Annotated in this window: 267 protein-coding genes and 2 tRNA genes (1 of these 269 only partly in view); 182 read left to right on the forward strand and 87 right to left on the reverse strand. The window is 33.2% G+C overall.

Annotated features, from left to right (window positions below; genetic code table 11):
• On the forward strand, nt 1-1011 hold the 3' portion of the coding sequence (locus tag ACFWU4_RS03015; protein WP_411124729.1) for a cystathionine gamma-synthase. The gene continues 129 nt to the left of window position 1, outside the view; 1011 of the gene's 1140 nt are visible here — the last part of the coding sequence; its start codon lies beyond the left edge, outside the window; it ends in the stop codon at nt 1009-1011.
• A 73-nt stretch (nt 1012-1084) separates the two neighbouring features.
• Here ACFWU4_RS03015 and ACFWU4_RS03020 read toward each other — a convergent pair whose 3' ends face one another.
• Nucleotides 1085-1882 carry a THC0290_0291 family protein gene (locus ACFWU4_RS03020; protein WP_411127218.1) on the reverse strand — a complete coding sequence of 266 codons (798 nt, stop codon included), beginning with the start codon at nt 1880-1882 and terminating at the stop codon, nt 1085-1087.
• 225 nt (nt 1883-2107) lie between these two features.
• Here ACFWU4_RS03020 and gdhA point away from each other — a divergent pair, with 225 nt between their 5' ends.
• The 4 genes from gdhA (at nt 2108) to ACFWU4_RS03040 (ending at nt 9139) form a co-directional block, all read left to right on the forward strand.
• Entirely contained in the window at nt 2108-3451 is a 1344-nt protein-coding gene (gene gdhA / locus ACFWU4_RS03025) for an NADP-specific glutamate dehydrogenase (protein ID WP_411124731.1), read from the forward strand.
• A 123-nt stretch (nt 3452-3574) separates the two neighbouring features.
• Nucleotides 3575-5959, forward strand: a complete 2385-nt coding sequence (locus ACFWU4_RS03030) for an ABC transporter substrate-binding protein (RefSeq protein ID WP_411124733.1) — start codon at nt 3575-3577, stop codon at nt 5957-5959.
• A gap of 2 nt (nt 5960-5961) precedes the next feature.
• On the forward strand, nt 5962-6681 hold the full coding sequence (recO, locus tag ACFWU4_RS03035) for a DNA repair protein RecO (RefSeq protein ID WP_411124735.1): 720 nt from the start codon (nt 5962-5964) through the stop codon (nt 6679-6681).
• A gap of 22 nt (nt 6682-6703) precedes the next feature.
• Nucleotides 6704-9139: a TonB-dependent receptor domain-containing protein gene (locus ACFWU4_RS03040; RefSeq protein ID WP_411124737.1), complete on the forward strand. Its 2436-nt coding sequence runs from the start codon at nt 6704-6706 to the stop codon at nt 9137-9139.
• Between the two features lie 47 nt (nt 9140-9186).
• On the opposite strand, the gene ACFWU4_RS03045 is transcribed toward ACFWU4_RS03040, so the two are convergent.
• Nucleotides 9187-12294 (reverse strand): lamin tail domain-containing protein, encoded by a 3108-nt coding sequence (locus ACFWU4_RS03045; RefSeq protein WP_411124739.1) that lies wholly within the window; start codon nt 12292-12294, stop codon nt 9187-9189.
• A gap of 95 nt (nt 12295-12389) precedes the next feature.
• Between ACFWU4_RS03045 and ACFWU4_RS03050 the strand changes: the two genes are divergently transcribed.
• A complete protein-coding gene (locus tag ACFWU4_RS03050; protein WP_411124740.1) occupies nt 12390-12863 on the forward strand; it encodes a regulatory protein RecX in 474 nt (157 codons plus the stop codon).
• A 54-nt stretch (nt 12864-12917) separates the two neighbouring features.
• Here ACFWU4_RS03050 and ACFWU4_RS03055 read toward each other — a convergent pair whose 3' ends face one another.
• The 8 genes from ACFWU4_RS03055 to ACFWU4_RS03090 form a co-directional block, all read right to left on the reverse strand.
• On the reverse strand, nt 12918-13409 hold the full coding sequence (locus tag ACFWU4_RS03055; protein WP_411124742.1) for a DUF6646 family protein: 492 nt from the start codon (nt 13407-13409) through the stop codon (nt 12918-12920).
• A 31-nt stretch (nt 13410-13440) separates the two neighbouring features.
• Nucleotides 13441-14310 carry a cupin-like domain-containing protein gene (locus ACFWU4_RS03060; RefSeq protein WP_411124744.1) on the reverse strand — a complete coding sequence of 290 codons (870 nt, stop codon included), beginning with the start codon at nt 14308-14310 and terminating at the stop codon, nt 13441-13443.
• 66 nt (nt 14311-14376) lie between these two features.
• On the reverse strand, nt 14377-15249 hold the full coding sequence (locus ACFWU4_RS03065; RefSeq protein WP_411124745.1) for a hypothetical protein: 873 nt from the start codon (nt 15247-15249) through the stop codon (nt 14377-14379).
• 64 nt (nt 15250-15313) lie between these two features.
• Nucleotides 15314-16408 (reverse strand): biotin synthase BioB, encoded by a 1095-nt coding sequence (gene bioB / locus ACFWU4_RS03070; RefSeq protein ID WP_411124747.1) that lies wholly within the window; start codon nt 16406-16408, stop codon nt 15314-15316.
• Nucleotides 16409-16439: 31 nt separating this feature from the next.
• Nucleotides 16440-16913, reverse strand: a complete 474-nt coding sequence (locus ACFWU4_RS03075; protein ID WP_411124748.1) for a hypothetical protein — start codon at nt 16911-16913, stop codon at nt 16440-16442.
• Between the two features lie 56 nt (nt 16914-16969).
• The gene (locus ACFWU4_RS03080) at nt 16970-18403 is read right to left on the reverse strand and encodes a flotillin family protein (protein WP_411124750.1); all 1434 of its coding nucleotides are present in this window, start codon (nt 18401-18403) and stop codon (nt 16970-16972) included.
• Nucleotides 18404-18441: 38 nt separating this feature from the next.
• Nucleotides 18442-19083 carry a hypothetical protein gene (locus ACFWU4_RS03085; RefSeq protein WP_411124752.1) on the reverse strand — a complete coding sequence of 214 codons (642 nt, stop codon included), beginning with the start codon at nt 19081-19083 and terminating at the stop codon, nt 18442-18444.
• Between the two features lie 42 nt (nt 19084-19125).
• Entirely contained in the window at nt 19126-20265 is a 1140-nt protein-coding gene (locus ACFWU4_RS03090) for a beta-ketoacyl synthase N-terminal-like domain-containing protein (RefSeq protein WP_411124754.1), read from the reverse strand.
• 128 nt (nt 20266-20393) lie between these two features.
• Here ACFWU4_RS03090 and ACFWU4_RS03095 point away from each other — a divergent pair, with 128 nt between their 5' ends.
• On the forward strand, nt 20394-20834 hold the full coding sequence (locus ACFWU4_RS03095) for a cytochrome c oxidase assembly factor Coa1 family protein (protein WP_411124756.1): 441 nt from the start codon (nt 20394-20396) through the stop codon (nt 20832-20834).
• Here the strand turns inward: ACFWU4_RS03095 and bioA are convergent.
• Genes bioA through ACFWU4_RS03115 form a run of 4 tightly spaced genes read right to left on the reverse strand, consistent with a single transcriptional unit; the run spans nt 20820 to nt 24305 of the window.
• Nucleotides 20820-22085 (reverse strand): adenosylmethionine--8-amino-7-oxononanoate transaminase, encoded by a 1266-nt coding sequence (bioA, locus tag ACFWU4_RS03100; RefSeq protein ID WP_411124758.1) that lies wholly within the window; start codon nt 22083-22085, stop codon nt 20820-20822. The two genes, ACFWU4_RS03095 and bioA, sit on opposite strands and share 15 nt — an antisense overlap.
• Before the next feature lie 23 nt (nt 22086-22108).
• Nucleotides 22109-22720, reverse strand: coding sequence for a dethiobiotin synthase (gene bioD / locus ACFWU4_RS03105; RefSeq protein ID WP_411124759.1), 612 nt, complete (start codon nt 22718-22720; stop codon nt 22109-22111).
• Nucleotides 22717-23130, reverse strand: a complete 414-nt coding sequence (locus ACFWU4_RS03110) for a putative signal transducing protein (RefSeq protein WP_411124761.1) — start codon at nt 23128-23130, stop codon at nt 22717-22719. The genes bioD and ACFWU4_RS03110 overlap by 4 nt, the downstream gene beginning before the upstream one ends.
• A gap of 35 nt (nt 23131-23165) precedes the next feature.
• Complete coding sequence (locus ACFWU4_RS03115; protein ID WP_411124763.1) at nt 23166-24305, reverse strand: aminotransferase class I/II-fold pyridoxal phosphate-dependent enzyme; 1140 nt, start codon at nt 24303-24305, stop codon at nt 23166-23168.
• Between the two features lie 106 nt (nt 24306-24411).
• Here ACFWU4_RS03115 and ACFWU4_RS03120 point away from each other — a divergent pair, with 106 nt between their 5' ends.
• The 3 genes from ACFWU4_RS03120 to ACFWU4_RS03130 are packed head-to-tail and all read left to right on the forward strand — an operon-like array spanning nt 24412 to nt 25657.
• Complete coding sequence (locus ACFWU4_RS03120; RefSeq protein ID WP_411124765.1) at nt 24412-24921, forward strand: hypothetical protein; 510 nt, start codon at nt 24412-24414, stop codon at nt 24919-24921.
• Nucleotides 24922-24923: 2 nt separating this feature from the next.
• On the forward strand, nt 24924-25448 hold the full coding sequence (locus ACFWU4_RS03125) for a DUF2975 domain-containing protein (protein WP_411124767.1): 525 nt from the start codon (nt 24924-24926) through the stop codon (nt 25446-25448).
• A gap of 2 nt (nt 25449-25450) precedes the next feature.
• Entirely contained in the window at nt 25451-25657 is a 207-nt protein-coding gene (locus ACFWU4_RS03130) for a helix-turn-helix domain-containing protein (protein WP_411124769.1), read from the forward strand.
• Between the two features lie 5 nt (nt 25658-25662).
• Here ACFWU4_RS03130 and ACFWU4_RS03135 read toward each other — a convergent pair whose 3' ends face one another.
• Genes ACFWU4_RS03135 through ACFWU4_RS03145 form a run of 3 tightly spaced genes read right to left on the reverse strand, consistent with a single transcriptional unit; the run spans nt 25663 to nt 30650 of the window.
• Nucleotides 25663-26394 carry an SOS response-associated peptidase gene (locus tag ACFWU4_RS03135; RefSeq protein WP_411124771.1) on the reverse strand — a complete coding sequence of 244 codons (732 nt, stop codon included), beginning with the start codon at nt 26392-26394 and terminating at the stop codon, nt 25663-25665.
• 25 nt (nt 26395-26419) lie between these two features.
• Complete coding sequence (gene dinB / locus ACFWU4_RS03140) at nt 26420-27637, reverse strand: DNA polymerase IV (protein ID WP_411124773.1); 1218 nt, start codon at nt 27635-27637, stop codon at nt 26420-26422.
• Nucleotides 27627-30650, reverse strand: coding sequence for a DNA polymerase III subunit alpha (locus ACFWU4_RS03145; protein ID WP_411124775.1), 3024 nt, complete (start codon nt 30648-30650; stop codon nt 27627-27629). The genes dinB and ACFWU4_RS03145 overlap by 11 nt, the downstream gene beginning before the upstream one ends.
• 172 nt (nt 30651-30822) lie before the next feature.
• Between ACFWU4_RS03145 and ACFWU4_RS03150 the strand changes: the two genes are divergently transcribed.
• Entirely contained in the window at nt 30823-31590 is a 768-nt protein-coding gene (locus ACFWU4_RS03150; RefSeq protein ID WP_411124777.1) for an XRE family transcriptional regulator, read from the forward strand.
• 85 nt (nt 31591-31675) lie between these two features.
• Here the strand turns inward: ACFWU4_RS03150 and ACFWU4_RS03155 are convergent, their stop codons facing one another.
• The 7 genes from ACFWU4_RS03155 to ACFWU4_RS03185 form a co-directional block, all read right to left on the reverse strand.
• Nucleotides 31676-31969 (reverse strand): F0F1 ATP synthase subunit epsilon, encoded by a 294-nt coding sequence (locus ACFWU4_RS03155; RefSeq protein WP_411124779.1) that lies wholly within the window; start codon nt 31967-31969, stop codon nt 31676-31678.
• Nucleotides 31970-31986: 17 nt separating this feature from the next.
• Nucleotides 31987-33495, reverse strand: a complete 1509-nt coding sequence (atpD, locus tag ACFWU4_RS03160; RefSeq protein WP_411124781.1) for a F0F1 ATP synthase subunit beta — start codon at nt 33493-33495, stop codon at nt 31987-31989.
• 169 nt (nt 33496-33664) lie between these two features.
• Entirely contained in the window at nt 33665-35197 is a 1533-nt protein-coding gene (locus ACFWU4_RS03165; protein ID WP_411124783.1) for a G-D-S-L family lipolytic protein, read from the reverse strand.
• 23 nt (nt 35198-35220) lie between these two features.
• Nucleotides 35221-38022, reverse strand: a complete 2802-nt coding sequence (locus ACFWU4_RS03170; RefSeq protein WP_411124785.1) for a TonB-dependent receptor — start codon at nt 38020-38022, stop codon at nt 35221-35223.
• A 173-nt stretch (nt 38023-38195) separates the two neighbouring features.
• Nucleotides 38196-40043 carry a glutamine--fructose-6-phosphate transaminase (isomerizing) gene (gene glmS, locus ACFWU4_RS03175; RefSeq protein ID WP_411124787.1) on the reverse strand — a complete coding sequence of 616 codons (1848 nt, stop codon included), beginning with the start codon at nt 40041-40043 and terminating at the stop codon, nt 38196-38198.
• A gap of 14 nt (nt 40044-40057) precedes the next feature.
• Nucleotides 40058-41758 (reverse strand): DUF4270 domain-containing protein, encoded by a 1701-nt coding sequence (locus ACFWU4_RS03180; RefSeq protein ID WP_411124788.1) that lies wholly within the window; start codon nt 41756-41758, stop codon nt 40058-40060.
• A gap of 9 nt (nt 41759-41767) precedes the next feature.
• Nucleotides 41768-42580 carry a glycogen/starch synthase gene (locus tag ACFWU4_RS03185; RefSeq protein WP_411124790.1) on the reverse strand — a complete coding sequence of 271 codons (813 nt, stop codon included), beginning with the start codon at nt 42578-42580 and terminating at the stop codon, nt 41768-41770.
• Between the two features lie 110 nt (nt 42581-42690).
• On the opposite strand from ACFWU4_RS03185, the gene panC reads away from it, so the two are divergent.
• From panC to ACFWU4_RS03245, 12 genes are all read left to right on the forward strand, one after another.
• Entirely contained in the window at nt 42691-43542 is an 852-nt protein-coding gene (panC, locus tag ACFWU4_RS03190) for a pantoate--beta-alanine ligase (RefSeq protein WP_411124792.1), read from the forward strand.
• Between the two features lie 13 nt (nt 43543-43555).
• On the forward strand, nt 43556-43906 hold the full coding sequence (gene panD, locus ACFWU4_RS03195; RefSeq protein WP_411124794.1) for an aspartate 1-decarboxylase: 351 nt from the start codon (nt 43556-43558) through the stop codon (nt 43904-43906).
• A 4-nt stretch (nt 43907-43910) separates the two neighbouring features.
• A complete protein-coding gene (locus tag ACFWU4_RS03200) occupies nt 43911-44870 on the forward strand; it encodes a lysylphosphatidylglycerol synthase transmembrane domain-containing protein (protein WP_411124796.1) in 960 nt (319 codons plus the stop codon).
• Between the two features lie 43 nt (nt 44871-44913).
• Nucleotides 44914-46062 (forward strand): alpha/beta hydrolase, encoded by a 1149-nt coding sequence (locus ACFWU4_RS03205; RefSeq protein WP_411124797.1) that lies wholly within the window; start codon nt 44914-44916, stop codon nt 46060-46062.
• A gap of 78 nt (nt 46063-46140) precedes the next feature.
• Nucleotides 46141-47322, forward strand: coding sequence for an alpha/beta hydrolase (locus ACFWU4_RS03210; protein WP_411124799.1), 1182 nt, complete (start codon nt 46141-46143; stop codon nt 47320-47322).
• Between the two features lie 194 nt (nt 47323-47516).
• Nucleotides 47517-48878, forward strand: coding sequence for a DNA repair protein RadA (gene radA / locus ACFWU4_RS03215; protein ID WP_411124801.1), 1362 nt, complete (start codon nt 47517-47519; stop codon nt 48876-48878).
• Nucleotides 48879-49117: 239 nt separating this feature from the next.
• Nucleotides 49118-53731, forward strand: coding sequence for a LamG-like jellyroll fold domain-containing protein (locus ACFWU4_RS03220; RefSeq protein ID WP_411124803.1), 4614 nt, complete (start codon nt 49118-49120; stop codon nt 53729-53731).
• 109 nt (nt 53732-53840) lie between these two features.
• A complete protein-coding gene (locus tag ACFWU4_RS03225) occupies nt 53841-54410 on the forward strand; it encodes a Crp/Fnr family transcriptional regulator (protein WP_411124805.1) in 570 nt (189 codons plus the stop codon).
• Between the two features lie 247 nt (nt 54411-54657).
• Nucleotides 54658-58062 carry an isoleucine--tRNA ligase gene (gene ileS / locus ACFWU4_RS03230; protein WP_411124807.1) on the forward strand — a complete coding sequence of 1135 codons (3405 nt, stop codon included), beginning with the start codon at nt 54658-54660 and terminating at the stop codon, nt 58060-58062.
• Nucleotides 58063-58067: 5 nt separating this feature from the next.
• Nucleotides 58068-58451 (forward strand): TraR/DksA family transcriptional regulator, encoded by a 384-nt coding sequence (locus ACFWU4_RS03235; protein ID WP_411124809.1) that lies wholly within the window; start codon nt 58068-58070, stop codon nt 58449-58451.
• A 67-nt stretch (nt 58452-58518) separates the two neighbouring features.
• Entirely contained in the window at nt 58519-59136 is a 618-nt protein-coding gene (locus ACFWU4_RS03240) for a lipoprotein signal peptidase (protein ID WP_411124811.1), read from the forward strand.
• Nucleotides 59136-60161, forward strand: a complete 1026-nt coding sequence (locus ACFWU4_RS03245) for a cellulase family glycosylhydrolase (protein ID WP_411124813.1) — start codon at nt 59136-59138, stop codon at nt 60159-60161. Before ACFWU4_RS03240 ends, ACFWU4_RS03245 begins: the two co-directional genes overlap by 1 nt.
• A gap of 4 nt (nt 60162-60165) precedes the next feature.
• Here ACFWU4_RS03245 and ACFWU4_RS03250 read toward each other — a convergent pair whose 3' ends face one another.
• Genes ACFWU4_RS03250 through ACFWU4_RS03265 form a run of 4 tightly spaced genes read right to left on the reverse strand, consistent with a single transcriptional unit; the run spans nt 60166 to nt 62996 of the window.
• Entirely contained in the window at nt 60166-60729 is a 564-nt protein-coding gene (locus ACFWU4_RS03250; RefSeq protein WP_411124815.1) for a 5-formyltetrahydrofolate cyclo-ligase, read from the reverse strand.
• Nucleotides 60726-61691 carry a succinylglutamate desuccinylase/aspartoacylase family protein gene (locus ACFWU4_RS03255; RefSeq protein WP_411124817.1) on the reverse strand — a complete coding sequence of 322 codons (966 nt, stop codon included), beginning with the start codon at nt 61689-61691 and terminating at the stop codon, nt 60726-60728. Before ACFWU4_RS03255 ends, ACFWU4_RS03250 begins: the two co-directional genes overlap by 4 nt.
• A 4-nt stretch (nt 61692-61695) precedes the next feature.
• Nucleotides 61696-62571: a 30S ribosomal protein S6--L-glutamate ligase gene (gene rimK / locus ACFWU4_RS03260; protein ID WP_411124819.1), complete on the reverse strand. Its 876-nt coding sequence runs from the start codon at nt 62569-62571 to the stop codon at nt 61696-61698.
• On the reverse strand, nt 62571-62996 hold the full coding sequence (locus ACFWU4_RS03265) for an ATP-dependent zinc protease (RefSeq protein WP_411124821.1): 426 nt from the start codon (nt 62994-62996) through the stop codon (nt 62571-62573). The genes rimK and ACFWU4_RS03265 overlap by 1 nt, the downstream gene beginning before the upstream one ends.
• Before the next feature lie 91 nt (nt 62997-63087).
• Between ACFWU4_RS03265 and uvrC the strand changes: the two genes are divergently transcribed.
• The 11 genes from uvrC to ACFWU4_RS03320 all read left to right on the forward strand — a co-directional run bounded on the left by uvrC (nt 63088) and on the right by ACFWU4_RS03320 (nt 79594).
• Nucleotides 63088-64881 carry an excinuclease ABC subunit UvrC gene (gene uvrC, locus ACFWU4_RS03270; protein ID WP_411124823.1) on the forward strand — a complete coding sequence of 598 codons (1794 nt, stop codon included), beginning with the start codon at nt 63088-63090 and terminating at the stop codon, nt 64879-64881.
• Between the two features lie 52 nt (nt 64882-64933).
• Nucleotides 64934-67141: a patatin-like phospholipase family protein gene (locus ACFWU4_RS03275; protein ID WP_411124825.1), complete on the forward strand. Its 2208-nt coding sequence runs from the start codon at nt 64934-64936 to the stop codon at nt 67139-67141.
• Between the two features lie 242 nt (nt 67142-67383).
• Complete coding sequence (locus ACFWU4_RS03280) at nt 67384-68544, forward strand: homogentisate 1,2-dioxygenase (protein ID WP_411124827.1); 1161 nt, start codon at nt 67384-67386, stop codon at nt 68542-68544.
• A 20-nt stretch (nt 68545-68564) separates the two neighbouring features.
• Entirely contained in the window at nt 68565-69056 is a 492-nt protein-coding gene (locus tag ACFWU4_RS03285) for a CCC motif membrane protein (RefSeq protein WP_411124829.1), read from the forward strand.
• A 6-nt stretch (nt 69057-69062) separates the two neighbouring features.
• Nucleotides 69063-70223 carry a 4-hydroxyphenylpyruvate dioxygenase gene (gene hppD, locus ACFWU4_RS03290; RefSeq protein WP_411124831.1) on the forward strand — a complete coding sequence of 387 codons (1161 nt, stop codon included), beginning with the start codon at nt 69063-69065 and terminating at the stop codon, nt 70221-70223.
• A gap of 252 nt (nt 70224-70475) precedes the next feature.
• Nucleotides 70476-71279, forward strand: a complete 804-nt coding sequence (locus ACFWU4_RS03295; protein ID WP_411124833.1) for a DUF3108 domain-containing protein — start codon at nt 70476-70478, stop codon at nt 71277-71279.
• Nucleotides 71280-71285: 6 nt separating this feature from the next.
• Entirely contained in the window at nt 71286-72218 is a 933-nt protein-coding gene (locus ACFWU4_RS03300; protein WP_411124835.1) for a tryptophan 2,3-dioxygenase family protein, read from the forward strand.
• A 12-nt stretch (nt 72219-72230) separates the two neighbouring features.
• Nucleotides 72231-73550: a peptidoglycan DD-metalloendopeptidase family protein gene (locus tag ACFWU4_RS03305; RefSeq protein ID WP_411124837.1), complete on the forward strand. Its 1320-nt coding sequence runs from the start codon at nt 72231-72233 to the stop codon at nt 73548-73550.
• Nucleotides 73550-75196, forward strand: a complete 1647-nt coding sequence (gene pgi / locus ACFWU4_RS03310; RefSeq protein WP_411124839.1) for a glucose-6-phosphate isomerase — start codon at nt 73550-73552, stop codon at nt 75194-75196. Before ACFWU4_RS03305 ends, pgi begins: the two co-directional genes overlap by 1 nt.
• A 162-nt stretch (nt 75197-75358) precedes the next feature.
• Nucleotides 75359-77932 carry a TonB-dependent receptor gene (locus tag ACFWU4_RS03315; RefSeq protein ID WP_411124841.1) on the forward strand — a complete coding sequence of 858 codons (2574 nt, stop codon included), beginning with the start codon at nt 75359-75361 and terminating at the stop codon, nt 77930-77932.
• Nucleotides 77933-77944: 12 nt separating this feature from the next.
• A complete protein-coding gene (locus ACFWU4_RS03320; protein WP_411124843.1) occupies nt 77945-79594 on the forward strand; it encodes a choice-of-anchor J domain-containing protein in 1650 nt (549 codons plus the stop codon).
• 74 nt (nt 79595-79668) lie between these two features.
• Here the strand turns inward: ACFWU4_RS03320 and gldD are convergent, their stop codons facing one another.
• From gldD to mutY, 4 genes are all read right to left on the reverse strand, one after another.
• Nucleotides 79669-80238 (reverse strand): gliding motility lipoprotein GldD, encoded by a 570-nt coding sequence (gldD, locus tag ACFWU4_RS03325; protein ID WP_411124845.1) that lies wholly within the window; start codon nt 80236-80238, stop codon nt 79669-79671.
• Nucleotides 80235-81554, reverse strand: a complete 1320-nt coding sequence (locus tag ACFWU4_RS03330) for a gliding motility-associated protein GldE (protein ID WP_411124846.1) — start codon at nt 81552-81554, stop codon at nt 80235-80237. The genes gldD and ACFWU4_RS03330 overlap by 4 nt, the downstream gene beginning before the upstream one ends.
• Before the next feature lie 25 nt (nt 81555-81579).
• Nucleotides 81580-82017: a single-stranded DNA-binding protein gene (locus tag ACFWU4_RS03335; protein WP_411124848.1), complete on the reverse strand. Its 438-nt coding sequence runs from the start codon at nt 82015-82017 to the stop codon at nt 81580-81582.
• Between the two features lie 82 nt (nt 82018-82099).
• A complete protein-coding gene (mutY, locus tag ACFWU4_RS03340; protein WP_411124850.1) occupies nt 82100-83140 on the reverse strand; it encodes an A/G-specific adenine glycosylase in 1041 nt (346 codons plus the stop codon).
• Nucleotides 83141-83274: 134 nt separating this feature from the next.
• Between mutY and ACFWU4_RS03345 the strand changes: the two genes are divergently transcribed.
• Both ACFWU4_RS03345 and ACFWU4_RS03350 read left to right on the forward strand, forming a co-directional pair.
• The gene (locus ACFWU4_RS03345) at nt 83275-83565 is read left to right on the forward strand and encodes an HU family DNA-binding protein (protein ID WP_224477121.1); all 291 of its coding nucleotides are present in this window, start codon (nt 83275-83277) and stop codon (nt 83563-83565) included.
• Between the two features lie 305 nt (nt 83566-83870).
• Entirely contained in the window at nt 83871-85415 is a 1545-nt protein-coding gene (locus ACFWU4_RS03350; RefSeq protein ID WP_411124852.1) for an Rne/Rng family ribonuclease, read from the forward strand.
• 64 nt (nt 85416-85479) lie between these two features.
• On the opposite strand, the gene ACFWU4_RS03355 is transcribed toward ACFWU4_RS03350, so the two are convergent.
• The 3 genes from ACFWU4_RS03355 to ACFWU4_RS03365 form a co-directional block, all read right to left on the reverse strand.
• Nucleotides 85480-86517, reverse strand: a complete 1038-nt coding sequence (locus ACFWU4_RS03355) for an aldo/keto reductase (RefSeq protein ID WP_411124854.1) — start codon at nt 86515-86517, stop codon at nt 85480-85482.
• Nucleotides 86518-86742: 225 nt separating this feature from the next.
• A complete protein-coding gene (locus ACFWU4_RS03360; RefSeq protein WP_411124856.1) occupies nt 86743-87702 on the reverse strand; it encodes an OmpA family protein in 960 nt (319 codons plus the stop codon).
• Between the two features lie 56 nt (nt 87703-87758).
• Entirely contained in the window at nt 87759-88520 is a 762-nt protein-coding gene (locus ACFWU4_RS03365) for an exodeoxyribonuclease III (RefSeq protein WP_411124858.1), read from the reverse strand.
• A gap of 123 nt (nt 88521-88643) precedes the next feature.
• Between ACFWU4_RS03365 and ACFWU4_RS03370 the strand changes: the two genes are divergently transcribed.
• Nucleotides 88644-92069, forward strand: a complete 3426-nt coding sequence (locus tag ACFWU4_RS03370) for a hypothetical protein (RefSeq protein WP_411124861.1) — start codon at nt 88644-88646, stop codon at nt 92067-92069.
• 97 nt (nt 92070-92166) lie between these two features.
• Nucleotides 92167-92703 carry a DUF3575 domain-containing protein gene (locus tag ACFWU4_RS03375; RefSeq protein ID WP_411124863.1) on the forward strand — a complete coding sequence of 179 codons (537 nt, stop codon included), beginning with the start codon at nt 92167-92169 and terminating at the stop codon, nt 92701-92703.
• Between the two features lie 75 nt (nt 92704-92778).
• Here ACFWU4_RS03375 and ACFWU4_RS03380 read toward each other — a convergent pair whose 3' ends face one another.
• Together ACFWU4_RS03380 and ACFWU4_RS03385 are read right to left on the reverse strand one after the other, a co-directional pair.
• Entirely contained in the window at nt 92779-94320 is a 1542-nt protein-coding gene (locus ACFWU4_RS03380; protein WP_411124865.1) for a glycine--tRNA ligase, read from the reverse strand.
• Nucleotides 94321-94382: 62 nt separating this feature from the next.
• Entirely contained in the window at nt 94383-95267 is an 885-nt protein-coding gene (locus ACFWU4_RS03385) for a hypothetical protein (RefSeq protein WP_411124867.1), read from the reverse strand.
• Nucleotides 95268-95354: 87 nt separating this feature from the next.
• Between ACFWU4_RS03385 and ACFWU4_RS03390 the strand changes: the two genes are divergently transcribed.
• Nucleotides 95355-96011 carry a ComF family protein gene (locus tag ACFWU4_RS03390; RefSeq protein WP_411124869.1) on the forward strand — a complete coding sequence of 219 codons (657 nt, stop codon included), beginning with the start codon at nt 95355-95357 and terminating at the stop codon, nt 96009-96011.
• A gap of 34 nt (nt 96012-96045) precedes the next feature.
• Complete coding sequence (locus ACFWU4_RS03395; RefSeq protein WP_411124871.1) at nt 96046-97683, forward strand: Ig-like domain-containing protein; 1638 nt, start codon at nt 96046-96048, stop codon at nt 97681-97683.
• Here the strand turns inward: ACFWU4_RS03395 and ACFWU4_RS03400 are convergent.
• The gene (locus tag ACFWU4_RS03400; RefSeq protein WP_411124873.1) at nt 97667-98449 is read right to left on the reverse strand and encodes an amidohydrolase; all 783 of its coding nucleotides are present in this window, start codon (nt 98447-98449) and stop codon (nt 97667-97669) included. The two genes, ACFWU4_RS03395 and ACFWU4_RS03400, sit on opposite strands and share 17 nt — an antisense overlap.
• 69 nt (nt 98450-98518) lie before the next feature.
• On the opposite strand from ACFWU4_RS03400, the gene ACFWU4_RS03405 reads away from it, so the two are divergent.
• Entirely contained in the window at nt 98519-99685 is a 1167-nt protein-coding gene (locus ACFWU4_RS03405; protein ID WP_411124875.1) for a serine hydrolase domain-containing protein, read from the forward strand.
• A 52-nt stretch (nt 99686-99737) separates the two neighbouring features.
• On the opposite strand, the gene ACFWU4_RS03410 is transcribed toward ACFWU4_RS03405, so the two are convergent.
• The 3 genes from ACFWU4_RS03410 to ACFWU4_RS03420 all read right to left on the reverse strand — a co-directional run bounded on the left by ACFWU4_RS03410 (nt 99738) and on the right by ACFWU4_RS03420 (nt 102439).
• On the reverse strand, nt 99738-100226 hold the full coding sequence (locus ACFWU4_RS03410; RefSeq protein ID WP_411124877.1) for a hypothetical protein: 489 nt from the start codon (nt 100224-100226) through the stop codon (nt 99738-99740).
• A 63-nt stretch (nt 100227-100289) separates the two neighbouring features.
• Entirely contained in the window at nt 100290-101432 is a 1143-nt protein-coding gene (locus ACFWU4_RS03415; RefSeq protein ID WP_411124879.1) for a methionine aminotransferase, read from the reverse strand.
• 26 nt (nt 101433-101458) lie between these two features.
• Nucleotides 101459-102439: a hypothetical protein gene (locus tag ACFWU4_RS03420; RefSeq protein WP_411124881.1), complete on the reverse strand. Its 981-nt coding sequence runs from the start codon at nt 102437-102439 to the stop codon at nt 101459-101461.
• A gap of 157 nt (nt 102440-102596) precedes the next feature.
• Here ACFWU4_RS03420 and ACFWU4_RS03425 point away from each other — a divergent pair, with 157 nt between their 5' ends.
• From ACFWU4_RS03425 to ACFWU4_RS03435, 3 genes are all read left to right on the forward strand, one after another.
• The gene (locus ACFWU4_RS03425; RefSeq protein ID WP_411124883.1) at nt 102597-103859 is read left to right on the forward strand and encodes a sensor histidine kinase; all 1263 of its coding nucleotides are present in this window, start codon (nt 102597-102599) and stop codon (nt 103857-103859) included.
• Nucleotides 103852-104523: a response regulator transcription factor gene (locus ACFWU4_RS03430; protein ID WP_411124885.1), complete on the forward strand. Its 672-nt coding sequence runs from the start codon at nt 103852-103854 to the stop codon at nt 104521-104523. The genes ACFWU4_RS03425 and ACFWU4_RS03430 overlap by 8 nt, the downstream gene beginning before the upstream one ends.
• Nucleotides 104524-104613: 90 nt before the next feature.
• Nucleotides 104614-105384 (forward strand): hypothetical protein, encoded by a 771-nt coding sequence (locus tag ACFWU4_RS03435; RefSeq protein ID WP_411124887.1) that lies wholly within the window; start codon nt 104614-104616, stop codon nt 105382-105384.
• On the opposite strand, the gene ACFWU4_RS03440 is transcribed toward ACFWU4_RS03435, so the two are convergent.
• Complete coding sequence (locus ACFWU4_RS03440) at nt 105381-105854, reverse strand: DUF1569 domain-containing protein (RefSeq protein ID WP_411124889.1); 474 nt, start codon at nt 105852-105854, stop codon at nt 105381-105383. The genes ACFWU4_RS03435 and ACFWU4_RS03440 overlap by 4 nt on opposite strands.
• 189 nt (nt 105855-106043) lie before the next feature.
• Nucleotides 106044-107360 carry an adenosylhomocysteinase gene (ahcY, locus tag ACFWU4_RS03445; protein ID WP_411124891.1) on the reverse strand — a complete coding sequence of 439 codons (1317 nt, stop codon included), beginning with the start codon at nt 107358-107360 and terminating at the stop codon, nt 106044-106046.
• Nucleotides 107361-107493: 133 nt separating this feature from the next.
• Between ahcY and ACFWU4_RS03450 the strand changes: the two genes are divergently transcribed.
• From ACFWU4_RS03450 to ACFWU4_RS03485, 8 genes are all read left to right on the forward strand, one after another.
• A complete protein-coding gene (locus ACFWU4_RS03450) occupies nt 107494-108120 on the forward strand; it encodes a 4'-phosphopantetheinyl transferase family protein (RefSeq protein WP_411124893.1) in 627 nt (208 codons plus the stop codon).
• Nucleotides 108120-108845, forward strand: coding sequence for a geranylgeranylglyceryl/heptaprenylglyceryl phosphate synthase (locus ACFWU4_RS03455; RefSeq protein ID WP_411124895.1), 726 nt, complete (start codon nt 108120-108122; stop codon nt 108843-108845). Before ACFWU4_RS03450 ends, ACFWU4_RS03455 begins: the two co-directional genes overlap by 1 nt.
• Before the next feature lies 1 nt (nt 108846).
• Nucleotides 108847-109107: a hypothetical protein gene (locus ACFWU4_RS03460; protein WP_411124897.1), complete on the forward strand. Its 261-nt coding sequence runs from the start codon at nt 108847-108849 to the stop codon at nt 109105-109107.
• Nucleotides 109091-109723 (forward strand): nicotinamide riboside transporter PnuC, encoded by a 633-nt coding sequence (gene pnuC, locus ACFWU4_RS03465; RefSeq protein WP_411124899.1) that lies wholly within the window; start codon nt 109091-109093, stop codon nt 109721-109723. The genes ACFWU4_RS03460 and pnuC overlap by 17 nt, the downstream gene beginning before the upstream one ends.
• On the forward strand, nt 109684-110244 hold the full coding sequence (locus ACFWU4_RS03470) for an AAA family ATPase (RefSeq protein WP_411124901.1): 561 nt from the start codon (nt 109684-109686) through the stop codon (nt 110242-110244). The genes pnuC and ACFWU4_RS03470 overlap by 40 nt, the downstream gene beginning before the upstream one ends.
• A 2-nt stretch (nt 110245-110246) precedes the next feature.
• On the forward strand, nt 110247-111803 hold the full coding sequence (locus ACFWU4_RS03475; RefSeq protein WP_411124903.1) for a DUF4301 family protein: 1557 nt from the start codon (nt 110247-110249) through the stop codon (nt 111801-111803).
• A 2-nt stretch (nt 111804-111805) separates the two neighbouring features.
• Entirely contained in the window at nt 111806-112210 is a 405-nt protein-coding gene (arfB, locus tag ACFWU4_RS03480) for an alternative ribosome rescue aminoacyl-tRNA hydrolase ArfB (RefSeq protein WP_411124904.1), read from the forward strand.
• Nucleotides 112211-112555: 345 nt separating this feature from the next.
• Nucleotides 112556-114769, forward strand: coding sequence for a TonB-dependent receptor (locus ACFWU4_RS03485; protein WP_411124906.1), 2214 nt, complete (start codon nt 112556-112558; stop codon nt 114767-114769).
• On the opposite strand, the gene ACFWU4_RS03490 is transcribed toward ACFWU4_RS03485, so the two are convergent.
• Nucleotides 114766-115203, reverse strand: coding sequence for a hypothetical protein (locus tag ACFWU4_RS03490; RefSeq protein ID WP_411124908.1), 438 nt, complete (start codon nt 115201-115203; stop codon nt 114766-114768). The genes ACFWU4_RS03485 and ACFWU4_RS03490 overlap by 4 nt on opposite strands.
• 137 nt (nt 115204-115340) lie before the next feature.
• On the opposite strand from ACFWU4_RS03490, the gene greA reads away from it, so the two are divergent.
• Entirely contained in the window at nt 115341-115814 is a 474-nt protein-coding gene (gene greA / locus ACFWU4_RS03495) for a transcription elongation factor GreA (RefSeq protein WP_411124910.1), read from the forward strand.
• Between the two features lie 95 nt (nt 115815-115909).
• Nucleotides 115910-116308 (forward strand): HIT family protein, encoded by a 399-nt coding sequence (locus ACFWU4_RS03500; protein ID WP_411124912.1) that lies wholly within the window; start codon nt 115910-115912, stop codon nt 116306-116308.
• On the opposite strand, the gene ACFWU4_RS03505 is transcribed toward ACFWU4_RS03500, so the two are convergent.
• Both ACFWU4_RS03505 and ACFWU4_RS03510 read right to left on the reverse strand, forming a co-directional pair.
• Nucleotides 116305-116661, reverse strand: a complete 357-nt coding sequence (locus ACFWU4_RS03505; protein ID WP_411124914.1) for a hypothetical protein — start codon at nt 116659-116661, stop codon at nt 116305-116307. The two genes, ACFWU4_RS03500 and ACFWU4_RS03505, sit on opposite strands and share 4 nt — an antisense overlap.
• A gap of 8 nt (nt 116662-116669) precedes the next feature.
• A complete protein-coding gene (locus ACFWU4_RS03510; protein WP_411124916.1) occupies nt 116670-117833 on the reverse strand; it encodes a sensor histidine kinase in 1164 nt (387 codons plus the stop codon).
• A gap of 125 nt (nt 117834-117958) precedes the next feature.
• Here ACFWU4_RS03510 and ACFWU4_RS03515 point away from each other — a divergent pair, with 125 nt between their 5' ends.
• From ACFWU4_RS03515 to aat, 3 genes are all read left to right on the forward strand, one after another.
• A complete protein-coding gene (locus tag ACFWU4_RS03515; RefSeq protein ID WP_411124918.1) occupies nt 117959-118828 on the forward strand; it encodes a flavin reductase family protein in 870 nt (289 codons plus the stop codon).
• 42 nt (nt 118829-118870) lie between these two features.
• Nucleotides 118871-119248 carry a DUF3127 domain-containing protein gene (locus tag ACFWU4_RS03520; RefSeq protein ID WP_411124920.1) on the forward strand — a complete coding sequence of 126 codons (378 nt, stop codon included), beginning with the start codon at nt 118871-118873 and terminating at the stop codon, nt 119246-119248.
• Between the two features lie 272 nt (nt 119249-119520).
• The gene (gene aat, locus ACFWU4_RS03525) at nt 119521-120144 is read left to right on the forward strand and encodes a leucyl/phenylalanyl-tRNA--protein transferase (protein ID WP_411124922.1); all 624 of its coding nucleotides are present in this window, start codon (nt 119521-119523) and stop codon (nt 120142-120144) included.
• Between the two features lie 76 nt (nt 120145-120220).
• Here the strand turns inward: aat and ACFWU4_RS03530 are convergent, their stop codons facing one another.
• Both ACFWU4_RS03530 and ACFWU4_RS03535 read right to left on the reverse strand, forming a co-directional pair.
• Nucleotides 120221-122752: a PQQ-dependent sugar dehydrogenase gene (locus ACFWU4_RS03530; protein ID WP_411124924.1), complete on the reverse strand. Its 2532-nt coding sequence runs from the start codon at nt 122750-122752 to the stop codon at nt 120221-120223.
• A 111-nt stretch (nt 122753-122863) separates the two neighbouring features.
• Nucleotides 122864-123433 (reverse strand): DNA-3-methyladenine glycosylase I, encoded by a 570-nt coding sequence (locus ACFWU4_RS03535; RefSeq protein ID WP_411124926.1) that lies wholly within the window; start codon nt 123431-123433, stop codon nt 122864-122866.
• Between the two features lie 80 nt (nt 123434-123513).
• Between ACFWU4_RS03535 and ACFWU4_RS03540 the strand changes: the two genes are divergently transcribed.
• Nucleotides 123514-124131, forward strand: a complete 618-nt coding sequence (locus tag ACFWU4_RS03540) for a thioredoxin family protein (protein ID WP_411124928.1) — start codon at nt 123514-123516, stop codon at nt 124129-124131.
• On the opposite strand, the gene ACFWU4_RS03545 is transcribed toward ACFWU4_RS03540, so the two are convergent.
• The 3 genes from ACFWU4_RS03545 to ACFWU4_RS03555 form a co-directional block, all read right to left on the reverse strand.
• Nucleotides 124128-124862 carry a hypothetical protein gene (locus tag ACFWU4_RS03545; RefSeq protein WP_411124930.1) on the reverse strand — a complete coding sequence of 245 codons (735 nt, stop codon included), beginning with the start codon at nt 124860-124862 and terminating at the stop codon, nt 124128-124130. The two genes, ACFWU4_RS03540 and ACFWU4_RS03545, sit on opposite strands and share 4 nt — an antisense overlap.
• Before the next feature lie 81 nt (nt 124863-124943).
• Entirely contained in the window at nt 124944-125639 is a 696-nt protein-coding gene (gene truB / locus ACFWU4_RS03550; protein WP_411124932.1) for a tRNA pseudouridine(55) synthase TruB, read from the reverse strand.
• Entirely contained in the window at nt 125639-126430 is a 792-nt protein-coding gene (locus ACFWU4_RS03555; protein WP_411124934.1) for an undecaprenyl-diphosphate phosphatase, read from the reverse strand. The genes truB and ACFWU4_RS03555 overlap by 1 nt, the downstream gene beginning before the upstream one ends.
• A gap of 155 nt (nt 126431-126585) precedes the next feature.
• On the opposite strand from ACFWU4_RS03555, the gene ACFWU4_RS03560 reads away from it, so the two are divergent.
• Genes ACFWU4_RS03560 through ACFWU4_RS03570 form a run of 3 tightly spaced genes read left to right on the forward strand, consistent with a single transcriptional unit; the run spans nt 126586 to nt 130736 of the window.
• Nucleotides 126586-127902 carry an MGH1-like glycoside hydrolase domain-containing protein gene (locus tag ACFWU4_RS03560; protein WP_411124936.1) on the forward strand — a complete coding sequence of 439 codons (1317 nt, stop codon included), beginning with the start codon at nt 126586-126588 and terminating at the stop codon, nt 127900-127902.
• Nucleotides 127899-129605: a sodium:solute symporter family transporter gene (locus ACFWU4_RS03565; protein ID WP_411124938.1), complete on the forward strand. Its 1707-nt coding sequence runs from the start codon at nt 127899-127901 to the stop codon at nt 129603-129605. The genes ACFWU4_RS03560 and ACFWU4_RS03565 overlap by 4 nt, the downstream gene beginning before the upstream one ends.
• Before the next feature lie 12 nt (nt 129606-129617).
• A complete protein-coding gene (locus ACFWU4_RS03570; protein ID WP_411124940.1) occupies nt 129618-130736 on the forward strand; it encodes a glycerate kinase in 1119 nt (372 codons plus the stop codon).
• On the opposite strand, the gene ACFWU4_RS03575 is transcribed toward ACFWU4_RS03570, so the two are convergent.
• Genes ACFWU4_RS03575 through ACFWU4_RS03585 form a run of 3 tightly spaced genes read right to left on the reverse strand, consistent with a single transcriptional unit; the run spans nt 130720 to nt 132325 of the window.
• Nucleotides 130720-130992 (reverse strand): DUF3098 domain-containing protein, encoded by a 273-nt coding sequence (locus ACFWU4_RS03575; protein WP_411124942.1) that lies wholly within the window; start codon nt 130990-130992, stop codon nt 130720-130722. The genes ACFWU4_RS03570 and ACFWU4_RS03575 overlap by 17 nt on opposite strands.
• 27 nt (nt 130993-131019) lie before the next feature.
• On the reverse strand, nt 131020-131388 hold the full coding sequence (locus tag ACFWU4_RS03580; RefSeq protein WP_411124944.1) for a hypothetical protein: 369 nt from the start codon (nt 131386-131388) through the stop codon (nt 131020-131022).
• Between the two features lie 58 nt (nt 131389-131446).
• Complete coding sequence (locus ACFWU4_RS03585) at nt 131447-132325, reverse strand: cell division protein FtsX (protein ID WP_411124946.1); 879 nt, start codon at nt 132323-132325, stop codon at nt 131447-131449.
• Between the two features lie 123 nt (nt 132326-132448).
• On the opposite strand from ACFWU4_RS03585, the gene ACFWU4_RS03590 reads away from it, so the two are divergent.
• The 5 genes from ACFWU4_RS03590 (at nt 132449) to ACFWU4_RS03610 (ending at nt 138701) form a co-directional block, all read left to right on the forward strand.
• Nucleotides 132449-135460: a leucine--tRNA ligase gene (locus tag ACFWU4_RS03590; RefSeq protein ID WP_411124948.1), complete on the forward strand. Its 3012-nt coding sequence runs from the start codon at nt 132449-132451 to the stop codon at nt 135458-135460.
• A 9-nt stretch (nt 135461-135469) separates the two neighbouring features.
• Nucleotides 135470-135742 carry a SemiSWEET family sugar transporter gene (locus ACFWU4_RS03595; RefSeq protein WP_411124949.1) on the forward strand — a complete coding sequence of 91 codons (273 nt, stop codon included), beginning with the start codon at nt 135470-135472 and terminating at the stop codon, nt 135740-135742.
• Nucleotides 135743-136027: 285 nt separating this feature from the next.
• A complete protein-coding gene (ald, locus tag ACFWU4_RS03600) occupies nt 136028-137128 on the forward strand; it encodes an alanine dehydrogenase (protein WP_411124951.1) in 1101 nt (366 codons plus the stop codon).
• Nucleotides 137129-137214: 86 nt separating this feature from the next.
• A complete protein-coding gene (locus ACFWU4_RS03605; protein WP_411124953.1) occupies nt 137215-137904 on the forward strand; it encodes a zinc metallopeptidase in 690 nt (229 codons plus the stop codon).
• An 80-nt stretch (nt 137905-137984) separates the two neighbouring features.
• The gene (locus ACFWU4_RS03610) at nt 137985-138701 is read left to right on the forward strand and encodes a Bax inhibitor-1 family protein (RefSeq protein WP_411124955.1); all 717 of its coding nucleotides are present in this window, start codon (nt 137985-137987) and stop codon (nt 138699-138701) included.
• 55 nt (nt 138702-138756) lie between these two features.
• Here ACFWU4_RS03610 and ACFWU4_RS03615 read toward each other — a convergent pair whose 3' ends face one another.
• Nucleotides 138757-139227: an Lrp/AsnC ligand binding domain-containing protein gene (locus ACFWU4_RS03615; protein ID WP_411124957.1), complete on the reverse strand. Its 471-nt coding sequence runs from the start codon at nt 139225-139227 to the stop codon at nt 138757-138759.
• 87 nt (nt 139228-139314) lie between these two features.
• Nucleotides 139315-140679, reverse strand: coding sequence for a saccharopine dehydrogenase family protein (locus ACFWU4_RS03620; protein WP_411124959.1), 1365 nt, complete (start codon nt 140677-140679; stop codon nt 139315-139317).
• Nucleotides 140680-140760: 81 nt separating this feature from the next.
• Between ACFWU4_RS03620 and ACFWU4_RS03625 the strand changes: the two genes are divergently transcribed.
• From ACFWU4_RS03625 to ACFWU4_RS03635, 3 genes are all read left to right on the forward strand, one after another.
• Nucleotides 140761-141150 (forward strand): DUF423 domain-containing protein, encoded by a 390-nt coding sequence (locus tag ACFWU4_RS03625; RefSeq protein ID WP_411124961.1) that lies wholly within the window; start codon nt 140761-140763, stop codon nt 141148-141150.
• Nucleotides 141151-141216: 66 nt separating this feature from the next.
• Nucleotides 141217-142833 (forward strand): phosphoenolpyruvate carboxykinase (ATP), encoded by a 1617-nt coding sequence (gene pckA, locus ACFWU4_RS03630; protein ID WP_411124962.1) that lies wholly within the window; start codon nt 141217-141219, stop codon nt 142831-142833.
• Between the two features lie 139 nt (nt 142834-142972).
• On the forward strand, nt 142973-143458 hold the full coding sequence (locus tag ACFWU4_RS03635) for a hypothetical protein (RefSeq protein ID WP_411124964.1): 486 nt from the start codon (nt 142973-142975) through the stop codon (nt 143456-143458).
• Nucleotides 143459-143512: 54 nt separating this feature from the next.
• Here the strand turns inward: ACFWU4_RS03635 and ACFWU4_RS03640 are convergent, their stop codons facing one another.
• Nucleotides 143513-144262, reverse strand: coding sequence for a uroporphyrinogen-III synthase (locus ACFWU4_RS03640; protein ID WP_411124966.1), 750 nt, complete (start codon nt 144260-144262; stop codon nt 143513-143515).
• A gap of 15 nt (nt 144263-144277) precedes the next feature.
• Nucleotides 144278-144928: a DUF4271 domain-containing protein gene (locus ACFWU4_RS03645; protein ID WP_411124968.1), complete on the reverse strand. Its 651-nt coding sequence runs from the start codon at nt 144926-144928 to the stop codon at nt 144278-144280.
• Nucleotides 144929-145065: 137 nt separating this feature from the next.
• Here ACFWU4_RS03645 and ACFWU4_RS03650 point away from each other — a divergent pair, with 137 nt between their 5' ends.
• Genes ACFWU4_RS03650 through ACFWU4_RS03660 form a run of 3 tightly spaced genes read left to right on the forward strand, consistent with a single transcriptional unit; the run spans nt 145066 to nt 147621 of the window.
• On the forward strand, nt 145066-145791 hold the full coding sequence (locus tag ACFWU4_RS03650) for a polyprenol monophosphomannose synthase (protein ID WP_411124970.1): 726 nt from the start codon (nt 145066-145068) through the stop codon (nt 145789-145791).
• Nucleotides 145792-145796: 5 nt separating this feature from the next.
• The gene (locus ACFWU4_RS03655; protein ID WP_411124972.1) at nt 145797-147140 is read left to right on the forward strand and encodes a dihydroorotase; all 1344 of its coding nucleotides are present in this window, start codon (nt 145797-145799) and stop codon (nt 147138-147140) included.
• Between the two features lies 1 nt (nt 147141).
• The gene (locus ACFWU4_RS03660; RefSeq protein ID WP_411124973.1) at nt 147142-147621 is read left to right on the forward strand and encodes a DUF4296 domain-containing protein; all 480 of its coding nucleotides are present in this window, start codon (nt 147142-147144) and stop codon (nt 147619-147621) included.
• Nucleotides 147622-147625: 4 nt separating this feature from the next.
• Here the strand turns inward: ACFWU4_RS03660 and ACFWU4_RS03665 are convergent, their stop codons facing one another.
• On the reverse strand, nt 147626-148645 hold the full coding sequence (locus ACFWU4_RS03665) for an NAD-dependent epimerase/dehydratase family protein (RefSeq protein WP_411124975.1): 1020 nt from the start codon (nt 148643-148645) through the stop codon (nt 147626-147628).
• A gap of 83 nt (nt 148646-148728) precedes the next feature.
• Here ACFWU4_RS03665 and tyrS point away from each other — a divergent pair, with 83 nt between their 5' ends.
• Nucleotides 148729-150027: a tyrosine--tRNA ligase gene (gene tyrS / locus ACFWU4_RS03670; RefSeq protein WP_411124977.1), complete on the forward strand. Its 1299-nt coding sequence runs from the start codon at nt 148729-148731 to the stop codon at nt 150025-150027.
• 86 nt (nt 150028-150113) lie between these two features.
• Here tyrS and ACFWU4_RS03675 read toward each other — a convergent pair whose 3' ends face one another.
• From ACFWU4_RS03675 to ACFWU4_RS03685, 3 genes are all read right to left on the reverse strand, one after another.
• Nucleotides 150114-150557, reverse strand: a complete 444-nt coding sequence (locus tag ACFWU4_RS03675) for a YHS domain-containing (seleno)protein (RefSeq protein WP_411124978.1) — start codon at nt 150555-150557, stop codon at nt 150114-150116.
• A gap of 44 nt (nt 150558-150601) precedes the next feature.
• Nucleotides 150602-151582 carry an acyl transferase gene (locus tag ACFWU4_RS03680; protein WP_411124980.1) on the reverse strand — a complete coding sequence of 327 codons (981 nt, stop codon included), beginning with the start codon at nt 151580-151582 and terminating at the stop codon, nt 150602-150604.
• Between the two features lie 73 nt (nt 151583-151655).
• The gene (locus tag ACFWU4_RS03685; protein WP_411124982.1) at nt 151656-153323 is read right to left on the reverse strand and encodes a T9SS type A sorting domain-containing protein; all 1668 of its coding nucleotides are present in this window, start codon (nt 153321-153323) and stop codon (nt 151656-151658) included.
• 229 nt (nt 153324-153552) lie between these two features.
• Between ACFWU4_RS03685 and ACFWU4_RS03690 the strand changes: the two genes are divergently transcribed.
• Together ACFWU4_RS03690 and ACFWU4_RS03695 are read left to right on the forward strand one after the other, a co-directional pair.
• On the forward strand, nt 153553-154236 hold the full coding sequence (locus ACFWU4_RS03690) for a response regulator transcription factor (RefSeq protein WP_411124984.1): 684 nt from the start codon (nt 153553-153555) through the stop codon (nt 154234-154236).
• Nucleotides 154236-155279 carry a sensor histidine kinase gene (locus ACFWU4_RS03695; RefSeq protein ID WP_411124986.1) on the forward strand — a complete coding sequence of 348 codons (1044 nt, stop codon included), beginning with the start codon at nt 154236-154238 and terminating at the stop codon, nt 155277-155279. The genes ACFWU4_RS03690 and ACFWU4_RS03695 overlap by 1 nt, the downstream gene beginning before the upstream one ends.
• On the opposite strand, the gene ACFWU4_RS03700 is transcribed toward ACFWU4_RS03695, so the two are convergent.
• Nucleotides 155262-156320 carry a glycosyltransferase gene (locus ACFWU4_RS03700; RefSeq protein ID WP_411124988.1) on the reverse strand — a complete coding sequence of 353 codons (1059 nt, stop codon included), beginning with the start codon at nt 156318-156320 and terminating at the stop codon, nt 155262-155264. The two genes, ACFWU4_RS03695 and ACFWU4_RS03700, sit on opposite strands and share 18 nt — an antisense overlap.
• A gap of 128 nt (nt 156321-156448) precedes the next feature.
• Here ACFWU4_RS03700 and trmB point away from each other — a divergent pair, with 128 nt between their 5' ends.
• The 7 genes from trmB (at nt 156449) to ACFWU4_RS03735 (ending at nt 161118) form a co-directional block, all read left to right on the forward strand.
• Entirely contained in the window at nt 156449-157123 is a 675-nt protein-coding gene (gene trmB, locus ACFWU4_RS03705; RefSeq protein WP_411124990.1) for a tRNA (guanosine(46)-N7)-methyltransferase TrmB, read from the forward strand.
• Nucleotides 157124-157126: 3 nt separating this feature from the next.
• Entirely contained in the window at nt 157127-157756 is a 630-nt protein-coding gene (locus ACFWU4_RS03710) for a LysE family transporter (RefSeq protein WP_411124992.1), read from the forward strand.
• 80 nt (nt 157757-157836) lie between these two features.
• Nucleotides 157837-158169, forward strand: a complete 333-nt coding sequence (locus ACFWU4_RS03715) for an MGMT family protein (RefSeq protein ID WP_411124994.1) — start codon at nt 157837-157839, stop codon at nt 158167-158169.
• 109 nt (nt 158170-158278) lie between these two features.
• Nucleotides 158279-159418 (forward strand): P-loop NTPase, encoded by a 1140-nt coding sequence (locus ACFWU4_RS03720; RefSeq protein ID WP_411124996.1) that lies wholly within the window; start codon nt 158279-158281, stop codon nt 159416-159418.
• The gene (locus tag ACFWU4_RS03725) at nt 159419-159658 is read left to right on the forward strand and encodes a NifU family protein (RefSeq protein ID WP_411124998.1); all 240 of its coding nucleotides are present in this window, start codon (nt 159419-159421) and stop codon (nt 159656-159658) included.
• 68 nt (nt 159659-159726) lie between these two features.
• Nucleotides 159727-160782 carry an NAD(P)/FAD-dependent oxidoreductase gene (locus ACFWU4_RS03730; RefSeq protein ID WP_411125000.1) on the forward strand — a complete coding sequence of 352 codons (1056 nt, stop codon included), beginning with the start codon at nt 159727-159729 and terminating at the stop codon, nt 160780-160782.
• Nucleotides 160783-161118: a ferredoxin gene (locus ACFWU4_RS03735; RefSeq protein WP_411125002.1), complete on the forward strand. Its 336-nt coding sequence runs from the start codon at nt 160783-160785 to the stop codon at nt 161116-161118.
• Between the two features lies 1 nt (nt 161119).
• Here ACFWU4_RS03735 and ACFWU4_RS03740 read toward each other — a convergent pair whose 3' ends face one another.
• The 5 genes from ACFWU4_RS03740 to ACFWU4_RS03760 form a co-directional block, all read right to left on the reverse strand.
• Nucleotides 161120-162016, reverse strand: a complete 897-nt coding sequence (locus tag ACFWU4_RS03740) for a serine/threonine protein phosphatase (protein WP_411125004.1) — start codon at nt 162014-162016, stop codon at nt 161120-161122.
• 102 nt (nt 162017-162118) lie between these two features.
• Nucleotides 162119-163297 carry an acyl-CoA dehydrogenase family protein gene (locus tag ACFWU4_RS03745; protein ID WP_411125006.1) on the reverse strand — a complete coding sequence of 393 codons (1179 nt, stop codon included), beginning with the start codon at nt 163295-163297 and terminating at the stop codon, nt 162119-162121.
• Nucleotides 163298-163358: 61 nt separating this feature from the next.
• A complete protein-coding gene (locus tag ACFWU4_RS03750) occupies nt 163359-164072 on the reverse strand; it encodes a tRNA1(Val) (adenine(37)-N6)-methyltransferase (protein ID WP_411125007.1) in 714 nt (237 codons plus the stop codon).
• A gap of 84 nt (nt 164073-164156) precedes the next feature.
• On the reverse strand, nt 164157-164684 hold the full coding sequence (gene rimM / locus ACFWU4_RS03755) for a ribosome maturation factor RimM (RefSeq protein WP_411125009.1): 528 nt from the start codon (nt 164682-164684) through the stop codon (nt 164157-164159).
• Nucleotides 164685-164858: 174 nt separating this feature from the next.
• Entirely contained in the window at nt 164859-165374 is a 516-nt protein-coding gene (locus tag ACFWU4_RS03760; RefSeq protein ID WP_411125011.1) for a 30S ribosomal protein S16, read from the reverse strand.
• 211 nt (nt 165375-165585) lie between these two features.
• Between ACFWU4_RS03760 and ACFWU4_RS03765 the strand changes: the two genes are divergently transcribed.
• The 9 genes from ACFWU4_RS03765 to ACFWU4_RS03805 all read left to right on the forward strand — a co-directional run bounded on the left by ACFWU4_RS03765 (nt 165586) and on the right by ACFWU4_RS03805 (nt 178907).
• Nucleotides 165586-166800 (forward strand): DUF6252 family protein, encoded by a 1215-nt coding sequence (locus ACFWU4_RS03765; protein ID WP_411125013.1) that lies wholly within the window; start codon nt 165586-165588, stop codon nt 166798-166800.
• Between the two features lie 369 nt (nt 166801-167169).
• Nucleotides 167170-171555 (forward strand): DNA polymerase III subunit alpha, encoded by a 4386-nt coding sequence (dnaE, locus tag ACFWU4_RS03770; protein ID WP_411125015.1) that lies wholly within the window; start codon nt 167170-167172, stop codon nt 171553-171555.
• 344 nt (nt 171556-171899) lie between these two features.
• Nucleotides 171900-173741, forward strand: a complete 1842-nt coding sequence (locus ACFWU4_RS03775) for a carboxypeptidase-like regulatory domain-containing protein (protein ID WP_411125016.1) — start codon at nt 171900-171902, stop codon at nt 173739-173741.
• Nucleotides 173742-173945: 204 nt separating this feature from the next.
• A complete protein-coding gene (gene trxA / locus ACFWU4_RS03780; protein ID WP_411125018.1) occupies nt 173946-174263 on the forward strand; it encodes a thioredoxin in 318 nt (105 codons plus the stop codon).
• A 69-nt stretch (nt 174264-174332) separates the two neighbouring features.
• Nucleotides 174333-175262 (forward strand): DUF58 domain-containing protein, encoded by a 930-nt coding sequence (locus tag ACFWU4_RS03785; RefSeq protein ID WP_411125020.1) that lies wholly within the window; start codon nt 174333-174335, stop codon nt 175260-175262.
• Between the two features lie 77 nt (nt 175263-175339).
• Nucleotides 175340-175413: transfer RNA gene (locus ACFWU4_RS03790), tRNA-Asp, on the forward strand.
• A 521-nt stretch (nt 175414-175934) separates the two neighbouring features.
• Nucleotides 175935-176105: a hypothetical protein gene (locus tag ACFWU4_RS03795; RefSeq protein WP_411125022.1), complete on the forward strand. Its 171-nt coding sequence runs from the start codon at nt 175935-175937 to the stop codon at nt 176103-176105.
• Between the two features lie 100 nt (nt 176106-176205).
• The gene (locus ACFWU4_RS03800) at nt 176206-178236 is read left to right on the forward strand and encodes an ATP-binding protein (protein ID WP_411125024.1); all 2031 of its coding nucleotides are present in this window, start codon (nt 176206-176208) and stop codon (nt 178234-178236) included.
• A gap of 2 nt (nt 178237-178238) precedes the next feature.
• On the forward strand, nt 178239-178907 hold the full coding sequence (locus ACFWU4_RS03805; protein WP_411125026.1) for a response regulator: 669 nt from the start codon (nt 178239-178241) through the stop codon (nt 178905-178907).
• 260 nt (nt 178908-179167) lie between these two features.
• On the opposite strand, the gene ACFWU4_RS03810 is transcribed toward ACFWU4_RS03805, so the two are convergent.
• Nucleotides 179168-179665 (reverse strand): DUF456 domain-containing protein, encoded by a 498-nt coding sequence (locus ACFWU4_RS03810; protein WP_411125028.1) that lies wholly within the window; start codon nt 179663-179665, stop codon nt 179168-179170.
• Between the two features lie 115 nt (nt 179666-179780).
• Here ACFWU4_RS03810 and ACFWU4_RS03815 point away from each other — a divergent pair, with 115 nt between their 5' ends.
• The 4 genes from ACFWU4_RS03815 to ACFWU4_RS03830 are packed head-to-tail and all read left to right on the forward strand — an operon-like array spanning nt 179781 to nt 184209.
• Complete coding sequence (locus ACFWU4_RS03815; RefSeq protein ID WP_411125030.1) at nt 179781-180140, forward strand: BlaI/MecI/CopY family transcriptional regulator; 360 nt, start codon at nt 179781-179783, stop codon at nt 180138-180140.
• A 2-nt stretch (nt 180141-180142) separates the two neighbouring features.
• On the forward strand, nt 180143-182563 hold the full coding sequence (locus ACFWU4_RS03820) for an energy transducer TonB (RefSeq protein WP_411125032.1): 2421 nt from the start codon (nt 180143-180145) through the stop codon (nt 182561-182563).
• 7 nt (nt 182564-182570) lie between these two features.
• Nucleotides 182571-183698 carry a tetratricopeptide repeat protein gene (locus ACFWU4_RS03825; RefSeq protein ID WP_411125034.1) on the forward strand — a complete coding sequence of 376 codons (1128 nt, stop codon included), beginning with the start codon at nt 182571-182573 and terminating at the stop codon, nt 183696-183698.
• A 34-nt stretch (nt 183699-183732) separates the two neighbouring features.
• On the forward strand, nt 183733-184209 hold the full coding sequence (locus ACFWU4_RS03830; RefSeq protein WP_411125036.1) for a hypothetical protein: 477 nt from the start codon (nt 183733-183735) through the stop codon (nt 184207-184209).
• On the opposite strand, the gene ACFWU4_RS03835 is transcribed toward ACFWU4_RS03830, so the two are convergent.
• The 4 genes from ACFWU4_RS03835 to ACFWU4_RS03850 all read right to left on the reverse strand — a co-directional run bounded on the left by ACFWU4_RS03835 (nt 184206) and on the right by ACFWU4_RS03850 (nt 188053).
• Entirely contained in the window at nt 184206-184943 is a 738-nt protein-coding gene (locus ACFWU4_RS03835) for a Bax inhibitor-1/YccA family protein (protein ID WP_411125038.1), read from the reverse strand. The genes ACFWU4_RS03830 and ACFWU4_RS03835 overlap by 4 nt on opposite strands.
• 5 nt (nt 184944-184948) lie before the next feature.
• A complete protein-coding gene (locus tag ACFWU4_RS03840) occupies nt 184949-185812 on the reverse strand; it encodes a hypothetical protein (protein ID WP_411125040.1) in 864 nt (287 codons plus the stop codon).
• Nucleotides 185813-185948: 136 nt separating this feature from the next.
• A complete protein-coding gene (locus ACFWU4_RS03845) occupies nt 185949-187088 on the reverse strand; it encodes a glycosyltransferase family 2 protein (protein WP_411125042.1) in 1140 nt (379 codons plus the stop codon).
• Nucleotides 187088-188053 carry a lysylphosphatidylglycerol synthase domain-containing protein gene (locus ACFWU4_RS03850; RefSeq protein WP_411125043.1) on the reverse strand — a complete coding sequence of 322 codons (966 nt, stop codon included), beginning with the start codon at nt 188051-188053 and terminating at the stop codon, nt 187088-187090. The genes ACFWU4_RS03845 and ACFWU4_RS03850 overlap by 1 nt, the downstream gene beginning before the upstream one ends.
• 27 nt (nt 188054-188080) lie before the next feature.
• On the opposite strand from ACFWU4_RS03850, the gene ACFWU4_RS03855 reads away from it, so the two are divergent.
• From ACFWU4_RS03855 to ACFWU4_RS03950, 20 genes are all read left to right on the forward strand, one after another.
• Complete coding sequence (locus ACFWU4_RS03855; protein WP_411125045.1) at nt 188081-188719, forward strand: cell envelope biogenesis protein OmpA; 639 nt, start codon at nt 188081-188083, stop codon at nt 188717-188719.
• Between the two features lie 32 nt (nt 188720-188751).
• Entirely contained in the window at nt 188752-189306 is a 555-nt protein-coding gene (gene ruvC, locus ACFWU4_RS03860) for a crossover junction endodeoxyribonuclease RuvC (RefSeq protein ID WP_411127219.1), read from the forward strand.
• Between the two features lie 40 nt (nt 189307-189346).
• Nucleotides 189347-189712, forward strand: coding sequence for a hypothetical protein (locus tag ACFWU4_RS03865; protein WP_411125047.1), 366 nt, complete (start codon nt 189347-189349; stop codon nt 189710-189712).
• Nucleotides 189713-189714: 2 nt separating this feature from the next.
• On the forward strand, nt 189715-190842 hold the full coding sequence (gene hemW / locus ACFWU4_RS03870; RefSeq protein ID WP_411125049.1) for a radical SAM family heme chaperone HemW: 1128 nt from the start codon (nt 189715-189717) through the stop codon (nt 190840-190842).
• A 2-nt stretch (nt 190843-190844) separates the two neighbouring features.
• Complete coding sequence (locus tag ACFWU4_RS03875) at nt 190845-191594, forward strand: cyclase family protein (RefSeq protein ID WP_411125051.1); 750 nt, start codon at nt 190845-190847, stop codon at nt 191592-191594.
• Between the two features lie 43 nt (nt 191595-191637).
• Nucleotides 191638-192249 (forward strand): DUF4230 domain-containing protein, encoded by a 612-nt coding sequence (locus ACFWU4_RS03880; protein WP_411125053.1) that lies wholly within the window; start codon nt 191638-191640, stop codon nt 192247-192249.
• A gap of 1 nt (nt 192250) precedes the next feature.
• Entirely contained in the window at nt 192251-192649 is a 399-nt protein-coding gene (locus ACFWU4_RS03885; RefSeq protein ID WP_411125055.1) for a hypothetical protein, read from the forward strand.
• A gap of 32 nt (nt 192650-192681) precedes the next feature.
• On the forward strand, nt 192682-193044 hold the full coding sequence (locus ACFWU4_RS03890; RefSeq protein WP_411125057.1) for an MmcQ/YjbR family DNA-binding protein: 363 nt from the start codon (nt 192682-192684) through the stop codon (nt 193042-193044).
• Between the two features lie 130 nt (nt 193045-193174).
• A complete protein-coding gene (locus ACFWU4_RS03895; protein WP_411125059.1) occupies nt 193175-193546 on the forward strand; it encodes a hypothetical protein in 372 nt (123 codons plus the stop codon).
• Between the two features lie 128 nt (nt 193547-193674).
• Nucleotides 193675-194085: a response regulator gene (locus tag ACFWU4_RS03900; RefSeq protein ID WP_411125061.1), complete on the forward strand. Its 411-nt coding sequence runs from the start codon at nt 193675-193677 to the stop codon at nt 194083-194085.
• Nucleotides 194085-194624 (forward strand): heme NO-binding domain-containing protein, encoded by a 540-nt coding sequence (locus ACFWU4_RS03905; protein ID WP_411125063.1) that lies wholly within the window; start codon nt 194085-194087, stop codon nt 194622-194624. Before ACFWU4_RS03900 ends, ACFWU4_RS03905 begins: the two co-directional genes overlap by 1 nt.
• Nucleotides 194624-196213, forward strand: a complete 1590-nt coding sequence (locus tag ACFWU4_RS03910) for a PAS domain S-box protein (protein WP_411125065.1) — start codon at nt 194624-194626, stop codon at nt 196211-196213. The genes ACFWU4_RS03905 and ACFWU4_RS03910 overlap by 1 nt, the downstream gene beginning before the upstream one ends.
• 2 nt (nt 196214-196215) lie before the next feature.
• Nucleotides 196216-197349, forward strand: a complete 1134-nt coding sequence (locus ACFWU4_RS03915; protein WP_411125067.1) for an FIST signal transduction protein — start codon at nt 196216-196218, stop codon at nt 197347-197349.
• Entirely contained in the window at nt 197349-198413 is a 1065-nt protein-coding gene (locus ACFWU4_RS03920) for a sensor histidine kinase (protein ID WP_411125069.1), read from the forward strand. Before ACFWU4_RS03915 ends, ACFWU4_RS03920 begins: the two co-directional genes overlap by 1 nt.
• A complete protein-coding gene (locus tag ACFWU4_RS03925) occupies nt 198400-198717 on the forward strand; it encodes an Hpt domain-containing protein (protein WP_411125071.1) in 318 nt (105 codons plus the stop codon). Before ACFWU4_RS03920 ends, ACFWU4_RS03925 begins: the two co-directional genes overlap by 14 nt.
• Nucleotides 198718-198726: 9 nt before the next feature.
• Nucleotides 198727-199437, forward strand: a complete 711-nt coding sequence (locus tag ACFWU4_RS03930; RefSeq protein ID WP_411125072.1) for a LytR/AlgR family response regulator transcription factor — start codon at nt 198727-198729, stop codon at nt 199435-199437.
• Nucleotides 199438-200751: 1314 nt separating this feature from the next.
• Nucleotides 200752-203352, forward strand: a complete 2601-nt coding sequence (locus tag ACFWU4_RS03935; RefSeq protein ID WP_411125074.1) for a DUF6923 family protein — start codon at nt 200752-200754, stop codon at nt 203350-203352.
• Between the two features lie 323 nt (nt 203353-203675).
• Nucleotides 203676-206126 (forward strand): DUF4114 domain-containing protein, encoded by a 2451-nt coding sequence (locus tag ACFWU4_RS03940; RefSeq protein WP_411125075.1) that lies wholly within the window; start codon nt 203676-203678, stop codon nt 206124-206126.
• A gap of 198 nt (nt 206127-206324) precedes the next feature.
• Nucleotides 206325-206882, forward strand: coding sequence for a hypothetical protein (locus ACFWU4_RS03945; protein ID WP_411125076.1), 558 nt, complete (start codon nt 206325-206327; stop codon nt 206880-206882).
• Nucleotides 206883-206985: 103 nt separating this feature from the next.
• Nucleotides 206986-207969, forward strand: coding sequence for a hypothetical protein (locus ACFWU4_RS03950; protein ID WP_411125078.1), 984 nt, complete (start codon nt 206986-206988; stop codon nt 207967-207969).
• Nucleotides 207970-208006: 37 nt separating this feature from the next.
• On the opposite strand, the gene ACFWU4_RS03955 is transcribed toward ACFWU4_RS03950, so the two are convergent.
• A complete protein-coding gene (locus ACFWU4_RS03955) occupies nt 208007-210070 on the reverse strand; it encodes a tetratricopeptide repeat protein (protein ID WP_411125080.1) in 2064 nt (687 codons plus the stop codon).
• 154 nt (nt 210071-210224) lie between these two features.
• On the opposite strand from ACFWU4_RS03955, the gene ACFWU4_RS03960 reads away from it, so the two are divergent.
• The 4 genes from ACFWU4_RS03960 (at nt 210225) to ACFWU4_RS03975 (ending at nt 213405) form a co-directional block, all read left to right on the forward strand.
• Complete coding sequence (locus ACFWU4_RS03960) at nt 210225-210512, forward strand: STAS domain-containing protein (RefSeq protein ID WP_411125082.1); 288 nt, start codon at nt 210225-210227, stop codon at nt 210510-210512.
• Between the two features lie 25 nt (nt 210513-210537).
• The gene (locus tag ACFWU4_RS03965; protein ID WP_411125087.1) at nt 210538-210816 is read left to right on the forward strand and encodes an STAS domain-containing protein; all 279 of its coding nucleotides are present in this window, start codon (nt 210538-210540) and stop codon (nt 210814-210816) included.
• A gap of 31 nt (nt 210817-210847) precedes the next feature.
• Complete coding sequence (locus ACFWU4_RS03970) at nt 210848-212104, forward strand: oligosaccharide flippase family protein (protein ID WP_411127221.1); 1257 nt, start codon at nt 210848-210850, stop codon at nt 212102-212104.
• 113 nt (nt 212105-212217) lie between these two features.
• Nucleotides 212218-213405, forward strand: a complete 1188-nt coding sequence (locus ACFWU4_RS03975; RefSeq protein ID WP_411125089.1) for a glycosyltransferase — start codon at nt 212218-212220, stop codon at nt 213403-213405.
• Between the two features lie 28 nt (nt 213406-213433).
• Here ACFWU4_RS03975 and ACFWU4_RS03980 read toward each other — a convergent pair whose 3' ends face one another.
• From ACFWU4_RS03980 to ACFWU4_RS03990, 3 genes are read right to left on the reverse strand one after another with little or no spacing between them, the layout of a single operon-like run.
• Complete coding sequence (locus ACFWU4_RS03980) at nt 213434-214951, reverse strand: cellulase family glycosylhydrolase (protein WP_411125090.1); 1518 nt, start codon at nt 214949-214951, stop codon at nt 213434-213436.
• A complete protein-coding gene (locus tag ACFWU4_RS03985) occupies nt 214944-216161 on the reverse strand; it encodes a hypothetical protein (RefSeq protein ID WP_411125092.1) in 1218 nt (405 codons plus the stop codon). The genes ACFWU4_RS03980 and ACFWU4_RS03985 overlap by 8 nt, the downstream gene beginning before the upstream one ends.
• Nucleotides 216161-219250 carry a hypothetical protein gene (locus ACFWU4_RS03990; protein WP_411125094.1) on the reverse strand — a complete coding sequence of 1030 codons (3090 nt, stop codon included), beginning with the start codon at nt 219248-219250 and terminating at the stop codon, nt 216161-216163. The genes ACFWU4_RS03985 and ACFWU4_RS03990 overlap by 1 nt, the downstream gene beginning before the upstream one ends.
• Nucleotides 219251-219434: 184 nt before the next feature.
• Between ACFWU4_RS03990 and ACFWU4_RS03995 the strand changes: the two genes are divergently transcribed.
• The 6 genes from ACFWU4_RS03995 to ACFWU4_RS04020 all read left to right on the forward strand — a co-directional run bounded on the left by ACFWU4_RS03995 (nt 219435) and on the right by ACFWU4_RS04020 (nt 223562).
• Nucleotides 219435-220622, forward strand: coding sequence for a response regulator (locus ACFWU4_RS03995; RefSeq protein WP_411125096.1), 1188 nt, complete (start codon nt 219435-219437; stop codon nt 220620-220622).
• Between the two features lie 21 nt (nt 220623-220643).
• The gene (locus ACFWU4_RS04000; RefSeq protein WP_411125098.1) at nt 220644-221117 is read left to right on the forward strand and encodes a family 2 glycosyl transferase; all 474 of its coding nucleotides are present in this window, start codon (nt 220644-220646) and stop codon (nt 221115-221117) included.
• A 32-nt stretch (nt 221118-221149) separates the two neighbouring features.
• On the forward strand, nt 221150-222118 hold the full coding sequence (locus ACFWU4_RS04005; protein ID WP_411125100.1) for a type I phosphomannose isomerase catalytic subunit: 969 nt from the start codon (nt 221150-221152) through the stop codon (nt 222116-222118).
• 74 nt (nt 222119-222192) lie between these two features.
• Nucleotides 222193-222768 carry a PhnA domain-containing protein gene (locus ACFWU4_RS04010; protein ID WP_411127222.1) on the forward strand — a complete coding sequence of 192 codons (576 nt, stop codon included), beginning with the start codon at nt 222193-222195 and terminating at the stop codon, nt 222766-222768.
• A 5-nt stretch (nt 222769-222773) separates the two neighbouring features.
• Nucleotides 222774-223037 carry a DUF1272 domain-containing protein gene (locus ACFWU4_RS04015; protein WP_411125102.1) on the forward strand — a complete coding sequence of 88 codons (264 nt, stop codon included), beginning with the start codon at nt 222774-222776 and terminating at the stop codon, nt 223035-223037.
• A 213-nt stretch (nt 223038-223250) separates the two neighbouring features.
• Complete coding sequence (locus ACFWU4_RS04020; RefSeq protein WP_411125104.1) at nt 223251-223562, forward strand: STAS domain-containing protein; 312 nt, start codon at nt 223251-223253, stop codon at nt 223560-223562.
• Between the two features lie 100 nt (nt 223563-223662).
• Here ACFWU4_RS04020 and ACFWU4_RS04025 read toward each other — a convergent pair whose 3' ends face one another.
• The 4 genes from ACFWU4_RS04025 to ACFWU4_RS04040 form a co-directional block, all read right to left on the reverse strand.
• A complete protein-coding gene (locus tag ACFWU4_RS04025; RefSeq protein WP_411125106.1) occupies nt 223663-224133 on the reverse strand; it encodes a YybH family protein in 471 nt (156 codons plus the stop codon).
• 42 nt (nt 224134-224175) lie between these two features.
• On the reverse strand, nt 224176-225276 hold the full coding sequence (locus ACFWU4_RS04030) for a DUF4407 domain-containing protein (protein WP_411125108.1): 1101 nt from the start codon (nt 225274-225276) through the stop codon (nt 224176-224178).
• A gap of 120 nt (nt 225277-225396) precedes the next feature.
• On the reverse strand, nt 225397-228966 hold the full coding sequence (locus ACFWU4_RS04035; protein ID WP_411125109.1) for a M56 family metallopeptidase: 3570 nt from the start codon (nt 228964-228966) through the stop codon (nt 225397-225399).
• A gap of 1 nt (nt 228967) precedes the next feature.
• Nucleotides 228968-229333, reverse strand: coding sequence for a BlaI/MecI/CopY family transcriptional regulator (locus tag ACFWU4_RS04040; RefSeq protein ID WP_411125111.1), 366 nt, complete (start codon nt 229331-229333; stop codon nt 228968-228970).
• Between the two features lie 116 nt (nt 229334-229449).
• Here ACFWU4_RS04040 and ACFWU4_RS04045 point away from each other — a divergent pair, with 116 nt between their 5' ends.
• A complete protein-coding gene (locus ACFWU4_RS04045) occupies nt 229450-230835 on the forward strand; it encodes a M28 family peptidase (RefSeq protein ID WP_411125113.1) in 1386 nt (461 codons plus the stop codon).
• On the opposite strand, the gene ACFWU4_RS04050 is transcribed toward ACFWU4_RS04045, so the two are convergent.
• Both ACFWU4_RS04050 and ACFWU4_RS04055 read right to left on the reverse strand, forming a co-directional pair.
• On the reverse strand, nt 230836-232086 hold the full coding sequence (locus tag ACFWU4_RS04050; protein WP_411125115.1) for a DoxX family protein: 1251 nt from the start codon (nt 232084-232086) through the stop codon (nt 230836-230838).
• Nucleotides 232087-233475, reverse strand: a complete 1389-nt coding sequence (locus ACFWU4_RS04055) for a dipeptidase (RefSeq protein WP_411125117.1) — start codon at nt 233473-233475, stop codon at nt 232087-232089. It lies immediately after the preceding gene.
• A 119-nt stretch (nt 233476-233594) separates the two neighbouring features.
• Here ACFWU4_RS04055 and ACFWU4_RS04060 point away from each other — a divergent pair.
• The 10 genes from ACFWU4_RS04060 to ACFWU4_RS04105 all read left to right on the forward strand — a co-directional run bounded on the left by ACFWU4_RS04060 (nt 233595) and on the right by ACFWU4_RS04105 (nt 242543).
• Nucleotides 233595-233676: transfer RNA gene (locus ACFWU4_RS04060), tRNA-Leu, on the forward strand.
• Between the two features lie 394 nt (nt 233677-234070).
• Nucleotides 234071-234898, forward strand: a complete 828-nt coding sequence (locus ACFWU4_RS04065; RefSeq protein ID WP_411125119.1) for an SDR family oxidoreductase — start codon at nt 234071-234073, stop codon at nt 234896-234898.
• Between the two features lie 10 nt (nt 234899-234908).
• A complete protein-coding gene (gene uxuA, locus ACFWU4_RS04070; RefSeq protein WP_411125121.1) occupies nt 234909-236096 on the forward strand; it encodes a mannonate dehydratase in 1188 nt (395 codons plus the stop codon).
• Nucleotides 236097-236158: 62 nt separating this feature from the next.
• Nucleotides 236159-236998, forward strand: a complete 840-nt coding sequence (gene kduI / locus ACFWU4_RS04075; RefSeq protein ID WP_411125123.1) for a 5-dehydro-4-deoxy-D-glucuronate isomerase — start codon at nt 236159-236161, stop codon at nt 236996-236998.
• Between the two features lies 1 nt (nt 236999).
• Nucleotides 237000-237794, forward strand: a complete 795-nt coding sequence (locus tag ACFWU4_RS04080; protein WP_411125125.1) for a gluconate 5-dehydrogenase — start codon at nt 237000-237002, stop codon at nt 237792-237794.
• A 29-nt stretch (nt 237795-237823) separates the two neighbouring features.
• Nucleotides 237824-238522 carry a FadR/GntR family transcriptional regulator gene (locus tag ACFWU4_RS04085; protein WP_411127224.1) on the forward strand — a complete coding sequence of 233 codons (699 nt, stop codon included), beginning with the start codon at nt 237824-237826 and terminating at the stop codon, nt 238520-238522.
• Between the two features lie 50 nt (nt 238523-238572).
• Nucleotides 238573-239754 carry a DUF4861 family protein gene (locus ACFWU4_RS04090; protein WP_411125127.1) on the forward strand — a complete coding sequence of 394 codons (1182 nt, stop codon included), beginning with the start codon at nt 238573-238575 and terminating at the stop codon, nt 239752-239754.
• 1 nt (nt 239755) lies between these two features.
• Entirely contained in the window at nt 239756-240745 is a 990-nt protein-coding gene (locus tag ACFWU4_RS04095; protein WP_411125129.1) for a TRAP transporter substrate-binding protein, read from the forward strand.
• Nucleotides 240745-241236: a TRAP transporter small permease gene (locus ACFWU4_RS04100; RefSeq protein WP_411125131.1), complete on the forward strand. Its 492-nt coding sequence runs from the start codon at nt 240745-240747 to the stop codon at nt 241234-241236. Before ACFWU4_RS04095 ends, ACFWU4_RS04100 begins: the two co-directional genes overlap by 1 nt.
• Before the next feature lie 2 nt (nt 241237-241238).
• A complete protein-coding gene (locus ACFWU4_RS04105; RefSeq protein WP_411125133.1) occupies nt 241239-242543 on the forward strand; it encodes a TRAP transporter large permease in 1305 nt (434 codons plus the stop codon).
• Nucleotides 242544-242568: 25 nt separating this feature from the next.
• Here ACFWU4_RS04105 and ACFWU4_RS04110 read toward each other — a convergent pair whose 3' ends face one another.
• Complete coding sequence (locus ACFWU4_RS04110) at nt 242569-243540, reverse strand: Gfo/Idh/MocA family protein (protein ID WP_411125135.1); 972 nt, start codon at nt 243538-243540, stop codon at nt 242569-242571.
• Nucleotides 243541-243544: 4 nt separating this feature from the next.
• Nucleotides 243545-244948, reverse strand: a complete 1404-nt coding sequence (gene uxaC / locus ACFWU4_RS04115; RefSeq protein WP_411125137.1) for a glucuronate isomerase — start codon at nt 244946-244948, stop codon at nt 243545-243547.
• Between the two features lie 231 nt (nt 244949-245179).
• Between uxaC and ACFWU4_RS04120 the strand changes: the two genes are divergently transcribed.
• The 29 genes from ACFWU4_RS04120 (at nt 245180) to ACFWU4_RS04260 (ending at nt 300619) form a co-directional block, all read left to right on the forward strand.
• A complete protein-coding gene (locus ACFWU4_RS04120; RefSeq protein WP_411125139.1) occupies nt 245180-246748 on the forward strand; it encodes a ThuA domain-containing protein in 1569 nt (522 codons plus the stop codon).
• 20 nt (nt 246749-246768) lie between these two features.
• Entirely contained in the window at nt 246769-248259 is a 1491-nt protein-coding gene (locus tag ACFWU4_RS04125) for a xylulokinase (RefSeq protein ID WP_411125141.1), read from the forward strand.
• Between the two features lie 16 nt (nt 248260-248275).
• Entirely contained in the window at nt 248276-249601 is a 1326-nt protein-coding gene (gene xylA, locus ACFWU4_RS04130) for a xylose isomerase (RefSeq protein WP_411125143.1), read from the forward strand.
• 22 nt (nt 249602-249623) lie between these two features.
• On the forward strand, nt 249624-251042 hold the full coding sequence (gene xylE, locus ACFWU4_RS04135) for a D-xylose transporter XylE (protein ID WP_411125145.1): 1419 nt from the start codon (nt 249624-249626) through the stop codon (nt 251040-251042).
• A gap of 293 nt (nt 251043-251335) precedes the next feature.
• Entirely contained in the window at nt 251336-254488 is a 3153-nt protein-coding gene (locus tag ACFWU4_RS04140) for a SusC/RagA family TonB-linked outer membrane protein (RefSeq protein ID WP_411125147.1), read from the forward strand.
• A gap of 12 nt (nt 254489-254500) precedes the next feature.
• Nucleotides 254501-256426, forward strand: coding sequence for a RagB/SusD family nutrient uptake outer membrane protein (locus tag ACFWU4_RS04145; RefSeq protein WP_411125149.1), 1926 nt, complete (start codon nt 254501-254503; stop codon nt 256424-256426).
• A gap of 45 nt (nt 256427-256471) precedes the next feature.
• Nucleotides 256472-259543 carry a SusC/RagA family TonB-linked outer membrane protein gene (locus ACFWU4_RS04150; protein ID WP_411125151.1) on the forward strand — a complete coding sequence of 1024 codons (3072 nt, stop codon included), beginning with the start codon at nt 256472-256474 and terminating at the stop codon, nt 259541-259543.
• Between the two features lie 28 nt (nt 259544-259571).
• Nucleotides 259572-261305, forward strand: a complete 1734-nt coding sequence (locus ACFWU4_RS04155; RefSeq protein WP_411125154.1) for a RagB/SusD family nutrient uptake outer membrane protein — start codon at nt 259572-259574, stop codon at nt 261303-261305.
• 39 nt (nt 261306-261344) lie between these two features.
• Nucleotides 261345-262511, forward strand: coding sequence for a DUF5627 domain-containing protein (locus tag ACFWU4_RS04160; RefSeq protein WP_411125156.1), 1167 nt, complete (start codon nt 261345-261347; stop codon nt 262509-262511).
• Between the two features lie 196 nt (nt 262512-262707).
• Nucleotides 262708-264102 carry a DUF1080 domain-containing protein gene (locus tag ACFWU4_RS04165; protein WP_411125158.1) on the forward strand — a complete coding sequence of 465 codons (1395 nt, stop codon included), beginning with the start codon at nt 262708-262710 and terminating at the stop codon, nt 264100-264102.
• Nucleotides 264092-265435 carry a Gfo/Idh/MocA family protein gene (locus tag ACFWU4_RS04170; protein WP_411125160.1) on the forward strand — a complete coding sequence of 448 codons (1344 nt, stop codon included), beginning with the start codon at nt 264092-264094 and terminating at the stop codon, nt 265433-265435. Before ACFWU4_RS04165 ends, ACFWU4_RS04170 begins: the two co-directional genes overlap by 11 nt.
• Before the next feature lie 3 nt (nt 265436-265438).
• The gene (locus ACFWU4_RS04175; protein WP_411125162.1) at nt 265439-266629 is read left to right on the forward strand and encodes a Gfo/Idh/MocA family protein; all 1191 of its coding nucleotides are present in this window, start codon (nt 265439-265441) and stop codon (nt 266627-266629) included.
• A 76-nt stretch (nt 266630-266705) separates the two neighbouring features.
• The gene (locus tag ACFWU4_RS04180; protein WP_411125164.1) at nt 266706-268061 is read left to right on the forward strand and encodes a sialate O-acetylesterase; all 1356 of its coding nucleotides are present in this window, start codon (nt 266706-266708) and stop codon (nt 268059-268061) included.
• A 146-nt stretch (nt 268062-268207) separates the two neighbouring features.
• Complete coding sequence (locus tag ACFWU4_RS04185) at nt 268208-271735, forward strand: sulfatase-like hydrolase/transferase (protein ID WP_411125166.1); 3528 nt, start codon at nt 268208-268210, stop codon at nt 271733-271735.
• A gap of 11 nt (nt 271736-271746) precedes the next feature.
• Complete coding sequence (locus ACFWU4_RS04190) at nt 271747-273165, forward strand: family 43 glycosylhydrolase (protein WP_411125168.1); 1419 nt, start codon at nt 271747-271749, stop codon at nt 273163-273165.
• A 40-nt stretch (nt 273166-273205) separates the two neighbouring features.
• Nucleotides 273206-275470 carry a glycoside hydrolase family 3 N-terminal domain-containing protein gene (locus ACFWU4_RS04195; RefSeq protein ID WP_411125170.1) on the forward strand — a complete coding sequence of 755 codons (2265 nt, stop codon included), beginning with the start codon at nt 273206-273208 and terminating at the stop codon, nt 275468-275470.
• 7 nt (nt 275471-275477) lie between these two features.
• Nucleotides 275478-276614: a glycoside hydrolase family 105 protein gene (locus ACFWU4_RS04200; RefSeq protein ID WP_411125172.1), complete on the forward strand. Its 1137-nt coding sequence runs from the start codon at nt 275478-275480 to the stop codon at nt 276612-276614.
• 84 nt (nt 276615-276698) lie between these two features.
• Nucleotides 276699-278447 carry a sulfatase gene (locus ACFWU4_RS04205; protein WP_411125174.1) on the forward strand — a complete coding sequence of 583 codons (1749 nt, stop codon included), beginning with the start codon at nt 276699-276701 and terminating at the stop codon, nt 278445-278447.
• 27 nt (nt 278448-278474) lie between these two features.
• A complete protein-coding gene (locus tag ACFWU4_RS04210; protein ID WP_411125176.1) occupies nt 278475-281951 on the forward strand; it encodes a glycosyl hydrolase in 3477 nt (1158 codons plus the stop codon).
• 106 nt (nt 281952-282057) lie between these two features.
• A complete protein-coding gene (locus ACFWU4_RS04215) occupies nt 282058-284061 on the forward strand; it encodes a T9SS type A sorting domain-containing protein (RefSeq protein WP_411125178.1) in 2004 nt (667 codons plus the stop codon).
• A 171-nt stretch (nt 284062-284232) separates the two neighbouring features.
• Complete coding sequence (locus tag ACFWU4_RS04220) at nt 284233-286245, forward strand: T9SS type A sorting domain-containing protein (protein WP_411125180.1); 2013 nt, start codon at nt 284233-284235, stop codon at nt 286243-286245.
• Between the two features lie 227 nt (nt 286246-286472).
• On the forward strand, nt 286473-288392 hold the full coding sequence (locus ACFWU4_RS04225; protein ID WP_411125182.1) for a hypothetical protein: 1920 nt from the start codon (nt 286473-286475) through the stop codon (nt 288390-288392).
• Nucleotides 288393-288437: 45 nt separating this feature from the next.
• Complete coding sequence (locus tag ACFWU4_RS04230) at nt 288438-291671, forward strand: family 78 glycoside hydrolase catalytic domain (protein WP_411125184.1); 3234 nt, start codon at nt 288438-288440, stop codon at nt 291669-291671.
• 7 nt (nt 291672-291678) lie between these two features.
• Entirely contained in the window at nt 291679-292908 is a 1230-nt protein-coding gene (locus tag ACFWU4_RS04235; RefSeq protein ID WP_411125186.1) for an enolase C-terminal domain-like protein, read from the forward strand.
• A 128-nt stretch (nt 292909-293036) separates the two neighbouring features.
• Nucleotides 293037-294395 (forward strand): sulfatase, encoded by a 1359-nt coding sequence (locus tag ACFWU4_RS04240; protein WP_411125188.1) that lies wholly within the window; start codon nt 293037-293039, stop codon nt 294393-294395.
• Nucleotides 294396-294411: 16 nt separating this feature from the next.
• Nucleotides 294412-295824, forward strand: a complete 1413-nt coding sequence (locus tag ACFWU4_RS04245) for a hypothetical protein (RefSeq protein WP_411125190.1) — start codon at nt 294412-294414, stop codon at nt 295822-295824.
• A 27-nt stretch (nt 295825-295851) separates the two neighbouring features.
• Entirely contained in the window at nt 295852-296904 is a 1053-nt protein-coding gene (gene rhaT, locus ACFWU4_RS04250) for an L-rhamnose/proton symporter RhaT (RefSeq protein ID WP_411125191.1), read from the forward strand.
• Between the two features lie 95 nt (nt 296905-296999).
• Nucleotides 297000-299855 carry an alpha-L-rhamnosidase gene (locus ACFWU4_RS04255; protein ID WP_411125193.1) on the forward strand — a complete coding sequence of 952 codons (2856 nt, stop codon included), beginning with the start codon at nt 297000-297002 and terminating at the stop codon, nt 299853-299855.
• The gene (locus ACFWU4_RS04260) at nt 299852-300619 is read left to right on the forward strand and encodes a DUF1080 domain-containing protein (RefSeq protein WP_411125195.1); all 768 of its coding nucleotides are present in this window, start codon (nt 299852-299854) and stop codon (nt 300617-300619) included. Before ACFWU4_RS04255 ends, ACFWU4_RS04260 begins: the two co-directional genes overlap by 4 nt.
• A gap of 68 nt (nt 300620-300687) precedes the next feature.
• On the opposite strand, the gene ACFWU4_RS04265 is transcribed toward ACFWU4_RS04260, so the two are convergent.
• Nucleotides 300688-301605 (reverse strand): sugar phosphate isomerase/epimerase family protein, encoded by a 918-nt coding sequence (locus ACFWU4_RS04265; protein ID WP_411125197.1) that lies wholly within the window; start codon nt 301603-301605, stop codon nt 300688-300690.
• A gap of 43 nt (nt 301606-301648) precedes the next feature.
• A complete protein-coding gene (locus ACFWU4_RS04270) occupies nt 301649-302593 on the reverse strand; it encodes a hypothetical protein (protein WP_411125199.1) in 945 nt (314 codons plus the stop codon).
• Nucleotides 302594-302929: 336 nt separating this feature from the next.
• On the opposite strand from ACFWU4_RS04270, the gene ACFWU4_RS04275 reads away from it, so the two are divergent.
• The 17 genes from ACFWU4_RS04275 to ACFWU4_RS04355 form a co-directional block, all read left to right on the forward strand.
• A complete protein-coding gene (locus ACFWU4_RS04275; protein WP_411125201.1) occupies nt 302930-304273 on the forward strand; it encodes a cellulase family glycosylhydrolase in 1344 nt (447 codons plus the stop codon).
• 18 nt (nt 304274-304291) lie between these two features.
• Complete coding sequence (locus tag ACFWU4_RS04280; RefSeq protein ID WP_411125203.1) at nt 304292-306466, forward strand: beta-xylosidase; 2175 nt, start codon at nt 304292-304294, stop codon at nt 306464-306466.
• 35 nt (nt 306467-306501) lie between these two features.
• Nucleotides 306502-307509 carry a T9SS type A sorting domain-containing protein gene (locus ACFWU4_RS04285; protein ID WP_411125205.1) on the forward strand — a complete coding sequence of 336 codons (1008 nt, stop codon included), beginning with the start codon at nt 306502-306504 and terminating at the stop codon, nt 307507-307509.
• Between the two features lie 17 nt (nt 307510-307526).
• Complete coding sequence (locus ACFWU4_RS04290) at nt 307527-309113, forward strand: sulfatase (protein WP_411125207.1); 1587 nt, start codon at nt 307527-307529, stop codon at nt 309111-309113.
• Nucleotides 309114-309547: 434 nt separating this feature from the next.
• The gene (locus ACFWU4_RS04295; RefSeq protein WP_411125209.1) at nt 309548-310414 is read left to right on the forward strand and encodes a T9SS type A sorting domain-containing protein; all 867 of its coding nucleotides are present in this window, start codon (nt 309548-309550) and stop codon (nt 310412-310414) included.
• A gap of 104 nt (nt 310415-310518) precedes the next feature.
• Complete coding sequence (rhaM, locus tag ACFWU4_RS04300; protein WP_411125211.1) at nt 310519-310833, forward strand: L-rhamnose mutarotase; 315 nt, start codon at nt 310519-310521, stop codon at nt 310831-310833.
• Nucleotides 310834-310963: 130 nt separating this feature from the next.
• The gene (locus ACFWU4_RS04305) at nt 310964-313366 is read left to right on the forward strand and encodes an Ig-like domain-containing protein (RefSeq protein ID WP_411125213.1); all 2403 of its coding nucleotides are present in this window, start codon (nt 310964-310966) and stop codon (nt 313364-313366) included.
• A gap of 30 nt (nt 313367-313396) precedes the next feature.
• Complete coding sequence (locus tag ACFWU4_RS04310; RefSeq protein WP_411125215.1) at nt 313397-315967, forward strand: BNR-4 repeat-containing protein; 2571 nt, start codon at nt 313397-313399, stop codon at nt 315965-315967.
• A 151-nt stretch (nt 315968-316118) separates the two neighbouring features.
• Entirely contained in the window at nt 316119-318896 is a 2778-nt protein-coding gene (locus tag ACFWU4_RS04315; protein WP_411125217.1) for a family 78 glycoside hydrolase catalytic domain, read from the forward strand.
• A 46-nt stretch (nt 318897-318942) separates the two neighbouring features.
• Nucleotides 318943-320955 carry a hypothetical protein gene (locus ACFWU4_RS04320; protein ID WP_411125219.1) on the forward strand — a complete coding sequence of 671 codons (2013 nt, stop codon included), beginning with the start codon at nt 318943-318945 and terminating at the stop codon, nt 320953-320955.
• A gap of 101 nt (nt 320956-321056) precedes the next feature.
• Nucleotides 321057-322544 (forward strand): sulfatase, encoded by a 1488-nt coding sequence (locus tag ACFWU4_RS04325; protein WP_411125221.1) that lies wholly within the window; start codon nt 321057-321059, stop codon nt 322542-322544.
• 32 nt (nt 322545-322576) lie between these two features.
• Nucleotides 322577-324025 carry a sulfatase gene (locus tag ACFWU4_RS04330; protein ID WP_411125223.1) on the forward strand — a complete coding sequence of 483 codons (1449 nt, stop codon included), beginning with the start codon at nt 322577-322579 and terminating at the stop codon, nt 324023-324025.
• Between the two features lie 81 nt (nt 324026-324106).
• Nucleotides 324107-327142 (forward strand): sugar-binding domain-containing protein, encoded by a 3036-nt coding sequence (locus ACFWU4_RS04335; protein ID WP_411125225.1) that lies wholly within the window; start codon nt 324107-324109, stop codon nt 327140-327142.
• 89 nt (nt 327143-327231) lie between these two features.
• Nucleotides 327232-331743, forward strand: a complete 4512-nt coding sequence (locus ACFWU4_RS04340; RefSeq protein WP_411125227.1) for a glycosyl hydrolase — start codon at nt 327232-327234, stop codon at nt 331741-331743.
• Between the two features lie 3 nt (nt 331744-331746).
• A complete protein-coding gene (locus ACFWU4_RS04345) occupies nt 331747-335232 on the forward strand; it encodes a glycosyl hydrolase (protein ID WP_411125229.1) in 3486 nt (1161 codons plus the stop codon).
• Nucleotides 335232-336644 carry a BNR-4 repeat-containing protein gene (locus ACFWU4_RS04350; protein ID WP_411125231.1) on the forward strand — a complete coding sequence of 471 codons (1413 nt, stop codon included), beginning with the start codon at nt 335232-335234 and terminating at the stop codon, nt 336642-336644. The genes ACFWU4_RS04345 and ACFWU4_RS04350 overlap by 1 nt, the downstream gene beginning before the upstream one ends.
• Nucleotides 336645-336754: 110 nt before the next feature.
• Nucleotides 336755-337352 (forward strand): leucine-rich repeat domain-containing protein (locus ACFWU4_RS04355; protein WP_411125233.1); only part of this gene is annotated, 598 nt, incomplete at its 3' end.

A 337352-nucleotide genomic window follows, 5' to 3' on the forward strand; every position in this document is an offset into this window, starting at 1 on the left:
TATTCTAGAACACATAATCCTACAAGGCATGCCTTGGAGAATTCATTTGCCAGTATAGAAAATGGTAAATATGGCTTAGCTTTTGCTTCTGGTTTAGCTGCTATTGATGCTATTTTAAAGTTATTAAAGCCAGGTGACGAAGTTATTTCAACAAATGATTTATATGGTGGGTCATATCGTTTGTTTACTAAAATATATAAAGATTTTGGTATTAAATTTCATTTCTTATGTATGGAAAATGTCGAAAATATTGAGAACTATATTAATACTAATACAAAGCTGATTTGGGTGGAAACGCCAACCAACCCAATGATGAATATCATCGATATTATTGCTACAGCCAAGATTTCAAAAAAGCACAATTTGCTTTTAGCAGTAGATAATACCTTTGCAACACCTTATTTACAAAAGCCTCTAGATTTAGGAGCTGATATTGTAATGCATTCTGCTACAAAATATCTCGGAGGTCATAGTGATTTGGTTATGGGAGCTTTAGTAGTAAACAATAAGGATTTAGCGGATCGTTTATACTTTATTCAAAATGCAAGTGGCGCCATATGTGGTCCGCAAGATGCGTTTTTAGCATTAAGAGGTATTAAAACACTTCATGTACGTATGCAACGACATTGTGAAAATGGTAAAGCAGTTGCTCAGTATTTGGCTGCACACCCTAAAATAGAAAACGTCTATTGGCCAGGTTTTAAAAACCATCCAAATCATCTAATAGCAAAGACTCAGATGAGTGACTTTGGTGGTATGGTATCTTTTACAACAAAAGGGAATAATTATAAAAAGGCAATAAAGATTATAGAAAATTTAAAACTATTCACTTTAGCAGAATCTCTAGGTGGAGTCGAGTCCTTAGCTGGGCATCCTGCAAGTATGACACATGCTAGTATTCCTAAACAAGAACGCGAAAAAATTGGTGTTGTAGATTCTTTAATAAGACTAAGTGTTGGTATAGAGGATTCAGAAGATTTAATTACTGATTTAAATCAGGCGATTAGGTAATTGCTATAAATAAGAGGTAATAAAAAAGACCAAATCATTTGATTTGGTCTTTTTTATTTATGTTTTACATCATTTAATCTAAATAATAAATGTAGCCAAAGTTTAGCCAAACATTCCAATCATTATTTTTATTTGATGCTAGTTTATGATCTAAACCATCGATAAAGTCAGTAAAATAATATTGACCTCTTAATTCAACAAAAAGATCAGAGAGGACTGATAGCTTATATCGTGTACCTATACTCGTTACTACAGACCAAGTGGTCCCACTTTCACTGCTAACAAAGGGGTCTCCGCCAGAGGCATCATCCCAAAAATTGTAGAAATTATCATTATTATTAATATTACCATCACCAAATGTTGTTGCAACAGATGGATTATAAGAAACGAAGTGCGCACCAGCAGATATAAAAGGAGCAAAAGAATAAGCTCCTGCCGAAAATGCTCTAATACTTAAAGGAAAATATTCTAATTGCATACCAATGTCCCAGTTTTGGGCTTGGCCAGTATGACTCCTTAATTGCTCTGCTTCTTCGGTTTGTCTATCTTCATCGACCCATTTTCCTATATGTTCGAGTTCTGTTCTGTTCCAAGAAATTTCAGTTCGTAATTTAAAATGATCGTTAAAATACTTATCTGTAGTATAACAATTACAATCGGCACGGTATGCAAAATTAATATAATGCACAATACCTATAGCTATACCTGTGTTACCAGAATTGGTCTCAAAATCATTACGTATTCCGAAATCAGATTTAAACGCAATTGGACCTACAAAAGCGCCTATTTCGTGAGAAAATCCTAATTGAGCATAAGTAGATTGTATAGATAAAAACAATACTAATGCGATGATAGATTTTTTAATATTCATTGCCATAAAGCTCGGGGATTATTAGCCTTTGCCGAACAAATATATAAAAACTCGACAAAAGATAAAATAAAAGGGACAAAATGCAAAATACTTATTGTTTAGAGGAAAATTAATACAATCTTTTAATTTTAAAAATAATTGAGAATATAAAAAAAATAAGCCGTTATTTTTACAGATAATGTATCTTTGTGGGCAATAAACCACAATTTCTTAACAATTTTTTATATGAAAGATAAAATTGATGCGTTTCTAGAACTTGTCGAAAAACGTAATGGCCATGAGCCAGAATTTTTGCAAGCAGTACGCGAAGTTGCAGAAACAGTTATTCCGTATATCGTTAAACACGATATTTATCATGGTAAAAACATTCTTTTAAGAATGGTAGAACCAGAAAGATTAATTTCTTTTAGAGTCTCTTGGGTTGATGATTCAGGCGAAATCCAAGTAAATAGAGGGTATAGAATTCAGATGAACTCAGCTATTGGACCCTATAAAGGAGGTTTGCGTTTTCACCCTACGGTGAATGCTAGTATACTTAAATTTTTAGCTTTTGAGCAGGTATTTAAGAACAGCCTAACAACCCTTCCGATGGGAGGAGGTAAAGGTGGATCAGATTTTGACCCTAAAGGTAAATCTGATAACGAAATTATGCGTTTTTGTCACGCTTTTATGAGTGAATTATTTAGACATATCGGTCCTAATACGGATGTACCAGCAGGAGATATTGGTGTAGGTGGTAGAGAGATTGGTTTTATGTTTGGAAAATACAAAAAACTTAAAAATGAGTTTACGGGTGTATTAACCGGTAAAGGAGCTTCTTGGGGAGGATCTTTAATTAGACCAGAAGCAACAGGTTATGGTACGGTCTACTTCGCACAGAACATGTTAAAGCTTAAGGACGATTCATTTGACGGAAAAACAGTTGTTATATCTGGCTCAGGTAACGTAGCACAGTACGCCGCTGAAAAAGCTATAGAATTAGGAGCGACTGTTTTAACTCTGTCTGATTCTGGAGGATATATTTTAGACGAAGAAGGTATCAATTCTGATAAACTGAAGCACGTAATGTTTATTAAAAATGAAAAAAGAGGTAGAATACGTGAATATATTGATAAGTACCCAAATGCTAAGTATGTAAAAGGCGGACGACCTTGGTCAGTTAAATGTGATATTGCTCTTCCTTGTGCTACTCAGAATGAATTAAATGGTGATGAAGCAAAAGAGCTTATTAATAATGGTTGTATGTGTGTATCGGAAGGTGCAAACATGCCTTCGACTCCAGAGGCAATACATGAGTTTCAAAATGCCAAAATTTTATTTGCACCAGGTAAAGCCTCTAATGCAGGTGGTGTAGCAACTTCTGGTTTAGAAATGAGCCAGAATTCATTGCGTTTAAGCTGGTCTAGAAAAGAAGTTGATGATAGATTAAAAGATATTATGGAAGATATCCATGATTCTTGTGTCGCCTATGGAAAAAAAGACGATGGATCTATTGATTATATTACAGGAGCAAATATTGCAGGTTTTGTTAAAGTTGCTGATGCTATGCTAGCACAAGGAGTTGTGTAAAGAATACTATTTTTAAAGATTTTAGCCTCCATGAATTGTATGGAGGCTTTTTTTATGACATAATATATGATAAGCATAATATTATCGTTAGTATTAAATATATTTGAGCAAACAAATTTATTGATGAATAAACCTGTTTTCATAACTATTATTATCTTTTTTATGGCAATAACTAAAAGTTATTGTCAAGATTTTTCAACTTTATGGCAAGCGCATTACTCTTATAATGATATTGTAGATGTGGTAAATGGTAATAATAAAATTTATGCTGCTGCACAGAATGCCGTTTTTCAGTATGATACTTTATCAGAAGAGCTAAAAACAATAACCACGGTAGAAGGTTTGTCGGGTGAGCAAATAACGACTATTTACTATAGTGAAGATTTTCAATATGTTCTAATAGGTTATGAGACAGGGCTAATCGAAGTTTATTCTGAGACTGATGAATCTGTTTTATCTGTTGTAGATATTTTAGAGAAACAAAACATTACACCTGTAAATAAACGAATTAATCATTTTTATGAGAATGAAGGTCTTATCTATATATCTACTGATTTTGGTATTTCTATTTATGATTTAGAAGGCTTAGAGTTTGGTGATACTTATTTTTTAGGTAATGGTGGTACTCAAATTACAGTAAGTCAAGTTTCTATTTTAAATAATGAAATTTATGCAGCTTGTTTAAATAATAATGGTATTAAAAGAGGAAATCTAGCTAATCCAAATCTCATTGATTTTTCGCAATGGGAAACCATTATAACAGGTGATTTCTTTACTATGAATACTGTTAATAATAAATTGTATTCCATTAGGTCCAATAGAGTTTTACACGAAATTGAAGGAGTAACTATAAATACATTATTTACATTTCCTTTATTACCGTCTGATACTGAAGTGTCAAATTCTAATTATATAGTCTCTAGTACTACAGACGTATATATTTATGATGAAAACATTCAATTAATTAATAATTTTCAGACCAATGGTGAGTTTAGTACTTCATTTACATCAGCCACAATTTTAAATGATTTTGTCTACTTAGGCTCACAAGATTTTGGTGTATTACAAAGTTTAATATTAGATAATACAATTTATACAGAGATTAAACCTAATGGTCCTTTATTTAATGAAGTCTTTAGGGTAGATGCAGAAAGTGAAGTTGCCTGGGTTAGTTTTGGTGATTATTCAGAGGCATTAGATCCGTCACCTTTTAGAACCAGAGGTATAAGCTATTTAATTGATGATAATTGGGAAAGTATTCCTTTTGATAGTCTTTTTGGTGCTAGAAATTTATCAGAAATTTCACCAAATCCTTTTAGTCCAAATCAAGTTTTTATTAGTTCATTTCAAAATGGTATTGTAGAAATTAATGATTTTGAGCCAACAGTTTTATATGATCAAAATAACAGTGGCTTAGAATCTTTAGTTGTGCCTGGTGCACCTAATTTTTCGAGTATTAGAGTATCGGCATCGACTTTTGATAGAAATGGCTTATTGTGGTCTCTAACCGCTAGAGCACCTAATCCTTTAAAATCGTATGACCCGCAGTCGGGTAATTGGCAAGGGTTTGATTTTTCGTCTATTATTGAAGACGATTTAAATGATGAATTTGGTTTTTTTGATATTGCTATAGATGATAATGGTACAAAATGGATCGGTGGTTATTCAAACGGTCTTTATGCCTATAATGAAGGTATTTCGGACAATCCGTTGAGAAATATAAGGACTGAGGAGCAAAACTTACCATTCCCTCGAGTGACGTCTTTAGAAATTGATAATAGAAATCAGTTATGGATTGGCACATTTTCTGGACTTAGAGTTTTGTTTAATACCGCAGGATTTTATGACGATCCTAATCCTGTTTTAAGTTCTATTATAATTTTAGAGGATGGTATACCTAAAGAATTATTAGAGAGTCAGTCTATAACAGATATAGAATCAGACGGATCAAACAATAAATGGGTAGGAACCGTTGACTCAGGAATATTTTATTTTTCACCAGATGGGCAAAATACAATTTATCATTTTACTACTGATAATTCCCCTTTACCATCAGACAGAATTAATGATATTTCTATTGATCCTAATAATGGAATAGTTTACATAGCCACAACCAAGGGTATGTTATCATTTAAAGCAGGTGGCTCAAAACCAGAAGAAACGCTTGAAAATGCTTTTGCTTATCCTAATCCGGTAAGACCCGAATACAATATTCTTGGATTTAATGACCTAAATGATATTAATAAAGGTGTAAAAATTAGTGGACTTACAGATAGTGTAAATATAAAAATCACAGATATAGAAGGTAATTTGGTCGCAGAGGCTCAGTCTAATATAAACTTAAGATCATCAAGTTCTAATTATAATTTTGCCATAGATGGCGGTACCGCTATTTGGAATGGTAAAAATCTTGCTAATTCTGTTGTTAGATCCGGTGTATATTTGGCTATGATTTCTGATTTAGACTCATTTGAGACTAAGGTTATTAAACTTCTTATTGTTAGATAAAAATGCTTACAAAAAATAATAGCATTGTTCTGTCCAAAATAAAATATAAGGATTACGATCTCATTGTTAAATGTTATACAGCGCAAAGAGGTGTTGTGAGTTATATTCTTAGAGGTATTTTGAAATCCAAAAAAAGCCAAACAAAAACGGTTTATTTTCAGGCATTATCACAAATACAAATAGAAGAAAATTACAAACCAAATCAATCTTTGCATTCAATTAAAGAAGTAAAATTATATTATACTTATAAAAGCCTTCACACAAACGTTTACAAAAGTGCAGTTGTTTTGTTTTTGTCTGAAATTTTATCTAATGTTTTAAAGGAGGAAGAAAAGAATGAAGCCTTATATCATTATATAGAAACAGCATTACAATATTTAGATAACGAGGAACATTTTTCTAATTTTCATATGTTGTTTTTATTAAAACTGACTCGCTATCTCGGAATTCAACCCGAAAATTTAAATATAGAATACCCATACTTTAATCTTAAGTCTGGTGTTTTTGAAGCTTTTAGCACAGATATTTATTCAATCTCTGGTAAAAATTTAACACTGCTAAAACAATTGTTGGGCATAAATTTTGATACACTTTCTACTATAAAAATTAATGCAAAGCAAAGACAAGAGTTTTTAAATATGTTATTGTATTATTTTGAATTACATTTGGGTGGGTTTAAGAAACCAAAGTCACTACAGGTTCTTAATGATGTATTTCATTAAGTCAGTTTATCAAGAGATTTTAATGAAGATGTATACTAGGGTGAATTATAATATCTTTTTTAGTGTTTTTTTATTTCTTTTAATACAAAGTGCATTTTCGCAAACGATTACTGTATTAGAAAAGGGTACTAATGAACCTATTCCTGGTGTAGCCTTATATAATTTAAAAAAGACTAAATATCTAGTTACTGATATAAATGGTAAAGCTCAATTAGATAAATTTAATGATCGTGAAATCATCTATTTCCAGAACCTCTTGTATGAAAAATTACAATTAAGAAAAGTTGAAATTGCTAACAACAATAACACGATTTATTTAGTTATAAAAGTAGAGAGTCTTAATCAAATTGTGATCTCCGCATCAAAATTCGAACAAAATAAGCGGGATATTCCAAAGACAATAATTAGTTTAAATGCCAAGGATGTAGCTCTAGCTAATCCCCAAACCAGTGCAGATGTATTAGAGAATACAGGAAATATATTCATTCAAAAAAGTCAACTTGGAGGTGGAAGCCCTATGATAAGAGGCTTCTCCACAAATAGGCTACTCATTACAGTAGATGGTGTAAGGATGAATAACGCTATTTTTAGAGGTGGTAACCTTCAAAATGTTATTTCAATTGATCCATTATCTATTCAGAATACTGAAGTAACACTGGGAGCAGGATCAGTGGTATACGGTAGTGATGCGATAGGTGGTGTAATGAGTTTTTATACAAAAAAACCACAGTTATCTTATAAAGACAAACTATTTTTAAAAGGGAACTCCTTAGTTAGATATGCAAGTGCAAATCAAGAAAAAACTGGACATTTTGATTTTAATCTGGGTTATAAGAAATGGGCTTTTTTGAGTAATGTAAGTTATACGAGTTTTGATGATTTAAGAATGGGTAGTAAGGGTCCAGAAGCATATTTAAGACCTGAATATATAATTAGAGAAAACGGTGAAGATGTCATTGTTACCAATAGTAATCCGAATATTCAAACACCAACAGGTTACAGTCAAATAAATTTGATGCAGAAAGTTCGTTATGAGCCATCTGATAACTTAAATTTTGATTTGGGTATCTATTATACAACAACTTCAGACTATCCTAGATACGATAGATTGATAAGGCCAAGAGGCGAAACATTGCGCTCTGCAGAATGGCAATATGGACCACAACAATGGTTTATGGGTAATATTCAATTAACAAAAACTAGCAGTAGATCCAACCTTTATGATAAAATACACGCAACTGCAGCTTATCAAAACTTTGTGGAAAGTAGAAGTGATAGGGATTATCAATCTGCATTGAGAGAAGTTAGAGAAGAAAATGTAGATGTTATTTCTTTTAATTTAGATTTAGAAAAAAGAGTCAGTCCTAAAACAACAATTTTTTATGGTTTGGAGTACTTATATAATACTGTTGGCTCAGAAGGAAGGGAGGAAAATATTGAAACAAATACAAGTGTTAAAAATGTTACACGCTATCCAAATGGTGCAACTTGGCAATCTTTAGCAGCTTACACAAGTTTAAAATATAAACCTAATCCTAAGTTTGTTTTTCAGACAGGATTAAGATACAATCAAGTTATTTCAAATGCAGATTTTACAGAGAATAATGAATTTTTAAATCTTCCTTTTAATAGTGCTGAGATTAATACAGGAGCATTAACAGGTACAGCAGGTATAACATGGTTACCAAATAAGATGATTCAGTGGAAATTAAATGCGTCAACTGCATTTAGAGCACCAAACATCGATGATATTGGTAAAGTGTTTGATTCTGAACCAGGTTCTGTTGTAGTACCTAATAAAGATTTAAAAGCAGAGTATGCTTACAGTGGTGAGTTAGGTCTAAAATTAAACTTTGATGATAAAGTAGTTTTAGATTTAGCGACATATTATACGTTCTTAGATAATGCATTAATTAGAAGGGATTTTGGGTTAAATGGGGAGACAGAAATTTTATATGATGGTGAGTTAAGTACAGTACAAGCTATACAAAATGCTTCTAAAGCTTGGATATACGGTTTTGAAGTTGGACTAGAAATTAATTTCTCTCAACAATTAAAGCTACGATCGCAATATAATATAGTTGGCGGGACAGAAGATAACGAAGGGGTAGAAGTGCCCATTAGGCATGTAGCACCATATTTTGGGAGAACCCATTTTATATGGAAAAACAAGAAATTTCTGTTCGATGCATTCTTAGTTTATAACAATGAATTATCATTTAATCAATTAGCGCCATCAGAGCTATCTAAAGACTATTTATATGCATTAGATTCTAACGGCAACCCATATTCGCCTTCTTGGCATACATTAAACTTTAGAACGCAGTATAAGTGGAACGATAAATTAACTACGACAATAAGCTTGGAAAATATTACAGACCAGCGCTATCGACCATATTCTTCTGGTATTTCCTCTGCTGGAAGAAATCTAATTTTAGCATTGAGATATGCGTTATAAAAAAAGCCCTATGTTTTCATAGGGCTTTTTTAAAATAAATGTTAAATCTATTTTTGTTTAATAGTCTTTTTAATAATTACCTGATTGTTAGAGAGTCTCACTTTAGCTATATATGGCGCTTTATTTAATTTAGATAAACTGTAGATTTCTGAAGAAGAATTACCAATTAAATCATAGATACGTCGTCCTAGAACATCTAATATCTCAACCTTAGTGATAATAAATTGTGAATCTATTTTAAATTGAACGTTGCCGTCTGACAATTCAATAATTGATAGTTTATTAGAATCGATAGTAGTATCATTTACAGATAAAATCTCAGAATTAAATATAACTTCAAAGCGATTATCAAAACTACCAGGTTCAGAAGTAAAGCTGTAGTCAGAATCCTTTATATTATGAATGATATTAAGTAAATTATCCTTAATATAAATATTATTAGTTGTATAAAAGTCTCCTTCAAATTGTGCTATCGAGAGTGAAAAAATCGTAGGGACGTCAATACTAGTTTCAAAACCAAGTTCAATAATTTCATCAAAATCTAAACTTGAAGAATTTCTTCCCTGAATTACGTATCCATCGTCAGTACCAGTTATCTTAGAATAAAATTTTGCATAACTCGCAGAAAAAGAATTGGTTTTTACGTCATAGAGTGTGCCATCATATCCATCTGTAGCACCATCAATATGTGCTACTGCAATTTGTTTAGCAATACCGTTATCAGATGTTAAGTTTAGCCATAAAACTTGGCGATTACTTGTATTATGGTTTGCGTTTCTAAAAAATTGATTGTTATTTCCAGTAACTCTCATTGAGTTGTTAAAAATTATAGGTGTACCAGATAAAGCTTCAACAAAAAAGCCTTGTCCAGAAGGTACAAAATCAGCAGGAATTAAAGATAAATCACCACCAGCTGTATTAACACCGCTACCAGATATAATTGCATAATCAGCACCAGAAAAGTTTTGCCCTTCATTACCAGAAGCATTTGCATCTGCAGGTGTAGCTTGATTCCATAAATAAATCGCATCAACACTACCAGCATTAGCTGCAAAGAAAACATTGGTGTCTATTGCACTTGGGTAAGGGTTACCAATAAAATTCCAATCGTTATAAACTCCACCGCTATTATTTGCAATTGTAGTTGAGATTATTCCATTATTAAAAGGACCAGAAAATGTAAACTGTTGTTGTACAGGAAACATACCTAAAGGAGCAGCAGTAGTCGCATAACCAACACCTGGAGACATAATTCCAGAGGCGATTTGCCATGAGTCACCATTATCATCGATATTGTCTTGTCCTGGTATATAATTACCAGTATTATTTATTTCTTCTAATAAATCTTCAAAATTAAAAGCGTTAAATAGAAAGCGTCTAGAGGCAGGTACTAATCCAAAAGAATTCTCTACAGTTTCACCAACTACTGGTGAGCTCCAATACGTATACTCTAAGGGGCTATTTAGCAGAGTTGTTTCCTTTTGCACTGTAATAGCACCATTAGCTACTGTAGACGATGCATTGTTAACTTGAACTACAGAACCTTCTGGGAATACAGTAATATTACCATCAGAGACAATGTCATTTTCTATTTGAATAAACGTACCATTATTTACAATTAAGTTAGAGCCACCATTAACTATGAGACTACAAGCATTAAAACTGACTTGTAATCCGCCTATTGAAGTATCAAAATTTCCATCTAAAATAGCGACAGTCGTTGAAGAAGGTATACCGTTATCCCAAGTGGTGCCATTCCAAGTGGTTGTATCAGGACATTCACAGTTATTAACATGAACTCCAAAATTACTTACATCATCTGGCGTTGTAGTTGACCATTGTGAAGCATCATAAGTTATTGTTGGTATAGCAACATCTAAGTTTCTTCTAAGAACTATGTTATTTGCGAAATTAATATTACCACTTATTTCACCAATGATATCAATATTTTCACCGGATATAGTTTGTAAAGCAATAGCGTCATTACCACTAAAAGTAAGTACATTACTATTAGTACAAAGATCTGCAGTAGCACATAGTTGAGATCCAAGTCTAGCAATAACATAAGTAGAGGATGCCTCTAAAGTACCAGTTAAATCTATACTAACAGGAATACCGTCATCATTTCTATAATTAGCCAATCTATAATTAGATAGGTCTACAGTAGCTCCAGTAGGATTGTATAATTCAATATATTTTTCAATACCACCTGCATTTGTTTCGTGATATTCAGATATTATTAATTCTGAGCAGTTGGCTATTGGTGCAGTGACTTCGCCATTTAAATCTACATTTTCTGAGGTAACAGTTGGGCTCGATGCTATTAAAGTACCGTTATATGAATTTGCTGTTAATCCTGAAATTAAGCGTGTATAGATAGGTGTTAATCCAACCACTCCTACTGTTGGTGTAAGTGTAATGGTATTCGCAAATCCACCACCAGAAGTGTTAGAAATTTCGAAATTACCAGGTGCTGTTAATAGAATGTCTGACGTTAAATTAAATCCTTGTACAGTAAATGTTCCTTCTTGTAAAGACGTTTCGCCTTCAACGTAACCAAAGTCATTAATAGAGGCTGGATTTACTATGATACTAGAAGTTACTGGAGCAGTACCTTCGATTAAAATATTATCTAAACGATGTCGTTCGCCACCACCATTATTAGTCATACTTACCCTAATCTCAATAGTATTGCCAGTTAATCCATTATCAGAAACAACCGTTGGAGGGAAATCATTAATTAGAGTGCCGTTGTTTGCGGCAACAACCCAAATACCGCCATCAATCCTATACTCTGTTATAAATGTATCCGAATCTTCAAGATTAGCAGTTGCATTTGAAAATGCATCAAGTGAAAATTGCACATTGGTAAAACCTGTAATTTCCACAATAGGCGAAAACCATATAGCAGTCGTATTTAATGCTCTACTCTCTAGGTAATCATCATTGACTTGTATATATCTATTTTGAATATTTAGATTGGCTCCAGTTATGTCAATCGACCAATTTACTTCAGAAAGATTTACAACAGGAAGTGGACCTACGGCACCTTTACTTCCTTGAGCAGAAAAGTCTTCATTATAAATAGTTGTTTGCGCAATTGAAACAGAGGAAAATAGAAAAATTAGAATAAGGGATAGGTAAAAATTTTTCATTATAAGGGTGATTTTAAAACTTGGGAGTGATTTTTATAATTAGTTCTTGTAACAAATATGCATATTAAATTGCTAAATTGTTATAATTTAGGCGTTTGAATCTACAAAGAACATATACGGTCGACGAAGCGCAGAAAAAGCTCGAAAGTTACTGCGCTTATCAAGAAAGATGTCACAAAGAAGTGATATTGAAATTGCGAGGAATGAGAATGATTCCTGAGGCAATTGATAAGATTGTAGTGCACCTAATTCAAAATAATTATCTGAATGAAGAACGATTTGCACAAGCTTACGTAAGAGGAAAGTTTAGGATCAAAAAATGGGGAAAAAATCGATTAATTAGGGAGTTGAAATTCAGAAATATTTCTAAATATAGTATTGATTCAGCACTTAAGGAAATAGATTATGATGAGTATCATAAAACATTAGAAGAATTAGTCATAAAACGAATAGATCAGGTTAAGGAAAAGAATCTTTATAAAAAGAAAAAAAAAGTAGCTGACTACCTTTTATATCGTGGATGGGAGTCTCATCTTGTTTATGAAAAAATTAATTCGCTGATAAAATAAAAACACCCTATTTATAAGTTATAAATAGGGTGTTTTTATTTTATGTTATGCAGTTTATAAATTAAACGAAGCACCTATATTAATTGTAAATTGATTGTGAAGTTCTTCAGCGGGAGTAATAGTACCAGAATCATATTTCGCAAAAGGAGCGTTAAGTTCAGTGTATATCCCAAAACCACTCGAAAAGAAATAACGTGCGCCTAAGTGACCACCAAAATTCTTTAAGCCAAAACTTAAACCTGGATATACATCAAAGTTTTCATCAATTGCTAAAACATTTCCAATATTAGCATTAAATCTAGCTCTTAAATCGTATCTATCTGTAAAATCAGCATCCAGAATTTCTTCAACACCTAATAAGTAGGTAGATGAAATACCCAATGAAATATTTTCGCCGATACCATAATCGTAAGAAACATTAAGACCTGTGCCATTGTTTTGAAAATTAGCACCAACTTGAAACTTACCATCACCTTTTCCTATAAATGCCTGAGCATCAACAAACGAAAAGGATATTAACGCCATTATTAAAATTAAATTTTTCATAGTTCTTTTTAGATTTGAATAGGCAAATATATTACAAGTTTTTAAAACTTCTATTTGTATTTGTAATCGCTTTTTTGTTTTTCCAATCAATCCATTTCTGGCCCTTAATACGGCGCATAAGATTATCATAGTTCCGCATAACAAAAACATTATAAATTGCTTTGCCAAGATTTTTAGGATTCCTTGCAATTGCCCTAAGACTCATTGAAAAACCAGGAGTAATATATTTCATATAATGCCAATAACCTTCTGGCATGTATAAAAGTTCTCCATGCTTTAAATTGCACGTCCATCCCTTAGCATGCATTAAAGCAGGCCATTTTTCAAAGCCAGGATTTGAAAAATCAATATCTTCTCTAGTAATTAAAGAATATGGCACTTTATATAAATACTTAGTCTGTTTTTGATCAAATAATATACATTGCTTTTCGCCTTCAAAATGAAAATGAAAAATATTAGCTAAATCAATATCATGATGCATAAATGTATGAGAATCTGTACCTCCAAAAAATAACATAGGTAAACCTTTCATAAGACGAAGTCCAAAATCGGGATAACTAAAATCTTTTTGAAGTTGAGGTACTTCTTTTAAAATATTCCAAAGAAAAATTCTGAATTTTGTAGGCTCACGTTTTAACAAATCTACATAATCACTCATTTTCATTGTAGCATGAGCTTCGTTAAAACCATCTTTATAATCTACAGGTCTATCATCATATAAAGGCACAGTTTTGTCACCAGCCACATCTTTTATGTAATTTAAATTCCATTTAGAATACGCAGGCCAATCTTCAATAAAGCGTTCTATAACCACTGGTTTCTGTGGTTTAAAGTAGTACTTAATAAAATCCTCTTTAGCGATAGTTTCAACTCGAGGAATATCTTGTAGATTCAATTTCAACTTCGGTCGATTTATTAAATCAAAGTTAAAAAAATCTTTACAAAAACATATAATTAATGTAATGTGTTAATTTGTGATTTTTAAGTTTAAATTATCTAAAAACACAGTTACAGGATCTACACCATGATTGTGATCTGTTGAGATAGCATCATTACCATTTATTTGAAATCCTACTTGTATAAAGTTTTCTGACCAACCCGTAGGTACTGTAACAGTATTCAATAATATATTTAATTCAAAGACTTCAGAGTTAATTTCAATACTATTATAAGTTAGAGAATTATCTGTTGTAGTGCCATTAATTATAATAGAATTCCATTGATTAGGAATTACGCAGGTGTTTATAGAATTAATATTTTCCCAGCCAATTGGACTGCCATTAATTTTTTCATCATTCCAATAGCTCCATACATTTGTCTTACTCCATTGTATACCCCATCCCCAAGAATTAGGGGTAATAACATGCTGCATAGTAAACTCTAACCCTTCAACTTCAGATAAATTGGAGATAGAACAATTCACATTTACTTCAGGGTAAAAATTTAACGAATAGGTAAATGATTGAGTAGGTTTAAAAGGCCATTTTAAGTCTTCCCATTTTTTTGCAACCGTATTTGTAAAAAAAACGTTATTGTATGAATCGCCACCTTCTATTTCTGTTTTGAGTGTTTTAGAGATAAATGTATTGTCATCATGTTCTATATTGTATAAAATGTTTGTTCCATTAAATATGATATCTTCATAAACACCCCATCCAGTACTATCCCAATTTTCTAATACTTGATTTTGATCTATAGGCATCTCTTCTATATCAGAAAATGTATACTCAGATGGATTAGGGTCTATAGGATCGTCTTCTTGTTTACATGAAGTTATGTATAAAACAACAAGACATAAAATAAATTTTTTATGAAGCTTTAAAATAGTTTTAAGATGCATTAATGATTTTTTAACTTTTAGAAAGACAATAGTTGATAAATAATTAGTTACCTCAATTAAAAATTCACTTTAAGACTTTAGCTTTTGTCTTAGCATCTTCATTACGTTCTATCTTGTGATTTGGTCTAGACCATTTTGGCTTTTCACCCAATGACTGAAATTCAGAATCCTTAGATTCAATTGTTTTTGGTTGAGTCTTTTTTGTAAATGGCTTTTGTGGATTTAGACCTAACAATTTAAACATCTCCATATCCTCATTTACATCAGGATTTGGTGTGGTCAATAATTTATCACCAGCAAAAATTGAATTTGCACCAGCAAAGAAGCACATTGCTTGACCCTCTCTTGTCATTTGTGTTCTACCTGCAGATAAGCGCACTTGCGTTTCTGGCAACACCATTCTTGTTGTGCATACCATACGCACCATATCCCAAATAGATACTGGTTTTTCTTCTTCTAGTGGTGTACCTTCAACGGCAACTAAAGCGTTAATTGGTGTTGACTCTGGCTGAGGATCTAAAGTAGATAATGCAACTAGCATTCCTGCTCTGTCTTCTACTTTTTCTCCCATCCCAATAATTCCGCCCGAACAAACAGTAACATTGGTCTTACGAACATTATCAATAGTTTCTAAGCGGTCTTCAAAACCACGCGTAGAAATAACTTCTTTATAATACTCTTCTGATGAATCTAAATTATGATTGTAAGCATATAAACCAGCTTCGGCTAAACGTTGTGCTTGGTTTTCTGTTACCATACCGAGAGTACAGCATACTTCCATATCAAGTTTATTAATGGTACGTACCATTTCTAAAACTTGGTCAAACTCTGGTCCATCTTTTACATTTCTCCACGCAGCTCCCATACAAACTCGAGAACTTCCTGATGACTTTGCACGTAATGCTTGCGCTTTTACTTGCTGTACACTCATTAAATCATTTCCTTCTATATCTGTGTGATAGCGTGCTGCTTGCGGACAATAACCACAATCTTCTGGACAACCACCTGTTTTAATAGACAGCAATGTCGAGACTTGAACCGTGTTTGGATCATGGTGTTCTCTATGTATTGTTGCTGCTTCGTAAAGCAACTCCATTAAAGGTTTGTTGTATATATCTAAAATTTCTTCCTTTGTCCAGTTGTGTCTTACTATACTCATATAAGTTTAGGTCTTAGTCAAACAAAAATAGTTATAACCATTTAGATTCTCGTTCTGTTGCGTCTAAAATATCAACTTTTAATAGTGATGCAATTTCTTTTGCTTTTTTAAAAGCATCATCAATATCATAAGTGTTATAAGCTTCTATTTTTTGATTTGTATTATAGAATAAATTGAGCTTAATGATTTCGTTCGTCACATTAGCTTCAGCTGAGGTTTGTCTGAGAGTCGTTGTTTCATTTGTTCTAAAAACTGAAATATATTCTATATCTGGAATAGGTTTCCATTTACCCACTGAAATTCCAAGAAGAGATTTTATTTCCCGATATTTTTGATTTTTAAAATCAAATTCAGAACCTTCTACAAGAAGAAAAAAGACGCCCATACCAATAAGAATAAATCCTTTAAAGCTAGTTACTAGTGAAATTACTCCAATAATTAGAGCAAGACAACCTAGAATTAATTTCCAAATGGGAAGTTTTCTTTTAAATATGAATTTATTCATCATATGACATTAAGATGAAAAGTCCACCTTAAGCTAAAGTGGACTTTCTGTTTGTTTTACTTTTCGTTAGACTTCTCAACCTCAGCATCATCTGCTTCAATCTCTTTTTTGTCTTTACCCTTTAAATACTCAGGTAAATCCATACCAGCCATATTAAACATTTCTTGTAAAGGTGGTACTGATTTGTACATGCCAGATAAGAAGTTAGCAGTTGATGACTTACCGTCTTCACCACCAGTGCCATTATCCCAAACAGTAACTTTATCAATTTTAATATTCTTAATTGCTTCTGCTTGTATTTTCACTAATTCTGGTAGCTTATCTGCAATTAATAATAATACTGCATCTCTACTAGAATCTCCAGCCGCTTTCACAATCTCCTGCATACCAGCAGCTTGTTTAGTTAAGATTTCAAATTGACCTTGCGCTTCTGCTTGTGCTTTAAAGAGGATAGCATCAGCCTCACCTTTTGCTTTACGTCTAATACGCTCAGCTTCTGCTTCTGCATCAATTTCTACTTTACGTTTATCTATTTCTGCAGGTACAATAACGTCTGCCATTTGAGAAGAACGCTCACGTTCGGCTCTTGCCGTTTCTGCTTCTTGCTCTGCTGCATAAGATTCTTGTAAAGCCTTTGCACTCTGTACTTTCTCAGATGCAATTGCTACACGCTCAGCTTCAGCCTCTCTTTGACGACGCAATGAATCTGAATTTGCTACAGATATTTTTGCCGAGTTTTCACCTTCAACTGCTTGTGCATTTGCTGCGGCAACTTGGGTTCTTTCATCTTGTACAGCATTAGCTTCACCAATCGATCCATCTCTAGTTTTCTCTGCAACCGATTTACGCGCTGCATTAATAGCGTGTGCAGCAGCTTCTTTACCAAGTGCTTCAATATAACCAGACTCATCAACAATATCTGTAATATTTACGTTGATTAGTTTTAAACCTACTTTCTTTAACTCCGTTTCTACTGACTGAGAAATATTAGTTAAAAACTTGTCTCTGTCATTGTTGATTTCCTCAATATCCATTGAAGCTACAACTAAACGTAATTGACCAAAAATAATTTCTTTGGCAAGCTCTTGTACATCTTGTGCGCCTAATCCTAATAAACGTTCTGCAGCATTTTGCATTACACCTGGCTCAGTTGATACACCAATTGTAAAACGGGATGGTACATTAACACGAATGTTTTGTTTAGACAGAGCATTAACTAGATTTACTTCAATTGAAATTGGTGTTAAATCTAAGAACTCATAATCTTGAATCACTGGAATAATAAATGCTGCACCACCATGAATACACTTGGCAGATTGTCCTCCTCCAACTTTACCGTAAACCACTAGTATACGATCAGATGGACAACGTTTATAACGTTTTATAAGTATTACTAATGTTAATATAATAAATAGGGCTACAAAAATTAGGAGCATTGGCCCTCCAATGCCTTCCATGTTAATTGATTCTTGTATTGCGAGTAATTTCATATAATAGATTTTAAAGGTTAGTATAAAGTTATTTTAAATTAATTGTTACCAAGCAAATGATTTTCACCTAATGGCAGTTCTTGTTTTACGGATTGGGATTGTTCAATCGGTTTGCGTGTATGGTCAACAATGAGGATACCATTCGAAGTTACATCAACAACCTTTATAATGGTTCCAGATTTTAATTCGGTTAAAGAATCTGTTAGTGCATCTAACTCACGCATAGTTCCTTGCACGCTTACAGTAACCTTACCCATTGTCGAGCGATCAGCACCAATTGTCAAATAGACTTCGCCAACTGCATCGATAGCATTTTTATAGTTTAATGTACCACTATCAGTAAGTTTATTAATAAAGTAGAACAAAGCCGCCATTATTACCATCATTAATAAGCCTGAGATAACCGAAATTATAATAGTTAAAGGAGTTGAAAGACCTTCATCAATGCACACAATGCCGCTCCAACCAAAAATGGTAAAAAAGCCTACTAAATTTTTAAAGGATATAAATTGAAATCCTGCTCCATCAGCATCGAAATCTGAATCCATGTCCTCAAGACCATCAGCATCTCCTCCAGCAAACGCCGTAATCATAACGACCGAAAAAATTAAAGAGCCAATAATAGCAACTAGCCAGTATACTTTTGGTAAAAATTCTAAGTTTGAAAACCAGTCTAACATAATGAATAGAATTAAGGATTAAACAACATATACATTCATAGATTAATTTGAAAGTATAACGGACACAGCATTACCACCAAAGCCGACGGCATTAATCATAATTTTTGAAATCTTTTTTGGATACGATTGATCCAAATATGGAATGTCAATAAATATTTGACGGTTAAGCATAAATATAGCCATTTCTACACTTAGTAATCCGGAAGCTCCTAAGCTATGACCAATTTGTACCTTATTAGTAGTCAATGAAGGAATTTTGTTACAAAAAATCGTCTTTATTGCATTAAATTCCGCTAAATCCCCTTTAATTGTTCCTGGTGTGTGTGTTACTATGATATCTATAGTGTCAGGATTATTATCACCTAAAGCCATAGACATTGAGCGCTGAAAACAGTCAGCGTTCGTTGAGAGCGACGCATTATGTTCTAAAAGTTCAGTTCCGTAACCAATACCTTCAATGTAAGCTAAGGCATTTGCTACTTTACCAAGTTCTAAGCAAGAACTAGCAGCAGCTTCACTTAATATCATAGTGTTCTCAGTTTTTTTAAAGTCTAAAGCTCTACAAGGATAGCTATCACTTTTCCTAGCATAAACCTTTAAAGCCTGCATTTGCGCAATTGTAAAAGGTGTTAGAGGAGCCTCGCTACCACCAACTAAAAATTTGTTACACATACCAGATTTTAACCAAGCGACACCATTAAGCATAGCGTGTAAAGCAGTAGAGCAGGTTATAGAATGAGAAATTTCTGGACCCTTAGTTTGTAGGTCGTGAGCAATCCATGAAGAAATATTACCTAAAGTTGTCGTTGGTGAACTTAAGGTTTCTGCTCTATTTTTATTCAAGAAATTTTTATGATATTTTTCAAAAAGCGTTGTGGCACCTCGTGAAGAACCAATATTAATTCCAAAGTTATCTGATGATTTCCAACCCGCTGCTTTAACAGCTTGTCTTGATGTAAATATTCCGAATAGCACAGAATCATCTAGTTGTTTGTATTTGGTATTTGAGTTTCTAAGTATTTCTATTTCTTTTTTAGCTTCAACTGCTAATTCTGCCGAGAATACACCTTCGTTTTCTGAAAAAAAATGAGATTTTGACAGGTAGTTTTTCCAAATAATTTCTTTATTAAAACCTAAAGGTGAAATAGATGAAATAGCAGTTATAGAAATAGCTTTATTCAATGAAAAATTAGTTTAATGACAAAAATAAGATTTATACCTAAGTGTATAAAAGAACAAACACAATATATTGTCGATTTGTAACATAAATTCTTTTTAGTTTACTTAAAATTATAAATCATTAAAATATTATGGAAGATTACAAGGAGAAAAGTTGGTTTGCTAGGAATTGGGGATGGGTTCTTGGTGGCGGATGTTTGTCAATAATTCTTATTGTCGTTTTGGCTGTAGGCGGTATAATTTACAAAGTGGCAGATGCTGTTGCAGAATCCGAACCGTATACGTATGCATTAGCTAAAACTATGGAAAATGAGAAGGTGATTGACTTTCTTGGTGAGCCAATTGAAACTAATGGTATAGGGAATACAAGCTTTAACTACAAAAATGGAACAAGTACAGCTGAGTTAACCATACCAATAAAAGGGCCTAAGGACGAAGGAAGTATTATTGTAAATGCGGAAAAAATAAATGATGAGTGGGCATATAATTTACTCTATGTAAAAATTGATGGTGAAACAGAACGAATTAATTTATTAGAATCTAAAAAAGAGGATTCATTAGACGATTTCTAGTACATCTTCAATAGTATCATATATTTTTTGTAGTTCACTCTTAGAAATTGTATAAGGAACTTGTATATAAATTGTATTGCCAAGAGGTCGAAGAAACACCCCTCTGTCCATAAAAAACTTCAATAATTTATCACGTAAATCTCCATAACGTTCCATTTTGGTGTTGAGGTCTAAAGTAAAAATAACACCGATTTGTCTAGTGGATTTTACTTTTGGATGTATTTTTATGAGATCACTAAACACTTTATGGGATTTCGCAATGACTTTGATATTATCTTGAATGTTTTTAGACTGTAAAAGTTCTATTGCAGCAATCGCAGTTGCACAAGCTATAGGATTGCCAGAATAAGTATGACAATGAAAAAAGCCTTTGGCCATTTCATTGCTTAAAAAAGCTTCATAAATATTTTGAGTACATGATGTTATTGCCATTGGGATTAAGCCAGCAGTTAATGCTTTACTTAGGCAAATAATATCTGGTTTTGTGTCTATATAATCTGATGCAAAATGCTTTCCTGTTTTGCCGAAACCTGTCATAACTTCGTCTGCAATTGTAAGAATATGATTTGCTTTGCAGAATTTCAGAATTTCATTTAAACCTTCAGCATTATGAATTTTCATACCAGCAGCACCTTGAATAAGTGGCTCGTAAATAAAACCAGCAATTTTATAAGTTGATGTAAACAGTTGTAGCTGCTTTAAAATATCTATGTGATTATTACCATCTGGTGTCGGAATACGCTTTACATCAATTAAAAATTCTTCGAAAGGACCATTGTAAACCGAAAGTCCTGAGACACTCATGGCTCCGAAGGTATCTCCATGAAACCCATCTTCAAAAGCAATAAACACAGAGCGTTTTTCATCTCTGTTAAAGTAGTATTGCAATGCCATTTTAATGCCTGCTTCTACTGCTGTAGATCCGTTATCGTTAAAAAAGATCTTATTCTGCCCTTTAGGTAATATTTTTATAAGCTCTTCAGATAATTCAACGGCAGGTTGGTGTGTGAAATCGCTAAACATTACTTGGTCTAGCTGTTGCATTTGTTGATATGCTTTTTCAATAATGTAATCATTGCAATGTCCAAACATAGAAGTATACCAAGACGAAATAGCATCAATGTACTCGTTGCCGTCTTCATCTATTAGAATACAACCTTTTGCTTTTACAATTGCAACACTTTCTGGTTGCAATTGATGTTGCTTTAGTGGATGCCAAAGGTGTTTTTTATCGCGTTCTTTTAGACTCATAGTATTTCCTGGGAGGCCAGGATTTATTTTAAATTCTTTTTAAAAATTTCAGCATATTCTTTAATCACATTCTTATCAAAATAGGGTTCATCATTTATTCTACCAATTACTTGTACTCCAGTCATTTTTTTAATAATAGACTCAGTAGATTTATGCTCATCTCCACTATAAATTATAGAGACATCAAATCCTTTTTCTTTCAGTGTGTTAACGGTTAAAAGTGTATGATTAATACTTCCTAAATAATGACGAGATACTACTATAACTTTATCAATTGGATGTATGAGATCTAATATAGTTTCAGAATTATTTAATGGTACCATTAGTCCGCCAGCTCCTTCAATAATTAGATTGTTTTTCGTTTTTGGTCGTTTAATATTTTTTAATTCTATCGTTAGATTTTCTAATTCAGCGGCACCATGCGGACTCATTGGAGTTTGCAAAGCATAACTATTAGAGTGAAAAGTAGATTTAGAATTTGAAACTAAACGATTTACTTTTTTAGTGTCGCAGTTATCTAATTCACCAGCTTGCACTGGCTTAAAATAATCGGCTTCTAGAGCTTCTACTATAATTGCAGAGGCTATGGTTTTACCAACATCTGTAGATATGCCAGTGACAAAGTAGGTTTTCATTTTATAGGGAATTCGGTTTTACAATTAATACAAACATATTTATAACGTGTATGAAATGGTAGTGTAAAAGTTAATATACCAATTAAGAAAGATAAAAATGATTTTAGACTGTCAATAGAAGAATAGAGTTCTACTTCATCGTTGCCACAATTAGGGCAGAGAATAGGTTTGCCATTATCATCTAAAGAATGAATTTTTATAGCTTTTAAAATCTCTTTTGCTTTTTTTGTGTCTTTAGTAAGTACTTTCAACTTTACGCCACCTATAGCATTACTTACTAAAGGGTCTGTATCTATAGTAATGTTATCTCTTAGAAATACTTCTATACCATCTGCTTCTAATCTCCCTTTTACAATTTGGGCTTCAGAGGAATATTGAAATCTAGCTATTGTGATGAATGTTTGGCTCATATATTATGTGATGAGATGATGAAACGAGTTCATCACTACTTGGTAACAAAGGTAGCTAACAAGCTTAAGACTTCCGAGATTTCTTTTTTAGAATTATAACTGTGCAAACAGAATCTTAAACGCTCTTTACCTATGGGTACTGTTGGTGATAAAATGGGTTTTACATTATACCCTTTATTATGAAATTTTTGTGCAATAGACTTTACTTTTTCGTTTCCAGAAATAATGTAACAATGAATTGCAGAATCGCTATTTATAAATTTATTTTGAAGTTCTAAACGATTTATCTCTAATTTAAAATAAGAAATATTCTCTTTAAGTTTTTTTATTTCATTAGTTGATTCTAAAGCTTTATATATTGTTTTAATAGTAACTAATGTATGTGGAGGTAATGCTGTGGTATAAATAAAAGATCGCGAAAAATTAATAAGGTAGTTTTTTAAAGCTTTTGAACCTAAGACAGCTGCACCATGGCAACCTATAGCTTTGCCGAATGTTATTATTCTTGCAAAAACCTCATTTTCAAGATTATATTCTTGTAATAATCCATACTTAAATACGCCTAAAGCGTGCGCTTCATCAATTATAAGATGCGCATTATAAACTTTACAAAGTTCTAGGATTTTTAAAATTTGAGGAGTATCACCATCCATTGAAAAAACAGATTCGGTAACAATATATATGTCAGAATTGTTTAAGTCACGATTGCATTTGATCTTACATTTTTGCTCTAAATCTTCTAAATTGTTATGCTTAAACTTGTAGTTTTTGGCATTGCTCATAGAAATACCATCTCTAATAGAAGCATGCACATGTTCATCGTACAAGATAATATCATCACGCTGAGGCACAGAAGCCAGTAAGCCAATATTAGCATTATATCCTGAGTTATAAATTAAGGCAGCTTCGCTATTATGAATAGTAGAAAGATCATTTTCTATATTGGTGTATAAAAGATCATTTCCTGATAGTAAACGAGAGCCGGTAGCTCCATTTTTCTTGAGATTATTATTTATTATATATTGATGAGTCTTATCGAAAATGTCTTCAGAATTTGAAAATCCTAAATAATCATTGGACGAAAAATCCACGAGATTAGAGGCAGCGCCTAATTCTCGAAATGCATTATTTTCTTTTCGTTCCTTTAGTTTTTTATGTATTCTTTTTGGTATCACAGGTCAAAGATACGAACAGTGTAAAGACTATGAATTATCTTTTTTTAATTAAAAAATTATTGTTAAACAATAATTTTTATATATTTGTTATTGTTAAACAATAATTATGAGCTCTGCAAGAACACTTTATTTGATACTAAATGTTATTATTTTTCTTTTACTAATGAGTATTGGTATAGGAATTTTCGTTTTAGGAATGATTCTCTTAGGTGTAAAACAAGATTTTATCCTTATAGATGAAGATGTATTAATTTATAAACGTGAAACGATGCTTTATGGGTTTACATTTTTAAAGCTTGTGGTTTATGCTGTTTTTATCGTTGCACTTTGGAAATTAAGAAAGGCGACAAAATCCTTATTAAAAAAAGATTTTTATAATACCGAACTTATAAGTGGAATGTTCAGTTCGGGAAAACTTATGGTTCTTTCCTCAGTAGCTTTATGGTTTATAGATGAGATGGGCAATATGTTTTTTAAACGGAAAGTTTTACTTGGTTTAAGTGAAAAAACATTGGTGTATTTATTAATAATTGCTATGGGATTGTTTTTAATGCTAATGAGTTCAGTTTTTAGAGATACTAAGGCTATAAAAGATGAAAACGATTTAACAATTTAATCATGAAAGAAAACTCAAGAATACTAACCTATATAACTTACGGTATTTTATTAGGAGCAGTTTCAGTGCTTTTGAATGATCTACGCGAGTTTGATTTTAATCAATTTGAAAAATTTACAAATTGGGCAAAGGTCGCAGACAAAAATGAAAGTTGGTTTACTTCTAAAAATCTAATTGAATGGAGTTATTATGCTATAAGTGCTGGTATGTTTTTTTGGAGAGGCTACTTAATTTATGGTTTCAGTTATTTCTTATCAATTTTAAAAGAGGTTGAAGCAGGCCATTACTTTAGTGATAAGAATATTAAGTACTTCAAAAAAATCGGAAATATTTTTATTTGGTATACCATCAATATTTTAGTATTAAGATTCCTGTTAACTGCAATTGATGGCTCTACTTTTAAATTTATTAGAGAACTCAAAGGTGAATTCACTTTTTTAATTCCGGCAGGATTGGCGTTCTATATTTTAGCTGAAATTTTTGAGAAAGGAAAACAAGTTGAAGAAGAAAACGACCTAACCATTTAACCATGTCAATAGTAGTCAACTTAGATATAATGCTAAAAAAACGAGGTGTAAAAAGTAAAGAACTAGCCGAAATTATAGGAATAACTCCTGCTAATATGTCTATTTTAAAATCTGGTAAGGCAAAAGCGATGCGGTTTTCAACTTTAGAAGCTATTTGCAAAGCTTTAGATTGTCAACCAAGTGATATTTTAGAGTATGTCGAAGACTAAAAGGATTAAAAAAGAGTGTTTTTTTGAACTGCCTCAATAATATATGGTTTATTTGTGTCGACACCTTTTTTATAAAAATCTCTACTGACTGGATGGGCCTTAAATTCGTTTTTTGTAAAGCCAATAGCCATAATTTCATTGACTTCTTGGTCAGTAATTCCATCATCTAACCAGTCTTCAAAATAATGCTCATCTAATATTAATGGCATTCGTTTTTTCTTGTTATGAACTTCTGCGAAAAAAGGATTTGCATCGGTTGTAAGTATTGTTGTAGTTAAAGTGCCATCTTCCATCTCATTATATAAGCCTGCAAATAAAAACATATTCCCTTCTGAGTATTTTTCTGAAGGTTGATAGCAGAAATGCGGTATAGCTTGCCCATTTTCGTGATGTGGTTCAAAAAAACCATCTGCTAAAATCAAACAGCGTTTATTTTCAGCACTTTCTTTGTATGACGCTTTTTCAAATATGCTCTCACTTCTTGCATTTAACGTATTACTTTTTTTTCTAAAAATTTCGGGATTATGAGCTGCCCAATCTGGGATTAATCCCCATTTTGCACTATAAATAGTGTGCTCCTCATCCATTTTAATGATTTGTAAATCACCATAGGTAAATCCGTTTAAATGATAGTAGGGATTATAATTTGTTGTCGCCGAAAATGTTGCAGGAATTTGATTTAGAAGTTCTTGTTCTATTTGTTCTTTCTGTTTCCGTAATGCTGTAGAATAACACATAATAATAAAATTAGTGATTTTTTTACTATTGATGTCTATTCGCCAATAATGGGGGTGGCTCACCATTAAAAGGATTCCAACGACTAATGGTTCTCGCTTCCATACCAGCAGCACTCATTACAGCTCTGTCTCCATAACGTTCGCGCATTTTATCCATAGCTTGTGTGAGGTTAAGGTGCATTTCATTATCCTCAAATAAATTCACCTGATGTCCGCCTTCTACTAAATGGCTAAAGCGTACACCAACAAGTCGTACCAACAATCTGCGATGGTATAACTTTTTAAATAGACTCAGTACCACAGGAATAATATCATGGTCCATAGCGCTATAAGGAATCCGTTGCTGTTGTGTATAAGTTTGAAAATCTGAATACCTAACTTTAAACGTTACACAAGCCGTTAGTTTATGGCCGCGACGTAATTGAAAAGCCAAATTTTCAGCCATAGCAATAACTAAACCTTTTAGTTTATTTACATCTGTAGTGTCTTGCCCAAAAGTACGCTCTGTAGAAATAGATTTACGTTCGTGGTATTGAATGACAGGTGAGTTGTCTATACCATTGGCTTTTCTCCAGATACCTAAACCGTTTTTACCTAAAACTTTATGCATCAGTTCCATAGGCATTTCTTGCACAGTTTTTATCTGTTTTACACCCAAATCACATAAAGCTTTGTATGTAACATTACCAACCATAGGAATTTTTTTAACTGAAAGCGGAGCTAAGAATGGCTTTTCGTTACCAGAATCAATACGGATTTCGTTGTTTGGTTTAGCTTCTCCAGTTGCTATTTTAGAAACGGTTTTATTTAGTGATAACCCAAATGAAATTGGTAAGCCGGTTTCTCTAATTATTTTTTGTCTTAATTCTGAAGCCAATTTATGACAACCAAAAAACTTATCCATTCCGGTAAGATCCATATAGAATTCATCAATAGATGTTTTTTCATAAAGCGGGACGCTTTCCTTTATAACATCAGTAACATCATTTGAAAATTTACTATAAATCCCTGAGTTTCCTCTAAGTACAATAGCTTCTGGGCAGAGTTGTTTTGCCATACGCATTGGCATTGCAGAGTGGATTCCGAAAGTTCTAGCTTCATAACTACAAGATGCTACAACACCACGATCACTTGTGCCACCAATGAGTACAGGTTTGCCATTAAGACGACTATCAAGTAGGCGTTCGCAAGACACAAAAAAGGTGTCTAAATCCATATGTACTATACTGCGCTTATGAGTCATGGAGTATTTTTAGATCTCTAAAATTTTTTTTATTCTGAAATGTTGGATTTAATGATTGTACTGAATAACGTGGGTCTTCAATAATAGCTAAACGCTCTAATTTTGAAACCTCAATGTTTACACAGCTAAATTCTAGCATAACCTTCCCTGTAATTTTATAAATTCCTTTACCTCTAAATGGGTATTTAGATGAAACAGGCGGAAAATGAACCGTATCTATAAAATCGCCATCGCGATCTAAAAAGGTTCCGAAATGCATGAGTTGTCTTTTTTTGGTTGTTGTCTTTTTTATAGTGATTAGGTAACCTTCAATAACTATAAATTTACCTTCTAAGCTAGAGAGATGTCTTGCACGTAAATTCCCTGTAGTTTCTGTAGTTAATAATAAAAACGGGTTGCATAATGCAAAGCCAAGAAGCTCTATTTCGTCAAAAGCATTTTCTAAATCAGTACTTGGTAATTCAGGTGTGTTATAGCTTATTTTTTCTGTTTTAAATAAGTTGGTAACATCTGTTTCAACTATAGTTTTGCTTATTTTTAGATGCGCTTCCCATAGCAATTCACGTTTATTAATTTCGGTAAAGCGAAAAGCATTTATCTTAATTAAAATAGATATTTGCTCAATAGAAATTGGTACACGTTCTATAAAATCATCTAGTGATTTAAATAGACCATTATTTGTTCTGTCATTAAGAATACGTTCTATAGTTTTAGACTCAAAAGATTGTAAAAACATAAAACCGAGAATGATTGTTTTTCCTTTTACAATAGTTTGTATAGATGATTGATTAATACAAGGTGCTTCAATTTTACCGTTATGCATTCTGGCCTCGTGCACATAGAGTTCAGTGCTGTAAAAACCGCCAAAATTATTAATGGTTGCAACCATATATTCTAAAGGATAGTAGGCTTTTAAAAATAGGCTTTGATAACTTTCTACGGCATACGATGCAGAATGGCCTTTGGCAAAAGCATAGCCAGCAAAACTTTCAATCTGTCTCCAAACATCTGCAACAAGTTCATAAGCTTCTCCGCGTTTTGCACAGTTATCAAAAAACTTTTGTTTTACTTTTAAAAATTCTTCTCGAGACCTAAATTTCCCGGACATACCACGGCGTAACATATCGGATTCACCTAAATCTAAACCGCCAAAAATATGTGCTACTTTAATAACATCTTCTTGGTATACCATAACGCCATAAGTTTCTGGCATAACACTCTGTAATACAGGGTGTGCTTCTTGTCGTTTTTCGGGATGACGATGCCGTAAAATATATTGTCGCATCATACCACTATTAGAAACACCAGGTCTAATAATAGAGCTTGCAGCAACCAAGCCTAAGTAGTCATCTACTTGAAGTTTTTTTAGTAACATACGCATTGCAGGAGATTCTACATAAAAACAACCAATAGCTTTTGCGTTTCTTAAAAGATCTTTAATGCGTTCATCTTTCTTAAATCTTTTAATATCATGGATGTCAATTGGCAGTTGCGTTGTATAATTGGCATCAATAATTTCTACTGCTTCCTTTATCTTTCCTAAGCCACGTTGACTTAGAATATCGAATTTATAGAGTCCAATATCTTCTGCAACCACCATATCAAACTGTGTGGTGGCAAACCCTTTTGGTGGCATAAATGTGGCACAATAGTTATGAATTGGTTCTTCTGAAATTAAAATTCCGCCTGCATGAATACCTAAATAGTTTGGAAATCCTTGAATATAAGTACTGTATTTAATAACGAGTTGCGATAATTTATCGAGTTGAGTGATGTTGTATTTACCTCTGGTAAGCTTATCCATTTCAGATTTTGGTAGACCAAAGACTTTACCCAATTCGCGTATTGAGGCTTTAAATTTAAAAGTATTGTAGACGGCTATGAGTGCTGTGTGTTTAAAGGTTTTAAAAATGTATTGGGTAATATCGTCTCTATCTCTCCAAGAAAAATCTATATCAAAATCTGGAGGATTCTGTCGAAATAGGTTTATAAAACGTTCAAAATACAAATCGAGTTCAATAGGATCTACATCTGTAATTCTGAGTAAGTAGGCTATAATACTGTTAGCTCCACTACCACGACCAACATAATAGTAATCTTTGCTTCTTGCGTATTCTAAAATTTTCCAATTGATGAGAAAATAAGACACAAAATTTTTCTCCTTAATGAGAGTCAGTTCTTTTTTAATACGATCATATACTTTTTGGTTGACATCAGTTCCATAACGGTAATGAATACCGTTATATGTAAGTTGTTTTAGTAACTTGTAATCTGAAGTTTCATTTTCAGTTAAGCATTTCTGGTTTTTAGGGGTATTGATTTCAAAATTAAAATTTATGGTGCAGTTGTCTAATAATTTTCCGGTATTACTAATTAATTCAGGGAATTCTATATAGGTCTCGCAGAGTTCATTATAGGGTAACATCATATCATTTTCCTTGCCTTCTTCAGATTTAGGGAGCATACTTAATAACGTATTATTGTCAATAGCTCTAAGTAAACGATGCGTATTAAACCCTTTTTTATTTTGAAACGATACTGTTTTTAAGACGACTAATTTTTCACGGAATTGGTTCCATTTTGAAAATTTTAAATGATTAAGATCTTCTGGCGCAATACCTAAAAATTCATTGGGTTTTAGTTTGAAATCTTTTCCTTTTTGAAATGGATAAATCATGAAGCAATCGTCTAGGGTTTCATCTGGTTGTTCAGGTATTTTTAAATCGTGATTATGAAGAAATTTAGAGAGATAATCATTGATATTTTTAAAACCATGATTATTTTTTGCAATTAAAATAAATTGCTGCTCAGCTCTATTTCTAAAATCGACACCAAGTATAGGTTTTACTTTATATTTTTCAGAAAGTCTAACAACATCGAGACATGCAGAGGTATTATTAATATCTGTCAATGCCAAAGTTTGCACACCATTTTCTGAAGCAATAGCGAGTAATTGCTCTGGCTTTATAGTGCCATAACGCAGACTGTAATAGGTGTGACAATTTAAATACATAATTAATAATGAGTTTGTAAAATTAGCTACTATTTGTAGTTATAATTGCTTACATTTGTAGTAATTAATGTTAAAACTCAAATTTCAATGAAACATCCATAACGAAAAGAAATACCCAAGGACAATGATTATGGATGTACTATGTGTCCTATAAAAAAAGAATAGATATAACATGAAACCTATCCAAGCTAACATAAAACATTTAAGAACCCTCAAAAAGATGTCTCAAGAACGTTTTGCAGACGAATTAAAATGGAGTCGCTCAATGGTTGGTTCGTATGAAGAAGGGCGTTCTGAGCCACGAATAGATAGTCTAATAGATATATCTAATTATTTTGATATTCCTATTGATATCTTGGTCAAAAAGGATTTACGTAAAGCAAAGGATACGTCATTTATAGAAGTAGGGAATAAGCGTGTTTTGTTTCCGGTAACTGTAAATGAAGATAATGAAGATTTAATTGAAATAATACCAGCAAAGGCATCTGCAGGCTATTTGTCTGGCTACGATGATCCTGAATATATAGAGCAGCTTCAAAAAATTAAATTACCGTTTTTACCAACAGGTACACACAGAGCATTTCCTATTAAGGGTGATTCTATGTTACCTGTAAAAGATGGTGCTTTTGTAGTGGCGAAATTTTTAGAAGATATTAATGATATTAAGAATGGTAGAACTTATGTAGTCTTAACTAAGGATGATGGTTTGGTGTACAAGCGTGTTTATACAATTGATGATAGTGTAACGGATTTGTTATTAAGTTCTGATAACAAATCGTATCAACCTTATTTAGTTTCTAAAGAAACAATTTTAGAACTTTGGGAATTTACTTGTTGTATTAATACCCAAGAGTATGATGAAAAGGAATTGAAATTAAGTAGTATAATGATGATGTTTCAAGAATTAAAAGTAGAACTGGAGGCTATAAAGCATATATAAATAATTCAGAACAGAAACGATTAGATATAAAAAAGGCGAAACATAGTGTTTCGCCTTTTTTATATAATTTTGATTGTGTTGTATATTAATCAGCCAAAATGATTAGCTTGTTATCTTTCATTTCAATAGTACCAGAATTTATATTTACCGTTAATACTTTTTTATCATCGTTATGAGGAATAACATCTGCATGCAGTTCATCAAAGACTAAATGACTTTGTGTATGTGTATTAATTCGGATTGTACCTTCTTTTAATATAGATACAATAGGAGCGTGATCTGTTAACATCTCAAACTCACCATTAACACCTGGTACAACTACAGAATCAACTTCTGAACTAAATAAAGTCGCTTCTGGTGATACAATTTCTAAATACATAATTCTGAAATTTTATATTAAGCTTCAGCAAGCATTTTCTCTCCAGCTTCAACTGCTTCTTCAATAGAACCTTTAAGGTTAAATGCTGCTTCTGGTAAGTGGTCTAATTCACCATCCATAATCATATTAAAACCTTTAATAGTTTCTTTAATATCTACCAAAACACCTTTAAGACCTGTAAATTGCTCTGCTACGTGGAATGGTTGAGATAAGAAACGTTGTACACGTCTTGCTCTACCTACAGCCATTTTATCTTCTTCAGATAATTCTTCCATACCCAGAATAGCAATAATATCTTGTAATTCTTTATAACGTTGTAATAACTCTTTTACACGTTGTGCACAGTTATAGTGCTCATCACCTAAAATTTCAGCTGTTAAGATTCTAGATGTAGAATCTAATGGGTCTACCGCTGGGTAAATACCTAGCTCAGCAATTTTACGAGATAATACTGTTGTTGCATCTAAGTGAGCAAACGTTGTTGCTGGTGCAGGATCCGTTAAATCATCTGCAGGTACATAAACCGCTTGTACAGATGTAATAGAACCTTTTTTAGTTGAAGTAATACGCTCTTGCATTGCACCCATTTCAGTTGCTAATGTAGGTTGGTAACCTACTGCAGATGGCATACGACCTAATAATGCAGATACCTCAGAACCAGCTTGTGTAAAACGGAAGATGTTATCTACGAAAAATAATACATCTTTTCCTTGTCCATCACCAGCTCCATCACGGAAATATTCTGCTATAGTTAATCCTGAAAGTGCTACACGAGCACGAGCTCCAGGAGGCTCATTCATTTGACCGAAAACGAAAGTTGCTTTAGATTCTTTCATCCCTGATTTATCAACTTTAGATAAATCCCATCCTCCTTCTTCCATAGAGTGCATAAAGTCATCACCATATTTGATAATTCCTGACTCTAACATCTCACGAAGTAAATCATTTCCTTCACGTGTTCTTTCACCAACACCTGCAAATACAGAAAGACCACCGTGTCCTTTTGCAATATTGTTAATCAACTCTTGGATTAATACTGTTTTACCTACACCAGCACCACCAAATAAACCAATTTTACCACCTTTTGCATAAGGCTCAATTAAATCGATTACTTTAATACCAGTAAATAAAACTTCCGTAGAGGTTGATAAATCTTCAAACTTAGGAGCCTGTCTGTGAATTGGTAAACCGGCATCACCAGCTTTAGGTAAATCACCTAATCCATCAATAGCATCACCAATAACATTAAAAAGACGTCCGTAAACATCTTCACCGATTGGCATTTGGATTGGAGCACCAGTAGCGTGAACTTCTGTTCCTCTGCTTAAACCATCAGACGAATCCATAGCAATAGTACGTACTGTATCTTCACCAATGTGAGACTGTACTTCTAGTACTAATTTAGAACCATCTTGATTGTTAATTTCTAACGAATCATAAATCTTTGGAAGCTCTGAACCAGCAGCGAATTCTACATCGATAACTGGACCTACGATTTGTGCAACTTTACCTGTAACTTTTGACATTACTCTTATGTTTTTGTTATGCAATAATTTAAATATGAAAAACAGCTCGTTTTTCGCGCTGCAAAGATATAGTTTTATTTAAAAATAAAAGTCTTTTTCTGTGGCTTTTTTGTATAAAAAAAGCACGCTCTATGTGAGTGTGCTTTTTACTACATAATGTATTATTTTCTTATTGTAGGGTCGCTGAATAATTAGTAGGGAAATCATTTGCTTTCGCAACATTACCCGAAGCTATAAAATTAGAACCATAAGTTTCATCTATTTTTTCTAAATACTTGTTAGCCATTAGTGCATAACCTCTTGCCGTAAGGTGGATACCATCTAAACTAACTAAACCTCCGAAAACAAGATCAGCATTAAGATTAAAGTCATCAAATACAATGCCTGTCGTTGCAGCCTCATCTAAAATAGCATTTAGATCTACAAGTGCTAAGCCATTTGCGTTGGCTAATGCAGCAAGAGTCGCATTATGAGCTGCTGTTGCTGTTGCAACTTCTAACTGTTCTTCTGGAGTTAATACCCAATTATCTGCTAAAGGTATTGCAACACCATTAACAGTTTGCGGATTGCCTTCTACAGCTTCAGTTCCTATAAATGAAGCAGCAGGTAAAACCAGTAAATCATCTGCAGTGGCTTGTCTCATACTAACTAAAGCAGGATTTAGTGCAGTAAGATCGGTTAAAAATTCATCAAAAATAACTACAGGATTGCCTTCGCCTGCAGCAAATGTTATTGTGCGCTTCGCTATTTCAGCATCAGCCATTTCTTGTGTCATAGGAGTATTAGCCACTAAAAATGCAAATGCTTGTACTATACCTGCGTTATATGCACCGTAAGCGCTTGCGCTATTTAAGAATCCTGCTGTAGCTGCATCTAAAGGTATTGGATTATGAGGCACTGTTGTAAAGTAAGGAAGGTTTGATAAATTTGGTGTATTACCAATTGCTCCTTTTGCACCGGTTGATGTAAGACCTCCAATTAACGCTCCCATTGCAGCATCAAATGTAGCAGAATCTGTAATAGGGTTGCTGCCATCACCACCAGAGGTTGCGTAACCTAAAACATCGTTACCACCAATAACTCCTAAGGTGAAAAATGTAGGACTTTGCGCTAATGCTAACTCTAATAGAGTCGCATCAGGCGTATTTCCTGTTAGTCTAACTGCATATGGATTAGCTAAACCTAATTGTAAGTTTGCTAGGTTACCATAACCAGGTGCTACCATGTGAAAGCTTTTTGCTCCAGGGACACCTAAATTATTGAATGGTCCACTAGGATTTGACGTTAAATCCGTAGTTACTGTAACAGGTCCTATAACAGCTTCTAAAGGCACTGGTCCAGCACCTCCGAAAACTAGTCTAGGGTCTGCTATTCTGTTTCCACCTAATGCTAAACCACCAAAATTATCACTCATAAGTGGTTGCGTAAATACACCACCACCAGCATTAGCAAGTTGTTTAGATATTGTGTTTGGAAATGAATTCTCTTGTGCCGCGATAAATAAACCACCATCTGTAAAACCAGCAGTAAATGATGGTCCAAGAGCTACGTAGTTTGAGAAATCTGCAGTACCAGAAGTAAGCTCTGGTAAAGGTTCTTCTGTAGGGTTATTTCTTTCCCTTAAATCTTCTACGAGTTCGTTCTCGCAGGCTAACAAACCTAAAGTAAGTAATGATAGCGTTATATATTTTAGTTTTTTCATCTTAAACGTTTTCTTTTTCATTATTATAAATTGTTGATAGTCCAAGATACATAGTATTGAGACCCAATTAAACCTGTACCGAAAGCAGTAAAGTATTCATCTTGTAACAAGTTTGTAGCACCTAATTTAAATGTAGACTTCAGACTCGGTATTCTATAATTTATTTGAGCATCTAATACATGGTATGCTGGAACGTCGCCATCACCAAAAGAAGCCTCCCAGAAATAGTTATCACTCCATCTCCATGATACATTAAAACCAAAATTCTTAAATAATTCTGTTTTACCAAAAGACGCCTTTACTTTATGTTCTGGTGTATTAAAGTTTGTTCTAAAGTCAGGGTTTTGTTTTACATCAAAATCTAATTTTGCATATGTATAGTTTGCACTTAAGTCAAAACCATCAAAAACTTTAGTTGAAACTTGTATAGCTGCACCATAAGAATTTACGTCAGCATCAGAATTAGTATAAGTCTGGTAAGCTTGAAAATCGCCACTTGCGATTGCTGCTATAGCTAACGGAGTTCCATCAGGTAAAGTTTGTGTTAAGTTAACATCACCATAGAATGGTGCGATTACAGTTTCATTTGCTAAGAAATCTTGATACTGGTTATAGTAAGCAGAAGCATCAACAATAAAGCCATCTAATTTACCTCTATATCCTAATTCAAAAGAACTTACTTGTTCTGGTTGTGCAAGGTTAGAATTAGCAACTTCTAATAAGGCAGGGTTTCCTGAAGCAGCAAAATCAGTTACGGAAGAAGCAAAGAAAGAATTATTGTAAGCTCCAGTTCCGTCAAAATCAATATTAGTCTGACCTGTGATAGCCGTACCCGTAGCACTTAAACCATAGTTTCTTATATCTCTAGATGGGTTGTCTGGTGCACCTCCAATTAAGATTGCTCGACCAACATCTAGACCAATATATAAATCTTGGGTTGTTGGGTTTCTAAAACCAGTTTGAAAAGATGCTCTAATATTATGATTTTGATTTACAGTAAAACCAGCTGATATTCTTGGTGAGAAAAAACCATCGAATAATTCTGATTTGTCATAACGTAATGAACCTGTAAGTTTTAGTTCTACACTTTCAGATAATTCTAAAGAGCGTTGTAATTGCGTGTAAACACCTACTTCTGAATATGTGATTGGACCGTCAGAGTCAGTATAAATTGTTCCAAAAGAGTTTAATCTATATGTTCTGTAAGAACCACCAACTTGTACCTCTGCAAAACCAATTTTTTCACCAAAATTATAATTAGCGTCTGCATGATAGATTTTAGAATTATCTTGGAATTTAGAACCTGTCGTTAAATCAGGGTCATTTACACTTCTATCAAATGCAGCTTGAAACTCTGGAGTTCCTGGTAAGAATCTTCCAGTATCTGCTTGTGCTCTTGCAAAATTGTGCGCTGCAGTATTTGATGCACCGCCTAAAGTAGCACCTAAATAACCAGCTACATATTCACCAAACCATGTATTATCATCTTTCCAAGCTCTGTTAATGTTTATACCTGTAAATACCATATCATATGAATTACCGGCTTTATCTTCTGTTATGTAACCTCTAACGAAGAAATCATCATTTCTAATTTCTAATTTATGTTGTTGTAAAAAGAAATCTTTAATATTATAGCGGTTTGCACCTTGGTAAATAGTATTACCTAGACCTAATTTACCAACATATTGAATTTCAAAATCATCTTCCCAAGGACGGAAGTATAATCCCCAATCTGCTTTAATACTTTCAGCATTATAATTGGTTAAATCTCTTTCGTTATAACCAGTTCTACTTACATTAACAGAAGGTACTAAAGCCGAAGAACCTGCAGGTGCAAGGCCTAATCCTTCAAGAACTTGCGCCACACCGTTAATATCTGTGCTTACTTCGTCACCATAAACATTAATACCGTCATAATCTATATCGGCTCTTGTAAGACCTCTTCCTAGTTTATCTTCTTCGTTTACTGCAGCCCAGTCTGTACCTTTTAAGTATCCAAAGTTTGCTTTTACAGCAAACTTTTCACTGAACTTATATGCCATTCTGATACCGAGGTCAGTATATTCATTATCTCCTGCTGCTTCTTGAGATGTAATACCTCTTTTAATATAACCGCTAATACCTTGATGATCAAAAGGGCTTTTGCTTCGCATAAATAAAATACCATTAAAAGCATTTGCACCATATAATGCAGATGAAGCTCCTGGTAAAAGTTCAACACTTAGTACATCAGTTTCTGTCATCCCTAGTAAATTTCCTAGCGGGAAGTTCAGCGCAGGAGCAGAGTTGTCCATTCCGTCTACCAATTGCATAAAACGTGTATTTGCGAATGTTGCAAAACCTCTGGTGTTAATTGATTTAAAGGTTAAACTGTTTGTATTAATATCTACACCTTTAAGATTTTCTAATCCGTCATAAAAATCTACTGATGCAGTATTTTTTATTTCCTTTAATCCAAAACGTTCAACCGTTACAGGAGATTCAAAAATTCGTTCAGGAGTACGAGAAGCAGAAATTACAACTTCATCAAGTTCGTTACCTTCTTTTAAAGAAACATCAACCGTTTGATTGTTTACTGTTATTTCTATTGTTTGTTCTTCAAAGCCTGTATAACTTATGCGTATTGAAAAGGGTGGGCTTTGACTTGTGGTTAATGTGTAGTTGCCGTCAAAATCTGTAACGGTTCCAGAACTTGTACCGACTACAACAATATTTGCACCAGGTAAGGGTAGCCCAGTATTGTCTGTAATTTTACCTTTTACTGTGGTTTGCGCGAACGACACCACACAAAAAAGCATTGTGAAAAGCTTTAAGATTGTCTTCATTTTAGAGAATTAGTTATTTTATTAGGTGAGCAATTTAATTAAATATATGAAAATTAGGTAAGAAATTCTCATAAAATTATGCGTGCATAGTATTTTTTGAGAAAATAAGAGGCGATAAATTGAATAATTCTCAATTTATCGCCTGTATAATTAGATTAATTTAATGTGTTTTTTTATTCCACAGTTACTGACTTCGCTAAATTTCTAGGCTGGTCAACGTTTTTATCTAGCATCACAGCAATATGATAAGATAAAAGTTGTAATGGTATAGTTGTAAGTAAAGGAGTTAGACATTCTATGGTTTCTGGAACTTCTATAACGTGGTCTGCCAATTCCTTAACACTTTTATCACCTTCTGTTACGATACCAATTATCTTACCTTTTCTAGATTTAATTTCTTGAATATTACTAACCACTTTTTCGTAATGTCCTTTCTTTGTTGCAATCACAACAACAGGCATTTGTTCGTCAATTAAAGCAATAGGACCATGCTTCATTTCTGCAGCAGGATATCCTTCTGCATGTATGTAAGATATCTCTTTTAACTTCAGTGCTCCTTCTAATGCTACAGGAAAGTTGAAACCACGTCCTAAATACAAGAAGTTAGTGGCATCCTTGTAAATATCAGCTACACTTTGTACATAAGCGTCAGATTTTAAAGCTTCTTCTACTTTACTTGGAATCGTTTCTAGTTCTATTAAGTGATGTCTAAATTCAGAACTTGAAATCGTACCCTTAGCTCTTGCTAATCTCAGCGCCATCAGAGTTAATACTGTAATCTGAGTAGTAAATGCTTTAGTTGAAGCCACTCCTATTTCTGGACCAGCATGAGTGTATGCTCCTGCATCTGTCTCTCTTGCAATTGATGAGCCTACAACGTTACAAACACCAAATACAAAAGCCCCTTTTGATTTAGCTAATTTTATTGCAGCTAAAGTGTCAGCAGTTTCTCCTGATTGAGATATAGCGATAACAACATCTTTTTCTGTTATAACTGGGTTTCGGTATCTAAATTCTGATGCATATTCTACTTCTACAGGTATTCTAGCTAAATCTTCAAAAATATATTCTGCAACTAAACCAGCATGCCAAGATGTACCGCAGGCCACCACTATAATGCGGTCTGCAGCAAGAAATTTTTTCATGTTATCTTCAACACCAGCAAGTTTAATCATAGCTTCGTTGCTCAATAACCTTCCCCGAAAAGTATCTAAAATAGCACTTGGTTGTTCGTATATTTCTTTGAGCATAAAGTGATCATACCCTCCTTTTTCAATCTGCTCTAAATTAAGCTGAAGCGCCTGAATATATGGATCTACAAGTTTATCGTTTTTTATTTTTCTTATTTTAATATCCTTTCCTCTTCGTATAATAGCCATTTCTTCATCTTCAAGATAAATGGCGTTTTTAGTGTATTCTATAAACGGTGATGCGTCACTAGCAATAAAAAATTCATCATCACCAATACCAATTGCTAAAGGACTACCTAATCTCGCTACAACTATTTCGTTAGGTTTGTTTTTATCGAAAACGGCAATTGCATAAGCTCCAACCACTTGGTTTAAAGCAATTTGAACAGCTTTACCTAGTTTGGTTTTTTCGTTCTTCTTTACATCTTCAATAAGATTAACTAATACCTCTGTATCAGTATCTGACTCAAATTTATAACCACGCTTTATTAACTCTTTTTTTAGAGCGTCATAATTTTCAATAATACCGTTATGTATAATAACTAGGTTACCTGAGTTTGAATAATGGGGATGCGAATTGACATCATTGGGAACTCCATGTGTTGCCCAGCGTGTATGACCTATACCTAATGTACCGGAAGTAGAGATTTCATTTTCTAGACGTTCTTTTAAATCAGAAACTTTTCCTTTTGTCTTAGATAGTTTAATATTATTTCCGTCATAAAGCGCAATACCAGCACTATCATAACCACGATATTCTAATCTTTGAAGTCCTTTAATTACTATAGGATAAGCCTCACGATGGCCAATATATCCAACAATTCCACACATAGGTTAATAGTTTTTTAATTTGGTTCTGTATAATATATTTCTAAAAACACTTTTTTATCGGAATTTACATCATTATTAGGAATGTTATTACCGAATAACACTGTTCCTCTTGGTGTATTTATGGAACTTACAGGTAATGTTAAATTAGACCCATCTGATGTTTGCTCAGTTCTTTGAGTTAACACTTCTTCTAAATTAACATTTAAAGAAACAGCCAAGCCTAATTCAACATTAGTAGAATCTCTTAATAATAAATTATTAATATGTTCTGTAATTCTCAATTTATACTTTACGCCATTCCCACCTGGTTCATCGTCTACACGTTGTAAAGGACCAAGATGATTATTTTTAGAGAATAAAGGTAAAGTATTGTTAGTGACATCAATAAAAAAATCTGTCAATGGTATTTTATTATCTACGTCGTACAAATAAATGCGATTTGGCTCGTTCTCTGGACCTTCTAAAGCTAAGTCTAAAGTTTCTCTATCTACGTAAAAAACGAGGTTAGCTTCATTTACAAGGCGCTTAGAGCTTACAAAATTTCCGTCTGTATCAGTTTCTACGAAATCATTTTTCCAAATTTCAAAAGCATTCATGGTGTCCGGGTCATCATCTAAATCATCACCATTAAACAATTTTATTTTAGCAGTAGAGCCTTCACCTCCTTTTAGATAAAGCCTACTGTCACCATTTATTGGATCACCATCATTAATGGGGTTTATAAAATTATTATCAAAAAAGTTTACTCTGTTAGAACCAAAAGTAAAAGCATAAGAGATTTGTTCTCTTTCATCTTCATCATCCGTAGTTGATGTAGTTAGTCTACTGTAGTGTATGGTAATATTTGATGTAGCTGCAGCTATATTAAGTAAAAGAAAACTGCCACTATCATTAACTGCTTCAGTTTTAAAATAAATACCTCTAAAATATTCCGAGAAGTTATTTTGATTAACCAAAACAGCATTCTCTTCCTGGTCAATTATTTTACTTTGCCAAAATGCAGGATCTAACTTAAGCCTTATCCCAGGAAATAATCTTTCTGAAACTTGAAATACACCATCTTCATCTAATTCTGTTAATGTAAATCCGTCATCGCTTATATTAATGATGTTTCCTCCTTGATGTGATGTATTATCATCTGCTAATATTATAATTTCTTCACCTTCTAATACTCCGTCAGAAATTAATTCTGAAGACGAAGCCGATTTATTAGAAAAGTAATTTTGACTGGCACTAAATTCAGCTTCCGGATCAAAATCTCTAAGAAAGTAGTTGCTTTCATAAAGGTTTAATTTTATGGGGTCTCTTCCAATAACAGAGTCAACATCGTACTCAAAGGTTTCTTCATCAGTAACGTCAGATACTATTGCGAAATAAGGAATTGTTAAAACAACGGAATCGATTTCAACTTCTTCACCAAAAACTGGATCTAAAGTAGAGGGAGTTAACTGGGTAACAAAACTTGAAGTTACTCTGCCATAGACATCATCATAAACGCCAAGACTGTTAAGACCAAGAGCGTTTGTTTGAACAGGGCCTAATGCATCTGTATAAGAGATAACATTGTATTTGTCTGAAATTATATCAAAATTAGTAGCAACATCATCATTAATAATATCTGATTCTAAAGTCGTAAAATCTTTATCACATGCAATAAAACTAGATACGATTAGAATAAGTGATAAAATTTGAAAGGCAAATTTATTATTTTTCATAGGTAATTATTAACCGTTAAGTACGGTATTTGTGTAAAAATCTGTGTAAGGATCTGCAAACTCTTCAATAGAATGGAAATCTAAAACAGGTTTTGTTAAATCATTGATATACTTATCTAAATCTTCAGGTAAGTCTTCAGAACCTCTAATTATTGCGTCAGAATTTTCAATTGCAATTTTCATTAGGTTCACATAATCTGGCTTTGTAAGAGATTTAATTGTTTCTTCTTCTAAACCGTCAAACTTTATTTTCTCAATCATGTTTTTATTTAACGTGCCTTCAAAGGTTTGATTGTATACGGATGTCACAATTTTACTTTCGGTAAAAAGAGGTTCAGTTTTATAAAATTCTTTAAGATATAATGGCAATAATGAGGCTAACCAGCCATTTACATGAATAATATCTGGAGCCCAGTTTAATTTCTTTACAGTTTCAATAACCCCTTTAGCAAAGAAAATGGCACGCTCATCATTATCAGGGAAAAGATTTCCTTCCTCGTCTGTTAGAGTAGCCTTTCTTTTAAAGTATTCTTCGTTATCGATAAAGTAGACTTGTATTCTTTCTTTTGGAATTGATGCTACCTTAATTATTAATGGCATATCGATGTCATTAATAACTAAATTAATCCCAGAGAGCCTTATTACTTCGTGTAATTGATGTCTTCTTTCGTTAATATTGCCAAAGCGAGGCATAAAAATACGTATCTGGCCTCCTTGTTTGTTTACCATTCTTGGTGCTTCAAATGACATAGAAGAAATTTCAGTTTCTGGTAAATATGGAACTACTTCCGAGGACACATACAATATTCGTTTATCTTTCATAAATCTGCTGCTTTTGAAAATTAAGAGTAAAAAACATGCAAAATTACAAAATTTTGTGCAGATTGCCAGTAAAATATTATGTTTGCACGCGTTAATTTTTTGTTAGAGTAATGAAAATTTTTCATAAAAAAACCAATTTATCACACCATATTGATAGACTAAAAGCTGATGGAAAATCTATTGGATTCATTCCAACGATGGGTGCACTCCATGACGGTCATTTGTCTTTAGTTAATAAAGGATTGAGTCAAAATGACATAGTTGTCGTTAGTATATTTGTTAATCCAACTCAATTTGACAATCAAGAAGATTTAGTCAAATACCCACGAACTCTAAAATCTGATGTAGAACTGCTTGAAACAGTTAGCAATGTCTTGATTATCGTCTATGCTCCTTCTGTTAAGGATATTTATGATGATAATGTTCAGTCGCAATCCTTTAGTTTTGATGGTTTGGAGTATGAAATGGAAGGTGCATTTAGAGATGGACATTTCGATGGTGTTGCTACTATTGTAAAGCGACTATTTGAAATTGTAAACGCAGATAATGCTTACTTTGGTGAAAAAGATTTTCAGCAATTACAAATAATTAAAAAACTAGTAGAATTGAACAAAATGCATGTAAATGTAATTGGTTGTGAAATTCACAGAGCAGAAGATGGCTTGGCTATGAGCTCAAGAAATACAAGATTAACAAAAAATCATAGAGCAGCTGCACCTTTTATATACAAGACTTTAAAAACTGCCAAGAAAAAGTTTGGCACAAAAAGTGCTAAAAGAATTACGGAATGGGTAAATTTAGAATTTAATAAACAACCATTATTAGAGTTGGAATATTTTATTATTTCTGATGTAAAAACCTTAAAACCAGTAAAAAGAAAATCAACAAAAAAGATATATCGTGCTTTTATAGCAGTATATGCAGGTGATATAAGACTTATAGATAATATCGCCTTAAATTAATTATCTTTGCCTCATGCAAATTCAAGTTGTAAAATCTAAAATCCATCGCGTTAAATGTACTGGCGCAGACCTAAATTATATCGGTAGTATAACTATTGATGAAGATTTAATGGATGCTGCCAATATTATAGAAGGTGAGAAAGTTCAGATTGTAAATAATAATAATGGTGAGCGACTCGAAACTTATTGTATTCCTGGCCCACGTAATAGCGGAGAAATAACATTAAACGGAGCAGCAGCTCGCAAAGTTGCTATTAACGATATTCTTATCTTAATTACTTATGCATTTATGGATATTGAACAAGCTAAAGTTTTTAAGCCATCATTAGTATTTCCAAACGAAGCAAACAATCTTCTAAAATAGACCGTTGAGCAAATCAAAATCTATCCTAAAGGTTCTTTTACCATTACTCTTGGGAGTTGTCTTGGTTTGGTACTCATTATCTCAAATTTCAATATCAAAATTAGTTCAGTATGTTAAGGATGCAGATTATTTTTGGATTATTCTTGGGGTAGGTTTTGGTATATTAAGTCATGCATCAAGAGCATATCGTTGGTTATTTATGGCCGAGCCTTTAGGCTATAAACCTAAGTTTGCAAATAGTTTTATGGCAGTATACTCTGCGTATCTCATTAATCTAACAATTCCTAGAGCCGGAGAAGTAGCTAGAGCTTCCATTTTAACTAATTATGAAAATCTCCCGTTTGATAAAGGTTTTGGGACAATAGTTGCAGAACGCGTTGCAGATACTCTAATGCTTCTTATTATAATTGTAATAGCGCTTTTTTTAGAGTTTGAGTTTATTTATGATTTTTTTACTGGTAAATTTAATCCAGTAACAATAGTTAGTATTATAATAATTTTATTGATAATTGGCGGTGGCCTATATTATTATATTAGCCAAAGTACCTCAAAGTTTGCTGTGAAAGTTAAATCTTTCTGTACTGGTCTAATTGAAGGTGTGTTGAGTATTTTTAAAATGAAAAGAAAATGGGCCTTTATATTTCATACAATATTCATTTGGGTTATGTATGTACTCATGTTTTATATAACTACATTGGCATTGCCAGAACTTAATCATATTTCTATGGCTGCTGTCTTAATTGGGTTTATCTTGGCAAGTTTCAGTATAGCTGCAACTAACGGAGGAATTGGCTCGTTTCCAGAAGCCATTGTTATTGCGTTTCTTTTATTTAATATGCCAGAAGATCCGAGTCGAGCTTTTGGTTGGATAATGTGGTCAACACAAACGTTAGTTATAATTGTTTTTGGTGGCTTGTCTTTAATTTATCTGCCAATCTATAATAGAAAGAAAACCTCTGTTTAGAAATATTTTTTAACTTGCTCTAACTTTAAGCTAATCAATTTATATGAAGAAGTTATCTGCACTAGCGCTATTATTTTTAGTTGTGTTAAATCTAAATGGGCAAGCCATTTATGAATCTATAGAATCTAATAAGTTAAGTGGTAATCGTGAACTAAAAATACAATTACCTAGAAATTATAATTCTGATTTAAAAAGAGCTTATCCACTAGTTATAGTATTAGATGGGGATTATTTGTTTGAACCTGTCGCTGGTAATATAGATTACCAGGCCTATTGGGAAGACATACCAGATTGTATTGTTGTTGGTGTAAAACAAGATACTACAAGAGAGGATGATTTTTTCTATGACGCTGAGACTTATTTTCCTAGTGAAGAAGGCGCTAATTTCTATGAATTTATAGCTTCTGAGCTTTTACCATATATAGAAAACAAATACCAAGTCTCAAATTTTAGAGTAATAATTGGGCATGATCTTGGTGCTAACTTTATCAATTATTATTTATTTAAAGACAATCCTCTTTTTAGAGCATATATTGGACTAAGTCCAGATTTGGCACCGGAAATGGAGAATAGGTTACAAGAGCGTTTGTCAAGTATTGAAAATGAAACATTCTATTATTTGGCAACTGGAGATGCTGATATAAAAGTACTGCGTAATTCTATTATCGAAGCCGATTCAAAATTAAAAATTATTGAAAATGTTAAGTTGAATTATAAGTTTGATAATTTTGAAGACGCTAATCACTACTCCCTGGTAGGAAGAGGTATTCCTAAAGCACTCAATGAGATATTTGCTTTATATAAGCCTATAAACGGCAAAGAATATAAAGAAAAGGTAATTACTTATGAGGGTTCCCCTTATGACTACTTAATTAAGAAGTATGAAGACATTGCATACTTCTATGGGTTCGAAAAAAAACTCATAGAAAATGATATAAGGGCTATTTCTGCAGCTTGCAGAAAGAAAGACGATTTAGAATCTCTAGAAAAATTAGCAAAATTGGTGAAAAAAGAGTTTCCGGGTTCAATGCTAGGTGCCTACTATATGGGTATGTTTCACGAAAAGGAAGGTAATCTTAAGAAAGCATTGCTTCGGTATAAAGGAGGTTTATCACTCGAGCCCTCTCAATATATTGATAAGGAAATAATGCTCGAAAAGATGTACGAAGTACAAGATGCATTAAAGAACTAATTGCATTTCATCGAAAAAAATTGACAATTTGACGATTATTAAGTATGTTTGATAACCCAACGTTAAACCTACTTATTAATGAGAAAGACTATTTTAATAGTTTTGGTATGTATCTTATGCACACCGCTATTTGCTCAAATTAGTTACGACGAGATTAACTCATCAAAGCTAAATTCAGTTCGAAAACTAAAAATTAAATTACCAAAAAATTACGATCCATCTTCAGAATTAAAATACCCAGTAATTATTGTGTTTGATGGAGATTATTTATTTGAACCTATTGCTGGTCAGGTCGATTTTCAGACCTATTTTGATGATATGCCAAGTTCTATTATTATTGGGATTGTGCAAGGAAGTGAAAGAAGATATGATGGTTTTTGTGACGAAATTACTGGATTGCCTAAAGAATCTGGTTTACGATTTCACGATTTTGTAGCAGATGAACTTATTCCTTACATCGACGGAAAATTTAACACGAGTAAATTTAGAGTTGCTGTTGGGCACGATTTAATGGGTAATTTTATTAATTCATATTTATTTAAGGAGGAGCCTGTATTTAATGCCTATGTCTGTATTAGTCCAGATTTATCTGGATCAGTGAAAGATTATTTAGGAAAACGTCTTGAGTTTTTTAAAGATGATATTTTTTATTACATGGCAACATCAGACAAGGATTTACCATATATAAGAGATGCTGTTCTTAATACTAATACTCAAATTTCAGGTGTGCAAAACCAATATCTAACTTATTATTTTGATGATTTTAAAAATGATTCTCATTATACTTTAGTTAATAGTGCAATAGCTAAATCGTTTGATAAGATTTTTGAATTATATAAGCCGCTTCGCGAGAAAGAATTAGAAGAGAAAGTCCTAACTTATGAAGGTACATTAGATAAATACTTAGTAGATAGATACGAAAGGATTGAAGATTTATTCGGAATTAAAAAACCTATTACAGAAGAAGAATTTGAGAAAGTGGTAAAAGTGGCAGAACAACGAAATGATCTAGAGTCACTTGAGAAAATTGGGAAATTAGCGAAAAAGCTGAATCCAGAATCTTTATTAGGAACTTACTATTTAGCACAATACTCTGAAAAAATTGGTAAAACAAAAAAAGCAAAAAAATTATATGAATCTGCGTTAACCTTAAATGATGTAAATCATATTAATAGAGACCTTATTTTTTCGAAAATAGATGAACTTGCAGTAGTAGATACTGACACAGAAAAAGAGGCGGAGGACGATGAAGAAAACTAAAAAGAGTACTCCGTCAACAGACTATTTTTTTGAATCCTTATATAGAAAATCAAAAACCTTTATATTTTCTAATATATCAGCGAAACTTATTTCTGTTAAGCTATTAACTCTATTAAATTGGTTTAAAGATATCAACTAAAATTATCTTAATTTAGCTGTTTAATATAAGAGAATTCCGTTCTCTAAAAATAAATATGGCTAAAATTAAAACAACATTTTTCTGTCAAAATTGTGGTAGCCAGTATGCTAAATGGCAAGGGCAGTGTACATCTTGTAAAGAGTGGAATACTATTGCTGAGGAAGTTATTGAAAAACCTCAAAAAAGTGATTGGAAAATGCCATCCTCTAGCACAAAACGAGTTTCAAAACCATTAAAAATTAATGAAATTGATAGCTCTAAAGAGGCAAGATTAAATATGCAAGATGCAGAATTTAATCGCGTTCTTGGAGGAGGTATGGTCCATGGATCGCTAACACTTTTAGGTGGTGAGCCAGGAATAGGTAAAAGTACATTGCTACTTCAAATAGCATTAAAACTGCAACATAAAACATTGTATGTTTCTGGTGAAGAAAGCCAGAAACAAATAAAGATGCGTGCAGAACGCATTAATCCAAATAATAATAATTGCTATATACTTACAGAAACTAAAACACAAAATATTTTTAAGCAAATTGAAGCTTTAGAACCAGATATTGTTGTAATAGATTCCATACAAACATTACACAGTGATTATATTGAATCTTCTGCTGGAAGTATTTCGCAAATTAAAGAATGTACTACAGAGCTAATAAAATTTGCAAAAGAAACAGCAACACCGGTATTGCTAATAGGCCATATTACAAAAGATGGACACATTGCCGGACCTAAGATTTTGGAGCATATGGTCGATACTGTTTTACAGTTTGAGGGTGACCGAAATCATGTATTTAGAATCCTTAGAGCTAATAAAAATCGATTTGGATCAACGAATGAACTTGGTATTTACGAAATGCACGGTTCTGGTCTGCGTGAAGTTTCAAATCCTTCTGAAATATTAATTTCTGAAAAAGATGGCGAATTATCTGGTAATGCAGTGGCTGCAACTTTAGAAGGTTTAAGACCTTTAATGATAGAAGTGCAAGCTTTAGTAAGCACTGCTGTTTATGGAACACCACAACGTTCGGCAACGGGTTTTAATGCAAAGCGTTTAAATATGCTTTTGGCCGTCTTAGAAAAACGTGCAGGTTTTAGATTAGGGGCAAAAGATGTTTTTTTAAATATCACTGGTGGTATTACAGTAGATGATCCTGCTATAGATTTAGCAGTTGTCGCAGCAATTTTATCTTCTAATGAAGATATTGCACTACAAAGTGATTATTGTTTTGCAGCTGAGGTTGGTTTGTCTGGCGAAATAAGACCAGTTCAACGTGTTGAACAACGTATTTTAGAAGCAGAAAAATTAGGTTTCTCAACCATTTTTGTTTCTAAATATAATAAGATAGCTCTAAAGAATTCAAGCATTAAAATTCAGCTTATTTCTAAAATTGAAGATTTAGTTAGTTTTATAGTTGAATAACAATTTAATAGCTGAAGAAATGGCGCTTCATCGAACTTTAAATACACTTAAACGATTTTTTATTGATAAATTATTTGTTCCTAGCTAAAGAAATTACTACTATTGTATAATTGATAAGAGAGCAAATCACATTTTGCATAAATTCTTTTAACATATTTCTCCCTCAAGATTATAATCCATTAAACTCAAAAGTATATTAACGTACATTAACGTTAGCCTAGGCTATAGCTAATAATACTATGAAAATAAGATTACGTTTTTCGCTTTTTGTCACTGCCATTATATTAAATATTAACTTATGTTTTTCACAAGATTTAATTGATTGTCCCAGTATATCTGGTGCTTCACTACCTGAGGCAGATGCAGTAAGTTGGATTAGAAATGGTTATAAAATTTATACGATTGGTAATAATACTAATGGACTTGGGTATAGAGAATCAGGATTTCAGCAAGAAGTTTTTAATAGAGGCCAAACACTTAACGTACTTAATGGTTCAAATGACTACAATTTTCCATCAAGTTCATCTAATCCAGGTAGCGCAAATACTAGCGTTGGGACATTTCCTAATGGAACATTAGATTTTTTCGGGAATTATTATCGAAGAACGTCGTCTCCTCAAATTTCTCAATTTAGAACTACAACAGCCGGAGGTTTTATTTCTGGTAATACTGGTCATGGTGTTTACGTTTATCCAGAAACAGGAGCGCAAATAGATGATTATTATTCAGTTAATATAAATTTCACTAATCCTGTAAATGCTTTTAGTTTCGATATTGTAGATATTTTTGATACTATCGGAAATGGATCTGAATCTAACTATGAAATATATGTAGATGGTAGTTTGTTAGCGTATTTTCATGGCCCTTTTTTAGGTGATGATCAAACAGGTAATATAGAATTATATGACGATGAAGACAATCTTAAAGCTACTTTTGTTGGTGGTCAAAATATAGAAAACACATTTGGTTTTACATCAGAAGATTCAGTAAGTCAGGTAACTATTAAGCATATTGTTGTTTCTGGGAGCCTATTAATAGATTCGCACGAGCCTCATGGATTTGATACATTTGCTTACAGTTTTACATGCCAAACAGATGCTTGTGATGCTAGTGTTTCAGGATATTTAGATACAGATGGAGATAATATTTCTGATAGATGTGATTTAGATGATGATAATGATGGTATACCAGATAGTATAGAGTTAGATTGTGCGTCAAACTTTATTGACTTAAATCAAACATTTAATGATAATATCTCAAATCCAGGAACAATAAATGGTATTTATCCGCATGGTGATGTTAGTGTAGATTTTACATATAAACTAGAAGGAAACGCTACATGGTCGAGTGGAGTTACAAGTGCAACAAATGCAGGTGTTTCTGGTGTTTATATAAACGCACAGGTAAAGGATTCAGATTTTGATAATGGGGATGTTGCTGTATATACTTTTGATTTTTCTAACCCAGTATATGATTTATCCTTCAAAATTGGAGGATTTGATAATGAGGATAGAGCAGATGTAACCGCTACAAATGGAGGCGATGATGTGAAAGTTGATATTACTGATATTAACTTAAGTAGTGGTTTTATAATAGATAATACTGTTGCTGATACTAATGGTGCAAGTGGAAATGCACCTTTAAATAGCATTCAAGTCGATTTAAGAGAACCTGTTGATCAAATTGTGATTAAAGTTGCTAAAAATGATGGTGAAAGTGCGAATTCTACGATTCAATTTTATGAGTTTATATTTTGTGCAAGTAAAGACTCTGATTCAGATGGTATTCCAAATCATTTAGACATAGATGCCGATGATGACGGTATTCCAGATAATGTAGAGGCCCAACCTACAGTTGGTTATCAAGCACCTAGTGGAAGTGGTTTGTCAATTACAGACGCCAATAAAGATGGTGTAGATGATAATTATGGCGCAGGACTTCTAACTCTAGAAGATACTGATGGAGATGGTATTGAGGATTATGTTGATTTAGATAGTGACAATGATGGCACGCCAGACATTAAAGAAAACGGACTTCCTGATACCGTTATTGATAACGATACAGATTTTGATGGATTAGATAACGCTTTTGAAACAACAAATGTTAATGATGCGATTTTAGATGTAAATGAAGATATAGAAAATCCTACTGATTTATCAATTCTTCCCGATAGTGATGGGGATTTAGGTTTAGGAGGTGATCTAGACTATAGAGATATTATAGATGTGTATCTCCAATCTGCAACTATAGACTTTGATGGAATCGATGATTATTTAACAGGTAATAGTTTTATTGTTGGATTAGGTGAAGTAACAGCAATGGCATGGGTTAAGATTGATCCATCTAACGATAGTAATGCTATTGCAAATATAGCAGGTGAAGGAGAAGCTCTTAGAATGTTTGTACAAAATGGTAATCAATTAATGTTTGGTGTACGAACATCGTCTGGGAATGAACATATTGTTAGTGGCATAGATGTTAATTATAACGAATGGCATCACATAGCAGGAACATTTTCTAATCTTACTGGTAAGATAAGTATATATGTTGATGGTGATAAGATTAATGAATCTACTTATTCTAATTCGGTTGGAGAAACAATTATTAATACTAATATTTGGAATGGTAAGTTTGAAATAGGTAGACTTTCAAAAAATACTGAGGATAAGCAGTATTTTATTGGAGATATAGACGAAGTTAGAGTATTTGACATCTCTTTAAGTGAAGAGCAAATACAGCAAATGGTTTATCAAGAAATAGAAATAGAGGCTAATGGATTTGTAACTGGTAAAGTAATTCCTAAACCAATAAAGGATACAAAGACTTTGCAAAATATACCTTGGTCTAGCATTTTAGCATACTATACTATGTCTAATATTATAAATAGCACCACAGCTGATTTCTCTGGTAATGATAGAACGTTAAATTTAATGAATATTACCTCTGTACAAGAGCAAACAGCACCAATGCCATACAAGACTAAGAGTAATGGTGATTGGAGTGATGAAACTACTTGGTTGCATGGAGATGTATGGGATATAGAAGATTCTTCTAATAATAAAAATTGGAGTATTATAAATATTGATAATGATATAACTTCTAGTAATTCTCATACTAATTTAGGATTAATTATAGGTGAAGACAAAAGTCTTACTGTAAATGGAGATAATAAGGTTGAGAATACGTGGTATTTAAAACTCCATGGAACGCTAGACTTAGCAGACGATTCACAATTAATTCAGACCTTTAATAGTGATTTAGTAACATCAGCTAATGGCAAATTATTGAGAAGACAAGAGGGTAATTCTAGTGTTTACTGGTATAATTATTGGGCTTCTCCTGTTGGTTCATTAGGTGCGACCGCATTGAGTGACAATAATTTGTTCACTAATAATATAAATAACTCAAATTATAATTTGGGAATGCTTAAAAAGCCTAATGGAGCAAATTTCGAATTTACAGGTGCTCTTAACGAAATTGGTAAAATAAGTGTTTATTGGTTATACACTTATAAAAATGGTGTTACTTATTTTGATTATGCTCCTATGGATGCCAATTCACAAATAGAACCTGGTATCGGATATACTCAAAAAGGCACTGGTTTAGGAACAGAGCAACAATATGTATTTGAAGGTAAGCCTAATAACGGAACAATTATAGTGCCTGTATTAGATACTGGCGGTAATGGGTCAGTGCCAGCAGAATCTAAAACAGATTTTTTATTAGGTAATCCATATGCTTCTGCGATAGATTTGCATAAATTCATTGATGATAACTCAGGCGTCATTGATGGCACTATTCAATTATGGCAACAATGGAGTGGTAGTTCGCATAATTTGGATGAATACGATGGTGGTTACGCTCAAGTCAATAAATTAGGATCGGTAAGAGCCTATCAGTTTGTTGGAATAGAAGGAGAAAATAACGGTAATCAAGATGGTACTAAAAGACCTAGTCGTTACCTTCCTGTAGGACAAGGATTTATAACTGAAATTGTTGCAGACGGTAATGTTGTTTTTAATAATAGTCAACGTTTATTTATTAAAGAATCAGATGCGGATGGATCTTATAACAATGGCTCAGTATTTTTTAGAGGTGAAGCAAATAGCAACTCTAATAATAATGTAAGTTCAAAAGATGCGGATGCAGTCCAAGAAAACCTAATGCAAAAACTACGTATAGAATTGAATTCTGTAAATGGTCCGTCGACCAAACGTGAATTATTGCTTGGTTTTAGTGAAGATACATCAGATGATTACGATTATGGTTATGATTCTAAAAATGCCGCTTTAAACGTTAATGATATAGGTTTAATTTTAGAAGATAAGGCAATGATAATACAGGCATATGGTCCTATAGAAGCTAGTAAAATTGTTCCAATGGTTTTAAAATCTTCAGGCAATTATAACTATACACTTCAAATAACAGAAACAGAAAACATAGACGAAGATCAGGACATTTACATTAAGGATAATTTAACAGGCACATATTTTGACCTAAGAAGCGAGCAACCTTATGAATTCACCTCAAATACAGGGGAGTTTAATAATAGATTAGAGATTGTTTTTCAGCAAGAATCAGAAACTCTTTCTCAAATAGATCAGAATCTAGAAACTATAAATTTTTATTATGCTAGCAACAGAAATAAAATAGTAGTATTAAATCCCAAAAATCAAAATATAAAAACCATAGAGGTTATTAATATGCTAGGCCAAACAGTTTATCAAATTCAGAATGTTTTTGAGGGCTCTTATATTGAATATGATATAAAAAACTTAAACACTGGGACCTACATTATAAGGCTTATCTTAGATAGCAATAGTCAACAAACCAAGAAAATAATAATAAATTAAAAGCTATATAATTACCTATAAACAGAGTTTCTATAAACTTCATAGCAATTATTTGGTTTGGTATTAATAATTAATTTCCTTTGCCATTAATAATGATACATAAGTAACCATGGGAGACCCTAACTTTGATTTTTTAAAATCGAAATTCCATGTTTCTAAAGAGACGTTTTTAATTTTAAAAGGCTTAGCTAAATTTCGCAAGTTAAAAACTGGTGAAGCTTTGGTTGAACAAGGAAAAAAAAGTAATAAAGTTGCTTTTTTATTTTCTGGGTTAATGCGAGCATATACTACTACAGAAACAGGAAAAGATATCACGAAAAATATATTTACACCAATAAGTTTTTTAGGGGCATTTTCTTCTGTGATTAAAAATGAACCATCATTTTTATGCTATGAAGCTTTGGTAGACTCTTATGTCTACGAAATTAATTTTATCGAATTTATAGAACTATCTAAGACTAATATCGATATTAGTAACCTGTATAATAGAGTGTTGGAGTATGTTTTTATAATGTATGAGAAAAAACAAATGGAGTCAATGACTTTAAATGGTACCGAGCGTTATTTAGCACTTAAAAAACAAATCCCAGATATAGATAATTTAATACATCAATACCAGATAGCGTCTTATTTAAATATTTCACCAGTTCAATTAAGTCGAATAAGAAGAGATTTATAGCGATTTTAACATATGTTAATTTCTAATCTTTTTATTCAAGCTATTTTTGACGCAGATTAATTTTTTACAAACCAAAAATTAGTTAATAGCCTTAACAGAAAAAAGCAAACGATCGTCGTTTGCTTTTTTTTATGATTGTCTCCAAGATTAAAATACTCAAGCTATTTTAGTAAGCTTTAATGAGCATTTTAATTATAGTAATTACTCAAAATTCTGTAATTTTGCAAACTTATAATAAATGCAGATAATGAGCACAAAGTTCCCTGAATATAAAGGACTTAACTTGTCTAAAGTTGCGGATGAAGTCGGCGACTATTGGCAAGAACATAACATCTTCGATAAAAGTGTAATCACTAGAGAAGGAAAACCACCTTATGTATTTTTTGAAGGGCCTCCTTCTGCAAACGGTTTACCTGGTGTGCACCATGTTTTAGCAAGAGCTATAAAAGATATTTTTCCGCGTTATAAGACTATGAAAGGTTTTCAGGTTAAACGCAAAGCAGGTTGGGACACTCACGGTCTGCCAGTAGAACTTGGTGTAGAAAAAGAATTGGGTATAACTAAAGAAGATATTGGTACTAAAATTACAGTAGAAGAATACAATGAGGCTTGTAAAAAAGCCGTAATGCGTTATACGGATATTTGGAATGATTTAACCAAGAAAATGGGCTATTGGGTAGATATGGATAACCCATATGTGACCTATAAATCTAAATACATGGAGAGTGTATGGTGGTTACTTAAGCAGATTTATGAGAAAGATTTAATTTACAAAGGCTATACAATTCAGCCATATTCTCCAAAAGCTGGTACAGGATTAAGCTCACATGAGTTAAATCAACCAGGTACTTACCAAGATGTGACAGATACAACAGTTGTAGCTCAGTTTAAAGCTAATGAAGATTCGTTGCCAGACTTTTTACAAAATGAAGGTGATATATACTTCCTAGCTTGGACAACAACACCTTGGACATTACCGAGTAATACAGCATTGACTGTTGGGCCAAAGATTGATTATGTTTTAGTAGAAACCTATAATCAATACACCTTTAAACCAATGAATGTTGTTTTGGCTAAAGGTTTAGTTAGCAAACAATTTGATGGAAAATTCAAACAAGTTGAAACAAAACCAGAATTAATAGACTATAAAGAAGGAGATAAGAAAATTCCTTTTTATGTAGTTAAAGAATTTAAAGGAAAAGATTTAGTAGGTATTACATACGAACAATTATTAGATTTTAGCCTTGAATTTGAAAATAAACAAAATGCATTTCGTGTAATTTCAGGAGATTTTGTAACGACTGAAGATGGTACAGGTATCGTACACACAGCACCAACCTTTGGTGCAGATGATGCTTTAGTTGCCAAACAAGCCATACCAGAAATCCCACCATTTTTAGTAAAAGACGAGAATGATAATTTAGTGCCACTTGTAGATTTACAAGGAAAATTCAGAAAAGAATTAGATGAATTTGGTGGTAAATATGTTAAAAACGAATATTATAGTGATGGTGAAGCGCCAGAACGTTCTATAGATGTTGAACTTGCAATTAAATTAAAGACAGAAAACAAAGCCTTTAAGGTCGAAAAATATAAACACAGTTATCCAAACTGTTGGAGAACAGACAAACCAATTTTGTATTACCCGTTAGATTCTTGGTTCATTAAAGTTACTGATGTAAAAGGGAGAATGCATGAGTTAAATACAACTATCAACTGGAAACCTAAATCAACTGGTGAAGGACGTTTTGGTAATTGGTTAGCAAATGCAAATGACTGGAATCTTTCACGTTCGCGTTTTTGGGGAATTCCATTACCAATTTGGAGAACAGAAGATGGCAAAGAACAGTTGTGCATTGGATCTGTTGAAGAATTAAAAGCTGAAATGGTAAAATCAGTCAAGGCTGGTGTAATGTCCGAAGATATTTTTGCAGATTTTGAAGTCGGTAACATGTCTGAAGCAAATTACGATACCATTGATTTACACAAAAATGTAGTCGATAAAATTGTTTTAGTATCTCCTTCAGGGAAACCAATGAATCGCGAAAGCGATTTAATAGATGTTTGGTTCGATTCTGGTTCTATGCCATACGCACAGTGGCATTATCCATTTGAGAATAAAAACCTGATTGATAATAATGAAGCGTTTCCTGCAGATTTTATCGCGGAAGGTGTAGACCAAACACGTGGATGGTTCTATACGCTTCATGCTATCGGTACAATGGTGTTTGACTCTGTTGCCTATAAAAATGTAGTCTCAAATGGTTTAGTTTTAGATAAAAACGGACAGAAGATGTCGAAGCGTTTAGGTAACGCAACTGACCCTTTTGAAACTTTATCAAAATATGGTGCAGATGCTACACGTTGGTATATGATAATGAATGCCAATCCATGGGATAACTTAAAGTTTGACAGTGATGGAATTGCCGAAGTTAGTCGTAAGTTTTTTGGAACACTTTATAATACCTATTCCTTCTTTACGCTTTATACTAATATAGATGGTTTCAATTATAGCGAAGCAGATATTGCATTAGAAGAGCGACCAGAAATTGACCGTTGGATTTTATCTGAATTAAATACTTTAATACAAAAAGTAGATAAATTCTACGAAGAATATGAGCCAACGAAAGCCGCAAGAGCAATTTCAGATTTTACACAAGATTATTTAAGTAACTGGTATGTGCGCTTAAGTAGGAGACGTTTCTGGAAAGGAGATTACCAAGCAGATAAAATTTCTGCATATCAAACTTTATATATGTGTATGGAAACGATTGCAAAACTTGGAGCTCCAATTGCACCATTTTTCATGGATCGTTTATATCAAGATCTTAATGCCGTAACTCAAAAAGAGGATTTTGAAAGTGTTCACTTATCAGAATTTCCTCATGTTAATACTAGTGCTATAGATAAAGTATTAGAAAGAAAAATGGAGAGCGCACAAACAATATGTTCGTTGGTATTATCGTTGAGAGCTAAAGAGAAGATTAAAGTGCGTCAACCATTACAGAAAATTATGATTCCGGTTGACAATCGACAACAAAAGGAGGAAATTGAAGCCGTTGAAAATTTAATAAAGCACGAGGTTAATATAAAGGAAATAGAGCTACTAGAAGATGCTTCAGATATTTTGGTGAAGCAAATAAAACCTAATTTTAAAACTTTAGGGCCTAAATTTGGTAAAGAAATGAAGCTAATAGCTAGTGCAATAAGTGGTTTTAATGCAGATGATATAAAAAATGTTGAGCAAAGTGGTGAAATTAACATTGAAGTTTCAGGAAAAACGATTACATTAGGACTTGAAGATGTAGAAATTACATCACAAGATATAGAGGGCTGGCTTGTAGCTAATGAAGGTGCTTTAACAGTGGCTTTAGATGTTACAATTAATGAAGAATTACGTAAGGAGGGAGTTGCTCGTGAACTCGTAAACCGCATACAAAATTTACGTAAAGACTCAGGATTTGAAGTTACAGATAGAATTGATGTACAATTTCAAAACGATGCACTCGTGGCAGAAGCAATTGCTTCAAATGAAGATTATATTAAATCAGAAACATTAACAGAAGATTTAAAAATTATGGATAGCATAGAAAATGGTATAGAAATTGCTTTCGATGAAGTCAATACTAAACTATTCATTCAAAAACACTAAAACAAATGGCAAAAGATTCTATAAACAGATATTCGGATAAGGACTTAGAGGAATTTAAAGAACTAATTAATGAAAAAATAGATAAAGCAAAGCACGATCTAGAATTAATAAAAAGTGCTTATATGAATGATCATAATAATGGCACAGAAGACACATCGCCAACATTTAAAGCTTTTGATGAAGGGAGTGCGGTTATGAGTAAAGAGTCTAATTCTGCTCTAGCAATTCGTCAAGAAAAATTTATACGCGATTTGAAAAATGCAATTATTCGTATTGAAAATAAGACTTATGGTGTCTGTAGAGTGACAGGCAAATTAATAAATAAGGAGCGTTTAAAATTAGTACCTCATGCAACCTTAAGTATTGAAGCAAAAAATATGCAGAAATAATATTACTTTCAATTTTAACAGAAAAAAACACAAAGCTTTGGACAACTAATTTCAAAGCTTTTTTATTATGTCTTTAAAAAAAGCAGCAATCATAATTATTGTTATTTTATTGATAGACCAAATCAGTAAAATATATATTAAAACTCATTTTCAACTAAATGAAAACTTTAGGGTTTTTGATTGGTTTTATATTGATTTTATTGAGAATGATGGAATGGCTTGGGGAACAAAACTAAGCGATGTTTTTACTTCTATTTCTGATAAATCAGCAAAATTAATTTTAACTTTATTTAGAATAATAGCTGTAACAGGTATAGCATTTTGGCTTATCAATGTTACAAAAAATAAAAAATCCAAAATATTAGTATTTGCCATTGCGATAATCTTTGCAGGTGCTTTAGGTAATATTTTAGATTCTGTCTTTTATGGTGTTTTATTTAATGATAGTGTCTTTGAAGTTGCTAAATTTTTACCAGAGGATGGAGGTTACGCAGACCTATTTCATGGTAAGGTAGTTGATATGCTGCATTTTCCTATTTGGAGCGGTGTTTTACCAGATTCTATTCCATTGATAGGTGGAAAGCATTTTTCGTTTTTTGATCCTGTTTTTAATGTGGCAGATATAGCTATAAGTACAGGTATAGGTATATTAATTGTTTTTAATAAAAGAGCTTTTAAAGAGTAATGAATAGCAAATATTATAGTTTGGTTTTCAGGTTAGTAGGCAGCTTAATAGTACTAAGTACACTTTATTGTTGTAATAAAAATAATGATAATAGTTTAAGAGAAAATGTTTATAGTATTAGTGGTGATGCTATAAATTTAAATGATTTTGGTAAACAATTTGTTGGGGCAAATGCATTGCACTCGTTTGGAGTTGGTAGTGAAGATATGCTGTTATGGAATTTGAATATAGCAAGAGAGTTTGTGGGCAATATGAATGAAAATCCAATCTCAGGATTTCCTATAGAAGATTCAAACAATCAATTTTTACATTCACTTCAATCTATAGTAGATAATAATAGAAGTAATGGATTAGTTACAATTTTATGTCCTTTTGGTTGGGATGGTCAAAACGTTAATTTATTAACTGGTAAATTTCCTACTGAAACTTTATTTTGGGATGCTTACAGAGCAAAGTTGTCACAATGGGCAAATCATTTTAAAGAACAATCAGATGTGTGGATTGAAGTATGGAATGAGCCATACAGATTTGATAGAACTGATGGGTATACTGATGATATTTGGCTAAACACCATGGCAGAATTATATAATATTATTCGTAATACTGGTAATGAAAATATCGTTCTTATACCTTGTGCTGAGCAAGGGCAAGATGAAAGTGTATTAATTAATAAGGGTATAGAATTCTTAAACAATTCAAATAATGTATTATTTGATATACACGCCTACGAGAAGTGGCTTTTAGAGAGTAATTTAAATATTGAAGAAAGAGTTTTAAATCTTCAAAATTTAGATTTACCTATTTTTTTTGGAGAAGTAGCACCAGTAAATTCAGGGGTTTTAATGAATCCAGATTATTTTTTAAATTTAATTCACACGAAACAAATTTCTTTTGCTGCTTGGCTTTGGAAATATGACGAGACGGATCAAGATGCGCTTTTAACCACAGAAGGATTACCCAACAATGAAAATAATAATAATTGGGGCGATCTCTACCTTTCAATAGCTACTAGAGATCGATTATAATGCATTAAAATTTATAAATAGCGTTAGGTGTCACACAGAGGTTTAAAGTAATATCTGTCGTATTTAAATCATGTATCTTGAGTTCGGCTCCAAAAAGTGATAAACCAATTTTTAGAGTTTCGGGTTTGCAATCTGCTAAAAACCTATCGTAAAACCCCTTGCCATAACCAATTCTGTTTCCCAAGTTGTCAAAAGCTAAAAGCGGAACGAAAACAACATCTAATTGCGAAGATTTTATTTCAATACCATCCAAAGGTTCGGGAATGTCATAACTGTTTTTCTTGATTTTGGTATTATCTGTTAATAGATAATGAGTCATTGAGTAATCTTTGAAATTACTTTTAGAAATAACGATATTCTTGTCTTTGCCAGATAGAATATTTAAAATATAAGCAGTATTAATTTCTTTCTGTTTTTCGATAGATAAGAAGATATGGTAGAAAGTTTTATCCCAGATATTAAGTTTTAATAATTGATTAGCAATAGCTAGACTGTAATCCTCAATTTGAGTATCTAACAAGTTTCGTCTTAAGACTTTATATTTTTCTCTAAGTTCAGATTTTATCATGCCTCTAGTTTTGTAGAAATATGAAAAATAGCATCACCTTGATAAATTATAGGCGATTCATTAACATTAAATATATAGCCACTATTAGGAGCTTTTATGAAATAATTAAAACTACCATAAGGATCTGTTATATTACCAATAACTTCGCCTTTTTCTACTTTAGAATTTATAGAAATAGTAGCCTTAAACATACCCGAATATTTTGCTCTAATCCATTTGCTATCTTCAATTACAATAGCTTCTGCCTTAGGCTTAGAGGCTTTAAACCTACTACTTAACATTCCAAAATGATTAAGAACACGTTTAGCACCATTAACACCTGTATTAGTGATGGTACTATGTATATTAAATGATTTACCACCTTCAAACAAAAGCATTGGTACTCCAGATTTTTCACAGGCATTTCTAAAAGATTTATTCAAATTTTGAGAGTAATAGATAAAAGGAGCACCGAAAACATGTGCTAATTCTGTTAATTTAGGATTATCTTTTATAATACGTATTTGTGCAGCATTAAAACGATCAGCACCACCCGTATGAAAATCCATTATAAAATCTACATGAGGGACTAATTCTTTCATAACAAAATGTGCTACTCGACTAGCTAAAGAACCGTTTGCACTGCCAGGAAAAACCCTATTTAAATCTCGACCGTCAGGAAAAAGACGATCCATATTTAAAAACCCAAATACGTTAATAACAGGTACACAGATTATCGTTCCTATTTTTGGCTTATTAATTCCTTTTGCAATAATTTGGCGTACAATTTCCACGCCATTAATTTCATCACCATGTATACCTGCAGTAACTAAAACAGTTGGCCCAGGTTTTTTTGAACGTTCTATAATTATAGGAACATCTAACGTATTTCTAGTATGAAGTTTAGCTACCTCAAATGTAACTGTAGCACTCTTTCCAGGTGCAACCTCAACTCCTAAAATATTTAAAATATCTTCCGACATATCTTTACTTTCTGCTACGTTCTATAAAGGTGATAATTGCTCTTGCTATATTTTTATTTGTTGCAGTTTCAATACCTTCTAAACCTGGTGTAGAGTTAACCTCTAAAAGTAATGGTCCTCTGCCAGACTGTAGCATATCTACACCGCAAACAGGTAGTTTTAAAACTTTCGCAGCATTCATTGCTAATTTTAATTCATCATGATCTAATTTTATGATATTAGCGGATCCGCCTCGGTGCAAATTAGAGCGAAACTCACCTTCTTTACCTTGCCGTTTCATGGCACCAACAACTTGCCCATCTACAACTAAAGCTCTAAGATCCGCACCTTTAGCCTCTTTAATAAATTCTTGGACTATTACTCTAGCTTGCAATCCATTAAATGCCTCTAGAACAGATTCAGCTGCATTTTTACTTTCGGCTAATACGACACCAAGACCCTGAGTACCTTCAAGTAATTTAATGATTACGGGAGTACCACCAACATGCTCAATAACTTCCTCAACATCTCTAGAATAATTGGTAAATACCGTTTTTGGCATCCCAATACCTGCTTTACTTAGACGTTGTAAGCTTTTTAATTTGTCTCGAGATCTTAAAATAGCATCGGAGGATGCGATAGTGAAAACTCCCATTTCTTCAAATTGTCTCACCACTGCGCAACCATAGAAAGTTACCGAAGATCCAATTCTAGGTATAATAGCATCAACATAGTCTAAATAACGGTCCCTGTAGTAAATGGTTGGCTTTTCCTTTTCTATAATAATATCGCATTTTAGTGGATCGATTATTTCTACATCATGTCCTCGAGCTTCAGCTTCTTCTATGAGTCTTTTGGTTGAATATAAGTTTGGATTACGAGAAAGTATTACTATGTTCATTATATTATTTTGGTATTGTAAGACTGATTTTCTAAATCAACATCGACGATAAATTTTTTACTCAAAAACTGTCGCCCAATAAGTACAGGAAACTTCATATCATCTCTGGTGCTTAAAGTTAGGTTAATCTTGTAGGTTTTGCTAAAAAATACAATGTTTGTTTTTATTTTAAAACGGTTTTCACGATGACCATTACTACTTTTTACATCGGTATAACTGTAAGTTTTAAATATAATTTCTTTGCTATTAAAGTTAGGGTGTTCTGAGCTTTCAAAAGTACAAAAGAGCATATTGTTTTCTTCTCTAATTCTAGAGCAATGAATGGCAGATGTATATGCGCCAGTATCGATTTTAACATCGATAGTGTTTAGGTCTAATTCAGGAAAATCAACTTTATCAACACGTCCCAATACCTTTTTTGTCATTGCGTTTTAATTTGTAAAAAGAGGCCAAAGATACAGATAACTTTAAGTTCTTGTAACTCTAAATTTATAACTTTTATATACCTTTGATTTAATGCCAAAAACAACATTAGATATACAAATAAAAACGCTACCTCATCAACCTGGCGTATATCAATATTTTGATAGTGATGAAAAACTCATTTATGTTGGCAAAGCTAAGGATATTAAAAAACGGGTTAGTAGTTATTTTAATAAGCATCACGACTATGGTAAAACAAGAGTTTTAGTAAAAAATATAGTTTCTGTAAAACATATTGTTGTAGAAACTGAGAACGACGCTTTACTTCTTGAGAACAATCTTATAAAAAAATATCAACCAAAGTATAATGTCTTATTAAAAGATGATAAATCTTACCCGTGGATCTGTATTAAAAAAGAGCGTTTTCCGAGAGTGTTTCCTACGAGAAGAGTTATAAAGGATGGTTCAGAATATTTTGGGCCATATACTAGTATGAAAACTGTAAAAACTCTACTAGGTTTAATTAAAGGATTATATCAATTACGAACTTGTAATTATGACCTGTCTGAATCTAAAATACAAGCTGGTAAATATAAAGTCTGCTTAGAGTATCATTTAGGTAATTGCAAAGGAGGATGTGAAGGTTACGAAACTGAGGAAGAATACCATGCTAACGTTACAGCAATACGCGAAATTTTAAAAGGAAATTTTAAGGATTCGTTACAGCAATTTAGAATTCAAATGAGACATCATGCTGAAAACATGAGGTTTGAAGATGCTCAAAAAATTAAGGAAAAGTTAGAAGTCCTAGAGAATTATCAGGCTAAATCAACCATAGTAAATCCTAAAATTAGTAATGTAGACGTATTTTCTATTATTAGTGATGAGACCTACGCATACATTAATTTTTTACAGTTAAGTTATGGCTCTATAATAAGATCACATACCTTAGAAATTAAAAAGAGATTACAAGAGACTGATAAAGTTTTATTAGAAATAGCCATTACCGAAATACATCAGCGTTTTAATTCTAACTCTAGAGAAATCTACGTTCCTTTTAAAGTTAATTTAGGAAACGACTTAAAAATTACAATACCAAAACTTGGTGATAAAAAAAGGATTTTAGATCTATCGCTTAGAAATGCTAAATATTATCGCATGGATAAATTTAAGCAAGTGAAACTAGTAGATCCAGATCGCCACGCCAATCGAATTATGGCACAAATGAAAGCAGATTTACGTTTGTCTGAAGAACCGAGGCATATAGAATGTTTTGATAATTCTAATATTCAAGGAACAAATCCAGTTGCAGCTTGTGTTGTTTTTAAGAACGGAAAGCCAAGTAAAAAGGAGTATAGAAATTTTAATATTAAAACTGTTGAGGGGCCAGATGATTTTGCTTCAATGGAAGAAGTTGTTTATAGACGCTACAAACGTTTAGTTGAAGAAGAACAACCATTACCACAATTAATTATTATAGATGGTGGAAAAGGACAGTTGTCATCAGCGTTAAAAAGCTTAGATGTTTTAGGTTTGAGAGGGAAAATTGCTATTATTGGTATTGCTAAACGGTTAGAAGAATTATTTTATCCAGATGATCCAATTCCTTTGTATCTAGATAAAAAAAGTGAAACATTAAAAATTATTCAACAATTAAGAAACGAGGCACATCGATTTGGTATTGAACATCATAGAAATAGAAGAAGTAAAGGAGCTTTGACTACAGAACTAGAAAATATTTCTGGTGTAGGTGAACAAACAATTGTTGATTTAATGAAAACTTTTAAAACAGTAAAAAGGATAGCAAATGCCAAGTTAGATGAACTCGAAGCAGTTGTAGGCGTTTCTCGAGCTAATAAAATTTACGATTATTACCATAAAGAATAAATTGAAATTAATTAAAACATATAATTATAGGGTTGTTCTACATATTTTCGTAATGCTGTTTACAGCATTATATGTTAATGTGCTTTCTGCTCAAGAATTAAAAGAGCCTAAAGTTGGTTTAGTATTAAGTGGAGGTGGTGCTAAAGGTTTTGCTCATATAGGTGTATTAAAAGTTATAGATAGTCTAGGGATTAAAATAGATTACGTTGCAGGAACTAGTATGGGAGCTATAATTGGCTCATTATATGCTACAGGATACTCCGGTAAGCAATTAGAAGCCATGTTTAATAGTCAGGATTTTAGTTCCTTAATTAATGATGAATTTCCTAGATCTGCTAAATCATTTTATGAACGCGAAAACTCTGAGAAATATGCAGTGAGTCTGCCTTTTGATAGACTTAGGATAAACTTACCTTCCGCTTTGTCTCGTGGACAAAATGTATATAATTTACTGTATCAATTAATGATTCCTGTAAATGAAATAAGAGATTTTGAAAATCTACCTATTCCCTTTTTCTGTATTGCAACTAATATTGAAAATGGCGAATCTATACTCTTGAATAAAGGAAATTTACCCGAAGCAGTTACCGCCAGTGCCGCCTTACCATCTTTATTTCAACCCGTTGTTATAGGAAATGATATTTTAATTGATGGTGGAGTAACAAATAATTTTCCGGTTGAAGAATTACGTGCAAAAGGAATGGATATTATTATTGGTGTTGATGTGCAAGATGCCCTAAAGGATAGAGAGTTATTAAAATCAGCACCAGACATTCTACTACAAATTAATAACTTTCGCACGATAAGCGCCATGAAGGAAAAAGTATCGTTGACCGATATTTATATAAAACCAGATATTACCAACTATTCCGTTATTTCTTTTAGTGAAGGTGATAATATTATTAATAATGGGGAAGCTGCCGCTAACGCTAAATTAAACGAATTAAGTCAATTAAGGCGCCAACAGAATTCTAGTTCTATCCAACAAAATATTAGACTTAAAGACAGTATACAGATTAATTCAATTAGTATTAGAGGTAATCAAAGATATACAAGGTCCTACCTATTAGGAAAACTAAAATTTAAAGCAGATGAGAAAATAAGTTATTCCGATTTTAAAAAAGGGATAAACAATCTTATCGCGACAAATAACTTTAATACGTTTAGATATTACTTAGAACCCAGTTTAAATAAAACGGGTTACAATTTAAAAGGTGAGTTAAGAGAGTCAGAAACAACAACCTTCTTAAGATTAGGTGTGCATTATGACGGATTATATAAAAGTGCCGCCTTAGCTAATTTGACTAAGCAGAGATTGTTGTTTAATAATGATATAGCTTCCTTAGACTTTATTCTTGGTGATAACTCAAGGTATAATTTTGATTATTTTATAGATAAAGGTTTTTATTTAAGTATTGGTATTAAGTCGCGATTCAATCAATTTAATAAAAATGTAAATCCGCTACTCGCTCTTTCTGATGATTCTCCGCTTTTAGTGGGTTTAAATAAAATTGATATTGATCTTACTGATTTCACAAATCAAGTATATCTTCAGACTATTTTTAGAAAAGATTTTGCGTTACGATTAGGTGCAGAGCATAAAAGACTAAAAATTACTTCTGAAACAATTATCGATGACAACCAAGAAGATGAGGTCACTTTTGAAAACACTGATTACCTTGGTGTATTTGGCACGCTAAAATTTGATGATTATGATAATCCACACTTTCCTAAAAGCGGGTTTTATTTTAATGGTAATTTTCATTTGTACCTCAGAGCTTCAGGACTTAATAAAGACTTTTCAGAATTTTCTATAGCGAAAGCAGACATTGGTTATGCATTTAGTTTTAATGATAAGTTGGCATTAAAAACAGAGGCTAATGGGGGTTTTAAAATAGGTGATAAATCGACTAATTCCTTAGACTTTGGTCTTGGTGGGTTTGGTCATAATTTTATTAATAACTTTCAGTCATTTTATGGTTATGATTATTTATCACTAACTGGTGATAGCTTTGTTAAGGCTACCTTTACATTAGATTACGAAATTTTTAAAAAGCATCACGTTTTATTAGCAGCCAACTATGCTAATATTAATAATGGTCTTTTTGAGTCTAGTAACTTCTTATCTTCTCCAGAGTACAGCGGTTATGCTATTGGGTACTCATTAGAGACTTTCCTTGGTCCGTTAGAAGGAAAGTATACGTATTCACCAGATACGGGTAATGGCTATTGGTTCTTTAATCTTGGATTTTGGTTTTAATAAAATCGAAGTTTTGATGTATTCAATTTATTTCAATATCTCAGTATTTTACTATCTCAATTAAATATTACATATTTGTAATCTTATGAAACCATTCTGGCAAAATATAAAACTTCATTTACACTTCCTTATTAAAAGGAATCCAGAATAAACACGCATTTTTTGTACCTTTAAAACTATTAAGTTAGTGATTCCTTGAACCAAGTTGACAAGGTCACTTTAATATTTAAAAATTCAAAAAAATGCCATTTTATCATAAATTAGGAGAGATTCCACCAAAACGTCATACACAGTTTAAAAAACCAGACGGAACGTTTTATTACGAACAATTATTTGGAACAATAGGTTTCGACGGCATGTCAACCAATAGTTACCACGAGCAGCGTCCTACACAGGTAAAAGAAATAAAAAAACAATATAGTGTTGCTCCGAAAATAGCTAAGTCTAATAATATACAATCCTACCGATTACATGGTTTCAAGGTAAAACCAGAAAACGATTATTTAGAAAGTCGTAAAATCGTTTTAACAAATAATGATTGTAATATTATATTGGCTGCACCGAAAGAATCAACAAAAGACTATTTCTACAAAAATACAGATGCAGATGAGTTGCTTTTTATTCATAAAGGTTCAGGGAGATTAAGAACACATTTAGGGAATTTAGATTTTAAGTATGGTGATTATCTTGTGGTACCTAGAGGTATTATATATAAGCTAGATTTTGATACTGAAGATAACCGTCTATTTATTGTGGAATCTTACAGACCTATATATACACCAAAACGGTATCGAAATTGGTTTGGGCAATTATTAGAGCATTCACCATTTTGCGAACGCGATTTACGTCAACCACAAGAATTAGAAACGTATAATGAGTCTGGAGAGTTTTTAATTAAAATAAAGAAGCAAGACGAGATTTTTGATATGGTTTACGCATCGCATCCTTTTGATGTTATTGGTTACGATGGGTATAATTATCCATATGCGTTTTCAATTCACGATTTTGAACCTATAACGGGTCGTGTACATCAACCACCACCTGTCCATCAAACTTTTGAAACTGACGCCTTTGTGATATGTAGTTTTGTACCACGCCTATACGATTACCATCCATTAGCAGTACCAGCTCCTTATAATCATAGTAATATAGATAGTGATGAGGTTATTTATTATGTAGATGGTGATTTTATGAGTAGAAACGATATAGATGCAGGACATATTTCTTTGCATCCGGCAGGTATACCTCATGGTCCGCATCCTCGTGCAATGGAAAGAAGTATCGGCAAAGTAAAAACAGACGAATTAGCTGTAATGGTAGATACTTTTAAACCATTAAAAGTTACCGAAGAAGCTTTGAGCATAGCTGATGAAGATTATTTTAAGTCTTGGCTAGAGCACTAACTAAAGAAGAGTAATTAGAAATGAATCAAAATAAATTATCCGCTGACCCATTATCACTTGTTTTAGGAATTATTGCACTAGTAATAGGTATTGCAGGATGCTGCTGTTACGGTATTACGGCAATAGTGCCTTTAATTCTAGGAATAATTGGTTTAGTAACGGCAAATAAAAGTTTGAGAGATTATCGCGAAAATCCAGATGTTTACTCGCACCAATCTCGAAGTAATGTTAATACAGCTAAAATTATAAACATTATAGCAATTGTTATGAATGGTGTAATTGTACTTATAGCTATTGCAGCTATAACATTTTACGGTACTATGTTATCATCTGGTATATTTGAAGAAATGCAAAGAAACTCGAGATTTGATGACTTAGATGATTATGAAGTAGAAATTGATACCAGTACATGGGAGAGTGATAATTACGAATTAGAAATAGAGCAAGATTCTGTAAATATAGAAACCTTATTAGAGGAAGAATTAGAAACGGAAGAATCAGAAATAAATTAATTTATTATGGCCAAAGAAGTTAAAAATGTAAACTACGGTTTAGAAAAAATATTTGAAGGAGCTCAAGATTTTCTGCCGCTTTTAGGAACAGATTATGTTGAGTTTTACGTCGGTAATGCAAAGCAAGCAGCACATTATTACAAAACAGCTTTTGGATTTCAATCGCATGCCTATCGTGGATTAGAAACTGGTGCTAAAGATTCAGTAAGTTATGTCTTAACGCAAGACAAGATTAAGTTAATGCTTACAACACCTTTAAATAGTAAATCTAAAATTAATAATCATATAGTAAAACATGGAGATGGAGTAAAAGTAGTAGCACTATGGGTAGAAGACGCAAAACAAGCTTATAAGGAAACGACTTCTCGAGGTGCAAAATCTTATATGGAACCAACAGTCGAAAAAGACGAATATGGAGAGGTTGTAAGGGCAGGGATTTATACCTACGGAGAGACTGTACATATGTTTGTTGAGCGCAAAAATTATAATGGAGCATTTTTACCCGGATTTCAAAAATGGGAATCTGATTATAATCCACCAGCTTCGGGATTAAAATATATCGATCATATGGTTGGTAATGTAGGTTGGAATCAAATGGATGTTTGGGTAAAATGGTATGAAGATGTTATGGGATTTGAGAATTTTCTATCATTCGACGACAAGCAAATTCATACAGAATATTCAGCATTAATGAGTAAGGTTATGTCTAACGGAAATGGTAGAATTAAATTTCCAATAAATGAACCAGCAGAAGGTAAAAAACGATCTCAAATTGAAGAATATTTAGATTTTTACGAGGGTGCAGGTGTCCAACATATTGCGGTCGCAACAGATGATATTATTAAAACTGTATCTCAATTACGTGCAAACGGGGTAGAGTTTTTATCAACTCCACCAGAGGAATATTACAGAGCAGTACCAGGAAGATTAGAAGAATTTAGTCATGAGTTAAGAGAAGATATCGAAAAACTAAAAGGTTTAGGTATAATGATAGATGCAGATGAAGAAGGTTATTTACTTCAAATTTTCACAAAACCTGTAGAAGACAGACCTACATTATTTTTTGAGATTATCCAGCGTATGGGAGCTCGTGGTTTTGGTGCAGGTAATTTTAAGGCTTTATTTGAGTCGATTGAAAGAGAACAAGCGAAAAGAGGTACATTATAAGAAATGATGTAGTGTTTATTTTATTTATTATAAGGGCGTTTTCATTCAATTTGAATGATATTAATTTTATTTTGTTCGTGGTTTCATGGTAGATTTAATAAAAATGAGAGTATTAACCGAATAAAACAATAAATTAACCCAAGGTTTTTGGTTTGTAATTCATTGTTTTTTTAGATTTGGAATAGTAATTGTAATTAAGATACTTGTAACATAAAAATTGCGTTACATTATTTACATTTACAACATTAAGTTATGAAGCATTTATTTACTATAATATTTCTATTTGTTGGGTTACAAGCATCTGACGTAAAAAAAGAATCTGCATTCCAAGATGGAGAGTGGTTTCAATTTAGGATGAGCTATAGTGGTTGGTTTAAAGCAGGTGAAGCGACTCTGAAGGTTAATGAGAAATCTTTAAACGGGAAAAAAGTTTTTCATGTTGTAGGAAAAGGAAAGACTACGGGTTTAGCTAATGCATTTTTTAAAGTTAGAGATCGTTATGAAAGCTATTTTGATAAAGAGACAGGAGTACCTTATAAATTTATTAGAAAAATTGATGAAGGTGGGCATACAAAAGATATTGAAATAGATTTTGATCATGAGGAGAAAAAAGCCACTATCAATAATAAAAAGCATAAAAAAGTAAAAACTATTACTACAGAAGAGGATGTTCAAGATATGGTCTCTATGTATTATTATCTCAGAAATAGCATAGATATAGACGCTCTAACAAAAGGTGACGAGATAAAAACAAACATGTTTTTTGATGAGGAAAACTATGGTTTTAAACTGAAGTATTTAGGAAGAGAGATTATAAAAATTGATATTAATGGTACTGATGTAAAGGTGAAAACTTTAAAATTTAGACCTTACGTAATGGCTGGTCGTGTATTTAAGGAAGAGGAAAGCCTGACCTTATGGGTTAGTGCAGATAAAAATAAAGTGCCTTTAAAGATTAAAGCAGATTTAGCTGTTGGTTCATTAAGAGCGGATTTAGTTGCATTTAAAGGTTTAAAGCACTCTTTTGAAGTATTGCCGAAAAATTTTAAGGACTAATAATCTATGCCAGACCAACCTAACTTCGACGAAATTATAAAGGAACTTCAAGAGAAGTATAATAAAATAGACCAAGATACAGACGATCACTTATATGGTCTACTATACAGTAAACCAATAACTTATTGGGATTATATACAGACCGACGCCTTATTAAATCTTCAAATTCAGCGAACAACTTTACCAGATGAGATGGTTTTTATTGCCTATCATCAAATTAATGAACTAATTTTTAAGATGATACTTTGGGAAATTTCTCAAGTAGCAAATAAAGTGAAGTTAGATGTTGCTTTTTTTGAAGGTAAAATTATGCGCATTAGTCGTTATTTTGATATGCTAACAACATCTTTCAATATTATGCGAGAAGGTATGGATGTTGAGCAGTATATGAAGTTTCGATATACATTGACACCAGCAAGTGGCTTTCAAAGTGCTCAATATAGACTCATAGAATTTTCATCAACCGAATTAATTAATTTAATTGATTATAGATTTAGAAAAAATATAAATAGAGATACACCATTTACTCATGCTTTTGAACATTTATATTGGCAAGCTGCAGGAAAAGATCATAAAACGGGCAAAAAATCTACACTTTTAGTTAATTTTGAAAAACGTTATAAAGATGAGTTTTTGAGATTCATGGAAACGTATAACACTAAAAATCTTTGGACCCGTTTTAAGGAATTACCCAAAGTGGATCAGAAGGACGAAGATTTAATAAAAGCAATGCGTCATTTTGATTATACAGTTAATGTTACTTGGGTAATGGCTCATTACAATGCAGCAAAGCATTATATTGAAAGTGGTATTGGAGATGGTGAGGCAACAGGTGGTAGTGATTGGAAAAAGTACATGCATCCAAAATATCAAAAGCGTATTTTCTTTCCAGATTTATGGACAGAAACAGAATTAGAAAATTGGGGAAATAATATATAATTAGCATAATTAATGCAGTTAAAACGATTAATAACAATTGCCTTGTTTGTGGCATTTGTTTTCGCTTGTAAGGAAGATAACTCGGCTGAAGAAGCTTACGAAAAAGAAGTTGCAGAAATTGCAGAGGAAGAGAAAATCCTTGAATTTGGTTTTAATCTTAAAAACTATAAATTTAAAAGAGACACTATTCAAAAAGGTGATACTTTTGGTATTATTTTAGAACGTAATAATATTGGTTACCCAGAAATATATCAAATAGCCGAAAAGGCTAAAGACACCTTTGACATAGCAAGAAAACTTCAAGTTGGTAAACCATACACTTTACTCTTTCCGAGCGAAGCTGCCAATGATAGTCTTCCAAAACCAACTACATTTATTTACCAACAAACTTTAGAGGATTATGTAGTCATAAATTTTGAAGATTCAATACAAGCCTATACGCGCACCAAACCAATTACATATATAGAAAAAACAGCAACAGGAATTATAAATAATAATATCTCTGAAACATTAGAAGAGAAAGGCTTAAGTCAAAAATTAGCTTATAAAATGGCAGATGATATTTATGCTTGGACTATCGATTTTAGACGGCTTCAGCCAGGTGACCGTTTTAAAGTGATATATACAGATAAGTATATTGATGATACCTTATATGCTGGAGTTCATGATGTGAAAGCAGCTTATTTTGAGCATAATGGAGATTCGTTATATGCATTTCAGTTTGAAACTGATTCGATCAAAGGTATTATAGATTATTTTAATGAAGATGCTAAGAATCTGCGACGAGCCTTTTTAAAAGCACCAGTGCAGTTTAGTAGAATATCTTCTAGATATAATTTAAAAAGGCGCATTGCCTACTATGGTAATAAGGTAAGACCTCATAAAGGTACGGATTTTGCGGCAGCAGTTGGTACACCGATATTGGCTACTGCTAATGGAACAGTCATAGAGTCCACAAGGAGAGGTGGTAATGGTAAATATGTAAAGATTAGACATAACGATACTTATACAACCCAGTACTTGCATATGAGTAAGCGTTTAGTCAAGAAAGGGCAATTTGTTAAACAAGGAGATGTTATTGGTAAGGTTGGGATGACTGGTAATACTGGTGGTCCGCATGTGTGTTATCGTTTTTGGAAAAACGGAAAACAGGTAGATCCATTTAAGCAAAAATTACCTGAAGCAAAACCAATTTCAGATAGTTTAAAGATTAAATATTTAGAACATATTAAACCAATAAGACAACGATTAGACGATATTTTCTTTTTAGAAGCAGAACCCTTAGAACCCGAGAATACTATAACCGAAGACCCACTTACAGATATACAATAATGGCATTAAAATCCACCAACCCAACCACAACAGAATCTTGGAAAGAGTTACAAATACACTTTAATACTCTAAAATCTATACATTTAAAAGAACTTTTTAGCTCTAATGCAAATAGAGCTATGGAGCTAACTGTAAAATGGGAGGATTTTTATGTGGACTTCTCTAAAAATAGAATCACTAAAGAAACATTAGATATTTTATTAAAACTTGCTAATGAAGTAGATTTAAAAGATGCTATTTCTCAATATTTCAGTGGTGAAATAATTAATGAAACTGAAAATAGAGCAGTTTCTCATACTGCTTTAAGAGCTGCAGAAACTAAAGAAGTATTTGTAGGAGGAGTTAATGTGATTCCTGGAGTAAAAGAGGTTAAAGAGAAAATTAAAAACTTCACAAATTCAGTTGTTAGTGGAGAGCATAAAGGTTATTCTGGTAAATCAATTACAGATATAGTAAATATAGGAATAGGTGGCTCTGACTTAGGTCCGGCTATGGTAGTAGATTCATTACAATATTACAAAAACCATTTAAATGTTCATTTTGTTAGTAATATAGATGGAGATCATCACAAAGAAGTAATCAAAAATTTAGATCCGGAAACAACCTTATTTGTTATTGTTTCAAAAACCTTTACTACACAAGAAACTTTATCTAATGCCAACTCAATAAGAACATGGTTTTTAGAATCGCAACCCAAAAAGGCTGTTTCTAAGCATTTTGTAGCAGTATCTACCAACGTAGATAGTGTAAAGGCATTTGGTATTGAGGAAGAAAATATTTTTCCAATGAAGGACTGGGTTGGTGGACGTTTTTCCCTTTGGAGTGCTGTAGGTCTTTCTATCAGTTTAGCCCTTGGTTACGACAATTTTAAAAGTTTATTAGATGGTGCACATAAAATGGATGAGCATTTTAGAACTGAAAATTTTAATAGTAACATTCCCGTAATAGCTGCACTTTTAACTATTTGGTATAACAATTTTTTTGATTCAGAAAGTGAAGCTGTTATTCCTTATACACAATACCTAAGTCAGTTTGCAACATATCTGCAGCAAGGTATTATGGAAAGTAATGGTAAAAGTGTTGATAGAGCTGGTAACACTATTAGTTATGAAACAGGGACATTGATTTGGGGAGAACCTGGGACAAACTCTCAACATGCCTTTTTTCAACTAATCCATCAAGGAACCAAGTTAATTCCGGCAGACTTCATAGGCTTTATAGAATCGCTTCATGGTAATTCAGAGCATCATGATAAATTGATGTCTAATTACTTTGCTCAAACGGAAGCTTTAATGAATGGTAAAACCAAAGATGAGGTCCTAGCTGAATTGGATGCACAATCATTAACTCAAGATCAAATAAACAGATTATTACCATTTAAAATATTTGAAGGAAACAAACCAACGACATCTATTTTAATACAAAAGCTTACTCCAGAAAGCTTAGGGAAGCTAATAGCAATGTATGAGCACAAAATCTTTGTTCAAGGCATTATATGGAACATCTTTAGTTACGACCAATTTGGAGTTGAATTAGGAAAGCAACTTGCAAAATCGATATTAAATGAGCTAAATAGTGATGTGCAATCTTCTAAGCACGATGCATCAACTCAAGATTTAGTCGATTTTTATATGAAGAATCGTTAAATTATGTTAAAAAGTTTCTGAAAAATTTATTATGCACGCATAAAAACTGCGGATTCTATAATTAACTTTGAGTCAGCCAATTGTTAACAATTAGTTAATATATTAAATGTAGTATTGAGTATTTTTGCACCTAATAAATAAACCAATTAACTTAAATTTTATATGAAAAAATTTAATCAATTTTTACTTGCAGCTGTAATGGTTTTATCCACTACGGTAGCTTTTGCTCAAAGTACTATTACCGGTAAGGTAATAGACGTTGAGATGAACTCGCCTCTTCCCGGTGCTAATGTAGTGGTTAAAGGAACAACGAATGGAGTAACTACAAATTTTGAAGGTGACTTCAGTCTAACAGCACAATCAGGCTCTGGAGAAATCGTAATTTCTTATATTGGGTATATCACTCAAACTATAACTTTTAGTGGTAATACAGATATAGGAACAATAACGTTAGAACCAAGTGACGTTGGTTTACAAGAAGTTCAAATTATTGCTTCAATAGCAGTTGATAGAAAAACTCCTGTTGCTGTGTCAACAGTTAGAGCTGCTGATATTCAATTGAAATTAGGAACTCAAGAATTTCCAGAAGTTTTAAAATCGACTCCTGGTGTTTATGCAACTAAGTCTGGTGGTGGTTTCGGAGATGGACGTATTAATTTACGTGGATTTAACTCTGAGAATGTTGCCGTTATGATTAATGGTGTACCTGTTAATGACATGGAAAACGGTCGTGTTTTCTGGAGTAACTGGGCAGGACTAGGTGATGTAACCAGTTCTATGCAAGTTCAAAGAGGTCTTGGTGCTGCAAGAGTAGCAGTACCCTCAGTTGGTGGTACAATTAATATTATCACTAAAACTACTGATGCAGAAGAAGGCGGTAATATAATGACCACTTTAGGTAACGATGGTTACGCTAAGTTTGGTGTAACATATTCAACTGGTTTAATGGATAACGGTTTTGCAGCTACAGTTTCAGCTTCAAAAACTGATGGAGACGGTTATGTAAGAGGTACCCAATTTAATGCGGTAAATTATTTCATTAACGTTTCTAAAGAAATAAATGACAAACACAAAATAGCTTTTACTGCATTTGGTGCTAAGCAACGTCATGGTCAAAGACAAAATAGACATTTAATAGATACTTACAGAAGAAGTGAGGACGGAATTAAGTATAATTCTGATTGGGGTTATAAAAATGGGCAAGTAACATTTATCGAAGATAACTTTTACCACAAACCTCAAATTTCATTAAATCACTACTGGGATTTAAATGACAAAACAAGTATATCTACTGCAGCATACGTTTCGTTTGGCTCTGGTGGTGGTGGCGGAACCTTAGGTAGCGATAACGAGGCTCCAGGATTTGAAGGAGATGCTAGATTTAAATTTCAAAGTGCGGATTATAGAATAGGTGAATTTGGACCTTTAGATTTTGATCGTATTGTTGATGAAAATATTGCTAACGGATCTAACGGTTCTAGTGCTGCTTTAAGAGCATCTCGAAATGATCATAATTGGTATGGAGTTTTATCTACATTAAAAACCGATCTTACTGATGATTTAGTGCTTTTAGCTGGTTTAGACTTTAGAAGTTATACAGGTTTACACTTTAGAGAAGTAACAGATTTATTAGGTGGGCAGTTCATCATAAACGAGGATGATGTAAATAACCCAACTGGTGTTGCAAGAGTAGGTGATAAAGTAGCTTATAATAATGATGGAATAGTTGGTTGGTTAGGAGCCTTTACTCAATTAGAATATGATATTAATGAAAACTTTAATACGTTTATTTCATTAAATGCGTCTAACACTTCTTATAAGAGAAAGGATTACTTTAACTATTTAAATGGAGATCCTTTGCAAGAAACGGACCGTTTTAATTTCTTTGGTTTCGGTGCTAAAGGTGGAGCTAACTACCGTTTAGATATGAATCATAATGTTTTTGTAAATTTAGGGTATTTCGAAAAAGCTGCTGATTTTGATGCAGTCTTCCCGAGATTTAATAATGAGGATATTAATTCTGAAGCTGAAAATCAGAAAATTCTTAGCTTTGAGTTAGGATACGGTTACAGAAGCGATAAACTTACAGCTAACGTTAATTTATATAGAACAGCTTGGAGAGATAGAACTGAAACAGTTGGATTTCAATTAAGCGATGACGAAACAGGTTTTGCTAATATCTTAGGTGTAAATGCAATTCATCAAGGTTTAGAAATAGACTTTGTTTATAGAGCTACAAATACACTGAATATAACAGGTATGGCATCTTTAGGAGATTGGAGATGGGAAGATAACGTTACTGACGTTAATATTCTTAATGAAGAGCAAGAAGTTGTGGATACTGTAAACTTATTTATAGAAGATACGCCTGTAGGCGATGCAGCTCAAACAACATTAGCTTTAGGCTTAGATTATAGATTAGCCCCAGGTACAAGATTCACTGTAGATTATAACTATTTTGATCGTTTGTATGCAGATTTTAATCCTAGTGATAGAGGAGTAGAAAATGCGCCAGATCCATGGGAAGTTCCAGCATACGGAGTTTTTGATACGGCATTTATTCATAGCTTCCCATTCGGAAAGTTTGAAGCAACTTTAATTGCTAGAATGAATAATGTTTTTGACACTAGATATATAGCAGATGCACTAGATGGTCCAGGATCGGATGCTCAAACAGCATTGGTTTATTATGGTTTTGGTAGAACATTTAGTGTAGGAGCAACACTTAAATTTTAAAAAAATAGAAAAATGAAAAGAATAGTTTATTTATTAGCCTTTATTGGCGCAGTCTTTACGGGTTGTAATCCTGTAGAAGATATTAATAACGATCTTGCAGCACAAGAAGAACCAATCATCGGTGAAGTAGAGTATACATTAACGGATGATGATTATGCTGATTTAGAACTTAACTTCGGAAATTTTGGTTCTGATGATGATGCCAGAATGGCAATTCCAGGTTTATTAGCAGATAAATACCCATACTTTGGTGATGGCTCTTCAGCATTAGTAACATATAAATTATTTGTAGGTTCTGCTGAAGGTGTGAGTGATTTAACAGGGTCTGATGTATATGCTTTTACAAATGATGACTACGCTACAACAGGAAGTGATGCATTTGGATTTTATCCAAACGTAAATGCTACAGAGCAAATACCTGCCATATTAGATGCGCAAATTGCTGCTCCAGTAGAAGGTCAAATAGTTCTAGCAACATACAAGCAATATTTTGAAACTCCGATTGTAGGTATAGCAAATTTATATCAAGCTGCGTTCCCTGCTGATTTTGGAAACTTTGAATTGGTTTCTGTTTCTGGTCTTGACGAATTGGGTTGGACAGAAGGTTCAGCTAACGTTCAAGGATCTGGTTTTAATGGAAGTGCAAACGCTTTAGAGGAATGGTTAATTTCTCCGGAAGTAGATTTAACAGGCCAATCAGATTTATTATTTCAAATCACTCAAGAAATAGATTTTTTAAATGACGATACATTAATTGATATCTTAATTTCTACGGATTATACAACAGGAAGTGATCCTATGACTGCAACTTGGACAGCTGTAGCTTTTGATAAAACTATTTTTGGAAGTTTAACAACATCAGAAGATTTTGATTTTTCTGATTACGATGGTGAAACTGTTCATGTTGGTCTTAAGTATAGCTCTACAGATACTGATTCTCCAAGATGGAGAGTACAAGATTTTGCAATTAGAACTATAGGTGTTACTGGTGATACAGATTCAAAAGGTGAATATTTTGTTTATGAAGGTGGCTCATGGGAATCAGCTGAAGATACTTATTATTTAAGTACTTCAGATTACGATTCTATGGGAGAAGATTTTGGTCAACCAGGTGCATTTAATAACTTTAGTAGTGGTACTCCTGCTGACAATTATTTACCTACGTTCTTAAGTTTAACTTATCCTTTTGCTCAAGAAGAAGATCAAATTATCGTAGCGTATAAATACTTTTCTAGCAATAGCGGCTTAGGTACTCGAGGTAATCTTTACACGTTTACCGATGGTATTTGGGTAGGAAGTCAGAGTGTTATAGATACGTCATTACAATTTGGTTTAGAAAATGGTATTTGGGTACCAGATAATACAATTAGATATTCTCTTGCTGGTGCTGATTATAGTGCAATTGTGACAGCTTTGGCTGATGTGTATCCTGGCCCAACAGGTAGTGTTGATAATTTTGGGAATTTTGATAGACGCCCAGGTAATGCTAATGAATGGACGAATGACATGGTATTAGAGGCACTTAATGTGGTATTAGATAACTTAGATCCTACTGCAGCAGAAGAACAAAAATATATTGTTACTGCAGATGTTTATACAGGTAGCAATGGTACTGAAGATTTTGCCGTAATAAAAATGGGTGGAGTTTGGATATACCAATAGTTATAAATTATTACTACTTAATTTAAAAAAAGCCTCTTGATTTTCAAGAGGCTTTTTTAGATTATAGTTTTAATCTATTCTTTCCAGCGAACAGATTCCATTATGCGTTTAATATCTTTTTTTAAATACTCTGAGGCAGGATAAATAGAATCATAATTTGGCTTAGCATAGAAATATAAAGAACCGCTGACAAAGTGTTTTAAGCTGTCCGTTACATAAAATTGAGATTGTGAAGCTGCGTCTCCACCTATTTCATAGAACATTCCGTAAACATTTTCTTCTTTGTTTTCAAAGAGATTACTGAATATTTCATCTGCTTTCATGGTGTGTTTTTGAGTAAGGTTTTGAGCATCACGCAATAAGCTATTTAAATTATTTTCATTAACAGTTTTATAGGTTAAATATATTGTTGCTTTTAGAGCAGGGTATTTTACATCTATCCCCTTTGTGCTTCCAATAGTTTTAACACTAGTTATTGGTTCTGATAATGTATTTTTATCAAATGTAAATGGCAGTGGAGTTGTGGTCTTATCATAAATTGCATTAGGATATTCTAATCTCAAAAAGCCTTCCGGTTTTGGAAGAGGCTCATCACCACAACCTAACATAAAGAGACTAAGTATAGGTATTACTATTCGCTTCATAGATTCGGTTTTAATAGTGTTAACTTAATTTGTTTTATTCTTTTACGTTCGAGTGCCTCTATAGTAAAAACGTAATTTTTAAAATTTATTTTACTTCCTACACGAGGAAATCCACCAGAAATTTCCAAAACGAAACCAGCGAGCGTTTCAGCTTCTCCTTTTCTTTTTTCAAAATCTTCACTTTCACCTTCGATACCCGTTATTTTGTAAACATCTTTTAATGGTGTTTTGCCTTCAAAACTATAATTAAAGTCGTCTAATTTGGTATATACTAAACCCTCGTCATCATATTCATCACTAATGTCTCCAACAATTTCTTCTATGATATCTTCTAAGGACACTAAACCAGATGTGCCACCGTATTCATCAACTACAACAGCCAGATGCACTTTTCTGTTTTGAAATTCGACCATTAAATCATCTAATTTCTTGTTCTCGGGTACAAAGAATGGCTCTCGAAGAATGCTCGTCCAGTTAAACGTTTTTTTATTCAAATGAGGTAGTAAATCTTTAACATATAACACACCTTTAATTGTGTCAATACTTTCTTCATATACAGGTATCCTAGAATACCCATTATCTACTATTTCATTTATAATTGTCCCGAAAGGTGTATCTACATTTAGCGCAAATAAATCCATTCTAGGGCGCATTACCTGTTTTGTATCTGTATTACCGAAAGACACAATACCTTTTAGTAATTTTTGCTCTTCTTGTGTAGTGTCTTGGTTGTTTGTTAATTCTAAAGCCTGTGATAATTGGTCTACACTAAGATTAGAGCGCTGCTTACCAAAACGTTCTTGAATTTTAAGAGTAACGTAGCGCATAGGTAGGCTAATAGGAGAAAATAAAACATCTAAGACCTTTAAAGGTCGAGCCATGAAAGAAGAAAATTTCACACTATTTCTACTTGCATAAATTTTTGGAATAATCTCCCCAAACAATAGAATTAAGAAAGTTGCAGAAACAACTTCTAGTAGAAATCTAGCGATTGAGCTGGTTACGCTATTAAATAGTGTTTCACCGATATATGCAAATAATAATACTATGGCAATATTTATGAAATTATTGGCAACTAAAATGGTCGCTAATAATTTTTTAGGACGCTCTAATAATACAGTAATAATCTCCATTGCTGAAGATTTATTTTCAACTCCTTCGCTTAAATTAGATTTTGTTAGAGAAAATAATGCAACTTCGGCACCAGATATTAAGGCAGAGCATACAAGAAGTATAATAAGCAATACAATACTTGTATAAAAAGAGGTATTGGCAACTAATAAATTTGAAAGTAAAACCGCGGGTTCGGGATCCAAAATAAAGTTATGTTATTTGAATGAGTTAAAATGGTAAATCATCATTAGTTTCTGAGGTATTACTTTGAGCCTGCTGATGAGGTACTTGTTGTGTGCTAGATATCTGCTGTCCTTGTTGCTGTTCATTCTTATTAGTTAAGAATGTAAAGTCATTACATTGAATTTCTGTAGAATAACGCTCCATCCCTTTATCATCAGTCCATTTCCTAGTTTTTATTCTACCTTCTATGTAGACTTTATCTCCTTTACTCAGATATTTTTCGCAAATCTCCGCAGCCTTATTTCTAACCACAATATTATGCCATTCTGTATTAGAAACGCGCTCATTAGTTTGTTTATTTGTGTAAGTCTCATTTGTCGCTAGCGGAAAACGACCAACACAATTTTTATCATCAAAATAATGCATTTTAACTTCATCACCCAAATGCCCAATAAGCATTACTTTATTTAGCGTTCCTGACATAATAATTCATTTTAGATACAAATTTACTCATTTTGCTATGACACTTTTAAAATTAATAAAAAAATTATGATTTTAGAAAGGCTTAAAAGTTGAATTCGTTTATAAAATCACTTATGAGTACTGGGGAAGGATATTTTGTTAGGTCAACAACAGGAATTGCACTATCTGGTAATTCATTAATTTCAATAATCCAAAACTTTGTGTGTAAATACTGATGAGACAGTTTATGAATCTTATCAACTTCGTTATAAAGAGTATGATTAAATTTAGTGTTTTCTATTGGAGAATTTTCAAGGTTCAGAAGATGAAATTCGTCAATTGTCAAACTCTTTTCAGATTCTATTAGAGGAAATTGATAGAGGTTCTGCCATATGCCTTTTCCGGTGCGCTTTTCAAAAAATACGTTTTGGTTATTATCAATACAAACTAAAAAATTAAAATATTTGGTAGAGACTTTAGTCTTTTTGAGCTTAACAGGTAAAATATCAACTAAATTTTTCTGAAGTGCGATACAACCATGGTTCAAAGGGCAAACTATACAATATGGACTTTTTGGTTTGCATTGTATAGCACCAAATTCCATTATCGCTTGATTAAATGTTGCAGGTTGAGTTTTATCAATCAACGAAGTTGCTAATTTTTTAAATTCTTTGACACCTTTAGTTGAATTTATAGGCGTATTTACACCAAAATAGCGTGATAAAACTCTATAAACATTGCCATCTACAACGGCAGCAACTTCATTAAAAGCAATCGAAGCTATGGCACTTGCCGTATAATCTCCAACTCCTTTTAGTTTTATAAGCTCTTTGTAAGAGTTCGGAAATTCTCCATCTAACTTAAAAGCAATGTGCTTTGCAGTGGTATGTAAATTTCTTGCTCTAGAGTAATAGCCTAGCCCTTGCCAAAGCTTTAAAACAGATTCTTCTGTAGCATTTGCAAGGTCAAAAACAGTTGGGTATTTTTTTACAAAAGCTTCATAATACGGTAACCCTTGTTTTACTTGAGTTTGTTGTAAAATGATTTCTGAAAGCCAAATGTAATAAGGATTCTTAGTCTTTCTCCATGGTAATTCTCGTTTATTATTTGAATACCAATTAGTTAGTGTTTTTTTAAAATCCATTTGTTTTTTAAATGATAAAGCAAAACTAAATCTTTATAACGTTAAATTTTAATTAATTACGCTTGAAATATTGAAATTAAATTACATATATTTGCATCCCTTAGAATAAATAATTAACCCTAAAACTAATAACAATGACGAAAGCGGATTTAGTCGCTAAGATATCTGATAAATTAGGTATTGAAAAAGGCGATGTACAAGCTACAGTTGAAACTTTTATGGAAGAAGTTAAATCATCTTTAGAAGGTGGTGATAACGTTTACCTTAGAGGTTTCGGAAGTTTCATTATTAAAACAAGAGCTGAAAAAACAGGTCGTAATATTTCAAAAAATACTACAATAAAAATACCAGCTCACAACATACCAGCGTTTAAGCCAGCTAAAGTATTTTTAGAAGGTGTAAAATCAAATGTTGAAGTTAATTAAATACATTAAATAAATTATTAATTTAAAAAGCATTATTTATTATGCCAAGTGGTAAAAAAAGAAAAAGACACAAGGTAGCGACGCATAAGCGTAAAAAACGTAGACGCGCTAATCGTCACAAAAAGAAATAAATTGTTAAAAGTAGTTTTTAAACTACTTTTTTCAGTTTTAAGAAACGTTCTTTGATATAGAATTTAAGTACATTTAATAGAGTGTTCTTAAGTTTGTTGGATATTACAATCCTGTGTCAAATAATTTAGTAAAATCCATCTACCTCAATTAAGAGTTAGATTTAAATTAACATTATGAACAAAGAATTAATCGTAAGATCGAGTTCAGATATTGTTGATTTTGCCTTATTAAAAGATGGAAAACTTATTGAATTACATAAAGATGAAGAGGATAATGACTTTGCGGTAGGTGATATTTTTATTGCCAAAATTCGTAAGGCTATACCTGGTTTAAATGCCGCGTTTGTAAACGTTGGCTATGAGAAAGATGGTTTTTTACACTATCATGATCTTGGACCAAAACTACCTTCTCTTTTAAAATTCATTAAACGTGTAAGCACAGGTAAATTAAGGGATTATACCCTTAAAGACTTTCCTTTGGAGAAAGATTTAGACAAACATGGCAAAATTGTAAATGCTTTAAAGTCTAATCAATCCATTTTAGTACAAGTAGTAAAAGAACCAATTTCCACAAAAGGACCACGCATTAGTTCAGAATTGTCTATTGCTGGTAGATACATTGTCTTGGTACCATTTTCTAATCGTATTTCAATTTCACAGAAAATTGAATCGCAAGAAGAGAAAGACCGATTAAAAAGACTTGTAAAAAGTATCACACCTAAAGGATTTGGAGTTATTATACGTACAGTAGCAGAAGGCAAAAAAGTTGCCGAGCTAGATAGTGATTTACAAAACTTGCTGACAAGATGGACGGCAATGTGTAAAAAATTGTACAAAGCCCATCACCCAACAAAAGTATTAGGTGAAATGAATAAAGCATCCTCAATTCTAAGAGATATCTTTAATGATTCATTTTCTGGTATTGTTGTAGATGATGAAGAGTTGTACATAAAAGTAAAAGATTACGTGCAACAAATTGCACCAAAAAAAGAGTCTATTGTAAAGTATTATAAAAACGGAGTACCAATATTCGAAAAATTTGGTATCGAACGCCAAATAAAAACATCATTTGGTCGTACCGTTTCTATGGCAAAAGGAGCTTATTTAGTAATAGAGCACACAGAGGCACTACATGTTGTAGATGTTAACAGTGGTAATCGTTCTAACAAAGAAAAAAGCCAAGAAGAAACTGCCTTAGAAGTTAATATGATTTCAGCCGCTGAAATAGCACGCCAATTACGTTTACGTGATATGGGTGGTATTATTGTTATCGATTTTATCGATATGGGTCGTGCTGAAAATAGAAAAAAGCTTTATAATTATCTTAGAGATGAGATGAAAGATGATAAAGCAAAGCACAAAATATTGCCGCCGAGTAAGTTTGGTTTAGTGCAAATAACCAGACAACGCGTTAGGCCAGAACGCAATATTAAAACAAAAGAGGAAAATCCAAATATAATAGGTGGTGCTGAAATCGAAGCGCCAATTAAAGTGGTTGAACGAATCAATCAAGACCTAGAGCGGATTTTCAAAAAAGACTATAAAAAGATAACATTAAATGCACATCCTTTTATAGCAGCCTTTTTAACCAAAGGGTTTCCATCACCGCGTTCAAAATGGTTTTTTGAACATAAAAAATGGGTAAAAGTCTTGCCCAGAGATGCTTACACTTATCTTGAATACCATTTTTATGATAAAGATGGTAACAAAATCAAATAATATCTATTAGAAAAAACCCTTCCAAATATTGGAAGGGTTTTTTTGTTATATTATGTTTTCTGCGTTAAGGAGCCGGATTTGGTATTGAACTATGAACAGCGTTAATAGCCTTCATAATATCATCAGATAATTTAATATTAATACTATCTATATTTTCATTTAGTTGAGTTAGGTTAGTTGCTCCAATAATATTACTCGTTAAAAAGGGTCTTGCATTTACAAACGCTAACGACATTTGCGCTAAACTCATACCATTATCTTCTGCAATTTTCAGATAACGTCTTGCTGCTTCTGTGGCCTGTTCACCACTATACCTTGCAAACCTTGGAAATAATTTTAAACGTGCATTATCTTCAGCAGTACCTTTGATGTATTTACCAGAAAGTACACCAAATGCCATAGGAGAGTATGCTAACAGTCCAATGTTTTCTCTGTGAGCAACTTCAGCTAAATCCCCTTCAAAAGGTCTACATAATAAAGAATAAGCGTTTTGAATAGTTATCATTCGAGGTAAATTATGCCGTTTAGATTCTTCTAAATAACGCATAGTTCCCCAAGCACCTTCATTAGAAATACCAACTTGTCTTATTTTACCAGATTTTATTATGGCGTCAAGATTATGAAGAATTTCATTAAAATTATCCTCCCAATTGTCATTAGGATTATGAACGTAGTCTCTGGTTCCAAATAGTTTTGTTTGTCGCTCTGGCCAATGTAGTTGGTATAAATCGATATAGTCGGTTTGTAAGCGCTTTAAACTATTATCAACAGCTTCATTAAGTGCTTCTTTACTAAAACCATTAGTTCTAATATGTGCCGTATAATCACCAGGCCCAGCAATTTTTGAAGCCAAAACAATTTTATCTCTGTTTCCTGTTTTTGAAAACCAGTTTCCTATTATACGTTCAGTTTCAGCATAGGTTTCAGCAGTTGCTGGCACAGGATATAATTCAGCTACATCAAAAAAATTAACCCCTTTATCTAAAGCTAAATCCATCTGAGCAAAGCCTTCATCTTGGGAATTTTGATTTCCCCATGTCATAGTGCCAAGACAAATTTTACTAACTTTAATATCTGTGTTCGGTAATGTTGTGTATTTCATCCTATAGTTCCCGTGAAAACGGGAATCTCTTTTTAATGGTTAAACAATTCTATTGAGACTTCTCGACTATGCTAGAAGTGACAGAAACGACTAAAATGTCTTTTGCAAAAATAATAAGACCTTTCAAGTTTATAAAGCTCGAAAGGTCTAAATGTATGTTAAGGTTTCTATTTTCAAGAATAGCTTTCCTAAAACTAAAAGTTTGTCTGCTTTAGCAGAAATTTATTAAATCTCATTTAATAACTTAGAGATTTCATCTAGTTTGGGTGTAAGAATTACTTCAATACGTCTATTTTTAGCTTTGCCTTCCGTTGTATCGTTAGATGCAACTGGTGCATATTCACCACGACCAGCTGCTGTTAAACTTTCAGGATTTATGGCGTTATTTTCTCTTAGTATATTAACAATTGCCGTCGCTCGCTTAGTAGATAAATCCCAGTTACCACTTAATTGTGCATTACCTTTATAAGGTACATTATCTGTATGTCCTTCGATTAAAATTGCAATATCTGGATTTTCAGCTAATACATTTCCTAATTGCTGAACTGCTCTTCTACCTTCCGATCCTACAGACCAACTACCAGATTGAAATAGGAGTTTATTCTCCATAGAAATATAGACTTTTCCATCGCGTTGCTCCACAGTTAAACCTTTACCTTCAAAATTTGTTAAGGCTTTAGAAATGGCATCCTTTAGTGCACGCATATTGGCATCTTTAGCAGCAATTACACTTTCTAATTCAGCCACACGTTTAGAGCGATTTTCAAGTTCGGTTTTAAGCTTATTTAATCGTGCGCTTTCAGCAGCAAGTGCTTGTTCCTTAGCTTCTAATTGCGCTAATAACTCTCTGTTTTTTTTTGAGTTTTTTGTAATTTCTTCAGAGCTGTTTTTTTCTAACGCGGTATAAGAGGCTTTTAAATTATCTAGATTAGATTTAGTCGCAGCATAATCAGAACGTAACTGATCTCTTTCTTTAACGGCATTATCATAGGCCGATTGTAAACTATTTAAATCGTTGGTTAGTTTAGTTTTATCCGCAGAAAGTGACTCAACATCATCAGTTAAACTCCGGTTTTCTTTTTTTAGGTTAGCATACTTGTCTTCTAAATCTGTATAAATCTTCTTAGATACACACGAAGAAAGTAACATTAGGCCTATTGCTATTAATAACGTTTTTTTTATCATTTGGGTAAAATTAATTTTTATGTTTTTAACTGATTATTACTATCAAAAACTACCTATTAGACATCGAGTTCTAATAAAATAGGGCAGTGATCGCTATGTACTGCATCAGTGAGTATAACGCTTCGTTTTATTTTTTCTTGTAAAGGTTTGCTTACCATTGCGTAATCTAATCGCCAACCCTTATTATTGGCTCTTGAGTTAGCACGATAACTCCACCAAGAAAACTCTTGTTTTTCAGGGTGTAGATATCTGAAACTGTCTATAAAACCACTATCTATAAAGTTACCTAACCATTCGCGTTCTTCGGGTAAAAAACCTGAAACTCCTTTCATTTTAGGGTTATGAATATCTATAGCTTCATGGCAAATATTATAATCACCAACAATCACTAAATTTTCTTTTTCTTTTTGAAGCGTATTTAAATAATCATGGATTAAATCCATGTATTCAAATTTATGAGCCAAGCGTGCACTATTAGTTCCTGAAGGTAAATACATGCTCATTACAGAAACGTCATCATAATCTACACGTATATTTCTACCTTCAAAATCCATAGATTCAATTCCTGTTCCGAATTCTATGTGATTTGGTTTTGTTTTGCATAAGATGGCAACTCCGCTATAGCCTTTTTTTTGCGCGCTAAACCAATAATTGTAATTGTAACCAGCCTCAGTAAATACCTCTAAATCGAGCTGTTCTTCCATTGCTTTAATTTCTTGAAGACAAATAATGTCTGGATTAGTTGCCGTTAGCCAGTCAATGAATCCTTTTTTTAAGGCTGCTCTTATGCCATTTACATTGTATGATACTACTTTCATCAAACTATTTTTTATGAAATACTGATTATGCCTCTAAATTAAATAATACGCTACTTTTACACTATTATTTTAAGCTTGTTTTAACTACAAAATAATTTGTACTTAAAACAGTTATTATTTTACATGAAGCATAGCGTACTATTTCTATTGTTAGTTATATCCTTTTTTGGGTTTTCCCAGGAAAGCAGCAGTAATTATAGAAAGAAGCGTGTGGCTATTAAAGACTCTATTCGTATAGATACTGTAAGTATTAATCCTTCAAAATTTAGTGTAAAAACAAAAGAAGGAAAACTTATAGATTCGACCTCATATACTATTGATTTTAAAAAGGCCATTTTAAAATTTAATCAAGACATTGATTCAGATACGATTCAGATAGAATATCTCCGTTACCCTAATTTTTTTACTAAAGTTTATCAGCAATTAGATAATAATATTATAGTAGATCGCTCAAATGGCGCGCAAGCCTTATATAAATTAGAAAATTCTAATAATAGAAATAATTTTACACCATTTGACGGTTTAACAACTTCTGGAAGTATATCTAGAGGAGTAACGATTGGTAATAACCAAAATTCAGTTCTAAATAGTGAATTAGACCTTCAGATTTCGGGTAAGTTAAGCGATAAGATATCTTTGAGGGCATCGATACAAGATGCTAACATTCCTCTGCAAGAAAGTGGCTATTCGCAGCGTTTAGATGAGTTTGATCAGGTATTTATAGAGCTTTTTAGCGACAATTGGAATATACGTGCAGGTGATATAGACTTGGTAAATACCAATAGCTATTTTGCAAATTTTTCTAAGCGTGTACAGGGTTTATTGGTTAATGCTAATCTTAGTGATAAAACTTCAGTTTTCGCTTCTGGTGCATTGGTGAGAGGTCAGTTTACAACAACTCAATTTACAGCTCAAGAAGGAAACCAAGGGCCTTATAAATTAAGAGGACCTAATAATGAACTTTTTGTGCTTATCGTTTCTGGCAGTGAAACGGTCTATGTGAATGGGGTACCCTTAGAGCGTGGCGAAAATAGAGATTATATCATTGATTATAATGCAGGTGAAATTATATTTAATTCTACGTATCCTATTACTTCCGAAATGCGAATTACTGTTGACTACCAATTTAGTGAGCGAAATTATTCAAGATTTACTGTTTTTGGAGGTAGCACTTATAAAACTGAAAAAATAAATCTCAACGTATCTGTGTACTCAGAAAGTGATGCTAAAAACCAACCTTTGCAGCAAAATCTATCTACTGAACAGACCCAAGTTTTAGCAGATGCAGGTGATGATTTAAGTTTAATGGTAGCTCCTTCTGCTACAGAAGCTTCTTTCTCCGAAAATAGAATCTTATATCGTAAAGAATTTATTGGTGTTGATGAGATATTTGTGTTTTCTCAAGATCCCGAAGACGAACTATTTAGTGTTAGATTCACTTTAGTTGGTGCTAATCAAGGGAATTACGTATTAAGTAATGATAATGCAGTTACTAACATTTTTGAGTACATCGCACCTCTTGGAGGAGTACCTCAAGGAAATTATGAACCCATTACACAATTGGTCGCACCAGAGCGTTTGCAAATAGCAGTCGTTAATGGTCGTTATAAACCTACTCAAAAAACAAATGTATTTTTCGAATTAGCGGGAAGCAAGAATGATGCTAATCTATTCTCTAGCTTAGATGATGACGATAATGACGGTTTTGCTGGTAAACTTAGAATTAACCAAAAGCTGATAAAAACCGATAGTCTTTGGAATTTATCTGCTTTAGTCGACGCAGATTTTATTCAGAAGAACTTTAGGACAATTCAACGTCTATACAGAGCTGAGTTCAGTCGTGATTGGAATTTAGATACAGCACAGTCTAATCAAGGAAATTTTAATTTCGGGAATCAATTACTGATGACTTCTGGTTTACAATTATCACATTCTAAAAAAGGAACAGCGTCTTACAGTTTTGAATATCTCGATTATACAGATAACTTTAATGGTAATAGACATAATATTAATGCAAATCTACAATTAGGTAATTTTAGAATATTTTCAAATTCTAGTTTTCTAAATAGTGAAAGTACTATTAATCGTTCTACTTTTTTAAGATCTTTTAATCGTTTGGTATATGGAAAAGATAACAAATGGGCAGGTACAAAATTTGCCATAGAAGATAACGAGCAAATAGTTATTGCTTCAGATTCGTTAACTCCACTGAGTCAAAAATTTAAAGCTTACGAAGCTTTTTTGGGTGTTGGTGATAGTACTAAAGTATTTGCAGAGATTGGTTATATAAAACGCTTTAATGATAGTTTACGAAATAATTCAGTAGAGCGTGTAAATGCATCTAATACCTATTATTTAAAATCGCGCTTAATTCAGAATAAAAATACAAATCTTCAATTATTTCTTAATTACAGGGACTTAAAAGCCAAAGATGATACTACAGAGAATGAACAGAGTTTAAATAGTCGTTTAAGTTATAATCAGAAATTATTTAATAATATTATAGTTTGGAATACAGGCTTTGAGACTAACTCAGGGACGTTACCGCAGCAAGACTTTACTTATGTCGAAGTCGAAGCGGGTCAGGGTGCATATACATGGATAGATTATAATGAAAACGGTATCCAAGAGCTCAATGAATTTGAAATTGCCCAATTTACAGATCAAGGTAGTTTTATAAGAGTATTATTGCCTAATCAAGTTTTTGTAAGAACGCATCAAAATAGATTGAGTCAGACACTGACTATTAATCCGAGGCAATGGAGTAAGTCTGAAAATAAAGTAAAGAAGCTTCTTTCTCATTTTTACAATCAAACATCCTATCTAGTTGATAGAAAAATAAGAAGAGAAGGGAATAATTTTAATCTTAATCCATTTAAAGATGATGAAGAGAACCAATTATCTTTAAATAATAGTGTAAGAAACGTTTTGTTTTATAATAGAGGAAAACAACGTTACACAACCTCTTACACCTTTCTAACTAATACAAGTCGCAATCTACTTTCTATTGGTTTTCAAGAAAATAAATTAACAAATCATCAATTAAACTTTAATCATAAATTTTCTACGAATTGGCTGATTAATGCGCTAGCAAGTTTTGGTACCGACGAAAGTTTGAGTGAGAATTTTGCAAATAGAAATTTTATTATCGATGAGGAGAAATTTCAGCCTAAACTATCATATTTATTTAGTGAAAATGCACAGTTCGATATTTTTTATCAATACACTTCTAAGAACAATACAATAGGCAGTTTAGAAACCTTGGCTCAAAACAATTACGGTTTTTCTTTTACTTATAACAATGCTCAAAAAGTAGCCTTAACGGGTGAATTTAATTTTTTCCAAAATCAATTTGAAGGTAATGCAAATACACCTGTAGCATATCAAATGTTAGAAGGTTTACAGCCAGGAAAAAACTTTACATGGAGCTTGTTGGCGCAAAAGAAGTTGACAAAATTTTTAGATTTAAATCTTAATTATTTTGGTAGAAAAACAGAGACTTCTAGAGTGATTCATACAGGTACTGTTCAGCTGAAAGCTTATTTTTAAAAAAAAGTAATTTCTTACGCAACCATTGTTGTATTTTGACATCTCATTGGTATGGTTGTTGTTTCAACTAGAATCTAAATCAATTAAAAAACAAATCATGAAAAAATTATTTTTAGCCCTTTTTATCTTTAGTTCTGTATGTTCTGTTAATGCTCAAGAGCCAGAAGAATCCGTCAAAAATTTTAATGAAATTAAAATTAATGGTTTATACCTTGTTTTAGGGGCATTTGATCTTACATATGAGCGCACTTTAAATGAAGAATCTGCTATTGGAGCCACTATATTTATTCCCTTTGATGATGAGACTGTAAATGAAGATTTCAATTTTTATTTCTCGCCTTATTATCGTTTTTATTTTGGCAAAAAGTATGCTGCTGGTTTTTTTATTGAAGGGTTTGGTTTGTTAAGTTCTTATGAGCAAACAAGTGTAGAGTTTGGGATAAACGATGCTGTTTTTACTGAAGAAAACAAATTAGCAATGGCGCTAGGAATCGGTGTTGGAGGAAAATGGGTGACAAATAGCGGTTTTTTAGGTGAGCTAAATTTAGGTATTGGTCGCAATATTATAAATGGTGATGACTTTATAGAGGATATAATTGGTAAGGTTAGTATTGGAGTTGGATACAGATTTTAAACTAAAAAATTGATATAAAATAAACCCAAGAAAATCTGCTTGGGTTTATTTTATTCTTCAAATAGCATAAGTTTATTATTTCATGCGCATCAACCAGTGTTTTACATCAACCTCTGTTTTTATAATATCCTTGATATCTTCAATTTTCACACGCTTTTGTTCCATAGTATCTCTATGACGAATAGTTACGGTGTTGTCTTTTAAAGTATCGTGGTCTACTGTTATACAAAACGGTGTTCCGGCAGCATCTTGTCTTCTATAACGTTTTCCGACAGTATCCTTTTCTTCATAAATCACATTAAAATCCCATTTAAGATCTTCTACGATTTGTTTTGCAACTTCTGGTAGTCCATCTTTTTTTACTAAAGGAAATATTGCTGCTTTTGCTGGGGCCAATACAGCAGGTAACTTTAAGACCGTACGTGTTTTACCATCATCTAGTTCTTCTTCTTCTAGGGAGTTAGAAAATACTGCTAAGAACATACGATCTAAACCAATAGAGGTTTCTAATACATAAGGTGTATAACTCGCGTTTTCTTCATGATCAAAATATTGAAGTTTTTTACCAGAGAATTCTTCATGCTGTTTTAAATCAAAATCTGTTCTCGAATGGATACCTTCTAATTCTTTAAATCCAAATGGAAAATTGAATTCTATATCGGTCGCAGCATCAGCATAGTGCGCTAATTTCTCATGATCGTGGAAACGGTAATTTTCTTCCCCTAAGCCAAGCGATTTGTGCCATTTAAGGCGCGTTTCTTTCCAAAAGTTAAACCATTCTTTTTGAGTGCCTGGTTTAATAAAAAATTGCATTTCCATTTGCTCAAACTCACGCATTCTAAAAATAAATTGTCTCGCCACAATTTCATTTCTAAAGGCTTTACCAGTTTGGGCTATACCAAAAGGGATTTTCATTCGTCCTGTTTTCTGAACGTTTAAGAAGTTTACAAATATACCTTGTGCAGTTTCTGGTCTTAAATATAAATCCATTGCAGATTCTGCAGATGCACCTAGTTTAGTGCCAAACATTAGGTTAAACTGTTTTACGTCTGTCCAGTTTTTTGTACCCGAAACAGGGCAAACAATACCTAGATCTAAAATCAGTTGTTTAAAACCTGCTAAATCACTTTCTTCCTGTACTCTTGTTAATTCTAAAGTAATATCATCAATTTGTTTTTGACGACGTAACACATTACCATTAGTAGCTCTAAACTCCGCTTCATTAAAAGCATCACCAAAACGTTTTTCCGCTTTAGTAATATCTTTATTAATTTTTTGTAGAATTTTCTCTCTAAAATCTTCTACTAAAACATCTGCTCTGTATCGTTTTTTAGAATCTTTATTATCAATTAAAGGATCGTTAAAGGCATCAACGTGCCCTGAAGCTTTCCAAGTAGTTGGATGCATAAAAATTGCGGCATCTATACCGACGATATTATCATGCATTTGCACCATGGCTTTCCACCAATAGTCTCTAATGTTTTTTTTGAGTTCAGCTCCGTTTTGCGCGTAATCATATACTGCACTTAAGCCATCATATATTTCGCTGCTCTGAAATACGTAACCATACTCTTTTGCATGAGAGATTACTTTTTTAAATTTATCATCATTTGCCATGCTGCAAAAATAAAAAACCGCTCTAATTAAAAGGCGGTTTTTTAAAAATTATGTAGTTAGTTTTATTTTAATACGATACTTGTTCCTCCGAGCCTTCTATCTTTATAGAAAACATTGATAAAATAAGTCCCCTTCTTTAAAGGTCTATCTTCTTTATAAGTAGCAACTGTACTGCATATGTTAAGATTGTTGTTGTCAAAATTTACGACTTCTTTCTTGCTGTAAATAAGGGAGGTGTCTCCAAAGAAAACTTCGCCTTTATCAGAGATGATATTATTGTTTGGGCTAACTATTTGAATATATAATTCTTTAACTCCTTTTTCAGTTAATGGGTTTTCCGCTAATAGGATACAAACATCAATCGCATTTGCTCTTCTTGCTCGCGTTGTAGTTTTCTTTTTACCGTTATTAATTTTAAATGCTTCTGCATTTATACTACTAGCCTTTAAGATCCCTGCGTTATCAATAGTCTTATTTAGACTATCATTAGTTTCTTCTAACGAATCAATTGTGAGTGTTTTCTTTTTTATTGTATTTAAGGCATAACTTTTTTCTTTCTGCAACTTTAGGTTCTCAGAATTGAGCGAGTCTATTGTGCTTAAAAGAATCTTACTTTTAGTCTTTATAACTAAAAGCTGCTCTTTAAATTTAGTGATTATAGATAAGTCGCTTTTTAATAATCTTAAAGAATCTAAAGCATTTTTAGTTTCTTGTTTAGCCTCTTGCAACTTTGAGGACATAAGATCATAATCTTGGCTTAAATCGTCATAACTTGTTAGTATTTCTGATAATTCTTTTTCTATCAAAAACTTTTCTTGTTTTAGAAACTCTTCGTACGATTTCACAGATTTATAATTAGTGAAACTATAGACACCTAAAACAGTTAAAACAACCAATAAAGAACTTATAATTAATCTGTAGTTAAATAATTGAGGGTTAACTATCATTATTAATTTTCTTAGTTAAAGCGAAATTAGAGTATATTAGAATGTGATTTTATTTTATTCGATTAAGTGGTAATAAATTTGTTGAACTTGTTTTTTCCTAAGGTCTGTGAGGCCTGTAACAATGCGTTGTTAGATAATGAGTTAATTATCTGCGTTGATTGTAGACACCATCTTCCAATTACTAATTTTCATTTTAATAATTCTGAAGTCGTAAAGAAAATTGTTTATGGACGTGTTAAATTAGAACATGCAACTGCTTTATTACACTTTTCTAAAAAAGGTATTGTGCAGCAATTGCTTCATAATTTAAAATATAGAGGACATGAGCAGATTGGCAGTTTTCTTGGTAAATGGTTAGGTACAGAATTACGTTCAGTTAACGCTTACAAAGAAGTAGATGTCGTTATTCCTGTACCCTTATATAAAACCAAACTAAGAAAGCGAGGTTATAACCAAGCCGCAGAATTTGGAAAAGAAATTGCAAAGGCAATACATGCAGATTATATTGATACGGTTTTGATTAAGACCAAAGCAACTAAAACTAAGGTTTTTGAAGGTCGTTTAGGTAGACACAATGATGGTGCTGTTTTTGATATAGCCGAATACAAATCTTTAGAAGGCAAACACATTTTGTTAGTAGATGATATAATAACAACTGGCGCTACAGTTGAAACTTGTGCTATAGAATTGTTAAAAATTAATAATATTAAGTTAAGTCTGGCGACAATGGCAATTGCTGATTGATTTTTTCGTTTCTAAATTTTAAAATTGTTTCTTTGTGCTAAATTATACTGAGCAAATGCGTTCATTCTTCATTCGAACTTTATGTGTAGTTTCTATTGCAATAACTTTAGCGAGTTGTGCTAATAGAGGATCTCCAACTGGTGGTGAAAAAGATATATTACCACCCGAGATTGAAAAATCTGTACCAGAAAATTTTTCAACAAATTTTAAGGGAGACGAAATTAAAATATATTTTAATGAATACGTTAAAATAAAGGACCTTAGGAAACAACTTATTGTGTCACCTCCTATGGATACTGATCCTATAGTAACACCAATGGGTGGTGCAAGTACTGTTATTACAATAAAAATAAAGGATACGCTGCAAGAAAATACTACTTATGCCTTTAATTTTGGAGAAAGTATTGTAGATAATAATGAGGAAAATCCATATCCTTATTACAGATATGTTTTCTCAACAGGTCCAACAATAGATTCTCTTTCTGTAAAAGGGTATGTCAAAGATGCACTATTAGAAGAACCAGATACATTCATTTCTGTGATGCTTTATGATTATGATTCTACCTATACGGATTCTATAGTTTATAAAGAAAAACCAAGATATATTACTAACACTTTAGATAGTCTTACCTCATTTAGTATAGATAATATAAAAGCTGGTCGTTATAAACTTATTGCTTTAAAGGATCAAAACAATAATTATACATTTGATCAAAAAAAAGAAAAAATAGCGTATCATGAAGGAGTTATCACAATTCCGTCAGATTCGATATATCCACTAACATTATTTAAGGAAGAGGTTAATTTTAAAGCTATAAAACCCAAGCAAGAAGGTGAAACTAAGATTATCTTTCCTTATGAAGGAGACTATAAGTCTATGCGCATTAATGTTTTAGGTGATACACCAGAAGACTACAAAACAAGAATTGTAAAAAGTCCAGATACAGATACTTTAATTTATTGGTATAAACCAAAATTTGAGATTGATACCACTTTTTTCGTAGTAACAAATGAAAAATCTATTGACACTTTTAAGCATCGTTTTAGAAAACTCGATAGGGATTCACTCGATTTTGAAATGATTAGCTTCGGCACATTAACTGACGAGACAGATTTTGTATTAGAAGGAAATGTTCCTCTAGAAAATATTGATACTTCAAAAATAAAATTGATAGATGGTGATTCTTTAGATATAAAGTATGAAGTGGATTATGATTCTATTTTAAACCGTTACAAATTCAAAATTGAAAAAGACGAAGGGAAAAAGTATTTTTTTACAATGCTTCCAGGTACTTTTAAAGATTTTTATGATGAAGAGAATAAGGATACATTAGATTTTTCTTTTAGGACGAAAATGAAATCTGAATATGGTAAAATGAGAGTTAACCTTATTAATGCAAAATTCCCGCTCATTGTTCAATTGGTTGATAAAAGTGGTATCGTACTATATGAGCGTTATTGTACGGAATACCCTATTGTAGATTTTGAAGATTTAGCTCCAAAACAGTATGCGTTGCGAGTAATTTTTGATGCTAATGCTAATGGTAAATATGATACAGGTAATTATTTACTAGGAATTCAGCCAGAACGTGTTAGTTATGCTCCTAAAAAAGATGTAGAAGAAGTACGTTCTAGTTTCGATTTAATTTTAAATTTTACGCTTCTAGATTAAAAGCATCGCGATCTTTTAAGAAACCGAGTTTTTCTCGGTACTTACTGATGTGTTCTTTTTTTAGGGTAATGATTTCTATAGTCTCTTTGCTTTCTTGTATACTATCCATACGATTTCCTAAAACATTAAAACTAGCTGAATGCCCTGTATATTCATAATTATTGCCGTCTAATCCAACACGGTTAACGCCAATACAATAGGTCATGTTTTCTATCGCACGTGCTTTTAAGAGTGAGTCCCAAGCACTAACTCTTACTTTTGGCCAATTGGCAACATAGATTAGCAAATCATAATTCTCTATGTTCCTTGCCCAAACTGGGAAACGCAGATCATAACACACTAAAGGACAAATTTCCCAACCTTTATAGTTAAAAATTACTTTTTCTGTACCTGCAGTATAGATTTTATGCTCACCTGCTAAAGTAAATGTATGTCTTTTATCATAGCTAGTAATTTTACCAGAAGGTTCTACGCAAACTAATCGATTGAAGTAGTTTTTATTTTCTGAAATAACCAAACTCCCAATAATAGCGGTCTGTTTTTGTTTTGAAATTTTTTTTAACCAAGAGATCGTTTCTCCATCCATAGTTTCGGCTACAGAAGTAGCATTCATAGTAAAACCAGATGTAAACATTTCTGGTAAAACAATAAGGTCTACCGAGTCTGATATTCCATTTATTTTCTCTGAAAAATTAGTACGGTTCTGTATTGGGTCTTCCCATATTAAATTTGCTTGTACCAAGGCTACTTTTAATTCATTTTCCATAGCTTAAAATTACAATTTTTTAAGTGGTTTTAATATTAATTAAGTAATTTGAAGAATTAAATTTCTTTTATGAAAAAACGGTGTGTTCCTTTAATTGCTTTTGTAATACTCTTTGTTGTTTGTTCAATTGATGCGGAAGCACAAATAGAATATTTCCCTGAACGAAATGCTGTATGGCAAGAGAAATCAACTTCTGATTTTGGTATAGATTCTGTGAGTTTATTTAGAGCTGTAGAATTTGCGAAATCCAATGAATATTCTGGGTCTAGAGATTTGAGAATAGCAATTCTAAAAGGTTTTGAAAGAGAACCCTTTCATAAAATTTTAGGGCCAACAAAAAAGCGAGGAGGACCAGCCGGACTAATAATAAAGGATGGTTATGTGGTTGCTAAATGGGGAGATATAAAACGTGTAGATATGACCTTTAGTGTTACTAAAAGCTTTTTGTCGACAATCGCAGGTTTGGCAGTAGATAAAGGTTTAATAAAAGCTGAAACGGACAAGGTTAAAGATTATGTTTGGGACGGAACCTTTGATGGAGAGCATAATTCTAAAATTACATGGCAGCACTTATTACAGCAAAACTCGGATTGGTCTGGAGAAATTTGGGGCGGTAAGGATTGGGCGGATCGTCCACCAAGAAAGGGAAGTCTAGATGATTGGAAAGCTAGAGAATTAAAAGAGCCAGGTACGGTTATGGAGTATAATGATGTACGCGTAAATGTATTGGCATTTTCGTTATTACAAGTATGGAGGAAACCTTTGCCTCAGGTACTTAAGGATGAGGTGATGGATAAGATCGAAGCTTCTACAAGTTGGCGCTGGTTTGGTTATGATAACGCATGGACAACTATAGACGGTTTACAGATGAAATCTGTTACAGGTGGTGGGCATTCTGGCGCAGGTTTGTTTATTTCAGCTGAAGATATGGCACGTTTTGGACTACTGTTTTTAAATAGCGGTAATTGGGATGGAGAACAACTAATTAGTGAGGATTGGCTTAAAAATGCAACAATACCATCAAAGCCAAATGTAAATTATGGCTATATGTGGTGGCTAAATAAAAAAGGACCGCGTCATTGGGAAAACATGTCTGAAGATATTTACTATGCTGCTGGTTTTGGTGGTAATTTTATCATTATAGATACGAAGCACAATGTGGTTGTTGTAACGCGTTGGTTAGAGCCATCTAAAGTAGGCGAATTTATGCAAAATCTAACAAAAGCTTTAGACTAGATTTTACATAAAATAGTATTCTGATTTTGAAACTAAAGCGCGTCTAAATATTTTATAATTTTCGCTTCGCTTTTTCTACTTTCTGAGTAAACTTTTCGATTTTTTCAAGCCATTTAATTTCATCTTGAGGTGATAGCTTACCCTTCTTTTTTAGTTTCTCATATTTATTTTGCGCCTTCTTAAGGTTATCTTGAGACTTCTCATAACTCTTTTGTAATTTCTCTTTTTTCTTTAAGGCTTTCTCGGCCTTTTTTTGAGCCTTTTCAGCTTTTTTTTGGGCTTTTTCGGCTTTTTTCTTCTCTTTTTCAAGCTTTTGAGCTTCTTTTTCGGCTTTTTCTCGCATTTTCATTTTTTCAGAAATAGTCGCAGCTTGCTCTAAAATAGCTGTTTTTTCTTCAAGATTTAAGCTGTCAGTTACTTCTTCACCATCTAAAAAGATCTTCTCTTTTTTTACTTCATAAGTTTTTCCATCTTTCTCGACTTTTTGTGCATAAGTTGATAAGGATAGTGATAAGACTAAAAGTAAAATATAATATTTCATAAATTTAAGTTTTGTGTTCTCTTTTATGACACAGAAATGTACAAAAAGTAACATAGTGAATATTTAAATTTTACATAAAATTTCTGCAGCTTTCACCAATGTTTCGTTTGTTTTCGCAAAACAAAAGCGCAATACATTATCATCTTTATCCTTTTCATTAAAAACGGAAAGTGGTATTGCCGCAATTTTAAATTCTTGTGTTAATCGTTTAGCGAAATCTACGTCGTGTTCATCTGTAATCTCAGAATAATCCAATACCTGAAAATATGTGCCTTGTGATGGAGTAAACTTAAATCGAGATTCTGAAACTAAACTTAAAAATAAATCACGCTTTTGTTGAAAAAATGAGTTTAAACCTAAATAGGTTTCTGCATCTTGCATATAATCTGCTATGCCTTTTTGCGAAGGATGATTAACGGAAAAGACGTTAAATTGATGTACTTTTCTAAATTCGGTCATCAAATATTCTGGTGCGCAGCAGTATCCAATCTTCCAACCTGTATTGTGAAATGTCTTGCCGAAGGAAGCCGTAATAAAACTACGTTGCTTTAAATCTGAAAATAAACAAGCGCTTTTATGTTGTTTTCCGTCAAAGACAATATGCTCATAAACCTCGTCACTTAGTACAATAATATCTGTGTTTTTGGTTAGTTTTTGAAGTTGAAGCATATCCTCCTCAGACCAAATAGTTCCACTGGGATTATGAGGTGAGTTAATCATTATCATCTTAGTTTTAGATGATACTTTTGATGCTACTTCTTTCCAATCGACTTTATAATCTGGAGCAGATAGTTGAATAGGTATTGTTTTGCCACCATTAACTTCTGCAGCTGGCTCATAACAATCGTAAGCAGGTTTAAAAATGATGACTTCATCATTTGGTCTAATGAATGCTGATACAATGGTATAAATAGCTTGTGTTGCACCTGCTGTTATAGTAATTTCTTTTTCAGGATGGTAGGTGCTAGTATAGAGTAATTGGTATTTATTAGAAATAGCTATTCGTAAGTCTAAATTTCCAGCCATTGGTGCGTATTGGTTATAGCCGCTATTCATAGCGTTGGCAACCAAATCATTTAATTTTTGAGAACTTGGATAGTTCGGAAAGCCTTGAGATAGATTTAGTGCATTATACTCATTGGCTAAAGCACTCATCACTGTAAAAATGGTAGTGCCAACGTTTGGTAATTTAGATTTGTGTTGCATTTTGTAAAGATAAGCACTTCAATATATTAAAAGATGCGTCCTTTGTCTCTTCTTGTATTTCGTTGCGTAATTTCTTTATCAGTTAAAATGGGTAAACCTATTTGTTTTCTATTCCTATTAACAGTTTCAGCATTTACTTTACCAGGATGATAGCCATAAATACTTTCTCCTGTTTTCATTAGAGACGAAATATCGTCAAATATAGCCCAGAAGTAAGGTGCTAGTTTTCCTTCATTTATCTCTTTGTCAATTACAGGTTTAAAATAATTCCAGACCCAGTTTTTTTCGCCATAAGTACCACGTTGATGCCATAAAATTAGCCATGCTTCTTTTTGCCAACAATGTTTTTTAGTAATTTTTATAAGCTCTGTAACATTAAGACTATCCGTATAGGTTATCACTTTTGTTTTGTAGATATCATGTGCTTCAATAACTTCAGGAAATAAAACTGCTCTATACTTCTTTTGGGCAATTGTATCTTTTTCGGCCTGTGCTTTTAAGTAGGCATCAAAAGCGGCTTCTTGTTCCTTTTCATTTACACCTAAATAGTAATCGTTAAGTTTACGCATGTCTTGGTCGCGTTGAAGTAATTTTTGTAGTTGATGGTAAACAATAGGGTCTTTAATATTTTTGTAATAGTTGTTTAAATACGCATCGTAATTTGGTAATATTGAATCTAAAATTTTTTGATAAAACAAGTCATTAGTTAAGCTTTTAAGACTTTCTTTAGACGCTTTCTTTTCTTCAATAGCCTTTATTAAAAGTGTTTTTAAAGTAGATTCATTGTTTAGTTTAGCAGCACATTTAACCGCATAGAAGTAGTCTGATAACTCAACGTCTTCGGAAAGTTTAAAAGCTTCTTTGTAGAATAACAACGCATTTTCTGTTTCATTTTTTTCTATTGCTCGTTTAGCTGAAATTAATAATTCGGCATTTTTCACATAATTAGTTTGAGCCAAACTAGTTAGTCCCGTCATAAGACAAATGAGTAAGATTAATTTTTTCATTGTAATAGGTTTTATATGTTCTGATACAAACTTAGACTAGACTTGTCTTAATTTGAATGAACTATAAATGAAGGTTTTATAACAAAAACTTAAAAAACTTAATGAAAACTGAAAACTTAAAAGTGTGTCTAAAGAATTCTTACATTAGAGGATTAATATGAAAAAGACAAGTCTTATAGTCATGGTATTATCCTTCCTAATTTTAGGAAGTCTTGTTATTTGGCAAATTGAACAGTTTAATGACAATTACAAATTAAAAGTTGAGCTCGATAAAACTGAAATGCAATCGGTTTTAATGGAAAGCGCCATTGAAATAAGAAATATCGGAAAAAAAGATACCACACTAAGAACTGATACCGAACGGTTAAAGTTTGTAACAGATTCCGTAATTACTAAAAATTTTAAAGTATTTAATTATACTATACGTTGGAGTTATTTTAATGGATTAAAAGAGACTTTTCCTAAACTAAAAAATGATACCACAGAAGCACTAAAATCGTCTCAATTAAAAGTATGTACGTCCTGTCTTATATCCGTTGGTGTAGTTTCAGATATAAATGATTATGATGCAAAAAATTTTGAATCTTCGAGTTATATAGTAGATCATACACCAGCCCAAATGCTGAGCATTATGGGTTTAGATAAATCTAAACTTAAATATTTACACATATTGCCAAAGACAAAAAAATCTGGGTTGTTTTTGTATGCAATTCCTGTTTTATTTTTAATTGGTTTGTCATCACTCTTTATTTGGCTGTTATACCTTAATCATAAACAGTCTAAATTGATTAAGCAGAAAAATGAATTTGTTAATCATTTATCGCATCAGTTTCAAACACCACTATCCTCTATAAAACTTAGCGCAAATTTACTGGCTAATAAAAAATCAGAACCTAAAAGTGAACTCATAACAATTATACAAACCGAAGCAAACCGGTTAGAAAATCATATAAAAACAGTATTACATTGGGTAAAATCTGATGCAGACAGATTACATATTGATAAAAAATTACTAAGCATAACGGATGTTATTGAAAAGTCGCTAAAGCAGATGAAACCTGTATTTATTACAAATAAAACAAGAATCAATTTTTTACCATCGGAGAAAGATTTTAATATCTATGCAGATGAAAATCATTTGCAACTCATGTTATTTAATATTTGGGAAAATGCCATAAAGCATAATGAAAGTGCTGTAGAATTACATATTTCATATTTTAGAATTGACCAGCATCTAATTATTGAAACAAGAGATAATGGTGTTGGTTTACAAAATGAACTTGTGGCTGAAAAATTTAAAGGCTTAGGTCTGGCTTATGTACATAAAATAATGAACGCACATAATGGCGAAATGAAATTAGAGTCTAAAAATAACGAGGGTTTAAGTGTGCAATTAAATTTCCCTAAAGCAGATGATTAATATTTTATTAGTTGAAGATGATAAGAGTTTTGGTTACGTATTAACTGAGTATATAAAACTAAAAGGCTATAATGTAGTTTGGAAAGAAACAGCAAAAGAAGCCTTATTAGCTATAGAATCTTCTATAAAATTTAATTTATTAATCTTAGATATAAATTTGAAACAATCTACAGGTTACGAGATTGCAAAACATATAAAGGCAGATGGTAATACTATTCCATTTATATTTTTAACAGCGAGAGATTTAAAAATAGATCAGCTAAAAGGCTACCAATTAGGTGCTGAAGAATACATTACAAAACCCATTGACGAAGAAATTTTATTAGCGAAGATTGAGACTATTTTAGCACGTAATAAAACACAAACTTTAGATAAGGCGGAATTAATTTTTAAAAATATAAACTTAAATAGTTTTAAACGAGAGTTAAATGTTGACGCTGATATTATTCAATTAACAGAACGGGAGAGCTTACTTCTAAGTATGCTAATGCAGCAACCTAATCAGCTTGTTGAGCGAAATACTATCTTAAAAACCCTATGGGAAAACCAAGATGAGTTTTCCCGCAATTCTATGGATGTATATATTTCTAGATTACGAAAATATCTATCTGCTAGTAAAGTTAGTATTAGAAATATTCATGGTAAAGGATTTATACTCGAGTAACTTTATTTGTAGCATAATTATCTTTAACGGATATTGAGTGTATTGTAGGTTGCTTATACACTAATCCTATCAACTTGCCGTTTAGTTACTATGAGAAAAGCCATAATTTGTATATGCTTTGGTTTAGTGCTACTAAGTTTTTCCAACGAACAAGAGGAATTAAAAACCATTCATGTTTTTGTGGCTTTATGCGATAATGAAAATCAAGGTATAGTCCCTGTTCCAAGTAAATTGGGCAATGGACAAGACTCAAAAAACAATCTATATTGGGGAGCTTTGTATGGGGTAAAAACACATTTTAAGAATAGTAAAGATTGGACTTTGGTTAAAACCATAAAATCTGATAATCCAAAGATTTTAGAACGCTTACTATTTAAACATAAAAGTTCAAATACCTATATGCTTGCTGATGCATATGACGGGAAATATATAAAACAAACTACCATAGGTTTTGTTGAAGCTACAGCAGGAAGAAACCCTGTTTTAATTTCTTATAATTCTACTGAACTTAGTTTTGGCGGAAAATCTCAGTTATTAGCTTATGTTGGTCATGATGGATTAATGGAATTTAATGTTGAAGGCAGTTTTACTCCAATTAATAAAACGAATAGAGATGCTATTGTTTTGGCCTGTTTAAGCAAAAGCTATTTTAAACCATATTTTGAAAAAACTAAAGTCAAGCCTTTAGTTTGGACAACAGGTCTAATGGCACCAGAGGCTTATACTTTAAAATCAGCAATTGATGGCTGGATTTTAGATGAAACAGATGTACAAATCAGAGAACGTGCTGCACAAGCTTATCATAAATATCAGAAGTGTGGTATAGGAGGTGCGAGGAGGTTGTTGGTTACTGGGAATTAATTTTTTAAAATATCGCCAATAATCTTAAGATGATGATTGGTATGTACTTCAATAAACCTAATGGTTTGTGCTTTATTCATTTGTCCAAAAACAAAATGCTCAAAATTTGAATTTTCATCAAGTTTTGAGAGCTTAGAGATATTAACTTTTGCTTCTTCTAATTGCTTATAAATATCTTCAGTTAGAATTATTTCGGGTGGTTTTACGCGATCTGGTGATTGTGCTTTTCCTCTGGGAATATAATTTGTGGTTAAAGATAAAACACGCATTGCGTTTATTGAGTTTTTATAATCTTCTGGATTTGAGTTTTCTAAAGTTTGTGTAACACCATTAATTACTTTTAAAATGTGATCTAGTTGCCAAGCGACATCAACTTGGGATATCTCGGGATTAATACGATCACGATACTGAATAGTGTTTTCTATTTTTTTTAATAACGGATTTAATACTTCGGGATTGTCTTGGTTCATTTTAAATTTACAATAAACGAACAATGACAATATGAGAATGAATAGTATTATTATGCGCTTTTTCATATCAGTAAGGTAATGATTTAAAAATAAAAAATCCCAAACACTAATGCTTGGGATTTTCAAAATATAGTTTTTATTACAGAGATTGCTACTTCGCTAAAAAGCTTCTCGTAATGATATTTTTAATTAATATCTGTAATGCTCCGGTTTATATGGACCTTCAACTTTTACACCAATATAATCAGCTTGGTAATCTGCTAATTCCGTAAGCTCTACACCAATTCTACCTAAGTGTAATTTAGCTACTTTTTCATCTAAGTGTTTTGGTAACATATACACTTCATTGCCGTAAGCATCAGCATTATTCCAAAGCTCTATTTGCGCCAAAGTTTGATTTGTAAATGAGTTACTCATTACAAAACTTGGGTGACCTGTAGCACATCCTAAATTTACTAAACGCCCTTCAGCTAAGAGGATAATATCTTTTCCGTTAATGGTGTATTTATCTACTTGTGGCTTAATCGTATCTTTAGTATTGCCATGTTTTTCATTTAACCAACCTACTTGTATTTCGTTATCGAAGTGACCAATATTGGCTACGATAACTTTGTCCTTCATAGCTTCGAAATGCTCGGCACGCACTATATCCTTATTACCCGTTGTTGTAATTATAATATCAGAATTTGCAACAACAGTTTCTAATTTCTTTACCTCAAAACCATCCATTGCAGCTTGTAAAGCACAAATAGGATCGATTTCAGTAACCGTTACAATAGAACCAGCACCTTTAAAAGAAGCAGCAGTACCTTTACCAACATCTCCATAGCCACAAACGGTTACACGTTTGCCAGCTAACATCGTGTCTGTTGCGCGACGAATCGCATCTACGGCAGATTCTTTACAACCGTATTTATTATCGAACTTAGATTTTGTTACAGAGTCGTTTACATTAATGGCAGGCATAGTTAATGTACCATTTTTAACACGCTCATAAAGTCTGTGAACTCCTGTAGTTGTTTCTTCAGATAAACCATTTATTCCATCAGCTAATTCTGGGTACCTATCTAAGACCATATTTGTTAAATCTCCACCATCATCTAAAATCATATTTAATGGTTTACGATCTTCACCAAAGAATAAAGTTTGCTCAATACACCAATCAAACTCTTCTTCTGTCATATCTTTCCATGCATAAACAGCTGTTCCTGCTTCTGCAATTGCTGCTGCAGCTTGATCTTGTGTAGAAAATATGTTACAAGAACTCCAAGTTACTTCAGCACCAAGCGCTTGTAAAGTTTCTATTAAAACCGCAGTCTGAATCGTCATGTGTAAACAACCAGCAATACGTGCACCTTTTAAAGGTTGCTCGTTTTTATATTCTTCACGTAAACTCATTAAACCAGGCATCTCAGCTTCGGCTAAATTAATTTCTTTTCTTCCCCAAGCCGCTAGCGACATATCTTTTACCTTATTAGGTACGTAAGCAATAGTTTTTGTACTCATCTTATTTTTTAACTTATTTTTAAAATTAGAGACCCTTTGGGTTTATGGCTTAAATAACTAAATTCGCTATATCAAAAAAAGCCAAATTCGCCTAAGGCGATGCAAAGATAATCAATAGGATTCAGAATATTAAATGCCACTGTATAAATCCATTAGCGTAAACTCACAAACTACTGTTAAAATCTGGAAGATTGAAGAATCTTACGACGATTTGCTACAGCCATTAGACTTAAAATCAGAGAGTCTAGAGCGTGTTTTAAGTATGAAAAGTGAGTTGCATCAACGTGGGTTTTTAAGTGTACGTCATCTATTAAGGGAGTTTGGATATACGGATCAGAATTTATTTTATGATGTAAACGGAAAACCACACCTTAAAGACGGTAGGCATATTTCAATAACACATTCATTTACATTTTCGGGCGTTATAATAAGTGATAAAGAAGTTGGCATTGATATAGAAAAACAACGTCATAAGATTGCAATTATAGCCAAGAAATTTGTGGACTATGAGTTTAACTATTTAGATGAAAATGCTGATGATTATGTGCAAAAGTTAACGGTAATCTGGGGAATTAAAGAATCTCTTTACAAGTTGTTTGCAACGCCAGGTATGTTATTTAAAGACCATTTTTTAGTTATTCCTTTTATGTTAGAAGATAAGCAAACAGTAGCTTGGATAGATTATGAAGATAAAAAATACAGGTATAATACAGCGTTTTTAGCGTTTGAAGGTTTTACTTGTGCTTATGTGATTCCGTAATGGGAAGTATTTATCAAAATATCGTTGAGGCTTCAGTAAAAGAAGAAAAATTATTAGCAGTCTTAATCGATCCAGATAAGATGAAACTTAAATCGGTTTCTAATTTTATTTCTAAAGTTAATCAATCAATTGCAACGCATATTTTTGTTGGTGGAAGTGAAGTAGACCAAGGAATTACTGAGGTATTAGTTTCTGAAATTAAAACATACACAAATTTACCTGTGGTTTTATTTCCGGGTGATGTTATTCAGATTACAGATAAAGCAGATGGTATTTTGTTTTTATCTTTAATATCTGGTAGAAATGCCGACTATTTAATTGGGAAACATGTCGAGGCGGTTTCAAGACTAAAGCAAACAAAGCTTCAAGTCATCCCAACAGGCTATTTGCTTATTGAGAATGGGAAACAGACGTCTGTAGAACGTGTGAGTAAAACCAAACCACTAAAAAGAAATCATATTCAGACTATAATAGATACAGCCAAAGCAGGAGAATTATTAGGTATGCAACTCATTTATCTCGAAGCTGGCAGCGGCGCAACTCATCCTATTAATCGAGAAATTATTTTACAAGTAAAAGAAACGCTTAAAATTCCTTTGATTGTTGGAGGTGGAATTAAAAGTAAAACTGAATTAAAGAATGCCTATGAAGCAGGAGCGGATATGGTTGTCATTGGAACTGCTTTTGAAGAAGATGAAGACTTCTTTAATGAAATAAAAAAGTAATATGAATATATCAGTAGATTTAACTTTATCGCCACTACAAGATGACTATGAAAAACACGTCATTAATTTTATTAAACATTTAAGGGCTTCAGAATTTACAGTATTAGAAAACCCGTTAAGTACACAGATTTACGGAGAATATGACATTTTAATGCCATTTTTAACTCAAGAAATAAAACGTTCATTTGCTGAGGTTAATATTTCAGTATTGCAAATGAAAATTGTAAAAACAGATCGTAGCGATTATGAACCACATTTTTGATTTTCTTTTTGGGCAATATTCAGAATATCAAACTGTAGATATTATTTTAGAAATTGTTGCAGTTGTATTTGGATTCTTATCAGTTTGGTTTTCCAAACAAAATAAGATTTGGGTTTTCCCTACAGGTATGTTAAGTACCATAATTTTTGTGTACTTATTATTTAAGTGGGAGTTACTTGGTGATATGATGATTAATGGATATTATTTTGTAATGAGTGTTTATGGTTGGTATATATGGACACGTAAAGTTGACGAAACTCATGTAACGCCTATTTCAGTATCGAACTCAAGAGAGAAAAAAATCAGTGTCATTATATTTTTCGTAACACTAATTTTTGTCTTTATTGTTTATAAGACGTTCGATAAATGGACAAGTTGGGTTGCTTATGCAGATACGTTAACAACTGGTATATTTTTTGTTGGAATGTGGCTAATGGCAAGACGAAAAATTGAAAACTGGATTTTTTGGATTATTGGTGATGTCATATCTGTACCTTTATATTTGTATAAAGGATTTACATTCACTAGTTTTCAATATCTAGGATTTACTTTCATTGCCATTTTTGGTTATTTAGCATGGAAAAAGCACTTAAACAACAACCCAGTAACTGTATAAAAATAGTTTTATTTGGACCAGAATCTACGGGTAAAACTACACTTTCTCGTCAGTTAGCTAAACATTACAACACGTTTTGGGTGCCAGAATATGCTCGACAATATCTGCAAGCAAAATGGGATAGCGAACAAAAAATCTGTGAACCAAAAGACTTATTACCTATTGCAATTGGACAGATGAAATTAGAGAACGATTTGGCAAAAAAAACGGATAGTCTTTTAATTTGTGATACGGATTTACTTGAAACAAAGGTATATAGCGAAGCATATTATTTAAATACATGTGACCCGATTTTAGAAACACATGCTCTAGAAAATTATTACGACCTTTATTTTTTAACTAATATTGATGTACCTTGGCAAGCAGATGATCTTAGGGATAAGCCTAATGAAAGAGCACAAATGTTTAAAGCTTTTGAAGATACATTAAAGACATATAAAAGACCATATGTCTTATTAGAAGGTAACAAAGAAAAGCGCTTAAAAACCGCTATTAAGTATATAGATAAATTATTAAAATAATCATGAAATTTTCCCAAACTGACCTACAACAGATTGAAACCAAAGGTATATCAGAAACCCATGTTAAAGCTCAAATAGAACTTTTTGAAAATGGTATTCCATTTACCAATATAGCAGAAGCTGCAACTATAGGTAACGGTATTTTGGCTTTAGACGAATCGATAATTGCTGATGAGACTGCTAGATTTGAAGCTAATCAAGGTAATTTAAACCTCGTAAAATTTGTGCCAGCTTCTGGTGCTGCAACCCGAATGTTTAAGTTTTTATTTAAATTTTTGGGAGAGTACAATCCTAAAGATCAATCTATAAATTCGTTTATAAATAAGAATAATTTAAAGGAGATGTCATTGCTTTTGGTAGGTATTGAAAAACTCCCTTTTTATGATCGAATATTAGAACACCTTAATAATTCTGGTATAAGTTATAATGATTTGTCTCTAGGTGAAAAAATATGGCATTTTGTGCATACCATGTTAACCGAAAATCAATTGAATTTTGGAAATCAGCCTAAGGGTTTATTACCATTTCATAAATACAAAACAGAACATATTTCTACTGCATTTGAAGAACATTTGTATGAAGCTGCTCTTTATGCATCATCTGGTAATATTGCGAAACTTCACTTCACAATTTCAGAACGACATAAGGATAAGTTTGATGGCGAGTTTAAGAGGATAGAAGAATACGTTGAACAACATACTGGAGTGTCCTTTGATATTTCATTTTCATACCAACAAGAATCAACAGATACAATTGCAGTAACCTTAGATAATGAACCTTTTAGAGAAGATGATGGTTCTATTCTATTTAGACCTTCAGGTCATGGTGCATTATTGAAAAATTTAGATACTATAAATGCAGATATCATTTTTATAAAAAACATCGATAATGTAGTTGTAAAACAATATAAAGGCGAGGTAGCAAAATATAAAAAGGTTCTGGCAGGTATTCTTATAAAGCTTCAAGAAAAAGCGTTTGAGTTTTTGCATACTCTAGATAAAGATGCAGTTTCAGAGAGTGAATTTAATACCATAGAGACATTTTTAGAGCAGGAGATGAGTATTAGAATTTCTAGAGAATACAAAAAGTACCAAGACCAATATAAAATTGAATACTTACGGGAAAAATTAAATCGCCCGATTCGTATTTGTGGTATGGTAAAGAATGAAGGAGAACCTGGTGGAGGGCCTTTTTGGGTAAGAGATCAATACGGGAATTATGCATTACAAATTGTTGAGTCTGCACAAATAGATCTTAAAAACACAAAACAAAATAGCATTTTACAAAATGCCACTCATTTTAACCCTGTAGATTTAGTCTGCGGTGTTAAAAACTATAAAGGTGAAAAGTTTGATTTAGATAATTATGTAGATAATAATGCAGCTTTTATTACAATGAAGACAAAAGCGGGTAAAGATCTAAAAGCGCTAGAATTACCAGGTTTATGGAATGGAAGTATGGCCTTTTGGAATACTATTTTTGTAGAAGTTCCAATCATTACCTTCAATCCAGTGAAAACAGTAAATGATTTGCTTAAAGCACCGCATCAAATAAAATAATTGTGGACAGGGAATTGCTTAAATCTGAACTGAGCTATAAATATGTTAGAAGCTCAGGGAGTGGTGGTCAGCATGTAAATAAAGTATCTTCTAAGGCAGAGTTATATTTTAATTTTCAAAAATCTGAAGTTTTTAATGATGAAGAAAAGTTAAGACTTGCTGAGTATTTTAGTCATAGAATAAACAAAGCAGGAGTCTTAATTTTAACCTGTGGGGAAAGTAGAAGTCAATTTAGAAACAAAGCTATAGTAACACAGCGTTTTTTTGAATTGATAGAAGAGGCGTTAAAGGAAGAAAAAGAAAGAAAATCAACAAAGATTCCGAGATCTGTAAAACGAAAACGCCTTAATAATAAGCGTAAAACTTCCGAAAAGAAAGCAAATAGGAAACCTCCAAAGATTGATTAAAAATTAAACGATAATCATTTGCCATTATTTAATTGTGGATTATATTTGCAGCGTTCTCAAAAAAGGGGTGCCTATTATCGGCTGAGATCATACCCATTGAACCTAGAACAGGTAATGCTGTTTAGGAAGCGAGCGTAAAGAAAATGTCCTGTGGACATTTTTAACGAGTGCAATAAGGTTATCAATGTTAGTTTTTTACTTCTAAGTTCAAATGATATTTTAATCATTTTTGCTATGACATGAAATAGAAACAACATTTCATTATTGTATAAGTTTAACGTTCAAATAATTAATTATTAATAAAGAATAATGACCTCTTTTTATTCGATTATAAACTATAGTCGTATGAAAATTTTATTCAACAATCTGCAAAATCTAAGTAGGCAGAAGCTATCATTCATTTTATTTCTTTTATGCGGAGCAATTTATGCTCAAGAAAAACAACGAGACACCACTAAAACAGAAAAATTAGACGAAGTCCTAGTTAAGTCTGTTCGAGTGGATGCTAAATCTCCAATTACGCACAGTAACGTGTCAAAAAAAGAAATAGCAAAACGCAATCTAGGACAAGACATTCCTGTTTTATTAAACTTTTTACCATCAGTTGTAACCACTACAGATGCAGGTGCAGGTGTTGGTTATACAGGCATTAGAGTAAGAGGTATTAGTCCACAATCTACCAATGTCACTATCAACGGTATTCCTTACAATGATGCTGAGTCTTTAGGTACGTTTTGGGTGAATTTAGGAGATTTTGCATCGTCTGTAGAAAGTTTGCAATTACAGCGTGGTGTTGGTACGTCTACAAACGGTTCTGGTGCTTTTGGTGCAAGTATTAATGTATTAACGGATGCTATTTCTAGAGAAGCCGCAGGCGAAATTTCTAATTCTATTGGGAGTTTTAATACTAGAAAACATACCGTAAAATTTAGTACAGGATTAATGAACGACCATTTTGAAATTGCGGGTCGTTTATCTAATATTTCTTCAGATGGTTATATCGATCGTGCATCAGCAGACTTAAAATCGTACTTTTTACAAGGATCTTATGTAGATGATAATACATTAATAAAAGCCATTTCTTTTGGTGGTAATAATATTACATATCAATCTTGGTATGGTATAGATGGCGAAACATTATCAAATGATAGAACATTTAATTTTGCAGGTATCTATACAGACGATGATGGCAACACTCAATTTTACGATAATGAAGTAGATAATTATAGTCAAGATCATTACCAATTGCATTGGAACCAGCGTTATAATAACAATTGGTCTACAACAGTAGGTTTAAACTATACTTATGGACGTGGTTATTTTGAGCAGTTTAGAGAAGATGATGATTTTTCAACTTATGGATTTGAAGAACTCAATGTAAATGGAGAAACCGTAAATACAACCGATTTAATTCGTCGTCGTTGGTTAGATAATAATTTTTATGTTATTAATGTAAGTGCCAATTACAAAAATAATGGTTTAGACATGATTTTTGGAGGCTCATTGAGCCACTATGATGGAGATCATTTTGGTGAAGTGATTTGGGCAGAATTTGCTAGTCAGAGCGACATTAGAGATCGTTATTATGATGGTAATAGTTTAAAGAACGACTTATCCGTGTTTTCTAAGGCCAATTATAAGTTAAATGATAAAGTAAGTTTATATGGAGATTTACAAGTTAGAAATGTAACCTATAAAACCTTCGGAAACACTTCTGATTTGGTAGATTTTGAAGTAGATAAAGAGTTTACGTTTTTCAATCCTAAAGCTGGTATTACATACGATTTAAATTTAGCAAATAGCCTTTACTTTTCTTATGCAAGAGCTAATAGAGAGCCTAACAGAACAGATTTTGAAAGCAACCCTAATATTGAAGCAGAGCAATTAAATGATTTTGAATTAGGTTGGAGACACAAAAAAGGAAACTTTAGCTTCAATGCAAATGCCTATTATATGCTATATAATCAGCAATTAGTGCTATCCGGTCGATTAGATGACGTTGGTAACCCAATACGAACCAATAGTGGTGACAGCTATCGATTAGGTTTGGAGTTAGAAGCGATTATTCCTGTAACGTCAAAATTAACATTGCAACCAAATATGGCAATTAGTTCAAATAAAAATAAAGAAACTATTGTATCATTAAATGGTGTGTTAGAGAACTTGGGCAAGACAGATATTTCTTTTTCACCAGATATAGTGGCTGCAAATGCCATTGTATTTCAGCCAATTGATAATCTTCAAATGTCTTTATTAAGTAAGTATGTAGGTGAACAGTTTATGGGAAATACGGAGAATCCAGATTCTAAACTAGACAGCTTTTTTACAAATGATTTTAACGTAACTTATACTATTGAAACAAATAGTGTTTTTAAATCTGTCGTAATTTCTGGTTTAGTTAATAACATATTTAATGTGGAATATGTGTCTAATGGTTATTTTGGATCTTTTGATTTTGCAGACCCAAGCAGTCCATCTGGCACTACAACAGGTTTTTTCTCTGGATTTTACCCACAGGCTACTACCAATTTTCTTTTAGGACTAACTTTAAATTTTTAGTTAGTTACTAAAAACGTATTATTTCCAATATCATCAACCCTGTACAGACGCAATGTGCAGGGTTGTGTATTTCCGTCAAACCCTTGGCCTGTTGCTAGACTATATTGGTTACCATCGTCACAGCCACAAGTTACAATATCTCCACTGCCCGAATCTTCTAATGTGGAGCAAGCTGCAGGTTGATGACTAGGATCAGCTGCATCCCATGCATAGAGGATAGATGAGTTTAATCTCCATAGCCAGATTCCATTATTTCCCTGTCCAGAAACGTAAACGCCATTTCCTGGAAATTGTAATTGATTGAATTGGGGTAAATTAGTATTTACGGTGAGGTTAACTCCGGCATCAAATAAGAAATTACAACTAGATCTATTATTATCGTCGCTACTGCAGGTTATTAGTAAAAACGATAGTAGTATTATCACTTTTTTCATTAGGAATTTTTAATGACCAATTTACAATTATTTCAGCTATACCGTAATTATTTTATATATTTGTATTGTAATCTCGTTGGCGCGAGATTTTTTTTGTGCTGAACATGATTTAGCATATTTTATTAAACGTATTAATTATGAGTAAAGTATCTTATTATACAGCAGAAGGATTAAAAAAATTAAGAGCTGAACTGGCGCAATTAAAAGACATAGAGCGACCTAAGGCTTCTCAGGCGATAGCTGAAGCTAGAGATAAAGGGGATTTAAGTGAAAATGCAGAATATGATGCAGCCAAAGAAGCACAAGGTATGTTAGAAATGAAAATTTCTAAAATGGAAGAAGCCTTATCTGGAGCGCGTGTTATTGATGAATCTCAATTAGATACATCTAAGGTATTAGCATTGTCTATAGTTAAGATAAAAAATCAAACTAATGGTATGGAGATGACTTATACTCTAGTTGCCGAAACAGAAGCTGACTTAGCTTCGGGTAAAATTTCTATAAATTCACCAATTGGTAAAGGTTTATTAGGTAAATCTGTTGGTGATACAGCAGAAATACAGGTCCCAAGTGGTACTATGAAATTTGATATTTTAGAGATTTCGAGATAAATAAGTACTGTAATAGTGCACAACTCTAGTATTATAATAATTAAGGATTCCTTTTCCAAGGATTCTTTTTATCTTTATAAGATATCCTTCAAATTATGGCTACACTTTTCACAAAAATCGTTAATGGCGAAATTCCATCTTATAAGGTAGCAGAGACTAAAGACTTTTATGCTTTTTTAGATATTAACCCTAATTCAAAGGGTCATACTTTGTGTATTCCTAAAAAAGAAGTGGATAAAATTTTTGATTTAGACGAGTCAACGTACACTGCATTAATGCAGTTTTCTAGACATGTTGCTATTGCTTTGGAAAAGGCGGTGTCTTGCGAGCGTGTGGGTATATCGGTCATTGGATTAGAAGTACCACACGCGCATGTGCATTTAATTCCTTTACATACCATGGAAAACGCTCGTTTTACTCATAAGGAGAAATTAAAACCAGAAGAGTTTGAGGCTATTGCAAGTAAAATAGGCTCTTTTTTAAATATTACCTAGAAAGAAATTACACCCAAGCCAATTAATATTATAATAGCAACTATTGCTGTAGCTATGGCTATAAAAATCCAGGTCAATGGTTTTAACTTCAAAGACTTTGGTTTAGGTTTTATTGCTCTTTGCTGATAAGCTACAACTCTTTCTATATCATCAGTCCATTGTACAGGGAAAATAGAAGTATTACAATTGTAACAATGCATTGCAAGACAAGTTTCATTTATAATTGCTTTATAAAAGGTGTTTTCAATAAATTTTTGTTTAAAAGTAATTTCTAATCCTTCATTTGAGTAACATTCAGGACAGTTATTACTTAGTCTTGCCTCTTTTAATGTGAAAAATTTACTATTTCCCATAACAGAGATTAAGATAATAATTTTAAACTTATTTGAATTGTAGTACCCTTTCCAATTTCAGAATTTAGAACTTTAATCTTTCCATTATGATAATCTTCAACAATACGTTTAGCTAAAGATAGGCCAAGGCCCCAACCGCGCTTTTTGGTAGTATAACCTGGTTCAAAAATTTTAGTGAATTGATGTTTAGAAATACCTTTGCCAGTATCGGATATTTGTATTAAAACATATTTCTCATTTTGAGACAATTCTAATTTTAAATCTCCCTTTCCTTTCATCGCATCAATGGCATTTTTAACTAAATTTTCTATGGTCCAACTAAAAAGTTGTTCATTAAGGTTAACTTCAATTTTGCTATGTGGAATATGGCTTTCAAAATTAATAAGCTTAGAAGAACGGGCTTTTAAATAATCATAAGATGATTTAGTAGCTTCTACAATATCGGTAGTTTTTAATGTAGGTGCAGAACCAATTTTACTAAAGCGCTCTGTTATAGTTTGTAGGCGATCAATGTCCTTTTCAATTTCTACTATATATTCTGGGTTTATATGCTCCGTTTTTAAGATTTCAGCCCAACCAACTAAAGAAGACAAAGGTGTACCTATTTGGTGAGCTGTTTCCTTCGCCATACCTGTCCACAGTTTGTTTTGCGCCGCATTTCTAGAACTGCGGTAAAAGAAAAATACCACTGCACCAAACAGAAGAATTATTAGCAATAAAGCTAATGGATAATATTTAAGTTTATTGAGTAATGGAGAATTACCATAATAAATAGTTTGAATGACCTCAGACCCTACTTTTACTTTTATGGGTTGATTTTCATTAGAGAATCTTTGTATTAACTTACGTGTTTGTATGGAGTCTAAAAGTTTGTCTTCATCAATATTTAATGAGTTATTTACTTCACCATCATTATCAATAACTAGCATTGGAGTACTCGTAGTCGTTTCTGTTAAAACATGCGAAGTAACTTCGTTGACGTCTTTGGATAAGTCATCAATATTCTTCAGCAAATCTATTTGGGCTACAGACCAAGTTTTAATTTTTATGCGTTCCTCTGCTTTAAACTTTTGAAAAAAAGAATAAGTGTTCCAAAGTATTAATGAAATAATAATGAATGATGATATAATAATAATCCAGCGGATTACATTTCGGTTAAATCTCAATGGCATTAGGTTAGTGTAAATTCTTTTTTAAATATAATGCAAAACTGTTAATAATATTGTGCTTATATCTGTGTTAATTGCTTTCATCAGCAAACCAATATAATTATATTTGTTCAAAATCGGTTGACTACATGATTTCATTCAATCCAAAAGATCTTACAACAGGAAGACTACATAGCTACTTATTAAGTGCAGTTTCTCCAAGACCTATAGCTTTTGCTAGTACAATTGACGCCGATGGCAAGCCTAATTTATCGCCTTTCAGTTTTTTTAATGTTTTTAGTGCCAACCCGCCAATAATGATATTCTCTCCAGCAAGAAGAGTGAGAGATAATACCATAAAACATACGTTGTTGAATGTTGAATCTGTTAAGGAGGTTGTTATTAATGTTGTAAATTATGAGATAGTACATCAAATGTCTTTAAGTAGTACCGAGTATCCCGAAGATGTTAATGAATTTGAAAAGGCAGGATTAACTATGTTACCATCCGACGAGATAAAACCCTTTAGAGTTGCTGAATCTCCTATTCAATTTGAATGTAAAGTTAACGATATTATTAAATTAGGGACAGAAGGGGGAGCAGGTAATTTAGTGATTTGTGAAGTAGTTAAATTTCATATTTCTGATGAGGTTATGAACGCTGATAGTACAATAAATCAGGAGGCTTTAGATTTAGTTGCAAGAGCAGGAGGAAGTTATTACAGTAGGGCTAAAAGAGGTTTCTTTGAAATACCTAAGCCTTTACGATCTATGGGTATTGGAGTGGATAATTTACCAGAACATGTTAAAGATAGTATGATTTTAACTGGTAATAATTTAGGCATGTTAGCTAATGTTGAATCTTTGCCAAGTAAAGAAGATATAGATAGTTTTATAAAAAATATAAGCGAGCGTTATCCTGAGATTAAGCTGGCTTCACATCGAAAAAAGCATAAATTAGCTCAAAATTATTTGAGCTATGGAGATGTAGAAAGTGCATGGAAGTTATTACTTTCGTAAATTAAAATAAAGAACATAAATTTAAATTATAGATTAAGCAAAATGGAAGTACAAGGACGAATTAAGGTGGTTGGTGAGACACAAACTTTTGGAAGTAATGGATTTAGAAAAAGAGAAGTTGTAGTTACAACTGAAGAGCAATATCCACAACATATTATGGTTGAGTTTGTTCAAGACAAAACGGATTTACTCAATAGTTATCAGGTAGGTCAACAAGTTAAAATTAATATTAACTTAAGAGGAAGAGAATGGGTGAACCCTCAAGGTGAGACAAAATACTTTAATTCAATACAAGGATGGAGAATTGAAGCTTTACAAGCAGAAGCTGCGAGTGGAGATATGCCACCTGTGCCACCAACAGAAGCTTTTGAGCCTGTTAGTGATTTAAAAGAGGATGATCACGATGATTTACCATTTTAAATAAGTTTTGAAATTTATCATATAATAAAGGCTTGCTTCTGAAAATAAGAACAAGTCTTTTTTATTTGATATAAAAAAAGTCTCGATGGTTAGTCGAGACTCAGTATTGTGGTTTTAGGTTTGACCTTTACAAACAAACTTAAAAAAAGCAATGATGAACAAATTTATCTAATAAAGATCAATGTAAATATCTGTAAAATTCCATTACTATCAAAACTAAGAGATGTTTTTAACTATAAAATGTAAGAAATAACTTCTTTAATGTCCTGATAATGCATTTTTTAACTCATAAAATAGAATTTCCTGATGTATCTGAAGCCTCTATTGAAGGCCTTTTGGCGGTCGGAGGAGATTTGTCTACAGAACGCTTATTACATGCATATGCTAATGGTGTTTTTCCATGGTTTGAAGATGAAGAACCTATACTCTGGTGGTCACCAGACCCTAGATTTGTTATATTTCCTAAAGATTTAAAAGTATCTAAAAGTATGAAGCAGGTCCTTAAAAAAAAAGCTTTTAGAGTTACGTTTAATAAAGATTTTATTTCTGTAATTCAGAATTGTGCTTATGCTAAGCGTAACGGACAATCAGGGACTTGGATTACAGAAAACATGATAAAGTCATATAGCGACCTTTTCGATTTAGGTTATGCTAAGTCTGTTGAAGTATGGCAAAATGAAGAGTTAGTCGGCGGTTTATATGGTATTGATTTAGGTAATGGTTTATTTTGCGGTGAGAGTATGTTTGCCAAAGTAAGCAATGCAAGTAAAGTTGGTTTTATAACTTTTATTCAAAATTCTGACTATAAACTCATAGATTGTCAATTACATACAAACCATTTAGAGAGTCTTGGGGGAAAACATATTTCTAGATTAGAATTCCAGAAATATCTTTAGTTTTTAAAAATTTTGGCGTTTCAAAATGAAAGTTTTCTTCAATTTAATATATGAAAGAAGAATTATTTTTTCAATATTATTGTTTAATAATTTTAAAAACTCGGATGTTATTTATTCTAATATAATATAAACCAGATTGCAATGTAATTAAGGATACCTCATTGCTTCTTCCTGTTTTGATAACTCTTCCTAGTGAGTCTGTAAGAAGCCAGTTGCACTCATAACTTAAATTTATTTTTGAACTAGTTGGATTAGGAAAAATCTGAAAATTTGAGAAACTATGATTATCCGAATTACTAAGTGTGTTTTCTAAAAACCATTGCGCAGTACTTTCAGTGCTTATTAAACCTGCAGATGAAAAATTTCCTGCTGCAAATATTCTATTAATTCCGTCTCCATTAGCTGCAAATTGTAATGAATTTATTTTAACATCTACACCGACGGCAGTATCTGTTCCCAAAGGAGTCCAATTATTCGTGTCGTTCCATTGAACAATATTATTAACTATAATTCTATTTGATACATTGTTATTTGCTATTCTAAAATTTCCGCCTGCATAAAGGTTTGTCCCATCATGTATTAACGTGTTCACAATATTACTTAATCCATTACCTAAAGCTGACCAAGTCGTGCTACTTTTATTCCATTTAGCAATCCTATTTACCGTAATACCGCCAGCAATAGAAAAATTACCACCAATATATATATCAGTTGGTGTCGTTGTTATAGATTGTACAAATCCGCTAGTTCCAGTTCCAAGAGTTCCCCAATTATTTCCGTCCCATGTAGCTATTCTATTAGCAGATACTCCACCAGCTTCGTCAAAATTTCCACCGACATAAAGGATACCTGTATTATCAATAGCCATAGATCTTATTTCATTATTTGTTCCAGCAACGGTGTTTGATGCATCTACAAGATTACTCCAGGTGGTTCCATTCCAATAAGCAATATTTCTCGTAGTAAGGCCTCCTATTTCTTCAAATACTCCGCCAGCATAAACGTTTCCTAGATTATCAATCTCTAATGCCGCTATAGATCCAATAATTCCATTTCCTAAGGCCTCCCAAGAGCTGCCATTCCATTTGGCAATATTACTAGTAGAAATATTTCCTATTTCAGAAAATATACCTGCAGCATATACATCTCCATTTGGGGCAATTTTAATGGCATTAATAACACCACTTGTTCCGTCTCCCATGGCGTTCCAGCCAGATGTATCATTCCAAAACCCAATATTATTAATTGAAGAACTACCAGAAAGACTAAAATTACCACCATGATAAACATTTCCGTTAGATGCTGTTGCTATTGCATTCACTTCCCCACTTACACTCTGATTATTTAATTCACTCCAAACACCAATACCATTTACGGCTTGACCAGAATTTGTAGTGGTACCATCTACTAATTTATATATCTGAGAGCTGTTACCATAATCACTGAAGTAGAGTTCTCCGTTTTTGTCAACACCAAAAGAAGAAATAAATTCACCATTAGTTTGAAAAAGGAGTGTATTGTCCGTAGCACCAGTAGTGGCATTATAATCTAAAGCCCAAACTCTACCACTGATATAGTCACCATAAATGTATTTTGAATTAATACTAGGACTAAGACTTGTAATTTCAGAACCACGATATACGTAACCACCTGTTACCGATAAATCACCTTGTGATCTGTCATATACATAAATTGGAAATGTAGTAGGCTCACTAATAGTTGTGCCACCATTTGCAACACTGAATCCTTCAAACCGCTTCCATCCATAATTCTCGCCATTTTCAATGATATTTATTTCTTCAAACGCACTTTGACCTACATCAGCAGCCCACAGTCTGCCAGTGACATCATCAAATGAAAATTTCCAAGTGTTCCTTATACCATAGGCATAAATTTCATCAAGTCCAGCGCTACCTAATAAAGGATTATCGCTTGGTATTTCGTAGTTTCCAGTTGGGCTATCTGGATTGGTTTCTGTTGGATTATTCCCATCTAAATCAATATCTATTCTACATATACTACCAAAAGCAATAGTATTGTCTTGCGCATTATTTTGAGGGTCATTACCACCTCCACCATCTCCTATAGAAATATACAGATATCCATCGGGACCGAAAGCAATTTTACCACCATTATGATTACTATTTGTTTGGTTTTTGTCAAATTCAAAAATTACTAGTTCACTATTTGCATCAGCCAAGTTCGCATCTGTAGCATTGACGCTAAAACGCGATAAAACTACTTTATCAGTGCTAGAACTAATAGGTGCAGTATAGTACACGTAGAAATAACCATTTACTTCGTAATTGGGATGAAAAGCAAGTCCTAATAATCCAATTTCTTGACCAAAAGAAAAACCAACTCTATCTGTAATGTCTAAGAAAGTTGACATTTCTGAGGCTAATACTGATTGATTTCTTGGAAATACTTTTATTCTTCCAGGTTGCTCAACAACAAATAATCTATCTGTAGCGTCTCCAGCATTTTGAATTTCAATTGGGAATTGAAAATTTAAATTAGGAAATGCTGACTCATAAGTAATTTGAGCATTTAATGTAAATGATAGTGAAAAGATAAATATATAAATAACTGATTTTGAATAGGTCATTGTTTCTAGGTCTTGAAATGTGAATCCTGAATTAAGATACGCAAGATAACGAAAATTGAGCACGTATCATTTGTTTCAGACCTAGTGTAAGATATTTTAGTTGAATCGCAATTAAACTTCATTATACCTAAAGCAAGAAACTTCATGATCATTTACCATACCAGTAGCTTGCATATGAGCATAAATTACCGTGGAGCCAACAAATTTAAATCCTCGCTTTTTTAAATCTTTGCTGATGGTATCACTAAGAATTGTGTTTGCAGGTGTATCTTTATAATTTCTATGTTTGTTTTTAATAGGGTTATTATTAACAAATGCCCAGATGTATTTTGAAAAAGAACCAAATTCTTCTCGAATTTTCATAAACGCTATAGCATTACTTACTGTTGCATTTACTTTCAGTTTATTTCTAATGATGCCAGCATCTAGTAATAGGTTTTTAATTTTTGGTTGTTGATATTCTGCAATTCTTTTATAATCAAAATTATCAAAGGCTTTTTTAAAGTTTTCACGTTTTCTGAGCACAGTAATCCAACTTAAACCAGCTTGGAAGGTTTCAAGAATCAAAAATTCAAACAATGTAGCGTCATCATAAACAGGCACTCCCCATTCTTCATCATGATAAGCTTCGTATAAAGGGTCGCCAACACACCAACCACATCTATGTTTATCATCTCCCATCTTTGTAAGTTTTATAAATTAATACTACTAAGGTAACAAGTGTAACATAAATTATGATTAAACAATATTAAATTTGTTTTATGAACGTTTTAGAAAACAACATGATAAAAAATATAATCTCTAAAAGCTTAGAAAAAGGAATATCATATAAGGACTATCGCGAGTTAGTTTCTAAATTAGTTGATGAGAAATCAACAACAGGAAATGAAAAAACGGAAGCTCTAGTAAATTATACTATGCTCAATGACCGTCGCATGAAGCGTTGGGATAAGACTGTGAAATTATCTGATGGAGTTAAAAAAGGTATAGAAAGTTTTAATAAAAAGGTGACCTGGTTAGTATTAACAGAAAGCTGGTGCGGTGATGCTGCACATATTATGCCTGTAATTAACAAAGTAGCTGAACTCAATAAAAATATTGATTATAAAGTCGTATTGAGAGATGAAAATGATGCTTTAATGAATGAGTTTCTTACTAACGGAGGAAAGTCTATACCAAAATTAATTGCCATTGACACTGATACTAACAAAGTAATTGGAACATTTGGCCCGCGACCATCTTTAGCTACAAAAATGGTAAATGATTATAAGTCTGAGTATGGGAAGTTAACTCCTGAGTTTAAAGAAGACTTACAGCGATGGTATAACAAGGATAAAGGGCAATCTACAATAGAAGACCTTTTAGATCTTCTCAACTAAGATTTACCCTTAAATAAGAAGGTAATTGTTCCTAATTGATTTTTTTTAGAGGCACTATCGAATTGAACCGATTTGGCGTATTCAATCGCATGATTTGTTAAACATGGATTATTTGAATTGGACGAGCCATTTATATAAGCATCAAACACTTCACCTTTTTCATTCACTTTTATACTCACTACTATTTTTCCTCCACGTTCACAGAGATATCGAGGCGTCTTGTAGTATTCTAAGATTCTATTTTTTAAGGAGTAAGTTAGCGTACTTTTTTCTTTAGCATGTTCGTCAGCTTGTTTTTTATTTTCTAAGCGTTTACTTAATTCCTCTTGTAATTTTTTATAAGATTTAGTCTCTTCAGAGTTTAGAGCATAAGCATTGCCATTAGAATACGATTTATTGATATTAATTTCTTCTTGTAAATCAGTAGTTTTTGCTTCTTCGATTGCCTTTGTCGTACGCTCAAAATCATTAGCGCTAACGGTTTTAAAATTGCGCATCATGTCCTTGTATTCTTGATCTTCGTTAAAAGCTTTATTTGTAGAAGGTGCGTTTAAATCTTCTAGTTTTTCAAGTTCTTCTTCGGTTAAATCTGGTTCTGGTTCCATTTCGTAGTAACTTTCAGAAATAAAATCACCATGTTGTTTTAGTTGAATACTAAATAAACTAAATACAACAATTCCTGATAAAAGAAATGTTATGAGTAGTGCTTTATGTTTATCAATTAGATTCAAAAAAATGAGGTTTATATGACTCTATATACGAATATAAGAACGAAATGGTTTAAAATACAATCCTAATCTCCTGTTAAATGATTATTTCAGTGGAAGCTTATCAATAAATTCTTGAGGTGTTAAAGCATTCTCAATCTTAAATTCACCAATCCTAGTGCGTCTTAATTCAGAAAGATGTGCACCAGAATTTAATGCTTTACCAAAATCATGAGCTAGGGACCTTATGTAAGTGCCCTTACTACATACAACTCTAAATTTTAACTCTAAATCATTGATTTGGGTGATTTCAAATTCTGAAATTTCTACCTCACGAGATTTAATTTCAACAGTTTCACCTGCTCGTGCATATTCGTATAAACGTTTCCCATCTTTTTTTAAAGCAGAAAAAATCGGAGGAAACTGTTCAATTTTACCAATAAACTGATGCGTTGTTTCGTGTATTTGTTTTTCTGTGATGTGATCTTTTGGAAACCTATTATCTATCTCTGATTCTAAATCATAAGAAGGTGTAGTTGCTCCCAAAACAAAAGTCCCAGTATATTCCTTTTCCTGACCTTGAAATGTATTAATTTGCTTGGTCATTTTACCAGTACAAATAACTAGTAGACCAGTAGCTAAAGGGTCTAGAGTGCCAGCATGCCCAACCTTAATTTTTTTAATTGAGAATGCCTGTCTTATGGCCCAACGTAATTTATTAACAGCTTGAAAAGATGTCCATGTTAGAGGTTTATCAATTAATAAAACCTGCCCATTTTTAAATTCTTCTTCGGTAGTCATTAGAGTAGTGACCAGATTATAGCAACAACACCTACAATGATGCAATAGATAGCAAAATAGCTAAGTTTACTTTGTTTTACGAGCCTAATCATCCAAGTACAAGCGATTAACCCAGATACAAATGCTGCAATAAAACCAAAACTCAATGCCGTAAAATTGGAGCTGTCATAGGTTAAATCTCCACCAAGAATATCTTTTGCAATTTTCCCAAAAATTAATGGTACCACCATTAGAAATGAAAATCGAGCAGCTTTAGTTTTATCATTTCCTAAAAGAACGGAAGTGGAAATTGTAGCACCAGATCGTGATATACCTGGAAGCATGGCAATAGCTTGTGATATACCAATAATGAATGCATTAGAGAACGATACTTTTTTTTCTGTATTTTTTGCACTGTCAGCCAAGAATAATAAAACTGCTGTTACAATAAGCATACAACCTACTAATAGAATGTTCCCTCCAAAAAGCGCTTCTAGTTGTTCTTCAAAAAATAAACCAACTATAACGGCAGGTATCATAGATACAGCAATTTTAGAAATAAACTGCAAATCTTCATTCCACTGAAACTTAAAAATACCTTTTAGAATTTCTAAAATGTCTTTTCTAAAAACGACTATAGTGCTTAATGCAGTGGCAAAATGTAGTACTACAGTAAACATTAAACTTTCTTCTGGTACTGAGTTATCACCAAGAATTGCTTTTCCTAGTTCTAAGTGTCCGCTACTAGAAACAGGTAAAAACTCAGTTAAACCTTGAATAATTCCTAATAATACTGCGTCTAAAATTTCCATAGCACAAAAGTAGCATTAATAAGAAACGATAGACAAAAAAATATTAAAAATCATTTTATACCTAAGATTAATATTTGTCTATAATTAAATTCGAATTAAGATTTTTATTCTAATTTTAGAAAACTTTCAGTCGACTAAGGATTCAATAAGAATATATGATAGATAAAAATTTAGTAAAAGGAGCAATAAATGTTCTCAATTCTAATTTTAACGACCAACAAGGATTTACAATTCCATGTGAAGGTTTATATCCTTTCCAATGGCATTGGGATTCTGGTTTTATAGCAATTGGTTTTGCTCATTATGATTCAAATAAAGCTAAAAGAGAAATAGAGGCTTTATTAAGTGGGCAATGGGCTAACGGTTTTATTCCACATATTGTTTTTCATAACGATAGTGATACGTACTTTCCAGGGCCAGATTATCATCGTACAGATTTGCATCCAGATTGTCCAAAAAATGTAAAAACAACAGGAATTACTCAGCCTCCAGTCACTGGTTTTGTTTTAAAAGAGCTTTATGATATCGTAGAAGACAAAGCTGATATGTTAACGTTCATAAAACAAAATATAGATAAAATTTATAAGAATCATCAGCATTTTTATGGCCATAGAGACCCATATAATGAAGGTTTGGTTTATATCTACCATAATTGGGAATCGGGCACGGATAATTCACCTATTTGGGATGAAATATGGGAAACCATGGATCCTCCAAAATATAAATACGAAAGAAAAGATACAACACATGTAGATGCTGCTCAACGACCAACCAATAGAGAGTATGATAATTATATCCATCTTTTAGAGATTGCAAAAGCATATAATTATGATGATGCTAAAATTGCAGAATTATCACCCTTTTTAGTACAAGACCCTCTTTTTAATGCCATACTTATAAAATCTAATTCAGCATTAATTGAGCTCTATGAATTGATAGGAGGTCACGAAGAGAAAATAGTTACTTTAAATCGATGGCAAACCAAAGCAAAAGCAAGATTCAATGAGAAGTTATTTAATAAAGACTTAAAAGCTTATGTGCATTACGATTTACGAAATGAGAAACAATTGTCCTATATAACTTCATCCTCTTTTACGCCGCTTTTCGCTGGTATTCCGAGTAAAGAGCGTGCTTATATTATGGTAAATACTTTAATGACTAAATTTGGAGAGGAAGAGCGTTATTTATGTGCTTCATTTGATCCGCAAAGTGATAAATTTAATCCTGTAAAATACTGGCGAGGTCCGGTTTGGATTAATTTAAACTGGCTACTCTTTAGAGGAATGAAATACTATAATTTTACAGACATTGCAAAACGAATTAAAGCCGATACATTGACTTTAATTGAAGAACACGGTTTTTACGAATATTTTGACTCTCGAAAATCAGAAGGTAAAAATGGAGCTTATGGAGGTCATAATTTTTCTTGGAGTGCCGCATTAACAATCGACTTATTAAAAGACAAATTATGAATTGGCTAGACTATACAGTAATTGCGGTATACCTCATAGGCTTTATGGCTATGGGTTACTTTTTTAAAGAGAATAAAAATTCTGAGGATTACTTTTTAGGAGGAAAAAGTTTAGGCTGGTTTCCTCTAAGTTTATCGACTATGGCAACTCAACTATCTGCCATTAGTTTTATTTCTGCACCAGCTTTTGTAGGTTTAAAGGCCAATGGAGGTATGAAATGGTTAACTTTTGAGTTTGCTGTTCCGTTAGCAATGATTGGGATTATGTTTTTTATAATTCCGCCGTTATACAAGTCTGGGATTGTAAGTATCTACGAATATTTGGAACGTCGTTTTTCTAAATCTACCCGAAAACTTATCAGTGTTGTTTTTCAAATTAGTCGTGCTTTAGGAACTGGTGTTATGGTGTTTACTATGGCATTAATAATACAGGCTGTTGTTGGTATAAGTTTCCATTGGACACTTCTAATCATTAGTGTAGTAACTTTAGTCTATTCTTATCAAGGAGGAATGAAAGCGGTAGTTTGGGGTGATGCTATTCAAATGATAATTTTGTTTGCTGGGCTTATTATTTGCTTAATTATAGGATATGGTTTATTAAAAGACACAGGTACTTTCGAAGGTTTTGATGCTGATAGACTTCAAGTTATTGATTTTTCTAATCTAGGTTTATTCAGCGGAGAGGATTATGGGTTTTGGCCAATGTTTATAGGTGGATTGTTTTTGTATTTGTCGTATTATGGTACTGATCAAACACAGGCACAACGCTTATTGTCAGCGAAGAATGAAGGCACTATTAAAAAACTATTACTAGCTAATGGTTTATTGCGATTCCCTGTAGTTTTAGTCTATTGTATTATGGGACTAATTATCGGGTATTTAGTAACCAGCATTCCTGAGTTTTATGAAAGTATACAGCAAACAACCAAGGTTCACTATCCAGCAGAGTTTGCTAAAAGTGGTATGAAACCGGATTTAATGATCCCTGTTTTTATTACTAATTATCTTCCTAATGGACTTATAGGAATTTTGATGGTAGGCATTATGTCTGCGGCAATGTCTTCATTAAGTTCTACTATAAACTCATTAAGTGCAGTAACGATTGAAGATTTCTTTAATAGTGGTGAAGAGAAGTTGTCTGAGAAAAAATATATGTTCCTGTCAAAAGGTTTAGTGGTTTTTTGGGGAACCATCTGTATAGCCGCAGCTTATCTTTTTGGTAATAGTCAAAGTACAGTTATTGAATTAATAAATGCTATATCATCCTTGTTTTTTGGACCAATATTAGCAGCCTTTATAATTGCAATTTTCCTTAAAAAGGTCAATCATATAGGCATGAATTTTGCTATTGTTACGGCAGTAGTAGTTAATTTAATTTTTAAGTATTTACCAGATCTAGTTTACTTTTTTAGTCAAGGTAGTTTTTATTCTGGTGAAGTTTCAATTCATACAGCCCTTTCAGAATTTGGGATTAATAATGTACCCGATTTATTTTGGATTTGGTACAACTTTACTGGATTTATTATTGCAGTTATTGTAGCAGTTATAGTTAGTAAACTCACCAAAAAAGTACCTGCAAAGCAAATGGAAGTATCTTATAGTTTTAATTCTAAGGATCTAATGCAAAAGGAGAGTGTCATTCTTATTGCCTTTTTCATTTTTATTTTCGTTTTTAGTTATTTCCTTCCAAATATTTTAGGGTAGTATATTAAGATTATGAAAATCATTCTAGCTCCAGATAAATTTAAAGGTTCACTAACAGGTCTCGAATTTTGTGATATTATAGAACCTATATTATCATCTAGCTTAAATGCTGAGGTAATTAAACTGCCATTAGCTGATGGTGGTGATGGTACCATAGAAGTTATAAATTATTATTTGGATGGAAAAACGATTCAAACTACTGTTAATAATCCGATTTTTCAATCAGTACTTGCATCTTATTTGTATTCAGAAAAGTCTAAAGTTGCTTTTATAGAAATGGCTGAAGCTTCTGGTATGAAGCTTCTTGATTATAAGGATCAGAACTGCATGTATACATCAACTCATGGCACAGGTGAATTAATAGTAGATGCCATAGATAAAGGTGCAGAACACATTATTTTAGGGTTAGGTGGTAGTGCAACAAACGATTGTGGAATAGGCATGGCAACTGCTCTAGGTTATCGCTTTTTTGATAAGGAAAATAAAGAAGTTAAGCCTATTGGCAGCCTGTTAAATAATATAGTGTCTATTAATGATACTATGGTGGATAAAAGATTGAAATCGATTAATTTTCAAATTGCTTGTGATGTTAGTAATCCTTTGTATGGACAAGAAGGTGCTGCTTATATTTACGCCAAACAAAAAGGAGCAAACGATTTAGAAATTGAACATTTAGAAAATGGATTGCAAAATATTTCAAAGGTATTAGACCATCATTTTAATATAGAAACTCAAAAAATAAAAGGAGCAGGTGCAGCAGGAGGTATGGGAGCGGCTTGTGTTACTTTCTTAAACGCCGAATTATCACCAGGAATTGAATTAATAAAGGAGATGGCACAGTTTGATGCTAAAATTGAAGGGGCAGATTGGATTATTACAGGAGAAGGTCAACTCGATGATCAAACACTATCAGGAAAAGCCCTCAGTGGTGTTATAAACTCTGCAAAGAAATTTGAAATTAACGTAGCTGCTTTTTGTGGTAATATTGAATTAGAAATTGAAGCGATTAATAAAATGGGAATTAATTATTCGGCTTCTGTAATGGAAATAGCAGAAAATTTACAAGATGCTTTAAGAAATACTAAACGTTATTTAGAAACTATAACTAGAGATTTTATTTCTTCTCTTTAGATTTTGTCTTATTCGGATTTAGAAGAATAGCATAAACCTGAAAACCAAAGCCAATTAAAACCAAGGTTGGTGCCAATCTAATACGTCTCCAACTAAAGATAGAAGGGTCAAATACGTTTGGATCGTCACTTCCACCGCCTGACATAAGTATAAAACCTATAACAATACATGCCAATCCTATAAGCATAAACTTATAGTTTTTTTTACCAAAGATAAAATCACCTTTTGAGTCTTGTTTACGTTTTTGTTCTCCCATAATATGTCCTGAGAAAGCAGGATTACTTTAATTATCTGTATCGAATTCTGTAAAAATAATAGTATCACTCAATGCCATTTGCGAAATGTGGTTTGAGGTAACACCACCCATTATCTTAGCTAGATGCAAAGTAACGGTTTTATTTAAAACTTTTCTCTTAAGAGAATCTAAATTTAATCCTTGTTCTAAACCTCTATTAATATAAAATGATTTAAATTCATTACTATGAAATACAATATCATAACTCGTGCCTTCTGTAATTTGAGTGATTTTTATATCAATAATCTCACAATCTTCAGGTTTCGTATTTTGAATAACACAAGATTTCAGTAAAAAAAATAAAGCTAAGAGTAAAGTTAAGCTTAAAGCTACTGCAGTAATGGTTGACTTTTTCATGATTGGCGGTTTATTTTAGAACGATAATTAAGTCTGTTTATTTTCTAATAACCAACAACTAATAATACAACTGATCTGTCTTCAAATTCAAGAAACGCTGTGTCGCAATAAAAGTACTAATCCAAGTAATCACAATACCTAAGACGAATATGCCAACAAATAAGGCAACAATTAAAACTGTATTTTTTAATAACTCCAGCTCAGGAAATGTTATATCTAAATAGTATAAAACGATTGCCATACCTATTAAAGCGACAATAGCTCCAATAATTCCTAGTTGTACACTTTTCCAAACAAAAGGTCTTCGGATAAAGGTTTTTGTGGCACCAACCATCTGCATCGTTTTAATGATAAAACGTTTAGAATATACTGCTAGTCGTATAGAGCTATTAATTAAAAGAACAGCAATAAGGGTAAATAAACCACTGATTATTAATACCCAAAATGTGATTTTTTTTACGTTATTATTCATTAATTCTACCAAGTCATTATCATAGCGTATGTCTTCAATAAAGGTTTTGTTAGATAAACTCTCAGTGATTTCAGTGAGTTGTTCGGTAGTAACATAATCTGCTTTAAGATAAACGTCAATTGAATTTTTTAACGGATTATAACCAACAAAATCCATAAAATCTTCACCAGTATCAGCTTTCATAAATTCGGCAGCGGCTTCTTTAGACACATATTTTGCTTCTTTAGTATAATCTGCCATGGCTAAACTTTTCTTCAGCTGATTAACTTCCACTTCTTTGGCTGTATCAGTTACGTAAATAGTCATAACCACTTGTTCTTTAAAATGGTCAGCTACTTTTTTAGAGTTAATAACCAAGAGTCCAAGACAACCTAAAAGAAATAAAACCAAAGCAATACTTATAACCACAGAAATATATGAAGATATTAGTTTACGTTTCTGATAATTGTCAAAGGAAGATGCCATGGATTAATGCTAATTGATGTTGTAAAAATAATAAAGAATTTACATCTGTGCAGTATTACAACGTTTAGTTTTTTATTGTGTTGTAATACCTTTAAATTTGCACCTTATTTCAAGGAGAATACAATGAGGTACGATTTCAATAAAATCGATAAAAAGTGGCAAGACTACTGGGCAAAAAACGAAACGTTTAAAGCGTCTAATACAAGTGACAAACCAAAATATTATGTTTTGGATATGTTCCCTTATCCATCTGGTGCAGGTTTACATGTTGGTCATCCATTAGGCTATATTGCTAGTGATATTTATGCGCGTTACAAACGTCATAAAGGCTTTAACGTATTGCATCCTCAAGGCTATGATAGTTTCGGATTACCTGCAGAGCAGTATGCGATACAAACAGGTCAGCATCCAGCTATTACAACTGAAACTAATATAGCTACTTATAGAAGACAATTAGATCAAATTGGTTTTTCTTTTGATTGGAGTAGAGAAGTGCGTACATCTAGTCCTGAATATTATAAATGGACACAGTGGATTTTTATTCAACTGTTTGAATCTTGGTATAACAATGATTCAAATAAAGCAGAAGACATAAAAACTTTAATTTCAAAATTTGAATCTGAAGGAAACACAACTGTAAATGCTGCTTGTGATGAAAATATTGAAGCCTTTACTGCCCAAGAGTGGAAAGCGTTTTCAGATGTTGAGAAACAAGAAATTCTTTTAAAATATAGGCTAACCTATTTAGCAGAAACAGAAGTGAATTGGTGTCCTGCCCTAGGAACGGTTTTAGCCAATGATGAAATTGTGAATGGTGTATCTGAACGTGGAGGTCATCCTGTTGTAAGAAAGAAAATGACGCAATGGAGTATGCGAATTTCTGCTTATGCAGAACGTTTATTGCAAGGCTTAGATACTATTGATTGGACAGATGCTTTAAAGGATATTCAGAAAAACTGGATTGGTAAATCGGTTGGTGCTTCTGTAACTTTCAAGGTTAATGAGCACGACGAAAAAATAGATGTATTTACCACACGACCAGATACCATTTATGGAGTTAGCTTTATGACACTAGCACCAGAACATGAGTTGGTTTCAAAAATAACAACACCAGAACAAAAAGCAGAAGTAGAAGCCTATATAGAAAAAACAGCCAAACGAAGCGAACGCGATCGTATGGCAGACGTAAAAACCATTTCTGGTGCTTTTACAGGAGCTTATGCAGAACATCCTTTTACAAAAAAACCAATTCCAATCTGGATTGGTGATTACGTTTTAGCAAGTTACGGAACAGGAGCTGTAATGTCGGTACCATGTGGCGACCAGCGCGATTATGACTTTGCAAAGCATTTTAATATTGACATTCCTAATATTTTTGAAAGCATTGATATTTCTGAAGAAGCTTACGGCTCTAAAGACAATGTAAAGATTGCAAATAGTGATTTCTTAAACGGAATGAACTACAAAAAAGCAACCAAACGTGCCATTTACGAATTAGAACAAATAGGCCAAGGAGAAGGAAAAACCAATTACCGTTTACGTGATGCCGTATTTTCTAGACAGCGTTATTGGGGAGAACCATTCCCAGTATATTACGTTAACGGGATGCCACAGATGATTGATAAAGCACATTTGCCAATTGTATTACCAGAAGTTGAGAAGTATTTACCAACCGAAGAAGGTGAACCACCTTTAGGTCGCGCAGATGTTTGGGCTTGGTGTACAGAATCTAATACTGTAGTTAGTAATGACAAAATAAACAATACAACCATTCACCCTTTAGAACTCAACACCATGCCAGGTTGGGCAGGAAGTTCTTGGTACTTTTTCCGTTATATGGAAGATGCCATGCGAGACGAAACCTTTGCAAGTGAAGACGCACTCAACTATTGGGAAAATGTAGATCTATATATTGGAGGAAGTGAACATGCTACAGGCCATTTATTATACTCACGTTTTTGGGTGAAATTATTGAAAGATAGAGGTTTTGTAAATGTTGAAGAACCTTTTAAGAAGTTGATTAACCAAGGAATGATTTTGGGAGAAAGTGCTTTTTTATATATAGTTGAAGGTCGTTTAATTGATGATAGTGATGATGCTTCTTCTTTTTGTCAAATTATTATTAATAAAGAATTCTTTGATATTCTAGATCAAAAAGAGGGGTCGCTCGAAAATTTACCGGATACACTAAGTGATTTTCTGAATGAAAAAATAAGTATTCATCAAGAATTTAACACTAAATATATAGACTATTCAAAAGCTTATAAATCTTTTAAAACAACTAATATTGATGTTAGTTATGTTAATATTCAAAATGAAATTGATTTAGTCAATCTATCTAAAGATAAGAGATTTGATGCACTGCAAGGAGCGCATTTTTATAATGGTAAAATAGTTGTTGAAAATCAAGATATTACAAGTGATACAAAAATTAAAGTTTCTCGCGAAGTCGAAAAAATGTCTAAATCTAAATACAATGTCGTTAATCCAGATGATATTGTAGAACAATACGGATCAGACAGTTTAAGACTCTACGAGATGTTTTTAGGGCCATTAGAACAATACAAGCCATGGAATACAGCTGGTATTACAGGTGTACACAACTTCCTTAAGAAGATGTGGAAACTATATGTTGGCCAAGAGGCTTTAAATGTAAATGATGCAGAACCTACAAAAGACAACCTAAAGACATTACATAAAACCATAAAGAAAGTAGAGGAAGATATTGAGAATTTCTCTTTTAATACGTCAGTGTCTACCTTTATGATTGCAGTTAATGAATTGACGGCTCAAAAGTGTACAAGTAAGGATATACTAGAACCATTATTGGTTTTAATATCTCCTTATGCTCCACATATAGCAGAAGAATTATGGTCGCAATTAGGAAATAATGAGACTATTTCTACTGCTCCATTTCCAAAATTTGAAGCGAGTCATTTGGTAGAAAGCAGTAAGAACTATCCGATTTCATTTAATGGTAAAATGCGTTTTACGATGGAGTTACCCATGGATATGAGCAAGGACGAAATTGAAGCCGCAGTAATGGCACACGAAAAAACAATTGCACAATTAGATGGCCGTATACCTAAAAAGGTTATTGTAGTACCTGGTAAGATTGTAAATATCGTAGGTTAATTAAAAACAATGGAAAATATTGATTATATAGAAATTATTGGGCTTTGTGCTGCGGTTTTAACAACGGCTGCATTTCTACCACAAGTTTATAAGACTTGGAAAACAAAAGATGTTTCAGGTTTATCAATATCCATGTTAATTATGTTTTTTACAGGTGTTGTACTTTGGTTAATTTACGGAATCTCCTTAAAAAGTCTGTCTTTAATTTTGGCAAATAGTATTACTGTTTTTTCTGCGCTATTGTTATTTGTTTTTAAAATTAAATACAGAAATAGAAAGTAGCAATACAATTCTTAATTTCACTTCAACGAATTAATTTTACGTTCAACTATTATTATATTAAACTGAAAATGAGGTACTTGTTAGATATTTTTTAAAATTATGCCTTCAAAATAATAATTCCGTAAAAATAGCTTTGATTTAGTGTCTAAATTTGGATTCTATTTTTTTTTAATAGTAATTCACAATGCTATTAATCTCAGTAATCTACTAACATGGAATGGGCGTAATTAATTTATTTTTTATAGTGCATTTCATTTAGTAGATTTAATACTTAAAAACTATCAAATGAAAATTGGAGTCCCAAAAGAAATCAAGAACAATGAAAATAGAGTTGGCATGACACCTGCTGGTGTTTATGAGCTAATAAAAAATAATCATAGTGTATTTGTGCAAAAAGATGCTGGTTTTGGCAGCGGTTTTTTTGATCAAGATTACAAAGATGTAGGTGCAACAGTATTAGATACTATTGAAGACGTTTATGCTTCAGCTGATATGATTGTTAAAGTAAAAGAACCTATTGCAGAAGAATACCCGTTAATTAAATCACATCATGTCGTTTTTACTTATTTTCACTTTGCATCAAGCGAGCCTTTAACTAAAGCGATGATACAAAGTAAAGCCGTTTGCATTGCCTACGAAACAGTAGAAGATGAAGATGGTTCTTTACCCTTATTAACTCCAATGTCTGAAGTTGCGGGAAGAATGGCTATTCAACAAGGCGCTAAATATTTAGAAAAACCTATTAAAGGACGTGGTGTACTATTAGGTGGTGTACCAGGTGTACCTCCAGGAAAAGTGCTAGTGCTTGGTGCGGGAGTTGTAGGAATACAAGCGGCTAAGATGGCAGCTGGTTTAGGAGCTCATGTGACGATTATGGATATTAACATGAAGCAATTACGTTATGTAAATGATGTTATGCCTCCTCATGTAGTGACAGAGTTTTCGAGCGAATTTAATATTAGAAAGCGCATACAAGATCACGATTTAATAATTGGTGGTGTTTTAGTTAAGGGGGCAAAAGCTCCAAAATTAATCACTAGAGACATGCTTAAGGATATGCGACCAGGAACAGTGTTGGTCGATGTTGCTGTAGATCAAGGCGGTTGTATTGAAACAACAAAGGCAACCACACACGAGGATCCTACATTTATTATCGATGATGTTGTTCATTATTGTGTAGCCAATATGCCAGGTGCTGTGCCTTACACATCTACATTAGCGTTGACAAACGTTACTTTGCCTTATGTATTGCGATTGGCAAATCAAGGTTGGGAAATTGCTTGTGCAAAAGATAAATCTCTAAAGAAAGGATTGAATATTGTTAAAGGTAGAATTGTCTATGAAGAAATCGCAGAAGCCTTTAATTGGTCTATTGATGCCATGTAATATAATATAAACTGACAAAGTTTCTTGTTTAGTTTTTGGCGTACTATTTGCTATCTTTATATCAGTAATATTAAATATTTATTGATATGATGGGATACTATATACTTGCAGGAATCATCTTTTTGGTCAGCTCTTATGTAAGTAATAAATTAAAAAGTAAGTTTAAATACTACTCTAAAGTTAGCCTAAGAAACGGAATGAGTGGCCGAGAGATTGCAGAAAAAATGTTAGCTGATAATGGTATTACTGACGTTGAGGTCATTTCTACACCAGGACAATTAACGGATCATTACAATCCAAGAAATAAAACAGTAAACTTAAGTGATGTTGTTTACAATCAACGAAACGCTGCTGCTGCTGCTGTTGCAGCCCACGAAGTTGGTCATGCAGTACAACATGCAAAAGCTTATAGTTGGTTAGAATTAAGATCTAAAATTGTACCTGCTGTTGGCATTAGTAGTAAGCTATCTAATATTGTAATTATGGTTGGTTTAGCTTTGTCTGCTGGTGGCTCTGTATTTGGATCTAATGTATTTTTAGTTGGTATTGCATTATTTGCTGTGACTACACTTTTTACATTTATAACGCTACCTGTAGAGTACGACGCTAGTAATAGGGCTCTGGCATGGTTAGAAAATAAGAATATGGTAACATCAGAAGAACATACTGGTGCAAAGGATGCTTTAAAATGGGCAGCAAGAACGTATTTAGTAGCTGCTTTAGGCTCATTGGCTACATTACTTTACTTTCTAAGTATGTTTTTAAATAGGAGATAGTAGAGACATTTATTTTAAAGTTTATCATCTTTTTAGAGAAAAGGACTATCTTAAAAACTAACTATAATCAAAAACAATCAATGGAAAATCAATTTCCCGAACAAAATCAAAACAAATTATTAATAGGAAGTTTATCTGATATAGAACGCGTTGCGTTTTATAAAAAAACATACAGTCATGTAGCAGGAGGAGTTCTTGTATTTATTCTTTTTGAGTGGTTACTATTGCAGAGCGATACAATCGTAAACTTTATGATGTCAATGACAGAAGGCTATAAATGGTTATTAATGTTAGGAGGTTTTATGTTGGCTACTAATTATGCAGAAGGGATGGCTTTAAAGACAAATGATAAGAATAAACAATATCTTGCTTATGGCATTTATATATTTTTTGAGGCTCTAATTTTTGTTCCACTTATTGCTATTGCTGCATATTATATGGATTCTGGGCCAGAAATTCTAAATCAGGCTGCTATTGTAACACTAGCCTTATTTACAGGTTTATCTGCAGTAGTCCTATTAACTAAGAAAGACTTTTCATTTTTAAAAACAGGTCTAACTGTAGGGTTTTTCATAGCTATTGGATTAATAGTTGCTGGTACATTATTCGGTTTTAATTTAGGTTTATGGTTTTCTGTTGGTATGTGTTTATTAGCAGGTGGTTCTATATTATATCAAACCTCGAATATGGTTAATAAATATGGTGTTGAAGACTACATACCAGCTGCACTTGGTTTATTTGCCTCATTAATGCTATTATTTTGGTATATATTGAGAATATTTATGTCGCGAGATTAAAAAATTCTAAGAGTAAAATAAAAAAGCTCTGAGTAATCAGAGCTTTTTTGATTACTTATATTTTAATCTGTCTATTTATTTGTTGTTGTAGAGAGATAAATGTTTCAGTTCTAGAAACCCCTTTAATACCTTGAATCTCGGTATTTAGTAAATGCATTAAATGTTCATTGTCTTTAGATAAGATTTTTATGAATATGCTCCACTCTCCAGTGGTGTAATGGCATTCTATAACTTCTGGGACTTTTTGTAATTGCTTTACAGCCTCAGGATTACTGACTGCTTTATCTAAATAAACACCAACAAATGCCATTGTTGTATATCCTAAAACTTTTGGGTTTATGATAAACTTAGATCCTGCCAACAGTCCAGACTTTTCTAATTTTTTAAGACGCTGATGAATCGCGGCACCGGAAATACCTACATTACGAGCAATACCTAAAATAGGAGTCCTCGCATCTTCCATTAGCGCTCTAAGAATCTTTTTATCTATACCATCTATATAAATACCTTTATCATTAACCTTCATTGAGAATTTATTTGCATTTCCGAGTAATTGGAAATTATACTGTTACAATATATAACATAAAAGTAGTAAATAGATTTCAATTTATAATTAAATATTCAGAGGATTGTATCCTAAATAGGGTACTTCTTTTTCCTTAAAGATGACTCCATAGCTTTCTAGTTCTTCCAAAATTGGTAAGTAGACTTCTTTTGTTATTGGTATTTGTACACCAGGTGTTTTTATTTTACCATTTAAGATGGCCATAGTTGCTATAGCTACAGGCAGACCAACAGTTTTTGCCATTGCAGTATATGTTTGGTCTTCCCCTAAAGCGACCATAGTAGCATCAATCTGATATTTTTCGCCATTAAGTTCGTAACCAAACTTATGATACATTACTATCATGTCTTTATCTTCTTCGGTTAAGGTCCAACTATCCATTAATATTTTTTGTAGGATCTGTGCAGGTGTAGCAGAATGAAGTTCTACCATTTTATTAGAGTTGAAGATATCTAGTTCTAAAAACTTATCCCACACAATATCATCTTGATCTATTTTTAAAGCATGCCTAAATTTTAATTCAACAGAATCCGTAGGGCTATATGGTAAAAAAGAATTTACAAAATCTCTATAGCTCATGTTAGCACTATCATCGATAGTATAACTATCGTCAGTCATACCAAGCTGTACAAAGACATTCCAAGCTCTGCTAAAACCAACACGACGCATCGTGCCGCGGTATAATGTTTTTACATGATCTAGACCATACACATGCTGATACTTTAAAGAATCTCTATTAGCGTAGGCTTCAAACCGACCGTATCTTTCTACTTCTAAGAATTCTGTCCGTCTGAATAATCTGTGATATGGAATATATTTAAATTGATTTTCTTGTAAAAATTTAGCAGCTCCACCTTGTCCTGCAACAACAACATTTCTAGGGTTCCACGTAAACTTATAATTCCAGAGGTTATTATCACTTTCTGGGGCAACTAGGCCACCTGTAAAAGATTCAAATAAAATAAGTTGACCACCTTTATCTCTAATACTATCAATAACTTGCATAGCACTCATATGATCTACACCAGGATCTACACCGATCTCATTCATAAATATGAGATTATTTTTTTTGACGTCATCATCTAATGCTTGCATATCGTTACTAACATAAGATGCAGTCACCATGTGCTTTTTATAGGTAATACAATCTTTTGCAACTTCAATATGAAAACGTGCAGGCAACATTGATACAACAATATCTGCATTTTTAACTGCTGAAGATCTGGAGTCATCATTAAACACATCCAAGTGTATGACATCAACTTTAAGATTATTTCCCACCAATTTTTTTGCATTTTCGATATTAAGATCACCAATCGTAATGTGTAAGTCTTCCGATAGTGATTTATCTATTAAATACTTTATAAGGTAAGATGAGGATTTACCTGCACCGATGATTAAAATTTTTCGCATAATGAGTATATATGACTAAATTTGTATAGCACGAATGTAGTAAATACATTAAGTATTTATTATCCACTTTTCACTTTAATTATGAACAAAAAATTATTAATAACAGGTACAATTCTTGGGATTACAGGAATTATTTTGGGTGCATTTGCTGCTCATGGCTTAGAAAAATTAGTTAGTAGCAATAATATTAAGTCATTTGAGACTGGTGTGCGCTATCAAATGTATCATTCGTTTTTATTTATAATTTTAGGCGCGACCTCTTACGTGAATTTGAAATATAAAAAGACCATATTCTATCTTGTAATTATTGGTTTAATTTTATTTTCAGGCTCTATATATGGCCTTGCCACAAATGAGCTTACAGCTTTTGATTTTAAGACAATTGCAATAATAACACCACTTGGTGGATTATCGTTGATTATTGCATGGGTGGTCATGTTAATCGCAATATTAAACACAAAGGTCGATTAATACATTTATGGGATGTTCTTTTAAAATAAAGTTTTAATTTTGCATACCTAAAACAACAACAAAATTATGGTAAACCATACTCAATCTTCGAAAACGATTTCGTTAGATCAATACGGCATTAAAAATGCAAGGGTCAATTATCAATTATCTTCAGACGAGCTTCAAACTGAAACTATTTCAAAAGGACAAGGTGTAGAATCATCTTCTGGTGCTTTAGCTGTTAATACAGGTGAATTTACTGGGCGTTCTCCTATGGATAGATTTATTGTTAAGGACGCTATAACAGAAGATAAAATTTGGTGGGGAAATATTAATATTCCTTTTGACGGTGATAAATTTCAAAAGTTATATGAAAAGGTAACACATTACTTATCTGATAAAGAACTTTATGTAAGAGATAGTTATGCTTGTGCAGATGATAACTATAAATTAAATATTAGAGTTATTAATGAGTATCCGTGGAGTAACATGTTTGCTTATAACATGTTTTTGCGACCTACGGAAGACGAGTTAAAAGACTTTTCTCCTGAGTGGACAGTAGTAAACGCTCCAGGTTTTTTGGCAGATTCTGAAATAGATGGAACACGTCAGCACAATTTTGCCATTTTAGATTTTACACGTAAAATTGCCTTAATTGGTGGTACAGGTTATACAGGTGAAATTAAGAAAGGTATATTTTCTGCACTAAATTTTATACTTCCTGTTTTTAAAGAAACGCTACCAATGCATTGTAGTGCAAACGTCGGTAAAGATGGAGATACAGCTATATTTTTTGGATTATCAGGTACGGGAAAGACAACATTATCTACTGATGCCGATCGTAGTTTAATTGGTGATGATGAACACGGTTGGACAAAAGAAAACACTGTTTTTAATTTTGAAGGTGGTTGTTATGCTAAGGTGATTAACTTATCTAAAGAACAAGAGCCAGAAATTTTTGCGGCTATAAAGAAAGGCGCAATTCTCGAAAATGTAATTATGGATGATAATGGTGTTGTGGATTTCACAGATACTTCTATTACCCAGAATACAAGAGTAAGTTATCCTATATATCATATTGAAAATATTAGAAAACCATCGATAGGAAAAAATCCAAAGAATATATTTTTCTTAACAGCAGATGCTTTTGGTGTATTACCTCCAATTTCTAAACTAACACCCAGCCAAGCAGCGTACCATTTTATTTCCGGTTATACAGCTAAAGTAGCAGGAACGGAGGCAGGTGTCGTAGAACCGGTTCCAAGTTTTTCTGCATGTTTCGGTGCTCCATTTATGCCACTACATCCAACAGAATATGCAGATATGTTAAGTAAGAAAATGCTAGATGCAGGTGTAAATGTGTGGTTAGTTAATACGGGTTGGACAGGCGGTCCTTATGGTGTAGGTACTCGTATGAAATTAAAATATACGCGCGCTATGATTAATGCAGCATTAAATGGTGATTTAAAAGATTATACTTACGAAGATTATCATATACATTCAGTATTTGGTGTAGCACAACCTAGAACTTGCCCTGGAGTACCAACTGAAGTATTAAGTCCAAGAGCAACTTGGAATGATGATGAGGCCTATTATAAAATGGCCTTTAAATTATCTAACGCCTTTAGAGAAAACTTTAAGAAGTTTGAGTCTTATGCTTCTGAAGAGGTTAGACGTGGTGGTCCACAGCGATATGCATTCTAATTTTATAGAAAAATAAATAAAAGCGATTCTAATATTTAGAATCGCTTTTTTGTTTAAATTAACTTATTGATTATAAAATGTTTACTGAGATTGTAATATTAAATTGAGTTTTTATATATTGTTCCTTATTTAAAATAAAATGAAACAGAATTCCCTCATCCTCGCACTGCTATTTTTAGCCGTAAGTCAAATTTGTATATCTCAAACCAAGAAATTTAGTGTCTATCTCGTTTTTAACTCCGATAATCAGGAGATGAATGTCGTTGAGAAGAATGTTAGTGATTCTGTTAAGATAAGAACATTCAGTTTTTCTAAGGACCTTGCAACTGAGAATTTTAAATATGCTTTATCTGTTGGTAATAATGGAAAGCTAAGTAAGAACTCAAGTGTAGCTCCAAAATCTAAAGAAGCTAAAATAACACTTTATCATTACTCTTACATCCATAATGACATTGAAGTAAGCGATATGTCATCTGATAATGTTATAAATTACGATGATTTTATAAACTCAGAATTTAAAAGTTTTAATACCATATTAAATAGGGCTTCAAAAATCTTTGTAGTAGATTTAAAAAACAGGCAAGAAGGAAATTCTAATTATAGGGCTTACGAAGTTAAGTTGTAAAATAAAAGACCATTTGATATCAAATGGTCTTTTTATTTAGCTGAGGTTAAGATATTATTTTCCTTTATTAACAGAATCAATATATTTCTGAAGTGCCATCGTCATTGAAGGAGTCTCTGCAGTTGGAGCAGATATATCTACACGAAGTCCTTTTTCTTTTACAGCTTTAACCGTTGTGTTTCCGAATACGGCTATACGTGTATCATTTTGTTTAAAGTCCGGAAAATTATGAAATAATGACTCAATACCAGAAGGACTAAAAAACACTAAGATATCATAATAAACATTTGCCAAATCAGATAAGTCACTGATTACAGTTTTGTAAAACGTAGCTTGTGTCCAATTAACACCTAAATTATCTAAGGTTTCAGGGATTATTGGTTTTACCTTGTCTGTAGTTGGTAATAAGAAAGATTCGTCTTTGTATTTTTTTATTAATGGCATTAAATCTTCAAATGTGCGCTTACCAACGTATATTTTACGTTTTCTATAAACAACATATTTTTGTAAATAATAAGCTACCGCTTCAGATTGACAAAAGTATTTCATAGCATCTGGCACTTTAAAGCGCATTTCATCTGCTACTCTAAAGAAGTGATCTACAGAATTTCTACTTGTTAAAATAATGGCTGTAAATTTACTTAGATCAATTTTTTGCTGTCTAATATCTTTCGATGATACACCTTCTACATGTATAAATGGTCGAAAGTCAACTTTAACTTTTTGCTTTTCTTGCAAATCAAAGTACGGAGAGTTCTCTATTTTAGGTTCTGGTTGTGATACTAAAATTGTTTTAACTTTCATACAAACCCTTTTGTTTTAAACGTTATACTCGCTAATCGCCTTGTATAAAAGAACATAAGGCGCAATTTCGAGAGCGCAAAGATACAATAAAAAATAGAAAAAATTTGGATTTATTATTTTTCGATAATTTTTAAAAGAGATGATAAATCCAATGATATTTATCAAGCAAATTAAAGATAAGGTTATTAAAATAATGATTTTCGTAAAGCCTGTTGTATATAAAATAAAACTATTAGCTATTAATAGTAGAATACCAGAATAATTTTTAAACGTAGTTTTTTGAAATAGATAATGATCTATCAAACTGTCTATTTCAAAAAGACTACCAATTAGCCGTTCTAAAAGTGTTTTAATAATGATAAGAGTAGAAAAGGCAAAAAGTGTTTTTAGAAACGCAGTAATATCAAAAGGTATGTCAGAAATGAAGGAAGAGTAGCCAAAATAAAGAAAGATACTTGCAGATAAAGCAAGATTGATAAACAAAAACCCATCGAAAGGATCAATAAATTTTTGGTCTTTGCTGTAAATTTTTAAGTACTTAGAATTTCCTATAACGGCTATAAAATCATTAAACCTTAAAGTATTTAAATATTTTGCGATAACAATAGATGTGAAACCAAATACGGTAAATATGGTTAACCATTCGTTAGTAATGAAATTTCGCATACTGCTAAATTATGAAGAAATATATGCTTTACATAATTATAATCTTAAGAAACATATAACAGTCTTTAATCCATTAAAAACTTTATTTTTGTTGAAATTATTTATGCTGCGTTAATGCATATTTTAAATTTGAGCTAATGTCTGACGCTATTGTCATTATCCCAACTTATAACGAAATTGAGAATATAGAAGCTATTATTAGAGCTGTGTTTTCTCAAAAGAAAGATTTTCATATTTTAGTTGTAGATGATAATTCACCTGACAAAACTGCCCAGAAAGTAAAAGAATTACAACAAGAATTTAAGACTTCACTTTTTTTATTAGAGAGAGACAAAAAAGATGGTTTGGGTTCAGCCTATATAGCAGGTTTTAAATGGTCTACAGAAAAAAAATATGAATTCATCTTCGAAATGGATGCTGATTTTTCCCACAGTCCTAAAGATTTAGAGCGTCTATATGACGCTTGTGCACTCGATAATGCAGATGTTTCTGTAGGATCTAGATATGTCAAAGGAATAACTGTAGTTAATTGGCCAATGTCACGTATATTGTTATCATATGGAGCATCTTGGTATGTAAGGTTAATAACTAGGATGAAGGTTAAAGACTCTACAGCTGGTTTTGTGTGTTATAAAAGAGAGGTTTTAGAAACTATAGATTTAGATAAAATAAAATTTGTTGGTTACGCCTTTCAAATTGAAATGAAATTTAAAGCCAACAAGAGCGGATTCAGAATAGTTGAAATTCCGGTAATATTTAAAGATAGAATAAGAGGGAAATCAAAAATGAGTGGGAGTATTATATCTGAAGCTATTTTTGGAGTTATAAGTTTAAAATTGAAAAGCATATTCATTAAGTATTAAAATAAATGAAACGAAATACCCTAATAAAAAATGCTAAGATTGTCAACGAAGGTCAGATAATAGAAGGAGACATTCTTATAGAAGATAATATTATAAAAGATATAGATATTTCGATTAGTGTTAAATCGGCTGACGTTACTGTTATTGATGTTGAGGGTAATTATGTCCTTCCAGGGATGATTGATGACCAGGTGCATTTTAGAGAACCAGGCTTAACACATAAAGCAAATATTGAAACAGAGTCTAAAGCAGCTCTGGCTGGTGGTATTACTTCTTTTATTGAAATGCCTAATACTAATCCGCAAACAACTACAGTAGAGAAGTTAGAAGAAAAGTTTAAAATTGCAGAGCAGACTTCTTATGCTAACTACTCATTTATGTTTGGTGGTACAAACGATAATTTAGAGGAAATATTAAAAGTTAACCCTAAAACAGTTGCTGGTTTAAAATTGTTTTTGGGTTCTTCAACTGGTAATATGTTGGTAGATGACCCTAAAGTAATCGAAAAGATATTCTCAAGTACAGATATGGTTATTTCTGTTCATTGTGAAGATGAGGCGACGATTAGAAAAAACTTGGCAGCCTATAAGGAAGAGTATGGAGATGATATCCCTATGGAATTACATCCAATTATTAGAAGTGAAGAGGCTTGCTATATATCATCCTCAAAAGCTATTGAATTAGCAAGGAAAACAGGGGCAAGATTACATGTATTTCATCTATCAACAGGTAAAGAGACTAGCTTATTTTCAAATAAAATACCTTTAAAGGATAAAAAAATAACAGCTGAAGTTTGTATTCATCATTTGTGGTTTTCAGATGAAGATTACAAAAGAAAAGGTAGCCATATTAAATGGAATCCTGCAGTAAAGACAGCTAAAGATAGAGATCAACTTTGGAAAGCCTTATTAGATGATAGAATAGACGTGATTGCAACAGATCATGCTCCTCATACACTTGAAGAAAAAAGTAATTTATATACTAGTGCACCTTCTGGAGGTCCATTAGTACAGCATGCACTTGTTGCTTTGTTAGAAGCTCATCATCAAGGAAAGATACCAATTGAGAAAATAGTAGAAAAGGCATGTCATAATCCTGCAATACTATTCGATGTTGAAAAACGCGGTTATATTAGAAAAGGGTATTATGCAGATTTAGTTGTAGCTGATTTAAATAACCCTTGGACAGTTAATAAAAGTAATATTTTGTATAAGTGTGGTTGGTCGCCATTTGAAGGCAATACGTTTAAAAGTAGAATAACACACACTTTTGTTAATGGTGAGTTAGCATACAACAACTTTAAAGTATTAGACGTTAAAGCTGGTAAGCGTTTAACTTTCAATAGATAATATGAGAAAGATTAGTGTATTTATAATATTGAGTCTTTTTTTAGCCTGTGTAGGAAATGATAAACCTTCAAAGCCAGCAAATCTTATACCTAAGAGTGATATGGAGAACATACTTCACGATTTATATATTATAAACGGTGCTAAAGGTGTAAATAGAAAGCTCTTAGAGAAGAATGGTTTTCAACCAGAAACTTATGTTTTAAATAAGTATAATATTGATAGTTTGCAATTTGCTAATAGCAATAAGTATTACGCTTTTGATACTGAAGTTTATAAAAGCATCATTGACAATGTAAAGTCGCGATTAGAAAGAGAAAAAGAAGATTACGAAAATCAGGAAAGAGAAGAGGTGATGGAAGCTAAACGGCGAAGAGATTCTGTTAAAAAAGTTAATGAAGTATTGAAAGATTCTCTTGCAAAAATTTTAGGTAAGAAAAAGGATTCAATACCTAAGCTCATACAAGACATCTCAATTAATTAATAATTTATTTTTCTAAGTCTTTAAGGTATAATTGACAAACCTTATCTATAGCATAGTCTATTTTAGTGTACTGAAAATTTAAAGTTTTTATAAGCTTTGAATTATCGTATTGAGTTATGCTATGCGCTGATTTAGCGTTTTGTTTAGAAATGCTACGTCGTTTACCAATAATCTTATGAGTTAACCAATCTAATCTCCAAGCTAAACCTAGAAGCCAAGGTTTAGCTTCTTTTTTTGGAGGTTCTATACCAAGTTCTTTTGCAACTTTTTGCAGGAAATCTTTGAAGCTTAGATTTTCTGAAACAAGAATAAAACCTTCATTTCTAATATCACTTGCCATAAGTTCTATCATAGCGTCAATAACATCAAAAACATAAATATAACCGGTAATTCCAGTAACATAATGACGCATTCCATTATAAACTTTTTTGAATAGATTGCCACTACTTCCACCGTTCCAATAACCTGCCCCTAAGATTATACCAGGATTAACAATAACAATATTAAGACCCTCTTGAGAACCTCTCCATACTTCTAACTCCGCTCCATACTTAGTTATTGCATAGACGCTATTGTCTGCCTCAGCATTCCACGCTGTTTTTTCATTTATTAGTTTTTGCTCATCTTCATTATGCCCTATTGCTGCTATTGAACTTACATAGCATAATTTATTGACCTCATAAGCTACAGAAAGATTTACGATATTTGCCGTTCCTTCAATATTTATTTTTCGAAGTTGTTTATACTTATCTGGTTCAAAAGAAACAAACGCAGCACAATGATATACATTTGTAATATTAACAAAGGCATGTTGAAGTTTAGGAACATCATTTATATCTGCTTCAATCCATTCAATTTTATTAAATAGTTTATCAGCTTCATTAGAAAAATAAGAGAAGACATGTTTCACACGTTTTAGTGTCTTTTTTCTTCTATATATTGCCCTAACGTTTTTTCCGTTACTTACAAGTTTATAGAGTAAATGAGAGCCTACGAGACCTGTTCCACCTGTGACTAATATCATACCGCTAAATTACGTTAAAATTGTCTTTTGTCTTTTAATGCGGAAACATATCTTTGTTAAAATCAAATAAGAATTATTTTACGATGAAAAAGAATTTTCTTGAGGAATTGCAGTGGAGAGGTATGTTGCACGATAGTATGCCAGGTATTGAGGAGCATCTTTCAGAAGAGTTGAGAAGTGCGTATGTAGGCTTTGACCCTACTGCTGATTCTTTGCATATTGGTAATTTGGTTCCTATAATGTTATTAGCACATTACCAAAGGTGTGGGCACAAGCCTGTCGCATTGGTTGGTGGTGCAACAGGTATGATTGGTGATCCCTCTGGTAAATCTAGTGAAAGAAATCTGTTAGATGAGAAGACTCTGCGTCATAACCAAGATGCAATTAAAGGTCAGTTAGCTCATTTTTTAGATTTTGAAAGTAATGATGCTAATGCTGCTGTATTAGTTAATAATTACGATTGGATGAAAGAATTTTCATTTCTAGAATTTATAAGAGATGTAGGTAAACACATCACTGTAAATTATATGATGGCAAAGGATTCTGTAAAGAATAGAATTTCTGCCGAATCTACGAGTGATGGTATGAGTTTTACGGAATTTACCTATCAACTTGTTCAAGGCTATGATTTTTTACATTTATATAGAGCCAATAATTGTTCTATACAAATGGGTGGTAGTGATCAGTGGGGAAATATTACTACCGGAACTGAGTTGATCAGGCGCGTTGCAGGAGGTAAAGGTTTTGCTATTACATGTCCTTTAATTACAAAAAGCGATGGTTCTAAATTCGGAAAGTCAGAAGGTGGAAACGTGTGGCTAGACGCAAAAAGAACATCTCCATATAAGTTTTATCAATATTGGTTAAATTCTAGTGATGAGGATGCAGAAAAATATATCAAGATATTTACTTTTTTAACTAAAGATGAAATAGCTGAGATTATTCTTAAACATTCAGAAGCGCCTCATTTAAGATTACTTCAAAAGCGATTGGCTGAAGAAATTACCGTTATGGTACACTCAAAAGAAGATTTTGAAAATGCAGAAAAAGCTTCAAATATATTGTTTAGTAAATCTTTTAAAGAGGATATTAGGACTTTAGATGAAGATACCTTTTTAGATGTATTTGAAGGTGTGCCACAAGCTGAGATTGCGCAGTCCGATTTTAAAAATGGTTTAGATATGATAGGTGCATTGGCAGCTAAAACTAATTTCTTAAACTCCAATGGTGAAGCGCGCAGAGCGTTGAAGGAGAATTCAGTTTCTGTAAATAAGCAAAAGGTAAATGAATCTTTTATACTTTCTTCTGATGATTTAATTAATGACAGATATATTATACTCAATAAGGGAAAGAAAAATACATATATTATTAAAGTAATTTAAAAAGAAAAGTGCTCATATTTATATGAGCACTTAACTAACCAATCAATCAACTTAGAGACTGAATTTAACTTTTCTTTTTCATAGAATTAATTAAATTTTATCGTCTCCCAATTTAAGTCGGCTTTTTCTTTCAAACCTTTCACATTACTTTTTAACCATTTTTTTAAGGTGTTGTTTCCCCAAGAATTATAGAACAAAAAAAGTTTCCCTTCTCTAATTTCAAAGGTTTCAGGGTTAATATCAACCTTTTTAGAATTTATAGCGACGGCATATGCGCAATAGCCACCATATTGAGGTATATAAGTAGTTGGTGCTTTTAAAAAAATATCTAAATTTTGCTGAGAGTAAAATTTGTATTTAGCACCATCAAAAGTTGTGGTGTAGGATTTTGAACCTTTCATAGCTCTTTTATTAAAATATGCTACTACATCATAACCTTCCGCTACAAATCCTTTATTGGTGTTATAATCTATTGTCTGTGCAAATACGCTTGTTACTGTAAGTATATATACAGCTAAAAAATGTTTCATTTAACTACTATTATTTTCAAGTCAGTCGAAAAATAACTGATCTCTTACAAAGCCATTAAATTACAGCCTCTAATATCTGAATTATCAAAGCGACCTATAATTTCAAAACTACCGTCTTTGTAAACTTTTCCCAGATCTTGAGTAGCTATAAATGAGCAAGAATTAATGTTAGCTAAATCAATGACGTTTATACCTCCTGTTTTATTTGGTAGTTGGATTGAAAGTGCATCTTCCGTATCTCTTGTTATAATCTTCATCCACCGTGGGCACTCAAAAATTCCTTTACCTTTAGAATACGCTTGGCTTAAAAGTTCTGTCATACCATATTCGCTATGAATTTCATTCATTTTAAAACCGGACTGAAGAATATTATGAAGTTCTTGTCTTATAATCTCTTTACGTCTTCCTTTCATACCACCAGTTTCCATAATTATGGTATGTTTTAGATTAAATTGAAATTGTTCTACCAAGTCTAGTAAAGCAAAAGAAACACCTATTAATATTGTTTTTTGAGATTTTTCTTCAAGTTGATGAATTTTACTTTTTAAGTCATCTAAATTATTTAAATAAAAGCCGCTTTCTTTATGTGCAGATCTAGTTATTAAATCATCTACCATATAAACAAGAGAAGAACCATCGCGCTCTAAATAAGATGGTAGTAATGCTAGTATGGCATAATCTTCAATATTTCCATAGAAATTTTTAAAACCAGTTAAATAACTTTCTCTATAAATGGTTAAATCTGTAATATGATGTTTGCTAGTTAAAGTTCCTGTAGTACCTGAACTGGTAAAAGTTTTTTTAATAGGATTAGCCGAACTTACAACATGATGACTTTTAAAAAATTGAATAGGTAAAAATGGAATATCCTGAATAGATTTTACATCAGCCGGATGTTTGTATAATAAATCGCAAAACGACCTATAAATAGGATTGTTCTCAAACTGAAACTTAAAAACATCTAATGCTAGAGAATTAAACTCGGCATCTGATGCAATATTAAAAATCCTGTTTGTAGAAATCATTTTGCAAAAATATGGAAATAAAAAAGCGCAGCTAAATTATGAGCTGCGCTTTAGTTATAAAATAAAAACAATATTACTTAATCACTAATTTTTTAGTAATTGAAGCATTGTTTTGTGTAATTTTTACAATGTAAATTCCAGTATTCAAGTCAGAAACATTTAATCTATTGTTAATTAAATTTTCATTCTTAACTTGCTTACCAAGAATATCAAAAACTTGTACTCCCATAGTTTCGTTATTCGTAGAATTAATATTTACAAACCCTGTATTTGTAGGGTTAGGATATAATGAAAAACTATTAGAATTAAAGTTATCTGTAGATAAAACGTCTTCGCTGAAATCAGCAGAGCTTCTTGCCGTTAAGAAATACAAGCTACCACTTCTTTCATTAACTATACCAACAATATCAGTAGCCACAAGAGGAACAATACCGTTTTGATCGGCATAATCTGCATCAAAAAATGTAGATCTAAAATTAAACATATCTCCACTTTGGCTCATGCCATGTTCAGAGCCACCAGAAAAATTAGGTGTGCTGTTTTCCATTGTAACGCCAGTAACCATAACCAATTCTGATTCATAATTTTCAGGATTAGTAGCTAGGTCTAATAAAGAAACCATTTGTGGTGTTAATGTATTTCCAGTGGTACTTGCTGCACCAGGATCTTCTGATACGGCAAACTGCATCATACCACCAAAAGAAGTTAACTGACCAACAATTCCAGTAATTCCATCACCAATAGCGTAAGTTGTTGTAACGTTACCTGATGAATCATCTATTAATATACCTCCAGAGCTATCTTCAATAAATTTTTGATTTCTGAATGATTGCTGAAAAGTAATCAAAGCTTCACCAGTTAATTCATAAAACTCACCTTCTGTAGCAGCTCTTAATGCGGCAATATCTGCTACTTGAGCAATATTTTCTATAGAAAATGTTACTTGATCGGAATCTAAAACTCCACCATCAATTAACTCAACAGTTACCGTGTAAGATTGACCATTAATAGTAGTTACTGAAAAAGGATTATCCGTAATACCATTAGTTGTTGTTCCATTCACAGTAATATCAACAGTTGCAGTGCCAGGAGCGTTAACAACCGTATATGCAATATCCACAGATGTTGTTCCTGGAGCAAAAGATGCTGCGTCTGAAGGAGCAGTAATAGTTATGCTTGCTGTATTCATAGAAGAGAAAGACTGGCTAGAATTAACAGCTCCAGATGATTGAGCAGATGGTCCTGACCATGTAAACTCTTCATATGTGTCACCTGTACCAGTTAGTTGTAAAGATTCACCAATGGCAGTACCACTAGTTTCAGCAACACCAATATCCTCAGAAGTCATCCCGTCTGCTGGTCCACCAGAAGCAGTTAAAGAACCTTCGTAACTTAGAAATTGAACTACAACACCAGAATTATTTACTAAAGCGATTGCATCTGGAGCACCATTTTGCAATGCATTGGCAGCAAAAGTAAATCCTAGAGTTCCGTAACCATTATCTTGATCTGTAATTGTTCCAGACAAAGCTTCGTTACCATAAGATGTTCCATTAGAACCATTATATTTTTCAATAGACCAACCTGTTAAATCTGTCCCAGCAGGACCAGCGATCTCTACACCCTCATCAACATCACCACCAGAATTATCATAATGTAGTTCGTTAATAAAAACCGTAGTTTGTGCAAAAGAGAATGCACTAAACAACAATGTAAAAAGTAAAAAGTAAAGTTTTTTCATAATAAAATTTTAATAATTAGAGCATAAATATACTAACAAATAGCGAGTTTCAATGTAGGTTTTTATTAACAACAGCCTTTTTTACAATAACTTAACATGAGTGTTATTAAGGGGTTAAGTAATCGTAAGATTATTGTTTAATGTTAGCGAATTGTTATCAATTTAGAAATCATATTAACTTAAAGCAGATATATTTTATATTTACGAAAGCTTATTAAACACCTTAACATTGAAAAAAAAAGATATTAAAATATTATTGGTTGATGATGAACCAGATATATTAGAAATAGTAGGTTATAATTTATCTGCTGAAGGTTATCAAGTTATTACGGGAGAAAATGGTTTAGAGGCTATTGAAAAGGCGAAAAAACACAATCCTCATTTAATAATATTAGATGTAATGATGCCTGAAATGGACGGTATAGAGGCTTGTGAACGCATTCGCCAAGATTCTAAATTAAATAATACTATAATTACGTTTTTAACAGCAAGAGGAGAAGATTATTCTCAAGTAGCTGGTTTTGATGCTGGCGCTGATGATTATATAACCAAACCTATTAAGCCAAAAGTTTTAGTGAGTAAGGTTAAGGCATTATTGCGCAGACTAAAAGATACAAATAACGAAACTGACTCAATTAAAATAGGCGATTTAGTAATTAATAGAGAAGAGTATAAAATTACCAAAAAAGGCAAAGAGATAATTTTACCTAGAAAAGAATTTGAATTATTATCTTTGTTAGCAACTAAGCCAGGTAAGGTTTTTAAACGTGAAGAGATTTTAGATAAAGTATGGGGTAATGAAGTTGTTGTTGGTGGAAGAACTATTGATGTGCATATTAGAAAACTTCGTGAAAAGATTGGCGATAAATCTTTTAAAACTGTAAAAGGTGTTGGTTACAAGTTTGTTGACTAATGCAAAAAACTAATTTAAAAAAGACTTATAAGTTTGCCCTAAGAACGTCTTTATACGTAACAGTTTTTATTACACTCCTAGTAAGTGTTTTTTTGTATTACTTCCATACATTTAATTGGCAAGTAGTCATCTTTCCATTAATTTGCTTCCCTTTATGTTTTGCTATTGTACAATATAGAGTAGAGCGTTTTATATACAGACGTGTAAAGAAAATATATGACGATCTTACACTTTTAGAGTCCACAACATTAAGACAAAACCCTATAACTACAGATATGGGTACACTAACAAAAGAAATAGATAAGTACGCAAGAGATAAAAAAATTGAGATTGAAACTTTAAAAGTTAGAGAAGAATATCGTAAAGAGTTTATAGGAAATGTTTCACACGAGCTTAAAACTCCACTATTCACTGTTCAAGGTTATATAGACACACTTTTAGATGGAGGCATAGAAGATACCAAAATCAAGAAAAAATATCTAAACAGAGCGAGCAAAGGAGTTGAACGTTTAACATACATAATCAAGGATTTAGATATGATTACTAAACTAGAAGTTGGTGATCTTAGTTTAAATAAAGAGCGTTTTGATATTGTAGAGCTCGTGAAGAATGTCTTTGAACTTTTTGAAATGAAAGCAGCAAAGAAAAATATAACTTTGACTTTTGATATGGACTATACTGAGCCAGTAATGGTTTATGCAGATGTAGAGCGTATTCAGCAAGTTTTAACTAACCTTATCGTAAACTCTATAAAATATGGAAGAGAAAAAGGTACAACTGAAGTTAGTATTGAAAATTTGATAAAAAATAAAGCCATTATTAGAATTACAGATAATGGTGAAGGTATAAGTCAAGAGAATTTACCACGGCTATTTGAACGTTTCTATAGAGTCGATAAAAGTGGGTCCCGCAAAGAAGGTGGTTCGGGTTTAGGTTTATCAATTGTAAAGCACATTATAGAAGCGCACGAAGAAAAAATGTATGTAGAAAGTGAGATAAACGTTGGTAGTGAGTTTTCTTTCACTTTAGAAAAGTCTGAATAATTCTTGGTAATTCACGTCATCTTCAAGAGATTTAAAACCAGAATAATTTTCAATATCCTTTAGCATTTCAATTTTAAATAACTTTTGGTTGCAGCTTGGGGCTATACCTTCAGATTGTAGTTTTTTTGCTAAATATTCTTGTTCAAATTGACCAGGAGTAGGAATTAAAAAAGCCTTTTTTTCAAGCTTGGCGTAATCCATTAGAGATGTGTAACCCGATCTACTTAATACCATTTCACATTTATTTAGAGCTTTCTCTAGTTCTACACTTGTCATGTAATTGTAAACAGTGATATTATTCTTTTCAAATTTCTTCTGCTCAGATTCTAGAATTCCTTTTACAAAACAAACCTTGCCTTTATAGTTTTCTAATTGAATAAATAACTTTTCTTCGAGATATGTACGCTGTGGTTCTGGGCCAGATAATATAATAAGAAGATTGTATCTTAATGGAAGTTTTTGTTTTTTAAATCTACTTAATGGACCAAGATATTTTAATGAGGACTGATAGTCTTTTACATGTCCTAATTCACCACTTAAATTATTTTTACCTCTGTGATCTGGTATCCAACATTGGTCAAATTTTGAAATAATTTTTTGATGAAACTTACTGCTTAACCAAGTTGTATTTCCGCTTAAAACACGTAATTGATGGGTTATAAAAACAGAAGGAATATGCTTCTGTCTTACACCAAATCTATTATCAGAAATAATACCCGAAATATCTTCTGATTTAGTAAGCTCTTGAATAGCTTTTTTTTCTCTCTTAATAGTTTTTAAAAGATGAGGTGAGTCTTTAACAATCTTAATTTTAAAGCTATTTCCTTTTTTTGCATAGGTAATATTATAAGAGGGAAGCTCAAAAAATTGAAGGTTTGGATATTCCTTTTTCAATAATGATAATGCATAACCATCACTTGCAATAACGGGTTCAAAATTATTTGCTAATAAGGCATTTATTATAGGCATACATCGCGTTGCATGGCCTAATCCCCAATTTAGAGGTGCTACTAATATGCGTTTTTTATGATGAACATTCATGAGCTATACCGGAGCATCGAGAGTTTTATTATTTCAGAGTCTAAATAATTTAGAGTTGCTTGTAATAAACAAAGATAAACCTAAAATGTTTCCTTAATTTTACCAAATTATTAATAAGTCATAAAAACGTGGGAAGTAAAAATAAGCTCAAACGATTTAAAGAAAATGAAACTTTTAAGAATGTATTTCAACCATCAAGAGCAGAGCTAGTTGAAGAAATTTATAAGCTAAAAGGGAATTGGAGAAAAGACGTTTTTAAAAATGAAAACCCTTTAGTACTAGAATTGGGTTGTGGAAAAGGGGAATATACGGTCGGCTTAGCTCGACGTTACGCAAATAAAAATTTTATTGGTATAGATATTAAAGGTGCACGATTTTGGCGTGGAGCAAAAACAGCTCTAGAAGAAGATATTTCTAACGCAGCATTTATTAGAACCCAAATAGAATTGGTAGATCAGGTATTTGAAGAAAATGAAGTTGATGAAATCTGGATTACATTCCCAGATCCGCAAATAAAATACCAGCGAACAAAGCACCGTATGACCAATCTTCAATTTTTAGAACGTTACAAGAAAGTTTTAAAACCAGGAGGCGTAATGCATCTAAAAACCGATAGTGAATTTATGCATGGTTATACTCTTGGTTTGCTTCATGGTAAAGGTTATGAAGTACTATACGCCAACCATAACGTATATAAATTAGAAGGAAGCCCTAAGGAAGTTACAGAAATTCAAACTTTTTATGAAAACCAGTATTTAGAAAAAGACAAAGCAATTACGTATATTAGATTTAAAATCAACTAAAATTTGAGCATTACAGTTGTCTTCTTCCTCGGACTATTTGTCGCACTTATAGGTGTAATTCCTCCAGGATTGCTCAATATGACCGCAGCTAAGATAAGTCTAAAGGAAGGTCCAGGAAGTGGTATTACATTCTCTTCTGGTGTATGTTTAGTTGTGTTTATTCAGACTTATGTTGCTTCTATTTTTGCAAGATATTTATCTAACAGACCAGATATAGTAGAAATATTGCAGCGTGTAGCTTTTGTCATATTTGTATTAATCACAATATATTTTTTAATAATTGCGAGAAATCAAAAAGAAACTAAAGTTGAGACTGATGTAAAAAGTAAAAAAAGCCGTTTTTTTTATGGAATGTTACTATCTGGCCTAAATGTTTTCCCCATTCCGTATCAAGCATATATGACAATAACCTTAGCTTCTTTTGGTGTTATGGATTTTGAACGCACTAATATAATTACATATGTTACCGGTGCAGCTATGGGTACTTTTGTGATGTTATACTTCTATATTTTCTTTTTTGAAAAAATAAAAGACAGAAAATTTACCTCTCAAAAAAGTATGAATTATAGTATTGGTATTATAACAGGGATAGTAGCGTTAATAACTCTTATTAATATTTTGAGAGAGCTGTAATTTTATAGTATGAAGATTTCAAGTTAAATATTTAAATAATAAGCATACCTTTTTTTGCTCAAAAAAATAGAAAAAATTCCATGAAACCAGAAACACTTGGTTTTTTCGAAAAAGTATACGAAGTTGCTAGACAAGTTCCTTTTGGGAGAGTAACAAGTTATGGTGCAATCGCAAAATATTTAGGTGCGGCTAAAAGTGCTAGAATAGTTGGCTACGCAATGAATGGTTCAGCAGGTAAAGATGTGCCTGCGCATCGCGTAGTTAATAGAAAAGGACTGCTAACTGGTAAACATCATTTTGAAGGAACAAATTTAATGCAGCAGCTCATAGAAAATGAAGGTATTGAAGTAATAGATAATCAAATTCAGAATTTAGATTCTGTATACTGGGATCCAACTAAAAATCTAAAATAAATAGTAGCCATTATTAATCCAAATCCAATCATTATTCAATTCAATTTAAGAGCTTCAAAATCTAAACTTTTAGCAGTATCTTTGCGTTTAGAATAAATCTAGATAAGAAGTGAAGCTTAATAAACAAGATATATTAAATGCCCTCAAAACTATTACTGCACCTGGTGAAGGAGAGAATATGGTGGACAGTGGGGCAGTAACTAACGTAGTTACATTTGCAGATGAGGTAATCGTTGATATTACTATAAAAAATCCTAGTCTTCAGGCTAAAAAGAAAACAGAAGTAGATATTTTACAGACTATTCATAAGTCTGTTTACGAAAAAGCAAAAATAAAGGTCAATATTAAGGTTGATACACCTGCAAAAGCCACTACAAATGAAATTAAAGGAAAGGCTATTCCTGGTATTAAAAATATTGTTGCTGTTGCATCAGGAAAAGGCGGTGTTGGTAAATCTACTGTAACCGCAAATTTAGCAGTTACACTGGCTAAGATGGGATTTAAGGTAGGTGTTTTAGATGCAGATATTTACGGACCTTCTATTCCAATAATGTTTGATGTTGCTTCAGAACGCCCATTGTCCGTGAATGTTGGAGGCAAATCTAAAATGAAACCTGTCGAAAATTACGGTGTAAAAGTATTATCAATAGGATTTTTTACAAAGCCAGATCAGGCTGTAATTTGGAGAGGACCTATGGCTTCAAAAGCATTAAATCAGATGATATTTGATGCAGCTTGGGGAGAGCTCGATTTCTTATTAATTGATCTACCTCCAGGAACTGGTGATATTCATTTGAGTATTATGCAAGCTTTGCCAATCACAGGTTCTGTAGTAGTAAGTACTCCTCAAAATGTTGCTTTGGCAGATGCAAAAAAAGGAGTTGCGATGTTTCAACAAGAAAGCATAAATGTACCTGTCTTGGGTATTGTTGAGAATATGGCCTATTTTACTCCAGCAGAATTACCAGGTAATAAATATTATATATTTGGTAAAGAGGGAGCTAAACATTTAGCCGAAGATTTAGAGGTTCCGTTTTTAGGAGAAGTCCCCCTTATACAAAGTATTAGAGAGGCTGGTGATTTGGGCAGACCTGCTGCATTACAAACCGATACTGCAATAGAAAAGGCATTTGAAAATATAACGAGAGATGTAGTACAACAAGTTGTAGATAGAAATGAACATTTGCCATCTACAGAAGCAATAAAAATTACAACAATGGCAGGTTGCTCTGCTGTAAATAAAAAGTAAATGAGCTCAGAAGAACTTAAATTAAATGTAGAAAAAGCACTAGACGAAATTCGTCCATTCCTGCAGAGTGATGGTGGTGATATTAATTTATTGTCTATTGATGACGGTACCTTGGTAAAGGTGCAGCTTGTTGGGGCTTGTACCTCTTGTAGCGTTAATCAAATGACATTAAAATCTGGTGTTGAAATGACAATTAAAAAATACGCGCCGCAAATAGAACGTGTTATTAATGTAGAATAGACGACAGGTGATTTTTATCATATTTCAGTTAAAAATACATTCTTAGTTTTGTTTCTAATTCTTTATCCATGATTACAACAGATATACTTATTATAGGAGCTGGGCCAACAGGTCTCTTTACAGTTTTTGAAGCAGGTCTATTAAAATTAAAATGTCATTTAATAGATGCTTTACCACAACCAGGGGGTCAGTGTTCTGAGATTTATCCTAAAAAACCGATTTATGATATTCCTGCTTATCCAGAAATTTTAGCTGGGGATTTAACGGACAAATTATTAGAGCAATGCAAACAATTTGAGCCTGGTTTTACCCTTGGTGAACGAGCTGAAACAATTAAAAAGCAAAAAGACGGTACATTTATTGTTACAACTAATAAAGGAACGGAACATAGGGCACCTGTTGTTGCCATTGCTGGAGGTTTAGGTAGTTTTGAACCAAGAAAACCATTATTAGACAACCTAACAAATTTTGAAGATAAAGGAGTCGAGTACATTATTAAAGATCCAGAAATATATAGAGATAAAAGAGTAGTTATTGCTGGTGGTGGAGATTCTGCCTTAGACTGGAGTATCTTTTTAAGTGATGTCGCTAGTAACGTAACATTAATTCATAGACGGAATGAATTTAGGGGGCATTTAGATTCTGTAGAAAAAGTTCAAGATTTAAAGAATAAAGGAAAAATTAATCTTATAACACCAGCTGAAATTACCGCTATAAATGGTACTGACAAAGTTGAAAGTGTTGAGGTTACTAAAAAAAATGAAGCACCTCGTTTGCTAGATACAGATCATTTTATCCCATTATTTGGTCTATCTCCTAAATTAGGGCCTATTGCAAATTGGGGATTAGAAATAGAGAAGAACGCCATTAAAGTAAATAACTCATTAGATTATCAAACGAATATTCCGGGTATTTTTGCTGTTGGAGATGTTAATACGTATCCGGGTAAATTAAAACTGATTCTTTGCGGCTTCCATGAAGCTACTTTGATGTGTCAAGCAGCTTATAAAATTATAAATCCAGGTAAAAGATATGTATTAAAATATACTACAGTTAGCGGAGTGGATGGATTTGACGGAACTCGTAAAGAAGCACCAAAAGCAGTAGTAAAAGCTATAGATTAATTGGATAAGGTAGACATAAATATCACCATTATAGACAGAGAAGGTATAAGTCATAAAATTGAAGCACCTACTGATATGGCTATGAACTTAATGGAAGTAGTGCGCAGTTATGAACTAGCTCCAGAAGGTACTATAGGTATTTGTGGTGGTATGGCAATGTGTGCGTCTTGTCAATGTTATGTGTTAAGCGAAACAGAATTACCTCAAATGCAAGACGATGAAGAAGCAATGTTGTCTGAGGCATTTTTTGTAAAAGATAATTCGCGATTAGGGTGCCAGATTCAAATGATACCAGAAATGGAAGGATTGCAAGTTGAGTTAGCTCCAGAATCTTAAATCAATCTGTTTTATAATCAGTCAAAGAGGTCGGTCCTTCTAATAGAAAGCGATCAATTTTTAATGTACCATCTTCGGTAGTCACAATTTGCCATTTAATCAAAGATATTTTACCAGATTCTATTTCAATACCAGTTATGCTTCTTGGGTGAACACAGCTACCGTCATTGAAGAAAGCGATATCACCCGGTTCTGGAAAACGAGGTCTGTGTGTATGACCAACGATGGTTATTAGATTAGAATTATCAGTAATCCATTTTTTAGTTCTGCGTTCTACTTTAATTAGTTCTTTATAGTTTTTTGCAGGACTTGTAGGATCTGCTATACCCATTACGTTTAAAGGTTTCCAGAGTACACGGACCATAAATCTACTCCATTTCCAGAATAGGTAATTCCACCAATCGGCTTGGTGGCCATGACATAAAAATAACTCTTGTGAAGTTTCTGAATGTTCTAGCACAATTCCTTCATGGTATTTTAAATCACAAAATAACTCAACATCTTCACCAATTTTGGGATCAAAGTAAGTAGATAGGTGTTTTTCAACATAAATAGGGTCGCGATACACCATGTCGTGATTTCCCCAAATCATATGTAGACGGTCCTGTTCATGAAATAATTTCATCAACATATACACGTTTTTATGTGCATTTAGAATAGAGTTAAAAGAGAGATTCTCCCAAAGCTCGTCACCATCTCCCAATTCGCAATAGCTAAAACCTTCAGAATAGTAATGTTGTAAAGCATGAAAGTAAATGTTACGATTATTTGCGAAATCATCAGCAAAACTATTATCACCACGATGGCAATCACTAAATAAAATGAATTTAGAATTGTCATCAAAGGAGATACGTTTGGCATTTTTATAGGCGCGATCTAATCTAGATTTTGAAGACATAAAGTAAATGTAAACAAAAAATGCTTCTCAATTGAGAAGCATTTTTATAATCTTTTCTAAACGAATCAGTCTGAATAAAATAATTAAATATCGCTTAGGGACTTATTTGAAGGCATTTAAACCAGTAACATCTAAGCCAGTAATTAGTAAGTGAATATCGTGAGTACCTTCATAGGTTACAACACTTTCAAGATTCATCATATGTCTCATAATAGAGTATTCTCCACTAATTCCCATACCTCCTAACATTTGTCTTGCATCTCTAGCAATTTTTAAAGCCATATCTACATTGTTACGTTTAGCCATAGAAATTTGTGCTGATGTAGCTGTTCCATTTTCGCGCATTACACCAAGTCTCCATGCTAATAATTGGGCTTTGGTTATTTCTGTAATCATCTCGGCTAGTTTCTTTTGTTGTAGTTGAAACTGTCCAATAGGCTTACCAAATTGCATACGTTCTTTACTATATCTTAAAGCTGTATCGTAGCAATCCATAGCAGCACCGATTGCTCCCCAAGCAATACCAAAACGTGCCGAATCTAAACAGCCTAGAGGTGCTCCAAGTCCAGATTTGTTTGGTAATAAGTTTTCTTTTGGCACTTTCACATTATCAAAAATAAGCTCACCAGTAGCTGATGCTCTTAAGGACCATTTATTATGAGTTTCTGGAGTCGAAAAGCCTTCCATACCTCGTTCTACAATTAAACCATGTATACGACCTTCTTCATTTTTTGCCCAAACTACGGCTACGTTACAAAAGGGCGAATTACTAATCCACATTTTAGCACCATTTAAAAGATAGTGGTCACCCATATCTTTAAAATTAGTTGTCATTCCGCCTGGATTAGAACCATGATCTGGTTCGGTTAAACCAAAAGAACCGATCCATTCACCAGAAGCTAATTTTGGTAAGTATTTTTGGCGTTGTGCTTCGTTTCCGTATTTCCAGATTGGATACATTACTAATGACGACTGAACCGAAGCTGTACTTCGTACACCAGAATCACCACGTTCTATTTCTTGCATGATTAAACCATAAGAAATTTGGTCTAAACCAGCTCCTCCATATTCTTCAGGGATGTATGGTCCAAAGGCGCCTATTTCAGCTAAACCTTTTACAATTTGAGTAGGGAATTCTGCTTTTTGAGCATAGTCCTCAATAATTGGAGATACGTCACGTTTTACCCATTCTCGTGCTGCATCGCGGACCAGCTTATGCTCTTCAGTGAGTAACTCATCTAAATTATAATAATCTGGTGCTTCGAATAAATCTGGCTTCATCGTACAAATATTATGTTATAAGCAAAGGTAACGAAAACGTTTTCATAGAACAAAAGCTATGCTACATTTTCAGATAAAATTCTTTGGTGAGATTGATGTAATCTTCAGTGTAATTATGACGTGAAGTCTCTATAATTAATTCTGAAGATATTACTTCTGTGCCTTTGTAAGAGAACTCTAGTAGACTTCGTTTTATTTCCGAATCAGGATTTCCTTTTACATGAAGTGAACGGTTAAGAAATAAACCTACTTTTGAGGCCAAATCAATGATACGACTTTCTTCTTTAAATGGTATAATAACTGAGAATATACCATTTTCAGAAAGTAAATGAGCTACAGCATAAATTAAATGCTCAAAAGGCATGGCATCATTAAAACGCGCTAAATCTCTTGTGGCATTATTAGTTTTATAATCTTCTGAATAAAAAGGAGGATTACAAATTATTAAATCAAATTCATCATCTACTTCTTCTACAAATTCTAATAAAGAAGCATGAAAGCAAAATAAGCGATCGGCCCAAGGTGAATTCTCGAAATTTGATGAACATTGTTCATATGCATTATCATCAATTTCAATAGCTTCAATAGTTTGTGCTTCACTTCTTTGAGCAATCATTAAGGCTAAAATTCCGCTTCCTGATCCAATATCTAAAACTGAGAAAGGATGAGTTTCTAGAGATGTCCACGCTCCAAGTAATACTGCATCAGTGCCAATTTTCATAGCACATTGGTCTTGGTTTACAGAGAATTCTTTGAATTTAAATGGTTTATTCATTAGTGTTGTCATTCCTGCAAAAGCAGAAATCGATTTCTTTATAGATTTTATAGTGGATTCCTGGTTGAGCAGGAATGACAAATATTATTCAAGATATAGATCTATTAGACCTTCAGGAGTATTAACAATAATAGTTTCGTTGTCCCTATCGACTTTTACAATAAATTCATCATTCATAGGAATTAATATTTCTACTCCGTTTCTATCAATTTCAAATAAAGACTGAGCCGTTGTGTCATTGATACCTTGAATAAGGCCTACTTCTCCAAATTTTTCATCTTTAATTTTAAATCCAATAACTTCATGGAAATAAAACTTATTACCATCTAGTTTTGGTAGTAAATCTAATGGTAAATACAATTCAGTTTTCATTAAAGCATCAGCATCAGCTTCAGTATCTACATCTTCAAATTTTAAACGTAATAAATCAGATTTGTGTAATTGTGATGATTCAACAAAGAACGGAACAAGATTTCCTCTCAAATCAATAAAAATTGCGTCCAAATTATCATATAAATCAGGTTCGTCTGTGTCTAACTTGGCAAGGAGTTCACCTTTAAAGCTATACTTCTTCACTATTTTTCCTAGATAAAAACAATCTTCTTTTTTCAAAACGAACGTTCATTTATCGTTCCCGTGAAAACGGGAATCTTATTAATATTTTTACCAAATTTTGATGAGATCCTCATTTTCATGAGGATTATTACTTAAAATCTTTTTGAGATTTTGTGTAATAAAAAACCCAGACTAATAATAGTCTGGGTTTAAAAGTATAAAATAATTTTTTTATTCTTCTTCGTTAGAAGCTGCTGTTTCTTCAGTTGCAACATCTTCTGCTACTTCTTCTTCAACAACTGGTGCAGCTGCAGCTATACGCGCTTCGTTTACTGCTTTTTCGGCTTCTAATGCTTTAGCTTTAGCATCGGCATCTACTTTAGATAAACCATCTGCTTTAGCTTGTACTTTAGCTGCTTTTTCTTCTAACCAAGCGTTGAATTTAGTTTCAGCTTGTTCTTCAGTTAAAGCACCTTTTCTAACTCCACCAGCTAAATGATGTTTTAGCATAGCTCCTTTATAAGATAAAATTGCTTTAGCAGTGTCAGTTGGTTGAGCACCATTTTGTAACCATTGTACAGCTCCGTTAACATCTAATTCTATAGTTGCAGGATTTGTATTAGGATTGTAAGCACCTAGTTTCTCTAAGTATTTACCGTCTCTTTTAGAGCGAGAATCCGCTGCTACGATCCAGTAATAAGGTTTTCCTTTTTTACCGTGTCTTTGTAATCTAATTTTTACAGGCATAATAATTAATTAGTGAGGTTCTCGACCTCTGTTATTAATGAGGGCGCAAAGATACTCTATTTTTTTAATTTGCAAGGGTTTTAGTCGTTTTAACTAAAAGTTTATCACTTTAACCAAAACAAAAACTAAGTTCTCTGAAGTATTAAAAAATATTATACTTTTGAAATTCTTGTTTCGTTATATTTGAAACAAAGCCAATATTTATTTAAGCATGAAAAAACTAATTCTCTTATCTCTTGTTTTTTTGACAGTATTTAGCTGTGGTGACGAAGTTCAATTTAATACTCCTGCCTTCCAAGGTGATCGTGAAAACGAACTTTGGCGAGCAAGAGCTTTTTCCGCTAGTATTGATGAAAATGGATTTTTAACCATAACTGGCAGTAATAATGGTGAAATAGTTAACCTTAAAGTGCCATCTGTAATCGAAGGGACTTTTGTGTTTGGGGATGTTAATACAATAGAAGCTCAATATATTAGTGGTTTTGGTACTACATTTACAACTAATAATAGACCAGATCCAACTGTTTCTATTTATCCTGAATTAGGGGAAATTGTTATTGAAGAGATTGATATGGCAAACGCTACTTTTACTGGTACGTTTAGATTTTTAGCTTTTGATGATACTGGATTAAATTCTATTGGATACGCCAATGGTATCTTTTTTAAGGTTCCGCTAATATCTGGAGCTATTCCTGCAAATCCAGTTACCTGTTTAGACAAGGAAATGGAAACGGATACAGCGTTATTAGCATACCAAGCTACGTTCGATCCTAGTTTAGAATTCGTAGATAGTGCTGCATTTGAAGTATCATGCAATGCTTACATAGCTGCATTAAATGAACAACGTAATTTTTGTGGTGATGTAGATGGAATCATACAAGATAGAATTGAAGCTCTCGGTAGTTGTGAGTTAAGCTGTGATATGGCTACAGCAAATAGAGTTGAAGCAGAGGCACAATATAATGCTTCAATGGTATCAAACTTTAATGCCTTGTGTGCACAGTTTTTGTTTTATCTTAATGAGCAAAGACAATTTTGTGGTGATGAAGACGGTAGTATTTTATTTGAAATTGATACCTTAGATTGCAGTGATACGGATAATGATGGTATCCCTAACTTTTTTGAAAATATAGATGGTGTTGGGAATTTAGACGATCCTGACGATGATTCGGATGGCGATGGTATTTTTGATTTTTTAGATACCGATGATGATGATGATGGTATATTAACGCAATTTGAAGCTTTAGATGTTAATGGAAATCCTGAGGATACAGATGGCGATGGTATTGTGAATTATTTGGATGACGACGACGATGGAGATGGTATTTTAACAATAAATGAAAATGCCGATCCCAATGGCGATGGTGATCCTGCAGATGCTTTAGATACTGATGGAGATGGTGTCCCAGATTATTTACAAGCTTAGAAATTAATTAAATTTTATAGTGTAAGCGTTATTCATGTGAGTAACGCTTTTTTATTAAACCTTGTTAAAGAGTTTTAAATACTGTTAACATACTTGAGCATAACACGGCTATAAAGAAGGTGTTGATAAATAAAGAATAGTTGTAGGTAAATTAAACAAGTTACTGATTGAAAATTATAAAAGGAAATTTTTTCATAATGCCCTGTTTTCTTACAACAATGAGGTTGTCGTGTTAAGTGAATATATCAGTGGAGAAAAAGTGACTTAACTTGCGAGGCTTTTTGTTTACAAGTGTTTATAACTTCATTTTAATAAAGTTTGATTATTTCTTAATTTTAATGTTCTCATTTTTTAAGATAATAAAGCGCTATGTACCTAATATTTGATACTGAAACAACAGGCTTGCCAAAGCGTTGGGATGCACCTATAACGGATACAGATAACTGGCCAAGGTGTATACAAATTGCATGGCAATTGCATGATGCGATGGGCAACTGTATTGAGCATCAAGATTATTTGATAAAGCCCGAGGGTTTCAATATTCCATATGATGCAGAGAAAATTCATGGTATTTCTACAGAATTAGCTCAAGAGGAAGGTGTGCCATTATTTAAGGTATTAGAAAAATTTAATATTGCTTTATCAAAGACGAATTTTGTAGTCGGACAAAATGTAAAGTTCGATTTAAATATAATGGGAGCTGAGTTTGTTAGAGAAGATTTAGCTAACCAATTGCAAGAACTACCAGTTTTAGATACCTGTACAGAACATACCGCGAACTTATGCCAGATTCCAGGAGGTCGTTACGGTAAATTTAAATTACCAACGTTAACAGAATTACACCAATTTCTATTTAATAAACCATTTGGCGAGGCGCATAATGCCACTGCAGATGTTGAGGCAACGACACGTTGTTTTTTCGAGCTGATAAGAAAGCAACAATACACTAAAGAACAATTAGATGTTCAGCCAGATTATTTTCAGAAATTTTCTGAAGAAAATCCTGATACAATTCAATTAATAGGTTTAAAACATATTAATCTAAAACGTGCAAGCGCAAAGATTAATGAGCGTTTACAAAAAGAGCAAGTAGATTCTATTCCCACTGATACAAATAATGAAGCAGTTTCAAAATTAGCAGAGGTTGATTTTGTGCATCTGCATAATCATTCTCAGTTTTCAATACTTCAATCCACTATAAGTGTTAAAGACTTAGTTGCTGCTGCAGCTAAAGAAGATATGCCAGCTGTTGCATTAACAGATCATGGAAACATGATGGGAGCTTTTCACTTTGTAAGTGCTGTTGGTAATCATAATAAAAAAGTAAAAGCGCAACACAGCGAAGCTGAAGAAGCTGGTATAGAAAAGCAAGGAAAATTTATAAAACCAATTATTGGTTGTGAATTCTTTGTCTGTGAAAACCACGCAGACAAAACCCGAAAAGACAACGGTTACCAAATTGTGCTGATGGCAAAGACGAAAAAAGGCTATCATAATTTAGCCAAATTGTCTTCTGCAGCATTTACAGATGGGTTTTATTATGTCCCAAGAATTGATAAGCAACTAATAGAGCACTACAAAGAAGATCTCATTTGTTTAACAGGAAATCTTTATGGTGAAGTACCAAGTAAGGTGCTTAACGTTGGTGAAAATCAAGCTGAAGAAGCTCTATTATGGTGGAAAGATACGTTTCAAGATGACCTGTACATTGAGTTAATGCGTCATAATCAAGAGGATGAAAATCGTGTGAATCCTGTTCTGATTCAATTCGCTAAAAAGCATGATGTAAAGTTAGTGGCAACGAATAACACCTATTATGTTGAACAAGAAAATGCCAATGCACACGATATTTTACTCTGCGTAAAAGATGGTGAAAAACAAGCGACACCAATAGGTCGTGGACGAGGTTATCGTTACGGTTTACCAAATCAAGAGTACTATTTTAAGTCTTCTGAAGAAATGAAGGCCTTGTTTAGAGATGTGCCAGAAGCGATTGTAAATATTCAAGAAGTAGTCGATAAGATTGAGCCATATGAATTAGCACGAGATGTTTTATTACCAGCTTTTGATATACCCAATGAATTTAAAGACGAAGCTGATGAAGCTGATAATGGTAAGCGTGGTGAGAATGCATTTCTAAAACATCTCACTTATAATGGCGCTGAAAAACGTTATGGAGACATTACACCTGAAATTAAAGAACGTCTCGATTTTGAGTTGAGTGTTATTGAAAACACTGGTTATCCGGGTTATTTCTTAATCGTAGAAGATTTTATTCGCGAAGCAAGAAAGATGGATGTTTCTGTTGGTCCTGGTCGAGGTTCTGCAGCAGGATCTGTGGTTGCCTATTGTCTTTGGATAACGAATATTGACCCTATTAAGTATGACTTACTTTTTGAGCGTTTCCTTAATCCAGATCGTGTAAGTATGCCAGATATCGATATCGATTTTGATGACGAAGGTCGAGGGCGTGTTATGGATTATGTAATCGATAAATATGGTTCTAATCAGGTAGCTCAGATTATCACTTATGGGACCATGGCAGCAAAGTCATCCATTAGAGATACGGCAAGAGTTTTAGATTTACCACTTGGAGATGCAGACCGGATTTCGAAGTTGATCCCGACAATGTCTAAACTCGGAAAGATTTTTGGACTCTCTGAAAAGGAACTAGGTAAGAAATTTAGAGCCGAAGATTTAGAGAAAGTTAACGAACTACTTAATATTTCAGATGGTGAAGATTTGCAGGCAGAAACTGTAAATCAGGCAAGAGTTTTAGAGGGTTCGGTTCGTAATACGGGTATTCACGCTTGTGGTGTGATTATTACACCTGGTGATATTACAAATTACGTTCCTGTGGCTTTGGCTAAGGATTCCGACTTATATGTGACACAGTTTGATAACTCTGTAGTTGAAGATGCAGGTTTATTAAAGATGGATTTCTTAGGACTGAAAACCTTAACTTTAATTAAGGATACGGTTAAGATTGTAAAGGCAAAACATGATATTTTGCTCGATCCTGAAAACTTTCCTTTAGATGATGTAAAAACTTACGAGTTATTCCAAAGAGGTGAAACGGTTGGTGTGTTTCAGTATGAATCTCCTGGAATGCAGAAGCACATGAAGAATCTTAAACCTACAGTTTTTGATGATTTAATTGCCATGAATGCACTATATCGTCCAGGTCCTATGGAATATATACCAAGTTTTATTGCTCGGAAGCATGGCGATGAAGAGATTGTATACGACTTACCAGAAATGGAAGAATATCTTAAAGAAACATACGGTATTACGGTATACCAAGAGCAGGTTATGTTGTTGTCTCAAAAATTGGCAGATTTTACCAAAGGTGAAGCCGATGTTTTGAGAAAGGCGATGGGTAAAAAGCAGATTGCAGTTCTCGATAAAATGAAACCGAAGTTTATTGAACAAGCTGGTGCAAAAGGACATGATGCCAAAATCTTAGAGAAAATCTGGAAAGATTGGGAGGCTTTCGCTCAGTATGCGTTTAATAAAAGTCACTCTACGTGTTATGCTTGGATTGCTTACCAAACGGCGTATTTAAAAGCGCACTATCCAGCAGAATATATGGCTGCGGTTTTATCTAATAACATGAATGATATTAAATCCGTCACCTTTTTTATGGAAGAGTGTAAGCGTATGCGTTTACCTGTTTTGGGACCATCAGTTAATGAGAGTTATTACAAGTTTTCGGTTAATAAAGATAATGCAGTTCGTTTCGGAATGGGAGCGATTAAAGGTGTTGGTCATGGTGCTGTTAAAACCATTGTTGAAGGTCGTAAAGAAGATGGACACTATAAATCTATTTTCGATTTGGCAAAACGTATCGATTTACGTGCTGCTAATAAAAAAGCCTTTGAAGGTTTAGCAAATGCAGGTGGATTTGATTGTTGGTCAGACACTCATCGTGCACAGTATTTTGCGCACGATGGTGATGGGATTACATTCTTAGAAAAAGCAGTGAAGTACGGAGCTAAACACCAAGAAAATGAAAATTCTGCTCAGATAAGTATGTTTGGTGCTGCTAGTGATGTACAGATTGCAGAACCAATTGTACCACCATGCGAAGATTGGGGAACTATGGAGAAGTTGTCTCGCGAAAAAGAAGTTGTTGGGATTTATATTTCTGGCCATCCTTTAGATGATTTTAAAATTGAAATGAAAACCTTTTGTAATGGAGTTATAGCGCATTTTAATGATTTAAATTCTGTTTTAAATCGTGAAATCACCTTTGGTGGAGTTGTAACAGACGTGCAGCATCGCGTGAGTAAACAAGGAAAAGGTTGGGCATTATTTACCATTGAAGATTATACCGATAGTTTTGAGTTTAGAATCTTTGGAGAAGACTATTTAAAGTTTAGACACTTCTTTGTGATTAACTCATTTGTTTACGTGAGAGCCTTTATAAAAGAAGGTTGGGTCAATAGAGATACAGGTAAAAAAGGCGATCCGAGAATTCAGTTTAATAGTTTTCAGTTGTTGCATGATGTTATGGACAATTATGCTAAAAAGTTATCTATACAACTAAATATCGATGATTTAGGTGAAGGAAAAATAACTAAGTTGCACGATTTATTACGAATCCACGAAGGCAGTAATACACTTAATTTTGTGGTTTACGATAACAAAGAAAAAATTAAAGTGCAAATGCCAAGCCGTAAGCAGAAAGTGAAGATTTCTCAAGAACTATTACATGAATTGAAGGAGCATGATGTTCGGTATAAGTTGAATTGATTTATGAAAAGTATTTTAAGAAAAACAAGTATATTTATTAATATATAGAGGATGAGTCCAATATTCCAGTTACTAATTTTGTTGCTAAGAGCATAATAGTTGATATTTCCATGATAGAAAATTGAAGTTTTAATTCGATTACTCTAAAAGCATAAATTTAGATTATTGTGATTAAAAAAGTGTGAATATAATTCACTAGATATAATTTTATTAGAAGTTAAATTCTTAACTACATTATTACATTAACTAATGATAATTCTGTTACAAGACTCGTCAAATTGGTATTACGCTCTTAGGAATATGTGTTTATAAAGATTCAAATCACTTAAAATAATTCAAGCTAAATGAAAAAGTTAGTTACAATAGTATTTATATGTTTCTTCCAATGTATTTTAGCACAATCCGCTATTTCTGGAAAAATCGTTAACACTAAAAACGAGCCAATTCCGTACGCGACCATTCGGGTTGAGAATACCAATAATGGCATAATTTCTAATGATATAGGTCTTTTTACATTGGTTATAAGTACTGAAAACAAAAATAAACGCTTAGTCATCTCGTCATTGGGTTATAAAACAAAAATAGTAGAAAGGACTGATGAAATGGGAACCATAATTCTAACCGAAGATATTACGCAATTAAGTGAAGTTTTCATTACTTCAAATGACAAAGAAATAGATTATGCCAGAGAACTGGTAGAAAAAGCCATAAAGGCAATTCCGAATAATTATCCAACGATTAGCGAAACACACACAGGTTTTTTAAGAGAAACCACGACTAGGGAAAATAAAGAACAACCAATTTATATAGCAGAAGCTGTTGTTGAAGCCATTAAAGAAGATTACACTAAAAAAAACAGATCTGGTGATGTAAAACTCATTGAATTCCGAAAATATGAAGGAGATGAATTAGACTCTCTAAATTTTAGAATTTATGCCGGAAGTCATCATATTCATAGATTTGACATCGTGGCAAGAAGAGATGCTTTTCTTTCAAAACCAGAAAATTACAACTATAAAATTGTAGATACCTTACGACAAAATGGAACAGATATTTTTAAAGTTTTAGTTAATGAGGATAATAGTAATTCGGCTTACGTCTATATTCAAAACGAGACCTTTGCCATAGTAAAAGCAGATATTAAGCTCAATACTAATTTTGGAGTGTTGGGACCTAGAGAATTTTTTAATTATACAGTAACCTACAAGCAAAGTGAGGATAAGCTATGGCGATTTTCTAATTCATATTACACTACAGCTTTTACGAAAGGAGGAAAAGTTCTAAACTTAACCAGTGAGTATGTTACAACGGATATTGTACCTAGTAAAACTAAAATTCCATATATAGAAAGGCTTCAGTTTACTGAAATTCTGTTAGATGAAACCAAAGCATACGATCCAAACTTTTGGGACAACTATACCATTATTTCACCTGATCCATTATCTGAGACATTGTTTAAATCTATAGATTATACAGTAGATGAGGAGGTTGATGAAGAAGAGAATGGGCTTTTAGCACTTAGAAAAAAATTATCTTTTGAAATGGGATTAGGTTGGACTGCTTTTAATATCGCATCTCATAGTGTAAGTTACACCAATTCAGTTATAGATATTCAAGACGATAATGAGTCAACAAACAAAGGAGCGCTCAGTTATGATATATCAATATTTTATGAAATTAAGCCTTATTTTTTGATTGGCTACGCTGGTCAAACTAAACTAACAAAAACAGGAATTATAGCTAATGATATTGTTCTGTCCAGTAAAATAAATTTAAATCCTAATGGACGACCAATAAACGTGTCACCTAGAATTCACTTTGGTTACCAAGAATTAGATTATTTTCTTAAACGCTTTGAGCTAGATAATGATATTAGAATTGATGGAGAAAAAATTGATAGCGATAAGTTGGATACATTTCTTTCTCAAAGAGGTTTTAGACTAAAGCCAAGTTTAGTTTTTTCTATTGAGCAAAGTAAAAATTTCAGCTTTTTAATATCTACTTCATATAATATAGCCCTAAACAACAAAAACGGATTGGTTTTTCGTGAAAAAGGTGGGTTTTTATTGGCTCCGAAGAAAGTGTTTCTTGAGAATGGACAGGAAAATTTATCTACAGTATCTAACCGAGAACATATATTTAAAAATACAATTAGTGTAAATGCAAGTGTGGCTTTTAGGTTTTAAATTAATGAGTACTAAATTCAAATTTTAAGTCGAAAGTTAGATAGTTTTTCGATTATGATAGAATAAAAATGCATTTCACAAATACCACCATAACCAAATCAAATACTGCCACTGTAAGGTTTGGCAAAATTTTTGACTAATTTTGTGTATCTATCCATAGATAGAACATTAAACAGAAGTAGAATACACTAAAAAATAAATATTATGGCATTAGAAATTACAGATGCAACATTTGAAGAAACAGTATTAAAGAGTGATAAACCAGTTGTGGTCGATTTTTGGGCTGCATGGTGTGGACCTTGTCGTATGGTTGGACCAATCATTGATGAAATCAGTACAGAATACGAAGGTAAAGCTGTAGTTGGTAAGATAGACGTTGATGCAAATCAAGAATTTGCTGCTAAGTATGGAGTAAGAAATATACCTACGGTATTAGTTTTTCAGAACGGAGAGGTAGTTGGTCGCCAAGTTGGTGTAGCACCAAAAACGGCTTACGCTGAAGCTATAGATGCACTTTTATAGAAATAATACTCTAAAAGAAATGATAAAAGGTTTGTCTATAAGGCAAACCTTTTTTAGTTTCGATTGCTCATGGATTTACAATTAGAACTTAATAAAGCAGGTGGTTTTAAAAACTTAGAGTTACTTGCCAAGCAAGTGGTTGAAGGTTTTATTGCTGGTATGCATAAAAGCCCGTTTCATGGGTTTTCAGCAGAATTTGCTGAGCATAAAATCTACAATCAAGGAGAAAGCACTAAGCATATAGATTGGAAGCTTTATGCAAAAACAGATCGTTTATATACGAAGCGTTATGATGAGGAAACAAATCTTAGGTGCCATCTCATTGTAGATAATAGTAGTTCTATGCACTATCCTGAATCAGCTGGTTCTACTATAGATAACTTAAATAAAATTTCGTTTTCAGCCTTAGCAAGTGCATCTTTAATGCACATTCTTAAAAAACAACGTGATGCTGTTGGTTTGAGTATATATAGTGACACCTATGATTTTTATTCACCAGAAAAAGGTAGTGAGCGTCATCATAGAATGTTAACGACTAAATTAAGTGAGACTGTAGTTTCAAAACCAGTTTCTAAAAAAACAGAAACCTACCTTTATCTCCATCAGATTGCAGAAAAGGTACATCGTAGATCATTGATTTTTATATTTACAGATATGTTTCAAACTTCTGAGGATGATGAAAAATTATTTGAGGCTTTAAGGCATTTAAAGCATAATAAGCACGAAGTTGTTTTGTTTCATGTGTTTGATAAAGCAAAAGAGCTAACGTTCGATTTTGACAATAGACCAAAACGATTTATTGATATAGAGACAGGTGACAATATTAATTTATACGCTGATAATGTGAAAGAGAACTACGAAAAGGTAGTAAAAGCATACTTTAATAATTTAAGATTAAAGTGTGGTCAATATAGAATAAAGTATGTTGAGGCCGATATTAATGCAGGTTTTAATCAGATACTAACTACATATATGATAGAGCGACAAAAATTTGTATAAATAAATACTTATATTTTATTCTTTTTTGTTTGCGATATTAAAAATGCAATGTATATTTGCCCTCGCATTTATGCAACGGTCTGGTAGTTCAGCTGGTTAGAATGTCGCCCTGTCACGGCGAAGGTCGCGGGTTCGAGTCCCGTCCAGACCGCAAAAAATGTAGAAAAGCTCTGAGAAATTGGGGCTTTTTTAGTGTAAAGATGTTGTGTTGTTCTCAGGGTAAAATCTGAGACGTAGTAGAAATCCAATTTAATTGGATATTTACCAATGAAAGGCTTTCCTTTTTCCTTGTGAAATTGGGATGCTTTTTTGTTTTGTAGAATTAGGGTAAAAAGCTATTTTATAAGATAAAGTGTCTTTTTTAACATGTTATGAACATTAAAAATACATTTTATCGATAAAATAAAACATTTAAACGATATTATTTTTTGTTGCTGTTTAATTAATAGTATATTTGTAATCCTTCTTAGGTCCTCAAATCACTTAAAAAGGAAATAAAATCCATTTTACTACAGACAGTATCTGTCTAACTAAACGTCCCTCGTTTTATTTTAGTACAAATTTAGGTTACCACCTAGATAGTTAATAATCCATTTTCCTCCCTCAACGTCATAGCGATAATCGTTATGCATTTAAATATTGACTATTACTTAACCCTAAATTGAAATACTTATGAAGACTCTTAAAATTACTTTAGCTTTAGTTGCTGTACTTGTTTTAACAATATCTGGTGTACAATCGGATAATATTGTTAATACTGATGAAAACCCTACGTATGAAACATACGATAATAATGTAATTGCACATAAAAGAGGCAAGGCAAAACTTCAACCAGCCGGATAATAACTTATTAAATACTTTAATACCATTAGCCTTAATTTTCATTAGGGCTTCTTGCATTAGCTAAATTAATATACCTTTGAATAACTTATCTTATTTATAATTGAGAGTTATATTAATCTTATTACTAATACTTATTTGCAATTTTGGTTATGGTCAAAATGCAAAACAAAATTCTCTTCTAGCTGAGATAGATGATTTAATCAATAAATCTAAAAATCCTTCTTTTACAATCGGTGAGAGGACAAAATATGCGTATAAATCTGATAAAATTTCTAAGGAGCTAGCCGTTGACTCAATTACCTTAAAGGTTAATAGAAATATGGCCTTGATATACGCGGAGCTAAAAGATTATGATAACTATATTTCTATTAATAAAGTAAATGTAGAGCTTGCCAAAAAGTTAAAAGATACATCTGGTTTAGCTGTGGCAAATTTAAATTTGGGCGGTATTTATAAACTTCAATCAAAAAATGATAGTGCTTATTATTTTTTTTCTACCGCACTAAAATACTATAATGCGTTTGATGAATTAGAACAAAAGGCATATGTTCTAATGAGTATAGCTAATTTACAATACAACGAGAAAGATTATACATCGAGTGAGTATAGTGCTATAAGAGCTATAAAGATTTTAGATGCTCTACCTGAAACTGAAAACAATCTCGACAATCTTTGGATTCTTTATAATAGGATTGGTGATATTTCTTCAGAACTAGGGGATTTTGAAAAGTCTCTAGAATATCATGATAAAGCCATTGCAATTGCTGATAGTATGGAAGATGGGTTTATCAATAAGATTTATTCAATAAATAATATGGCTTTCGTTTATAGAGAGCTAAAAAACTATAAAAAAACTTTAGAGCTCTATAGAAGTTTAGTCCCTTTAAAATCGAAGTATCAAGACTATGATCCTACTTTTTATGCCCTCATCATAAATAATATTGCCTATACAGAGTTTTTAGATGGTAGTACAGAATACAATAGATTACAAAACACATTTTATGATGCCTATAAATTAGCAGAAGTTAATGATGATGAAGTAACAAAAATGGCAGTAACTACAGATTTGTCTAAATTTTATCTCAAAAGACAAAAGCTAGATTCTGCTTATATATATGCTAAAGAGACATATGATATTTCAAAATACTTATCATCAAATGACTACACATTAGAGGCGCTATTAATTTTGTCTCAAATAAAAGAGGGTGAAGAAGGTAAAAAGTATCTTAACGAGCATATTAAGCTCACAGATAGTTTATTGAATTTAGAGCGGAACTCTAGAAATAAATCTGCCAGAATAGAATTTGATTCAGACCAACTCGAAGCAGAAAATGAGCAAATTTCAAAAGAAAATTTATACTTAGTTATAGTATCTATCGGTTTATTGTTGACCGCAATTTTAGTTTATATTGTCATTTCTCAACGCGCTAAAAACAGAAAATTAAAACTATTACAAGTACAGCAAAAGGCTAATGAAGATATTTATAACCTTATGCTTGGTCAACAAGATAAGGTTGACGAGGCAAGGGCTAAAGAAAAAATAAGAGTATCTAAAGAACTACATGATGGTGTTTTAGGACGGCTTTTTGGTACGCGCTTAAGTCTTGATAGTATGAATTTTAAAGATGGAAAGGATGCCATGATGACTCGAGCTAATTACATCGGTCAGCTTAAAACCATTGAAGATGATATTCGTAAAATATCACATGAGTTAAATACCGATTTTGTTTCTGGTACCGGTTTTATGGATATTGTTACAGAACTTATTGAGAACCAAGCACAAGCATACAAATTGGCTTATGATTTTAATTATACTGATGATATTAGTTGGGATTTGGTAAGCAATAAAATCAAGATTAATATTTATAGGATCATTCAAGAGTCAATGCAAAATATCTATAAACATGCAAATGCTAAAGAGATAAAAATTAGTATTTCTTTAGAAAAAGACGTAATTTGCTTAGACATCATTGATGACGGAAAAGGGTTTGATAAGTCAAAAAACAAGAAAGGAATTGGCTTAAAAAATATGTCCTCTCGGGTTGAGGATATCAATGGCGAAATTGCTTTTACGTCTCAGCCTGATAATGGTACAACTGTTAAGGTTAAAATTCCTTATACTAAGCAATAGTAATGAAGCACATTAATATACTTATGGTAGATGATCACCCAATAATTATAGAGGGTTATCAAAACGTTTTAATGGCTACTAAGGAGGATGACCAAACGCTGCTTATTGATACGGCTAATAATTGTGATACAGCTCAATTAATGATTAATAGGGCGTCTAAAAACACCCATTATGATGTGTGTTTTTTTGATATTAGTTTACCACCTTCTGAGGACGGTAGATACGCTTCGGGAGAAGATTTAGCGCTTTTAGCTAAAAAGGTATTGCCAGAGGCAAAAATAATTATACTCACTATGTTTAATGAATCTTTTAGAATTCATAATATCATTAAGGAAATAAATCCGGATGGATTTTTAATAAAAAGTGATTTAACATCTATGGAATTAGCTGATGCATTTCAGCAAATTTTACGATATCCACCTTATTATAGTAGCACAGTAAATAACTACGTAAAGAAAACCATTACCAGTGAAATTTACGTGGATGATATTAACCGTAAAATTCTACATTTATTATCGCAAGGAATTAAGACTAAAAGTTTGAGCGAGCATATTCCTTTATCTACAAGTGCGATTGAAAAAAGAAAAAAGCAATTGAAATTATTATTTTCAGTTACTAACGGAAAAGACGAAAATCTATTACAAGAGGCACGAGAAAAAGGGTATTTATAGATTTTTTGAATAAAATGACCTTTTATTTTACCTTAAAAAATCCTACAACATACTGTTGTGGCTAGAAATTACGGTTTTACCACATTAAGTCTGCGGTTTTACCACAACAAAAAGTTAAGGTGGTTACATATATTTACCTCAAGTCAACAAGAATTAATTAATCCCTTTTTAAGTAATTGTTGAGTTAATAGCAAGAAGATTAAACCTAGTTACTTTTAGTAACTAGGTTTTTTTATTTAATGTAAAGCGTTTAGCGAATGCTAAATCCAATTCGTATTGTGTTCCGATAATTTTACTATAAAAAAGCCTAAGAATATAATAGCAACTATAAATTTTAAAAATGTGGATGTGATAAATCCTAAGAATGACCCAAAAGCGGCTTTCAAAGCTTTTTGTATATCATTTCTATGAATCATTTCACCAATAAGAGCACCTATAAAAGGGCCTATTATAATTCCGAATGGTATAGGTGATAATAAACCTATAATTAGGCCAAATGTTGTACCAACCATGCCGCTTTTACTGCCTCCAAAACGTTTTGTGCCAATAGCTGGTATTATATAGTCTAATACGTAAATAAAGATTGCTATTAAAAGTGTGACTATTAAAAAAGTTTGACTTAACTCTACGCCATCAGTAAAGTGTAAAACTAAGAGACCTGCCCAGCTAGTTAGAGGACCAGGTAGAATGGGTAAGAAACTACCAACAATGCCTAATATCATTAAAAGTAGTGCTATAAACACAAGAAAAAATTCCATATAAATAATTTAAATTCAATTGTATGACGCAAAATATGTGTTAAAGTTACATTCTTTGAACTAAAAAATTAGTTTAAACTAATTTTTTAGTTATATTTGAATATATATTAATATTATGAAGCAACTAACAAAAGCAGAAGAAGAGATTATGCAAGCCCTTTGGCAATTGAAAAAGGCCAATGTTAAATCAGTTATTGAGATTTTGCCAGAACCAAAACCAGCATATAATACGGTATCAACAATTATTAGAATTTTAGAATCCAAGGGTTTTGTAGATTACGAGAAACAGGGTAAGGGTCATATTTATTTTCCTATTGTAGAAAAATCATCCTACAGTAATCAATCTATAAATAAATTAGTTGATAATTATTTTCAAGGCTCTTTTAAAAGTATGGTCTCCTTTTTTGTAGAGAAGAATGATGTAGACTCTAAAGACATAGAAACACTATTAAATGAAATAAATAAAAAGAACTAATTATGCTTTATACTATTCTTCAAATTATAGCATTTCAAGCATTGTTTTTATTGATTTACGATTTATTCTTAAAGCGAGAAACCTTCTTTAATTACAACAGAGCCTATTTACTTATAACAGCGTTACTATCGTTCTGTTTACCATTTATAAAGTTGCCACAATTAAAACAAATGGCTACCAAGGATGTGGTTATTCAATTACCAGAAGTTTTTATTGGGGTATCCTCTCCAACAGAAATGGATATTCTGGTAGCTGAACAAGCGGGTATTATACTTGAGCAACCACAAACACCAGTATGGAAAATTATAGTGTTTGTAGGCATTATTTTTACAACTCTTATTTTTCTTATTAAAATGGCTAAACTTTACTGGTTAAAGCAGCAAAACCCAAAACGTTGGAAAGGTAATGTCCTTATCGTAAAACTGATAAAAAGTAGTGCTGCTTTCTCTTTTTTTAATACTATTTTTCTTGGTGAACACATTTCAGAAACTGAAAAACCAGTTATTTACAAACACGAGTTAGTTCATATTAAAGAACTTCATACGCTAGATTTACTTTTCTTCGAGTTTCTAAGAATACTCTTTTGGTTTAATCCCTTGGTTTACATGTATCAGAATAGAATTAAGGATCTACACGAATACATTGCGGACGCTAAATCTATTAAACAAAACGGAAAAGTAGATTATTATCAGAGTTTACTTAATCAGGTCTTTGATGTTAATAATGTCTCTTTTATCAATACTTTTTTCAAAAAATCATTAATCAAAAAACGAATCGCTATGTTACAAAAATCTAAATCTAAACAGTTACATCTAATAAAGTATACACTATTAATCCCTATGGTGTTTGCGATGCTAATTTATACGTCTACTGAGGTTAAAGCTCAAGAGAAATTAGAATCTCAAAGTTCAGTAGTTACCCAAGAGATTACAGACGAAGAAATCATTCAAAAATACTTGAAAGAGCTTATTGAAAAATCTAAGATTGAGGAAAGTTTTATGGATGTTAGAGACGACTACGATTATACAGATAAAAAATATATACCAACTAAGGATGAGTTTTTAAGATATGTTGCTTACATGAGACACTTAGGGATGGAATTAAAAAAGTTATCTAAAGATTCTGATAAAATGGACTCAAAACAAATAGAACAATTTGATGAAATGATTAATTTTAACAGGAGCTATGAAGAGCATTTGGAATATTTAAAAACAAATGAAGCCAAGCGTATACATACTGAATCTAGATCTAACAGAACACTGCAGGTTATCTCAAAAGATATAGATAACCTTACAGAAGAGGAGCATATGGATGCCTATGAAAAAGTTGAAGACGTATTTTATGGACGTTTGTACAAGAAACTTATAGTTAGCGATGAAACAGATACCGTCGAAATAACTAAAGATAAATATGATGGATTAGTGCGTTTATTTTCAACTCAAGAAATTAAAACACTTTTATCTAAACCTTCAAATGAGAACTCTAATTTTAATGTTCATCGTGAAGAAGTACCATTCAGTATCATAGATACTGCACCAACTCTAATAGAGTGTTCTGAGATAACTGATAACATTGAAAGAAAGTCTTGTTTGAGTGACTTTATAAATAAATTCGTTAATAAAAATTTCAATACAGGTATTGCAGAAGAATTAACACCTGGACGAAAACGCATATTCGTTCAGTTTAAGATTGATGAAGAAGGTAATGTTAAAAATATTTTAGCAAGAGGACCAAGTAAAAAACTAGAAATTGAGGCTAAGCGGGTAATTGCTATGTTACCTCAATTTATCCCAGGAAAACAAAAAGGTAAATTAGTTACGGTGCCATATAGTTTGCCAATTGTTTTTCAAGTTGCCGGTACGCGTTCTAAAGTAGATGAACTAGTTGCTCAAAGAGATCGTATTTTAAAAAATTCAAGTGAAAAAAATCCAGTGGTAATTCAATTAAATCGTCAGATTGAGGATTTAAGGAAGGAAATGAAGACTGATTCTAATACACCAAAATATGATAAATTTATTAAGGATGTCGAGCAAAACACTATAAACGACAAGGTAATTTCATTTTCTAATGTAGATCTTGTGCCAGCTTTTACAGATTGTGAATTAATAACGGATAATGAGCAGCGTAAAAAATGCACAAGTAAAGGGGTTAGTAAGTTTGTTAATCAAAATTTCGATACTGAAATGGCTTCGAAAATAGGAATAAATGGTAGACAAAAAATATTTGTAAATTTTGTTGTAAATACACAAGGTGAAGTCGTAAATATAAAGGCTAGAGCTTCGCATCCGAAATTAGAAAATGAAGCGTCGCGTGTTATTAAAGCATTGCCAAAATTTATGCCAGGTAAGCATGATGGTGTTGAGGTTGAAGTATCTTATTCTTTGCCAATAATCTTTCAAGTTGCATCAAGTAAAAAAGATTAGTTCTAAGATGAAAATTAACTTATCAATACTATTTTTATGTGTTGTAATTAGCATTAAGGCACAAGTCTCTAATCAAGCAGATGAACTCTTTGCTACTGGTAATTTTACAAAAGCAATTGAAACCTATAAAACTCTAGAAAACAAGGAACTATTTTTCAGTAAAATTGCAAAAGCGTATATTGCTATTGGTAACTATGGTGAAGGTTTAGCTTATTATATAAAAGCGATAGAAACAAATCCAGAAAATTCATTATATAAATATGAATACGCAAAGTTATTGACCAGAACAAAGAAGTATGATGACGCTAATATACTTTTTAGAGACTTAATTAAATCAGATAGCTTAAATCCAAATTATCATTATGAGTTAGGTGTTGTTTTAGAAAAACAAAATGATAGTATAGCTTTCAAAGAATTTAAAAATGCTTTTTTGCTAGATACTACGCATCAAAAAGCCATTTTTAAAATTGCAAAACGCCATATTTACAAACGGAGATTTAAAGAAGCACATCGCTTAATTGATGTAGGCCTTAAAAGTTATACTAAGAATTTAGATTTAATAAGTCTAAAAGCGCAAGCTTATTATTACCAAGAGTACTATACGCATTCTGTAGTTTGGTTTAAAAAGTTGATAGATCTAGGTGAGACCTCAGAATTTATACACGAAAAGTTGAGTCTTAGTTATGCCCAGAATTCAGATTACCAAGATGCGATATATCATAGGAAAGAAGCTTTAAAGTATGATCCGAATAATGCAAACGCTATATACGTTATTGGCTCCTATTACGAGCGCCTTAGCGATTATGAAAATGCAGAAAAGTATTATAAAAAGTCTTTGTTTATTCAGGATCAGTCGTGGTCAGAGGAATACCAACAATTAGGTACTGTTTTAAATAGACAGAAAAAATACGAAGAAGCTATTAAGGCCTTCCAAAAGTCATTAAAAGAAGATCCTTTAAACTTTATGTCTGAGTTTTATATCATTAGAACAAAAGATGAGTTTTATGCAGATTTAGACACTAAAATTAAAATGTACGAAGACTATCTCAAAAAGAAAGGTAAGAGCCCATTTAAAATATTTGCAGAAAGGCGTCTCAAAGAACTCAAAGAAGAAAAATTCTTAGAGAAAAACTAAAAATATCGTATTTTTCGGTATCAGAAATGTGCTAATGAACCGATTTGTTTTTCTATTTCTAATTCTACTCTTTACCTCTTGCGATTATTTTGAAAAGCAAAAAGTGAATTCTAAAGACCTATATGATGAAGAGTTGCAAACTTTTAATTGGAATGATGTTGATACCTACCCAACTTTTAGTAATTGCGATTCTATAACCAATAAGCAAGAAAGTAAAATTTGTTTTCAGAATACACTTTTAACAAATGTAAATCTATATTTAGAGCAACAAAATCTTGTAGTTTCAGAAGATGTTAATGATACTATTCGTTTAAAACTTATCATTGATAATAAAGGGTTGTTAGAAATAACTTCTTTAAGTATAAAGCCAGAAACTCAATTGCAAATCCCTGAAATCGATAGCTTGTTGCGTCAGAGTTTAAAAAGTGTTCCACAAATATTTCCGGCTATTAAAAGAGGGCAGCAAGTAACTACTGCTTTTGAGTTGCCAATTATTGTAAAGATTAATTAAAATCTAATAGCCAGCTTCTGCATTAGTCTTAAGACTTCAATATACAACCAAATGAGTGTAGCTAAAAGTCCCCAAGTTGCAACCCATTCCTTATATTTTGGTGCTTTATTTTTATAACGTTCTATATAGTCAAAATCTAATAGTAAGGCAAAAGAGGCAACTATAGATGCTAAAACGTTAAATCCAATAGCAAACCAAGATGTGCCCCAGATATATGTTTTTATGCCAAAGAAACTTAAAATCCAAGAAATAAGATAAACTACCATTATACTTATTGTTGCAGTAATTATAACACTGCGTAATTTTTTGGTCACCACAATAATTCTTAGTTGGTAGAGTAATAGCATTACGAAAAAAGTTACAATAGTAACACCTATGGCCTGATAAGGTAAATCAGGAAAATTACGATGTGCATAAGATGAAAACCCACCTAGAAAGAAACCTTTGGCTATAACATAAAGAGGGACTAAGATATGAGCCCAATTTTGACGAACAGAAATTAGAATGCTAGTTACTATTGCACCTAACATACCTCCTAAAGTAAACCACCGCATAGACATACCAGCTTCATTTAGTTTCCACAAATACCCAGTTATGGCTGCAATTATTAAGATACCAAAAATAGACTTAAAGAAAATCCCGGCAACTGACATGGTTTTAGTTGATGATTTGCTACCATCCCAAAAATAACCATTGAAGACAGGATTAGATGTTTTAAAATTCCTTAAGCTCATTTTATTTATAAATTAAATTTATAACCGATTGCAATATCAGTAGAAAAATTATCTTGATTATCTAAAAGAAGCCCAAACAATTCTCCATAAATAAAGGTAATATAACTATTGTCACCAATCTTAATATCCGAACCTATGCCAAAAATAAAAGGAACATCAAAAGAAGTAGTGTTAATAGTAACTTCCATACTATTTTGGTCAATAAAAGTTGCATTAGAAAAGTTTACAGTAGCAAGCTTAAACTGCCCGTAAATTGAAAATGTTTCCTTACTAATAAATCTAAAACGATAACCCAATGAAAACTCAGTAGTGTTATATTGAAAATCATCACTTTCAAAAGCATGTCGTGCTTGTAAAAAACCAGAATGTCTAGGTAATTCGCTTGCTTCAAAGACCTCTAGCTCAGCACCTATCATTGGTGTTTTTATATTCTCAGGATTCCCAACAAACGGATTATTTGTAACACCACCAGAGAATCCTAACCGCATTTGTACGCTTCCTTCTTTAAAATAAGGGTCATAATTAGAGTCTACTGATGTGTTAAATTTATTGATATAATTTTTTAGGCTATATAGTGTTAATTTCAGGTTGTCAATAGACATGCCATTAGTTAATTCACTTAAAAGTGATTTGTATTCTTCTTTATAGTTGTTGTTAGAATCTTTAGTGTTCTTTAATTCAGAAATAGATCCATCATCAGTTCTAACAAAATAGCGATACTGCCCATCAATAACATTCCAAAGAAGGTCGAGTTTACCATCAATTTCAGATTTAAGTTGAAGTGTTTCTCCATTTACAGTATAACTTTCTTGACTGTAGTTAAATTGTAAAGCAAAACAAATTAATAGGATAGATATGACTTTTTTCATCAGTTGTTAGGATTTGGTTAAAAAAATAATCTCTTTATATCGGTAGTGTTTAAAACAATTTTAAATTGTGAAACAAACACTTATGTGTATAGATCACGATTAATGAGTAAAGCTAGGAAAAATATTCAATATGCTATTATTTTCTAAAAGTTCGTCCTTTCCAACTATAGGACATAAAAAAGGATAGCAATGAAATATAGACGGAAAAAAATGGGTAGATTAAACTCGATAATATATAAGATGGTAGAACATTTTCTTGATTAAAAAAGCGTGAAACTTTAAAGAGCAGTAAAAAGTCGATGCTAAATTTTATGATAAAAGAGGATAAGACTATTTTGGTGCTTAACAGGTCTAAAAGCAGCAGTGGTATCATTGTAGCACATGCTAAATTTCCAAGTAAAACGATAAGCCCAACACACTTAGAAAACCAATTAGAAGTATGACTGGTTTTTGAAGCCCAACGCAAACGCTGTTGTATAAGTTGTCTAAACCCACTAACAGGGTTGGTAGTGACGATTGCCTTCATCGATTTTAGATACCCTACTTTTTTTGCATCATGATTTATAAACTTCTCTAATAAAAAAATATCATCTCCACTTGCTATTTTGTTATTGCCATAAAATCCATCAACGTCTTTGAATACAGACTTACGATAGCCAAAATTTGCTCCATTACACAGAAATGGCAAATGCAAGCCAAAACCTCCAATAGTAGCTCCTTGCAGGCTTAGAAAATCTAGAATTTGAAACCGATTAAAAAATGAATTAGCTCTATTGTATATTACAGGACCAACAATACAGTTTGGGTTTTGTGTCTGAATAAATTCATCAAACGTATCAAGCCAAAATTTTGGTAGAATGCAATCAGCATCAGTAGTAATAATCCATTCATACCTCGAGGTAGTAATAGCGGATGTTATCGCATCCTTTTTAGGGGAACTAGTGCGTCTATCGTTTTTTATAACTGTAATTATATGTGCTAGCCTATTATTTCTTTTGAGAACCTTATTAATGATTTGTATTGAATCGTCTTCAGAATCATCATCAACTAAAATAACTTCAAATAGTGATTGAGGGTAATTTAATTGAGATAAAGAATTTAATAACTTATTAAGATACTTAGCCTCATTTCTAAAAGGAATAATAATTGAAAATCTAGCTTTGGGCTTTAAATCTTGCAGTTTATAATCATCTACTTTATCAAAGCCATAGACTAAAGCTCCAATTAAGATTAGATAAACAATAATGATAACTACAACTAAGGATGATATAATCATTATTCGATTTTAGGAAGTTTGAAATTTAAAATGAAATAACTGCCAAATAAACTAGGGATTGCAAAGTTTAGTAACCACATTAGCGATATAATGCTTAGTATAGTTAGTTCATTAACTTCTACATAGCCAAATAAGAAAACAGCAACACTCCCTTTAATAACAACATCGAATATTGAAATCGAAGGAACAATTGATGCCAAGAAATACATACTTGTTATTAATACCATTGCTCTAGAATACTCTACATCCACTCCAAAAATAGTCAGTAAATAGTAGAACTGAAATGAGAATATTAAATACCTTATAAGTGCAAAAAGTAAAATGATCACCTTTGTTTTTGATTGGATTTTCTTTATGTACTTAAAAATTCTACTTAAAGAATATCCTTTTATAATTAATCGTTTATGGGTTATACCAATAACAGCGAAGACACTTACTAAAAGAAGAAGTAATCCAAACTTGGTAACCTTATAATAATCAACATTAATTTGATAGCGATTAATACATATTATAAAACCTATTACACCAAAAAAACTTGTAATTGTCATTTGCGCCATATTACCTAAAAGATTCAGTAATACAATACGTTTTCTAAATTGCTTACCATAATAGACTGCTTTAGCCCCATAGTCACCTATACGATTTGGAGTAATTAAGGAAGCTGTTAAACCACCTAAACTTTGTTCTAAAGCATCTCGAAAAGAGATTTGTTTGATAACCTTAACTAAAGATTGCCATTTTAATATTTCAAAAAACCAGTTAAAAATGCTTAAAACGATTAAAAAAATGATGTTTTTTGGTGAAAATGTATCATTTTCTTTCAAAAAAGAGATAAAATCGGTGAATTTGAGATTTTCGTTTTCTGCAATTTTTGAGTAAATAAAATAAAATGCACCAACAACTATACTTAACTTAATTAGTACAAAGAAGAATTGCTTAGTTTTGTATGGCACGTCATAATGCATGTTGCAAATTAAACCAAAAACTCACAGATGAAGCAATATTTAAAGCATTACCTCCTCCTTTTTACTGTCGTATTTTTAGTTTTTAATAGTCATGCGCAATTAAAGGATACTGGCAAATGGAAAGCCCTTTTTGCTGTAGGTTTAAACTACCCAACAACTGATGGATTCGTTGATGGCTCATTCGCACAGTCGGTAAATTTTCCGACGGTTAATATTGGGATTCAGCATATGTTTAAGCTTGAGTATGGTGTTAAACTAGACTTTGGTTTTAATCGTTTTAAAAATGATGAAAATTCAGAAGAATTTAAGGTGAACTATTCACGTATTAATGCCCAATTTGTTTACGATCCAACACGTCAATTAGGTTTTTTACCACCTAGACTCAGAACAATTTTACATGCAGGACCCGGATTTAGTTTTTCTAAACCGCTTGGCAATTTGGGTGATAACAAGCAGTCTTATTTGAACTTATTAGGAGGTCTCGAAATACATTATGCGATTAATGAAAAAGTTTCGGTTTATACTGATATCGCATATATATACGGTTTAACATCATTAGATGATTACGATCCAGTTTTAAGTGGATTAGGTGCTTTTAATGGAAGTGTATTTAATTTAACCTTTGGTATTGCTGTATCTCTGAGTGGTTGTCAATTTTGTGATTAATAAGTAAACTACCTATGAGTATAGGTAATAATATGAGTAAAGAAAAAATAATATTAGGTATAGATCCAGGAACCACAATTATGGGATTTGGTCTTATAAAAGTGGTCGGAAAGCAAATGGAGTTTATGCAACTCAATGAACTTATGCTTAAAAAGTATGATGACCATTATTTAAAATTGAAACTCATTTTTGAGCGCACAATAGAACTCATAGATACATATCATCCAGACGAAATAGCTATTGAAGCTCCATTCTTTGGTAAAAATGTACAGAGTATGCTTAAGTTAGGGAGAGCACAAGGTGTTGCAATGGCAGCAGGTTTGTCTCGTGAAGTCCCAATTACAGAGTATGCGCCTAAAAAAATTAAAATGGCAATTACCGGAAACGGAAATGCAAGTAAAGAACAAGTTGCTAAAATGCTACAAAGCATGTTAGGCCTTAAGACATTACCTAAAAATTTAGATTCTATGGATGGCTTGGCAGCAGCTGTTTGTCATTTTTATAATCAAGGTCGTGTACAGGTTGGTAAGAGTTATTCAGGTTGGTCTGCCTTTGTGAAGCAGAATGAGGGTAGAGTTAAAAAATAACTTAATGGTCATTTTTGCGAAAGTAAAAATATATTAATAAATGAAATACATACTTACATATTTAGTCTTCAGTTTTTCATTATTGATAAACGCTCAAGGGCAAGTTGAAATGAATGATATTGCTCACGAAAACTATTATCAATCACAAAAGTTTGAGGATTCATTGGTCTTAGAATTAGTGAAAATCAACAAAAACGATTCAATTTTCATGAAAAGTTTTGATGCTTCTGAGAAGCTTTGGGATCATTTTGTTGAAAAACAATTCGAACTAAAATTTCCAGAATATGATACTTGGGGAAATCGACGTCAAGTTTATGGTAGTCAATTTGATATGTTATATTATCAATTTATGAAATTGTATTGTGATTTACGGATTTCAACTTTGTATGATTTGTTTGAAGATTAATTATGGCAGGCATCTACATCCACATACCATTCTGTAAACAAGCTTGTCACTACTGTGATTTTCATTTTTCAACATCCTTAAAAAAGAAGGATGATCTTATTAATGCTTTAGCAAAAGAATTAGAACTTAGAAAAGATGAGTTCAAAAACAGAACTGTTGAAACTATTTACTTTGGAGGTGGTACACCGAGTCTGTTAAGCAATGATGAACTGCAATATATAATTGATTCGGTTTATAAAAACTATAAAGTTTCAGAGCAGCCAGAAATAACTTTAGAGGCTAATCCAGATGATTTATCTAAGCCAGGCATAATAGAATTGTCTAAAAGCCCAATAAACCGTCTTTCAATTGGAATTCAATCCTTTTTTGAAGCAGATTTAAAATTGATGAATCGTGCTCATAACGCTGATGAATCTAAAGCCTGTTTAGAAGAGGTTGTAAAATACTTTGATAACATTTCTCTTGATTTAATTTATGGCATACCTGGAGCTTCAAAAAAGCAATGGGAGAAAAATATAGAATTGGCTTTAAGCTATAATATACCTCATATTTCGAGCTATGCACTTACTGTTGAACCTAAGACTGCCTTAGCATCTTTCATTGAAAAAGGAGTCATGAAAGATGTTGATGATGAGCAAGCCCACGAGCAATTTCATATTTTAAAGGATAGATTAGAGGAAGAAGGCTTTATACATTATGAGTTGTCGAACTTTGGTAAAGACGGATATTTTAGTAAAAATAATTCGGCCTATTGGCAAGGAAAATCTTATCTAGGTATTGGGCCATCAGCGCATTCCTTTAATGGAAAACAACGTGGATGGAATGTTAGAAACAATATTAAATATATAAATACAATTGCAAAAAATGAATTGCCAATAGAGATCGAAACACTAACTCTTACAGATCGTTATAATGAATATATTATGACAGGATTAAGAACAATTTGGGGAGTTTCAATACCTAGAGTTGAAAAAGAATTTGGTGCTATTTATAAAGATTACCTAAATGAACATGCAGATGTTTTTATAAATCAACATTTGTTGTATATTGATGATGAGCATTTACGAGTAACAAAAAAGGGGCAATTTTTAAGCGATGGTATTGCTTCTGAACTATTTAAAATTAATTAATCTTGCTGACAATAATACAATACAATTCTAGAAAATTAAAAATTGATTTATCACAACCATTAGATATTTCAATTCCTATTAAAGGTAATGCATCAAATGTTAATGTTTGGTATATAGGTCCGCCAAAAATAGAGCCAGAAGTGTTTGATGGGGATGTAATAAGTGTAGAAAAAGGTGCGTCTGTCAATTTTAATACAATAACCTTTAACCCACACGCTCACGGAACACATACAGAAACAGTTGGTCATATCATTAAAGAAAAACATTCTATAAATAAGTGTCTTAAACAGTTTTTCTTTTTGACGGAAGTCATTAGTGTGGCTCCAGAAAAGTTTAAGAAGGATAATGTAATCTCTGCTAAGCAACTACAATTTGCAATTGGAAATAAAAAAAGAGATGCCTTAGTTGTAAGAACATTACCTAACATGAAAGACAAAAAATCAACACAGTATTCTAATACTAATTGGACGTATTTTACAGAAGACGCTATTAAACTTTTGGTAAAAAAGGGTATTAAGCATCTGTTAATCGATTTGCCAAGTGTTGATAGAGAAGAGGATGGAGGAGAGCTAAGAGGGCACAATGCTTTTTGGAATACAAAAGGGAAATTAAGAACAGATGCAACGATTACGGAGCTTATTTATGTACCTAATAAGATTGAAGATGGTTGTTATATGTTGAATCTGCAAATAGCACCTTTTGATAATGATGCTGCACCGAGTAAACCTATATTATATAAGATAATTGAATAACACTTTGTGACAAAAGACCCTTATATGGGTCTAAATTATACATATGGAAACATTTTTTATAATCATAATAAGTATACTCGTAACCTTAGGTTTAGTTACGATTTACAGACAATGGAAAACGAAACAAACGACCAATGCACAGTCCATTATTCTTTTGGATAAGATTAAGCGTGTTTGTAAATTTATAACAGTAGAAGGGGATTTTGCAGAAATATACCACTATGAAGATGTTAAGGAAAAATTCTTAAAACTGATCTCTAGTAAGAAAAAAGCATTAGTTGTAATTAATGCAAAAGCGCATGTTGGTTTTGATTTGGGTAAAGTAAAAATGAATTCAAATTCTAAAACCAAAACAGTAGTATTATCTCATTTCCCTCAACCAGAAGTTTTATCAATTGAAAGTGATATAAACTATTACGATAAACAAGATGGTATGTTTAATAAATTTGAAGCCTCTGACTTAACAGAATTACATACCAAAGCAAAAGAACATATTATGGATAAAATTCCTGAAAGCGGATTGTATAATGTGGCTAAGCATGAAGCTTTGGAAGCCATACAACTTATTGAAAATTTAGTTGAGACTATCGGCTGGACCTTAGACTATTCTGCGTTAAAGATAGAAAGTGGCGAAGATAAAAAACTGTTGAAGTAGTATGAAAATTGGATATAATAGGAAACGCTTAAGAGCACATTTATATCTAAGTATAGTTTGGTTTATACTTGGTGTTTTTCAAATTGTGATTATGAAAGATCAATTATGGCTTGGCTTTGGATGGTTGGTATTAGCCGCTTTATTTATAATTAGTTTTCTCTATAAGTCACAAAACAAGTATCTAACAATTACGGATCAATTTATAAAACAAAATATACCATTTGGCAAGACTATTAGAGTAAGCGATATAAAAAATATCAAGTATTTTTCTGAGGATTATATTATTAAATCAGAATCTAAAGAATTAAGAATAAATCTAAATTTAATTGAACCTACAGCATTAGAAGACTTAAAATTAATATTAACAGATTACGACTCTAAACTGAATTTGAGTTATTAAAATAGTCTTTCTTTAATTGAAATTTTTAACTGATGAATATAGAAGATTATAGAAATTTCTGTATAAATAAAAAGGAAGTGACCGAACATTTTCCTTTTGATAATGACACACTAGTCTTTAAAGTCTGTCATAAAATGTTTGCCTTAGCATCTTTAAAAAAGTGGGAGAATGGGGAAGCCTTTATTAATCTAAAATGTGACCCAGAATACGCGCAAGAGCTTAGAGCAGAATACGACAGTATTAAGCCAGGCTACCATATGCACAAACAACAATGGAACAGTGTATATGTTCATACAGGCGAGCTTTCAATTAAACTAATTACAGAATTAATAGATCATTCATATGATATGGTTGTAAAAGGGCTGCCGAAAAAAATTCAATCTAGACTGCAATAAATTTATTTAAAGTTATATACTTACCGCCTAACGTCTCGAGATGTTTATTCATCGAAAAACTCAAAATCTAGCACATACTATCTTTTAAATTTGCATTAAGAAATAATCCAAATAATTAAACCCTTAGACTATGAGTGTATTTGCTATTTACGCCATTTTATTACCTTTTATTTTATCTCTTTATTTAATTAAAAACAAACAACTAAGCTTTAACGACTTTAAAGACTCTTACATGTTTCTATCAGAAATGTTAATTAAGGCAGTTCGCGATAAAGAGAATAAACATGACATATCGATATCTAATCAAAAAGAACAGTTGGTTAATTTAGAATTGGAAAAAAGTTTAAAGCACTTAGAGTTTATGTCTCAATTAGAGGCGTATCTAGAAGAAACTGACGGAAGTGTTATGTCTGTTGAGTTTTTACAAGAATTCGAGACCAGTAAAAGAGAAGCACAACTTACATTTCTTAAATCTACCCATAAAGCTCCATTAGCAGCTTAAAACGACTAAATTACCATTCGTCGACACTTATCTACCATCCGTCGACAGTTAAGTACTGTCAGCCGAAAATAAATTTTATTCAGATGCTTTATGTTTTTCTTTGTTTTTTAGAAATAAACAAATAAAAGATGAAAAGCCTCAATGTTTTATTAATCGAAGATGATATGATAGAAGTAATGAAGCTCAATAGAGCAACAAGTTCATTACAACTAAATCATAAAATCAAAGAAGCTAATAACGGTGAAGAAGCTCTTAAGGTATTAGAGCAGAAAGATAGTTTACCAGACATTATATTATTAGACTTAAATATGCCAAAGATTAATGGTATTGAGTTTCTAAGAATACTTAAGGCAGATGACCGTCTAAAGTATATTCCTACTATAATCTTAACAACATCAAATAACCAACGCGATTTATTAGAATGTTATAAGATTGGTATTGCTGGTTATGTGTTAAAACCTTTAAAATATGAGGATTATGTTTCCAAAATTGAAAAATTATTAGCATATTGGAGTATAAATGAATTAATTAAAGGATAATGAAAGGAATAATTTTCACTGAATTTTTAGATCTTGTCGAAGAAAAATTTGGACTTGTTATGGTTGATAAAATTATCACTCAGTCTAATCTAGATTCAGAAGGTATTTATACCGCTGTTGGCACGTATGAATTTTCAGAGATGTTGCAGTTAATTTCACATTTAAGTGAAAATACAGACATATCTGTTGACGATCTCCTCATGGTCTATTCAGAACATTTGTTTAAAGCTTTGATAAAAGCACATCCTAATTTAGTAGAACACTATAAGGATCCTATGAATCTATTAGCCTCTATAGAAAATCATATACACGTAGAGGTTCAAAAAATATATCCAGAAGCTCAATTACCAACCTTTGAGTTAGAGGAGCGAACTGATACTAAAATGGTAATGGTCTATAAATCGGACAAAGCATTATACATGTTAGGTAAAGGTTTAATGTTAGAAACATTTAAATTATTTAAAGTACCTGCAAATATTGGGTTCGAAAAACTAAACGAAGCCGGTACAGAAGTAAGATTCACCATCAACAAAGGTTAATGAGTCAAGAAGAGATTAGTATTCTCAAAAGAGCACTCGCCCGTGAAAGAGCATCTAGAAAAGCCGCAGAGGAAATTTTAGAAGCAAAATCTGCAGAACTTTACGACGTTAATCAAAAGCTAGAAGCTTCCCATACTGAGCTTACAAAGTTATACAACAAGGCCAATTCTCAACTACAAGGAGTATTCGAAAATATAGTCGACGCTTACATTATTATGGATCTTTGGGGTAACATTCTTAAAATGAATGATGCTGCTGTTGAGTTGTTAGGATTTGATTCTACTAAAGACGATGGAAATCTTATGAATCTTGTAGATCCAATTGATGCTGAGATAGTTGCTCCTTCTTTTGAAAAATTAATTGAGAAAGGATCTATTACAGACTTTAAGATTAATATTATAACCAATAAAAAAGCAAAAAAGTTTGTACATATTAACGCTAGCATTATATATGAAAATGACATTGCCGTTGGTGCACAAGGTATTGTAAGAGATATTACTTTAGAAAATAAATACCAGCAAGCTTTAGAAGCTGAAAAACAAAAATACAGCAGTATTATTGCTAATATGAATTTAGGTCTGGTTCAAGTTAATAGTAATGATGAGATTCAAATGGTAAATCAGAGTTTCTCAGAAATGTCTGGATATAAAGAGGAAGAGTTAATAGGAAAAATAGGCGGAGAAATGTTTCCGGTTGACGGCGATTCAGATATAATAATAGAAGAAAATAAAAAACGTACCAAAGGCGAATCCAATTCTTATGAAGTTAAGGTAAAAACAAAAGAAGGAATTATAAAGTATTGGTTAATTAGTGGAGCACCTAATTACAACCTTAATGGCGATATTATTGGGTCAATAGGAATTCATTTAGATATTACAGATCTAAAAAGTTTACAATTACAAAAAGAAAATCTTCTTACTAAGCTAGAAAAAAGTAACGACGAGTTACAAGAATACGCACACATAGTTTCTCACGATTTAAAATCACCTTTACGAAGTATTGATGCTTTAATTCAATGGATTAAAGAAGATAATAAAGATAAATTAGACGAGGTAACACTGCAGAATTTTACGCATATAGAAGGTACTTTAGAAAAGATGGAACAACTTATCTCTGATATATTAGATTATTCTAGTGTAGGCTCTGATAATAATGAAAAAACTGATGTGGATACTAATGAATTAGTTAATGATTTAGTGCGTATTTTATATGTCCCAGATCATGTAAAGATTTCCGTATCTAAGGAAATGCCAATTGTACAGGGAGATAAAACAAAGCTTCAGCAATTATTTCAGAATTTAATTAGTAACGCGGTAAAATTTATTGACAAACCAGAAGGCAAAATAGACATAAACGTAAAATCGTTACCAAATCATTTTGAATTTTCAATAGCAGATAACGGAATGGGTATTGAGAAACAATTTCATGATAAAATTTTTAAAATATTCCATTCTTTAAATAAAAGTAAAGAGTCTACAGGCATTGGTTTATCGATTGTAAAAAAGATTGTCGATTTACATAAAGGGAGTATTTGGCTAGAGAGTGAACCAGGTGTAGGCACTACATTTTATTTTACCATAAAAAAATAATAATGAAAACAGTACAACTAAGAAAAGGTAAAAATACAGATTGGGAATATCTATCAGAATCTTTGGAACTGAAAAACCCATTAGTACTAGTATTTGGGAATAGATTTTTATTAGATGACGATTCGGTTTACACTGAGTTAAGAGATAAGTTTTCAGACGGTCATATTGTATTTGGTTCTACGAGTGGCGATATTACAGCTGATCATGTAGATGATGATAGTATTACAGTAACTGCAATAGAGTTTGAAAAAAGTCATTTCGAAATAAAAACGAGTAACGTTCTTAATACAGATTTAGATAGTTTTAAAACGGGTAAAGATTTGGTAAATCAATTTACTAAAGAAGGATTGAAGCACATATTTGTAGTATCAGAAGGTAGCTTTATAAATGGAAGTGAATTAACAAAAGGAATGAATGATGCTACAGCAGATAGTTTATTAATAACTGGTGGACTTTGCGGTGATGCAGCACGTTTCGAAAAAACCTTAGCCTCATATAATGAAAAACCAAAATCTGGTGAGATTGTAGCCATTGGTTTTTATGGCGAAACTTTTGAAGCTTCTTTTGCTATACATGGTGGATGGACACCATTTGGTCCGGAGCGTATAGTTACTAAATCTAAATCTAATGTATTGTTTGAGTTAGATAATCAACCAGCATTAGATTTATACAAGAAGTATTTAGGAGAAAAATCTAAAGAGTTGCCAGGTGCAGCTTTGTTGTATCCACTCAATGTGCAGTCCGAGAATGAAGAACAGTCTTATGTCCGCACGATTTTAAATATAGACGAAAAAGAGAATACAATGATTTTAGCTGGTGATATACCAGAAAATGCGAAGGTTCAGCTTATGATGACCAATGTCGATAACATTGCAAATGCATCAGAACTCGCTGCCAAGCAAGCCTTAGAAAAAAGAAAAAACAAACCACAATTGGCTTTATTAGTTAGTTGTATTGGGCGAAAATTAGTATTGGATCAACGTGTTGAAGAAGAAATAGAAGAAGTGGTATCGATAATTGGAGAGGATACAACAGTATGTGGATTCTATTCTTACGGAGAAATTGCGCCATTTAACCTCGAAATAAATTGTCAGTTGCATAACCAGACGATGACCATAACTCTTATAAGCGAATAATGAATTCTTTATTAAGACGTCAAATAAGAAAATATCTAACAGAAGATTTAAGATCAGATAAAAATCTAGCACAATTTTTAGATGCTGTAGAGAGATCTTATTCTAATTTTGATGAGCAATTTACAATGCAGCAACGCGCAATGACTATTAGCTCGGACGAATTATTTGAAGCAAATAAACAATTAAAAAACGAAGCGAAAGCTCAAAAAGAAGTTATAGATAAATTAAAACATGTTATTGAAACTTTAAAATTCTATAATTTACCCGAACAGCAGAATACAGATAATATTGATTTAGACGGCTCTAAGTTGGTTGATTTTATTGATAATCAGACCAAAGAAATTGTTGAGATTAATAAGCAAAGAGAAACCCTTTTAGGTGAGTTAGCTCATCAAAATCAGGAGTTAAGTGATTATGCACACATGGTATCGCACGATTTAAAATCACCACTGCGAAGTATTGATACATTAACGGCATGGCTTAAAGATGACTACAGCGATAAAATCGACGATCAAGGGCAACAAAGTCTTAATCTCATAAGAAATAGTGTTGAAAAAATGGACACACTAATTAATGGGATTTTAGAATATTCGACCATTGGTAAAAATACTGTTGAAGTCTATGATGTAGATCTTAATAAGCTTATTGATGATATTTTAGGAATTATATATATACCAGATACTATTGAAATAAAAAAGCAAGAATTGCCTATAATAAAAGGTGATAAATATAGACTGCAACAATTGTTTCAGAATATTATAAGTAACGCGGTAACTTATAATGACAAAGAGCGAGGTCTAATAGAAATTGGTGTATCTGATAAGAAAGATTTTTTTGAATTTTATATAAAAGATAATGGGAAGGGTATTGAGGAAACTTATTTTCAAAAGATTTTTGAAACCTTTCAGAAGTTAGAAAATAACCAAGAATCAACAGGTATAGGATTGTCTATAGTAAAGAAAATAGTAGATCTTTATGGTGGTGAAATTTGGTTAACGTCAGAATTAAAAATAGGAACAACCTTTTTCTTCACACTTAAAAAAAAATATAATGGAACAGCCTAACCTGTCTTATGTAGAAAGTATGTCTGGAGGTGACAAAGCCTTTGAACAAAAGCTTATAGACATCATCAAAAAAGAGTTTCCTGAAGAGAAACAAGTTTATTTTGATAATATAGCAGCGGAAAATTTTAAAGAAGCCGCAGAAAATGTACATAAACTTAAACATAAAATTAGTATTTTAGGACTTATAAAAAGTTATGATGTTGCTGTTAGTTATGAGCATAATCTCATTGATAAGAGTAGCATAGGTAAGGAAGATTTTGAATCTATTTTACAGAATATGACCGATTTTTTAGAGACCATATAAGTTTATTTTATGAATTGTATTATTATCGACGACGAAGCTACAGCAAGAGCAATTATTAATCAATTGTGCACTAATGTAGACAGTCTAAAAGTTTTAGAAGAATTTCCTAATGCAATGCAGGCCATTAAGTATTTAAATCACAATGAGGTTGATTTAATATTCTTAGATATCCATATGCCAGACTTTACAGGTTTTGATTTTATAGATACCATCAAAAATCCTCCAAAAATCATTTTAACAACGTCAGATCCAAATTTTGCGATTCAGGCATTTGGCTACGATTGTATTGTAGATTATCTAGTAAAACCAATTACACCTGAGCGTTTTCAAAAAGCGATTGATAAAGCAGAAGCCATTAAACCTCCTGTGCCAGAAGAAAAAACCTCAGGTCAAGTTGAAACGACTTCCGGAAACGATTTGTACGTAAATATCGATAGACGTCTTATTAAGATAGATATACCGAGTATTTATTTAGTAGAAGCTAAAGGAGATTATATACAAGTAAAAACAGAAGATAAAAACTATACTGTACATTCTACCTTAAAGAAAATAGAGGAGAAGCTACCAGATAGTTTATTCTTAAAAATACATAGATCTTATATTATCAATGTGGACAAAATTATTGATATAGAGGATAATAGTGTACTTATTAAAAAAGATGTAATACCTGTGAGTCGTTCTAATAGACCAGAATTAATGAAACGTCTTAATTTATTGTAAACCATTCAAAGACACTTCTCAGTTTTCGGTCTTTAATCTACAGTAATCCGACGAAAAAAATCATAAAAACCCTTAAATACTTATACTTTTGAATCAGAAAGTACAAGTTAAGGTTTGTAAAATTGATAGTTAATTTTAGGGTAGAAGAGAAATCTTTTGCCCTTTTTTTATACTATCTGTACGCATATAAAAATATGCATATACCATTGGTCGCTTCTATAATTTTATTGACCCTTTTATTTTGTTTACCGGTCGAATTTTATAAAAAGTAACGACTATCTAATTTATTTTTGTGTTGTATTCTTAGTTAGGTTTGGAATATAGATTGATAGCTAAAACAACGGCAAAAGATGAGGGTCTTTTGCCTGTTTTAGTTTATAAAGTTTCTTTCAAAATACTGCTTAAACCATTAGTCGACAGTAAGTCGTAATCTAGCTTTAGTAGATATAGTGTTAAACGAATTATAATTAAACTGTGTAGCTATTGATAGTAAATTTGTTTTATAATCACATAGATGCATAATTATGAACACAATTAACAGTATAAGAAAACCACTAATTTTTTAGTCAAAGCTTCTAATTAGTTATGTTGAATAGACATGAGAAATGAGCTTGTGCCTGTATAATATTAAAAACAATACTTTTATAATTACTGAGTTATTTTTTTAATTACTCTAATTCTTACTTTTTACGGTTAAAAATATTGAAAATCAGCATACTACATTGTACTCAAGTTGAAATTTTCGCCTTTGTTAAGGACAAAATACAGAACAATAAATACATTTAATCGTTAAAAACATACACTTTATCGTATAATTACACTGTTTAGCGAAATACCTGATAATCAATTAATTAAGTTAGTATATTACATAGCCCAAATTTACTAATATGAAACCTAAACTGCTTATTATAGCGCCTAATGCTATATTTAACACCTATATTTTAAGCTTTAAATATCAGTATCTTTTAAGTCTTTTTTCTAAACACTTTTTATTCAATACTATCCTTATTAGATTGTTTAACCAATATATTAAGAAATTATATTGTTTCCATTTACAGACTTATTTTACACTATCTCACTGCATATTATTTAAAACTGAGTATTCAAATAAATTCTATGTTTCCATTAAAAAAAACATCTATTACTGCTCATAATAATAGTAGATATTAAAGAGATATAGATACAATAACAACGCATAAAACCGTTCGTCGATAGTAATTTGCTAACCAACGCTATTAAAGTTGAATCAAACGAATAATGAAAATTACAGCTGATATGCAGAGTAAATTTGTATCAGAATAAAAATCAAACAAGATGAAATTAAAAAACTACAATTTAAAGAATAGAATGACTTTGGCATTAATACTGGCATTCACATTAAGTACATTCGCACAAGATATCCCTTTTAATTGTGATTATAATGCGTACTTATTTCAGTATAACGATGTATATGCTATTGATTTAGCTTCTGGAAGTTCGTATTTAGTGCATGAGGATGTAACTGAGGCCTCAATAAACGCAACAGGGTATAATCCTGCAGACGGTTATATTTGGGGATCACTTCTAGGTTCGAAAGAAATAGTAAGAATTGGTAAAAATTTCACAACTGATATTTATTTTATAGATGAATTACCCACTAGTAATAGATATATAGGTGATGTGAGTTCTACAGGTATGTATTATTTAAAAGGCGGTGGGTCTACTTACTACAAAATTAATTTAGACCCAAATTCGGCAGATTATATTCAGCATGATGCTACAGAAAGTTTATCTCAATCGCTAAGTATTCATGATTGGGCTTTCAATGCTGTAGATGGTCAGTTGTATACAGTTGAGAAGAATTCTAATAAATTGTATAGAATAAACCCAGATAATGGGCAGGTAACATCGTTAGGTGAAGTACCGATATTAGCCGGAAACAACTATACTTATGGTGCTGTATATTTTGATGCAGATGGTCGTTTTTATATCTCGGCAAATCAAACAGGTACTATATATGTAATTCAAGAAGTACAAAATGTAAATTCAACTAACGATATGGATTCAAATTTATTTGCTTTTGGTCCATCTAGTGCTAGTAATGATGGAGCACGTTGTCCAACAGCGCCAGTGCTACAAGAGATATGTGATAATGGTATTGATGATGATGGTGACGGTCTTATAGATTGTGAAGACCCTTCTTGTTCTGGTTTCGGAATGTGTGAAGTAATCGTACCGCCAACATCTGGTGGAAACGAAGGTGGTTTAGAAAGTAACAATAGACTATCTGAGCAAATCAATAAAAGAAACTTTAATAGAGCTAAAACAGGATTTGTTTTTGATAGATTAAGTGCACCAAAAGTTACTAGAGATTTAATTCTAGCTCAAAGAGATGGTGATAACAGTTTTATACTACAAGATTTTATTCCGCTAGAAACTATTGGCGAAACAGAAACAATAGAATCTACACCAGCTGATTTGGTCAGCATTACAAATGCTACTGAAATTTTCGCCGTAGACTATATGAATAATGACACTCCAATAGCTTCAATTTTAGCTCTAAAAACTGAAAATGGTGTCTATGAGCACACTAAGTACATTTGCGATCGTTTATTAGGTGCAGAATTAATATCTGTTTCTACAATGAGTATTAATGAGCAACCTTTTATTAAGTCAATCATTAAAAACGTAGATGGGACTTACGAGTTTGTTTTAAGTTTTTCAGCTAAAGTATCTAATAATGAAGAAAATTTTAATGTAGAAAGCCATTGGAATTTAGATCAGTATGAAGAAAATGTAACATTTTATAATTTTCAGATTTGGTCTAACACTATAGATGACTTGTATTTATTAGGAGAAGAAGTTTTAAACTTATTAAATACAGAAAAGCCAATAGCAAATTATGAGCTCTCAACTCCACCAACAGTATTTGTAAGAAAAGGACAGTATGTTAATGGAGGTTTAGATCTTCAGATTATAAATACTAATGGTACACAAAGTGTTAATCTAGACGCAGGTTATAGAACAACTGAAACCGAAGATTTCGGAAACTTAAATTCTACAATTAATTTAAATGGTAATTACATTACTAATGTAACTGTAGATACTGGAAATTTATTTGACATCGGTTTTAGAATTGGCGATGGCAACGGTACACCAGATGATTTATTTATGTCAGATGGTCCTTGGGGAGTTGATGATTCTCAATCGGGTACTACTGTAAGTTTGTATGAAGTTACGGCAAACACAATAGATTTTGATGCGAGTGAATATGCTATAGAGCGTAATGTAGAATTAAGAGCAACAACTGATAGTTATGTAGCTGCTTACAGAGCTTTAACTCCGCGTTTTAAAGCTGTTGATTTAACAAGTTATAATAGCTTTAAGTTAAGTGCAAAAGGAACTGAGAATTTAGAAATAACTTTTGTAAAACAAAGTATTACTAATTGGGAGGAGCAATTTAAAGTAACGCTAGCACTAACAAATACATTACAAGACTTTACGATAGATATTGACGATTTAGAAAATAGTTTAGGAGAACAGGCAGAACTAAATGATGTTGTAACTATAGTATTTACAATGGTGTCTGAAAATGGAGTAAGTACGTCTAAAATAATGTCTATAAATAACTTGCGCTTCTCACAAAGCAGTAGTTTATCAATAGATGAGTTTAGTGAGGATGAAACCAAATTAAGCGCTTATCCTAACCCGATGATAACAAATACAACATTGCAATTTACAGCAAACCAAAGCGAAACTGTTGCTATATTACTGTATGATCAGTTAGGTAAAGTTGTATATAATAAAACATATAACGCAGTGCCAGGTAAAAATAATGTAACCATAAATAGAGGGAATCTAAGCTCTGGCTTATATTTCTGTAAAATCGTTAGTAATCAGTACGAGATTAATCCCTTAAAACTGATTATTAATTAACCCTTAGTTAATCCTTATGTGCATTAGGCAAAAGAGCAATCTTTTGCCTTTTGTTGTTTTATAATACTTAAGGTTGAGGGTTGTAAAAAATATATAATAAAATAATTTAGATTGGTGTTTTGAGGAGTTCTGTAATTATATCATTCTAAAATTAGTTGCGCAATAGTTATTCCAATAGTCTATACATAATAAGAGATCTAACATGGTCCAAAAACCAGTCAACGATACCAAACTGCTTCCTAACGTTTTAGCCATTGCATTAAACGAATATTAAAAAATCGACGGTTTATCTCATATAAATTTGTGGTATTAAACAAAGTATCATGAAAAATAAAATACTATTTTTAATCGTATCGATTACCTTCATAACTAATGCACAGAACTATCAGTTTCTTGGTGATTATACGTCAAACGGAACACCCTTATATTTAGAAAATCCAAGTGATGTAGTTTCGGAAGAGACACTTCAGATGATTGATCAGTCGCTTCCAGAAAGTTATCCAGTACCAGATTATAATCCGCATTACATTTCTTCCGGATATGAAACGGATGTTAAACTTAATGCTTTAGCAGATATTTGGGTAACCTTTGTAAACGAAGGAGCGGGATATAAAAATGTTCTTGGCTTTTATACATACGATCTAAACAATCCACCAACTTCAACACCGCAGCCGGAGGATATTACTATCATTTTTCCTAATGCTTCAAAACTACATAGTGGTGGTGGTTTGCAACCAGGAGATAAAGTGAAAATAGGAACATTTCAAGAAGGTACAGGAATCGGCTGGGTGCTATTAGCTAATGCATGGAATCCATCTTCTAGTTCTGTAGGTAACGGATTATGGCAATTGTTTTCTAATCCAGATTATAACCCAGAAGCTCAAGAGAGTTTAAGGTATCATAATGTTTTATTAAACGACCCAAACAATGAGCGTGTAATATTAGGTTTTGAAGATATAAGACGAGATTACGGATCTTGTGATAATGATTTTAATGATGCTATTTTTTATATCACTGCAAATCCTTACGAAGCTATTACTACTGTAAATTATGCAGATGTAAGTAGCGCATCTAACGTAACTTCTGCTAACGATGGAGGCTTAGAAAGTAATGGAAATCTTGCGAATTTAATTGCGAAACGAAACTTTAATAGAACAAAAACAGGCGAAGTATTTAATAAAAGATCTACACAGTCTGTTTACAACAAACAAGCATATTTACAACAGAGAACCTCGGAGGGAGGATCGGTATTAGAGTCGTATTTACCAGAAACTGGTATGTTTGGAGATGAAACGGCTTATATCTCTAGTCCAGACGACTTAATCGATATTACAAATGCTTCTGAAGTTTTTTCATTAGATATGTATAGAGATGAATTAAGAGTATCGGCAGTCTTAGCTACAGCTACAGAAGGTTCAATATACGATCATTCAAAAGTTATTTGTGACCGTTTAAATAGTTCAAGTTTAGAAGATATAAGAACGGTAATAGTTAGAGGACATAAAATCATCAGTGCTAAGATTTTGAGAGCTACTGGAGAAATGGAATACACTTTAAGTTTTTCAGTAAAATTGGGAGAAACTCAAAATGAACTATTCAGTTTTTGGAATATTGCACAATATCCAGAAGGAGACTATTATAATTTTCAGATTTGGGGAAGCTCTTACTCTCAAGTTTTTGCAATCGGAAATCATGTTATAGATACATTAACTGAAGAGAAACCGCTACAAAGTGTTGCTGTTTTAGATGTAGTACCAATGGTTTTTGTGAAATCTGGTAGTTATTCTAATGGAGAGCTTAATTTAAATATAATAAATAAGGTAAATGTAACGTCTTTACTTTTTGAAGCTAGTATTGCTCCTACGGAAACAAATCAACGTTTAGATCTTACACAAAATATTTCACTCTCAGGACAATGGAACGATACTATTTCAATAACTACAGGTAGCTTATTCGATGTTGGTTTTTCTTTACAAATTCCCAACTATAGTCAAAAAGATGCATTGTATTTAGCAGACGGTCCGTGGGGAGTTGACTATTATGAGGATTATGAAGAAGTTACAACATTTACGGTAGCAAATAATCCAATCACATATAATGAAGAGCTTTATGAAATAGAAAGACAACCTTCTGTTTCTGGTATGGTAAAAGGCAATGTCAACCTTTTTCGACATGTATTGCCAGGTGACCAAACTTTAGATGTAACAGATTATGATGCTATTCAATTTAGTATGTATGCAGATCAATTAGTGGAAGTTATACTAATGCCAGAAAATTTAGAAGATTGGAATAATCGTCTTAGATATACAATTGAGCCAAATGCTGAGTCAACATTCCATAACATATCATTTAATGATTTTGTAGACGCTAATGGGCAAAATGGTACTATTGAAAATATAAAAACTATAGTATTTTCTGTGAGAGGTGATTATGTGACGTCAGTGCCATTTAATATGTCTGTATCTGAGGTTGCTTTTGGACAATCATTAAGTCTAAGTATAGAAAATTTAGATAACCCTAAAGAAACATTAAAAGCTTACCCTAACCCTATGACGTCCCAGTCTATCATAAACTTTACAGCTTCACAAACAGAGACTGTACAATTTGTAATGTATAATCAGTTAGGTAAAGTTGTTTATAGTAATACTCATAATGTTGTACAAGGAAAAAACAGTATTGTAGTAAATAGAGACAACTTAAGCTCTGGTATGTATTACTGTAAAATTATTAATAGCACGTTTAACATTGACCCTTTAAAATTAATAGTAAATTAAACCCTTTTTAATAACTATCTGCATTAGGCAAAAGAGCAATCTTTTGCCTTTTGCTATTTTAAGAGATATGTATATATTAATGTCTTGGTAATATTTAAAGAATATTATTTGTATTTTGATTAAAATAGTTGTGATTTGACTTCAGTTTCAGTTTAAACTCACAAAATATAATGGGTATTACATTGTTGAAAAAATAAAATGAATCTCACAAGACATTGCGTATTATGCGAAAATCAAATCACAAGTCTTTCTATTGGTTCAACCTGTAAGTTGACAAATAAAGCTCCAGATTTTTATAAAAAGTGTGTAAGTCTAAATCTTGGTGACAAGTTTACGAATGAAATACATAAATCCAATCTAGAGCTACATCTAATACTAAAAAAGAAGAACACAAGTTATTTGAAGGTTTTGATTATTGCTATCATAGGAATTTTTTTTATTGTCGGAAATGGATTTTTAACTGACGGCTTTCGTCCTTTAAGATATTACTCAGTCTATCGCACTTCTGTAATTGGAGTAGGAGTTTTAGTTCTTATTAATGCTAACTTTAGCCTACAAAATTTTTTAAACGAATTGAAGTCAGCAAAATCTAAAAAAAGGAGAATTGATGAAGTTTTAGATACATACGGAATTAGATATAAGTCAATTTATAATTATAAAGATGAAATTCATGGAAATAAAGAAATCGAAATAATAATAGAATATAAAAATTGGAAAAAGAAAAGAACTACCTCAACGTTTGTAATTAATAGTTAGATTTTAAATGACTGTATCAATAAAAATCTATTCCTGAGTTTAGTTTAATACCACACAAAATGATTTCATCTATAGAATAACTGCATGTAAAGAGAATAAAACTATGAATCAAATTCTTAAAAAATTGTCATTTTTGATTTTACTGTTGAGTTTCAGCACTATTTGTTTTTCACAAAATATTTCACAACAATACAAACCTTTGAAAAGCGATAGTTTGAGAATTGGAAAAAAGGAGAATGATTTTTTACCTTTTATTCAAGCGGGTTACACACTTATGCTGCCAGAGAATAAAGGAGTAGTTGGAGTTCTTATTTTTCTAGAAGATTCTGGGTACGATCAAAAAAATAATAATGCCAAGCAGATGTATAAGCAAGCATCAAAAGCGGGCTTTGCTGTATTGTCAGTTTCAAGTGAAATTCCTTTTGATTTTTATTTTTTCGAGTCTTCTATGCAATCCACACATAATTTAATCGTAGAAGCGTTTATTAAAAATAATTTGCCCAATAAGAATATATTCTTTTTAGGAGGCAGTTTGGTAGGTCATAGAGGTTTGAGGTATATTAAATTTATAAAGGAGAAAGATTTTGAATTTCAACTTAACATAAAGGGTATTGCCATTTGTAATTTCACATTAGATTGGACAAGAAAATGGCATCAACATAGGCGTGATATAAGAATTGATCGCATCGACCTATGGGAGCCAAAATTTATAAATTATATGTTAGAAACTCATTTAAAAGGCACTCCTAAAACAGCGCCGAATAACTATCATAATTTCTCAACATATAGCTACTTTGATGAACAAAATAGGAACATTAAACTCTATAAAAACTATGCTGTTTTAGCTTACATAGAACCTGCAATAAATTTTAGATTAAAAAAGTATTTTAGAACACTGTATGAAAATAACGCAACAGATATAGTTGGCTTTTTGGCTGAATTAGAACTTGCAGGTAATGAAAGGACAGAGTTAGTTGTATTACACCCAGAAAAAAATTCAGCAGAAAAAAAGACCGTACAATCTACTTGGAATACAATAAATAAGGATCGATTAATGAAATGGATTATGGCGCAAAAGAAAAATTAAGCTTCTATTTATAAATTATTAAGATTAGACCAACTTGTTATCTTTCGAAGGCAGGTTTATTTAAAAACACCCATTTAAAACGCAATCCTATTTCCGTAAATGTAAAACCAGCAGCCGTTGCAGCGGCAATATTACTATGGGTTCCATACACATTTAGTAAACTGCGCTGAGAGAATTTATACCCAAAAGCACCTTGTATTCTGTAAGCTGTTTGTTTTGGGTCGTCCTCGATAAATTGATATCCAAAAGCACCAGTAAGATTATAAAACCATTCTGTTGGTTTGGCCACAGCTTCATCTTTTATGAGGTTAACAAAGACTTCGTAATTATTAAATTTTTCCGGACTAAAATATATGGTTGGGACTTGATCCTTAAATGTAATATACTGGTAGTTTACTCCTACCTTTAAAGATGGTTTTGGTAATAAGTTATAGTACAATGAGGTAAACAATAAATTTCTAGAATTTCCATCATTTTGTGCAGTGTGCATTAATTGTGTAAACCAACCTAAGTTAAAGTTGGTACCCAAATTATAGTTAGCGTAATAGTTATTTTGCACCAACTCTCTATCTAATAGGTCTGCATTAAAGCTTTCGATTTGGCGTTTATAACCAATATCTAGAGTCTGTAGTTTAAAGGATTTAATATTAAAAGATATATCGGTTAAGAGTTGGGAGTAATCTGTAGTCTCTGCTTTTGCTGAGGTGATACCAGCAGTACCTTTAAAAGTAATATTAGGGATTAATTGATAAGATAATCCTATAGAAAGATTATTAGAGTTGGCTTTGTTATCTGTAACGGTGTTGTTAGTAGTTCTGTAATTGTAGTTACCAAGCAAACTCAACTTTGTCGATAGAGGATATGCCACATTAGTGTTAAAAGCAAAAGCTTTATTATCTCCATTATCAAACGTGTGCGAGGCTTTAGATTCTAATACAGGTGTGAAACTTATATTCATTTTGTTAATGAAGTTAGTTGCATCTTTTTGATTGTCGTAAAACTTTAAAGTGTTTTCTGCTGAGGTATAAGCATCATCAAAACGGCCTAAGGCTTTTAAGACATTAGCTTTACCTAAATTACCATCGAAAGACGTGCTGTCGTTTACCAAGATGCGATTATAGTCGCTTAAACTTTCTTTGAAGTTACTCTTATATATATTTAAAGTGGCTCGTAATGCCAATACCCAGTTTTCGTTTGGATAGTCTGTATTTAAGGTGTCAATTAATGTGGTAGCTGCTTTGTATTTTTTATTCCAGATTAAGGCTTGTGCATAACGCTCTGTAGTTTGTTGCGTAATTATTTTGTCAGTGTTATTAGTTAAACTTGTGTAGGCTTTAGTGCTTAATTCTAAAGCTTTTTTCTCTTTACCATCTAAGTGTTCTACTAAAGCCAAACCATTTAAAGCTACAATTTTATGTTCTGGTTGTTCAGCTAATCTGTTGTACATAGTTTTAGCACTGTCTAGTTTATTCCAGATTAAGTATAAGTTGGCTAGGTTTAATAAGGTGTCTTTATCATCACCAAATAGTTGAAGATTTTTAGTTAAAAGTGCCTCAGCTTTATCATAGTTCTGCTCTTGTTGATTTTGGTAGGCGTAACCTAAATAGATATATTTTTTAGAAGTCATAGCGTTTGGGTTTCCTGGTGAAACCTCTAAGGATTTATTCACATACGTTAGTGCGTCTTCGTATTCTTTTAAATTTGATAAGGTGTTTGCAAAACCTAATAAGGCAGCAAAACTTTTAGGATCTTCAGTTACGATACCTTTATAATAACTTTTAGCAGCTGAGAAGTTGTTGTTCCATAATAAAGACTCTCCATAATTAAGCTTTACCTCAAAATCATTTGGATAGTCTTTTAATAAATCAGTAAATAGCGTATTAGCTTCTTGTGCTTTGCCATTAAGACCAATAGCACGACCATAACATAGTCTTGCAGTTTTATTATCAGGGTAATCTTTTAATATAGTTTCAAAAAATGATTCGGCTAGTGCATATTTACCAGTTTCTAAATAGGTAAAACCTTCTTGCATGTTTTGGGCAGTTACACCAAAAACGATTAAGAAAAATGTGATACTAATAAGTGATTTTAGGGTCTTCATCTTTGTTTATTTTACTTACTGCAAGTTAAGCACTATTTACGGTTCATTCATCTACAGCAAAACGCTATCCATCGAAATATAAAGAACTTACATGGATTTACAGCAGATATTTGTGTCAGATTTAAAATAATAATATTTAAAAAACAATAAAATTATGGCACTTACAATTAAAGAAAACAACGGAATATTTTCAGTAGCAGGTTCAATTAATGCAACTACTGCCAGACAAATGAAAACACATTTTAAAATGGTAATAAATGTTTTTAGCGAGATAGCAATTAATATTGAAAAAATCACCGAAATTGATACTTATGGTTTTGATGCTATTAAGACATTACACACAGATGCGGTTAGTAGTAATACTAATTTTTTTATGATTGGTAAAGATGTCCACGGCATTTACGAGAGATTAACCTGTAATTCTGATTTCGCTACTGTTTAAAATAACTAATTTTAAAAGAATAGATATGTCACTTACAATTAAAGAAACTAAAGGAATATTTAACTTAGAAGGCTCAATTAATGCTGCGACAGCAAAGTACTTCCAAACGCATTTTGAAACGATATTAAATGCATCCAAAAAGCTAACAATTAATATTGATAATATTATAGAAATTGATATAAATGGAATGAAGGCATTAAAAAGATTACACACTAATGCATTGATTTTCAATAGATATTTCTATATTGTGGGTAATGGTTGTAAAGAAATTTATGATGAATTTAGATTTAACTCAGTAGCATAACCTAAAACCCTAAATCTTGAAAACTAAACTCATGCAATTATTTGCAGCAATCAAAGGCAGAAAGTTAACGCCAGAGCAAATTTTTATGGTTAGTGTGTTGGCCGTAAATGGAGGAAACTATATTTATAATTTAGTCTTAGGTCGTATGCTAGGACCAACTGAGTTTGCAGACGCTGCAGTATTAATTACATTTTTATTGGTGTTATCATTTGTTGCAATGACGTTTCAATTGGTTACTGCAAAGTTCTCGGTATTATTTGAGAACGAACTTTTTAAAAATTTTATTTCTAGAGTTTATAAACAATCATTTATAATTGGTGTTTTATTTGGTGCACTTATTATAATATTTGCTTCTCAACTCAAAACCGTATTTAACACCTCATCTTCAACCATGTTCATCATATTTGGCTGTGGTGTTCCCTTGTATTTTTTAATGAGTGTAAATAGAGGAACATTTCAAGGAAAAAAATCTTATAAATCCTTATCGATTACCTACCAGGCAGAAATGCTAAGTCGTCTATTAATAACAATAGGTTTATTACTTCTATTAGATATACAATCATCTGCAATTATTGCCGTGGGTATTTTATTATCATTTGTATTTGGTTTGTTTCCTTTTAAATACAAACAAATCAGTGTAAAAAAATCTATTAAATTAGAGGATAAGTATAACAAGCAGATTAGAAATTTCTTTCTATTAACTGCTTTCTATGAGCTCACACAAATCATAATTAATAACAGTGATATCTTACTTGTAAAGCATTATTTTGAACCTTATGAAGCTGGTTTATATGCCTCGTTAGCTTTAATAGGTCGTATTGTATATTTTATTGCTTGGATGTTTGTGATGTTATTATTGCCAGCAGTAGTAGAATTAAAGAAAGAAGGTAAAGAAACAGCATCAGTACTTTTTAAGTACGTTGGGTACATAGCTATTATCTCTTTTATAATTGTTTTAGCTTGCGTATTACTGCCAGAACTTATTATAAACATACTTTTTGGTGAACAGTATATTAGTATGGCGCCTTTATTATGGAAATATGCTATAGCTACATCTATGTTCGCCATCTCAAATATTTTTGCGTATTACTATTTATCTTTAGATAAGTATGTGCCCGTAATAATATCTGGCGTCTTTGGGATGCTACAAATGGGATTGGTAGTTTTCTACCACGATTCTTTAGAACAAGTAGTGCATATGCAAATCGTTGCTATGATTTTGTTATTAGTAATCCAATTAGGATTTTTTATATATGAATCTAAAACTAAGAAAAAAGAGCTTATCTAAACCAAATAACCATTGGTCTACAGTAAAAGTCGGTCTGTCTAAAGACAACTGTTTTTGTTGCATTTATAATGCAAATTTGTACTGTAATTAAAACAACAATAAACAAAGAGATTATGAAATTAGCAATCGTAACAGCTTATCCACCAAGTAAAGTAACTTTAACAGAATATGCATACCATTTAGTAAAACAGTTTAGAAAAAACCAAAACGTTACAGAGTTAATCTTATTAACGGATAGAACTGAAGGAGCTAAAGATTTAGAGTTTACAGAAGCAGGTTGTAAGATTGTTGTAAAAGAATGTTGGGCATTTAATAGTTACTCAAATATTTTTTCGGTGACTAAAGCCATAAACCAAACGAAGCCAGATTCAGTATTATTTAACCTACAATTTATGAAGTTTGGTGATAAGAAAATCGCTGCGGCTTTGGGTTTAATGCTACCGTTGGTATGTAAGATGAAAAAGATTCCTAATATCGTTTTATTACATAACATCCTAGAAGAAGTGGATTTGGGAAGTGCTGGTTTTACTTCAAACAAGTTAATGCAAAGTATTTATGGGTTTATAGGTACGACTCTAACAAAACTAATATTAAAGGCAGATACTGTCGCTGTAACTATGCAAAAATATGTTGATATATTAGGAGAGAAATATGGTGCTACGAATGTAAAACTAATTCCACATGGTACTTTTGAAATACCAGATGAGCCAGACTATACGCTACCAGATGGACCGTTACAAATTATGACTTTTGGTAAGTTCGGAACTTATAAAAAAGTAGAGGGCATGATCGAAGCTGTAGAAATGGTAAGAAAATCAACAGGATTGGATTTAGAAGTTGTGATTGCAGGAACAGATAACCCAAATGTACCTGGCTATTTAGCCAAAGTTGAAGAAGACTACAAGCATGTGCCACAGGTACGATTTACAGGTTATGTAGAAGAGGAAGAAGTACCAGTTATTTTTAGTGAAAGTGCAGTAGCTGTTTTTCCGTATACATCCACAACAGGAAGCTCTGGTGTATTACACCAAGCAGGTAGCTATGGAAAAGCAGTAGTAATGCCAGACCTAGGTGATTTAGCACTTCTAGTACAAGATGAAGGGTATAGAGGAGAGTTCTTCGATCCTACAAGTGTAGAGAGTTTGGCATCTGCAATAGAAGCCATTGTAACAAATGACAGTTATAGATTAGAACTAGCAAAAGCAAATTATAAAGCTGCAACAGCACACCCAATGTCGCAAATAGCAGAAATGTATTTAGAAACATTTCAACAAATCATAGATAGAAAAGCTAATAATTAATCCTTTAAATAGTATTAAAACGTCAGCGTTATTTCTTTGAAATATACTTAAACGAAGATTTACGAATACCGCTTTTATTTATAAAGCCAAAATGCTTTTGAGGATTTTGGCGCCAAGGAAGTCTTCCCACGACTTCCTTTGGTACGTTATCAAAGTCATATAACGTCCAAGACATAAACTGAATATCATTTTCTGAAAAAATAGATTGAATCGTTTTGTGATATTCCGCCTGATCGTCGTCAGAATTTCCAAAAGGACTCCAAAAACCACTGTAAGAAGAGAGGCCATATTCAGAAATAATAATTGGTCTGTCTTTAACCTTGGCTTGTAGTGTTTTAAAAGAAGTCCCGAGTTCCTCTAGTTTTTCATAATAATGAAAGGATACAAAATCTAGTTTATCACTTAAAATGGTTCCACTTTCTGCATTAGACCAACCTATAGTTATGGCATGGTTTGGATCTTGCGATTTTACGAAATCAACCATCTTATCTAACCAAGCAGTTACTAAAGTTTTACCACGAGATTCAAAATCTAGGTTAGGCTCATTTTTTATATCCCAAAACGCTAGAGCTTTATGGTCTTTAAGAGCATTTACGATAATCTTTGCATGGCGCTGTGTTAGCGTCCAATCTAACACGGAATAATCACCATAAAAATCAAAAAGGGTAACCATCACTTTTAAGCTTTTAGATTCAGCAAGATCTAAGACCGTTTTAAGTTGTTCTAGTTTCGTTAGGTCTACGCTAGATTTACCAAAGGCTTCATAGGGTATAAAAATTCGAATACTATTTAAACCCGAAGTTTTGATAATTTCAAAATCTTTAGCTATAATTTCTGAATCTAAATTATCTCCAAACATATCCCAAGGATTTGCCTGTGGATAATAGTTTATACCTTTTATTTTAGACACTTCTAAGGGTTTATCATAGGTAGATTTAGCGTATGGCTGACTTTTTAGTTTTACTAAGTGACGAATCCGCCAAAAGCCATCCTCTAATAAAAGCGTAACACGATAACTAGATTGTTCGTTAATTTCTGCAACTAGAGTCTCACCATTAAATAGCCTTTTATATTCAATAACATTATGATCTGTGAGTACCACAAGCTGACCATCTTCACTAAAAAATTCTAGAGTTGGCTGGTGTTCTAAGGTCGTAGCGTCAATAAAAATTTGATTTTCTATATTATGATCTATGATATTAAAAATATTAGCTCTTGCACTTTTGGTATAATAATCATCAATTCCTTTTTTTGTATTTGTTTTATAGGAGACAAACTTTACATACCAAGCATCTAAATAATCATTTTCTACGGCTGTAAGTGTTTGTTGGTCCATAGGTCTACCTTCATTATTTAATGGAGCCCATTTTAATTCTGGTAAATACTGATCTACTTGTTTAACCTCTGTATGTAGCATTTTACTGCGATCAGCCCCTGTGTTGAGGTAACTATAAATAGCTCCAAAGCCAAAAATTAATAAGGTAAGGATGATGACATAAGACAACAAAAGAGAACCACGTAATATGTTTTTATTAATCTTACTCATAGCGGACTTCAGTAAATGTTTTTGTTATGCCTGCAACATGTAATTTTAAATTATAGATCCCTTTAGGAAACCGATCTGTATTTAAATGAAACGATGCCAATCCGTTTAAAGAACTTTCAATAAATTGTTCTTCCAATAAACCGTCCTTGAGAATTGATAACTTTATTTCCAAACCATCTGGTGTGCGTTGACTCATAAAGCTTTTTAAAGGACCAACGGTTATAGTTCTATTATCTTTAGAAAATACGATATCAAAATCAGCAATAGCTTGTTTGTATTCTAAATTAATAGTATCACTATTTGCCATCCCTTCAACATAGGCTTTAATTGTCCATTGATCTTCATGGTCTGGATGAATCATTTTTGCAGTAGCCATGCCATTAATCGTTAGTCCCGAAGTTTTAGCTTTATAACCGTCTTTATTTGTGATGAAAAATGTAACAAATGTGCCATCACTTACAATATTGTCATAACGATCCTTTATGATAGTTGTTTTAAACGTTGCGATTTGGTTTCCATCTGCATAATTATGAATACGATCTGCTTCAATTTTAAAATTAGTTGGTATAGCTGGCATCACATTGACGTCATATTCTTTTGAGTTAAGATCTAAGCATTCTGAGTTAATGAGAATACGTCCACTTTTACGTTCCGAATAAATATTTTTATAACCAAAACCGTTTTTGGTTTGTACATCTGAAGTTGTTCTGTTACTTAAAAACTGATGCTTAATGGATACGTCTGTACCATCAACAAGTGCATTATCTAAATCATCCGTTGGTATAACAACTAACATGGTGTAATCTGTACCACCAGCTTCAATACTTGGAGGTCCTAAATAGCTTTCTATACTTTTAATATATGCTTTTGGTTTAATGTAAATTTGTCCATTAACTTCGCTTCCCTCTGCGATTAATTTCCAGTTTAAGACACCCGATTTATTTGATATATCTGATGGGATATTAAAACTCAATATATTATTCTGTACGATTGGATTTAGTAGTATTGACCCATAACTATTACTGCAATATAAGGATGCATCTGTATTCCCTTCAGAAGAAAACTTTAATTCAAGAGAATCTCCTGCTATTGAATTCGTCTGATTTGAAATGAATACATATTTTTCAGCCTCTTGAGTTTTAGATATGACAAGAGTAGTTGCAAGCGCAATAATAGAAAATAATGATATGTAGAGATTCTTTAATGTCATTAATTAGGGTTACCAATATAAGTGTTGATTTCTAGTTTTATATATTTATATATAGGATGCTTTATAGGCTGTAACTCTTTGTTATTATGATTAATAATTCTATCGGTCACAATCTTATCAGAAATATTTTCATTTGGTAGTCCGTTTACAAAACAATTGGTCATATCGTCGTTTATTAAACGAATAGATTGATCTGTTAATAAAGGATGTTGAAATGCTTGTTTTCTTTGTTGTCTAATTCCTTCTTTTATAAATAAATGGTCCACCCAGACTAAATCTTTATTGGCATCGTAGTAAGAAACCAATAACTGAGGGATAGTTACTTCTTCAGTACCTCCATTAAAGAGACTACCTGAGATATAATTCTTACTGATATCAGAAATAGATATAGTAGTACTTTTAAATAAATCTGATCCTGAAACATTACCTGCAACTTGAAGATTAAACTTAGTAGGTTGTTCTTCAAACTCCATAGGTGTAAATTCGTCTGGATTAAATGTTTTCGGTATTGAATCTTGTGTTTTAGACCATGCAATACCTTCAAAATTAATTCTAAAAGAGCTGACTTCTTTAGGCATCAATTTATGATTGACGTGATATTTAGCGTTGTAGGTTGCTAAGAATTTATTGTCATCATTATAAAGTGTGCCTTTTAAAACCACATCTGCTGGTACGTTATCTATATTCTGAATTTCACCAATGAGCGCATAATGATTTTCAAACTTTACAAGTTTGGCAGTAAGAATTTCTAGCACAGGTTGCTTTAATACGTCCTCATGATGAGTTTGTTCGGTTGTAATGCGACGACGTCCTTGATTAAAATAATTTGTTGTGTTACTAGAATATAGCTGATCTGGTGGTAGGTCTAAATCTATATCTTCGGGTTGTATGTACCATTTATTATTTAGTTTAACTAAAGTTTTATAGTCCGTCTTTTCTATCTTTTCTAATGGTGTAATCCAATTAGTGAATACTCTTAAACTCGCTAAACTATCGCTTTGACTTATCGTTTCTGTAGTAATGGCATCTAATTTCGCATAAGAACTTAATAAACCATCTGTAACGGAAATTTCTAGCATATACTGCGCTATTGGGAGATTACTTTTTGGGTTTATAAGACTATGTGCTTTTTCAAATTCTTTAAAATCTAAAGCATCATAGTAGGCGAGAATTGCATTTTCTGGCGAATGATGCGATTCATTTTTAATGTAGAATAGATAAACTCCATAACTAATTATAAGAGCGAGTATAATAGACCAAACATGAGTTATTCTTAATACACCACGAGAAAATGTAGAATAGTTATTCTTAAAATTTAAAAATGCAGGAGGAGCGCTAGCTCTCGTTTTTAAAGCATGCACTAATAACATCTGTACATTAAGGATAAATGCAATAAGTACTGTTAAAAACGGCATAATACCCCAAAGTATTTTTTGCCATGTACCAACATCATCTTTAGGCAATATAGATGATAATGGAGGTACGTTTAGTTTTTCCCAAACCATAATACCATTTTCTAATTGCCGTAGGCGTTGCCAACCGCAGAAGTATAAAATGGGGTCATAGAATTTATCGTTAGAGAAAATATACTTAAAGTTGTACTTCTCTGGCGTAGTTAAAAATTGCTGTAATGACCCAATACCTTCGACTCCTTTAAATTTTGAATTTTCTAAGCGCTCAATTGGACGTGTCGTTAATTCTGGAAGACGTCTCGCAGAATGATAATTACCATCAACCGACATGGCATTAGTCTGAGCAGACAACCAAGCCATTTGATCACCAAATCCTAAAGTCATGTATCTCCATTGATCATGCTGATCTTGGTTTAGGAAATTAATAATGGGAAGCATTTTAATTTTTTGCGGTTGTGAAGGTTTAAAATAACTCAGACTCATCGTAAATATGGTCATAAACAAAAAGAGTCCAGCTAAAATTCCGCCAGCTATTCTATGATATACAGCACCTAACTGATCTTGAATTAATGTTTTTAAATCCCCTTCAACAAAACGATATATAAATTCACCAAATAAGGGGAGAGACATTATGGAAGCCCAAAGTGTAAAACGGTCTAATGTTAAAATGTTAAACGCTGTTTCACCCAATACCATCCTTGGAATTGGTGTTGTGCCTCCAGTGCCTAAAACAACAAGAATCGTCATAGACAAGCCAAAAAACAAATAACGTTTGCTGTAATATCTGTAAAATATATAAGGCAATAAAATAAGTAGAACTCCCCATGGAATTAAGAAAAACACCAAGCCCGAAGATGTAATTTCTAAGAAATTGTCTCTAGAGCCATGAGGTATTGGTACTTGGGTAATCGGGTTGTTCTTTGAGTTAATCCAATAAGGTAATATACAGCCAACAATAATGACTAACGATAACATTCCAAAACTTATAATCCGTTTAAAAAGTTTGAAGAAACTACTCAGAAAGACTTTAAAAGTCACCGCTTTCATAGAGTCTACCTGTTCTCTAGAATGGTCCATAATTACCATTCCTATTAAAGGAAAGATAAAGAATATCATTCCAAAAATAGGAGTCACGTGATGCGAAGTAACCGTAACAGATATTAAAGATAACGAGGTTGCTAGATAGCGTAATTTGCCAGTTTTAAGCCATAAATAGATTTCTGGTAATGCGTGCATTAATACAGATATACCAATAATGCTAGGGAGCTGGCCAAAAATGTGAAGTGTTTCTACAAACGATGAAGAAAATACAGCTAAAACAGAAGCATAACCTGCGACTTTTCTATTAGAACTCATTAAAAAGGAAAAGCGATAAACACCTGTAATAAATAATACAATACCAATTAGAGCAACGGTAAACATTCCAAATTTTAATCCGCCGATTAAGGATAATGCAGCAATAGATTGATGCACTAAAGGTGGATAGCTCATTACTGTAAAGCCTGTGTACCATTTGTAATTCCATGGTTCAAACCAACTACCAGCATAATGGTCTGCAAAGAATAGGTGTATAAGTGCATCGTAAGTGGTTTCTAAAGTAAAAAATATAGAAGTGCCATGAAATGCTAAACCTATTAAGAGCGCAACAATTAAATATTTATTAGAGGTACTTTTCATTTAAAGGATTGATAAAACTATCAATACTGTAAATATAAATAATTTAAATAGTGGTTTGATTATTAATTATCTACAGATAATTACCATTCGTCTACAGATATTCTTATCTTGAACTAAATTAAAAGTTTACGAATCCCTTATAAAGTACTTTTGACATGTAAATTATAATCAAAATACATTTTTTATGAAAGTTTTAGCCATTGATGATCAACAATTAGTCTTACTTCCAATGCAAAAACGTTTAACCGAGTTAGGTTATGAAGTAGTTATAGAAACAGATGCTTATAAATCTTTAGAAGTTTACAATTCATACAGTCCAGATTTGGTTATTGTAGATATTAATATGCCAGGTGTTTCAGGTTTAGATATTATAAAACATATACGAAAAACAAAAAATGATCAAATTCCGATAATGGTGTTGTCAGGAAATACACAAGACAATACTATTATGGAAGCTTATGAACTAGGGATTAATGACTATATGAAAAAGCCATTAAGTCTTAATGAAATATGTGTAAGAGTAAAACGATTAATTGGTGTCCCTGCTAAGGGAAGCGAAGTTAAAGGTAATAGCGACATTATGATTCAGCAGCGATGTGTAGGTGTTGTTATTCCATGCTATAACGAAGAAGAACGTTTGTTAAGTGACGAATTCTTAAACTATATCAAGACCAATTCTGGTTATCATTTATGTTTTGTTAATGACGGCAGTAAGGATAAGACATTAGAAGTATTAAATGATTTAAGAAAAGGAAGAGAAGATTATATTACGGTTTATGATTGTGAAAAAAATGGAGGTAAAGCCGAAGCTGTTCGATTAGGGATGTTGTTTATGGCAGAGAAAGATGACTTAGATTATATTGGCTTTTTAGATGCGGATTTATCTACAGATCTAGCAGATTTTGACGATTTAGTTAAGACCATAGAAACAACCGACTTCAAAATTGTTAGTGGATCGCGTATTTCTAGGATGGGCGCAGATATTACCAAAGAATCTGCACGTAAAATCATCAGTTTAACGATTAATTTTATTATCAGAAAAATTCTTTCAATGGATTTTAAAGACACGCAATGTGGTGCTAAAATTTTTAGTAAGGATGTGATAGATATTGCCTTTAAAGAAAAATTTGTAACACAGTGGATTTTTGATGTTGAGATCTTTAAAAGAATGTCAATTCGTTATGGATTAAAAAAAGCAAAAACTATGTTGTGCGAACAGCCTTTAAAGCGCTGGATTCATGCTGATGGCTCTAAATTGTCTATGAAAGACTCTGTTAAAATTGTTGGGCAATTAGCTCAAATTGCCTGGGTTTACAGAACAAAAAAGATGAAAAATAAAATTCTTAAGGCTAAAGTACTTAAGACGATTTAATCTTTTTAAAACTTAATAAAGATGAGAATAGGTATTATCATAATATTTAATAACAATGAAACTCATATAGACAAGGATTTTATTATAAAGCAAATCAATGATTCTCAAAATATGGAGTTATGCTTAGTTGATAATTTTAGTAAAGACAGAACTCTTTCTTTATTATTAGATATAAAAGAATCCTGTGAAAAAAAGGTCTCAGTTGTAGAAATTAAGAAACATGCTTCTGAAAATGCCGCAAAAAGAGCAGGAGCAAGGTATATGTTTAATCAATATAATCTCAAACATATTGGCTTTATTAATGTCAACAAAATTTTAAATGGTGAGAGTCTAAATACACTTGTTGAGAGTGTAGTCGTTAATCATAAAATGATTATAGATTTAAATTTAAAAACTATCGAAAGACAAAAAATAAAGCAATCGCTTTTTAAAAGTATATTCTCGATTGTTGACTATTTAAAAACGGTAAATTCAAAAAAATCATTAATAAATTAGTTTTAATTATCTAGTTTACAAAATATTATCGTATGCAAGCATATCCAATAAAATTCAGACCAATACTAAAAGAAAAAATATGGGGAGGAGAAAAACTTTCCAAAATTTTAAATAAAGATTCAGACTCTAAAAATGTAGGTGAAAGTTGGGAGATTTCTGGAGTTCAGGATAACATCTCAATAGCCTCTAACGGACACTATAAAGGGGAATCTTTAAATGACCTTTTAAAAACCTTTAAAGGCGATTTTTTAGGAAAAAAGAATATTGATAGATTTGGTGAAAACTTCCCACTATTAATTAAATTCTTAGATGCTAAGACACATCTTTCGGTTCAAGTACATCCAGATGATAAAATGGCTAGTGAAAAACACAACTCTTTCGGTAAAACCGAAATGTGGTACATTATGAATAGTGATGATGATGCAGAAATTGTGCTAGGCCTAAAAAATAGTGAAATCGATAAAAACCTTTTAGGTCATATTAATGCAACAAATGTAGATTCTATTTTTAATACCATTAAAGTTAAGCAAGGTGATAGCTATTTTATACCTGCTGGGAAAATACATGCCATTGGCGCTGGTGTTTTGGCTGCAGAGATACAACAAACAAGCGATGTGACATATCGTGTTTATGATTGGGACAGAACAGACGATAGTGGTCAAGGAAGAGAGCTACATACAACTTCAGCCATAGAAGCAACTAAAGTATTCGAGTCTAGTGGTAAAAGTGATTATAAACTTGATAAAGATAAAACAAGTAATCTTGTAGATTGTGAATTCTTTACAACCAATATTTTTGAAGTAAACGGACAGCAGACAAGAGATTATAGTGGGTTAGATTCTTTTATAATTTTTATGTGTGTTGAAGGAAACGCTGAAGTTACAATGAATAATAAAACAGAAAGCCTTAAAATGGGTGAAACTATTTTACTTCCAGCAACATCAGATAAAGTGACCTTTAACTCAGAAGCAGGTAAATTACTAGAGGTTTATATTGATTAAATAACGTTTTAAACTTATCACTTTTATATCATTGCCAAAGGCCATTCGTTATATTTGTGAATATAAAAGAATCTATGAGCCTAGAGCGTATACTAAAGCAAAGAAGTAACACTACTTGCGAGTTATGTGGTAATACTGATAAGTTAACAGGTTACAATATTCCTGATATTAAAGAGCGTGCAGATAAAACAGCCCTTTATGCCTGTAATATTTGTATTGAGCAAATGACTGACTCTAATCAAATAGATGCTAACCATTGGCGATGCCTTAATGATAGCATGTGGAGTGAGCATGAAGCTGTAAAGATTATGGCCTGGAGAATGCTAAATAGAATTGAAGCAGACTGGACGCAAGATTTATTAGGTATGATGTATCTAGAGGACAATGTTTTAGAATTAGCTAAAGCATCTGGTGATGGAGAAGAGGAAGCCGACAAATTAATCCATCGCGATGTTAATGGTGTAGTTTTAAATCATGGTGATTCAGTTGTTTTAATCAAAGATCTTAAAGTAAAAGGCTCTAGCATGGTAGCTAAACAAGGCACTGCAGTTAGAAATATAAGACTAGATCATGAAAATGAAACCTATATTGAAGGTAAAGTAGGGCCAACCAGAATTGTAATTATTACTGAGTATGTAAAGAAAATATAATTTACATGTTAGAAATAAGACCGACTTGCGAAAACTGTAACAAAGCACTACCATTTGACTCAGAAGAAGCTATGATTTGTACTTTTGAATGTACTTATTGTAAAGATTGTGTAGAGCTATTGCAAAAGGTATGTCCAAATTGTGGCGGTGGATTTGAAAAACGACCGATTAGACCACTGCATCTTCTTAAAAAGTATCCCGTTTCAACTCATATTGTATATAAGCCAGTTGATATAAAAAAACATCTTCAAAATATAAAAACTAGGTAAGTGACTTTCTCTTTTTAACTTATTATTAATGTGTTGTTTATCGAAAAAATAAACAAACCTTCCCGAATAATCTAGTCAAAATTACCATTTATCGATTTTCTTATACAGCAACAAGAAATATGTTCGATATTGTGGACATCCCTCTAATTAATAGCACCAAGTTTACTGATTAATAGCCCCAAATTAGTATGAACGCTTTAAACATTATTTATTATGGATTTAGAAATTACAAACTACAACAATCACTTTCAGATTAAAGGAACTTTGAACAAGGTTAATTTGAAAACCTTTAATTCTACATTTGCTAATATTTTTGATAAATTAGATAACATCTTAATTAATATCGAAAGTGTACATAGCATTGATAGAGCAGGTGTAATGGCCTTAGCGAGATTACATAATGAATCTATTACAAAAGCTAAGCGATTATCTATTGTTGGTTTTGGATGCAAAGAGCTTTACCAGCACTTTAAGGCTGAAGAGCCAACTGTATCTATGTCTTCTAATGCAATCGTGGCAGCTTAATTATCCATATAACTTATATTTGTAAAGTGTTTCCAATGCATTTATGGTGATAGATAGGTGTTTCGGATACACTTTATTTTTTTGATTTTATTTGAGATATTTAACAAGACATGTCAGCTACTATTTTCCAAGCTCCATTAATCTTTTTGAATATAATAATAAACACACCATCTGCATCCCCAACTTCGCGCTTTAGATGGTACTCACCCATAACCCAATAGTTGTCACCTTCAATATTAGAAATATCATTAATAACAAAATTTAAGGTGCCGCTTTCTGCTTTGGTAGGATACCCTTTTTTGTAGTTAGCAAGTGTGTTTTCCCATCCAAGCGTTAAACCATTACTACCATAAAATTTTAAAGAATCACTTTTCCAATAGCCTTGCATAAAGCCTTCTAGGTCGTGATTGTTCCAAGCAATCTCTTGGGCTTCCATGACTAATCGAATTGCTGCTTCAGCCTCACTAGGTGATGTTGTTGTTTGTTTAGTTTGTTCTGTTGTTACATCTGCTTTTACGCTTATACAGCTCACAAACAATAGTGCTAATAAAATGGTGTAAATAGGTTTCATAAGGTCGTTTTATTATTTCAACCTAAATGTAATAACTAAATATTAAAGTATACCTTTTTGCTTTTTTAAAAAAGCATCTGCTTGGTGTTGCATAAGTTCGCGTGCTTTTTTGCGCTTGTAGTTCATAACTTCCTCCTCATCGGCAATTTCTGTGTAGACTTTATTGTTGATTTCGTTATCCGTTTTAACTAATAATTTTCGCTCACTAACTTGTTGGGTCGTCCAGGCTTTTATTGCAGTTTCCTGATCTTCTAGTTTAAAATCAAATTCACCTTTTGGTGACAAGAGTTTCGCAATAATAGGAGACGTTTCTATAGCTAAAAACAATAGGAAAATAAAGAATGATGGTAGCCAAGGTAAAGTACCTAAAGCAGTAACTCTTGCCATTAAACCATCAAAATTATCAATTACTGGTTGTGATTCTGCAACATTAGCTTTATAGTTGCCTTGTAGCGCTATAATCTCATTTTCTAAAGTTGTGATTTTGGCCTTATTGTCTGTTTTTAGTTGCTGTAATTCTGCTAAACCAGCATCGTGCTTTTCACGTTTTTCTTTATAAACAGGACCTTTACCCAAAAGATTTGTACCTGCGGTTCCTTCTGCTTCAGAAATATAAGTATCGTATAAGGCATTAACCTCAGTTTCTTTTGCATCAATTTGAGATTGTAAACCTAAAGCCTGATTTTCTAATTCGGCTATTTTTGGATTAAACTGTTCAGCAATCTGGTTCTGATTCGCTAAGGTTAAATCATTCTTTTGTTCTAGTAAAACTTGATTAATTTCTTTTTCAAAAATTTTGAGTTCTAAAGGTTTAGAGATTACAATAGCTATAATTACAGCTAAAAATATACGAGGTGTCGCTTGTAATATTTCATCAATGACATTATCGCGTTTTTTGATTGTTGAAACGATATAACGGTCTAAATTGAAAATGAGTAAACCCCAAATTAGCCCAAAAAATATTGAAGTATAGAGATTGTCAAAAACAGTATAAAGCGCATAACTAGAGGCAATAGTCGCCATAAGTGCCGTAAAGAAAACTGTAGCGCCAATACCAGCATATTTATTTTGTTCTCCAATAGAACAGTCTTCTAAAATATCTGTATCGGCTCCCGAACAAAGGATAAAGAATTGCTTAAGCATAAGAATTGATTTTTTGATTGATTGTCTATTAGAACGCTAAAACCTATGATTTGTTACATTTTTATGTAAAAAAAGCCTCATATAAGAGACTTTAATTTTTGATTTAAATTCTGTCTAATTTTATATAGTCAAATTACTAATTCCATGCTTTTTGAATAATTTAGTAAGTCGAGTAACATGAGATTTCAAATTCTCTGATGCACCATTGTCTAAAACTAACTGATAAGAAGGATGCTCTTTGTACTTACCATTATATTCGATGATATTAAATCTAATATCGTCTTTTACTAGTATTACCTCAATATCATTTTGATATTCTGTTGAGTTTGATGGTTTGGATCTGAATTTTTTAAAATCTTTATTTTGACAGAAAACAAATGTGTTATTTATTTCGTCTTGAGATAATTTAACAACTAAGGCTTCTAACGCTTTTAAAGAAATTGATTTGAAGTTTTTTAAAGAACTATCCTGACTTACTGAATACACACCATCTTCAGAAATAGAAATTAAAACTTTACGTTTAGTTTCATTTGGCTTAGCAGGTTCTTTTTCGAGTTTGTATGTGCCAATGGGTATAACGATTGGGTCAGAGTCCTCTAATAAATCTAAACCTATAAAATTTATAGGCTTTTTTAGGGACAACATAGAACTTGCTTTACGTTCTTCATCAGTTAATTGACTATTAACTTTGTAATACGATTTACCATCTTTGTTTATTTTAACATAAGGCGCAAATGGTGTTATTGGCAATTTTAAGTTTTCTTTTTCAGCTTTAGTTAATTTGAAGAAATAGGTCTGTCTTAGTTCTACCCATAAATCACTCATTAATTGTTTTTTAGCTTTCGATTTTTTAATAAAATGAGGTTTAGAATAGCGTAAACTCTCATAGCGTTTGTATTTTTTAATGTATTCAGCCTTTCTTTCTGAAATACTGTAACTAGCATAATCTTCTGCATTTGGCCCACCTTTTTCTTTCATAGAGCTATTTCCTTTCTCACCAATATGTATAGGCTTGTTAGAAATATAGATTAGAGGTTCTTTAGTGTCAGTTTTCTGCGCGTTGAGATGTAATTTTGGATTCTTCTTTAATATTTCAATGGCTTTATCAGACGAAATAGGTTTTAACTTATAAAAGAATTTAGCATTGGTCTTAGCCATTCTAATTACAAAGTCTAATGGCGATTCTGGCGGAGGTGGAGGCGGTGGAAAACTTGGCCATTGCTCTGCTACTTTTTTCTGAGCTTCTGTCATCTTATCGTATATAGCTTTGTGTTTTTTTACATCGTTTTGTTTTACAATAAGATTTGTGTAATCGTTACTCTCTTTTGCTTTTGCCATAGCAGTATTTAGTTTTTTAGCCCAAACATCATATTCTGCAATTTCAATAACTGTAGCTCTTTCTGGCGCTTCTGGACTTGGTGGAGGCGGAGGTGGAATATTTGGCCATGGTTCGGCAGTTTCGCGGTGCGCTTCAGTCATTAAGTTACTGTATATGTTATTGTATTTATCGTAATCTTCTTTCTTAATTCTTGGGTAGTAACTTTTGTTATTACCAGACTCTGCTTTTTTAATGGCTGCATTCATTTTTTTAGCCCAAACATCGTATTCTGCAATTTCAATAACTGTAGCTCTTTCTGGCGCTGGTGGTGGAGGTGGAGGTGGTGGTACTTTTGAAAAATCGGGATACGATTCTGCGTTCTTTTTTTGGTCCTCAGACATTATACCATATAAGTATTCTACCCTTTTTACATCCTTAACTTTTATGATTGGAAACTTGCTTTCAAGTTGAGAATTACAGTGCTTAGCCAGTTTATTGTATTCTGCAACTTCCTCTTTTGTTGCTTTTTGTTGTTTTATTTTTGGCGATATTGAAATTTTTTCATCGTTACTTTTTACATCAAGACCTGGAAAAGGGTAGTCAACAGCTTGTTTTTTCTGTTGAGGAGACATTCTTTTATAGATTTTTGAGAATTTGATTAAGTCTTGCTCGTCAATAGGAGGAAACCAAGTAGCATCTTTAGTAATTGGTTTACTTTCATCATGAATCTTTTTTGCCCAAGTATTGTATTCTGCTAATTGTTTTTGTGTGACTTTTTCTTGAGACTTAGAAAGCTTCACAATATATTTACCTTTAGTATCTTTTTGAGTAAGCATTTCAGTGCTTCTACCTTTAGTGTTCCTAGCAATGGATTTAGCTTCTTTTGATGAGATTTTTTCACCATCTAAGTAAAAGGAAGCACCTTTTTCTTCCATTTCAATGATATATTCTAAAAAAGTAGGGTTATATGTTTCTTGAGTGTTTTCAAAGTTTGGACCACCTCTAGATATTTTAGTTTTAGGTTGAGATGATCTAAATTTCTTTTCAGCAGGAACAGGTGGTGTAGGTAAGATATTGTATTTATCTAAATCTTCTTTAGTAAATTGATTGTATATTTTATCAGCTTGTGCTTTTAAAATTCTAAGTTCAGAATTATCTGTTTCTGAACCTTTTAAATAGATTTGAATAGCATTAGAATATATTTTGGTAAGTGCTCTGTAATCACTAAAAGACGCTTGAGTGAAAACATGTTCTAAAACAGAAGGATATGTCCCAACAGATTTGCGTTGCGCTTTGTTCATAAGGTGATAGATAGCAGCTAAGCGCTCAAATGTACCTACAGGAATAAATAGGGCTGAGGATTTATCATTTAATTTCTCTATCCAGTCTTTGTATTCCTTCATCATTGCTTCAGAAGCACCATCTGTATAAACTAATTGTAGGTCATTCGCTTTTTCTAGTTCTGCTTTAATTGGATCTGCAATTTCAGAGTCGTATTTCTGTACATATTCTCGTTCTGCAAAACTGTAAAAGAGAATAGCAATAATTGGTAAAAGCAATAACATGCTCAACCAAATTCTGGTTTTTGATGTTTGTGTTTTCATAACTGTAAATCGTTTTTTGATGGATGAATAATTGATGGCACTACTGAGCTGATGCTTTTGTGTGCTTGATGAAAATTGTAATAATATATTTTGGTAGGTTTTGGTATCGATACCTTTTCCTAATACGGCTTGGTCTGCTAAAAATTCGTGATTAAGTTTTATATGGTGTTTAAAAATGTAAATGAGTGGATGAAACCAAAATATAATTTGAAGTATCTCAATACCAATAATATCTAAACTATGTAATTGATTGGCATGCGTTTGTTCGTGAAGTAACACTTCTTTTGGCACTGCATTGTTATTATAAGTGTCTTTATTAAAAAATAGATACTTAAAAAACGAGTGCGGAATGCGACACTCTTTTAATAAAACGTATATAAAAGACTCTTCTATAATGGTTTCATTTTTAGAAATTCTATGATACATTTTAGCAAGATTCACAATAAATCGTAATGAGAATAATAAGACACCAAGGCCATATATTAACCATAGAACAGCTTCTAAATTCCAAAATGGAGGAGTTTCTATGGGAACATCCGTAACGGAAGACTCTACTGGTATAGTGAAGTTTGAAGAAAATTCAAAATCGTTAACTATTGGTTCTATATATTTTGTTATGGTTAATGAAGGGATTAATAAGGCAGCAATAAATGCACCCAATAAATAAAAACGCTTAAAACGATGCATTTTCTGACGTTCTAACAATAGAACATAAATCAGCCAAAAAATGGCTAAACATGCTGAGAATTTAAATAAATACGTTTCCATATTACTTATTTTTTATTTCTTTATCAATGATAGTTTTAAGTTGTTCTAACTCTTCTTTAGTAAGATCTGTTTTACGCGTAAAGAAGGAAGCAAATTGAGAGGCGCTATCATTAAAAAATGTTTTGATGAGTCCATTAACATGCTTTGAGAAGTAATCTTCTTTCTTTACTAATGGAAAATATTCTCGAGATTTACCATAGGTTTTATAGTCTACAAAGCCTTTACCAATCATTCTTTTTAATAATGTGGCAACTGTAGTCGTTGCAGGTTTAGGCTCTGGGTAAACCTCTAGTAAGTCTTTCATAAAAGCCTTTTCGAGCTTCCATAGATATTGCATTAATTGTTCTTCGGTTTTAGAAAGTTGCATGCTCTACATGTTTAGAATTAACTCTACAAATGTAGAGTATAAAATTGAATTGGCAAAATAAACATTCAAAAGAAAGCAAATAGTTATATTTGTTTAAGTACAAATTATCCCAAATTATGCAGAAAATAGGCTATTTATTATTCTTTTTAGTAGGTGTTAATTTATCTTTTTCACAGTCAATCGAAGATATTATTAATCAAGTTAGTAATGCAAACTTGCAATTAAGTGTATCAGAGCTTTCAGGAGAACAAGCAACTATCATTAATGGCACATCACAAACTATTGTTAGTCGCGTTCAGAGTAATAATGACTTAGCTGCAAACTATATAGAAGAGCGTTTGTCTGCATTACCAAACCTTTCGGTCAGTGTCCAAAATTTTAATACAAACGGAAAAAATATTATAGCTACTCAAATTGGTCAAACCAACCCTAATGATATTTATATTGTTTGTGCACATTATGATTCTGTTACTACATTTTGTGCAGATGATAATGCCACTGGTGTCTCAGCTGTATTGGAAATAGCAAGAATTTTATCTTCTCAGTGTTTAGATAACACTATAGTATATGCGCTATGGGATGAAGAAGAAATAGGATTATTAGGTGCTAATTATTATGCGCAGCAAGCTGCGGATGAGACTAACGGTAATACTAGAGATAATATTTTAGGAGTTGTAAATATGGATATGATTGGTTATGATGGTGATGCACCTGGCACAGTTGGCGATAACGAGTTCGATATAGATGTTCGTAATATAGCTAACTCTATTTCCATAAAAGACGATTTAATTGCCATTTTAAATACATATACTTTTGATTTAGATGTTATTGTTGTTAACCCTGGAACATCGGCAAGCGACCATTCTCGTTTTTGGAATCAAGGTTACTCAGCTGTGCTCGTAGGAGAATCTTGGGAAACTAATGATCAAACACCAGATTATCATACGTCTGGAGATCAAAAAGAGGATATAGACTTTCATTATATGACGGAGTTAACCAAATTAGTTACTGCATATATGGCTACAAAATCTGGTTTAATTGCTTTAGATAATACAGTTACACAGACTCAAACAGAATTAATTGCAAATTCTACTTCTGGGACTTATCAGTGGTTTAATTGCGATACAAGTGCACCAATTTCAGGTGAAACTAATCAAGTTTTTACTCCTTTAGCTACTGGTAATTATGCTGTAGAAGTAAATAATGGTAGTTGTACAGAAATGAGTACATGTTTTAATTTCTCAGTTTTATCAACTGAAGATTTTTTGGAGTGGGAAGTAAATGTATTTCCTAATCCGGTAACATCAATTTTAAGAATTGAGAACTTAACAAAGACTGAAATAAGGATTTTAATACACGATATTTCTGGGAAACTAATAGAAACTTATAATTCTCAAAAAGAGTTAACAGAGGTTAGCTTCAATAATATTAATTCAGGGATTTATTTTGTTACTATAACATCAGAAACAAAATCTTCAACGTTTAAAATTGTTAAGGAATAGTTATCTATTAAAAGGACGTTCGTTAATCCAATGAAAAGATCGAGAGGTCAATGGTAGACTGTCTAAACTTTTTTTCTTAAAACGAATACTAATACTATCGTTTCCTAAAGTTCCGTATAATTTAAGATAGCTAGGTTCTATATTATTAAATTTGAAATTATAGTCATCTTTTTTACTATCTGCTAGATGTATTTTTATTTGATTATTAAGGGTGTCCGTAATAAATGAGTATGGTATTAACTGCTCTGTCATAGTCTTTACAGTAGCTCTTTTTTTTCTTTCAATAATTAAATAACGCCATCGATTTTTGTCAGTAATTAATGGTGGTATTGTATCATTATTTACTATAAATAGCTCTGTTTCCCATATTCCATAAAGATGAGGTCTGTGATTTTCATCACTTATATTGAGCGCACCCAAATAGCTTAAAATAGTGGCTACTACTAAAAATAGTGGAACTAGTATTTTTTTTAATTTACTAATTAGTCTTTGATTTTTTCTAATTCGATTAGGATAATAGAAGTCGTAACTTTTTGTTGCTCCATTTTTTATAAACACTAAGACAAATCGTTTTATATCCGTCATAAAAATGATGCTTGACATTAGAATTAAGTGGATTGAAAAAATTTTAACAGGAATATCGAATGTTAAATTCATCATTGCCACCTGTGCCATTACACCGATAATTATAAAAGCACCGAGAGTAGATGTTCGTCTAAAAACTAGAAGGAGCCCACCTATAATTTCCATTAGACCAGCGAACAGTCCAAAACCTTTAGAGTATCCCATATAATTCCATGCAAGACCCATTGGAGAAAATTCACCTAAAGGTTGCAACAATTTAATAAAAGACGGTTGTTGAAATTGAATTTGAAAAACTTTCACAAAACCATAAAGGAACATTGCAGATATTAAGAATATCCGTAAAACAATTAATAGCCAATAAAGTGGAATGTTATATTCTTTCCTTTTAGCATTAATTATCGACCAAAGAACAGAAGTAATAATGGCAACGCAAAAATTAACAAATAGTGTTATGTAAGCAAAGGTGTTGTCTCCACTTCCATAGCCACTTACATCGAACTCATAATTGAAACCTAAAATTTCTTTGCCAATCCATTTAAAAGGAGTTTCAAATAGACCATTTGCAAACATCAATACTATGTACAGAATGAAATAGCTAAAAATAAATCTAAAAAGTAATTTACTTTTTAGCGACCATTCGGGTATATATGCTTGACTAAGTAACATTTATTTTTTTAATTCAGTAAAATACTTGTAAAACCATGGAATAGTCTCAATTCCTTTAAGGTAATTCCAAATACCAAAGTGTTCGTTAGGTGAATGAATAGCATCACTATCTAAACCAAAGCCCATTAAAATAGTTTTACTTTGTAGCTCTTTTTCAAAAAGTGAGACAATAGGAATACTACCACCACTGCGCTGAGGTATAGGTGTTTTACCAAAAGTTTGCTCATAAGCTTTTGAAGCTGCTTTATAGCCAATACTATCTATAGGAGTTACATAACCTTGCCCACCATGATGAGGTGTTACTCTAACCGTAACACCTTTTGGAGCAATACTTTCAAAATGTGTTTTAAATAACTGAGTAATTTCTTCCCAGTCTTGATTTGGTACTAAACGCATAGATATTTTTGCATAGGCCTTACTTGCAATTACTGTTTTTGCACCTTCGCCTGTATAGCCTCCCCAAATTCCGTTAACGTCTAAAGTTGGTCTAATTGAGTTGCGTTCATTGGTAGAATATCCTTTTTCCCCATATACTGCGTTAATCTCTAATGATTTTTTATACGCATCTAAAGAGAATGGCGCTTTTGCCATTTCAGCACGTTCTGCTTCAGAAAGGTTTTCAACATTGTCATAGAATCCTGGAATTGTAATATGATTATTCTCATCATGAAGTGATGCAATCATCTTAGTTAATACATTTATAGGATTTGCTACAGCACCACCATATAAACCAGAATGTAAGTCGCGATTAGGACCAGTAACTTCAACTTCTACATAGCTTAAACCTCTTAGTCCAGTTGTAATGGAAGGCACGTCTTGCGCAATCATACCAGTATCGGAGATTAGGATAACATCATTTTGAAGCTTTTTTCTATTGGCAACAACATATTTTGCAAGATTTACACTACCAACTTCTTCTTCACCTTCAATCATAAATTTTACATTGCAAGGCAATTCATTATTAGAAGTCATATATTCTAGGGCCTTAACATGCATATACATTTGCCCTTTATCATCACATGCACCACGAGCAAATATTGCGCCTTCTGGGTGTAATTCAGTTTTTTGTATTACAGGCTCAAAAGGTGGTGAATTCCATAAACCTAATGGGTCTGGCGGTTGCACGTCATAGTGGCCATAAACCAAAATTGTAGGTAGATTTTTATCAATTATTTTTTCGCCATAAACGATAGGATAACCGTCGGTTTCACAAATTTCAACATGGTTACATCCTGCTTCTTCTAAACTTATTTTAATAATATCTGCCGTTTTTAAAACATCAGATTTATATGCCGAATCTGCGCTAATTGAAGGTATTTTTAATAAATCTATAAGCTCATTTAGAAATCTATCTTTATTTTCTTTTATATAAGATTGTATGGTTTGCATAAAATGAATTTGGTTTTAAACAAAAATAAGAATTAAACAACGATTATTTTCTTAAATAAATCCTATTTGAATATTGAAACTATTGTTTATATTTGCATCCCGATTTAAGGGAAATTAATGCAGGCGTGGTGGAATTGGTAGACACGCTAGACTTAGGATCTAGTGCCGCGAGGTGTGAGAGTTCGAGTCTCTCCGCCTGTACAAAATAACAAAAGCTGACTATAAGTAGTCGGCTTTTTTTATACCTTAAATAGATGCTATATGAAGTAGGTGAGAAGTTTATGTTTGGTGCAGTCGAAGCAAGTCTCCCCTTTTTTATAGAATAATAAAAGCTGACTTTAATTGAGTTGCTTTTTTTAGTGTGGATAATTCTCTTTTTTACATTTATAGACCTTGACTTTAAATGTCTTATCGCAAATACTATTAATCATAGTTAATGTTTTAATTATTCTGAATATATTTATAAGTAACTGATGCTATAAAGTTTACTGAAATAGCATGACAGGACAGGATACAATTAATTAGATTACAAATTAACTTTAACCCTATTAATTCATTACTTTAGAAACTAAATTTTAAATACTAAAAATAATAAATGAGTAAAACAATTGTATTAACTGGAGCAGGTGGTGTCTTATGCAGTACACTCGCCGAAGCTTTAGCAGAACAAGGACACAAAATTGCAGTATTAGACCTAAGAAAGGAAGCTGCTGATAAAGTTGCTGATACAATAAATAGAAATGGCGGAAATGCCATTGGAGTAGAAGCCAATGTTTTAGAGAAAGATTCTTTAATCGCTTCAAAGAAAGTTGTCAATGCTGCCTTTGGTAAAGTTGATATATTAGTTAATGGAGCTGGTGGAAACCATCCTTTAGGAACAACCTCTAATCCGTTTTTAGAAATAGAAGATTTAAAAAATACTACAGAAGGCTTTAAAACCTTTTTCGATTTAGATCCAAAGGGAATTGAGTTTACATTTAACCTTAATTTTTTAGGAACATTAATTCCGACACAAGTATTTGCAGAAGATATGGTTGGTCGCGAAGGTTGTAGTGTGTTGAATATTTCTTCAATGAATGCCTTTACACCTTTAACTAAAATTCCAGCCTACAGTGGTGCCAAAGCAGCAGTGTCTAACTTTACACAGTGGTTGGCAGTTCACTTTTCTCAAGTAGGTATTCGTGTAAATGCCTTAGCACCTGGATTTTTCTTAACTGACCAAAATCGTTCATTACTCACAAATGAAGATGGCAGTTTAACCAAACGTGGTCAACAAATTATAGACCAAACGCCAATGAATCGTTACGGTGAGCCTGAGGATTTAGTAGGCACAACATTATGGTTGTGTAGTGAAGGATCTAAATTTGTGACAGGAGTTGTCGTGCCAATTGACGGAGGATTTGCAGCCTATAGTGGAGTTTAAAATACAATACATGAATTTACAATTAGAACAAACATGGAGATGGTATGGACCTAGCGATCCAGTCTCTCTTTTAGATATAAAACAATCTGGAGCAACAGGCATTGTTTCTGCTTTACATCAAGTGCCAAATGGAGACGTTTGGACAGTTGAAGCCATCAAAGAACGTAAAACTCAAATAGAAAGTGTTGGTTTAACATGGTCAGTGGTAGAAAGCGTACCAATTCACGAAAACATTAAAACCAAATCTGGTAATTACAAAACATACATCGAAAATTACAAGCAAACACTTTTGAATCTGGGTAAATGCGGAATCGATATTGTCTGCTACAACTTTATGCCAGTACTAGATTGGACACGTACCAACTTAGATTATGAAGTTAATGATAAATCTACTGCACTACGTTTTGAAGCTGCCGCTTTTGCAGCATTTGAGTTGTACTTATTAAAACGACCTGGAGCAGAAAATGATTATATTGATGCGCAAAAAGAAGCGGCTAAATCCTATCTTAAAAATGCTTCGGACGATGACCAGAAAAAACTAGTAAGAAATATTATAGCAGGTTTACCTGGAGCTGAAGAAGGTTATACCTTAGAAGAATTCAATACTATCCTGGCAACTTATAATAACATTGGACCAAAGGAATTAAAAGCAAATCTCTTTTCATTTTTATCCGAAATTATCCCATCTGCAGAACAAGCTGGTGTGTTAATGTGTATTCATCCAGACGATCCACCATTTCCAATTTTAGGATTACCTAGAGTAGTAAGCACAGAACAAGATATAATAGATTTATATGATGCGGTTAAAAGTCCAAATAACGGGCTTACATTTTGTACAGGCTCATTCGGAGTGCGAGCAGATAACGATTTAGCAGGTATGGTGGAACGACTAGGAGATCGTATTCACTTTATACATTTAAGAGCTACAAAGCGCGATGCAGAAGGTAACTTTCATGAGGCAGACCATTTAGAAGGAGATGTAGATATGTATGCCGTGATGAAAGCCTTAGTTTTAGAACAGCAAAAACGAGTAAAAGCAGGCCGTAAAGATTTACGTATGCCATTTAGACCAGATCATGGTCATAAAATGCTAGATGATTTAAAAAAGAAAACAAATCCTGGATATTCAGGGATTGGACGTCTGCGAGGTTTAGCCGAATTACGTGGCTTAGAACTTGGTATTAGGCGTTCATTATAAATTTAAATAAACTAAGATTGTCCGTTCGAGCGCAGTCGAGAACTAAAAAATAAAATAAAACTATGTCAACAACATTCGAAACAAGATACGCTTCAAGTCCAAAAGCAGTAAAACAATACGACACACAGCAACTAAGAGATGAATTTTTAATTCCAGATTTAATGCAACCAGGCAAAGTAAAGTTTGTCTATACACATTACGATCGTTACATGGCTGGTGGTGCAGTGCCAACTTCAGACTTAAAATTAGAAACGATTGATCCTTTAAAAGCGGATTTCTTTTTAGAACGTCGCGAACTTGGAATCATTAATGTTGGTGGTGACGGAAGTATTGTTGTAGATGGTGAAACGTTTAAAATAAATCATAAAGATGCTTTATACATTGGTAAAGGAGCAAAAGACGTGACCTTTAAAAGTGATAATGCAGGCAATCCTGCAAAATTCTACATGAATTCTGCACCAGCACATAAAACCTTTCCTACTAAAAAGACAAGTTTAGCAGAAGCTAATAAAATAGAATTGGGAAGTTTAGAAACTGCAAATCACAGAACAGTTAGCCAAATGATTATTGGAGGTATTGTAACGACTTGCCAATTGCAAATGGGAATGACAGAACTTAAAACAGGAAGCGTTTGGAATACCATGCCAGCGCATGTTCATGACAGACGAATGGAAATATATTTCTACTTAGATGTGCCAGAAGAACAAGCTGTTTGCCACTTTATGGGACAACCGCAAGAAACACGTCATATCTGGATGCATAATCATCAAGCAGTAATTTCACCACCTTGGTCTATCCACTCAGGTTCAGGAACATCTAACTACACCTTTATATGGGGAATGGCTGGTGAGAATTTAGATTACAATGACATGGATGTTGCAAAAATTACAGATTTAAGATAATATGTCTCAAGAATTATTCAATATAAAAGGAAAAGTAGCTCTTGTTACTGGTAGTACGCACGGTTTAGGCATGGCCATGGCCATGGGTTTAGGAAAAGCAGGAGCAACGATTGTTGTTAATGGGAATTCCTCACAAGAAAAAATTGATAATGCCGTAGCTGACTATAAAAAAGAAGGCATTAATGCTAAAGGTTACAAGTTTAATGTAGCTAATGAATCTGAAGTTATTGCTAATATTTCAAAAATTGAATCTGAAGTTGGTAACATCGACATTCTCGTCAATAACGCAGGCATAATAAAACGTACACCTTTAGCTGAAATGGAAGTTGAAGACTTTAAGCAAGTCTTAGATATAGATTTAGTTAGCCCGTTTATAGTGTCTAAACATGTCGTTAAAGGCATGATGGAGCGAAAAGAAGGAAAAATCATAAACATTTGTTCTATGATGAGTCAATTGGGCAGAAATACCGTTGGTGCCTATGCAGCAGCAAAAGGTGGTCTAGTAATGTTGACTAAAAATATGGCAACAGAATGGGCGCGATTTAATATTCAAGTTAATGGTATTGGACCAGGTTATTTTGCGACGTCGCAAACAGCACCAATTAGAGTAGATGGACACCCGTTTAATGATTTTATTGTAGGAAGAACACCTGCAGCAAAATGGGGAGACCCAAATGATTTAGCCGGTGCCGCTATCTTTTTAGGTTCAAAAGCAAGTGATTTTGTTAATGGGCATATTTTGTATGTTGATGGTGGTATTTTAGCTACTATAGGAAAGCCTTCAAATGAACTTTAATTTAACCTATGTCTATGACCAGTGAACCTATGAAGCTAGAAACCTCATTAAAAGTAAACGATTTTGATGTTCAAAAAGATATAGTTTCTAAAATTAGAGACTTAATCAATAATAAAAATTTAGAGCCAGGAGATAGATTACCTTCAGAAAGAATGCTCTCAGAAAAGTTTCAGGTTACCAGAGGTAGTATTAGAGCAGCCATACAAAAACTAGAATTTTATGGTGTTTTAAAATCAATACCTCAAAGTGGAACATATATAACAAATATTGGTGTAATTGCTATAAACGGTATCATAAAAAATCTTTTAAGATTAGATAATCCAGATTTTAAATCTTTGGTAGAAACGAGAATTTTATTAGAATTAAAGACGACTAGCTTAGCAGCTGTAAACAGAACAATTGAAGATTTAACTGATATGGAAGACGCTTTACAAGCGTACAAAAATAAAGTGTTAAAAAATGAAGATGCCGTCCAAGAAGATTTATTGTTTCATTTAGCTATAGCAAAAGCAAGTGGTAATACGACGATGAATAGTATAATGCTATTGATTACACCAGAAATTATCACAAATTTTGAAAAATATCACATTTGTGATTCAGGATTATCACACAGCGCTATTTATGAGCATCAAGCAATTTTTGATGCCATTAAAAATCAGGAATCAATAGTAGCTCTAGAAAAAATGAGAGCACATTTTAAGGTGCTCTATGATTATTGTAATAGTTAAAAATAATATTATGTTATTACCAAAGTGTGTAACTCAAAAACGAATAAAAAATGAATATTAAAAAGCTTTCATTTTTAGTAATTGTTTCACTTATATGTTCTTGTTCTAATGATAAAGGAAGTACAATTATTACAATAAAAAATTCACTAGAATTTGAACGTGAATTCGAAACAGTCGAATTGTCAAAATCTGATTTAAATATTGAAAACCTTGATAATATCTGTATTCTTAATACGGAGACGAACACACTAGAAGTTGTACAAACTGTTGATAATGATGACGACGGCAATTTGGATGTTGTTTTATTTCAACCAAAAATAAAGGCAAATGCTACAGCTAAATATGAAGTTGTTTTAATTCCCGAATCAGAACAAACCGAAACCCAAGAATGGTGCTATTCCCGTTTTGTACCAGAGCGTACTGATGATTATGCCTGGGAAAACAATAGAGTAGCTTTTAGAACTTTTGGTCCTGTAGCACAAAAAATGATTGAAGATGGTGTTAAAGGTGGAACTTTAACCAGTGGTATGGACGCCTGGTTAAAACGTGTAGAATATCCCATTATTAATAAATGGTATGCAAGGGGTGTTATTGAAAAAGGCGCTTACCATAAGGATATTGGTGAAGGATTAGATAACTTTCATGTTGGTGTTAGTCGTGGTGTTGGAGGTATTGCTGTAAAAACAGATTCTACTTACTCAGTCTCTAAAAATTTTACGGCTTGGAAAACGATAACAACAGGTCCCATAAGAACAAGCTTTATTTTAGACTATGCAGATTGGGATGCTAATGGTAAAGTAATCAAAGAAAGAAAGCATATCTCTCTAGACTATGGGCAAAATTTAACGCGATTTAATGTTGAATTAAGTGGAACAGACAAAGTTTCTGTTGGTTTAACATCTCATAAAAAAGATGGAGAAGTTACTACCAATAAAGAAGAAGGATGGATGAGTTATTGGGAACCGTTTGACGATTCAGAATTGGGCCAAGGTGTTATTATTACGAATCCAAAACGTATCATAGCTTTTGATAATTATCTTACTGATAGAAAAGATGAAAGCAACTTATATGTTCAATCAAATGTTTCGAGAGCATTTGAATATTATGCAGGTTTCGGCTGGAAGAAATCAGGTCAGTTTGAAACTAAAACAGATTGGAATAATTACCTATCACGATTCTCAAATTGTTTACAGAACCCTTTAGAAGTGAACGTTGTAACACCATCAAAATAATATGAAGTACATTTCTATAAAAACTATTACAGTTGTTGTATTACTGGTTTTAACTTTTACATCTTGTAAAGACAATACGGGTCCTAAAGTGATGTATTTGGGTCATACATTACCACAAACGCATCCTGTACATAAAGGCATTGTAGAATTTCAAAAGGCACTAGAAAAGAAATCTAATGGCACATTAATCGTTAAGATATTTCCTGATGCGCAGTTAGGTTCAGAACGAGAGGTTTTGGAGTTATTACAAATCGGAAGTGTAGCGGCAACAAAAGTAAGTGCCGCAACATTGTCTAATTTTGTGCCAGAATATAATGTCCTAGGAATCCCATATTTGTTTAGAGATAAGCAGCATCAATTTGAAGTTTTAGAAGGCGAGATTGGCAAGTCGATACTACAAAAAGGTAGTAAGTTTTGGTTACGCGGTCTTTGTTATTATGATGCTGGTAGCCGAAGTTTTTATACCAGCAATAAAGCGATTAGAACACCAGAGGACTTAGAAGGACTTAAAATTAGAGTGATGAACAATCAAATGGCGATTAATATGGTCAACTCTATGGGAGGTTCTGCTACACCATTGGCTTACGGTGAATTGTACACAGCAATTCAGCAAGGTGTAGTTGATGGTGCAGAAAATAATCCACCATCGTTTGTGTCTTCAAATCACTATGAAATTAGCAAGTATTATACATTAGACCAGCACTCTTCCGTGCCAGATGTACTTTTAATTGGTACAAAATATTGGGATAAATTATCAGACCAAGAAAAAATTTGGGTGCAAGAAGCAGCTGACGAATCTGCTCAAGCTCAAAAAGTATTTTGGAACGAATCTGTTGAAGCATCTATGGAAACAGCAAAAGCAGCAGGTGTAGAAATTATCATTCCTGAGAAGTCTTTATTTGCTGATAAATCGAAATCGGTCTTAGAAAATTTTGTTAAGGAATTTCCAGAACTAAAACCAATTGTAAACCAAATTAAAAATAAAGACTAATGACTAAATCTGACCTTATTTTTAATAAAGTTCTTAAAATCCTTGAGTGGATTATGATTGTGATTTTCGCGCTTTTGGTGCTCGATGTTTTGTTTCAAGTATTTTCAAGATATGCTTTAGGAACATCGTTTACATGGACTGAAGAATTTGCCAGGTTTGCCTTAATCTGGATGACCATTTTAGGAGCTGCATATCTTAATGGTAAAAAAGAGCATTTATCTATGGATTTTTTGTATCAAAAATTTTCTGAACCTAATAAAAGAAAAGCATCAATTCTTATAGAGGTTTTAATATTTCTATTTGCACTTGTAATTATGGTTATTGGTGGTTTAAATTTAGTTTACACAACCTTACATTTAGAACAACTTTCAGGAACATTACGAATTCCTCTAGGCTATGTTTATGCTATAATGCCTTTTAGTGGTTTTTTAATCATGTGCTTTTCAGTTTTTCATATTGCAAAAATTATTAACAACAAAAGCGCTAATTAGTTATGAGTATAGAAATTATAAGTATTATCGTTTTGTTTGTGAGTTTCTTCACCTTGTTGTTACTCAAAGTTCCTGTTGCCTATAGTATTGGTATCGCAACGACATTAAGTTTGTTACTTAATATTGATAAATTACCTGGAATCACAACGATTGCACAGCGAATGACTACAGGTATAGATAGTTTTGCCTTATTAGCAATTCCGTTCTTTATATTGGCAGGTGATATTATGAAACGTGGTGGTATAGCCACACGACTCATCAACTTCGCTAAATCTTTAGTGTCTAGTCTTCCAGGTGGATTGGCTTATGTTAATATTTTGGCATCAATGTTATTTGGAGCCATTTCGGGATCTGCCCTTGCAGCAGCATCTGCTATTGGAAGCATAATGACTGATCGCATGGAGGAGGAAGGCTACCCAAGAACCTTAAGTGCATCTGTAAATATTACAGCTTCTACTACAGGACTATTAATTCCTCCAAGTAATATATTAATTGTATATGCTTTGGCGAGTGGCGGAACCGCATCAGTAGCTGCACTTTTTATAGCAGGTTATTTGCCAGGTATATTATTAGGTTTCGCTATTATGGGCTATGTTGCTTACATTGCGATTAGCAAAAATTATGCTAGAGGAAAGCGCGCTACATTGTTTGAAATTTGGACGTTTTTCAGAAAAGCGTTTTTCAGTTTATTATTATTAGTAATAGTCGTTGGAGGTATCGTTGCAGGTGTTTTTACAGCGACTGAAGCCTCAGTAATAGCCGTATTATATGCGGCAGTATTATCTTTAGCGTATGGTGATATGAAAGTTAAAGACTTTTCTGGAGTATTATTATCTAGTGCTAAAACTACAGCTGTAGTAATGTTTTTAATTTGTACCTCAATGGCCATGTCTTGGTTGTTTTCGTTTGAAGGTATTCCTGAAATGATTAGTACATTTTTGTTAGAGTCCTTAAATAATAAGTTTGCTATCTTTTTAGCGATTAACCTTATCCTATTAGTCATAGGAACCTTCATGGATATGACTCCTGCGGTGTTAATATTTACACCTATTTTTCTACCTGTAGTTACTGCTTTAGGTATGGATCCTGTACACTTTGGAATTGTAATTGTTTTGAACCTGTGTATTGGAATTTGTACTCCACCTGTAGGAACCTTGCTCTTTGTCGGTAGTGGTGTAGCCAAAGTTTCGGTTACTCAAGTGATAAAGCCATTATTGCCATTTTTAGCAATTATGGTGGCTGTACTAATGCTAATCAGTTTTATCCCTGAAATATCTATGTTTTTACCTAGATTGTTCGGTCTTTAAATAGTGTCGATATGGATATTAAACGCTAAGAGCTAAATGTATCTATTATTTCCATGACTCTTAAGCCTTCATGTGCAGAACACGGATTATCTTGTTTCCCAAGAAAATAATTTACAGTAGCTTCAATCATGGGATGTTGAATATTTTCTATTTGCTTAAAATTTAAAAGTTCAGTGGTACCATTTTTTGTAATTTCAATTTGATTTCCAAAAATGGATAGTTTTATTTCGCCTAAACTTCCAAATATTTTTAGTTCATCTTTATTCGAAGAATTATTGACATTAAATGCCCACAAACCTCTACATTGAATACCATTTTTAAGTTCAATAATTCCATTTACAACATCGTCTGCATCGTAAGTTTTACTCTGGTTAATTGCAAAACCGTGTGCCTCTTTATAATCACCTAAAAAATAATAGATTAAATCTAATTGATGTGGTGCCAAATCATGAAAATACCCACCACCAGAAATACTTTTATTAGCACGCCAATTATCTTCTGTAACGGTAATCATATCCGTTTTTAAAGGCTGTAATAATTGTATATCTGCACAACGAATCTCGCCAATTTCACCATCATCAATAAGTTGTTTTACTTTTAAAAACATAGGAAGCTGTCTTCTGTAATGTGCAACGGTTAGTTTGGCATTACTCGATTTAAGTACTTGACAAATTTGCTTTGCTTCATTTGCATTTAGGGCCATTGGTTTTTCTAAATAGACATTCTTGTTGAGCTTTAATGCTTTCAAAGCATATTCCAAATGACTTGATGGTGGTGTGGCAATATAAATGGCATTTATAGCTTCATTATTGAGTAAATCATCAGCGTTATCATACCAAAGAGAAACCTTATGTCTTTCTGCATAATCTTTTGCTTTCTCAGTATTTCTTCGCATTACAGCAACTAAACGAGAATGTTCAACTTTATTAAATGCAGGTCCGCTTTTTACTTCCGTAACATCACCACAACCTATAATTCCCCAATTGATTGTATTCATTTTTTTATTTAAAATTGAAATAGTTTTTGGCATTATTATAACAAATATCACTAACAATTTTGCCTAACCATTTTTCGTCATTTGGAAGCTCTCCGTTAACGACATCATTTGCAATTAAATTGCACAAGATACGTCTGAAATACTCATGTCTTGGAAAAGAGAGAAAGCTACGAGAATCGGTAAGCATACCAACAAAACAACTTAATAATCCAAGATTAGAGAGTGTGTTTAGTTGTTTCTCCATACCATCTTTTTGGTCTAAAAACCACCAAGCGGCACCAAACTGAACTTTACCTTTAATGTTACCATCGTTAAAGTTACCAACCATAGTGGCGAAGACTTCATTATCTGCCGGATTTAAATTGTAGACTATGGTTTTAGCAAGTTGATCAGTACTATCTAAAGCGTTTAAAAAACCACTTAAGCCAACCGCTTGTGAAAAATCACCAATCGAATCGAATCCAGTATCTGGTCCCAACTGCTTTAATAATCGTTTATTGTTATTTCTAATCGGACCTAAATGTAGTTGTTGCGTCCAACCTTTTTTATGATAAAATTTTCCTAAAGCTAATAGTGTTTCTGCTCTAAAAAACTGAACTTCTTCTTTAGATAGATTTTTTCCAGATGTAACAGAAGCAAATAATTTTGATACATCATATTTTTTATTTGAAAAATGGTTCAATTGCTCCAATCCATGATCTGAAAGTTTACAGCCATGAGCATCAAAATAGTCTATTCTGTTTTCTAGAGCAGACAATAAATTATCGTAAGTAGTAATCCTAAAATCAACTACATTCTCTAAAGATTTAATGTAATCTATATAAGCTTTGCTATCGGCTACAGCATAAGCTTTATCTGGTCTAAATGTTGGAAAAGCACTTACTTTTTTGTCACTTTCTGCTATATGTTTATGGTGCTTTAAATCGTCAATAGGATCATCAGTTGTGCAGAGTGATTCCACATTTTGCTGTTCTAACAATCCGCAAGTTGTATGTGTAGATTTATTAAGTATTTCTGAGGTTTTTTCGTAAACTGACTCAGCATTTTCTGGTGTCAACAAATCTTTAACTCCAAAATAGCGTTGCAACTCTAAATGTGTCCAATGGTATAATGGATTTCTTAATGTGTAAGGGACCACTTCGGCCCATTTTAAGAATTTGTCTTTATCAGACGCATTCCCAGTAATATATTTTTCGTTAATGCCATAAGCTCTCATGGCACGCCATTTATAATGATCTCCGTAAAGCCAAACTTGCGTTATATTTTCAAATGTTGTGTTTTCTGCAATCTGCTGTGGTGATAAATGATTGTGATAATCTATTATTGGAAGCGGTTTTGCATAATCATGATAAAGCGTTTTTGCAAAGTCGCTCTGTAAAAGAAAATTGTCGTTTATAAAGGATTTCATTTATTCTGTTTTTAATCAATATAATTTGCGTTGATACGGTTTTTTTAATGAACTAAAGTAATGTAGTTATTTATATGCTCTGTCCTGTGCTATACTGATTAATTTTATTAAAATTAAAGAAATACTTTGAAGTATATTTATATCAGAAGATAAAACTCATTTTAAAAGACAGCACAGTACAGGATGTAATATATCATTTACAAAATTACATTGTTCTGCAAAATATGTTTAATGAATTTTAAAGCCTTTATTTGTTTGTTTATAATATTGCTTTCTCTTGAAGCATTGCAGTCACAAGAGAGCAATCCAAATATTCTGGTGTTTTCAAAAACGGAAGGGCATTATCATAAATCTATTCCAACTGGTATTGATTTTATGACTGAATTAGCACAAAGGAATAATTGGAATATTTCATTTTCTAAAGATTCAAATAACTTTAAAGCTGAAAACTTGAAGCAATATAATGTCCTTGTGTTTTTAAACACTTCAGGAGACCTATTTGACGAGAATCAAAAAAAAGCATTGAAAAAGTATATGGCCAATGGTAATGGTTTTGTTGGAATCCATGCTGCATCTAATACCGAAATGGAATGGCCGTGGTTCACAGAAATGATTGGAGCTACTTTTAGAGATCATCCCAAAGTTCAAAATGCAACATTGCATATTGATAAAACAAGTGAGCATCCAGCAATAAATCATTTAAGTGATACGGAAGTTTTTAAGGACGAATGGTATAATTTTTTAAAACCTGTAGCTAAACATGTTAATGTTTTAGCATCATTAGATGAAGATTCTTACCAAGGCAAAAAAATGAATACCAAAAACCATCCAATTACTTGGTATCACCATTATGATGGAGGTAGAGTATTTTACACAGGAATGGGACATACTAACGAGATTTATCAAGATACAAGATTTGAAAAATTAATTAAAGGTGCGATACTTTGGGCAGCAGATGTAGAGCAGGTAAAAAAGCCTTCTTCTAAAAAATGGACCAATCTTTTTGAAGGAGACCCAAATAAAAATTGGGATGTCTTTATAGGTGCACCTCATGCTACAGTTAAAGGTGTGGATAATGTAGATCCAAAAAGTGATGGTAAAAATGCTGAACCTCTAGGTCTAAACAACGACCCAAAAAACGTATTCACCTTTAAAGATGAAAATGGAGAAACCGTACTTCATATTTCAGGAGAAATATATGGAGCCTTAATTTCAAAACAAGCCTATGAAAATTACCATTTAATAGTACAGTTTAAATGGGGAGAAAAAGTTTGGGAACCCAGATTATTAAGAAAAAGGGATAGTGGAATTTTATATCACTCTCATGGCTCTAGTACTGCCTTTTGGAATGTATGGATGGCGTCGCAAGAATTTCAAGTTCAAGAAACAGATGTAGGAGATTACTATGGTTTAGTGGATGTGTTAATAGATATTCCGTCAGATAAAAAAGAGGGAGAAAAAGAATTTAGGTATTCAAAAAATAGTAATTTAAAGGCTTATTCGGCTTTACAACGTATTCCGCCAAACCATTGCAACAAGGGTTTTGACAATGAAAACGACCATGGCAAATGGAATACGCTCGAATTAATTTGTTATGAAGGAACAAGTTTACATATTGTTAACGGAAAAGTAGTGATGGCTTTGTATAATTCAGAATATAAAAATGCAGAAAACGAGATAGTTCCACTTACAAAAGGTCGTATTCAAATACAATCTGAAGCTGCAGAAGTGTATTATAAAAATGCTCAAATAAAATCTATAAATCGTATTCCCAAAACGTTTAAAAAGCAATTAAAATAAAATTAAGAGTTAGTCTATAAATGAATTATTACTTAGGATTAGACATTGGAAGTTCATCAATCAAAGCTGCTTTAGTAGAAGTTGACTCAGGTAAAAGTTTAGGTGTTGTACAAGAACCCGAAAAAGAAATGAGCATGCTTGCTCTAAAAAATGGCTGGGCAGAGCAAGACCCAAACGATTGGTGGCAACATATATGTACTGCAATTAAGCGATTGAAAAAGGAATTTAATGTTAGCAGAACACAAATAAAAGGCATCGGCATATCGTATCAAATGCATGGACTTGTTTTAATTGATAAAGCAGGTAGTCCATTACGTAAAAGTATTATTTGGTGCGATAGTAGAGCTGTCGACATTGGAAACAAAGCTTTTGATAACATTGGTGAAGACAAATGTTCTTCTCGCTTATTAAACTCACCAGCAAATTTTACGGCTTCAAAATTAAAATGGGTAAAGGATAATGAGCCAAATATTTACAAAAGCATTTATAAATTTCTTTTACCTGGTGACTATATTGCTTATAAGTTTTCAAATAAAGTAAATACAACTATATCTGGATTATCAGAAGGTATTTTCTGGGATTTTCAAAATAATAGTGTAGCAGATTTTCTATTGGAATATTACGGTTTTGATACAGAACTTATTCCGGAGATAGTTGAAACTTTTGGCGTTCAATCACTAGTAGATGAAAAAGGAGAAGCTGAAAGTGGATTAGCAGCAGGTACACCCATTTACTATAGAGCAGGTGATCAACCTAATAATGCATTATCCTTAAATGTTTTTAATCCAGGAGAAGTAGCTGCTACAGGAGGAACATCTGGTGTTTTTTATGCCGTTACTGATAGCTTGTCTGTAAAAGAAAGTGCGCGAGTAAACAACTTTGCACATGTTAATTATAAAAAAGGACACGACGCAAGAATAGGTAAATTGTTGTGTATAAACGGAGCTGGTATTCAATACCGTTGGTTATTAAATAACTTAGCAGTGAGTTCGTATGAAGAGATGAATACTTTGGCTTCAGAAATTCCAGTAGGTTCAGATGGAGTGTGTGTAATTCCTTTTGGAAATGGAGCAGAGCGCATGCTCAATAACGAGGAAATTGGGACACGCATTGTAAACATGAATTTAAATAACCATCATAAGGGTCACATGTGTAGAGCGGCTCTCGAAGGGATAGCCTTTTCATTTGTATATGGTATGGAAATTATGAAATCAGATGGCATAATACCAAGTGTCATACGTGCTGGAAATGACAATTTATTCCGTTCAGAAATATTTGCAAATACTGTGGCAACTTTAATAAATCAAGACATAGAAATTTACAATACAACAGGTGCTATTGGAGCAGCACGAGCGGCCAATTTACATAAAGGCGATTTTGAAGCTTTCGGTAAAGTGATTATGGATAACGACCACGTAACTACATTTACGCCTCTTAAAGATAAAAAGCCCTATTTAGAAGCTTACAATAATTGGAAAAAAGAATTAGAACTCGTATTAAATAAAGTATAACACAAAATAAATCATAATGGCAATTATAGGAAACAAAGAATATTATAAAGGAATCGGCGAAATAAAATTTGAAGGCAAAGTATCCGACAATCCTTTGGCATTTAAATATTATAATCCAGAGCAAATTGTTGCTGGTAAAACCATGAGCGAGCATTTCAAATTTGCTATAGCGTACTGGCATACCTTCTGTGGTCAAGGTAGTGATCCATTTGGTCCAGGAACACAAAACTTTCCTTGGGATCAATCTTCAGATCCACTTCAGGCTGCTAAGGATAAGGCTGATGCGGCATTTGAATTTATTAGCAAAATGGGATTCGATTATTTCTGTTTTCATGATTACGATTTAATTCAGGAAGGAGCAACATTTGCAGAATCTGAAGAAAGACTATCTGTAATTACAGATTACATAAAAGAAAAACAAGAAGCATCTGGGATAAAACTATTATGGGGAACGGCCAACTGTTTTTCTAACCCTCGCTATATGAATGGAGCTTCAACCAATCCAGACTTTGATGTGGTGGCAAGAGCAGGAGGACAAATTAAATTAGCTTTAGATGCGACCATAAAATTAGGAGGTGAAAATTACGTGTTCTGGGGAGGAAGAGAAGGCTACATGTCTTTATTAAATACTGATATGGGGCGCGAATTAGACCATATGGGACAGTTTTTAGCAATGGCAAGGGATTATGCACGTTCTCAAGGATTTAAAGGTAATTTCTTTATAGAACCAAAGCCAATGGAGCCAATGAAACATCAGTACGATTTTGATTGTGCAACTGCCATTGGGTTTTTAAACAAGTATGGTTTAGAAAACGATTTTAAAATGAATATTGAAGTCAATCACGCCACTTTAGCGCAGCATACCTTCCAACACGAATTGGAAGTTGCAGCTAATGAAGGTATGCTTGGAAGCCTTGATGCCAATAGAGGTGATTATCAAAATGGTTGGGATACAGATCAATTTCCAAATAACATACAAGAAACAACGGAAGCCATGTTGGTTTTCTTAAAAGCTGGCGGATTACAAGGAGGAGGAATTAATTTTGATGCTAAAATCAGGAGAAATTCAACAGATATAGAAGATGTATTTCATGCGCATATTGGTGGTGCTGATACCTTTGCAAGAGCTCTACTTATTGCAGATAAAATAATAACCTCTTCACCTTATGAAAAATTAAGAACAGAACGTTATGCTTCTTTTGATTCTGGAAAAGGAAAAGATTTTGAAGATGGTAAATTAGCACTACAGGATTTATACAAGATTGCTCAAAATAATGGCGAGTTATCATTAAAAAGTGGTAAGCAAGAATTATTTGAAAATATAATTAATCAATACATATAAAAATCCACTAACTAAACTAACTATGGGAACATCTAAAAAATCAGGTTATCTATTAAAATTAACATTAGTAGCAACTTTGGGAGGACTATTGTTTGGGTATGATACAGGCGTAATTTCAGGGACTGTTGGTGCTTTAGATAGTTTCTTTGTAATACCAAAAGGGTTATCAGAAAATGCTGCAAATGCCTTTAAAGGCTTCTTGGTATCGAGTGCCTTAATTGGTTGTATTATTGGAGGTGCATTAAGTGGATTAGTTAGTAAAAAACTAGGTCGTAAAAAAGGATTGATACTAGCAGGTATTCTATTTCTTATTTCTGCACTAGGGTCATCAATGCCAGAACTATTTTTTAGACCAATTGGAGAACTAGATCATACGTTTTCTACAATTTTTATAATTTATAGAATTTTAGGTGGTATTGGTGTAGGTTTAGCTTCCATGTTATCACCGTTATACATAGCTGAAATTGCACCAGCCAAAATTAGGGGGCGACTTGTTTCTTATAACCAATTAGCCATTATTGGTGGTTTCATGGTGGTTTATTTTGTAAACTATTTTATTTCTAGAGGTGGAGGTTCAGACGCATGGTTAAATGAAGTCGGATGGAGATGGATGTTTGCTTCAGAAATTATACCCGTTGGTATATTTTTAGGTTTACTATTCACTGTTCCTGATACACCAAGGTCTTTAATGCTTCGAGGTAAAGAAGAAGAAGCATTGCAGGTATTAACTGATATTAACGGTGAGGAAGAAGCTGCTTCAATTTTGAATGAAATTAAAAGTAGTGTTGTACAAAACTCAGGGAAGTTACTATCCTTTGGGTGGTTAATCATAATAATAGGTGTTGTACTCTCAATCTTTCAACAATTTGTGGGTATTAATGTGGTTTTATACTATGCACCAGAAATATTTAAAAAGATGGATATGAGTACAAATGCATCTTTACTTTTTACAATTATTGTTGGTATAGCTAATTTCTTATTCACAATAATTGCAATTAAAACTGTAGACAAATACGGAAGAAAACCACTTATGATAATTGGAGCTTTAGGAATGTCTATTGCTATGTTTGCTTTAGGCTTTGTGTTTTTCTCAGAAGCAACAGGTTATTTGGCTTTAGGTTGTATGATGCTTTATGTGGCAAGTTTTGCATTAAGTTGGGGACCAGTAACATGGGTTTTGTTATCTGAAATATTTCCGAATAAAATAAGAGGTAAGGCTATGGCAATAGCTGTTGCTGCACAATGGATTGCTAACTATTTTGTATCATTAACATTCCCAATGATGGATGATAATAGCTATTTAACTGAGCAGTTTAATCATGGATTTGCCTATTGGATTTATGGTATCATGTCATTATTAGCATTGATTTTTGTTTGGAAATTAGTACCTGAAACGAAGGGAAAAACCTTAGAAGAGATGGAAGGACTCTGGGAGAAATAGAAATAAGATGATAAATTATTCAAATGAAATAAATCTATTTTAAATTAACTTTTATAATAGTTTGAGTAAGAATTGTAGAAACTTATCCAAGCAATCAAAGAAATCTAAAACATAAATATGTTAAATTAACCAGAATCTATATAAAAATTACACTTGGCAGTATAGTACAGGATACTGATAAATTATCTTATTCATAATATTGTTAACATATCATTATGATTTGGCTTTTACACCTTAAATTTAATTATTTTGATAAATTTATTACTAACTATATGTTGAAACTTAAACTGAATATGAGACAAAAATTAAAAAAACAATTTCCTGTTTCTGGGTTAGCATTACTACTAGCAATAGTGTTTTCAAGTTTTACGACAATTAATCTAGAAGCTCAAAATACGGTTTCTGGTGTTGTAAAGGATGCTAGTGGAATGCCCATACCAGGTGTAAGTGTAGTACAAAAAGGAACTACCTCAGGTACATATACAGATTTTGATGGAAACTATACCATTGAATTAACCTTAGGTGATGAAATTTTACTGTTTTCTTATGTAGGTTTTAAAACACAAGAAATTCAAATTAATGGCAAAACAACCATCAATGTAACCTTAGAAGAGGATGTGGCAAGTTTAGATGAAGTAGTTATTATTGGTTATGGTACCCAGAAAAAAGAGAGTGTGGTAGCTGCTATTACCCAGATAAAAGGTAAGGAATTGATGGAAAGGACAATGGGTACAGTTAATGTTGAACAAGCACTACAGGGAAATTTGCCAGGTGTTACTGCTATACAAGGTAGTGGTACTCCAGGGGAAGATAATATAAGGATTTTTATTCGTGGTAGAAGTTCATGGAATGGTAATGGTGACCCTCTTGTTCTTGTCGATGGTGTTAAGAGGTCAATGAGCGATATAGATATGAACGATATCGAAAATTTATCAGTACTTAAAGATGCTTCTGCTACAGCGGTATTTGGTGTAGAAGGCGCTAATGGAGTAATTTTAATTACTACTAAGCGAGGTCAAACAGGAAAAGCGCAACTTGCATTAACTTTTAATACAACCATTAAAACTGTTTCTCAATTACCAAATAAATTAGATTCTTATGATGCTTTGTTAGAAGCAAATAGTGCGATTTTAAGAGGAATAGCTCAATCTCCCAATACATGGGCTAATTATACACCACTAGATATTGTAGAAAGGTACCGTAATCCTCGCAGCTTAGAAGAAAGTTATATTTATCCTAATGTTGATTGGGAAGATGAATTACTGAAAGATTATGCACAAGATTATAGAGTGAACTTGTCTGTTCGTGGTGGAAATAAAACGGCCAAATATTTTGGTAGTTTGGCTTTTCAAACACAAGAAGATATTTTTGACGGAGGAAGATACGATAATGGAAGAGAATATTTAGGTGAGTATCGATATGATAGATTTAATTTTAGAAGTAATATCGATTTCAATATTACAAAAACGACGGAGTTATCTGTTAATTTAGCTGGTTTTTATGGTATTAGAGAGACTCCTGGTAACTTAGGTAATGTAACTAATGGGCTTTACTTAATAGCGCCAAGTCTTTATACTCCAGTATATCCAGATGGGTTGTATGGACATCCTTTTAGCTATTTTAATGTATACAATAACCCTTTTGTTACTTTATCGGCTAGTGGTTATAGTCAATTTAGAACCTTTCAAGTCAATACTGATTTTATACTAAAACAAAATTTAGACGCTATAACAGAAGGTTTGTCGTTTCAAGGACGATTTTCTCTAGATAATACGCAAAGAAGTAGTCAAAGGTTAACAGATAGAGGTTTATCAGGTGTAATTTTTAGGGTTTATGATGGTGATATTGAGGAAATACAACTTCCAACTCCACCGGGCAATTCGAATCCGCGATTTGATTATCAACCACCATGGGCATTAGGAAATTCGCAAGTAGACGATAGCACACGAAGGCGAAGAATGGTTTATGATGTTTCATTAAATTACAATAGAACCTTTGATGAAAAGCACAACGTAACGGGTCTATTTTTAGTGAGAAGACAGGAGGCTGCAAGGGGTACTGGGATTTTCGCTTTTCCGACATACCGCGAAGACTGGGTAGGAAGGGTGCAATATAACTATGACTCTAGATATTTCTTAGATATTAATGGTGCTTACAATGGTTCTGAACAATTTGGCCCAGGATTTCGTTTTGACTTATTTCCTTCTGTAGCAGCGGGTTGGACAGTTACAAACGAAGCCTTTATGGAAAATGTAGATTGGTTAAATTTACTTAAATTTAGAGGATCTTATGGCCTTATTGGTGATGATACTTTTATCACCCTTGATGACGCAGCAAGATGGACTTATATAACGCAATGGTCGTCTGGTGATTCTGCATTTCTAGTGCCAAGTGATTATGACGGAAATTCGCCCTACACATTTTACAGAGAAACGCTCGTTGGAAATCCAAATCTACAATGGGAAACAGCTGTTAAATATAATATAGGTGCTGAGTTTAATTTATTTAATGGTTTGTTAAGTGGAGAGGTAGATTATTTTGCAGAGGATCGTGATAATATCGTAATTGCTAATAGCCAAACTACACCAGATTTTGTAGGAGCAACTCCACCGTATGTTAATAGAGGTGTTGTTGAGGTAAGGGGTTATGAGATTGTTCTTAGTTCCAGACATACTTTTGATAACGGTTTAACACTAACTGGTGATTTTAATTTTACGGAAGCTATAGATAAGGTGATTGTAAGAGATGATCCAGAATTACGAGCGGCTTATCTTAATGATGCAGGTTTTAATATTGGTCAAGGAAGTACAGGTATTCCTGGGGGTATATTGACGAATTGGGACGATATCTATAGTTCAACACCGCTAAATGAAAATCAAAGTGATGTACGTCCTGGTTATTATAATCTTGTAGATTTTGATGGGGATGGTATTTATAACTCTAATTTTGACAATGCACCTTTCGGTTTTCCAAATCAACCTCAAAGAACATGGGGCCTTACTTTAGGCGCACGATACAAAGGTTTTAATGTTTCAGCACAATTATATGGAACTCAAAATGCGTCTAGATTATTCAGTAACCAAACTTTTGGTAATTCAACACCCTTAATCTTTGAGCAAGATTTAGATTATTGGACCGTAAATACGCCTAATAATACAGATACTCAGCCATCTTTTGGTGTACCAGCTGCAAATAACCCTAGAGATAATTGGTTAGATGCTTCTCTAACAAGGCTTAGAGCAGTTACTCTATCATATGATATACCAAAAGAGACCTGTGAAAAACTTGGTCTTAAGAAACTTCAGTTTTTTGCAAACGGAAATAACCTGTTTTTATGGTCTAATTTACCCGATGATAGAGAGTTTAATACTTCAGGGGAAACACAGTCAAGAGGAGATTACCCTACCTTAAAGACATTTAACTTTGGTTTTAATATGAATTTTTAAAAAAAAGAAATTATGAAAAGTTATAAAGTAAAAATATTAATAATCTTGGGATTAGTATTCCCGTTTTCATGCGAGGATTATTTAGACGTTTCGCCAGATGCAGTCATAGACGAAGAGGTGATTTTTTCTACCTTTAATAACGCGCAAGGTTTTGTTGAAGAAATGTATGCCTTAGTGGTATCTTATGAACAGCAAACGCATACCTTTCAAGATTTTCTTTTGGGAGATGACGGATTTGTAGACAGGCCTACAAAAGCAAGTGGTGATATCGATGCAGGAAGATTCACTGATGTAATAAGAGATAATTTTTGTTATTTAAACAACCACTATAATGCTGATTATGGATCTACAGGGACTAACTCTGCTAATGTCGCAAATACTAATGCTTTTAATCAACAAAGGCCAGGATTATATGATGGTAGCTTACGTGGTATTCGTAAAGCTAATATTGTAATTAGAAATGTAGAAAGTGCTGAGAATGGAGGGAGAGATTTAATGGTAAATGCAACGCAGGCAGAGAAAGATGTTATTCTTGGACAAGCTTATTTTTTCAGAGCATTTTTCCATAACGAGGTTATGAAATTCTGGGGGCGCTATCCATACATCGATAGAGTTATAATAGATGATTTTAGAATACCACGTCCAGAGACGTACAAAGAAGTTGCTTTACTAGCTAATGAAGACTACATAAAAGCCGTTGCATTATTACCTGTAAATTGGGACCTCGAACCTTATGGACAACTAACACAAGGCGAAAATAGAGGTAGGCTTACTAAAGGTACGGCATATGCTTTTCAAGGTAAGAACTTACTTTTAGCAGCAAGTCCATTAATGAAAGGTAACAATGTAAGTATAAATCCATATGACTATGATACAGAGTTGTGTGATATGGCTGTAGAAGCTTTTTCAGGAATTCTTCAATTAGCCGATCAGGGGCGTTATGCATTAGCTTCTTGGGAAAACTACGATGAAGTATTTTGGAAATCACCAGCACCTGGTGTGTGGCCAGGAAGTACAGAATTTATATTTTCTGCAACTGGCGGTAGTCAAGGACAAGCTACAAGATTTATGGCATCAGGAGTAAATAGGGCGATCCATACCACTTCTGCTGGATTTGAAGTAATTAGCCCTACCCATAATTTTATTCATAACAATTTTGGTATGGCTAATGGATTATCTATTGAAGATGATCTTAGTGGTAATTTTGGAACACCAACTTACGACCCGACTCAGCCTTTTGCAAATCGTGATCCACGTTTTTATAGATGGCATATTATTGATGGACAAGTTATAGATCCAGGAGCTGAGGATCCAAATCATGTAGCTGCTCAACTTTGGTTTGAAAATGCTAGTCAAAAAGGTTTTCACCGTAGTACTGGTGCTGAAAACATCAAAATAGTAAATAATACAGGGTATATGTGGACAAAATTTTACCCTAAAATTGATGGTAAGTATCATAGTAGATGGAATCCTATTATAAATCAATACACAGGAGTAAGAATGCATATGAGACTTACAGATGTTTATTTAATGTATGCAGAAGCATTACATGCTTCAATGGGTGCAACGGCTATACCTAGTTCTTTTGGCTTATCGGCAGAGGGCGCTATTAATTTATTACGTAACAGAGCTGGTATTCCTAATGTAAATCCTGCTATAGTTGGAGACAACAACAAGTTTATGGATGAATTAAGAAGAGAAAGATCGGTTGAGTTAAGTTATGAGGCACACCGATGGGTTGATATTAGACGATGGGGATTAGCCCATTTAGATAAATATAGAAGAAAATTAGCCTTAGATTTTCCCCAAGACCAAAGTAATTTCACAGAAACACTTCTAGTAGATAGAATTTGTGAGTTCCCAAAGCATTATTGGTTACCATTTCCAGTTGAGCAAACACTAATTTACGAAGGCTTCACTCAAAACCCAGGATGGTAGAAGTAGTCCTTTACAAAATTTGTTTTAATTAATATAAAGAAAAAAATGAAGATTGATAAATTATCTAGGTTGGTTACTTTATTATGCATAACGCTGTTTTGCACATACAATGTTGCAATGGCTCAAACAAATGATAAACAGGTAATAGCAACTGTGGTTGATGAGCAAGGTAACCCCATAGAAGGAGTTGCCGTCTCAGGATCTAGTGGAAATAAGACATCTTCGGATGTTAATGGACAGTTTAAATTTACATTACTAGATGATGAGTCTGTTGTACTTGAAAAAAAGGGATATACATCAGCTATTATTACTTTGTCTGATTTAACTGGTAATATTATCATGACAAAATCGCCTTTCCTCGCTTCGGAAGATGACGAAATAAAGATGGGAGTTGCCACTAAATACAGACGTAATATTGTTGGTGCAGTATCCTCAATTAACACAAAAGATCGATTGACCTATGACAATACCCAACGGGTTAGAGATTATATTAACGGACTTCAGTTAGGAGTTAGAGGTTCTGATAATATTAGAGGTATAGGAGGTGTAGGTGATGCTGTTTTTGTTATTGATGGTGTTATTGGTCGTGACCCTAATATTTTAAATATGGAAGAGGTTGAGCAAATAACGGTACTTAAAGATGCTAATTCTGTTGCTTTATATGGTAGTCAAGGAAGAAATGGAGTTATTGTTATTAATACCAAACGTGGAAAAGCTAATAAAAAAGAAGTCAACGTAAATATTCTCTCTGGTATTAGAACACCTATCTCTTTACCTAATTATTTAGGTTCAGCGGCATATATGACACTTTTTAATGAAGCCAGGAATAATGATGGGTTCGATAATTTTTTTGATCCAGCACTCATCCAAGAATTTAGAACAAGTTCTAACATATACAAATATCCTGATGTAGACTTATATTCTAGTGAATATGTTCAACGTTTAGTCAATTTTACAAATGTTATAACTGAGTTTTCTGGTGGTAATGATAAAAATCAATACTATGTTAACGTGGGATGGAATCGTGAGGGAGCATGGGTAGATATTAATGAAGATATAAATGCAGGTACTAACCGTTTTAATGTAAGAGGTAATCTAGATTTTAAAATAAACGATTGGATAACAAGCAGTCTTGATGGAATTGCTGTTATAAGCACAACTAGAGGGTCTAGAGCCGATTTATTAAGCGCCGGTACTTCTTTAAGACCAAACGCTTATGCTCCATTGATACCTATTGATTTAATAGACACTAGCAACCCTACACTTGCAGCGCAATTACAAGTAGCAAACACCTTTGATGGATTTCTTTTAGGGTCAACTCAGCAGTTTGGGTCAGATGCACCCATAGCTTTAGCTATTGCAGGTGGTTATCGAGACACCGTGTTTCGTTCTACGCAGTTTAACAACACAATCAATTTTGATTTAGATAGGATAGCAAAAGGCTTATCAGCTAAAACCTATGTGAGTTTTGATTTTTTTGATTCTTACAATTTATCTATTGAGAACCAATTTAAAACCTATGAACCAATTTGGGAGGGTGATATCATAACAGGTCTTAATGTATTTGGTGAAGATTTAAAAGATCAAAGAGAGAATACCACAACCAATGGTTTTTTATCTCGATTTGGTCTTTACGGACTCATAAACTATGATACTACCTTAGCTACGGACCATTCTTTAAATACTACGTTATTAGGTTTTTATAATTCGCAAAGGAGAAGTGATGTTATTCAAACAGATGTTGATGCGCACGTAGGCTTTCAAATGGCTTATGATTATAAAAAGAAACTATTTTTTGATTTTACAGGTACCTATGTTAATTCAATAAAACTACCTAAAGGAAATAGAGGAGCATTTTCGCCAACTGCTGGTATAGCTTACATTATAAGTGAAGAATCTTTTTTGAAGAACAGTAATTTTATTAATTACCTCAAGTTAAAAGCTTCTGGTGGTATTTTAAAATCAGATCGAGGTATTACAGCGCTTAATTCTGGTGGTACTGTTGATGATGATTCTAGCGCTTACTATTTATATGATGTAAACTATGCTTTTGGTAGCAATGTTGGTTGGGCTGATGGTAATACTAATAGAAGAATAGATATTTCACAAGGAGAAAATCTTGATTTAACATTTGAAGAACGTGTAGACTTAAATTTAGGTTTTGAAACGTATGTAATGAATTCGCTTTGGATAGAAGCTAATTATTTTAGAACAGAATTAGACAAACAAATAACATTCATACAAGATCAATTCCCGTCTTTTTATGATATATTCAGACCGTATAATAATTTCAATAAGAATTTATACACTGGTTTTGAAATCGGTATGAATTTCAATAAAACTTATAAAGATTTGTCAATTACTTTAGGTGCAAATGTGCTATATAGTCAAACTGAAAGAGCTATAAGATCTGAAGTATTTACTGAAGATTATCTTCAAACACAAGGAAGAGAGATTTCTACAATTTTTGGATTAGTTGATCAAGGATTTTATGGAGAAGCAGATTTTGATACAAATGGTAACTTAAATACAGGTTTACCAGTTCCTCAATTTGGCAACGTTCAACCAGGAGATATAAAATATCAGGATCTTAATGGGGATAATATTATAGATAATGATGATAGAAGAGCAATCGGACAATCCAGCAATCCATGGACTTATGCGCTAAATCTAAACTTAAATTATAAAAGGTTCAACCTTTTTGTTTTGGGTGTAGGTCAATCAGGAGCTCAGGGTAATAAGTTAAATAGTAGTTTTAACGAATATTATTCAGTTGACGGAAATGATAAATACTCAGAAGTTGTTTTAGGACGATGGACCCCAGAAACAGCAAGTACGGCAACCTTTCCAAGGTTATCATCGCAAACAAATCAAAATAATTTCAGACAATCTACATTTTGGTTGTTTGACACGAGTTACTTTAGCATTAACCGTGCGCAGTTAACATATGAGTTTGATGATACTTTTTATAAAGAATTAGGTATAGAGGATTTTAGTGTAAATCTTTCTGGAACTAATTTGTTTGAAATAGGTAAAAATAGAGATGTTCGACAGTTAAGGATAGGTGGAACACCACTAGCTAGAACGTTTACTTTAGGTATTAGAGCATCATTTTAATATGAATAAGAAAATTAAGACAAATACAATGAAGAATTTAATAAAGTATATATTAATTGTGTCTGTATTTACTGGCATGATTGCCTGTGATACCTTAGAGCCTATTGAAGAAAATAGATTGGATTTTGATTTTATTCTCTCGGATCCAAATGCAGCAGAAGGAGTATTGTTAAATGGATATACAGGCTTAGTTAACCAATATTCATTTTCTGAAGTAGCTACAGATGATGCTGTTAATAATATTTTAGATAACAATTTTAAAAGAATGGCGCTTGGTGAGTTAAATGCGCAATTCAACCCTGCATCCCGTTGGGGTAGTTTTGAACGTGTATTCTGGGTAAACAGATTCTTAGACGTTATTGAAACAGGAGAAACGCAATGGAGCAGAGATACGTTAATTAACACAATGTTCGAAATGCGTATGAAAGGAGAAGCACTGGCTTTAAGAGCATTGCATCATTATTATGTACTTCAAGCACATGCTGGTTCAGGGCAATCTGGAGAACTGCTAGGTATTCCATACTTTACGGAGTTTATTGAAGCAGATGGAAATTTTAATGTACCACGTTTATCATTCGAAGCTTCGGTTCAGGCTATTATGGCAGATTTTGATGAGGCACTTAATTTATTGCCAACAGATTATGGATTAAGTGAAGGACAAGTAGATCCATGGTATTCAGATTTAGAGAATTTTGAGTTTGCAAAATATGGAATAGTAAATGATAACTTTTTTGATTTACGTATTTCAGGGAGAATAGTACGTGCATTAAAAGCACGTTTAGCACTTTTTGCGGCGAGCCCTTCATTCTTAGATAGTCAGAGTTATTACAATATGGCAGCAACTAACGCAGCCCAAATTTTAAATACTATTGGAGGTACTGCTGGTTTAGATCCAACAGGTAATGAGTTTTATATATCAGATGGCAATATTCAGAGTAGTGAATCCCTTTGGCGTGGTTCTATTGGTGGTAATACGTTTAACTTTGAAGCAAGAATATTTCCGCCGTCCATTAACGGAAATGGTGAGATTAATCCAACACATAACTTTGTGATGGCCTTTCCAATGCAAGATGGCTTTCCTGCAACCGCGGCTAATGGTTTTGATCCTCAAAACCCTTATGCCAATAGAGACCCTAGATTAGAAAAATATGTTATTGTTAATGGCGCTTCTTTTGGTGCTGGAGGTGATATAATTAATACTGGTGTTGGTGGAGGAAATGATAGGTTAGACTCTATTCCTGAGCAGTCTACAACTACTGGATATTACCTTAAAAAATTGTTACGTCCAGATGTTCTTATCAATGATAATGGAACTGCTCAAGGTCAAAGTCATGCTAATGTATATTTTAGATATACTGAATTGTTTTTAATATTAGCTGAAGCAGCTAATGAAATCGGTGGTCCAGATAATCAGGTTGATGGTATCACAGCTCGGGATGTGATTGCAGCATTACGTAATAGGGCAGGAATTACGCAACCAGATAATTACTTGGCATCTATTACAACTCAAGAGGAGATGAGAGAGCTAATTAGAAATGAACGTCGAATAGAGCTAAGTTTTGAGGGGCACAGATTCTGGGATATTAGAAGATGGGGATTACCGTTAACTGAACCCGCTAAAGGTTACTTTTTTGATGGAAATAATTATATTGAATTGCCGTCTGTTGAAGTTAGAAATTATCAACCATTTGCTACTTATATGCCTATTCCAAATTCAGAGATTTTAAAATTTTCTGAACTAGAGCAAAATATGGGCTGGTAGTATAAATTTTGTATATTAATAGGAATTAAAAAAATTGACATGAAAATAAAATTGAAATTAATATGTGTAGTCGCTCTTATTTTTAGTGTGATAGCTTGTGAAAATCAGGATAATGATTTTGATGACTTTGGCTCAACTTCAGTATATTTTCCGTTTCAAACTCCCGCAAGAACATTAATTCAGGGTGAGTATGATTTAGGTTTTAACGAAAACGATAATAATGGACGATTTGAAATCGGTGTGGTTATGTCAGGAGTTTTCAATAATGAAATAGACCGAAGAGTACATTTTGAGTTAGCTCCTGAATTAATAGATGCAGCTGCCTTAGGTGTAGACACTGTAAATGTTAAGATTTTACCAGCTTCTTACTATACTATTGAACAGCAAAGTCCAGTAACAATTCCATCAGGTTCTACAGATGGACGTATTCCTGTGCAGCTGTCTGATGCCTTCTTTGACGATCCACTGGCGTTCGCTGAGTTTGAAGATGTGCATTACGTAATTCCTTTAAGAATTACAGATTTTGAAGAACTAGATTCCCTTTTAACAGGGGTTCCTTTAGTTGATAATCCTATTAAAATAAGAGATGAAGACTGGGACCCGTTACCAAAAGATTATACGCTTTTTGGTATTAAATTTATGAACAAATACGACGCTATCTATCTAAGACGTGGTGAGGATGCAGCTGTAGGTTTTAACGAATCGGTTACGGTTTTTGAAAATGGAGATCCCACAGAAACAGTAACGGAGAACATTGATGGCTCTACTGTTTATAGAGCAGAATTTGTAGTACAAGATGAATTACTTCCATTAACAACCGCGGGAAGGAGTGACGTAACTACTACTATCAATGTTAGAAGACCAGGTCTTGCTGCTGTTGTTGAGTTGTCTTTACTATTGACGTTTAATGATAATGAAGAAATTACTGTTTCTAATGCTGATCCTGATAGCAATATTACCGTAACGGGAACAGGAAGCTTTGTACAAGACGGAGATGAATGGGGAGGAGAACCTCGAGACGTAATTTACTTAGATTTTCAATATATAGAGCAAGATATAGAAGTAACTCAGGAATTCTTTTTTGGTTCATTAGTTTCAACAACAACTTCTACATTTGAATTGAATCATCAGGTAAATGATACATTAGTTATTAGAGACAGAGATGTGAGATTCGAAGAGTTTGTAGTTGATTTAACAGTGGACTAACGAGCGGTTTTGTTCTGTGAAGTTTATCAATAGACTATAATTTTAATTTATTAGTTTTAAGAATAAATCAAACCCTTCATTATATAATGGGGGGTTTTTTAATAAAAATAAAAAATAAGCCATATCATACACCAATCAAATTATCTATTACAGTAGTTTCAAAATGGTAAATGGTATTAAGTAAAAATAATTTCAAGTGAAACAATTTAAAACCATTTTATTATCAGCCTTTAGTATTATTATATTATTTTCTTGTAAAGAAAAACAAGAACAAATACCCTGGGCAAATCTTATTACTAATAATTCATTAGAGGGTTGGAGCATTAAAGGCGGCGAAGCAAAATATATAGTTGAAGACGGAGTCGTTATTGGTACAACAGCCGCAAATACACCAAATACGTTTTTAACAACAAATGAAATGTATAGTGATTTCATTTTTGAAATCGATTTTAAGGTCGATTCTACTATGAATTCCGGAATCCAAATACGAAGTAACAGTTTACCTTTTTATAGAGATGGTTTGGTTCACGGTTACCAGATGGAAATAGATCCTTCAAAGCGTGCATGGAGCGGAGGTATTTATGACGAAAAAAGACGCAAATGGCTACATACTCTAGAAAATAATCCAGAAGCGCAAAAAGCCTTTAAACAAAATGAATGGAATCATTACCGCGTTGAAGCTATAGGTGATACGATAAAAACTTGGATTAATAGTGTTCCAGCATCTTATTTAATCGATGACAAAACCGCTAATGGATTTTTTGGCTTACAAGTACACTCTATTGGTAAAAACAAGGACAAACTTGGTAAGCAAGTCATGTGGAAGAATGCTAAGATTTTAACAGAGAATCTTTCTCAATACACTACAGAATCACCTTTAGAACCTATTATAACAAAAAATAACCTCACAGTTAATGAACAAAAATCAGGTTGGCAAATGCTATGGGATGGTAAAACCACTAATGGATGGAGAGGTGCGAAGTTAGATGTATTTCCAGATAAAGGTTGGGTTATTGAAAATGGTGAATTGATTGTCTTATCCTCTGGTGGAGCAGAATCTGCAGCAGGCGGAGATATTGTAACCACTCAAGATTATGCAAATTTCGAACTACTAGTAGACTTTAAACTAACACCAGGAGCAAATAGTGGTATTAAATATTACGTAGATACCGAAATTAATAAAGGACCAGGTTCGTCGATAGGTTTAGAATATCAAATCTTAGATGATGATCTTCATGAAGATGCTAAAAGAGGTTCTCACGAAGGTAGTAGAACAGTGTGTTCTCTATATGACCTAATTCAAGCTGTCCCAGAAAAACCAATTAAACCAATTGGCGAATGGAATACAGCTTACATAAAATCCATTGATAATCATGTGGAGCATTGGATTAACGATGTAAAAGTTTTAGAATACGAGCGAGGAAGCGAGGAATTTTTAAAATTGGTTTCAGAAAGCAAATATGAAAAATGGCCAAATTTTGGATTATTAGATAAAGGACAGATTTTATTACAAGATCACGGTGATAGAGTAGCGTTTAGAAATATTAAAATTAAAGTTCCAAAAGCAAAAAAGAAAAAAAATGGGAAATAACCGTAGAGATTTTATAAAAAGGACAACAGCAGCAGCTATTGGAGTGAGCCTAACAGGTGGTGTTAATGCCATGTCTGCTAAAAGTTACAACAACATTATTGGAGCTAACGACCGCTTAAATGTAGCCATTGCAGGCTTGGGACGACGCTTAAACGCATTTAAATCACCAATAGGATCAAAAGCAAGTAACGTTAAATTAAGTTACTTATGTGATGTAATGGAAAGTCAACGCCTAAAGGCCTTAAAAGGCTTTAGAGAGCATATCGATTACGACCCAAAGTTAGAAAATGACATAAGAAAAGTATTGGATGATAAAAAGGTAGATGTGTTAATTAATGCTACACCAGACCATTGGCATACACCAGGTTCGATTATGGCAATGAAAGCAGGGAAGCATGTATATGTAGAAAAGCCATGCAGTCATAATATGCACGAAAATGAACAACTGGTAAAAGCGGCAAAACATTTTAATAAAGTGGTTCAAATGGGTAATCAGCAACGTTCATCTGGTCATACTATTGAAATCATAAATGAAATTCATAATGGCGTCATAGGTAAACCTTACAAAGCCGTTGCATTTTATAATAATGGAAGAGGTCAATCACCTGTTCAGAAAAAAGCAGCTATACCAGAAGGTTTAGATTGGGATTTATGGCAAGGCCCAGCACCAAGACGAGATTATACCTCTGAAACTTGGAATTATAATTGGCATTGGTATGGTTGGGATTATGGTACAGCCGAAGCAGGTAATAACGGAACACACGAGCTAGATGTAGCACGTTGGGCATTGCAAGTAGATTTTCCACAGCACGTATATGTTGAAGCAGAGAAACGTCATTTTTTAGATGATGGTTGGGAAATGTATGATGACATGGAAGCGACCTTTAAATTCGCAGACAATAAAGTCATTAAATGGGATGGGAAGTCTAGAAATAGCTATAACACCTATGGAGGTGGAAGAGGTACTGTAATTTATGGCACAGCGGGTTCTGTATTTGTAAATAGAGGAAAATATGTTTTGTACGACCGCAGAGGTAAAGTGGTAAAAGAGTTTGATTCGGCATCGAAAGAAGCAGGAAACGCTTTAGGTGGTGGAGGTGATACCTCTACAAAACACGTTCAAAATCTATTTGATACCATTAGAGGTAAGGCAAAATTAACAGCACCAATTGATGATGCTAGTAAAAGTATGGCGATGGTACATTATGCCAATATTGCTTTCAGAATTAAGAATGGATTTGATATAGACGACAAAACTGGTACGATGTATGATAGAGAAGCAATGAAACTCTGGTCTAGAACGTATGAGTCTGGCTGGGAACTAAAATTTTAAAATTTGAAAAGACGTGCGTTTATTAAAAAAACCGCTGCGGCTACGGCAGTAGTAGCTGGATCTTCATACTTGTATGGCAATATATTATCTCATATAAATGCCAATGAAACTATAAATATTGGTGTTATTGGTACTGGAGTTCGCGGAAGTGGACTTATGTCTATTATCAATTCCATAGACAATGTGAATGTGATTGCTGGTTGCGACGTTTTACCCTTTAGACTGGATAAAGGTTTAGCTAAAGCGAATACAAATCCAATAGGCTATTCAGATTACCGAAAATTATTGAATAATAAAGATGTTGACGCTGTTATTGTCGCAGTACCTTTTCATTTACATTCAAAAATTGCATTTGATGTACTTGATGCTGGGAAGCATGTATTTTGCGAAAAGACATTAGCTAAAGGCTATGATGGTGTAACCACATTAGTAAACAAAGCAAACCAATCCAAAAAAATATTTCAAACAGGTCATCAATATCATAGTTCTAGACTTTATACACATGTGGTCGACCTTATCAAAGAAGGGAAAGTGGGCAACATTACAGCGTTTGAATGTCAATGGAACAGACACGGCAATTGGAGACGGCCAGTTCCTGAGTCTAAATATGAAAAAGCTATAAATTGGCGCATGTACCGAGAATTTTCTGGAGGTCTTACGGCCGAATTAGCGTCGCATCAAATCGATTTTGTGAATTGGGTGCTTAATGAAACTCCAAACCAAGTTATGGGTATTGGAGGTGTAGATTATTGGAAAGATGGAAGAGAAACTTATGATAATGTCCATTTAACCTATAGCTATCCAAACGGAGTTAAAGCAAAATTTACATACTTAACCAATAATGCGAAAGATGGTTACCAAATAAAAGTGATTGGAGATAAAGGCACGATAATCATTGATATGAAAAACGCCTGGTTTTATCCTGAAGGTAAAAAGAAGAACAGAGTTCTTGGAGAAGTCGATGGAGTTAGCGGTGCCACCGTTCAATGGGATAAAGAAAAAGGTTACCAAATAAATGTTGAACATCTAAATCCAACAAAACAAGCACTATTAGATTTTAAAGGCGCTATTTTAAATAATAAACAACCCAAATCTGATATAATCACAGGCGCAAAAACTGCGATATGCGTACAAATGGGACTCGATGCCATGTATAATAATGACATTGTAAAATGGAATACTAACCTTATTTAGTAAGAGTATGAAAGGGGTAAGAAATTGTTTTTTTAGTATCTTTTTAATTACAATTTCGCTACAAGCCCAAACAAAAATGCCTTCTTTTTTTGGAGATAACATGGTTTTGCAACAAAAAGAGAATGTAGCCTTTTGGGGTAACGATAGTCCTAATTCAGTAATAACTATTGTTACAAGTTGGGGAAGTAAAGCTGAGGTTATAACTGATAAAAATGGTTATTGGAAAACTAGTGTTAAAACTAAAAAAGGGTCTTTTGTTCCAGAAACGATTTCAGTAAAAGGATCTTCTTCTATTCATTTAAAGAATGTTCTAATTGGCGAAGTTTGGTTTTGCTCTGGACAATCCAATATGGAAATGGCTTTAGGAGGCTTTCGAAAATCTAAGGTATTAAATGCTCAGAAATACATTGACATTGCAGATAATAGAACCATTAGATTATTCAATACACCGAGAACAGCAAGTGTTTTGCCGAGTAATGATGTTAATTCAGAATGGCAAGAGTCTAATAAGGAGTCAGCAAAAAAGTTTAGTGCTATTGGCTATATTTTTGCTGTTGAATTATATGAAAAACTAAATGTGCCCATAGGAATTATTGAATCGTCTTGGGGAGGAACAAGGATAGAAAGTTGGATACCTAAAAATGACTTGCTCAAATATAAAAGCATCAATTTTTTTGATGAACTTCCGAAGGAGCAGAATAAACAAAAAAAACCATCATTTTTGTATAATGGTATGATTCAACCTTTTCAAAACTATACTGTAAAAGGAGTGCTTTGGTATCAAGGTGAATCTAATAGAACTCAGCCAAATTCATATAAAGATTATATGAAGGATTTAATTGATGCTTGGAGAAGACAATGGAAAGATGATAGTCTTCCTTTTTACTTTGTGCAAATAGCACCTTTTGACTATACAAAAAAGAAAAATGGGACTTCAATTAGACCAAACTTAATTAGAGAAGCCCAATCACAAATTACTCAAGAAATAAAAAATACTGGTGTAGTTGTAACTACTGATGCTGGAGACTGTAACGACATTCATCCATCAAAAAAAGAAATCGTAGCAAAGCGACTTTCAAATTTGGCGTTAGCAAAGCAGTATCGTTTTAGAAATTCATCCTACAGGAGTGCTGAATTTAAATCCTTCAAAATTAAAAATGATGAGATAATACTTAAGTTTAAATTTTTCAATAATGATAAATTTATAAGTTCTGAAAATGTAAAAGGATTTTCAATAGCAGGAGCTGACAAGATATTTTATCCAGCTAATATTGAATTTCATAAAAATGGTAAACAGGTAATCTTATCAAGTAAGAAAGTGAGAAAACCTGTAGCTGTAAGATATGGTTTCGAAGCTTGTTTTGAAAGTAACCTCGAAACAAAATCAGGATTACCTATTTCTGTATTCAGAACAGACCAATGGCAACCTTAAACTATCTACTATTTTGCTTATTCCTTTTTCAGGATAGAACAGGATACAAGCCAAATCATAAAAACTTAATTTTAACAATTAGGATAATCTTTATAAGTTATCCAAAATAAGTTATCTATTCAACAAAACAATTAATCCGTTTATACATGTTTAAAAACAGTTATTTATTAGTGCTACTAAGCGTAATGTATGGTTTTAACACAACTTATGCACAGCAAAAGACCAATAGCGAAAAGCCAAATATTATTTTCATTCTTACAGACGACCAACGTTTTGATGCCATCGGTTACGCTGGAAATGAATATGTGGAAACACCAGAAATGGATGATTTAGCAAAATCAGGAACTTATTTTAATACGGCCATAGTAACCACACCAATTTGCGCGGCAAGTAGAGCGAGTATCTTAACAGGTTTACATGAGCGTGCGCACAACTTTAATTTTCAAACTGGTAATGTGCGTGACGAATATATGGATAATTCTTATCCGAGATTGCTAAAGGATAATGGTTATCATACTGGGTTTTATGGTAAATATGGAGTGCGTTACAATGATTTAGATAAGCAATTTGACGAATACGAATCGTACGATAGAAATAATAGATTTAAAGACAGAAGAGGTTATTATTATAAAACTTTAGGTAAAGATACAGTGCACTTAACAAGATACACAGGACAGAAAGCATTAGACTTTATAGATGCCAATGCGTCAAATAAAGAACCGTTTTGTTTATCCTTAAGTTTTAGTGCGCCACATGCTCACGACCCTGCTGAAAAGCAATATTTCTGGCAGTCAGAAATGGATCAAATGTTAGAAAGTACAACAATGCCAGACCCAGAATTAGGTGATGATAAATATTTTGAAGCGCAGCCTGAAATTGTTAAAAAAGGTTTTAACAGATTACGTTGGACATGGAGATACGACAATCCAGATAAATATCAGCATAGTGTAAAAGGGTATTATCGTATGATTTCTGGTGTAGATTTAGAAATCAAAAAGATTAGAGAAAAACTTAAAGCCAAGGGCTTAGATAAGAATACGGTGATCATCGTTATGGGCGACAATGGTTATTTCTTGGGCGAACGTCAAATGGCAGGTAAATGGTTAATGTACGATAATTCCATTCGTGTGCCACTAATTGTCTTCGACCCTAGAGAGAACAGCCATCAAGATGTAAGCGATATGGCATTAAATATAGATGTACCATCTACCATTGTGGACTTAGCAGGAATAAAAACACCAGAATCTTGGCAAGGAAAAAGCCTGATGCCTTTGGTTAAAAAGGAAACCAAAACTATTGGTAGAGATACTATATTGATTGAGCATATTTGGGATTTTGAAAATATTGCACCAAGTGAAGGTGTTAGAACTAAAAAGTGGAAATACTTCAGATATGTCAATGATAAGAGTATCGAAGAGCTTTACGATTTAGAAAAAGACCCACAAGAGATTAAGAATTTAATAGGAAAGAAGAAATATAAAGACGTTGCTAATAATCTTCGAGCTAAGCTAGATGAGTTAATCAAGAAAAATAGCAATGAATTTAGAGCAGCACCTACAGATTTAACTGTGGAGTTAATTAGAGAACCGGGAACAGAAGTAGAAATATTTGACCTAAAACCAGAGTTCGGGTGGACAGTACCTTTGGGTTCTAAATTTCAAGGTGCTTACCAGATTCTTGTTGCTTCAAACAAAATAGATATCGATAATAATAATGGTGATGTTTGGGATAGCGGACGCGTGGCTTCTGCACAATCAACTGATGTTGAATATGGTGGCAATGCCCTAGAAATAGGAAAAACATACTATTGGAAAGTAAGAATTTGGGAACAAGAAAACAGATTGGTAGATTATTCGGAAGCGCAAAAATTTACCACAGGCAAGAGCGATAGCTACATCATTTCAACCGAAAATAAATTTGTAACTACTAAGGTTAGGCCTGCAAAGTTTGCAAAAAAAGGAGATGCTTATACTATTGATTTCGGGAAAGCCGCTTTTGCAACTATGGATTTTAACTATAATGCGAAAACGCCTCATACGCTTACAGTACATGTCGGCGAAATGGTTAATGATGATGGTACTGTAAATAGAACACCACCTAAGAAAAGTAATATTCGTTATCAAGAAATTAAAGTTAATGTAAAACCAGGACAGACAACATATCAAATTCAAGTTCAAACAGACGAACGTAATACCAGACCAAACAAGGCCGTGCCACTACCAGATGGTTTTCCGCCTTTAGTGCCTTTTAGATATGCTGAGGTAGAGGGATCACAAAATAAGCTTAAAGCTGAGGATTTTACACAATTAGCATTTCATACCTATTGGGATGAAGACGCAAGTAGTTTTGTTAGTAATGACGATATCCTTAATCAGGTTTGGGATTTATGTAAGTACTCTATTAAAGCAACAACCTTTAATGGTTTGTATGTCGATGGAGACAGAGAGCGTATTCCTTACGAAGCAGATGCTTATTTAAATCAGTTAAGTCATTATACAACCGATAGGGAATTTGCCATTGGGAGACGCACTATTGAGTATTTTATGAAGAATCCTACATGGCCAACAGAGTGGCAACAACATGTCCCTTTATTGATATATGCCGACTATATGTACACAGGAAGTACAGAACTTATTGAGCGTTATTACGAACCCTTAAAACATAAATCTTTGTTCGAATTGTCTAATGAAGATGGTCTTATAACTTCAACAAAGGTAGATGCCGAATTCATGAAAAAACTTGGATTTCCTGAAGGTTATAAAAAACCGTTAACAGATATCGTAGATTGGCCTGGCGCCAACTTCAATGGCAGTAAAACCAAGGGAGAACGTGATGGTTTCGTATTTAAACCATACAGCACGGTTATTAATGCATTCTTTTATGAGAACATGAAAATTATGGCAGAATTTGCTGAAATTCTTGGTAAAACGCAAGAAGCGTTAGATTTTCAATACAGAGCAGCAAAAGCTAAAAAGGCAGTTAACGAACAAATGTTTGATAAAGAACGTGGTGTTTATGTAGACGGTATCGGTACAGACCATGCGTCGCTTCATGCCAATATGATGCCTTTAGCTTTCGGATTAGTGCCAGAAGAACATTATGAATCTGTAGTAAATTACGTAAAATCAAGAGGATTGGCTTGTAGTGTATACGGAGCACAATTTTTAATGGATGGTTTGTATAATGCAGGAGAAGCCGATTATGCTTTAGATTTATTAACTGATACATCCGATAGAAGTTGGTATAACATGATTAAAATTGGTTCTACCATAACTTTAGAAGCTTGGGATAATAAGTATAAAAACAATCTAGATTGGAATCATGCTTGGGGAGCAGTACCAGCAAATGTAATACCGAGGGGACTTTGGGGAATTAAGCCTAAAACACCAGGTTTTGCTATTGCAACGATTAAACCTCAAATGAGTAAATTAAAAAATAGCGAGATAGAAGTCCCAACTGTAAGAGGTGCTATAAAAGCAAAATACACCTATAATGGCGCAAGACTTCAAACCTATGAAATTGAAATACCAGGAAATATGGTTGCTGAATTTTCTTTAAATGGTCTGGATGGAAAGGACTTAATCCATAATGGTGAAAAAGTACCATCTGCTTTTGAGTCTATAAGATTAGCACCAGGAAAGCATGTCATTCAGCTTAAAATTAATTCGTTTTAATTTCTTAACTTTTGAGAACGTATTCACTATTAATTTTTACCGTCTCTTCTTTAATTTTAAACCAAAAACAGGTTGGAATTAAAAAGGGTGGTTTTAAAGTGTTATATGTTACCGTCTTACTTCTTTGTGTTTTTAAACTTTATGCTCAAAACCCAATAGTACCCAATAAAGGCCTAAACGACCCACATATTCACATTTTTAACGATACGGCTTATGTGTATGCGTCACATGATAAATCTATAAAAAACGATAAATTCATCATGGAAGATTGGTGGATTTGGTCCTCACCAGATTTAGTGAATTGGACAAAACGAAGTGTTCTAAATCCAAAGAATACTTATATTGGTAGTGACTATTCACGATGTTGGGCAACAGATGCTGCCTATAAAAACGGAAAGTATTATTGGTATTTTTCCGAAGGTAATGAACAAACTGGAGTAGTGGTTGGTGATACACCTTTGGGACCGTGGAAAGACCCTTTAGGGAAACCTTTGTTGACTTCAGATTTAACACCAACGCACGAGTATGATATGTCCATTTTTGAAGAAAATGGAGATCATTACATCTTTTTTGGAGTATGGGATTATTACGTCGCTAAGTTAAATGACGATATGATTAGTCTCGCTGAAACACCAAAGAAAGTTATTGTAAATAATACAAGAGGTCCTTATAACAGAGACGGGAAAAATAAAGACATGCCAACAGACGATAAACCATTTGTACACAAGTACAACGGAAAATACTTTTTGTCTTGGGGCTGTTTTTATGCTATGTCTGATAATTTGTATGGTCCTTATGATTATGTTGATACCATTATAAAAGAATCAAGTTTTGCAGAAGGCTATGACAGCCCAACATGGCCAAATGGGTTTTTGCAAGGACGTCACGGTAGTTTTTTTGAGTGGCATAATCAATCCTACTTTATCTATTGCGATATCAGCCAAACCGGAAATCGATGGTTTCGAGATTCTTTCATTAGTTATGTCCACTACAAGGATAATGGTGAAATAGAAACCATGAGAGTTGATGGTATTGGTGTAGGTCAATATGATGCCAATAATGGTTATATTGAAGCTGAAGATTATTTTAGAGCCGACGCTGTGAATAAGACGGAGAATGTAATGGGAGGCTTTTCAATAAGTCCAGAAGAAACTGATGGTTTTGTAACCTATCCAAACATTCAGAATATAAATAAAAAAAGTAACATTGAATTTCAATTTTTATCTCAAACATATACAGAGATTGAAGTAAGGGAAGGCAATTCAAACGGAAAACTTTTAGCAACTTGTATGTTTGCTGCCAATAATACAAAAGCCTTTAAAACTAAAAGTTTCAAAATAGAAGATCTGTATGATGGACAAACCATATGTTTGGTATTTAAATCTTCTGCAGTAGAGCATTTAAAAATTAACAGATTTAGATTTACATAAAACAACTAAGAATACATCAACTAAAATTACCATAACAATAATGAAAAGACAAACACTAATACTATTCGCAATTCTAGCAGTATCCATAATATCTTGTTCAGAACCCGTAGAGAAAGATTATAAAGATGCCTCGTTATCCATAGACGAACGTGTTGAAGCTTTACTTCCAAAGTTATCTATTGAAGAAAAAGTAGCACAAATGCGAATTTTTCATGCTAATATTGGTGCTAAGCCAGATGAGAATGGTAATTTAAAACTGTCTGATAAAGTTATTGAAAAATTAAAATTAGGTATTGCAGGAATCAAAAACCCAGGCGAGCACATTGATCCAGTGGCCGCTGCGAAATTAAACAACGAACTTCAAAAATATATCATCGAGAATAATCGTTGGGGAATTCCAGCATTGTTCGTCACAGAATCTTATAATGGTGTAGATGCTGAAGGCTGTACCAAATTTGGTCGTCCTATGACATCTGCGGCATCATTCAATCCAGAATTGGTGCAAAGACAATGGGATGTGGTTGGTAGAGAAGCCAGATTACGAGGGATGCACATGTGCCACTCACCAGAAGCAGATATCGTGCGCGATCCTCGTTTTGGACGTATGTCTGAAGCTTTTGGGGAAGATACCTATTTAACAACCCAAATGGTTAAAAATGCTGTAATAGGTGTTCAAGGAAATTATGAAGGTTTAGGGAACGGAACACATATTGGTGCTGTAGCAAAACACTTTGCAGGTTACGGACAAGTTTTAGGTGGTTCTAATTTCGCCGCCATTGAGATTTCTGAAAGAACACTTATAGATGAAATTTATCCACCGTTTGAAGCCGCTGTAAAAGAAGCTAGATCTTTAGGTATTATGGCGTCACACGGGGATTTGAATGGTGTGGCAAGTCACGGAAATCCAGAATTGTTAACAGGTGTACTTCGAGATCAATGGGATTTTGAAGGTTATGTAGTTTCCGATTCTAATGATATTGCGCGTTTATTTTATTTTATGGGTGTTGCAGAGTCGCCAGAAGCTGCTGCACAAATGGGATTAGAAGCAGGAATTGATATTGATTTATACGCTGAAGATTCGTATTCGTATTTACCAGAAATGGTTAAGAAAAATCCAGAATTAGAAAAATTAATCGACCGTTCTGTACGTCGTGTATTAAGAACAAAATTCATTCTTAGACTATTTGACAATCCATACATTGATATAGAAGAAACGAAAAAAGGTGTTCGTGCAGCGTCCTCTTTAGAATTAGCAAAAGAATCGGATTTAGAATCTATTATTTTATTAAAAAATGAAAACAAAGCATTGCCGTTAAATAAAGAAAAGTCGACTAAAATTGCGCTTTTAGGCCCTTTATTAAGTGATGATACTAAAGCGATGTTTGAGTCTGTTTCAGGTTCAAATATTAAATATGTTGCAGAAAAAGGTTTTAATTTAACCGATGAAGCTAAAGGCAATCCAAGCCTAATAGACACGGACCCGAGAGCTATTTCTAAAATGGTAAACATGGCAAGAAATTCAGACGTAGTCATCCTGTTTTTAGGAGGCGATGAGTTTACCGCTAAAGAAGCATACTTTAAGAATACTGTTGGAGATAGAGCAACTATTGAGCCTGTTGGTGCTCAAGATGAGCTGATTGAGAAAATTTCAGCTTTAGGAAAACCTGTAATTGTTGTGCTAAAACACAGAAGAACGTTAGCCATTAATACCATTGCTGAGAAAGCAGATGCTATTTTAGATATCTGGGATTTGAGTGAATTTGGAGATGAATCGACGGCGAAAATCATTTTTGGAGAGGTGTCACCATCAGGTAAATCACCTGTTACAATTCCTAGATCTATTGGACAGTTGCCTTATCATTACAGTATGAAAGAAATTAACTATAAAAAAGGCTATTTATTTTTAGAAGACGGGCCAATTTATCCGTTTGGTCATGGCTTAAGTTATGGTGATTTTGAATATTCAGATATATCAATTTCTAGTGGAGAAATCACACCAGAAACAGAACTTACTGTAAGTGTTAAAGTAACCAATAATGGTAGCATGAAAGCTAAAGAAGCGGTTCAAATGTATATTAAAGACGAAATAGGTTCGGTGACTAGACCAGATAAAGAATTAAAAGCTTTTGAAAAGATAGAACTTGATGCTGGAGAAAGTAAAACGGTAACTTTTACCATTACACCTAAAATGTTAGAATTCACAGGGATTTCAATGGAAAAAGTTTTAGAGGCAGGAGATTATACTGTTAAAGTCGGAACATCGTCTCAAGAGTATTTAGAAACAACATTCAAACTAAAAAAATAGATTTAAAATGAATAAATCAATCTTAGCAATAGTCGCATTATTATGCCTTTTTAGTTGTTCTGAAGCTCAAAAAACAACATCAGAAGAGAAAGATGTTTTTAATGAAACTCAGATTAAAAAATCGATGATTAAAGCACTAGAATGGCAAGAAGCACATCCCATTTTTGCAATACATCCAACAGATTGGACAAATGGTGCGTATTATACAGGTGTAGCAAGAGCACATCATACAACAAAAAATATGATGTATATGGCTGCGCTAAAAAATCAGGCAGTAGCTAATAATTGGCAACCATTCAAACGTTTATACCATGCAGATGATGTCGCCATTTCATATAGTTATTTATACGTTGCTGAAAACGAAAAAAGAAGAAACTTTGCAGATTTAGAACCAACAAAAAACTTCTTAGACGCACATCTGTACGAAGATAATAATTGGAAAGCTGGGACAAATAAAAGTAAAGAAGATAAAACCATTTTGTGGTGGTGGTGTGATGCCTTGTTTATGGCGCCACCTGTAATCAATTTATATGCTAAACAAACAGAGCAACCAAAGTATTTAGACGATATGCATAAGTATTACATGGAAGCGTATAATAGATTGTATGACGAAGAAGAAAAATTATTTGCAAGAGATATGCGTTTCGTTTGGAAAGGAAACGATGATGATAGAAAAGAGCCAAATGGTAAAAAAGTATTTTGGTCTAGAGGAAATGGATGGGTAATTGGTGGTTTAGCATTATTGTTAGAGGATATGCCAAAAGATTACGAGCATAGAGATTTCTATGTGAATTTATATAAAGAAATGGCAAGTAAGATATTAGAAATTCAACCAGAAGATGGCTTATGGCGCACAAGTTTACTAAGTCCAGAATCTTATGATCATGGAGAAGTCAGTGGTAGTGGTTTTTACACCTTTGCAATTACTTGGGGAATAAACAATGGTTTGATAGATAAAAAACATACGCCTGCAGTTAAAAAAGCATGGAAAGCATTAGCTGCTTGCCAGCATGAAGATGGTCGTGTTGGTTGGGTACAAAATATTGGTGCGTTCCCGGAACCTGCATCTGCCGATTCTTGGCAAAATTTTGGATCAGGAGCTTTTCTATTGGCTGGAAGTGAGATTTTGAAGCTTGAAAAATAGAAAACTGTATTAATAGTATAATTAGAAAAGGATTTAGATAGCTACGTTATTTAAGACCTTTTCTGTTTTAATAAAGATACCAACATGAAGTATATAAAGTTAGTTTTCCTTGCATGCTTTTGCATTTTAAGTTGCCAATCAAAGGACAGGTCTGAAGAACCTAGAGATAAAAAGGTTGAATTAAAGGAATTACCAAATCGACCTAATATACTTTGGTTAGTTACTGAAGACATGGGAGCTTACATCCCACCATTCGGAGACACAACCGTAGCAACACCCAATTTAAGCAAGTTAGCCGGTGAAGGCGTTGTGTATCCAAACCTATATTCTACTTCAGGAGTTTGTGCACCAAGTAGAGCAGCCATTGCAACTGGTATGTATCCATCAAGTATTGGTGCTAACCATATGAGAACCAACTCTTATACCAAAGAGAGAGGACTTCCCGCTTATGAAGCTGTACCTCCTTCTGACGTAAAGATGATAAGCGAATTGCTGCGCAAGCAAGGCTACTATTGCACTAATAATTATAAAACGGATTATCAATTTAAAGCACCAGTTACGGCGTGGGATGAAAGTAGTCCTTATGCACATTGGCGAAATAGAAATGAGAATCAGCCTTTCTTTTCAGTAATCAATTTTACTGAAACACATGAATCTGGTTTGTTTGAGCCTTACGGATTTAGAGAAATTGAAACCCGTTTGTATCATGCTGGCGATAGTACTTATAATTGGAAGAATAAAGGAGCTTCGCATGCTAATAATCGCATGACAGAAGAAGACACACCAATACATGTCTCAAAGGATACCAAATTCAAAATCCCGCCTTATTTAGTAGATAATGAGGTGACGCAACGCGATATGTGGAAGCTATATAATAATATTGTCGAAATGGATCGTCAAGTCGGTGCTGTGTTAAAACAGTTAGAAGCCGATGGCTTATTAGAGAATACGATTGTGCTTTTCTATGGTGACCATGGCGGACCATTGCCCAGAGAAAAGCGATTGATTTATGATTCAGGATTAAACACACCTATGATTATTCGTTTTCCTAAGAAATTACACGCAGGAACAAAAGACGATCAATTGATAAGTTTTGTAGATTTTGCACCAACCTTATTATCGCTTATTGGAGAAGAGCCAAAGCCTTATATGCAAGGGCAATCTTTCTTGGGATCTAATAAGGTAGAAGAACGTGATTATATTCATGCTGCAGCAGATCGTTTTGATGCCGAAACGGATGTCATTAGAGCGGTAAGAGATAGACGATTTAAATACATAAGAAATTACAGGCCAGAACAAGGCTATTATCTTCCGATAACATATAGGGAACGCATTCCGGCTATGCAAGAATTATTACGTTTGCACGATGAAGATAAACTCAATGAAGCACAAAAACAATGGTTTAGAGAAAGTAAACCAAAAGAGGAGTTATTCGATTGCACTGTAGACCCTTTTGAATTAAATAATTTGGCTGATAATCTAGAATATAAAAACAAACTTAATGAGTTGAGTGCCGAAATGGATAAATGGCTTCGAGCCATAGAAGATAATCCTAATTTACCTGAAGGAGAATTAATAAAAAAATTGTGGAATGGTAGTGAAACGCAACCCATAACTTCTGAACCTATTATAAAAAATAAGAACGGAAAAGTTACGATAAGTTGCAATACTGAAGGGGCTTCAATAGCATTTAAAATGCTTAAGAACGGAGAAAAGTCTCCGAAATCTTGGGAGGTTTATGAAAACAAAATTGACTTACCTCATGACGCCAAATTAATAGTGCAAGCTCATCGTATTGGATTTAAGCCAAGTAAAACGATTGAAATTAAATAAACTATTTCACCTGTAAATAAGTGATATATGATGAAAAAATTGATTCCTTTTTATTCTTGCTCATTAATCGTTTTATTGGTGCTTTGTTGTCAATCTGAAAATGAACAACAAAAAGCTAATAGTGCGAATACTTCAATATCATTAACAGAATTAGGCGACGCATTTAAATCACCATCCAAAAAATACTATCCAGAAACTTGGTTTCATCTTAACGGAAACAATATTAGTAAAGAAGGTTTAACATTAGATTTAGAAGCTATAAAAGAAGCGGGTTTACAAGGCATTCACCTGTTTAATAAAGCAGGAAGACTATATCCAAATGTAGAACCGATAAAAATTCTGTCGCCAGAATGGGAAGATATGATTCGGCATGCTGCAGATGAATGTAAGCGACTAGGCTTAAAATTCACCATGCAAAATTGTCCTGGATGGTCTATGACTGGTGGTCCTTGGGTACCATTAGAAGAAGCACAACGCGAAGTGGTAGAAACAATTTATAGAGTATCTGAAGGTAAGACCTTTGATGATATATTAGCGTTAGACTCACTTTACCATACCTCTGATTACGATTATAAAGACATTCAGGTATTAGCATTCCCGACACCTCAAGGTGACGATTTAGAGCCCTTTAACCCTTCAAAAATAGAAACAAATAATACTATAGTACCTTGGAAAGATATCTTCAATCCTAATTCAAAAATTGTAGTTACGCGCAAAACGACGCGCTTAGATAAACCTTTAAAAGAATTTAGAGCCAATGGTATTTCAAAAGTAAAAAATCAAGATACTTGGGTGAAAACATCCTTTGATGAATCCATAACATTGCGAACGATTACTTTCCCTCAATTGCGTCATATTATTATGGGTACAGAATATCCAGTAATGGATGTTGATATAAAAGTGGAGGCACTTATTGATAATAAATTAACAGAAATCACAACTGTAAATTTACCGGATGCTAATTGGAATGATAGGCGCAAACATCTTACGCTTACTATTCCTGAAGCTACTTCTAAAGTCTTTAAGTTTACTTTCGAAGGGGAACATGCCATAGCACCAGAATTTATTCGATTAAGTTCAAGTCCTAAGTTGCATAACCACGAAGCCAAAGCCGCTAAGGTCTTAAGACGACTTGAAAAAGAGGTGCAGTATGATTATGCAAAAAACACTATCATTAAATCTAATACCATAATTAATCTCACGGATAAAATGACAGCTGAAGGCAAATTGACTTGGGAGGTGCCAGAAGGTAATTGGACCATAGTCCGTTTTGGTCATATAAACATGCGATTAACCAATAAACCAGCAGTTCCTGAAGCTACAGGTTGGGAATCTAGTAAACTGGATAAAATGGCCATAGAAAACCATTTACGTAATGGTATGATTGGTAATTTAATAAAAGATGGAAGTCCTATAGGTGACGGTAAATTACATGGTTTATTGATTGATAGCTGGGAAAGTCATGTACCCACATGGACCACGAATTCAAAGAATATGTTTTCTGAATTTGAAACTCGAAGAGGTTACAGTATGAAACCGTATTTACCTGCAACGATGGGTTATATTGTAGAAAACGCTGAGGTAACCACTAAATTTTTAAGAGATTTGCGTCATACCATGGATGAGGTGTTTATTGATAATTTCTTCAAGCATTTTGCTACTGTCGCGCATGATATGGGTGCTGAAGTATACACAGAAGGCGCGGGAGGAGAAGTATTGCCTATAGACCCGATGCGTTATTATGGTGTAAGCGATATTCCCATGACTGAGTTTTGGTATCCTAAAGAACCGTCTGCCCAAAGAGAATATGCAAAACCAATATTTAATGCGGCATCGGCAGCACACTTATATAATAAGCCCGTTTTGGCTGCAGAAGCTTGTACACAAGTTGGTGTAAAGTGGAACGAACATCCGTTTTCTGTGAAATACTTAATCGATTATAATTTTACAAAAGGGGTTAACCACTTGGTGTTTCATACTTTTTCACACACACCCCAAACTGATGTGTATCCAGGCTCAAGTTTTGGAGGTAATATTGGATTTCCTTTTGTGCGGCAACAAACCTGGTGGCCTTATATGAAGGATTGGACAGATTATTTAGCTCGAAATCAGTTTGTGTTGCAACAAGGTGAGTACGTCGCAGATGTGTTGAGATACTATGGAGATCATTTTGATCGTCCACCTTTCGACTTAGATTATTTTCCTAAAGGTTACCGTTTTGATTATTTGAATGCTGAAATATTACACGATAAAATAAGTATTAAAAACGGTAAAATTCACGTGGATAATGCTGGAGATTACCGCATCATTACACTTAGAGACTCAAAACAAATGTTGTTATCTACAGCAAGGAAACTGAAAGAATTAGTATTGGCAGGTGCTGTAATTCTTGGCGATAAACCACAGGATTCACCGAGTTTAATGGACGATGAAAATGATTTAAGAGAATTGTCTAAAATAGCAGATGAGTTATGGGGAAATACAAGCAAAGGAGTAAATCAAGTAGGTAAAGGAAAGGTGTATTGGGGCATATCACTCGAAGAGGTTATAAAAGCGGAACAGATAGAGAAAGATGTTAGTGTTCCAGAAGACTTAGATATTAAATGGATTCATCGCGAGACAGCAGATGCAGATATTTATTTTATAGCCTCAAATCATAATCAACCAGTTGATGCGACATTAAGTTTTAGAATTAAAGATAGGAGTCCGCAACTTTGGAATGCTTTTAATGGCGAACAACAAGAGGCTAAAATTTGGAGTACAACCCATAATAGAACCAATATAGCTATGTCTTTTGCACCAAGTGGAAGTGCAATTGTGGCCTTTTTGAAAGACGATAAACAACCTTATGCTTCAAAAGTAACCTATAATGATGAGGTTATTTTAAGTACAGAAATAGGATGGTACAACATTCATGATACGGATGACTTTCCTAAATTATCTTGGAAAGGTGATAGCGTGATCGCATCAATAGAAGGAGCGTATAGTTTTCATCAAAATGGAAATAAAAAAACTGAAACAATTTCTATAGAAGAGCAATCACTTCAAACCAATTGGACTTTAAATTTTGAGGAAGGTTGGGATACGCCAAAATCTGTCGAAATCCCAGAATTAATATCACTAACCAAACATAATAATGATGCCATAAAGCATTATTCAGGGACAACTACCTATACGAAAATATTCAATTTAGAAGCAGTTGGAAGTCATTTGTTAATCGATTTAGGAACAGTTTCAAATATCGCTGAGGTATTGTGTAACGGTAAAAAAGTTGGTGTTAAGTGGGCACCACCTTTTCAATTTGATATTACAGAATATGCTCAAAAAGGCGAAAATACTCTTGAGATTAAAGTCACTAATACTTGGCGCAATCAACTCATTTACGATAATTCTAGGCCGAAAGACGAGAAGAAAACGTGGACTACAAATCGACCAAAAAAAGATGAAACTGAATTAGAAAACTCAGGTTTAATCGGACCAGTAGTTGCAAAAACACTTAATTAATTGACTTTTATTACAATAAAAGGTATTTATCTTTCAATTCAGCATAGTTCAGGATGCTTTTTCTAGTTAAGTTTAATAGTATTAAGCAAAATATTAAAAAACAGTTATGAAAATAATGACGTTTAAATCCATACTATTTTTGGTTTTTATGTTATGTTCACTTTGCATAATAGCGCAAGACGCGCCACCTTCCGATGATATTTTTAGATTGAAAAATGTAGAAACAGGCCTATTCTTAAGCGATGCAGGTTCTAGTGCAACAGCCGTTACTATGACAAACTTAGGTGAAGAAGATCAAAGTACCCATTTTACTTTTGTGCAAAGCGGTGCATTTTATAATATTGATAGTGAAATTTTAGGAATCTTACGCGGACCAGGTGCTGGTGGACCAGGAGGACCTTATGTCGTTGTTAGTACAACTAGAGCTGCACCATCAGCTGATGGTGATAAAGTGTGGACCATACAGCATAACCAAACAAATAATACCTATAGATTTCAATCGGGAACCAGTGGAAGATTTATGTATCATGATACCAATGGAACGGTAACCCATGTTGTTGTTACAGAAACAGATGATAGAAGTAATTGGGAACTTATTCCTTTTGTAGTACCCTCTGTGGAGATAGCTCCAGATGAAGATACAAATTCAGATCTAACTTGTCCAGCTTCAGGTGAATTTCAAAACGATACGACCAGAAATGTAGATATACCAAACCCAATTAATGTCGGGACTGCTGATGATAGAACTTGTTACTCCGATTACTCAGAAAGCAATGTATATGGTGAGACTTGGGGTGTTTATAATATTACCGATGGGTCAAACCATTGGGACGGAAGTACGTTGCAACCCAGAATAGAGCGTTCTTTATCAAGATCTCAAGCTACTGGTATTGGAAGTTACGCCAGATTTACAGGAACTTTAAGAATTCTCGAAGTTGGAGATACTGGTAGTTTTGGTACTACTGGGAGTTATTTTATGCAGGCTAAAGGACAACACACTGATCCTGATGTGCCTGGAGATCCTGCTATTTGTTTGTATTTAGCAAGACCAGTTTTTGGTGTTGATGATAATGGTAACCAAGTTCAAGCATCCTTTAATATTTATAGAGAACAGATTATTTTTAGAGGAGGCTCTGGAGCTGCTGGTAGAACTGAAGTTTTTCTAAAGAATGTAGCAAAAGACGAGATAGTAGATATTGAATTAGAGGTTGGTTTTAGAGAAGATCCTAATAATCCTGATTTAAAAATACATTATTCTGATGCGGTAATAGGTGGGGAAACTTTTAATTGGAATATCCCAGAACCAGAAAGAGGTATACAATCTGGAATTAGATATGGAGTATACAGAGTAAAAGGAGGTAGAGCTCAAATGAGATGGGCAAATACAACTTATGAGAAAGTAGAAAATGCAGATAACTCAGGTCCAGCGCCAGACGACGATATTTATAGATTAAGAAATGTGGCTACAGGACAATTCTTAACAGATGCAGGTATAAGTGCTACACCAGTTACAATGACAGATTCTGGTGAGCCACAGAATACACATTGGACGTTTGTAGAAAGTGGAACGTTTTATAATATAGATAGTGAAACTAATGGCATACTCCGTGCGCCAGGTTCTGGAGGTCCAGGTGGACCTTATGTAGTTTTAAGTACGGGTACAACAACAAGTTCTGGTGATAAAGTATGGACTTTACATTATAACGACACTGATGAGACCTATAGATTTGAATCTAGTAGTAGCGGTAGATTTATGTATCATGATCCTAATGGAACTGTAACCCACGACATAGTTCCTGATACTGATGATAGGTGTAAATGGGAGGTAATACCAACAAGTCAATCGTTAAGTATTGAAAATAACCATTTGAGTATGTCTTCACTGAACGTATATCCTAATCCAGCAGATAATAATTTTACAATTGCATTAAATAATATTACTAACGCAGATATTAAAATATATAATACATTAGGAAAAGTTGTTTATAAAGGTTCGACTATAAATGGAAAAATTATAATTAAAAATAATGGGCGTTTAACTTCTGGATTATATATCGTAAATGCTATAACAGTTAATAAAACCTATAAGACTAAACTGATAATAAACTGATAAAAAACACTTAATTAGATGCCTCTTTCTCAATCCTTTTAGACATTTCGTTTATCCTTAAATTTTGTCTTTTAACAAATAAAAAGGTAATTACCCTTCAATTCAGCATAGTTCAGGATACTTTTTTTAGTTAAATTTAGTAGTATTACAAAAAAAATCTTTAAAAAAGCTATGAAAAAAATTACGTTTAAAGTCATATTACTTTTGGTTTTTATGTTATGCGCTCTTGGCATAAAAGCGCAAGACGCCCCACCTTCCGATGGTGTTTTTAGATTACAAAATGTAGAGACAGGTCTATTCTTAACCACAGCAAGCGGAAGTGCTCAGCCAGTTACAATGACTGATTTAGCTGAAGATGATATAAGCACGCATTGGACGTTTGTTGTAAGTGGAGCGTATTATAATATAGATAGTGAAATTGAAACTGGTGGTACTGGAATACTACGCGCACCAGGCGCAGGAGGTCCTGGAGGTCCCTATGTAGTTTTAAGTACTACAAAAGCACCGCCAGCAGCAGATACAGATAAAACGTGGACGATACAACATAACGCTACTAATGACACTTATAGATTTGAGTCTAGAACGGCTGGGCGATATATGTATCATGACGCTAACGGAACGGTTACCCATGCAGTTGTTCAAGAAACAGATGATAGAAGTAATTGGGAACTCATTCCTTTTACAGAAACTCCTGTAGAAACAGCCCCAGATGAAGATACAAATACAGATCTAACTTGTCCAGCTTCTGGTATTTACCAAAACGACAATACCAGAAATGTAGATATACCAAATTCTGTTAATGTAGGTACTGCTGACGACAGAAGTTGCTATTCAGATTACTCAGAAAGTAGTTTTAATGGAAAAACTTGGGGTGTTTATAATATTACCGATGGTTCTAATCATTGGGATGGAGCAACGTTACAACCTAGGATCGAGCGTTCTTTACCGAGATCTGGGGAAACTGGTGTGGGAAGTTTTGCAAGATTCACAGGGATTGTTAGAATTCTAGAAGTCGGCGATGGAGGTTCTTTTGGCCAAAACGGAAGTTATTTAGCACAGGCCAAAGGAAAACACACTGGTGGTGGTGGTTCTAACGATCCTGCTATCTGTCTATATAGAGCACATCCTGTTTATGGGACTGGAATCAATGCAGATAAGCAAGTGGCTTTCGATATTTATGCTGAACGTATCTTATTCCGTGGCGGAGAAGGTAGTGGCAGAGAGGTTGTTTTTCTAAAGCGAGTCAATAAAAATGAAGAGGTTGATTTTGAGTTAGAGGTAGGTTTTAGAGAAGACCCTAATAACCCTGATTTAAAAATACATTATTGTGACGCGGTAATTGGAGGAGAAGCTTTTAATTGGGATATCCCAGAACCAGAAAGAGGTACTGAATCAGGTATAAGATATGGTGCTTATCGTGTAAGAGGTGGCAGAGCTCAAATGAGATGGGCAAATACAACTTATGAGAAATTTGAAGTTGTTGATAACTCAGGTCCACCGCCTAGTGATGATGTTTTAAGATTTAGAAATGTAGCTACTGGTCAATTCTTAACAGATGCAGGTGCATCAGCGACGCCAGTTACGATGACTGATTCTGGTGAACCGCTAAACACCCATTGGACTTTTGTGCAACAAGGTGGATTTGTAAATATAGATAGTGAAGTTAACGGCATATTACGTGCACCAGGTTCTGGTGGTCCCGGAGGTCCTTATGTAGTTTTAAGCACAGGTACAACAACAAGTTCTGGTGATAAAGTGTGGACCTTACATTATAACGATGTTGATGACACCTATAGATTTGAATCTGGTACCAGTGGTAGATTTATGTATCATGAAATGGATGGAACGGTAACACATATTCCAGTAGCTGAGTCAGATACGAGAAGTGTATGGGAGGCCATACCTACGAGTGAATCTTTAAGTATGGAGGATAATGAATTAACAGTATCTTCTCTTAAAGTATATCCTAACCCAGCTAATACTAATTTTACGATTGCATTGAACAACAACGTTAATGCAGATGTTAAAATCTACAATATGTTAGGAAAAGTGGTTTATAAAGGCGCCACTATTAATGGAAGAATTGAAGTTGCCAATAACGGAAGTCTAGCGTCTGGTTTATATATAGTAAGTGCGACAACGGATGATAATAAAACTGTTCAGGCAAAACTGATTATAAACTAATAATAATATCATATTAGTAATTCAAAAGAGGCTGTCTAATAAGACGGCCTTTTTTGTTTTTAAAACTACAGGACAAAACAGGATAGTTTTTCTTTGGAGTAATGTTAATTTTCCATATCACCTAATAACATATCTAAATGAAACATCCATTAGTAATTATTAATCACAAAACAGAATGATAATTAGGATGTTCCATGTGACTGTTAAAAAACAATAAATATTAACACATGAAAAGACGCAACTTTATAAGGCTTTCAACTATAGCAGGCGTAGGGTTATCACTTCCTATGTCAGGACTATTACATTCTTGCACGAGCCATCCAGAGCATTCCTTAGAATTTAAAAATTTAATCACAGGTTTATTAAAGGATTGGAGCGATGGTATGTTAAATGTACAGATTAACGATCCGTCTAATTTAGGTGTACACGGCGCTTTAGGTTGTCCCTCTTGTTCGCATATTCATGGACGTTGTATGGATGCGGTATATCCGTTTTTATATATGGCAGATAAAACTGGTGATGAAAAATATATTGAAGGTGCGAAGCTAGTAATGACTTGGGCAGAAAACAATGTCTCTCAAGAAAATGGCGCATGGACCGTAATTAAAAACCCAAAGTCATGGAAAGGTATTACCATTTTTGGAGCTATCGCTTTAGCAGAAGCTTTGCATTATCATGGTCATGTTTTAGATGAAGAAACTCGCACCACTTGGACGAGTCGCCTGGATAAAGCAGGTCAATATATTTATGACACATTTACCATAGACTTTACTAATATTAACTATCCAGGAACAGCGGTTTATGGGTTGAATTTAATCGGTAATGTTTTAAATAGAGACGATTTTAAGGCCAAGAGTAAAACATTGGCGTCTCAGGTAAAATCATATTTTACACCAAATGAAGGCCTACTTTTTGGGGAATGTAAAAAGAGCTCGAGTAAGTTAAGTGAAAAAGGTCTACATGGTGTTGATTTAGGTTATAATGTAGAAGAGACACTCAATAGTTTAGTGATGTATGCGCTTAAAGAAAAGGACGAAGAGTTATTACAAATTTTAACTAAATCTCTAAATAGCCACTTAGAATTTATGTTGCCAGATGGCGCATGGGATAACAGTTGGGGCAACAGAATGTACAAATGGAGTTATTGGGGAAGTAGAACCTGCGATGGTAGTCAACCAGCTTTTGGAATGATGGCGCACATTAACCCAGCTTTTGGAACGGCAGCAGTAAAAAATACCGAACTATTACAACGTTGCACGGCAGATGGATTAATCCATGGCGGTCCTGGTTTTATAGAAGCAGAAATTCCGCCTTGTGTGCATCACACCTTTACACATGCAAAACCATTAGCGGCATTATTAGACCATTGGGATCATTTACCAGAAATAAATGCAAATACAAGTTTACCACGAGCTATAGCAGATGGTGTTACACATTTTAAAGATTTAGATGTGTTCTTATTTGCTAGAGGTGATTGGAGAGGAACTGTGAGTGCTTATGATGCAGAGTATCATTATAAGGAAGATTACCGTCAGGCATCTGGTGGTGCTTTAGGCGTTTTATATCATGATAAAGTAGGATTGCTATGTGCAGCAAGTATGGCAGAATATACGTTAGTAGAAAAAAACAATCAACAAGTACAACCGAATAAAGATATCTGTTTAACACCACGAGTTGAGGTGTTTAAAGATGGTGTTTGGTACACTAATTTATATGATTTACCAGCAACGGTAGCTTCAGAAGATGCAGATGATATTATTAAATTAATAGCAGATGTAAAACTGAAAAATGTGGATAGAAAAGAAGTAGAAGGAACAGCATCTGCTTTTGATATCACTTACACATGTGCTGCAGATAAAACAGAAATTAAAGTAAATACAAAACAAGATATTACAGCGCAAACGGCATTTGTATTGCCTATAGTCTCACCAAATAACGAAGCCGTTACTCACGTTTCCCATTCAGAAATCACAATTCAGAAACCAGAAGGTGTAGTGACGCTAAAAGCTAATGTCCCTTTAAAAATAAAAGAAATGACTGGAAGTAGAACCTTTAATATGGTACCAGGTGTGGAAGCTATTCCTATTGAAGCATACTTTGATAAGGAAACAAATGAAGCTTTAGTAATTTCTTTATCAGTAAGTTGATGTTTTATGTAACACAAAGCCAATCAAGTAAATCAACATATCTATATGAAGTTATTCAAACTACTACTGCTTACGGTGGTAATATGCCTAACAAGCTGCGATTCAAATTCAAAAGTCTCATTATCAGACCTTAAATGTGAATACCGTACTAATCCATTAGGGATTGATAATACGTCACCTAGGTTAAGTTGGAAACTCACAGAAGACCATCAAACCAGAGGACAAAAACAAACCGCTTATCAAGTTTTAGTAGCGAGTAGTGTAGAACTCTTAAATGATAACAAAGGCGATGTTTGGGATTCTGGTAAGGTAGAATCCAATCAATCTGTAAATAACACCTATCAAGGCGATGAATTAGAATCTGCAAAACAATACTTCTGGAAAGTGAAAATTTGGGATAAAGATGGTGTCGTTTCAAACTGGAGTGATTACGGCAAATTCTCAATGGGTTTATTACAACAATCGGATTGGAAAGGTGACTGGATTCTTAAATCAGATCAGAAAAAAACGGACCACAATTGGTATAGAAAAAATGTAACTCTTTCAGATGATGCTGAATCTGCATTTGTATTGGTAGGATCATTTGGGTATCACGAATTGTATGTGAATGGAGAAAAAATCACCCAGAATGTGATGAATCCAGTGTCAACCTACATGAAAAAAAGGATAGCCTATTTAACTTACGATATTTCTGATCAATTAAAAGAAGGAGATAATGTCATAGCGATTTGGCATGCTGCAGGATGGTCGCGTTGGAGACGTATTAGTGAATACAGAAATATCCCTTTTGTATTTAAAGCACAAGCCAAAATTGTAGCAGGAGGCAAGCAAATTACGCTCAAATCTGATACCACTTGGAAAACTAAAAAGAGCCATACCGAATATTATGGTGATTGGGATATCTTACGTTTTGGTGGTGAAACCATTGACGATAGAAATCGAGAAGACGATTGGAATACAGCAGCATATGATGATAGCAACTGGATGAATGCAAGTGTTTACAATCATGAGATTTTAAACGCTCAAATTCCTGAAGGCAACAACATAAGTTTTGCATTGAATAGCAGAAAAAATAGAGAAGTACGTGCGTTATATAAACCTATCACGGCTCAGTTAAGCGCACAAATGGTAGAACCTCAGGTGAAATTTAAGGAGCTTAAAGCCATCGCTGTTGATAAAAATGATGATGGGACCTATAGCATTGATATGGGTGAAAACTACACCGGATTTTTTGAAATGGACTTGTATAATGGCGTCGAAGGAGATTCTATTCTATTCGAAATTACAGATAGAACAGAAGTGAGGTCTAACTGGAAACAAAAGAGCAAGTACATTTTTGGAAAATCAGGAAAGGGGAAATTCCAAAACCGTTTTAATGTTGCAGGAGGAAGATGGATTACAGTTCACGGTTTAAAATACCAGCCTAAACTAGAAGATGCAAAAGGCTATGTGGTTACAAACGATCGTAAACAAATCAGCAGGTTTGAATCGTCGAGTGAGCAATTAAATCAAATTTATCAAATCAATCTAAATACCTATTTATCCAATACTATGGATGGTATTTTAGTCGATTGTCCGCATCGTGAGCGTCGTGGTTGGGGCGAAGTTACAGTAGCTGCGATGTATGGCGATGCTTTACCAAATTTTGAGAGTGGTGCATATATGGATCAGTATCTTCAATATACGAGAGATGCACAATTTCCTGATGGAAGAACACGAGCTGTAATTAACGAAGAAGACCGTCCGTTTTTAATGTGGAAAGCCAATAACCCATTAACGGTTTGGGAAACCTACCGCATGTTAGGTGACAAAAAAGTACTAGAAGACAATTATGAATCCATGCAAAAATGGATGACATGGTTACTTGAAAATTCAAATTATGAAACTGCAGGTGCTATAAAAGCAGGTACACAAGGATTGAGAGAATTCCCAGGATTAGGAGATTGGTGTACACCTCGTGGTAATTTCTGGACCAGCAGTAACTCACCAGAAGCCGTCCATTTTAATAACTGCTTGTATGCGTTTATGCTAGATAATGCCATGCATATTTCAGAAACTTTAGGTAAAACAGACGATGCTAAAACATTTAAAGATCGTTTAAAAGTACAACGAGAAGCGACGCATAAATTGTCTTACGATTCAAAAACTGGTAAATACATCAAAGGCTATCAAGTAGATCAAGCTTTTGCTTTAGTGTCTGGTGTAACACCAGCGTCTGAAAAGGAAAAAGTAACTGCAAACCTAGTAGATAATGTGTTGTATAAATTCCCGTATTACGACACAGGAAGTTCTGGGCAAGCCTTATATACGCGCTATTTCACAGAGTCTGGTGAGCGTATGGACTTAATTTATGAGCTTCTAAGAGACAAGCATCACCCAAGCTATGGTTACTTTTTAGAGCAAGGAAAAACCGTTTGGCCAGAACGTTGGTCTGCAGTAGGGAATAGTCAAATACACACCTGTTATACCGGAATTGGAGGCTATTTCATAAAAGGTTTTGGTGGCATTCGTCCAAATCCAGAACAATTAGGCATGCAACAGATGGTTATTAAACCTGCACCTGTTGGCGATTTAACTTTTGCAAATACCGAATATGAGTCTATGTATGGAAACGTAGTAGTGAATTGGAAAAAGGAAGATAAAGACGCAACGTTTCATATTGAGGTTCCTGTAAATACAATGGCTAAAGTATATCTACCAGCAACAAGTAAAGATGCTATTCGAGAAAGTGGTGTTTTAGGCGAAAAAGCTGAAGACATTACCTATTTAGGAACAGAAAAAAACAAAGCGGTAGGCAATTATGTGATTTTTAATGTGCCATCAGGAATCTATAATTTTAAAGTAGATGAATTACCTGTAACACAATTTCCTGAACCTTTAAATGATTTAAAGAATCTTGCGAAATTAGGACGAATAAATGCATCATCTATGTTTATTCAATCGGAAAAACTACCCGTTTTTGAAGCTTTTAGAGTTAATGATAACGATGAGGAAACACGCTGGTTAGCTACCGAAACTAAAGATCAATATGTAGAAGTAGAATGGGTGAAACCACAAACCTTCAATAACGTAATTATTGATGAACATGAAAATAACATTTTGTCCTACGAACTTCAATATTGGGAAAACGGAGCATGGAAAACTATAGAAAAAGAAACCACTTGTGGTGCCAATAAAACCCATCAATTTGATACTATTGAATCTACAAAATTTAGGATTTTTATTGTTGATGCAAAACAAGCACCTTCGATTAAGGAACTGAAAATTTTCAATCAATAAAATAGTAATGAAAACAAATAGACGCAATTTTATAAAAAGCATGTCTGCACTTGGTATTCTGGGTGTCACATATCCTTTGTTATCGTCATGCGTCAACAAAAACGGAAACGAATATTTAAACGAAAAGATCACAAAAATCGAATTGTTTCGATACGACATTAACATACCGCGCTATTTTTCTTGGGGAACATGGCACAATCGTCAGCATTTATTTATCAAGATTTCTTCAGGAGATTTTTATGGCTGGACAGAAACACCAGCTTCAAAAAATAATCCTGATTTTAAACCTACGGCTTGGGTTGAATATTTAAAGCAGTTTAAAGGATTAACAATTGGTGAGGCTCAAAAATTATTGGCGTCAGAACAAGTGCTAGGTTCAAAACGATCTCTAAAAATGTTAGAGTCTTTAGATATGGGCCTTTTAGATGTATCAGGCCGATTGCAAAATAAACCTGCTGTTGAATTACTAGGTTTAACAGGAACAAATCCAGTTCCAGGGTTGTATTGCATACTAGACAAAGACGAGAAAAAAGTAAGAGAAGAAGCCGAAAAGAGTATCGAACAGAATTTAGCACATCATATGAAGTTTAAGATGTATGGTGACGAGGTTGTAGATATGAAATTACTCAAAACGATCAGAAACGTTTTAGGAAATGAAGCTGTGGTAATTTCAGATGTAAATAAAGGCTATAAAAAGTGGCAATCGTTAGATGAATTAAAAGGGATTTTAGACCGTTTTAAAGCTAATGGTTTAAATGCCATTGAGGACCCAGCTAATTTAAAACCAAATCAATGGGTTCAATTACAGGAAATGGTTGATGATTTAGCTTTAATTCCTGATGCACCAATGCGTCCTGCGTGGAAAGGTTTAGAAACCATAACAAAAGGCATGGGAAAAATTTATAATTTACATCCTTCGACTATGGGAAGTTTGAATCACACAGCGCAATTGGCTGAAAAAGTAAAAGACCTGGACGCAAAAGTAATGATAGGTGATGATAGTTTAGTAGGTCCTGCATGTTCTGCTTGGCAACAAATAGCGATAGGTCTATATGCGACTTGGGTAGAAGCCATAGAGAAGAAAGAAGATTCTAAACTATATCTAGAATGCCTGCAAAGTACTGCCACTAAAAAAGACGCTAATGGTTATTATTCTTATCAACCAAAACCCGGTTTTGGTTTGGAATTAGATACCGACCGTTTGAAAAAAGTAAGTGAATTATATATTGAAGTTTAACGTAACTATAAATTTTTAAAAGACTGTTGAAAACGATAAAAAATATAATAATGATGGTTAAAAAAATAGATTCTATTTTTTTTATTATGTTATTTTTTTTCCTGTTGACGAATTGTCAAAAAGAACAAATGGTTCAAAAACCTAATGTATTGCTTATTTGTGTGGATGACCTTCGTCCAGAGTTAAAGAGTTTTGGAGCAGAGTATATTAGCTCACCTAATATTGATGCTTTAGTGGAAAAAGGAATTAAATTCCAAAAACATTTTGTAAACTCACCAAGTTGTGGTCCATCTAGATATACCTTATTAACAGGGCAGTATGGACCAGCAGGAAACGATGCTCTTTTTAGTAGAGCGAATAAAATAAAGCAAGGCATTCTAAAAGTAGATAAAAGTATCCCAGAGTGGTTTAGAACATATGGCTATACAACGGTTTCGGTTGGAAAAGTATCTCATCATCCTGGAGGAAGAGGCGGAAAAAATTGGAATGATAGTACAAAAGTAGAGATGCCCAATGCATGGGATAAGCACCTTATGCCAGTTGCGGAATGGGAACACCCACGAGGAATGATGCATGGATTAGCTCATGGTGAGACTCGATTAAAATCAGGCAGTATGGATGTTTTTCAAACAGCAGAAGGTGACGATAACATTTATCCAGATGGAGCAATTACAGATGAAGCTGTTAAACAAATAGGAGCACTTGCTAGTAATAAAGAGAAACCATTTTTTCTTGCTGTCGGAATTATTAAACCACACCTGCCTTTTGGTGCACCAAAAACATATTATGATAGGTATGATGGTGTTGGTCTTCCCGAAATAAAACACCCTGAAAAACCGAAAGGAAGAACAACATGGCATGGATCTGGTGAATTTATGAAATACAACCGTTGGGGTAAAAACCCTAATAAAGATGTTGGTTTCGCGAATGAGGTTCGTCGTCATTATGCTACATGTGTCAGTTATGCTGATGCTCAAGTTGGTAAAATTCTTGCAGCATTAAAAAAAACAGGAGCAGATAAAAATACTATTGTTGTACTTTGGGGAGACCATGGTTGGCATCTAGGAGAACATGCGATTTGGGGTAAACATAGTTTGTTTGAGGAATCGTTGCATGCACCTTTAATAATTCATTACCCAGGAATGAAACATGAAGGTACGAATACAGATGCTATTGTAGAAACAGTCGATATTTTTCCGACGTTATGTGATTTAGCAGAAATTGAAATCCCTGAGTATGCTCATGGTACGTCTCTAAAAGAAATATTAGTAGACCCGAATGCTGCAGGTCATTATGCCATATCCTATAAAAATAATGTTTCAACCATTAGGACTTCAACGCATAGAATGACATTACATCAGGATGGATTTGTAGAATTATATAATCATACAACAATAGAAAAGGAAACTAAGAATATTGCCAAAGACTACCCAGAATTAGTTAAAGAGTTAAAAGTGAAGTTAAGAACTAGGTTAAACCTAAAATAAAAAAACAAAAAGAATAATGATAAAAGTTGGATTATTTGGAATAGGATTAGACACCTATTGGCCTCAATTTGAAGGCTTGCTAGAGCGTTTACAAGGTTATCAAAACCAAATTGCAGATAAGATGGAAAGTTTTGGTGCTGAGGTTGTAAATGTTGGTTTAGTTGATTCGCCGATTGTTGCAAGAGAAAAGGCACAAGAGTTAAAGACAGAAGATGTTGATATTTTGTTTCTATATGTTTCAACCTATGCGTTATCGTCAACAGTTTTACCCGTCGTTCAAAAAGTAAAATGTCCAATAATTATATTAAACATACAGCCTGTTGCCGCTATAGATTACCAAAGCTTTAATGCACTAGGTGATCGTGGAAAAATGACAGGCGAGTGGTTGGCTCATTGTCAAGCATGTTCTTTACCCGAATTGGCAAATGTTTTTAATCGTTCAGAAATAGATTATGAATTTGTAACAGGCTATTTAGATGAGCCACAAGTTTGGACGGAAATTCAGGATTGGATAGATGCAGCTCGTGTAGGCTCAGTAATGCAAAATAACAGACTAGGCGTTTTAGGACATTATTATGGTGGAATGTTAGATGTGTATTCTGATTTAACAAAACAGTCTACAGCGTTTGGCACACACATAGAAATTGTTGAAATGTGTGAATTAAAAAAGTATCGAGATGCAGTTACAGCACCTGAGATAGAAGAAAAAATATTAGAATTTAAAAACGTATTTGAGGTTGTTGACGCTTGTGAAGAAGATGAAATTATTCGTGCAGCAAAAACATCAATAGCCTTAGATAAATTAGTAGCAAATCATGATTTAGGGTCTTTAGCCTATTATTATGAAGGAGAAACAGGTAATGCATATGAAAATGTTGTAACGTCAGTCATTGCAGGAAACACCTTGTTAACGGGTAAAAATGTACCAGTAGCAGGAGAATATGAAGTGAAGAATGCACAAGCCATGAAAATTATGGATGCCTTTGGTGTTGGTGGTTCCTTTTCAGAGTTTTATGCAGTGGATTTTAATGATGATATTGTGATGTTGGGTCATGATGGTCCTGCACATTTTGCCATTGCCGAAGGGAATGTACAACTAGTACCATTACCAGTTTATCATGGAAAACCAGGTAAAGGCTTGTCTATTCAAATGACGGTAAAACACGGACCTGTAACTTTGTTATCTATTGTAGAAGGTAAAGACGATGTGTTTTTATTAGTAGCTGAAGGCGAATCTGTTGAAGGACCAATTTTGCAAATAGGAAATACCAATAGTCGTTATCGATTTTCAATAGGAGCTAGAGCATTTATGAACGAATGGTCTAAACAAGGACCATCGCACCATTGTGCTATTGGTGTTGGACATATTGCGAATAAAATTGATAAATTAGGAAACCTTTTGAATTTACGAGTCGTTCGTATTTGTTAGAATATTATTAACCAACAACCAACAACCATGCAAGCAATTTTAGGAGTATTATTTCATTCATTAGGTGGCGTAGCCGCAGGAAGTTTTTACATGCCTTATAATAAAGTCAAAGGTTGGGCTTGGGAAACCTACTGGATGGTTGGCGGCGTTATGTCTTGGCTCATTGTGCCACCAATAGCGGCTTATTTAACCGTTCCTGGTTTTATGGATATCATCACGGCAAGCTCAAGTACAATTTTAGGCTTTACCTTTTTAATGGGATTACTTTGGGGAGTTGGAGGCTTATCTTACGGTTTAGGAGTGCGTTATTTGGGTATGTCTTTAGGGAACTCAGTAGTTCTTGGTTTTTGTGCCGCTTTCGGTGCTATTGTACCATCCATATATTACAATTTTAAGCCTGAAGTTGGTAAAACATCCTTTACGGATATGTTGGGTTCTTCAGGTGGTCAAATCGTATTGCTTGGTGTTTTAATTTGTTTGTTGGGCATTGTAATTTGCGGAAAAGCAGGCATGCTAAAGGAGAAAGAACTTTCTGATGAAGAAAAGAAAAAGAGTATTTCAGAATTTAATCTGGTTAAAGGGTTAATCGTTGCTATTCTTTCAGGTATTCTAAGTTCATTTTTTAGTTTCGGAATAGAAGCAGGAAAGCCTTTAGCAGATGCAGCTATTGACTCTGGATACGATAGTTTGTTTGCTAATAATGTCACTTTTGTGGTGATACTTTGGGGAGGATTAGCCACCAACTTAATTTGGACCACCCTTTTAAGCATTAAAAATAAATCCTATAAAGATTTTACGAATAAAACGACACCAATAAGAAGCAACCTATTGTTTTCAGCTTTAGCAGGTACTATCTGGTTTTTACAATTCTTTTTTTATGGTATGGGAGAAAGTAAATTAGGAAATGGTGCTAGCTCTTGGATTCTTCACATGTCGACCATAATTTTAACAGCCAATCTTTGGGGAATTTATAGAAAGGAATGGCATGGTGTCGCTAAAAAAACGAAAACCACAATTACTACAGGAATTATAGTTATTATTTTATCTGTGGTATTGGTCGGTATAGGCAACTCAATTTAGAATAAGACTACTTTTTACATGAGAGTACAGGATAAATAAGCTTGAAGATTAGTTTAATTTTCAAGCACTAAAGCCAACAAAAAACAATTCACGAAATGATAAAGCAAAACATCTACTTTCTACTATTACTCATATTTTGTTTTTCATGCGATAAGAATAATGAGCAAAGCAATACGCTAACATTTGAAAAACTATTAGTCAACTCAAAAGAAAATCCATTAACTATTGAAAGTAAACAACCACTATTTTCATGGTTGGTAAATGTTGAAGGATACAATAAATCCCAATCTTCATATCATATTCTTGTGGCATCTTCAGAAGATAAATTAAACGAGAATGATGCTGATGTATGGAATTCTAAAAAAGTAGAAAGCGATAAATCTACATTTGTAAACTATAAAGGAAAACCTTTACAAGCCTTGCAAGCCTATTTTTGGAAAGTAAAAATTTCGGATAATCAAGGTACTGTTTCAGACTGGTCGGAAATTCAAAAATTTGAAATGGGATTGATGAACGAGACTAATTGGGGAGATTCAAAATGGATTACTTTAAATAAAGATACTAGAACTTCAGAACATCGTTTTAGAGACTACAAAACAGGGAGGATGAAAGAACCTCAAACTGTTGATGGTTTTGCGGCAAGCTATTTTAGAAACGAGATAAATGTTACTAAAACTATTAAAAACGCTCAAGCTTATATCTGTGGATTAGGCTACTATGAGTTGTATCTGAATGGTGAAAAAGTAGGCGACCATGTGTTAGACCCTGCACCTTCAAATTACGACAAGCAAGCTTATTATGTAAACTATGATATCACGGAACAACTTAAATCTGGTAAGAACGCATTCGGAATTATAATGGGAAACGGATTTTATGGACAGAATATCTCTTGGAAACGCGACCCAGAATCCGACAAAGATTTGGCTTATGGACCACCAACGGTTAAGCTATTAGTCAAGTTAACCTATGATGACGGCTCTGAAGCTGATTTTTATACTGATGAAACCTGGAAAGAAGCGACAGGTCCAATTGTATTCAATAATATTTACGGTGGTGATACTTACGATGCCAATTTTGAATTAGGTGATTGGTCTAGTGTAGGTTATGATGATAGCTCTTGGGAAAATACAATTGTAACATCCCCAAAATTAAAAACCATAAGTGCACAACAAATACTACCAATAAAAAAACTAAAGGAACTAGAACCAAAAAAGGTTTTTAAAGGTGCTGATGGAGAATGGATTGTAGACTTTGGGCAAAACATTGCAGGTTGGGTGAAAATCAATGTGCAAGAAAAGAAAAACCAGTTAATTGAAATCATTACTACAGAAGCTTTGTTAACCAATGGAGAAGATATTTTTAAAGGTTCTACAGGTGGTGGTGCTAATGGAATGCCACAGATTTACAAATACATCTGCAAAGGAGATGGTTTTGAATCTTGGGAGCCAAAGTTTAGTTACCATGGTTTTAGATATGCCAAAATATTAGGTGTTTCAAGTAAGCCAGATGCTGATATGATTAAGGCAGTATTAGTAGCTACTGATGTAGTAGAAACAGGAAGTTTCACATCGTCTGATGCGTTATTCAACAAAATGCATAGTATTAGTAAATGGACGATTGTAGATAATTTACATGGAATTCCAGAAGACTGTCCACATCGTGAAAAATGTGGTTGGTTGGGAGATGCACATGCCTTTTGTGAATATGCATTGTATAATTATGATATGTATGATTTTTATAAAAAATATATGGAAGATATCCGCACACAAATGCGACCTACTAAAGGCCATAATAATCCAGAAATTAAGTTTCAAGTGCCTACGATGATTGCACCTGGAAAACGTACGTCAACTTATGCAAAAATAGATTGGGGTGTGGCAACGATGTATTTGCCTTGGTATAATTATTTACACTATGGAGACGATACGATTGTAAAAGAGTATTACGACGATATGAAAAACTTGATGGATTTCTACTTAAACTTTAAAGGAGAAAACGGCATAATGCAAGATGGTATGGGTGATTGGTGTCCACCACTTTGGGATAGAAGAAAGAATCCTAGTGCTATGGAATGTGATCCTATTATTTCTGCTAATGCGTATTTCTATGATGTTCTGGGTATTATGGAACGTTTTGCAAAAATGAATAATGATGGAGCTTATGAAGCACAAATGAAACAGGAAAAAGAGGCTTTGAAAAAGGCGTTCAACAAGGAGTTTTTAGTTAATATCCCTAATACAAATCACCAATGGTATCAAAGTCAGACAGCTACTGTCCAAGCTTTACAATTTAATATGGTGCCAGAAGATAAAATTGAAACGGTTGTCAATGGTTTGGTTCACAACATTATTGAAGTAAAAGGTGGACATCATTCCACAGGAATCCATGGTAATAGATATATCTACACTGTTCTATCCAAATACGGAAAAGCCGATTTAGCCCATCAAATATTAACAACGCCAGATTTTCCGAGTCAGACATATGTGATGAATTCGGGATTCACCACATGGCCAGAACGTCAGTTTGAATGGGAGAAAATGGAAGGGCCAACCAATTCATTAAACCATCCGATGCATAGTGGTTTTGCTGCTTATTTTTATGAATCTTTAGGTGGTATTAAATCATCAGAATCAAATCCTGGATATAAAATGTTTGTGGTTAATCCAGAATTCCCAAGTGAAATAACTAGTACAACAGTATCGGTTCCTTCACCTTATGGTGCTATAAAAAATGATTGGAAAGCTAAAAATGGTCTTTTAACTATGAATATTGATATACCTTTCAATACAAAGGCGAAGCTTGTAGTGACGTCTTCAGAACTTGAAAGTCTAGAAATAAATGGTAAATCAGTTGAAGATTTTAAAAAGCAGAATACGCTAGAAATTATAGAAAATGCTGTGGTTTTAGGCTCAGGGAAATATAGGATTGAATATTCAAAAACTTCAATATGAAGAAGAACGCTTTACTAATTTTACTATGTAGTATAGTTTTTTGTTTCTCATCATGTAAAAACAAAGATGCTTCAATAGAGAAAGAGAACAAATTTCAGTCCATATTTAACGGTAAAGATTTAGAAGGCTGGAGTGGAGATCCAAAATATTGGCGTGTTGAAAATGGTATTTTAATAGGAGAGGTAACTCCCGAAACAATTCTAAAACGTAATTCTTTTGTGATCTATGAAACAGAACAACCTGAAAATTTCGAACTAAAACTAGAGTATAGAATAACCAATTCTGGAAATAGTGGTATCAATTACAGAAGCGAAATTATTGATAATGTACCATTCGCATTGAAAGGTTATCAATGCGATATTGATGGTAAAAATAAATATACAGGTCAGAATTACGAAGAGAAAAAACGAACGACATTGGCTTATATTGGCGAAATAGTAACCATACCTCAGATGCCTGATAGTATACCCAAAACTGGCTTGCGTAAAAATGTAAAGAAAAATTGCTGGCAAACTAGAACTATTACAGAAACAAAATTGAAATCGAAGCTAAAATCATACATCAAGTCTAACGATTGGAATGCCGTTCACCTCATAATAAAAGATAATAGAATGCAACATTATGTCAATGGTGTCCTATTTAGTGAAGTAAACGACATGGATGAGGCAAATAGATCTACAAAGGGCTATATAGGTGTTCAGGTTCATGTTGGACCACCTATGAAAGTGGAATACAAGAATATAAAATTAAAACATTTGTTGTAAAATCAGAATGTCCATATTTGATTAAAAAAATGAAATAAAAACTAATAAAACAAAGTTGGATAATAAGGCTACCTTTTATTGTATTCCTTTTTAAATTCCTCTAGCATTTTTTTAATAATGGTCTTAGGATTACCATCTGATAGGCTTTCAAACGAGACATAACCACGAAAATCGTGTCGCTTTATCATGGCAGCCATTTGCTTCATGTCTGTAGGTGTTTTCACTTGATTGTGATATACATGTTCTTTAATAAACCAATAATTGGCATAAGGTGCCAGTTTTTCTGCTTCGGCATAGGGGTCGCTTGAAGTTCGAAGCCCAGAAATATCAAGAATAAGACCAAACCATTCAGTGTCTACACGTTTAATGATATCTATAACTTCATCAGCTGTAAATAAGAACTCATTATGATTCTGTAAAGCAGCAATTACACCAACGTCTGCACCATGCATAGCACATTCTTTAAAGGCTTCCACCAACCACGTTTTTACTTGTTCTTTAGTGTATCCTTTAGGTTGGTTTCTTCCTGTGAAAATCCGTAAAATTGAAGACCCAATATCAGATGAGACATCTAGCCAGTCTTTAATCATTTTTATATCCCTGTTTCTAGCGTCTGCATTAGCCGTTACAAAATTATTTCGAACACCAGTCCATGAGATATTAAGACCAAGTTCTAATGCTCGTTTTTTTAAAGCAAAAATCTCAGGTTTTTTAGGAAGTTTAGGGTAGGATGAAAAATAATAAGCAGTTAAATCTACAGCATTAAGACCAATATCTGCAGCGAACTCCATCATATCAAAGAGGTTCATTTCACCACTTCTAAATTCATCATTAAAAGAATAGGCGTTAACGCTATATTGCAAACGTTTTAAAGATGCAGTTTCAGTTCTTCCTGAGAAAGAAGCAGTACTCAATAATGCAGGGAAAGACAACAGGGCAGGTGCCATTATTAACTTCTTAATGGCATCTCTCCTGCTGTTTTTCATAATATTTTAATGGTAACTAAATTTAAGGTATTTCTAAACTTAATTAATTATATTCAAGTGTGGTATTGGCCCATCTAATTTGAGCTCTACCACCTCTCACACGGTAAGCACCATATCTCATTTTTGATTGTGTACCTCTTTCTGGATCTGGGATATTCCAATTAAATGCTTCTCCTCCAATTATAGCATTACAATAATGTATTTTTAAAGCAGGGTCACTAGGGTCTTCTATAAATCCTACTTCTAGTTCAAATGAAACTATTTCGTTTTTATCTACCTGCTTTAGAAAAACAACCTCTCTACCATCACCTGATCCACCGCGTTCTAAGATACGTTCTGCATAAATATCAAAAGCAACTTGTTTGTCAGCATTAATACCCGTACCGTAAACAGGATGTGCTCTATATAAACATATAGCTGGGTCTGGAGAACCGCCTCCGCCTGTATGTTGCCCTTTAGCCTGTGCGATGTATGTTCCATCTTGACCAAAAGATCCTGCATCTGCTACTTCAAGGATTCTAAAATCTGCTGTAAATTTAACAAATGATCCTACATCTGAGTTTGCTATGGCCGATGCGCGTTCTATTCGAGGTTGTAAGGTTCCTGGTGTGTCCCAGTGATTAGAACCATCAGTAATATTATATATCCCCCAAGTTGTACCATCAATAGTGCTTTCTGAGTAATCCGAGTAACAACTTCTGTCATCAACTCCACCTACATTAGCAGGGTTTGATATATCTACATTTCTGGTATTATCATTCTGGAATTCACCTGAAGCAGGACAAGCTAAATCTGTGTTTGTATCTTCATCAGCTGCTGTCCCAACAGGTTCTGGGTCTGGATCTGGGTCTGGATCTGGGTCTGGTATTTCATAAACAATTGAGTCTTCAGAGAATCCAAGCCCATCTTTTGTACAAGAAGAAAAAGCTACAAAAACAGTTAATAGGGCAATCAATCCTAGTTTGGTTTTAAAATTCAAATTTTTCATATCTATATATTCTATTTTTCTCAAAAATAAATAATTAAAATAAACGAACCATCCTGAACTATACTGATTGAATATCTAAATTAATATATATTATTAAAAGTCCCAACAGGATAGAACAGGATGCTAGTATTGCCATATGTAAATATCTTTAAAAAAGATAATTTTTTATTTGAGTTAGTCACTTATTTAATTAGGTCGGAGAAGTTATTTTTCGACCTAATTAAATATTTCAACTTATGATAAAGCTTGTTAACTTTTTGGAAGTAGTAATAATTACTAAATATAAATATGAATCGGTACTTTTTTACACTTTTCTTATGCATACCTTTTATTTTTTTGGCACAAATTAAGCATGGCCTAAGAGATGATGCAGGACGCCATATCATTCCTAGAGGTTTCGTGGTAAATACAAACGACCATAAAGGGGAGGTGTTTTTTAATAGTGATGATTACGCCAGAATGGTAAGAATGGGAGCTAATACCCAAGTTATTCGTTTAGAATTAGGCAAGCTAAGTGCCTTTCCTGGGGGTCAATTAGAACCAAATTATCTAAAAAAACTGGATATGCTTGTTGCTCTAGGGAGGAATCATGGCATTAAAACGGTTTTTAAAATGACGGTTTATGGTGTCGATAAATTTGTGTGGGAGGAATTTTGGCTAAATAAAAAAGGAGAATACAAGACTTATATTGATGCATGGAATGTAGTTTGGAATCGGTTTTCAGAAAATGATGCCGTTTTTGGTTACGATGTGGTTAATGAACCAAGAAAGCTAACGATGGATATTTCTTATGAGGATTTAACTAACAAATACCTGATACCACTTTATCAAAAAATAATTGACGAAAGTCAAAAAATTAATCCAAATAAAATGATTTTGTTTCAATCCATCTTTATGAACAAAGGAGAAAAGGTAGAAAAAAATCAATATGCTGAAATAAAGGCACCAATTAACAGAAAGAACATCATTTTTGCACCACATATATATCAAAATGATATTGATTTTATAAAGCGAAACATGGATCGGTTCGATAAAGAATCAGATATGTTAAAGGCACCAATTCTTATTGGTGAATGGGGTTTTCCAACATTTGCCACTACAGACACATTGGTTGAGGGAAAATTAGGACAATTAAAATACCGAGAGCTTTATATCAGAACTGCTGAAGTTTTTGATCGCATGGGAGTGGGTTCAATTAAAGCTTGGTTTTTAGGTAATAGAACGATGCAAAACTTTCTTCCTGGTGGACCATCTACTTGGTCAATTTTTAGCGATAGCACAGATGCTGGTACAGTAGAGCGTAAATATATCACTGACGTGATATCGAGACCGTTTCCGCAAGCCATAGCAGGTGATATTCAATCCTTTTTCTTTAATCATGCCACAAGAACGTTAGATATAAACATAAAAACAGATAACAATAAAGGTGCGTCAAAAGTATTCATTGGTGCTAACCGTCATTATCCTGATGGATTTTCAATACTTATAGATTCAGATGTAGTGATGTTTTATAATCCTCTAAGAAATGTAGGATTGGAAACTTATAAATCACCAAACGATTTTGATCCCTCTAATTATATTTGGGATGCTAATACTCAGAAGTTGGTGATTTTAAAATGGCCAAAAGATGAAGACTATTTAAAGATTAGAATTGTACCAGGAATACGAAATTTTGACTAACAAACTAATAAGATGAAAATGAAGAAATTATTGCTAGCCATATGCGTTGTAATCATATTTTCCGGCTGTAAATCGGAAACTAGTTCTCAGCAAACAACAAGTAAGGAAGATGCGGAAATCGCTGAAAAAGTAGAAAGCCTTATTAGTGAAATGACCTTGGACGAAAAGATTGCTGAAATGACCCAAGATGCACCAGTTAACGATCGTTTAGGTATTCCGTATATGAAATATGCAGAAGCATTACACGGTATGTGGCTTGTACTCGATTATTATGGTAATACAACGGTTTATCCTCAAGCTATTGCTGCAGGATCTACTTGGGAACCAGAGTTAGTCAGAAAAATGGCTTCTCAAACCGCAATAGAAGCACGTGCCTTAGGTGTTACACATTGTTATTCGCCTAATTTAGATGTCATCTCTGGTGATCCAAGGTATGGTAGAGTAGAAGAATCTTATGGCGAAGACCCTTATTTAGTATCTAGAATGGGTGTTGCATTTATCGAGGGTTTACAAGGTACTGGTGATGAACGATTTGATGAGAATCATGTGATTGCAACAGCTAAGCATTTTATTGGCTATCCAGAGAACAGACGAGGTATCAATGGTGGTTTTAGTGATATGTCGGAGCGTCGTTTGCGAGAAGTTTATTTACCACCCTTTGAAGCTGCGGTAAAGGAAGCAAAAGTAGGTTCTGTTATGCCAGGTCATCAAGATTATAATGGGATTCCGAACCATATGAATACTTGGTTATTAAAGGATATTTTAAGAGATGAGCTAGGTTTTGACGGTTTTATTGTTTCTGATAATAATGATATTGCCAGATTAGGAACCATGCACTTTATTGCTGAAACTAGAACTAAATCAGCTATTTTGGGATTAAAAGCTGGTGTAGATATGGATTTAGTCATAGGAAAGAATGAGAAATTTGCTGCATATAATTCCAACGTGTTAAAAGACACGATAATAAAGAATCCTGATTTAATGACCTATATAGATAAAGCAACATCTCGTATTTTAACTGCAAAATACAAATTGGGTTTATTTGATGCAGAACCAGAAGAGATTGACCCCAAAACTGTAAATGTTGGTAAAAAAGAACACCAAGAGTTTTCTTATGAAATGGCAAAAAAAGCCATGATTTTATTAAAGAACGAAAATAATCTATTGCCGCTAGATATTAATAGCATTAAATCCCTAGCAGTAATTGGACCGAATGCACACGAAGAGCAACCAGCAAAAGGAAGTTATTCGTTATTAGGTGGTTATTCAGGATTGCCACCATTTTACACATCTGTTTTAGAAGGGTTAACTAGTAAAACCGAAGGAAAGATGAAAATAAATTATGCCAAAGGCTGTGATTTGTTGAGTAATTCAAAAGAAGGGTTTTCAGAAGCTATTTCAGCAGCAAAAAAATCGGACGCAGTTGTACTTGTAGTTGGTGGTTCGCGTAAAACTGGAGGTGAAGGTGCAGACCGCTCAGATTTAGATTTGTATGGAGTCCAAAATGAATTGGTTGAAGCCATCCATAAAACAGGAAAACCAGTCGTTGTAGTTTTAATCAATGGACGTCCTTTAACTATTAATTATATCGCAGAAAATATTCCGTCGATATTAGAAACTTGGTATTTAGGCATGCACTCTGGTGATGCTATTGCAGATGCTATTTTTGGAGATACCAATCCAGGTGGTAAGCTTACAGTGTCGTTTCCTCGTGATGTTGGACAAGTACCTGTCACTTATCTTGAACGACCAGATTTTATAGGTTCTGGTAAAGGCCTTTATAAAGATGCTAATAAATCGCCATTATACCCTTTTGGTTTTGGATTGAGTTATACAACCTTTAAATATGGTGCGCCAAAACTTCAAAGTGCATCTATTAACGCAGACGGTTCTACTACGGTTTATATAGACGTTACAAATACTGGGGAAAGAGCTGGAGATGAGGTCATACAAATGTATGTGAGAGACGATTTTGCTTCGGTTGGGCGTTACTTAAAAATGCTAAAAGGTTTTGAACGTATCACCCTAAACCCTGGTGAAACAAAAACAGTCAGCTTTAATTTAGGTTTTGATGAGCTTAATATTTTAAATCAAGACATGAAAAAAGTTGTGGAACCTGGAACATTTACAATTTCCGTTGGGACCTCGTCCTTAGAAAAGGATTTACAAAAAGTGATACTAAGCGTTAAATAGTTTATAAATAATTAATTTTTGAATATCATTGAGTTATGAAAAAAAATACAATAAAGATTACACTGGTATTTATACTTTCAATAGTATCTAATCAAATGTTTTCTCAAACGGCAACTTGTGATGGAACTCTACCTTTTGAAGAACAGAATGGCCTGTTAACAATAGAGATGGAATCTGGTGTCTTACCTTCTGGATCAGATTGGCAAACAGGCAGTGAGGCTGATCCTAATTTACCTGGGTCGACCATAAATTATATATATTGGGATGGAGTACAATCTTTCAATGCTTTAAGTGGAGCACCAATTACTTACAATATAAAAATTAATAATCCTGGGACTTACAGACTTGCATGGCGTGGACGAATTGGTACAGGTACTTCAGGTGGAGAACACAATGATGCGTGGCTTCGTATAGTAGCCGATGATTTTTATGCTACAAGTCAAAATAGTTCAACTGCTACCACTCAGTTAGAGCCAAGACCTAGTTGTAATAGTAATCCAAATAGGGATTGTCCGGTAGGTTCTAGTACCAATGGATATTTCAAAGCCTTTATGAATAGACACCCTGTTAACTTGCCTATCGATCAGCGTTGGGGTTTCGTTACTAATACAAACGATGGTAATTCTTTTAGGTTTATGTGGGCTACGTTTAATGCTCCAGGTAACTATTCCGTAATTGTAGATGCCAGGTCTAGTTTCTTTTTTATGGATAAAATGGTATTACGCAGAACGGATGTTTCTGATGGTACAGCGTTTAATTTAAATAATCCAGAATCGTCATGTAATAGTGCACTATCTGTAAATGATATAAACAAACGAGAAACAAAAATTTACCCAAACCCAACGAAAGGGAAATTAGAAATTAGCAACCTACCTATCAACTCTAGTTTAACTATTTTTAATTTTTCTGGAGCTATCCTCAAGGAAATAAATACAACAAAATCTTCAGAAATCATTGATATTAGTGATTTAGCAAGTGGTATTTATTTTATATCAAATTCTGATAAAAATAATTATTTCGTAAAAAAAATTATTAAAATATAATATCTAAATATTGGAAGTTGATTAAGGTTTTTAGAAATGTACTAGTATTAAGTGTGCTCCTTTTATTTAATTGTAGAAACGAGGAGGTAAATAAAAATAGTAAACCTAATATTCTTTTCATTCTAGTTGATGATCTAGGTTATCATGATTTAGGTATTACAGGAAGTTCATTTTATGAAACACCAAACATAGATCGGTTAGCAAAACAGTCCACACAATTTACTAATGGCTATGCCGCAAGTCGTGTTTGCAGCCCATCACGAGCAAGTATAATGACAGGCAAATTTACAGCAAGACATGGCATAACAGATTGGATTGGCGCAAAAACAGGTAAAGAGTGGCGAACCAGAAATAGACATGATAAACTCTTGCCTGCCGATTATGTCCTTGCACTGCCAAAAGAAGATGTCACTATCGCAGAGGCCATGCAACAAAATGGTTATAAGACCTTTTTTGCAGGGAAGTGGCATTTAGGGGGCGAAGGGTCTTATCCAGAAGATCATGGTTTCGATATTAATATTGGAGGTGTAGAGGAAGGTTCGCCGAGAGGTGGTTTCTTTTCACCTTGGAATAATCCTAAACTACCCAATGAGAAGAAAGGTGAAAACCTAACGATGCGATTGGCAGAGGAGACAGCAGATTTTATTAGTAAACATAAAGATTCAACATTTTTTGCTTTTTTGTCGTTTTATGCTGTACATGCACCTATTCAAACAACAGAAAGTAAATGGCGTAAATACAGAAATAAGGCTGATAGTAAGGGAATTACAGATACAGGTTATAAAATGGAACGCGTTTTACCCATTCGTCAAGTCCAGGATAATCCTATTTATGCAGGTTTAGTAGAAACTATGGATGATGCTGTTGGTGTTGTTTTAAAAGCACTTGAAGCCAACGAATTGGTAGATAACACTATCGTTGTTTTTACATCAGATAATGGCGGAGTAGCTTCTGGGGATCATTACGCGACGAGTAATTTACCACTACGAGGAGGTAAAGGCTATCAATGGGAAGGTGGTATTAAAGAACCGTTTTTTATTAAAGTTCCCTGGTTGAATATAGTTGGCACAAAAACAGATTATCCAGTTATTGGAACCGATTTATACCCAACACTTTTAGATTTAGCAGATTTACAGCTTAAGAAAGAACAGCATGTGGATGGTATAAGCTTGAAACCCTTATTAGAAGGTAACGATTTGAATATAAAAAGACCATTGTATTGGCATTACCCACATTATGGAAATCAAGGAGGAGAACCTTCTTCGGTTATTCAGAAAAATGGATGGAAGCTCATTCACTATTGGGAAGATGGACATCAAGAACTCTATAAAATACCATCAACTGAACACGATTCCTTAAATGTAATTTCCAAACATTCAGAAATAGCCACAAATCTTAGTGCCAATTTAATGTTGTGGTTAGACAACGTTGATGCAAAATTCCCAACTGAAGACACTGAATATAGCAAAGAGGAAGCTGAAAAGAGAAGACTTAATACCATAAACAATAAGTGGCCCTCATTAGAAAATAATAGGCTAAAAGTACTTTCCGAAGACTTTCAACCTAACGAAAATTGGTGGAAAAGTAAGGTGACAATAGATTAAATTGAAACCTAAAAATCTAAATGATTTATTCTATGTGTTAAACCTTTTTTGATTAAGAAAAAATTACAAACAGAATTGAATTCTAACTTGTCGGAAAGTAAAGAACTGACAGAGCTACCGCAAACCATCTCAGATTCTACTTTAAACAAAATTCATGGAAATCTTACTTTAAAAATATTATATTGAATTGACTGAATTAATTCCGTAATAAGTAAATTGAATTTGAAACAATTATGAGCATGTTAGGTTATTTTTAAATTCTTTTATTTTTAATTTGGAAAACCCCTATATAAAACAATTAATCAGCTCAATTATGTGATATAAGTGCAGGTTAGTGCAGGATACTAAACTGGTTTTGTATTTATAAATTTATTGCTCAAAATGGTTGTTATTTTTGTAACTAACTAAAAATTAATTAATTAAAACAATAAATTATGAAAAAAATTACTTTAAAAATTAGTGCATTTTTACTATTAGCTATCTTTGCGCTTCCAATACAAGGACAGACATGTCCTGAAATTTATGTTGATCCTGGTACTTATAAGATTTCAACATGTGGTTTGGCAGGAAGTGAACTTTATTTGACAATTAATGCTTCTTCAGGTCAGTTAGAGTGGGATGATGAAATAACAACAGCACCCGCTGAAGCACTTCAACTTTGGACTTTACAAGATCATGTAATGCCAAGTGGTTCAGGTTTCATTCAAATTACAGCAGACCTTTCTGCTCTTAGTGCTGGTTCTTGGACTATGATTGTAGATCAGGCATCTTATGATGGGTCCGGTGCAGATCCTGAAATTAGAGTTACTGTTAGAACAGGTGATCCAATAGCTGATACTATGGATGCAGACTATGGTTTTGATCAGTTTCAAAGAAGAAGAGAAAGTGGTTGGGGAGGACCTGGAAACAATGCATTGTTTGCTAAACCTAATGGACAAGGAAACTTAAGATATAGTGTAGCTCCAACGGCGGCAGGTGATGATGTGCTATTTCAAAATGGGGGTACAATTAGCCCGCTTCGTATGGTTTTTGTTGAGGGATTAAATACAGAAGATTTTGATGCTAGTTCTGTTTTTATCTCAAGCCCAGTAAAAGATGAGTTATCAATCCAAGGTTTAAATCAAAGTATTAAGCAAATCACTATTTATGATATTCTTGGTAAACAAGTAATTACAAGTCATCTTGCAGATGAAATAACTTCAACTGATCTAGATGTAAGTTCATTGACTACTGGTATTTATATTGTAAAATTACAAGGAGAAAACGGTGCGAGTTTTACAAAAAAAATAGTAAAAGAGTAAGCATTTTTTAGATAACATAAAATTTTTTTAAGATCATCCCATCTTTTGTAATTATAAAAGATGGGATGATTTGTTATTAGAATAGCCATTAAAAAAGAGTTAGAATGCAAAGATTAGCCTTTAAAATGAAACTAAATAGAGGACAAAAAGAGGTCTATAAAAATCGCCATGATGAATTATGGCCAGAACTAAAAGTACTTTTAAAAGCTAATGGTGTCAGTGAGTATTCTATTTTTTTAGATGAAGAAACAAGTACTTTGTTTGCGTTTCAAAAAGTATCTGGTGAAGGAGGTTCTCAGGATTTGGCTAGTAACGACATCGTAAAAAAATGGTGGGATTTTATGGCAGATATTATGGAGGTTAACCCAGATAATTCGCCTATATCTATTCCTTTAGAAGAAGTCTTTTTTATGAAATAGGCTTCATTTAGCAATTTCTCAGCATAGAACAGGATACTGATAATCTCTTTTCTATTTATATTACGAAAAAGAAAAAAGCATGAAAAAAAATACACTTAATATAAGATTTTTAGTAAAAAACTTGTGCCTTATGCTAACTTTATTTGTTGCACAAATAAACTTTGCACAAGTCGTTCTAGAAAATGAAGTGAAAATTACTGATTTTGGCTTGCATTTTAATGGTAGTAAAGTTGCTAATACGTCTTCAGACAATGGCAGTACATCATCTTATGATTATGTTTTTGGACGAAATATTTCCGCACATGGCGATTGCATAAAGACCTATGGAGACTATGTTTTTATGACATGGTATCGTGGAGGCAAAACGGATAGACATGTCATGTTAACCAGATACAATACAGTAACTGGTACTATGGCAACTATAGAGTTTCCGCATACGCACACAGGTTTTCAGAATAAATGGTGGCTAGGAGAATCGCATAACACCATTGCAGTTGGCATAAGTCCTTTAAATGGAACCATTCACTTGCTTTACGATATGCATGCGTATAGCAGTTCAAGACCATCCGATGGAAGTTTAGCGAATGACTACTTTAGATATTCTTATTCTATTGCAAACACTGCGTCACTTTCTGATGCAGAATTTACCTTAGATAAATTTGTTCAGAATGGAAGTGGTGGCTATAAGCATTTAAAATTAACAGGTGGTGAAAATCAAAATGAGTTTGATGGATTAACGTATCCAAAATTTTTTCTAAACGATGCTGGAGATCTCTTAATGAATATGCGAGAAGGTGGTCATACTAATGGTATGTACAAGTTTTCTAAATACGATGCTACCACATCAACGTGGTCTAATTTTACAGATTTTAATGCGTTAGGTGCAAACAGTCAACCTGGTATTACCTATAATTGGGGACTTTATGGAAGTATGAAGTACGTCAATGGTAAAATGCGTATTGGTTTTCAGCGAAGGTCTGCTAATAGTACTGATAAGTATCAACTACAAAACGGTGTGTATTATGCATATTCCGATGATCAAACAGGTGCCTCTAATTGGAAAACTCATGATGGACAAAGTTTTAGTGTGCCACTTTACGATGCGGATGTTATAAAAATCATTGAGCCTGGAGATTATGTACAGACAACCCAAGTAAATCAAGTTTACATCGTACAAGGTTTTGACTGGACCGTTACCGATAATGGTGATGTCCATATTATAAGTCGTGTAAAGGATAATGAATTCAACGTTACTAAGAATTTACATACCTATAAACCTTCAGGGGCTACTGATTTTATAACTTCTGAAAATTTTGCAGGTGCCGATGCTATTTATACTGCAGGTGATGATGTATTTATCATTAGTTTAAGTAACGGTAGAGTTAAAGTTCAGAAAACAGCAGGCGGAACTAATAATTTTACAACAGTATATCAGGCTACGACAGGTCGAACTTTTGACCATGGTCAAGTGCATATAGCCGACGGTAAATTGTACTATTATATGATGGAAAACGCATCTGGTAGTGCACAACCCTTATATCTTCAGATTATCGATTTAGATATTATACAAGAACCCTTTAGAGTATCACTGACCTCTCCTTTTGATGGTGAAACTTATAACGTCGATGAGACCATTCCAATTTCGGCAGATGCCGTTGATGAAAATGGAAGTATCTCTAAAGTTGAGTTTTTGGTTAATGGTTCATTATTTGGAGAAGATCTAAGCGAACCTTATGCTTTAGATTGGACGCTTGATACTGAAGGTGCTTACACAGTGCAGGCTATAGCTTATAATGCGAGTAATGAAACGGTATCTTCTTCAGAAATCACAATAAATGTTCAGACGTTTGATCCTACTGATTTAACAGGAGATGTGTATAGAATTAAGAATTTTGTAACAGGAAAATATCTTCATTCCGTAGGCTCTGATGTTGTAGAAAGCGACGACGAGACTAATGTAGCTGCTGGTGATAAGGAATGGGAATTTGTGCAAGCGGGTAATTATTACAATATAGAAAGTAAAAGGTCTGACCGTGGTATTTTAAGAGCAGCTGGAAACCCACCAGATGATATTATCAATACTGGTTTTGGGGCGCCTAGAGAAGATTCTGATAAACAATTCACCGTAATTTATAATAGTAGTGATAACACGTATCAGTTTGAAACTCGAAACGGTTCAAATTATATATATCACAATGCCAATGGCATAATCGAACATGTTGGGAACACAGATGACAGGTCTAAATGGGTAGTGGAATCTACGACGTTAAGCACACCAGAGGTTGGAGACAATGCTTTTACAGCAAAGATTTTTCCGAATCCAGCTAAGGATGAATTTACAATTCTACTCAATACAGCAACCAATGCCAATATTGTGATATATAATGTGCTTGGAAAAGTAGTTTATGAAGATGCGATGACTTCTAATAGAATGGATATTTCGATTAATGGTCAATTTAAATCAGGCTTATATTTAATAAAAGTTACTGATGATAATCAACGAGTTTTCCACACAAAACTCATGATTAGATAATTAAAAGATTTTAATTTAACATTAATCACTATGCAAAGGACTTGCTGTAATGCAAATAAAAAGGGTATATACCTTTCACTACTTTTTGGATTAGGTTTTTTCTTTATTACTGCTCAGGTAGTTCTAGAAAATGAAGTTGAAATTACAGATATAGCTTTACACTTTGATGGTGTACAAGTAAATGATGAATCAGCACCAAACTCAACCACAGGTTACGATTATAAATTTGGGCCACAAATCTCTGCACATGGAGATTGTATAACCACTTATAATGAGTATGTGTTTATGACTTGGTACAGAGGAGGTAAAGCTGATAGACACATGATGTTAACGCGCTACAATACCATTACAGGAACCATGGCTACTATTGAGTTTCCGCACCAACATACGGGTTGGCGTAATATATGGTATATTGGAGAATCTCATAATACAATCGGTGTAGGTGTAAGTCCTATAGATGGAACCATTCATCTGCTTTTTGATATGCATGCTTATACTAATACGAGACCTTCTGACGGAAGTTTAAGTGATGATTACTTCAGATATTCGTATTCTATTGCAAATGCAGCCTCCGTTCCTGATGCAGAATTCACCATAGACAAATTTGTACAAAATACGAATGGTGGTTATAAGCATTTAAGCTTAAACGGTGTTGAAAATTATGGGGCGTTTTCCGAGTTTACTTATCCAAAATTTTTCCTAAATAATCAAGGGGATTTGTTCTTTTCAATGCGAAAGGGCTCGAGCTCAAATGGAGGTTATCATTTTGCAAAATATGATGCAGCTACGTCCACTTGGTCTGATTTTATAAAGTTTGCAGACAAAAATGCCAGTAATTATGGTCAAGACTATAATTGGGGTATGTATGGAAGATTAAAATATGTCGGAGGAAAAATTAGAATCGCTTTTCAAAGACGTTCTCGAAATAATACAGATAAGTATCTATATCAGAACGGTGTGTATTATGCGTATTCTGATGATCAAAGTGGAGCGACTAATTGGAAAAACCATGAAGGTACAAGTATTAACTTACCGTTACGTAACGCTGATGAGATAAAACTGATGGAACCAGGAGATTACGTGCAAACTACTCAGACAAATCAAGTTTATATTGTGGGAGGATTTGATTGGACCGTTACCGAGAATGGAGATGAACATATTATTAGTCGCGTAAAGGATAACGAGATTAATGTTACTAAAAATTTGCATACTTACAGACCTGCAGGAGCTACCGATTTTATAACAACAGAGAATTTTTCGGGAGCAGAAGCCATTTACACGTCTGGTGATGATATATTTTTAATTGGTTTAAGCAGTGGTCGAGTTCGTATTCAGAAAGCGGTAGGTGGAACTAATAATTTTACGACTGTATATCAGCCTACAACAGGTAGGACATTTAGACACGGTATAGTTTATATTGCTGATGGTAAATTGTATTATTATTTAATGGAAAATGGGCAATCGGATGATGCTAGACCTTTGTATTTACAAATCATTGATTTAGATATAGTTCAAGAACCATTTAGAGTGTCACTTACCTCTCCTTTTGATGACGAAACTTATGACGTCGATGAAACTATTCAAATTTCGGCAGATGCCGTTGATGAAAATGGAAGTATCTCTAAAGTAGAATTTTTGGTTAATGGTGCTTTATTTGGAGAGGATACAACAGAGCCATATGCTTTAGATTGGACACCAGATACTGAAGGCGATTATACTGTTCAAGCAGTAGCTTATAATGCGAATAATGAAACAGTATCTTCCAACGAACTTACTGTTAATATTACGGATACGAATCAACCATGTCCTGAACTATGGCTTGAACCTGATGTTTATAAGATTGCAACATGTGGTTTGGCTGGAAGTGAACTTTATATGACCATTAATGTCGCTACAGGCCAGTTAGAGTGGGCTGCAGAAATAACGACAGCACCTGCTAAAGCAACACAACTTTGGACTGTAACAAACCATAGACAACCAGCTTCTGCCGGGTATGTTGAAATTACAGCAGACCTTTCTGCTCTTGGTGCTGGACCATGGACCATGATTGTAGATCAATCAACTTATGATGGGTCTGGATCAGATCCTGAAATTAGAGTTAACGCTAGAACTGGTGTGCCAATAAGTGATACAGGTGATGCAAACTTCGGTTATGACCAGTTTCAAAGAAGAAAAGCGACTGGTTGGACTGGCGATGGGAACAATGCATTGTTCGCGAAACCTACAGGACAAGGAAACTTAAGATATAGTGTAACTCCAACGGCAGCAGGTGATCAAGTACGGTTTCAAAATGGGGGTACAATTAGCCCACTTCGTTACATTCTTGCTCAAGCATTAAACACTGAAGAGGTTGAGGATAATGCTTTTACTGCACAGATTTTTCCAAATCCAGCTAAGGATGAATTTACAATTCTACTTAATACAGCAACCAAAGCTAACATTAGAATTTATAATATGCTTGGTAAAGTAATTTATGAAGACACAATGACTTCTAATAGAATGGATATTTCGACTATTGGTCAATTTACATCAGGCTTATATTTAATAAAAGTTACTGATGATAATCAACGTGTATTTTATTCAAAACTGATGATTAGATAAAGCATAATTTATTGTAAAAGTTAGCTAGAGATTTTGGGATGTCTAGCTTTTTTTATTGATAGTCAAAAAATCGAGACAGTACAGGATAGTTTTTTTGGGGAAATATTGCATTTTAGAACATCCTAAAAATTTTCAAACGAAACTCTAAACCATGTTTAAAAATTCAAATTTTAAATACATATTATACACTTTAAGCACATTTGTATTTTTAAATATCACTGCTTGCAAAGAACAAAGTTCATTAGAAAAAGCATCAGAATTAGCCATTTCCGAAGGTTTTAAAAATCCATTAGGTTTTTACAATGCTAAACCAACTTTTTCGTGGAAGTTACCTGTTTTAGAAAACGTCAAAAGTCAATTCGCATATCAGATAGTCGTCGCCACGCGTGAAGATTTACTACCAGATAATGCTGATTTATGGGATTCTAAAAAGCAAGAATCATCACAGTCTGCATGGATAAAGTATGGAGGAGAAGCTTTACAATCGCGCCAAAACATATACTGGCAAGTAAAATACTGGAATCAAGATGGAGAAGCTTCAGAATGGAGTGCTAAAAATCATTTTGAATTAGGTTTATTAAATAATGCCGATTGGCAAGCCAATTGGGTTGGTTTAGATACTGCCAAAGATAGCATCAGAGGTCGAGAGAATGTTTTGATTCATAAGCCACAATATTTAAGAAAAGGATTTAAATTGTCTAAAGATGTGGCTTCGGCAAGATTGTATATCACAGCTAAAGGAGTGTTTGATGTGTCTATAAATGGAGAGAACGTAAGTGATGATGTGATGTCTCCTGGTTTTACAACCTATGATAAACGCATTGAAACTCTAACTTATGATGTTACAGATTTAATTGAATCAGGCCAGAATAGTTTAGGTGTAGAGTTGGCTTCAGGATGGTACTCTGGACGTTTACTTTGGGGAACAACACCATGGGATAATAAAATTTCACCAAAAGTTTTAGTTCAGTTAGAAATGACAATGAAAGATGGTACAGAAGAAATTATTATTTCTGATAAAACCTGGAAAGGCACAACCAACGGTCCGCTTCAGTTTGCCGAAATATATGATGGAGAAATCTATAATGCGAATATGGAAATGCCTAATTGGACAACCAACAATTTTGATGATAAAAGCTGGCATAAAGTTGAAGTAGCCAATCTTGATGAAAATGTAAAGCTGGAACCAAAACGACATTCAGCTGTAAAGGATAAAATTACATTGGTGCCAAAAGAGATTACTAAAAAGGATGGTGCCGTAATTTTCAATTTACAGCAAAACATGGTAGGTGTACCTCTGGTAAAAGTACCAATGAAAAAAGGCGATACACTTAAAATTAGATTTGCAGAAATGTTATCACCAGATGGCACTTTCTACACTAAAAATTATAGAAGTGCACATTCTACAGACTATTATATCGCTGCTCAAGATGGCGAAATAGAATATAAACCAAAATTTACATTTCATGGTTTTAGTTATGTAGAATTAAGCGGTTTTGATGCTTCAAAAGAACCAACAAAAGATTGGGTAACAGGTATTGTACAATATTCTAATTTTAATGATAATGGCTCATTTACGTCTTCGCATGAGAAATTAAATCAACTACAAAGCAATATTGTTTGGGGATTAAAAGGTAACTTTTTAGATATCCCAACAGACTGCCCACAACGTAATGAACGATTGGGTTGGACAGGCGATGCGCAAGTTTTTGGACCAACATCTATGTTCAATGCAGATGTGTATAAATTCTGGGCAAGTTGGTTGCAGAGTGTTCGCGAAGCACAATTAGAAGATGGAGCTATTCCCTGGACGGTTCCGGATTCTAGAGGTAATAAAATAGCTAGTTCTGGTTGGGGAGATGTAGGTACAATTATTCCTTGGAAGATATATATGAGGACTGGTGACATAGGCTTTTTAGAAGATAATTTTGAAATGATGAAAGCTTGGGTAGGCTATCATCAAAAAAAATCAAAAAATCATATTTCTAATATGATGTCGTTTTCAGATTGGTTACAACCTTTTCCAGAAAGTGGCGACAATAAAGGGGATACGTCTAGGAATTTAATAGGTACTGCTTTTTTTGCTCATTCGGCTAAATTAACTGCACAAGCTGCCGAAGTTCTTGGTAAAACAGAAGAACAGGCTAAATATGAAGCGCTTTACAAAACAGTTGCTAATGCATTTGATGGTAAGTTTTTTGATGAAACAGGAAAAGTAAAAGTTGTGTCAGAAACACAAACCTCTTATTTGTTAGCATTAGCATTCGATTTACTGCCTGAATCAAAAATCAAAAATGCACAGGCTAATTTATTACGTAAACTTAAAGATGCCGATTATCATTTAAGAACAGGCTTTTTAGGAACACCATTATTGCCACGAGTTTTAGATGACATGGGCGAAGTGGATGTAGTCTATAAGTTATTGTTTAACGAAACATATCCGTCGTGGTTTTATTCTATAAATCAAGGAGCAACTACTATTTGGGAACGTTGGAATAGTTATAGCAAAACGGAAGGTTACAATCCTAAAAGCATGAATAGCTTAAACCACTATGCTTATGGTGCGATAGGTGAATGGATGTATGAGCGCATAGGTGGAATAGCACCATTAGAAGCAGGATATAAAACCATTAGAATTGCTCCTGTATCTAAACAGCCTTTAACATCAGCTTCAGTAAGTTTAAATACACCATATGGCAAAGTAGAATCGTCTTGGGAGATAACGAATAAGGAGTTTCAATTAGAAATAGTTATTCCACCAAATACGACGGCACAAGTCATCATTCCATCAAATACTCAAAATGAGTTGATGCTAAATGGTACTTCATTTAAGGAAGATTCAAACGTAAAACTTGTAAATACAAGTAATGATGCTTTCGAATTATTAGTGCAACCAGGGACTTATAGTTTTGAGTCTAAACTAAAATAAAGAATGCTAATCGTTTTGTTGAAGTAGAAATAGAACACATTAAAAAATGAAAAAAATAACGTCACTATTCTTATTTGTGATGCTAGTAACACCTAGTCTTATTAATGGGCAGTCCTTAAAATTAAATAACCCAATTGTTGACGACAAAGTCATCTTTTTAGAAAATGATGGCAGGGCTGCAGTGGAAGCTGAATATTTTAATAAACAAAGTCATTCAGAAATCAGACAATGGTATATCACAGCAAAAGAAGCAATAACCAAAGTTGGTCGAGACGAAGATACACCGCATCATAAAGACGCGAGTAATAGTACTTATGTTGAAATATTACCAGATACTAGAGTTACCCATTCAGATAAGCTAGTTCAAGGAGAAAATTTTTCTAATGCACCTGGTAAAATGTGTGTTTTACATTATAAGGTTAGATTCAATAATCCAGGGCGTTATTATGTTTGGGTACGAGCTTATAGCACAGGAAGCGAAGATAACGGTATACATGTTGGGTTAAATGGCGAATGGCCAGAACACGGTCAACGCATGCAATGGTGCGACGGAAAAAAGCAATGGACCTGGGCAAGTAAGCAACGCACAAAAGAAGAGCATTGCGGTGTGCCAAAAGAAATTTATTTAGATATAGAAAAAGCTGGCATCCATGATATACAATTTAGTATGCGTGAAGATGGTTTTGAGTTCGATAAGTTTATTCTAACAAAAGACAGCACTTATATTCCAAAAGATGAAGGCCCAAAAGTAACAACACTATGGCCTTTACGCTCTTATTTTAAACAAGTTGGAGCTTCACATATTGCAAACAAGACCTTACCAATTGATGATTTTCCAATCAAAGACACAGGCTTTTATAAACATGCAGGAGGAAAATGGTTAGGTGTCAATCCTAATAAACATAAAAAAGCCGAATCAACAACTCCTTTTACGTTTAAAAGTGGAACTTATGATTTGGTATTTGTAGCCGTAGGTGAAAACGATGGGCAATCTGAGTTTAAAATACTAATCAACAATAAACTATTAGGCACCCATTCACCACCGCTCTCAAAAGATGTGTTTGAAGAAGGAGAAAACAACAATGCGCTCTGGGAAAATGTAAAGCTTAAACGAGGAGATCAAATTACAGTAACCGCTAAAGTTGGAAGTGCAGATGGCAAAGAATGGGCAAGAGGCCGTTGGTCTGGTATCGTTTTTACTCCAGTTGGTAAAGGTAAAGACATTATCAGAACACCTTATAATGGTTCGATAAAACTGGCACAAAATGCAACACCTATAATTAATGCACCTAAAGGTCGAATTGCTGTTGTAGCAGATGGTAACTCACCAGATCCGGATGATTTAGGAGGAACCGCAGTGTCTATCGCTTTACTAAGAGCAGCTGGACTAGAAGATAGGCTTGTACATTATTCGCATAGTTGTGATTTGGTGCGCGTAAAAAGAATTTCAGAACAAGCAGAAAAAGAACGGCATGCATTAATGCAAAGTGCCTGTGATGTAACAGCAAGACGCTGGGGCGGTTTTGATGGACTCACGTTTTTAGATGCGAAATGGCACAAAGACGAAACGGTTAAAGATTTAACTAAAGCCATAAATAACTCTACAGCCGAAGACCCACTTTGGATTATAGAAGCAGGTGAACCCGATATTATTGGTTATGCACTTGCTGCGAGTAAAAAAAATAAACACAAATTTGTTAAAGTAATTACACACCATCCAGCTAATGATGATGCAGGTGATTTTTACACATGGCAACAAATATTGGATTTCGGAGTTGAAGAAGTACGTATTCCAGACCAGAACATAAAACTGAAAGTAAATCTAAGTCAATGGGATTGGGCAAAAAACCATGCTGACCCGAGGATTCAATGGGTATGGTTACAAGGAAAAATTGCAGAGGTTGATGATGTTGTTAAATTCCAAAAGGGAAAATGGGATTGTTCTGATGCAGGTATGATTTTGTATTGGATCACTGGTGCAAATGTTAACGACGGATTAGAACAAGGGACAGTTGCAGATGTTCAAAACCTATTATTGAAATATATAAATAAAAATTAATAAACGTCAGTTCGAGTGATTTTAAGGTACGAAAAATTGTATCGAGAACCTTTTAACAAAACTAACTTTAGGTTTACAAATAAAGAATTTCAAGTCAAATTATGAAAAGAATAGTAATACTCATTTTAAGTTTTGTTTTACTTATAAGTTGCAAATCAGATAAAGCAAAAAATGCAGAAACAATTGATGAAGCCGAATCTGCTCAAAAGCCAAACATCGTATACATTCTAACAGATCAATGGAGAGGATCTGCATTGGGTTATGCCGGAAATCCAGATGTAAAAACACCAAACCTAGATGCTTTTGCTAAGGAGTCTGTAAACTTTACGAATGCAGTTTCTGTAACGCCAGTCTGTACACCACATAGAGCAGCTTTGTTAACGGGCAAGTTTCCAACAACCACAGGGATGTTTTTAAATGATATCTATTTTCCTGCAGAGGAGGTGACCATGGCAGAATTATTTAAAGCTGAAGGCTATCATACGGCATATTGGGGAAAATGGCATTTAGATGGGCACGGAAGATCTACCTATATTCCAAAAGAAAGACGTCAAGGCTTTGAGTATTGGAAAGCATTGGAGTGTTCGCATAACTATACAAAAATGCCTTATTACGATAACGATAATGAAGAGCTGAAACATTGGGAGGAGTATTCACCATTCGCCATTGTAAAAGATGCAAATCAGTATTTAGAAAAGCATGCGAATGATAAAGAACCATTTTTGGCTGTAGTTTCTATTGCGACACCCCATTATCCGCATGGAAGTGCTCCAAAGAAATATAAAGCCATGTATCCGCCAGAAACATTGACTTTGAATCCTAATATTTCAGAAGAATTTAAGGAACGAAGTCGCAAGGAATTACAGGGCTATTATGCGCATGCCACAGCCACAGATGGAGCTATAGGAAGCTTGTTGGCGAAGATTAAAGAACTGAAATTATCAGATAATACCATTATTGTATTTTCATCAGATCATGGGGAAATGATGGGAGCTCATGGCGTAAAACCATTTGTAAAGCAACTCGCATGGGATGAAGCAGCACGAGTTCCGTTTTTAATAAGTTATCCTGCTATTGGAAAGCATAAAGGTAAAGTAGTAAATGCACCGCTAACAACACCTGATATTTTGCCATCACTATTAGGTTTGACTAATATTGAAATTCCTAAAGACATAGAAGGAGAAAACTTATCTGAATTAATAAAAAATCCAGACCCAAATGCAGATAGAGCAGCCTTAATAATGAATGTCGCACCCTTTGGATCAAATTTCAAAGATCCATCATACAGAGCAATAAGAACAAAACAATATACCTATGCAGTAACACCTGAAGGACCTAGTATGTTTTATGATAATATTAAAGACCCATTCCAACAGAACAACTTATTAGGTAAACCACAATTGCAAGAAATTCAAAACGATTTAGACGCTATATTGCAGCAAAAACTTCAAAAAATTGGTGATCAAGTAAGGCCAAGAGCGTACTATATGAAAAAATGGAATTATGTCTTTGATGAAAAGCGTAATGCCATTGATTATTGGAGTTGGAAAAATGGTAAAGGAGTATTACAGTCACCAAAACCATTATAATTAAATCCATGAAACAATTAATATAGAACCTAATGAATAAAGTTATAGTATTACTTTTTACTGCTTTTTGTTTTTTAAGCAGTAACGCACAGGACAGCCAACCCAATGTACTAGTGTTTTATGTTGACGATTTACGAGCAGAATTAGGTTGCTATGGCAGTGAAACTGCAATAACACCTCATATCGATGAATTAGCGAAAGATGGTGTAATGTTTAATAAAGCTTATGTGCAGCAAGCCATTTGTGCGCCCTCAAGAATGAGTACTTTGACAGGTTTGCGTCCTGAAACTTTGGGAATTTATAGCATATTTACACCACTAAGAAAAGTACATAAAGAGGTAGTGTCTTTACCACAGTTATTCACTAAAAATGGCTATAAAACTATAAGTATAGGTAAGGTTTATCACCATGGTAGAGATGATAAAAACGTATGGTCTACTTATTTTGAAAAAGAAAGAAATTCGTATTTAAAGCCCGAAAATATAGCATTAATGAAACGCCTAAAAGAAGAAGGCGTCAAACCATTAAAAGGGCCTGCTTTTGAAAATGCTGATGTGCCAGATGAAGGCTATAAAGACGGACGAGCAGCTAATTATGCTATAGAAACCTTACATAAAGTTAAGGACGATAAATTTGTAATGATTGTGGGCTTAAGTAAACCACATTTGCCATATAATGCACCAAAAAAATATTGGGATTTATACGATAAGAACAATTTTAAAATTCCGTTAAGAGACAAGCCTAAAGATAGGTATAGACTAGCTTTAGCGAAATGGGGCGAATTAAAAGGCTATTCAAATATTCCAAAAGAGGGAGATTTAAACGATGATTTAACACGAGACCTTATTCATGGCTATCATGCAAGTGTGAGTTACATTGATGCTCAAGTAGGTAAAGTCATGGAGACATTAGAAGATTTAGACTTAAGGAAAAACACCTTGATTATTTTTATGAGCGATCATGGATATAAAATTGGAGAGTATGCCTCTTGGTGTAAGCAATCTAATATGGAAATAGACGCAAGAGTGCCTTTAATTATCAGTAGAGAAACAGCATATAAAAATCGCGTTACAAATAAAACGTCCGATGCTTTGGTAGAAAATGTAGATATATTTCAAACGCTTGTGGAAATCTGTGAATTAAAATCAGCACCTGTGTCTGATGGAAAAAGCATATTACCTGTCCTAAACAATCCAAAAACAAAATGGGATGCTGCTGCTTATAGTGTATATGCTAGAGGAAAAAAGATAATGGGCGTTACCACTACGGATGGAGAATGGCGTTATACAGAATGGCGCAATTCTACCACACACGAAATTTTAGGAGCAGAACTCTACGAGCATAAAAACAGTTTGTTGTCTTATGAAAATCTGTCAGGACAAAAGAAGTACAAAAAAGTAGAAGACAGAATGCGACAACTTTTAGAAGTACAATTTCCAAGAGATAAACCATTTTTACAAAATGATCAGCCCAGAAGATAGGGTATGTTAAAAGCATGACACCACAGGATTATATTCAGGATTTTTAAAATTAAGTTTGGTTTACACGATTAAATCAGCTTAATGAATATTAAAAAGTCCTTTCTAATACTATGTTTAAGTGTATGCATAGGTCTTGGTTATGCTCAGCGTACAGTAACCAACTTCAATAACGATTGGCAGTTTAGTCTTGAGGATTATCCAACCTTTTCAAAAAGAAATATAGATGATTCCTCTTGGACAACTTTAAACGTGCCTCACGATTGGTCTTTTGAAAAAGGTGTGCGTAAAGGTGGTGATCAAGGTCAAGGTGGTGGCTATCACGATGGTGGTATTGGTTGGTATCGTAAACACTTCAACATTAAAAAAGAAAGTCTTTCAAATATTACCTACATCAATTTCGATGGTGTTTATATGAATAGCGATGTTTGGATCAACGGCAATCATATAGGCAAACGACCTTATGGCTACATCAGTTTTCGGTATGATATTTCCAAATATTTAAAAGAAGGCAATAACACTATTGCAGTTAGAGTAGATAACAGTTTAGAACCCTCAGCACGCTGGTACCATCCTTGTGGTATTTATGCGCAAGTAAAATTAATCGAAGTCAACTCAACACACTTCAAACCCAATAGTATTTTTATTAAAACACCGTCTATTCAAACGAATAAAGCGACTGTTACTATTGATGCAGAATTTAATGGTGAGATAAAAGGTTTGAACTATGTTGTGAAGCTATTTTCCTCAGATGGTGAATTGCTAAATAAAGGTCGTGTAAAATTACAATCCTCGAGAACAACTATTCAGTTGGAAGTTGAAAATCCGAAATTATGGAGTCCAGAAACACCAAATCTCTATAAGGCAGTTACCCAAATTATAGATGGTAAAAATATAATTGATGAAACCGAAAACACCTTTGGTTTTAAAACTGTAGAATGGAAAACCGAAACAGGTTTTTGGTTAAATGGTGAAAACGTAAAACTAAAAGGGGTTTGTGAACATTGGGAGGGCGGACCTGTTGGAGGTGCTTGGACAAAACCTATGTTACGTTGGAAATTACAATCACTAAAAGACATGGGCATCAATGCTATTCGTCCGTCGCATAATCCAACACCACCAATGTTTTATGATATCTGCGATGAAATTGGTTTATTGGTCATGGATGAAATTTTTGATGGTTGGCACAAAAAAGCACCACAAGATTACGGCAAACAAGCATTTGATGACTGGTGGCAACGCGATGTTAAAGAGTGGATTACCAGAGACCGAAATCATCCCAGTATTTTTGTTTGGAGTTTAGGGAATGAAACCCATAGCGATGTGGCACCAGAATTGGTGAAATTCGGAAAAAGTTTAGACCCAACACGACTGTTCACTTCAGGAGCAGGAAATCCAGAAGACATGGATATTCAAGGTGTTAATGGGGGTTCTGAAACGAAATCGTTTATAGAAAATAGACGTTTTGATAAGCCCTTTATTTCAACTGAAGCACCACACACGTGGCAAACTAGAGGCTATTACAGAACACAAACTTGGTGGCGCGATAACGAATTACCAGGTACGTATGAGTTGCCAAATCTAACCGAAAAAGAGATTTTCTTCTACGAAGGCATCAACCCTAAAAATTGGAGAAATAGAAAGCAAAGTTTCAATTCGTCTTATGATAATGCCACAGTAAGAGTTTCTGCTAGAAAATATTGGGAAGTGATGCGCGATAATCCTTGGCATAGTGGTCACTTTCGTTGGACAGGTTTCGATTATTATGGGGAAGCTGGTTTAGTTCATGGCGGTCTGCCTTTTAACTTATTTATGGGTGGTGCTTTGGATGTCTCAGGCTTTAAAAAAGATTTATTCTATTTCTATCAGAGTCAATGGACAGATGAACCAATGATTCACATGTTACCGCATTGGACGCATCCAAGAATGAAAAAAGGCATAGTGATTCCGGTTTGGGTCTATTCTAATGCCGATGAAGTAGAGTTGTTTTTGAACGGAAAATCACTTGGAAAAGATAAACCAGGAACGGTTTGGAACGAAATGCAATGCGAATGGATGGTGCCTTATGAAGAAGGGAAACTCGAAGCAATTGCTTATATCGACGGGAAAGAAGTAAAAAGAACATCCTTTTCTACTGGTGAACAACCATCAAAATTAAAAACAAGCATTCAAAAGTTAGATGCAGAGGATAGTTTCACGACAAGTTACATCATCACTTCAGAAAGTTTAGATAATGATTATAATCTTTATCCTTATGGAGAAAACAAAGTGTATTATCACATCAATGGTGATGTAAAGAAAATCTCAATGGAAAACGGAAATCCTATTGACCCAACAAGTAGAACAAAATCAGATTTTAGAGCTTTGTTTTTTGGTAAAACGAGATTGTTTTTAAGAGAGTTGCCAAATGCAAATCAGGCTTCAATAATTACAGGATCAATTTTAGGAGATAAAGCATTATATACTTCAAATACAATTGTTATTGATGCGAAACAAATTTCAATTTTAGGTAAAAATACATCTTCAGATTTAGAGATATTATATACCACAAACGGCGATAATCCTGAAACCAACGGCATAATTTACAAAGGAGTTTTCGAAATTTTGGATAATACAACCGTAAAAGCCATTGTAAAACAAAATGGTAAAGTGGTTTTAAAAATGAATGAAACTTTTGGTAAAAACGAAGGTCTATTTTGGGGGGACGAACACTCTAAAGATATGTGGATCGGTAGAGGTGTAAATATTTCTGCAGAAGAAGGTATACTTACTGGTGATGTCAAAGCAAGTTCGGATGCACGTCGTTATAAAGGTAGCGGATTTGTAAGATTTGATGGTGGTGAAGGGGCAATAACATGGTATCAAGAAAATGATGGAGAAGCAGGAGATTATAGTATTCGATTTAGATATATGCATAATAACGAAGGGGAATTGCATCCTATGAAATTGTATGTAAACGATGAGTTTATAAGGACGCTAGAGTTTAAAGAAACAGGAGGTTGGGAAAAAGAGTGGAAGTTCGTGCCTACAATAATCACATTAAAGGCTGGAGCAAATAATATTAAGTTAGAAACTACAGGTAAAAGCGGTCCTTTTATAGACGAGTTGTTTGTAGATTAAAATAAAAAAATAATGATTACAGGGATATTAATTATTTGTGGTTTAGTAATTTTTAATGCTTTATTAATGGTGTTCAGCTGCAATAAAGATTGATTTATAAAAAAGAAATGTGGGCATTTAGAAAGTATTATTTAGTGTTTTGGAGGGTGATAGTTTTACTACTACTCGTTAATTCATATAAATGTAAGTCTTCAGTAGAATCTGCAAATGAATCTAAATTTTTAAATTATCCAGCTCATGAGAATAAAAAAAAGCATTTAGAAAAAGGAGATAAAAAAGAAGTTTTGGGTTTGAATAATCTAATTAAAAGTGCAGATTCACTCTTAACTTGTAATATGTTTTCCGTAGTAAATAAAATAGGTGTACCACCAAGCAAAGACAAACACGACTATATGAGCATTGGGCCTTATTGGTGGCCAAATCCAGACACTGATGATGGTTTGCCATACATTAGAAAAGATGGAGAAATAAATCCTGAGACAAGAAATAATTATACCGATTTCGTTGAGAATGAAAATTTTATCAGAGCCATTAAAGACCTAAGTAATGCCTACTATTTAAGTAACAATTTGAACTATGGTAAAAGAGCCTTAGAATTAATCAACGTATGGTTCTTGAATCCAGAAACCAAGATGAATCCTCATTTAAATTACGGGCAATCCATCCCTGGGAAAAATGACGGACGATGTTTCGGTATTATTGAATTTGGAGGGATTACAGAGGTCGTGAAATTTTTGGAATTAGCTAAAGATAACAATGTCTTGGATAAGACAACTGAAGAAGGTATGTTTAACTGGTTAACGTTATATTCTAATTGGTTACAAAACAGCAAACTTGGAATAGAAGAATCCACCAGAAAGAATAATCATGGGACACATTATGATGTTCAATTACTAAGTATATTATTATATCTAAATAGAATAGACGAAGTAAAAACCCATTTGTCTACTATCACAAGAGCAAGAATTTTTAGTCAAATAGAACCCGATGGAAGTCAACCGAAAGAGCTTAAACGCACCAAATCATTTTCTTACTCGGTAATGAATTTACATGGATTTTTACAATTGGCACGTTTAGGGCAAAAAGTTGGAGTAAATCTTTGGGATGCAGAATCTGAAGATGGTAGAAGTATAAAGAAAGGCTATCAATACATGTTGCCTTATTTGACTAATGAAAAAAAGTGGGAGTACAAGCAAATTATTGATAAAAAACAATCTGAAGAAAAATTGATATCAGATTTGAAATCTGTTGATAAATGGTTTAATGATACATCTTTTGATGAAGTACTTCAGTTAATAAATGAAAAAAACAAGCTCGAAACTGGTTTTCAAAACCCACCACAAGAATCAAAACCACGAACTTGGTATCATATTAACAGCAGTAACGCCTCTAAGGAAGGCTTCACGAAAGATTTAAAAGCCATAAAAGACGCAGGTATTGGTGGCGTTTTAGTGTTTAATGTGTCTATGGGTTTGCCAGAAGGAGATGTAAAATACAATTCTCAAGAACATCGAGATATTTTAATACATGCCGCTAAAGAATGTGAAAAATTAGGCTTAAGTTTTGGAGTGCATAATTGTGACGGTTGGACGTCTAGTGGTGGTCCTTGGGTAACGCCAGAGCATGCGATGAAAGTCGTTGTAAATAGTCAAGTGATTAAAAAAGGAGGTAAAGCAATTAATATAAAATTGCCACAACCACCAGCAAGACATAACTACTATAAAGATATTGCTGTGGTAGCGTATCCAACTTTAGAAACCGAATTGATAGACGATACTGTAAATCCTATAATCACGTCTTCAGATAAAAGTTTTAATGTAGCCTTAGCCACCGACAAACAAACTAATACACACGCAAATTTAAAAGCAAAAACATGGGTGCAATACGATTATGGAAAAGCACACACCATCCGCTCAATGAATGTTTTTATCAATAAGCGTAAAGGACGATTGACTTTATTAAAATCGGACGATGGTATTAATTTTAAAGCAGCACACAAACCTAGAGAAGAACGCATCGGTAAAGACGAATGTTATTTCTATGAAAGTTTTAAGCTGGTTACAGCACGTTATTTTAGAATAGAAACCGAAATGGATGCAGGTATATACGAAATGCAACTTTCTGCAAGTCCTGTTTTAGGAAATATTATGGAGTATACGTCTTATAGAAAAAACAGACGCCCTATTGGAAATACTGCGGCAGAAACATTCATTAAAAAAGAAGATATTCTTATTTTAAGTGATAAAATGGATGCAAATGGTGTTTTAAAAACAACATTACCAGAAGGAAACTGGACTATTATGCGTTTTGGATTTACAGCCTCTGGAGCCACTAACGAACCGTCATCAGTTGAAGGAAAAGGTTTGGAAGTAGATAAATTCAGTAAAAAAGCATTAAAAGTCCATTACGATGCCTTTGTGGGCAAACTGTTAGAACAAGCGAAGTTAGATGCACCAAACGCCTTGCAATATGTAGAAATTGATAGTTATGAAGTAGGACCACAAAACTGGACTAACGATATGGAACAGTTATTTCAAGAACGATTTGGTTACGATTTTACACCTTTTTTATTAATGTATGCTGGTAAAAGCATAGAAAATAATGAAACTATTGAATCCGTTTTTTGGGATATGAAACAATTGGTAAGCGATTTAATGGTCACCAATTATTTCGATTATTTCACAGAATTATGTCATCAAGATGGTTTGATATCCTACATCGAACCTTATGGGTTTGTAGGCCCATTTAATAGTTTAGATGCAGGTAAAAGTGCTGATATTCCTATGGGCGAATTTTGGTTGGGAAAACCCAATAAACATAAACGAGCTGCAGTATCTTCAGGACATATTTACGGTAAAAACGTGATTTCAGCAGAAGCCTTTACGAGTACAAAATTAAATTGGAGTTTCCATCCAGGGTTAGCAAAACAAAAAGGAGATTACGAGTGGACTAATGGAATTAATGAATATATGTTTCATCGTTTTGCACACCAATCCAATACCCATGTAAAACCAGGAATGAGTATGAGTTTTGTAGGGTCTCATATTGATAGAACACAAACTTGGTGGGACAATGCAGGTCCAGAATGGTTCAATTATTTGGCAAGAGGTTCATATATGTTACGTCAAGGAAATCCTGTGTTAGATGTATTGGTTTTTGTGGGTGATAGAGCACCAAGTCATGTGATACATGCCAACCAAATGCGACCTAAACTTCCAGCGGCTTACAAATACGATTGTGTAAATTCTGATGTGATTGTAAATCGACTAACAGTAGAAAACGGAAAATTAAAATTACCTAATGGCATTACTTATAATGCTCTGTCTTTGCAGAGAAATGATATCATCAATTTAGAAACGCTAAGAGGCATACATAAACTGTCGCAACAAGGTGCATTAATTGTAGGTAAAAAACCAAAAAAACTAGGTGGTTATAACACTTCCAAAGAAATGAAAGCTGAATTTGACACACTTGTAAAAGAAATTTGGTCAAATAAAAAAACATACAGCTCTGGTGAATGGGAACAAATATTGAAAGAAAATGAAATTCAGAAAGATCTAATTGTTGAAGGACAACCAGACTTTAATTTCTACCATAGACGTACCCAAAACGAAGATATTTACTTTGTGTACAATCATAATTTAACAGAAAAGGAAGTACTAAACTGTAGCTTTTTAGTAGAAGGTAAAGTACCAGAATTATGGAATGCAAAAACGGGAGAGATTACCAAATTAGTGGAGTATACCACTAAAAACGGACGAACAAATATTGCTATTCCAATGCATCCTCAAGAATCGGTTTTTGTGGTTTTTAAACCAGCAAAAGCAAGTCAACCTAAAGTTACGTTTACGTCAGTTGATAAAAAATCAAAACCTACATTCAGTTTAGATGATGAAAATAATTTACAGGCCGAAGTTTATGCAAATGGAAACTACACTGCAAAAGTAAATGATGCAGAAGACTGGATTATGAATGTAAGTGATATTCCTAGTCAAGTTGAAATAAAAGGCAATTGGGAAATCAATTTTAGAGAACAAGATTTTTACGAAGCAACCATAAAAACAGATGAATTGTTTGATTGGACTACCCATGCTAAAGAGGAAATAAAACACTATTCAGGAACCGCAATTTATACAACAACATTCAACATAGAAAAAGAAATGTTGCAATCCGATAGACAATTTCAACTCAATTTAGGCGAGGTTAGTGTGATAGCAAAAGTATTGGTAAACGGAAAAGATGTTGGGGTAAGTTGGATAACGCCTCACGCTTTAAATATAACGACAGCTTTAAAAGCAGGAGAAAATACTTTAGAAATTCAAGTCACTAACCAATGGACGAATCGTTTAATTGGTGATGAAAAATTAACTAACCAAACGGAATATGATGTAAGAAGATCCAAAAAAGGTTTTGGCTCTGAAGATTATAGAGGCAAATACAAAAAAATGCCAGATTGGTATAGAAATAATCAACCACTTCCAGAAGGGCCTCGTAAAACATTTAGTGCGTATTCATTCCAAAAAGCAACTGATGATTTATTGCCTTCAGGTTTATTAGGACCTGTTACAATATCGACATCAAAAATTATAAAAAGAAAATAACGAATGAAAAAATTAGGCTTCATAGTTTTACTTTTTTCGTGTTTGTGTTGCAATCAACCTGCTCAAACAGAAGTGTATTCCACAGATTTAGAAGCAGGTTTCAAAAACCCACCAAACGAAGCAAAAGCAAGAACCTGGTGGCATTGGATAAGCGGAAATGTCTCAAAATCTGGAATTACAAAAGATTTGGAAGCGATGAAATCCGTTGGCATTCAAGAAGCACAATTGTTTAATGTGCATTTAGGATTTCCAAAAGGGCCTGTAAAATATTTAAGTGAAGAATGGCTAGACCTATTCAAATTTTCTGCAGAAGAGGCGAAGCGCTTAGATTTAGAATTGGCATTTCACAATAGTGCTGGTTGGTCTTCTTCTGGAGGACCTTGGGTAACCGAAGAAAATGCGATGCAAACGGTTGTTTTTAGTGAAGTTGAAGTAAATGGAAATCAAAATTACAAAGCGCAATTACCAAAACCAAAAACGAAATTTAAATACTATAAAGACATTGCAGTTTTGGCATTTCCAAAACCTAAAAAAGCTGTAAAAATTGATGGTCTAGATTATAAAATGCTTTCCGAACGTGTTCGAAATCATTTATTACCAGACACGAAAGACATTCCAAAAACGAGTACTATTCAAAAGGAAACTATTATTAATTTAACAGATAAAGTTTCTAATGACGGATTTTTAGATTGGAATGTGCCACAAGGCGAATGGATTGTGTTACGATTAGGGCACACACCAATAGGAACAACCAATAGACCAGCACCACCAGAAGCCAAAGGATTAGAGGTGGATAAAATGAGTAAAACAGCGGTAGACGCCTATTGGAAAGGTGGAGTACAACCCATAATTGATAAACTAGGTGATTTAATAGGAACTACTGTTAACAATTGTTTAATTGATAGTTATGAAGTAGAAACCACCAATTGGACTGTTGGTTTTGATACGCAATTTGAAGATTTAAGAGGTTATGACCTTACATCATATTTACCAACCTTAGCAGGTTATTATATTGAAAGTGGTGAAATCTCAGAACGTTTTCTTTGGGATTTTAGAAGAACCATTGGCGATTTAATAGCTGAGAATTACTATGCGCATTTTAGAGATTTATGTCATAAAAATAACATGAAGTTTTCGGTAGAACCGTATTGGGGACCTTTTGAAAATATGCAAGTAGGTGCTACTGGCGATATTGTGATGTGTGAGTTTTGGAGTGGCGGTTATCCGTTTTTTGATTCGCCTAAGTTTGTATCGTCCATAGCGCATTTAAATGGTAGTGCCATAGTTGGAGCAGAAGCGTTTACTGGTATTGGTGGTTGGGACAAACACCCAGCAAGCATAAAATCAATTGGAGACAGAGCTTGGTCAGAAGGCATTACACGCTTTATTTTTCATACCTATGTGCATCAACCATGGGATGTTGCGCCAGGTTTAGCCTTAAGTTATCACGGTTTTGATTTTAACCGTTTAAACACGTGGTGGTCGCAAAGCAAGCCCTATATGGATTATCTTGCACGTTCACAGTACCTACTGCAACAAGGTGAAAATGTAGCAGATGTTTTAGTTTTTACAGGAGAATCATCACCAAATATCGGATTTATAAAACCTGAAATTAAACAAATGGGTTTCGACTATGATTTGATTGGAGCCAATAAATTAAAAGACCTAACCGTTAAAAACGGAACGATTTACTCATCTGTAGGCAATACTTATAAAGTTTTAGTATTACCAAATTCGGATTTTATAAAACCAGAAACACTACAAAAAATAAACGAATTGGTTGATGGTGGCGCAACTGTGATTGGCAAACAACCATCGCAATCGCCAAGTTTAACCGATTATCCAAATAATGATGAAGTTGTTAAAAGTTATGTAGATGAATTATGGGGAAAAGGTTTGGTAAAAGAGAGTTCAATTGAAACTGTTTTAAGGAATCAAACACCAGATTTTAAGATAGAAAGTGATGACAAAACAGACCTGAGTTTTATTCATCGTAAAACTGATGATGTAGATATTTATTTTATCGCCAATGCTAGAAAAGAAGCAAGAGATATTGTAGCGCGTTTTAGAGTTTCAGGAAAACAACCCGAAATTTGGAATTCGGAAACAGGTGAAATAAAAGATGTCGTTGTATTTAAAGAAAATACAGATGAAACAACAACAATTCTTTTGCAATTAGCTATGGAAGAATCGATTTTTATGGTTTTTAAAAAGCCTATAAAAGCAAACCATTTAACATCGGTTAAAATGGAATTGGAACAACCAAAATCGGAACCGATTTCTAACTTAGAAATTGTAAAAGCAGAATACGGAACGTTTCTGCAAGAAGGTTTAATAGATATTACAGATAAAGTAAATAGTGCTGTAAAAGATGGGAAATTAGACTTTAAAATGTCTCGAGCGTTTTGCGATTGCGATCCTGCAATGGGCTATAAGAAAGAGTTTAGAATGGAATACCAAATAGGAGAATCTATTCATCAACTTTATGCAGAAGAACGCGAGCATATAGAAATTGATGCAGAAGGTAAAACTTTAAAAGTGTTAAAAGCGGTATTTGGAAAGTTTAAAGCGGAAACCAAAGGTATTCCTCAAAATTATAAAACCTATGAGGTTACAAATAAAATTAAGGAACTAGTTTCAAACAATACTTTTGATATTCTGATTTCTGATACATTGATAGATAATCAAATTCCGAAAGGTGATAAAACCGCGTTAAAAATTACCTACAAAACGGATGGTGATGAAAGAACGATGTTTATTCCTAAAGGACAAATTTTAAAGCTATCAAAAGACATATCAAAACCGAAGTTGGTTTATACTGATGACGTTATCAAATGGATAACACCAAATGCAGGTAAAATAATATATACTTATGCATCAGGTGAAACAAAAGGCGCTGAAGTAACATCAATACCAGAACCCATTGATTTATCAAATTCTTGGGAAGTAACATTTCCGTTACATTCAGAAGTGCCTGAAACAGTAAACTTTACTGAACTCATATCTTGGTCCGAACATCAGGACGAGAATATTCAACATTTTTCAGGTACCGCAACTTATAAAAATGAATTTGTGTTATCAGAAGATGTGCTTCAACCTGATAAGCGATTGGAATTAGATTTAGGAAGCGTCGCCGTAATTGCAGAGGTAATTATTAATGGTAAAAACGTTGCGACTTTATGGAAACCACCTTTCAGAATAGTTATTGATGATTTTGTAGTGAATGGTAAAAATACGTTAGAAGTAAAAGTGACTAACCTTTGGCCAAACCGATTAATTGGCGATGAAAAGTTGCCACTAGATTTTGAGCGCAAAGGCGATAGAATGAAAACATTACCTGATTGGTTATTACATAATACAGCGCGCCCATCAAATCGTTCTACATTTCCATCATGGAATCATTATCAAAAAGAAGATACGTTATTAACTTCAGGCATATTAGGTCCTGTGGAAATCAGAATTTTTAAAAAAATAAATCTAGAATTATAATGAAGAAATTATCAGTAATTACCATATGTATTTTCTTCTTCTTTTTGGGATGTAATACCAATAAAAAAGCGACGCCACAAACCGAAAAGAGTGATGCTTTGGTAGATTATTTCGCGGATAACGGTTTTGGTAATGCAGTCGCTATCGTACAACATCCAGCTGGAGTCTATCATAAAGGAGTAACATATATAGCTTATCAAGGACCGCTTGAAGACCCTTATGTGGCTTCATATAATCACGAAACTAAAGAATGGAAAGGGCCATTTAAAGCAGGAGTAAGCGTAATGGGTAAAGACCCAAATCGTAAAAAACAAATCGACAATCATGGTAAACCAGCATTGCTTATTGATGATGCTAATTATATACATATTGCTTTTGGTGGTCATGGTGGCACACCTGCAGATGGAGATAATCCTTTAGGCAATCACCACTATGGAAAAAATTTACATGCAGTTTCTAAAAAGCCTTTAGATATTTCTGCTTGGGAAACACTAGATAATGTGTCATTGTTTGGGACTTACAGTCAGTTTATAAAAATGGATAATGGCGATATGTATCTGTTTTATCGTCATGGTGCGCATAGAAGTGATTGGGTCTACCAGAAATCAACAGATAATGGTGTGACTTTTAGCGAGCCGGTTTCTTTTTTAAAACATAAACGCAGAACAGATATTGAAGCCGAAGATTCTTGGTATCCTTGGGTTAGTAGTGGCAATGGAGATGATATAATTGTAGCATTTGATTACCACATTTGTAGAGATAACAGAAATGCTCAAGACGCACGCGGGCATATACCAGAACGACATAATGTGTATTATATGGTTTTTGACACCAAAACAGGACAATGGAAAAATGTTAAAAACGAACCTTTAGAAATGCCTCTGACCAAGGAAATGGCTGATGAAAAAACATTAGTAAGGAATATACCTAATGATTGGACGTTTCAGGGCATAACTGATGTAGACCCAAATGGAAATCCGCATGTTGCTGTATTAGTTGGTCCAGATGTAAATGCAAGAAGAAGTGGTCCTAAACGCCTACAACATTTTAGATGGGATGGACAGCAATGGTTAAAAAGTAACCTTGCTAATCTTCCCAGAGGAAATGGAGATATAGAAGTACAATCATCCACAGCAATTAGCATCTATTTAGAAAGTGAAACCAATGATGATGTTGGTGAGATAAGTAGATGGGACAGTTTTAATGGTGGAGAAACGTTTAAAAAGACAACAGTTTTTTTACAACGTGACTATTCAGGATTTGTGATATCATCTTTAATTGATAATCCACATCCAGATGCTAGAATTATTGTAGGAGAAAAAAAAGAAGGAACAGACTTCAGGAAAATGTATTTGTTGGGAGATAGTGGTCCTATACAACGAAATAAGAAGGAAGCTAATCACACAAATTGAGAATAATTTAGTTGTGTATTAAATCACTAATTATACAATGTATATACTGAGAATAGTTGTTTGCATAGAACATAGTAAGTATATTTATTTTTTAACTTAAATAATTTTTAATGAAAAAAGCAATTTTTTTAACCTTTATCTTATTAAGTACAAGCCTTGGTTTTTCACAAACATTTACAGTAAATAACATTGAATACACAATTACAAGCAATTCCCCTGCAGAGGTAGAAACAACAGACTATACAGGCAGTGCCACTACGGTAAATATCCCTACCAGTGTGGATAATGGGGGTGTTACCTACAGTGTAACCAGTATTGGAGATTCTGCTTTTTATGATAATTCCTTAACCTCGGTAACAATCCCTGATAGTGTCACCAGTATTGGAATTGATGCTTTTTTTTTTAATTCCTTAACTTCGGTTACTATTGGTGCAGGAGTAACCAGTATTGCATCCGGTGCTTTTAGAATTAATTTCTTAACCTCAGTAACAATTCCCAATAGTGTTACCAGTATTGGAGATTCTGCTTTTGCTGATAATTCCTTAACCTCGGTAACAATTCCTGATAGTGTTACCAGTATTGGAGATAGTGTTTTTAGAAATAATTCCTTAACCTCGGTAACAATTCCTGATAGTGTTACCAGTATTGGAGAATCTGCTTTTGCTGATAATTCCTTAACCTCGGTAACAATTCCTGATAGTGTTACCA

It is taken from the genome of Winogradskyella sp. PE311 (genome assembly GCF_046545555.1).
Taxonomy (GTDB): Bacteria; Bacteroidota; Bacteroidia; order Flavobacteriales; family Flavobacteriaceae; genus Winogradskyella.

Coding starts and splice junctions, on each gene's coding strand:
- ACFWU4_RS03020 (WP_411127218.1), bottom strand. CDS start 1,882: ATGAATATTAAAAAATCTATCATCGCATTAGTATTGTTTTTATCTATA.
- gdhA (WP_411124731.1), top strand. CDS start 2,108: ATGAAAGATAAAATTGATGCGTTTCTAGAACTTGTCGAAAAACGTAAT.
- ACFWU4_RS03030 (WP_411124733.1), top strand. CDS start 3,575: ATGAATAAACCTGTTTTCATAACTATTATTATCTTTTTTATGGCAATA.
- recO (WP_411124735.1), top strand. CDS start 5,962: ATGCTTACAAAAAATAATAGCATTGTTCTGTCCAAAATAAAATATAAG.
- ACFWU4_RS03040 (WP_411124737.1), top strand. CDS start 6,704: ATGAAGATGTATACTAGGGTGAATTATAATATCTTTTTTAGTGTTTTT.
- ACFWU4_RS03045 (WP_411124739.1), bottom strand. CDS start 12,294: ATGAAAAATTTTTACCTATCCCTTATTCTAATTTTTCTATTTTCCTCT.
- ACFWU4_RS03055 (WP_411124742.1), bottom strand. CDS start 13,409: ATGAAAAATTTAATTTTAATAATGGCGTTAATATCCTTTTCGTTTGTT.
- ACFWU4_RS03065 (WP_411124745.1), bottom strand. CDS start 15,249: ATGCATCTTAAAACTATTTTAAAGCTTCATAAAAAATTTATTTTATGT.
- bioB (WP_411124747.1), bottom strand. CDS start 16,408: ATGAGTATAGTAAGACACAACTGGACAAAGGAAGAAATTTTAGATATA.
- ACFWU4_RS03075 (WP_411124748.1), bottom strand. CDS start 16,913: ATGAATAAATTCATATTTAAAAGAAAACTTCCCATTTGGAAATTAATT.
- ACFWU4_RS03080 (WP_411124750.1), bottom strand. CDS start 18,403: ATGAAATTACTCGCAATACAAGAATCAATTAACATGGAAGGCATTGGA.
- ACFWU4_RS03085 (WP_411124752.1), bottom strand. CDS start 19,083: ATGTTAGACTGGTTTTCAAACTTAGAATTTTTACCAAAAGTATACTGG.
- ACFWU4_RS03095 (WP_411124756.1), top strand. CDS start 20,394: ATGGAAGATTACAAGGAGAAAAGTTGGTTTGCTAGGAATTGGGGATGG.
- bioA (WP_411124758.1), bottom strand. CDS start 22,085: ATGAGTCTAAAAGAACGCGATAAAAAACACCTTTGGCATCCACTAAAG.
- bioD (WP_411124759.1), bottom strand. CDS start 22,720: ATGAAAACCTACTTTGTCACTGGCATATCTACAGATGTTGGTAAAACC.
- ACFWU4_RS03110 (WP_411124761.1), bottom strand. CDS start 23,130: ATGAGCCAAACATTCATCACAATAGCTAGATTTCAATATTCCTCTGAA.
- ACFWU4_RS03120 (WP_411124765.1), top strand. CDS start 24,412: ATGAGCTCTGCAAGAACACTTTATTTGATACTAAATGTTATTATTTTT.
- ACFWU4_RS03125 (WP_411124767.1), top strand. CDS start 24,924: ATGAAAGAAAACTCAAGAATACTAACCTATATAACTTACGGTATTTTA.
- ACFWU4_RS03130 (WP_411124769.1), top strand. CDS start 25,451: ATGTCAATAGTAGTCAACTTAGATATAATGCTAAAAAAACGAGGTGTA.
- ACFWU4_RS03135 (WP_411124771.1), bottom strand. CDS start 26,394: ATGTGTTATTCTACAGCATTACGGAAACAGAAAGAACAAATAGAACAA.
- dinB (WP_411124773.1), bottom strand. CDS start 27,637: ATGACTCATAAGCGCAGTATAGTACATATGGATTTAGACACCTTTTTT.
- ACFWU4_RS03145 (WP_411124775.1), bottom strand. CDS start 30,650: ATGTATTTAAATTGTCACACCTATTACAGTCTGCGTTATGGCACTATA.
- ACFWU4_RS03150 (WP_411124777.1), top strand. CDS start 30,823: ATGAAACCTATCCAAGCTAACATAAAACATTTAAGAACCCTCAAAAAG.
- ACFWU4_RS03155 (WP_411124779.1), bottom strand. CDS start 31,969: ATGTATTTAGAAATTGTATCACCAGAAGCGACTTTATTTAGTTCAGAA.
- atpD (WP_411124781.1), bottom strand. CDS start 33,495: ATGTCAAAAGTTACAGGTAAAGTTGCACAAATCGTAGGTCCAGTTATC.
- ACFWU4_RS03165 (WP_411124783.1), bottom strand. CDS start 35,197: ATGAAAAAACTAAAATATATAACGCTATCATTACTTACTTTAGGTTTG.
- ACFWU4_RS03170 (WP_411124785.1), bottom strand. CDS start 38,022: ATGAAGACAATCTTAAAGCTTTTCACAATGCTTTTTTGTGTGGTGTCG.
- glmS (WP_411124787.1), bottom strand. CDS start 40,043: ATGTGTGGAATTGTTGGATATATTGGCCATCGTGAGGCTTATCCTATA.
- ACFWU4_RS03180 (WP_411124788.1), bottom strand. CDS start 41,758: ATGAAAAATAATAAATTTGCCTTTCAAATTTTATCACTTATTCTAATC.
- ACFWU4_RS03185 (WP_411124790.1), bottom strand. CDS start 42,580: ATGAAAGATAAACGAATATTGTATGTGTCCTCGGAAGTAGTTCCATAT.
- panC (WP_411124792.1), top strand. CDS start 42,691: ATGAAAATTTTTCATAAAAAAACCAATTTATCACACCATATTGATAGA.
- panD (WP_411124794.1), top strand. CDS start 43,556: ATGCAAATTCAAGTTGTAAAATCTAAAATCCATCGCGTTAAATGTACT.
- ACFWU4_RS03205 (WP_411124797.1), top strand. CDS start 44,914: ATGAAGAAGTTATCTGCACTAGCGCTATTATTTTTAGTTGTGTTAAAT.
- ACFWU4_RS03210 (WP_411124799.1), top strand. CDS start 46,141: ATGAGAAAGACTATTTTAATAGTTTTGGTATGTATCTTATGCACACCG.
- radA (WP_411124801.1), top strand. CDS start 47,517: ATGGCTAAAATTAAAACAACATTTTTCTGTCAAAATTGTGGTAGCCAG.
- ACFWU4_RS03220 (WP_411124803.1), top strand. CDS start 49,118: ATGAAAATAAGATTACGTTTTTCGCTTTTTGTCACTGCCATTATATTA.
- ACFWU4_RS03225 (WP_411124805.1), top strand. CDS start 53,841: ATGGGAGACCCTAACTTTGATTTTTTAAAATCGAAATTCCATGTTTCT.
- ileS (WP_411124807.1), top strand. CDS start 54,658: ATGAGCACAAAGTTCCCTGAATATAAAGGACTTAACTTGTCTAAAGTT.
- ACFWU4_RS03235 (WP_411124809.1), top strand. CDS start 58,068: ATGGCAAAAGATTCTATAAACAGATATTCGGATAAGGACTTAGAGGAA.
- ACFWU4_RS03240 (WP_411124811.1), top strand. CDS start 58,519: ATGTCTTTAAAAAAAGCAGCAATCATAATTATTGTTATTTTATTGATA.
- ACFWU4_RS03245 (WP_411124813.1), top strand. CDS start 59,136: ATGAATAGCAAATATTATAGTTTGGTTTTCAGGTTAGTAGGCAGCTTA.
- ACFWU4_RS03250 (WP_411124815.1), bottom strand. CDS start 60,729: ATGATAAAATCTGAACTTAGAGAAAAATATAAAGTCTTAAGACGAAAC.
- ACFWU4_RS03255 (WP_411124817.1), bottom strand. CDS start 61,691: ATGTCGGAAGATATTTTAAATATTTTAGGAGTTGAGGTTGCACCTGGA.
- rimK (WP_411124819.1), bottom strand. CDS start 62,571: ATGAACATAGTAATACTTTCTCGTAATCCAAACTTATATTCAACCAAA.
- ACFWU4_RS03265 (WP_411124821.1), bottom strand. CDS start 62,996: ATGACAAAAAAGGTATTGGGACGTGTTGATAAAGTTGATTTTCCTGAA.
- uvrC (WP_411124823.1), top strand. CDS start 63,088: ATGCCAAAAACAACATTAGATATACAAATAAAAACGCTACCTCATCAA.
- ACFWU4_RS03275 (WP_411124825.1), top strand. CDS start 64,934: ATGCTGTTTACAGCATTATATGTTAATGTGCTTTCTGCTCAAGAATTA.
- ACFWU4_RS03280 (WP_411124827.1), top strand. CDS start 67,384: ATGCCATTTTATCATAAATTAGGAGAGATTCCACCAAAACGTCATACA.
- ACFWU4_RS03285 (WP_411124829.1), top strand. CDS start 68,565: ATGAATCAAAATAAATTATCCGCTGACCCATTATCACTTGTTTTAGGA.
- hppD (WP_411124831.1), top strand. CDS start 69,063: ATGGCCAAAGAAGTTAAAAATGTAAACTACGGTTTAGAAAAAATATTT.
- ACFWU4_RS03295 (WP_411124833.1), top strand. CDS start 70,476: ATGAAGCATTTATTTACTATAATATTTCTATTTGTTGGGTTACAAGCA.
- ACFWU4_RS03300 (WP_411124835.1), top strand. CDS start 71,286: ATGCCAGACCAACCTAACTTCGACGAAATTATAAAGGAACTTCAAGAG.
- ACFWU4_RS03305 (WP_411124837.1), top strand. CDS start 72,231: ATGCAGTTAAAACGATTAATAACAATTGCCTTGTTTGTGGCATTTGTT.
- pgi (WP_411124839.1), top strand. CDS start 73,550: ATGGCATTAAAATCCACCAACCCAACCACAACAGAATCTTGGAAAGAG.
- ACFWU4_RS03315 (WP_411124841.1), top strand. CDS start 75,359: ATGAAAAAATTTAATCAATTTTTACTTGCAGCTGTAATGGTTTTATCC.
- ACFWU4_RS03320 (WP_411124843.1), top strand. CDS start 77,945: ATGAAAAGAATAGTTTATTTATTAGCCTTTATTGGCGCAGTCTTTACG.
- gldD (WP_411124845.1), bottom strand. CDS start 80,238: ATGAAGCGAATAGTAATACCTATACTTAGTCTCTTTATGTTAGGTTGT.
- ACFWU4_RS03335 (WP_411124848.1), bottom strand. CDS start 82,017: ATGTCAGGAACGCTAAATAAAGTAATGCTTATTGGGCATTTGGGTGAT.
- mutY (WP_411124850.1), bottom strand. CDS start 83,140: ATGGATTTTAAAAAAACACTAACTAATTGGTATTCAAATAATAAACGA.
- ACFWU4_RS03345 (WP_224477121.1), top strand. CDS start 83,275: ATGACGAAAGCGGATTTAGTCGCTAAGATATCTGATAAATTAGGTATT.
- ACFWU4_RS03350 (WP_411124852.1), top strand. CDS start 83,871: ATGAACAAAGAATTAATCGTAAGATCGAGTTCAGATATTGTTGATTTT.
- ACFWU4_RS03355 (WP_411124854.1), bottom strand. CDS start 86,517: ATGAAATACACAACATTACCGAACACAGATATTAAAGTTAGTAAAATT.
- ACFWU4_RS03360 (WP_411124856.1), bottom strand. CDS start 87,702: ATGATAAAAAAAACGTTATTAATAGCAATAGGCCTAATGTTACTTTCT.
- ACFWU4_RS03365 (WP_411124858.1), bottom strand. CDS start 88,520: ATGAAAGTAGTATCATACAATGTAAATGGCATAAGAGCAGCCTTAAAA.
- ACFWU4_RS03370 (WP_411124861.1), top strand. CDS start 88,644: ATGAAGCATAGCGTACTATTTCTATTGTTAGTTATATCCTTTTTTGGG.
- ACFWU4_RS03375 (WP_411124863.1), top strand. CDS start 92,167: ATGAAAAAATTATTTTTAGCCCTTTTTATCTTTAGTTCTGTATGTTCT.
- ACFWU4_RS03380 (WP_411124865.1), bottom strand. CDS start 94,320: ATGGCAAATGATGATAAATTTAAAAAAGTAATCTCTCATGCAAAAGAG.
- ACFWU4_RS03385 (WP_411124867.1), bottom strand. CDS start 95,267: ATGATAGTTAACCCTCAATTATTTAACTACAGATTAATTATAAGTTCT.
- ACFWU4_RS03400 (WP_411124873.1), bottom strand. CDS start 98,449: ATGGAAAATGAATTAAAAGTAGCCTTGGTACAAGCAAATTTAATATGG.
- ACFWU4_RS03405 (WP_411124875.1), top strand. CDS start 98,519: ATGAAAAAACGGTGTGTTCCTTTAATTGCTTTTGTAATACTCTTTGTT.
- ACFWU4_RS03410 (WP_411124877.1), bottom strand. CDS start 100,226: ATGAAATATTATATTTTACTTTTAGTCTTATCACTATCCTTATCAACT.
- ACFWU4_RS03415 (WP_411124879.1), bottom strand. CDS start 101,432: ATGCAACACAAATCTAAATTACCAAACGTTGGCACTACCATTTTTACA.
- ACFWU4_RS03420 (WP_411124881.1), bottom strand. CDS start 102,439: ATGAAAAAATTAATCTTACTCATTTGTCTTATGACGGGACTAACTAGT.
- ACFWU4_RS03425 (WP_411124883.1), top strand. CDS start 102,597: ATGAAAAAGACAAGTCTTATAGTCATGGTATTATCCTTCCTAATTTTA.
- ACFWU4_RS03430 (WP_411124885.1), top strand. CDS start 103,852: ATGATTAATATTTTATTAGTTGAAGATGATAAGAGTTTTGGTTACGTA.
- ACFWU4_RS03435 (WP_411124887.1), top strand. CDS start 104,614: ATGAGAAAAGCCATAATTTGTATATGCTTTGGTTTAGTGCTACTAAGT.
- ACFWU4_RS03440 (WP_411124889.1), bottom strand. CDS start 105,854: ATGAACCAAGACAATCCCGAAGTATTAAATCCGTTATTAAAAAAAATA.
- ahcY (WP_411124891.1), bottom strand. CDS start 107,360: ATGAGTACAAAAACTATTGCTTACGTACCTAATAAGGTAAAAGATATG.
- ACFWU4_RS03450 (WP_411124893.1), top strand. CDS start 107,494: ATGCCACTGTATAAATCCATTAGCGTAAACTCACAAACTACTGTTAAA.
- ACFWU4_RS03455 (WP_411124895.1), top strand. CDS start 108,120: ATGGGAAGTATTTATCAAAATATCGTTGAGGCTTCAGTAAAAGAAGAA.
- ACFWU4_RS03460 (WP_411124897.1), top strand. CDS start 108,847: ATGAATATATCAGTAGATTTAACTTTATCGCCACTACAAGATGACTAT.
- pnuC (WP_411124899.1), top strand. CDS start 109,091: ATGAACCACATTTTTGATTTTCTTTTTGGGCAATATTCAGAATATCAA.
- ACFWU4_RS03470 (WP_411124901.1), top strand. CDS start 109,684: ATGGAAAAAGCACTTAAACAACAACCCAGTAACTGTATAAAAATAGTT.
- ACFWU4_RS03475 (WP_411124903.1), top strand. CDS start 110,247: ATGAAATTTTCCCAAACTGACCTACAACAGATTGAAACCAAAGGTATA.
- ACFWU4_RS03485 (WP_411124906.1), top strand. CDS start 112,556: ATGAAAATTTTATTCAACAATCTGCAAAATCTAAGTAGGCAGAAGCTA.
- ACFWU4_RS03490 (WP_411124908.1), bottom strand. CDS start 115,203: ATGAAAAAAGTGATAATACTACTATCGTTTTTACTAATAACCTGCAGT.
- greA (WP_411124910.1), top strand. CDS start 115,341: ATGAGTAAAGTATCTTATTATACAGCAGAAGGATTAAAAAAATTAAGA.
- ACFWU4_RS03500 (WP_411124912.1), top strand. CDS start 115,910: ATGGCTACACTTTTCACAAAAATCGTTAATGGCGAAATTCCATCTTAT.
- ACFWU4_RS03505 (WP_411124914.1), bottom strand. CDS start 116,661: ATGGGAAATAGTAAATTTTTCACATTAAAAGAGGCAAGACTAAGTAAT.
- ACFWU4_RS03510 (WP_411124916.1), bottom strand. CDS start 117,833: ATGCCATTGAGATTTAACCGAAATGTAATCCGCTGGATTATTATTATA.
- ACFWU4_RS03515 (WP_411124918.1), top strand. CDS start 117,959: ATGATTTCATTCAATCCAAAAGATCTTACAACAGGAAGACTACATAGC.
- ACFWU4_RS03520 (WP_411124920.1), top strand. CDS start 118,871: ATGGAAGTACAAGGACGAATTAAGGTGGTTGGTGAGACACAAACTTTT.
- aat (WP_411124922.1), top strand. CDS start 119,521: ATGCATTTTTTAACTCATAAAATAGAATTTCCTGATGTATCTGAAGCC.
- ACFWU4_RS03530 (WP_411124924.1), bottom strand. CDS start 122,752: ATGACCTATTCAAAATCAGTTATTTATATATTTATCTTTTCACTATCA.
- ACFWU4_RS03535 (WP_411124926.1), bottom strand. CDS start 123,433: ATGGGAGATGATAAACATAGATGTGGTTGGTGTGTTGGCGACCCTTTA.
- ACFWU4_RS03540 (WP_411124928.1), top strand. CDS start 123,514: ATGAACGTTTTAGAAAACAACATGATAAAAAATATAATCTCTAAAAGC.
- truB (WP_411124932.1), bottom strand. CDS start 125,639: ATGACTACCGAAGAAGAATTTAAAAATGGGCAGGTTTTATTAATTGAT.
- ACFWU4_RS03555 (WP_411124934.1), bottom strand. CDS start 126,430: ATGGAAATTTTAGACGCAGTATTATTAGGAATTATTCAAGGTTTAACT.
- ACFWU4_RS03560 (WP_411124936.1), top strand. CDS start 126,586: ATGATAGATAAAAATTTAGTAAAAGGAGCAATAAATGTTCTCAATTCT.
- ACFWU4_RS03565 (WP_411124938.1), top strand. CDS start 127,899: ATGAATTGGCTAGACTATACAGTAATTGCGGTATACCTCATAGGCTTT.
- ACFWU4_RS03570 (WP_411124940.1), top strand. CDS start 129,618: ATGAAAATCATTCTAGCTCCAGATAAATTTAAAGGTTCACTAACAGGT.
- ACFWU4_RS03575 (WP_411124942.1), bottom strand. CDS start 130,992: ATGGGAGAACAAAAACGTAAACAAGACTCAAAAGGTGATTTTATCTTT.
- ACFWU4_RS03580 (WP_411124944.1), bottom strand. CDS start 131,388: ATGAAAAAGTCAACCATTACTGCAGTAGCTTTAAGCTTAACTTTACTC.
- ACFWU4_RS03585 (WP_411124946.1), bottom strand. CDS start 132,325: ATGGCATCTTCCTTTGACAATTATCAGAAACGTAAACTAATATCTTCA.
- ACFWU4_RS03590 (WP_411124948.1), top strand. CDS start 132,449: ATGAGGTACGATTTCAATAAAATCGATAAAAAGTGGCAAGACTACTGG.
- ACFWU4_RS03595 (WP_411124949.1), top strand. CDS start 135,470: ATGGAAAATATTGATTATATAGAAATTATTGGGCTTTGTGCTGCGGTT.
- ald (WP_411124951.1), top strand. CDS start 136,028: ATGAAAATTGGAGTCCCAAAAGAAATCAAGAACAATGAAAATAGAGTT.
- ACFWU4_RS03605 (WP_411124953.1), top strand. CDS start 137,215: ATGATGGGATACTATATACTTGCAGGAATCATCTTTTTGGTCAGCTCT.
- ACFWU4_RS03610 (WP_411124955.1), top strand. CDS start 137,985: ATGGAAAATCAATTTCCCGAACAAAATCAAAACAAATTATTAATAGGA.
- ACFWU4_RS03615 (WP_411124957.1), bottom strand. CDS start 139,227: ATGAAGGTTAATGATAAAGGTATTTATATAGATGGTATAGATAAAAAG.
- ACFWU4_RS03620 (WP_411124959.1), bottom strand. CDS start 140,679: ATGCGAAAAATTTTAATCATCGGTGCAGGTAAATCCTCATCTTACCTT.
- ACFWU4_RS03625 (WP_411124961.1), top strand. CDS start 140,761: ATGAACAAAAAATTATTAATAACAGGTACAATTCTTGGGATTACAGGA.
- pckA (WP_411124962.1), top strand. CDS start 141,217: ATGGTAAACCATACTCAATCTTCGAAAACGATTTCGTTAGATCAATAC.
- ACFWU4_RS03635 (WP_411124964.1), top strand. CDS start 142,973: ATGAAACAGAATTCCCTCATCCTCGCACTGCTATTTTTAGCCGTAAGT.
- ACFWU4_RS03640 (WP_411124966.1), bottom strand. CDS start 144,262: ATGAAAGTTAAAACAATTTTAGTATCACAACCAGAACCTAAAATAGAG.
- ACFWU4_RS03645 (WP_411124968.1), bottom strand. CDS start 144,928: ATGCGAAATTTCATTACTAACGAATGGTTAACCATATTTACCGTATTT.
- ACFWU4_RS03650 (WP_411124970.1), top strand. CDS start 145,066: ATGTCTGACGCTATTGTCATTATCCCAACTTATAACGAAATTGAGAAT.
- ACFWU4_RS03655 (WP_411124972.1), top strand. CDS start 145,797: ATGAAACGAAATACCCTAATAAAAAATGCTAAGATTGTCAACGAAGGT.
- ACFWU4_RS03660 (WP_411124973.1), top strand. CDS start 147,142: ATGAGAAAGATTAGTGTATTTATAATATTGAGTCTTTTTTTAGCCTGT.
- ACFWU4_RS03665 (WP_411124975.1), bottom strand. CDS start 148,645: ATGATATTAGTCACAGGTGGAACAGGTCTCGTAGGCTCTCATTTACTC.
- tyrS (WP_411124977.1), top strand. CDS start 148,729: ATGAAAAAGAATTTTCTTGAGGAATTGCAGTGGAGAGGTATGTTGCAC.
- ACFWU4_RS03675 (WP_411124978.1), bottom strand. CDS start 150,557: ATGAAACATTTTTTAGCTGTATATATACTTACAGTAACAAGCGTATTT.
- ACFWU4_RS03680 (WP_411124980.1), bottom strand. CDS start 151,582: ATGATTTCTACAAACAGGATTTTTAATATTGCATCAGATGCCGAGTTT.
- ACFWU4_RS03685 (WP_411124982.1), bottom strand. CDS start 153,323: ATGAAAAAACTTTACTTTTTACTTTTTACATTGTTGTTTAGTGCATTC.
- ACFWU4_RS03695 (WP_411124986.1), top strand. CDS start 154,236: ATGCAAAAAACTAATTTAAAAAAGACTTATAAGTTTGCCCTAAGAACG.
- ACFWU4_RS03700 (WP_411124988.1), bottom strand. CDS start 156,320: ATGAATGTTCATCATAAAAAACGCATATTAGTAGCACCTCTAAATTGG.
- ACFWU4_RS03715 (WP_411124994.1), top strand. CDS start 157,837: ATGAAACCAGAAACACTTGGTTTTTTCGAAAAAGTATACGAAGTTGCT.
- ACFWU4_RS03725 (WP_411124998.1), top strand. CDS start 159,419: ATGAGCTCAGAAGAACTTAAATTAAATGTAGAAAAAGCACTAGACGAA.
- ACFWU4_RS03730 (WP_411125000.1), top strand. CDS start 159,727: ATGATTACAACAGATATACTTATTATAGGAGCTGGGCCAACAGGTCTC.
- ACFWU4_RS03740 (WP_411125004.1), bottom strand. CDS start 162,016: ATGTCTTCAAAATCTAGATTAGATCGCGCCTATAAAAATGCCAAACGT.
- ACFWU4_RS03745 (WP_411125006.1), bottom strand. CDS start 163,297: ATGAAGCCAGATTTATTCGAAGCACCAGATTATTATAATTTAGATGAG.
- ACFWU4_RS03750 (WP_411125007.1), bottom strand. CDS start 164,072: ATGAATAAACCATTTAAATTCAAAGAATTCTCTGTAAACCAAGACCAA.
- ACFWU4_RS03760 (WP_411125011.1), bottom strand. CDS start 165,374: ATGCCTGTAAAAATTAGATTACAAAGACACGGTAAAAAAGGAAAACCT.
- ACFWU4_RS03765 (WP_411125013.1), top strand. CDS start 165,586: ATGAAAAAACTAATTCTCTTATCTCTTGTTTTTTTGACAGTATTTAGC.
- dnaE (WP_411125015.1), top strand. CDS start 167,170: ATGTACCTAATATTTGATACTGAAACAACAGGCTTGCCAAAGCGTTGG.
- ACFWU4_RS03775 (WP_411125016.1), top strand. CDS start 171,900: ATGAAAAAGTTAGTTACAATAGTATTTATATGTTTCTTCCAATGTATT.
- trxA (WP_411125018.1), top strand. CDS start 173,946: ATGGCATTAGAAATTACAGATGCAACATTTGAAGAAACAGTATTAAAG.
- ACFWU4_RS03785 (WP_411125020.1), top strand. CDS start 174,333: ATGGATTTACAATTAGAACTTAATAAAGCAGGTGGTTTTAAAAACTTA.
- ACFWU4_RS03795 (WP_411125022.1), top strand. CDS start 175,935: ATGAAGACTCTTAAAATTACTTTAGCTTTAGTTGCTGTACTTGTTTTA.
- ACFWU4_RS03805 (WP_411125026.1), top strand. CDS start 178,239: ATGAAGCACATTAATATACTTATGGTAGATGATCACCCAATAATTATA.
- ACFWU4_RS03810 (WP_411125028.1), bottom strand. CDS start 179,665: ATGGAATTTTTTCTTGTGTTTATAGCACTACTTTTAATGATATTAGGC.
- ACFWU4_RS03815 (WP_411125030.1), top strand. CDS start 179,781: ATGAAGCAACTAACAAAAGCAGAAGAAGAGATTATGCAAGCCCTTTGG.
- ACFWU4_RS03820 (WP_411125032.1), top strand. CDS start 180,143: ATGCTTTATACTATTCTTCAAATTATAGCATTTCAAGCATTGTTTTTA.
- ACFWU4_RS03825 (WP_411125034.1), top strand. CDS start 182,571: ATGAAAATTAACTTATCAATACTATTTTTATGTGTTGTAATTAGCATT.
- ACFWU4_RS03830 (WP_411125036.1), top strand. CDS start 183,733: ATGAACCGATTTGTTTTTCTATTTCTAATTCTACTCTTTACCTCTTGC.
- ACFWU4_RS03835 (WP_411125038.1), bottom strand. CDS start 184,943: ATGAGCTTAAGGAATTTTAAAACATCTAATCCTGTCTTCAATGGTTAT.
- ACFWU4_RS03840 (WP_411125040.1), bottom strand. CDS start 185,812: ATGAAAAAAGTCATATCTATCCTATTAATTTGTTTTGCTTTACAATTT.
- ACFWU4_RS03845 (WP_411125042.1), bottom strand. CDS start 187,088: ATGATTATATCATCCTTAGTTGTAGTTATCATTATTGTTTATCTAATC.
- ACFWU4_RS03850 (WP_411125043.1), bottom strand. CDS start 188,053: ATGCATTATGACGTGCCATACAAAACTAAGCAATTCTTCTTTGTACTA.
- ACFWU4_RS03855 (WP_411125045.1), top strand. CDS start 188,081: ATGAAGCAATATTTAAAGCATTACCTCCTCCTTTTTACTGTCGTATTT.
- ruvC (WP_411127219.1), top strand. CDS start 188,752: ATGAGTAAAGAAAAAATAATATTAGGTATAGATCCAGGAACCACAATT.
- ACFWU4_RS03865 (WP_411125047.1), top strand. CDS start 189,347: ATGAAATACATACTTACATATTTAGTCTTCAGTTTTTCATTATTGATA.
- hemW (WP_411125049.1), top strand. CDS start 189,715: ATGGCAGGCATCTACATCCACATACCATTCTGTAAACAAGCTTGTCAC.
- ACFWU4_RS03880 (WP_411125053.1), top strand. CDS start 191,638: ATGGAAACATTTTTTATAATCATAATAAGTATACTCGTAACCTTAGGT.
- ACFWU4_RS03885 (WP_411125055.1), top strand. CDS start 192,251: ATGAAAATTGGATATAATAGGAAACGCTTAAGAGCACATTTATATCTA.
- ACFWU4_RS03890 (WP_411125057.1), top strand. CDS start 192,682: ATGAATATAGAAGATTATAGAAATTTCTGTATAAATAAAAAGGAAGTG.
- ACFWU4_RS03895 (WP_411125059.1), top strand. CDS start 193,175: ATGAGTGTATTTGCTATTTACGCCATTTTATTACCTTTTATTTTATCT.
- ACFWU4_RS03900 (WP_411125061.1), top strand. CDS start 193,675: ATGAAAAGCCTCAATGTTTTATTAATCGAAGATGATATGATAGAAGTA.
- ACFWU4_RS03905 (WP_411125063.1), top strand. CDS start 194,085: ATGAAAGGAATAATTTTCACTGAATTTTTAGATCTTGTCGAAGAAAAA.
- ACFWU4_RS03910 (WP_411125065.1), top strand. CDS start 194,624: ATGAGTCAAGAAGAGATTAGTATTCTCAAAAGAGCACTCGCCCGTGAA.
- ACFWU4_RS03915 (WP_411125067.1), top strand. CDS start 196,216: ATGAAAACAGTACAACTAAGAAAAGGTAAAAATACAGATTGGGAATAT.
- ACFWU4_RS03920 (WP_411125069.1), top strand. CDS start 197,349: ATGAATTCTTTATTAAGACGTCAAATAAGAAAATATCTAACAGAAGAT.
- ACFWU4_RS03925 (WP_411125071.1), top strand. CDS start 198,400: ATGGAACAGCCTAACCTGTCTTATGTAGAAAGTATGTCTGGAGGTGAC.
- ACFWU4_RS03930 (WP_411125072.1), top strand. CDS start 198,727: ATGAATTGTATTATTATCGACGACGAAGCTACAGCAAGAGCAATTATT.
- ACFWU4_RS03935 (WP_411125074.1), top strand. CDS start 200,752: ATGAAATTAAAAAACTACAATTTAAAGAATAGAATGACTTTGGCATTA.
- ACFWU4_RS03940 (WP_411125075.1), top strand. CDS start 203,676: ATGAAAAATAAAATACTATTTTTAATCGTATCGATTACCTTCATAACT.
- ACFWU4_RS03945 (WP_411125076.1), top strand. CDS start 206,325: ATGAATCTCACAAGACATTGCGTATTATGCGAAAATCAAATCACAAGT.
- ACFWU4_RS03950 (WP_411125078.1), top strand. CDS start 206,986: ATGAATCAAATTCTTAAAAAATTGTCATTTTTGATTTTACTGTTGAGT.
- ACFWU4_RS03955 (WP_411125080.1), bottom strand. CDS start 210,070: ATGAAGACCCTAAAATCACTTATTAGTATCACATTTTTCTTAATCGTT.
- ACFWU4_RS03960 (WP_411125082.1), top strand. CDS start 210,225: ATGGCACTTACAATTAAAGAAAACAACGGAATATTTTCAGTAGCAGGT.
- ACFWU4_RS03965 (WP_411125087.1), top strand. CDS start 210,538: ATGTCACTTACAATTAAAGAAACTAAAGGAATATTTAACTTAGAAGGC.
- ACFWU4_RS03970 (WP_411127221.1), top strand. CDS start 210,848: ATGCAATTATTTGCAGCAATCAAAGGCAGAAAGTTAACGCCAGAGCAA.
- ACFWU4_RS03975 (WP_411125089.1), top strand. CDS start 212,218: ATGAAATTAGCAATCGTAACAGCTTATCCACCAAGTAAAGTAACTTTA.
- ACFWU4_RS03980 (WP_411125090.1), bottom strand. CDS start 214,951: ATGAGTAAGATTAATAAAAACATATTACGTGGTTCTCTTTTGTTGTCT.
- ACFWU4_RS03985 (WP_411125092.1), bottom strand. CDS start 216,161: ATGACATTAAAGAATCTCTACATATCATTATTTTCTATTATTGCGCTT.
- ACFWU4_RS03990 (WP_411125094.1), bottom strand. CDS start 219,250: ATGAAAAGTACCTCTAATAAATATTTAATTGTTGCGCTCTTAATAGGT.
- ACFWU4_RS03995 (WP_411125096.1), top strand. CDS start 219,435: ATGAAAGTTTTAGCCATTGATGATCAACAATTAGTCTTACTTCCAATG.
- ACFWU4_RS04000 (WP_411125098.1), top strand. CDS start 220,644: ATGAGAATAGGTATTATCATAATATTTAATAACAATGAAACTCATATA.
- ACFWU4_RS04005 (WP_411125100.1), top strand. CDS start 221,150: ATGCAAGCATATCCAATAAAATTCAGACCAATACTAAAAGAAAAAATA.
- ACFWU4_RS04010 (WP_411127222.1), top strand. CDS start 222,193: ATGAGCCTAGAGCGTATACTAAAGCAAAGAAGTAACACTACTTGCGAG.
- ACFWU4_RS04015 (WP_411125102.1), top strand. CDS start 222,774: ATGTTAGAAATAAGACCGACTTGCGAAAACTGTAACAAAGCACTACCA.
- ACFWU4_RS04020 (WP_411125104.1), top strand. CDS start 223,251: ATGGATTTAGAAATTACAAACTACAACAATCACTTTCAGATTAAAGGA.
- ACFWU4_RS04025 (WP_411125106.1), bottom strand. CDS start 224,133: ATGAAACCTATTTACACCATTTTATTAGCACTATTGTTTGTGAGCTGT.
- ACFWU4_RS04030 (WP_411125108.1), bottom strand. CDS start 225,276: ATGCTTAAGCAATTCTTTATCCTTTGTTCGGGAGCCGATACAGATATT.
- ACFWU4_RS04035 (WP_411125109.1), bottom strand. CDS start 228,966: ATGGAAACGTATTTATTTAAATTCTCAGCATGTTTAGCCATTTTTTGG.
- ACFWU4_RS04040 (WP_411125111.1), bottom strand. CDS start 229,333: ATGCAACTTTCTAAAACCGAAGAACAATTAATGCAATATCTATGGAAG.
- ACFWU4_RS04045 (WP_411125113.1), top strand. CDS start 229,450: ATGCAGAAAATAGGCTATTTATTATTCTTTTTAGTAGGTGTTAATTTA.
- ACFWU4_RS04050 (WP_411125115.1), bottom strand. CDS start 232,086: ATGTTACTTAGTCAAGCATATATACCCGAATGGTCGCTAAAAAGTAAA.
- ACFWU4_RS04055 (WP_411125117.1), bottom strand. CDS start 233,475: ATGCAAACCATACAATCTTATATAAAAGAAAATAAAGATAGATTTCTA.
- ACFWU4_RS04065 (WP_411125119.1), top strand. CDS start 234,071: ATGAGTAAAACAATTGTATTAACTGGAGCAGGTGGTGTCTTATGCAGT.
- uxuA (WP_411125121.1), top strand. CDS start 234,909: ATGAATTTACAATTAGAACAAACATGGAGATGGTATGGACCTAGCGAT.
- kduI (WP_411125123.1), top strand. CDS start 236,159: ATGTCAACAACATTCGAAACAAGATACGCTTCAAGTCCAAAAGCAGTA.
- ACFWU4_RS04080 (WP_411125125.1), top strand. CDS start 237,000: ATGTCTCAAGAATTATTCAATATAAAAGGAAAAGTAGCTCTTGTTACT.
- ACFWU4_RS04085 (WP_411127224.1), top strand. CDS start 237,824: ATGAAGCTAGAAACCTCATTAAAAGTAAACGATTTTGATGTTCAAAAA.
- ACFWU4_RS04090 (WP_411125127.1), top strand. CDS start 238,573: ATGAATATTAAAAAGCTTTCATTTTTAGTAATTGTTTCACTTATATGT.
- ACFWU4_RS04095 (WP_411125129.1), top strand. CDS start 239,756: ATGAAGTACATTTCTATAAAAACTATTACAGTTGTTGTATTACTGGTT.
- ACFWU4_RS04100 (WP_411125131.1), top strand. CDS start 240,745: ATGACTAAATCTGACCTTATTTTTAATAAAGTTCTTAAAATCCTTGAG.
- ACFWU4_RS04105 (WP_411125133.1), top strand. CDS start 241,239: ATGAGTATAGAAATTATAAGTATTATCGTTTTGTTTGTGAGTTTCTTC.
- ACFWU4_RS04110 (WP_411125135.1), bottom strand. CDS start 243,540: ATGAATACAATCAATTGGGGAATTATAGGTTGTGGTGATGTTACGGAA.
- uxaC (WP_411125137.1), bottom strand. CDS start 244,948: ATGAAATCCTTTATAAACGACAATTTTCTTTTACAGAGCGACTTTGCA.
- ACFWU4_RS04120 (WP_411125139.1), top strand. CDS start 245,180: ATGAATTTTAAAGCCTTTATTTGTTTGTTTATAATATTGCTTTCTCTT.
- ACFWU4_RS04125 (WP_411125141.1), top strand. CDS start 246,769: ATGAATTATTACTTAGGATTAGACATTGGAAGTTCATCAATCAAAGCT.
- xylA (WP_411125143.1), top strand. CDS start 248,276: ATGGCAATTATAGGAAACAAAGAATATTATAAAGGAATCGGCGAAATA.
- xylE (WP_411125145.1), top strand. CDS start 249,624: ATGGGAACATCTAAAAAATCAGGTTATCTATTAAAATTAACATTAGTA.
- ACFWU4_RS04140 (WP_411125147.1), top strand. CDS start 251,336: ATGAGACAAAAATTAAAAAAACAATTTCCTGTTTCTGGGTTAGCATTA.
- ACFWU4_RS04145 (WP_411125149.1), top strand. CDS start 254,501: ATGAAAAGTTATAAAGTAAAAATATTAATAATCTTGGGATTAGTATTC.
- ACFWU4_RS04150 (WP_411125151.1), top strand. CDS start 256,472: ATGAAGATTGATAAATTATCTAGGTTGGTTACTTTATTATGCATAACG.
- ACFWU4_RS04155 (WP_411125154.1), top strand. CDS start 259,572: ATGAAGAATTTAATAAAGTATATATTAATTGTGTCTGTATTTACTGGC.
- ACFWU4_RS04160 (WP_411125156.1), top strand. CDS start 261,345: ATGAAAATAAAATTGAAATTAATATGTGTAGTCGCTCTTATTTTTAGT.
- ACFWU4_RS04170 (WP_411125160.1), top strand. CDS start 264,092: ATGGGAAATAACCGTAGAGATTTTATAAAAAGGACAACAGCAGCAGCT.
- ACFWU4_RS04180 (WP_411125164.1), top strand. CDS start 266,706: ATGCCTTCTTTTTTTGGAGATAACATGGTTTTGCAACAAAAAGAGAAT.
- ACFWU4_RS04185 (WP_411125166.1), top strand. CDS start 268,208: ATGTTTAAAAACAGTTATTTATTAGTGCTACTAAGCGTAATGTATGGT.
- ACFWU4_RS04195 (WP_411125170.1), top strand. CDS start 273,206: ATGAAAAGACAAACACTAATACTATTCGCAATTCTAGCAGTATCCATA.
- ACFWU4_RS04200 (WP_411125172.1), top strand. CDS start 275,478: ATGAATAAATCAATCTTAGCAATAGTCGCATTATTATGCCTTTTTAGT.
- ACFWU4_RS04205 (WP_411125174.1), top strand. CDS start 276,699: ATGAAGTATATAAAGTTAGTTTTCCTTGCATGCTTTTGCATTTTAAGT.
- ACFWU4_RS04210 (WP_411125176.1), top strand. CDS start 278,475: ATGATGAAAAAATTGATTCCTTTTTATTCTTGCTCATTAATCGTTTTA.
- ACFWU4_RS04215 (WP_411125178.1), top strand. CDS start 282,058: ATGAAAATAATGACGTTTAAATCCATACTATTTTTGGTTTTTATGTTA.
- ACFWU4_RS04220 (WP_411125180.1), top strand. CDS start 284,233: ATGAAAAAAATTACGTTTAAAGTCATATTACTTTTGGTTTTTATGTTA.
- ACFWU4_RS04225 (WP_411125182.1), top strand. CDS start 286,473: ATGAAAAGACGCAACTTTATAAGGCTTTCAACTATAGCAGGCGTAGGG.
- ACFWU4_RS04230 (WP_411125184.1), top strand. CDS start 288,438: ATGAAGTTATTCAAACTACTACTGCTTACGGTGGTAATATGCCTAACA.
- ACFWU4_RS04235 (WP_411125186.1), top strand. CDS start 291,679: ATGAAAACAAATAGACGCAATTTTATAAAAAGCATGTCTGCACTTGGT.
- ACFWU4_RS04240 (WP_411125188.1), top strand. CDS start 293,037: ATGGTTCAAAAACCTAATGTATTGCTTATTTGTGTGGATGACCTTCGT.
- ACFWU4_RS04245 (WP_411125190.1), top strand. CDS start 294,412: ATGATAAAAGTTGGATTATTTGGAATAGGATTAGACACCTATTGGCCT.
- rhaT (WP_411125191.1), top strand. CDS start 295,852: ATGCAAGCAATTTTAGGAGTATTATTTCATTCATTAGGTGGCGTAGCC.
- ACFWU4_RS04255 (WP_411125193.1), top strand. CDS start 297,000: ATGATAAAGCAAAACATCTACTTTCTACTATTACTCATATTTTGTTTT.
- ACFWU4_RS04260 (WP_411125195.1), top strand. CDS start 299,852: ATGAAGAAGAACGCTTTACTAATTTTACTATGTAGTATAGTTTTTTGT.
- ACFWU4_RS04265 (WP_411125197.1), bottom strand. CDS start 301,605: ATGAAAAACAGCAGGAGAGATGCCATTAAGAAGTTAATAATGGCACCT.
- ACFWU4_RS04270 (WP_411125199.1), bottom strand. CDS start 302,593: ATGAAAAATTTGAATTTTAAAACCAAACTAGGATTGATTGCCCTATTA.
- ACFWU4_RS04280 (WP_411125203.1), top strand. CDS start 304,292: ATGAAGAAATTATTGCTAGCCATATGCGTTGTAATCATATTTTCCGGC.
- ACFWU4_RS04285 (WP_411125205.1), top strand. CDS start 306,502: ATGAAAAAAAATACAATAAAGATTACACTGGTATTTATACTTTCAATA.
- ACFWU4_RS04295 (WP_411125209.1), top strand. CDS start 309,548: ATGAAAAAAATTACTTTAAAAATTAGTGCATTTTTACTATTAGCTATC.
- rhaM (WP_411125211.1), top strand. CDS start 310,519: ATGCAAAGATTAGCCTTTAAAATGAAACTAAATAGAGGACAAAAAGAG.
- ACFWU4_RS04305 (WP_411125213.1), top strand. CDS start 310,964: ATGCTAACTTTATTTGTTGCACAAATAAACTTTGCACAAGTCGTTCTA.
- ACFWU4_RS04310 (WP_411125215.1), top strand. CDS start 313,397: ATGCAAAGGACTTGCTGTAATGCAAATAAAAAGGGTATATACCTTTCA.
- ACFWU4_RS04315 (WP_411125217.1), top strand. CDS start 316,119: ATGTTTAAAAATTCAAATTTTAAATACATATTATACACTTTAAGCACA.
- ACFWU4_RS04320 (WP_411125219.1), top strand. CDS start 318,943: ATGAAAAAAATAACGTCACTATTCTTATTTGTGATGCTAGTAACACCT.
- ACFWU4_RS04325 (WP_411125221.1), top strand. CDS start 321,057: ATGAAAAGAATAGTAATACTCATTTTAAGTTTTGTTTTACTTATAAGT.
- ACFWU4_RS04330 (WP_411125223.1), top strand. CDS start 322,577: ATGAATAAAGTTATAGTATTACTTTTTACTGCTTTTTGTTTTTTAAGC.
- ACFWU4_RS04335 (WP_411125225.1), top strand. CDS start 324,107: ATGAATATTAAAAAGTCCTTTCTAATACTATGTTTAAGTGTATGCATA.
- ACFWU4_RS04345 (WP_411125229.1), top strand. CDS start 331,747: ATGAAAAAATTAGGCTTCATAGTTTTACTTTTTTCGTGTTTGTGTTGC.
- ACFWU4_RS04350 (WP_411125231.1), top strand. CDS start 335,232: ATGAAGAAATTATCAGTAATTACCATATGTATTTTCTTCTTCTTTTTG.